This is a genomic window from Halorubrum rutilum, from assembly GCF_024494565.1.
Window position 1 is genome coordinate 111,120 of the sequence record NZ_JANHDN010000003.1, and the last position, 389,259, is coordinate 500,378.

At 71.2% G+C, this 389,259-nt stretch carries 380 protein-coding genes, 4 tRNA genes and 1 pseudogene (1 of these 385 cut by a window edge); 174 read left to right on the plus strand and 211 right to left on the minus strand.

What is annotated here, in order from left to right; genetic code table 11:
• The 11 genes from NO900_RS07190 to glpA form a co-directional block, all read right to left on the minus strand.
• On the minus strand, window positions 1-950 hold the 5' portion of the coding sequence (locus tag NO900_RS07190) for a metal ABC transporter permease (RefSeq protein WP_256408539.1). 127 nt of this gene lie to the left of the window's left edge; 950 of the gene's 1,077 nt are visible here — the first part of the coding sequence; its start codon is at window positions 948-950; its stop codon lies off the left edge, out of view.
• On the minus strand, window positions 950-1,690 hold the full coding sequence (locus NO900_RS07195) for a metal ABC transporter ATP-binding protein (RefSeq protein WP_256408540.1): 741 nt from the start codon (window positions 1,688-1,690) through the stop codon (window positions 950-952). Before NO900_RS07195 ends, NO900_RS07190 begins: the two co-directional genes overlap by 1 nt.
• 118 nt (window positions 1,691-1,808) lie before the next feature.
• On the minus strand, window positions 1,809-2,846 hold the full coding sequence (locus NO900_RS07200; protein WP_256408541.1) for a metal ABC transporter substrate-binding protein: 1,038 nt from the start codon (window positions 2,844-2,846) through the stop codon (window positions 1,809-1,811).
• Window positions 2,847-2,996: 150 nt separating this feature from the next.
• Window positions 2,997-3,491: a YbaK/EbsC family protein gene (locus NO900_RS07205; RefSeq protein WP_256408542.1), complete on the minus strand. Its 495-nt coding sequence runs from the start codon at window positions 3,489-3,491 to the stop codon at window positions 2,997-2,999.
• Between the two features lie 114 nt (window positions 3,492-3,605).
• Window positions 3,606-4,331 (minus strand): ribosome assembly factor SBDS, encoded by a 726-nt coding sequence (locus NO900_RS07210; protein ID WP_256408543.1) that lies wholly within the window; start codon window positions 4,329-4,331, stop codon window positions 3,606-3,608.
• Between the two features lie 66 nt (window positions 4,332-4,397).
• Window positions 4,398-4,598, minus strand: a complete 201-nt coding sequence (locus tag NO900_RS07215) for a DUF7576 family protein (protein ID WP_256408545.1) — start codon at window positions 4,596-4,598, stop codon at window positions 4,398-4,400.
• Window positions 4,599-4,687: 89 nt separating this feature from the next.
• Complete coding sequence (locus NO900_RS07220; protein ID WP_256408546.1) at window positions 4,688-6,133, minus strand: CRTAC1 family protein; 1,446 nt, start codon at window positions 6,131-6,133, stop codon at window positions 4,688-4,690.
• 168 nt (window positions 6,134-6,301) lie between these two features.
• On the minus strand, window positions 6,302-7,315 hold the full coding sequence (locus tag NO900_RS07225; protein WP_256408547.1) for a hypothetical protein: 1,014 nt from the start codon (window positions 7,313-7,315) through the stop codon (window positions 6,302-6,304).
• A 174-nt stretch (window positions 7,316-7,489) separates the two neighbouring features.
• Window positions 7,490-9,004, minus strand: coding sequence for an anaerobic glycerol-3-phosphate dehydrogenase subunit C (locus tag NO900_RS07230; RefSeq protein ID WP_256408548.1), 1,515 nt, complete (start codon window positions 9,002-9,004; stop codon window positions 7,490-7,492).
• The gene (glpB, locus tag NO900_RS07235) at window positions 9,001-10,380 is read right to left on the minus strand and encodes a glycerol-3-phosphate dehydrogenase subunit GlpB (RefSeq protein ID WP_256408549.1); all 1,380 of its coding nucleotides are present in this window, start codon (window positions 10,378-10,380) and stop codon (window positions 9,001-9,003) included. Before glpB ends, NO900_RS07230 begins: the two co-directional genes overlap by 4 nt.
• The gene (gene glpA, locus NO900_RS07240) at window positions 10,380-12,287 is read right to left on the minus strand and encodes an anaerobic glycerol-3-phosphate dehydrogenase subunit GlpA (RefSeq protein ID WP_256408550.1); all 1,908 of its coding nucleotides are present in this window, start codon (window positions 12,285-12,287) and stop codon (window positions 10,380-10,382) included. The genes glpB and glpA overlap by 1 nt, the downstream gene beginning before the upstream one ends.
• 407 nt (window positions 12,288-12,694) lie before the next feature.
• On the opposite strand from glpA, the gene glpK reads away from it, so the two are divergent.
• Together glpK and NO900_RS07250 are read left to right on the plus strand one after the other, a co-directional pair.
• Window positions 12,695-14,227 carry a glycerol kinase GlpK gene (gene glpK / locus NO900_RS07245; protein WP_256408551.1) on the plus strand — a complete coding sequence of 511 codons (1,533 nt, stop codon included), beginning with the start codon at window positions 12,695-12,697 and terminating at the stop codon, window positions 14,225-14,227.
• Window positions 14,228-15,307: a DUF7973 family transport facilitator gene (locus NO900_RS07250; protein WP_256408552.1), complete on the plus strand. Its 1,080-nt coding sequence runs from the start codon at window positions 14,228-14,230 to the stop codon at window positions 15,305-15,307. It begins immediately after the preceding gene.
• Between the two features lie 17 nt (window positions 15,308-15,324).
• Here the strand turns inward: NO900_RS07250 and NO900_RS07255 are convergent, their stop codons facing one another.
• Window positions 15,325-15,726 (minus strand): hypothetical protein, encoded by a 402-nt coding sequence (locus tag NO900_RS07255; RefSeq protein ID WP_256408553.1) that lies wholly within the window; start codon window positions 15,724-15,726, stop codon window positions 15,325-15,327.
• 130 nt (window positions 15,727-15,856) lie between these two features.
• On the opposite strand from NO900_RS07255, the gene NO900_RS07260 reads away from it, so the two are divergent.
• The 3 genes from NO900_RS07260 (at window position 15,857) to NO900_RS07270 (ending at window position 18,125) form a co-directional block, all read left to right on the plus strand.
• A complete protein-coding gene (locus NO900_RS07260; protein ID WP_256408554.1) occupies window positions 15,857-16,063 on the plus strand; it encodes a hypothetical protein in 207 nt (68 codons plus the stop codon).
• Window positions 16,064-16,151: 88 nt separating this feature from the next.
• On the plus strand, window positions 16,152-17,324 hold the full coding sequence (locus tag NO900_RS07265) for a Cdc6/Cdc18 family protein (RefSeq protein WP_256408555.1): 1,173 nt from the start codon (window positions 16,152-16,154) through the stop codon (window positions 17,322-17,324).
• Window positions 17,325-17,441: 117 nt separating this feature from the next.
• A complete protein-coding gene (locus NO900_RS07270; RefSeq protein WP_256408556.1) occupies window positions 17,442-18,125 on the plus strand; it encodes an HAD-IIB family hydrolase in 684 nt (227 codons plus the stop codon).
• Window positions 18,126-18,657: 532 nt separating this feature from the next.
• On the opposite strand, the gene NO900_RS07275 is transcribed toward NO900_RS07270, so the two are convergent.
• Complete coding sequence (locus tag NO900_RS07275; protein WP_256408557.1) at window positions 18,658-18,942, minus strand: DUF357 domain-containing protein; 285 nt, start codon at window positions 18,940-18,942, stop codon at window positions 18,658-18,660.
• A 181-nt stretch (window positions 18,943-19,123) separates the two neighbouring features.
• On the opposite strand from NO900_RS07275, the gene NO900_RS07280 reads away from it, so the two are divergent.
• From NO900_RS07280 to NO900_RS07305, 6 genes are all read left to right on the plus strand, one after another.
• On the plus strand, window positions 19,124-19,987 hold the full coding sequence (locus NO900_RS07280) for a DUF6498-containing protein (protein ID WP_256408558.1): 864 nt from the start codon (window positions 19,124-19,126) through the stop codon (window positions 19,985-19,987).
• A 131-nt stretch (window positions 19,988-20,118) separates the two neighbouring features.
• Window positions 20,119-20,841: an RNase P subunit p30 family protein gene (locus tag NO900_RS07285; RefSeq protein WP_256408559.1), complete on the plus strand. Its 723-nt coding sequence runs from the start codon at window positions 20,119-20,121 to the stop codon at window positions 20,839-20,841.
• On the plus strand, window positions 20,825-21,478 hold the full coding sequence (locus NO900_RS07290; protein ID WP_256408560.1) for a class I SAM-dependent methyltransferase: 654 nt from the start codon (window positions 20,825-20,827) through the stop codon (window positions 21,476-21,478). Before NO900_RS07285 ends, NO900_RS07290 begins: the two co-directional genes overlap by 17 nt.
• Before the next feature lie 7 nt (window positions 21,479-21,485).
• Window positions 21,486-21,965: an Rpp14/Pop5 family protein gene (locus NO900_RS07295; protein WP_256408561.1), complete on the plus strand. Its 480-nt coding sequence runs from the start codon at window positions 21,486-21,488 to the stop codon at window positions 21,963-21,965.
• 4 nt (window positions 21,966-21,969) lie between these two features.
• Complete coding sequence (psmA, locus tag NO900_RS07300) at window positions 21,970-22,767, plus strand: archaeal proteasome endopeptidase complex subunit alpha (RefSeq protein WP_256408562.1); 798 nt, start codon at window positions 21,970-21,972, stop codon at window positions 22,765-22,767.
• Window positions 22,768-22,824: 57 nt separating this feature from the next.
• Window positions 22,825-23,736 (plus strand): SDR family oxidoreductase, encoded by a 912-nt coding sequence (locus NO900_RS07305; RefSeq protein WP_256408563.1) that lies wholly within the window; start codon window positions 22,825-22,827, stop codon window positions 23,734-23,736.
• 2 nt (window positions 23,737-23,738) lie between these two features.
• On the opposite strand, the gene NO900_RS07310 is transcribed toward NO900_RS07305, so the two are convergent.
• Complete coding sequence (locus NO900_RS07310) at window positions 23,739-24,269, minus strand: DUF7984 family protein (RefSeq protein WP_256408564.1); 531 nt, start codon at window positions 24,267-24,269, stop codon at window positions 23,739-23,741.
• 235 nt (window positions 24,270-24,504) lie between these two features.
• Here NO900_RS07310 and NO900_RS07315 point away from each other — a divergent pair, with 235 nt between their 5' ends.
• The 6 genes from NO900_RS07315 to NO900_RS07340 all read left to right on the plus strand — a co-directional run bounded on the left by NO900_RS07315 (window position 24,505) and on the right by NO900_RS07340 (window position 30,842).
• A complete protein-coding gene (locus NO900_RS07315) occupies window positions 24,505-26,430 on the plus strand; it encodes a beta-CASP ribonuclease aCPSF1 (RefSeq protein ID WP_256408565.1) in 1,926 nt (641 codons plus the stop codon).
• A 332-nt stretch (window positions 26,431-26,762) separates the two neighbouring features.
• Complete coding sequence (locus NO900_RS07320) at window positions 26,763-27,815, plus strand: PhnD/SsuA/transferrin family substrate-binding protein (RefSeq protein WP_256408566.1); 1,053 nt, start codon at window positions 26,763-26,765, stop codon at window positions 27,813-27,815.
• A gap of 6 nt (window positions 27,816-27,821) precedes the next feature.
• Window positions 27,822-28,622: a phosphonate ABC transporter ATP-binding protein gene (locus tag NO900_RS07325; RefSeq protein ID WP_256408567.1), complete on the plus strand. Its 801-nt coding sequence runs from the start codon at window positions 27,822-27,824 to the stop codon at window positions 28,620-28,622.
• A complete protein-coding gene (gene phnE, locus NO900_RS07330) occupies window positions 28,619-29,614 on the plus strand; it encodes a phosphonate ABC transporter, permease protein PhnE (protein ID WP_256408568.1) in 996 nt (331 codons plus the stop codon). Before NO900_RS07325 ends, phnE begins: the two co-directional genes overlap by 4 nt.
• Window positions 29,615-29,841: 227 nt before the next feature.
• Entirely contained in the window at window positions 29,842-30,213 is a 372-nt protein-coding gene (locus NO900_RS07335; protein WP_256408569.1) for a methylglyoxal synthase, read from the plus strand.
• A gap of 77 nt (window positions 30,214-30,290) precedes the next feature.
• Window positions 30,291-30,842 carry a DUF7332 family protein gene (locus tag NO900_RS07340; RefSeq protein ID WP_256408570.1) on the plus strand — a complete coding sequence of 184 codons (552 nt, stop codon included), beginning with the start codon at window positions 30,291-30,293 and terminating at the stop codon, window positions 30,840-30,842.
• Between the two features lie 51 nt (window positions 30,843-30,893).
• On the opposite strand, the gene NO900_RS07345 is transcribed toward NO900_RS07340, so the two are convergent.
• From NO900_RS07345 to NO900_RS07355, 3 genes are all read right to left on the minus strand, one after another.
• Window positions 30,894-31,478, minus strand: coding sequence for a DUF6517 family protein (locus NO900_RS07345; protein ID WP_256408571.1), 585 nt, complete (start codon window positions 31,476-31,478; stop codon window positions 30,894-30,896).
• 127 nt (window positions 31,479-31,605) lie between these two features.
• Entirely contained in the window at window positions 31,606-31,926 is a 321-nt protein-coding gene (locus tag NO900_RS07350) for a transcription factor S (RefSeq protein WP_256408572.1), read from the minus strand.
• Between the two features lie 69 nt (window positions 31,927-31,995).
• On the minus strand, window positions 31,996-32,802 hold the full coding sequence (locus NO900_RS07355) for an alanyl-tRNA editing protein (protein ID WP_256408574.1): 807 nt from the start codon (window positions 32,800-32,802) through the stop codon (window positions 31,996-31,998).
• Window positions 32,803-32,989: 187 nt separating this feature from the next.
• On the opposite strand from NO900_RS07355, the gene NO900_RS07360 reads away from it, so the two are divergent.
• Window positions 32,990-34,831: a DUF7289 family protein gene (locus NO900_RS07360; RefSeq protein WP_256408575.1), complete on the plus strand. Its 1,842-nt coding sequence runs from the start codon at window positions 32,990-32,992 to the stop codon at window positions 34,829-34,831.
• A gap of 36 nt (window positions 34,832-34,867) precedes the next feature.
• Here the strand turns inward: NO900_RS07360 and NO900_RS07365 are convergent, their stop codons facing one another.
• The 7 genes from NO900_RS07365 to NO900_RS07395 are packed head-to-tail and all read right to left on the minus strand — an operon-like array spanning window position 34,868 to window position 43,205.
• Window positions 34,868-35,686: a DUF7289 family protein gene (locus NO900_RS07365; RefSeq protein ID WP_256408576.1), complete on the minus strand. Its 819-nt coding sequence runs from the start codon at window positions 35,684-35,686 to the stop codon at window positions 34,868-34,870.
• On the minus strand, window positions 35,683-36,171 hold the full coding sequence (locus tag NO900_RS07370; RefSeq protein WP_256408577.1) for a DUF7266 family protein: 489 nt from the start codon (window positions 36,169-36,171) through the stop codon (window positions 35,683-35,685). Before NO900_RS07370 ends, NO900_RS07365 begins: the two co-directional genes overlap by 4 nt.
• Window positions 36,164-37,087, minus strand: a complete 924-nt coding sequence (locus NO900_RS07375; protein WP_256408578.1) for a DUF7261 family protein — start codon at window positions 37,085-37,087, stop codon at window positions 36,164-36,166. The genes NO900_RS07370 and NO900_RS07375 overlap by 8 nt, the downstream gene beginning before the upstream one ends.
• A complete protein-coding gene (locus tag NO900_RS07380) occupies window positions 37,075-37,674 on the minus strand; it encodes a DUF7288 family protein (protein ID WP_256408579.1) in 600 nt (199 codons plus the stop codon). Before NO900_RS07380 ends, NO900_RS07375 begins: the two co-directional genes overlap by 13 nt.
• A 1-nt stretch (window position 37,675) precedes the next feature.
• Complete coding sequence (locus tag NO900_RS07385) at window positions 37,676-38,245, minus strand: DUF7287 family protein (RefSeq protein ID WP_256408580.1); 570 nt, start codon at window positions 38,243-38,245, stop codon at window positions 37,676-37,678.
• The gene (locus tag NO900_RS07390; RefSeq protein ID WP_256408581.1) at window positions 38,235-40,271 is read right to left on the minus strand and encodes a type II secretion system F family protein; all 2,037 of its coding nucleotides are present in this window, start codon (window positions 40,269-40,271) and stop codon (window positions 38,235-38,237) included. The genes NO900_RS07385 and NO900_RS07390 overlap by 11 nt, the downstream gene beginning before the upstream one ends.
• A 27-nt stretch (window positions 40,272-40,298) precedes the next feature.
• Window positions 40,299-43,205 (minus strand): ATPase, T2SS/T4P/T4SS family, encoded by a 2,907-nt coding sequence (locus tag NO900_RS07395; RefSeq protein ID WP_256408582.1) that lies wholly within the window; start codon window positions 43,203-43,205, stop codon window positions 40,299-40,301.
• 104 nt (window positions 43,206-43,309) lie between these two features.
• Between NO900_RS07395 and NO900_RS07400 the strand changes: the two genes are divergently transcribed.
• On the plus strand, window positions 43,310-44,014 hold the full coding sequence (locus NO900_RS07400; RefSeq protein ID WP_256408583.1) for a DUF1405 domain-containing protein: 705 nt from the start codon (window positions 43,310-43,312) through the stop codon (window positions 44,012-44,014).
• 221 nt (window positions 44,015-44,235) lie between these two features.
• On the opposite strand, the gene NO900_RS07405 is transcribed toward NO900_RS07400, so the two are convergent.
• Both NO900_RS07405 and NO900_RS07410 read right to left on the minus strand, forming a co-directional pair.
• Window positions 44,236-44,308: transfer RNA gene (locus tag NO900_RS07405), tRNA-Arg, on the minus strand.
• Between the two features lie 54 nt (window positions 44,309-44,362).
• Window positions 44,363-44,659 carry a Sec-independent protein translocase subunit TatA/TatB gene (locus NO900_RS07410; RefSeq protein ID WP_256408584.1) on the minus strand — a complete coding sequence of 99 codons (297 nt, stop codon included), beginning with the start codon at window positions 44,657-44,659 and terminating at the stop codon, window positions 44,363-44,365.
• Between the two features lie 213 nt (window positions 44,660-44,872).
• Here NO900_RS07410 and NO900_RS07415 point away from each other — a divergent pair, with 213 nt between their 5' ends.
• On the plus strand, window positions 44,873-45,343 hold the full coding sequence (locus NO900_RS07415; protein WP_256408585.1) for a redoxin domain-containing protein: 471 nt from the start codon (window positions 44,873-44,875) through the stop codon (window positions 45,341-45,343).
• Window positions 45,344-45,370: 27 nt separating this feature from the next.
• On the opposite strand, the gene NO900_RS07420 is transcribed toward NO900_RS07415, so the two are convergent.
• The 5 genes from NO900_RS07420 to NO900_RS07440 form a co-directional block, all read right to left on the minus strand.
• Window positions 45,371-47,407, minus strand: a complete 2,037-nt coding sequence (locus tag NO900_RS07420) for an AMP-binding protein (protein ID WP_256408586.1) — start codon at window positions 47,405-47,407, stop codon at window positions 45,371-45,373.
• Between the two features lie 51 nt (window positions 47,408-47,458).
• Window positions 47,459-47,845 (minus strand): hypothetical protein, encoded by a 387-nt coding sequence (locus NO900_RS07425; protein ID WP_256408587.1) that lies wholly within the window; start codon window positions 47,843-47,845, stop codon window positions 47,459-47,461.
• Window positions 47,846-47,908: 63 nt separating this feature from the next.
• Complete coding sequence (gene gyrA, locus NO900_RS07430; RefSeq protein ID WP_256408588.1) at window positions 47,909-50,416, minus strand: DNA gyrase subunit A; 2,508 nt, start codon at window positions 50,414-50,416, stop codon at window positions 47,909-47,911.
• Complete coding sequence (gyrB, locus tag NO900_RS07435; RefSeq protein WP_256408589.1) at window positions 50,413-52,350, minus strand: DNA topoisomerase (ATP-hydrolyzing) subunit B; 1,938 nt, start codon at window positions 52,348-52,350, stop codon at window positions 50,413-50,415. Before gyrB ends, gyrA begins: the two co-directional genes overlap by 4 nt.
• A gap of 76 nt (window positions 52,351-52,426) precedes the next feature.
• A complete protein-coding gene (locus NO900_RS07440; protein ID WP_256408590.1) occupies window positions 52,427-53,422 on the minus strand; it encodes a hypothetical protein in 996 nt (331 codons plus the stop codon).
• Window positions 53,423-53,595: 173 nt separating this feature from the next.
• On the opposite strand from NO900_RS07440, the gene NO900_RS07445 reads away from it, so the two are divergent.
• Entirely contained in the window at window positions 53,596-54,807 is a 1,212-nt protein-coding gene (locus NO900_RS07445) for an iron-containing alcohol dehydrogenase family protein (RefSeq protein WP_256408591.1), read from the plus strand.
• A gap of 39 nt (window positions 54,808-54,846) precedes the next feature.
• Here the strand turns inward: NO900_RS07445 and NO900_RS07450 are convergent, their stop codons facing one another.
• On the minus strand, window positions 54,847-55,125 hold the full coding sequence (locus NO900_RS07450) for a hypothetical protein (protein WP_256408592.1): 279 nt from the start codon (window positions 55,123-55,125) through the stop codon (window positions 54,847-54,849).
• 107 nt (window positions 55,126-55,232) lie between these two features.
• On the opposite strand from NO900_RS07450, the gene ileS reads away from it, so the two are divergent.
• From ileS to NO900_RS07465, 3 genes are all read left to right on the plus strand, one after another.
• The gene (gene ileS, locus NO900_RS07455) at window positions 55,233-58,385 is read left to right on the plus strand and encodes an isoleucine--tRNA ligase (RefSeq protein ID WP_256408593.1); all 3,153 of its coding nucleotides are present in this window, start codon (window positions 55,233-55,235) and stop codon (window positions 58,383-58,385) included.
• A 147-nt stretch (window positions 58,386-58,532) separates the two neighbouring features.
• The gene (locus NO900_RS07460; RefSeq protein ID WP_256408594.1) at window positions 58,533-59,003 is read left to right on the plus strand and encodes a GNAT family N-acetyltransferase; all 471 of its coding nucleotides are present in this window, start codon (window positions 58,533-58,535) and stop codon (window positions 59,001-59,003) included.
• Between the two features lie 63 nt (window positions 59,004-59,066).
• Window positions 59,067-59,561 (plus strand): hypothetical protein, encoded by a 495-nt coding sequence (locus tag NO900_RS07465; protein ID WP_256408595.1) that lies wholly within the window; start codon window positions 59,067-59,069, stop codon window positions 59,559-59,561.
• Window positions 59,562-59,598: 37 nt separating this feature from the next.
• Here NO900_RS07465 and lrpA1 read toward each other — a convergent pair whose 3' ends face one another.
• The 3 genes from lrpA1 to NO900_RS07480 form a co-directional block, all read right to left on the minus strand.
• On the minus strand, window positions 59,599-60,027 hold the full coding sequence (gene lrpA1, locus NO900_RS07470) for an HTH-type transcriptional regulator LrpA1 (protein WP_256408596.1): 429 nt from the start codon (window positions 60,025-60,027) through the stop codon (window positions 59,599-59,601).
• Window positions 60,028-60,176: 149 nt separating this feature from the next.
• Window positions 60,177-61,115, minus strand: coding sequence for a thiamine pyrophosphate-dependent enzyme (locus tag NO900_RS07475; RefSeq protein ID WP_256408597.1), 939 nt, complete (start codon window positions 61,113-61,115; stop codon window positions 60,177-60,179).
• 3 nt (window positions 61,116-61,118) lie between these two features.
• Window positions 61,119-63,014: a 2-oxoacid:acceptor oxidoreductase subunit alpha gene (locus tag NO900_RS07480; RefSeq protein ID WP_256408598.1), complete on the minus strand. Its 1,896-nt coding sequence runs from the start codon at window positions 63,012-63,014 to the stop codon at window positions 61,119-61,121.
• A 171-nt stretch (window positions 63,015-63,185) separates the two neighbouring features.
• On the opposite strand from NO900_RS07480, the gene dph5 reads away from it, so the two are divergent.
• From dph5 to NO900_RS07495, 3 genes are all read left to right on the plus strand, one after another.
• Window positions 63,186-63,983 (plus strand): diphthine synthase, encoded by a 798-nt coding sequence (gene dph5 / locus NO900_RS07485; RefSeq protein ID WP_256408599.1) that lies wholly within the window; start codon window positions 63,186-63,188, stop codon window positions 63,981-63,983.
• 116 nt (window positions 63,984-64,099) lie between these two features.
• Window positions 64,100-64,486 carry a CBS domain-containing protein gene (locus tag NO900_RS07490; RefSeq protein ID WP_256408600.1) on the plus strand — a complete coding sequence of 129 codons (387 nt, stop codon included), beginning with the start codon at window positions 64,100-64,102 and terminating at the stop codon, window positions 64,484-64,486.
• 60 nt (window positions 64,487-64,546) lie between these two features.
• Window positions 64,547-64,921, plus strand: a complete 375-nt coding sequence (locus NO900_RS07495) for a CBS domain-containing protein (RefSeq protein WP_256408601.1) — start codon at window positions 64,547-64,549, stop codon at window positions 64,919-64,921.
• Between the two features lie 35 nt (window positions 64,922-64,956).
• On the opposite strand, the gene NO900_RS07500 is transcribed toward NO900_RS07495, so the two are convergent.
• The 9 genes from NO900_RS07500 to NO900_RS07540 form a co-directional block, all read right to left on the minus strand.
• Window positions 64,957-66,216, minus strand: coding sequence for an MgtC/SapB family protein (locus NO900_RS07500; protein ID WP_256408602.1), 1,260 nt, complete (start codon window positions 66,214-66,216; stop codon window positions 64,957-64,959).
• 151 nt (window positions 66,217-66,367) lie between these two features.
• A complete protein-coding gene (artA, locus tag NO900_RS07505) occupies window positions 66,368-67,330 on the minus strand; it encodes an archaeosortase A (protein ID WP_256408603.1) in 963 nt (320 codons plus the stop codon).
• A gap of 216 nt (window positions 67,331-67,546) precedes the next feature.
• Window positions 67,547-67,999, minus strand: coding sequence for a transcription elongation factor Spt5 (locus NO900_RS07510; protein ID WP_256408604.1), 453 nt, complete (start codon window positions 67,997-67,999; stop codon window positions 67,547-67,549).
• The gene (locus NO900_RS07515) at window positions 67,999-68,175 is read right to left on the minus strand and encodes a protein translocase SEC61 complex subunit gamma (RefSeq protein ID WP_123114379.1); all 177 of its coding nucleotides are present in this window, start codon (window positions 68,173-68,175) and stop codon (window positions 67,999-68,001) included. The genes NO900_RS07510 and NO900_RS07515 overlap by 1 nt, the downstream gene beginning before the upstream one ends.
• A gap of 138 nt (window positions 68,176-68,313) precedes the next feature.
• Complete coding sequence (gene ftsZ / locus NO900_RS07520) at window positions 68,314-69,468, minus strand: cell division protein FtsZ (protein ID WP_256408605.1); 1,155 nt, start codon at window positions 69,466-69,468, stop codon at window positions 68,314-68,316.
• Between the two features lie 101 nt (window positions 69,469-69,569).
• A complete protein-coding gene (locus NO900_RS07525; RefSeq protein ID WP_256408606.1) occupies window positions 69,570-71,060 on the minus strand; it encodes a D-aminoacyl-tRNA deacylase in 1,491 nt (496 codons plus the stop codon).
• Window positions 71,061-71,731: 671 nt separating this feature from the next.
• Window positions 71,732-72,682, minus strand: a complete 951-nt coding sequence (locus NO900_RS07530; protein ID WP_256408607.1) for a calcium/sodium antiporter — start codon at window positions 72,680-72,682, stop codon at window positions 71,732-71,734.
• A 98-nt stretch (window positions 72,683-72,780) separates the two neighbouring features.
• Window positions 72,781-72,975, minus strand: a complete 195-nt coding sequence (locus tag NO900_RS07535) for a DUF7333 family protein (RefSeq protein ID WP_256408608.1) — start codon at window positions 72,973-72,975, stop codon at window positions 72,781-72,783.
• Between the two features lie 73 nt (window positions 72,976-73,048).
• Complete coding sequence (locus tag NO900_RS07540; RefSeq protein WP_256408609.1) at window positions 73,049-73,969, minus strand: PhzF family phenazine biosynthesis protein; 921 nt, start codon at window positions 73,967-73,969, stop codon at window positions 73,049-73,051.
• A gap of 89 nt (window positions 73,970-74,058) precedes the next feature.
• On the opposite strand from NO900_RS07540, the gene NO900_RS07545 reads away from it, so the two are divergent.
• Window positions 74,059-75,408 (plus strand): alkaline phosphatase family protein, encoded by a 1,350-nt coding sequence (locus NO900_RS07545; RefSeq protein ID WP_256408610.1) that lies wholly within the window; start codon window positions 74,059-74,061, stop codon window positions 75,406-75,408.
• 1 nt (window position 75,409) lies between these two features.
• Window positions 75,410-76,045: a DUF7097 family protein gene (locus NO900_RS07550; RefSeq protein WP_256408612.1), complete on the plus strand. Its 636-nt coding sequence runs from the start codon at window positions 75,410-75,412 to the stop codon at window positions 76,043-76,045.
• Window positions 76,046-76,088: 43 nt separating this feature from the next.
• On the opposite strand, the gene NO900_RS07555 is transcribed toward NO900_RS07550, so the two are convergent.
• On the minus strand, window positions 76,089-76,832 hold the full coding sequence (locus NO900_RS07555) for a hypothetical protein (protein ID WP_256408905.1): 744 nt from the start codon (window positions 76,830-76,832) through the stop codon (window positions 76,089-76,091).
• A gap of 768 nt (window positions 76,833-77,600) precedes the next feature.
• Here NO900_RS07555 and NO900_RS07560 point away from each other — a divergent pair.
• From NO900_RS07560 to NO900_RS07575, 4 genes are all read left to right on the plus strand, one after another.
• Window positions 77,601-80,003, plus strand: a complete 2,403-nt coding sequence (locus NO900_RS07560; protein WP_256408613.1) for a hypothetical protein — start codon at window positions 77,601-77,603, stop codon at window positions 80,001-80,003.
• 61 nt (window positions 80,004-80,064) lie between these two features.
• Window positions 80,065-80,232, plus strand: a complete 168-nt coding sequence (locus NO900_RS07565; protein WP_256408614.1) for an HEWD family protein — start codon at window positions 80,065-80,067, stop codon at window positions 80,230-80,232.
• A gap of 397 nt (window positions 80,233-80,629) precedes the next feature.
• Entirely contained in the window at window positions 80,630-85,303 is a 4,674-nt protein-coding gene (gene gltB, locus NO900_RS07570; RefSeq protein WP_256408615.1) for a glutamate synthase large subunit, read from the plus strand.
• Window positions 85,304-85,431: 128 nt separating this feature from the next.
• The gene (locus tag NO900_RS07575) at window positions 85,432-86,589 is read left to right on the plus strand and encodes a sensor histidine kinase (protein ID WP_256408616.1); all 1,158 of its coding nucleotides are present in this window, start codon (window positions 85,432-85,434) and stop codon (window positions 86,587-86,589) included.
• Between the two features lie 618 nt (window positions 86,590-87,207).
• Here the strand turns inward: NO900_RS07575 and purN are convergent.
• Window positions 87,208-88,836, minus strand: a complete 1,629-nt coding sequence (gene purN / locus NO900_RS07580) for a phosphoribosylglycinamide formyltransferase (RefSeq protein WP_256408617.1) — start codon at window positions 88,834-88,836, stop codon at window positions 87,208-87,210.
• A gap of 168 nt (window positions 88,837-89,004) precedes the next feature.
• On the opposite strand from purN, the gene purB reads away from it, so the two are divergent.
• The 6 genes from purB to NO900_RS07610 all read left to right on the plus strand — a co-directional run bounded on the left by purB (window position 89,005) and on the right by NO900_RS07610 (window position 95,006).
• Complete coding sequence (gene purB, locus NO900_RS07585; RefSeq protein ID WP_256408618.1) at window positions 89,005-90,465, plus strand: adenylosuccinate lyase; 1,461 nt, start codon at window positions 89,005-89,007, stop codon at window positions 90,463-90,465.
• A 95-nt stretch (window positions 90,466-90,560) separates the two neighbouring features.
• Window positions 90,561-90,899: a zinc ribbon domain-containing protein gene (locus NO900_RS07590; RefSeq protein ID WP_256408619.1), complete on the plus strand. Its 339-nt coding sequence runs from the start codon at window positions 90,561-90,563 to the stop codon at window positions 90,897-90,899.
• Window positions 90,900-90,987: 88 nt separating this feature from the next.
• A complete protein-coding gene (locus NO900_RS07595; RefSeq protein WP_256408620.1) occupies window positions 90,988-91,884 on the plus strand; it encodes a sensor domain-containing protein in 897 nt (298 codons plus the stop codon).
• Between the two features lie 52 nt (window positions 91,885-91,936).
• A complete protein-coding gene (locus tag NO900_RS07600) occupies window positions 91,937-92,641 on the plus strand; it encodes a hypothetical protein (protein ID WP_256408621.1) in 705 nt (234 codons plus the stop codon).
• Window positions 92,642-93,322 carry a metal-dependent hydrolase gene (locus NO900_RS07605; RefSeq protein WP_256408622.1) on the plus strand — a complete coding sequence of 227 codons (681 nt, stop codon included), beginning with the start codon at window positions 92,642-92,644 and terminating at the stop codon, window positions 93,320-93,322.
• Window positions 93,323-93,425: 103 nt separating this feature from the next.
• Window positions 93,426-95,006 carry a phytoene desaturase family protein gene (locus NO900_RS07610; protein WP_256408623.1) on the plus strand — a complete coding sequence of 527 codons (1,581 nt, stop codon included), beginning with the start codon at window positions 93,426-93,428 and terminating at the stop codon, window positions 95,004-95,006.
• Window positions 95,007-95,051: 45 nt separating this feature from the next.
• Here the strand turns inward: NO900_RS07610 and NO900_RS07615 are convergent, their stop codons facing one another.
• Together NO900_RS07615 and NO900_RS07620 are read right to left on the minus strand one after the other, a co-directional pair.
• Entirely contained in the window at window positions 95,052-95,624 is a 573-nt protein-coding gene (locus tag NO900_RS07615) for a PAS domain-containing protein (protein ID WP_256408624.1), read from the minus strand.
• Between the two features lie 7 nt (window positions 95,625-95,631).
• Window positions 95,632-96,237 carry a VOC family protein gene (locus NO900_RS07620; protein WP_256408625.1) on the minus strand — a complete coding sequence of 202 codons (606 nt, stop codon included), beginning with the start codon at window positions 96,235-96,237 and terminating at the stop codon, window positions 95,632-95,634.
• A 145-nt stretch (window positions 96,238-96,382) separates the two neighbouring features.
• On the opposite strand from NO900_RS07620, the gene NO900_RS07625 reads away from it, so the two are divergent.
• Window positions 96,383-97,219, plus strand: a complete 837-nt coding sequence (locus NO900_RS07625; RefSeq protein WP_256408626.1) for an alpha/beta fold hydrolase — start codon at window positions 96,383-96,385, stop codon at window positions 97,217-97,219.
• A gap of 174 nt (window positions 97,220-97,393) precedes the next feature.
• Here the strand turns inward: NO900_RS07625 and NO900_RS07630 are convergent.
• From NO900_RS07630 to NO900_RS07640, 3 genes are all read right to left on the minus strand, one after another.
• A tRNA-Ala gene (locus tag NO900_RS07630) sits at window positions 97,394-97,465 on the minus strand.
• A 92-nt stretch (window positions 97,466-97,557) separates the two neighbouring features.
• Window positions 97,558-98,118 carry an SRPBCC family protein gene (locus tag NO900_RS07635; RefSeq protein WP_256408627.1) on the minus strand — a complete coding sequence of 187 codons (561 nt, stop codon included), beginning with the start codon at window positions 98,116-98,118 and terminating at the stop codon, window positions 97,558-97,560.
• Between the two features lie 576 nt (window positions 98,119-98,694).
• Window positions 98,695-99,747 carry a M42 family metallopeptidase gene (locus NO900_RS07640; RefSeq protein WP_256408628.1) on the minus strand — a complete coding sequence of 351 codons (1,053 nt, stop codon included), beginning with the start codon at window positions 99,745-99,747 and terminating at the stop codon, window positions 98,695-98,697.
• A 205-nt stretch (window positions 99,748-99,952) separates the two neighbouring features.
• Between NO900_RS07640 and NO900_RS07645 the strand changes: the two genes are divergently transcribed.
• The 4 genes from NO900_RS07645 (at window position 99,953) to NO900_RS07660 (ending at window position 102,023) form a co-directional block, all read left to right on the plus strand.
• Window positions 99,953-100,210: an MTH865 family protein gene (locus NO900_RS07645; protein WP_256408629.1), complete on the plus strand. Its 258-nt coding sequence runs from the start codon at window positions 99,953-99,955 to the stop codon at window positions 100,208-100,210.
• A gap of 105 nt (window positions 100,211-100,315) precedes the next feature.
• Entirely contained in the window at window positions 100,316-101,011 is a 696-nt protein-coding gene (locus NO900_RS07650) for a J domain-containing protein (RefSeq protein ID WP_256408630.1), read from the plus strand.
• Complete coding sequence (locus tag NO900_RS07655) at window positions 101,008-101,793, plus strand: metallophosphoesterase (RefSeq protein ID WP_256408631.1); 786 nt, start codon at window positions 101,008-101,010, stop codon at window positions 101,791-101,793. Before NO900_RS07650 ends, NO900_RS07655 begins: the two co-directional genes overlap by 4 nt.
• Window positions 101,794-101,825: 32 nt before the next feature.
• Window positions 101,826-102,023, plus strand: coding sequence for a hypothetical protein (locus NO900_RS07660; RefSeq protein WP_256408632.1), 198 nt, complete (start codon window positions 101,826-101,828; stop codon window positions 102,021-102,023).
• A 45-nt stretch (window positions 102,024-102,068) separates the two neighbouring features.
• Here NO900_RS07660 and NO900_RS07665 read toward each other — a convergent pair whose 3' ends face one another.
• Window positions 102,069-102,983 carry a metal-sulfur cluster assembly factor gene (locus NO900_RS07665; RefSeq protein WP_256408633.1) on the minus strand — a complete coding sequence of 305 codons (915 nt, stop codon included), beginning with the start codon at window positions 102,981-102,983 and terminating at the stop codon, window positions 102,069-102,071.
• Entirely contained in the window at window positions 102,983-104,044 is a 1,062-nt protein-coding gene (locus NO900_RS07670; RefSeq protein ID WP_256408634.1) for an amidohydrolase family protein, read from the minus strand. The genes NO900_RS07665 and NO900_RS07670 overlap by 1 nt, the downstream gene beginning before the upstream one ends.
• Before the next feature lie 172 nt (window positions 104,045-104,216).
• Between NO900_RS07670 and NO900_RS07675 the strand changes: the two genes are divergently transcribed.
• Entirely contained in the window at window positions 104,217-106,286 is a 2,070-nt protein-coding gene (locus NO900_RS07675) for a beta-glucosidase (protein WP_256408635.1), read from the plus strand.
• Window positions 106,287-106,366: 80 nt separating this feature from the next.
• The gene (locus NO900_RS07680) at window positions 106,367-107,482 is read left to right on the plus strand and encodes a TrmB family transcriptional regulator (RefSeq protein WP_256408636.1); all 1,116 of its coding nucleotides are present in this window, start codon (window positions 106,367-106,369) and stop codon (window positions 107,480-107,482) included.
• Window positions 107,483-107,524: 42 nt separating this feature from the next.
• On the opposite strand, the gene NO900_RS07685 is transcribed toward NO900_RS07680, so the two are convergent.
• The 6 genes from NO900_RS07685 to NO900_RS07710 form a co-directional block, all read right to left on the minus strand.
• Window positions 107,525-108,463, minus strand: a complete 939-nt coding sequence (locus tag NO900_RS07685) for a carbohydrate kinase family protein (RefSeq protein ID WP_256408637.1) — start codon at window positions 108,461-108,463, stop codon at window positions 107,525-107,527.
• A gap of 37 nt (window positions 108,464-108,500) precedes the next feature.
• A complete protein-coding gene (locus NO900_RS07690) occupies window positions 108,501-109,682 on the minus strand; it encodes an ABC transporter ATP-binding protein (RefSeq protein ID WP_256408638.1) in 1,182 nt (393 codons plus the stop codon).
• A gap of 6 nt (window positions 109,683-109,688) precedes the next feature.
• Window positions 109,689-110,666, minus strand: coding sequence for a carbohydrate ABC transporter permease (locus tag NO900_RS07695; RefSeq protein ID WP_256408639.1), 978 nt, complete (start codon window positions 110,664-110,666; stop codon window positions 109,689-109,691).
• Between the two features lies 1 nt (window position 110,667).
• A complete protein-coding gene (locus tag NO900_RS07700; RefSeq protein ID WP_256408640.1) occupies window positions 110,668-111,672 on the minus strand; it encodes a carbohydrate ABC transporter permease in 1,005 nt (334 codons plus the stop codon).
• A gap of 151 nt (window positions 111,673-111,823) precedes the next feature.
• Window positions 111,824-113,251: an extracellular solute-binding protein gene (locus NO900_RS07705; RefSeq protein WP_256408641.1), complete on the minus strand. Its 1,428-nt coding sequence runs from the start codon at window positions 113,249-113,251 to the stop codon at window positions 111,824-111,826.
• Window positions 113,252-113,481: 230 nt separating this feature from the next.
• Window positions 113,482-114,456, minus strand: a complete 975-nt coding sequence (locus NO900_RS07710; protein WP_256408906.1) for an aldo/keto reductase — start codon at window positions 114,454-114,456, stop codon at window positions 113,482-113,484.
• A 145-nt stretch (window positions 114,457-114,601) separates the two neighbouring features.
• On the opposite strand from NO900_RS07710, the gene NO900_RS07715 reads away from it, so the two are divergent.
• Both NO900_RS07715 and NO900_RS07720 read left to right on the plus strand, forming a co-directional pair.
• Window positions 114,602-115,429, plus strand: a complete 828-nt coding sequence (locus NO900_RS07715; RefSeq protein WP_256408642.1) for a DUF8054 domain-containing protein — start codon at window positions 114,602-114,604, stop codon at window positions 115,427-115,429.
• Between the two features lie 165 nt (window positions 115,430-115,594).
• On the plus strand, window positions 115,595-116,965 hold the full coding sequence (locus NO900_RS07720; RefSeq protein WP_256408643.1) for a glycoside hydrolase family 68 protein: 1,371 nt from the start codon (window positions 115,595-115,597) through the stop codon (window positions 116,963-116,965).
• Here the strand turns inward: NO900_RS07720 and NO900_RS07725 are convergent.
• Window positions 116,959-119,109 carry a GH32 C-terminal domain-containing protein gene (locus NO900_RS07725; protein ID WP_256408644.1) on the minus strand — a complete coding sequence of 717 codons (2,151 nt, stop codon included), beginning with the start codon at window positions 119,107-119,109 and terminating at the stop codon, window positions 116,959-116,961. The genes NO900_RS07720 and NO900_RS07725 overlap by 7 nt on opposite strands.
• Before the next feature lie 201 nt (window positions 119,110-119,310).
• On the opposite strand from NO900_RS07725, the gene NO900_RS07730 reads away from it, so the two are divergent.
• The 3 genes from NO900_RS07730 to NO900_RS07740 all read left to right on the plus strand — a co-directional run bounded on the left by NO900_RS07730 (window position 119,311) and on the right by NO900_RS07740 (window position 122,095).
• Window positions 119,311-120,351, plus strand: a complete 1,041-nt coding sequence (locus NO900_RS07730) for an NAD(P)-dependent alcohol dehydrogenase (RefSeq protein ID WP_256408645.1) — start codon at window positions 119,311-119,313, stop codon at window positions 120,349-120,351.
• A gap of 66 nt (window positions 120,352-120,417) precedes the next feature.
• Window positions 120,418-120,900: a hypothetical protein gene (locus NO900_RS07735; protein ID WP_256408646.1), complete on the plus strand. Its 483-nt coding sequence runs from the start codon at window positions 120,418-120,420 to the stop codon at window positions 120,898-120,900.
• A gap of 22 nt (window positions 120,901-120,922) precedes the next feature.
• Window positions 120,923-122,095 carry a thiamine pyrophosphate-dependent dehydrogenase E1 component subunit alpha gene (locus NO900_RS07740; RefSeq protein WP_256408647.1) on the plus strand — a complete coding sequence of 391 codons (1,173 nt, stop codon included), beginning with the start codon at window positions 120,923-120,925 and terminating at the stop codon, window positions 122,093-122,095.
• Window positions 122,096-122,122: 27 nt separating this feature from the next.
• Here NO900_RS07740 and NO900_RS07745 read toward each other — a convergent pair whose 3' ends face one another.
• Complete coding sequence (locus NO900_RS07745; protein WP_256408648.1) at window positions 122,123-123,481, minus strand: NAD(P)/FAD-dependent oxidoreductase; 1,359 nt, start codon at window positions 123,479-123,481, stop codon at window positions 122,123-122,125.
• A 362-nt stretch (window positions 123,482-123,843) separates the two neighbouring features.
• Here NO900_RS07745 and NO900_RS07750 point away from each other — a divergent pair, with 362 nt between their 5' ends.
• On the plus strand, window positions 123,844-125,070 hold the full coding sequence (locus NO900_RS07750) for a pyridoxal-phosphate dependent enzyme (RefSeq protein WP_256408649.1): 1,227 nt from the start codon (window positions 123,844-123,846) through the stop codon (window positions 125,068-125,070).
• 84 nt (window positions 125,071-125,154) lie between these two features.
• Here the strand turns inward: NO900_RS07750 and NO900_RS07755 are convergent, their stop codons facing one another.
• Complete coding sequence (locus tag NO900_RS07755; RefSeq protein WP_256408650.1) at window positions 125,155-126,006, minus strand: SDR family oxidoreductase; 852 nt, start codon at window positions 126,004-126,006, stop codon at window positions 125,155-125,157.
• Window positions 126,007-126,098: 92 nt separating this feature from the next.
• Between NO900_RS07755 and NO900_RS07760 the strand changes: the two genes are divergently transcribed.
• The 4 genes from NO900_RS07760 (at window position 126,099) to NO900_RS07775 (ending at window position 129,400) form a co-directional block, all read left to right on the plus strand.
• The gene (locus NO900_RS07760) at window positions 126,099-126,689 is read left to right on the plus strand and encodes a GNAT family N-acetyltransferase (protein ID WP_256408651.1); all 591 of its coding nucleotides are present in this window, start codon (window positions 126,099-126,101) and stop codon (window positions 126,687-126,689) included.
• 74 nt (window positions 126,690-126,763) lie between these two features.
• Complete coding sequence (cdd, locus tag NO900_RS07765; RefSeq protein ID WP_256408652.1) at window positions 126,764-127,165, plus strand: cytidine deaminase; 402 nt, start codon at window positions 126,764-126,766, stop codon at window positions 127,163-127,165.
• Window positions 127,166-127,256: 91 nt separating this feature from the next.
• Complete coding sequence (locus NO900_RS07770) at window positions 127,257-128,138, plus strand: nucleoside phosphorylase (protein WP_256408653.1); 882 nt, start codon at window positions 127,257-127,259, stop codon at window positions 128,136-128,138.
• Window positions 128,139-128,218: 80 nt separating this feature from the next.
• Window positions 128,219-129,400, plus strand: a complete 1,182-nt coding sequence (locus tag NO900_RS07775) for an NAD(P)/FAD-dependent oxidoreductase (protein WP_256408654.1) — start codon at window positions 128,219-128,221, stop codon at window positions 129,398-129,400.
• A 164-nt stretch (window positions 129,401-129,564) separates the two neighbouring features.
• Here NO900_RS07775 and NO900_RS07780 read toward each other — a convergent pair whose 3' ends face one another.
• Together NO900_RS07780 and NO900_RS07785 are read right to left on the minus strand one after the other, a co-directional pair.
• Window positions 129,565-130,098, minus strand: a complete 534-nt coding sequence (locus NO900_RS07780) for an Rrf2 family transcriptional regulator (RefSeq protein ID WP_256408655.1) — start codon at window positions 130,096-130,098, stop codon at window positions 129,565-129,567.
• Window positions 130,099-130,186: 88 nt separating this feature from the next.
• On the minus strand, window positions 130,187-130,498 hold the full coding sequence (locus NO900_RS07785; protein ID WP_256408914.1) for a hypothetical protein: 312 nt from the start codon (window positions 130,496-130,498) through the stop codon (window positions 130,187-130,189).
• 104 nt (window positions 130,499-130,602) lie between these two features.
• Between NO900_RS07785 and rocF the strand changes: the two genes are divergently transcribed.
• Window positions 130,603-131,511, plus strand: a complete 909-nt coding sequence (gene rocF, locus NO900_RS07790; protein ID WP_256408656.1) for an arginase — start codon at window positions 130,603-130,605, stop codon at window positions 131,509-131,511.
• Between the two features lie 27 nt (window positions 131,512-131,538).
• Here rocF and NO900_RS07795 read toward each other — a convergent pair whose 3' ends face one another.
• Entirely contained in the window at window positions 131,539-131,835 is a 297-nt protein-coding gene (locus NO900_RS07795) for a DUF7565 family protein (protein WP_256408657.1), read from the minus strand.
• Between the two features lie 260 nt (window positions 131,836-132,095).
• Here NO900_RS07795 and NO900_RS07800 point away from each other — a divergent pair, with 260 nt between their 5' ends.
• Complete coding sequence (locus NO900_RS07800) at window positions 132,096-132,887, plus strand: PHP domain-containing protein (RefSeq protein ID WP_256408658.1); 792 nt, start codon at window positions 132,096-132,098, stop codon at window positions 132,885-132,887.
• Between the two features lie 73 nt (window positions 132,888-132,960).
• On the opposite strand, the gene NO900_RS07805 is transcribed toward NO900_RS07800, so the two are convergent.
• Window positions 132,961-133,473: a metal-dependent hydrolase gene (locus NO900_RS07805; RefSeq protein ID WP_256408659.1), complete on the minus strand. Its 513-nt coding sequence runs from the start codon at window positions 133,471-133,473 to the stop codon at window positions 132,961-132,963.
• Between the two features lie 147 nt (window positions 133,474-133,620).
• Here NO900_RS07805 and NO900_RS07810 point away from each other — a divergent pair, with 147 nt between their 5' ends.
• Complete coding sequence (locus tag NO900_RS07810; RefSeq protein ID WP_256408660.1) at window positions 133,621-134,724, plus strand: pyridoxal phosphate-dependent aminotransferase; 1,104 nt, start codon at window positions 133,621-133,623, stop codon at window positions 134,722-134,724.
• 341 nt (window positions 134,725-135,065) lie between these two features.
• Here NO900_RS07810 and NO900_RS07815 read toward each other — a convergent pair whose 3' ends face one another.
• Complete coding sequence (locus tag NO900_RS07815) at window positions 135,066-135,710, minus strand: FAD-dependent oxidoreductase (RefSeq protein ID WP_256408661.1); 645 nt, start codon at window positions 135,708-135,710, stop codon at window positions 135,066-135,068.
• A gap of 389 nt (window positions 135,711-136,099) precedes the next feature.
• On the opposite strand from NO900_RS07815, the gene NO900_RS07820 reads away from it, so the two are divergent.
• The 3 genes from NO900_RS07820 to NO900_RS07830 all read left to right on the plus strand — a co-directional run bounded on the left by NO900_RS07820 (window position 136,100) and on the right by NO900_RS07830 (window position 140,125).
• Window positions 136,100-137,857: a 2-oxoacid:acceptor oxidoreductase subunit alpha gene (locus tag NO900_RS07820; protein WP_256408662.1), complete on the plus strand. Its 1,758-nt coding sequence runs from the start codon at window positions 136,100-136,102 to the stop codon at window positions 137,855-137,857.
• A 3-nt stretch (window positions 137,858-137,860) separates the two neighbouring features.
• Window positions 137,861-138,724, plus strand: a complete 864-nt coding sequence (locus NO900_RS07825) for a 2-oxoacid:ferredoxin oxidoreductase subunit beta (protein ID WP_256408663.1) — start codon at window positions 137,861-137,863, stop codon at window positions 138,722-138,724.
• Between the two features lie 165 nt (window positions 138,725-138,889).
• Entirely contained in the window at window positions 138,890-140,125 is a 1,236-nt protein-coding gene (locus NO900_RS07830) for a digeranylgeranylglycerophospholipid reductase (protein WP_256408664.1), read from the plus strand.
• Between the two features lie 51 nt (window positions 140,126-140,176).
• Here NO900_RS07830 and citZ read toward each other — a convergent pair whose 3' ends face one another.
• From citZ to alaS, 5 genes are all read right to left on the minus strand, one after another.
• Complete coding sequence (gene citZ, locus NO900_RS07835) at window positions 140,177-141,331, minus strand: citrate synthase (protein ID WP_256408665.1); 1,155 nt, start codon at window positions 141,329-141,331, stop codon at window positions 140,177-140,179.
• Window positions 141,332-141,453: 122 nt separating this feature from the next.
• Window positions 141,454-143,352, minus strand: a complete 1,899-nt coding sequence (locus tag NO900_RS07840; RefSeq protein ID WP_256408666.1) for a PINc/VapC family ATPase — start codon at window positions 143,350-143,352, stop codon at window positions 141,454-141,456.
• A gap of 97 nt (window positions 143,353-143,449) precedes the next feature.
• Entirely contained in the window at window positions 143,450-144,166 is a 717-nt protein-coding gene (locus tag NO900_RS07845; RefSeq protein WP_256408667.1) for a type 1 glutamine amidotransferase, read from the minus strand.
• Window positions 144,167-144,268: 102 nt separating this feature from the next.
• Window positions 144,269-145,075, minus strand: coding sequence for an alpha/beta fold hydrolase (locus NO900_RS07850; protein ID WP_256408668.1), 807 nt, complete (start codon window positions 145,073-145,075; stop codon window positions 144,269-144,271).
• A gap of 25 nt (window positions 145,076-145,100) precedes the next feature.
• Window positions 145,101-147,881 (minus strand): alanine--tRNA ligase, encoded by a 2,781-nt coding sequence (gene alaS, locus NO900_RS07855; protein WP_256408669.1) that lies wholly within the window; start codon window positions 147,879-147,881, stop codon window positions 145,101-145,103.
• A 135-nt stretch (window positions 147,882-148,016) separates the two neighbouring features.
• Between alaS and NO900_RS07860 the strand changes: the two genes are divergently transcribed.
• From NO900_RS07860 to NO900_RS07870, 3 genes are read left to right on the plus strand one after another with little or no spacing between them, the layout of a single operon-like run.
• Window positions 148,017-149,927 carry a histidine kinase dimerization/phospho-acceptor domain-containing protein gene (locus NO900_RS07860; RefSeq protein WP_256408670.1) on the plus strand — a complete coding sequence of 637 codons (1,911 nt, stop codon included), beginning with the start codon at window positions 148,017-148,019 and terminating at the stop codon, window positions 149,925-149,927.
• Between the two features lie 45 nt (window positions 149,928-149,972).
• Window positions 149,973-150,251: a signal recognition particle subunit SRP19 gene (gene srp19, locus NO900_RS07865; RefSeq protein WP_092563260.1), complete on the plus strand. Its 279-nt coding sequence runs from the start codon at window positions 149,973-149,975 to the stop codon at window positions 150,249-150,251.
• Between the two features lie 2 nt (window positions 150,252-150,253).
• On the plus strand, window positions 150,254-150,484 hold the full coding sequence (locus tag NO900_RS07870) for an H/ACA ribonucleoprotein complex subunit GAR1 (RefSeq protein ID WP_256408671.1): 231 nt from the start codon (window positions 150,254-150,256) through the stop codon (window positions 150,482-150,484).
• A 1-nt stretch (window position 150,485) separates the two neighbouring features.
• Here the strand turns inward: NO900_RS07870 and NO900_RS07875 are convergent, their stop codons facing one another.
• From NO900_RS07875 to aglJ, 18 genes are all read right to left on the minus strand, one after another.
• On the minus strand, window positions 150,486-150,965 hold the full coding sequence (locus NO900_RS07875) for a hypothetical protein (RefSeq protein WP_256408672.1): 480 nt from the start codon (window positions 150,963-150,965) through the stop codon (window positions 150,486-150,488).
• A gap of 94 nt (window positions 150,966-151,059) precedes the next feature.
• Window positions 151,060-152,592, minus strand: a complete 1,533-nt coding sequence (locus tag NO900_RS07880; RefSeq protein ID WP_256408673.1) for an NADH-quinone oxidoreductase subunit N — start codon at window positions 152,590-152,592, stop codon at window positions 151,060-151,062.
• Window positions 152,585-154,117 (minus strand): complex I subunit 4 family protein, encoded by a 1,533-nt coding sequence (locus NO900_RS07885; protein ID WP_256408674.1) that lies wholly within the window; start codon window positions 154,115-154,117, stop codon window positions 152,585-152,587. The genes NO900_RS07880 and NO900_RS07885 overlap by 8 nt, the downstream gene beginning before the upstream one ends.
• Window positions 154,114-156,156 (minus strand): NADH-quinone oxidoreductase subunit L, encoded by a 2,043-nt coding sequence (gene nuoL, locus NO900_RS07890; protein WP_256408675.1) that lies wholly within the window; start codon window positions 156,154-156,156, stop codon window positions 154,114-154,116. The genes NO900_RS07885 and nuoL overlap by 4 nt, the downstream gene beginning before the upstream one ends.
• 1 nt (window position 156,157) lies before the next feature.
• On the minus strand, window positions 156,158-156,478 hold the full coding sequence (gene nuoK / locus NO900_RS07895; protein ID WP_008004452.1) for an NADH-quinone oxidoreductase subunit NuoK: 321 nt from the start codon (window positions 156,476-156,478) through the stop codon (window positions 156,158-156,160).
• The gene (locus NO900_RS07900) at window positions 156,475-156,834 is read right to left on the minus strand and encodes a hypothetical protein (RefSeq protein ID WP_256408676.1); all 360 of its coding nucleotides are present in this window, start codon (window positions 156,832-156,834) and stop codon (window positions 156,475-156,477) included. The genes nuoK and NO900_RS07900 overlap by 4 nt, the downstream gene beginning before the upstream one ends.
• On the minus strand, window positions 156,831-157,097 hold the full coding sequence (locus NO900_RS07905) for an NADH-quinone oxidoreductase subunit J (protein WP_256408677.1): 267 nt from the start codon (window positions 157,095-157,097) through the stop codon (window positions 156,831-156,833). The genes NO900_RS07900 and NO900_RS07905 overlap by 4 nt, the downstream gene beginning before the upstream one ends.
• 49 nt (window positions 157,098-157,146) lie before the next feature.
• Complete coding sequence (locus NO900_RS07910) at window positions 157,147-157,608, minus strand: NuoI/complex I 23 kDa subunit family protein (RefSeq protein WP_004596401.1); 462 nt, start codon at window positions 157,606-157,608, stop codon at window positions 157,147-157,149.
• Window position 157,609: 1 nt separating this feature from the next.
• Window positions 157,610-158,683 carry a complex I subunit 1/NuoH family protein gene (locus NO900_RS07915; RefSeq protein ID WP_256408678.1) on the minus strand — a complete coding sequence of 358 codons (1,074 nt, stop codon included), beginning with the start codon at window positions 158,681-158,683 and terminating at the stop codon, window positions 157,610-157,612.
• Window positions 158,683-160,347 (minus strand): NADH-quinone oxidoreductase subunit D, encoded by a 1,665-nt coding sequence (locus tag NO900_RS07920; protein ID WP_256408679.1) that lies wholly within the window; start codon window positions 160,345-160,347, stop codon window positions 158,683-158,685. Before NO900_RS07920 ends, NO900_RS07915 begins: the two co-directional genes overlap by 1 nt.
• Window positions 160,344-161,042 (minus strand): NADH-quinone oxidoreductase subunit B, encoded by a 699-nt coding sequence (locus NO900_RS07925; RefSeq protein WP_137782834.1) that lies wholly within the window; start codon window positions 161,040-161,042, stop codon window positions 160,344-160,346. Before NO900_RS07925 ends, NO900_RS07920 begins: the two co-directional genes overlap by 4 nt.
• Window positions 161,042-161,458 carry an NADH-quinone oxidoreductase subunit A gene (locus NO900_RS07930; RefSeq protein WP_092562085.1) on the minus strand — a complete coding sequence of 139 codons (417 nt, stop codon included), beginning with the start codon at window positions 161,456-161,458 and terminating at the stop codon, window positions 161,042-161,044. Before NO900_RS07930 ends, NO900_RS07925 begins: the two co-directional genes overlap by 1 nt.
• 703 nt (window positions 161,459-162,161) lie before the next feature.
• Window positions 162,162-162,770: a 5-(carboxyamino)imidazole ribonucleotide mutase gene (gene purE / locus NO900_RS07935; protein WP_256408680.1), complete on the minus strand. Its 609-nt coding sequence runs from the start codon at window positions 162,768-162,770 to the stop codon at window positions 162,162-162,164.
• A 437-nt stretch (window positions 162,771-163,207) separates the two neighbouring features.
• Window positions 163,208-164,380: a 5-(carboxyamino)imidazole ribonucleotide synthase gene (gene purK, locus NO900_RS07940; protein WP_256408681.1), complete on the minus strand. Its 1,173-nt coding sequence runs from the start codon at window positions 164,378-164,380 to the stop codon at window positions 163,208-163,210.
• A 102-nt stretch (window positions 164,381-164,482) separates the two neighbouring features.
• Window positions 164,483-165,217, minus strand: a complete 735-nt coding sequence (locus tag NO900_RS07945) for a profilin-fold protein (RefSeq protein WP_256408682.1) — start codon at window positions 165,215-165,217, stop codon at window positions 164,483-164,485.
• A 107-nt stretch (window positions 165,218-165,324) separates the two neighbouring features.
• Window positions 165,325-166,506, minus strand: a complete 1,182-nt coding sequence (locus tag NO900_RS07950) for an FtsZ/tubulin family protein (protein ID WP_256408683.1) — start codon at window positions 166,504-166,506, stop codon at window positions 165,325-165,327.
• A 46-nt stretch (window positions 166,507-166,552) separates the two neighbouring features.
• On the minus strand, window positions 166,553-167,677 hold the full coding sequence (locus tag NO900_RS07955) for an AI-2E family transporter (RefSeq protein ID WP_256408684.1): 1,125 nt from the start codon (window positions 167,675-167,677) through the stop codon (window positions 166,553-166,555).
• 97 nt (window positions 167,678-167,774) lie between these two features.
• Complete coding sequence (gene aglJ, locus NO900_RS07960) at window positions 167,775-168,854, minus strand: S-layer glycoprotein N-glycosyltransferase AglJ (protein ID WP_256408685.1); 1,080 nt, start codon at window positions 168,852-168,854, stop codon at window positions 167,775-167,777.
• Window positions 168,855-169,015: 161 nt separating this feature from the next.
• On the opposite strand from aglJ, the gene NO900_RS07965 reads away from it, so the two are divergent.
• A complete protein-coding gene (locus tag NO900_RS07965; RefSeq protein ID WP_256408686.1) occupies window positions 169,016-169,396 on the plus strand; it encodes a DUF7522 family protein in 381 nt (126 codons plus the stop codon).
• 30 nt (window positions 169,397-169,426) lie between these two features.
• Here the strand turns inward: NO900_RS07965 and NO900_RS07970 are convergent, their stop codons facing one another.
• Window positions 169,427-169,786, minus strand: a complete 360-nt coding sequence (locus NO900_RS07970; protein ID WP_256408687.1) for a response regulator — start codon at window positions 169,784-169,786, stop codon at window positions 169,427-169,429.
• Window positions 169,787-169,943: 157 nt separating this feature from the next.
• Between NO900_RS07970 and NO900_RS07975 the strand changes: the two genes are divergently transcribed.
• From NO900_RS07975 to NO900_RS08005, 7 genes are all read left to right on the plus strand, one after another.
• A complete protein-coding gene (locus NO900_RS07975) occupies window positions 169,944-170,975 on the plus strand; it encodes a phosphate signaling complex PhoU family protein (protein ID WP_256408688.1) in 1,032 nt (343 codons plus the stop codon).
• 69 nt (window positions 170,976-171,044) lie between these two features.
• Complete coding sequence (locus NO900_RS07980; RefSeq protein WP_256408689.1) at window positions 171,045-171,227, plus strand: DUF7525 family protein; 183 nt, start codon at window positions 171,045-171,047, stop codon at window positions 171,225-171,227.
• A gap of 52 nt (window positions 171,228-171,279) precedes the next feature.
• On the plus strand, window positions 171,280-171,507 hold the full coding sequence (locus NO900_RS07985; RefSeq protein ID WP_007998354.1) for a DUF7123 family protein: 228 nt from the start codon (window positions 171,280-171,282) through the stop codon (window positions 171,505-171,507).
• Window positions 171,508-171,664: 157 nt separating this feature from the next.
• On the plus strand, window positions 171,665-172,093 hold the full coding sequence (locus NO900_RS07990) for an SRPBCC family protein (RefSeq protein WP_256408690.1): 429 nt from the start codon (window positions 171,665-171,667) through the stop codon (window positions 172,091-172,093).
• Window positions 172,090-172,896, plus strand: a complete 807-nt coding sequence (locus NO900_RS07995; RefSeq protein WP_256408692.1) for a nitrilase-related carbon-nitrogen hydrolase — start codon at window positions 172,090-172,092, stop codon at window positions 172,894-172,896. The genes NO900_RS07990 and NO900_RS07995 overlap by 4 nt, the downstream gene beginning before the upstream one ends.
• A gap of 664 nt (window positions 172,897-173,560) precedes the next feature.
• Window positions 173,561-174,622: a presenilin family intramembrane aspartyl protease PSH gene (locus tag NO900_RS08000; RefSeq protein WP_256408693.1), complete on the plus strand. Its 1,062-nt coding sequence runs from the start codon at window positions 173,561-173,563 to the stop codon at window positions 174,620-174,622.
• A 53-nt stretch (window positions 174,623-174,675) separates the two neighbouring features.
• Window positions 174,676-175,113 (plus strand): VOC family protein, encoded by a 438-nt coding sequence (locus NO900_RS08005; protein WP_256408694.1) that lies wholly within the window; start codon window positions 174,676-174,678, stop codon window positions 175,111-175,113.
• A gap of 24 nt (window positions 175,114-175,137) precedes the next feature.
• On the opposite strand, the gene metG is transcribed toward NO900_RS08005, so the two are convergent.
• The 8 genes from metG to NO900_RS08045 all read right to left on the minus strand — a co-directional run bounded on the left by metG (window position 175,138) and on the right by NO900_RS08045 (window position 184,181).
• On the minus strand, window positions 175,138-177,267 hold the full coding sequence (metG, locus tag NO900_RS08010; RefSeq protein WP_256408695.1) for a methionine--tRNA ligase: 2,130 nt from the start codon (window positions 177,265-177,267) through the stop codon (window positions 175,138-175,140).
• Window positions 177,268-177,354: 87 nt separating this feature from the next.
• A complete protein-coding gene (locus NO900_RS08015) occupies window positions 177,355-178,272 on the minus strand; it encodes a thiamine-phosphate synthase family protein (RefSeq protein WP_256408696.1) in 918 nt (305 codons plus the stop codon).
• Window positions 178,269-178,892, minus strand: coding sequence for a dCTP deaminase (gene dcd, locus NO900_RS08020; protein ID WP_256408697.1), 624 nt, complete (start codon window positions 178,890-178,892; stop codon window positions 178,269-178,271). The genes NO900_RS08015 and dcd overlap by 4 nt, the downstream gene beginning before the upstream one ends.
• A 103-nt stretch (window positions 178,893-178,995) precedes the next feature.
• Window positions 178,996-179,742: a YIP1 family protein gene (locus NO900_RS08025; protein ID WP_256408698.1), complete on the minus strand. Its 747-nt coding sequence runs from the start codon at window positions 179,740-179,742 to the stop codon at window positions 178,996-178,998.
• A gap of 87 nt (window positions 179,743-179,829) precedes the next feature.
• Window positions 179,830-180,486 carry an NfeD family protein gene (locus NO900_RS08030; protein ID WP_256408699.1) on the minus strand — a complete coding sequence of 219 codons (657 nt, stop codon included), beginning with the start codon at window positions 180,484-180,486 and terminating at the stop codon, window positions 179,830-179,832.
• 94 nt (window positions 180,487-180,580) lie between these two features.
• Window positions 180,581-180,907 (minus strand): DUF7312 domain-containing protein, encoded by a 327-nt coding sequence (locus NO900_RS08035; protein ID WP_256408700.1) that lies wholly within the window; start codon window positions 180,905-180,907, stop codon window positions 180,581-180,583.
• Between the two features lie 65 nt (window positions 180,908-180,972).
• Window positions 180,973-182,730, minus strand: coding sequence for a pyruvate kinase (gene pyk, locus NO900_RS08040; RefSeq protein ID WP_256408701.1), 1,758 nt, complete (start codon window positions 182,728-182,730; stop codon window positions 180,973-180,975).
• Between the two features lie 515 nt (window positions 182,731-183,245).
• Entirely contained in the window at window positions 183,246-184,181 is a 936-nt protein-coding gene (locus NO900_RS08045; RefSeq protein ID WP_256408702.1) for a sulfide-dependent adenosine diphosphate thiazole synthase, read from the minus strand.
• A 443-nt stretch (window positions 184,182-184,624) separates the two neighbouring features.
• On the opposite strand from NO900_RS08045, the gene NO900_RS08050 reads away from it, so the two are divergent.
• From NO900_RS08050 to NO900_RS08080, 7 genes are all read left to right on the plus strand, one after another.
• On the plus strand, window positions 184,625-184,891 hold the full coding sequence (locus NO900_RS08050) for an eL43 family ribosomal protein (protein ID WP_086220860.1): 267 nt from the start codon (window positions 184,625-184,627) through the stop codon (window positions 184,889-184,891).
• Window positions 184,892-184,895: 4 nt separating this feature from the next.
• Window positions 184,896-185,030 carry a DNA-directed RNA polymerase subunit P gene (locus tag NO900_RS08055; protein ID WP_094534055.1) on the plus strand — a complete coding sequence of 45 codons (135 nt, stop codon included), beginning with the start codon at window positions 184,896-184,898 and terminating at the stop codon, window positions 185,028-185,030.
• Between the two features lie 21 nt (window positions 185,031-185,051).
• Window positions 185,052-185,303 carry a KEOPS complex subunit Pcc1 gene (locus NO900_RS08060; protein WP_256408703.1) on the plus strand — a complete coding sequence of 84 codons (252 nt, stop codon included), beginning with the start codon at window positions 185,052-185,054 and terminating at the stop codon, window positions 185,301-185,303.
• A 167-nt stretch (window positions 185,304-185,470) separates the two neighbouring features.
• Window positions 185,471-185,857 carry a prefoldin subunit beta gene (locus NO900_RS08065; RefSeq protein ID WP_256408907.1) on the plus strand — a complete coding sequence of 129 codons (387 nt, stop codon included), beginning with the start codon at window positions 185,471-185,473 and terminating at the stop codon, window positions 185,855-185,857.
• Window positions 185,858-185,864: 7 nt separating this feature from the next.
• Window positions 185,865-186,107: a DUF3194 domain-containing protein gene (locus tag NO900_RS08070; protein ID WP_256408704.1), complete on the plus strand. Its 243-nt coding sequence runs from the start codon at window positions 185,865-185,867 to the stop codon at window positions 186,105-186,107.
• Window positions 186,108-186,270: 163 nt separating this feature from the next.
• Window positions 186,271-186,468: an HVO_0649 family zinc finger protein gene (locus NO900_RS08075; RefSeq protein ID WP_256408705.1), complete on the plus strand. Its 198-nt coding sequence runs from the start codon at window positions 186,271-186,273 to the stop codon at window positions 186,466-186,468.
• Between the two features lie 22 nt (window positions 186,469-186,490).
• Window positions 186,491-186,916, plus strand: coding sequence for a universal stress protein (locus tag NO900_RS08080; RefSeq protein ID WP_256408706.1), 426 nt, complete (start codon window positions 186,491-186,493; stop codon window positions 186,914-186,916).
• A 53-nt stretch (window positions 186,917-186,969) separates the two neighbouring features.
• Here NO900_RS08080 and NO900_RS08085 read toward each other — a convergent pair whose 3' ends face one another.
• The 5 genes from NO900_RS08085 to NO900_RS08105 form a co-directional block, all read right to left on the minus strand.
• Window positions 186,970-187,524, minus strand: coding sequence for a GMP synthase subunit A (locus NO900_RS08085; RefSeq protein WP_256408707.1), 555 nt, complete (start codon window positions 187,522-187,524; stop codon window positions 186,970-186,972).
• A 144-nt stretch (window positions 187,525-187,668) separates the two neighbouring features.
• Window positions 187,669-189,135 carry a tRNA pseudouridine(13) synthase TruD gene (truD, locus tag NO900_RS08090; RefSeq protein ID WP_256408708.1) on the minus strand — a complete coding sequence of 489 codons (1,467 nt, stop codon included), beginning with the start codon at window positions 189,133-189,135 and terminating at the stop codon, window positions 187,669-187,671.
• Complete coding sequence (pth2, locus tag NO900_RS08095; RefSeq protein WP_256408709.1) at window positions 189,136-189,474, minus strand: peptidyl-tRNA hydrolase Pth2; 339 nt, start codon at window positions 189,472-189,474, stop codon at window positions 189,136-189,138.
• A 124-nt stretch (window positions 189,475-189,598) separates the two neighbouring features.
• A complete protein-coding gene (locus NO900_RS08100; RefSeq protein WP_256408908.1) occupies window positions 189,599-190,399 on the minus strand; it encodes a bacteriorhodopsin in 801 nt (266 codons plus the stop codon).
• Between the two features lie 202 nt (window positions 190,400-190,601).
• On the minus strand, window positions 190,602-192,125 hold the full coding sequence (locus NO900_RS08105) for a phytoene desaturase family protein (protein WP_256408710.1): 1,524 nt from the start codon (window positions 192,123-192,125) through the stop codon (window positions 190,602-190,604).
• 136 nt (window positions 192,126-192,261) lie between these two features.
• Between NO900_RS08105 and NO900_RS08110 the strand changes: the two genes are divergently transcribed.
• The 6 genes from NO900_RS08110 to NO900_RS08135 all read left to right on the plus strand — a co-directional run bounded on the left by NO900_RS08110 (window position 192,262) and on the right by NO900_RS08135 (window position 198,579).
• A complete protein-coding gene (locus tag NO900_RS08110; RefSeq protein WP_256408711.1) occupies window positions 192,262-193,020 on the plus strand; it encodes a helix-turn-helix domain-containing protein in 759 nt (252 codons plus the stop codon).
• A gap of 119 nt (window positions 193,021-193,139) precedes the next feature.
• Window positions 193,140-193,568, plus strand: coding sequence for a plastocyanin/azurin family copper-binding protein (locus NO900_RS08115; protein WP_256408712.1), 429 nt, complete (start codon window positions 193,140-193,142; stop codon window positions 193,566-193,568).
• An 86-nt stretch (window positions 193,569-193,654) separates the two neighbouring features.
• On the plus strand, window positions 193,655-194,503 hold the full coding sequence (locus tag NO900_RS08120; RefSeq protein ID WP_256408713.1) for a sulfite exporter TauE/SafE family protein: 849 nt from the start codon (window positions 193,655-193,657) through the stop codon (window positions 194,501-194,503).
• Between the two features lie 22 nt (window positions 194,504-194,525).
• Window positions 194,526-197,147: a heavy metal translocating P-type ATPase gene (locus tag NO900_RS08125; RefSeq protein WP_256408714.1), complete on the plus strand. Its 2,622-nt coding sequence runs from the start codon at window positions 194,526-194,528 to the stop codon at window positions 197,145-197,147.
• A gap of 92 nt (window positions 197,148-197,239) precedes the next feature.
• On the plus strand, window positions 197,240-197,662 hold the full coding sequence (locus tag NO900_RS08130) for a hypothetical protein (RefSeq protein ID WP_256408715.1): 423 nt from the start codon (window positions 197,240-197,242) through the stop codon (window positions 197,660-197,662).
• Window positions 197,663-197,790: 128 nt separating this feature from the next.
• The gene (locus NO900_RS08135) at window positions 197,791-198,579 is read left to right on the plus strand and encodes an aldo/keto reductase (RefSeq protein WP_256408909.1); all 789 of its coding nucleotides are present in this window, start codon (window positions 197,791-197,793) and stop codon (window positions 198,577-198,579) included.
• 7 nt (window positions 198,580-198,586) lie between these two features.
• Here NO900_RS08135 and NO900_RS08140 read toward each other — a convergent pair whose 3' ends face one another.
• On the minus strand, window positions 198,587-199,981 hold the full coding sequence (locus tag NO900_RS08140) for a PAS domain S-box protein (protein WP_256408716.1): 1,395 nt from the start codon (window positions 199,979-199,981) through the stop codon (window positions 198,587-198,589).
• A gap of 72 nt (window positions 199,982-200,053) precedes the next feature.
• Entirely contained in the window at window positions 200,054-201,937 is a 1,884-nt protein-coding gene (locus tag NO900_RS08145) for a S9 family peptidase (protein ID WP_256408717.1), read from the minus strand.
• A gap of 123 nt (window positions 201,938-202,060) precedes the next feature.
• On the opposite strand from NO900_RS08145, the gene NO900_RS08150 reads away from it, so the two are divergent.
• Window positions 202,061-203,110 (plus strand): glycosyltransferase, encoded by a 1,050-nt coding sequence (locus tag NO900_RS08150; protein WP_256408718.1) that lies wholly within the window; start codon window positions 202,061-202,063, stop codon window positions 203,108-203,110.
• A 60-nt stretch (window positions 203,111-203,170) separates the two neighbouring features.
• Here the strand turns inward: NO900_RS08150 and NO900_RS08155 are convergent, their stop codons facing one another.
• Window positions 203,171-203,806, minus strand: coding sequence for a halocyanin domain-containing protein (locus NO900_RS08155; protein WP_256408719.1), 636 nt, complete (start codon window positions 203,804-203,806; stop codon window positions 203,171-203,173).
• Between the two features lie 181 nt (window positions 203,807-203,987).
• Here NO900_RS08155 and NO900_RS08160 point away from each other — a divergent pair, with 181 nt between their 5' ends.
• From NO900_RS08160 to NO900_RS08180, 5 genes are all read left to right on the plus strand, one after another.
• Window positions 203,988-204,497: a DUF7969 family protein gene (locus tag NO900_RS08160; protein WP_256408720.1), complete on the plus strand. Its 510-nt coding sequence runs from the start codon at window positions 203,988-203,990 to the stop codon at window positions 204,495-204,497.
• Window positions 204,498-204,585: 88 nt separating this feature from the next.
• The gene (mch, locus tag NO900_RS08165) at window positions 204,586-205,524 is read left to right on the plus strand and encodes a methenyltetrahydromethanopterin cyclohydrolase (protein ID WP_256408721.1); all 939 of its coding nucleotides are present in this window, start codon (window positions 204,586-204,588) and stop codon (window positions 205,522-205,524) included.
• Between the two features lie 44 nt (window positions 205,525-205,568).
• Window positions 205,569-206,117, plus strand: a complete 549-nt coding sequence (locus NO900_RS08170; protein ID WP_256408722.1) for a double winged helix-containing putative transcriptional regulator — start codon at window positions 205,569-205,571, stop codon at window positions 206,115-206,117.
• Window positions 206,118-206,189: 72 nt separating this feature from the next.
• Window positions 206,190-207,395 carry a potassium channel family protein gene (locus tag NO900_RS08175; RefSeq protein ID WP_256408723.1) on the plus strand — a complete coding sequence of 402 codons (1,206 nt, stop codon included), beginning with the start codon at window positions 206,190-206,192 and terminating at the stop codon, window positions 207,393-207,395.
• Window positions 207,392-207,748, plus strand: coding sequence for a nuclear transport factor 2 family protein (locus tag NO900_RS08180; protein ID WP_256408724.1), 357 nt, complete (start codon window positions 207,392-207,394; stop codon window positions 207,746-207,748). Before NO900_RS08175 ends, NO900_RS08180 begins: the two co-directional genes overlap by 4 nt.
• 60 nt (window positions 207,749-207,808) lie before the next feature.
• On the opposite strand, the gene mfnA is transcribed toward NO900_RS08180, so the two are convergent.
• The 5 genes from mfnA to NO900_RS08205 form a co-directional block, all read right to left on the minus strand.
• Window positions 207,809-208,876 (minus strand): tyrosine decarboxylase MfnA, encoded by a 1,068-nt coding sequence (gene mfnA / locus NO900_RS08185; RefSeq protein WP_256408725.1) that lies wholly within the window; start codon window positions 208,874-208,876, stop codon window positions 207,809-207,811.
• A 79-nt stretch (window positions 208,877-208,955) separates the two neighbouring features.
• A complete protein-coding gene (gene ppsA, locus NO900_RS08190) occupies window positions 208,956-211,310 on the minus strand; it encodes a phosphoenolpyruvate synthase (RefSeq protein ID WP_256408726.1) in 2,355 nt (784 codons plus the stop codon).
• 272 nt (window positions 211,311-211,582) lie between these two features.
• Window positions 211,583-212,308 (minus strand): DUF8116 family protein, encoded by a 726-nt coding sequence (locus NO900_RS08195; protein WP_465261786.1) that lies wholly within the window; start codon window positions 212,306-212,308, stop codon window positions 211,583-211,585.
• A gap of 31 nt (window positions 212,309-212,339) precedes the next feature.
• On the minus strand, window positions 212,340-213,068 hold the full coding sequence (locus tag NO900_RS08200; protein WP_256408727.1) for a DUF8054 family protein: 729 nt from the start codon (window positions 213,066-213,068) through the stop codon (window positions 212,340-212,342).
• A complete protein-coding gene (locus NO900_RS08205; RefSeq protein ID WP_256408728.1) occupies window positions 213,065-213,832 on the minus strand; it encodes a nucleotide-binding protein in 768 nt (255 codons plus the stop codon). Before NO900_RS08205 ends, NO900_RS08200 begins: the two co-directional genes overlap by 4 nt.
• 163 nt (window positions 213,833-213,995) lie before the next feature.
• On the opposite strand from NO900_RS08205, the gene NO900_RS08210 reads away from it, so the two are divergent.
• Window positions 213,996-215,309 (plus strand): MBL fold metallo-hydrolase, encoded by a 1,314-nt coding sequence (locus tag NO900_RS08210; protein WP_256408729.1) that lies wholly within the window; start codon window positions 213,996-213,998, stop codon window positions 215,307-215,309.
• A gap of 27 nt (window positions 215,310-215,336) precedes the next feature.
• Here NO900_RS08210 and NO900_RS08215 read toward each other — a convergent pair whose 3' ends face one another.
• The 6 genes from NO900_RS08215 to NO900_RS08240 all read right to left on the minus strand — a co-directional run bounded on the left by NO900_RS08215 (window position 215,337) and on the right by NO900_RS08240 (window position 220,216).
• Window positions 215,337-215,621 carry a DUF8152 family protein gene (locus tag NO900_RS08215; RefSeq protein ID WP_256408730.1) on the minus strand — a complete coding sequence of 95 codons (285 nt, stop codon included), beginning with the start codon at window positions 215,619-215,621 and terminating at the stop codon, window positions 215,337-215,339.
• A 7-nt stretch (window positions 215,622-215,628) separates the two neighbouring features.
• Window positions 215,629-215,901: a DUF7385 family protein gene (locus tag NO900_RS08220; RefSeq protein ID WP_049906210.1), complete on the minus strand. Its 273-nt coding sequence runs from the start codon at window positions 215,899-215,901 to the stop codon at window positions 215,629-215,631.
• Window positions 215,902-215,959: 58 nt separating this feature from the next.
• Complete coding sequence (locus NO900_RS08225) at window positions 215,960-216,883, minus strand: endonuclease V (RefSeq protein WP_256408731.1); 924 nt, start codon at window positions 216,881-216,883, stop codon at window positions 215,960-215,962.
• Window positions 216,884-217,873: a rhomboid family intramembrane serine protease gene (locus tag NO900_RS08230; RefSeq protein WP_256408732.1), complete on the minus strand. Its 990-nt coding sequence runs from the start codon at window positions 217,871-217,873 to the stop codon at window positions 216,884-216,886.
• 582 nt (window positions 217,874-218,455) lie between these two features.
• Complete coding sequence (locus NO900_RS08235) at window positions 218,456-219,163, minus strand: type I 3-dehydroquinate dehydratase (RefSeq protein ID WP_256408733.1); 708 nt, start codon at window positions 219,161-219,163, stop codon at window positions 218,456-218,458.
• Window positions 219,164-219,241: 78 nt separating this feature from the next.
• Window positions 219,242-220,216 (minus strand): transcription initiation factor IIB, encoded by a 975-nt coding sequence (locus tag NO900_RS08240; protein ID WP_092562164.1) that lies wholly within the window; start codon window positions 220,214-220,216, stop codon window positions 219,242-219,244.
• A 257-nt stretch (window positions 220,217-220,473) separates the two neighbouring features.
• Between NO900_RS08240 and NO900_RS08245 the strand changes: the two genes are divergently transcribed.
• From NO900_RS08245 to NO900_RS08255, 3 genes are all read left to right on the plus strand, one after another.
• Entirely contained in the window at window positions 220,474-221,256 is a 783-nt protein-coding gene (locus NO900_RS08245) for a cobalamin-binding protein (protein WP_256408734.1), read from the plus strand.
• A gap of 65 nt (window positions 221,257-221,321) precedes the next feature.
• Window positions 221,322-221,876, plus strand: coding sequence for a DUF84 family protein (locus NO900_RS08250; RefSeq protein ID WP_256408735.1), 555 nt, complete (start codon window positions 221,322-221,324; stop codon window positions 221,874-221,876).
• A 166-nt stretch (window positions 221,877-222,042) separates the two neighbouring features.
• Complete coding sequence (locus NO900_RS08255; RefSeq protein WP_256408736.1) at window positions 222,043-222,297, plus strand: DUF7123 family protein; 255 nt, start codon at window positions 222,043-222,045, stop codon at window positions 222,295-222,297.
• A gap of 44 nt (window positions 222,298-222,341) precedes the next feature.
• On the opposite strand, the gene NO900_RS08260 is transcribed toward NO900_RS08255, so the two are convergent.
• The 4 genes from NO900_RS08260 to NO900_RS08275 form a co-directional block, all read right to left on the minus strand.
• Window positions 222,342-222,959, minus strand: coding sequence for a winged helix-turn-helix transcriptional regulator (locus NO900_RS08260; RefSeq protein WP_256408737.1), 618 nt, complete (start codon window positions 222,957-222,959; stop codon window positions 222,342-222,344).
• An 89-nt stretch (window positions 222,960-223,048) separates the two neighbouring features.
• Entirely contained in the window at window positions 223,049-224,188 is a 1,140-nt protein-coding gene (locus tag NO900_RS08265) for an SPFH domain-containing protein (RefSeq protein WP_256408738.1), read from the minus strand.
• 132 nt (window positions 224,189-224,320) lie between these two features.
• A complete protein-coding gene (locus NO900_RS08270) occupies window positions 224,321-224,770 on the minus strand; it encodes an SRPBCC family protein (RefSeq protein WP_256408739.1) in 450 nt (149 codons plus the stop codon).
• A 20-nt stretch (window positions 224,771-224,790) separates the two neighbouring features.
• Window positions 224,791-226,794, minus strand: coding sequence for a bacterio-opsin activator domain-containing protein (locus NO900_RS08275; RefSeq protein ID WP_256408740.1), 2,004 nt, complete (start codon window positions 226,792-226,794; stop codon window positions 224,791-224,793).
• Between the two features lie 119 nt (window positions 226,795-226,913).
• Between NO900_RS08275 and NO900_RS08280 the strand changes: the two genes are divergently transcribed.
• Window positions 226,914-227,957, plus strand: a complete 1,044-nt coding sequence (locus tag NO900_RS08280; protein WP_256408741.1) for a Brp/Blh family beta-carotene 15,15'-dioxygenase — start codon at window positions 226,914-226,916, stop codon at window positions 227,955-227,957.
• Window positions 227,958-228,056: 99 nt separating this feature from the next.
• On the plus strand, window positions 228,057-228,809 hold the full coding sequence (locus NO900_RS08285) for a protein sorting system archaetidylserine synthase (protein WP_256408742.1): 753 nt from the start codon (window positions 228,057-228,059) through the stop codon (window positions 228,807-228,809).
• Window positions 228,810-228,933: 124 nt separating this feature from the next.
• Here the strand turns inward: NO900_RS08285 and psmB are convergent, their stop codons facing one another.
• The gene (gene psmB, locus NO900_RS08290; RefSeq protein ID WP_256408743.1) at window positions 228,934-229,665 is read right to left on the minus strand and encodes an archaeal proteasome endopeptidase complex subunit beta; all 732 of its coding nucleotides are present in this window, start codon (window positions 229,663-229,665) and stop codon (window positions 228,934-228,936) included.
• Between the two features lie 193 nt (window positions 229,666-229,858).
• Window positions 229,859-230,032: a hypothetical protein gene (locus NO900_RS08295; RefSeq protein ID WP_256408745.1), complete on the minus strand. Its 174-nt coding sequence runs from the start codon at window positions 230,030-230,032 to the stop codon at window positions 229,859-229,861.
• 337 nt (window positions 230,033-230,369) lie between these two features.
• Here NO900_RS08295 and NO900_RS08300 point away from each other — a divergent pair, with 337 nt between their 5' ends.
• Window positions 230,370-231,041, plus strand: a complete 672-nt coding sequence (locus NO900_RS08300; RefSeq protein WP_256408746.1) for a uracil-DNA glycosylase family protein — start codon at window positions 230,370-230,372, stop codon at window positions 231,039-231,041.
• 374 nt (window positions 231,042-231,415) lie between these two features.
• Here NO900_RS08300 and NO900_RS08305 read toward each other — a convergent pair whose 3' ends face one another.
• The 4 genes from NO900_RS08305 to NO900_RS08320 form a co-directional block, all read right to left on the minus strand.
• Window positions 231,416-232,633 carry an asparagine synthase C-terminal domain-containing protein gene (locus NO900_RS08305; protein WP_256408747.1) on the minus strand — a complete coding sequence of 406 codons (1,218 nt, stop codon included), beginning with the start codon at window positions 232,631-232,633 and terminating at the stop codon, window positions 231,416-231,418.
• A 6-nt stretch (window positions 232,634-232,639) separates the two neighbouring features.
• A complete protein-coding gene (locus NO900_RS08310; RefSeq protein ID WP_256408748.1) occupies window positions 232,640-233,323 on the minus strand; it encodes a PHP domain-containing protein in 684 nt (227 codons plus the stop codon).
• 438 nt (window positions 233,324-233,761) lie between these two features.
• Window positions 233,762-234,028: a DUF7513 family protein gene (locus NO900_RS08315; RefSeq protein WP_256408749.1), complete on the minus strand. Its 267-nt coding sequence runs from the start codon at window positions 234,026-234,028 to the stop codon at window positions 233,762-233,764.
• Window positions 234,025-235,647 (minus strand): Na+/H+ antiporter NhaC family protein, encoded by a 1,623-nt coding sequence (locus NO900_RS08320; protein WP_256408750.1) that lies wholly within the window; start codon window positions 235,645-235,647, stop codon window positions 234,025-234,027. Before NO900_RS08320 ends, NO900_RS08315 begins: the two co-directional genes overlap by 4 nt.
• A 362-nt stretch (window positions 235,648-236,009) precedes the next feature.
• Between NO900_RS08320 and NO900_RS08325 the strand changes: the two genes are divergently transcribed.
• The 6 genes from NO900_RS08325 (at window position 236,010) to NO900_RS08350 (ending at window position 240,900) form a co-directional block, all read left to right on the plus strand.
• Window positions 236,010-236,480 carry a 30S ribosomal protein S15 gene (locus NO900_RS08325; protein ID WP_256408751.1) on the plus strand — a complete coding sequence of 157 codons (471 nt, stop codon included), beginning with the start codon at window positions 236,010-236,012 and terminating at the stop codon, window positions 236,478-236,480.
• Between the two features lie 78 nt (window positions 236,481-236,558).
• Window positions 236,559-237,812: an exonuclease RecJ gene (locus NO900_RS08330; RefSeq protein ID WP_256408752.1), complete on the plus strand. Its 1,254-nt coding sequence runs from the start codon at window positions 236,559-236,561 to the stop codon at window positions 237,810-237,812.
• Window positions 237,809-238,171 carry a KEOPS complex subunit Pcc1 gene (locus tag NO900_RS08335; RefSeq protein WP_256408753.1) on the plus strand — a complete coding sequence of 121 codons (363 nt, stop codon included), beginning with the start codon at window positions 237,809-237,811 and terminating at the stop codon, window positions 238,169-238,171. Before NO900_RS08330 ends, NO900_RS08335 begins: the two co-directional genes overlap by 4 nt.
• Window positions 238,168-238,812, plus strand: coding sequence for a 30S ribosomal protein S3ae (locus tag NO900_RS08340; protein ID WP_256408754.1), 645 nt, complete (start codon window positions 238,168-238,170; stop codon window positions 238,810-238,812). The genes NO900_RS08335 and NO900_RS08340 overlap by 4 nt, the downstream gene beginning before the upstream one ends.
• Before the next feature lie 649 nt (window positions 238,813-239,461).
• Window positions 239,462-239,740 (plus strand): DNA-directed RNA polymerase subunit L, encoded by a 279-nt coding sequence (locus tag NO900_RS08345; protein ID WP_256408755.1) that lies wholly within the window; start codon window positions 239,462-239,464, stop codon window positions 239,738-239,740.
• 131 nt (window positions 239,741-239,871) lie between these two features.
• Window positions 239,872-240,900 carry a glycosyltransferase family 4 protein gene (locus NO900_RS08350; RefSeq protein WP_256408911.1) on the plus strand — a complete coding sequence of 343 codons (1,029 nt, stop codon included), beginning with the start codon at window positions 239,872-239,874 and terminating at the stop codon, window positions 240,898-240,900.
• A gap of 92 nt (window positions 240,901-240,992) precedes the next feature.
• Here NO900_RS08350 and NO900_RS08355 read toward each other — a convergent pair whose 3' ends face one another.
• A complete protein-coding gene (locus tag NO900_RS08355; protein ID WP_256408756.1) occupies window positions 240,993-241,322 on the minus strand; it encodes a DUF7510 family protein in 330 nt (109 codons plus the stop codon).
• Between the two features lie 159 nt (window positions 241,323-241,481).
• Between NO900_RS08355 and NO900_RS08360 the strand changes: the two genes are divergently transcribed.
• From NO900_RS08360 to NO900_RS08375, 4 genes are all read left to right on the plus strand, one after another.
• Window positions 241,482-242,756 carry a Single-stranded DNA binding protein gene (locus NO900_RS08360; RefSeq protein ID WP_256408757.1) on the plus strand — a complete coding sequence of 425 codons (1,275 nt, stop codon included), beginning with the start codon at window positions 241,482-241,484 and terminating at the stop codon, window positions 242,754-242,756.
• Window positions 242,753-244,459 (plus strand): hypothetical protein, encoded by a 1,707-nt coding sequence (locus NO900_RS08365; protein ID WP_256408758.1) that lies wholly within the window; start codon window positions 242,753-242,755, stop codon window positions 244,457-244,459. The genes NO900_RS08360 and NO900_RS08365 overlap by 4 nt, the downstream gene beginning before the upstream one ends.
• Window positions 244,459-245,283: a metallophosphoesterase gene (locus NO900_RS08370; protein WP_256408759.1), complete on the plus strand. Its 825-nt coding sequence runs from the start codon at window positions 244,459-244,461 to the stop codon at window positions 245,281-245,283. Before NO900_RS08365 ends, NO900_RS08370 begins: the two co-directional genes overlap by 1 nt.
• Before the next feature lie 74 nt (window positions 245,284-245,357).
• Window positions 245,358-245,936, plus strand: a complete 579-nt coding sequence (locus NO900_RS08375; RefSeq protein ID WP_256408760.1) for a putative phosphothreonine lyase domain-containing protein — start codon at window positions 245,358-245,360, stop codon at window positions 245,934-245,936.
• 47 nt (window positions 245,937-245,983) lie between these two features.
• Here the strand turns inward: NO900_RS08375 and NO900_RS08380 are convergent, their stop codons facing one another.
• The 7 genes from NO900_RS08380 to NO900_RS08410 all read right to left on the minus strand — a co-directional run bounded on the left by NO900_RS08380 (window position 245,984) and on the right by NO900_RS08410 (window position 254,225).
• A complete protein-coding gene (locus NO900_RS08380; RefSeq protein ID WP_256408761.1) occupies window positions 245,984-246,472 on the minus strand; it encodes a PhlB family protein in 489 nt (162 codons plus the stop codon).
• The gene (locus tag NO900_RS08385) at window positions 246,469-247,629 is read right to left on the minus strand and encodes a thiolase family protein (protein ID WP_256408762.1); all 1,161 of its coding nucleotides are present in this window, start codon (window positions 247,627-247,629) and stop codon (window positions 246,469-246,471) included. Before NO900_RS08385 ends, NO900_RS08380 begins: the two co-directional genes overlap by 4 nt.
• A gap of 106 nt (window positions 247,630-247,735) precedes the next feature.
• Window positions 247,736-248,479 carry a bacteriorhodopsin gene (locus NO900_RS08390; RefSeq protein ID WP_256408763.1) on the minus strand — a complete coding sequence of 248 codons (744 nt, stop codon included), beginning with the start codon at window positions 248,477-248,479 and terminating at the stop codon, window positions 247,736-247,738.
• A complete protein-coding gene (locus tag NO900_RS08395) occupies window positions 248,476-250,023 on the minus strand; it encodes a methyl-accepting chemotaxis protein (protein WP_256408764.1) in 1,548 nt (515 codons plus the stop codon). The genes NO900_RS08390 and NO900_RS08395 overlap by 4 nt, the downstream gene beginning before the upstream one ends.
• Window positions 250,024-250,138: 115 nt before the next feature.
• Complete coding sequence (gene mutL, locus NO900_RS08400; RefSeq protein ID WP_256408765.1) at window positions 250,139-252,370, minus strand: DNA mismatch repair endonuclease MutL; 2,232 nt, start codon at window positions 252,368-252,370, stop codon at window positions 250,139-250,141.
• Between the two features lie 468 nt (window positions 252,371-252,838).
• A complete protein-coding gene (locus NO900_RS08405; RefSeq protein WP_256408766.1) occupies window positions 252,839-253,060 on the minus strand; it encodes a hypothetical protein in 222 nt (73 codons plus the stop codon).
• Between the two features lie 133 nt (window positions 253,061-253,193).
• Window positions 253,194-254,225: a glutathione S-transferase family protein gene (locus NO900_RS08410; RefSeq protein WP_256408767.1), complete on the minus strand. Its 1,032-nt coding sequence runs from the start codon at window positions 254,223-254,225 to the stop codon at window positions 253,194-253,196.
• A gap of 512 nt (window positions 254,226-254,737) precedes the next feature.
• Between NO900_RS08410 and NO900_RS08415 the strand changes: the two genes are divergently transcribed.
• A complete protein-coding gene (locus NO900_RS08415) occupies window positions 254,738-255,949 on the plus strand; it encodes an NAD(P)/FAD-dependent oxidoreductase (protein ID WP_256408768.1) in 1,212 nt (403 codons plus the stop codon).
• A 39-nt stretch (window positions 255,950-255,988) separates the two neighbouring features.
• On the opposite strand, the gene NO900_RS08420 is transcribed toward NO900_RS08415, so the two are convergent.
• Window positions 255,989-256,417, minus strand: coding sequence for an Hsp20/alpha crystallin family protein (locus NO900_RS08420; RefSeq protein WP_256408769.1), 429 nt, complete (start codon window positions 256,415-256,417; stop codon window positions 255,989-255,991).
• 4 nt (window positions 256,418-256,421) lie between these two features.
• Window positions 256,422-256,577, minus strand: a complete 156-nt coding sequence (locus NO900_RS08425; RefSeq protein WP_008004573.1) for a DUF7559 family protein — start codon at window positions 256,575-256,577, stop codon at window positions 256,422-256,424.
• A 56-nt stretch (window positions 256,578-256,633) separates the two neighbouring features.
• On the opposite strand from NO900_RS08425, the gene NO900_RS08430 reads away from it, so the two are divergent.
• Window positions 256,634-257,476, plus strand: a complete 843-nt coding sequence (locus NO900_RS08430) for a hypothetical protein (protein WP_256408771.1) — start codon at window positions 256,634-256,636, stop codon at window positions 257,474-257,476.
• Between the two features lie 59 nt (window positions 257,477-257,535).
• On the opposite strand, the gene NO900_RS08435 is transcribed toward NO900_RS08430, so the two are convergent.
• Window positions 257,536-257,985 (minus strand): hypothetical protein, encoded by a 450-nt coding sequence (locus NO900_RS08435; protein WP_256408772.1) that lies wholly within the window; start codon window positions 257,983-257,985, stop codon window positions 257,536-257,538.
• Between the two features lie 93 nt (window positions 257,986-258,078).
• On the opposite strand from NO900_RS08435, the gene NO900_RS08440 reads away from it, so the two are divergent.
• The 3 genes from NO900_RS08440 to NO900_RS08450 are packed head-to-tail and all read left to right on the plus strand — an operon-like array spanning window position 258,079 to window position 262,435.
• On the plus strand, window positions 258,079-259,956 hold the full coding sequence (locus NO900_RS08440; protein ID WP_256408773.1) for a radical SAM protein: 1,878 nt from the start codon (window positions 258,079-258,081) through the stop codon (window positions 259,954-259,956).
• Between the two features lie 4 nt (window positions 259,957-259,960).
• Window positions 259,961-260,818, plus strand: coding sequence for an MBL fold metallo-hydrolase (locus NO900_RS08445; protein ID WP_256408774.1), 858 nt, complete (start codon window positions 259,961-259,963; stop codon window positions 260,816-260,818).
• 57 nt (window positions 260,819-260,875) lie between these two features.
• Complete coding sequence (locus tag NO900_RS08450; protein ID WP_256408775.1) at window positions 260,876-262,435, plus strand: hypothetical protein; 1,560 nt, start codon at window positions 260,876-260,878, stop codon at window positions 262,433-262,435.
• Window positions 262,436-262,469: 34 nt separating this feature from the next.
• Here the strand turns inward: NO900_RS08450 and NO900_RS08455 are convergent, their stop codons facing one another.
• Together NO900_RS08455 and NO900_RS08460 are read right to left on the minus strand one after the other, a co-directional pair.
• Window positions 262,470-263,090: an HAD family hydrolase gene (locus NO900_RS08455; RefSeq protein WP_256408776.1), complete on the minus strand. Its 621-nt coding sequence runs from the start codon at window positions 263,088-263,090 to the stop codon at window positions 262,470-262,472.
• A gap of 88 nt (window positions 263,091-263,178) precedes the next feature.
• Window positions 263,179-263,661 carry a DUF7321 family protein gene (locus NO900_RS08460; RefSeq protein ID WP_256408777.1) on the minus strand — a complete coding sequence of 161 codons (483 nt, stop codon included), beginning with the start codon at window positions 263,659-263,661 and terminating at the stop codon, window positions 263,179-263,181.
• Window positions 263,662-263,825: 164 nt separating this feature from the next.
• Between NO900_RS08460 and NO900_RS08465 the strand changes: the two genes are divergently transcribed.
• The 7 genes from NO900_RS08465 to NO900_RS08495 all read left to right on the plus strand — a co-directional run bounded on the left by NO900_RS08465 (window position 263,826) and on the right by NO900_RS08495 (window position 268,272).
• Complete coding sequence (locus tag NO900_RS08465) at window positions 263,826-264,767, plus strand: DUF7319 domain-containing protein (protein WP_256408778.1); 942 nt, start codon at window positions 263,826-263,828, stop codon at window positions 264,765-264,767.
• Window positions 264,768-264,862: 95 nt separating this feature from the next.
• Window positions 264,863-265,510, plus strand: coding sequence for a halocyanin domain-containing protein (locus NO900_RS08470; protein ID WP_256408779.1), 648 nt, complete (start codon window positions 264,863-264,865; stop codon window positions 265,508-265,510).
• On the plus strand, window positions 265,507-265,896 hold the full coding sequence (locus NO900_RS08475) for a DUF7318 family protein (protein ID WP_256408780.1): 390 nt from the start codon (window positions 265,507-265,509) through the stop codon (window positions 265,894-265,896). Before NO900_RS08470 ends, NO900_RS08475 begins: the two co-directional genes overlap by 4 nt.
• Before the next feature lie 4 nt (window positions 265,897-265,900).
• Window positions 265,901-266,710 carry a cytochrome b gene (locus tag NO900_RS08480; protein WP_092563348.1) on the plus strand — a complete coding sequence of 270 codons (810 nt, stop codon included), beginning with the start codon at window positions 265,901-265,903 and terminating at the stop codon, window positions 266,708-266,710.
• 4 nt (window positions 266,711-266,714) lie between these two features.
• On the plus strand, window positions 266,715-267,503 hold the full coding sequence (locus tag NO900_RS08485; protein ID WP_092563346.1) for a cytochrome b family protein: 789 nt from the start codon (window positions 266,715-266,717) through the stop codon (window positions 267,501-267,503).
• A 48-nt stretch (window positions 267,504-267,551) separates the two neighbouring features.
• Window positions 267,552-267,983: a DUF7315 family membrane protein gene (locus NO900_RS08490; protein WP_256408781.1), complete on the plus strand. Its 432-nt coding sequence runs from the start codon at window positions 267,552-267,554 to the stop codon at window positions 267,981-267,983.
• A gap of 4 nt (window positions 267,984-267,987) precedes the next feature.
• Window positions 267,988-268,272: a DUF7314 family protein gene (locus tag NO900_RS08495; RefSeq protein ID WP_256408782.1), complete on the plus strand. Its 285-nt coding sequence runs from the start codon at window positions 267,988-267,990 to the stop codon at window positions 268,270-268,272.
• 250 nt (window positions 268,273-268,522) lie between these two features.
• Here NO900_RS08495 and NO900_RS08500 read toward each other — a convergent pair whose 3' ends face one another.
• The 8 genes from NO900_RS08500 to NO900_RS08535 form a co-directional block, all read right to left on the minus strand.
• The gene (locus tag NO900_RS08500; protein ID WP_256408783.1) at window positions 268,523-268,966 is read right to left on the minus strand and encodes a DUF7313 family protein; all 444 of its coding nucleotides are present in this window, start codon (window positions 268,964-268,966) and stop codon (window positions 268,523-268,525) included.
• A 24-nt stretch (window positions 268,967-268,990) separates the two neighbouring features.
• Window positions 268,991-269,767: an NAD(+)/NADH kinase gene (locus NO900_RS08505; protein WP_256408784.1), complete on the minus strand. Its 777-nt coding sequence runs from the start codon at window positions 269,765-269,767 to the stop codon at window positions 268,991-268,993.
• 52 nt (window positions 269,768-269,819) lie between these two features.
• A complete protein-coding gene (locus NO900_RS08510; RefSeq protein ID WP_256408785.1) occupies window positions 269,820-271,142 on the minus strand; it encodes a M20/M25/M40 family metallo-hydrolase in 1,323 nt (440 codons plus the stop codon).
• Between the two features lie 75 nt (window positions 271,143-271,217).
• Window positions 271,218-271,880, minus strand: a complete 663-nt coding sequence (locus NO900_RS08515) for a DUF420 domain-containing protein (RefSeq protein WP_256408786.1) — start codon at window positions 271,878-271,880, stop codon at window positions 271,218-271,220.
• Between the two features lie 131 nt (window positions 271,881-272,011).
• Complete coding sequence (locus NO900_RS08520) at window positions 272,012-273,064, minus strand: NAD(P)-dependent glycerol-1-phosphate dehydrogenase (protein ID WP_256408787.1); 1,053 nt, start codon at window positions 273,062-273,064, stop codon at window positions 272,012-272,014.
• A 93-nt stretch (window positions 273,065-273,157) separates the two neighbouring features.
• On the minus strand, window positions 273,158-273,856 hold the full coding sequence (locus tag NO900_RS08525) for a LysE family translocator (protein ID WP_256408788.1): 699 nt from the start codon (window positions 273,854-273,856) through the stop codon (window positions 273,158-273,160).
• A 130-nt stretch (window positions 273,857-273,986) separates the two neighbouring features.
• Window positions 273,987-274,646 (minus strand): metal-dependent transcriptional regulator, encoded by a 660-nt coding sequence (locus tag NO900_RS08530; protein ID WP_256408789.1) that lies wholly within the window; start codon window positions 274,644-274,646, stop codon window positions 273,987-273,989.
• Between the two features lie 91 nt (window positions 274,647-274,737).
• Window positions 274,738-275,505, minus strand: coding sequence for a DUF2103 domain-containing protein (locus NO900_RS08535; RefSeq protein WP_256408790.1), 768 nt, complete (start codon window positions 275,503-275,505; stop codon window positions 274,738-274,740).
• 121 nt (window positions 275,506-275,626) lie between these two features.
• Here NO900_RS08535 and NO900_RS08540 point away from each other — a divergent pair, with 121 nt between their 5' ends.
• The gene (locus NO900_RS08540; protein ID WP_256408791.1) at window positions 275,627-276,289 is read left to right on the plus strand and encodes a hypothetical protein; all 663 of its coding nucleotides are present in this window, start codon (window positions 275,627-275,629) and stop codon (window positions 276,287-276,289) included.
• Window positions 276,286-276,933, plus strand: a complete 648-nt coding sequence (locus NO900_RS08545; RefSeq protein WP_256408792.1) for a DUF2238 domain-containing protein — start codon at window positions 276,286-276,288, stop codon at window positions 276,931-276,933. Before NO900_RS08540 ends, NO900_RS08545 begins: the two co-directional genes overlap by 4 nt.
• Window positions 276,934-276,985: 52 nt before the next feature.
• Here NO900_RS08545 and NO900_RS08550 read toward each other — a convergent pair whose 3' ends face one another.
• Together NO900_RS08550 and aroA are read right to left on the minus strand one after the other, a co-directional pair.
• Window positions 276,986-278,128, minus strand: coding sequence for an ArsA family ATPase (locus NO900_RS08550; RefSeq protein ID WP_256408793.1), 1,143 nt, complete (start codon window positions 278,126-278,128; stop codon window positions 276,986-276,988).
• Window positions 278,129-278,602: 474 nt separating this feature from the next.
• Entirely contained in the window at window positions 278,603-280,024 is a 1,422-nt protein-coding gene (aroA, locus tag NO900_RS08555) for a 3-phosphoshikimate 1-carboxyvinyltransferase (RefSeq protein WP_256408794.1), read from the minus strand.
• A gap of 117 nt (window positions 280,025-280,141) precedes the next feature.
• Between aroA and NO900_RS08560 the strand changes: the two genes are divergently transcribed.
• A complete protein-coding gene (locus tag NO900_RS08560) occupies window positions 280,142-280,669 on the plus strand; it encodes a multiprotein bridging factor aMBF1 (RefSeq protein ID WP_256408795.1) in 528 nt (175 codons plus the stop codon).
• 60 nt (window positions 280,670-280,729) lie between these two features.
• On the opposite strand, the gene NO900_RS08565 is transcribed toward NO900_RS08560, so the two are convergent.
• Window positions 280,730-281,518 (minus strand): DICT sensory domain-containing protein, encoded by a 789-nt coding sequence (locus NO900_RS08565; RefSeq protein ID WP_256408796.1) that lies wholly within the window; start codon window positions 281,516-281,518, stop codon window positions 280,730-280,732.
• 129 nt (window positions 281,519-281,647) lie between these two features.
• On the opposite strand from NO900_RS08565, the gene tpiA reads away from it, so the two are divergent.
• The 5 genes from tpiA to NO900_RS08590 all read left to right on the plus strand — a co-directional run bounded on the left by tpiA (window position 281,648) and on the right by NO900_RS08590 (window position 286,966).
• The gene (gene tpiA, locus NO900_RS08570) at window positions 281,648-282,292 is read left to right on the plus strand and encodes a triose-phosphate isomerase (protein ID WP_256408797.1); all 645 of its coding nucleotides are present in this window, start codon (window positions 281,648-281,650) and stop codon (window positions 282,290-282,292) included.
• Between the two features lie 227 nt (window positions 282,293-282,519).
• Complete coding sequence (gene dnaK / locus NO900_RS08575; protein WP_256408798.1) at window positions 282,520-284,445, plus strand: molecular chaperone DnaK; 1,926 nt, start codon at window positions 282,520-282,522, stop codon at window positions 284,443-284,445.
• Between the two features lie 74 nt (window positions 284,446-284,519).
• On the plus strand, window positions 284,520-285,683 hold the full coding sequence (gene dnaJ, locus NO900_RS08580) for a molecular chaperone DnaJ (RefSeq protein ID WP_256408799.1): 1,164 nt from the start codon (window positions 284,520-284,522) through the stop codon (window positions 285,681-285,683).
• A gap of 76 nt (window positions 285,684-285,759) precedes the next feature.
• Window positions 285,760-286,080, plus strand: a complete 321-nt coding sequence (locus NO900_RS08585) for a cupin domain-containing protein (RefSeq protein WP_256408800.1) — start codon at window positions 285,760-285,762, stop codon at window positions 286,078-286,080.
• A gap of 115 nt (window positions 286,081-286,195) precedes the next feature.
• The gene (locus NO900_RS08590; protein WP_256408801.1) at window positions 286,196-286,966 is read left to right on the plus strand and encodes an acyl-CoA synthetase family protein; all 771 of its coding nucleotides are present in this window, start codon (window positions 286,196-286,198) and stop codon (window positions 286,964-286,966) included.
• Window positions 286,967-286,993: 27 nt separating this feature from the next.
• Here NO900_RS08590 and NO900_RS08595 read toward each other — a convergent pair whose 3' ends face one another.
• The 5 genes from NO900_RS08595 to NO900_RS08615 are packed head-to-tail and all read right to left on the minus strand — an operon-like array spanning window position 286,994 to window position 293,437.
• Window positions 286,994-288,322: an ABC transporter ATP-binding protein gene (locus tag NO900_RS08595; RefSeq protein ID WP_256408802.1), complete on the minus strand. Its 1,329-nt coding sequence runs from the start codon at window positions 288,320-288,322 to the stop codon at window positions 286,994-286,996.
• Complete coding sequence (locus NO900_RS08600; RefSeq protein WP_256408803.1) at window positions 288,315-289,355, minus strand: ABC transporter ATP-binding protein; 1,041 nt, start codon at window positions 289,353-289,355, stop codon at window positions 288,315-288,317. The genes NO900_RS08595 and NO900_RS08600 overlap by 8 nt, the downstream gene beginning before the upstream one ends.
• On the minus strand, window positions 289,355-290,539 hold the full coding sequence (locus NO900_RS08605; protein WP_256408804.1) for an ABC transporter permease: 1,185 nt from the start codon (window positions 290,537-290,539) through the stop codon (window positions 289,355-289,357). Before NO900_RS08605 ends, NO900_RS08600 begins: the two co-directional genes overlap by 1 nt.
• A gap of 15 nt (window positions 290,540-290,554) precedes the next feature.
• Window positions 290,555-291,529: an ABC transporter permease gene (locus tag NO900_RS08610; protein ID WP_256408805.1), complete on the minus strand. Its 975-nt coding sequence runs from the start codon at window positions 291,527-291,529 to the stop codon at window positions 290,555-290,557.
• Between the two features lie 24 nt (window positions 291,530-291,553).
• Entirely contained in the window at window positions 291,554-293,437 is a 1,884-nt protein-coding gene (locus NO900_RS08615; RefSeq protein WP_256408806.1) for an ABC transporter substrate-binding protein, read from the minus strand.
• 214 nt (window positions 293,438-293,651) lie between these two features.
• On the opposite strand from NO900_RS08615, the gene NO900_RS08620 reads away from it, so the two are divergent.
• The gene (locus NO900_RS08620; protein WP_256408807.1) at window positions 293,652-294,149 is read left to right on the plus strand and encodes a LabA-like NYN domain-containing protein; all 498 of its coding nucleotides are present in this window, start codon (window positions 293,652-293,654) and stop codon (window positions 294,147-294,149) included.
• Here the strand turns inward: NO900_RS08620 and NO900_RS08625 are convergent.
• From NO900_RS08625 to dapA, 6 genes are read right to left on the minus strand one after another with little or no spacing between them, the layout of a single operon-like run.
• A complete protein-coding gene (locus NO900_RS08625) occupies window positions 294,146-295,366 on the minus strand; it encodes a M20/M25/M40 family metallo-hydrolase (RefSeq protein WP_256408808.1) in 1,221 nt (406 codons plus the stop codon). The genes NO900_RS08620 and NO900_RS08625 overlap by 4 nt on opposite strands.
• Entirely contained in the window at window positions 295,363-296,313 is a 951-nt protein-coding gene (gene dapF, locus NO900_RS08630) for a diaminopimelate epimerase (RefSeq protein ID WP_256408809.1), read from the minus strand. The genes NO900_RS08625 and dapF overlap by 4 nt, the downstream gene beginning before the upstream one ends.
• A complete protein-coding gene (lysA, locus tag NO900_RS08635) occupies window positions 296,310-297,695 on the minus strand; it encodes a diaminopimelate decarboxylase (protein ID WP_256408810.1) in 1,386 nt (461 codons plus the stop codon). The genes dapF and lysA overlap by 4 nt, the downstream gene beginning before the upstream one ends.
• Entirely contained in the window at window positions 297,692-298,531 is an 840-nt protein-coding gene (locus NO900_RS08640) for a 2,3,4,5-tetrahydropyridine-2,6-dicarboxylate N-succinyltransferase (protein ID WP_256408811.1), read from the minus strand. Before NO900_RS08640 ends, lysA begins: the two co-directional genes overlap by 4 nt.
• Window positions 298,532-298,588: 57 nt before the next feature.
• On the minus strand, window positions 298,589-299,386 hold the full coding sequence (gene dapB, locus NO900_RS08645; RefSeq protein WP_256408812.1) for a 4-hydroxy-tetrahydrodipicolinate reductase: 798 nt from the start codon (window positions 299,384-299,386) through the stop codon (window positions 298,589-298,591).
• Window positions 299,383-300,396, minus strand: a complete 1,014-nt coding sequence (gene dapA / locus NO900_RS08650; protein WP_256408813.1) for a 4-hydroxy-tetrahydrodipicolinate synthase — start codon at window positions 300,394-300,396, stop codon at window positions 299,383-299,385. The genes dapB and dapA overlap by 4 nt, the downstream gene beginning before the upstream one ends.
• Before the next feature lie 375 nt (window positions 300,397-300,771).
• Between dapA and NO900_RS08655 the strand changes: the two genes are divergently transcribed.
• From NO900_RS08655 to NO900_RS08670, 4 genes are all read left to right on the plus strand, one after another.
• Window positions 300,772-301,668: an HD domain-containing protein gene (locus tag NO900_RS08655; protein WP_256408814.1), complete on the plus strand. Its 897-nt coding sequence runs from the start codon at window positions 300,772-300,774 to the stop codon at window positions 301,666-301,668.
• 76 nt (window positions 301,669-301,744) lie between these two features.
• The gene (locus tag NO900_RS08660) at window positions 301,745-302,251 is read left to right on the plus strand and encodes a PUA domain-containing protein (RefSeq protein WP_256408815.1); all 507 of its coding nucleotides are present in this window, start codon (window positions 301,745-301,747) and stop codon (window positions 302,249-302,251) included.
• Window positions 302,252-302,314: 63 nt separating this feature from the next.
• Window positions 302,315-303,001 carry a 2,5-diamino-6-(ribosylamino)-4(3H)-pyrimidinone 5'-phosphate reductase gene (locus NO900_RS08665; RefSeq protein WP_256408816.1) on the plus strand — a complete coding sequence of 229 codons (687 nt, stop codon included), beginning with the start codon at window positions 302,315-302,317 and terminating at the stop codon, window positions 302,999-303,001.
• A gap of 272 nt (window positions 303,002-303,273) precedes the next feature.
• The gene (locus NO900_RS08670; protein ID WP_256408817.1) at window positions 303,274-304,197 is read left to right on the plus strand and encodes a coiled-coil protein; all 924 of its coding nucleotides are present in this window, start codon (window positions 303,274-303,276) and stop codon (window positions 304,195-304,197) included.
• A gap of 178 nt (window positions 304,198-304,375) precedes the next feature.
• Here the strand turns inward: NO900_RS08670 and NO900_RS08675 are convergent, their stop codons facing one another.
• Window positions 304,376-305,905, minus strand: a complete 1,530-nt coding sequence (locus NO900_RS08675) for a uracil-xanthine permease family protein (RefSeq protein ID WP_256408818.1) — start codon at window positions 305,903-305,905, stop codon at window positions 304,376-304,378.
• 152 nt (window positions 305,906-306,057) lie between these two features.
• Here NO900_RS08675 and sppA point away from each other — a divergent pair, with 152 nt between their 5' ends.
• The 3 genes from sppA to NO900_RS08690 all read left to right on the plus strand — a co-directional run bounded on the left by sppA (window position 306,058) and on the right by NO900_RS08690 (window position 309,145).
• Window positions 306,058-306,993: a signal peptide peptidase SppA gene (gene sppA, locus NO900_RS08680; protein ID WP_256408819.1), complete on the plus strand. Its 936-nt coding sequence runs from the start codon at window positions 306,058-306,060 to the stop codon at window positions 306,991-306,993.
• An 84-nt stretch (window positions 306,994-307,077) separates the two neighbouring features.
• Window positions 307,078-308,205, plus strand: coding sequence for a DUF373 family protein (locus tag NO900_RS08685; protein WP_256408820.1), 1,128 nt, complete (start codon window positions 307,078-307,080; stop codon window positions 308,203-308,205).
• A 115-nt stretch (window positions 308,206-308,320) separates the two neighbouring features.
• Window positions 308,321-309,145 carry a shikimate dehydrogenase gene (locus NO900_RS08690; RefSeq protein ID WP_256408821.1) on the plus strand — a complete coding sequence of 275 codons (825 nt, stop codon included), beginning with the start codon at window positions 308,321-308,323 and terminating at the stop codon, window positions 309,143-309,145.
• A 23-nt stretch (window positions 309,146-309,168) separates the two neighbouring features.
• On the opposite strand, the gene NO900_RS08695 is transcribed toward NO900_RS08690, so the two are convergent.
• Complete coding sequence (locus NO900_RS08695; RefSeq protein WP_256408822.1) at window positions 309,169-309,627, minus strand: transporter; 459 nt, start codon at window positions 309,625-309,627, stop codon at window positions 309,169-309,171.
• A gap of 130 nt (window positions 309,628-309,757) precedes the next feature.
• Here NO900_RS08695 and NO900_RS08700 point away from each other — a divergent pair, with 130 nt between their 5' ends.
• From NO900_RS08700 to NO900_RS08715, 4 genes are all read left to right on the plus strand, one after another.
• Window positions 309,758-310,276 (plus strand): helix-hairpin-helix domain-containing protein, encoded by a 519-nt coding sequence (locus tag NO900_RS08700; protein ID WP_256408823.1) that lies wholly within the window; start codon window positions 309,758-309,760, stop codon window positions 310,274-310,276.
• Between the two features lie 71 nt (window positions 310,277-310,347).
• Window positions 310,348-312,063: an anthranilate synthase component I family protein gene (locus tag NO900_RS08705; RefSeq protein ID WP_256408824.1), complete on the plus strand. Its 1,716-nt coding sequence runs from the start codon at window positions 310,348-310,350 to the stop codon at window positions 312,061-312,063.
• A complete protein-coding gene (locus NO900_RS08710) occupies window positions 312,056-312,739 on the plus strand; it encodes an anthranilate synthase component II (RefSeq protein WP_256408825.1) in 684 nt (227 codons plus the stop codon). The genes NO900_RS08705 and NO900_RS08710 overlap by 8 nt, the downstream gene beginning before the upstream one ends.
• Complete coding sequence (locus NO900_RS08715) at window positions 312,732-313,691, plus strand: aminotransferase class IV (protein ID WP_256408826.1); 960 nt, start codon at window positions 312,732-312,734, stop codon at window positions 313,689-313,691. The genes NO900_RS08710 and NO900_RS08715 overlap by 8 nt, the downstream gene beginning before the upstream one ends.
• A 455-nt stretch (window positions 313,692-314,146) precedes the next feature.
• Here the strand turns inward: NO900_RS08715 and NO900_RS08720 are convergent, their stop codons facing one another.
• The 4 genes from NO900_RS08720 to NO900_RS08735 form a co-directional block, all read right to left on the minus strand.
• The gene (locus NO900_RS08720; protein WP_256408827.1) at window positions 314,147-314,329 is read right to left on the minus strand and encodes a DUF7511 domain-containing protein; all 183 of its coding nucleotides are present in this window, start codon (window positions 314,327-314,329) and stop codon (window positions 314,147-314,149) included.
• A 150-nt stretch (window positions 314,330-314,479) separates the two neighbouring features.
• Window positions 314,480-315,298 (minus strand): imidazole glycerol phosphate synthase subunit HisF, encoded by an 819-nt coding sequence (gene hisF / locus NO900_RS08725; RefSeq protein ID WP_256408828.1) that lies wholly within the window; start codon window positions 315,296-315,298, stop codon window positions 314,480-314,482.
• A gap of 73 nt (window positions 315,299-315,371) precedes the next feature.
• Complete coding sequence (locus NO900_RS08730; RefSeq protein WP_256408829.1) at window positions 315,372-316,373, minus strand: glycosyltransferase; 1,002 nt, start codon at window positions 316,371-316,373, stop codon at window positions 315,372-315,374.
• A gap of 61 nt (window positions 316,374-316,434) precedes the next feature.
• Window positions 316,435-316,707, minus strand: coding sequence for a helix-turn-helix domain-containing protein (locus NO900_RS08735; RefSeq protein ID WP_092562049.1), 273 nt, complete (start codon window positions 316,705-316,707; stop codon window positions 316,435-316,437).
• 318 nt (window positions 316,708-317,025) lie between these two features.
• On the opposite strand from NO900_RS08735, the gene NO900_RS08740 reads away from it, so the two are divergent.
• A complete protein-coding gene (locus tag NO900_RS08740) occupies window positions 317,026-317,751 on the plus strand; it encodes a class I SAM-dependent methyltransferase (RefSeq protein ID WP_256408830.1) in 726 nt (241 codons plus the stop codon).
• A gap of 49 nt (window positions 317,752-317,800) precedes the next feature.
• Here NO900_RS08740 and NO900_RS08745 read toward each other — a convergent pair whose 3' ends face one another.
• A complete protein-coding gene (locus NO900_RS08745; protein ID WP_256408831.1) occupies window positions 317,801-318,178 on the minus strand; it encodes a hypothetical protein in 378 nt (125 codons plus the stop codon).
• Window positions 318,179-318,428: 250 nt separating this feature from the next.
• Between NO900_RS08745 and NO900_RS08750 the strand changes: the two genes are divergently transcribed.
• Window positions 318,429-319,205 (plus strand): bacteriorhodopsin, encoded by a 777-nt coding sequence (locus NO900_RS08750; RefSeq protein WP_256408832.1) that lies wholly within the window; start codon window positions 318,429-318,431, stop codon window positions 319,203-319,205.
• Window positions 319,206-319,269: 64 nt separating this feature from the next.
• Complete coding sequence (locus NO900_RS08755) at window positions 319,270-319,494, plus strand: hypothetical protein (RefSeq protein ID WP_256408833.1); 225 nt, start codon at window positions 319,270-319,272, stop codon at window positions 319,492-319,494.
• A gap of 33 nt (window positions 319,495-319,527) precedes the next feature.
• Here the strand turns inward: NO900_RS08755 and NO900_RS08760 are convergent, their stop codons facing one another.
• Window positions 319,528-321,606 (minus strand): AAA family ATPase, encoded by a 2,079-nt coding sequence (locus NO900_RS08760; RefSeq protein WP_256408834.1) that lies wholly within the window; start codon window positions 321,604-321,606, stop codon window positions 319,528-319,530.
• Between the two features lie 214 nt (window positions 321,607-321,820).
• Window positions 321,821-322,237 (minus strand): TRAM domain-containing protein, encoded by a 417-nt coding sequence (locus NO900_RS08765; protein ID WP_256408835.1) that lies wholly within the window; start codon window positions 322,235-322,237, stop codon window positions 321,821-321,823.
• Between the two features lie 92 nt (window positions 322,238-322,329).
• On the opposite strand from NO900_RS08765, the gene NO900_RS08770 reads away from it, so the two are divergent.
• On the plus strand, window positions 322,330-323,241 hold the full coding sequence (locus NO900_RS08770; RefSeq protein WP_256408836.1) for a dihydrodipicolinate synthase family protein: 912 nt from the start codon (window positions 322,330-322,332) through the stop codon (window positions 323,239-323,241).
• A gap of 18 nt (window positions 323,242-323,259) precedes the next feature.
• Here the strand turns inward: NO900_RS08770 and NO900_RS08775 are convergent, their stop codons facing one another.
• Window positions 323,260-324,036, minus strand: a complete 777-nt coding sequence (locus NO900_RS08775; protein ID WP_256408837.1) for a YkgJ family cysteine cluster protein — start codon at window positions 324,034-324,036, stop codon at window positions 323,260-323,262.
• A gap of 125 nt (window positions 324,037-324,161) precedes the next feature.
• Here NO900_RS08775 and NO900_RS08780 point away from each other — a divergent pair, with 125 nt between their 5' ends.
• Window positions 324,162-324,608: a DUF5788 family protein gene (locus NO900_RS08780; RefSeq protein WP_256408838.1), complete on the plus strand. Its 447-nt coding sequence runs from the start codon at window positions 324,162-324,164 to the stop codon at window positions 324,606-324,608.
• Between the two features lie 24 nt (window positions 324,609-324,632).
• Here the strand turns inward: NO900_RS08780 and NO900_RS08785 are convergent, their stop codons facing one another.
• The 3 genes from NO900_RS08785 to NO900_RS08795 all read right to left on the minus strand — a co-directional run bounded on the left by NO900_RS08785 (window position 324,633) and on the right by NO900_RS08795 (window position 329,046).
• A complete protein-coding gene (locus NO900_RS08785) occupies window positions 324,633-325,646 on the minus strand; it encodes a hypothetical protein (protein ID WP_256408839.1) in 1,014 nt (337 codons plus the stop codon).
• 130 nt (window positions 325,647-325,776) lie between these two features.
• Window positions 325,777-326,247, minus strand: coding sequence for a Rieske (2Fe-2S) protein (locus NO900_RS08790; RefSeq protein ID WP_256408840.1), 471 nt, complete (start codon window positions 326,245-326,247; stop codon window positions 325,777-325,779).
• A gap of 600 nt (window positions 326,248-326,847) precedes the next feature.
• Entirely contained in the window at window positions 326,848-329,046 is a 2,199-nt protein-coding gene (locus tag NO900_RS08795) for a DUF7997 domain-containing protein (RefSeq protein ID WP_256408841.1), read from the minus strand.
• A 103-nt stretch (window positions 329,047-329,149) separates the two neighbouring features.
• On the opposite strand from NO900_RS08795, the gene NO900_RS08800 reads away from it, so the two are divergent.
• Window positions 329,150-331,480 (plus strand): alpha-amylase family glycosyl hydrolase, encoded by a 2,331-nt coding sequence (locus tag NO900_RS08800; RefSeq protein WP_256408842.1) that lies wholly within the window; start codon window positions 329,150-329,152, stop codon window positions 331,478-331,480.
• Window positions 331,481-331,489: 9 nt separating this feature from the next.
• On the opposite strand, the gene NO900_RS08805 is transcribed toward NO900_RS08800, so the two are convergent.
• From NO900_RS08805 to NO900_RS08825, 5 genes are all read right to left on the minus strand, one after another.
• Entirely contained in the window at window positions 331,490-332,518 is a 1,029-nt protein-coding gene (locus NO900_RS08805) for a DUF7551 domain-containing protein (RefSeq protein ID WP_256408912.1), read from the minus strand.
• A 24-nt stretch (window positions 332,519-332,542) separates the two neighbouring features.
• Entirely contained in the window at window positions 332,543-333,322 is a 780-nt protein-coding gene (locus tag NO900_RS08810) for an FAD-binding protein (protein WP_256408843.1), read from the minus strand.
• A gap of 148 nt (window positions 333,323-333,470) precedes the next feature.
• On the minus strand, window positions 333,471-333,647 hold the full coding sequence (locus NO900_RS08815; RefSeq protein ID WP_256408845.1) for a hypothetical protein: 177 nt from the start codon (window positions 333,645-333,647) through the stop codon (window positions 333,471-333,473).
• Entirely contained in the window at window positions 333,648-333,791 is a 144-nt protein-coding gene (locus NO900_RS08820) for a hypothetical protein (RefSeq protein ID WP_256408846.1), read from the minus strand.
• 206 nt (window positions 333,792-333,997) lie between these two features.
• A complete protein-coding gene (locus tag NO900_RS08825) occupies window positions 333,998-334,912 on the minus strand; it encodes a serine/threonine-protein kinase RIO2 (protein WP_256408847.1) in 915 nt (304 codons plus the stop codon).
• Window positions 334,913-335,057: 145 nt separating this feature from the next.
• Here NO900_RS08825 and NO900_RS08830 point away from each other — a divergent pair, with 145 nt between their 5' ends.
• Window positions 335,058-335,942 (plus strand): lipoate--protein ligase family protein, encoded by an 885-nt coding sequence (locus NO900_RS08830; protein WP_256408848.1) that lies wholly within the window; start codon window positions 335,058-335,060, stop codon window positions 335,940-335,942.
• 38 nt (window positions 335,943-335,980) lie between these two features.
• Here NO900_RS08830 and NO900_RS08835 read toward each other — a convergent pair whose 3' ends face one another.
• Entirely contained in the window at window positions 335,981-336,520 is a 540-nt protein-coding gene (locus NO900_RS08835) for a redoxin domain-containing protein (protein ID WP_256408849.1), read from the minus strand.
• Window positions 336,521-336,612: 92 nt separating this feature from the next.
• Between NO900_RS08835 and NO900_RS08840 the strand changes: the two genes are divergently transcribed.
• From NO900_RS08840 to NO900_RS08855, 4 genes are all read left to right on the plus strand, one after another.
• Window positions 336,613-337,488, plus strand: coding sequence for a deoxyribonuclease IV (locus tag NO900_RS08840; protein ID WP_256408850.1), 876 nt, complete (start codon window positions 336,613-336,615; stop codon window positions 337,486-337,488).
• An 89-nt stretch (window positions 337,489-337,577) separates the two neighbouring features.
• Window positions 337,578-338,039 (plus strand): hypothetical protein, encoded by a 462-nt coding sequence (locus tag NO900_RS08845; RefSeq protein WP_256408851.1) that lies wholly within the window; start codon window positions 337,578-337,580, stop codon window positions 338,037-338,039.
• Window positions 338,040-338,101: 62 nt separating this feature from the next.
• Window positions 338,102-338,908 (plus strand): class I SAM-dependent methyltransferase, encoded by an 807-nt coding sequence (locus NO900_RS08850; protein ID WP_256408852.1) that lies wholly within the window; start codon window positions 338,102-338,104, stop codon window positions 338,906-338,908.
• Between the two features lie 75 nt (window positions 338,909-338,983).
• Window positions 338,984-339,712 (plus strand): 3-oxoacyl-ACP reductase family protein, encoded by a 729-nt coding sequence (locus NO900_RS08855; RefSeq protein ID WP_256408853.1) that lies wholly within the window; start codon window positions 338,984-338,986, stop codon window positions 339,710-339,712.
• Between the two features lie 3 nt (window positions 339,713-339,715).
• Here NO900_RS08855 and NO900_RS08860 read toward each other — a convergent pair whose 3' ends face one another.
• The 5 genes from NO900_RS08860 to NO900_RS08880 form a co-directional block, all read right to left on the minus strand.
• A complete protein-coding gene (locus NO900_RS08860) occupies window positions 339,716-340,870 on the minus strand; it encodes a pyridoxal phosphate-dependent aminotransferase (protein WP_256408854.1) in 1,155 nt (384 codons plus the stop codon).
• 87 nt (window positions 340,871-340,957) lie between these two features.
• Window positions 340,958-341,602: a DUF7095 family protein gene (locus NO900_RS08865; RefSeq protein ID WP_256408855.1), complete on the minus strand. Its 645-nt coding sequence runs from the start codon at window positions 341,600-341,602 to the stop codon at window positions 340,958-340,960.
• 79 nt (window positions 341,603-341,681) lie between these two features.
• Entirely contained in the window at window positions 341,682-342,200 is a 519-nt protein-coding gene (locus NO900_RS08870; RefSeq protein WP_256408856.1) for a Mut7-C RNAse domain-containing protein, read from the minus strand.
• Complete coding sequence (locus NO900_RS08875) at window positions 342,200-344,038, minus strand: DNA polymerase/3'-5' exonuclease PolX (protein ID WP_256408857.1); 1,839 nt, start codon at window positions 344,036-344,038, stop codon at window positions 342,200-342,202. Before NO900_RS08875 ends, NO900_RS08870 begins: the two co-directional genes overlap by 1 nt.
• 83 nt (window positions 344,039-344,121) lie before the next feature.
• Window positions 344,122-345,435 (minus strand): MFS transporter, encoded by a 1,314-nt coding sequence (locus NO900_RS08880; protein WP_256408858.1) that lies wholly within the window; start codon window positions 345,433-345,435, stop codon window positions 344,122-344,124.
• A 144-nt stretch (window positions 345,436-345,579) separates the two neighbouring features.
• Here NO900_RS08880 and NO900_RS08885 point away from each other — a divergent pair, with 144 nt between their 5' ends.
• The gene (locus tag NO900_RS08885) at window positions 345,580-346,017 is read left to right on the plus strand and encodes a DUF2237 family protein (protein WP_256408859.1); all 438 of its coding nucleotides are present in this window, start codon (window positions 345,580-345,582) and stop codon (window positions 346,015-346,017) included.
• An 18-nt stretch (window positions 346,018-346,035) separates the two neighbouring features.
• Here the strand turns inward: NO900_RS08885 and NO900_RS08890 are convergent, their stop codons facing one another.
• From NO900_RS08890 to NO900_RS08910, 5 genes are all read right to left on the minus strand, one after another.
• Window positions 346,036-347,262, minus strand: a complete 1,227-nt coding sequence (locus NO900_RS08890) for an MFS transporter (protein ID WP_256408860.1) — start codon at window positions 347,260-347,262, stop codon at window positions 346,036-346,038.
• Window positions 347,263-347,348: 86 nt separating this feature from the next.
• Window positions 347,349-348,743, minus strand: a complete 1,395-nt coding sequence (locus NO900_RS08895) for a signal recognition particle protein Srp54 (RefSeq protein ID WP_256408861.1) — start codon at window positions 348,741-348,743, stop codon at window positions 347,349-347,351.
• Between the two features lie 93 nt (window positions 348,744-348,836).
• The gene (locus NO900_RS08900; protein WP_256408862.1) at window positions 348,837-349,313 is read right to left on the minus strand and encodes a PIN domain-containing protein; all 477 of its coding nucleotides are present in this window, start codon (window positions 349,311-349,313) and stop codon (window positions 348,837-348,839) included.
• Entirely contained in the window at window positions 349,310-349,606 is a 297-nt protein-coding gene (locus tag NO900_RS08905; RefSeq protein WP_256408863.1) for an AbrB/MazE/SpoVT family DNA-binding domain-containing protein, read from the minus strand. The genes NO900_RS08900 and NO900_RS08905 overlap by 4 nt, the downstream gene beginning before the upstream one ends.
• Window positions 349,607-349,690: 84 nt before the next feature.
• Window positions 349,691-350,620, minus strand: a complete 930-nt coding sequence (locus NO900_RS08910) for a pantoate kinase (protein ID WP_256408864.1) — start codon at window positions 350,618-350,620, stop codon at window positions 349,691-349,693.
• A 123-nt stretch (window positions 350,621-350,743) separates the two neighbouring features.
• On the opposite strand from NO900_RS08910, the gene NO900_RS08915 reads away from it, so the two are divergent.
• The 3 genes from NO900_RS08915 (at window position 350,744) to NO900_RS08925 (ending at window position 352,930) form a co-directional block, all read left to right on the plus strand.
• Complete coding sequence (locus NO900_RS08915; protein WP_256408865.1) at window positions 350,744-351,247, plus strand: DUF7575 domain-containing protein; 504 nt, start codon at window positions 350,744-350,746, stop codon at window positions 351,245-351,247.
• A gap of 127 nt (window positions 351,248-351,374) precedes the next feature.
• The gene (locus NO900_RS08920; protein ID WP_256408866.1) at window positions 351,375-351,872 is read left to right on the plus strand and encodes a FlaD/FlaE family flagellar protein; all 498 of its coding nucleotides are present in this window, start codon (window positions 351,375-351,377) and stop codon (window positions 351,870-351,872) included.
• A 2-nt stretch (window positions 351,873-351,874) separates the two neighbouring features.
• Entirely contained in the window at window positions 351,875-352,930 is a 1,056-nt protein-coding gene (locus NO900_RS08925; RefSeq protein WP_256408867.1) for an actin-like salactin, read from the plus strand.
• 28 nt (window positions 352,931-352,958) lie between these two features.
• On the opposite strand, the gene NO900_RS08930 is transcribed toward NO900_RS08925, so the two are convergent.
• The 3 genes from NO900_RS08930 to NO900_RS08940 all read right to left on the minus strand — a co-directional run bounded on the left by NO900_RS08930 (window position 352,959) and on the right by NO900_RS08940 (window position 354,169).
• The gene (locus NO900_RS08930) at window positions 352,959-353,432 is read right to left on the minus strand and encodes a hypothetical protein (RefSeq protein ID WP_256408868.1); all 474 of its coding nucleotides are present in this window, start codon (window positions 353,430-353,432) and stop codon (window positions 352,959-352,961) included.
• Window positions 353,433-353,518: 86 nt separating this feature from the next.
• Window positions 353,519-353,860, minus strand: coding sequence for a hypothetical protein (locus NO900_RS08935; RefSeq protein WP_256408869.1), 342 nt, complete (start codon window positions 353,858-353,860; stop codon window positions 353,519-353,521).
• A gap of 158 nt (window positions 353,861-354,018) precedes the next feature.
• A tRNA-Gln gene (locus NO900_RS08940) sits at window positions 354,019-354,169 on the minus strand.
• Window positions 354,170-354,340: 171 nt separating this feature from the next.
• On the opposite strand from NO900_RS08940, the gene tnpA reads away from it, so the two are divergent.
• Together tnpA and NO900_RS08950 are read left to right on the plus strand one after the other, a co-directional pair.
• Complete coding sequence (tnpA, locus tag NO900_RS08945; protein ID WP_256408870.1) at window positions 354,341-354,721, plus strand: IS200/IS605 family transposase; 381 nt, start codon at window positions 354,341-354,343, stop codon at window positions 354,719-354,721.
• Window positions 354,718-355,992, plus strand: coding sequence for an RNA-guided endonuclease InsQ/TnpB family protein (locus tag NO900_RS08950; protein ID WP_256408871.1), 1,275 nt, complete (start codon window positions 354,718-354,720; stop codon window positions 355,990-355,992). Before tnpA ends, NO900_RS08950 begins: the two co-directional genes overlap by 4 nt.
• Window positions 355,993-356,126: 134 nt before the next feature.
• Here the strand turns inward: NO900_RS08950 and NO900_RS08955 are convergent, their stop codons facing one another.
• Both NO900_RS08955 and NO900_RS08960 read right to left on the minus strand, forming a co-directional pair.
• On the minus strand, window positions 356,127-356,684 hold the full coding sequence (locus tag NO900_RS08955) for a hypothetical protein (protein WP_256408872.1): 558 nt from the start codon (window positions 356,682-356,684) through the stop codon (window positions 356,127-356,129).
• Between the two features lie 107 nt (window positions 356,685-356,791).
• The gene (locus NO900_RS08960) at window positions 356,792-357,109 is read right to left on the minus strand and encodes a hypothetical protein (protein WP_256408873.1); all 318 of its coding nucleotides are present in this window, start codon (window positions 357,107-357,109) and stop codon (window positions 356,792-356,794) included.
• A 6-nt stretch (window positions 357,110-357,115) separates the two neighbouring features.
• Between NO900_RS08960 and NO900_RS08965 the strand changes: the two genes are divergently transcribed.
• A complete protein-coding gene (locus tag NO900_RS08965) occupies window positions 357,116-357,706 on the plus strand; it encodes a DUF5658 family protein (protein ID WP_256408874.1) in 591 nt (196 codons plus the stop codon).
• 28 nt (window positions 357,707-357,734) lie between these two features.
• Here the strand turns inward: NO900_RS08965 and NO900_RS08970 are convergent, their stop codons facing one another.
• On the minus strand, window positions 357,735-358,919 hold the full coding sequence (locus NO900_RS08970; protein WP_256408875.1) for a S24/S26 family peptidase: 1,185 nt from the start codon (window positions 358,917-358,919) through the stop codon (window positions 357,735-357,737).
• A 1,108-nt stretch (window positions 358,920-360,027) separates the two neighbouring features.
• On the minus strand, window positions 360,028-360,357 hold the full coding sequence (locus NO900_RS08975) for an ArsR family transcriptional regulator (RefSeq protein WP_256408876.1): 330 nt from the start codon (window positions 360,355-360,357) through the stop codon (window positions 360,028-360,030).
• Window positions 360,358-360,654: 297 nt separating this feature from the next.
• On the opposite strand from NO900_RS08975, the gene NO900_RS08980 reads away from it, so the two are divergent.
• Window positions 360,655-361,236 carry a metal-dependent hydrolase gene (locus NO900_RS08980; RefSeq protein WP_256408877.1) on the plus strand — a complete coding sequence of 194 codons (582 nt, stop codon included), beginning with the start codon at window positions 360,655-360,657 and terminating at the stop codon, window positions 361,234-361,236.
• Window positions 361,237-361,364: 128 nt separating this feature from the next.
• Here NO900_RS08980 and NO900_RS08985 read toward each other — a convergent pair whose 3' ends face one another.
• From NO900_RS08985 to NO900_RS09000, 4 genes are all read right to left on the minus strand, one after another.
• Window positions 361,365-361,529 (minus strand): hypothetical protein, encoded by a 165-nt coding sequence (locus tag NO900_RS08985; protein ID WP_256408878.1) that lies wholly within the window; start codon window positions 361,527-361,529, stop codon window positions 361,365-361,367.
• Window positions 361,530-361,615: 86 nt separating this feature from the next.
• Window positions 361,616-362,851, minus strand: coding sequence for an RNA-guided endonuclease InsQ/TnpB family protein (locus tag NO900_RS08990; RefSeq protein WP_256408879.1), 1,236 nt, complete (start codon window positions 362,849-362,851; stop codon window positions 361,616-361,618).
• A gap of 9 nt (window positions 362,852-362,860) precedes the next feature.
• Window positions 362,861-362,989, minus strand: coding sequence for an AbrB/MazE/SpoVT family DNA-binding domain-containing protein (locus NO900_RS08995; RefSeq protein ID WP_321169218.1), 129 nt, complete (start codon window positions 362,987-362,989; stop codon window positions 362,861-362,863).
• A 52-nt stretch (window positions 362,990-363,041) separates the two neighbouring features.
• Window positions 363,042-363,443: a DUF7504 family protein gene (locus tag NO900_RS09000; protein ID WP_256408880.1), complete on the minus strand. Its 402-nt coding sequence runs from the start codon at window positions 363,441-363,443 to the stop codon at window positions 363,042-363,044.
• Between the two features lie 222 nt (window positions 363,444-363,665).
• Between NO900_RS09000 and NO900_RS09005 the strand changes: the two are divergent.
• Together NO900_RS09005 and NO900_RS09010 are read left to right on the plus strand one after the other, a co-directional pair.
• A pseudogene (locus NO900_RS09005) lies at window positions 363,666-364,949 on the plus strand (RNA-guided endonuclease InsQ/TnpB family protein).
• Window positions 364,950-364,999: 50 nt separating this feature from the next.
• Window positions 365,000-365,149, plus strand: a complete 150-nt coding sequence (locus NO900_RS09010) for a DUF7550 family protein (RefSeq protein ID WP_256408881.1) — start codon at window positions 365,000-365,002, stop codon at window positions 365,147-365,149.
• Between the two features lie 62 nt (window positions 365,150-365,211).
• On the opposite strand, the gene NO900_RS09015 is transcribed toward NO900_RS09010, so the two are convergent.
• From NO900_RS09015 to NO900_RS09030, 4 genes are all read right to left on the minus strand, one after another.
• Entirely contained in the window at window positions 365,212-366,345 is a 1,134-nt protein-coding gene (locus tag NO900_RS09015) for an ABC transporter ATP-binding protein (RefSeq protein ID WP_256408882.1), read from the minus strand.
• A gap of 135 nt (window positions 366,346-366,480) precedes the next feature.
• Window positions 366,481-368,751 (minus strand): phosphoribosylformylglycinamidine synthase subunit PurL, encoded by a 2,271-nt coding sequence (gene purL, locus NO900_RS09020; protein ID WP_256408883.1) that lies wholly within the window; start codon window positions 368,749-368,751, stop codon window positions 366,481-366,483.
• A gap of 509 nt (window positions 368,752-369,260) precedes the next feature.
• Window positions 369,261-370,517 (minus strand): RNA-guided endonuclease InsQ/TnpB family protein, encoded by a 1,257-nt coding sequence (locus NO900_RS09025; RefSeq protein ID WP_256408884.1) that lies wholly within the window; start codon window positions 370,515-370,517, stop codon window positions 369,261-369,263.
• Window positions 370,518-370,742: 225 nt separating this feature from the next.
• Complete coding sequence (locus tag NO900_RS09030; RefSeq protein ID WP_256408885.1) at window positions 370,743-371,120, minus strand: hypothetical protein; 378 nt, start codon at window positions 371,118-371,120, stop codon at window positions 370,743-370,745.
• 192 nt (window positions 371,121-371,312) lie between these two features.
• Between NO900_RS09030 and NO900_RS09035 the strand changes: the two genes are divergently transcribed.
• The 9 genes from NO900_RS09035 to pyrE all read left to right on the plus strand — a co-directional run bounded on the left by NO900_RS09035 (window position 371,313) and on the right by pyrE (window position 382,346).
• Entirely contained in the window at window positions 371,313-372,338 is a 1,026-nt protein-coding gene (locus NO900_RS09035) for a two-component system sensor histidine kinase NtrB (protein ID WP_256408886.1), read from the plus strand.
• Window positions 372,339-372,429: 91 nt separating this feature from the next.
• Window positions 372,430-373,521: an MBL fold metallo-hydrolase gene (locus tag NO900_RS09040; RefSeq protein ID WP_256408887.1), complete on the plus strand. Its 1,092-nt coding sequence runs from the start codon at window positions 372,430-372,432 to the stop codon at window positions 373,519-373,521.
• A gap of 56 nt (window positions 373,522-373,577) precedes the next feature.
• Window positions 373,578-374,528 carry a DUF4129 domain-containing protein gene (locus NO900_RS09045; protein WP_256408888.1) on the plus strand — a complete coding sequence of 317 codons (951 nt, stop codon included), beginning with the start codon at window positions 373,578-373,580 and terminating at the stop codon, window positions 374,526-374,528.
• A 2-nt stretch (window positions 374,529-374,530) separates the two neighbouring features.
• Window positions 374,531-375,118, plus strand: coding sequence for a DUF7269 family protein (locus NO900_RS09050; protein WP_256408889.1), 588 nt, complete (start codon window positions 374,531-374,533; stop codon window positions 375,116-375,118).
• Window positions 375,111-376,424, plus strand: coding sequence for a DUF58 domain-containing protein (locus NO900_RS09055; protein WP_256408890.1), 1,314 nt, complete (start codon window positions 375,111-375,113; stop codon window positions 376,422-376,424). Before NO900_RS09050 ends, NO900_RS09055 begins: the two co-directional genes overlap by 8 nt.
• On the plus strand, window positions 376,364-376,999 hold the full coding sequence (locus NO900_RS09060) for a DUF7519 family protein (RefSeq protein ID WP_256408891.1): 636 nt from the start codon (window positions 376,364-376,366) through the stop codon (window positions 376,997-376,999). The genes NO900_RS09055 and NO900_RS09060 overlap by 61 nt, the downstream gene beginning before the upstream one ends.
• Window positions 377,000-377,129: 130 nt before the next feature.
• Window positions 377,130-378,095 carry a bifunctional 2-dehydro-3-deoxygluconokinase/2-dehydro-3-deoxygalactonokinase gene (gene kdgK1 / locus NO900_RS09065; protein WP_321169219.1) on the plus strand — a complete coding sequence of 322 codons (966 nt, stop codon included), beginning with the start codon at window positions 377,130-377,132 and terminating at the stop codon, window positions 378,093-378,095.
• Window positions 378,096-378,368: 273 nt separating this feature from the next.
• Window positions 378,369-381,680, plus strand: coding sequence for a PAS domain-containing protein (locus tag NO900_RS09070; RefSeq protein WP_256408893.1), 3,312 nt, complete (start codon window positions 378,369-378,371; stop codon window positions 381,678-381,680).
• A gap of 117 nt (window positions 381,681-381,797) precedes the next feature.
• Window positions 381,798-382,346: an orotate phosphoribosyltransferase gene (gene pyrE / locus NO900_RS09075; protein WP_256408894.1), complete on the plus strand. Its 549-nt coding sequence runs from the start codon at window positions 381,798-381,800 to the stop codon at window positions 382,344-382,346.
• Between the two features lie 17 nt (window positions 382,347-382,363).
• Here the strand turns inward: pyrE and NO900_RS09080 are convergent, their stop codons facing one another.
• Window positions 382,364-383,326 (minus strand): AAA family ATPase, encoded by a 963-nt coding sequence (locus tag NO900_RS09080; RefSeq protein ID WP_256408895.1) that lies wholly within the window; start codon window positions 383,324-383,326, stop codon window positions 382,364-382,366.
• 143 nt (window positions 383,327-383,469) lie between these two features.
• Between NO900_RS09080 and NO900_RS09085 the strand changes: the two genes are divergently transcribed.
• Both NO900_RS09085 and NO900_RS09090 read left to right on the plus strand, forming a co-directional pair.
• A tRNA-Ser gene (locus NO900_RS09085) sits at window positions 383,470-383,554 on the plus strand.
• Window positions 383,555-383,672: 118 nt separating this feature from the next.
• Window positions 383,673-384,035: a group I truncated hemoglobin gene (locus tag NO900_RS09090; protein ID WP_256408896.1), complete on the plus strand. Its 363-nt coding sequence runs from the start codon at window positions 383,673-383,675 to the stop codon at window positions 384,033-384,035.
• 48 nt (window positions 384,036-384,083) lie between these two features.
• On the opposite strand, the gene NO900_RS09095 is transcribed toward NO900_RS09090, so the two are convergent.
• Entirely contained in the window at window positions 384,084-384,395 is a 312-nt protein-coding gene (locus tag NO900_RS09095; protein ID WP_256408897.1) for a DUF8081 domain-containing protein, read from the minus strand.
• Between the two features lie 180 nt (window positions 384,396-384,575).
• On the opposite strand from NO900_RS09095, the gene NO900_RS09100 reads away from it, so the two are divergent.
• Complete coding sequence (locus NO900_RS09100; protein WP_256408898.1) at window positions 384,576-386,243, plus strand: alpha-amylase family protein; 1,668 nt, start codon at window positions 384,576-384,578, stop codon at window positions 386,241-386,243.
• A gap of 39 nt (window positions 386,244-386,282) precedes the next feature.
• Here the strand turns inward: NO900_RS09100 and NO900_RS09105 are convergent, their stop codons facing one another.
• Both NO900_RS09105 and NO900_RS09110 read right to left on the minus strand, forming a co-directional pair.
• On the minus strand, window positions 386,283-387,851 hold the full coding sequence (locus NO900_RS09105; RefSeq protein WP_256408899.1) for a (R)-citramalate synthase: 1,569 nt from the start codon (window positions 387,849-387,851) through the stop codon (window positions 386,283-386,285).
• 302 nt (window positions 387,852-388,153) lie between these two features.
• A complete protein-coding gene (locus NO900_RS09110; protein WP_256408900.1) occupies window positions 388,154-388,891 on the minus strand; it encodes a hypothetical protein in 738 nt (245 codons plus the stop codon).
• Window positions 388,892-389,259 lie beyond the last annotated feature (368 nt).

A 389,259-nucleotide genomic window follows, 5' to 3' on the forward strand; every position in this document is an offset into this window, starting at 1 on the left:
CCGCCGAGCACCGAGAGCTGGCCGAAGATCACCCCGAGGTACGTCGTCTCGCGGAAGCTCCGCGCGACCTGCGAGGCCGCCGCGACCGGAACGACGAGCATCGCGGCGACGAGGATGACGCCGAGCACCTGCATCGCGCCGACGACGACCACCGCGGTCAACACCACGAGCAGCGCGTTGTAGCCGGTGACGTTGAGCTGGGCGACCCGCGCCGCCTGCTCGTCGAAGGTGATGAAGAGGAGCTGCTTGTACGTCAGCGCCACGCCGGCGACGACGAGCAGCGAGAGCGCGCCCATCAGCCGCGCGCCCTCGGCCGTGACGACCGCGAGGTTCCCGAACAGGTACCCCTCGATGTTGATCGCGGTCAGCCCGCGCCCGTAGCTGACGATCAGGGTGCCGACCGCGAAGCTCCCGCTGAGCATGATCGCGATCGGCACGTCGCCGTAGGCGTCGGTGCGCTCGGTGAGCCACTGGACGGCGAGCGCCCCCGCGACCGCGACGACGAGGGCGACGAGCAGCAGCGACCCGTCCCACCCGGTCGACGCGTTGACGAGGATGCCGATCGCGACCCCCGCGAACGCCGTGTGCGCGAGCGTCTCGCCGATCAGCGCCATCTCCCGGTGGACGAGGAACGACCCGACGAGCGGGGCGACGACCCCGACGAGCACGCCGACCGCCATCGACTGCCACATGATCGGGTGCCGGAACACGTTCGTCCCGAACGCCGCGTCCATCCCCCGGCCGAGCGCGCGGAACGCGACGTACAGGTCACTCGCGACCGGGAGGTCCTGCGCCCAGTAGAGCAGGAGGAACGCGAGCATGCCGACCGCGACGGCCGCCGTGACGCCGAGCGCTGCGAGCTCGGCCGTCCGGCGGAGCCCGCGGTCGGGCCTCGCGACCGCGTTCGCGCCCGGCTCGTCCTCGCCGTCCGTCGCCGTGGTCCCGCTCATCAGTGGTGATGGTGGACGACCTGTCCGGTCGCGCCGTACGCCTCCGCGAGGGCGTCGCTCTCGACGAACGACTCGGTGTCGCCGTGGTGGTACAGCTCGGTGTTGATACAGGCGACGCGGTTCGCGCGGTCGGTGACGACGCCGATGTCGTGCTCGATGAGGATGACCGTGATCCCGTCGTCGTTGAGCTCGTCCAGGAGCGCGTAGAAGGCGTCGCGCGACTCGGCGTCGACCCCCACGGTCGGCTCGTCGAGCGCGAGCAGGTCCGCGTCGCTCGCGAGCGCGCGGGCGATGTACGCGCGCTGCTTCTGCCCGCCGGACAGCTCGGTGACGAGCCGGTCGGCGAGGTCGCCGATCCCGACCGTCTCGATCGCGTCGGCGACGGCGGCGCGGTCGGCCTCGGAGAGCCGCCCGCGGCCGGCGTGCGCGAACCGGCCCATCGTGACGCACTCGCGGACGGTGACGGGCATCGACCCGCCGCGGCTCGTCGCCTGCTGGGAGACGTAGCCGATCCGGCCGCCGTCGTCGAACTCGTCGACCGGGCGCCCGAACAGCTCGACGCTCCCCTCGTCGGGCTCGTGGAGCCCGAGCATGAGGTGGAGCAGGGTCGTCTTCCCGGAGCCGTTCGGCCCGACGAGCCCGAGGAACTCGCCCGCCTCGACCGTCAGAGAGACGTCGCTCACGGCGACGGTGTCGCCGTAGGCGAACGTCACGCCGTCGAGGTCGACGATAGCGGTCACTGCGTGTCCCTTCGCTGTGTCGGCCGAACGTTTAGCTCTTTTACTCCGCGCTCGCGCCGGGGGTCGTCGCCGCCGGCGGCGGGGCGGTCGAGGTCGTCGGAGGCTCCGAGGCGCCGGTTCACTGCGCCCCGAACGCCCGCTCGAACGCGGGGACGTTGACCTCGGTCATCTGTTCGAGGTAGCCGTAGCCGGCCTCGTTCCACTCCTCCGTGGTCCCGCCGGCGGGGCTGACGGGCATCGTCGCCGTCGCGTCGCTGTTCTCGACGATCGTCTCCGCGAGCCGCGTCGACTCGAACCGGCTGTAGAGGACGGTGTCGATCCCCTCGCTATCCACCAGCTCGATGGTGTCGGCGATCTCGCCCTGGCTCGGCTCGTTCTGCGGCGAGACGCCGACGGGCGAGTGGAGGCGGAACCCGTAGCGCGCCTCCAGGTACTGGAAGGAGTTGTGGCCCGCGATGACCGCCACGTCGCGCTCGGCGTCCTCGGCGATCGACTCGAAGGCGGCGTCGACCGCGTCGAGCTCCGCCGCGTAGGCGTCGGCGTTCTCGGCGTAGGCGTCGGCGTTCTCGGGGTCGGCCTCGCCGAGCCCGGTCGCGACGGTCTCGACCATCCGCGCCGCGAGGACCGGGTCGACCCAGACGTGGGGGTCGTACTGGCGGTCGTCGCGGCTCGCCTCGTCGCCGTCGTGGCCCTCGTCCTCGTGATTCTCCCCGTCGTGACCGCCCTCGTCGTGGCTCTCGTGCGAGTGGTCCCAGGCGAGCAGGTCGTCCTCGACGTCGGCGAGCGCGTCGACGACCGCGACGGAGTCGTAGTCGGCTTCGAGCGTCGCGGCGAGGTCCTGCGCCCACGCGAACTCGGGGCTGTCGAGGTAGACGAACGCGTCCGTGGCGGCGACGTCCGCGGCGAGGGTCCCGTCCGGCGTCCAGCCGTGCCCGAGGCGGCCGACCTCGACGGGGCTCTCGAAGCTCGCGCGGTCGCCGACGACCTCGTTGGCCCAGTCGTTGAGCGTGAAGAAGGCGGCGTACCCGCCGTCGAACCCCGCCGAGCCGCCGGAGCCGCCGCCCGCGGCGCCCGAACAGCCGGCGAGCGAGGCCGCCGAGCCGGCCGCCAGCAGGCCCGCCCCGCCCCGTAACACCGACCGACGTGAGTGAGTCATACCGATCCGTACCGCCCGTTAATAGAAAAGTGTTGTTACTTCACAACCCAGAGTTAATAACCGAGGGCGAGGAGCGCGGGTTCGATCACCAACGGCGTCGTCGTCGATCGGCGGCGTCGGCGGCGTCGGCGGCGGGACCCCCGTCCGCCCTCACTCGGTGAGGTCGACGGTCGTCGCCTCGGCCAGCGACGCGAGCCGGTCGGGGTCGATCGCGAACACGGCGCTCGGCGTCCCCGCGGCGCCGTAGACGGTGTCGTAGCCGGCGAGAGTCGGGTCGAAGACGGTCGGGAGCGCGGCGTCGTGACACAGGGGCGGCACGCCCCCGATGCTCCAGCCGACGGTCTCACGGATGCGCGTCGGGTCCGCCATCGCGGCGCCGTCGGCGCCGAAGTGAGCCGCGACCGCGTCCAGGTCGAGGCGATTCGCGCCGCTGGTGATCGCGGCGACCAGCCGACCCTCGTCACCCTCGACGTCGCCGCCCGAGAGCGACACCACGATCGTGGAGGCGATCGCCGCGGTGTCGCAGCCGACGGCGTCGGCCGCCGCGGCCGCCGTCTCCGTGCCGGCGTCGAACTCCAAGATCTCGAGGTCGACGCCGTATCTGTCCCGCGCCCGTGCCGCGAACTCCGCCGCGCGCTCGTGCATGGAGGGAGGAGGCTCGCGGCGGGGTATGAAGCTCTCGGCCGCGGCACGTATGGCGACCCGTCAGGGAGACGTCGCGAGCGCGACGAGTCCGGCGTCGACCGCGACGTGCACGCCCTACCGCGTCCGCAGCTCGTCCTTGTCCTTGATCACGCGGGCGTCGCCCTCGCCGGAGGTGACCTCGTTGACGAGGTCGTACAGGTCGTTCTGGAGGCCGGCGGGGAACGTGAGCACGCCGACCCACGAGCCGTCGTTCTGCCACTCCTCGCGCTCCAGGTCGCCGAACTCGCGGATCTGCGCCTGTCCGGAGCCCGCGTAGTCGGCCGGGAGCTGGACCGCCATCGTCACCTCCTCGAACCGGATCGGGATGACGGGGCGGAGCGCCTCCAGCGCGTCGTCGACCTGGTTCTCCACCGGCTCCATCGGGTCGACCTGGAACCCCGCCTCCTCCAGCGCGCGCTCGATGCGCTCCGGCGGGTGCGGCGAGTCGTCCATCTGGGGGTTCACCGCGTTGCGCGTGATGGTGGTGACGAGCTGGTTGTGCTTCCGCTCCTGCATCTCCTCGCGCTGCTCGGCGGTGATCTGGATCTCCCCGCGCTCGACGACCTCGGGGATGATCTCCAGGGCGTCGGTCGTGCCGAAGACGGTCTCCAAGTCCTCCTCCGCCGGCCGGTCGCCCCGCGAGGCGTTCTCGAACACGTCCTCCGCGGCGATCACGTCCTCCAGGTCGCCCTCGAACTCCCCGCGCTTCATCGCGAGCGCCGCGTCCGGATCGATCAGCACCTCGAACCGTTCGCCGTGCGACTCCAGTCGGGCCGTCACGGCCTCGTCGAGCGATATCATACCCCCAGATACCACCCCCGTACTGAAAAACCCTCCCGCGCGGGGTCCGCGCCGTCGTCTCCCGGGTCAGCCGCCCGCCTCGGGTCGTTCGTCCGCCCAGTCGTCGCGACAGGTCTGCGAGCAGAAGTGCCGGTGTTCGACGTCGACGCCGTCGACCCACGTGAGGGTTCGACGGTCGACGCCCAGCGCCGGCTCCCCGCAGGTCGCACAGCGCGGCGCGGACTCCTCGTCGACGTCCTCCTCGAGGTCGGAAGTCGGGTCTACCATACCCGTCCCTACACCCCCGGACACTTGAACCTGCGAGGGGCGGCAGTTCTGTCCGGGCGATCGGGGGTGACGGCCCTCGCCGCCGTCTGCTACCGCCCGACCGACCGGTCGCCGCGGAGGCGGCGTCCCCCGCTCGACGGCGACCGCCGCTCCGAGGGGTGTTCGACCGCGACCTCCGCGTCGGGCGCGGGGTCGGAGAGGATCCGCTCGCGGCCGTCCGGCCACCGGACGACGACCCGCCGCGGCGCCGCCCCGCCGAGCCCGAAGTGCGCGACCGGCTCGGTCTGACAGAGGCAGCCGCCGCCGGCGTCGACGGTGCGGCGCTGGATTCCGGCCGTCGTCTCCAGCCTGACGACGGCGCCGCGGGCGGGGGCGCCGTGACGGGTCGTCGGCCGGACGCGGAGCCAGCCGGCGTCGGCGGCGGCCGGGACGTCGTAGACCGCGACCGGCTGGGCGGCGACCTCGCCGTGGACGACGAGGAGCTCCAAGACGCCGTCGCCGTCGAGGTCGGCCGCCACCGCGCCCGTGCCGAAGCCGTCCGGCTCGGCGGCGGGACCGGGGTCGACGGGCTCCCAGCGGGAGGCGTCGTCGCCCGCGTCCGACCCGTCCCCGCCGACGCGCTCGTAGAGCCGGTTCGGCTCCCCGGAGACGTTGTAGAACAGCTCCTCGCGGCCGTCGTTGTCGAAGTCGGCCGCGACGACGGTCCGGACGCGGTCGGGCTCGCTGAGGGCCGGGGGCGCGACGTCCTCGAACCCGCCGGCAGAGCCGCGACGGAGGAGGCGGTTCGGCCCGTCCTCGTTGCCGACCGCGAACGCGAACCGCCCGCCCTCGTCGACGAGGGCCGCCCCGCGGGTGTCGCCCGCGGGGTCGGACAGCGAGCCGCCGCCGGTCGGGTCGTAATGCCCGTTCTCGTTCCGGAACAGGCGGTTCGGGCCGCGCTCGACGCCGGCGAACAGGTCGCCGGCCCCGGAGCAGTGCGGGACCGCGAGGAGGGACCGACAGCCGCCGTCGACCTCCAGCCCGACGGCGTCGGCCATGTCGGTGACCTCGCCGTCGTCGCCCAGCTCGTAGAAGGCGAGCGGCGCGGCGTACCCGGAGACGGCGACGCCGTACCGGCCGGTCCCCAGCCTGTCGAGCGCGGCGACGGACCGGCCGGCGCGCACGTCGAAGCGGTCCGCGTTGACGTCGAGCGCGAACACGTCGGTCCAGCGGTAGCCGTCCGATTCGAGCCGGCTCAGGAGGAGGTCCGGGTCGCCGCCGCCGTCGACGCCCTTGGTGCAGTTGTGGACGTACACCTCCTCGCAGCCGTCGGCGTCGAGGTCGGCCGCGCAGACGCCCATCCCGTGGCGGGTCCCGTCGGCGACGATGCCGCAGGCCGTGTCGACGAGGCGGTCGCCGTCGCGGGCGTAGAGCCGGTTCGGTTCGCCGTAGCCGGCGACGAAGACAAGCGGTCCGTCCCGTCCCGGCGTCACCGCGACGCCGTACCCGCGGATCGGGTCGTCGTCGCCGACGAGGTCGGACCGCTCGGTGAACATGGTCGCCCGTCACCGCTCGGGGAATATGAACTCACGGGTTGGATTCGGCCCGAGAAACCTAAATACGACGCCGGGGTCCGACCGCGGATTTCGCCCGACGTCGCGGATCCGGTTACGGATCCCGCTCGGCGTAACGGGTGCGAGTCCCGCCCCGCGTGACTGGTCCCGTCAGAGGTTCCGCTCGATGTAGCGGTTCATCGCGCGGACGCGCCCCGCGTCGAACGTCCACGTCCCGCGCCAGACCCGGGGCTCCGACTCGACGGCGAGGAGGCCGACGCCGCCCTCGACGCCGCGCCCGAGGTCCGCCCCCGCGTCGCCGCCGACGGAGTGCGGCCCCTCGGGCGGTCGGTACACGACGAACCAGCTGTTGGTGAAGTCGGGGCCGTCGCCGCCGTGGACGACCGCGTCGAGCCCCCGCGGCAGGTCGTCGGGCACGCCGTACAGGTGGGTGTCGACGCCGGCGTCGGCCACGCTCTCGTACACCCGGCGCGTCCCGACCTCGTCGTCGATCCGCGAGAGGCGCTGGAACGACGACCGCAGCGTCCCGTCGCCGGCCGTCCACGCGACGCGCTCGATGAACCGGGAGACGGTGATGAGGAGGAGCTTCTGTCGGTTGGACTCCGGGTACCCGCGGAGGGTGAACGTCGTGTCGTCGAGGCCGCGTATCACCGACGGGAGGTCGACGTCCGCCAGCGTCCGCGTCCCGGTGACGTACAGGTCGGAGTTCACGAACAGCACCGCGTCGCCGAGCTCGCCGAGCGTCGAGCCGGCGACGACCTCGTCGCCCTCGACGAGCAGCGCGAGGTTCTCCACCGCCTCGGGGTCGTCGCCGTCGAACGGGACCGCGTCGTTCCGCCGGAGCGCGTCGACGTCTATCACCGGCCCCTCGCCCGCGTCCGCCGAGCGCATCGTCAGCCGCTCGGCGGAGAGGCCGGCCCCGCCGGTGACGTCGTTGACCCCGCCGACGCCGCCCGACCGGGACCCGGCGGAATCGGATCGGGTCCCGGCGCGGCCGGATCCGGTGCCGCCGTCGCCGGCGAGGCTCCCGTCGGTCACGTCCACCGGGCTCTCGCCGAACGTGTCGGCGAGCATGTTGAGGACGGGGTCGGGGTCGGTGCGGTTGACGACCACGATGGACCGCTCGACGCCGTCGAACCGATCGAGGAGCCGTTCGAGGGACACGTACCCCGACTGCGGAACTCCGAGGAATAAGCGTTCGTCTGTGGTTATTTAATCTGAGAAACGAGGCGCCGGCGCGTCGGTGAACTTCTCGGTCCGCTTCGGGCGCAGGCGGGTCGGGTCGGCGGGAGTCGGACGCCGACGGACGAGACGCCGGCGAGCGGGGCGGCCGACCGATCAGGCGCCGACGGTCTCGTCGAGCAGCTGGAGGGGGTGTTTGATCTCGTAGCCGGTGCCGTGTTCCATCTGCATCGCGCAGGTGGGGCACTCGGTCATCCCCACGTCGCCCTCGGCGTCCTCCATGTGCTCGAACATCTCCTCGCCGATCTCCATCGACTTCTCGTACTTCTCCTCCTTCCAGCCGTACGTGCCCGAGATGCCGGAACAGGAGTCGCCGACGTCTTCCATCGTCACGCCGTCGACGTCGCGGAACGTCTCGACGGCCTGCCGCGAGAGCCCCTGGTTGCGGGCGTGACACGGCGCGTGGTAGGCGAACGCCCGCTCGTCGGCGAGCTCCGTGTCCGCCAGCTCGCCCTCCAGGTCCTCGTTGATCCGGAGGTACTCCAGCGCCTCGTAGGTGTGCTCGGAGACGTCCTCGATCCCGTGGATGTCGAACAGCTCGGGGTACTCCTGTCGGAGCGACATCGAGCAGGAGGTACAGGAGGCGATCACGTCGGCGCCCTCGCCGATGGCCTCGATCAGGCTCTCGACGTTCGTCTCCGCGTGCCGGCGCGCGTCCTTTAACATCCCGTTCGCGAACATCGGGGTGCCGGAGCACTTCTGCGGGGGCACCATCACCTCGTAGCCGAAGTGCTCGTAGACCGAGACCATCGCCTTGCCGACCTCGGGGGTGTTGTAGTTGGAGTAGCAGCCGTGGAAGTACGCGACCCGCTTGTCCGGGTTCTCCACCTGCGCGCCGCCGCGGGCCTCCCACCACTCGCGGAACGTCTCCGTGGCGAACTCGGGGAAGTCGCGCTCCTTCGGAATGCCCAGCGTCTTCTCCATCGCCCAGCGGACCGGTCCGAAGTTCATCGCGAGCGAGGCGGTGCGCGGGACGATGCTCGCCAGCCGCGCCGACGTGCGGTAGTTCGCCAAGATTCGGTTGCGGACGTACTCCACCGACAGCTTCTCCATCTGCTCCTCGACGAACTGGCCGCGGGCCTCGTTGTGCATCTGCGAGAGCGGCACGGAGGAGGGGCAGGCGTCGTCACAGCGCATGCAGTTCGAACAGGAGGTGATCGACTCGTCGATGTCGTGGTCGTCCTTGCGCTTGAGCCGCCACTGCTCCGGCCCCTGGAACTTCGGTCCCGGGAACTCGTCGTCGACCTCGGCGACCGGACAGGAGGTGTCACAGCTCGTGCACTTGTAACAGGAGTCGGCCCCCTCCCGGAGGTCGAGGTCCCCGCCGGGGAACACGTCGACGGGGTCGTACGCGTCCGGGTCGAGTTCGGTCGAGTCGCTCCCGCCCGACGCGCTCTCGACGCCGCCGTCGGTGGCGGCGCGGTCGCTCGCACCGCGATCGCCGCCCGCCGCTCCCTCGGGCACCTCCCCCTCGTCGGGGACGAATATCGACGGCTGCTCGTCGCGACCGGCCTCCGGGACGCCGGGGCTGGCCCGGGTCTCGCTCCCGCCGTCGCGCTCTCCGCCCGTTGCGTCCCCCGCGTCGCCGTCGTCTGCTGTGTCTCGTGTCATTGGGTCGCCTCCGTCGCCGCCTGCCGCCCGGCCACGAGGCCGGTCGCGAGCGACACCCCGCTCGCGGACTTCTCTCGCGCGACGTCCGCGCCGCCGACGACCCCGCCGGCCGCGAAGACGTTCGCGTACTGTGCCTCGCCGTCGCCGTCGAGCGGGCGCCCGCGCTCGTCGGGGCGCACGCCGAAGCGCGCGTACGGCTGGTCGCCGAACGCGTCGTCGACGAACCACTCGTAGCGGTCGTCCGGCTGCCCGACGTGCAGGTCGAAGACGGGCTCGCGGACGCCGTCGCGGTCCGAGTCGAGCCCCTTCCCGACGAGCCCGCCGGTCGCGAGCACGAAGGCGTCAGCGCCGTACGGGGTCTCGCGCCCCTTCCGGTCGACCGCGACGGTCTCGACGCGACCGTCGGCCTCGGTCTCGACACCGACGACGGGGTTGCCGGTCTCGAACCGGACGCCCTCGGCGTCGAGCGCGTCGAAGAGTCGGTCCTCCAGCCGGAGTCCGGGGAGGCTCGGCGGCCCCATCGGGATCTCGAAGACGTCGGCGCCGAGGCGGTCCGCGAGCTCGGCGCGCACCTCGTCGCCCGCGTCGTCGCCGAGGAACGCCGGGAAGCCGACGCGCTCGACGCGGTCGACCCCGCCCGCCTCGTCGACCACGTCGTGGAGGTGCGGAGCGACGGCCTTCGCCAGCGCCTCGCGGGCGGGGACGCCGTCGATATCCTCGTCGTGGTCGAGCGCCTTCGCCAGCCGGGTTACCTTCGCGTCGGCCCGGAACGCCTCCGCGAACTCCACCTCCGCGCCGGCGGCGTCGAAGGGGACGCCGGCGGCCTCCAGCCGGCCGGCGAACGCCCGCGCGTCGTACTCCGTCAGCGACCGGAACCCCACGATGAGCGCGGGCCGGTCGTCGCTCGCGAGCCCCGCCTCGGCGGCGGCCGGGTAGCGCGCGGTCGGCTTCACGCTCCCGCCGAAGGTGGGGAGGAGCGCGTTGCGGTCGGTGTGACCCCCGCGGTACGCGTCGCCCGCGAGCTCGTCGAACAGGTCGAGCCCCTCCCGGAGCGCGTCCGCGCCGACGATCCGGTACGGGTGCGTCTCGGGGAGCCGGTCGACCGCTTCGAAGGGGTCGGCGAGCGGTCCCTCCGGGTCCGGCCACTCGTCGCGGTCGAGCTCGCGGCCCGCGGTCGGCGGCCCCTCGCGGAGCGGCGTCGCCGGCTCCGTCGCCGGGACGTAGCCGAGCGCGTCGATCAGCCCGGAGGCCTGCCGGAGCGTGCTCGACTTGTGGGAGACGAGCCGCACGTCGGCGCCCTCGCGCGAGGCCGCGATCGCCGCCGTGATCGCCGCCAGCCCGCCGCCGACGACGAGGACGTCGCTGTCTATGGCCATCAGCGCCCTCCGTCGGTGACCGCGTCGTCGGCTGCGCGGTCCTCGTCGGCGGTCGCGTCGCCCGCTGCGCGGTCCTCGTCGGCGGTCGCGTCGCCCGCTGCGCGGTCCTCGTCGGCGGTCGCGTCGCCCGCTGCGCGGTCCTTGTCGGCGGTCGCGTCGCCCGCTGCGCGACCGCCGTCGGCCGCCGCCGTCCCGGACTCGCCGCCCGCGTCGGCGTCGGCGCCCGCCGGCCCCGACCCGGCGCCCGCGTCGAAGGCGCCGAAGTCGACCTCGCCGTCGAGGTTCGCCGGGTCGCCGTCGCGGTTCATCGTCGTCGCGTGCAGCAGGTGATTCAGCATCGCCTGCGAGAGCTGCTCGCCCCACAGCGCGTGGCGCTGGCCCTTCCAGCGCTCCTGGTACAGCTCGTCCTCGGCGTCGCGGACGACGGGCTCCGGGTACTCCCGCGCCAGCTCCGCGGCGATCCGGTGGGTGCAGAAGCCGCCCTGGCAGTTGCCCATCGAGGCGCGGGTGCGGAGGCGGACGGCGTTGAGGTCGCTGCCGGCCTCGCCGATCGCGTCCTGCACCTCGGCGCGCGTGACGCTCTCGCAGTTACAGACGATCGGGTTGGGGTCGTACTCGTCGAGCACGTCCTCGGCCCGGGACCCGAGCCGCTGGCCCGAGCGTCGCGCGACCGGCGAGCGGAGGCCGAACTCGTCCATCAGCTCCGCCATGCGCGCCTCGCTCTCCGAGCCCGGCAGCGGCGCGTCGGCGGTGTCGCAGGTCGCCTCGTGGCCGAGCGTCTCGCAGACGTGGTCGGAGATGGACTCGGCCATCATCCGGTAGGTGGTGAGCTTCCCGCCGACGATGGTCGTCATCCCGGGGAGGTCGTCGCGGTCGCCGTGGTCGAGCAGGAAGTAGTCGCGCGTGATGTCCGTCGGGTCCTCGGTGCCGGTCCCCGGCGGCTCGTAGAGGGGGCGGACGCCCCAGAATGACCGCAGCGTCCGGGCGTCCTTCAGCGCGGGGACGAGCTCCGAGAGCGTCTCGATCATGAGGTCGACCTCCCACTCCTCCTCGGGGTAGTCCTCGGGGTCGTCGACCTCCTCGTCGGTCGTGCCGAGGATGCAGGCCGTCTCGTGGGGGACGACGATGTCGGCGTCGCCCTTCGGCCGGCACCGGTTGATGACGGTGTCGACCTGCCGGGTGTTCATCACCGTCATCACGCCCTTCGAGGGGCGCACCTCGACGTCGACGCCGGCCATCTCGCCGACGTTACCGGCCCACGCGCCGGTCGCGTTGACGACGTGGCGCGCGCGGATCTCCTCGGTCGCGCCGGGCTCGCGGTGGACGCGCTTACCCGGCCCGGTCTCGTGTTCGACCTCGACGCCGACGACCTCGCCGTCCTCGACGAGCACGTCCGTCACCGGGGCGTGCGTCTCGATCCGCGCGCCGTGCTCGCGGGCGTCGGCCGCGTTGGAGACGCAGAGCCGGAAGGGGTCGACCGCGCCGTCCGGGAGCGCGATCGCCTTCTCGACGTCGCGCGCGAGGTACGGCTCGCGGCGCCGAGCCTCCTCGCCGTCGAGCACCTCGACGGGGATGTCGCACGCGCGACACCCCTCCAGCTTCTCCTGGAAGTACTCCTCCGAGTCCTCGGGGCGCTTGACGAACATCCCGCCCGTCTCCTCGACGCAGTGAGACGCGATGTCGCGGAGCACTCGGTTCTCCTCGATACACTCCTTCGCGCTCTTCTGGTCGGAGACCGCGTACCGGCCCCCGCTGTGGAGGAGCCCGTGCATCCGTCCCGTCGTGCCGTGCGTCAGGTTCCCCTTCTCGACGAGCACCGCGTCGAGCCCCCGTCGCGCGAGGTCCCTGACGACGCCGCAGCCGGTCGACCCGCCCCCGACGACCACGACGTCCACCTGTTGGTCCATATCCGGCCGCTCGGACTCCGTGCACTTTACTTTACCCCCTCCCCGCCGGTTTGCATAACTATCAGGGACGTTCAAGTGGTGTAAGCGTTGGCGGGAGCGACTTGTTTATATATTACCTTTTTGAATCGCGCTGAGAAGCGGATTTTAAGGGTTAGATTATTATGGTAGTACATTATGTTCACGAACGGCGTGGTAGCTTCCGTGAAGATATACCGCGGTGACGGCGATGGTGCCCCCCGAACTCGGGTCGTGCGGCCGGCGCGCGGGCCGGACGCGGCCGTTCGGGTCGGGTCACCTCGCGGAACCGACTCCCGGTCCGGCCGGGAGCCGTCCCGCCCGGGGGTCGCCCGGAGCGGGACCGGCGTCGTCGACGCGCGCGGACCAGCGCCACAGGAGGGATCCAAAACATGACACAGTACGTCGGTGCGATAGACCAAGGGACGACCGGCACCCGGTTCATGGTGTTCGACCACGAGGGCCAGGTCGTCGCGAACGCTTACGAACAGCACGAACAGATATACCCGAACCCCGGATGGGTCGAGCACGACCCGATCGAGATCTGGGAGAACACGCAGCAGGTCGTCCTCGACGGCCTCGCGGACGCGGGGCTGGAGGCGAACCAGCTCGACGCGATCGGGATCACCAACCAGCGCGAGACGACGATCGTCTGGGACAAGGACTCCGGGAAGCCGGTCCACAACGCCCTCGTGTGGCAGGACCGGCGGACGACCGACCGCGTCGAGGAGATCCAGGAGGCGGGCAAGGTCGAGGAGATCCGCGAGAAGACCGGGCTGGAGTGCGACGCCTACTTCTCCGCGACCAAGACCGAGTGGATCCTCGACAACGCGGAGCCGCTCAAGATGCAGAGCTCCCGCGGCGGCGACCTCCGCGACCGCGCCCGCGAGGGCGAGCTCGTCATGGGCACGATCGACTCGTGGCTCATCTACAACCTGACGGGCAACCACATCACGGACGTCACGAACGCCTCCCGGACGATGCTGTACAACATCCGGGAGATGGAGTGGGACGACGAGCTCTTAGAGGAGTTCGGCGTGCCGAAGGAGATGGTCCCCGAGGTACGGCCCTCCTCCGACGAGGAGTACTACGGCCACACGGACGCCGACGGCTTCCTCGGCGAGGCGGTCCCGGTCGCCGGCGCGCTCGGCGACCAGCAGGCCGCGCTGTTCGGCCAGACCTGCTTCGACGAGGGCGACGCGAAGAACACGTACGGCACGGGCTCGTTCTACCTGATGAACACGGGCAACGAGGCCGTCGAGTCCGACCACGGACTGCTGACCACGATCGGCTTCCAGATGTCCGGCGAGCCCGTCCAGTACGCGCTTGAGGGCTCCATCTTCATCACCGGCGCCGCCATCGAGTGGCTGGAGGACGTCGACCTGATCAACAACGCGGCCCAGACCGCGGAGCTGGCCCGCTCGGTCGACTCCACCGACGGCGTCTACATGGTCCCGGCGTTCACGGGGCTCGGCGCCCCGCACTGGGACGGCCGCGCCCGCGGCACCATCGTCGGGATGACCCGCGGCACGAGCAAGGAGCACATCGTCCGGGCGACGCTCGAATCGATCGCCTACCAGACCCGCGACGTCGCCGAGGCCATGGAGGCCGACTCCGGCGTCGAGACGACCAGCCTCCGCGTCGACGGCGGGGCGGTCAAGAACAACTTCCTCTGTCAGCTCCAGTCGGACATCATCCAGACGGACATCGCCCGACCCGAGGTCGACGAGACCACGGCGCTCGGCTCGGCGTACGCCGCCGGCCTCGCCGTCGGCTACTGGGACAACGTCGACGAGCTCCGCGACAACTGGCAGGTGGACCGCGAGTTCAGTCCCGAGAAGGACCAGGCCGAGGTCGACAAGCTGTACGACCGCTGGGGCGACGCGGTCGAGAAGTCACTCGACTGGGCACGGGAGGACGAGTAGATGAGCGGAGTGATCGCGGCGGACGTGCTCGCGCAGTCGGCCGGGTGGAGCGCCGGGTCGATCGGTGCCGTCCTCGACATCCTGCTCGACCCGACGATCTGGCTCGGCGCGGCGGCCGGCGGGGCGTTCGGCGCCGCGCTCGGCGCGCTCCCGGCGTTCATCTTCACCGGCTTCCTCGTCATCGCCGGCGTGTTCGGCGGCGACGCGGCCTCCGGGGCCGGCGTCGGCGTCGGCTTCGGTCCCGTCTTCGGCCCGCACATCTCCTTCGCGGGCGGTGCGGCGGCCGCGGCGTACGCGGCGAAAGACGGCGCGATGGAGTCCGGCTTCGACTACCACAACGCGAAGGACATCGGCTTCGCGCTGGGGAGCCGGCCGGACATCCTCGCGGTCGGTGCGGCCTTCGGGGTCTTCGGTATCGTCCTCGAACAGACGCTCCGGAACCTGGCGATCCCGACGGACCCGATCGCCTTCACCGTCGTCGCCAGCGCGCTGCTCCACCGGGCGGTGTTCGGCTACTCCGTCATCGGGAACGTCAGCAGCAAGGCGAGCGGCTTCTTCGACATGGGGCCGTTCGAGCGCGAGGAGATGCGCGAGCCCGGTGAGGTCCCGGGCGACGGCGACAAGTCCAGCGAGGACCGGCTCGCGGTCGAGCCGTGGCTGCCGAACATGTACAAGTGGTCGCACGTCGCGGCGATCGGCTCGGCCTCCGGGCTGGCGGCGGCGTACGCCGCGATCCAGACCGGGAACGTGTTCCTCGGGTTCGGTATCAGCGCGGCGACGCTGCTGTTCCTGAACCTCGGCGTCGACCGGATCCCGGTCACGCACCACATGACCCTCCCGGGCGCGACGGCGTGGGCCGCGTTCACCGGGGCCGGCTTCAGCGGAACGGTCGGCCTGATCGCCGGCGCCGGGTTCGGACTCCTCGGCGCGGTGATCGGCGAGGCCTTCCAGCGTGTCTTCTACGCGCACGGGGACACGCACGTGGACCCGCCGGCCGCGGCGATCTTCATCACGTCCTCGATCCTCGCGGTGCTGGCGATCCTGGGCGTTCTCGGCTCCATCTGGGTACCGGGCGCCTGAACCCTCGCTTCCGATTTTTATCCCGTCGGAAGCACCGAGGAAAGACCCACATACGAAACGACACCAGCGATGATCCCGACACCAACCGAGGTAATGAACCCGTGAGTGGACGCGAACGCGGCGACGGCGACCACCGACAGCACGATCAGGCCGATCCCGGCGGCGCCGTGGTGGTACGCGCCGACCGTCGGGTGGTCGCTGAGCGACGTCCGCTCCGCCTCCGGAACCCGCACGCTGGCGTGGTACGGGACGTACAGGCGGACGCCGATCCCGGCAGTCGCCGCGGCGATCGACGCGAACTGGACGTCGACGACGAGCTCGCGGACGAGGAGGAACGCGGCGATCGCGACGATCAGCGCGACCGCCTTGCTCCGCCGGTCGGCCTTGACGACCGACTCGTCGAACTCTGGTTCGGCCATACTCCGCGGGAGGCGGCCGGGGGTGTTAAGATTGTGGACGGCGGCGGGAGCGTCCCGACGCCCGCCCGCGGTCGCCGAGCGGCCGCGGCGTTCGGGGTGGATTTAACGTCGACGGGCGCGAGGAGCCGGTATGGACGCGGAGACGCTCGGACTCGAGAGGAGCGACGGTCGCAACATGCTCGCGGTCGCCGCGACCGTCACCCTGGTGGTGGCGGTGACCGCGGAGGGACCGATCGGGCCGCGCGTCGTCGCCGGCGCGATCGCCGGCGCCGTCGCGGCCGTCGTCTTCGTCGCCTCGACGCTGCTGATAAACCGGTACAAGCCCGATCACTGGTGAGGCCGCGTCGGGCGCCCGATCGGAGCCCGCGGCGACGGCGTCGGCGCGGTCCGTGCCAGTTTTATTCGGACACCGGGGAGGGGCGACCGTGAACATCGACGACCGGATCGAGCGCCGGCTGGGGTACGACGCCGGCGCCGGCGTCCTCGTCGACCTCGACGCCGTCTCTCCCGTCTCGCACGTGGAGTCCCCGACGGGTCGAGGACCGGTGTTCGAGCGGCTGCTCGACGCGTTCAGTCCAGCGTTCTCCGGGTCGCTCCCCCCGAGCACCTACGTGCACGGGCCGAAGGGGAGCGGGAAGTCGGCCGTCGTCTCGGCGCTGTTCGACCGGCTCGCGTCCCACAGCGGCCCGCGCCGAGCGATCCAGACCACGACGCGGGCGGTCGAGCCGACGCTGCCGGGGTTCGTCTACGTCGACGCGCGGCGCGGCTCGACCCGGTTCCGGCTCTACCACGACGTCCTCTCGGAGATCGGCGACGAGCCGGTCCCCGAACACGGGATCGGCACCGACGAGCTCGCCGACGAGCTCCGGGACGCCGTCCGTACCGGGCCGGACGTGGTCGTCGCGGTCGACCACGTCAACGAGCCGGAGACGCCGGACGCGGCGACCGTCGTCGACTGGCTCGCGGGTCTCAGCGGGCACGTCGCGCCCGTCTGTCTCGGCCGGGACGCGCCCGACGAGATCGAGTGGGAGCCCGGCGAGCGCGTCGCGTTCGAACCGTACCGCCGACACGTGCTCGTCGAACTGCTGACGAGCCGGTGCTCGACCGGGCTCGGCCGCGACGCGATCAGCCACGACCAGATCCGCGAGGTCGGCGAGTGGGCCGACGGCGACGCCCACGACGCGCTCGCCGCGGTGACCGGCGCCGCGATCAGCGCGGAGCGGGCCGGGGCGTCGACGGTCCGGCCGACCGACCTCGACGCGGGGATCGAGAACGTGCCGCGGCCGGGCGCGGCGCTCGGCCGCGTGCTCGCGCTCTCCGAGAGCCGCCGTCGGCTGCTGTACGAGCTCGTCAGCCTGTCGGACGAGGACCGCTCGTCGGTGAGCGCCGCGACGGAGACGATCGCCTCGCGGCCCGCCGTCGACCTCTCGGCCTCGACCGTGCGCCGAGTGCTCTACGAGCTCGCGGACGCGGAGCTGCTCGACCGGGTGACGGTCCGCCGGAGCGACGGCAAGGGCCGTCCCCCGAGCCGGCTCGTCCCGCGGTTCCCGACGCTCGTGTTCCGGGAACTGTTCGACCGGCCGTCGTGGTCGGTCTGAGCCGCCCCCATCGACCAAGCCGCCGCGGTCGACGACCGCGGACGCCCTTTTATCGCGCCCTGACGCCGCGCCGAGCCCGAGCGCAAGACAGTTGCGCCCGGCCGCCCCACCGCCGGTATGGCCCCGCCCCTCGCCCTGGACATCGACGGAACGCTGACGACGCCGAGCGGCCGGATCGACCCGCGCGTCTTCGAGCTGCTGCCCGACTGGGACGCGCCGGTCGTCCTCGCGACGGGGAAGGCGTTCCCCTATCCGGTCGCGTTGGCGCACTTCCTCGGTCGGCCGGAGACCGTGATCGCCGAGAACGGCGGGGTCGCGCACGTCGACGGCGAGACGGCGGTCCTCGGCGACCCGGCGGTCCCGCGGGCCGTCGTCGAGGCCTACGAGGCGCGCGGCGGGGAGATCGGCTGGGGGGACGGCGACACGGTGAACCGCTGGCGCGAGACGGAGGTGGCGCTGTCGCGAGACGGCGACGAGGCGCTGCTCCGCGAGGTCGCCGCGGCGGCAGAGGGGCGCGTCGAGGTCGTCGACACGGGCTACGCGTACCACGTCAAGTCGCCCGACGTGAGCAAGGGGAAGGCCCTCCGGCGCGTCGCCGACGCGCTCGACATCGCTCCCGAGGCGTTCGTCGCGATCGGCGACAGCGAGAACGACGCCTCGACGTTCGCCGTCGCCGGCGAATCGTACGCGGTCGCCAACGCGGACGCGACCGCCCGCGAGGCGGCCGACGTCGTCCTCGACGAGGCGTATATGGACGGGACGGCCGAACTGCTGACCGACCTGCGTGAGCGGGGCGAGTGAGGCTTCTCGACGCGAGGATTGTTTATAAGTGCCAAGCGACAGCCACGTGAGATCTTGTTAATAAACGGTGCTGTGGCGCGTGCCGACGAGCAGCCGTCAGGCTGCGAGTCGCACGCGCGAGGGAGCCCGCGGCCGCCGATGGCGGCCGCGGCGAGGCGGGGGAGGCGTGAGGCGCGGTTGCGGGCGGGTGGGACTCAAAGGGGCAGGCGGGAGGCGGGCGCAGGCGTTCACGAGAGCGGAGCTCTCGTGAGCCAATCAGAACGCGAAGCGTTCTGATGACGACGCAAGTACCGCAGGGAGCGAGCAGCGCGAGCGACTGAGGAGCGCAGCGAGCGTGCGCCCGCCTCCCGCCTGGGGGCTTTGGAAGTGTTCTCTGTCGATCCGCTAACAATCACATATAGCCGAGCGGCTGGGGTTTTGGAGGTGTTCACCGCGGAGCTACCGGCAACCGTTTATAAACGATCGACTGCAGACGACCAGAGACTCACGCTCGCGTCGCTCTGCACTCCGTAAACGATCACGTCCTAACCGCTCACGTCGTGAACAGCTCGGTGTCGTCGGGGACCGAGAAGAGCCCCAGCCGGACGCCGGCGTCGAGCCAGCCGTAGCCGTACGAGTACGACGCGAGCGCGTTCACCGGGTCGTCGCCCTCGCGGAAGTGCCGCCCGTCTTCGAGGTACGACTCCGCCATCTCGACGACGTCGGCCGCCGCCTCGCCGAGGTGCGTGTCGGCCGGCGGCCGGGGCTCCGCGGCCGCCAGCGCGTCGGCGAGCATGCGCTCGTAGCGGTCCGTCTTCTCCTCTAGGTCGGCGCTCATGCGCTCCGGTTCCCGCGAGCGGATGAAAAGGGCGTCGGGGCGCGGGCGGCCCGGCGACCGGGCGCGGGGGACGGCCGGGGGTGACGCCGGGCGACGGGAAAGGAGCGCTCGGGACGCTCGACCGCGGGAGCGGACGCCCGCGGAGCCGGATTTATACTCGCTCCGCCCGCAGTACCGGGCGATGCCCTCCGACGGATCGCCCGACGTCCAGTCCGGCCCGTCCCGCCTCCTCGACCCGACGGGCCCCGCGGCCCTCGGGATCGTGGTCGCGACGAACCTCCTCCCGCTCATCGGGGTGGTCGCGTTCGACTGGCGCGTCGGAGAGCTGCTCGCCGTCTACTGGATCGAGGTGGTCGCGCTGGTGCTCGCCCACGGCGTCGCCGCGATGTTCGCGGAGCGCCCCATCGTCTTGGAGGACCGCTCGTTCTACATCACCGGCTACGACGAGGACGCGGAGCGCGACGAGGTGTGGGAACGCGATCCGGACCCGATCCGCCTCGTCCCGTGGCTCCCGCCGATCTACCGCCGGAACGCGCGCGTCGTCGCCCGGTCGCTGGGGGCGTTCGGCTTCCTGCTGTTCCCGCTCCTCCCGGTCGGGTGGGACGCGCTCTCGTACCTCACGCCGACCGTCGGGCTGGCGACGCTCGGGGTCTGCGGCGCGCAGGTCGCGGAGGCGTACCGGGAGTTCCTCGGCGGGCGCGCCTACGAGGAGCGGTCGCCGTACATGGTCGTGGAGGCGGCCCAGCGCGTCGTCTTCTTCTACTTCGTCATCGGGATCGTCACGGCGGTCGCCGTCACCGCCGGGATCTTCGCGATCGAGGCGGCCCTCGCCCCCGGGCTGCTCGACCGCGTCGCCGACGCGTTCGGCGTCGAAGCGGTCCTCCTGCCGTATCTCCTCCCTATCGCGCTCGCGAAGGCGACCGTCGAGTGGGGCCGGCGTCGGGCCGTCCGCGAGGACGACCCGGACGGGATCGCGACGTGGTTCACCGGCGAGGATCCCAGACGGGAGTGGAAGAAGCGGGAGGAGTCCGCCGGAGACGACTGATCCCGGACCCAAACCCGAGAGGACGACGGGAAGCAAGACGGACGAGGAAGCGAAACGGACGAGGCGAAACAGGAAGCAAGGTCGGCGCCGAAAGCGCAACGAGGATACGGCCCGGCGCGAAAGTGGGGCCCATGTACGAGGCCGTGCACGCCCACCCGGACGGGGAGGCGACCGTCGCCCGCCACGCCGCCACCGCGGCGCGGTACGGCTACGACGGGATCGTCGTCCGCACGCGGGACGCCCTCCCCCCGGCCGGCGAGGGCGGCGAACCGCCGGACGAGGCGGCCGCGCTCCGCGAGGAGTACGGGGTCGACGTCGTCGACGCGGTCGAGGTCGACGCCGACGACCCGACGAGCGCGTCGGGCGCGGTCGGCAACTACCGGTCGGAGCGGACCGTCGTCTGCCTCGTCGGCGGCGACGACGCGCTGAACCGGTTCGCGGTCGAGGAGCCCCGCGTCGACGTGTTGGCGCGTCCGATGGCCGGCGGCGACATCAACCACGTCCTCGCGAAGGCGGCCCGCGACAACGGGGTCCACGTCGAGTTCGACTTCGGCCCGGTCCTCCGTGCGACCGGCGGGGAGCGGGTGCGGGCGCTCGCCGACCTGCGGAAGCTCCGCGAGGTCGTCGGCCACTACGACGCCCCGTACGTGGTGAGCGCGAACCCGCGGTCGCACCTCGGACTCCGGGCGCCCCGGGAGCTGGTCGCGGTCGGCGAGGCCGTCGGGTTCGACGCCGAGGCGGTCCGGGAGGGGCTCCGGGCGTGGAGCGAGATTGCCGACCGGAACCGCGAGCGGCGTTCCGAGGAGTTCATAGAGCCGGGGGTCCGACTGGGGAGGTATGAAGAGGACGGTTGAGGAGCACGCGGCGCGCTTCTCCGAGAAGGCCGCCGAGTACGACGACTCCAAGAGCGACGAGTACCACGCCTGCGCGAGCCTCGTCGTCGACTACGCCGACCCGAGCACCGACGACGTGGTCCTCGATCTGGGCGCCGGCACCGGCGCCATCGCCCTCGCGCTCGCGCCGGACGCCGAGCGCGTGCTCGCCCGCGACATCAGCGAGGGGATGATGGACGAGGGGCGGCGCAAGGCCGACGAGCGCGGGGTCGCGAACGTCGAGTTCGCGTACGGCGAGTTCCGCGAGCCCGAGGTCGACCCCGGTCAGCGGGTCGACGTCGTCACCTCGAACTTCGCGCTCCACCACCTCGCGGACGGCGAGAAGCGCGAGGCGATCCGCGAGATGGCCGCCACCGGCGCCCGCCGGGTCGTCCTCGGCGACGTGGCCTTCTTCGAGGGGCCGGACCCGGAGGCCCCGTTCTACGGCCCCGAGGTCGACGACCCCGCCACCGTCGGCACCCTCGTCGAGGCGTTCACCGCGGAGGGGTTCGCGGTGACCGCGGTCGAGCGCGTCCACGACCAGGTCGCCGTGATCGTCGCGGAGCGACCCGGCGAACGCGGGGGAGACGCCGAGGGCGGCCGCTCCCTCTCCGAGTGATCGCGCCGTGAAACACCTCCCCAAACACCTCCGGCCGCGCTGGCGGTACGTCGCGGTCGGGATCGAGACGTGGCCCGACGCCGACCTCGGGCGCCGCGCCTTCCAACGCGCGCTCTGGTACGCCGCCGGCAACCTGCTCGGCGACGCCGGCAGCGCCGACGCCGACCTCACGCTGCTCTCGTTCGCGCACGACGACAGCGTCGGCGAGGCGGTGGTGAAAGTCCGTCACGGCCACGTCGCCGAGGCGCGCGCGGCGATCGCCTGCGTGAGCGAGGTTGACGGCGAGGCGGTCGGGATCCACGTCCGTGGGATCTCGGGGACGGTGCGTGCCTGTGAGGAAAGATATATGGGTCGCGCGACCGCCAGTTCGACACAGCGAGACGTCGCGTTCGAGGGTGCCGAGCGGCCCGCGGTCGTGCGCGAGGACGCGTGCGACGTGCGGACCGAGTCGGGTTACGTCGGCGCGGCGGCGTTCGACACCGAGTGATATCATGCAGGGACAATCCCAACAGCAGGCGTACGACCGCGGAATCACGATCTTCTCTCCCGACGGCAGGCTCTACCAGGTCGAGTACGCCCGGGAGGCGGTGAAACGCGGGACGGCGAGCGTTGGCGTCCGCGCCGAGGACGGGGTCGTCCTCGCGGCCGACAAGCGCGCCCGCTCCCCGCTGATGGAGCCGGCGAGCATCGAGAAGCTCCACAAGGCCGACGACCACGTCGGCGTCGCGAGCGCGGGCCACGTCGCCGACGCCCGCCAGCTCATCGACTTCGCCCGCCGGCAGGCGCAGGTGAACCAGCTCCGGTACGGCGAGCCGGTCGGCATCGAGACGCTGACGAAGAACATCACCGACCACATCCAGCAGTACACGCAGGTCGGCGGCGCGCGCCCCTTCGGCGTCGCGCTGATCGTCGGCGGGATCGAGGACGGCGAGCCGCGCCTCTTCGAGACCGACCCCTCCGGCACCCCCTACGAGTGGCAGGCGCTCTCGATCGGCTCCGACCGGAGCGACCTCCGCGACTACCTGGAGGAGGAGTACGAGGCGGGCCTCTCCACTGACGAGGCGGTCGGGCTCGCGCTCGACACCCTCGCGCAGTCGAACGACGGCGAGCTGGCGCCCGACGGCGTCGGCGTCGCCACGATCACGGTCGACGACGACGACGGCTACACCGAGCGGTCGAACGACGAGATCGAGTCGATCCTCGACGAGCGCGACCTGCTCGCGACCGACGAGGACGCGCCGGCCGAGAACGGAGACGCAGACGACGCGACGGACGCCGACGAGGAGTAAGGCGCCCGCCGCGCGGCCCTTTCCTCGCCGTCGCCGCGACGCCCGGTCGGGAGAGTTATGCCGACGGGGGCCGACCGACGACGCGTGCAGAAGACGGTACTCATCACCGGCTGTTCCTCGGGTATCGGCCGCGCCGCGGCCCACGCGTTCAACGACGAGGGGTGGACCGTGTACGCGACCGCGCGGAACCCCGCGGACGTCGAGGCGCTCGGCGAGGCGGGCTGCGAGCTCGCGACGCTCGACGTCACCGACGGGTCCGACGTCGAGCGGGTCGTCGACCGGATCCTCGACGAGGAGGGGGCGATCGACGCCCTGATCAACAACGCGGGCTACGGCCAGTTCGGGCCGATCGAGGACGTGTCGACGGCGAAGGTGCACGAGCAGTTCGACGTGAACGTCTACGGCCCGCACCGGCTGACGAAGGCGGTGCTGCCGGCGATGCGGCGCGAGCGCGACGGCACCGTCGTCAACGTCTCGTCGGTCGCCGGGCGCGTCTCGTTCCCCGGCGGCGGCGTCTACTGCGGCTCGAAGTTCGCGGTCGAGGCGATGTCGGACGCGCTCCGCAACGAGGTCGCCGAGCACGGGATCGACGTCGTCGTCGTCGAGCCGGGACCGGTGAAGACGAACTTCTCGAAGCGCGCGCAGGCGGAGGCGGGCGTCGATCCCGACGGGGACGGCGGCGCCGACGGGGCCGACGCCGACGGCGACAGCGGCGACGGCATCGACCGCTCCGGCGCCTACGAGGAGTTCTACGAGCTGTTCGAGGACGCGAAGCTCGTCGGCGGCGGCGGTCCCGGCGCGGTCGAGCCGGAGCTCGTCGCGGGCGCGATATACGACGCCGCGAGCGCGACGAACCCGCCGGCGCGGGTCCAACCGGGCACCGCCGCCCGCGTCGGCGTGCTCGCGCGGTTCCTCCCGGACGCGCTGCTCGACCGCGGCTACGAGTTCGTCCGCAACTTCACGTCGTAGCGTCAGTCGTCGGGGTTCAGACTCCCGGGCCCCGACCCGACCGCGAACGGGCTCTCCCCCTCCCGCCACTCCCAGCCCGGGAGGCGCGTCTGGAACCCCGCGGCGAGCGCGGCGTCGAGGTCGTCGGCGCCGGCGGTCCCGGCGTCGTCGCCCGGCGCGGTTTCGTCCTCGTGCACGTGCACGTCCACGAAGTGGAACGTCGCCTCCGCGAGCAGCGAGAGGGGCCGACCGCCGGCGATCGTCGCCGCGAGCTCGCGGCCGAGGACCTCGTCGACGACGAACCCGGGGTAGTCGCCGGCGACGTCGAGGTCGCGGAGGAGCGCGACGCAGCCCGCGACGTTGACCGCGACTTCGCCGTCGGCGAAGACGGCGTCGACCTCGCGGCGGTACGCCTCGGGGGGCACGGGATCCACGTCCGTCTCGAACAGCGTTCCGAGCCGCTCGCGGCTCTCGTTGATGAGGGGGACGACGACGGGCGCGCGGTCGTGGACCCACGCGCGCTCGTCGCGGACCGTCTCTGGCGTGACGCGCATGCGACGTCGAACGCCGGCGGCGGGCAAGGGGTTTGCCCTTTGCGAAGGGTTTTATAATAACCGGGGTGTACGACCACCCAAGCGGGTTTTCGCTGGCTGTTCCCGCACGGTACCACCTACGGACAGTACTACCACTATGCCTACCCCGTCACGGTCGGCCGTTCGGCGGCGAGCGACGTACCGGCGCGCGGACGCGTTCGACGGCGGCGGCGACCCCGACGACCCGCGGTAAGATATGAGTCAAGTCGACAAGCAGCTCGATACCCTGAAATCAGAGATCGAACAGGAGATTCCGAACGACATCACGGTCACCGACGTCAAGTACGAGGGCCCGGAGCTGGTCGTGTACACCCGCGACCCGAAGCGGTTCGCCGGCGACGGCGACCTCATCCGCCGGCTCGCCTCCAAGCTCCGGAAACGAATCACGGTCCGCCCCGACCCCAGCGCCCTCTCTCCGCCGGCGCGCGCCGAGGAGGAGGTCCGGGAGGTGATCCCGGACGACGCCGGGGTGACCGACCTCGACTTCCACGAGGACACCGGCGAGGTCGTCATCGAGGCCGAGAAGCCGGGGATGGTGATCGGCCGCCGCGGCTCCACGCTGCGGGAGATCACCCAGGAGGTCGGCTGGACCCCCGAGGTCGTTCGGACGCCCCCGATCGAGTCCTCCACCGTCTCGAACGTGCGCGGCTTCTTGAAGAACGAGCGCGAGGAGCGCCGCGACATCCTCGAACGCGTCGGCCGGCAGATCCACCGCGAGGAGATGTCCGACGACGAGTGGGTCCGGATCACGACGCTCGGCTGCTGTCGCGAGGTCGGCCGCGCCGCGTTCATCCTCTCGACGCCCGAGACGCGCATCCTCATCGACTGCGGCGACAAGCCCGGCGCGGAGGGCGAGGTGCCGTACCTCCAGGTCCCCGAGGCGCTGGGCGCCGGCGCGGCGACCCTCGACGCGGTCATCCTGACGCACGCTCACCTCGACCACTCGGCGCTGCTGCCGCTCCTCTTCAAGTACGGCTACGACGGCCCGATCTACACGACCGAGCCGACCCGCGACCTGATGGGACTGCTCACGCTCGACTACCTCGACGTCGCCGCCAAGGAGGGGCGGACGCCGCCGTACGAGTCGGCGCAGGTCCGCGAGGCGATCAAACACACCATCCCGCTGGAGTACGGCGACGTCACCGACGTAGCGCCCGACGTGAAGCTCACCTTCCACAACGCGGGCCACATCCTCGGCAGCGCGGTCACCCACTTCCACATCGGCGACGGGCTCTACAACGTCGCCTTCTCGGGCGACATCCACTACGAGGACACCCGCCTGTTCAACGGCGCCGTCAACGACTTCCCGCGCGTCGAGACGCTCGTGTTGGAGTCCACCTACGGCGGCCGCGACGACTACCAGACCGACCAGGCCGACTCGGAGGAGGCGCTCAAGCGGGTCATCAACGAGACATACGAGCAGGGCGGGAAAGTCGTCATCCCGGCGTTCGCCGTGGGGCGCTCGCAGGAGATCATGCTCGTCTTGGAGGAGGCGATGCGCGAGGGCGAGATCCCGGAGATGCCCGTCCACCTCGACGGGATGATCTGGGAGGCGACCGCGATCCACACGACCTACCCCGAGTACCTCCGGGACGACCTGCGCGACCGGATCTTCCACGACGACGAGAACCCGTTCCTCGCCGACCAGTTCAACCACATCGACGCCGGCGAGGACGAGCGGCAGGAGGTCGCCGACGGCGACGAGTGCATCGTCATCTCCACCTCCGGGATGATCGAGGGCGGCCCGATCATGTCGTGGCTCCGCCACATCGGCCCCGACCCGGACTCGAACCTCGTCTTCGTCGGCTACCAGGCGCAGGGGACCTTAGGCCGCCGGATCCAGAACGGCTGGGACGAGATCCCGGTCGACGGCTGGGGCGGCGGGAGCCGCGGCGACACGCTCACCCTGGAGATGGGCACGGAGGTCGTCGACGGCTTCTCCGGCCACGCCGACCGGCAGGGGCTAGAGAACTTCGTGAAGACGATGAACCCGCGGCCCGAGAAGGTGCTCTGTGTCCACGGCGACGAGCGCTCCGTGCAGGACCTCTCGTCGGCGCTGTACCACGACTACAACATGCGGACGTTCGCGCCGAAGAACCTGGAGACGTTCCGGTTCAAGTGAGTCGTCCTCGCGGGTTCTGCGGCTTCAAACAGCCTCGTCCCGCATCGCCACGCGTTGAGGCGGAGCACTTTGGGCGGTCTTGACCCGTAGGCTGGCCACTCAGCGCGTCGTCGGCTTGCGGTGCGTCAGCAGGTCGTTCGTCGAGAATTTCAAGTCCGGGAACGCGAGAAGGGAGTACAGTTCCCGGTGAGACACCCGTCTGATTAGATGGTATATAGAAGTTAATTTGTGATGTGTAAGGCTATTGCACCGTAGTTTGTGACATACCGAAACGTAGTTCAATTTATAAAAATTATAAAATCTTATTCTGATACTTCACTGACCAATATCCGATGCCAGACAAGGCACGCCGTCGCGTACTGCAGGGCACTGGAGTAGCACTGACCGCCGGTCTCGCGGGCTGCGGCGCAAGTAGTTCCGGTGACGGCTCTGATGGTAGTTCCGGTGACAGTTCCGATGGTAGTTCCGGTGACGGTTCCGATGGAGAGTCCGATTCGACCGGAGATTCGTCGGGCAACGATTACGAGCCGGTCACGTTCCTGGAGACGCCCGGCGAGACTCCCGGGGATACCGAGGAGATGTGGGAGCCGTTCTCGGAGTACGTCAACTCGCAGGTCGACGAGCTGGACCTGAACGTCGAATTCGCGGACAGCACTTCGGGAATCGGCCAATCGCTTATCAACGACCAAGCCGAGATGACGCGCAGCGACATCGTGTTGCTCGCGAATCCCGAGGAGATTGACGTCGTCGGCATCGTTAACGAAGGCGGTGCGTCGGTGTACTTCTCCGGGATCGCGACGCGTCCGGACTCCGATATCGAGGAGCTGTCAGATCTTGAAGGAGAGAGCATCGTGTTCGCTGACCGGCTCTCGACGAGCGGATCGCTGTACCCCAACTACATGCTGAACCAGGCCGGACTGGACACCGGAGAGGCCCCGTACGGCGACCCAGTGGACTACGACGGGACGTGGACGAGCGGCCAGGCCGGCGCGATAGAGAACTTCCTCAATCGGGACGAGTTCGCCGCAGTCGGTTGTGACATCGCAGTTCTGTTGGAGTATATCCCGGAAGACCAATGGCCGGACCGGGTGCGCGAACGGTCCGGTCGATGGGACGACGACGTCGGATCGAGTTCGACGGAGCTAGAACTGGTCCAAGCGTCGCAGTCGCTCCCTCTCTCGCCCATCATCGCGCGCAGCAACTGGGAACACCCGCTGCGTTCCGACATCGAGGAGGCGATTCTCTCGATCGACGAGGGGACGCTACGGGAACCGGACGGAGACGTGGACAACCCCATCAGTGCGGTTTCGCCGGGTAGTAACGAGGATTATCAGCCCATTCTCGACGTGATCAACACGCTCGGCGTCGATCTGGGGGACCTGTAACTGTATATGGTCCTCCGCGTACAGGATTTGACCAAAGAGTACGGGGACACGACGGCCCTGTCAAACGTCTCCTTCGAGGTCCCCGATGGAAGCTTTGCTGTCGTGCTCGGCGAGTCTGGGGCTGGCAAGTCGACGCTGTTGCGGATCCTCAACGGGTTGACCGAGCCCACTTCGGGGAGTGTATACCTCGACGGACAGGAGATCACCAACTCGCGGTCGGACGTTGGAATGGTGTTTCAACAGCACAACCTCGTCGATGAGCTGAGTGCCTACGATAACGCCCTGACCGGGGCGTTCAACCGAACTGGGTACCTTCGGAGCCTGCTCAATTTACAGCCTACCGAGGATCGAGAACTCGCGTTGGAGGCGCTGAGCACGGTCGGACTGCTCGACGAAGCAGGTCAAAAAGTTAGTAGTATGAGCGGAGGCCAGCAGCAGCGCGTCGGGATCGCACGCGCGTTGGTTCAGCAGCCCACGCTCCTCCTCGCCGACGAGCCAGTCGCCAGTCTGGACCCTGCCAGTGCTGAAACGGTAATGACGTACTTCCGTGAGACTGCGAAAAAACGCGACCTCACGACGCTGGCAAGCCTCCATCAGGTCAATATCGCCCGGGAGTTCGGCGAGCAGTTCATCGGGATGAAAGACGGTGAGGTCATGTTTGTAGGCTCGCGCTCGAAGCTCACGCCCTCTATTCTCGAAGAGATCTACGGTGAGATCCAGACGAAAGAACTCCGAGAAGGGACCGAGACTACCGAACTGAACGAATCGATGCAGACCGAGGCCGCCGATACGAAAACCGGACTATGAGCACCGATCGCGATCGCCTCACTGAGAGGCTACTCCGACGGTTCCTCGGTGATACTCAAGAGGATTCGGCCGTCAAACAACGGCACAGCGAATTGAAACGTGCCAGACTGATACGTCGGCTGTCTCAGTCGGTTCTACTGATTAGCATTGCGGGGGTCCTGTACTTCTCATTGAGCGCGGCCGGGTTCTGGAGGACAGAGTGGCTGGAGTATTGGCCGCAGTTCACCGAAGCGCTCGCGCAGTATTTCCCGCCGAAGCTGTATTTCGGCGTAATTCCGTTTGTTGACCTCGGGCGCTACTATCGGTTCATGAACGAGGCTGGGTTGGTGGGAGAAGCTGGGATCACGCTGGCGATTGCGCTCGCGGGGACGATCATGGGCGCGCCACTGGCACTGCTGTTCGGTATCCTCGGAAACGAGCGGGTTACCCCGTTCCCGCTCAATTTCCTCTTTCGGGGGGTGATGAGTATCATTCGCTCGATTCCGGCGCTCGTTTGGGCGCTGATATACGTCCCCTTGGGCGGTATCACTCCGGTAACCGCAACACTCGCTCTCGGTACGGACACTATCGGAGAGCTGGGCCGACTACTCACCGACGAACTCGAAGAAGTCGATGACGGACCGATCGAAGGGATCAGGAGCACTGGCGCAGGTAAGCCTCAGATAATCACATTCGGAATGATTCCACAGATGGTCCGACCGTTCATCGCGTGGGCGATGTTCGTTCTGGAGAATAACGTCCGGTCTGCGGTCAGTCTCGGTATCATCGGAGCGGGCGGTCTCGGAGTGACGCTGACGATCGAGCAGCAGACGTTCAACTTCACGAATATGATGGCGACGATTCTGTTCATAGTGATACTCGTCATCTCCGTCGAAATGATCAGCCAGCGAACGCGCTCTTACCTCCGTGAGGGCGACGATGTGGAAGAGATGAGCTTCCGTCAGCTAGTTTTCGGCTTCCCCAGACGGATGTCCGATTCACTGCTCAAATAGACAGACGGGTCCGTATTGCTTCCATTACGCCTCCGAACAATGGAAGATAGAAGGTGTAGAACGCGTCTCCTACTGGATGGGACAAATAATTCAGTTAAATTGTTTCGACTGATCGGAGAAACTGCTGACGAACGGCTCGGATCGTGGTCTTAGCACGGAACCGGCTCGTCAGGATAGCAACTTACTTCGACGGGAGTATTTAACCCGCGACGCGGCAACGTCATCTCATGCGCATCGCGCTCATCGCTCACGACGAGCTGAAAGACGAGATGGTCGAGTTCGTCACGAAACACGCCGCGACCCTCGACGACTGCGAGCTCGTGACGACGGGGACGACGGGGAAACGCATCGCCGAGGAGACCGGCCTGACCGTGAATCGGCAGGCGTCCGGGCCGTACGGCGGCGACCTCCAGATCGGCGCGATGATCGCGAACGACGCGGTCGACGGCGTCGTCTTCCTCCGGGACCCGCTCACCGCGCAGGCGCACGAGCCGGACATCTCAGCGCTCCTGCGGGTCTGCGACGTGAAGGACGTGCCGCTGGCGACCAACGTCGCCTCCGGCGAGCTGCTCGTCGAGGGGCTGCTCGGCTCGCCGTGACGCCGCCCCGCACCCGAGTATCAGATCGGATAGCGAGAGGGGCGGCGTTTTAGGTGCGTTCCTCGTACCCCGGACCAATGACCGGTCACTCGGCGGCCCGGCTCGCCGCGCTGACGACCGCGCTCCTCCTCGTCTCGGCGCTCGCCGCGAGCGGCGCGGTCGTCGGGGGCGGCGCGGCACAGGCGGGCGTCGGCGCGGCGCAGGCGGGCGGCCCGGCACAGATGGGCGGCACTTCGGGCGGCGGTCCCGGCGGCGACGGGTCCGGCGGCGACGTGACGCCGCCGACGCGCTGTTTCGCGGGCGACGGCTACCCGATCTCGATCGGCGAGACCGGGGCGACGATCGACGCGGTCGTCCACCTCTCCGTGCTGACCGATCCCGCCGCGGGCAACGAGTTCGGGCTGGAGGCGGCCGGGACCCTCGACGGCGACCCCGTCGTGACGCTCGCCGCGGGTGTCCGGCTCACCGCGCGCGAGGCCGTCGTGAACGGGGTCGACCCGTTCGCGGCGTTCGACGTGTTGTACGCGTACGAACTCAACCTCCCGATGTTCGGCGGGGCGATCGACGACGCGGAGTACCGCGACGACGGCCCGCCGATCGAGTCGGGCGCCGGTATCGCTGACTGCTAAGGCGGGACGCGCCTCGCGTTCCGCCGCCGTCGTCGCCTCCCTCGCGTCCCGTTACTCCTCGTCGCCGTCGCGTTCCCCGCGCGCCGGCGAGCGAACGCCGCGAATGATCCCCAGCAGCTCCCGCCGCGCGTCCTCGGCGTCTCGACCGGCCGGATACGCGTCCGCACCGAGCGGGTAGGCGCCCCCGGCGAGGAGGTACTCGTCGGTCGCCCAGACCGCGAGCAGCGCCTCGACCGGGACCTCGCGGTCGCCGCCGCGACCGCCGTCGCTCCCGAGGCGGCAGTCGCCGCGGAAGGTCCAGAGCGTCGCGCGCGATCCCGCCGGGTCGTCGACCGCGATCTCGCGGTCGCCGCGGCGCTGGACCGCCTCGATGTCGCGGTCGGCGAGCCGGTCGCGGAACCCCTCCCTGGCCCGGCGCTCGACCAGCCGTGTGAGCGCGGCGTTCGGCGCGGTCTCGGGACGGATCCGCAGGCGACTCGCGAAACAGAAGGGCCGCGGCGCCGTCGCGTCCGCCCGCTCGTACCGCACCGTGCTCGCGGTCACCGAGACGGGACCCGCGGCGAACGGGCGGTCCGTCGACTCGGCGACGCGTCGCCAGCCGTCGAGGCGGTCGGCGGGCACGACGGGCGGGTCCATGGCGGCCGTTCGCCGGGAAGGTAATTAAAAGCGGGCGCGGGCCGGAGCGTCGTCGGGGCGGTGAGGGGAGGGACGTGGAGGGGTCACAGCGTGCCGCGGCGGGCCGAGAGGAACCGCTCGGGGCCGGTCAGTGGTCGTCCTCCCGCCACTTGTGCTCGCACTCGGTGCAGACGAAGAAGCGCGTCTCGGACTCGTCGGCCGAGCGGATCTGCTGCATGTACCAGTACGCGCGGTCGTTGCCGCACTCCGGGCAGTGCGCCGTCGTCTGCGGGAGCCCCTTGTCCTCCGCGTCGCTCACGTCGATGACCTCGGACTCGACCTGCGACTCGGTGGTCCACTCGTCGTCGCCGTCGTCGCGTCCGACCTCGTTGCCGCAGGAGTCGCACACCCAGTGGTCCTCGCCCTCGCCCGACTTCATCATCGAACCGCACTCGTCGCAGAACTTCATGGCGGAACCCAGCCGCGGATCGCATATAAACGGCGGGATCGCGAACGAACGGGAGCGTCGCCGGACCCGTCACTCGTCGCGGTCGAGGTGCTCGGCGAGCGCGAACCGCACGCGCTCCTCGTCGCTCCCCTTCGTCTCCCGGCCGGTGACGACGACCTCGCCGATCTCGGCCGTGTCGTCGACGTGGGTCCCGGCGCAGGCGGTGCGGTCGTAGGGGTCGGCGTCGGCCTCCGGGCCCGCCTCGTCCGCGCCCGCGGCGCCGATCTCGACGATCCGGAGCTCCTCGATCGAATCGGGGAGGAGGCGGATGCGCGTGCGCTCGGGGTCCAGGGTCGCTTCCGCCTCGGCGCGGTCCAGCAGGTAGCTCGTCACGGGGCGCTCGTCGGCGACGAGCTCGTTCAGCCGCGCCTCGATTCGGTCGAGGTCCGCGTCGTCGAAGCGGTCGTACGCCGCGTCGAGGTGCGCGCGGTCGTCGTACAGCTGGTTCCCGGTGGTGGCCGCGTCGAACTCGTCGAGCAGCAGCGCCGACAGCAGGTGCTGGGCGGTGTGGTACCTCGAGTGGGCCGCCCGACGCGCCGCGTCGATCTCGCCGATCACCGCCGTTCCCGGGTCGGGCGGTGAGGGGTCGCCCCCCTCGTCGCCGGTCGTCGGCGCGAGCGTGTGGTAGATCGTGTCCTTCTTCTCGACGTCGACGACCCGCCATCGGGCGTCGCCCTCCCCGTCCGCGACGCGGAGCGTGCCCGTGTCGTGGGGCTGGCCGCCGCCGGTCGGGTAGAACGCCGTCCGGTCGAGGACCACCCGGTCGTCGAGCGTCCGCTCGACGGTCGCCTCGAACGTCGTCACCGCGTCGTCGGCGAGGTACAGCGCCTCGGTCATGCCCGAACGAAGCCGCTCCGTCGACATAGGTGGTGCGTTCGGCGCGGGCGACGGGCGCGCCGACCGCGAGCGAGAGCGTGAGAGACGGGGAGAGGTGCGGGAGAGACGTGTCTGGGGACCGAACCGCGGTCTCAGCGCTGATACTCGGACGTCGACGCTTATCAGTGCTCCCGCCGTAGACGGCCGCATGGACAGCCGCGACCGCGCACAGAGCGAGGTGATCGGGACCGTGCTCCTCATCGGGCTCACGATCACGGCGGTGGGGGTGACGGTCGCGATCGGCTCGGCCGCGCTCGCCGACGCGCAGGCGTCGGCCGACGTGCAGCGCGTCGAGGGGGCGATGACGCAGGTCGACTCGAAGACGAGCCTCGTCGCGCACGGCGGGTCGACGAGCCAGCGCGTCCGGCTCGATCCCGGCTCGACGGCGAACGCCCGCATCGACGGGGACGCGGGCCGGATGCGGATCGAGGTCGAGACGGAGGACGGCGACGTCGAGGCGCGGAACGTGACGCTCGGCGCCGTGGTCTACGAGCGCGGCGACGACCGCGTGGCGTACCAGGGCGGCGGCGTCTGGCGCGCGAACGAGGGCGGCTCGTGGATGGTGTCGCCGCCGGAGTTCCACTACCGCGGCGACACGCTCACCCTCCCGCTGGTGACGATCGACGGCGAGGACGGTCGCTTCCGCGACTCGGCGGTCGTCACCCGGAACGCGAGCCGTCCGGACCAGTTGTTCCCGAGCGGGGACGTCTCGAACCCGCTGCTCGGCGGGAACGTCACCGTCACCGTCGAGAGCGAGTACGCTCAGGCGTGGGGGCGGTTCTTCGAGTCGCGCACCGAAGCGAACGTGACGCGGCTGGCCGACGACGAGGTCGAGGTGCGGCTCCGGACGGTGACGACCCATCCCGCGCTCAACGCGAGCGTCTCGTCCGTGGCACAGTCACAGCTCGCTCTCGGCGGCGTCACGTCTCTTTACGCGGACAGTTACGACTCGTCCCAGGGGGCGTACGATCCTGATACCGCGGGCAGTGAGGCTCGAATACGAACGAGCGGACAGTTTCAGCTGGTCGCAAACGGCGGGGGACCGGACTCGTTCGAGGTTCGCGGAGATGTTGTGGCAGATTCATTTAATCCCTCACAGAATAGTAGTAAATGGAAAAAGAATACAAATATAACTGGAGATCTGATTCGAAACAGCGGATCTATCGATCCCGGCCCGACCTCGGGTGCGATAGCCGAGCGAATAGCGCAAGTCAAGGCGCTCGGCCTCGACGAACCCGGAGAGTGTCGCAGCGATTCCGAATTCGATGACGGAGGCACCCACCCGATCAGCGAAGATACGTGCTTCGCGGACGGCCTCGAAGTATCCGACGGGACCACGCTCCGGATCGAGGACGGATCGACGGTTCACGTCCAGGGAGGCCTTGACGTGGGCGAAAATGGGAGAGTCGTGTTCGATAGCACGAGCGGTGACATCGAGGTCCTCCTAGAGGACGAGCTCTCTATCGAGAGCGACGGACGGATCGACTCGGTAGGTGGTGGCCGCAACGTCCTCTCCGTCGACGCCGGAATAGACGTTCAGGACCAGGGGTCGATCGAGACGGACGAGGACACCCGCCTCGACCTGTACAACACCGGCGAGATAGATCTCTCGGATAGGGCACAGATCACCGCGGACGGGGACGTGGCGGGCAACCTCTGGCTCTATTCGAGCGGGAGCGAGATCGAATTCGACGGTCCCGGCGAAGATAGCGTCGACGACAGGGACATTCGGTTTACCGGCGTCCTCTACGCTCCCCAGAGCGAGGCGTACGTCGAGGGGAGAGTCACATTCAAGGGGTCGAACACGTTTCTGAGCGTCAATTCGGGCGAAGCCGACGACAACGGAAACGGCGGCAACGACGATTACGTCGATATCAGCTTCCATTACGACGAGGCGCTTCAGGGATCTCACCCGTTCGGGGGCGGCTCCGTTCCGGTCGTGAGTCACCTCCACGTCTCCCGCCATCGGGTAGTTATTGAGACGAACTGAGCGGAGCGTCTGCCGACGGGGTTCACTTCGGCGCCGTCACCGTCGCAGGGAGACGATGCGAGTGAGGTGCTGGACATAGACCTGATCGTCGTTGACGATGCGGGCGACCGCGACGCCGTCGGCGCCGGCGGGTGTGACTTCCTCGAAACCGTCGGTTCGTTGGAAGTACCGACGCCACGCACCGGCATGTGCGCTCTCTACCCGGAGGTGCAACGTCTCACCAGCCGCGTCGAACCGGCTCGTCTCCGATCCGGTGTCCAACTGATCGACGGTGGTGATCTGGACGGTCCCCTCACCGGTGACGCTGGCGTCCGCCTCTTCCGGCACCAGATCGACGATCGGTATCGTCGTCCGGTCGTACGCGGCGACGAACCGCGGGTCGGAGAGCATCACGGAACCGTCCCCGTCGCTCCGAACCAAAGCACCGGCGTCGTAGGCGATCACCGTATCCCCGTCGCGGTACGTGAGCGAGCCCGCCTGCCACTCAGCGAGCGTCACGTTATCGCCGCCGCCGGTCGTCCGGTTAAGAACGAACCGCGTCTCGCCCGACGTCGCGAGGGTACCGCCGGCCAGCCGGATCTCGGTGGCCCGACTGGGGTCGCCGTACCGCTGGACGTCCCGGAGGTTGTCGTCGAACACGTCGAACGCGCGCTCGACGTTGGCGACGCGTTCGGCCTCCCGGCGGTCCTCGACGCCGGTGATCCCGACCGCGAACACCGTGCCGATGGTGATCGTGATGAGCGAGAAGACGAGGATGTACCCGACCACGTCGCTCACGCCGCGGTCGTCGCCTCCGAACGCGCGCCGGGACGCGTCGAGGTCGACGGCGACGGTCCGAGAGCGCCGGTCGCTCATCGGTCGGTCACCTCCAACTCGTCGTCGCCCGGGTCGTACGCGATCCGTATCGGCCCGCCGGAGACGGTCGTCTCGGCGACGCGCTCGGTCGCCGCGTGCGGGACCCGAACGGTCACGTCGGGGTCGTCGGTCCGCAGCGTCACGCCGTCGTCGTCGACCGCGATCCGGTACGTGGACCCGGCGACTCGCTCGGGGAGGTCGACGGAGACGGTCACCGCGTCGGGACCGCCCGCTCCGTCCGCCCGGGCCGCCCTGACGAGCCGGTCCGCGCTCTCTAAGTTCGCCACCGTCGTCTGGCCCGTCACCTCCAGGTTCCCCCGGACGACGCGCTCGGTCTGGGAGTCGACGACCCCGCCGACGCCGACGACGACCCCCGAGAGCAGCACCGCGCCGATGGCGAGCGTCAGCACGTAGCCGACGGCGACGCTCACCGCGCGGTCGTCGCGGACGAGGCCCGACCGCCCGCCGAGCCGGCGTTCACGCATCGGGCTCACCCGGGGCGACCCGGATCGGCGTCTCGAACCGCAGGTCGGCGGTGCGGTAGCGGAACTCGATCGTCGCCGCGTAGACGGCGTCTCGGACCGTCAACGCGGTGTCGCTCTCGGGGTTCGCGTCGGTCCCCACGGTCGCGGTCACCTCCGCCTCGGCCTCATCCGCGTTCTCGAACTCGATGTCGAACGGTCCGTCGTCCTCGTCGCTCAGGCTCTCCGGCCAGACCATCGGACACGGCTCGCCGTCGAGGCGGTCGCCGGTGAGGTCGAGCACGGCGGGATCTCCGGAGGCGGGATATCGACACCGCTCCGTCGGGGTCGAGCCGTTCTCCCCGCGGGCGACCACGACGTCGCCGTCGTTCTCGTACAGGTACACCTCGTGGGTGGTGTTGGCCGCGGTGTCGTTGAGGACGACGGTGAACGCCGCGGCTTCCGTCGACGGCAGGTCGCTCCCGTTGGCGACCGAGAACGCGCGGATCCGGTCGACCTCACCGATCGTCGTCGAGTCGTTGACCGAACCGGTGAGATACTGACCCGGGGTGGTGCTGAGGAGATCGACGGCGGCGATCCCGCCTCGACTCGCGTAGCGCGCCGTCAGGTTCCGGTCGATCGCGTCGACGCTGGCCTCGATGTCCGCGTCGCTCGTCGACCCGTCTCGGTTCGCGGCGTCGAGACGCGCCCCCGTCTCCTCGACGACCGCCGCGCGGACCTCCAGCGCCTCGCCGTCGGCGGCCTCGACGCCGCGGGTGGCGACGTTCTCGCCGTAGATGCTCGCGTTCAGGAGGACCACGAGCGCCACGAGCGAGACGGCCACGACGAGCCCGGAGATCAGCAGGAGCTGACCGCGGTCCGCGTCGCGGAAGCGTTCGCGAGGGTCGTCGCCGTCGAAGGCCGGGATCATAGCTGCCATACGGTGATCCGCACCTCCACGCGATAGATCGGTCGGGTGTCGGGGTCTTCCGCGTAGAACGACTGGTCATCGTCCGCGGCGACCTGCGCGAGCGTCCTGTCCTCGTACCCGGGCATCGTCAGGTTCGCGTCGTCGGTCAACACGACGGTCCGCGTCGCCGTCACGGCGTTGTCGCTCGGCGAGCCCATGTCCACCAGCGGCGTCGACTCCCCGTACCGCGGCCCGTGCCGGAGCTCGACGTTGAACGCGATCCGCGCGTCGCGGAAGGTCCGGTTCAGCGCCTCGCCGAACCCGTTCGGCGGTCCCCCCGCGGTGAACGGCCCGGGCGTCCCCGACGCCCTGAACGAGCTCCTGTTCGGGTCCCACCGGAGCGCCGCCTCCCGCAGGTCGCCGTTCGCGGCGCTCGTCTCCAGCAGGTCGGTCGCGACCGCGCGCTGCTGGTTCTCCAAGTGCTGGTTGGACGTGCTGGCCGACAGCGGCGTGACGGCGGTCGCCTGCAGTGCGAACGTCAGCCCGGCGACGATCAGGATCGCCGCGGCGAACGCCTCCAGCGTGTGCGCCTGCCCCCGGTCGTCGATCCGGCTCATCTCACCACACCCACACCGTGAGCCGGTACTGGTCCCCGCGGATCGAGACGACCCGCTGCGAGGCGCTGACGCCGCCGCGGTCGACGCGGACCGAGTCGGTCGTGCCGCGGCGCAGTTCGAGCGCGTGCGTTCCGTACCGCGTGTCGATCGAGAGGTCCAGCGGGTCGGCGATCGGGTCCGACTCGTTCAGCTCGTGGATCGCGACCAACACCTCCTCGTCGAGCCCGAACCGGGTCGCGACGTCGTCTTCGACCCCCTCGGGGCAGCCGGCCTCGTCGGCGAGGCCGGCGTCAGGCTCGAAGAAGGCGACGGTACAGGCCGGCGACAGCACCCCGGGCTCCGTCGGCGACGCGGCGAGGAGGTCCCCCGCGAGCCCGGCCGCGACCCGGTCGCTCACGACCGGTGAGGCGGTCGCGGGGCCGGTGAACGGGTCGAACAGCGTCGGGGTGAACGCGATCACGAACGCCAGCGTCAGCAGGAACACGCTCGCGCCGACGGCGAAGTCGATCGGGGTCTGCGCGCGGGCCGTTTCGCTCGACCCGAGTCCGCGTCGCCGCGGCTCACCCGACATAGATCCACACCCCCAGCGCGAGCGTCAGCAGGACCACGGCGAACTTGACGCCGGAGATGATGTCGGCGTTCCGGATGTACCCGCTGATGAACCCGGAGAGGACCGCCTGCAGCGTCACGGCGTGGAAGAACAACAGCGAGAGCACCTCCGGGTCGACGCCCCCGCCGCCTCCGAAGCCGGCGCCGCCGGCGGCGCCGCCGCCGTCCGCCTGCGAGGAGAGCCCGCCCATCACGTCGATGAACTGGGTCTGGAGGATGGCCATCACGCCGAGCAGGGTGACGTACGTCATCACGATGATCGCCACCTGCATCCGGGTCCGGGAGACGCGGTCGCGCTCGATGTCGTCCTGGTTCTCGGAGGCCTGCGCCGCCGTCGTCAACACGTCCGTGATCTGCGAGGAGGCCTCCTGCGCCTCCGAGATGAGCTTCACCGTCCGGGCGAGCCGGGGCACCGCGTACTTGTTGTTGAACTCCACGAGGGCGTCGCGCAGGCTCATCCCGTAGTTCACCTTCGCGTGGACGACCTCGAACTCCTCGGCGAGCTGACCGGTCGAGGTCTCCGACACCGTCTGGACCGATTCGAGCAGCGTCTGTCCGGTGTCGTTCGCCGAGGAGAGCTTCCGGAGGCTCTCGGAGAGCTTCCCGGTGATCGCCCGCTTCGACCGCCGGCTCCACTCGTGGAACGCCGCGAGCGGGACCATCACGAGGTACGCCGGGACGTACACCCAGACGAACGTCGACCAGACGGGGCGGGCCACCCACCCGTCGAAGGTCGTCGGCGCGTTGCCGGTGAGCGCGGCGATCGCGACGATCGCGACCGCGGCCGGTACGGTCAGCGCCAGCGTGTACAGGGGGTTGTCGCGCAGGAAGACGTGCGGCGCCGAGACGATCTGTTTCGTCTTGTACGTCCCCTCGCGGTCGCGGATCCGGTCGAAGACGCCGAAGCGACCGACGAACCCCTCGATCAGCCCGAAGTGGAGCAGCCCCTCCTGGCTCGTCTGTCGGAGGCGCTCGCTCCCCCCGTCGGGGTGCAGGTAGCCGTCGCCGGGCTCGTCCTGCTTGACCGTGGAGACGAGCACGAGGAAGCCGATCCCGGTCAGCGGGATCAGGACGTACACCGTCGCGTACAGCAGCCGGTCGTCGGCCTCGCCCATCATCCCCATGATGACGAGGATGATGATGAGGAGGAGGGGGAACAGCGAGAGCGTCATGTACATCTCGCCGAACAGCTCCAGCGTCTCCAGGGTCATCTCGCGCTCCTGCTTCGACGTGCGGAGGTGTTTCTCCTTTTTGTCCTTCAGGAAGCTCTCCATGTCGCCGCCGGAGTTGACGATCGAGAGCATGTCGGCGAGGAACTGCGAGAGCTCGTCCGACGGCGTCTCCATCGACTGCTGGCGGATCGCGTTCCGGTAGTCGGTGCCGAAGTACTCCGTCTCGTTGACGATGCTCTGGAACTCGCGGGAGACCTCGCCGTACGTGTCCTCCGCCGTCGCCATCGCGCGTAGGATCTCCAGCTGATTGAGTCCCCCGACGGAGAGCGCGTACATGAACGAGACGGAGTCCGCGAGCAGGAGGTTGATCTCGCGCTTCCGCGAGGACGCCCGCGAGTAGGGGACCGCCACGAACCCGCCGAAGCCGAGCGCGAACCCGATCGAGCCGAAGACGAGCCCGCTGAGCAGCACCGCGGTCGGGACGACCAGCGACCGCAACAGCTCCCGGATCGCCGGCGTCGGCGCCGGCATCCCGAGCGACAGCGCGCTCGGGTCGATCAGCCCGAGCGAGAACACGCCGTACCCGACCAGCGTCCCGATCGCCCAGAGGAGGCCGCCGACGAGCAGCCCGGCGCCGAGCGCCCGGGAGACGTACATCTCCACCTGGTCCGGCATCCGCGCCTCCGCGAGCTTGCGCTCGACGTCCCCGACGAAGTCGCCGTCGGGGTCGAACAGCAGCTCGAAGACGGGGTAGAACAGCTCGCCGAGGGCGTCGCCGTCGGCGGACCCGTCGCCGACGCCCGTATCGAGGCTCACGCGGTCCACCTCGCTCGGGACACGGCGTTACCCCTCCTCCGGGGACTCGACGGTGCCGAACCCCCAGTCGCCGGCTTCGTCGCCGTCGGACTCGCTTTCGGCCTCCTCCGCGTCGGGGTCGTCCTCGGCTTCGGGCGCCGGTTCGACCGCGTCGCGCTCGTCGGGACCGGCGTCAGACACGTCGTCGTCGCCGTCCGCCGGATCCAGCACGTCGACCCCCTCCGCGAACGGCTCGTCGAAGTCGATCCCGTCGTCGCCGCCGGTTCCGTCGCTCTCGCCGTTCGAACTCGGACCGTCCGCGTCCGAGGCCCGGTCGTTCGGACCGATGCGGGGCTCCCCGTCGAGGGGAGTGACGTCGGCGACCCCCTCGAAGCCGTCGCGGGCGACCGGCTCGGCCGTCGCCTCGCCGCCCGTCGCGTCCTCGCCGTCCGCGCCCGCGTCGGGTCCTTCGGGACCGGCCGCCTCGGGGCCGAGCGCGGCCGCCTCGCGGGCCGTCTCCGCGAGCGTCTCGTGGGCGGCGTCGGGCGTCGCCTCGACGTCGCGGGCGGGGGCCACGTCGAGCAGCGCGTCGGCGACGGAGTCGGGCATCCGACCGCGGTACTCGGCGAACAGGTCCTCGGCCTCGTCGAGGATCCCCTCGACCTCCGCGCGGCCGGCCTCGTCCGGCTCCGGCCGGGGGACCATCTCCTCCTTGTCGCGGTCGACGTTGATGAGGACCGACTCCATCTCCCGGAGGTCCTCCAGCGAGCGCTCCAGCTCCTCGTTGGCCATCAGCGCGAGCACCGTCTCCGGGTCGTTGATGAACGCCTGGAACGTCGCGGCCACCTGCGCGTAGCTGTTGAGCCCGCGGTCGATGAGGTACGCGAGCACGACCCGGCGCTTCCGGAGCTCGGCGTTCAGCGTCTCGCGGCTCCACCCGCGGTCGAACATGATGTCTTCGAGGGTGTTGGAGTCGCCCATCTGGAGGAACTCGTCCGTCTCGGCCTGCCACTGGAACACGTCCTGGACGTTGATCTCGTCGTTCTCGGCGTCGTAGTGGTTGATCTCGGTCAGCGACTTGTTCCGGCGCACCTTCTTGCCCTGCACCCGCGTGGAGGTCTGGACGGAGACCAGATCGAGGGCGGTGAACATCGTCTTCGAGACGTTGATCGGCTCCGTGGTGAACCGCTTGAGCACCTCGCCGACCGTGTCCGCGTGGAAGGTCGTGTAGGTGGTGTGGCCGGTGGACATCACCTGGAAGGCGGTCCGGCCCTCCTCGCCGCGGATCTCGCCCATCACGATGTAGTCGGGGCGCTGGCGGAGCGCGGCCTCCAGCAGGTCGAACTCGTCGATGTCGCCCTTGTCGTCGTCGGAGAAGGAGGGGCGGGTGACGGAGGCGATCCAGTTGCGCTGCGGGAGCTCGACCTCGCGGGTGTCCTCGATGGAGACGATCTTCGCGTTCGAGGGGATGAAGAGGGAGACCGCGTTCAGGCTCGTCGTCTTCCCGGAGGCGGTGCCGCCAGCGAAGATCAGGCTCTTGTGGTTCTCGATGGAGAGCCACAAGAAGGCCATCTCGTCGAGCGAGAACGTCTTCCAGTTGATCAGGTCGATCGGCGTGAACGGGATCTCGTTGAACTGCCGGATGGTGTAGTTGGTCCCGTGGTCGGACACCTCGCGGCCGAGGGTGAGCTGGGCGCGGGAGCCGTCCGGGAGCGTGGCGTCCACCTGCGGGCGGCGCTTCGAGATGCCCTTGCCGGAGCGCTGCGCGAGCTTCACGACGAAGTCGTCGAGCTCGTCGGTCCCGTGATAGACGTTGGTGATGATCTGCTCGTAGTCGGAGTGGTAGACGAAGACGGGGGAGTCGTACCCGTCACAGGAGATGTCCTCGACGTTGATGTCGTACTTGATCGGGTCGATCCGCTCGTAGCCGATGAAGTCGCGCTTGAGGTAGTACAGCAGCTTCTCGACCTGGTGTTCGGAGAGGGTCTCCGGGTCCTCCGCCAGCACCGCGGGCTCGGGCCGTGCGGGGACCCTCGTCGGCCCCGACTCGGACGGCGACTCGGCGGGCGGTTCGTAGCCGAGCGACTCCGTGATCCGGGCGGCGATCCCCTCGGTGACGTCGAAGCCGAACCGGTCGACCGCGTCGTCGACGAGGTCGTCGACGAGCCCGCGGCCGCCGCCCTCGCGCTCGTAGAGGTCGTACCGGTCGAGCAGGGTGAGCGCCTCGTCGACGATCACGTCCTTCCGGAACGCCTCGTCGCCGCCGGCGATCGCCTCGTCGGCGTACTTGATCGAGGTCCGGAGCTTCCCCGTCAGGAACTCGACGAGGTCCCTCTCGATCTCGGTCCGGTACGGCTGGACCGCGTAGTACTTCACCTCGTTCTCCTTCGTCGAGCGGAACACGATCACGAACGCGTACGGCTCGTTCACCCAGTACCGCTCGATCTCGCGGAAGTGACGCTTCTTCGGCATCGGCACCGCCTTCTCTAGGTCGTACCGGTTCGCGAGCGTGGTGTCGCCCGCGGCCGTCGAGAAGAACGCGTCCTCGTCGACCTCGGGGTTGACGTTCACCGTGCGCTCGTCGACCAGGTCGGCGAGCTCGGCGGCGGCGCTCCCGCCCGCGCCGAGCAGCTCCTCGGTCCGGTCGGGGTCGAAGCCGAGCGCCTCGGTCTTGTCCTCGTGCGTGAATTCGAGGGGCTCGTCGTCCTCGTCGGTCGGAGGGGATCCGTCCTCGTCGAGGAAGTACTCGTCGCGGTAGTCGTCCCACGTGTAGTATCCCTTGGACACCGGCACTTCGTCGAGGGCGTACCGGGCCGAACACAGGTCGCGAACGACGTCGCCGACAGCCGCGGCCGCCCGAATCCGGCGGGCGGTCTCCGAGGGGTCGGACGCCGGTGTCGCTCCGGTCGCCTCGTCGGGCGACTGCGGCGGGCGCTCGGCGTCCTCTGTTGCCATGGACGTACGAAACCCGTTCCAGTTAAAAAAGGTGTCTCGCAAAACCCCGCGACTGATAATTGCCGAGCGAGCGGTTTTAGGTCGGCGGACGCCGAAGCGACGCCGTGGCACGCTCAGACGACGCTCCGGTTCGGCGCGCGCTCGGGCGCCTCCGGCGGTCGGCCGTCCGCCGGCGGGTCCGCGCCGCGATCGCCGAGGAGCTGCTCGGCACGCCCCGGAGCCTCGGCGTCGTGCTCGCGTTCGTCGCGTTCATGTTCGCGGTGGGGGTCGGCTACTACGCGCCGACCGCGGGCGACGTACCGGTTCCGCTGTGGCCGCTGTACGCGGACTCGGCGGTCGCGGTCGCGCTCGGCGGGGCCGCCCTCGCGGCGCTCGTCCCGACGGTCCGGGCCGGCGGGAGCGTCGTCGACGAGGCGCCCGCGTCGCGACCGCTGGCGTACCTCCAGACCCTCGCGTTCGTCTGGCTGGTCACGTTCGGCCTCTGGCCGCTGGTCTCGCTGAACCTCGCGGTCTCGCAGTACGTCGCCGCTCCCGACGCGTGGATCTACTACTGGGGGGTGCTCGGCACGCACCTGCTGTTCGTCGGCCTCGCGCTGCTGTTCCCCGCGTTCGGTCGGACGACCCGGGGGGCGCTGGCGCTGGCGCTCGCGCTCGCCGTCGGCAACGTCGCCCTCGACTACGGGCTCGGCTACCACCCGCCCCTCTTATACGAGCCCGGACCGCTGCTGGCGGGCTCGACGCTCGCGATCGCCCTGCTCGCCGTGTGGCTCGCGTGGCGGTCGTTTCCGCGACTGGGCGAAGACGAGTGAGCGGGCCTTGTGAACGAGTGCGAGGGCGCGGCGGGATCCACGCGAGCGAACGAAGTGAGCGAGCGTGGAGCCGGTCGCGCCCGTGACTGAGCGAAGCGAAGGAACGGGCGCGACGGGATTCGAACCGGAATCAGACGTGCTCGCTCGCTTCTCTCGCTGTGCGCGACTGATAGGATTCAAATCCCGCTTGCGCCGCTACTGCTCACTTCGTTCGCAGGTAGCGGGCGCGGCGGGATTTGAACCCGCGATCGAGAGGTTAGGAACCTCTCGCCCTGTCCGCTAGGCCACGCGCCCAATGCGGGCGGAGAAGACGTCGAAGCGGGGATCGGTCGGCGCCGCGGGGTCGGTCTACGCGCTGGTCTCTTTGTCGGTTTCGAGGTCCTCGAACTCCTCGTCGTCGTCGAGCGTCGAGTCCGCGTCGACGGTCGAATCCGCGTCGACCGACGAGTCGTCCTCGCCCTGCATCTGCTTCAGCTCGTCCTCGACCTCCTCGCGGCCCTTCTTGAACTCGCCCATCGCCTGGCCGGTCGAGCGAGCGAGCTTCGGGATCTTGTTCGCTCCGAACAGGAGGACCAGGACGAGCAGGATAATGAGGAGCTCCGGGCCCGCCGGGATGCCGCCGATCAGTGGAATCGCAGTTACCATCTCTGTCCGGCAGTAACCCTCTTGCGATTATAGTCTTTTTGCCTCGGTAGACGAGCCTCGGATCGCCGCTGAGCGGGCAACGCGCCGGGAACCGCGGCCGTCCCGGGAACCGCGACCGTGCCGGATGCGCGACCGTCCCGGGAACGCGACCCGGCCGAAAGCGCGGCCGGCGGACGGCGAAACCGTGATACGGCCGCGGCGCAAGCGATGGGTATGACAGCCGTCGGCGACGACGCCCCCGACTTCACCGCCTCGCTCGTGGACGACGACATCGAACCGTTCCGGCTGGCCGAGCATCTCGGCGACGGGCCCGTGGTGCTCGCCTTCTTCCCGGCCGCCTTCTCGAACACCTGCACCGATGAGATGGAGGCGCTCCGCGACGGGTTCGACCGGAGCGCCTGCACGCTGTTCGGCGTGAGCACCGACCTCCCGCACGCGCTCGCGGCCTACCGGACGCAGTACGAGCTCCCGTTCGCGCTCGTCGCCGACCCCGACCACCGCGCGATCGAGGCGTACGACGTGATCGAGGACTTCGACGGCTACGGCGTCGACACCGTCGCGCAGCGCGCGGTGTTCGTGATCGACGGCGGCGGGGTCGTGACCTATCGGTGGCTCGCGGACAATGCGGGACGGGAGCCGGACTACGACGCGCTGGCCGACGCGGTCGCCGAGGCGGCCGAGTAGCGTCCGAAGCGCCGGGAACGGCGACCGTCAGGCCGCGTCGCGGAGGTCCTCCAGCGCCTCCGGGTTCTCCATCGAGGAGAGGTCGCCGGGGTCCTCGCCCCTGTACACCGACTCGATCGCGCGCCGGATGATCTTCCCGGACTGCGTCTTCGGGAACGCGTCGACGAACAGCAGCTCGCGCGGCCGGAACGGCTTCCCGTGCTCCTCGCCCACGAGGGCACGCAGCTCCTCGCGGAGGTCGTCGCTCGGCTCGACGCCCGGTTCGAGCACGACGTACGCGACGACCGCGGTGCCGGTGGTGTCGTCGGGGACGCCGACCGCGGCCGCCTGATTGACGGCGTCGTGATCGATGAGGACGCCCTCGATCTCGGCCGGCCCCACCTTCCGCCCGGCGACGTTGAGCGCGTCGTCGGCGCGGCCGTGGAGGAACCAGAACCCGTCGTCGTCCTTCTGCGCGAAGTCGCCGTGGTCCCAGAGGTCCTCCCACGTCGACCAGTACTCCTCTAGGTAGCGCTCGTCGCCGGACCACAGCGACTTCGTCATCGAGGGACAGGAGTCGCGGGCGACGAGGTAGCCGCGCTCGCCGGCCTCCCGCACCGACTCGCCGCCCTCGTCGACGATGTCGACGTCCATCCCGAGCCCGGGGCCGCCGAGCGTGCAGGGTTTCAGGGGTCGGTTCGGCATCGACATCAGGAAGCAGCCGCAGATCTCGGTGCCGCCGGAGATGTTGATTACGGGGCACTCCCCGCCGCCGACCGCGTCGTGGAACCAGCGCCACGACTCGGGGTCCCACGGCTCGCCGGTCGAGCCGAGGATCCGGAGCGAGGAGAGGTCGTGGCCCTCGACCCACTCGTCCCCGTGTTTGCGGAGCGCCCGGATCGCGGTCGGCGAGATGCCGAACTGCGTGATCGAGTGCCGGTCGATCAGCTCCCAGAACCGGTCGGGCTCCGGGTGGTCCGGCGCGCCCTCGTACATCACCACCGTCCCCCCGAACGCGTGGTTGCCGATCAGCGTCCACGGGCCCATCATCCAGCCGATGTCGGAGACCCAGAAGAACCGGTCCGCGGGCTTCTGGTCGAAGCCGAAGTGGATCTCCTTCGCGCACTGCGTGAGGACGCCCGCGTGGGTGTGGACGATCCCCTTCGGCTCGCCGGTGGTCCCCGAGGAGTACAGCAGCATGGACTCCTGGTCGCTCGGGAGTCGCTTCGTCTCGTAGTCGGTCGACCGCGACGCGATCGCCTCGTCCCACGTCCGGTCGCGGTCGGGATGCCACGGGATGGGGTCCGAGCCGACGGCGTCGGGCTCGCCGGCTCCGTCGCTCGCCGGCGTCGCTCCCAGTCGGTCGTACACAACCACCTCCTCGACGTGGCCCGCGTTCGCGACCGCCTCGTCCGCGGTCGCCTTCAGCCGGACCTCGTCGCCCCGGCGGTAGAAGCCGTCGCCGGTGAAGAGGACCGACGGCTCGGCGTCGGCGATCCGGGTCGCCGTCGCCTCCGTGCCGAACCCGGAGAAGATCGGGACCGCGATCGCGCCGACCTTCAGGCAGCCGTAGAGGATTGAGACGACATCGGGCACCATCGGCATGTACAGCGCGACGGTGTCTCCGGCCTCGACGCCGACGGAGTCGAGATAGTTCGCGACGCGGTTCGTCTGTCGGGCCAGCTCGTGGAAGGTGACCTCCCGCACGTCGCCGGGCTCGCCCTCCCAGATCAGCGCGACCCGGTTCCGGTTCGGCGAGTCGACGGCGGCGTGTCTGTCGACGACGTTGTGCGCGACGTTGATCTCGCCGCCGGGGTACCAGTCGGTGAACTGCGGGCCGTCGCTGTCGTCTCGAACGGCGTCGTAGTCGGTGTAGAAGTCGATGTCGAGGTAGTCGGTGATCTCGTCCCAGAACCAGTCGACGCCGGACGCCGGCTCGCCCGGGACCTCCGAGGTAGTGCGCTCGATCAGCGCCTCGTAGTCGTCGACGTCGTACTCGCGCATGAACGCGGCGACGTTCGTCGACTCGGCGAACGCCTCGCTCGGCTCGTGTACGACCTCGTCCGTCCCCTCGTACTCGTCCATCTCGTCCGGTCGTTCCCGCGGTGACCGTAAGTAACTTTCCTGAACGTTTCCCTACCGCGGGTCCACGCACTCGCCCGCGACCTCGACGCTCTCGCCGTCGACGGCGACCGTCCCGTCGTAGAGGGCGCAGACGCCCGCGTCCCACGCGAGTCGCCCCTCCCAGTCGGCGCCGGTCACGACGGCCTCGTGCCGGCCGGTCTCGCCGACGACGACCTCGAACGCGCGGGCGACCCCGGCGTCGACGCGGTCGGACGTCTCCTCGTACGTCGTCCCGTCGTCGCCCTCGACGACCACGTCGACGTCGACCGGGTCGTCGCCGTCGTTCCGGACCGTCAGGTCGAGCCGGCCGGGATCGGTCCCGCCGAGGCCGAGGCAGCCGGCGGCGCCGACCGCGGTCGCGGTCGCGACCGTCGCCGTGAGGAGTTCGCGTCGGTGCACGGAGGAGCGGTCGGGGCCGAGACCCTTGAACCCCGCACACGCGGGCCGCCGGGACCGGCGCGCCTACTCGGCGTCGACCGGGTCGTCGTCCGCGTCGTCGGCTCCCTCGTCGGCGTCCGCGTACGCCGCCTCGGGCACGATGTCGACGGAGGCGACCGCGTCGTCCGGCTCTAAGTTCATCACGATGACCCCCTTCGTGTTGCGGCTCACCGTGGAGATCTCCTCGACGCGCGTCCGCATGATCTGGCCGTCGTCGCTCATCGCGACCAGGTGATCGCCGTGGGTGACCGCCTCGATGGCGACGGCCTCGCCGTTGCGGTCGCCGGTCTTGATGTCGATCAGCCCCTTCCCGTTGCGGGACTGGAGGCGGTACTCGTCGAGGTCGGAGCGCTTCCCGTAGCCGTTCTCCGTGACGGTGAGCACCCAGTTGTGGTAGTCGTCGTCGACGGCGGCGACGCCGGCGACCGCGTCGCCCTCGCGGAGGTCGATCCCGATCACGCCGCGGGCCGTCCGGCCCATCGCCCGCGCCTCCGACTCGTCGAAGCGGATCGCCATCCCGTTGCGGCTCCCGATGACGATGTCGCGCTCGCCGTCGGTCACCTCGACGTCGACCAGCTCGTCGCCGTCCTCCAGCCGGATCGCGCGGATCCCCGTCGACCTGATGTTGCCGAACTCGTCGACGGCGGTCCGCTTGATGTACCCGTCGCGGGTGACCATCGTGAGGAACTCGTCGTCGTCGAGGTCGTCCGTGTTGACGACGGCCTCGATCTCCTCGCCGTCGTCGAGGTCGAGGAGGTTGACCGCCGACTTCCCGCGGGCGGTCCGGGACATCTCCGGGATCTCGTACGTCTTCAGCTCGTAGATCTGTCCGCGGTTGGTGAACACGAGCAGGTAGTCGTGGGAGTTGGCGGCGAAGACGGAGGAGACGCGGTCGCCCTCCTTCAGGCCGGTGCCGATGATCCCCTTGCCGCCGCGGTTCTGGGCCCGGAAGGTGTCGAGGGGCATCCGCTTGATGTAGTCGTCTTCGCTCATCACGACGACCTGCTCCTCCTCGGGGATCAGGTCCTCGTGGGTCACGTTGCCGGCGTCCTCGATGAAGCTCGTGCGGCGCTGGTCGCCGTACTCCGCCTTCATCTCGTTCAGCTCGTCGACGATCACGGCGTCGAGCTCGTCGGGGTCGGCGAGGACCGTCTCCAGCCGCTCGATCCGGGCGGTGACGTCCTCGTACTCCGACTCGATCTCCTGGGTCTCCATCGAGGTGAGCGACCCGAGCTGCATCCGGACGATGTGGGCCGCCTGCGCCTCGCTGAACTCGTACTCGGCCTCCAGCGCCGCCTTCGCGGCGTCGCGGTCGTCGGAGTTCTGGATGGTCTCGACCACGTCGTCGACCTGTTCGAGCGCCTTCAGGCGCCCTTCGAGGATGTGCGCGCGCTCCTTCCGCTCGTCGAGCTCGTGCTCGGAGCGCCGGCGCACCACCTCGCGGCGGTGCTCGACGTAGTGACGGAGCGTCTCCTTCAGGTCCAACACCTGCGGCGAGCCGTCGACCAGGGCGAGGTTGATGACGCCGAAGGTGCGTTCGAGGTGGCTCTCCAACAGCTGGTTCTTCACCACTTCCGCCATCGCGTCGCGCTTGAGCTCGATCACGATGCGCATCCCGTCGCGGTCGGACTCGTCGCGGAGGTCGCGGATCCCCTCGATCGCGCCCTCGTTCACGTCCTCGGCGATGCGCTCGACGAGCCGCGACTTGTTCTGCTGGAAGGGGAGCTCCGAGACGACGATCCGGCCCTCCTCCTCCATGACCTCGAACTCGGCACGGACGCGGACGCGGCCGCGACCGGTCTTGTACGCCTCGTGGACCGCGTTCCGGCCGACGATGTTCGCGCCGGTCGGGAAGTCCGGTCCCTTGACGTGCTCCATCAGGTCCTCGACCGTCGCGTCGGGGTTCTCGATCAGCTCGACCGTCGCGTCGACGACCTCGCCGAGGTTGTGCGGCGGGATGTTGGTCGACATCCCCACCGCGATCCCGGAGGAGCCGTTGACGAGGAGGTGCGGCACCGCCGCGGGCAACACCTCCGGCTCCTCCAAGCGGTCGTCGTAGTTGGCGGAGAAGTCGACCGTGTCGCGCTCGATGTCCGCCAGCAGCTCCTCGGCGATGGGGGCCATCCGGGCCTCCGTGTACCGCATCGCGGCCGGCGGGTCGCCGTCGACGGAGCCGAAGTTCCCCTGCCCGTCGACGAGGGGATACCGCATCGAGAAGTCCTGGGCCATCCGCGCGAGCGTGTCGTAGATGGCGCTGTCGCCGTGCGGGTGGTAGTCGCCCATCGTCTCGCCGACGATGGAGGAGGACTTCCGGTGCGAGGAGCTGCTCGTGACGCCCGCCTCGTGCATCGCGTAGAGGATGCGCCGGTGGACGGGTTTGAGCCCGTCGCGCACGTCGGGGAGCGCCCGGCCCGCGATAACCGACATCGCGTAGTCGATGTACGACTGCTCCATCTCGTCCTCGATGCGGGCGTTCGTCACCTGCGCGGCGCGCACGTCGCCGGGGTCGACGTCGGGGACGTCCGAGCTCATATGTCCACCCACTCCGCTTCGGTCGCGTGCTCCTTGATGAACTGCTTGCGCGGCTCGACCGCGTCGCCCATCAGCACGTTGAACATGCGGTCGGCCGCGGCGGCGTCGTCGATCGTGATCTGCTTGAGGATCCGGTTTTCGGGGTCCATCGTCGTGTCCCACAGCTGGTCGGGGTTCATCTCGCCGAGGCCCTTGAACCGCTGGACCTGGTCGGGGTTCCCGTCGCACTTCTCCTCGACGATCCGGTCGCGCTCCGCCTCGGTCATCGCGTCGTACGTCTCGCCGCGGTAGCGGACGCGGTAGAGGGGCGGCTGGGCCGCGTAGACGTAGCCGGCCTCCAGGAGCGGCTTCATGTGGCGGTAGAGGAGCGTGAGGAGGAGCGTCCTGATGTGGGCTCCGTCGACGTCGGCGTCCGTCATGAGGATTATCCTATTGTATCGTACATCCTCGATATCGAATTCTTCCCCGATCCCCGCGCCGATCGCGGTGATCAGCGCGCGGATCTCGTCGTTCTCTAAGATGCGGTCGAGCCGGTGTTTCTCGACGTTGAGGATCTTTCCCTTCAGGGGCAGTATCGCCTGATTCTCGCGGTTCCGTCCCTGCTTCGCCGAGCCGCCGGCGCTGTCGCCCTCCACCACGAACAGCTCCGCTTCGGCGGGGTCGCGCGTCTGGCAGTCGGCGAGCTTGCCGGGCAGCGCCGTCGACTCCAGCGCGGACTTGCGGCGGGTAAGCTCCTCGGCCTTCTTCGCGGCCTTGCGCGCCCGCGCTGCCTCCGCGGCCTTGTGGACGACCTTCCGGGCGGTGTCGGGGTTCTCCTCGAAGAAGGTGCCGAGCTTCTCGTGGGTCGCGGACTCGACGATGCCGCGGACCTCGCTGTTGCCGAGCTTCGTCTTCGTCTGCCCCTCGAACTGCGGGTCGGGGTGTTTCACCGAGATGACGGCCGTGAGCCCCTCGCGCACGTCCTCGCCCTTGAGGTTCGCGTCGAGGTCGTCGACGAGCCCGTGCTCGTTGGCGTAGTCGTTGACGGTCCGGGTGAGCGCGGTCTTGAACCCGGTGAGGTGGGTGCCGCCCTCGCGGGTGTTGATGTTGTTCGCGAACGCGTGGACGGAGCCCTGCAGCTCCTCGGTCGCCTGCATCGCGACCTCGACGTGGATGTCCTCGTCCTCGTCCTCGAAGTAGATGACCTCCTCGTGGATGGGCGTCCGCGTCTCGTTGAGGTAGCCGACGAACTCGCGGATCCCGCCGTCGTAGCGGAACGTCCGCTCGTCGCCCGCGTCGTCGGCGGCGTCGGCGTCTCGCTCGTCGGCGAGCGTGATCGCGACGCCGGAGTTGAGGAACGCCAGCTCCCGGAGGCGACTGGCGAGCGTGGAGAACTCGAAGTCCTCCGTCTCGAAGATGTCGCCGTCCGGCCAGAAGCGGATGTACGTCCCGGTCGACTCGTCCGCCGCCATGTCGCGGACGCGCTCGAACCCGCCCTCGACCGGCTCGCCGCGGGCGAACTCGTGGCGGTAGACGCCGCCGTCGCGTTTCACCTCGACCTCCAGCCGCTCGGAGAGCGCGTTGACGACGCTGACGCCGACGCCGTGGAGCCCGCCGGAGACCTGGTAGGACTTCGAGTCGAACTTCCCGCCGGCGTGGAGGACGGTCATGATCACTTCGAGCGCCGGCCGGTCGTACTTCTCGTGGGTGTCGACCGGGATCCCGCGCCCGTCGTCGCTGACGCTGACGGAGCCGTCCCCGTGGATCGTGACGGCGATCTCGTCGCAGTGGCCCGCGAGCGCCTCGTCGATGGAGTTGTCGACGACCTCGTAGACGAGATGGTGTAACCCCCGACCGTCCGTGGACCCGATATACATCGCCGGACGTTTACGGACGGCCTGCAGGCCCTCGAGGACCTGGATCTGGCCGGCTCCGTACTCGCTCTGCTCTGACATAGAACTTGACGGAATTAGTTCGTGCCGGGTTATAAACCCGACGCACGCGCACGCGGGCGTGAGAGGCGCGCGGCGATCACGGGCCGCCTCCGGTGGGGCGACCGGGGGCTACTCCGCGCCGTTCCGACCGCCGGACGCTCCCTCCGAGCGACCGCCTGACGCCTCCTCCGGGCGACCGTCGAGGAACGCCCGCGCGCGCTCGGCGACGCGACGCCCGGAACCGATCGACGTCGACCCCGTCCGGGCCGGACGCCCCGCTCCCGAACCCGAGCGCGGTCTCCCTGGCGACCGCCTCGACCGTCCGGTCCGCGAGGGCGTCGACCGTCGCCGGCTCCCCGCGCCGGTCGAGGGCGGCGGCGACCCGCTCGAACCGCTCCGGCCGGGCGTGGGTCGCGGCGAGCTCGTCGGGGTCGGCCGAGCCGTCCGCCCCGGCGTCGGCCGGATCGCGGCCCTCCCCGCGGGCCGCTTCGCAGCCCGTCCCCCTCTCGATCCGTCCGCGCCCGCCGCGCTTGTTCCGGACGACGACGCCCGCGGCCGGCCCGTCGCGCCACGCCGACGCCGGGACCGCGTACTCGTCGGGGTCGAAGTCGCGGGCGTTCACCTCGCGCGCCACCGCGTTGACCGGGTCGAGTCCGACCCCCTCGAATATCGCCGCGGCGGCGTCCGGCGGGCGGAACGCCCCGTCGGTCGCGTCCGCCTCCGGCGCGTCGTCCCCCGCCCACACGTCGGTCCCGAGGAACGGCGGGATCCGGTCCCAGTCGTAGTCGGTCCCGCGGCGGTGGGTCGCGACGCCGAGGAACGTCACGCCGGCGGGGTCGGCGACGGCCCGCCGGAGCGCCTCCCGGTCGAAGCGGTCGCGGACGTGCCGGACCGCGGGGCGGAGCGCGAGCGGGACGGCGTCCGGGCCGTCGTACGCGGTCGCCGGACCGCCGAACCGGAGGAGCCCGGACTCGTCCATCGAGAAGCGGAGGCCCGTCCCGTCGATCAGTTCGAGGAGCCAGAGGTGGCCGTCGAGGAGTCCGTCTGGCGCGTCCGTCTCGTCGAGGTCGGGGAGCGGTGGGAACGGTCGCATGGTGGGGAGTCAGGCGGGCGGATCGGAGCTCCGGCCCGCGTCGGGTTGGCTCTTTGGGAGTCGGCGTCGGACCGCGGGTCGCGGCGCGCCAGTGACGCGCCCGCGACGCCGACCGGCTCGGCGGCCCCGGGACTCCCACAGCTACAAGCGGCCGCCGGCCGTACCGCCTCCCGATGCTACCGATCGCGGACGCCTTCGAACACGACTACCGGGGCTGTGAGATCCTGTACGGACGCGGTCGCGCGAGCGGGCTACGGTCGGTCCTCGCCGACCGGGGGCTCGGCGACGCGCTCGTCGTCTGCGGCTCCAACGTCGGCGCCAACGACGACCTGATGGACCCGATCCGCGAGGGGCTTGGCGACCGGCTCGCCGGCGTCTTCGACGGGACGACCCCCGACAAGCGCGTCGAGACCGCGTACGACCTCCTCGACAGGCGGGCCGAGGTCGGCGCGGACGCCCTCGTCGCCGTCGGCGGCGGGAGCAGCCTCGACACCGCCCGGCAGGCGGCGATCCTCGACGTCGACGGCCGCGACCTCGCCGACCTCCGCGCCGACGCGGCGGCGGGACCGGAGGCGCTCGGCTCGCTCGCGCCCGGGAGCGACCCGACGCTCCCGGTCGTCGCGATCCCGACGACGTTCGCCGGCGCGGACCTCTCGACCGGCGGCTCGCTGGAGGTGCTCCCGGCCGACGAGTCGCCGACCGGCCAGCCGGTGACCGTCAGCGGCGACGGGCCGATGCCGGTCGTCGACCTCGCCGACCCGGCGCTGTTCGAGACAACGCCGCGGTCGGCGCTCGCGGGGTCGGCGATGAACGGCTTCGACAAGGGGATCGAGACGCCGTACGCGAGCGACGCGACCCCGGTGAGCGACGCGAGCGCGGTCCACGGCCTCCGGCTGCTCGCCGACGCGCTGCCCCGGGCTGCGGGGGACCGGCCCGGGAACGAGGCCGCGATGGACCGGGCCGTGGTCGGCGCGCTGCTCGTCCAGCTCGACCGCAGGATATCGGTGATCCACGCGTTCGGTCACGGGTTCGCGCGGCGCTACGACTTCCAGCAGGGGGACGTCCACGCGGTCGTCGCCCCGCACGTCCTCGCGTACCTCTTCGACGAGGTCGACGCGAGCCGCCGGGCGCTCGCGGCCGGGCTCGGCGTCGACGTCGACGGCCGCGACGACGACGCGATCGCGGAGGACGTCGTCGAGGCCGTCGCCGCGGTCCGCGACGCGCTGCCGGTCCCGGATCGCCTCCGCGACGTCCCGGCGACCGACGAGAGCGACCTCCCGGCGATCGCCGAGTACGTCGTCGACGACTGGTGTATGGACCGCGCGCCCGAGGGTCTCGACGCGACGCCCGAGGCGATCGAGGGCGTGTTGCGCGCGGCCTGGTAGCGGCGCCCGGGCGGGCGCGGTGGCCGACCCGCCGCCCCGCTATCCGCCGCCGCTCCCGCCGTAGCTCCCCTTCCGCGCCTCGGCCTCCCGATCGCGTCGGTCTCGCTCGTCGTCCGAGTCCGACGCCGACGGCCGCGGCTCTCGCTCGGACCGCCGCGCCGCGAGCGCCCAGCCGAGGGCGTACGCCGCGACGGCCGAGGCGGCGCCGGCGGCCGTGCCGGCGAGCTGCGCGCCGACGAGGAACCCGACGACGCCGAGCGCCGGGCCGCCGAGGAGCGCGTATCCGGGGTTCTCGCGCGGGGTCCGTGGGATCGGCATGTCGAGACGATTCCGTTCGCGGCCCAAGTGTCTTGTCTCGTTCCGCCGCCGCTGAACCGTTCCCACGACTCCGCCGTATTCAAATACGCGCGCGCAGACCAACGGATATGGACGATATCGACGACCAGTACGCGCCCGCGGACGTCGAGTCGGCGGTCGACGAGTACTGGAACGACGCGGACGCCTACGAGGCGGCGAAAGAGGCGCACGCCGACGACCCGCCCTTCTTCTTCGTGGACGGGCCGCCGTACACCTCCGGACAGATGCACCTCGGCACGGCGTGGAACAAGACGCTGAAGGACGCGATCATCCGGCACAAGCGGATGACCGGTCACCGCGTCACCGACCGCCCGGGGTACGACATGCACGGGCTCCCGATCGAGGTGAAAGTCGAGGAGGAGCTCGGCTTCGAGAACAAGCGGGACATCGAGGAGTACGGGATGGAGGCGTTCATCCGGAAATGCAAGGAGTTCGCCCTGGAGAACCGCGCGGCGATGGACGAGGACTTCCAGTCGATCGGCGTGTGGATGGACTGGGAGGACCCGTACGAGACGATCTCGCCGGAGTACATGGAGGCGGCGTGGTGGGCGTTCTCCAACGTCGCCGACAACGGGCTCGTCGAGCAGGGGAAGCGCTCCATCTCGCAGTGCCCGCGCTGCGAGACCGGGCTCGCCAACAACGAGGTCGAGTACGAGGACGTGGAGGACCCCTCGATCTACGTGAAGTTCCCCCTCTCGGACCGCAAGGGGAGCCTCGTCATCTGGACGACGACGCCGTGGACGATCCCCGCGAACACCTTCGTCGCCGTCGACGAGGAGCTCGCGTACGACGCCGTCCGCGCCGAGAAGGACGGCGAGGAGGAGCTGCTGTACGTCGCCGCCGAGTGCGTCGAGGACGTGCTCGGTGAGGGGCGCTACGAGTCGTACGAGGTCGAGGCCGAGCTGACGGGCGACGAGCTGGTCGGATGGGCGTACGACCACCCGCTCGCCGACCGCGTGGCCGAGTACCCCGACTTCGAGGGCGCCGGTGAGGTGTACGCCGCCGACTACGTGGAGGCCGACCGCACCGGACTCGTTCACTCCGCGCCGGGTCACGGGGAGGAGGACTTCGAGCGGGGCACGGAGCTCGGGCTGGATATCTTCTGTCCGGTCGCGCCGAACGGCGAGTTCACCGACGCGGCCGGCGAGTACGCCGGCCAGTTCGTGCGCGACGCCAACGACGACATCGTCGAGGACCTCGTCGCCGACGGCCACATGCTCGCGCACGGCACGGTCGACCACAGCTACGGCCACTGCTGGCGCTGCGACACCGGGATCATCCAGCTGGTCACCGACCAGTGGTTCATCTCGATCACGGACGTCAAGGAGGACCTCCTCGACAACATGGAGGAGTCCGAGTGGCATCCCCAGTGGGCCCGCGACAACCGGTTCCGCGACTTCATCGAGGACGCCCCCGACTGGAACGTCTCCCGCCAGCGCTACTGGGGCGTCCCGATCCCGATCTGGGTCCCGGAAGACGCGGAGGCCGGGAGCCTCGACGATGACATGATCGTGATCGGCACCCGCGAGGAGCTCGCCGACCGCGTCGAGGAGGACATCGACCCCGACTCGATCGACCTCCACCGCCCCGCCGTCGACGACCTCACGATCGTCGAGGACGGGACGACCTACCGCCGCGTCGACGACGTGTTCGACGTGTGGCTCGACTCCTCCGTCGCCACGTGGGGCACGCTCGGCTACCCGAGCGAGACGGACGCCCACGAGGAGCTGTGGCCCGCCGACCTGATCGTCGAGGCGCACGACCAGACCCGCGGGTGGTTCTGGTCGCAGCTCGGTATGGGGACCGCCGCCGTCGGCGAGATCCCCTACGAGGAGGTGCTGATGCACGGCTTCGCCAACGACGAGGACGGCCGGAAGATGTCGAAGTCGGTCGGCAACATCGTCACGCCCGAGGAGGCGATCGAGCGCGCCGGCCGCGACCCGCTCCGCACCTACCTCCTCAGCCACGACCAGCAGGGGGTCGACCTCGCGTTCGAGTGGGACGGCCTCGCCGAGCTCCAGGGGAAGCTCAACATCCTCTGGAACGTGTTCCGCTTCCCGCTGGAGTACATGGGTCTGGACGGCTACGACCCCGCGGAGGCCGACCTCTCTGACGGCGAGCCGGAGCTCGTCGACGAGTGGGTGCTCTCCCGGCTCCAGTCGGTCGAGACCGAGGTGACGGAGGCGTGGGCCGACTACCGCGTCAGCGACGCGGTCAACGCCGTGATCGAGTTCGTCACGCAGGACGTCTCGCGGTTCTACGTGAAGGCCGTCCGCGACCGGATGTGGGAGGAGGCCGACTCCGCCTCGAAGCGCGGCGCCTACGCGACGCTCGCGACCGTCCTCGACGAGGTGGTCAGGCTGCTCGCGCCGATCGCGCCGTACATGACCGAGCGCATGTACCAGACGCTCGACGGCTCGGCGACGACCGTCCACCAGCTGGGGTACCCCGAGCCCGACGACGGGCTCCGCGACCCGGAGCTAGAGCGCGACGTGGCCGTCCTCCGCGACGTCGAGGAGGCCGCCGCGAACGCCCGCCAGCAGGCCGGGCGCAAGCTCCGGTGGCCCGTGCCGCGCGTCGTGGTCGAGAGCGACGACGAGACCGTGACCGCCGCGGTCGAGCGCCTCGCCGACCTGATCGGCGAGCGCGTCAACGCCCGCGAGGTGACCGTCACCGACGCGTTCGACGAGCTGGTCGAGACCGCGGAGCCGCAGATGGCCGAGATCGGCCCCGCCTTCGGCGGCGACGCGCAGAAGGTGATGGAGGCGGTCCGGGGCGCGACCCGCGCCGCGGTCGAGGGCGGCGAGGTGACCGTCGACGGCGAGCCGGTCGAGCTCGACGAGGGGATGGTCGAGTACGTCGCCGAACCCCCCGAGAACGTCTCCGGCGTCGACTTCGACGGCGGCACCGTCTACGTCGACACCTCGCTCACTCCCGAGATCGAGTCGGAGGGGTACGCCCGCGACGTGATCCGCCGGATCCAGGAGATGCGCAAGGAGCTCGACCTCGACGTCGAGGCGCGGATCCGCGTCGGCGTCGGCGTCGACGACGACCGGATCGCCGGCTTCGTCGAGGAGCACGCCGACCTGATCGCCGGCGAGGTGCGCGCCGACGCGTGGCTCGACGACCCGAGCGACGCCGCCGACGCCGAGGGCGGCCTCGTCGAGGCGTGGGAGGTCGAGGACGTCGTCGTCACGATCGGAGTCGAGCCGGTCGCGTAGGGCGCTCGGTCCGGTCGCGTCGGCGACCGACGTCGCCGGGACGGGCCGCATCCGAGCCGGGTTCCGCTCCCGCCGGGATCCGGTCGTTACTGTGCGAACAATTCCCATCCCGAAACCTATAGGTGCGTTCTTTACTCACGGTCGAACATGCATGTCCGGGCGGCGCGGCCCGACGACGCGGAGACGCTGCGGACGGCGGTCTCGCGGGCCCGCGAGGCGACCGTCTTCGACGACATCGGATCCCCTCTTCTGGACGTGTCCGCCGCCGGCGTCCGCGAGGCCGCCGCGGAGGCGGAGTGGTCGTTCCTGATGGAGGACGACGACGGTCCCGTCGGCGTCGCCATCGCGCACCCCGACGCCGAGGGGTCGGAGGCGGAGCTGCTCGCGCTGTGGGTCCACCCGAGCCACGCGGGCGAGGGGGTCGCCGACGAGCTGCTCGCGCGCGTCGCGTCGTCGGTGACCGGCCGCGGCGTCGACACGCTCCGGGCGAGCGTCCCGGCCGACAGCCCGGGCGCCCAGGAGTTCTTCGCCGCGCACGGGTTCAGCCCCCGCGGCACCCGCCGCGGTCCCGCCGGCGACGAGTCGATCGTCGTCGTCGACGCGGACGAGCTCCGGTAGCCCGGAGGCGCCGGCGCGGGGTGAGACTAAGTGACCGGGGAACGCACGCCCGGTCGACGGACCATGGTCCCCGCCGACTCCGCCCCCGCCCTCCTCGTCGCGCTCGGCGCCGCGCTCGCGATCGTCGCCCTCGCCAGCCTCCCGTCCGGGAGCCGGCTCCGGCGGCTCTACGGGGTCGACGACGGCGACGACACCGGCGCGCGAGCCAACGCCGCCGTGCTCGCTGGCACCGGCGCGTTCCTGCTCGGGCTCGCGGCCGCGATCCGCCTGGAGCTGCCCGACCGGCTCGTCGCCGCCGGCGCGCTCGGCGTCGCGGCCCTCGGAACCGTCGTCCTCGGGTGGCTCGTGCGCTACCGCGACCGGCGCGAGCTCCTGACGACGCCGGACGTGAGCCGGGAGCGCGCGCGTCGGCTCGGCGGCGCCGCGATGTTGACCGGCGCGCTGCTGTGCCTCCCGCTCGCGGGGGTCCTGCTGGGCGCGAGCGAGTCGGCGATCGCCGCCGCGGCGCTGGGCGTCGCCGCGGTGGCCGGACTCCTGATCGCGCTCGCTTACCGGTAGGAAGGAGACGCCGCCGAGCCGGGGAACCGCTCCGCGCTCACTTCAGGCGTTCCTGCAGGAACGAGGGGTGCGCGGCCGTGACGCCGTCGATCGCCAGCAGCTTCTCGGAGATGACGTCGCCGAGCTCGTCGCCGTCGCCGGCGCGGACCTCCGCCATCAGCATGTGGTCGCCGGAGGAGGTGTACAGCGCCTGCACCTCGTCGAGCTCTTTCAGTTCCCGGGTCGCCTCCACGTACTGCCCGGAGTCCACGTCCATCCCGACCATGGCGATCGACTGCGACGAGAGCTTCTTCGGGTCGATCTCCGCCGAGTACCCCACGATCACGCCCCGCTCTTCGAGGCGGTCGATGTACTTCCGCACCGTCGGCTTCGAGACGTCGGCGCGCTCGGCGATCTCCGCGCAGGAGGCCTGCGCGTCCTCCTCTAACACCGACAGGATCCGTTCCTCCGTCGATACCGTGCTCATACGCCTCTCTTTGTCACCACGGAAAAAATACCTTGCGAACCGAAAAACGAGACGAACGGACGACGAACCGCGGCGGGATCGGCGGGCGATCCCGGGTGACGGCCGCGTCGCGGTCGTTTCCGGGGGGTTCGGGCGTGCGCTCCGAACCGTCAGGCGTGCTTGTCGAGGAACATGTCGTGGGAGCGCTCCCACTCGTACCCGTCGTCCCAGTAGCGCTCGGCCAGCGGCTCGTCGGGCATCTCGCCGATCGCCTGCTTCTCCTCGCCGTAGGACGGGCGGTCCTCGTCGACGTAGTAGCGGCCGGTGAGGACCTTCCCCTCGTACAGCGACTCCTCGGTCTCGCGCATCATCTCCGCGGCCTCGACACGGTCCGTCGGGTCGAACTCGTAGTCGTCGGACTCGTTGACGTCGATGTACGGGACGTACTGGCGCGCGTCCTTGTTCCAGGTCGGGCACTGAGTGAGGAAGTCGACGTGCGCGAAGCCGTCGTGCTCGATCGCCTCGACGATGATCTCCTTCGCCTGGTTCGGGTTGACCGCGGCCGTGCGGGCGACGTAGGAGGCGCCGGCGTTCAGCGACAGCGAGAGCGGCTTGAGCGGCTCCTTGGCGCTGCCGGACGGCTGCGTCTTCGACGTGTGGCCCTTCGGGCTGGTGGGCGAGGTCTGGCCCTTCGTGAGCCCGAAGATCTCGTTGTTGAAGACGATGTACGTCATGTCGTGGTTCTCCCGGGCCGTGTGGAGGAAGTGGTTCCCGCCGATCCCGTAGCCGTCGCCGTCGCCGCCGGCGGCGATCACTTCGAGGTCGGGGTTCGCGAGCTTCGCGGCGCGGGCCACGGGCAGCGAGCGCCCGTGGATCGTGTGGAAGCCGTACGTGTCGAGGTAGCTGTTCAGCTTGCCCGAACAGCCGATCCCGGTGCACAGCAGGGTCTCCTCGGGCGTGCGCCCGACCTCGGGGAGCGCCTGCTTGAGCGCCTTCAGGACGCTGAAGTCACCGCAGCCCGGACACCAGGTCGGCTGCGGCTCGACGCCGGGGGTGTACTCGTCGCGGTCGATCTCTCGCTCCTCTCCGATGGCTGAAAACGTGCTCATTGGTTAATCACCTGCGGCGGGGACGAAGGTCGTCTGATGGCCGGACGCGTCGCCGTCGCCCTCGACGATCGCGGCCTCGAACCCGTCGACGATCTCGGCCGGCTCGAACGGGTTCCCGTTGTACTTCAGCAGGCTCGACAGGCGCTCGCCGTAGCGGCCGAGGTGCTTCTGGACGAGCCCGCGGAACTGTCCCGAGGCGGTCATCTCGACGACCAGGACCTCGTCGACGCTCTCGATGAACGCCGCCACCTGCACGGTCGGGAACGGCGCCATGTCGGAGACGCCGTACGACTTCACCGAGATCCCGGCGTCGTTGAGGCGGTCGACGGCCTCCTCGACGGTGCCCTGCTGGCTCCCGAAGGTGAGGATGCCGTACTGCGCGTCGTCGGGACCGGCGTACGAGCCGGTGTCGACGGTGTCGAGGTCGGCGCGGATCGCCTCCAGCTTCTGGGTCCGCCGGTCGATCTGCGCGACGCGGTTGTCGGGCGACTCGGCGATGTGGCCGGTCGGGTCGTGCTCGTTGCCGGTCGCGAGGAAGCGACCGCCCTTCTGACCGGGGATCGACCGCGGGGAGACGCCGTCCTCCACGTCGTGCTGGAAGCGGTGGAACTTCCCGTCCTCAGAGTGCGGCTCGTCGGCGAGCGCGTCCTCGCTCAGGGTCTTCCCGAGCGACGGGTTCGGCTCGCGGTCGAAGTGGCTCTTGGGGACGTTCGTCATCTCGCCGCCGAGCTTCTGGTCGTACAGGAGGATCGACGGGATCTGGTACTCGTAGGCCAGCCGGAAGGCGATCCGGGACTGCTCGTACGCCTCCTCGACGGTCCCGGGCGCTAAGACGACGCGCTGGGAGTCGCCCTGCGAGGTGTAGAGGACGTGTTCGAGGTCGGACTGCTCCGGCTTGGTCGGCATCCCGGTCGAGGGGCCGGCGCGCATGGCCTCGACGAGGACGACGGGCGTCTCCGTCATCTCCGCAAGCCCGAGGGGCTCGGACATCAGGGCGAACCCGCCGCCGGAGGAGCCGGACATGGCCTTCACGCCGGCGTGCGAGGCGCCGACCGCGAGCGCGGCGGCCGCGATCTCGTCTTCGACCTGCTCGGAGATCCCGCCGAGCTTCGGCAGGTTCTTCGTCATGATGGTGAACACCTCGGTCCACGGCGTCATCGGGTAGCCGGCGATGAACCGGCAGCCCTCGTCGATGGCGCCGTAGGAGATTGCGTCCGACCCGGACATGAGCAGCTGCGTCTCGTCGTGTTCGCCCGTCGGGACGCTCACGTCGGGCGCGTCGACGTCGTACTCCTCCCGCACCTGGTCGTAGGCGGTCTGGAGGATCTCCAGGTTGGGGTCGAGGATCTTCTCCGGCATCGCGTCGCGCATGAGGTCCTGGACGTGGTCGAGGTCCATGCCGGTGATCGCGCAGGTGGCGCCGACGCCGGCGGTGTTGCGCATGACCTCGCGACCCATGTCGCGGGCGAGCCCGCGGAGGTCGAGGGAGTACACGTGCCAGTCGTTCTCCTCGGCGCGCTCCTCGAAGTTCGGGATCTCGGAGGCGTCGAGGAGCCCCTCGTCGTAGACGATGACGCCGCCCTCGCGGAGCTCGTCGAGGTTCTCCGAGAGCGGTTTGATCTCCTCGTTCCCGTAGACGGCCTCCTCCTGGGGGTTCCGGGCGAAGGAGTCGCCGAGCGCCAGCAGGAAGTTGTAGCCGTCACCGCGGGAGCTCACCGGGTCCGCCGAGGCGCGGACCTCGGTGTAGGTGTGGCCGCCGCGGATGCGGGACGGGTAGTGGCGATGCGTGAACACGTTGAGCCCCGATCGCATCAAGGCCTTTGCGAAGTTCTGGCTGGTCGAAGCGATCCCGTCGCCGGATCCCCCCGATATCCGCCAGATGAGTTCGTCGTCAGTCATAGTGGTATGGTAGCCCGTGAGGGCCTCGTGCGCTGTGGTTGTGGTGGTTACCTCTTAGGGCTTGCTATGGAATCACAAGGAACAATCATTAAAGATCTTTAGGCGAGCGGGGGACGGGCGCGGGGATCGCCGTTCCGCGCCCTTTTAGCCGCCGCCCGACCGACGGCGCGTATGCTCACGTTCATCGGGCTCGGGCTCTACGACGAGCGGTCGGTCACCGTCGAGGGGCGCGAGGCGCTGCGCGCCGCGGACCGCGTCTTCGCCGAGTTCTACACCAGCCGGCTGGTCGGCGCCGACGTCGACGAGCTGGCGGCGCACCACGGCGTGGAGGTCGAGGTCCGGGACCGCGAGGGGGTCGAGCGGGACCCGGAGCCGGTCCTCGCGGCCGCCGCCGACGGCGACGTCGCCTTCTGTACCGCCGGCGACACGATGATCTCGACGACGCACGCGGACCTCCGGCTGCGCGCCGAGGACCGCGGGATCGACACGCGCGTGATCCACGGTGTGACCGCGCAGTCGGCCGCGTCGAGCCTCACCGGGCTCCAGAACTACCGGTTCGGGAAGGCGACGACGCTCCCGTTCCCGTACGCCCACGGCGGCGGCGACGTGCCGGAGAGCGTGGTCGAGACGGTCGAGGCGAACCGGGGGCGCGGGCTTCACACCCTCGTCTACCTCGACATCAAGGTCGGCACCGGTCCGACCGGGCCCGACCCGGACCACGAGGAGTACATGACCGCCGACGTCGCGGCCGGCCTGCTCGCCGACGGCTGGCGCGACGAGCTGGCCGTCGTCGTCGCCCGGGCGGGCTCGCCCGACCCGGTGGTCGCCGCCGACCGGCTGAGCGCGCTCGCCGATCGGGAGTTCGGCGACCCCCTGCACCTCCTCGTGATCCCCGGCGACCTCCACCACGTGGAGGCCGACGCGCTCGCCGGGCTCGCCGGGGCGCCCGCGGAGCTCGTCGAGGAGTGAGCGCGCCGGTGGGTGAGCGCCCCGGTGGATGAACGCCCCGGTAGGTGAGCGCGCCGCGGGTCGCCCGGGGCCCACGACCGGTCGTTTGATATCCCCGTCCCGCGTTACCACAGTCCATGACAGACGTGCCCGTCGAGCGGCTGATGTCCACCGACCTCGTCACGATCGCCCCGGGAGCGGCCGCCGCGGACGCGGCGAGACGCATGCTGGAGACGGGAGTGAGCTCGATCGTCGTCGTCGACGACGACGGGCGCCTGGCGGGGCTGATCACCGCGACCGACTTCGTCTCGCTCGTCCGCCGGAACGACCCGGACGACGAGACGCCCGTCGAGGCGTTCATGACGACGGACGTGGTCACCGTCTCGCCCGACGACTCCGTCGAGGAGCTCGCGGAGCCGACCGACCGGGGGTACACGCACCTGCCGGTGGTCGCCGGGGACGGCGAGCTCGTCGGGATGCTGTCGACGACCGACCTGACGTCGTACCTCTCGGATCGGCGGTGAAGGCGGCCGGCGGGACCGCACACCGGAAGAGTAATCAGAAGTGGTAGCACACGACACGGCATGGACCTGAACGACCGGACCCGCGTCAGCGAGATCATGTCGACGCCGCTGGAGACCATCGGGGCGGACGAGCCGCTCCGCGAGGCCGCGCGTCGGATGGCCGACGGCGACATCAGCGCGCTCGTCGTGACGACGGGCGGCGGCTGTATCGTCACGCAGAGCGACATCGTCGGCGCCGTCGCGGCGGGCCGCGACCTCGACGAGGCCGTCGTCCGCGACGTGATGACGGAGGACGTGGAGACGGTGACGCCGGACCTCATGATGGAGGAGGTGGCGGCGATGATGACGATGTACGAGGTCAAACACCTCCCCGTCGTCGACGACGACTACGTCGGCATGGTCTCGTCGACGGACGTGGCGGCGCACCTCTCGTGAGCCGGGGCCGCGTCCGGACGGCCGACGCCGCCCGGCTACGACAGGAGTAGCGGGACGCCGACCGCGACCCCGACCGCGATCAGCACGAGGTTCCAGACCAGCACCGGACGCACCAGTTCGCGGGCGATGCTCGCCGCGAACGCGGTCTTGACCAGGATGCTCGCGGCGGTCCCGGCGACGACCCCCGCGACCGCGGTGTCGACCGCGATCTGTCCGGTCCCGAGCAGCGAGACGGCCGTCGTCGTCGCGGTCCCGGAGGAGACGAGCCCCGCGAGGAACGACGTGGCGACGAACCCGCCCGCGCCGAAGGCCCGCTCCGCGCCGGCGGAGGCCAGGAGGACCGCGAGGAACAGCGCGCCGAACGTCAGCGCGTTCCGGAGGCTGAACGGGGAGGTGAGCTCCGCCTCCATCGCCGTCCGCCAGTCGCTCCGCCACGTCGCGATCGCGACGCCGGCGAGGGTGACCGCGCCGAGCGGCGCTCCGACCACGAGGGCGGCCTCCGGGACGAAGGCGGCGACGACCGCGGCGTTCCGGAGCGCCATCGCGGCGTTCGCCAGCAGGATCGAGCCGACGGCGACGTCGAGTAAGTCCGCTCGCCCCCTCGCGCGCTTCGCCATCTCCGCGACGACCGCCGTCGAGTTCACGAGCCCGCCGAAGAAGCCGGTGACCGCGTAGCCGCGCCCCTGGTACCGCTTCACGAGCACGTAGTTGACGAAGCCGATGGCGCTGACGGCGACGACGAGCGACCAGACGAGCCGGGGTTGGACCGCCCCCCACGGGTCGATCGTCTCGGCCGGGAGCAGCGGGAAGACGACGAACGCGAGGATGGTGAACTCCACCGCGCTCCGGACCTCCTCGCGGGAGAGCCCCCACGCGAACTCGTGGAGCTCCCGCTTCAACACGAGGAGGAGCGAGGAGAGCACCGCGACCGTCACCGCCTCGATGAAGAGCTCGGCGGCGACGAGCGCCCCGACCCCGTACGTGACGAGCATCGACACCGAGGTGGTGAGCGAGAGGCCGTCGACGTCCGCCTCGACGAAGCTCCGGACCGCGAGCAGCACCGCGCTGGCGACGATCAGCGCGCCGCCGACGACCAGCAGCCCGTCGGCGTCGAGGATCGAGAACACCGCGGCCGCGAGGCCGATCAGCGCGAACGTCCGGATCCCCGCCGACTTCTGGGACCACTCGCGTTCGAGCCCGAGGAACATCCCGAGCGCGGTCGCTAAGACCAGCTTCGCGACGTTGCTCTGGAGGTAGACGAGCGGGTCGACCGGGGTCGCGGCGACCGGGCTCATCACGACCGATCACCGTCCCCATCGGAGCGTCGCGCCCGCCGAACCGTCGGTTTCATCCCTCGGATATATACCGCAAATACGCCTATAGTTTGCTATATACCGCTATATACCGACCGCGGCGACGGGACCGGGGTCCGGTTCTCCGAGCCCGTCAGCGGTTCGTCGGCTCCCGGGGGAGGTCCAGCGACTCCGTCAGGTCGTGCTCCTCGCCCGTGAGCAGGTAGAGGACGTCTTCGAGGATGACGGCGAGCTCCGGGAGCTCCCGCACCGCGAGGAATGTGATCCCGATCAGCGCGACGACCGCGAGCAGCTGGCTCATGATCCGGTCGGAGATGAGAAAGGAGACCCGATACGGGTCGGTCGCGCCGAACATCGCGAGCACGAGGTCGGTCTGCCACTGCATGTACTGGTTGCCCGCGACGACGGAGATGAACGTCGTCCGGAAGATGTTGAGCACGTAGATGAGCGGGAGCGACACCGCGAGCGCGCGGAGCTTCCGCGAGAGCGGCGCCTGCACGGCGGCGACGAGACCGCCGAAGATCGCCATGCTGCCGAGGCCCGTGCACGCGAGGACGACGTGGATCGTGACCGTGTGACCGTCGTCGAGCGTCCACGCGTACGCGGCGTCGTACCCCTCGTAGCTCGCCACGCGCTCCGGCGCGTAGCCGAGCAGGTCGATGAGGAACCCCGTCTGGGTCGCGACGGCCTCGATGAGGATCCGGCGGGGCTCGGGGAACGCGACCCCGGCGACCGAGAACGCCGGGATCGTCTCGAACGGGAGGTAGATGAACAGCATGATCGAGATGGCCCGGGTGAGCGTGAACAGCGAGGCGCGGCCGTTGTACAGGAGGTAGCCGGCGTAGATACAGGCCGGGACGCCGACGAGCGCCAGGATCGACTCGACGTAGCTCTGGTGTTCGAACGCGAAGTACGGGACCGTCGACAGCCAGAAGAGCCCGAACAGCGCCCACGTGCCCGCCGCGATCGACCGGCCGACCGCCAGCCCGCGGCTGTCGAGCAGCCACGAGGCGGCGAAGAGGATCGCGACGAGCCAGGCGAACGTGAACGTGTCGGGGACCAGGCTCAGGACCGCCGGCACGCCGGGACCGAACATGTCCGAACGGTCGGTCGTCGTCGAATAAAGCCCTTGTCGTTGCCGACGGCTCGTCGGGTAGCTCGGGGGCGAGAGAGAACGTGGGGAGGCGGGGGAAGGGCGAGAGAGGGTGGGGAAGACAGGAGAGAGCGAAAGAGGGTGGGAAAGACGGGAGAGAACGAGGAGGACGGAATCGAGAGGAGACGGGAGAGAGCGAGAGAGCCGAGCGCCGACGCGTCAGCGCTCGTCGGAGTCGAGCACCCGGATCTGGTCGCCGCGGACCGTGACCGGGATCGGGACGGTCGCCTCGTACAGCTCGACGGTCACCTGGTCTTTCCCCTCGTCGATGCGCTGGACGCGGGCCTTCTCGCCCTTGAACGGCCCGGCGATCAGCTCGACGATGTCGCCCTCGGCGATCCCCTCGACGTCGGGGGTCGGCGAGAGGAAGTGCTCGACCTCGGAGAACGGGCTCTCGGCCGGCCCCTCGGAGCCCTGGATCACGCCCCGGGCGTGGGGGATCTCGTCGAGGACCCGGGCGAAGACGCTGCCGTCGGTCGCCTCGACCATCACGTAGCTCGTGAGCTGGTCGGGGGCGATGACCGCCTGGATCTCCGGCATCTCCTTCTCGGCGAGCATGTCGGCGACGGTCCGCTCCTGGCTCGCGGTGGTCTTGACCGAGAAGATCGGCATCAGGCGCCGACCCCCGGCAGGAGGCTCATGATCGCGAACATCAGGAAGCCGATGAAGCCCACGAGGAGGATGCCGGCGCCGGCGATCTTCGACACCTGGAGGAACTCGTCGGTGCTCGGCGTGCTCGCGAGCTTCAGCACCCGAACGTAGCTGTTGAGGTCGTACGGAACGTCCATGTTACGACGCGCTTCGAGACGAGACGGTTTTTACCTTTTGATGCGAGGCGATCGGCGCGGCCGCGAGGAAGCAGGGAAGTCGGGGCGCGGACGCCGCCGAGGGCGGGACGGAACTCTATCGGGACGGGACGCGTCGCCTCACTCCACGTAGTCGATGTCTTCCATCTCCGCGGACGTCCCCTCCGGCGGCTCCCCGTTGCTGCCGTAGATCTGCGGCGACTCGACGCCGGTCACGACGATCATGGTCCGCATCTCGCCCTCAAGCTCGTCGTCGACCGAGGTGCCCCAGATGATCCGCGCGTCGGGGTCGATCCGGTCGTAGATCTCCTCGACGACGCCCTCGGCCTCCTCGATGGACATGTCGGTGCCGCCGGTGACGTTCACCAAGGCGGAGTTCGCGCCGGAGATGTCGACGTCGAGGAGGGGCGAGCGCAGCGCGGACTTCACCGAGTCCTGCGCCTTCGAATCGGAGTCGGACTCGCCGAGCCCGATCATCGCGACGCCGCCCTTCTCCATCACGGTGCGGACGTCGGCGAAGTCGAGGTTGACCAGCCCGGGCATCGTGATGAGCTCCGTGATCCCCTTCACCGAGCGCATCAGCACCTCGTCGGACACCTTGAACGCCTGCCGGACCGGGAGCTTCCCGACCGCGTCGAGCAGACGGTCGTTGGGGACGACGATGACCGTGTCGCTCACGTCGCGGAGGCGTTCGAGCCCGGCCTCGGCGTTCGTCCGTCGGACCTCGCCCTCGGCCGTGAACGGCGTCGTGACGATGGCGATGGTGAGCGCGCCCGACTCGCGGGCGGCCTTCGCGACGACCGGGGCCGAGCCCGTGCCGGTACCGCCGCCGAGCCCGGCGGTGACGAACACCATGTCGGAGCCCTCGATGGCGTCCTGGATCTCCTCCTGAGACTCGATGGCGGCCTCCTCGCCGACCTGCGGGAGGGAGCCGGCGCCGCGCCCCTGCGTCTTCTGCTGGCCCATGAGGATCTTCGTGTCGGCCTCGATGTTGACGAGGTGTTGAACGTCGGTGTTGGCGGCGACGAGCTTCGCGCCGTGGATCCCCTCCTCCCGCATCCGGTTGACCGTGTTGCCGCCGGCGCCCCCGCAGCCGACGACGGTGATGTTGGTCTGGAGGTCCTGCAGGACGTCCTGCAGCTCGTCGTCGGTCATCGTTCCGGACTGCGGCGGGGCGCCGGCGGTCGCGTCGTTCGCGCCGGCGCCGGCCTCCCCGGCGTCGTCGGCCGGGGATTCCTCGGCTTCGTCGATGGCGTCCTCTACGATAGAGTCCATTATGTGGTGAGGTTGCGACCCGGAGGTATTTATTTTTGCCCGATCGTCTGACGCGAGTCAGACGCCGAGAGACCGGCGCGAGAGCGCGGGAGGCGTCGACTTCACTCCGCCGCGTTCGGGGCGTCGATCGGGAACCGCTCCGTCCGCGCCCGCGACACCGCGTCCGGGGTCACGGTCTCGCCGTCGACCTCGACCGGCTCGCCGTCGGCGAGCCGACCGAACGCCGGCCCCTCGGGGACGCCGCGCTCCCGCGCCAGGTCGGGGTCGAAGGCGGTCTCGCGGGCGATCACGGCGCCGTCCGCCACCTCGACCGCGTCGTACCGCTCCGCGAGCACCCCCGCGAGGTCGGCGACGAGGTCGGCGTACCCGGGCGACTCCTCACCGGCGGCGAAGGCGGCCGCGTCGGCGGCGCGGGTGCCCGCCTGCTCCGTGTCGAAGGCGACCGCGTTCGCCTCGACGGCCTCGCGGGTCGCCGCCGGGTCGATCCCCTGTGCGCGCGACAGGAGCCCCCCTGGGAGTTCGAGGACCGAGACAGCGTCCGCGCTCGACTTCCCCGGAACGACCGCGCCGAACCGGAGCCCCTCGTCGACCGTCGCGAGGTCGCGTTCCAGCCGCTCGATCAGGGGGAGCGGGCGGTCGCCGACCTCGCGGACCCACGTCTCGCTCACGACCCGATGCCCGAGGTCCTCGACGACGGCGGCGAGCGCGGGCCGGTCGCCCTCGATCACGGCGCGGTCGGCGCGGCTGCGCGCGAACGCCTGCTCGATCGTATCTCGGTTCGCCTCGGGCGCGCCCGCCTCGCCGAGCGCCCAGTCGGCGCCGACGTGACCCACGGCCCACGCCGTCTCGCGGACGATCCGCGTGAACCGCGGCGCGTAGTGGCCGCCGCCGAAGCCGACGACGTGGCGGGGACGGGCGTCGGCGGGGTCCTCAGCCCAGGGGTCGGTCGCGTCCTCGGCCCGAGCGTCGGTCGCGTCCCCGACTCGGGCGCCGACCAGATCCGGTCCGGTACCCCGGAGGTCGAGGACCGCCCGCGCGACCGCCTCGGCCGCCTCGGCGTCCTCCCACTGCGGCTCGTCGGACCCGAGTTCGACGAACAGCGAGGGGACCGACACGTCGGTCGGCCCGTGGTGCGTGCACTCGATGCCGACATCGTACCCCTCGGGGGCACGCGCCGCCAGCGCCTCGACGACGCGCTTCTCGGCGCCGGGAGCGGCAATCGCGAGCGTCTCCGGCTCGCCGCCGTACGGCGCCGGGCCGAAGTTGCCGGTGACGTGCGCGGTCAGGAGCTTCCCCGTCTCACCGGAGTGCCTGGAGACGAAGACGAGGAAGTCGATATCGGCGTCGGGTTCGTCGGCGTTTTTCTCGTCGGCCTCGCGGCCGCCGCCGAACGCGGCGGTCGGGTCGTTCAGGTCGATGTGGAGGTCGTCGAACTCCCGCAGCTCGAACCCGTCGGTCCGGTAGTAGGTCCCGCCGCCAGCGGCGTCGGGTCGGGTCTCGTCCTCGCGCTCCTCCCAGTCGCCGACCGCGAGCAGCCGCTCGCCGATGTGTTCGGAGGCGCTGTCGGCCCGGCTGACGACGATCGCTATCACGGACACCGGTCGGGGACGGGACGCCGAATAGGCGTCGGTTTATGCGCGATACGACATCGTGTAGTCGGTATTCGATTCCGGTGCACCTACGCCCAAAGTCGAGTGTATATAAATCGTAGGTGGCGGAGCGCCGACGGACTCCTCCAAAGCCCCAGCCGCTCGGTGATACGTCGTTGACTACGGAACGACGGTGGACACCTCCAAAGCCCCAGCCGCTCGGTGATACGTCGTTGACTACGGAACGACGGTGGACACCTCCAAAGCCCCAGCCGCGAGGGCTCGCGCGCCTTGCTGCGCGCCTCGCTCGTTCGCTCCGCTCACTCGCTGCGGTGCTTACTGCGGCGTGCTTCGCCCTTCCGAGAGACTTCGCCTCTCGTCTTCCCGCTCGCTCCGCTCGCGGGAATCGCGGCTGCCCCTTTAAGTCCACCCCACCCTGCACAGCATCGCACCTCACACCTCTCCAGCCTCGTCGCTGGCGGCCCTAGCCCCCCCCCCCACCCCCCCCCGCGCACACGCCCGCGGGGGTGCCGCCGGCTGTCAGAGAGACCGAAGGTCTCTCTTTACTCGCGGCCTATCGGCCGCTCGGAGGCGCGCGCCACCGCAAAATCCGGACCGATTTATATTACAACATCGCTCGTCGACGACTGTCGTCTGCGATACCTCGTTCGCCCTCACGGGAACAGCAGGTACGCGAAGACGCCGTAACCGGCGACGAGGACCGCGCCGTCGACGCGGGAGATCCGCTCGCCGCGGTACATGAGTCCGACGAGGAGGGCGGTGAACGCGAGCAGCGCGGGGAACTCGAAGCCGCGGACGCCGGGGGCGACGCCGATCGGGCGAATGACCGCGATGAGCCCGATGACGGCGAGGACGTTGTAGATGTTCGACCCGACGACGTTGCCGACGCTGAACTCGGCCTCGCCGCGCACGGCGGCGACGACGCTCGCGGCCAGCTCGGGGAGCGAGGTGCCCAGCGCGAGCACGGTGAGCCCGATGAAGATGTCCGAGAAGCCGGCCGCCGAGAGCAGCGACTCCCCGCCGTCGATCAGCCACTGCGAGCCGAGCACCAGCGCGGCAATGCCGCCGACGACGGCGGCGACGTCGCGGAGGCTCGCGTCGGGCATCTCGGCGCGCTCCGCGGTGGTGATCCCGGACTGCGTCTGCCGGATCCGGCGCATGACCACGACGGTGAAGACGACGAGCGTCCCGAGCATGAGGAGCCCGCCCGGCCGACCGATGCGGCCGTTCCAGCCGAGCCCGACGAGCAGCAGCGCGGCGAGGGCCATGAACGGCACGTGGCGCTCGAACACCGTCTCGGAGACGTCGAGGGGGCGGATGAGCGCTGAGACGCCCAGCACGAGCCCGATGTTGGCGATGTTCGAACCGAGGATCGTCCCGAGTCCGACATCGGTCGACACCGTCACGGCGCCGAGCAGCGAGACGAACAGCTCGGGGGCGGTCGTCGCGAACGCGATGACGGTGACGCCGACCGTCGACGCCTTCAGGCCGACGGCGAGCGCCAGGTCGCTGGCGCCCTTGACGAGCAGTTCGGCGCCCGCGTAGAGGAGGGCGGCGCCCGCGACGAGAAGCAGCAGTTCCGTGAGCGGCGACCCGAGCAACACGGCTCTCGGTTGGCGGTGTCGTTTTAAAAAGCGTCGTGGTTCGGACTCGCCGAGGCGGTGTGTCGCCGTCGTTGAGGGGGACCCGATTCGGTGGGTTCTCAGGCGTGGGTCGCCCGGAACTGGCCGTGTTTTACGCCGATTGCGAACGCGAGCGCCCCGAAGACGAGCATCGACGGGACAACCATCATCAGCGTGATACGCAGCGGCATCACGCCGCTTCCGATCAGTCCCGCGGCGCCGACCGCGACGATCAGTACCAGAAGCGCCGCCGCGCGTGGGAGGTCAAACTCCATGTCCATGATACGTTCCGGGACCGCCTAAACGTTCGGCTCGACGACGGCCGTCGCGTCGGGCGGGGGCACCCTCTCACGCCTCGATGATCTCGTCGTCGTCCGCCTCGTCCGGCAGCGTCAGTTCGCCCTCGGTCGAGACGACCGCGCGGCCGCCGACCCGGACCGCGTCGCCGTCGACGCGCACCCTGACGTGCCCGGGGCGGTCGACGAAGTGACCCTGCTCGAAGCGGAGCTCGTCGGGGAAGTCGCCGTCGAACGCGTCGACCGCCCGGAGGTACGCCCCGACCGCGCCGTTCGCCGCGCCCGTGACGGGGTCCTCGGGGATGCCGAGCCCGGGCGCGAACGCCCGGCCGTGGAGCGTCGATTCCGCGTCGAGCGCGTCGAACGTGAACGCGTAGATCCCGGCGGCGTCGTGCGCGTCCGAGATCGCCTCGACGGCGGCCGCGTCGGGCTCGGCCTCGCCGAGCCGCTCCAGGAAGTTGACGGGGACGACGAGCCACGGGAGCCCGGTCGAGGCGACGGCGACCGGGAGGTCGGCCCCGACGTCGCGGAGGGCCGCGGGGTCGATCCCGAGCGCGGCGCCGAGGCGGTCGGCGTCGAGCTCGGGATCGTCCACGGCGTCGACCGTCGGCGGGTTCTGTCGCATCCAGACGGTGCCGTCGTCGTCGATCCGGACCTCGAGGTCGCCGACGTTCGTCCGGAGGGTGCGCTCGCCGGCGTCGACCTCGCCCGCGGCGTGCAGGGCGGCGTAGCTCGCGATCGTGGCGTGGCCGCACATCTCGACCTCCGTGGAGGGGGTGAAGTACCGGACCCGCTCGTCGGCGCCGTCGCCCGCGTCGGACAGGAACGCGGTCTCGGAGGCGCCGAGCTCGGCGGCGATCCGCCCCATCCGGTCGTCGCTCAGGCCCGCGGCGTCCGGCACCACGCCGGCGACGTTCCCGGCCAGCGGTTCGTCCGTGAACGCGTCGACGAGCAGCGCGCGTCGCGTCTCCATGCCTCACCCTCGCGGGGGCGCCTGAAAAGGGTCCCGAGCCGGCTCGGGGCGATGTCAACCCTTTTGCCCTCGACGGCGGATGTACCCCTATGGGCCTCTTCGACCGGTTGCGCGGGACCGACACTCCGCGCGTGGCGTTCATCGGGATCGACGGTCTCCCGCACGGTCTCGTCGCCGACAACCCGGACACGTTCCCGACGCTCTCGGCGATCGCCGACGCCGGCGACGGCGGACCGATCGACAGCGTCGTGCCGCCGGAGTCGAGCGCGTGCTGGCCCGTCCTCACCAGCGGTCGAAACCCGGGCGAGACCGGAGTCTACGGCTTTCAGGACCGAGAGATCGGCACCTACGACACCTACGTGCCGATGGGGCGGGACGTGCAGGCGACCCGCGTGTGGGACCGCGCCACCGACGCCGGGCTCGACGCGACGGTGATGAACGTCCCCGTCACGTTCCCCCCGCAGCGGACGGTGCAGCGGATGGTGTCGGGCTACCTCTCGCCCGACCTGGACAAGGCCGCCCACCCCGACGAGCTCCGCAAGTACCTCACGGGGAGCGACTACCGGCTGTCGGTGAACGCGAAGCTCGGGCACAAGGCCGATAAATCGGCGTTCGTCGAGCACGCCCGCGAGACGCTCGACGCCCGCGCCGCCGCCTTCTCCCGGTACGTCGAGCGCGACGACTGGGACCTGTTCGTCGGCGTGTTCACGGCGCCGGACCGGGTCAACCACTTCCTGTGGGGCGACTACGCGGAGTCGGGCGAGTACCGCGAGGCGTTCCTCGACTTCTACGCCGCGCTCGACGAGCACGTCGGTGCGATCCGGGAGGCGCTCCCGAGCGACGTCCGCCTCGTCGTGGGGTCGACGCACGGCTTCGCGCGGCTCCGCTACGACGTCTACTGCAACGAGTGGCTGGAGCGGGAGGGGTGGCTCTCGTACACCGACGGCGACGACCACGGCGCGCTGACGGACATCGACGGCGACACCCGCGCGTACTCGCTGGTCCCCGGCCGGTTCTACCTCAACCTGGAGGGCCGCGAACCGGACGGGGTCGTCCCCGAGTCGGAGTACGAGACCGTGCGCGCCGAGCTGCAGGACGCCCTCGAAGCGTGGGAGGGGCCGGACGGGCGGCCGGTCGCGAAGCGCGTCGTCGAGCGCGAGACCGTCTTCCGCGGCGACCACGACGAGATCGCGCCGGACCTCGTCGTCATCCCGAACGAGGGGTTCGACCTCAAGTCCGGCTTCCGCCCCCACGACGAGGTGTTCGACCCGGACGGCCCGCGGACGGGGATGCACACCTTCGAGGACGCCGCCCTCTTCGTCGACCACCCGGACGCGAAGGTCGAGGACGCGGACCTGCTCGACGTCGCGCCGACCCTCCTGCGGCTCCTCGACGTCGACTACGGCCGGACCGACCTCGACGGCGCGAGCCTGATCTGAGATGGAAGAGACGCCGGACGGGACCCCGGTCGGCGTCGACGACCCGTACGCGGTCGCCGGCGTCTGCGACCACCTGACCGACGACGGTCGGTGTCGGTTCGCGCTGACGCGCGCCGGCGACGACCCCGAGTTCGCCGCCGCGCGCCGCGCCGACGGCTACGCCTGCCACGTCGGCCCCGACGGCGACTGGCGGCGGTGTCCCCACTACCGTTCGACGACGGACGGCCGCGAGTGCCGCCGCTGCGGGCTCGAAGAGGTCCGGATCGCTCACGACGACGCCCGCCCGCTGGTGGAGGAACACCACCTCTCGTACGGCGGCGGGGACGGCGGGGAGGCGGATCGGGAAAGCGTCGACGGCGACGTCGACCGAAACGCCGACGATGACGGGGACGCCGACGGGAATCGCGACGCCGACCGAAACGCCGACGGCGACCGCGCCGCCGACGCCGGCCCCCACGAGATCACGGTCGCGCTGTGTCGCTGGTGTCACACGAAGGTTCACAAGTCGTTCGCGCGGATCGACGACGACGCCAGTCCGGATCCCGAGGCGATCGCGGAACGCGAGGGGCGCCGGAGCAAAGAGCGGTCGGAGTCGGCCTTCGAGACGGCCAGCGAGCGCTTCGACGAGACCGAGTAGCCCGGTCCCCGGTCGCCGCCGGCGTCGAGGCCGGAGACCCGTCTCAGGCGTCGTCCGGCTTCGGCCGGATCAGGTTCGCGAGGGCGACGAGCGCGCCGAGGAACCAGCCGAGGGGCACGGAGATCCCGACCCACATCAGCACGTAGCCGAGGCCGGCGACGCCCCACTGCTCGCCGAACGTCTCCAGGTCGAAGGCGCCGCGGAGCGTCTCGTTGATCCCGCCGACGCCGAGGAGCGTGTCGAGGATCCAGACCGCGAGGTCGTAGCTCGGGTCTAAGACGAAACCGGAGACGGCGGGCGTGAGCAGCCCGGCGACCACCGGCGGGAGGAAGATCGCGGTCATCGCGAACGGGTACGCGAGGAGCACGCTGACGAACCGCCCGCCGACCTTCGAGAAGCCGGCGGCCGCGCCCGCGGAGACGACGGCGACGACGCTGGCGCCGCCGATCCCGAGCATCACCGCGGTCGGCAGCTGGAAGTGCGCGAGGAGGGTGAGCGACCCCCAGACGAGCGTCGCGACGACCACGACGCCCGCCACGCCGATGCGGGCGACGGCCGAATCGAGCTTCGCGGCGTAGAACCGCGTGGCGAACCCGACGAGCAGGAGCGGGTACACGACCGCGACGAGCGGGCCGCCGAGTACCGCCCAGAGGTAGTACCCGACCGTCTGGACGGGCGTCTCCGGTTTCCACTTCCCCAGCACCGAGCTCGGATCGAGCTGCCGCGGGAAGACGACCTCCATCCACGTCTCGTGGAGCCGGACCACGTCAAGGAGGAGCGCTTCCACCAGCCCCGTCTGTCCTCGGCGTTCCATTTGACTCATCTCGCACACGCCGCAACGTGAACTTTGTGCCTTCGCTCGCGGATCCGATACTCGTCGCACCGCCGATTATCGGACCGGGATCCGCGCGCCGATCCGGTTAAGCGTACCAGAAGGCCCCTCCGGAGATGGAGGGACGTGAACCGCTCGCGGCCGCCGCCGCATCGGCGTCCGTCGCCGTCGCGGGGTGTACCGCCGGCGAGGACGGGGCCACGATTCCGACGCGAGCCCGGCTCGGATCCCGTCCGACGCGTCGGTCGGCGGGCGGTCGGGCACCCCCTCGTCCGCACGGACGACGCGGAGTTGATCCGCCGGCTGCTGGAACAAGCTAACCGGCGCGGAATCGGCGGCGAGAGCGTTCCGGTGTCCCTCTGCGTCGCGACCGTCACAAGGGGACGCAATCGCGTTCGCCGGCGTCCACCCGACCGCGACCGACGGCGGTGACGCCCTCCTCTCGCTGATGGAACAGGTCGAACACCGGTCGTCGGAGTGGGCGTCGATCCGGTTTCGAGACCCTCTACCGGCCACACAGTGACGTCTCCGATCTCCCGACCGAAGTCCGTTTGTCAACGACGTTTTCGCGATCGGAAACGTCTCTCTCCGTAACTGATTTAATAAACAATCAACCGAGTGAGCGTGTTCCACGACACGAGACCGTGGCGGCGTAGCGAGCTCGTCGGATGTCGCGGCGCGAGCGCTCCGTAGCTCCGGCTCCGTCGATCGTGGCCCTTCACGATGGACCGAAGAAACCCAACTCAACACCGACCGGTTACCGTCCTCGTCATCTGTGTCATTGTTGTTTCAGTTGCTGCGATAATTATATGCGCAGTACCAGTAGATGGTGTTTTGTGGAACGTTGATCAGGTGGAGAATGTTTCGGTGAGCTCCAGCGAAAATCAGACAATCAGCGGAATAAAAGTATATAGTAAAACAGATCCAGTCAAAATTAAGGTAGGAAAGTTGGTTGAGGCAGGTGCTGAGTTTGATGAGAATAATACTTCCTATGATCTTAAGAATGGTAGGGCGACAGATGATTCAGAAGTTATTATCAAAGATCCAGATACTACTGAGGCAACTATTATCGTGAAATCTTCTGCATTACATGATACAGAGTTATTTGGCGTTGAGATTGAAAATATGAACACTTCGAACCTGAGTATGTTCAATCAGGGACTTAATAGGATAAATAGAGAATTCATATATAATTCATCGCAGTCCGGAATATACAATAAAACAGAATTTTCAGTTCAGCCATCTGCAAATATTTCGGTTAAGTCGGAGTCGTATGATAATGAGACAGATACACTCAGCCTTGATGAGGTCAATCTTGGGGATAATCCAGATAACCAGATAGTCGTTTGGAATAAATCCTCAAATGGAAACCTTACTGAGAGGATCAATACAACCCAAGAGAAGCAAAAATCAATATCATTTGAGAATAGTTCTATTGAAGGCGAAGAAAACATTGCAATTACAATTCAGCCAGAGTGGTCAAGTTCATCAAAAGTAATCTATGCAGTAGATAGTACAACAATTACGATACCAAGGTCTCCGGTACAAACCGCAGAGGATAAAGATACGAATATTACTCTCAACTCAAATTTGACTCAACCAGTTTTGGGAGGTGTATACAATGCTAAAATAGGCCCCACATACAATAAATCAAGAATAAGATTGGTCAAAATTTCTAGCAATAGAACCTTCGCTACAGCGAATCTGTCCACACCAGATTCGGGACGGACAACGATCGGTCTCAACACCTACGCGTTCGGTAACGAGTCACTCACCGACGATCTCATCACGGCGGGACCGAACGCGACCGTCGAGTCCGTTAACGCGACGGCGTCGGACGGGACGCTCCCTCCCGGAGAGTACCGGATCGAAGTTCGTTCCGAGCAGGGACTCGCCACGACGACCGATGAGGCGACCGTCGCGATCGGGAGCCGATCGACGAACGGGATGCGCGCTTACGCGACGACCGACCTCGATCGGGCGGACCTCGGAACGACCGACGCGGTGCGGCGAGCGATCGCGAACGGAACGCTCTCGCCGACCTCGACCGTCGCGCCGAACGAGACCGTGGCGTACGCCGTCAATGCCACGGGATTGAGCGGACTGCCGGCCGCCCGGGGCGCCGCGTTGGAGAACGGCTCGGACCTCGCCCGGCTCGACGGGCTCGCGTTCGGCGTGCGGTCGAACGCGTCGACAACGGCGACGGGGGACGCCGGGTCCGACTCGGACGGGGCGGTTCCGAGGAACGCGTCCGTGCACGTCGACGGGAAGGGGCTCTACCTCGTCGCCGAGGGCGACGACGCGCTCGCGACCGACGAGACGCCCGCCGACGGCGAGGCGTTCACCGCCGAGTTCCGCGTGGAGGACGAACAGCTGCGGGAAGCCGCAGCGGATCCGACGAGCGACCACGCCGCGTCGACGACCGTCTCCTTCGAGGCGGCGACATCGGAGGGCGGCGTCGACCCGAGCGACGGGTCGCTTGAGGTGGATGCCGATCAGACCGGTGAGGCCGGAGGCGGTAGCGGCGGGGGCGGTGGCGGAGCGGGTGGTGGTGGAGGAGGTACCAGCGCCGTGGCGGGCGGTGGTGGTGGCGGCGGTGGCGCGGGTGGCGGCGGTGCCAGTGGTGGCGGCGGCGGGGGTGGGGGCGGCGGAGCCGGTGGGACGCCGGGAGCGGGGTCCTCGGTGGAGAACTCGGAAGCGGGCGGCGGCGGTGACGAGACGCGGGCCGGGGTCGGTCGGACCGGTCTCCGGTTCGTGAGTCAGCGGGGTACGAGCGTCCGGCGGGGTGCGCGTAACGGCCCGGACAGGTCGCCCGTGGCCGTCGCGCCCGCGGGAATCGGCTCCGCCGGCGGGGGCGCTGCGTCGGAGGCGGACGAGAGCGAATCGGCCGTGAGCGAATCGACCGAGAGCGAGTCGGAGGCGAGCGAACCGACCGAGGGCGGCGGTCCGAACTCGCCCGCGCCGGAGTCCGACGCGGACGCCGGAGAGCCGGTGACGCCGGCCTACGAGGACGCGCCGATTCGGGCGACCGCCGAGGACGTGCCGGGGTTCGGGCCGGTCGGCACGCTGATCGCGCTTCTCCTCGCCGGGAAGGTCGCCGGATACCGACGGGGCTCGGAACGGTGAAACCGGAACGAGCCGCGGAGCCGGCGGTATCCTTTTGCTGGACCGCTCCCTTCCGTCGCCTATGAGCGTGACGATCACCCCGCCACGGGAGCGCGAGTGCGAGCTGTGCGGTCGCCGGGAGCGGTGGGACGAGGACGCCACCGGCTGGCAGATAGCCGACGAGCCGGGCGAGGTCTACTGCATCCACGAGTGGGACATCAACGGGACGTTCACGCCGCTTCGGGAGTGACCGACTCCGCGGCCGGGGAGGTCGCCGACTCCGACGCCGTCGGCGATCGGACGCCCGCAGTCCGACGACCGGACACCCACCGTCCGACGACCGGCGTCCCGCTCGATCGACGGGGAACCAGGACGCGCCCGCTCCTCGGTTCGGTGCCGCTCGACCGCCGATCGGTTCGGAGTTGACGAAGCCCAACCGAAACGCCGAATATACGCTCGTCTGAGTGAAGATTCGCCTTCGGATTCGGATCGATATGGTTACCGGGCGTCTAAACTGATCGAACAGGGACCGTGTTAACGGTTATCAACCCCTGATGAATAATTACCTTATATTCCCTAATGTGTGTACGAGGGATCCTACCCGTATCAGGGTCATACCTTTAAGCGATCGTTCGTGAGTGGTAGGTATGACCGAGCCACGTAGTAACACCCGGGGGGGTTCGGAGTCCTCGGGTCGCGGTGGGGGGCTTGCGACGGTAACGGACGAGCGATCGAACTGCGGGATCGGCGGCATCGTCGACCTCGACGGCGACCCGAGCCACGACACGGTGACCGACGCGGTCCGGTTGCTGGAGAACCTCGAACACCGCGGCACCACGGGCGCGGAGGAGAACACCGGCGACGGCGCCGGGATCATGGTCTCGCGCCCGGACGAGTTCTTCCGCGACGTCGTCGACGCCGACCTGCCCGAGGAGTACGCGGTCGGCTCCGTCTTCATGCCGACGGAGGGAAGCGTGCAGGCGGAGATCCACGACGTCATCGCCGAGGTGTTCTCCGTCTACGGGCTGGAGGTCCTGGAGTGGCGTTCCGTCCCGACGGACAACGCGGACCTCGGCGCGACCGCGCTCGACTCCGAGCCGGAGGTCGCGCAGCTGTTCGCCGCGCCCGTCGAGGGCGCCGGCCTCGCCGAGCGGTTCACCAGCGAGGAGACCCGCCCGGACGACGTCGACCCGGAGCTGCTCGGCTTCGACCGCGCCCTGTACGCGGCCCGACGCGAGATCGAGAACGCGGTCGCCGACGTCGACGGCGCCGGGCGCTTCTACGTCTGCTCGCTCGACCGCCAGCGCGTCGTGTACAAGGGCCTGCTGAAGGGATCACAGCTCGCCGACTACTTCCCCGACCTGACCGACGAGCGTTTCGCGAGCCACGTCGCCTTGGTCCACGCCCGGTTCTCGACGAACACGCTCGGCGCGTGGCACCTCGCGCACCCGTACCGCAATATCGTCCACAACGGCGAGTTCAACACGATCCGCGGGAACGTGAACTGGATGCGCGCCCGCGAGAACGACCTCGACCACCCGGCGTTCGGCGCCGAGCTCGACACGATCAAGCCGGTGATCGACGACCCGAACCAGTCCGACACCGCGAGCGTCGACAACGCGGTCGAGCTCCTCCTGCAGGCCGGTCGCGACCTCCCGCACACCCTCCGGATGCTGATCCCGGAGGCGTTCCGCGACGACGACCTGATGGACGCGGCCCGCACCGACTTCTACGACTACCACGCCTCCCTCGTCGAGCCGTGGGACGGGCCCGCCCTCGTCATCGGCTTCGACGGCGAGCAGGTCGCCGGGGTCCTCGACCGCAACGGGCTCCGTCCGTGCCGGTACGAGGTGACCGACGAGAACCGGCTGATCGTCGGGAGCGAGGTCGGCGCGCTGCCGACCGATCCCGCCGACGTGCAACGCCGCGGACGGCTCCAGCCCGGGGAGATCTTCGTCGCCGACCCCGAGGAGGGACGGATCGTCCCGGACGACGAGGTGTTCGCCGAGCTCACCGACGAGAAGTACGGCGAGTGGGTCGAGGAGCGGCAGGTCGACCTCGACGACGTCGCGAGCGAGGTCGACGCCGAGGCGGAGACGGTTGACACGCCCGACGCGCCCGACGAGAGCGACGGGAGCGCCGGGGACGACGAGCCGACCGTCCGGGCGCATCAGGCCGCGTTCGGCTACACGACCGACTCGCTGAACCACCTCGTCGAGCCGATGGCGACGGACGGGAAAGACCCCGTGGGATCGATGGGCGACGACACGCCGCTGTCGGTGCTCGCCGACGTCGACCGCCCGCTGTTCACCTACTTCAAACAGCTGTTCGCGCAGGTGTCGAACCCGCCGATCGACTACATCCGCGAGGAGCTCGTCACCTCGCTGGAGACCCGGATGGGGAACCAGCGGAACCTGCTCGACGAGACCCCCGAGCACGCCGAGCAGATCGTCTCGGACTCGCCGATCCTCACCGACGCCGAGGCGGCCGCGCTGAAGGCGCTCGACGGTGAGCCGGTCGACGGCGACGGGCCGGCGTTCGACTCGGTGACGGTCGACATCACGTACGACCGCGACGCGTCGCTCGTCGACGCCGTCACCCGGATCCGCAACGAGGCCGCGGCCGCGATCGAGGACGGCGTCGACGTGGTCGTCCTCTCCGACCGCGCGGTCGGCCCCGACCGCCTCGCGGTCCCGAGCCTGCTCGCGACCGGCGCGGTCCATCACCACCTCGTCCGGAACGGGCTGCGGAACCGGGCCGGGGTCGTCGTCGAGTCGGGCGAGCCGCACGAGGTCCATCACGTCGCGACGCTCGTCGGCTACGGCGCCGACGCGATCGACCCGTACCTCGCGTACGACTCCATCGCGGACGTCGTCGCGGGGCCGGACGGCGCCGACGAGGACGAGGCCCTGGCGGCGTACCGCGGCGCGCTGGAGGACGGCCTCCTCAAGACGATGGCGAAGATGGGCATCTCGACGATGGAGTCGTATCAGGGCGCCCAGATCTTCGAGGCGGTCGGGCTCGCCTCCGAGTTCGTCGGCGAGTACTTCGAGGGGACCGAGATCCGCACCGAGGGGATCGGGATCGAGGAGATCGAGGACGACCTCCGGACGCGCCACGCGATGGCGTTCGGCGCCGATCCCGAGCTGGCGACCACGGGCGAGTACGAGCACCGCTCGTCGGGGATCAAACACGGTTGGAACCCGCAGACGGTCGGTACGCTCCAGCAGGCGGTCCGGGGCGGCGACTACGAGCAGTACCGGGAGTTCGCGGAGCTGGTGAACGACCAGTCCGAGGAGCTCCAGACGCTGCGCGGGCTCTTAGAGTTCGATTCCGACCGCGACCCGGTCCCGGTCGAGGAGGTCGAGCCGGTCGAGTCGATCGTCGAGCGCTTCTCGACGGCCGCGATGAGCCTCGGGAGCATCTCGCCGGAGGCCCACGAGAACAACGCGATCGCGATGAACCGGATCGGCGCGAAGTCGAACACCGGCGAGGGCGGCGAGCCGCCGGAGCGGTTCGACACCGAGAAGGAGTGTTCGGTCAAGCAGGTCGCCTCCGGGCGGTTCGGCGTCACCGCCGACTACCTCGCGAGCGCGGACGAGCTGCAGATCAAGATGGCCCAGGGGTCGAAGCCCGGCGAGGGCGGCCACCTCCCCGGCGAGAAGGTCAACGAGATGATCGCGCACGTCCGGTGTTCGACGCCGGGCGTCGGGCTCATCTCGCCGCCGCCGCAACACGACATCTACTCGATCGAGGACCTCAAGCAGCTCATCTTCGACCTGAAGGCCGCGAACCCCGACGCCGACGTCAACGTGAAGCTCGTCTCCGAGGCCGGCATCGGCACCATCGCGGCCGGCGTCGCGAAGGCGAACGCGGACGTCGTCCACGTCTCCGGCCACGACGGCGGGACTGGGGCGTCTCCGAAGACCTCGATCAAGAACGCGGGGCTCCCGTGGGAGCTCGGCCTCGCCGAGGCGAACCAGATGCTCCGCGCGACCGGCCTGCGCGACCGCATCCGCGTCACCGCGGACGGCGGGCTCAAGACCGGCCGGGACGTGGCCGTGGCGGCCGCGCTCGGCGCCGAGGAGTACGTGTTCGGCACCGCGTCGCTCGTCACCTCCGGCTGCGTGATGGCCCGCCAGTGCCACGAGAACACCTGCCCGGTCGGCGTCGCGACCCAGCGCGAGGACCTCCGCCAGCGCTTCCCCGGCCAGCCGGACCACGTCATCAACTACATGACGTTCATCGCCCAGGAGCTCCGCGAGATCATGGCCGAGCTCGGCTACACCGAGGTCGAGGAGTTCATCGGGCGGCCGGGGCTCCTCTCGCAGCGCGAGACCGACCACGAGAAGGCGAAGCACCTCGACCTCTCGGCGGTGATCGCCGAGCCCGCGGGCGACGCCCGGACCAAGACCCGCGAGCAGGACGACGCCGACATCGAGGACCTCCTCGACTGGGACCTCATCGACGAGGCGACCCCGGCCATCGAGGACGGCGCGCCGGTCGCGCTCACCCGCGACGTGGCGAACGTCGACCGCGCGGTCGGCGCGACGCTCTCGAACCGCGTCGTCTCCGAGCACGGCGGCGAGGGGCTCCCCGACGACACCGTCACCTGCCGGTTCGACGGCTACGCCGGCCAGAGCTTCGGCGCGTTCCTCGCGCCCGGCGTCACCCTGGAGCTGACCGGCGCCGCCAACGACTACCTCGGAAAGGGGCTCTCCGGCGGTCGGATCGTCGTCAACACGCCGGAGGAGGCCGGCTACGACCCCGCCGAGAACGTCGTCGCCGGCAACGTCGGGCTGTACGGCGCCACCGACGGCGAGGCGTACGTCAACGGCGTCGCCGGCGAGCGGTTCGGCGTCCGCAACTCCGGCGTAAAGGCCGTCGTCGAGGGCGTCGGCGACCACGGCTGCGAGTACATGACCGGCGGCGTCGTCGCCGTGCTCGGCGACACGGGGCGGAACTTCGCGGCCGGGATGTCCGGCGGCGTCGCCTACGTGTACGACCCCGACGACCGGTTCGACGACCGCGTGAACCGCGGGATGGTATCGGTGTCTCGGACGCTCGACGAGTCCGACGAGCGCATGCTCCGCCGCCTTGTAGAGAACCACCGCGCGTACACCGGGAGCGACCGCGCGGCCGAGCTGCTCGACGACTGGCCCGCGACGCTGGACGACTTCGTCCGGGTCTTCCCCGACGCGTACGCCGACGTCATCGCCGAGGGCAAGGGCGCCGACGTGCGCGACGAGCCGCCGGCGCCGGCCGAGGCCGTCCCGGGCGCCGCGACCGACCCGACCGGACAGGCGTCGAGCGACGACTGACGCGGACGGGGGTCGGTCGTCTCTGTCGGTAGTTTTAATCGATCGTCGCCGTCGGGGATGTCGGAACCGACACCGTCCGGTTTAAGCCGGGCGGGGACCTGAATACGACATCGCAGCCGTGACCGACGATGAGTGAGGGAATCTCGGAGGGCGACGCCCTCCGTCGAATGTACCGGATCACCGCCGACCAGGAGCGGTCGTTCGAGGAGAAGCTCCCGGAGCTGTTGGACCTCGGTCGCGCGTACCTCGGCGTGGAGGCCGGCTTCCTCACCGAGATCGACGACGAGACGCAGGTGATCGTGGACGCGCGCGGCGACCACGAACTGCTGCAGGCCGGCCGGAGCTGCCCGCTGTCGAAGGCGTACTGCAGGCGGACCGTCGACCTCGACGGCGCGCTGACGGTCCAGCACGCCCGGGTCGAGGGCTGGGAGAGCGACGCCGCCTACGAGGAGTTCGGGCTGGAGGCGTACATCGGCGCGAAGGTCGTGGTCAACCGCGAGGTGTACGGCACCTTCTGTTTCGCCGACACCGAGGCGCGCGACCGGCCCTTCTCGGACGACGAGGAGACGTTCGTGGAGCTGCTGGCCCAGTGGGTCGGCTACGAGCTGTTCCGGAAGCAGGCGACCGATCGGATGCAGCGCCAGCGCGACCAGTTGGAGGAGTTCACTCGCGTCGTCTCGCACGACATCCGGAACCCGCTCGGGATCGTCGACGGCTACCTCGACATGGCGGAGCGGACCGGCGACCCGGAGCACTTCCAGCGGTGCCGCGACGCGCTCGACCGGATGGAGTCGCTGATCGACGACCTGCTCTTCCTCACGCGGGAGGGACAGACGATCGGCGGTCGCGAGGAGATCGACCTCGCGACGCTCGCCGACGAGTCGTGGTCGTTCGTGAGCGGCGAGGCGGCGACGCTCTCGGTCGAGACCGACCGGGTCGTCCTCGGCGACTGGAGCCGCCTCCAGCAGGTGTTCGAGAATCTGTTCAGGAACGCGATCGAACACGGCGGCGACGACGTGACGGTCCGGGTGGGCGACCTCGCGGACGGGACGGGGATCTACGTCGAAGACGACGGAAGGGGGATCCCCGAGGACGAGCGCGACGACGTGTTCGTCGACGGCTACTCCACGGCCGCCTCAGGCACCGGGCTGGGGCTGACGATCATCCAGCAGGTGGTCTCGGCGCACGGCTGGGAGATCGCCGTGACGGAGAGCGCCGAGGGCGGAGCGCGGTTCGAGATCAGCGGAATGGAGTTCGTCGAGTCGGAGACGGACGACGGCGAGTAGCTGAGGGGCCTAGTTGCGACCTCCGCTAAGTGAGGGTCTGTCTCGGTCGCGGTCGATACGGACACAGTGGCGATCGACTGCGGGAGTGAGTGTTGCAGATTGGTAGTGGCAACAGCGTGTTTAAAACAGAACTGAGCGATGGCGACAATCACTTATAACTGAATGCGGTGCGGTGGCGCGCCTGCGAGCGGCCGCCACCGGCGGCCGCGAGCCAGCCCGCGAGGGACGCGGTGAGCGCTCGCAGAGCGCGAACCGCGAGGCTGGGGAGGCGTGAGGCTGCGGTCGCTGTGCGGGGTGGGACTCAAAGGGGCAGCCGACGAGGACGGCGTAGGCGACGTAAGCACCGGAATGAGGGAGCGAAGCGACCGAATGAGAAGCGCAGCGAGCGTACGCCGTCCTCGTCGGCTGGGGCTTTGGATGCCGTCACCGCAGCAGCGTCGATCACTTATAAAACACCGACAGCAACATCGTAATCCGTCTTACAAATAATCACACTCACAACGTGCTATACCCTCTCCCGCGATCGATCGGGGACTGATCATACGCGAACGGGCCTTTCGGACGAACCCGCCTGAAGGAGATGATTTCATCAGCGCCGTCGGAGAGAGCCGATCGCCGTCAGTCGTGGCGGAAGCAGCGCGAGCCGGTGAACGCCATCGCCATGTCGCGCTCGTCGGCGGCGGCGATCACGTCCTCGTCGTTGACGGAGCCGCCGGGCTGGATCATGGCCTCGACCCCGGCCTCGGCGGCCTCCTCGATCGCGTCCGGGAACGGGAAGAAGGCGTCCGAGGCCATCACGGCGCCCTCGGCGGACTTCCCCTCGGCGTCCTTCTCGGCCTTCATCGCCGCGAGCGTCACGGCGTCGACGCGCGACACCTGCCCCATCCCGACGCCGACCGTCTCGGTGCCGGTCGCGAAGAGGATGCCGTTCGACTTGACGTGTTTGAGCGTCTTCCACGCGAACAGCATCGTCTCCAGCTGCTCGTCGGTGGGCTCGCGCTCGGTGACGACCTCCAGGTCGTCGGCGGTCGGCGACTGCCGGTCGCGCTCCTGGACGAGGCGGCCGCCGACGATCGGCTTCTCGGCGAACCGCTCGGCGAAGCGGTCGCCGCCCTCGCCGAGCGGGCCGACGTCGAGCACGCGCAGGTTCTTCTTCTCGCGGAGCACGTCGAGCGCGCTGTCGGTGTAGCCGGGCGCGACGACGACCTCCTTGAACGAGTCGACGATGGCGTCGGCGGTGTCGGCGTCGCACTCGCGGTTCAGGGCGACGATGCCGCCGAAGGCGGACTTCGCGTCGGTCCGGAGCGCGCGGTCGTACGCGTCCGCGAGGTCGTCGCTCGTCGCGCAGCCGGCGGGGTTCGTGTGCTTGATCACGGCGGCCGCGGGCTCATCGAACTCCTTCACGAGGTCCAGGGCGGCGTCGGCGTCGTTGTAGTTGTTGTACCCCATCCCCTTCGCGCCGGGGTTGAGCTGGTCCGCGCCGACGACGCTCGCCTCCTCGCGGCCGTCGTCCGCGTAGAGCGCGGCGTCCTGGTGCGGGTTCTCGCCGTAGCGGAGCGTCTCGACGCGCTCCTCCGAGACGAACCGGCGCTCGGGGAAGTCGCCGCCCGCGTCGCCCTCGACGGTCACGCCGGTCACCTCGTCGACCGGCCCGTCTCCCCCGGTCGCGCCGCCCTCGCGCTCGACCGTCACGCGACTCTCGGCGAACCACCGGACCGCCCGCGGGTACGCCGTGAACTCCGCGTCGTGAAGCACCCGCTCTTTCAGCGCGTCGACGTCGTCGTCGCCGTAGACGGGGACCGGCTCCTGAGTGACGATCGGGCCGTCGTCGATCGCCTCGGTGACGACGTGGACGGTACAGCCCGTCGTCCGGACGCCGGCGTCGAGCACCTGCTCGTGCGCGTCCATGCCCGGGAACGACGGGAGCAGCGAGGGGTGGACGTTCAGCGTCGTCGGCGCCGCGTCGAGGAACGCGTCGGTGAGCACGCGCATGTACCCGTCGAGGCAGACCAGATCGAAGTCGTAGTCGGCGAGCCGGTCTAAGATTCGTCGCTCGTGAGACGCGCGCGACTCCTCCGGCTCGCGCTCGACGACCTCGGTCGGGATCCGGCGCTCGGTCGCGGCCTCCAGCACGGGCGCCTGCTCCCGGTTCGTCAGGACGACCGACAGCTCCGCGCCGCCCGGCGCGACGTCGGCGATGTGTCTGAGGTTCCGCCCCCGGTTGCTCGCGAGTCCGGCGATCTTCATACGCCAGTTGACCGACCGATCGCGTATATCGATTGCGGTCCGGGGCGTCCGAGTATCCACGTACGCGGATACTATTCCCCGAGCGGGGGCGAAAAGCGGATGTACCTATCCACGTCCGTGCGTCACGCCATCGACACGCTTTTGCTGGCTCCGGCGGCAGTCGCGGACATGACCGACGACTCCGAACCGGCGGGCGACGACGCCGTCGCGGGGCTCCCGCGGTCGGACCCCCTCGCGGCCGTCTCCCCGCTCGACGGGCGCTACGCCTCCCGGACCGCGCCGCTGTCGCCGTACGCGAGCGAGGCCGGGCTCATGCGCGCCCGGACCCGCGTCGAGGTCGAGTACCTGATCGAGCTGGCCGCGCTCGACGCCACGCCGATCGCGCTCGACGACGAGACCGAGGCGGCGCTCCGCGACGCGTACGAGTCGTTCTCCGCCGAGGACGCGCGCCTGATCAAGGCGCTCGAAGTGGAGGGCGCCGAGGGGTACGACGCGACCAACCACGACGTGAAGGCGGTCGAGTACTTCCTCCGCGTGCGGCTGGACGACCTGGAGTCGTCCGGGACGGTCGACGACGCCGAGGCGCTCTCCCCGTGGATCCACTTCGGGCTCACCAGCGAGGACGTCAACAACCTCGCGCACCGGCTTCTCCTGAAGCCCGCGGTGAGCGAGGTCCTGGTGCCCGCGGTCCGCGAGGTCAGGGACGCCCTCGCCGACCTCGCGCGGGAGCACCGGGAGACGCCGATGCTCGCGCGCACCCACGGCCAGCCCGCGACGCCGACGACGTTCGGCAAGGAGATGGCGGTGTACGCCTCGCGGCTCGGCCGCGCGCTCGGGCGAGTCGTCGTCGCCAACGGCGACCTCTCCGGGAAGCTGGCGGGCGCCTCGGGCACCTACGCGGCCCACGACGCCGCCTACCCGGACGTCGACTGGCGGGCCTTCTCCGAGTCGTTCGTGCGCGGGCTCGACTTGGAGCACACGCCGCTCGCGACGCAGGTGAACCCCTGCGACGACCTCGCGGCGCTGTTCGACGCGCTCCGGGGCGTCAACAACGTCCTCCTCGACCTGGACCTCGACGCGTGGCTCTACGTCTCCGACCGCTACCTCGGCCAGCGGGCGGTCGAGGGCGAGACCGGCTCCTCGACGATGCCGCACAAGGTGAACCCGATCGACTTCGAGAACAGCGAGGGGAACCTCTCGAAGGCGAACTCGGACCTCGCGTTCCTCGGCGACTACGTGACGAGCTCGCGGCTCCAGCGCGACCTCTCCGACTCCACCGTCAAGCGCAACGTCGGGGGCGCCCTGGCGCACTGTCTCATCGGCTACTCGAAGGCCGAGGACGGGCTCGCGAAGGTCGTCCCGAACGAGGCGGTGATGCGCGAGGAGCTGGCGGCGACCCCCGAGGTGATCGGCGAGGCCGTCCAGACGATCCTCCGGCGCGAGGGCGACACCGACGCCTACGAGCGCGTGAAGGAGCTGACGCGCGGGCGGTCGGTGACGCTCGACGACTTCCGCGAGCTGTTCGGTGACCTCGACGTCGACGAGGACGTGCGCGAGGAGCTGCGGGCGCTGACGCCGGCGGGGTACGTCGGCGTCGCCGACGAGCTCGTCGACGAGATCGACGGGTAGACGGCGGGGCGAGGAGTCCTCGCGGTCGGCGGGGCGACGCCGCGGTCGCCGGGGGCCCGCAAGAGGTTTGTCGATGGCGCGAGCAGGTGCGGTCGATGCCCTCCGACAACGACGACGAGGCCGAGTACTCCGTCTTCGGCAACGAACCGAGCGACGAGTGGAGCGAGGCCGAAGCCGGCGAGCGCGCCGACCCGGATTCGGTCGAGGCGGGAGCGGGGTCCGGGTCGCTGGCGACCGGAGACGGCGACGGCTGTCCGAAGTGCGGGAGCGAGGAGACGGAGACGGACGAGATCGCGACCAGCGGCACCGGTCTCACGAAGCTGTTCGACGTGCAGAACCGGTCGTTCGTCGTGGTCTCGTGTGCGAACTGCGGCTACTCCGAGCTGTACAAGGGCCAGTCGACGGGGAACGCGATCGACTTCTTCGTCGGCTGAGCGCGACGGGAGGACCGCGGTCCGTGGCCGTCCCGCGGCGACGAGAGCGACCGATTTATGTCGGCAGCGATACCGGTTCCGAGCGCGTATGGTCTCCCGCAGAAGCCCCTCCGACCTCCCGGTCGTCGGCGTCGTCGCCGACGGTCGAACGTACAGGCACCTGTTGTACCTCCTGCTCGCGGCCCCGCTCGGGTTCGCCTACTCGGCGCTGTTCGCGTTCGGCGTCGGGGTCGGGCTGGCCCTCTCGGTCGTCCTCGTCGGGCTCGTGGTCCTGTTCGTGACCCTGATGGGCGCCCGGCTCGCCGCGGGCTTCGAGCGCCGGCTCGCGAACGCCCTGCTCGGGACCCACCTGCTGCGCCCGGACGACCTCGCCGACGCCGACGGCGCGCTCGCCGGGGTCAGGACGTACGTCGACGCGCGCTCGACGTGGGCGGGCGTCGGGTTCCTCTCGCTGAAGTTCTGGGTGAGCCTCTTCGCGTTCGTCCCCTTCCTCCTGCTGGCGAGCGCGCTGCCGCTGGTCGTCGCGCCCCTCCGGTACCCCTTCGAGGCCGAGTTCGCCGAGGTCAACGGCGAGCCCGTGACGTGGGCGATCGACACGCTCCCCGAGGCGCTCGTCGCGCTGCCGATCGGCGTCGCCGGCGTCCTCCTCGCGCTCCACCTCGCGAACCTCGTGGCGTACGTCGCCCGCCGGATGGCCCTCGCGCTGCTCGGCCGGCCCGAGCCGACCGGGTCGCGGAGGACGGTCTCCGGCGCCGGCGACGAGCCGCCCGCCGTCGACGACGCCGATGCCACCGAAGCCCAGCTCTCCGACGACGACGGGGACCCGACCCCCGACGTCGACGGCGACGATTCCGACGTCGACGGCGACGATTCCGACGACGGCGGGGTCGATCCCGACGGCGACGGCGAGTTCGACTTCGTCGACGACCCCGAGGGCGACGCCGCCGACCGGGAGTCCGGCGGACGCGACGACGGCTCCGGCTGACTCGGGGACCGCTCCCCGAGCGACTTATTCGCGTGCGGTCGTCAGGGTGGGTATGGCACCGTCGCTGGTCAACGCCGCCTTCGGCGCGCTGCTCGCGGCGGCCCTGCTGGGCGCCGCGTTCGACCGGCGCTCGGTCGCGGTCGTCGTCGCGAGCGCGGTCCTCCCGGACCTCGACGCGGTCGCGAGCCTCGCGGTCCCGGGCGCGACGAACGCCCTCCTCCACGCCGTCTGGCTCCCGCTCGCCGCCGGAGTCGCCCTCTACTGGGACACCCGGGTCGCCGACGCGTCCCGGCTCCGCGGCCGGGCCGGGCGACGGGGCGTCCGGATCGCGTGGGTCGCGCTCGCGGCGTTCCTCGTCGCCGGCGTCGGCCCGGACCTGTTCGGCGGCGAGGGCGTGAACCTGCTGTACCCGCTCCACGACGCCTACTACCTCGTGGACGGGGGGCTCCTCTTCTCGACCGAGGACGGGGTCGTCCAGACGTTCGTCGCGTTCGGCGGGCAAGGGCCGGGGATCCTCCCGCTGGAGACGCTCGGGACGACGGAGTCGTACGTCGTCTCGACCGGGATCAACCCCGACGGCGGGACGGGGCTCTCGCTCGGCGCCGACCGCGAGTTCGACCTCGTCCGGGCGGGGTGGCAGCTGGTCGTCGTCGCGAGCGCGGTCGCGTCGCTGTCGGTGCGGTTCCGGCGGGAGGGTCGGACGGGCCGAACGGGTCGGTCGAACCCGACCGGAGACGACGCGGAGGTGCGCCGGTAGATGGTCTCCTCGGTCGTCCACGCCGGCTTCGCGCTGCTGCTCGCGGCCGGGCTGCTCGGCGACTACTACGACCGGCGGGCGCTCGCCGTCCTGCTCGCGGTCGTCGTGATCCCCGAGGCGGACAGCTTCCTCGGGTTCGTCATGTCCGGAGCGCACCGCACGGTGGGACACAACCTCGTGTTGCCCGCGGCGGCGGCGGCGCTGCTCTACTACGACACCCGCCTCCGCGAGCGGTCCGCGCTCCGCGAGCGCCTCGCGGAGCGGTGGATCGCGGTGGCGTGGGTCGGCCTGTTCGTCCACGTCTTCGCGCACGTCTCGCTCGATTGGGTCCACCTCGAAGGGGTGAACGTCCTCTGGCCGCTCCGGGACCGGTTCTACGCCCTCGACGGGGAGATACTGCTGTCGACCGCGGACGGCTTCGTCCAGACGTTCGTCGACCTGCGGACCGACCCGGAGACGGGGCGCCGGGCGGTCGACGCCGGGGCCACGGGAACCACGGAGACGGTCCACGTCAACAACCCGGTCGAGCCGCGCGATCCCGCCGACGAGGTCGAGGAGCCGGTCGAGCGGATCTTCCCGGTCGCGAGCGCCGGCTGGCGGCTCTACCTGGTCGGGACCGGGCTGTTCGTGCTTGCCGCCCGGCGACTGCAGGACCGGACGCCGGGAGGAGACGGGGACTGAGGAGCGCTGGAGAGGAACCGAGGTCGGGCGCCGGCGGACGGATATAAAAGGCCCACATAGTATGGCGAGGGGGTGAACCCCTCGGAGGGCGTACCGTCCGGTGATGAGCCCTGGCTCACGCGACGACGAGCGCCTCGCCGGCGCGGAGATCGCGGTGGTCGGCGCCGGGTTCGGCGGCCTCTCCGCGGCCGCGTACCTCGCCGACGCCGGCGCGGACGTGACGGTGTTCGAGCGCAACGAGCATCCGGGGGGGTACGCCGGCCGGATCGAGCGCGACGGCTTCCGGATCGACACCGGCCCCTCGTGGTACCTCATGCCGGAGGTGTTCGACCGCTTCTTCGGTCACTTCGGGCGGTCGACCGACGAGTTCTACGAGCTGACCGAGCTCGACCCGCTCTACGAGGTGGTCTGGAAGGACGGCGACCGGGCGACGATGCCCGCCGACCGGGAGGGACAGAAGGCCCTGTTCGAGTCGTACGAGGCGGGCGCCGGCGACCGGCTCGACGCGTACCTCGACGACGCCGCGGAGGCGTACGAGCTCGGGATGGACCGGTTCGTCTACCCGAGCCGGTCGCGGCTCCGGGACCTGGTCGACGCGGACGTGTTGCGCTCGGGGCGCGCGCTCCCGAAGCTCCAGGCGATGGACGACTACGTCGGCGACTACTTCGACCACGAGAAGCTGCGGCAGATCGCGGAGTACAAGCTCGTCTTCCTCGGCGGGTCGCCGTACAACACGCCGGCCATCTACACGCTGATGAGCCACGTCGACATGAACCTCGGCGTCTATCACCCGACCGGCGGGATCGCGAGCGTCGTCGACGGGATGGCGGCGCTCGCGACCGACCTCGGCGCCGAGATCCGCACGGAGACGCCGGTGACCGGGATCGAGCCGTCGGTCGCGGCGGCGGGCCCGAAGTTCGAGGTGGAGTTCGACCCGTCCGGAGCCGGGTCCGGGGGCTCGGCGTCGACCGGTCGGTTCGACCGCGTCGTCGCCAACGCGGCCCCGCCCCACGTCGAGCGCGACCTCCTCCCCGACGAGCACGCCCGCCGCGAGGCGTACTGGGAGTCGCGGACGTACGCCCCCTCGGCGTTCCTCATGTACTTCGGCGTCGAGGGCGACGTCGACCTCGACCACCACGCGCTCGTGTTGCCGACCGACTGGCGGCCGCACTTCGACTCGATCTTCGACGACCCGGCGTGGCCCGACGACCCGGCCTACTACGTCCACGTCCCCTCGAAGACGGATCCCGAGGCGGCGCCCGAGGGTCACGAGGCGGTGTTCGTCCTCGTCCCGCTGGCGGCCGGGCTCGACGACGACCCGGAGACCCGCGAGCGCTTCCGCGAGCTGGTGCTCGACGACCTCGCCGAGCACGCCGGCGTCGACTTCCGCGACCGGATCGTCTTCGAGGAGACCGCCTGCGTCGCCGACTTCCGCGAGCGCTTCAACGCCCCGCGGGGCACCGCCCTCGCGCTCTCGCACACGCTCGGGCAGACCGGACCGCTCCGCCCGGCGCACCGGGCGCCGGGCGTCGATGGGCTCTACTACGTCGGCGCGTACACGAACCCCGGGATCGGGATGCCGATGTGCCTGCTCAGCGGCGAGCACGTCGCCGAGGCCGTGATCGAGGACGCCACCGGCGGCGGGGTGTTGCCGTCCGTGGTGCCGACGTCGACGCTGCGGTAGGGCCGACGGTCGGGGGTCGACGCGGTCGGTCCGGACGCGGCGCGCTCAGTCCGACCCGTCGACCGCCTCCTGCACGGCGGCCCAGTGCGTGATCGTCCCGTCGTCGCCCGGGAGGGGTCGGAGCGAGACGCGGTTCAGGAACGGGGTCCCGTCGCGTCGGTAGTTCCGGATCTCGACGGTCACCGGCTCCCAGATCGACACGGCCTCGCGGAGGTCTTCGACCGCGTCGGCTCCCGTCTCCGGGCCCTGTAACAGCCGCGGGTTACGCCCGCGGAGCTCCGCGAGCGAGTAGCCGGTGCGTTCGCGGAACGTCCGGTTCGCGTACCGGATCGGGGTGTCGCGGTACGCCGGCCCGCAGAGCGTGACGCCGACCGGCGCGTCGTCGAGGAGCCGGACGCGCTCGATGAGGCGTCGGTCGCGCTCGGTGAGGTCACCGTCCTCGGCGACCGCCGGAGGCGCGGCCGTCTCCGAACCCCTCCAGGGGAGATCGCGGGGGTCGAGCCGGCGAGCGCGGTCCTGGCCGTCGACGTCGCCGCGGGCGAGGAGATCGCGGAACGCGCGTCGGGCGCTCGCCTCGTCGCACGCGAGGAACTCCAGGATCGCTTCTCTGAGCCCCATCGCGGCCTCAGAAGTCCCGGCCGGTCGCGGCGTCGGGGAGGTCGTACCGCTCGACCGGGAGCCCGAGTTCTTCGAGCGCGACCTCTAAGTGTTCGGTCGCGATGTACTCGTCGCCGGCGGCGACGCGGGCCGCCTGCGCGTGCGCGAGCACCTCGCCCTTCCGGTCGTCCGGAACGTCGAACTTGTCGGCGGCGAGCTCGATGACGAGCCCGTTGTGGTCGTGGGTGTACAGCGAGTGGAAGGCGCCGCGGTCGTACTCGCTCACCTCGTGGCCGGCGTCGAGCAGGCGCTCGCGGATCGCCGGGAGCTCCTCCGGATCGATGCTGAACGCGAGGTGGTGGACCGCGCCGATACCGGGGTCTTGCGTCTCCACCGAGTCGCGGGACTCGTCGACGAAGAAGGTGACCAGCCGCCCGTCGCCCGCGTCGAAGAAGAGGTGTTCGACCTCCTCGCGGTCGAGGTTGGGCTGTCTGATCACCAGGGGAAGCCCGAGCACGTCGCGGTAGAAGGCGACCGTGTCGTCCGCGTTGCTCCCGATCAGCGTGACGTGGTCCCAGCCGGTCGCGTGCAGCAGGCTGTCCGGCCGCTCCGCCGTGACCTCGTGCGTCGGCATACAGTGACCCACGGGAGCGTCCCTCATGAGTCCGCGGTAACACCGATGTCAGTCGCCGAGCGCGGGACGGACCGAACCGGCGGAGGGTAAAACGGCGGTTTGGGGTTCCCGACCGGTTATGTCCGCCGGAGCGGAAGACCGGGACGTGCGACGGAACTCGCCGCGCGCGGTCCGCCGCGCCGCGCTCGCGACCGAGACGTGTACGCTGCCGGACGGCCGGACGCTCGCCTACGCCGTCGGCGGAGACGGCGACGGGACGCCGGTGGTCGCGCACCACGGGACGCCGGGGTCCAGGCTGTTCGGGTCGCTGCTCGCCGACGCCGCCGCCGCGGAGGGCGTCCGACTCGTCGTTCCGGACCGGCCGGGGTACGGGCGCTCGTCGCCCCCGCCGGACGACTGGACCCCGCGGGACTGGCGGGAGGACCTCGCGGCGCTCCTCGATGCGGAGTCGGTCGAGCGGGGCGGGGTCGTCGGCTTCTCCGGCGGCGGGCCGTTCGCGCTCGCGGCCGCCGCGGACGACCGGGTGGACCGCGTCGGGCTGGTCAGCGCCGTCGTTCCGCCGGCCGACGTGGGCCTCGTGAGGCTGTCTCGGGTCCCGTTCGCCGTTCGCGCCCTGTTCCGACTGTCGGGCGCGTACGCGTCGGTCGCCGGGCCGAGCGCGGTCGTCGGGCAGTACACGGACCGCTCGGTGTCGGAGGCCGTCTCGCGGGCGGTCGCCGACGACTTCCACGAGGGTCTCCGGCAGGGAGCGGCGGCGGTCGCCCGGGAGAACCACTCGTTCGGCGACGAGTGGTCCGGTCTCGACCGAGCCCCGGTCCCCGTTCGCGCCTGGCACGGGACCCGCGACGAGAACGCGCCGCTGTCGGCCGTCCGGGCGCTCGCGGACGAGAGCGGCGTCGGGCTCACGACCGCTGAGACGGATCATCTCGGAACGCTGCTCGATCATCGGCGTGAACTGTTGCGGTGGGTCGGCGACGCGTAGCAGCGGAGCGGGGCGTAGGAAGGGGCTGGGCGTGGCAACGAGCGAAGCGGGCGGACTCGCGGGGGTCCCGTGAGCGGAGAGGGACCTCCGGTCCCTCTTGCAGCCGGTGCGAAGCGCCGGCGACGCCAGCGAACGGGACCACGCGAGGGAAGGAGACGGACGAAGTGAGTCGAGTGGACTCGCGGGGATTTGAACCCCGGGCCTTCCCCGTGCCAGGGGGATGATCTACCACTGATCTACGAGCCCTCGGAGGCGTTCCATCGTTCCCCGCTTGATATATTAAGGCCTTCGACTCGGCGATGACGGGGCTCCCGTCTCGCGGGCGCGGGCCGCCGACCTCAGATCCGCTCGGAGTCGACGTACACGTCGAGGTCGACGTCGCGCGTCGACCCCTCCAGGTCGCGGACGGCGCGCTGAACCACGCGCTCGGCCTCGGTCCGGATGAGCGGAATCGCCTTCTTCAACACCCAGTCGAAGGAGACGAGCCGCGGGAGGTCGAGCGCGTCCGGGCTGGCCGACCCGGGATCGAACTCGACTTCGAGCGCGACCTCACAGGCCGGCGAGTCGGCGCGATCCGCCTCGGCGTCTCGGCTCTCGGCACCGCCGTCCGACTCGGGCGGCGTCACGCGCCAGCAGCCGCCGGCGTCGATGTCCTTGGTGATCTCCCAGTCGATCCGTTCGGGCGGCTCGACGCCGGTCACCCGCGAGTGAGCCGTGTAGGTGATCTTCCACCACGCGAAGGTGAGCGCGTAGCGGGTACCGGGGCCGCCGTCCCCTTGAACCGTCCGCACGTCGTCGAGGTACTTCGAGTAGCGCGCGTAGCCCGGGAAGTCGAGCAGGAACTCGTACACCTCCTCGGGGTCGGCGTACACCTCGGTGCTCACGACGAGTTCGTCCACGTACGCCCGTTCGGGCGGCGGGTAATAAGCAGTCCGCTCATGTGTAGGACATTGTTGATGTAGTGCCGTCTTGCGATTCTGGTATCAGGCAATCTAGATAAGAATCATCTATCTGAGTGGTCTACCAGTCATTTCCCATCACCACCACCTTCGAGGGAACTGTATCAACAATCTCCTACGGAAGAGCGTAAGCAGTCCGGCGATACTATCTGAGAGATGACCGAATTGCTCGTCGGGACGTGTTTGGCGTGAAGGTGAGGTCTACCGAAGCCCCGGCCGGTTATTTATAAACAGCTACTGCGAGGTCGTCGGTGAACACCTCCAAAGCCCCAGCCGCGAGGAGGACGCACGCTCGCTGTGCGCTTCAGTCGCTCGCGATGCTCGCTCCTTCCAGTGCTTGCGTCGCCTCCGTCCTCCTCGCGGCTGCCCCTTTGAGTCCCGCCCCGCACAGCAACCGCACCTCACGCCTCCCCAGCCTCGTCGGTCGCCCTCCGCTTCGCTCCGGGCGACCGACTCCCTCGCGCACTCTGCTCGCGCCCAGATGGGCGCTCGCAGGTGCGCGCCACCGCGTTGTCTTTATAATGTATAGTCGTGCTCGCCGGTCTCGGAGTCGAGGAACGCGGTGAGCAGGTCGATCGTCGCCTCGATGTCCGCGCCGTCGGCGGTCTCGGTGACGGTATGGAGGTACCGCGTCGGGACCGAGATGGCGCCGACGGGCTTCGCGCCGGCGGTGTTCTGGAACCCGGCGGTGTCGGTGCCGCCCGCGGGCAGCACCTCGTGCTGGTGGTCGATCCCCTCGGCTTCGGCCACGTCGGTGAGTCGACCGTGGACCTTCGGGCTGGTGATCACCGAGGAGTCCTTGAGCTTGATCGCGGTCCCCTCGCCCAGCTCGGTCACGGCGTCGGCGGGGTCGCCGATCTGGGGGACGTCGTTGGCGACGGTGACGTCCAAGGCGACCGCGAGGTCGGGGTCGACGTCGACGCCGAGCGCGCTCGCGCCCCGGAGCCCCACCTCCTCCTGGACCGTCGCCGCGAAGTGGACCGTCACGTCCGGGTCGTCGATGCGGCGGGCGGCCGAAAGCATCGCGAACACGCAGACCCGATCGTCGAGCGCCTTCCCCGTCACCCGGTCGCCCATCCGCGTCGTCGTCTGGTCGAGGGTGACGAGGTCGCCGACGCCGACGAGTTCCTCGACCGCCTCCGGGTCGCGCCCGAGGTCGATGAAGACGTCTTTCACCTCGTCTTCCGTCTCCTTCTGTTCGTCCGTGAGCGTGTGCGGCGGCACGGAACCGATGACGCCGGTGAGGTCCTCCTCGCCGTGCACGGTGACGCGCTGGGCGCGGAGCACCCGCGCGTCGAACCCGCCGAGCGGATCGACCTGAACGAACCCCTCGTCGGTGACGTGCCGGACCATGAAGCCGATCTCGTCCATGTGGGCCGCGACCGCGACCGAGTAGTCCGAGTCGCCCTCGACCGTCCCGACCACGTTCCCCATCGCGTCGGTGCGGACCCGGTCGGCGACGTCGGCGAACTCGCGGCGGACGATCTCCCGGACGTCGTCCTCGTACCCCGGAACCCCGCGGGCCTCGGTCAGCTCTCGGAGCAGGTCGAAGTCGAAGTCGAACGACATGGACGGGGGTTGTGGCCCGACGACAAAGACTGGCCGGTTCGGACGCCGCCGTCGTCGCTCCCGCGCCCCGACGCTAACCCTCTCCCGCGCCCCGCCGGCGACGCCCTCGCGCTCTCTCGCCGGGTCCTCGTCGTCGCTTGCAAATAGCAAACTCGTTTACCGTTGTTCCGCAACCCTTTTGCGGCGGCTTGCGGGAAGGAACTGTATGAGCGACGTCAGAGCGGAACTCCGCGAACAGTTCCTGGACGCGTTCGGCGGCGCCGACTTCCCCGTCGAGAACCAGATGGACCTCGTCCCGGCGCTCCCGGACGGCCCGGCGACGCGGTTCGAGGCCGGCGACGTGAGCCTGACGGCGATGGAGCTGGCCGCGAAGCTCGGCAGCGAACAGGAGTTCCCCTACGCCACCGCGGAGGAGCTCGTCGACGACATCCTCGACGGCCTGGAGTCGAAGGGGATGATCTGACGCCGGCGCCGTCCTCCCGATCGGTCGGCTCCGGCCCGGAGCGCGTCCCTCGTCGGACCGCCGGCCCGGCGAGGGGTTGATAGGCGCCGAGCCGTTACGGGGGGCGTGGTCGTCGAGCTCATCAGCGTGGTGCCGCCGTGGATCCTGATAGGGATCGCGCTCGGCGGGGTCGCGTCCGCGCTCGCGGCGCTCGCCTTCTATCTCGGCAACCGGTTCGTCGCCCCGAGCGTCGCCGCGGCCGACGGCGACCGGACCGCAGCGGGCGACGAGCGACGACGCGAGGAGATCCGGGAGTACCTGACCGCGATCGACGAGCGGTTCAGCGAGGACCACGCGCTCGGCGAGGTGGCCGTCCCCTTCTACCTCCCCGAGCGCGAGGTCGCCATCACGTTCGACGCGCACGACTACTTCCGGCTGGAGGGCGAGGGCGTCTACACCGTCCTCTGCGAGCACGAGATGCCGGGGCGCGGGCTCGGTCGTCGCCTCCCGTTCGACGTGATCGAGCCGGACTGGGGGCCGGATCCGGCCGCCGAGGGCGGCGGTCGCGACCCGGTCGCCGCGGCGTTCGCGGAGCTCGACGTCGACCGCGACGCCGACGCCGACGAGGTGAAGCGCGCCTACCGGGAGCGCGTCAAGGAGACCCACCCGGACCAGGGCGGCGACGAGGAGTCGTTCCGGCGCGTCCGCGAGGCGTACGCGACCGCCCGCAACCACGCCGGCGGCGCGGGCGAGGAGGGCGCCCGGAAGCGACCCGCCGCCCGCGCCGACCGCACCGAGCCACCGGCGGGCTTCGGCCGGTGACGGGGGTCGCGTTCGCCGAGCGCGCGGCGTACCTCGACCGCCACGACGCGCTCGTCGTCGCCGACCTCCACGTCGGCCGCGGAGAGGCCTCCGCGGTCTCCCTCCCGATCGGCGAGCGCGAGGACCTCGTCGACCGCCTGACGGCGCTCCTGCATGGGTTCGACCCCGCGACCGTCGTCGTCGCCGGCGACGTCGTCCACACCTTCGACCGAGTCACCGACCGGAGCCGCGGAACGCTAGCTGCGCTCCGCGACGCCTGCGAGGGGCGCGGCGCCGACTGCGAGCTCGTCGCGGGCAACCACGACGCGGCCCTCTCGGGCGCGTGGGACGGCCCGATACGCGAGGAGTACGTCCTCGGCGCGGCGGACGGGGAGGGAGACAGCGCGGTCGACGCCGACCCGGACGCCCCTCGCACCGTCGTCTGTCACGGCCACGAGGCGCCGTCGGCGAGGGGGGACCGGTACGTGATCGGCCACGTCCACCCGACGATCGAGATCGAGGGCGACCGCCGCCCGTGTTTCCTCCGCGGCGAGGGCGCCTACCGCGGCGCCGACCTGCTCGTGCTGCCCGCGTTCACCCGGCTCGCGCCGGGCGTGGCCGTCAACGACATGCGGACGAACGCGTTCGATTCCCCGCTCGTCACCGACGCGGACCGGCTGGCGCCGGTCGTCGTCGACCCGGGGGACGACGCGGACGACGCCGGCGGCGCGGACGGCGAGGGAGGCGGCCGCGGAGAACCCCTTCGGTTCCCGCCGCTCGGGGAGTTCCGCGAGCTGTTGTGAACGCTTTTGTCGTCGCGTGCGTATCGTGAGCTATGAACACGGAGAACGCCTGCCTCGGCTGCGGCGAGCCGTTCGACTGGGGCGAGGGCGAGTGCCCGGAGTGCGGCTGGGACCGCGACGAGTGGGCCGCGAGCGGCCGGCACGGGCTGGAGAAGGAGGGCCACGGCGAACCGGACGAGGACGGCGAGTCGGGAGGCGGCGGACTCGGGGGACTCGGCCCGATCCGCTGAGTCCGGGAGGGCGCGGCGGCGGGGCGACGACCACCCGGCCGCGGCTCAGTCGTCCGTGGAGAGCGTCCAGGTCGAGGTGAACTCGTCGACGTCGCCGTCGTACGCGAGCGACCCGTCGGCGTCCGACCGGTCAACGTACGACGCCCCGGACCCGTCCGGGCCGTCGGGCCCGTGGCGCGCGCGGTGAAGCGCGTCGCAGACGGCGCCCTGTCCGCCCATGTTCACGCTCGCGAGCCGGGACCGCTTCTGGACCACGTCCAGCCGGTCGGCCGGGATCGGGTCGCCCTCCGGCGTCAGGAACAGCGTGTCGTCCGGCGCCGTCACGTGCCCGCTCGTCGTGACGCGGTCGAGGTAGTCGGCGATCGGCGCGGCGTCGACGACGATCGACAACCCGCCGAGGTCGACGTGCGCCTCGTCCCCGGCGACCGTCAGGTCGGAGCGGACGAGCGAGACGACCTGCTCGGGGTCGGCCCCCGCGTCGAGCAGGGTCTGAACCGCCTCGCGCTGCGTGGAGACGCGGGCCTTGTCGGCGATGGCTGCCCGGACTTCGGCCACCCCGCCGTCGGCGTCCGGGAACGTCTCGCCGAAGCCGTCGCGGGCGTTGACTCCCGTCGTGATCTCCTCGCCGTGCATGTGGTCGCACAGCTCGATCCGGCTCTCGCCGACCCAGTCGAGCGCCTCGACCTCGTCGCGGGCGTCGACCGCCATCATCCACGCGAAGGCGGGCGAACACCACGCCGTCGGGAGCGTGAACCGGACCTCGACGCGGCCGCCGTCGACCTCGATCGCGTCGATGTAGTCCAGCTCGACGATGGAGCGGGCGAGCTCCGGGTCCTCCACGCGGTCCAGTCGCTCCCTGACGGCCCGTACTCCCGTGGGATCCCCGCCGGAGTCGGTGGCGGGGTCGCCGGTCGGATCCCCGCCGGCGTCGCCCGTCCGGCCTGCGCTGCTCCCCGACATCAGTCCGCCGCGGCCCCCGCGTCGCCGCCGTAGTGAGCGCCGAGGTCGAACCGCTCGGTGATGTCGTCGTCGCGGAACTGCCGCTTCTTCGCCTCGATGTCGATGTCGTACAGCTCCGCGGCGTTCTCGCCCATGATCTTCTTCATCGTGTCGACGTCGAGCTCGACCCCGTACTCGTCTCGCTGCTCGTCGGTGAGCTCCGCGTTCATCACCTGGTCGACGAGCCAGTCCGGGTTCCACAGCGCGTAGTCGGAGCCGAACAGGATCCGGTCCTCGCCGAGCCAGAAGAGGAGCTCGCCCATGATCTCGCCGAACTTCCGCTCGCGGTGGGTCGACATCGCGGAGGCGACCGCGAGCCCGCCGTAGACGTTCGGCTCCTGGGCCGCGATCCAGCAGAAGTCGTCGAGCCGCGGGAGGCCGACGTGGTTGACGATGAAGTTGAGCTCCGGGAACGAGGAGGCGGCGTCGTCGACGTCCTCCACGTCGAACGCGTCGCGGTTGAGCGGGCGGATCGTCGGCCCCTTGTGGGCGTTGATGTTCTCGATGCCGAGCTCCGCGCACTTCTCTAAGAAGTCGAAGGCGTCGTCGCTGTCGAGCCGCCACCCCTTCGAGTCGCCGCGCCACTCGGCGGTGTACAGCTTCACGCCGGGGATGTCGTACTCCTCCTTGAGGTGTTCGAGGTAGCGGAGTCCCTCCTCGCCGTCGCGCGGGTCGAAGCTCCCGTTCAGGACGAACCGCTCCGGGTACTCCTCGGCAAGTTCGGCGTTCTGTTCGGTCGTGTTGAACCCCTCGTCGTAGAAGTCGTCGAGGTACGTCGGCTGGAAGATCGCCATGTCGGCGGCCGCGTTCCCGAACAGGTCCTCGGTCATCCTGTCGGCGCCGTAATGCCGGTAGGTGTCGATGTCCCACTGCTCCTCCTCGGGAGTGAACCCGGTGTGGTAGTCGTAGAAACACTGGAGGAACTGCTCGCCCCCCTCGTGGATGATGTTCTCCTCCCGGGCGTCCCACATGTGGACGTGGCCGTCGATGACGAAGATCTCCTCGCCGTCCATCTCGTACATACGAGTAGCCGTGGGGAGTGGTCACACATAACTATAAGGATTGTTCAGGTAAATTACGGATCGGGTTTCCCGTTTCCCGATTGACTCCGTCGGGTGTCGGCTCCGGCCACCGTCGTCTCCGCACCGCAACGCGTGGAAACAGCAAAGGAGGTCCGGTGAAAAGGCGGGGCGCATGGAACGGGAGATCGACGCCGTCGTCGACGAGCTGACGCTCGGCGAGAAGCTCCGGCTGGTTCACGGTGCCGTCGACCCCGAGGGGAAGGCGACGGGCTACCTCCCCGGCGTCGACCGCGTCGATATCCCGCCGCTGGCGCTCGTCGACGGACCGCTCGGCGTCCGGGTGAACGGGGGGCGCGCGACGGCGTTCCCCGCCTCGGTCGCGCTCGGCGCGACGTGGCGGCCCTCGCTCGCCCGTCGCTTCGGCCGAGCGCTCGGCAGGGAGGCGGCCGCCCACGGTCAAGACGTCGTGCTCGCGCCCGGAGTCAACGTCGCCCGGGTGCCGACGGGCGGGCGCAACTTCGAGTACTACGGCGAGGACCCCCACCTGACCGCGCGGACCGCCGTCGCCGCGATCGACGGCGTCGAGTCGGCGGGGGTCGGCGCGACGGTCAAACACTACGTCGCGAACAGCCAGGAGACGGACCGGTACGAGGTCAGCGCGGCGGTCGGCGAGCGGGCCCTCCGCGAGATCTACCTGCCGGCGTTCCGCGCGGCGGTCGAGGAGGCGGACGTGACGTCGGTGATGACCGCGTACAACCGGGTCAACGGGACGCATATGAGCGACCACGAGCGCCTCCTCTCGGACGTGCTGAAGGGCGAGTGGGGGTTCGACGGCTTCGTCGTCTCCGACTGGTGGGGCACTCGGAGCACCGTCGGGGCGGCGCGCGCCGGCCTCGACGTCGAGATGCCCGGGATCTCCCCCGAGGCGTTCGCTCCCGACGACGTCGACCTCGGCGAGGCGTCCGAGGCGATGCCGCCGGTCCCGGACGTGCCGGCGCTGTTCGGCGAGCCACTCCGCGAGGCCGTCGAGTCGGGCGAGCTCGACGAGGCCGTCGTCGACGAGAAGGTCCGGCGGGTCCTGCGTGGCATGGCCTCGATCGGGCGGTTCGGCAGCCGGCCGGAGGGCGAACTCGACACGGCAGCACACCGGCGGCTCGCGCGCGAGATCGCCGCGGAGGGCGCGGTCCTCCTCCGGAACGACGGCGTGCTCCCGCTCGACGGGGTCGACTCGCTCGCGGTGATCGGCCCCAACGCGGACGCCGCCAAGCTCGGCGGCGGGGGCTCCTCGGAGGTGTCGCCCTTCGTCCGGACCTCCCCCGTCGAGGGGATCGGGGCCAGGGACGTCTCGGTCGCCGTCGAACGGGGGATCGAGCCGGTGTCGGAGTCGCGGGTGTTCGACGCGGGGACCGGCGACGCGGCGCCCGACCCGAGCGTCGACGACGCGGTCGACGCGGCCGCGGCGGCCGACTGCGCCGTCGTCGTCGTCCAGGACGACGCGACGGAGTTCCGGGACCGGCCGGGGCTCGCCCTCCCCGGCCGACAGGACGACCTGATCGAGGCGGTCGCCGGGGTCGCCGACCGGACGGTCGTCGTCCTCCGGACGAGCGGTCCCGTCGAGACGCCGTGGGCGGACGCGGTCGACGCCGTGCTCGAAGCGTGGTACCCCGGGCAGGCCGACGGCGAGGCGCTCGCCGACCTGCTCTTCGGCGACGCCGAGCCCGGCGGACGCCTCCCGGTGACCTTCGGGCGCACCGCGGCCGACTACCCCACGAGCGACGACGCGGCGTTCCCGGGAGTCGACGGCGTGGCCCGGTACGACGAGGGCGTCTTCGTCGGCTACCGGTACTTCGACGAGCGCGGCGTCCGCCCCCGCTTCCCCTTCGGCCACGGGCTCTCGTACGCCGCGTTCGCCTACGGGGAGCCGTCGGTGACCGAGGACGCGGACGGGTTCGCCGTCGCGGTCCCCGTCGAGAACACCGGGGACCGCCGGGGGAAAGCCGTCGTCCAGGTGTACGCCGGGAAGACCGCCGCTCCGGTGCCGACGCCGAAACGCGAACTGGTCGGGTTCGAGGCGGCGACGATCGAGGCCGGCGAGCGGCGCGCGGTCGAGGTGTCGGTCGACCGCTCGGCGTTCGAGTACTACGACGAGGGGGCCGGCTGGACGCTCGCGACGGGAGAGAACGCGCTCTTCGTCGGCCGTTCGTCGCGGGACGTCGTCGCGGCGGTCGACGTCTCGGTCTGACCGCCCGCGGGGCGGCGCCCGCCGTCTCCCTCGGCCTCCCGGCGCGACAATACTTAGTCGTCACCCGCGTAGGGGCGGCCATGGAGACGGACTCGCTGACTGAGACGCTCGAAGACGCGGGGCTGTCGCCGTACCAGGCGGCGGTGTACGTCGCGCTCATCGAGCTGGGGACCGCGTCGGCGACGGACATCGCCGACGCGAGCGGGGTCCCGAACGCGCGCGTCTACGACGTGATCGACGCCCTGGCCGAGCGCGAGTACGTCGAGAAGTACGAACAGGGAAGCCTCAAGGCGCGCGCACACAGCCCCGCCGAGGTCCTCGACGACCTCCGGAACAGGGCGGACCGGTTCGAGACCGCGGCGGACGAGATCGAAGAGCGGTGGGAGCAGCCGCCGCTCGAACGGTCCAGCGCGAGCATCGTCAAGCAGTTCCAGACCGTCATCGACCGCGCGCGGCTGTTCATCGAACGGGCGGAGACGCGCGTGTACCTCTCCGTGACGCCCGAACACCTCGAACGGCTTCGCGACTCGCTGCGGGAGGCCCACGAGCGCGGCGTCGTCGTCCACCTCCTCGTCTACACGGAGTCGGGCGGCGATCCGCCGCCGACCGAGTCGGTGGCCGGACTCTGTCGGGAGGCGCGGTACCGGCGACTGCCGGCGCCGTTCGTCGCCTCGGTCGACCGGCAGAGCGCCTGTTTCTCGCACCACCCCGACGCGGTCAATCAGTACGGGGTGCTCGTCAACGACGAGGAGTACACGTTCGTCTTCCACTGGTTCTTCATGACGTGTCTGTGGGTGCACGGGACGCCGATACACACCGAGCGCCGGGAGACGCCGCCGATCGAGTACGTCGACATCCGCCAGCTGGTGCGCGAGGCGCGGCCGATCATCGAGTCCGGGGCGACGATGACCGTCCGCATCGAGGGGACGGACCTGAACGCCGGCGAGCCGCGGACGATCACGGGTACCGTCGAGGGGGTCCGGTCCGTCGTGGAGGGGAAGGAGTCGGACCCGCAGGTCGCCGGACAGGTCATGCTGGACGTCGACACCGGCGAGGAGCGGGTCAGCGTCGGCGGCTGGAACGCCGTCGTCGAGGACCTCGAAGCGAACCGCCTCGTCGTCACCGATATCGAGGGCGCCGACGACTACCCGCCGCTGCGCGCGGGGACGGCGACCGCCGAGGAGCCCGGCGAGTGAGCGCGGGCCGCGGCGCGAGGTCGATCCCCGACCGGGACCGGGTCACGACCCGTCGACCAGCTCCGCGACCGTCCCCCGGTCGGGGAGCGCGGTCATCCCGCCGCCCCGCGTCGTCGAGAGGGCGGCGACCGCGTTGGCGAACGCGAGGACCGCGTCCGGACCGGCGCCGTCGGTGAGCGCGGCGATCGCGCCCGCGGCGAACGCGTCGCCGGCGCCGGTCGTGTCGACCACGTCGCCCACCTCGTAGCCGGGATGCGACCACTCGCCGGCGCCCCACGCGGCGCCCTCGTCGCTGACGAGGCGCGCGCCGGAGCTGCCCTCGGTCAGGAGGAGCACGTCCGGTCCGGCGTCGAGGATCTCCCGCGGCGCGGCCGGGAGCCCGGCGCCGTCGAGGTCCTCGCGGGTCGCCTTGAGGACGTCCGTCGCCGAGAGCATCCGCCGGACCGTCGGGGCCGGGTCGGTCTCCCACAGCTCGGGGCGGACGTTCGGGTCGAAGAAGACGCGGCAGCCTCGGGCCCGAGCCCGCTCGACGAGGTCGAAGGTCGCCGATCGCGCCGGCTCGGCGGTCAGCGTGACGCCGCCCACGGCGACGGTGTCGACCGATTCGAGCGTCTCGTCGTCGACGACGCTCGTGTCGAGGCGCCTGTCGGCCGTGTCCGAGCGGTAGAAGGTGAACTCCCGGTCGGCGTCGGGACCGTGCGAGACGAACGCCAGCGCCGTCCGACTGTCGGGGACGGCCGTGACGAACCGGTCCGGGATCCCCTCGCGGTCGAGCACGTCCCCGAGGTGCGCGCCGAACGGGTCGTCGGCGAGCGCGGTGCAGAACCACGGCGTCCGGTCGAGCCGCGCGAGGCCGACCGCCACGTTGGCCGGCGCCCCGCCCGCCCGTCGGGAGAACGACTCGACGTCGCCGAGCGACCCGGGACTGTCCGGAATGAAATCGATCAGGGTCTCGCCGGCGACGAGGACGTCACGCGTCATGCGACACCACGCGTGGAGAGCGGGACGACCGGCACGCTCAGTCGGCCTGCACGCCGTCCTCGCCGGCTTCGATGTCCGCCTCGGAGACGACGCCGTGCGAGATCGCGTCGCCGGTCCGGTCGTCGAACAGGTGGATCCGAGCGCGGTCGAAGACGACGTCGACGTCCTCCTCCTCGCCGATGTCGGTCGCGGGGTCGACGCTCATCAGCAGTCCCTGTCGCTCCTCGAAGTCGGCCGTCTCCTCGTCGACCGATTCGAGGATCGGTTTCAAGTAGACGAATATCTCGTCGCCCATCGGTTCGAGCACGTCGGTCTCGACCGAGAACGCTCGGCTCGGGTCCGCGGCCTCGGCGCTGTTGTCCGTGAGGTAGATGTCCTCCGGACGGATCCCGACCTCGACCGGGTCGCCGGTCCCCACGCCGTCGATCGCGGCGGTGTCGAAGGAGACGGAGTAGCCGTTCGCGTCGAGGCTGTCCTCCCCGACGCTCGCGTCGAAGAAGTTCATCGACGGCGACCCGATGAAGCCCGCGACGAACCGGTTGGCCGGCTGGTTGTAACAGACGAGCGGCGGGGCGATCTGCTGGAGCTCGCCCTTGTTGAGCACCGCGATCCGGTCGGACATCGTCATCGCCTCCGCCTGGTTGTGGGTGACGTAGATGATCGTCGTGTCCAGCTGCTTGTGGAGCCGCTGGAGCTCGGTCCGCATGTTGACGCGCAGCTTGGCGTCGAGGTTCGCCAGCGGCTCGTCCATCAGGAACACGTCCGGGTCGCGGACGATGGCCCGCGCGATCGCGACGCGCTGGCGCTGTCCGCCGGACATCTCGCTCGGCATGCGGTCGAGCATTCCCTGCAGCCGGACGACCCGCGCCGCCTCGTCGACGCGCTCGTCCATCTCCTCTTTCGGGAAGTCGCGCAGGCGGAGCCCGAAGGAGATGTTGTCGTACACGTCCATGTGCGGGAACAGCGCGATGTTCTGGAACACCATCGCGATGCCGCGATCCTTCGGCGGGAGGTTCGTCACCTCGCGGTCGCCGATCAGGATCTCCCCCGACGTCGGCTTCGTGAGCCCCGCGACCGTTTCGAGCGTCGTGGACTTCCCGCAGCCCGAGGGACCGACGAGGCAGATGAACTCGCCGTCCTTCAGGTCGAGGTTCATGTTGTCGACCGCCGTTACGTCGTCGTACTGTTTCGTGACGTCCGTGAGTTTGACTCGTGCCATGTGGTATCACTCCTTGAGCGCGCCCTGCGTGAGGCCGCTGATGATCTTGTCCTGTGCGACGACGACGAGGATCGCGACCGGAACGATCGCGATCAGGCTCGCCGCCGCCTGGAGGTCGTACCGGACCGTGTACTGCGTCTGGAACGCGATGACGCCGTCGACCACCGGCGCCCACTCCGCGGCGCTGTTGCCGGTCATCAAAAAGGAGAAGAAGAACTCCGTGTACACCGTGATGAAGGTGAGGATGCCGGCGGTCGCGACCCCGGGAGCCGAGAGCGGCATGATCACGCGGAACAGCGCGCCGAGCCGCGTCGTCCCCTCCACCCTGGCCGCCTCTTCGAGCCCGTCCGGGATCTGGCCGTAGAACGTCGTCAGGATGAAGATCGCCAGCGGCATCGTGAACGCGCTGAGCGGCGTGACGACCGCGCCCGGCGTCCCGTACAGCTCCACCGGGAGGGTGAACAGCCCGAGCATCGGGACCTGCTGGTTGAACGCCCGGAACAGCGGGATGAACAGCGTCGCCGGCGGGAAGAAGCTGAGCACCAACAGCGAGAAGAGGAGCGGCGTCTTCCCGCGGAACTCCAGGCGCCCGAACGCGTACCCGGCGAGGCTCCCGACGAGGAGCACGAACACCGTCACGGTGAACGCGTAGAACAGGCTGTTGAACATGAACCGCGCGAACGGGACCTGCACGAACACCTGCACGAACGCCGACAGGTCGATCGTCGTCGGGACGAGCGGGATGTCGGTCTGTCCCGGCGGCGCCATCGCGACGTTGAACAGCCAGTACAGCGGGAACAGCGAGGTCGTCAGCAGGACCCCGCCGAGGAACACTAACATCACGGCGTACGCCTTCTCGGGGTTTCGGATCCAGTCGTCGGCCCACCGCCCGACGCGGGACTTGTTCTCGCCGTCGCCGCCCGTTTCGTCGCCCGATCCGTCGAACGTTTCCGCGTCTTCGTGGTTGCGTGCGTCGATGCTCATGTTACGCTAACCCCAGGCTCTGGTTGCTCTGTCGGATGAATATCAGGTACACCATGATGAACAGTCCGACGACGATGGCGATCAGCACGCTCACGGCGGCCGCGGAGCCGTACAGCGTCGCCGAACCGAACATCAGCTGGGTGACGAGACAGGTCATCGACGGGACCGTCGAGCAGCCGACGGTGGTCGACTCGATGATCCCGTACACCCGCAGCGCGCCCATCGTCCGGAACAGCATCGCGACCATCAACACCGGGAACACCAGCGGGAACGTGATGTAGCGGAACCGCTGCCACCGGGAGGCGCCCATCACGTCGGCCACCTCGTACAGGTCCTGATTGACGCTCTCCAACCCCGCCAAGATCAGCAGGGCCATGAACGCCGAGGTCTTCCAGATGTCCGCCACCGTCACGATCACGAAGCTGTCGAAGGTCGTGTTGAGCGGGAGCTGGGAGAAGATCCCGAGCTGCTGGAGGGGCTCGGTCAGCAGTCCGTACCCCGGCCGGAACAGCAGGAAGAAGATCATCCCCTGGATGACGATCGGGATCGCCCACGGCAGGATGATGAGCAGCCGGACGAGCCGCCGGCCCTTGTACTCGGCCTTCATCAGCATGGCGTAGAGGAACCCGAGCAGCGTCTCGCCCGTGACGCTCAACACGGCGAACAGGACCGTCACGAACAGCGCCTGCTCCAGGATCGGCGTCTGGAACGAGGGGTCCACGAACGCCGCCGGCGCGAGCGCGTTGGTGTTCGTGAGCAGCTGGACGTAGTTCTGTAGCCCGACGAACTCCCCCAGGTTGCCGCCGGTGATCACGTCGGCGAAGAACGACATCCTGACGGCCGAGGCCAGCGGCCAGAACGCGAACAGCAGCAGCACGACGAACGCCGGAGCCAACAGCAGGTACGCGTACGCCTGCTCGCTCAGGTTCTCCGTCCACGTCCCGAGCCGCGTCAGGACCCCGCCCGATCCCTCGGCGATCTCCGGCCGCCCCTGTTCAGTCGCCATGGCGACCTCCACCTCCGCGTCCGATCGCCCGTCGTGGTCCGAGCATCGACCCCTTGTATATCGTGCGAATATTTATCATTATTGTTTGTTTTATATACGGATCACCTCCCGGAGACGCGAGACGCCCCGGGAGCCGACTCGTCGGCGGTCGTCACCCCGACTGCTCTTCTATCGCCGAGATCTGCTCTTGCATCGCCGCCGCCGCCTCCTGCGGGCTCTTCTCCTGGCGGAGCGCCGCGTTGACCTCGTTGGCGACGATGCTCCGCTGGTTCGGCCACACCGAGGTCGTCGGCCGGGGGATGAGGTTCTCCGCCGCGTACTGGAGCGCCTCGAAGTACGGCCCGTACGTGTCGCTCTGCTCGACGTAGCTGTACAGCGACGGCTTCGGCGGCATGAAGTTCGCCGTGTCGAACTGGTACTCGAGGACCGAGTCCTCCCACCACGCCTTGATCACTTCCTTCGCCGACGCCATGTTGTCGGTAAAGGGGTTCATCGACATGATCCATCCGCCCTGCGCGTGCCAGGAGCCGTTCGGGCCCGCCGGGAGCGGCATCACGCCGAGCTCCATGTCCGTCCCCTCGAAGGCCGTCTCGGCCCCGCCGATGGAGTAGGTCCAGTTGCGCTGGGTGACCGCGGCCCCGCTCTCGAAGGTGCTCTTCGTGTCGGGCTCGGACCAGCCGGCCACCTCCTGCGGGGAGATGGCCGCGATGTCCATCGGGGCGCTCCCCGTGCCGTGGATGGTGTCGACCGCGGCCTCGACCCCGTCGATCGACTCCTCCGTGTCGAGGGTGACGGGGCGGTCGCCGATCGGACCGAAGAGGTTGTCCTGCCCGCCGAAGAAGGCGCCGCCCATGCTCGTGAGGAACTCGTTGAACGTGCAGCACGCCAGGCCGGCGTAGTTGTTCCCCTGCCAGAGGTGGCCGTACTCGACGTCGGCCCCGCTCATGACCTCGGAGACGATCTGCGAGAACTCGCCCCACGTCGGCGGCTCCCCGCGCCACGTCTCGAAGTCGGAGTCGCCGTAGCCCGCGTCCCGGAACAGGTCCTTCCGGTAGGTGATGGTCGGGTAGTCCGGGAACACCGGGACCGAGTACAGGTCGCCGGTCTCGGGGTGAGTCCCCGTGTTGATCATCGACTGGACGCCCTCCTCTCTGACGCGGGAGATGAACTCCTCGTCCATCTCCTCTTCGAGGTTGACCAGGTCGCCGCGGACGATGAACGGGATCGTCCACCCGTTGTCCGTCAACACCAGGTCTGGGTCGGACTCCTCCGCGTTGATCGCGGTCCGGAGCTGCTGCTGCTTGCTGCCGGTGTCCTGCGGCGGCCGGGTCATCTCGATCGTGATCGAGTCGGGCACGCCCGCCTCGTGCAGGACCTCGGGGAACCCGGCGTCGACGAACTGCGGCCCGGAGAAGACGGTGACCGTCCCGCCGATCTCGTCGCCCGACGAGCCGGTCGTTCCGCCGGATCCCCCGTCGCCGCCGCCGGAACAGCCCGCTAGCCCGGTCACGCCGATCGCGCCGGTTGCCGTGATGTATTGCCGCCGTGAGACGCCGGTCTCGCTGTCGTTGCCAGACATACTGCGTACGTGAGGAACGATCATTAATATAATTAAGGTGGTTTACAACCGGTGTTGTAAAGAAAATTCCACCGGGGGACGGCGGCCGCTACACGGGGAGAGGACCGACCGTTTTCGCCACCGACCGGTTCCCGCCGCCGATCGACCCTCGCCACCAACCGGTTCCCGCCGCCGATCGGCCGGTGTCGGACGCGGTATCGACGCGCGTTCCCGGGCCGATCCCCCTCGGATCAGTCCTTTCCCGGGGCGGGCCACCGCGGCGTGATCGGGGCCTCGATCCGCGACAGCTCCTCGTCGGTCAGTTCGACGTCGAGCGCGCCGACGTTCTCTTCGAGGTGCTCCGCCTTCCGCGGCCCGATGATGGGCGCGTCGACGACCTCCTTGTGCAGCAGCCACGCGAGGCTCACCTGCGCGGGCGTCGCCCCCTTCGCGTCGGCGATGTCCCGGACCGCCTCCAGCACCGCCCAGTTCTCCTCGGTGAACCGCCGCGCGGTGTAGTCGTCGGTCGCCGCCCTCCCGGACTCGGGCTGCTGGTCCCGCGAGTACTTCCCCGTCAAGAAGCCGCCCGCGAGCGGCGACCACGGGAGCACGCCGATCCCCTCGGCGGCGCACACCGGTAACACGTTTGCCTCCTCGTGCCTGTCGACGGCGTTGTACTCCGGCTGCATCGAGACGAACCGTTCGCGGTTCTCGACGTCGGCGGCGTACAGCGCCCGGGCGAACTTCCACGCCGGCATCGTGCTCGCCCCGACGTAGCGGACCAGCCCCTCGTCGACGAGGTGGTCCAGCGCCGAGAGCACCTCCTCGACGGGCGTGTCGTCGTCCCAGCGGTGGATCTGATAGAGGTCGATGTAGTCGGTCCCGAGCCGGTCGAGCGACGCCTCGGCCTGGTCGAGGACGTGCTTCCGCGAGAGCCCGCGCCCGTTCGGTCCGTCTCGCATCCGGTGGTACACCTTCGTCGCGACGACCAGCTCCGAGCGGTCGTATCCCTCGATCGCCCGCCCGACGATCTCCTCGCTCTCGCCGCGCGAGTAGACGTTGGCCGTGTCGAGGAAGTTGATCCCGAGCTCCAGCGCGCGGTCGATGATCGCCCTCGACTCCGACTCCTCGTGGATCATCCACGGCTCCTCCGTGCCGAAGTTCATGCACCCGAGCGCCAGCCGGGATACCTCCAGTCCCGTCTCGCCGAGCGTGGTGTACTCCATGTCGGTCATCGCTCGCGCTACCAGAGGGAGCGATAAAAAAACCACGCGGCTGGACCGGCGCGCGGGAGAGCGTCGCTTCCGACGACCCCGACGGGAGGCGACGCCGGCGCAACGTTGATACCGCGACGGCGGATAGCTCGCGGGGATGCGTTCGTCGTTCGGGGCTCGACTGCGCCGGCCCGAGCACACCGGCGAGAACCGCTGTTGGCCGTGCACGGTCGTGAACGTCGCGCTCGTCGGCGTCTGCGCCGGAGGACTCGGCGTTGCCGTCGCCCCGTTGGTCGGCGTCGCCGCCGCGGGAGGCGGCCTCGCGCTGGTCTGGCTCCGGGGGTATCTGGTCCCGGGGACGCCTCGGTTCGCGCCGCCGCTCGTCGCCGCGCTTCCCGGGGGAGCGGCGGTGTTCGACGAGGCGTCGGCGGGGACGGGCAGTCCTCCGAACGAGGGGGGATCGCTCGGGACCGCGGACGGTCCGGACGACCCCGAGGACCTGCTCGCGCGCCTCGTCGAGAGCGGCGTCCTCGAAGTAAACGACGGGACCGTCGTCCCCACCGCGGCGTTCGACGAGCGGTGGCGCGCGGAGATGGACGAGCTGCGGGAGCGGACCACGGCGGAGCTGGCCCGCGCCGCGCTCGACGCCTCGCCGGCGGCCGAGGGGAGGGCGGTCGACGGCGAGTGGGTCGCGCTCTCGCCCGAGGGCGGCGGCGTCGTGGACGAGACCTGGCTCTCCCGTCCGGTGGCGATCGCCGAGGTCGCCGGCTACCGCGCGACCGGGTCGTTCCTCTCGGACGACGGGACCCGGTTGGCGGCCGCCCGGACGAACCGGATGCTGCTCGACGACTGCCCCGACTGCGGCGCCGCGCTGGAGCGGGGAACGGACATGTCGTGTTGCGGCGGTCACACCGGTCCCGGCGAGGAGCCGTCTCCGACGCTCGCCTGTCCGGACTGCGAGGTCCGGCTGTACACCTTCGACTGAGCCGGCCGGGCGCCCCCGACCGTGGCGGAGCAGCCCGCGTCGGGCGGAACGGGCGGGGACGGGGTCTCGCCCTCGGACGACCGTGCAGAGGGGCGGGGACGCGGCGCGGCGGAGCTCGGACCGGGACCAATAAGTGAACCTGCCACGGACGGGGCCGTAACCGAAATGACTGAGAACGACGCCGGCGCCCGGCGCGACGCGGAGGGCTGGCGGCCGCCGCGGTGGACGCGGTCGCAGGCCGCGCGGATCGAGCGCACGCCAGAGACCGTCGCGCCGGTCATCGAACCGCCCGCGGAGGACCCCGCCGCGGACCTCCACATCTGGGACACGTGGCTGCTTCGGGACCGCCACGGGGAGATCGCCGAGGTCGACGGCTGGCGGGTGCTCTTCTCGCTGACCGCCCCGGAGGAACTGCTGCCCGGGAAGCGTCACGACGTCGCCGAGATCCGGTTCTTCTACTCCCGGAACGGGACCGAGTGGCACGGCGGCGAGCCCGTCTTCGACGCCGACGCGCTCGGGCAGCGCCAGTGGGCCGGCTCCGCGCTGTACGACGACGGCGACCTCTACCTCTACTACACCGCCGCCGGCGACGAGTCGGCCGAGGAGCTGAACTACAACCAGCGCATCGCCGTCGGGCACGGCGGCCGGTTCGCGGCCGACGACGACGGCGTGCGGAGCGAGGGCCCCTGGACCCACGAGGTCCTCCTCGAACCGGACGGGGAGTGGTACGAGAGCGAGGACCAGTCGCGGGGGATGATCTACACCTTCCGCGACCCCTGGTTCTTCGAGGATCCGAACACCGGCGAGACGACCCTGCTGTTCGAGGCGAACACGCCGGTCCCGACCGACAGCGGGCGATGCGGCGGCGACGAGGCCCAACAGGAGTTCAACGGGAGCGTCGGCGTCGCGGCGTCGCGGAGCGGCGACCCCCTCGACTGGGAGCTCGAACCGCCCCTCCTCGACGGCGTCTGCGTCAACCAGGAGCTCGAACGCCCCCACGTCGTCGCCCGCGACGACCGATACTACCTCTTCTTTTCGAGCCACATGCACACGTTCGCGCCCGGGCTCCGCGGCTTCGACGGCCTCTACGGGTTCGTCGCCGACTCGCTCCGCGGGGAGTACGAACCGCTGAACGGGTCCGGGCTGGTCGTGGCCAACCCGGCGGGAGTCCCCTTCCAGGCGTACTCGTGGATGGCGTTCCCATACCGCGACGAGGTGCTCGTGCAGAGCTTCTACAACTACCGCGAGTTCGCCGGCGAGTCGCTCGACGGGATCGCGGACCTCTCGGAGGCCGAACAGCGACGCCGGTTCGGCGGCACGCTGAGTCCGACGCTCAGGCTCGATGTCGGCGACGACCGGACGCGCATCCACGGCACGCTCGCCCACTGGCACATTCCCACGGCGCGCGAGGAGCTCCCGGCCACCGACGGGTATCGACCGCCGGACGACGTCGACCCGGACGAGGGGTACGTGGACCGCCCCGACACCCGGATGGACCGACACCGCACCGGCAGGTACCCGCGGAACGGCTACTGAGGCTCCGCGTCGGTCCCCGCCGAGGCGGGTCGCGTCGGCGGCGTGATCGCGGGTTCGAGCTCCCGGATCTTGAGGGCGGAGACGGTCGCCCGCCCCCCCTCGGCCCTCACCGACAGCCCCGTGCTGTCCGCGTCGGGGTACACCCGGCTCGTGAGGCAGTGCCGGTCGTTCGCGAACAGCTCGATCACCGACCCGTCGAGGAACGCGCGGAGCGACAGCGGCTCGTCGTACGGCGTCACGGGCATCCGTTGTGCGTCGCTCGCGCCGATTCCCTTCCGGCTCGACGCCGCGCGGTCGACCGTCAGCTCGTTCTCCCGCGTGTAGCGGATCGCCGTCCGCTCGTCGCGGTCCGCGGACTCGAACACCGAGAGCTCGAACGCCGAGGCGTCCTCCAGCGACACCTCCAGTTCGACCTCCAGCGTCCGGCCGCTCGCCTCCAGCGCGTGGCGGTCGTCGTCGACGACCGGCGGGACCGCGGCGGGCAGATCGCGCCGCCGGAGCCGGTCCACCTCGGCCGCGGGTCGCTGCCGGAGCCGGCCGTCGTCGCCGAGCGAGAGCACCCGCGGGAGCGAGAGCGCCCCGGACCAGCCGGACTCCCACTGCGCGCTCGCGTCGCGCGTCTCCGGGAGCCACCCCCACGTCAGGTGTCGGTCACCGTCCCGGAGCGACTGCGGGGCGTAGAAGTCGCCGTGGTCGAGCAGTCCGCGGTGGGCGACGTCGAACTCCCCGTCCGCGACCGTCCCGAGGAAGTAGACGACGTCCTCGTAGTTGGAGACGTGAAGGAGCGAGCGATCGCCGAGGTCCAGCAGCTCGGGACACTCCCAGACGGCCCCGTGGCCGTCGTCGCCGGTCAGCAGCGGCCCCTCGTACGTCCACTCGCGGAGGTCCGGCGACGCGTACAGGAGGGCCGTGCCGCCCCGGTCGGCGATCCCGCTCCCGATGAGCTGGTACCACCTGTCGCCGTCCCTCCAGACCGCGTGGTCGCGGAACTCGATCTCCCAGTCCTCGGTGGAGAGGAGGTCGAGGTCGGACGGCGGCTCCTCGATGACGGGGTTGCCCGGGTCCTTGTCCCACTCCGAGAGGTCAGGGTCCGCGCTCGTCGCGAGACACGGGAGCTGCCACCGCCCGTCGCCGCCGGTGTAGAGGACCGTCGGCGTCCCGCCGTCGTCGACCGCGCACCCCGACCAACACCCGTGCCGGTCGGGGCCGTCCGGCGACGGCGCGAGCGCGATCGGCTCGTCGCTCCAGTGAAGCAGGTCGTCGCTGACGGCGTGGCCCCAGTGGATGGCGTTGTGAAACGGCCCCGCGGGGTTGTACTGGTAGAACAGGTGGTACCGCCCGTCCCAGCGGATCAGGCCGTTCGGGTCGTTCAGCCAGTTCGCCGGCGGCGTGAAGTGATAGCGCGGCCGCGCGGAGTCGTCGGCGAACGCCCGGCGCATCGCCGTCAGCTCGTCGGCCGTCTTCGGGCGACCGGGCTGGTCGCCGGCGGCGACCGCGGACAGGCACCCGGAGACCAGCTCCGAGCGCGCGTCGGCGACGGACGGGTCGGCGGGCTCGTCGAACGCCAGCGGCGCGCCGACGCCGACGACGCCGCCGCCGCGGTCCCACGAGACGACCGTCATCTCGTTCGGCACGTCCCGGTCGCCGCGGAGGGTCGACGCGAGCACCTCGCCGCGCGCGGGGACGACGGCCTCGTAGCGGGCCGTCGGGACCGCCCCGCGGTCGCAGGTCGGAACGCGGATCGAGTCGAACGCCGCGATCGCTCGGTGGTCGCCGTACAGCGTCCGCCAGAGCACGCCCGTCGGCTCGGCGACGCTCTCGACGCCGACGGCGTCCGGGGCCACCGGGTCGATCCCGAGGTCGTCGACGGCGGCCATCGCCCGAAGGGTGAGCAGCAGCCCCCCGCCGTCGTCGAGGAAGGCGTCGACGGCGTCCGTCGAGCGCGTCGAGAGGGGGTCGTCTCCGAGCGGCGCGTCGCGGTGCCACCACAACACGTCGCAGCCGTCCGTCGCCTCGCCGACCTCGGCGAGGGGAACCCGCACGGCGTCGACCGGCCGCTCCTCTAACCACGCCAACGCCGCCCGCTGTTCGTCCGACGGCGCACCGTCGCAGACGAATCCGACCCGTGTCCCGTGGCCAGCCATGTGGGATACAATTCGGTGCCGAGTGAAAGTCGTACCGTCTCCGGGTCAGACGGGCGCGCGGAACCCTCCGCGACGGGACGAGTCGTTGACGCCCGGAACCACTCGACGAGACGAGTCGTCGACGCTCGGAACCACTCGACGGGACGGATCGCCGGTACCATAACGAACGTTTATGACGGAGGCTGTGAGACAATACGTCACATGCAAGCCGCCAGACTCCACGAGTACACCGACGACATGAGCGAGGGGCTGACGATCGACGAGGTAGACCGACCGCACGCGACGGGCGCGAGCGACGTGATCGTCGAGGTCGAGGGCGCGGGGTGGTGTCAGACGGACAATCACATCATCGAGGGGATGTGGGAGGAGTACGTCCCGCAGGACCTCCCGATGACGCTGGGCCACGAGAACGCCGGCACCGTCGTCGAGACGGGCGAGGACGTCGAGATCGTCTCGGAGGGCGACCCCGTGATCTGCCACCCGGTCCAGACCTGCGGCACCTGCCGGCCCTGCCGGCTCGGCGAGACGATGTACTGCGAGAACGACGCGTTCAACGGGCTCACCGTCGACGGCGGCTTCGCCGAGTACCTCCACACGGGCGAGCGCTCGGTGATCCCGCTGCCGTCCGGCGTCGAACCGATCGACATCGCGCCCCACGCCGACGCCGGGATCACGGCGTACCACGCCGCGAAGAAGGCGGTCGCCGACCTGAACCCCGGCGACCACGCGGTCGTCATCGGCGTCGGGGGGCTGGGCCACATCGGCCTGCAGTGCCTCGACGCGATGAGCGCGGCCCGGATCACCGCGGTCGACCTGAAGGAGTCCGCGCTCGACCTGGCCGACGGCTACGGCGCCGACCACCTGATCAACCCCTCGGAGGCGGACGTCCCGGCCGAGATCGAGGGGATCACCGACGGGACGGGGGCCGCGCAGGTCCTCGACTTCGTCGGCGAGGACGTCACGACCGCGTACGCGCCCGACATCACCGCCGCCGGCGGCGACCACCACATCATCGGCTACGGCGGCCACGTCCACGAGCCGGCGCAGGCGCTGGTGAACGGCGAGTTCTCCTTCGTCGGCAACATCGTCGGCCGGTACGCGGAGCTCCAGGAGCTCGTCGCGCTCGTCGAGCAGGGCGACGTCGACCTCCACACCAGCCGGTACGACCTCGGCGACGTGAACACGGTCGCGGAGAAGCTCGAACACCGCGAGATCGACGGGCGCGCCGTGATCACGCCGTGATCCGATAGCTCAAATCCGCGTTTCACCCACGCCAAACGCTTTCCCCCCGGCCCGCGAGCCCCGGGTATGGGCGATTCGCTCGGATCCGAGTCGAGGCTCTCGTCGTCGCAGCGGTGGGCGCTGCTCGCCGGCGGCTACGCGTTCGGCTGTGCGACCCTCACGGCGGTCCTGCTCTCCAGCGCGCTCGGCCTGTTCGCGGAGGTGATCGGGCTCCCGACCGCCTTCGCGATGCCGCTCCTCGCGGCCCCGGCGCTCGTCGCCGGCGCGAGCGTCTGGTGGGCGCTCGTCGAGCGGCCGGGGACCGTCACGTACCTCCGCGGGGCCGCGTTCGGGCTGGTCAGCGCGCTCGTCACCGGGGGCTTCTGGACCGCTCGGTTCGCGTCCGTCTGGAGCGTCGAGATGCTGACCGCCGGTCCCGTCCCGCTGCTCGTCGGGTTCGTGTTCGGCGCGGTCGCCGTCGCGGGCGTCCTCGTCGGGCTCCCCTTCGCGTTCGTCCGTCGCCGGAGTCGGGAGCGGTCGGCGGCCGCCGCGACCGCTAACTCCTTGTGATCGGCGCGCACACCGATCGCGTATGGACGAGAACGGTACCGGCGCGAACGCGCCGGCGGACGCCGCCGCGCACGGGCGCGAGGACGCGACCGATCCGCTCGCGGACGCGGACGTCTTCAGGGTGCTCGGGCCGGACGGCGGTCCCCTGCCGGACGCGACGGTCCCGGACCTCTCCGACGAGCGGTTCCGCGCGATCTACCGCGACCTGGTCACCACGCGCCGCTTCGACGAGCGCGCGGTGAGCCTCCAGCGACAGGGGCGGATCGGGACGTACGCGCCCTGCGCCGGGCAGGAGGGGTCGGCGGTCGGGTCGACCCACGCGCTCGCCGACCGCGACCTGATCAGCTACCAGTACCGCGAACACGGCGCGGTCGTCGTCCGCGACCTGCTCTCGGCGTACCTCCCCTACTGGATGGGCCACGAGTCCGGGACCGAGGCGATCGCCGACGGCAACGTCTTCCCGCTGAACATCGGGATCGCGGCGCACCTCCCGCACGCGGTCGGCGCCGCCTGGGCGTTCGACTACCGAGACGAGGACCGCGTGGTCGCCGCGCACTTCGGCGACGGCGCGACGAGCGAGGGCGACTTCCACGAGGCGATGAACTTCGCCGGCGTCTTCGACACGCCGACCCTCTTCTGCTGTCACAACAACGGCTGGGCGATCTCGATCCCCGAGTCGCGCCAGACCGCGAGCGACACCTTCGCGGAGAAGGCGGCCGCCTACGGCTTCGAGGGCGTCCGCGTCGACGGGATGGACCCCCTCGCGAGCTACGCGGTCACGCGGGAGGCGGCCGAGCGGGCGCGGGGCGACGCGTCGGACGGTGACACCGCCCGTCCGGTCCTCGTCGAGTTCGTCGAGTACCGGTTCGGCGCGCACACCACCGCCGACGACCCGACCGCCTACCGCGACCCCGACGACGTGGACCCGTGGCGCGCGCTCGACCCGCTCGACCGCATGGAGGGCTTCCTGCGGGAGACCGGGCGGATCGACGACGAGGGGGTCGCGGCGATCCACGACGCGGCGGACGAGGTCGTCGCCGACGCGATCGACGTCGCGGAGTCGGTCGAGGCCGACCCGAGCGACATGTTCGACCACGCGTACGCCGAGCTCCCGCCCGAAATTCGGCGCCAACGCGACGAGCTGCTCGCGGCGGTCGACGAGCACGGGGAGGCGTCGTTCCGGCGGGAGGAGTAGGGGCGCTCGGGGAGCGTCCCGCGGCGGCTACAGGTGCTCACCGGCCGCGGCGGCCGCCCGCCTGCCGCTCTCCAGCGCGCCCTGGATCGACGACCACTCCGTGTAGTCGCCGGCGAGGACGACGGGTCCCTCGGGGTCGTCCGGGTCCGGGAGGTCGGCGTGGACGCCCGGCGGCTGCGCGAACTGCGCGAACCGGAGCCGGTGGACGTCGAGCGTCTCCAGTCCCTCGAAGGCGCGCTCGGGGAACCACGCTTCCAGCGCGTCGCGGACGTCGTCGCGGAGCGCGTCGGCGGGGCGGTCCAGCGACCCCTCGCCGAGGAACGTCGCCGCGAGCAGCGCACGGTCGTCGGGGGCGTACTCGGGCGCGACCTCGGACATCGGGACCACGGCGTTCGGCGACTCGGTCGCGGCGTTGAGCAGTATCCGCCCGCCGGTCTCGAACGACTCCCCGGCGGGGAGCGCGTACCAGCCGGTGACGTTCGGCACGCCCTCGGTCGGGATCGACCCGACGCCCGTGAGGCGCCGGGCCTCGGGCGGGGTCGCCGCGACGACGACCGCGTCGGCCTCGCGCGTCGAACCGTCGGCGAGTTCGACGGTGGCGCCCTCGGCGTCGCCGCTCCCGGTCCGGAACGGGATCCGCCCTTGTCTCGCGATTCGAACCGACTCCACGTCCTCGCCCGTCTCGATGTCGACGCCGGCCTCCCGGGCGCGGGCGGCGAGCGCCTCGGGGATCGCGGCCATCCCCTCGGCGGGGACGCCGATGCCGCCGCGGCTCATCGCGCGGAACGTGTACTCGAACACCGCCTTCGAGGTCGCGAGGCTCCGGTCGAGCGTGATCCCGCCGTAGAACGGCTCCACGAAGTGCTCGACGTAGTCGTCGGCGAACCCCCAGTCCCGCAGGTACTCGCGGATCGGGGCGTCCCGTCCGGCGAAGAAGTCGTCCTCGTCGCGCTTCGAGAGGTCGTACCGCAGCGCGAGCGTCCGGAGCTTGTCGGAGAACGACACCTCGTCGTTCAGGAGCGAGGGGATCGCGCCGCGAGGGTCGCGAAGCGGGTCCGAGAGCGTCGAGCGCGACCCCGGCCGGCAGATGGTCGCGCCCGGCGCGAACGTCCGGAGGTCGAGGCCGTCGGCGTCGAGCCCGCCGGCGTCGAGCTCGCCGGTGTCGAGCTCGCCGGCGTCGAGCTCGCGCTCGACCGCCGGGTAGCTCGTGAACAGCACCTGGAAGCCGCGGTCGAGCGTGAAGCCGTCGACCGTCTCGCTCCGCACGCGCCCGCCGACTTCGGGGCGTCGCTCGTACAGCGTCACGTCCGCGCCCGCCTCGGCCAGCCGGCTCGCCGCGACGAGCCCCGCGAGCCCGCCGCCGACGACGGTGACGTCTCCGGTCATACGTGAGGTATCGAGTTGTGGGTTTATAAGCGCCTGCGAGTCGGGTCCGTCGCGGTGACCAGCCCGAAGCCCCAGCCGCGGGGAGGCCGTACGCTCGCTGCGCTCCTCGCTCGGTCACTCCGTACCTTCGCTGCGGTGCTTGGCGTCGCCTACGGCCTCCCCGCGGCTGCCCCTTCGAGTCCCACCCCGCGCAGCGCGGCACCGCAGCCTCACACCTCCCCACCCTCGTCAGTCGCCTCCGCTTCGCTCCGGCGACTGACTCCCTCGCGGACGGTTCGCGGTCGCCGATGGCGACCGCTCACCGGCGCGCCACCGCATCCGGGAGTGAGAAGCGATTAGTCGCCGCCGCCGCAAGGGTTCGTATGGAGTCGACGGAGACGACGACGGCGTTCCGCGGGCTGGAGAGTCGCGCGTCGGGGCGCGTCCACGAGACGGCCGACCCGACGGCGGTGTCGGCCGAGGAACAGGCGCGGGGGCTCGACCCCGCCTACGACTACGACGCGGTCGACCCGGAGGCGCTGCTGGCGGGGCCGCGCGACGGACCGGCGGGGGCGGGCCGCGGCCACTGGCGCTTCGACGCGCTGCTCCCGTTCCCGGCCGGGACGGCGCTCTCGGCGGGCGAGGGCGCCACGCCGCTGGTCCCGACGGAGCGGCTCGCGGACGTGCTCGGCGTAGAGTCGGTGTATGTCAAAGATGAGGGACGGAATCCCACCGGAACGGTGCTCGACCGCGGGCTCTCGGTCGCGCTCACCGCGGTCGCGGCGCGGGCGTCTGAGGGTGCCGACGTCGAGCCGCTCGCGTGCGCGAGCCCGGGCAACGCCGGGCAGTCGATGGCGGCGTACGCGGGGCGGGCCGACCTGCGCTCGTACGCGTTCGTGCCCTCCCGGTGCGCCTTCTCGAACAAGGCGATGACGAACGTCCACGGCGGGGACATGCGCGTGGTCGGCGGACGGTTCCCGGACGCGGCCGCGGCGGTCGACGAGCAGCTGGAGACAGAGTACACCGACCTCGGCGAGTTCGCGACGCCGTACCGCCACGACGGCGTGAAGACGCTCGCGTTCGAGCTCGTCGCCGACCTCGGCGAGGCCCCAGACGTCGTCGTCGTCCCGACCGGGTCCGGCGAGGTGATCGCCGGCGTTCACAAGGGGTTCACCGAGCTGGAGCGGGTCGGCGCGATCGGCGCGGTCCCGCGGATCGTCGCCGCGCAGGCGGCGGGCTGCGCGCCGATCGCGGCGGCGGTCGAGCGCGGCCTCGACGAGCCGGAGCCGTGGGAGACGCCGGACACGATCTGCGGCGAACTGGAGATCGCCGACCCCGCGGGGGGCGCGGCCGCGGTCGAGGCGGTCGCGGAGAGCGGGGGGACCGCCGTGGGCGTCGAGGACGAGGACGTGCTCGCGAGCGCGGTCGCCGTCGCGCAGAACGAGGTGATGGAGATGGGCGCCACCGGCGGCGCTGCTCCGGCCGGCGCGTGGGCGCTCAAGGAGGAGGGGTTCTTCGACGGAACGGAGACGGTCGTCCTGATCAACAGCGACGCCGGGCTCAAGACGCCGGACGTGCTCCGCAGCCACCTGATGGGACAGGGGATCTGAGCCGCGGTCGACGCCGTCCGGTCTCCTCATCGCCGACGGCACTCCTCGCCGGCGAGCGCCGCCGAGAATCAGGGCCGCCGGGGATCAGGGCCGCCGTTCGAACTCCGGGTCGAACAGCCGCGCCGACATCGGCGCCGGGTCGCCCTCGGTGAGGTTGTACCCGGAGAAGTCGGTGACGCCCGCCTCGCGGAGCAGCTCCTCGTCGTAGAAGCTGTTACCCGTACACTCCGCCGGATCGCGAGCGAGGATTTCGAGCACCGCGTCGGAGACGACCTCGGGGGTGCGCCAGTCGTCCTCGGTCCCGAGCCCGAAGTAGCGCGTCGCGCGGGTGTCGATCGTCGTCACCGGCCAGAAGGTGTTACAGCCCACGTCGTCGCCGGCCAGCTCCTCGGCGAGCGAGAGCGTGACGAACGACATCCCGAGCTTCGACCACGCGTACGGCGCCTTCCCCGGCGACCGGTCGGTCGTGACCGGGGGCGCGTTCGTCAGCAGCCACGCCCCGTCGAGGCCCGCGAGGTGGTCGGCGAACGCGTGCGCGACGAGGTGGGTCCCCCGGACGTTCACGTCGGTCAGGAGGTCGAAGCGGTCGGCCGGCAGGTCGGCGATATCCGCCAGCTGGATCGCGCTCGCGTTGTTGATCACGACGTCGACCTCGCCGAACCGGTCGATCGACTCCTCGACGACGGCCTCGACGCGGTCCTCGTCCCGGAGGTCGAGTTCGAGCGCGAGCGCCTCCGGCCCGCGCTCGCGCACCTCGCGGGCCGTCTGCTCGACCGACCCCTCCAGCTCGGAGTCGTCGGCGTCCGTCGTCTTACCCGTCGAGACGACGTTACAGCCGTGATCGGCGAGAGCGAGCGCGATCCGCTTGCCGATGCCGCGAGTGGCTCCGGTGATAAAGGCCGTCGAGCCGGCGAGGTCGGGGGCCGCGAGTGCCATGGCTCCGATCCGGCCGACCGGCGTATAGTTCCCCGTGTCGAGGCCGCGCGACCCAGGGAACCGTTTTTACGTCGGCCCGCGTACGTGCGGACATGTACGTCCGCGACGCCAAGAACCGTGACGAGGCGTGGTTACTGGACGCGATCGAGCGGCTCGGGCTCGACGACGTCGCCTTCCGGTCACGGGACTACGTGATCGCGGTCGACCAGGAGTCGGGCGACCGGGCCGGGTTCGGCCGGCTGCGCCTGCACCGCGGCGACGAGGGCGAGGAGAACCGGATCGAGCTCACCGGGATCGGCGTGCTCCCCGAGTGGCGCGGCCGGGGCGTCGGCGCGCACGTGGTCGAGCGCCTCGTCGACACCGCGGCCGCGGACGGGTTCGAGACGGTGTACGTGCTCACCGACCAGCCCGACTACCTGACCCAGTTCGGCTTCGAGGCGGTCGACACCGACGCGCTCCCGCCGGCGCTCTCCGACCGGCTCGACGAGAAGCGCGAGTTCCTCGGCGGGGGCGTCGTCGGCCTGCGGCTCCCGGTCGACGAGTTCGAGATGCCCGACCGGTTCCGCGAGGCGTTCAAGGAGGCCGAGCCGGCGGCGGCCGCCGAAGAGGAGACGACGGAGTCGCCGGAGGACTTCGGGATCGATCCCGAGTCGGCCACGTACAAGTACGACACCGGACGCTGAGGCCGAGTGGGACCCGGCGCGCGACCCGCCCCCGCGACCCCGGCGCTTATCGCCCCGCCGACCGACGGCCGGGTATGGACCTGATCGAGGCCGCGCGCGACGCGCTCGACGACGCGCACGTCCCGTACTCCGAGTACCGCGTCGGCGCCGCGCTCCGGACCGCCGACGGCACGGTTTACACGGGCTGTAACATCGAGAACGCGAACTACTCCAACAGCCTCCACGCCGAGGAGGTCGCGCTCGCGGAGGCGGTGAAGGACGGCCACCGCGAGTTCGACCGCATCGCCGTCGCCTCCGGCGTCCGCGACGGCGTCACCCCCTGCGGGATGTGCCGGCAGACGCTCGCCGAGTTCGCGGCCGACGACCTCGTCGTCGTCTGCGACGAGGGCGGCGGCGAGACCAGCGAGTACACGCTGGGCGAGCTGCTCCCCAACACCATCTCCGAGGGCACGCTCGACGACGCGAGGGGGGCCTGAGGGCGGGAGGGGCCCGCCGAACGACCGGGGATCTCCGACGGACGGCCGCGAGGCGGAACCCCTTTGAAACGGCTCGCCGAAGGGCGGAGACATGACCGACGACGAGGCCCCCCACGAGACCGCCGGCGACGGCGGCGCCGACCCCGACGGCGCCGCGGGCGGCGACAGCGAGGACCCCAACGACGACGTCCAGTACCACGTCAAAGTGGGGCCCGGCGACGTCGCGGACGCGGTGCTCCTCCCCGGCGACCCCGAGCGCGTCGACAAGGTCACCGCGCTGTGGGACGACTACGAGGCGGTCGCGCACCACCGCGAGTACCGCACCGCGACCGGGACCTACGGGGACGCGCCGATCTCCGTGACCTCCACCGGGATCGGCTCCCCGTCGGCCGCCATCGCGGTCGAGGAGCTCGCGAGGGTCGGCGTCGACACGTTCATCCGGGTCGGGTCCTGCGGCGCGATCCAGCCCGGGATGGAGGTGGGCGACCTCGTGATCACGACGGGCGCGGTCCGCCAGGAGGGGACGAGCGACGAGTACGTGCGCGAGGACTACCCGGCGGCCGCCGACGGCGAGGTCGTCTCGGCGCTCGTCGCCGCCGCGGAGCGGCTGGGGTACGACTACCACACCGGCGTGACGATGAGCGCCGACTCCTTCTACGCCGGGCAGGGCCGCCCCGGCTTCGAGGGGTTCGAGGCGGCGGGCTCCGACGAGCTGGTCGCGGAGCTGCGGGAGGCGAACGTGAAGAACATCGAGATGGAGGCGTCGGCGATCCTCACGATCGCGAACGTCTACGGGCTCCGCGCCGGCGCGGTCTGTTCCGTCTACGCGAACCGCGTGACCGGGGAGTTCCGGACGGAGGGCGAGTCGCGCGCGGCCGAGGCCGCGAGCCTCGCCGTGAAGCTCCTCGCGCGGATGGACGAGGTCAAGCGGGAGGCGGGCGCCGACCGCTGGCACGCCGGGCTCTCGCTGTAGACCGGAAGCGGTCCGCCGGTCTCCGCCGCCGTCACGGACGTTCCAAAGCGACTTTACCCGCGCACCGCGGAGCGGCAGGCATGAGTACACAGGTCGTCGTCGTCGGCTCCGGGTACGCCGGCGCAGGGGCGGTGAAGGCGTTCGAAGACGAGGTCGGCGAGGGCGAGGCGGAACTCACGTGGATCTCGGAGCACGACTACCACCTCGTCCTCCACGAGGTCCACCGCGCCATCCGCAACCCCGCGGTCGCGGACAAGATCACGATCCCCGTCGACGAGATCAAGTCGCCCGAGTCCGACTTCGTGCAGGGCCGCGTCGTCGACGTCGACACGGACGAGCGCGTCGTCGAGACCGACGACGGGACGACCGTCGACTACGACTACCTCCTCCTGGGCGTCGGCTCCACGACCGCCTTCTTCGGCATCGACGGCCTAGAAGAGCACGCCCACCAGCTCAAGGGCCTCGACGACGCGAAGGCGATCCACGAGGACGTGCGGTCGGCCGCGGCCGACGCGACCCGCTCCGACCCCGCCGAAGTGGTCGTCGGCGGCGCCGGGCTCTCCGGCATCCAGACCGCGGGCGAGGTCGCGGAGTACCGCGACAAGCACCGCGCCCCGATCGAGATCACGCTCGTCGAGGGGCTCGACGAGGTCTTCCCCGGCAACGACCCGCAGCTCCAGGGCGCGCTCCGCCAGCGGCTGGAGGACGCCGACGTGGAGATCCTGACGGGCGACTTCATCTCGGAGGCCGACGAGGACGCGGTCTACCTCGGCGGCGGCGACGGAGAGGAGCCCGAGGAGCTCCCCCACGACGTCCTCGTGTGGACCGGCGGCATCACGGGCCAGCCGGAGCTGGAGAACGTCGACGTCGAGAAGGACGAGCGCTCGAACCGCGTCCACGCCGCCGCCGACTTCGCGACCAGCGACGACCGCGTGTTCGCCATCGGCGACACCGCCCTCGTCGAGCAGGGCGACGACGAGGTGGCGCCGCCGACCGCGCAGGCCGCCTGGCAGGCCGCCGAGGTCGCCGGCGAGAACCTCGCGCGGGCCGCCCGCGGCGCGCCGCTCCAGTCGTGGGAACACAAGGACAAGGGGACCGTCATCTCGGTCGGCGAGGAGGCGGTCGCCCACGACGTGATCGGGATGCCGATCAAGACGTTCGGCGGCACCCCGGCGAAGCTCCTGAAGAAGTCCATCGCGGTGCGGTGGATCGCGAAGGTCTCCTCGGCCGGGCGCGGCGTGAGCGCGTTCGGCGACATGTAGGGCCGGCGCGTACGACGCGGTCGAAGCGGCTTTTCGCGCTCGCGAGGGTTGGATTCGGCAGCGACGGCGCCCGGGCTCTCGGCGGACCTCTGGCTCTCGGCGGCCGAATGAGAAGAGAGGCGAGGAGAGAGGAAGGGAGAGGGGTCGGCGTCGGCGGCGAGCGGTCAGTGTTCGGCGGGCTCGTCGGGGGCGCGCATGTCGTCGATCCGGAGGATGAGGATGTTCGCGGTGTCGTCTTTCCCGTCGACCGTCCCGTCGATGACGAGCTTCGAGAGCGGCGTCGGACCGACGGTGACGGAGTCGCCCTCGTGGAAGTCCCGGACGGAGCCCTGAACGTGGATCTCGGCGCGGCAGAGCTCCGGGTGGTGGACGCTGGAGAGGTCGATCCCGTCGACGTTGACGCCCGTTACCTCCTCGCCCTCGTGGAAGATGGGGACGTCCGCGGGCTCGTCCATGCGCTGGATGTCGAGCGCCTCGTAGGCGTTCGAGGTGGGCTTGTAGCCGCCCTTCGGGCCGGGGACGCCCTCGACCAGCTGGAGGGCCTTCAGGCTCTGCATCTGGTTGCGGATCGTGCCGGGGTTGCGGTCGACCTCCTCGGCGATCGCCTCGCCCTTGACGGCGTCCTCCTGTTCCCCGTACAGGTTGATGAGGGCCGTGAGGATGCTTTTCTGACTGGATGTGAGCTCGATCGATGACATGGACGCGAATAGATGGCCGCACCGCTTAAATGCGATGGAAGGCCGTTATAAACGATCGCGCGGATTCCGCGTTCGCCGCCGTCGACGGCTACCCTCCGTATCGCCGGCGGAGCCGGACGTACGCGAGGGGACTGGAGAGCGCGACGGCGACGCCGACGCCGATCAGGGCCAGCCCGAGGTCGCTGACGAACAGCGCGACCCCGGCGCCGACGAGCCCGATCACGGCCCCGGTGAAGGCGACCGCGATCATGGCGCCGACCGGTTCGACGTCGCTGCCGGCGACGTCGGCGGGATCGAACTCCGGGGGCGCGTCGCCCGCGCCGAGGTCGTCGTCGTCAGTGTCCTCGTCGGGACCGGCGTCGTCATCGACGGGACCGGAGCCGCCGTCTGAACCGCTCATACCGGCCAATCGGGGCGCGGCGGCAAAACCGTGTGCGATCGCGTCCGATCGGTCGCCACCGCGGGACCGCACCATTCAAGCGTCGGGGCGTCGCGCGGGCTGGTATGACCACCGTCAGGATCATCGGCGCGCCGACCGACTACGGGGCGAACCGACGCGGCGTGGATATGGGGCCGTCGGCCATCCGATACGGCGGGCTCGCCGACCAGCTCGCGAGCGCGGGCGTCGGCGTCGTCGACGCGGGCGACCTCGCGGTCCCGCGCGCCGAGGAGCGCGACCCCGACGCGGACGCGCCGAGCGCGGGGAAGGCGAAGTTCCTCCGGGAGACGGCCGACGTCTGTCGGCGCCTCGCGGACGAAGTGAGCGGGACGCTCGCCGACGGCGCGGTCCCGCTCGCGCTCGGCGGCGACCACTCGATCGCCATCGGCTCGCTCGCGGGCTCCGCGCGGGACGCCGACGTCGGCGCGGTGTGGTTCGACGCCCACGCCGACCTCAACACGCCCTCGACGACTCCCTCGGGGAACGTCCACGGGATGCCGCTGGCGGCCGCGCTCGGCCTCGACGAGTTCGCGGGGTCGGAGTGGGCGAACGCGCCCGGGCTCTCGCCGGAGAACGTCGCGCTCGTCGGCCTGCGCTCCGTCGACGAGTCGGAGGTCGAGGTCCTCCGCGAGCGCGGCTTCGCGGCGTACACGATGTCCGACATCGACGAGCGCGGGATCACCGAGGTCACCGAGGAGGCGATGGCGACCGCGGGCGACGGCGTCGACGGCGTCCACGTCAGCCTCGACCTCGACTGGCTCGACCCCAACGAGGCGCCCGGGGTGGGGACGCCCGTCCGCGGCGGGGTCACCTACCGGGAGGCCCACAGCGCGATGGAGATCGTCGACGACGCCGACTCGCTCCAGTCGATGGAGCTGGTCGAGGTGAACCCGACGCTCGACCAGCACAACGAGACGGCCGAGCTCGCGACGGAGCTGGCGGCGAGCGCGTTCGGAAAGCGGGTGCTGTGGTGAGGGCCGGCGGAGCGAGGGGGGCGCCGCTCAGACGCCGCGGTCGAGCTCGTCGACGACGCGCTGGAGGTCGGCCTCCCGTTCGACCTCCCGCTTGATCTCCTCGCGGCGGCGGACCGCCGCGGAGTCGGCGTCGTACGCGCGGACGAACTCGGCGCGGGTGTGCTCGTCGAACGCGTGCCGGATCGCGAAGTAGCCGTCCGGGACGATCGTGCCGCACACCTTGCACTCGTGGCGCTGGTGGCCGTCGGTCTGGTGGACGATGGCCGACTCCACGTCGTCGAAGGCGGCGTCGCAGCCGTCGATTCCGCACGTCCAGCGGGGCATGATTCCCCGTCTCGCCCGCGGGGGATTAACCGTTTCCCCCGCGAGTCTTCCTTCACTCACTCCGTTCGTTCAGTCGTTCCCTCGCGTGGTCCCGTTCGGTACGCTCACGAGACCCCCGCGCGGCGGTGGGGGAGAGCGTCGGGGCGCGCCGGGACGGCGGCCGCGACCGCCGGCGTCCGACGCGTCCGCCGTCGCCGGACCCGGATCCCCTCGGAGTCAAACGATACGCCTTTGCTCGGGGACGCACACCGTCCGGTACCGTGACCCGATCGAGAACGCGCGTCGACGCCCACGTGAAGGTGCTCGACGACGACGTCGTGGCCCTCGCGAAGGAGCGGGGGATCGACGCGCTCGTCTACGCGCCGCACTTCACCCGGCTGACGACGGTCCGGGAGCGCGCGGCCCGGTACGCCGACGACGACCTGACGGTCGTCCCCGCCCGAGAGGTGTTTACCGGCGACTGGGGGAACCGCCGGCACCTCCTCGTCCTCGGCCTGGAGGACCCCGTGCCCGACTACATCACCTTCGAGGCGGCGATGGCCGAGTTCGATCGGCAGGACGCCGCCGTGCTCGTCCCGCATCCCGGCTTCGCCACCATCTCGCTCACCCGACCGGAGATCGCGGCCCACGCCGAGCGACTCGCCGCGGTCGAGACGTACAACACCAAGCTCCTTCCGCACCAGAACACCCGGACGCGGCGGATCGCCGAGGTGACCGACATGCCCGGCTTCGGCTCCTCGTACGCGCACCTGCCCGGCACCGTTGGGGAGGCGTGGACCGAGTTCGACGGCGACCTCGACGACGCCGACGCCGTCGTCGACGCCTTCCGCGAGGATCGTCCCCGGACCGTGGTCCACCGCGGCGGGGTCCGCCATCAGCTCCGCGGGCTCCTGGAGTTCGCCCACCTCGGCTACGAGAATACGTGGGAGAAGCTCGACCGCCTGTTCCTCTCCGGCGACGAGCCCACCCTCCCGACGAACGTCGTCTACGAGGGGCGGTTCAACGACGTGAGCGTCTACTCCGGGACGCTGTCGGACTACCGGCCGAAGTGAGGGCGTCGCCGCGTCGCGACCACGCCGACGGGACCGAAGCGAAGCGGACCGCGCCGAACCGAACAGAAACCGCTCAGATCCCGATCCCGGCCGCCGCCTCGCTCGCCGCCCGGGTCGCGGCCGAGACGTCTAGGTCGAGCGTCACGACGTAGGTGTGAAGCGCCCAGAACGCCGCCAGCTCCACCGCCGTGACGACCACCGTGACGAGGTCGGCGTACTTGCTGCTCGTCGTCACGCCGGAGGGGAGGCCGAACTCCCTGTCGGACAGGGGGTGGAACAGCGCGATGCCGCGCCGGCTCCCGACGACGTCGAGGAGGTAGTGGGTCAACACGCCGATCCAGACGTACTGGAGGTTCCCGAACACGATCGGGTACGCGAGGAAGATCCCGAGCACCGGGAGGCTGTGGAGCGTCTTCCGGTGGCGGCCGAAGGCGGTGTCGACGTCGGGGAACAGCGCCCCCAACACGATCGGAACGGTGATCTCGGCGACGGTCCGCGCGGTGGCCGCGCCGAGGCTCGGCTCGATGACGAAGCCGAGTCCGATCGCGAGCAGCAGGGCGTTGAGGACGTGGCCGCGTTTGTTCATACCACCGCGTGGCCGGGGCCGTAGGTGAAACCACCGGATTCCGGCGGTCGGGAAGGTGGTCGGCGCGTCGCTCGGACCGCCGAACGGATCCCTCACGCGCAGACGGGGAGTCGAAAGAGCCACGGGAGACGCCGCCCAGCGGTCCGTATGGAGTACGAGGAGCCGAAGTTCTTTCACGTGATGCAGTACGCGGCCGCGGCCGACGGCGACGTCATCGACATGGTGAGCGGCAACCCCGACTGGGAGCCGCCGGCCGCGCTTCGAGAGGCGCTCCGCGACTACGCCGACCTCCCGCCCGACGACTTCCAGTACCCGCCGAGCGAGGGGTTACCGGAGCTCAGGGAGGCGATCGCCGAGCGCCGGAACGTTGACGCCGACCGCGTCGTCGTCACCAACGGGACCGGCGAGGCGAACTACCTCGCGATGGCGCGCGCGTTCGAGCGCGGCGCGGGCGACGAGGCGGTCCTCACCGACCCCGTCTACCCGTACTACCCGGGGAAGGTGGACATGCTCGGCGGCGAGGCGACGCTCGTCCCGACCGAGCGCGACGGCGGCCTCGACCTCGCGGCGATGCGCGAGGCCGCGAGCGACGACACCGCCCTGATCGCCCTGAACACGCCGAACAACCCGACCGGAGCGATATACGACCTCGACGCGGTCCGCGAGGTCGTCGAGATCGCGCACGCGGTCGACGCCCTCGTGATGGTCGACGAGGTGTACGACCACTTCGACCTCACCGGCGAGTTCGAGTCGGCGCTGACGCTCGACTCCGACCGGGTGATCGTCACCAGCGGCTTCTCGAAGTCGATGGCGATCACCGGGTTCCGGGTCGGCTACGGGGTCTTCCCCGAGGCGCACGTCGGCGAGGCGAAGACGCGACACATGCTCGTGAACGTCGCCGGCGCGCGCCCCTCGCAGTACGCGGTCCACCACGCGCTCGCGGAGACGCCGCCGGGCTACTACGCGGAGGCCCGGGAGCTGCTCGCCGACCGCGTCGACGCCTTCACCGACGCGCTCGACGCGGCCGGGGCGGAGTACAGCCGCCCCGAGGGCGCCTTCTACGTCCTCGCGCGCTTCGAGGGGTTCCCCGGGACGATGGCGAACGTGAAGCGATTGGTCGACGAGGCCGGGGTCGCGGGGATGCCCGGCGAGGCGTTCGGCAGCGCGCGCGACGAGTGGATCCGGTTCGCCCTCGTCACGCCCCGGGCCGTCGAGGCCGCGGAGCGACTCGCCGACTACTTCGGCGACTGATCCGGAGACGAATTGCGGTGGCGCGTGCCGATGAGCGCCCGGAGGGCGCGAATCGCACGCGCGAGGGACGCGGCGAGCGAGGGCGACCGGAGGGAGTACCGAGCGAGCCGCGAGGCTGGGGAGGTGTGAGGTGCGGTCGCGGTGCTGTGCGGGTGGGGCTCAAAGGGGCAGCCGCGAGGACGAAGCACGGCGCAGCAAGCACCGCAGCGAAGGAGCGGTAGCGACTGAGCGAGGAGCGCAGCAAGCCGCGCGAGTCGTCGCGGCTGGGGCTTTGGAGGCCATCACCGTCGATCCACGGACAGCCACTCACGAATTGACGGCCGAAACGTCTCGAACCGCGTCTAACCGAAGTTCTCGACCTTCGCGGCGTCGGCGTCGCCGCCGGCTGCCTCGACCGCGGCCTCGGCGTCGGCCACCAGATCGGCGAAGCCGTAGACGAAGACGGTCTCGCCCTCGCTTCCCGTCAGCGCCTCGGCGACCGCCTCGTCCAGCGCCTCGTCGGCGTCGAGGAGGTGGACCGCGGCCCCGCGCTTTTTTAAGCGATCCAAGCGGTCGGCGTGCGACACGTCGTCGTCGCGGTAGACCACTGCGGCCTCGGCCCCGTCGTCGAGCGCGCGCTCGGCGATGGCGACCGCCGGGCCGACGCCCGGCCCGCCCGCGATGACGACCGCGCGCGGCTCGCCGTCGTAGTGCTGGTCCCCGAACGGCCCGGAGAGCGTCATCTCCGTGCCCGCCTCGGCGCCGGCGAGGAACCCGGAAAAGTCGCCGCCCTCCTCGGGGTCGATCCCGACCGTGACCTCGAACGTGTCGCCGACGGTCGGCGACGAGAGGGTGTAGAAGCGGGCGACCGACTCGCCGTCGATCTCCGTGCCGAGCTTCACGAACTGCCCGGGTTCGGCGGCGAACCCGTCGGGCGCGTCGAACCGAAGGGCGTACGTGTCGCGGCCGACTGACTCGACCGCGCTGACCGTCGCTGTCGTGTCCATACGCCCGATCCGGTCGGCGGACACAAACGTGTTCCCGTCCGCGTCGGCGCCGCCCGTCGTCGAACGCGTGCGAGGCGCGACGAGCGCGACGACCGGACCCCGGAACGATCGGACTTCGAGTTATCCGGACTCCGGGCCGACCGGACACGGGGACGGACTCCGGAACGTCCGGACGCCCCCACAATAGTTCGACGAACGTCGAAAGTCAATGCGACGAAGTGGGTCGATCGTGAGGATTAGAGAAAACGAATGTCCAAATAATACCTATATATTTCAGTTTACAAAATAATCTCGGCTATATTTGCAAATTGCTGACCGATCGTCCGAGAAGGCGTCGGTAGCTCCTTCCAGAAGTCTTTTGATGAGTCCGGCGAAAGCCCCGTCATAGCATGGCCGCGGACTTCAATTGGGCCGTCGGCGGAGAGGCCGGCGACGGCATCGACTCGACCGGGAAAATCTTCGCGCAAGCGCTCTCTCGGGCGGGTCGACACGTGTTCACGTCGAAGGACTTCGCCTCGCGGATCCGGGGCGGCTACACCGCGTATAAGGTGCGGACCTCCGTCGACAAGGTACAGAGCGTCGTTGACCGGCTCGACGTGCTCATCGCGCTGACCCCGCGGACCATCGAGGAGAACCTCGACGAGCTCCACGAGGGGTCGGTGATCATCTACGACGGCGAGCGGACCACGATGCAAGACGTCGAGATCCCCGAGGAGATGGTCGGGATCGACGTCCCGCTCAAGCGGCTCGCCGAGGAGGCCGGCGGGGCGATCATGCGGAACGTCGTCGCGCTCGGCGCGGCCTGCGAGGTCGCCGAGTTCCCCATCGAGAACCTCGACTCCGCGCTGGAGAAGCGGTTCAAGGACAAGGGGCAAAAGCTCGTCGACAACAACAAGGAGGCCGCCCGCGCGGGGCGGTCGTACGTCGCCGACGAGTACGACCACGAGTTCGACTACGACCTGGAGACCACCGACGAGGACTACGTGCTCCTCAACGGCGACGAGGCCATCGGGATGGGCGCCATCGCGGCCGGCTGCCGCTTCTACGCCGGCTACCCGATCACGCCCGCGACCGACGTGATGACGTACCTCACCGGCCGGATCGAGCACTTCGGCGGCCACGTCGTGCAGGCGGAAGACGAGCTCTCCGCGATCAACATGGCGCTGGGCGCGGCCCGCGGCGGCGCCCGCGCGATGACCGCGACCTCCGGCCCCGGGATCGACCTGATGACCGAGACGTTCGGGCTCATCGCCACCTCGGAGACGCCGCTCGTCATCTGTAACGTGATGCGCTCGGGCCCCTCGACGGGGATGCCGACGAAGCAGGAGCAGGGCGACCTGAACCAGATGCTGTACGGCGGCCACGGCGAGGTCCCCCGGTTCGTCCTCGCGCCGACGACGATCGACGAGTGCTTCTGGAAGACGGTCGAGGCGTTCAACCTCGCCGAGAAGTACCAGCTCCCGGTCTACCTCACCGCCGACCTCTCGATGGCGGTCACCGAGCAGACGTTCTCCCCGGACACCTTCGACATGGACGCGGTCGAGGTCGACCGCGGCTTCGTCGTCGACGAGGCCGACGTCGACGACCACACGAGCGACACCGACGGCTTCCAGCCCCACGAGATCACCGACGACGGGATCTCGCCGCGGGCGTTCCCCGGCACCGCCGACGGCGCGCACATGTCGACGGGCCTCGAACACGACGAGCAGGGCCGCCGGACCGAGGACACCGACATGCGCGTCGCGCAGGTCGACAAGCGCAACCGGAAGGTGGAGACGGCCCGCGAGCGCGAGGACTGGAGCCCGCGCGAGTTCGGCGACGCCGACGCCGACACGCTCGTGATCACGTGGGGGTCGAACGAGGGCGCGCTCGCTGAAGCGGTCGAGCTCCTCGACGACGAGGGGCGGGACGTGCGGGTGCTCTCGGTGCCGTACGTCTTCCCGCGACCGGACCTCTCCGAGGCCGTCGCGGCCGCGGAGAACGTCGTGGTGGTGGAGTGCAACGAGCGGGGACAGTTCGCGGACCTCGTCGAGCACGACGTGCTCGAACGGGTCGACCGCGTCAACAAGTACAACGGCGTGCGGTTCAAGGCCGACGAACTCGCAGCGGAGATCAAAGCGACCCTCACGGAGGGGGTGGAGGCGTAACCAATGAGCTCAGACATCCGATTCACCGACTTCAAGTCCGACAAGCAGCCGACCTGGTGCCCGGGATGCGGCGACTTCGGCACCATGAACGGCATGATGAAGGCGCTCGCGGAGACGGGCAACGACCCCGACAACACCTTCGTCGTCGCCGGCATCGGCTGCTCCGGCAAGATCGGTACGTACATGCACAGCTACGCGCTCCACGGCGTTCACGGACGCGCGCTCCCGGTCGGGACCGGCGTCAAGATGGCCCGGCCCGACATCGAAGTGATGGTCGCCGGCGGCGACGGCGACGGCTACTCCATCGGCGCGGGCCACTTCGTCCACGCCGTCCGGCGCAACGTCGACATGACGTACGTCGTGATGGACAACCGGATCTACGGGCTGACGAAGGGGCAGGCGTCGCCCACCTCGCGCGACGACTTCGAGACCTCGACGACCCCGGACGGACCGAAGCAGCCGCCCGTCAACCCGCACGCGCTGGCGCTGGCGTCGGGCGCGACGTTCATCGCCCAGTCGTTCTCCTCCGACGCGCTCCGCCACCAGGAGATCATCCAGAAGGCGGTCGAGCACGACGGGTTCGGCTTCGTGAACGTCTACTCGCCGTGCGTCACGTTCAACGACGTCGACACCTACGACTACTTCCGCGACTCGCTCGTCGACCTGAAGGAGGAGGACCACGACCCGTCGGACAGGGACGCCGCGAAGGACGTGATCCTCGACTCCGAGCAGGAGTACCAGGGCGTCATCTACCAGGACGAGGAGTCGGTGCCGTACCACGAGCAGCACGGCGTCGACGAGGACATGTCCGTCATCCCGGACGGCGCGCCCGAGGGCGCGACGGACCTCGTCCGCGAGTTCTACTGACGGCGCCGCCCGTTCTTCCGACCCGTCTTCCGCGATCGGCGACCGCGGCGACCGCCGGTATTCCGACCTCCATCGATCGCCAAATTTCGGCGACCCAGCCGGGTCACGGCCCGTTCCCGACCGGTTTCAGCAAGCCTAATTACGTGGGTCCGAATTACGTGGTATATGAGTGATCGCTACGACGTCGTCGTCGCGGGCGCCGGTCCGGCGGGGGCGCAGTGCGCCCGCGACCTGGCGACGCGCGGCTACGACGTCGTCGTCCTCGAAACGGAGTCCGAAGACGGGTTCCCCCGCCAGAGCAACAAGTCGACCGCCGGGACGTTCCCGTCGATGATGTCCGCCTTCGGGATCCCCGACGACGTCGTGATGTCGTACACCGACGACGTGGTGTTGGAGTCGCCGAACAGCTACTACGAGAGCTACCAGCCGGGCGCCGTCCTGGAGTTCGCCGACTTCAAGCGGTTCCTCGTCGCGGACGGGCGCGAGAACGGGGCCGAGTACCGGTTCGACTCGCGGGTCTCCCGGCCGATCCTCGACGACGACGGCGTCATCGAGGGCGTCCGGTACGACGGCGACGAGGAGGTGTACGCCGAGGTCGTCGTCGACGCCACCGGGCCGGCCGCGCCGATCGCGAGCGCGCTCGACGTGGTCGACCTGGAGCGGGAGAACCAGGCGATCGGCATCGAGTACGAGATGGAGGGCGTCGAGATGAACCACCCCGAGTACGCCGACCTGCGGCGGGCGATGATGCTCCGGCTCGACCACGACATCGCGCCCGGCGGCTACTCGTGGATCTTCGCGACGGGCGAGGACACCGCGAAGGTCGGCATCTGTTACATCCAGAACGACCGCCACCGCGAGTTCGCCGAGGAGGGCAAGACCGTCGACGGCTACCTCGAGGACTGGATCGAGCGGGACCCCCGGTTCGCCGACGCCGAGCAGATCGGCGACACGGTCCACCGCGGCTCGGCGCACATCCAGATGCCGGACGAGATGCACACCGACCGGTTCCTCGCGATCGGCGACACCGTCCCCACCATCGACCCGCTGTGGGGCGAGGGGATCCACAAGGGGATGAAGTCGGCCCGCGCCGCGGCCGCCACCATCGACCGCTGTCTCACGGACTCGGAGCGCCGCCTCGACGCCGAGAGCCTCGCCGTCTACGAGCGGCTCTGGCACCGCGACGTGGCCCCGCGGATGCGCGCCCGACTGATGCTCACCCGGCTGCTGTACCTCGCGCCGAACGAGCGGTACGACCGGTTCATGGAGGACCTCCGCCGGACGGACGACGACACCCTCGAACGGGCGAACCAGGGGGACAAGAGCGCGATGGCGAAGCTGCTCCACCTCGACGACCTCCCGCTCCTTGCGAAGTTCGCCCGCGAGCGGCTTGGGTCGTAGCCGGCCTGTTTTTAAACAAAGCGTTCGGGCGTCCGGAACCCGCTGCGTCTCCTATCGCTCGTCGATCGGGACGAAGTCGGCGCTCTCGGGACCGACGTAGCGGGCGCGCGGGCGGATGAGGCGGTTGTCGGCCTGGTACTCGACCATGTGGGCGATCCAGCCGCCGGCGCGGCTCATGGCGAAGATGGGCGTGTACATGTCGACCGGGATCCCGAGCGTGTCGTAGACGGAGCCGGAGTAGAAGTCGACGTTCGGGGCGATCCCCTTGTCGAGGAGCCCCTGGTCCGTTAGGTACTCCTCGATCGCGGTGGTGTAGTCGAGCCACTTCGTGTCGCCGGAGGACTCGGAGAGGTCGCGGAGCTTCTCCTGAAGGATCTTCGCGCGGGGGTCCTTCACCTTGTACACGCGGTGACCGAAGCCGGGGATGCGGCGGCCGTCCTCGCGGGCGTCTCGCACCCACGAGATGGGGTCCTTCGACGAGTCGTCGATCTCGTGGAGCACCTCCATCACGTCCTGGTTCGCGCCGCCGTGGAGCGAGCCCGAGAGCGCGCCGATCCCGCCGGTGACGCCGGAGTAGACGTCGGCCAGCGTCGAGCCGATCACCATCGCCGTGAACGTCGAGGCGTTGAGCCCGTGGTCGGCGTGGAGGGTCAGCGCCATGTCGAACGTCTCCTCGCTGACGGCGTCGGGCTCGGTCCCGGTGAGCATGTAGAGGAAGTTCCCGGCGTACGAGAGGTCGGGGTCGGGGGAGACGGGCGGCTCGCCCTGTCGCGCGCGCTCGAACGCGGCGAGCACCGTCGGGACCTTCGCCGTGATCCGGCGGCCCTGCCGGCGCGCCGTCTCGGTGGGGTGATCGTCGCCGAGCGCGTCGGCGTCGTCGTCGTACGCCGACAGCATGGAGGTGGCCGTCCGGAGCGCGGCCATCGGCCGCTCGTCGGCGTCGGCGAGCGTCCGGACCGTGTCGAGCACGTCGTCGTCGACGGCCCGCTCCGCGGCCAAGTCCGCGGCGAACGCGTCGAGCTCCTCGCGGGTCGGCAGCGAGCCGTGCCAGAGGAGGTATAACACCTCCTCGTAGCTCGCGCCCCGGGCGAGGTCCTCGATGTCGTACCCGCGGTACACGAGCTTTCCGACCTCGCCGTCGACGTGGCTCAGCTCCGACTCCGCGACGAGGACGCCTTCGAGCCCGCGCTTTAACTCGTCTGACATGGAGTGACGTTCCGACCACCGCCAAAAAAGCGTTATCTTTCAGGAGGGATGGAATACGACGATCGACGAACCCCGTGGAGTCGAACGACGGCGGCGGAGCGAGCGGGATCCCGCCGGCCGAGTCAGCGCGCCGGGACGACCGTGACGGTCCGCTTGCGGTCGATGGCGTCCTCCAGCTCCTCGGCGATCGCGGAGCCGCGGGACACCTGCACCTCGCCGCCGCGGCCGACGGTGGCGGTGAAGAGGTACTCCCCGTCCGCGCGCACCTCGACCGTCTCGCCGACGCCGTCGTCGACGTCGATGACGACGTGTCGGGAGGTGATCTCCGGCCGGACGACGGTGCCGCGCTCCTCGCCGACCTGGCCGCCCCGCCCGTCTCCCTGCCCGTTCGCGCCGCGGCCGTCGCTCCCGGCGCCGCGGGAGTCCTCCGGCTTCTCGTCGTGGGTGCGGACGTCGATCTCGATGCCGAGCCGGTTCTCGATGTCGCTGATGCGGCCGCCGCCCTTGCCGATGACGGTGCCGATGTCGCCCTCCGAGACGTAGACGACCGCCTCGTCGTTCCCCTTGAGCTCGACGTCGACGTGGCCGTGCGCGACCGACTTGATCTCGCGTTCGATCTCCTTCTTGGCGATGCGGCCGACCCCGGTCTCGCTCTCAGCCTCGCCGCCCTCCTCGTTCAGCGGGACCGTGACGACCTGCCGGTTGAACGTGTAGATCTCGTACTCCGGGCGGCCGGTCTCGAAGTTCGACACCTGAATGACCGGCCGCGCGAGGTCCTCGGCGGTGAGCCCGGCGGGTACCTTCACTTCGGTCGTCACGTCGTAGACGGTGTGGACCTCGCCGGCCTCGATGTAGACGACGGTGTCGACGATCTGGGGGATCATCCCCAGCTCGACGCGGCCGACGAGCCGCTGGAGCGCGTCGATGGCGCGCGAGGCGTGGACGACGCCGACCATCCCGACGCCGGCCATCCGCATGTCCGAGAACACCTCGAAGTCGTTCGTCTTCCGGACCTCGTCGTAGATGGTGTAGTCGGGCCGGACCAGGAGTAGGGAGTCCGCCGTGTTCTCCATCTCGCCGCCGAGCGCGCCGTACTGGGTGATCTCCGGGCCGACCTGGAGGTCGCGCGGCTTCTCCATCGTCTTCACCGCGTAGTCGCTCTCGTTGAGGAACTCCGCGACCGCCTGCGCGAACGTCGACTTCCCGGCGCCGGGCGACCCCGAGATGAGCACGCCGCGCTTCCGCTCCACGAACCGCTCGCGGAGCTCGTCGGCGAACTCGTAGTCGTCGAGCGTCGTCTTCGCGATCGGTCGGACCGCCGTGATCTCGATCCCGTCGGCGAACGGCGGCCGCGCGACCGCGATCCGGTAGTTCCGGAACTGGACGATGTCCATCCCGTCGTCGGAGAGCTCGATGAACCCCTCGTTGGACTGGCGGGCCAGGTCGACGATGGCGGTCGCCCACTCGTCCATCTGCGCCTCGCTCGTCTCCGCCTCGTCGATGACCTCGTACCGCATCTCGCCGAGGCTCCCGCGCTTCGCCTTCGGCTTCGTGCCCGTCTTGAGGTGAACCGACATCGTCTCGTCGGTGAAGAGGTCCTGAATCGGGAGCTCGTCGACGACGCCGCGGGCGACCGGCTCGACGTACTCGACGGCGATCCCCTTCGCCCGAGCGACCTCGGCCTGGACGATGTCGCTGGAGAGGAGCGTGGCGTCGCGGTCGGCGGCGATGTCGCGGATCAGGGCGTCGACGTCGCCCTCGTGGGCGTTCGAGCGGGCGTCGCCGCTCGCGCGCTCGCCGACGTACCGCAGCTCGATCGTCCCGTCGTCGGCGAGGTCGGCGAGGCGCTTGAGCTCGCTCAGCCCGTCCCAGCCCGACTCCAGCCCGTCGTTCGCCTGCGACTCCAGCTCGCCGACGACGGCCTCGGGGACGAGCACCGTCGCCCCCTCGTAGGTCCCGTCCGCGACGCGTTCGGACACGCGGCCGTCGACGACCGCACTGGTGTCCGGTACTACGTTCATACCGCCGTTCCGGGCGGGAACGGTATAAGGGTGTTCGACCCGAGCGGCGGCCCCGCCGGCGGCGAGCGCGTCCGTCGAGCGCCGGCGACGCCCCCGCTCAGTCGTCGGCCGCCGCCCGCGACTCCCGCTCCGCCCGCAGCCGCCGGGCGTACTCGGTGAAGTTGTCGAACAGCGCCTTCGCCTCGCAGGCGGCGTCGTGCGCGGCCGGGGTGATCTCGCCGAGGACGGCGTCCACGCGCGCGTCACCGAGGCGCTCGCGCTTCCCCTCGGTGACCTCGCGGGCGGTGTCGACGTCGTACTCCGGGTGGAACTGCACGCCCCAGCAGTGGCCGTCGCGGAACGCGTGGACGCCGTGGTCGTTCTCGGCGAGCAGCGTCGCGCTCGGCGGGAGCTCGACCACCGTGTCGCCGTGAGTCGTGAAGGCGGTGAACTCCTCGGCGATCCCGTCGAACAGCTCGTCGTCGCCGCGCCGGCGCACCGCGTTGTACCCGATCTCGAACTCGTCCATCCCCGCCACGCGCCCGCCGAGCGCCTCCGCGAGCACCTGGTGGCCGTAACAGACGCCGAGCACCGGGACGCCCGCGTCGGCCGCGTCCGCGACGTAGTCGACGAGCGGGGGGATCCACGCCTCGTCCCAGTAGACGGACGACCGCGAGCCGGTGACCACGACCCCGTCGAACTCGGTGTGGTCGGGGAGGTGGCCGTCGGTCGCGTCGAACTCGACGAGGTCGGCGTCGAGCTCCCGTCGGAAGTTCCGCCGGGTGTTGGCGCCGTCGTGGGCCGCGTTCAGCAGGGCGAACCGGAGCCGTGTCATTGGCACCAATGAGACGCGACGGACGCAAAACGGTTGCGGCGACGGGGAGCGCTACCGGCGTCGAGGAGGGCGGGAGACGACCGCCCGGCGGAGACGGACGACCTACCCGGAGAGCGGGTCGGCGCCGTGCTCCGCGAGCCACCCGACCAGCGCGTCGTTGACCGCGGCCGACGCCTCGACGCCGACGAGGTGGCGCGCGCCCTCGACCGCGCGGAGCTCGCCGCGCGGGAGGCCCTCGGCGAGCGTCTCCGCCGCCGACGCCGGGCAGACGGCGTCGTCGGTCCCGTGGACGACGAGCGTCGGCGTCGTGAGCTCGTACAGCCGGTCCGAGAGGTCGAACCCCTCGACGGCCGCCCGGTGGGCCTCGAACGCCTCGCGGCCGGCGTCCTCGGCGAGCCGCCACTCGGCGATCCGCGACAGCGCGTCGGGGTGCGCCTCGCGGAAGTCGGCGGAGAGGAGGCCATGGAGCGACCCCTCCACCGCCGTCGGGTCGGCGGGGTCGGCCCACACGGCGTCGGGCTTGTAGGCGTCGCCGGCGGGCGGCGTGCCGAGGACCGTCAGGCTCGCCGGGCGCGAGGAGGCGAGCGCGGCCGCGAGCGCGACCATCCCGCCGAGCCCGTACCCGACGAGGTGGGCGTTCCGGACTCCCTCCGCGGCGCACACCGCGTCGACGTCGGCGACGAGGTCCTCGACCGCGTACGGCCCGGGCGGCGCGTCCGACCGGCCGACGCCGCGCGTCTCGGGCGTGACGACCGTGTGCGGCCCCGCGAGCGCGGCATGCTGCCAGCCGAACTGCCACGCGCCGAGCCCGACGTCGCCGCAGAAGACGACCGCCTCGTCGGGGTCGCCGGCGTCGGGCGCGTCGACCTCGTAGCGGATCGAGACGCCGCCGTTGTTCGCGCGTGGCATGGATGAGAGACGTGGTGCGAGGCCGTCAGGCCTCCTGCAGGCTACGGAGGACGTCCGGCGCCGCCGCGAGCGCGTCGTCGAGCGCGTCGACGTCCGGGCCCCCGCCCTGCGCGAAGTCCGGCGGGCCGCCGCCGCCGCCGCCGACGCGACCGGCGAGCTCGGCGACGACCTGCCCGGCGTTGACGTCGACGCCGTCGGGGACGCCGACGACGAAGCTCGCGGAGCCGTCCGCCCCGCTCCCGACGACCGCGACCTTCCCGTCGTCGACGTGGGCGTTCGCGGTCGCGCGGAGCTCGTCGGCGTCGCCGTCGAGCCGCTGGATCACGGCCGTGGCGCCGCCCAGGTCGACCTCCTCGGCGTCGGCGCCGCCGGAGGCGCGCGCGGCCGCGAGCTCCTCTTTCAGCGACTCGACCTCCTTGCCCCGCGCCTTCCACTCCTCGAAGAACCGCTCGGCCGTCTCGGGGACGTCGAGCGGGTCCACGTCGAGCGCGCTCGCGGCGTCGTACAGCGCGTCCTCCGTGCGCTGGGTGGCCTCGATCGCCGCGCCGCCGGCCGCGAACACGATCCGCTCGACGCCGTCCTGCACGGGCTCCGTCTTCAGCACCTTCACGGCGCCGACCTCGCCGGTGCGCTCGACGTGGGTGCCGGCGCAGGCCTGCACGTCGGCGTCGCCGACGTGGATCAGCCGGACGTTCGTCCCCGGCGGGACGCCGCCCTGATAGAGGTCGAAGCCGTGCTCGGCCTCGGCCTCGTTGCGGTCGGGCCACTCCTGTCTGACCGGCACGTCGTCGCGGACGAGCTCGTTGGCGACGCGCTCGATCCGCTTGACCTCCTCGCGGGTGATCCGCTCGTAGTGGCGGACGTCGAGCCGCGAGGAGTCGATCCCCTTCTGCGCGCCCGCCTGCCGGACGTGCTCGCCGAGCACCTCGCGGGCGGCGTGGCCGATCAGATGCGTCGCCGTGTGGTGGGCGCGCAGCCGGTCGCGGCGCTCGCCGTCGACCTGTCCCGTGACGAACTCGCCCTTCCCCGGGTCGGCGTCGGTCCGGTGGAGCACGACGCCCGCCTCCTCCTGCACGTCGACGACGTCGACCGTCGTCTCGCCGACGGTGAGCTGGCCCCGGTCGGCGGGTTGGCCCCCGCCCTCGGGGTAGAACATCGTCTGGTCCAAGACGACGTCGTACCCCTCCCCGCGCTCGAACACGTCGAGGACGACCGCCTCGAACTCGGTGCGGCCCTGGTCGTCGTAGAACAGCTTCTCCGTCTCCGGGAGGTCGCCGAGCCGCTCGTCGGCGTCGTCCGCGGCCTCCTCGCCGTCCGCCTCCTCGTGGCGGTCGGCGACGAGCGCGTAGAAGTCGTCCGGCACGTCGACCGTCGCGCCGCGTTCCTCGGCGATGTCGGCGACCATGTCCGGCTGGATCCCGTGGGAGTCGTACAGCTCCAGCAGCGCCTCGGTCGGGATCGGCTCGCCCGTGCCGGCGTGCTCGTCGGCGAGCGACTCGACCTTGCGGGAGCCGCGTTCGAGGGTCCGCCGGTACTTCCGCTCCTCGGTGCGGACGATCTCGCGGATCGTGTCGCGGTTCTCGTAGCCGAGCCGCTCCGCCTGCATGTCGACCAGCTCGTCGAGCGGCGCGTCCACGTCGACCTCGTCGACGAGCCGCTTCGTCCGCCGGAGCACCATCCGGGCGAGGTAGCCCGTGCCGACGTTCGAGGGGACGATCCCGTCGCCGAACATGTACGCCAGCGTCCGCGAGTGGTCGGCGATCGCGTAGATGGATTCGAGCGGCTCGACGAGCTCGCGCAGCCGGTCGACCCCGACGTCGAGCCGGTCGGCGATCTCGCCGCGGGCGTCCTCCACGTCGTCGACGTCGTCGATGTCGAGCCGGCCGGAGAGCTTCGCGGCGCGGTGGACGAGCCGCTGCTCTTCCTCGGTGTGCTCGATCCCGGCGTTCTCCTTGAGGAAGTCGATCGCGTCCGGGTAGACCGCCTCGTAGACGGTCGCGGTCCCCTGGCTCATCCACGTCCACCGTTCGAGCCCGTAGCCGGTGTCGACGATGTACGTGTCCATGAACGAGTACGTGTTCCCGTCCTTCATCTCGTACTCGCCGTCCGGGTCCCGCTCCATGCACATGAAGACGAGCGTCGCCAGCTCGGCGCCTTTATAAATGACTTCGATCGCCGGCCCGGCGTTGCCGCCGCCGACCCACGGGTCCTCGATGTAGGTGATCTCGTTCAGGTCGGCGCCGAGGCTCTCGAACAGCTCGTCGCAGTACGCGACCGTCTCGTCCTTCCAGTACACCTCGCCGTGGTAGGCGTACTCGTCCTCGTCGACCGCCTCGCGGGTGTTGAACGCGTGGTGGGCCATCATCTCGAACGCCATCGTGTGCCGGCCCGTCTTCCCGACGTTGTCGATGTCCTGCATCCGGATGCAGGGCTGCGAGATGGTGAGGGGGTTCGCCGGCGGGGGGGTCCGCCCCGACGTGACGAGCGGCTGGAAGTCGTAGATCGACGCCTGCGTTAAGAGCACGTCGTCGCGCCAGCGGTTCGCCGCGACCGGGTACGGCTCGATCCGCTCGTGGCCGTGCTCCTCGAAGAAGGAGAGGAACGCCTCCCGCATCTCCGACAGCGAGCGCGGCTCCGGGAAGCCGGGGTCGTCGATGAAGCTGTAGTCCTCGCACGGCGGCTCCCCGCAGAGCTCGCGGTCGCCGTCCCGGGTCCAGAAGTGCGCGCCGCAGGAGGTACACTCCCTCCGGACGAACCCCTCCTCCTCGAAGTAATCGAGACGGTACTCCGCTTCGAGATCGCTCATTAGGGGAACGTGACCCGTGTTCGTGCAAAAGGGTTCCGGGGTGGCCCGAGGGCGAACGCGTCGGGGCGAGCGCCCCGCGGAACGCCCCGTCGAAAGGAAAATTTATGCTCGCGGCGGGCGGTACGGAAGTACGTCGTGGAAACCGTATCGAGCGGGGATCCGGTCGCCGTCGTCCTCGCCGCGGACCCGCGCGCCGCGGCGCCCCTCCCCGACGACGTGACGGGCCGAACCGTCGATCCCGCCGACGCCGACGCCGACGCGTTCGCCGACGCCGCCCTCTCAGTCGTCCGCGACGCCGACGGGCTCGACCGCGTCCGCGAGCACGGCGGATCGGTCCCGGTCGTCGCCTCGGTCGACGACCCGACGGGCGACGTGGCCACGGCCCCCGGCGTCGACGCCGTCGCGACGACCGCCGAGGACCTGTCGGCGACCGTCCGGTGGGTCCTCGCGCGCGACGGGACGGTCGGGGCGCCGCCGGCCCGGACGCCGTCGCGGATCGAGCGGCTCAACGCCGGCGCGACGCGGCTCGCGTCTGTCCGGTCGACCGAGGCGGCCCACCGGGCCGTCGTCGCGATCGCGGACGAGGTGTTCCCGGCCCACCGCTGCGTCGTCGGCGTGCGCGACGGTGAGTGGGTTGAGCCGGTCGCGGCCTCGGCCGACGTGCCGATCGAGGACTGCAACCGCGTCCGGGTCGGAGCCGAGTCCGCCGAAACCGTCGTGGAGACCGACGAGCCGGTGATCGAACCGAATCCGAACGGTGAGCGCCCGTACGACACGCTGCTCGGCCTGCCGGTCGGCGACGACACGGTCTTCCAGCTCGTGACGGCCGGCCCGGACGGGTTCGACGACGACGACCGCCGGCTCGCCGGCCTGCTCGCCTCGCACTTCGAGGAGACGCTCGACCGGATCCGCGTCGACGAGGCGCTCAGGACCGAGCGCGACCGCCTGCTCGCGCTGTTCTCGAACGTCCCCGACCCCGCGGTCGCGTACGACTACGCCGACGGCGAGCCGATCGTCCACCGGGTCAACGACGCCTTCGAGGAGACGTTCGGCTACGACGAGGCGACGGTCGTCGGCGAGTGCGTCGACGACTACATCGTCCCCGAGGAGGAGGCGGCGATCGAGGAGGCCGTCGAGCTCAACGAGCGGCTGCGGCGCGGCGAGAACGTCCGGCGGGAGGTGACCCGGACGACGGTCGACGGCCCTCGGCACTTCATCCTCCACGTCGTCCCGATCCGGCTCAACGAAGAGAACGTCTCCGGGTACGCGATCTACACCGACGTCACGGAGCGGCGCGAGCGCGAGGCGACGCTCCGGCGGCAGAACGAGCGGCTCGACGAGTTCGCGAGCATCGTCTCGCACGACCTCCGGAACCCGCTCGCCGTCGCTCAGGGGTACGTCGACCTCGCGAGCGACACCGGCGACCCGGCGCACGTGGCGAAGGCGGAGGAGGCGTTAGAACGCATGGACGAGCTCGTCGGCGACCTCCTCTCGCTCGCGCGGCAGGGCCGGTCGGTCGGCGAGACGGAGCCGGTCTCGATCGGAGCGCTCGCGAGGGACGCCTGGGAGGGCGTCGACACCGGCGGGGCCGAGCTGGTGATCGAGAGCGACGTGACCCTCGACGCGGACCTCGCTCGGACCCGCGAGCTGCTGGAGAACGTCTTCCGGAACAGCGTCGAGCATGGCTCGACTGGCAATCGGACAGAGTCCGATGACAGCGTGGAACACGGTTCCACGAGCAGTCGGGCGGAGCCCGACGACAGCGTCGAGCACGGCCGCGACTCGGCAGACGCCCTCACCGTCCGCGTCGGCGAGGCCTCGTTCCGCTCCGACGGGGGCGAGGGGACCGGCTTCTTCGTCGAGGACGACGGTCGGGGACTCCCGGAGGAGGGGGACCGCGTGTTCGAGAGCGGCTTCACGACGGACGAGGGAGGGACCGGGCTCGGCCTCGCGATCGGTCGACGCATCGCCGAGGCCCACGGCTGGGAGGCGCGCGCGCTCACCGGCGAGTCCGGCGGCGCCCGGTTCGAGTTCCGGACCTCGTGAGCGCGGGTCCGAAACGACCTTAGGCCGCGCGCTCGCCTCTCCGGTATGGTCGAGAACGTCGTCTATCCCGCGTACTTCGACGCCGAGCGGTCGCGCTCGGAGGGCCGTCGCGTCCCGACGGACCTCGCGGTCCCCGAGCCCACCGTCGACGAGATCGCCAAGGCGGTCCAGCAGGTCGGCTACGACGCGGTGATCGAGCGCGACAAGACGTACTCCCGCGAGTTCGAGCCGCGGGGCGCGGTCGTCGTGCGGGGGACCGAGGACACCGCGAAGAACGACCTCGTGCAGGCGGTCGCCGCCTACCTCGGGGTCATCCGCGAGTGACGATGCGGCGAGTCGGCACCGTCGTCCGCACCGCCGGCGGACTCGCGATCGCGCGCGGCGACCGCGGCGAGGAGCCGCCGCGGATCGGCGCCGCCGTCGTCGACGAGTCGCTCTCGACGGTGGGCCGCGTCGTCGACGTGTTCGGTCCGGTCGACAGACCGTACGTGGCGGTCACGCCGAGCGACGGCGACGGGCTCGCGGCGCTCGTCGGCGGGAAGCTGTACGCGCGCTGACTCAGTCGCCGGCCGACGCCTCGCCGTCCCCGGGCGTCGGTCCGCCGCTCTCCGTCGACGTGTCCCCGCTCTCCGGCACCGCGTCCTCGTTCTCGGTCGACGCGTCTCCGCCCTCCGGCGCGTCTCTGTTCTCGCCCTCGGCCGGCGCTTCCCCGGTCTCGGCCGACGCTTCCCCGGCCGACGCCTCCCTGCCTCCTACCGGCGCGTCCCCCTCGACGACGTCGAAGTCCGCCAGCGTCTTCGTCGAGCGGACGAGCCGCTCTGCGACGACCAGTTTCTCCGTCCGGTCCAACCGCTCCCAGTCGATCTCCGCCGGCGGCGACTCCTCGAACGCGCGGAACTGCTGGAACACCGCGTCGTTGACGAACCGCTCGAACGAGTCGCAGCTCGGACACGTCACCGAGAGGTGCGACACGTCGAACGTCCGGCTCACGGTGTGCTCCAGACAGTTCAGACAGCGGTACGTCCGATTCCTACTCATACGCGAACGACGCGCCGGAGGCGGGAATACCTGCGGGTACCGGACGCGTAGTCGAAGCGAAACGGACGAAAGCGGTGCAGGGACCGCGAGACCGTTAGAACAGCGCCGACGCGGCCGCCTCGGCGGTCTCGATGACGGGCCCGAAGCCGGGGAGAAGCAGCACCGTCGCGACCGCCGCGAAGACGACCGCGGCGTACAGCGCCGTCGGCCGCACGTCGATCGCGTCCAGCGCGGTCGCCGACGCGGGGTCGTCGAGGAACAGCGCCTTCACGACTCGACTGTAGTAGTACAGCGAGATCACGCTGTTGACGGCGCCGACGGCCGCCAGCCACACGAACCCGTTGTCGATGGCGCCCATGAACAGGAAGTACTTCGAGAAGAAGCCGGCGAACGGCGGGAGCCCGGCCAGCGAGAACATGAACACGGCCATCGCCGTCGAGGCGACGGGCGCGCGCTTCGCGAGCCCGGCGTAGTCCTCGAAGGTCCGCCCGACGCCCCAGCGCTCCGCCATCGCGACGAAGAGGAACGCGCCGGTGTTCATGAAGCCGTAGACGAGCAGGTGCGCCATCGCGGCGCCCATCACCGCGCCGTTCCCGCTCCCGTCCGCGGAGAGCGCCGCGACGCCGATGAGCGCGTAGCCGGCGTGACCGATCGAGGAGTAGGCGAGCATGCGCTTGACCTCCTCCTGTACGGCCGCCGCGAAGTTCCCGAGCGTCATGGTCACGGCCGCGAGGATGCCGAACGCGAGCACCCAGTTGACGTCGGCCGACAGCGACGCGCCGACCGGGAACGCCTCGGTGAACACGCGGAACGCGACCACGAAGCCGGCCGCCTTCGAGGCCGACGAGAGGAAGGCGCTCACGGGGGCGGGCGCGCCCTCGTACGCCTCCGGCGCCCAGAAGTGGAACGGGACGGAGGCGGTCTTGAACGCGACGCCGCCGAGGATCATCACGACCCCGAGGCCGGCGATCCCGCTTCGGCTCCCGATCCCGTCGGCGTTCGAGGCGATGTCGCCGAGGACGCCGGCCACGTCGCCGAGCATCAGCGACCCCGTCGCCGCGTACACCAGCGAGATGCCGAACAGGAAGATCGCCGAGGAGAGCGCGCCGACGAGGAAGTACTTCAGCCCCGCCTCGACGCTCCCGCGGTTCTGCTTCAGGAACGCGACGAGCACGTACGACGGCAGCGACACCATCTCCAGGGCGACGAACACGACCGCCAGCGAGTTCGCGACCGCGAGCAGCGACATGCCGGTCGCCGCGAACAGCGTCAGCGAGTAGAACGTCGCCGGGTTCGGGTGGTCGTGGAAGTAGTCGTGGGCCGCGACGACGACGAGCGACGTCACGGACGCGAAGATGGCCGTGAAGAACAGCCCCAGCGTGTCCACCTTGACCGCGTCGGCGAACAGCAGGATCGCGCCGCCGGTGTCGCCGCTCCCGGTGCCGGAGGCGACGAACCAGACCGTCGCGGCCAGCGAGGACAGCGCGCCGAGCGCGCTCACGACCGCCATCGAGGTGTTCGACCGCGCGTCGGGCGCGACGGTGTCGACGAGCAGCAGCGCGAGCCCGGTGAACCCGAGCAGCAGCGCAGGCAGCAGCGCCGTCACCTGCGGGAGCGCGTTAACCATCGACGCTCACCCCCTCGACCACGGGGACGGCGGCGTCGCGGATCATCTCGAAGAAGATGTCCGGCGCGACGCCGAGCACGATGATCGCGATCAGCAGTGCCGCGAGGGGAGCGACGTCGTGGAACGGCGCGGGCCCGATCTCGTAGTCGGTCGCGAGCTCGAACGGCCCGAACAGCGTGCTCTGCATCGCCGACAGCAGGTAGCCGGCGACGATGACGATGCCGAACATCGCGAGCGCCGTGAACAGCGGGGCGTACGGGAGCGCCGGCGCCGAAAAGGAGCCCACGAAGATGAAGAACTCGCCCGCGAAGCCGGCCATCAGGGGCAGCCCCATGTAGCCGAACGCGCCGGCGACGAGGATGCCGACCGTGACCGGCATCCGGTCGGCCATCCCGGCCATGTCGCCGACCATCCGCGTGTGCGTCGCGTTGTAGACGACGCCGACGGCCATGAACATCAGCCCCGAGATGAGGCCGTGCGCGACCATCTGGAACGTCGCGCCGCCGACGCCGTACTCGGTGAAGACGACCAGTCCGAGGATGACGTACCCCATCGACGAGACGGAGGAGTAAGCGACGATGCGCTTGAGGTCCTTCTGCGCCAAGGCCAGCATCGCGCCGTAGATGACGCTGACCACGGCGACAGCGGCGATCGGGACCGCGAGCGCGGACGCCTGGTCCGGCAGCATCGTGAAGTTGAACCGGAGCAGCGCGTACGTCCCCATCTTCAGGAGGACGCCCGCCAGGAGCACCGACACGGGCGTCGGCGCCTCCACGTGGGCGTCCGGCAGCCACGTGTGGAACGGGACGATCGGGACCTTCACGGCGAACCCGAGGAACATCGCGAGGAACGCGACCGTCGCGATCGTCCCGGGCGCGACGCCGAACCACGTCCCGAGGCCGCCGTCCGCGATCGCCTGGGTGATCTCCGGGAGCGCGAACGAGCTCACGGAGTCGCCGAGCGCGAACGTCAGCGACATGAACCCGATGAACATCAGCAGCGACGCCGCGTTCGTGTAGACGAAGAACTTGATCGCGGCGTACTTCCGCCGGGGACCGCCCCAGATACCGATGAGGAAGTACATCGGGACGAGGACGGCCTCCCAGAAGACGAACCAGAGGAAGAAGTCGAGCGCCGTGAACACGCCGAGGAGGTTCGCCTCCATGAACAGCATGAGCCCGTAGAACTGGCTCTGGCGCGCGTCGATCGGCGTCCACGCGCTCACGATCGCGAGCGGCACGAGGAACGTCGTGAGCACGACGAGCGGGAGACTGATGCCGTCCAGCCCGACGAACCACGAGACGGAGCGGCCGCCGACTTCGAGCCACTCGATCTGCGTCCGATACGCGATCTCGCCGCCGGTGAGGGCGTTCCCGGAACCGTCGAAGCCGGACCAGAGGTATAACGACCCGAGGAACGGGATCAGGCTCAGCGCGAACGCGAGCCGTCCCGCCCACTCGTCCGGGGAGAGGAGGACGACGAGCGCGCTCGCGAACGCGACCGCGATGAGCGCTTCGAGTATCACAGGAACCACCCCCCGGAGACGCCGAGCACTAAGATTAGCGCGACCAGCCCCAGCGTGAGCAGCGCGGCGTACTGCGAGACGACGCCGTTCTGGATCTGCCGGACCCGGTCACCGCCGATGAGACTCACCGAGGAGACGCCGTTGACGACGCCGTCGATGATCCCTTGGTCGAAGGTGTCGGCGCCGCCGGCGACGTCCTCGGTGCGATACGCGAGCCATACCTGCAGTTCGTCGAGGTAGTAGTTGTTGTACAGCACGTCTTTGATCCCGCCGAGCTTCGCCGTGTGCTCCGTCGGCGACGGAACGTTGTAGAGCCGCCACGCCACCAGCAGACCGGTCAGCGCGAGGCCGAGCGAGACCGCCGCGCCGGCGAGCACCGTCGCGACCTCGCCGCCGACGAGGTACTGGCTGCTGTACGGGCCGACGTCCGCGTAGTGGTGCGAGGAGAGCCCCTCGATCCCGCCCCACTCGTTGTCGAGCCAGCGGTGGAGCAGGTCGATCCCCTCCAGCCCGAGGACCTTCTGGACCGGCACCATGTTGATGAGACCGGTGACGACCGCGAGCGAGCCGAGGACCGTCAGCGGCCCCTTCACGTTCCAGCGCACGGGTTCGGGGTCGCGTGCGGTGTCGGTGCGCGGCTCGCCGTGGAACGTCAGGAACACCATCCGGAAGGTGTAGAACGCCGTGACGGGGACCGCGAGCAGCCCCATCAGGTAGCCGCCGAACAGCAGCGGCTCGCCGGGCGCGTGAACGAGCGCCTCGTAGAGGATCTCGTCTTTCGACCAGAACCCGGCGAACGGGAAGATGCCCGCGAGCGCGAGCGAGCCGGCGAGGAACGTGTAGTAGGTGACTGGCAGCTTCGACTTCAGCCCGCCCATGTCCCACATGTCCTCGTTGTGGTGCATCGCGATGATCACCGCGCCCGCGCCGAGGAACAGCAGCGCCTTGAAGAAGGCGTGCGTGGTCAGGTGGAACACGGCGGCCACGTAGCCGCCCGCGCCGAGCGCGAGCATCATGTAGCCGTACTGCGAGATGGTGGAGTACGCGAGCACCTGCTTCAGCTCGTCTTTCACGACGCCCATCGTCGCCGCGAACAGCGCCGTGAAGCCGCCGATGAAGGCGATCACCGCGAGCGTCGTCGGCGTCAGCGCGTAGAAGCCGTACATCCGCGCGACGAGGTAGACGCCGGCCGCGACCATCGTCGCGGCGTGGATCAGCGCGGAGACGGGCGTCGGGCCCTCCATCGCGTCGGGGAGCCACGTGTGCAGCGGGAACTGCGCCGACTTCCCGACCACGCCGCCCAGCACGAGCAGGCCGACGACGGTGAGCCACGTCTGCAGGTCGAGCCCGCCCGGCGTCCACGCGACCGACGCCTCGCCGGCGAGCGCCGCCTCGGCGAGCGCCGGGAACGACTCCGGCCCGGCGAACTGCGCCGTGCCGAACGTCCCGATGACGGCGACGACGCCGATCAGGAAGAAGTAGTCGCCGAACCGCGTGACGAGGAACGCCTTCTTCGCCGCCGACGGCGGCCCGGGCTCCCGGAAGTGGAAGCCGATGAGCAGGTACGAGCAGAGCCCGACCAGCTCGAAGAACATGAACGCCATCAGCAGGTTGTCGGCGACGACGAAGCCGAGCATCGACGCCGTGAACAGGCCGAGGCCGGCGTAGTATCGCGGCAGCCCCGTCTCGCCCTCGTCGTTCATGTAGCCGAGCGAGAACACGTGCACGAGCAGCGCGACGAGCGTCACGATGACGAGCATAAGCGCCGACAGCGGGTCGACTAAGAGTCCGAAGGAGAGCTCGACGTCCGTCGGGCCGATCCCGCCGGCGCTCGCCCACGTGTAGATCGTGCGGTTCGCCGCCGCGCCGCCCGCGACCGTCGCGAGCACCCACAGCGAGAGCAGGAACGACCCCGCCGTCGCCGCGATGCCCCCGAAGGCGCCTCCCTTGGGGAGGTACTTGCCCGCGCCGAGCGCGATCAGGAACGAGAAGAACGGCAGGAGGACGATCGCCGGAACGTATGAGAACACGTCTATCATGTTACCACCTCATCTCCGTCGGAACGGTCACGTCGGTGACGCCGAAGTTGCGGTACAACACGAGGATGATGCCGATCCCGATCGCGACCTCCGCGGCCGCGAGCGCGATGACGAACAGCGCGAACACCTGTCCCGTGAGGTCGCCGTAGTACAGCGCGAAGGCGACGAAGTTGATGTTCGCGGCGTTCATCATGAGCTCGACGCTCATCAGGAAATACAGCGCGTCGCGCCGCGTGAGCACGCCGAACAGCCCGATACAGAAGACGGCGGCCGCGAGCAGCAGGTACCACTCCGGCGGGATCGAGGAGGCGACGGCGGTCACGGGCGGTCACCCCCGTCGCGGCCGCCGTCCGTGAACGCCTGCCCGACGGCGGCGATGATCGAGCCGCCCTCCTCGCGTTTCGCCAGGTACACCGCGCCGTCGACGGCGACGTCGAGCGCGACGGCGGCGATCAGGAACGCGGCGAGGAACCCCTCGGAGGGGATCGTCGCGACGTCGTACTCGCCGAGGTTGAAGAGGGCGTACCCGATGTTGTGGACGACCGACGCGTCGGCCGGGAAGCCGGCCGCTCCGCCGGTGAAGTCGGCCGAGAGCGCCGTCAGGGCCAAGGTGACGAAGAGGAGTCCGACGGCCGCGGCGGGGACGAGGCGTCCCCCGGGGCCCGAGTCGTCGCTCATGCGCTGTTCACCTCCGTTTCCGTCTCCGATCGCGTGAGCATCACGCCGAACGTGACGAGTATCAGGACCCCGCCCACGTAGACGAGGATCTGCATGGCGGCGATGAACTCCGCCTGTAACATCACGTAGTGCACCGCGACGCTCGTCAGGGCTCCGCCCAGAAGCAGCGCGGCGTGGAACACGTCGCGCGCTAAGACGACCCCGAGGCCGAACGCCAGCGTGACCGCGGCGAACAGCCCGAACGCGATGGTAGCATAAACCATTGTGTTTGTCTCCTATGAGAACCCCTTTGAAGATTTCGAGACGCGCCCGCTACTGGTAGTCGACCTCACCGTCGCCCTCCCCGATCCACGCGCCGCGATCGGGGTTCCGGGACTCCAGCGGGTCGATTCCCTTGTACCACGGGACGTTCTTGAGCTGTTCTTTGTTGAACACGAAGTCGTCCTTCGTGTCCGCGGTGAACTCGAAGTTCTGCGTCAGCAGGATGGCGTCGACGGGACAGACCTCCTCGCAGAGCCGGCAGTAGATGCACTGCCCGATGTGGAGGTTGTACTGCTCCCCGTTGCGCTGGTCGTCCTGCACGATCTGGATCGTGTCGTTCGGGCAGACGTTCTCGCACTGCCGACACCAGATACACCGCTCTTGGCTGAACTTGTGGACCCCGCGGAACCGGGGGCTCACCTCGGGCGCGTCCTCCGGGTATTCCACCGTGAACGTCGACCCGTCCAGCGCGTGTTTCATCGTCGTCGCCATGGATTTCATGAGTCCGATCATGTTACGCGATCACCCCCACGATTACGGCCGTGAGCACCAGGTTCGCGAACGACAGCACGAGCATTCCCTTCCAGCCGATCTCGATCAGCTGGTCGATGCGGACGCGCGGCAGCGCGGAGCGGGCCCACTGCGTGAACAGGAAGAAGCCCCAGATCTTCACCACGAACCAGATGAAGCCGATGCTCTCCGGGCCCGGCCCGGAGGCGCCGCCGAGGAACGTCACGGCGAGGATGGCGCCCCCGAGGAAGATGTGGACGAACTCGCCGAGGTAGAAGAGGACGAAGTACGCCGAGGAGTACTCCGTCTGGTAGCCGGCGACGATCTCCGTCGGCGCCTCCGGGATGTCGAACGGGTTCCGGCCGATCTCCGCCATGTTCGCCGTGAGGAACAGGACGAACGCGAACGGGTTCACGAAGGCGTACCACGCCGGGATGTCGATCCCGGCGACCGTCACCAGCGTCGTCGTCTGCGCGCCGACGATGCCGCTCATCTGGAGCGTGCCCGCGAAGATCACGACGGACATCGCCGTGACGATGAGCGGGATCTCGTACGCGAGGTTCTGCGCGACCGCGCGGAGCCCGCCGAGCAGCGAGTACTTGTTGTTCGACGCGTAGCCGGCCATCACCAGCGAGACGGAGGCGATGGAGGCGAACGCGAACACCAGCGCGAATCCGACCTCCGGGTCGGCGAGCTGGAAGTTGATCGGCCCGAGCCGCCCCATCGGGATCACCGAGAAGCCGAGCAGCGCCGACGCCGGCAGGATGACCGGCGCGATGTCCCAGGTGGGCCGGTCGACGCCCTCGGGGACGATGAGCTCCTTCGCGAGCAGCTGAACGGCGGACGCCGGGATGATCAGGAGCCCGAACGGGCCGACCCGGTTGACCGCGATCCGGTCGGTGAACGCCGCCGTGATCTTCCGTTTCGCCCACGGGCCGGCGACGCCGGTGAACGCGAGGACGATGTTCCCGACGACGGCGGCCGCGATCAGCGCCGCGACGACCTCGCCGAGCACGCCCGGCAGCCCGAACGTGTCGACGAGGAACTCCGGGAACAGCTGTGCGGGTGCCGTCCCCATCAGCGGTCCACCTCCCCGAGCACGATGTCGAGGCTCCCGAGCGCCGCGATGACGTCGGGGATGTACTCGCCGTTCGCCATCTCCGGCAGCGTCTGGAGGTTCGAGAAGCACGGCGACCGGATCTTGAACCGGGCCGGCTTGTCGGTGCCGTCGGAGCGGATGTAGATGCCGAGCTCGCCCTTCGCGGCCTCGACGGCCCGGTAGATCTCGGCGTCGTCGTCCGGGCGGAGCGTGCGCGGCACGTTCGCCTGGATGTTGCGCTCGTCCTCGGGCCAGTCCTCGAGCAGGTCGACGCACTGCTCGATGATCTTCGCGGACTCCTCGACCTCGCGCATCCGGACGAGCAGGCGGCTGAAGTTGTCGCAGCCGTCCTCCGTGACGACGTCCCAGTCGAGCTCGTCGTAGTAGCCGTACGGGTCGTCGCGGCGCAGGTCGTAGTCGACCCCCGAGCCGCGGGCGACGGGACCGGTCGCGCCGTAGTCCTTGGCGACGTCCGGCGGGAGGATGCCGGTGTCGATCGTCCGCATCTGGAAGATCTCGTTGGAGGTGACGAGGTTGTGGTACTCCTCGACGGACTCCGGCAGCTGGTCGAGGAAGTCGCGGGTCTTCGAGAAGAACTCCTCGCGGGGCTCGGGGAGGTCCCAGACGACGCCGCCGAGCCGGAAGTAGTTGAACATCAGCCGCTGGCCCGTCAGATCCTCCAGTAGGTCCTGGACGCGCTCGCGGTCGTTGATGGCGTACATGAACGTCGCCGTGAAGTCGCCGTTCACGTCGAGCGCGAACGTCGCGAGCGCGAGCATGTGCGCGGCGATCCGGCACATCTCGGCGCCCATCGTCCGGATGACCTGCGCGTACTCCGGGACCTCGATGTCGGCGAGGTCCTCGGCCGCGCGGGCGTACGCCCACTCGTTGAGCAGGCCCGCCGAGATGTAGTCCCAGCGGTCCGGGTACGGCATGATCTGGTGGCGGTACGTCCCGGACTGAGCCATCTGCTCCTCGCTGCGGTGGAGGTAGCCGATGTCGGGCTCGACGTCGACGACCTGCTCGCCGTCGAGCGTCGTCTTCAGGTGGAGGACGCCGTGCGTCGCCGGGTGGTGCGGCCCGATGTTGAGGAACATCGTGTCGGACTCGCTGTCCTTGTGGTGCTCCTGCAGCGGGTTCGCGTGCTCCGGCAGCGTGGCGATCTGCGGCCGGTCCCTGTCGTAGTCCATCGACAGGGGGTGACCCTGCCACGTCTCCGGCAGGAGGATCCGGCGCAGGTCGGGGTGGTCGTCGTAGTCGATGCCGATCAGGTCGTACGCCTCGCGCTCGTGCCAGTCGGCGGTGCGGAAGACGGGCTCGGCCGACTCGGAGACGGGGTCGTCCTTGTCGGCGGGGACGACGACGCTGACCTCCTGCGTCGGGTCGTCGAACTTCTTCAGGTGGTAGACCGACTCGTAGCGGTTCTCGTACTCCTGCGCGGTGACCACCGAGAGGTGGTCGTATCCGGCCTGCCGTTTCAGGATCGAGAGCGTCTCCTGGACGGTGTCCGGGCGAATGACGAAGCCGGGGGCGTTCAGGTGGTCGTCGCGCTCGACGACGAGGTCGCCGAGGAGCGCCTCCAGCTCGTCGGGCGTGCGCTCGATCGCCGCGTCGTCGGGGGCGTCCGGTCGTTCGAGGCTCATGGTGAATCAGCGAAGTTGTACCGCATGACGAGTTCGTCGTCGTCGATCTGGTCGGCGAGCTTGTCGACGAGCTCGTCGCGTTCGAGGTCGGAGAACTCCTCCAGCTCGTACGGCTTGACCGTCACGGGCGAGGCCTCGCCGTTGGCGACGCGCTCCTGCAGCTTCACGACGCCGTAGACGAGCGCCTCGGGACGGGGCGGACAGCCGGGGACGTGGATGTCGATCGGGATGACCTCCTCGGCGCCCTTGATCACGTTGTACCCCTCCTGGAACGGGCCGCCGGAGATGGTACACGAGCCCATGCCGACGACGAACTTCGGCTCGGGCATCTGGTCGTAGACGCGCTTCATCCGCGGCGCGAACTTCGAGACGATCGTCCCGGGGACGATCATCACGTCGGCCTGTCGGGGCGAGGCGCGGGGGACGCCCGACCCGAAGCGGTCGAGGTCGTGTTTCACCGCGTAGGTGTGCATCATCTCGATGCTGCAGCAGGCGATGCCGAACTGCAGCATGAACATCGAGGAGCCGCGACACCAGTTCAGGAACTTGTCGAACTTGGTGAGGATGAACGGCGAGGAGCCGAACGCCTCGCGGAGCCGGGAGTTAAACCGGTCTCCCTGCCCGGTCATCCGGGCGTCCCGCGTCTCGGTCACGACTTGCGATTCGTCGGTGATGAATGGTTGGTCGCTGCTCATTAGTTGAGGTCACGCTCCGTTTTTCTGCTGGTCGCGCGGGGGCTGCGGGCCCAGCTGATCGCCCCCGACCGCCACGCCCAGACGAGCCCGATCGCGAGGATCCCGACGAAGGCCAACATCGGCCACAGCAGGGCGGTCATCGGCACGCCGGCCTGGATCGCCGGGCGGTAGATGACGGCCCACGGGAACAGCAACACGGTCTCGATGTCGAACACGACGAACAACAGCGCGACCATGTAGTACTGGATGTTGAACCGGATCTTCGTCCCGCCAGTCGGGGTCTCGCCGGACTCGTAGGTGGTGCTTTTACCGGTCTCAGGCACGCTCGGACGGAGCAACGCCGACACGGTCATCATCCCGATCGGGATGAGCAGGCCGACGGCCGCCAAGGCGCCGATCGCTATCCAATCGCTCATATAGGTCTCCGTAACGTGCTGGCGTTTGGACCGCCCCCTCATAAGCGTTGAGTCTTGTGCGTCCGCGGGCGTGCGGGCCGATATCGGCCGTTCGCGGTCGAAGCGGCGGCGAACCCTCGAAGAGCGGTCAATCCGGTGATCGACCGTAGCGAGGAGTGGCCGTCGCCGGCGCCGAGGGCGAGTGGAGCAATATCGGAACACGCGGTGCGGTCGGCGCGTGCCCGTGAGCGGCCGAAGGTCGCGAGCGGCACGCGCGAGGGACGCGGTGAGCGACGGGGCGACGCAGGGAGCCCCGAGCGAGCCGCGAGGCTGGGGAGGCGTGAGGTGCCGTGCGGGGCGGTGCGGGGTGGGACTCGAAGGGGCAGCCGCGAGGCCGCCGTAGGCGACGCGAGCAGGGTGGCGCTACGCGCCACGGGCAGCCGGCGGCGAAGCCGCCGGCGACACCGCAGCGAAGGAGCGAAGCGACTGAGCGAGGAGCACAGCGAGCGTACGGCGGCCTCGCGGCTGGAGCTGTGGCGGTGTTCGCCGGCAATCCGGTGGCAACCGCGTGGAGCCGAGCGGCTGGGGCTGTGGCGGTGTTCGCCGGCAATCCGGTACCAGCCACGTATCGCTGAGCAGCCGTGGCTTCGGAAGCGGTCGCAATGACCTCTAATCAGACGTAAACGGTCGGGGCTCTACGGCGGGCCACCGCGCCGGCAACCGCTTACCGATCCCGGAACCCGTCGATACCGAGGTCGTGGAGGTCCGCGGAGACGTCGGCGACGCCGCCCTTGAGGTCCTCGTGGTACTCGATCAACCGCTCCTCGACCTCGTCGTGCTCGCGCGCGAGCACCTGCGCGGCCGAGAGGGCGGCGTTGAACGACTTCCCCGCGTCGACCGCGACGATCGGCGCGCCGGTCGGCATCCCGATGACGGAGTCGACCGACTTCTCCTGGACCGGGACGCCGATGACGGGCACCGGGTACGCGATCGAGGCGGTCATGTTCGGGAGGTCGGCAGACTTTCCGCCCGCGCCGGCGATTATCACGTCCAGCCCGCGCGCCGTCGCCGTCTCCCCGTACGCGTACATCAGCTCGGGGGTGCGGTGCGCGGAGACGACGTAACTCTCGTAGGTGAACCGGGCGTCGGGGGCCGCGTGGAAGTCGGTCTGCTCCGCGAAGCCGAGCTCGTCGAGCGCCTCGTACGTGCCCTCCATCGTCGGGAGGTCCGAGTCCGAGCCCATGACGATCCCCACGTCCGGGGTGGTGTCCGGGTCGGCGTCGGCCGCCGCCTCCGCTTCGAGCCGCTCGATCAGGTCGTCCACCGTGGTCATACGCGTGGGTTCGGCGGAGGGTTACAAGGAACTCCCGGATGCGGCGACTACGCGGATCAGTGGGTAGCCGCGGTTGCCGTCGCGGTCGACACCGACAAAGTCCCAGCCGCTCGGCAATACGTGGTCGCTGCCACAGGAACACCGCCAAAGCCCCAGCCGCGAGGACTCGATGCGCTCGTTGCGCGCTTCGGTCGTTCGCTTCGCTCACTCCCTCCAGTGCTTACGTCGCGCGTCTTCGTCCTCGCGACTGCCCCTTTGAGTCCCGCCCCGCACCGTTCTGCACCGCAGCCTCACGCCTCCCCAACCTCGCGGTTCGCGCTCTTCGAGCGCTCACCGCTCCCTCGCGCGTGCTGACTCGCGGCCGCCGAGGGCGGCCGCTCGCAGGCACGCGCCACCGCAGTTCGTTCATAAACGGTCGTCGCCGTTGCTCCCGAAATCTACGCGTCCCGGAACGTCAGCCCGTCGCGGAGTTCTCGCGCCCGAGAGAGCAGGGCGTCGCGGTCGGCGTCCTCGGGGTCGCCGCCCGTTTCGGCCACCGTCAGGTGCCCCATCTTCCGGAGCGGGCGGGCGTCGGCCTTCCCGTACCAGTGGAGGTCGGCGTCGGGCGCGGCGAGGACCTCGTCGACGCCGCGGAGCGTGGCGGGCCGGGTCTCGTCGACGTCTCCGAGGGCGTTCGCCGTGACCGCGGGCGCGACGAGGTCGGTCGGACCGAGCGGCCACCCGAGCACCGCGCGGACGTGGTTCTCGAACTGCGAGGTGCGCGCGCCCTCGATCGTCCAGTGGCCGGAGTTGTGCGGGCGCGGCGCGATCTCGTTGACGAGCACCTCGCCGTCGCGGGTCTCGAACAGTTCGATCCCGTAGACGCCGCGACCGTCGAGGAACTCCAGCACGTCGCGGGCGACCGACTCGGCCTCGGCGACGACCGCGTCGTCGGCGCGGGCGGGCGCGACGCTCTCGCGGAGGATCTCCTCGCGGTGGATCGTCTCTGTGACGGGATAAGTGCGCGTCTCGCCGTCGGCGCCCTTCAGCCCCATCACGGCGATCTCGCGCTCGAAGTCGAGGAGCTCCTCGGCCATCGCGTTCCCCCCGACCTCGTCGAGCGCGTCGGCGGCGTCGGCGAGGCCCTCCACCGGGACGTTCCCGCGGCCGTCGTACCCCCCCTCGCGGGCCTTCAGCATGACGCCCCCGAACTCCTCGACGACGCGTTCGAGCCCCTCGGCGGTCGCGACCGCAACGAACTCCGGGACGGGGATCCCCGCGTCCGCGAGCGCCTCCTTCTGGACCAGCTTGTCTTGGATCGTTTCGAGGGTCCCGGGGTCCGGCTGGACCGGGACGTCGTGCTCGGCGCTCGCCTCGGCCAGCAGCGCCGGGTCGGCCAGCTCGATCTCGAAGGTGAGCGCGTCGGCCCGGCTCGCCAGCTCGTGGACCGCGTCGGGGTCGTCGAAGTCGCCGACGATCTGCTCGCTGACGACGGGCGCGGCCGGGCAGTCGGGCGTCGGGTCCAGCACGACGACCTCGACGCCGAGCCGCGCGACCGCCTCGCCGATCATCCGACCCAGCTGTCCGCCGCCGACGACGCCGAGCGTCGGTCCCGGCAGGGTGATAGACATGCGCGGCGGTACCGAACGTTACTGCATAAATATTCCCACATCGACCGGTACAATAGACACGTTCGTGTGTACACGACCGGTTCGGTCGCGGGCGCCGACCGCCTACAGGTCGACCGTCGCGAGGTCGCTCTCCAGCTCGTCGACGTACTCGTTGTACGCGTCGACGAACCCCCTGAACGAGTCGGCGTACTCGCGGACGTCGGCCGCGGAGGGCGCCTCGTACTGCGAGAGGAGGTAGAGCCCCCCGGAGCCGCCGACGCGGAGGTACGAGACGGCCCCCTCGTCCCACTTCAGCTCCCAGCGGTCGCCGTCGACGCGGGCGGTGTAGGTCCCGTAGTCGTCGCCCTCGTACCGGTGTATCTCCCCGGCCATGACGGAACAGGCCTCGCGGATCCGGTCCAGCACGCGGTCGCGCTCGGCGACGACGCCGTCGGTCGAGGCGGGCTCGGGGAACTCGGCGCTCACGCCGTCGAGGACGCCCGACAGCGACTCGACGTACTCGTTCCACGCCGCGACGAACGCCGCGTAGTCGTCGAGCGCGGCCGCGAGCTCCTCCGGGTCCGGCGGCCGCTTCGTCGAGATCACGTACACGTCCGAGCCCGATTTCGGCGAGAACAGCAGGAACTCCAGCTCCCCGGCCTCGTGTTTGACCGTCCACGTCCCGCCCGGCGTCGACAGCTCGCGACGCCCGTAGTCGCCGCCCTGGAGCTTCGCGAGCTGGTAGGCGATCGCTCCGGCATGGTCGCGGACCGCGGCGACGAGCTCGTCGCGCCGGTCGGCGATTGCGTCCGCGTCACGCACGTCGAGGTCGAGCCCGAGGTCGGCGTGGGTGGTCACGGCCGATCTGGGCGCCACACGGGGTTAATCGGTTCGGGTCGGAGCGAGGCCGGCGGGGCCGGGCTGGGCTGGTGCGGCCGGCGGAGCCTCGGACCCGCGCCCGCCGGTCACGCGATCGACTCCCGGAGCTCTCGGACCCGCGCCGGCTCGTCGATCCCGGAGCGCAACACGACGGCGAACACCGCCTCGCCGTCCGGCTCCGGCGCGTCCCCGCTCAGGATCGCGCCCGACCCGGTCTCCTCGGCGAGCCACCGCCGCCCGTCGGCGATCGCCTGTCGGTTGAGCCACGCCGGCGGTCCCCCGACAACGAGCAGCGTCCGGTCCGCGCGCCCCTCCGGGACCTCGACGGTCGACTTGCCGCGGGCCGCCTTCCGGATCGTCGTCTCGATCGCCGACACCGCGGCGCTCGCGTCGACCTCGGCGGGCTCGTCCGAGCCGAACAGCCCGAGCCCGAACCGGGACCCCGACTCCGGCGGATCGACCGCCTGCGTCGCGTGCCCGACCGCGGCGATCTCCCCGTCGTCGCCGACCGCGCGGGCGATGTCGCTCGCGTCGAGCACCTGCTGCGGGGTCGACTCCGCCTCGCCGGAGTCGCCGGCCCCGAACAGCGCCGCCACCCGCTCGGCGACGACCTCGTTCAGCCGACCCCGCCCGTCGCGGAGCGTCTCTCCCGGCCGAAGCCACGCGTCGTTGTCGAAGGGGAACAGGGCCGCACAGCGGTCGGAGAGGGCGTCGAGCGTCCGGGCCGCGTTCTTCTCCGCGAGGGGGCGCCGAGGCTCGCGGTCCTCGGACTCGGGCGCGCTGCCGCGGGCGGCGTCGGTCCGGTCGACCGCCGATTCCGCCGACTCGCCTGACCCCGCCGACGTCCCCGACTCCGCCGGCGTCGGAAGGAGTCCGACGGCGTACACCGGGGCGTCGTAGAGCCGCGACAGCTCCTCGGCGAGCGCGGGGGCGGCGCCCGCGCCCGCGCCGCCGCCGAGACCGACGACGAGCACGAACGCCTCCGCGACGGACGGGTTCTCGTCGTCCATGGCGCGGCCGAGCTCGCTCGCGTGGGCGTCGCCGAGCCGCCGGGCGGCGTGGAGGTCACCGTCGAGCCCGCTCCCGTCGGCCGCGTCGCCGAAGCGGTAGCGGCGCGACTCGTCGACCGACCGGAGCGCGTCGAGGGCCGCCGCGTCCGTGTCGAACGCGTTGATCCCGTGCAGGAACCGCTCGTGGCCGTGATCGGCCGCGAGCCGGTCGACGATCCGGCCACCGGCGCCGCCGAGACCGATGACGTGAAGGCGCATACGTCACCCGGTCGGCGAGCGGGGGCTTATCTCTTCGGCTCGGCGGTCAGAACTCGTCGAGTCGCCGCTGTCCGCGGGGGACCGCCGCGGGGTCTCCCTCGGCGCCGACCTCGTTCGGATCGCCGCCGAGCAGCCGGATCAGCGCCGTGTCGGCGAACGTGAGCGCCAACACCAGCACGATGGGCGCGAGGAACAGCCCGTGGAAGCCGAAGACGACCGGACCGAAGATGTACGCGAGCATGAGCAGCCCGACGTGAGTCGTCTTCCCGCTGAAGTACGGCCGGAGCACGATGTCGGGGATCGTGTCGACGACGACGGCCGCGACGACGAGGAAGCCGGCGACGTAAGCGAGCAGCGAGACGTCGCCGCCGCCGAGGAGCGTCGGCACCGAGGTCACCGCCGCCAGCGGGAGGTACACGATCTTCATCCCGATCACGGGGATCAGGCTCGCGACGCCGGTGAGCGCGCCCGCGAGCGCCGGGTACGGGACCTCGACCGCGGCTGGCACGGCCACGTTGTACGCGGTGTACGTGACGACCGCGATGATCGAGATGGCGATGACGTTGAGCAGGTTTCCGTACAGCACCGCCTCCAGCTCGTCGTCGGCGGTTTCGAGGTACTCGCGGACCACCGCGTCGTCGTCGAAGGTGAGCAGCCACTCGTGGAACTTCGAGCCGTCGAGCAGCAGGTAGTAGGTGACGACGACGACGATCAGGAGGTTGAGGGCGAGCCCGGAGAGCGTGCTCGCGAGCAGCGGCGCCTGCTCGGAGACGAACTCGATCAGCGGGTCGAGCTGCCCCGAGCGATAGGCGGCGACGAGCCCGTCGAGCGTCGGGTCCGAGAGCTGAGCCAGGTCTCCGACCCAGGAGTCCTCCGCGCCGACCGTCTCCGCGACCGGGTACCGCTCGATGAACCGCCGCGCCTCGATCAGCACCAGCAGCACGGTGTAGCCGATGAGCCCGACGAGCGGGACCCCGATGAGCGACAGGGAGAGCACGGCCCTGGCGCGGGCGGGGAGTCGGAACCGTTCGAGCCGGTGGAAGAGCCGGCGCGTCGAGTAGTAGAGGAACACCGCGACCGTGAGCGGGGCGACGAACCGGTACCCGATGAACCCGACGACGAGCGCGACCGCGAGACCGAAGAGGGCGATGACGAACCGCTTCTCGTCCATGGCCCCGCGTCTCGGTGTGCCGACATAAACTATGTGCCTTCGCTCCGGGACGGAAACGGGCGTTCGGCCGTCCCCGCGGCCGTTCGACGGGCGCGCGTCAGTCGTCGTCCCCCTCCGGCGGACGCTCGATCCGACCGCCGTCTCGGTCGCCGTCCCGCTCGCCGTCTCGGTCGCCGTCCCGCTCGCCGTCTCGGTCGCCGTCCCGCTCGCTGCCTCGGTCGCCGTCCCGCTCACTCTCCCGCGAACCGTCGGGCCCGCGCTCCTCGATCGCCCGCTCAAACCGGGTCACCTGCTCCCGGTGCAGCGAGAGGATCATGTCCGCCAGCACGCCGAAGATCAGGAGCTGGATCCCGAGGACCGCCGAACCGACGGCGCCGATGGCGATGACCTCGTGGGTGATGCCGTACGCGAACCACTCGTAGAGGACGTACGCGGTCATCGCCGCGCCCACCGCGGTCGACACCGCCCCGACGCTGCCGAAGTAGAACAGGGGGTTGTTCGTCTTCGCCTTGCGGTACAGCTCCAGGAAGATCACGCCGCCGTCGCGGATCGGGTGGAGGTTGGTCGCGGAGCCGCCGGGACGCTCGCGGTAGGTGATCGGGACGACCGCGACGTCGACCTGGTTCTTCACGCATTCGACCGCCATCTCGGTCTCGATCCCGAAGCCGTCGGCGGTGAGGCGGAGCCGGAGGAACGACTCGCGGGTGAACGCCCGATACCCCGAGAGGATGTCCCGATAGCCCTCCCGGTGGATCGCGCGGAACGCGAGGTTGATGATCCGGTTGCCGACCCGGTTCAGCCGGGTCATCGCCCCCGGTCGCATGTCGGCGAACCGGTTCCCGATGACGTGGTCGGCCTCGCCGGCGAGCAGCGGGTTGAGCATCGCGTCGACGTCGGCCGCGTCGTACGTCGCGTCGGCGTCGGCCATCACGACGTACGGCGCGTCGACGTGGTCGCGGACCGCCTCGCGGACGGCCTGTCCCTTCCCGCGGCCCGACTGTTCGACGACGCGCGCGCCGGCCTCGCGGGCGGCCGCCCTGGTCCCGTCGGTGGAGCCGCCGTCGACCACGAGGACGTCGTCGATCCCGGCGTCGCGGAAGGCCTCGACGACGCGCGCGACCGTCTCGACTTCGTCCATCGCGGGCAGCAGGACGCAGACGTCGTCGTAGTCGCCCATGGCGGGTCGACGGCGGGGGAGTCCCTAAACTCTGCCCTTCGGGCGCGGTCGACGGAGCGCGAAGCGCCCTAGTTCGGCGCGACGATCGGTCCGCTCACCGGTTCGACGACGGTCCTGCGGCCACCCACACGCTCATGTACCCCACGATAGATCGTGTTAGCATGTCGCAGCCACCCGACCCTCACGTCGACGAGCTACTCAGCGCGGCGCGGACGGCGACCGGCGACGAGCTCCGGAGTCTCACCTACTTCACCGAGGACGACGTCACGCAGCTGTACCTCCGCAGCGACCTGAGCCGGACCGCGGACCTCGTCGGGTTCGCGGAGAACGAGCGCCAGGGGTTCCACTCGCAGTCGCTGTACGCCAACACGCAGCTCGGCGACTACCGGTTCACCGTCCGCGTGTTCGAGAACGGGTACCTGACGCGCGTCATCGCGGGGGAACACGGCGTCTGGGTGACGACCGACTCGATGGAGATCGACCGGTTCGAAGAGCTCGCCAGCGCGCTCTCGTCGATCCTCCGGTCGTTCGACCCGGCGTGACCCCTGCGAGCCGACTCCGGTCTCCGCCCGTCAGCCGAGGTGACTCTCTATCTCCGGGACCAGCTCGTCGGGGTCGACCGGCTTCGTGACGTAGCCGTCGGCGCCGGCCTTCACCGCCGCCATCATCTTCTCCCGCTGGTCGACGCTCGTGCACATCACGACCACGGCGTCCGGCCGCCGCTCCTTGATGGCGCGCGTCGCCTCGATCCCGGTCATCTCCGGCATGACGACGTCCATCGACACGGCGTCCGGCTCGTACGCCTCGAACAGCTCCACGGCCTCCGCGCCGTTCTCCGCCTCGCCGACGACGTCGAACGACCCCTCAAGCGCGTCCCGGACCACGGTCCGCTGGAACGAGGAGTCGTCGACGACGAGCACCCGGGCTGTCATGACCGATGATCGGCGGCTGAACGACAAAAGCGCGCGGATCGTCGGACGGTCGGAGCCGTCGAGCGCGTCCGATCCCCACACAACACCTTGTATATTCGATCAAGCGTATAATGAACATAGGAACAACGTTAAGGTGTATCCCGCGGTACGTCGCGACATGGAAACGCGGAAGGTCCAACGGCTGGGTCCGTCGACGCTGGCGATGACCCTCCCCGCCGAGTGGGCGCAGGAACACGGCGTCAACAAGGGCGACGAGGTGTCGCTCCGGATGGGCGGCAAGGGAACGCTCACCGTGCTCCCGGAGTCGGTGAGCACGGAGGAGTCGGAGGCCGTCATCAACGCCGACGGGCTCGACGCGCGGTCGCTGGAGCGGGCCATCGTCGCGCAGTACGTGCTCGGGCGGCGCGTGATCCACGTCCGGAGCGAGGGGACGCTCGACAGCGAGCACATCAACGCCGTCTACAAGGCCGAGACGCAGCTGATGGGGCTCGGCGTCATCGAGGAGACGCCCGAGGACATCTCCATCCGCTGCTCGGTCGACCCGGAGGACTTCACCCTCGACAACCTGCTCGAACGGCTGGAGAACACCGGGTCGACGATGCGCGGCGAGGCCGTGAAGGCGCTCGCGCACGGCAACCCCGACCTCGCGCAGCGCGCGCTCAACCGCGAGCGGCAGGCGAACAAGATCTTCGTCCTCCTGCTCCGGCTCATCTTCACCGCCTACCAGAACCCGAACCTCGCGCGTGCCGTCGGCCTGGAGGAGGGGTTCCCCCTCATCGGCTACCGCTCCGTGGCGAAGAACTTAGAGCTCACCGCCGACAACGCGGAGGACATCGCCGACATCGTGATGGAGGCCGACGGCCACACGCTCGACGTCGACAGCGCGACGATGCGGCAGATCCGCGAGTTCACCGATCAGGTGGACGAGCTGACGGCGCTCGCGGTCCGGGCCGTCGTCGAGCGCGACTACGACCTCACCGTCGAGTGCCGCGACCTGTTCGCCCGGCTGGAGGACCGCGAGCAGGAGATCCTCGCCGAGCTGCCGGACGACCTCGACAACGAGACGCTGCTGATGACCCGCGAGGTGCTCGTCAGCCTCCAGCACACCGCCGAGTACGCGATGCGGAACGCCGAGATCGCCGCGAACCTCGCCCTGAACGAGGAGTCGGAGCACGTCGAGATCATCTGAGAGCGCGGATCTCGTCGGCGCGGTCGCGCCCTTCGCATGAACTAAGTAGCCGCCCGCGAAGCGACGGGTATGAGCGAGGGATCCATCGAGTCTGACATGGAGATCGGCGTGGCGCTCGCGTTGGGGGCCGTCGCGCTCGTCGGGACGGTGCTGATGTTCGGGTACCCGTCGCAGATCGGTCGCGCGTGGGGGTTCGCGGCGGCGTTCGTCTTCGCCCTCTGTTCGGTCGCCGCCGTGCAGCTCTTCGACTGAGCGACCGGGAGACGAGAAACCGTTAAGGACGTTAGACGCCAACGTTGGCGACATGAGCGAGTACACCGAGGAGGAGCAGCGGATCCTCGCGTACCTCACGGACAGCGTCACCCGTGGCGAGCGCTACGTCCGCTCGAAGACGATCGCCGACGCCATCGGCCTCACGGCGAAGCAGGTCGGCTCGCGGCTCCCCCGACTCGCCGAGAAGTCCGACGACGTCGACATCGAGAAGTGGGGCCGAGCGCGGTCGACGACGTGGCGCGTGACGCCACAGGGCTGAGGTCGCGCGACGCCGCCGGGCCCGCTTCGTCCCCGCGTTACCGATCCCGCCGTCTCCGTTCCACCGGATCCCCGCCGCCTCCTCGCCGTCGGACTCCCGCCGCCTCCGCGCCGTCGGACTCGCGTGTTTTTAACCCCCGTGGCACCAACGGGCGGGTATGACCGTCCGAGTCTCCCGGACGTTCGAGTTCGACGCGCCCGCGGACGACGTGTGGGCGTTCATCTCGGACGCCGAGAAGCGCGCCGGCGCGATAAGCGTGGTCGACACCTTCGACGTCCACGGCGACGGGCGCGCGACCTGGCACGTCGCGCTCCCGATCCCGATGATCCGTTCGACCATCTCCGTCGAGACCGAGGAGGTCGAGCGCGACCCGCCGAACCGGGTGAAGTTCGTCGGCAAGTCGAAGGCGTTCCGCGTGACCGGCGAGCACACGATCACCGAGACCGACGGCGGCTGTCGGCTCGCCAACGAGTTCGTCGTCGACGGCCGGCTCCCGGGCGTCGAGTCGTTCTTCGAGCGCAACTTCGACGAGGAGCTCGACAACCTGGAGGACGCGCTGCGCGCCTCGCTGGGCCCGACGGCATGAGGGTCGCCGGCGTCCAGCTCGGCGTCGAGGGCGGCGCCGTCGCGGACAACGTCGAGAGCGCGGTCGAGCGCGTCCGGGCGGCCGCCGCCGACGGGGCGGACCTCGTCGTCCTCCCGGAGCTGTTCGACGTTGGCTACTTCGCGTTCGACTCGTACGCCCGCGCCGCCGAGAGCCTCGCCGGCGACCGGCTGTCGCGGTTCGCGGCCGTCGCGGCCGACGCCGACGTCAACGTCCTCGCCGGGACCGTCGTCGAGGACCTCGCGGCCTCCGCCGCGGACGGGATCGACGTCCCGGCCGAGGCGGGGCTCGCGAACGCGGCGGTCCTCTTCGACCGGGACGGGGAGCGTCGACTGGTCTACCGGAAGCGGCACCTGTTCGGGTACGGCTCGGAGGAGACCGACCGCATGGTCCCCGGCGAGCGCGTCCCGGTCGTCGACCTGGAGGGCGTGCGCGTCGGCGTCACGACCTGTTACGACCTCCGCTTCCCGGAGCAGTTCCGCGAGATGGCCGCGGCCGGCGTCGACTGCGTGCTGGTGCCGAGCGCGTGGCCGTACCCCCGCGTCGAGCACTGGCGGACGCTCGGCCGTGCGCGGGCCATCGAGAACCTCGCGTACGTCGCGACCGTCAACGGGAGCGGCGCGTTCGAGTCGGACGCGCTCTGCGGCCGGACGACCGTCTACGACCCGTGGGGGACCACCCTCGCGTCCGTGGGCGAAGAGCCGACGACGGTGACCGCCGAGATCGACCCGGAGCGGGCCGCGGCGGTGCGCGAGGAGTTCCCGGCGCTGCGGGACCGGCGCTGACTCCCGGCCCGGCGCTCCGACCCCCGTTCCGATCCGGATCCCCGAGCCCGGACCGTCTGGTTTATACCGGAGAAGCGACTACGTGGAGTTGCCGAAGTCCGACGCTTTTCTCGTTGGAGTTCGGCGACAACACCGCGCGCCCGTCCCGACCGCTCGGGCGGCGACGCCGACGACAGCCCGGGGGTCCGCTGTCCGGCCGCCGCCCGCCCGCCTCCCGTCCCGCCTTCGCCGCGTTTCGCCTCCCTTCCCTTTCCGCGCGTGACTCGCGACGACGCTTCCGGTCGCGACCGCCGCGTTCGTCGCTAAGAATATCTGATTTGATAATCTGGACGGTAGCTTCTTGTTCCGCATCGGGCTGGTCGTACACGCCGCGGACGAAACCGGCCGGCCCGCCTAACGTCGGGCGGGCCGGCCGGACACTCGCTTCCACCGTCCGTCGTCCGTCGGCTCTCGGGTCCGGGTCCGACCCGCTCCCACACCGTACCCGGACCCCTTCTGCGGCGCGCGACGGCGTGCCGTCGGCGTTCGCGGCACCGGATCCCTCTCGCGGCGAGCGAGCGCGTCCCGGAGCGACTCTGGCAGAGCGGTCCGACCGGAGCGACCCGACCGGCCCGCCGACGCGAAGCGCAAGGACGAAACCTCCGGACGCCGAACCCTCGGTCGAATGTTCCCCCGGGAGTACCGCGGCGTCGCCTTCGTCGTCGGACTGTTCCTCGCCGTGCAGCTGGGCGCGCTGGCGCTGGTCCCCGAGTTCGCCGAGAGCGGGTATCAGGCGGTCGAGAACCCCGACGACCCGACGAACAGCGTCGTGTACGTCCTCGCGATCCTGGTCATGACGGGGGTGATGCTCGCGGCTTTCAGGTACGACTTCGACGGCGCGGTCCGGCTCCTCATCGTCGGCACCTCCGCGTGGCTCTCGTGGTACGTCTTCTCCGCGCTGGTGTCGCCGCTGGCGGCGGCCGTGCCGGCGGCCGCGGTCGGCGTGGGGCTGCTCGTCTACCCCGAGTGGTACGTGATCGACGCGGCCGGGGTGTTGATGGGCGCCGGGGCGGCCGGACTCTTCGGCATCTCGTTCGGGCTGCTCCCCGCGCTGATCCTGCTCGCGTTCCTCGCCGTCTACGACGCCGTCTCGGTGTACGGCACCGAGCACATGCTGTCGCTCGCGGAGGGCGTGATGGACCTGAACATCCCCGTGGTGCTCGTGATCCCGCTGTCGCTGTCGTACACGCTGCTCGGCGACGACGAGGAGGGGGGCGCCGGCGGTCCGGACGACGCGACCGACGCGGAGGCCGACGAGGCGGACGGCGCCAGCGAGGCGGCCGGGGACGACGGGAGCGTCGGAAGCGATGGGGCCGCTGGCGACGACGGGACCGCCGGAGACGACGAGGCCGCCGACGTCTCGGACCCCACGCCCATCGAGGAGCGCGACGCCTTCTTCATCGGGCTCGGCGACGCCGTGATCCCGGCCGTGTTGGTCGCGAGCGCGGCGACGTTCTCCCCCGCCGCCGGGCTCGCGGTCCCGCTCCTCGGCGTCAACCTCCCCGCGCTGCTCGCGATGGTCGGGAGCCTCGCCGGGCTCCTCGTCCTGATGAGCTGGGTGATCGAGGGCCGGCCGCACGCCGGGCTCCCGCTGTTGAACGGCGGCGCCATCGGCGGCTACCTGATCGGCTCCGTCGCCGCCGGCGTCCCCCTCGCGAACGCGGTGGGGCTCGCCGGGGTCCTCTGATACGGGGACATCTGGGCCGACACGATTTTTAAATCGCTCGCCGTCGTTCGACCGTGTCCGATCCGACCCCACACCACGTCGGCCTCACCGTCGCCGACCTCGACCGCGCCGTCGACTTCTACGCCGAGACGTTCGACCTCGACCTCGCCGCGGAGTTCGCCGTGGGCGGCGAGGCGTTCGCGGACGCCGTCGCCGTCGACGGCGCGGCCGCAGACTTCGCGCACCTCGTCGCCGGCGGGGAGGGCGACGGTAACGAGACGATCGTCGAGTTGGTCGCGTACGACCCCGAGGGCGAGCCGACACCCGATCCGGAACTGAACCGACCGGGCGCGGTCCACCTCGGGCTCTCCGTCGACGACGTGGAAGCGTTCCACCGCGGGCTCGACGACGACGTGGAGACCCTCAGCGAGCCGCGGACGACCGAGAGCGGGACCACGGTCCTGTTCGTCGTCGACCCCGAGGGCAACCTGATCGAAGTGCTGGACGCGTGAGATCGGGAAGATCGGGACCGGCTCTCACTTGACCTTCGTGCCCGGCCCGGCGTCCCCGTGGGTGGTGAGGAGGTCGGCCTCCTCGCCGGCCGCGAGCACCATCCCGTTCGACTCGACGCCGAACAGCTCCGCCTTCTCCATGTTGGCGAGCACGACCACCTTCGTACCGGGCAGGTCGTCGACGTCGTGGAGCCGCTTCAGCCCGGCGACGATCGTCCGGGTCTCGGCGCCGAGGTCGACGCGGAGCCTCAGGAGGTCGTCGGCGCCCTCGATGCCCTCGGCCTCCTCGATCCGGCCGATCCGGATGTCCAGTTCCTGAAAGTCGTCGAAGCCGATCCGGTCGTCGCTGAGGGGGTCGACGTCGGTCGCGTCGGGGTCGTCGGTGGCGTCGTCTGCGTCTCCGCCGTCGTCCTCGTCATCTGGCTCGTCGCCCTCCTCGTCGCCGGCCTCCGCCTCGGCGACCCGCGACTCCAGCTTCTCGTTGAGCGCCTCGACGCGCTCGTCCTCGATCTGATCGAACAGCTCGGTCGGCTCCGCGAGATCGCCGGCGGGCCCCTCGCGGGCGGCCTCGACCGTGACCTCGTGGACCGAGCCGTCCTCGCCGAGCTGGGCCCACAGGCGCTCGCACTTCTCGGGGGCGATCGGCTCGAACAGCACCGCGATCGCCTTCGCGACCGCGACGCAGTCGTGGATGACCCGCGCGGCCTCGTCGGGGTCCTCGTCGACGAGGTTCCACGGCTCGTTCCGCTGGATGTACTCGTTGCCGAACCGCGCGAGGTCGGTGACGGCGTCGCCGAGCGCGCGCACGGAGTAGTCGTTGACGGCCGCCTCGACGTCGGCGATCGCCGCCTCGATCCGCGCTTCGACCTCGTCGCTCGTCGCGTCCGCGATCGGCGCGTCGTCGTAGTTGCGGTGGGCGAACAGCAGGGATCGGTAGAGGAAGTTGCCGACGGTCCCAACCAGCTCGGTGTTGACGCGGTCGCGGAACTTCTCCCACGAGAAGTCCACGTCCTGCTGGAACCCGCCGTTGGTCGCGAGGTAGTAGCGCAGCGGGTCGGGGTGGAACCCCTCGTCGAGGTACTCGTCGGCCCAGACGGCGCGGTCGCGGCTCGTCGAGAACCCCTTCCCGCCGAGGGTGACGAAGCCGCTCGCCATCACCGCGCGCGGCTCGGCGTGGTCGGTCGCCTCCAGCATCGCGGGCCAGAAGATCGTGTGGTGCTGGATGATGTCGCGGCCGATCACGTGGACGATCTCGCCGCCCTCGGGGTGGGCGTCGCTCGCCCCCTCCAGCCAGGCCGCCTCCCAGTCGTACTCGTCGGCGCCGACGCGCTCGGAGTACTGCTTCGTCGAGGAGATGTACTCGATCGGGGCGTCGACCCAGACGTAGAGGACGAGGTTTTGGGGATTGTCCCCCGGATAATCGATCCCCCAGTCCATGTCGCGGGTGATACACCAGTCCTGGAGCCCCTGCTCGATCCACTCGCGGGGCTGGTTCCGGGCGTTCGAGGTGCCCTCCAGCCGGTCGAGGAAGCCGGAGAGGTACTCCGAGAACTCCGAGACCGCGAAGAACTTGTGGGTGCGCTCGCGGTACTCGGCGGGGTTGCCGGTGATCGTCGAGACGGGGTCCTCGACCTCGCCGGGTTCGAGGTGGCGCTGGCACCCCTCGTCGCACTCGTCGCCGCGGGCGTGCGCGCCGCAGTACGGGCAGGTCCCCTCGACGTAGCGGTCGGGGAGGTACTGGTCGTCGACCGGGTCGTACGCGACCATGATCTCCTTCTCGTAGACGTGGCCCGCGTCCTCCAGGTCGCGGACGAGCTCCTGGGTGACCGCGGTGTTCGTCTCGTCGTGGGTGTGGCCGTAGTTGTCGAACTCGACGTTGAACTTCGGGAACGTCTCGGCGTACCGCTCGTGCCAGTCGAGCGCGAACGCCTCGGGGGAGACGCCCTCCTGCTCGGCGTTGACCGCGACGGGCGTCCCGTGCATGTCCGAGCCGGAGACGAACGCGGTCTCCTGGCCGAGTCGCTCGAGCGCGCGGCTGTACACGTCGCCGCCGACGTAGGTGCGCAGGTGGCCGATGTGGAGGTCGCCGTTGGCGTACGGCAGCCCGCAGGTCACCACCGCGGGTCGGTCGGTGGGGAAGTCGTCGTGGCTCATGTGGTGCGTGTATCGAGTTGTCGTGGATACGGGCCTAAAGCCCGCTGGTTCGGGGCCGAGCGGACGGCCCGGACGTTTCGGGAAGACTCACAACAGGTCGCGAACGATCCGCGCCGCGTCGGCGGCGGTCGGCGCGAGCACGTAGACGATGGGCTCGACGCCGACCGCGCCCGTCTGGTAGCAGACGAGCGTCGCCGCGTCTCCCCCGGTCGCCGAGGCGTCGGCGCCCGCGACCGCGTCGGCGACCGCCGCGCGCGTCCCGCGCTCGGCGTCGAACTCGACGGTCGGATACGACTCGGCGAGCGCCGCGACGGTGTCGGGGTCGTACCGGACGTTCACGGCGCCGCGAGCGGTCGCGCCCGCCTCGCGCGCCGCGAGCAGCACCGTGGCGACGTGCTCGCTCACGCCGAACTCGGGCTCGCCGGGGACCATGGCCCGCCCCTTCACGTCGACGAGGCGGCCGGGGACCGCGGCGACGTCGTCGATGGTCCGCGCGTCGTCGAGGCACTCGGCGACGTTGGCCCCGACGTTCGGGATGAGCGCGGCGAAGCCCGAGGCGTTCGTCAGGGTGCGGAGCCCGCGCCGCACCGAGCCGAGGACGCGCTCGCGCTCGCGGAGCCCGCTGTCCGGGTCGTGGACCGAGAACTCCACGTCGGCGTCCGCGAGCGCCGGCATCGCTTCCTCGTGGAGCTCCGCGAGGAGGTCCCCCTCCTCCAGCCGCCGGATCAGCACCTCGATCTCGACGAGCGCGCCGACCGGGCTCAGGTCGCCGTCGGCGAGCCCCTCGCCCACCCGATCGACGAGGTCGCGGACGCGCTCGTCGGCGACGATCCGGTCGTGGCGCGCCACGTCGCCGTGGGCGTACTTCGAGACCGCGGACTGCGAGATGCCGAGCGCGTCGGCGACCTCGCGCTGCGTGAAGCCGCGGTCGCGGAGGTCCTCCGCCAGCATCGAGCGCACGGTCGGGAGGAACTCGTCGACGACGACCTCCTCGATGAACTTCATGACTCGGCCTCCGCATTCCCGCCGACCTCCTCGTTCCCCTCGCCGTCGAACTCCGGGTCGTCGCCGATCCGGGACGCCTGCGGCCCGTCCTGATCCTGGTACTTCGAGCCGCGCTCCGCGCCATACGGGCGGTCGGCGGGCGACTTCAGCTCGGTGAACGTGAGCTGCGAGACGCGCATCCCCGGCGAGAGCGCGACGGGCGCGGTGCCGAGGTTCGACAGTTCGAGCGTGATCTGCCCCTTGTAGCCGGGGTCACAGAGGCCGGCGGTGGCGTGCACGACGATCGCGAGCCGTCCGAGCGACGAGCGGCCCTCGACGTGCGCGACGAGGTCGTCCGGGATCTCCACGCGCTCTGTCGTCGTCCCGAGGACGAAGTCGCCGGGGTGGAGGATGAACTCGCCGCCCTCGTCGACGGTCGTCTCCGTGACGTACTCGCCGACCTCGTCGGCCTCGGTCGGGTGGATGCAGGGGATGTTGGTGCGCTGGAACTCCAGGAAGCGCTCGCCGAGCCGCAGGTCGACGCTCGCGGGCTGGACCTGCTGGTCGACGTCGCCGAGCGGCTCGACCACGAGGTCCCCGTCCGCGAGCCGGCCGAGGATGTCCGCGTCCGACAGGATCATACCGAGAGGGGGAGCGCCGGCGGGTTAAAAACTCCCGAATGCGGCGGCTCGCGGCGCGGGGGATCGCGGGTCGCGTCCGGTGTCGCGAGTGCGAGGCCGGCGCTCACACCGCCGCGAGCAGGAACCCGAGCGCGGCGAGGACGCCGGCGACCGTCCCCGCGGTCCCGCGGTCGAGGTCGTGGGTCGCCTCCAGCCCGCCCGTCACGATCGCCCACTGGACCGCGATCACGACCGCCGAGGCGGCGAGCAGGGGGACTCGCACCGTCCCGATCGCGGCGACGACCTCGTTCGCGATCGCCTCGACCGTCGCGCCGTCGACGGTCGTCGTCGCGAGCGCGCGCCAGATCGCCGCGAGCCCGGCGGTCAGCCGGAGGACCTCCGGCACGATCGCCCACGCCGCGATCGCGAGCGAGTCGCCCAGAGAGCCGCTCCCGCCGGCGAGGCGCGCGCCGCCGTGGAGGACGAGCGCGAAGATCCCCCACCAGATCGGCACGCCGAAGGCGGCGTACGCGGCGTAGTCGCCGGTCGCGTCCCGGAGCTCCTCGCCGACGTCGACGTCGACCCGTTCGGGCCGGTCGCACTGCTCGGCGAACACCGAGTCGTCGTCGCCGAACGCCTCGCAGGTCGTCTCCGGCGGCCGGTCGGGGTTGTCGACGGTGACCTCTCGGTCGATCGTCGCGTCGAAGGCCGCGCCGAGCGCGAAGACCCCGGCGACCGTCGCGAGGGTGACGAGCAGGACGAGCCCGGCCGCGACCGCGCCGGACCGCGGCCGGACCGCCTCGAAGTGGTCGCGGGAGCGGTCGAGGAGCGAACCGACGGCTCCGGAGAGGGGGGCGAGCGGGGAACGCATGGCCGAGGGATCCGCGAGACCGAACAAGTGTCTTGTCCATCCGGACCTCGGTGCCCCGGTCCGGACCGCGGTCGGCCCCGATCGCGGTCACCCGCGCTCGGTCTCGGTTTCCGCGTCGATCTCGGTCTCCGCGTCGGCCTCGGTCCCCGCGTCGGCCTCCGCTTCCCCCTCCGCGGCCTCCTTCCGGGCCCGGTCCGCGGCGAGCTCCCTGTCGATGTCGTCCTCGACGTAACCCATCGACTCCACGGTGACGACGTTGCCGCCGCCGGGGTCGACGACCATCACCTCCTCGCCGGCCTCGATCTCGCCCTCGATCGACCGCGCGGAGTAGTAGGGGTTGAAGCCGCCGCCGGAGAGCTTCACCTCGCCGCCGGAGGGCGTCACCGGCTCCGTGACGGTGCCGGTCTTCCCCTTCAGCGAGTCGCTGTCGCTGGTCTGCTGTTGGCCCTTCCCGCCGTACAGGTCGAACTCGTGGTAGCCGTAGAAGGCGGCCGCCCCGACGACGAGCGTCAGCAGCGCCATGACCAGCGTGAGTCCCGCCCCCGCCACGCCGAGCGACGTCAGCAGGAGCCCGCCGAGCCCCGCGCCGATCAGCGCGATGCCGACGACGATGAAGTTCGCGCCCGGCGCGAGCGCCTCCGCCATAGAGAGCAGCAGGCCGGCCGTCAACAGCAGGAGCGGCAGCGTGTCCGGACCGATCAGCCCGGACTGGAGGAGCGGTCCGAGTCCCGAGAGCAGATCCATGTCCGGACGTACGGCCGCGTCGGTATAAGTGATGGTGCGCGCGGGGCCGTCGGCGGTCGGGAGGCCCCCGCGACCCCGGCGATCCGGACGGGGTTCAGAACCCGAACAGCAGCACGGCGACCGTGATCGCGACGCCGAGCGCGACTAGGGCGGCGTTCTCGGCGTCGATCGACCCCGGCTCGATCGGCTCGTCCTCGGGGGTCCCGGTGTCCTCGGTGACGCCGTCCGGCCCCACGTCGTCGACGGCGAACCGCCACTGGCGCTCGTCCCCCGCCTCGGCGTCGGCCCGGGTCTCGTTCGCCCGGACCCGGGCGTCGTCGGTGGCGTCGGCGCCGCTGGCGTCATCACCGGTGACGGCGTCGGCGCCGTCGGTGTCGGTGGCGTCGGCGTCGTCGCCGGCGGCGTCCCGGTCGCTTGGCATACCCGCCGGTAGGCGCGTCGGCGGTAAATGGCTGGCGGGGGGATCCCGGTCGGCGCGAGGCGCGGCTATCGCTCGCGCGCCGCCGCGATCACGTCGCCCTCGTAGACGATCCCGCGCTCGCCGTCGAGCGTGACGACGTTGCCGTCGGCGACGCGCTCGGGGAGCGTCGCGCCGGAGACCATCGGGACGCCGAGCTCGCGGGCGACGACCGCGGGGTAGCCGGTCATCCCGTCGTCGGCGTCGACGATCCCGGCGAGGGCGTCGAGGTCGCCGGAGAACTCGCCCTCGAAGCCGGGACTGAGCGCGACGATCGACCCGTCCGGGACCGCGCTCAGGTCGCCGTCGTCGGTCCGGTAGACGGGCGCGGCGACGCGGCCCGCGACGGCCGCCTTCCCGGTCACCAGCGTCTCGGCCGCGACGTGGACCTTCAGCGTGTTCGTCGTGTTCGTCCCCTCGAACTCCGTCAGCATGCCGGAGAGCACGACGAGCGTGTCGCCGGAGGCGGCGCCGCCGATGTCGAGCGCGGCGTCGACCGCGTTGTCGAGGATCGTCTCCATGTCGTGGGCGTACTCCGTCAGCACGGGGCGGACGCCCCACGAGAGCGCGAGCTGTCGCCGGACCCGGTCGTTCGGCGTCGTCGCGACCACGGGGACGCCCGGGCGGAACATCGCCGTCTTGCGGGCGGTGAAGCCGGACTCCGAGACCGCGACCACGGTCGAGGCGCCGATGTCGCGGGCGAGGTAGCGCGCCGAGCGCGCCAGCGCCTCTGTCCGGGAGCCCTCCGCGGCGGCCGGGACGCGCTGCTCGCGCGTCTCGGCGTACTCCTCGCTCGACTCGACCTCGCGGACGATCCGGTCCATCGTCTCCACGACGTTGACCGGGTCGTCGCCGATCGCGGTCTCGCCGGACAGCATCACCGCGTCGGTGCCGTCGAGGACCGCGTTGGCGACGTCGGAGGCCTCCGCGCGGGTCGGCCGGCGGGAGTGGACCATCGAGTCGAGCATCTCCGTCGCGGTGATGACCGGGACGCCCGCGTTGACGCATTTGCGGATGATCCGCTTCTGGATGACGGGCACGTCCTCCAGCGGGCACTCCACGCCGAGGTCGCCGCGCGCGACCATCACGCCGTCGGCGGCGTCGACGATCCCGTCGAGGTTCTCGACCGCGCCCGCCCGCTCGATCTTCGCGACGATCGGGATGTCGCCGCCGCCGCGCCCCTCCAGCTCGTCGGCGATCTCGTAGACGTCGTCGGCGTTTCGCACGAAGGAGGCCGCCACGAAGTCGGCGTTCGTCCGGACGGCCAGGTCGAGCTCCGCCTGATCCTCCGGCGTGATCAGGTCGACGTCGATCGCGACGCCCGGGAGGTTGACGCCCTTCCGCGAGCTGAGCTTCCCGCCGGAGACGACGGTCGCGACGACCGACTCGCCGTCGACCCGCTCGACGCGACACTCGATCCGCCCGTCGTCGAGGAGGATCGTGTCGCCCGGGGTCGCGGCCCCGATCGAGTGCGTGAGTCCCACGCGCTCGGGCGTGGCGTCGTCGCCCTCGGCGAACGTCACTTCCGAGTCCGTGGCGAGCCGGATCGGCTCGTCGAGCTCGGCCGTGCGGACCTCCGGCCCCTTCAGGTCGACCATCACCGCGAGCGGGTCGTCGATCGCGTCGTCGACCGCGCGGGCCCGTTCGATGACCTTCTCGCGGTGGGCCGTCGTCCCGTGGCTGGCGTTCAGCCGGACGACGGACATCCCCGCGTCGGCGAGGGCGCGGATCGCGTCCCGCCCGTCCGAGGCGGGACCGATCGTACAGACGATCTTGGCGTTGCGCATACCGCCGGGTTCGACGCACGCCCGCAAAAAGGCACACGGTTGAGTCGGGAGCGAGTGAACGTTCGTGAGGGACGGTTACGATGCGGGTTCCGGGCTCGGAATGCTGCGACCGTTCACAGATTACCACGCGGTCGGCGCGTACCTGCGAGCGGCCGAAGGCCGCGAGCCAGCACGCGCGAGGGACGCGGCGAACGCGAGCGGCGTAGCCGCGAAGCGTGAGCCGCGAGGCTGGGGAGGCGTGAGGTGCGGTTGCGGTGCTGTGCGGGGTGGGACTCAAAGGGGCAGCCGCGAGGGCGAAGGCGCGCGACGCAAGCACCGCAACGAGGGAGCGGAGCGACCGAGTGAGGAGCACAGCGAGCGCACCGAGCCCTCGCGGCTGGGGCTTTGACGGTGTTCTGGTCAGCAGCGATCACGTACCACCGAGCGACTGAGGCTTCGGAGGGCTCCGGTGCCGGAGCGTCAGCGGTAATTCCCCGATAGGCGACCGAAATTTCGACTCTTCGTCTATTTCCGTCTCAGTCGTCTGCGGGCGCCGGCGCGCCGCCGGTCGACAGCTCGACGTCGGGGCCCTCGACGCCGAGCTCGTCGAGCGCGGCCTGTGCCGCGCGCTTCCCGGAGACGAGCATCGCGCCGAACGTCGGGCCCATCCGCGGGAGGCCGTGGGCGGTCGCGACCGCCATGCCGGCGGCGATCAGGCCGTCGTGGACGACGCCGGTGTGCTCGACGACCTGGTCCTCGCTCTCGCCGACCCACATCGAGTCGTGGCCGGGCGAGTCGTGGCCGGGGGCACCGTACTGGTCGTCGCCCGTCTGGTCCATTCCGGTGTTGTGCTCCTTCGCGTGCTCGATGCCGGGCGCCGAGAGGACGCCGCGCTCGTCGAGCTTGCTGATCGCGACCGCGTCGTGGCCGGTCGCGTCGATGACGAGGTCGGACTCGACCGCGATCGGGTCGACGCAGGTGATCTCCCGCGGGAGCGCGTGGACCGGCGTCCAGTTCATCACGATCCCGCCGACCTCGTGGTCGTCGCGGACGACGAGGTCGGTGAACTCCGTCATGTTCTGGACGCGCGCGCCGGCGTCGCAGGCGGCCTTGATCAGCCCGGAGCAGGCCTCCGGGCCCGCGGCGGTGTAGAGCCCGTCCACGTCCTCGACGGGGTCGTAGTCCACGTCGAGGTCGTCGAGGATCTCCTGGGCCGGGTCGCGTACGGTGACCGTGTTCATCAGGAACCCGCCGAGCCAGAAGCCGCCGCCGAGGTAGTTGTTCTTCTCGACGATCATCACCTTCACGCCGCGCTCGGCCAGCTCCTTGGCGGCCATCAGCCCGGAGGGACCGCCGCCGAGGACGATCACGTCCGAGTCGGTGAAGTCGAGGAACCCGTCCGTCCACTCGTTGCCGATCGCCTTCGTCACGTCGGTCTCGCTCACGTCGCTGAAGCCGTCGAATCCGTGCATACAACTTAGTAGTATTACTTGGTTGTGAAATGCGTTGCGGTCGAGACCGAGTCGTATCTATGCTGGCTGTCGGTAGATCGACGGTGAACACCTCCAAAGCCCCAGTCGCGAGGCGGGCGCACGCTCGCTGTGCTCCTCGCTCAGTCGCTGCCGCTCCTTCGCTGCGGTGCTTACTTCGCCTGCGCCCGCCTCGCGACTGCCCCTTCGAGTCCCACCCCGCACAGCACCGCAACCGCACCTCACGCCTCCCCAGCCTCGCGGCTCACGCTTCGCGGCTGCGCCGCTCGCGTTCGCCGCGTCCCTCGCGCGTGCGACTCGCGCCCCGCGGGCGCTCGTCGGCACGCGCCACCCCTTCCGTCATCCGTGTTCCATCGTCACCGGACCGCTTCCGACCGCCGCAACTCGCAGCCTTTTTACCCGCGCTGGCGGTAGACGGACTTACTATGGCTGAGGACAAGGCACGAAGCACCGGTAGTGCGGGCCGATTCGGCGCTCGCTACGGCCGGGTCTCCCGCAAGCGGGTCCAGGACATCGAAGAGGAGATGCGCAACGCGACCGTCGACGGCGACGACGTCACGCGCAAGGGCACCGGCATCTGGGTGAACGAGGAGACCGGCGAGACGTTCACGGGCGGGGCGTACCGCCCCGAGACGCCCGGCGGCCGCACCGTCCGCCGCTCCATCCGCGCCGCGCTCGCCGACGAGGAGTAGGACGATGAGCTACAAGTGCTCCCGCTGTAAGCGCGACGTCACCCTCGACGAGTACGGCGGCGTGCGCTGCCCGTACTGCGGCCACCGCGTCCTCCTGAAGGAGCGCGGCGGCGACGTGAAGGAAGTCGACGTCGAGTAACGTCGGCTGGTTTTCCCGACCGTGACGGCGTCCCGCGCACACGAGACGGTCCTCTCGTTCGCCTACCCCTCGGAGCGGCGCGCACGGCTCGTCGCCGACGCGCTCGCCCCCGAGGTCGGCGAGATCGACGACGCGCGCTCGGCCGCGACCGTCTCCCGCGACGGCGACGCGGTCCGGGTCCGCGTCGCCGCGGACGACCTCGTCGCCCTCCGCGCCGGGATCAACAGCTGGTCCCGGCTGGTCGAGGTCGCGGAGCGGGTCGGGACCCGGTGAGGTCGCGGGGCGAGCCGAGGCCGGACCCGCGCGCTGGGACCGTCGATTCGGTTCGACCATCCGGCGGGAACGGTCCGTTCACGGCTCCTCACGGCCGTTTGGTCCGAGAGGCGAGAAGACGTGGGTTTTTCCGTCCGGGTCGCCTCGCTTCGCCCATGCAAGGGAACATGCCGCCCGAGGCACAGGAGAAGATCGAGGAGCTCCAGGAGCTGCAGGAGACCGCACAGCAGGTCGCCGAGCAGAAGGAGCAGGCGCAGGCCGCGCTCAACGAGTCGAAGACGGCGCTCGACGCCCTCGAAGACGTCGACGAGGACGCCGGAATGTACCGCGAGATCGGCGAGGTCCTCGTCGAGACGGACTACGAGTCCGCCTACGACGACCTCGAGAACAAGGTCGACTCGCTCGAAGTCCGCGTCGAGCAGCTCCAGAAGCAGGAGGAGCGCGTCGAGGAGCAGTTCGACGACCTGCAGAGCGAGCTCCAGCAGATGCTCCAGGGCGGCGCCGGCGGCGGCGGTCCGATGGGTCCGGGCGGTCCGGGCGCGGGCGGCGCGTAAGCGGTCGATGAGCGACGAGCCGACGGACGACGAAGTGGTCCGCACCGCGGCCGAGGCGGCGGAGGGCGTCGTCTTCGCCCGCTACGACCAGTCGGCGGTGACCGACCTCGACGTCACGGTGACGTTCGAGGAGGGCGTGCTCGACGTCGACGTCTACCTGAACGCCCCGGAGGACCCCGACCCCGACGCGGTCGCCCGCGAGGCGGCCGAGGCCGCCGGCGAGGCGGTCGACGAGCTGTTCGCGGAGTAGGCGTCGGCTCCTCCCGATTTTTCGACGGGTCCGGCGACCCTAGCGACGGCTCCGACCGGCGCGACGCCGACGCGCGGCTCGGGTCCGGGGGCGACGGTCGGGAGCGGCGCGGCGCGAGTCCCCACCGATAGCTATTAATCGAAGCGTTGTGAACTGTTACCGCATGTCACGAAGCCACGGCGGAACGTCGGCCTTCGAGCGGCTCCGCGCGCGGCTCGACGAGGGGTCGGACGCCTGCGAGGAGTGCGGGTTCGTCGACGACGCCGGCGAGTGGGAGGCGGTCACCACGGGGGCGACCGTCGAGTACCGCCGGGAGTGTCCGAGCTGCGGGACCGAACGCGTCCGGCGGTACCGGCTCTGAGCCGGGGTTGGAGTCGGTATCGATGTACGACGAGATCCTCTGTCCGACTGACGGGAGCGGCGGGAGCGACGCCGCCGTCGAGCACGCGTGCTACCTCGGGGAGCTGGCGGACGCGCGAGTCCACGCGCTGTTCGTCGTCGACGAGGGGATCGCGGGCGCCGACGGCTGGGACGTAGTCGTCGAGCGCGAGGAGGCGCGCGGCGAGCGCGCGCTCGACGCCGTCGCCGCGGCCGGCGCGGAACGCGGCGTCCCGGTCGAGCGGCACCTCCGGCGCGGCCGCCCGCACGAGGAGATCCTGGACGCGGCGGCCGACTACGGGGTCGACCTGATCGTGATGGGGACCCACGGCCGGACCGGCGTCGGCCGGTTCCTCGCGGCCGGATCGGTCGCCGAGCGGGTCGTGCGACACAGCGAGGCGCCGGTGTTGACCGCGCGGTTGGAGGAGTGACGCGGGCGGCCCGGAGAGCGGCGCGGGCGGTTCAGAGAGCGGCGCGGGCGGTCCTACGCCGACTCGCAGATCGCGACGAAGTTCTCGAAGACCTCCTCGCCGCGCTCGGTGTGCGCGACCTCCGGGTGCCACTGGACGCCGTACAGGTCGGCCTCGGGGTTCGACATCGCCTCGATGCCGCAGACGTCGGAGGTGGCGGCCCGGGTGAACCCCGCCGGGAGCGACTTCACCTCGTCGGCGTGCGAGGCCCAGACGCGGGTCTCCGGCGCGAGCGACCCCACGAGGGGGTCCTCGTCGTCGACGATCTCCACGTCGACGTCGGCGTAGCCGCCGTAGTCGCCGCCGCCGACCTCGCCGCCGAGCTCGGCCGCGATCAGCTGCATCCCGAGGCAGATGCCGAAGACGGGCACGTCGAGGTCGAGGTAGTCCGGCGCGTTGCCGACGCGGTCCATGTCGGGGCCGCCCGAGAGGACGACCCCGTCGGCGTCGACCTCGTCGGCCGGCTCGTCGGCCGAGACGATCTCGGTGTCGACGCCGATGTCGCGGAGCGCGCGCCGTTCGAGGTGCGTGAACTGGCCGTGGAGGTCGATAACGACGATCCGGGTCATGGCCTCGATTGCGGGCACCCGCACAAAAACGGCTCGGAACGGGACACAGTAATGTGGTGGTTTCGGGGCGCCCGGACGCTCGATGATACACGAACGCGGATCATACCGGCGGCCGCCGGGCGCAGGAGGCGCCGTCCGCCGCGGTCACAGGTCGAGCGGTCCCCGCTTGAGGAACTCCCGGAGCAGCACGGTCGCGTACGACCCGCTCGGGAGCGCGAACGCGAACCGCGGGTCGCCGCCGTCGACCGTCGCGTCGAGGTCGGTGCGCAGGAGGATCGCCCGCCGGGTGCCGGCGGAGTCGAACTCGCCGGGGAGCGCGAAGTCGCCGGGCTCGATCCCCGCGTCGGCGAGGACCTCGCGCTCGATCTCGCCGGGCTCGCCGCCCCCGAGCTCGGTCTCCGTGCCGACCAGCGGCGCGGTGACGAACGCCCGGCCGCGCTCGCAGTGGCGGGTGACGGTGTCGACCCGTCCCTCGTCGACGCGCTGGAGCCGATCGGTGTCGGGCGCGTACAGGTCGTCGGGGGCGTCGCCGTCGGCGAAACAGACCACGTCGCCGGCGACGGGGCGGTCGAAGGGGAGCCCGCGGCGGAGCCGCTCGCTCAACACGCGGTTGAAGAGGAACGACTGCGCGGCGTTGACGAACAGCCGCCGGAGGTTCGACGGCACCGCCTCCAGCGCGTGCCACCAGTCCTCGTCGTCGGGCGGCGCGTCGGGGGCGACGCCACGGTCGGCGAGCCGGTGGACCATCGAGCGCTCGAACCGGAGCTTGCCGGGGATCGCGTCGAGGCAGGCGGCCCAGTCGCCGTCGCCGGTCCCGTCGGCGGCAGGGTCGAGATTCCCCGTCACTCCGAACGCCGCGTCGACGCGGTCGCGGGCGGCCCGCGTGTCGTCGGGCTCCGTCTCGGCCGGGTTGCCCGCGTACAGCCGCACCGCCTCGCGCGGGTCGTTGCGGGCGATCGCGAGCCCGACGACGTGGGTAACGGGGCGCCGGCTCCCGAAGCGCTGCTGGCCGAAGTAGTTCGGGACGCCGACGGGCGCGCCGATCGCGAGGTCGCCGTCGGCGCCCGCGGCGTCGGCCGACTCGCCCCCGGCCCCCGCGAACGCCCGGAGGTCGCGGACCGTCTCGGCGACGCGCTCGGGCGCTTCCGCGACCGCGTCGGCGACGCGGATCTCGAAGGCGTTGCCGGCGAGGTCGCCGAAGGAGAGCCGCCGGCCCGCCCGGCCGAGCGGCTCGATCTCGGCGCCGCGGATCGTCGGGAGGTCGTCGGGGTCGACCTCGCGGAGGGTGAACAGCTGCGTGGTGACGGCGCGCTTGTCCTTCGTCCCGGCCCAGGAGACGCGCTCGCGGCTAATCTGTAGCGCGTCGGAGATCCGGCGCGCGAAGTCGTTCGTGTCCCAGTCGCGCAGCGTGACGCGGACGACGAGCTCGGGGTAGCTCCCGCGGTCGGCGCCGAGCGGCTCCGCGTCGAACGCCTCCAGCTCCCGGACCCGGAAGTCCTCGGGGGACTCCCGGAGCCGGCCGCCGATCCCGTCGGCGTCGCTGACGTAGTACGCCACGCCGACCGCGCGTTCCGTGGGATGCGCCTCGCGGAGGGTGTGTTCGGCGACCATCTAATAGAGCGAGAGGTCGCCGGTCACGCGGTCGACGCTGTCGTCGCGGCCGGGGCCGACCGCGAGCGCGGTGACGGTCCCCGGCTCCAGCTGCGTGTGGCCCGCGTCCCGGACGATGGCGTACGGGAGTCCCTCCGTCTCCGCCTTGTCGGCCAGCGCGAACAGCTGGCTCTCGGAGTCGCCCCTGAGCACGACCTTCTTCTGTCCCTCGCCCTGCCACTCCTTCCGGGCGCGCCGCGACGCGTCCTGGTACGCCGACAGCGACGCGTGCGCGACCTGCGCGGCGAGCTTCCCCTCGCCCATGCCGATGTCCGTCCGGGCGACGATGGCCTGTTTCATGTTCCGATTCACCGCCGCCGCGGGTTTAGCGCTTCGCTCTCGGCGGCCGTGCCGGGGGCTGGCGGCGTGAGAACGCGCGAAAAGAGAGTCGCGGAAGAGAGCCGTGACGCGGTCGCCGTCGGCCTCAGTCGTCGGCCGGGGCCGCGCCGCCGCGGGAGGCCGAGCCGAGCCCGGACGCGATGTCGGCGATCGTCCGCTCGTTGTCGACGACCCAGCGCAGCAGGAGGAACGCGAAGAGGTACTTCGCGATGATGTCCATCCCGCTGTAGGCCCACGAGGTGATCGCGACGTCGAGCACCGCGAGGCCCTCGGCGCCGAGGGCCCAGAAGATCGGGTAGCCGAGCCAGAGGACCACGGTGAGCACCTTCAGCGTGTTGAAGATCTCCGCGGTGCCGGCGGCCTCGGCGTCCTCGGCCCACTCGGCGAGCAGGATGTAGAGGACGACGACGAAGAACGCGCAGCTGATGACGTACCAGACCCAGCGCAGCATGTAGGAGGAGGTCGTCAGGGCGGCCGCGAGGCCGGTGACGCACATCCCGATGTCGGCCACGACGGCCGTGAACAGCTTACTCAGGTTCGTTCCGGCGAGGAGGCCGAGCGAGATGAGGATCATCGGCGTCGACAGCGCCCACGTCAGATACCGTCCCCACGGGGTGAGCACCTCCTGCCCGGCCAGCGCGTGACCGGGCGGCATCTCGAGGAAGCTCACCGTGAGCCCGGAGACGAGGCCGGTGTAGCTGGAGATGGACACCAGCGGTACCATCAGCGCGGCGACGAAGATCAACTGCGCGCGCGGGTCCTGCACGTCGCGACCCATGTAGACGAACAGGAGGATCGCCAGGCCCGCGAGGGCGATGTTTATCCAGAGCGACGCGCTCAGGAGCGCGTCGGACTGGATCGCTTGGAATATCTCGGTCTGCGTCATTTCGAGCGGGACTGTGCCGCCGGCGAGTACGTCAGCCGCTGCTGTTTCGATCATGCGACACCGGAGGGTATGTGTCTATCTTATTAAAGGTGCTAACCTGACAGGTAAGGGTTTTCTGACGGATTTCGATCTCGGACGGGATTATTTGAGATGTTCCGATTATGCGAGAGAGAAGTGGACGCTAGATTTCGTATCTGGCGTGTCAACGCCCGATCATCGGGAACCGGTCGAGCGGCCCGCGAGCGACGTCGGCGGCGACCGCCTCGGCGCAGTGTTCGCCGCTCAGCAGGCACATCGGGACGCCGATCCCGGGGTTGCTGCTCCCGCCGACGTAGTAGAGCCGGTCCACCCCGCGGACCCGCGGGCCGGGGCGGAGCGGCCCCGTCTGCGTCACCGTGTGCGCGAGCCCGAGCGCGCTCCCCCCGGGCCGGTCGAACCGGTCCGCGAAGTCGGAGACGCACGCCGACTCCTCGACGACGATCCGGTCGCGGAGCTCCGTCCCGGCGTACGACGCGACCGCGTCGAGGACGCGCTCCCGGAACGCGGCCCGGCGGTCGGGGCCGTCGTCGAGCCCGGGCGCGAGCGGGACGAGCGTCACGACCGCCTCGTGGTCCTCCGGCGCGACGGAGGGGTCGGTGCGCGAGGGGACGTTCACGTACACCGTGGGGTCCTCGGGCCACGCGGGCGACTCGAAGATCGCGTCGAAGTGGGGCTTCCAGTCGGTCGGCAGCGCGAGCGTGTGGTGCGCCAGCGAGTCGAGCGACCCCTCGACGCCGAGGTACAGGAGGTACGCGCTCGGGCCGTACGTCCGGCGGTCCCAGTAGTCGCCGAACCGCGACACCGCGCCGTCGGGGAGCAGCTCGCGCTCGACGTGTTCCGGCGGCGCGTTGCAGACGACCCGGTCGTGGACGTAGCGGTCGCCGCCGAGCTCGACGGCGATCCCGTCGGCCCCCGGCTCGATGCCGGTCACGCCGACCCCGGTGTGAACGTCGGCTCCGCGCTCGACCGCGACCGACTCGATCGCCTCGATCACCTCGTACATCCCGCCGAGCGGGTAGTACACGCCGAGCCCGAAGTCGACGTGGCTCATCAGCTGGTACAGCGCCGGCGTGTTGTACGGCGAGCCGCCGAGGAAGACGAGCGTGTACTGGAGCAGCTGGCGGAGCTTCGGGTGCTCGACGTACGACCGCACGCGCTCGTCGAGCGTGCCGAACAGGTCGAGCTTCCGCCCGCCTGCGAGCACGTCGGTCGACAGGTAGTCGCGGAGCCGCGAGCGCCCCGGGAGCACGAAGCGGTTCATGCCGACCTCGTACGCCGTCTCCGCGTCGTCGAGGTACCGCCGGAAGGCGTCGCCGGCGCCGTCCTCGTACGACTCGAACAGCCCCGCGGCCGCGTCCGGGTCCGCGGGGACGTCGACGCGGTCCCCGTCGTCCCAGAACACGCGGTAGTGCGGGTCGAGCCGCTCCAGCTCGTAGAAGTCGCTCGGTTCGTGACCGAACCGCTCGAAGAAGCGCTCGAACACGTCCGGCATCAGGTACCAGGAGGGGCCGGTGTCGAACCGGAACCCGTCGCGTTCGAGCCGGCCGGCGACCCCGCCGACGCGCTCTCGGCGCTCGTACAGCGTCACCTCGGCCCCCGCGTCGGCGAGGTGCGCGGCCGCGGAGAGCCCGCCGACGCCGCCGCCCACGATCCCGATCGAGACCCCGTCGAGCCCACGCGCTGTCATCGTCGATCGAAGGGCGGCCGGCCGGGAGAGTCGTGTCCGTCCCACGACGGGGTTTTATAAATCGACCGCGGGGCGGCAGCCGGGGACGTACTCGTTCGGGGCCGTTTTTTTACCGGTTCGTCGGCAGGATTCGAACATGTCACGGGGGTCACGTCGCCCGGTGTCCGCCGACGACTCGACCGATCCCGTCGGCGGCGGCTCTCCCGACGGCGACCCGCCGGACGACCCGTCGAGCGGCGACCCCGACGACGCGGTCGCCGAGGGAGCCGTCGGTCGGTCGCGAGGCGTCCGCGCTCGGCTCGCCGTCCGCGACCCGCCGCACGCGCCGGTCGCGGACGCGCTCCCGGAGGGGGCGGTCGCCACGGACGTGGAGCGCGTCCGGCTCGACGACGCCGTCGTCTCGGAGTTCCGCACCGACCGGGAGATCGGCGCGGAGCCCGTGTTCGCGGCCGACGGCGAGTACGTCTACCGGACCCGGAGCCCCCCGACGGAGCCGTATCCCTGTCGGTCGATCGAGTCCCTCGGCCACCCGGTCTCCGACGTCACCGTCCGGACGGGCCCCGACCGGATCCTCCTGACGCTCTCGCTGCCCTCGGTCGACCCGATCGACGAGATCGTCGAGACCGTCGAGGCCACCGGGGCGTCGGTCACGCTCGAACGGCTCACCCGCTCCGGCGGATCGGCCGGCTGCGACCCCGTCGTGATCGACCGCGGGCGGCTCACCGACCGACAGCGCGAGGTCGTCCGGACCGCCCAGCGGCTCGGCTACTTCGAGTACCCGCGCGGGGCCGACGCGGAGGCGGTCGCGGCCGCCGTGGGGATCGCGCGCTCGACGTTCGCCGAGCACCTCGCGGCCGCCCAGCGCCGGGTGTTCGGCGAGTTCGTGGACCCGTGACGGGCGCCGGGTTCGCCCGGGAGCCCGCGCGCGCGACGACGGCGCTCGCGAGGTCCGAGCCGTTCCCGTGCGGTGGGTCGAACCGCGGTATTGAAACGCGCGAGGGCCCAACCGACGGTATGCACCGCAGACGGTTCCTCCGACGGGTCGGCGCGGCCGGGATCGGGACCGGATCGACGGTCGCGCTCGCCGGCTGCACCGGCGTCGGCGGCGAGCCGGACTACGACGTCGGGATGGTCGCGTCGGCCTATCGCCCCGCGGAGCTGACCGTGTCCGTCGGCGACACCGTCGTCTGGGAGAACACGAGCGCGCGGGCGCACACCGTCACCGCGACGGCGGGCGGAATCCCCGACGAGGCCGAGTTCTTCGCCTCGGGCGGCTTCGACGACTACGCGGCCGCCGAGGCGGCGTGGCAGTCCGACTTCGGCGGGAGGCTGGAGAGCGGCGACCGGTTCGAGCACACGTTCACCGTCCCCGGCGCCCATGAGTACGTCTGTATCCCCCACCGCGAGGGCGGGATGTACGGGACGGTCCTCGTGGAGGAGTGATGCGCCGGCACCGGTCCGGACGGTCCGACCCGGGACCGACGAAACCCATTACCGCCCGCGACGCCAAGCCGAGGTAACGCACGGCCATGGATATCTCGACGCTCCTGGGGACCGACGTCCTGCTGTTCCTCGCCATCGGGCTGCTCGGCGGCGCCCACTGCATCGGCATGTGCGGCCCGCTCGTCACGGTGTACGCCGGCCGGATGCGAGCTGAGGGCGGCCGGACCGACGGCGGGGGCGCGGCGAGCGACGGGGCCGGCGGCGCCGCGTCCGCGGCCGCCGACCGCCGCGGCGGCCACCTCTCCACCTACGAGGTCCGCCAGCACGCGCTGTTCAACCTCGGGCGCGCGGCGAGCTACACGGTCATCGGGGCCGCGCTCGGCGCGCTCGGCGGCGTCGTCCTCGTCACGACGGCGACGCTGACCGGCGCGGCCGAGGTCGTCCGCGGCGTCGTCGGCCTCGGCGTCGGCGCGGCCGTGATCTTGGTCGGGGTCCGGTACGCGCTCGGCGGCGCGACCGGCGGGGTCCACCTCCCGGGGCTCGAACGGGTCACCGGCTGGCTCACCGGCCACGTCGACCGGCTCGCGAACGGTCCCGGGATCGTCGGGCTCGGCGCGGTCCACGGGCTCCTCCCCTGCCCGATCCTCTACCCGGCGTACCTCTACGCGTTCGCCAGCGGCTCGGCGGTCAGCGGGGGCGTCGCGCTCGCGGCCCTGGGAGTCGGCACGATGCCCGCCGTCTTCCTCTACGGCACCGTGATCGAGAGCGTCGACGCGGTCCACCGGCGCCGGGTCCACCGGCTGCTCGGGGTCGCCTTCGTCGCGCTCGGCTACGTCCTGTTCGCGCACGGGCTGATGTCGGTCGGGATCCACGTGCCGCACCCGCGGCTCCCGTTCTGGAACCCGCTCGACGCCGGGATGACGGGGGGACTGTGACGATGACGGAGGCGATCGACCGATGAGCGCGCCCGACTGCACCCTCTGCGAGCTCCCGACCGACGGCGTCGACGTGGTCGACGACGCGGGCAACGAGTTCTGCTGTCCCGGCTGCCGGGACGTGTACGCGGCGCTCGGCGACGCCGAGGTCGACGCCGACGCGGTGCGCGAGCGACGGCGCGCCGGCGAGGCGGGAGAGGAAGCGGGCGCAACCGGTGACGGACCGGGCGACGAGGTCCCCGCCGACCACGAGGCGACGTTCCTGGAGGTCGACGGGATGCACTGCGCGACCTGCGAGGCGTTCATCGAGACGGTCGCGACCCGGACCGACGGCGTCAGCGCCGCGAGCGCGAGCTACGTCACGGACACGGTGCGGATCGACCACGACCCGGAGTCGGTCTCGACCGACGACCTCGCCGAGGCGGTGAGCGGGCTCGGCTACAGCGCGTACGACCGCGAGGACGCCTTCTCGCGCCGGCGGGCCGACAACATGGCCACGGCGCGGCTCGCGGCCGGCGTGCTCGTCGGGATGGCCGTGATGTTGCAGTACATCGTCATCATCTACCCGACCTACTTCGCGTTCCCGTTCTACAACGAGCGCACCCTGGAGTATCTCGGCCAGGCGATGTCGTCGACGTCGGGGACCTACTTCTTCATCGTGATCGCGGTGCTGACGACCGTCGTCCTCTTCGTCACCGGGAAGCCGATACTGCGGGGAGCGTACGTCAGCGCGAAGACGCGGTCGCCGAACATGGACCTCCTCGTCGCCATCGCGGCCGTGAGCGCGTACGTCTACAGCACGCTCGCGGTGATCTTCGTCGAGTCGCCCTCGGTCTACTACGACGTGACGGTCGCGATCATCGTGATCGTCACCGTCGGGAACAGCTACGAGGACTCGATCAAGAAGCGCGCGACCGAGCTCCTCTCCGACCTCACCGCGGTGCAGGTCGACAGCGCGCGGCGGGTCGTCGGCGGGGACGACGCGGGCGGCGGCGACGCGCCGGACCCCGCCGCGACCGGCGAGACGGAGGAGGTCGCCATCGACGCGCTCGACCCCGGCGACCGCCTGCTCGTGCGCGCCGGCGAGCGCGTCCCGGTGGACGGTGAGGTCGTCGCCGGCGACGCCGCGGTCGACGAGTCGGTCGTCACCGGCGAGTCGATGCCGGTCCGGAAGACCGCCGGCGACGACGTGGTCGGCGGCTCCGTGGTCGCGGACGGCTCGCTGACGGTGGCGGTGGGTCCGGACGCGAGCTCCAGCCTCGACCGCGTCGCGGAGCTCGTCTGGGACCTCCAGAGCGGGAACCACGGCGTCCAGAAGCTCGCCGACCGGCTCGCGACCGTCTTCGTCCCGGTCGTCCTCGCGGTCGCGGTCGCCGCCGCCGCGGCCAACCTCGCGCTCGGGAACGGGGTCACCGAGGCGATGCTCGTCGGCCTCACGGTGCTCATCGTCTCGTGTCCCTGCGCGCTCGGGCTCGCGACCCCGCTCGCGGTCGCCGCGGGGATCCGCGACGCGCTGGAGCGCTCGATCGTGATCTTCGACGACACCGTCTTCGAGCGGGTCCGCGACGCGAGGACCGTCGTCTTCGACAAGACGGGGACGCTCACCACCGGCGAGATGGAGGTGATCTCCGCCGACGTCGACGACGACCTGCTCCGGCTCGCGGCCGCGCTGGAGGAGCGCTCGGCGCACCCGGTCGGCCGGGCGATCGCCGCCGCGCGAGCGAGCGCGGGCGAGGGGCCGTCCGCGCTCGCGGGCGGCGACGAGACGGCCGGCGGGGGGACCGCGGTCGCCGACGGCGGGTCGGCGGAGTCGGCGTCGCCCGGCGGCGGGGCCGACGGGGGAGGCGCGAGCGCCGACGACGCCGGGGACGCGACCGAAGCCGGAGACGCCGGCGACGCGGTCGCGGTCACCGACTTCGAGAGCCACGCCCGCGGCGTCTCCGGGACGGTCGACGGGACCGAGATCGTCGTGGGCCATCCCGCCCTCTTCGACGAGCGCGGCTGGACCGTCCCCGACGCGATCCGCGAGGCGGTCGCCGAGGCGCGCGACGTGGGCCGCGTCCCCGTGGCCGTCGGCCGCGACGGCGCCGCCGAGGGCGTCGTCGTGGTCGGCGACGAGCTGCGCGAGGGGTGGGAAGAGACGGTGACGGCGCTCGACGACTCGGGCGTCGACGTGGTGATCCTGACCGGCGACGACGAGCGCGCGGCGACCGTCTTCGCGGAGCACGACGCGGTCTCGTCGGTGTTCGCCGGCGTCCCGCCCGAGGGGAAGGCCGAGACGATCGAGCGGCTGAAGGCGAGGGGGCTGACCGTGATGGTCGGCGACGGGACGAACGACGCGCCCGCGCTGGCCGCCGCCGACCTCGGGATCGCGCTCGGCGGCGGGACGGCGATGGCGGCCGACGCCGCCGACGTGGCGATCGTCGACGACGACCTCGGCTCGGTCGCGACCGTCTTCGAGCTCTCGCGGGCCGCGGGACGGCGCGTGAAGGGGAACGTCGGCTGGGCGTTCCTGTACAACGCGGTCGCGATCCCGCTCGCGGTGACCGGCCTGCTGAACCCCCTCTTCGCCGCGGTCGCGATGGGCGCGTCCAGCCTGCTCGTCGTGACGAACTCCTCGCGGGCGCTGCTCTCCGAGGAGTGACCGCCGCGCCGGCGTCCTCGACTGGGACGCCGCCCTCGGCCGAGACGCAGCCGGCCCCAAGACACATGTCGTCGCCCGCGGTGGACCCCGACATGCCACTCGGCGAAGCCGAGCGGCGCGGAAGCCGCCGCTCGACGCCCTCCGACGACGCGACGACCGAGGAGTCCGACGACCGTCGGGTCGGTGTCGCCCTCGTCGCCACGGTCGGCCTGCTCAGCGGGCTGGCCGACCTCGGCACCGGACTGCTGATGAGCCTCGGCCCGCTCTTCGTCGTCGGCGTCCCGGTCGCGGGCATCGGCGCGGTGAAGTGCTGGGCGGCGATCGGCCTCTACCGGCTTCGACCGCGGGCGGTCGGACTCACGGCGCTGTTCTTCGGCGTCGCCGCCATGCTGGCGGCGGGTCGGGTCCTGTTCGCGCTCCGCGCCGGCGACGGCGTCGCCGCGCCCGCCATCAACCTCGCGATCGACCTCGCCGTCGTCGGCTACGTGCTCGTGCTCGTCGACGAGGTCGACTGACCGTCGGCGCTCGCTCCGGTGCGACCCGGCCGCGCCCGCCCCTACCGCAAACGACTTTCGGCTCACGCGAGTAGCCACGGACGATGACGGACCAACAGCAGCAGCCCGCGGTACCGACCCGCGACGGGATGCCCGTGCTCGGGCTCGGCACGTGGGAGAACGACGACCCCGCGCAGTGCACCGAGTCGGTGAAGACGGCGCTGGAGACCGGCTACCGCCACGTCGACACCGCGCAGATCTACGGCAACGAGGCCGCCGTCGGCGACGGGATCGCCGCGGCCGACGTCGACCGCGACGACGTGTTCCTCGCGACGAAGGTGTGGATCGACCAGCTCGCGCCCGAGGACGTGGTCGCGTCCACCCGGGAGAGCCTCGAGAAGCTCGGCACCGACTACGTCGACCTCCTGTACGTCCACTGGCCGGCGGGCGCGTACGACCCCGCGGAGACGCTGCCCGCGTTCGCGGAGCTCCGCGACGACGGCCTGATCGACCGGATCGGCGTCTCGAACTTCGAGCCCGAACACCTCGACGCCGCGACCGACGCGCTCGGCGAGGCGCCGTTCGCGAACCAGGTGGAGATGCACCCGCTCCTCCGGCAGGAGGAGCTCCGAGAGTACGCCGACGCCAACGGGATCGAGCTCGTCGCCTACTCCCCCTTGGCCCGCGGCGAGATCCTCGACGACCCGGCGATCGCGCACATCGCCGAGAAGCACGGCGTCAGCGCCGCGCAGGTGAGCCTCGCGTGGCTCCGCGAGAAGGGCGTCACCGCCATCCCGAAGGCGACGGGCGGGGACCACATCGCCGACAACTGGGCGAGCCTCGGACTGGAGCTGGACGACGAGGACGTCGAGGAGATCGACACGCTGGGCCGGACCGACCGCCAGCTGAACCCCGACTTCGGCCCGGACTGGGAGTAGGTCCCGGTCAGTCGACGACGCGGGGCAGGGTGATCGCGACCTCGTTTCCGCGGTCGGCTCCGGACTCCACGGCGACGCTCCCGTCGGACAGCTCCACGCTCCAGTAGACGAGCCAGAACCCCAGCCCGCTGCTGTGGTACACGTCGGTCATGTCGTGGTCGCCCGTGAGCACGTCGGCCTCGACGGCCGGGATCGGGGCGTGGTCGTCCCGAACGGTGATCTCCGCGCCGGCGGGCGTCCGGCGGAGAGCGACGCCCACCGTCGGGTCGTCGACGTCGGCGTGGCGGACCGCGTTCTCCAGCAGCTCGATCACCGCGGCGCGGAGCTCCGGACGCCCCTCGACCGCGATCGGGTCCGGCGTCGAGGCCTCGATCGAGGCGTCCGGATGCCGGTCCCGGACGGTGTCGACGCACTCGGCGACCGCCTCGCGGAGCTCGATCCGCTCGCACCCCTGCTTCTCGGTGATCAGCTCGATGATCTCGCGCTCCTTCTCGGCGGTCCTGAGGAGCCCGTCGCCGACGCGCCGGATCAGGGCGGTGTGGGCGGCCGCCTCCGGCGCCTCGGCCTCGATGCGCTCCGCCGTGCCGAGCATGACGTTGAGGTCGTTCCGGAGGTTGTGCCGGAGGAGGTTGTCCATCACGACCAGCTGGCGCTCGCGGCGCCGCCGGTCGGTGACGTCCTTGGCGAACCCCGTGATGCGGACGACCTCGCCGTCCTCCGTGATCGGCTCCGCCTGCACCCAGACCCACCGGTTGTAGTTCTCGTCCGGGTTCACGCGGTACTCCATGTCGATCGACTCCCCGGCGGCGATCCGTTCCATCGCCGCCTCGACCGCCGGCACGTCTTCCGGGTGGATCGCGTCGAGGAACGTCTGCGGGTCGTCCTCCAACTCGTCGACCGACCCCCCGTAGATCTCCTCGTACGCGGGGTTCACGAAGCGCAGCTCCGTCCAGTCGGCGTCGAACATCCACAGCACGTCCCTGGAGACGGTCGCGATCTCCCGGAGGTGCGACGCCGTCTCCGCGCGCTCCCGCTCGGCCCGCACCCGGTCGGTGACGTCGCGGGAGCTGACGACGTACCCGTCGAGGGCGTCGTCGGTGAGGTTCGACATCCGGCTCTCCAGCCAGGCCCACGAGCCGTCCGCGGTCCGGTGCCGGTACGTGATCGACTCCTGGGTGAACCCGTCGCCGTCGACCGTGCGGCGGAACGCTCGCTCGACCGCCTCCCGCTCGTCCGGGTGGACGTACTCGAAGGCGACGTCGCCGCGGAGGTCCGCCGGCGCGAACCCGAGGATCCGCTCCGCCGCCCCGTTGACGTAGGTGAACCGCCCCGCCTCGTCGAGCAGGGCGATCTTGTCCTGCGCCTGATCGAGCAGCAGCTCGAACGGCTCGGATCCGGTCATTATCTCGCCGTCTCTCACGGAGAAAAATAACGGTCACGACGCTCACGCCGGCGTTCGCGGCCGTCCGGGGGATCAGACGTGTTCCGCGAGGAAGTCGACGACCGCGCGGTACGCCTCGACGCGGTTCTCCAGCTTCGAGAAGCCGTGCCCCTCGTCGTCGAAGATCAGCTTGCGGACGGGGACGCCCTGCTCGCGCGCCCGCTCGACGATCTGCTCGGCCTCGCCCACCGGCACCCGCGGGTCGTTCGCGCCGTGGAGGACGAACAGCGGCGACTCGATGGCCTCGATGTTGTTGATCGGCGAGATCGACTCCAGGAGCTCCCGATCCTCGTCGAGCGAGCCGTACTCGGCCTCGCGCAGCTCGCGGCGCCAGTCGCCGGTGTTCTCCAGGAACGTGACGAAGTTCGCGATGCCGACGACATCGACGCCGGCGGCCCACAGCTCGGGGTACTCGGTCAGCGCGGCGAGCACCATGAACCCGCCGTAGGAGCCGCCCATCGCGACGACGCGGTCGGGGTCGACCTCGGGGTGGTCATGGAGCCACTCGACGCCGGCCCGGACGTCGGCCACCGAGTCCATCCGCTTCTCCACGTCGTCGAGCGCGGCGTACGCCTTCCCGTACCCCGAGGAGCCGCGCACGTTCGGCTCGAACACCGCGTAGCCGTTGTTCAGCAGGTACTGCTTCACGGAGGCGAACGACGGGCGGCGCTGGGACTCGGGCCCGCCGTGGATGTCGACGACGACCGGGTAGCCGTCCTCGGGCGGCTCCGTCTCCGGGACGGAGAAGAAGGCGGGGATCTCCCGGCCGTCGAAGGTCGGATAACGGACCAGCTCGGGCTCGACGAACGTGTCCGGCGGGATCCCGGCGGTCGAGGCCGCGGTCCAGCGCTCCGCCTCGCCGGTCGCCGCGTCGATGACGTAGGCGTTCGCGTTGTGCGTGCTCCCGGTCGCGGTGACCGCGAAGCGGTCGCCGTCCGGTCCGAAGCTCACGCCGCCGGCGACCCCCCTCGGGAGGTCGGGCGTCGGGAAGGGATCGATCCGGTCGGGTTCGACCAGCTCGCCCGCAGTGAGCTCGGTGTAGCCGTCGACGTTCCGGGAGTAGACCACGCGCCGGGACTCCTCGTGGACCGCGACGCCGTCGACGTTCCAGCCGTCGTCGCCGCCGGGCTTCGCGGGGGTCGCGCCGGCCTCGTCGTCCCCGTCACCGTCGTCGTCCGCCGCCCGTCCGCCCGTCCCGGACGCGACCACGGCGAACTCCCCGGTCGCGAGGTCAAGCCGCTCCAGGCGGAGCGTGTCGCTGTCGCGGTCGGTGACGAGGTAGAGCGCCTCGCCGTCCGGTCCCCACTCCGGGCTGCCGTACCGCACGTCGCCCTCGTGGGGCGTGTGGTGGAACAGGTCGCCGGACGCGACGTCGAGGGTGTACACGTCGTGGTCGAACGAGGAGTGCGCCTCGTGGACGATCAGCCGGTCGTCGCTCGGCGACCAGCCCGCGACGGAGAGCCAGCCGTCGCCCTCGTACACCAACTCGGCGTCGTCGCCGGTCGCGTCGCGCGCCTGCACGTACACGTCGAACACCGACTCGTCGCGCCGGTTCGAAGCGAACGCGAAGCGGTCGCCCTCGGAGTCCCAGCCGCCCCAGCGGTGCTTCGCCTCGGGGCGCTCGGTGAGGTCGACGATCTCGCCGGACTCGTAGTTGAGCCGGTAGAGCTGCGCGCGCTCGTCGCCGCCCTCGTCCATGCCGAAGACGGCCTCGGCGCGCTCGGGCGACGAGTCGACGAACGAGACCGCCTCGTCGAAGAACGTGTGCTGTTCGGGCCACCCCAGCGGCTCGTCGAGCGACCACACCTGCCCGGTGCCGGTCGCGTTCAGCAGGAAGGAGAGCCGCCCGTCGGGGCCCAGGTCCGCCCCGCCGGCGCTGCGCACGTTGAGGTACCGCTCGATGTCGTATCGATGCATGGAGTCCGGTTCCGGCCGCGGTGGGAAACCGTTTCGGGTGGGGACGGACGCGCGCGCCTCGGTTCCGCCGGACGACGCCGCGATGCCGTGTCTTTTTATCCGGCCCCGCCGTCCGGTCGGCGTATGCGCGTCGCGTTCGTCTCGCTCCTCGCCCCCGGTCACGGCGACACGCCGGCCCGGGAGCGGACGCGACGGGTCGCCCGGGGGCTCGCCGCCCGCGGCCACGACGTGACCTGGCTCTGCGCGCGCTGGTGGGGCGGCGACCACGACGCCTTCTCCGAGGACGGGATCGAGTACCGGTCGGTGACGGTCGACCCGTCGCCGACGGCGTTCGCGGCGCGGCTCCCGCTCGCGCTCCGCCGGGTCGACCCCGACGTCGTCCACGCGGTCAACAGCCCCCCGACGCCGGGGCTCGGCGCGACGGTCGCGGGGACGCTCGGTCGGACGCCCGTCGTCGTCGACTGGTGGCGCGACCACCCCGCGGACGCCGCCCGGCGCTACCGGCTCCTCGCTCGGGGCGCCGACGCGGTGACGGCCCCCTCGCGGACGACGAAGACGCGGGTCCGCGAGCACGGCGCCGACGGCGACGACGTGCGGGTCGTCCCCGAGAGCGTCGACTTCGACCTCGTCGAGTCGGCCGGCGTGGACGACCGGTTCGACGCGGTGTACGCCCGGCGGCTGGACCGCCACGCCAACGTCGAGACGTTCCTGCTCGGGCTCGCGGAGCTCCGCGGGCGCGACTGGACCGCCGCCGTCGTCGGCGACGGCCCCGAGCGCGAGCGGATCGAGGCGACCGCGAGCGACCTCCGGATCGCCGACCGGGTGTCCTTCCTGGGCGACCTGTCGCGCCGCGAGCGCGTCGAGCTGTTCAAGGGGACCCACGTCGTCGCCGCGACGGCGACGTGGGAGACGTTCGCCACGGAGCTGCTGTGGGCGCTCGCGTGCGGCTGCGTCGCCCTCGTCGAGTACCAGGCCGACTCCAGCGCCCACGAGCTCGTGGAGGGCCGCGAGCGCGGCCGGCTCGTCACGAGCCCCGCCGAGCTCGCCGACGAGTTCGTCGCCGTCGCCGACCTCGAACGGAAGTCGATCGAGCGCGACTTCGCGGGCTACGACCGCGGCGCGGTGTTGGACCGGTACGTCGAGACGTACCGGGAGCTCCTCGGCGACGGATAGCTCGGGAACGAAGACGGACGACTCGAAAGGCGGGCGGGCGTCGGGACGCCCCGAACGCGGCTACTCCTCCTGCGTGATCGTCCCGCCGTACTTCATGAAGACGAACGCCAGCCCGAGCGTGCTCACCATCGCGATGAACGTCGCGACGCCGAGCGCGCGCGCGCCCTGCGGGACGAAGACGGCGTTCGAGCCGCCACCGCCGCCGGTCGACTCGGTCTCGACGTCGCCGCCGACGGCGAGCCCCCCGTGCATGCCGACGGCCGTGTGGGGGACGCAGTGGTAGTGGGTGATGCCGGCGTCCTCCTCGGTCACCTCGTACTCGTAGGTCGCTCCCTCCTCGCCGACCGCCTGGCCGCTGTCGAGGCTCGCCGGGCCGCCGCCCTCGACGGTCCGGACGTTGTGCGCGCCGCCGTTCCCGGTCCACTCCCACGTGATCGTGGTGCCCGTGTCGACCCATAACTGGGTCGGGTCGAACGCGAGCCCGCTGTCGCCCGCGCCGACCTGCACGGTCACCTCGCTCTCGCCGCGAGCGTCCTGATACGACCCGAGGTTCCCGCTGGTGACCCCGCTCGGCCAGACCGGCTGTTCCTCCTGTGCCGCCGCGGTCCCCGTCGTCGCCGTCGCCGCTCCGGCTGCGGCGGTCGCGCCGCCGGCGGTCCGGATGAACGCGCGCCGGGAGACGTCGTCCGAGCTCATACCACCCGGTTCGTGACGGGCGGTAGTGAATATGTTGATCCGGACGCGGTCCGCGCGTCGTGGTCGAGCGCGACGGAGGCGACGCGGCGCGCCGGCGGGGACCGCGCGTCGCCGGCGAGGGTATGTCCCGGCACCCGCGCGTCGCCGACGGGCGTATACAGGCGGGGCTCGTACGTCCGCCGTGAGCTATCCGGTCACCTACTACTGTCCGCACTGCGGGACCATCGTCGAACTCGAACGCGACGGCTACCTCGCGGACAAGGCGGTGACGCCGTACCCCTTCGAGGGATGGACGTACGTCGCCCCCGCGGAGCCGTTCGAGGACGAGCGCGACGTCGACGGGGTCCGGTTCGTCTGCGGCGAGAGCGACGGCGCCGTCTGGGACCCGCGCGACGGGGTGCGCGGGACGGACGTCGGCGGAGAGGCGGCGAGCGTCGGCGGGAAGGAGGCGGGCGTCGGCGACGGATCGAACCGCGACGGCGACGGCGGAGACCGCGACGGCGACGATCCCGGCTGCGGCGAGCCGTTCTACCTCTCGTTCGTGCGGTACGACGAGGGGCGCGAGGTCGACCCGCGCGCCGAGAGCGAGCTCGTCGAGATCGACCCCGACCCGCGACCGAGCGGGCCGCGGGGACCGGGCGGCCCGAGCGGGGTCGGGGACGCCGGCGACTCCGACGGCGGGTTCTGGTGAGGCCGGTCGGGAGCGCGAGTCGGTCTCGCTCCGGGACCCGGCGACCGCGACGGACAACCCCTTAACCGGGGAGCGAGAAGTATCGGCCATGGAAAGCATCAATCGGACCGCGATCGAGCTCGTCGACGAGGCGCTCGACTTCGCCGGCGAGCTCGACGTCGTCGGCTACGAGCTGGACAACGGCGCCACCGTCGTCGACTTCGGGATCGACGCCGCCGGGGGCGTCGAGGCGGGGCTGCTCCTCGCCGAGATCCAGACCGCCGGCCTCGCGAACCTCCGCACCCGCGTGGGCGAGGTCGCCGGCGCGCCCCGCCAGTACGTCGAGCTGTCGACCGACCACCCGGCGGTCGCCCTGCTCTGCTCGCAGAAGGCCGGCTGGGAGCTCGGCTTCGAGTCCGGCTACGAAGGGCTCGGCTCCGGGCCCGCCCGCGCGCTCGTCGGCCAGGAGGCGGAGTTCGAGCGCGTCGGCTACTACGACTCCTCGGAGTTCGCGACGCTCGCGGTGGAGTCGACCGAGCTCCCGACCGAGGAGGTCGCCGAGCACGTCGCCGACCTCGCCGAGGTCGACGCCGAGGGCGTCTTCCTCCCGGCGTACGCGACCGGGTCGACCGCCGGCTCCGTCGCCACCGCGGCCCGCGCCGCGGAGCTCGCCGTCTTCCGCCTGCTGGAGCTGGGCTACGAGCCGACCGACGTGCTCCACGCCTCGGGCGCCGCGCCGATGGCCCCCGTGACCCGCGACGAGGACCTCGCGATGGGGCGGACGAACGACGCCCTCGCCTACGGCGGCGAGGTCCACCTGCAGGTCGCGCGCGACGACGACCGCTTCGACCGGATCGTCTCGACCGCCCGCGAGGAGTACGGGACCCCCTTCGTCGAGGTGTTCGAGGACGCGGACTGGGACTTCTACGAGGTCGACGAGGCCGTCTTCGCGCCCGCAGAAGTGACCGTCGACGTCGTCGACGGCCCCGTTTACACGGTCGGCGAGACGGACGAGGCGCTGCTCGCCGAGTCGTTCGACTACCGCTGAGCCGGTCGCGATACCCGACTGACACGCAATCGACGAGGACCACCGTGCGAATCAAGCCCGTCCCCGACCCCCCGACCGAACTCGGCGAGCTCCGCGAGCTGCGGCGAGCGGTGCCGCTCGTCCCCGGCAGCACCGACGACTGCTGCGCGCGCCTCCGCGACCGGTGCGGGCTCTCCGACCGCCGGACCGCGAACGACTGGCTCGCGTTCCTCCGCGCGCTCGGGCTCGTCCGCGAGACGCCGCGGGGGTTCGTGCGCGCCGACGCGGAGCCGACCCCCGAGCGGGTCCGCGAGGGGCTGCGCGAGGGCGTCCTGCTCGTCCCGGAGGCGCTCGCGGCGCTCCGGGACGCCACCCGGGAGGACCCGCTCACGCCGGACGACCTGTTCGAGGCGACCCGGGAGTCGGTCCCGCGACACGACCGCGCCCGCGACCCGGCGTGGGAGGCGACGTGGCGCGACCGCGCGGCCCGGCTCCTGGGGTGGCTCGCGCTCGTCGACCTCGCGGAGCGCGTGCCGGCCGGCAGGGCGGGCGACGGGGACCCGAGAGAGCCGCCCGCCTACGTCGCCGGCGACGCGGTCGGCGGGACGGACTGAGCGCGTTCCGCTCGGGAACCGGCCGAACGCGCCGCAACAAGCCTTTTACTCGGTGCCGGAGACGGTGTTCGCATGGGACGATTCGACCGGCGGGAGTCGCCGCTGTCGGTCACGTACGAGCCGACGAGCGTGAAGGACCTGCTCGTGGAGATGAAAGACACCGCGGAGCTGCTGATCGACCTGTCGTACTCGGCGGTGCTCCACGGGAGCCCGACCGTCGCCGAGGAGGTCGTCGAGCTCGAACACCGGATGGACGTCCTCCAGATGCGCGCGCGGATGAGCCTCATGCTCGCGGCGCGGAGCCCCGACGAGGCCGAGACGCTCGCGCCGGTGCTCGGCGTGGTCGGCGCGGCCGACAAGATCTCCGACGCCGCCGGCGACATCGCGAAGATCGTCACCGAGGAGATCGGCCTCCCGGACGCGATGCGCGGCGCGCTCACCGAGGGCGTCGAGACGCTCGTCCGCGGCACGGTCGCGCCGGACTCCGCCTACGCCGGTCGCACCCTGAAGGCGATCGACCTGGAGTCGGAGACGGGGGTCCGGGTCATCGCGATCCGCCGCGACGACGACTGGATCCTCAACCCCGGCCCGAAGACCCGGATCGAGGCCGGCGACGTGGCGCTCCTGCGCGGCCCGGAGACGGGGGTCGCCGAGGCGTACCCCGAGCTGACCGGCGAGCCGTTCGAGCCGGACGAGCCGGTCGAGCCCGCGATCGACGACTTAGAGCGCGCGGTCGACTCCATCGTGCTGATGAAGAACCTCTCTGAGCTCGCGGTCGACCTCGCGTACGGCTCCGTCCTGTTCAACAACGAGGAGCTCGCCGAGGAGGTGTCGAACCTGGAGATCGAGGTCGACGCGCTCCAGTCGCGGTTCGAGGCCTGGACGCTCCGCGCCGCGCGGGAGGCCGACGACCCCGTCTCGCTCCGCGGGCTGATCCACCTCGGCGTCGCCACCGAGGAGATCTCCGACGCCGCCCTGGAGATCACCGAGGGCGTCGCGCGCGACCTCGGCGTCCACCCGGTCGTCGAGATGGCGGTCCAAGAGTCCGACGAGATCATCACGCGCACCGTGGTCCGGGAGGGGAGCGACCTCGCGGGCACGGCGGTGGAGAACGGGATCCCGACGACCGACGTCTCGACGAGCGTGATCGCGATCCGCCGCCCCGACGACGGGTGGCTGATCGGTCACGACATCGACACCGTCCTGCGTCCCGGCGACGCCGTCATCTCGAAGGGGACCCGCACGTCGGCCGAGGAGTTCGGGGCGCTCGCGTCGTGACCGCCCCGCCGACCGCGGACCCCGAGGGGCTCGCCCGCGCCTACTACGACGCGATCGACGCCGGCGACTACGAGCGGCTCCGCGGGCTGCTCGACCCCGACTTCGTCCAGCGCCGCTCGGACCGCACCTTCGAGGGGCGCGACCGCTTCGTGACGTTCATGCGCGACGAGCGGCCGATGACGGACACGACCCACGTAGTCGACGCGGTGTACCCGAACGGCCCCGGCGTCGCGGTCCGCGGCCGGCTGCTGGACGCCGACGGCGACGAGCTGTTCGCGTTCGTCGACGCCTTCGACGTCGCGGACGGGAAGCTGGCGGGACTGGAGACGTACGCGGGCGGCGGCGGGGAGTAATGTAGACCGCCGAGAGCGGAGCGAACCGGGCCGCCGCGGTGGGGGCGACTCGGACCGCGTTCACGCCCGGATCCGGTCGAGGTCGGCGACGAACGCCCGGAGCGCCTCGCGGCTCACGTGCGGCATGCAGACGACGCGGAGCTCGCCGGCCGCCGTGCGCGACACCTTCCAGCCGGCCTCGCGGAGCGCGTCGAACTCGGCCTCGGGGAGCGCCGCGGCGACGAGCGGGAGGGTCGGCTCGACGACGTCGTAGCCGCGCTCGGCGAGGGCCTCGGCGAGCCACGCGGCGTTCCCGGTCGCGCGCTCGGCCGCCTCGCGGTAGCCGTCGGGCCACAGCGCCTCCATCGCGGCGACCGCGCCGGCGACGCCCGCGCCGCTCCGGGTGCCGGTCAGGGTCGCCTGCGACCGGGTCTCCAGGTACGGCGTGTCGACCGCGAGGGCGTCGAGCGCGGCGTCCTCGCGCGCCAGCAGGCCGCCCGCCGGGACCGGCGCCTGCCCGAACTTGTGGGGGTCGATCGTCAGCGTGTCGACCGGGGCGTCGCCGAACGACCAGTCGTGGTCCGAGAAGGGAAGGAGGAACCCGCCCCACGCGGCGTCGACGTGCATGAACGCGCCGGCGTCGTGGGCAATCTCGGTCAGCGCCGGGATGGGGTCCACGCGCCCGTACTCCGTGCTCCCGGCGACGCCGACGACCAGCGCGGTGGCGTCGTCGACCGCGGCCGCGACCGCGTCGGTCCGGGCCCGGTAGTCGCCGTCGACGGGGACCGTCCGGAGCTCCACGTCGAGCAGCTCCGCGGCCTTGTGAAAGGAGAAGTGAGCGCTCTCGGGGACGACGACGTTGGCGTCGCTCGCGTCGCGTCGGTTCCGGGCGGCGCGGACCGCCTGCACGTTCGCCTCGGTCCCGCCGGAGGCGACGTAGCCGGCCGCGTCGGTCGGGGTCGGGTGGTCCGCGAGCGTCGCGAGCAGCTCGACCGCGCGGTCCTCCAGCGACGCGACCGCCTCGTAGGTGGCCGGGTCGCCGGGGTTCGTCGCGAGGTAGCGCTCGGCCGCCTCGCGGGCCGCGGGGTGCGGCTCGGTGCACATCGAGGAGAGCACCCGGTCGAACGACTGCGGCTGGGGGCGCTGCATTCGGCCGAACGTCGCCGCGGAGACGCTTACCCGTTCCGTTTTCGGCGCTCTCGGCCGCGCGACGGGGGACCCGGAGGCGTTACCGCACCGAGTCGAGGAGGAGCCGCTGTTCGGTCCGCTTCACCTCGTGTTGCACGTCGCGGACGGCGTCGATGTTCGCCGAGATCGAGGAGACGCCCTCGTCGACGAGGAACTCGACCATCTCCGTCTTCGAGCCGGCCTGCCCGCAGATGCTCGTGTCGACGCCGAGCTCGCGGCACGTCTCGATCGTGTCGCCGATCAGCTTGAGCACGGCCGGGTGGAGCTCGTCGAACCGGTCGGCGACGTGCTCGTTGTTGCGGTCGACCGCCAGCGTGTACTGCGTGAGGTCGTTGGTGCCGAAGGAGGCGAAGTCGATGCCGGCGGCCGCGAGCTCCTCGATCTGCAGCGCGCTGGCGGGCGTCTCGATCATCACGCCCCAGCGGTGGCTCTCGGGGTCGATGCCGGCCTCCCGCATGTGGCCCTTGACCCCTTCGAGGTCGGCCGCGTCGTTGACGAGGGGGAACATCACCTCCAGGTTGTCGTACCCCATGTCGAAGAGGCGCGCGAACGCCGCGAGCTCCTGCCGGAACGGGGCGGGCTTGTCGAGGCTGCGCCGGATCCCGCGCCAGCCGAGCATCGGGTTGTGCTCGTTCGGCTCGCCCTCGCCGCCCTCCAGCTCGCGGAACTCGTCGGTGGGCGCGTCGATGGTGCGGACGCGGACCGGTCGCGGGTAGAACTCGTCGGCGACGCGGCGGACGCCCTCGATCAGCTCGTCCTGGTACGCGCGGGCGCCGTGCTCGGCGATGTACCGCTCGGGCGTCTTCCCGAGCGAGAGCACCATGTGCTCGATCCGGAGGAGTCCGACCCCGTCGGCGCCGGTCGCGGCCGCGCGCTCGGCCGCCTCGGGGATCGAGACGTTCACCTTCACCTCCGTCGCCGTCATCGGCTTCACCGGGGTCTCCGGGCGGGCCGCCTCCACGGGCTCGAACTCCTCGCCGGGCTCGGCCTCGTCGTCCGTCCCGGCGCGGACGGTCCCCTTGTCGCCGTCGAGGGTGACCCGCTGGCCGTCTTCGAGGACCCGCGTCCCGTTCCCGCTCCCGACGACGGCCGGGACGCCGAGCTCTCGGGAGATGATCGCGGCGTGGCTCGTCATCCCGCCCTCGTCGGTGACGATCCCCGCGGCGCGTTTCATCGCCGGGACCATGTCGGGCATCGTCATCTCCGTGACCATCACGTCGCCCTCCTGGACCTGGTCGAGGTGGTCGAGCTTGTGGACGAGCCGGACCGCGCCGGAGACGACCCCGGGGCTCGCGCCGAGCCCGTCGACGAGGACGTCCTCGTCGTCGCCGGCGGACCCGCCGTCGGCCGTGCCGGGTCGGCCCGCCGCGTCCCCGACGGCGGACTTCTTCGGGGTCTCGCCGCCGGTCCCGCCGGCGTCGGCGTCGTCAGCGTCGCCCTCGCCCTCCTGGATCGTCGTGATCGGGCGCGACTGGAGCATGTAGATCTCCCCCTCGCGGATCGCCCACTCGACGTCCTGCGGGGTCCCGTAGTGGTCCTCGACGCGCTCGCCGAGCGCGACCAGCTCCTCGATCTCCGCGTCGGAGAGCACCCGGGCGGTGCGGCGCTCCTCCTCGACGTCGAGCCGGACGGTCTCCCCGGTCTCCGGGTCCTTCACCATCTCGACTTTCTTGTCCGCGACGGTGACCTCGTCGACCTCGCCGCGCCCGCGGTCGTACACGTAGTTGTCGGGCGAGACGGTGCCGGAGACGACCGCCTCGCCGAGCCCCCACGCGGCCTCGATGGTGATCTGCGGGTCGCCGGTCGAGGGGTGGCTGGTGAACATCACGCCGGACTTCTCGGCGTCGACCATCCGCTGGACGACGACCGCGATGTCGACGTCGGCGTGCGGGAACCCGCGCTGCTGGCGGTAGTAGATCGCCCGCTGGGTGAACAGCGAGGCCCAGCACTCCTTCACCCGGCGCAGGAGGTCGTCCTCGCGGACGTTGAGGAACGTCTCCTGCTGGCCGGCGAACGAGGAGTCCGGGAGGTCCTCCGCGGTCGCGGAGGAGCGCACGGCGACGAACGCCTCGTCGCCCTCGCCGCCCATCGACCGGTACCGCTCCAGGATCTCCTCGCGGACCTCGTCGGGGAACGGCGTCTCCAGGATGAGCTCCTCCGCCCGCTCCTCCGCCGCGCGGAGCGCCGCGGAGTCCTCGGGGTCGACGTCGACGGCGGAGAACAGCTCCTCGTCGATTCCCGCCTCCTCGATGAAGGTCCGGTACGTGCCCGCGGTGACGGCGAACCCCGGCGGGACCGGGAGTCCGGCGCCGATGAGTTCACCGAGCGAAGCGGCCTTCCCGCCGACGGTCCCGACGTCGTCGGCGTCGACGTCCTCCAGCCAAAGTACTGCCATTCGTGTACCCGGAGGATCCGGGAGCCGACCTATGAAGCTTCCGGCCGGTGCAACGCTGAATAAAAGATTACTCAGTCGCGAGTTACGGAACGTTCAAAGGCGGAGGGCCGCCGGGTCGGTCGAACGTGGAGAGGGCCGAAGCGGTCGGGAGCCACGAACCGGCGGTCGGTCCGTATCGGTCGGTACGCGTCTTCCCGTCCTATACTTATCCTCGGACAGCTGAATCGGTTTCCGTAACGTGTTACGAGTCCTGTAACAGCTCGGGTCGACGGTCACTCGCCGGCGAGCCGCTCGCGCTCGTCGCGGAGGATGTCCTCCCAGAGGGCGAACAGCCGACTGTGCAGGTCGTAGCGGTCGTTCACCCGGCGGACCCACGCGTCGTCGGCGAACAGGAGCCGCTGGAACCGGCGGACCGCCGGCGAGAGCGACTCCCGATCGCCACCGTAGTACGACAGCGACTCCCGCCGGGTTCGCGCGACGAGGGCGGACGGGACCTCGATCCCGTCGGCCGCGGCGGCGTGGACGAACCACTCCAGGTGTAACAGCGCGTCGGCCAGCAGGAAGCGGTCCCGGAACCCAGAGACCCGGGCGAGCGCCGGCCGCCCGTCGATCGTCACGTCGCGCGGTCGGGAGAACCGGGGCGCCGTGACCGTCACGCCGGCCGCCCCGGCGACCGCCGCGGCGACGCGACGGAGGCGACGGTCGGCGTACCGCACCGGCGCGATCAGCGCGAGCTCGTACCACGCCGGCAGCCACTCGCAGTAGGGCTCGGAGAAGGCGCCGTCGGCGAGCAGGGTCGCCGCGACGGACCGCGCCTCGGCCGGCGACAGCGCGGCGTGGTCGGTCCGGAGGCGGTCGGCGGCCCGCGCGCCGTCGATCGCGTCGGCGCCGGCGAAGTCCATGCCCTCGGCGACGCGTCGGGTGTACGCGCGGCTCGCCGCGTACCAGTCGGCGAAGTCCGCGGGCGCGGTCAGTCGGAGGAGTCGGAGGACCGTGATGCCGTCCGTACGCTCGCCGCCGACAAAACGCTCACCGTTCCGGGCCGCGGTCGGCGCCGACTCCGCCGCCGTCGTCGCCGTCGGGACCGTCGTCGTCGCCGTCGGGACCGTCGTCACCGGGACCGCCGGGATCGGGACCGTCCGCGAGCGCGGCGTCGAGCCCCCACTCGTCGGCGCGCTCGGCCGCCTCCTCGCGGGCCCGCTCGCGGATCGCCTCGATCCGGTCGTCGTCGTCGAGGAACGCCGCGACGGCGTCGGCGTCGTCCGCCTCCGGGTCGGCCAGTCGCCCGTCGGGCGCCGCCTCGCGGGTGCGGTCGGCGAGGGCCGGGTCGTCGGCGAGCTCCGTCGCCGCCGCGCCGGGCGCGACGCGGAGCGCGTCCGCCTCGTGGGCCGCGTCGAGCCCGTCGTCGTCGACCGCGTACAGCTCGGCGCGGTAGGGGCCGGGCACCGCGAGCTCCGCGAGGGCGTCGGGGCCCCCGCTGTCGGTCACCGTGTTGTACGCGAGCACGGGGACCCCGTCGGCGAACGTGAGGACGCCGCGCGCGTCGCCCTCCAGCAGGAGCGTCTCCTGCGGAACGAGCGTCGCGTAGCCGGTCAGCTCGCGGTCGAGCGCCCGCGAGAGCGTCGTGGCCACGTCGGAGACGACCCGCGACCGGAGGAGGGCGCCGCGGGGGATCCGGAGCTCGGGGGCCTCGGTCGACTCCGTCCCGTCGGTCCGCGGCTCCCTCGGTCCCCCGGTTCCGTCCCCGGGATCCGTCATGGCGTGTCCGGCACGACCGCGCTGCGGAAGCGGTCGGCGACCGCGTCGCCGTCGCCGTCGCGCACGTCGAGCCGGGCCGCCGCCCGCCGGTAGCGGGCCGCCGCGTCGCTCTCCGGCGCGTACGCGAGGAGGGGCTCGCCGGCGCGGCGCGCGTCCCTGACCGCGTCGCTGTCGGGGACGCGGGCGAGCACCGGTCCGCCGAAGTGGCGCTCGGCCCGCTCGGCGACGTCGGCGGCGTCGTCGCGGACCTTGTTGAACAGGACCCCCGCGGTCTCGGTGCCGTACGAGCGGGCGTACTCCTGGACCTTCAGCCCGTCCGAGAGCGCGGGGATCGTCGGCTCGACGACGACGGCGACGCGGTCCGCGAGGACGACCGGCAGGACCGCCGACTTCGAGCCGAGCGCGGCCGGCGAGTCGAGCAGGAGCACGTCGGTGTCGGCCGCGAGCTCGGCGACCACGTCGCGGAGGCGGGTCGGCTCCGCGGCCTCGAAGCCCGCGAGCGACGTGCCGCAGGGGACCACCGAGAGCCCGAAGCGGTCGTACGTCGCCTCGGCGACGTCGGTCGCGGTCCCCTCGACGAGCAGGTCGTGGAGGGTGACCGCCGCGTCGTCGAGCCCGGCGTGAAAGAGGAGGTTCGCCATCCCCGTGTCGGCGTCGACGACGGTGACGTCGTGCTCGTCGGCCAACGCCAATCCGAGCGCGAGCGTGCTCGTCGTCTTGCCCGTGCCGCCCTTCCCGCTGGCGACCGCGAACGCCTCGACCATGCGCACACCTGTCCGGGCGGTCGGCTAAAGCCTGTCCATCGCGGGCGCGCCGGGAACGGCCGTCGCGGGCGCGTCGAGGGCCGTCGCGGGCGCGTCGAGGGCCGTCGCCGCGGCCCGACCCCCCACCGGACAGCGTTTTGCCGTTCGGCGCAGAACGTCGACCATGCCGACCGTCATCGACGCCGACGCGTTCCGCGACCGGATCGACGAGCGCCGGCGCGGCGAGCGCTCGTTCGCCGTCGTCGACACCCGCCCCCGCGAGAGCTACGAGGGCTGGCGGATCGCCGACTCGGTTCACTACTTCCACAAGCCGTTCCGCGACTTCGACGTCGACGACTTCGAGGCCGAGACCGGGCTCGGTCCCGACGACGCGATCGTCACGACCTGCGCGAAGGGGAAGGCGTCGCTCGATCTCGCCGAGGAGCTCGAGGCCGCGGGCTACGACGACGTGACGGTCGTCGCGGACGGGATGCGCGGCTGGTCGGGCGTCTACGACCGGACCGCGGTCCCCCTCCCCGACGCCGGAGACGACCCCCTCGACGTCGTCCAGATCCAGCGGCGCGCGAAGGGGTGTCTCGGGTACCTCGTGGTTGGCGGACGGCCGTCCGAAGGGGGAGCCGAGCCCGACGGCTCCGACCGCGTCGCCGTCGCTGGTTCCGACGGCTCCGACCGCGTCGCCGTCGCTATCGACGTCTCGCGTCACGGCGACGAGTGGCGGGCGGCGGCCGCCGAGCGCGACGCGTCGATCGCGGCGGTCCTCGACACCCACGTCCACGCCGACCACCTCTCCGGTGGCCGAGACCTCGCCGACGAGCTCGGCGTGCCGTACTACCTCCCGGCGGCCGCCGCCGAGCGCGGCGTGGCGTACGACTTCGAACCGCTCGCGCGCAACGAGACGCTCGACGTCGGCGGCGTCGACGTGAAGGCGCTCGCGACCCCCGGGCACACCGACGACGCGGCGAGCTACCTGATCGGGCGGTCGGCGGTCCTCGCCGGGGACACGCTGTTCACCGACAGCGTCGGACGGACCGAGTTGCAGTTCGCGGCGGGCGGCGACGGAGGGGGCGAGTCCGCCGGCGCTGCGACCGGCGCCGAGCGCCTCTACGACTCGCTCCACGGGACGCTGCTGGCGCAGCCCGACGAGGTCGTCGTCTGTCCCGGCCACTTCGCGGTCGCGAACGACGGGACGACCGGCGACGTCGTGCCCGGCGAGCCGGTGGCGACGACCGTGGGAGCGGCGCGCCGTGGACTCGGCGTGCTCGGGCTCGACCGCGAGGCGTTCGTGGAGCGGGTCACGGCGACGCTCCCGGAGAAGCCGCCGAACTACGAGTCGGTCATCGCGGCGAACCGCGGCGTCGAGTCGCCGCCGGACGAGACCGCGGCGGTCGAGTTGGAGCTGGGACCGAACCGGTGCGCGGCGGACGCGGGCGGAGAGTCGACGGCTGACGCGGACGGGGAGTCGACGGCGGACGACTGATACGGCGGTCGTCGAGACCGCCGTCGGTCACCCGCCGTCCGACCGGTTCGCGATCCGAGTCGCGAGCTCCCGCGCGGCGTCGACGCGGTCGTCGGCCTCCGGGTCGCCGGTGTCGTCGACCTCCGCGAGCAGCGTCCGGATCTCCGCGGCCCGCCTGACGACGGTCGCCTCGTCGACGTCGCCGTCGGCGATCTCGGCGGCCAGCGCCTGCGCCTCGCCGAGCCGCCAGCCGGCCTCGCGCTCCACCGGGCGCTCCTCGGTGGCCGCGAGGTGGTCGCGCAACGCCGCGACCGGACCGAACGCGTCGCTCACGCTCGCGTCACTCGTCGTGGATGAAGACGAGCCGCTTTGTCTCGGTGTTACACAGGCAGAGGTCGATCCCGTCGCGGGTCGCGCCGATCTGCTGCCAGCCGTGGTCGCTGACGAACAGCGTCTGGAACACGCCGCGGTCGCAGTCCGGGTTCGGGCAGCCGACGCCGGCGGCGTTCTTGTACACCGTCGTCCCCCCGCCGGAGCTCTGGCGCACCAGGCCGTCGCGCAGCGATCGGAACTCCTCCGCAGACATCGGTCCGTCCGTGTCTTCGTCTCCCATACCTCCGCGTTCGCGGGCCATCGTAAATAAACCGACGGGCCGAGTCGCCCGGCCGGGATCAGTCGCGCTCGCGCTTCGGGTCGATCCCGCGCTTCGCGTCGTCGGCGTGCGCGTCCGCGAGCCGAGTGGGCTCGGGCAGTTTGTACCGTGCGCACAGCGCGTCGACGAGCCCGACCGCCGTCTCGGCCGAGACCCGGTGGCCGGGGCTCACGTACAGCGGGTTCACGCGGCGGCTGTTCGGGTACTGCCGCGACTGGAAGGCGTGGCCGATGACGGTCGCGTCGTCGGCGTCGGCCGTCGACCGCGTCCCCGCCGTCTCCACCGACCCGTCGGCGCGGACCGGCGTCCGCCACCCCTCCGGCCGCTCGTCGGTCGGCTCGTCCGGCTCGCCGCACAGCAGGTTCTTTGCGACGCCGACGCTCGGGACGTCAAGCAGGACGCCGACGTGGGTCGCGATCCCGGCCTCCCGGAAGTGGATCCGGCCGGAGCCGTCGCATACCAGGAGGTCCGGATCCGCGTCCAAGGCGTCGAGCGCGGCCAGCATCGGCTCCCCCTCGCGGAACGCGAGGAGGCCCGGGACGTAGGGGACCCGGAGGGGCGTGACCGCGCTCGCGCACTCGATCACGTCGCCGCCGCGGATCGCGACCGCGGCCGAGACCGCCTCGTCCTCGCCGTCGTCCGGGGTCAGGAACGCCTGGTCGACGCCGACGACGACGGGGGCGTCGCAGTCGTCCGTGTCGTCCCCCTCCGCGTGCGTCCCCGGGAGCGACCCCTGACGCGCGTCCGGCGGTCCGTCGGTCAGGTCGGCCGGCTCGTCGATCGCGACCGCGGCCGGGTCGAGGGCGTGGGCGTCCGCGAACGTCGCCGTCGCGGCCAGCTCGCGCTGGAGCGACTCCATCTCGGCCCGGGAGAGCGCCGGGTCCGGGAGGAACTCCGGGCGGGCGACGGCGTCCGGATCGACGCCGGGGACCTCGCCGGACATTCAGCGGCGCCCGCCGGGACCGCCCGGACCGCCGGGACCGCCCGGACCGCCCGGGCCGCGAGCCCCGCCCACGTTCATCCCGCCCATGCCGCCCGCGGAACGCGCGAGGCCCTCGTTGCGCTTCCCGAACGCGAGCCCGATCGCGAAGCCGATCAGGTGCGCGAGGTGGGCGATGTTGCCCGCGGTGCCGGCCCCGCCGGCCAGGACGCTCTGGACGACGAGGACCGCCGAGACGACGGCGATCCCCCACGTGAGGTACTTGATCTTCATCGGGATCACGAAGAAGAGGAGGACCTGCATGTTCGGTCGCCAGACGGTGAGGACGCCTAAAATCGCGAATCCGGCGCCGCTGGCACCCAGCACGCCGGTCGAGGTGGCGCCCATCCCGAGCGCGAACAGGATGTGGCCGAGCCCGGCGACCATCCCCGACACGAAGAAGAACGCGGCGAAGCGCTTCGACCCCACGGCGCGCTCGACGAGCGGGCCGAAGAAGAACAGGACGACGCTGTTGCCGAGGATATGGTAGATCCCGACGGGCGAGTGGGACAGGACGGCGGTCACCCAGGTCCAGACCCGCCCGATCGCGTCCGCCCGGAGCACGAACAGCTGGTCGTGGAGCGCGGGGCTCACGCCCCAGAAGACGACCAGCTGCGCGAGGAACGTGACCCAGATCGCCAGCAGGATCGCGTACGTCGCGTTCCCGCGGAAGTAGCTCACGAGCCCGCCCGTGCTCGTCTCGCGGTCGACGCGGCGCTTGACGCGGTCGACGACGCCCGCGTCGCCGCCGGCGTCGCCGGTCCCGCCGGCCGGTCCGCCCTCGACGCCCTCGTCGAAGCCGCTGTCGAAGACGCCGCCCGGGTCGTTCCACTCGGAGAGCCCCGGGCAGTCGTGGTTCTCCGGAAGGCGGTGTTCGGCGCAGAACGTCTGGCCGCACCGCTTACACTGGTACGGGAGGTTCTCGTACTCCCCGCACGCGTCGCACGTCGCCATTGGCGTCACTTACGGGGGCGGTCGTAAAGCGGTTTGGCTCCGTACGTGGTTTACGATGAGCCCGTCGGCGGTCCTGATAACGGCTTATAAATCGTATTTGATCGTGTTGCTGGGAACACTTCCAAAGCCCCAGCCGCTCAGTTATAAATGGCCGCTGTGGGATCGGCGGAGAACACCTCCAAAGCCCCAGCCGCGAGGCGGGCGCACGCTCGCTGCGCTCCTCACTCGGTCGCTCACGTTGCTCGCTCCCTCGTTGTGGTGCTTGCGTCGCCTGCGCCCGCCTCGCGGCTGCCCCTTTGAATCCCTCCCGACCCGCACAGCACCGCGCCTCACGCCTCCCCAGCCTCGTGGGGGGGGGGGGGGGGGCCCCCCCCCCCCCCCCCCCGGCCCCCCCCCCCCCCCCCCCCCCCCCCCCCCCGCGCCCCCCCCCGCCCCCCCGTCGGCGCGGGCGCCGCCGGCGCCAGCGACTCCCTCGCGCGTGCGCCTCGCGGCCGCCTTCGGCGGCCACTCGGAGGCACGCGCCACCGCACCGTGTTCATCTACAAATAGTCGTCGTAGCTGCGGTTAGTCGTTTATAAATAACTACTCGCCCGCTCCGCCCTCCCGAAGCCCGTCGACGAGCTCCCTGAGCGTCGCGAGCGGGTACTGACCGGGCGCGGTCGCGTTCGCGGGATCGACGGGCGCGTACCCGATCTTCGAGCCGTAGAGGGGCGTGACGGCGCGGGTGTGGCGACCGGGTTCGCCCATGCACATCGTCGCGACGCGGTGCCCGGCTTCGGTCGCCTCGTGGGTCGCCTCGATCATCGCGAGCGCGTCGGCCGGCGCGGTCGCGGTCGTCGCCAGCTTCCCCACGTCGCCCTCGCTCGCGGCGTCGGCGAGCAGATCGACGAGCGCGGCCGGCTCGGGCGTCGACTCGAAGTCGTGGACGGACGCGACCACGTCGACGCCCGCCTCGCGCGCCGCGTCGCGGAGCGCGGTCGCGTGCGACTCCTCGGCCGGGTCCGGGTGCGTCCCGCGCAGCGCGGCGAGCTCGACGTCGACCGCGGCCACCGCGTCGCGCCCGAGCGCGTCCGAGAGCGCGTCGTAGCGCCCGAGCCCCTCGGCCTCGCCGCCCTCCCACGACGCGCGGTTCGTGACGAGCAGCGGGAGCTCGCCGCCGTAGCTCGCGAGCTGGTCGAGCGGCGACTCCGCGAGGTCCATCCGGAACTCCACGGCGTCGGCGTGCTCGCGGGCCGCGGGCTCCTCGGAGAGGTCGGCCGTGCTCGCGGTCAGGACGAACGCCTCGAACATGCGCGAGCGTTCCGGGGCCGGGGACTTAGCTGTGTGGCCCCGGGCGGAAGCGGGTCCCTGAAAAAGCGGCGCGCGTCCTCAGGCGACGAGGCCGTCCTCGGCCTCTAACAGCTCGTGGTACCGGTTCCGGATGGTGACCTCGGAGATGTCGGCGACCTCCGAGACCGCGGCCTGCGTCGTCTTCTCGTTGGTGAGCAGCGCGGCGGCGTAGACGGCGGCGGCCGCGAGGCCCACGGGCGACTTGCCCGAGTGGACGCCCTTCTCCTTGGCGTTGCGCAGGAGGCTCTTCGCGCGCATCTCGGACTCCTCGGAGAGCTCCAGGTCGGAGGCGAACCGGGGGACGTACTGCTCGGGGTCGGCCGGCTTCACTTCGAGCTTCAGCTCGCGGACGACGTAGCGGTACGTCCGGGCGATCTCCGCCTTCTCGACCCGCGACACGTCGGCGATCTCGTCGAGGCTGCGCGGGACGCCGGCCATCCGCGCGGCGGCGTACACGCAGGAGGTAGAGACGCCCTCGATCGAGCGGCCGGGCAGGAGGTCCTCGTCGAGCGCGCGGCGGTAGATGACCGAGGCGGTCTCGCGGACGTTGTCCGGGAGCCCCTGCGCGCTCGCCATGCGGTCGATCTCGCCGAGCGCCTGCTTGAGGTTGCGCTCCTTCGAGTCGCGGGTGCGGAACCGCTCGTTCCACTTGCGGAGCCGCTGCATCTTCTGCCGCTGGCGCGCGCCGAGCGACCGGCCGTACGCGTCCTTGTCGCGCCAGTCGATGTTGGTCGACAGCCCCTTGTCGTGCATCGTGTTCGTGGTCGGAGCGCCGACGCGGCTCTTCTCGTCCTTCTCGCGGGAGTCGAACGCGCGCCACTCCGGGCCGCGGTCGACCGAGTCCGCCTCGACGACGAGCCCGCAGTCGGCGCACACGGTCTCGCCGTGCTCCTCGTCGGTGATGACGTTGCCGTCGCACTCCGGACAGGTCAGCGTCTCGTCGGTGCGTTCCGATTCCTCTTCGTCCGTCTCCGTTCGGGAGCGACTCCCCCGCGTGTGTAGTCGTTCACTCATGGCTAAACCCCCTCTCGGTAACTGAACACGGTCCGAGAGCGATCTTACCCAGTAGACGGCGGAACCGAACTTAAAACGACCGGAACGTGTCGCCGGAGACCCGACGAAAGGACACGATCTATCACGCGTTTTCGGCGGCGACGGGACCGGGGAGGCGACCCGGTCGTCGCTCGGGCGACCGCCGGACGACCCGGACGGTCCGGACGACCGCCCGCCGACCGAAACGTTTGGGCCGCCGGCGCACCGAGACCGAAGCGATGACCGCTCCCCGCGTCGTCTCGCTGGCCCCGAGCGCGACCGCGACCGTGACCGCGCTCGGCGGCGCCGAGACGCTCGTCGGCGTCACGCACCACTGCGACCCGCCGGCCGAGGCGGGGTCGGCGCACGGCGGGGAGTCCCCGGTCGGCGTCGGCGGCTGGCTGAACCCCGACCTCGACCGCGTCGCCGACCTCGACCCCGACGTCGTCCTCACGAGCGACGGCCTCCAGGCCGACCTCGCCGACGCGTGTCGCGACCGCGGGTTCGACGTCCGGCACCGCGAGCCGGCGACGCTCGACGAGGCGGTCGCGTCGTTCGCCGCCCGCGGCGACGACGTGGGGCGTCCCGAGGCGGGCGACCGGCTCGCCGAGGAGTCCCGAGGGCGGCTCGATCGGGTCGCCGAGGCGGTCGCCGACCGCCCGCGCCCGACCGTCTACTGCGAGGAGTGGTCGGACCCGCCGATGGCGGCCGGCAACTGGGTGCCCGACGCCGTGCGCGCCGCGGGGGGTCGTTACCCCTTCGTCGACCCCGGCGAGCGCTCCCGCGAGGTCGACCTCGCGAGCGTCGAGGGCGCCGCCCCCGACCACCTCGTCGTCCACGTCTGCGGTCACGGCGACCGGGTGGACCCCGCGACGGTCGCGGAGCGCGACTGGGCCGTCGACGCGCCCGTCCACGTGATCGACGACTCCCTGCTGAACCAGCCGAGCCCGGCGCTGATCGACGGCGTGGAGCGGCTGGCCGCGCTGTTCCACCCGGAGGCGTTCCCGGGGGCGAACCCGTAGCCGCGCGGGAGCCGTCCCCGAGCCCGACCCGACGCCTATTCGTACCCCGTCGCCCAACCGCCGGTATGCGAGTCGGCGTCGGCAGCGGCAACCCGGTGAAGCGGCGCGCGGTCGAACGGGTCCTCGAATCGTCGCGGGGGCGCGACCTGGCGGACGAGCTCTCCGGGGACCCGGCCACCGTCGCGGTCGCGTCGGTCCCCGTCCCGTCGGGCGTGAGCGAGCAGCCGACGGGCCACGCGGAGACGGTCGCGGGCGCGGAGAACCGCGCCGCCGCGGTCCTCGACGCCGGGGCGTACGACCTCGGCGTCGGGATCGAGGGCGGCGTCGCGCGGTTCGGCGGGGCCGACGAGCTGTTCCTCGTCATGTGGGCGGCGGTCTCGGACGGGTCGCGGACGGGGCGGGGGGCGGGTCCGAGCGTCGCGCTGCCCGACGACATCGCCGCGCGGATCGACGGCGGCGAGGAGCTCGGCCCCGTGATGGACGACGTCCTCGACGCGTCGGGCGTCGCGCGGCGCGGAGGCGCCGCAGGGGCGCTCACGGCCGGCCGCGTCGACCGCGCCGACGCCCTCGCGACCGCGGTGGCGGGGGCGCTCGGGCCGTTCGTCTCCGACTCGTACTGAGCCGTCGGTCGCCGGCCGGAGTCGGAGCGCCGGCGGTTCGGTGTTCGTACCGGAATCGGAGGCTGAGAGGTCTCCCCGAACGGCGCTCGTGGGAGGAACCGCCCGACTGCGGCGTGTTAATCGGGTCTACCAACCCGCTTATGAACGGACGCCGCCTGTGTCGGGTATGAGCACTGCCCACCCGGACGCGGTCGCCGTCGAGTCCGCCGGCCTCTCCGCGAAACAGGCGCGCATCTTGCGGTACCTGCGCGAGAACGCCGGCGAGCGGACGTACTTCAAGTCGCGACTCATCGCCGACGACCTCGACCTCTCCGCGAAGGAGGTCGGCGCGAACATGGGCGCCGTCGCCGACGCGGCCGCCGACATCGACGTCGAGAAGTGGGGATACTCCTCCGGGACGACGTGGATGGTCACGGAGTAGGCAGAGAGAGGGTCGAGAGGGCGGCGTCGGCTACGGCTCGTCGGTCACGGGTCGTAGGCGACGAGCTCGGCCGCGTCGTCGGCGAACGCGACGGCGTCGGCGTCGAAGGAGTCGGCGTACCGGACCGCGAGCGTGAGCAGCCGCTCCGGCTCGGTCAGGGCGTAGCCGTCGCTGCGGTCGAGCAGCCCGGCGTCGTCGAGCGCGGCGGCCGCGGCGCTGATCGTCGGCCGCGAGACGCCGAGGTCGGCCGCGAGTTCGGCCCCGGTCGCCCCCGGGTCGCGCAGCAGCGCGAGGATCATCCCGCGGGGGGTGTCGCGGCGGAGGTAGCCGAGCGCGCGCTTGTCGAGGTCGTCGAACCGGTCGGCCGGGAAGTACCGGCGGTAGTCGGCGTCCTTCGCCGACTCGATCTCCCCCGCCTCCTCCAGCTTCCGGAGGTGGTACTGCGCCTCGCCGGTCCCGAGCCGGAGGTCGTCGCGGAGCTTCGAGAAGTGCGCGCCGGGGGTCGTCGGCACGTAGCCGCGGATCGCCTCGCGGGTCTCGTTGGCGTCGGCCCCGTCGCTCCCGGCGTCGGCGCTCGCGGTCCCGACGAACGGCGCGGCGGCTCCGATCGCGGCGAACCGTCGGAGCGTCTCGCGCTTCCGCCCGTCGAAGCCGTCAGTCACGCAGGTCGCTAGTCGTCGGCTCGACAAAAGCACTTCGTTCGGGGCGACCGCGGCGGATCCGAGCGGCTATCGACCCCAGGCGCGGCCGATTAGGTCTCGCGCTCGACCTCGCCGTCGGTCGGCTCCTCCTCGTCCATCTCCTGGATGACCTCGTCCGCGGACTTGATATCCGCGCCCGCGCCGCCGGCCTTGACCGCCTCGGCCTCCTTCTCCAACTCCTCGACGTCCATCTCGGCCGACTCCTCGATCTGGCCGAGGATCTCGTCGATGTCGTCGAGCCCGAGCATCTTCCGGGTGTCGTCGTCGAACTCCTTCCCGTCGAGCCCCTCCATCTCCTGGACGTCGGAGCCGGAGAGGGCCTTCCCGTAGCGCCCCACCAGACTCGTGAGCTCCTGCGGGAGGACGAACGTCGTGGACTCGCCTTTCCCGATCTCTTCGAGGGTCTCCATGCCGCGCTCGATGATGGCGCGCTCGCCCATCGACTCGGCGGAGCGCGCGCGCAGCACCGTCGAGATGGCGTCCCCCTGCGCCTCGAGGATCTGGGACTGCTTTTCCCCCTGTGCGCGGATGATGTTCGACTGCTTGTCGCCCTCCGCCTGCTCGACCGCGGAGCGGCGTTCCCCCTGCGCTTCGAGGATCATCGCGCGGCGGCGGCGCTCGGCGGAGGTCTGCTGCTCCATCGCCTGCTGGACGTCCTTTGAGGGATTGACCTCGCGGACCTCGACGCTCTCGACGCGGATCCCCCACTCGTCCGTCGGCTCGTCCAGCTCCTTGCGGATCTTCGCGTTGATTTCCTGGCGCTTGTTCAGCGTGTCGTCGAGCTCCATGTCGCCGAGGACCGCGCGGAGCGTGGTCTGTGCGAGGTTCGAGACGGCCTTCTTGTAGTCGTCCACTTCGAGGAACGCCTTCTTCGCGTCCATCACCTTGATGTAGACGACCGCGTCGGCCGTCACCGGCGAGTTGTCCCGCGTGATCGCCTCCTGACGGGGCACGTCGAGCGTCTGCGTCCGCATGTCGAACGGGTAGGTACGGGAGACGAACGGCGGGATCAGGTTGATCCCCGGTTCGAGCAGCTTCCGGTACTCTCCGAACACCGTGAGCGTCTTCTTCTCGTAGGCGTCGACGATCTCGAACGACTGCCAGAGCGTGATGACCACTAAGAGCAGGAAGAGCAGGCCGATGCTCACCAGACCGAAGCCGAAGCCGAACTGGAGGGGAGTCGGATCCATGCCCCGAGGTTAGGCTATCCCGTTCTTAATACTTCGCCCGAATCGCCGCCTGCGCCGCCGATACGCGGCGGCGGTGGGGCGGCGGCGGCGTGGCGGCGGGGCGGTGGCGGTGGTTCCGCGGGTCGGCGGCGCTCACGTCCCGTCCCCGTCACCCGTCTCGAACCGCTCCGCGACGGCGTCGAGCGTCGCCCGCACCTGCCGCTCGTTGAACCGGCGGACGACCGGCTCGCCGAGGGCGGTCAGCGCGTTCTCGGGGAGGTCGTACTCCGCCGCGTAGGTCAGCCGCGTCCCGCCGTCCGTCGGCTCGAACGTCAGGTCGATCGTCCCCGTCAGCCGACCGCGGAGCTCGAAGGTCATCCGCTCGTTCGGCTCGTGGACCGTCTGGACGATCTCCCCGTCGATCCCGAGCCCCGCCATCCGGTAGGTGTACGACAGTCGCTTCCCGCCGTTGGGGAGTCGTTCGACGTCCCTGACAGCTTCGAGCCGGGGCGTGACGGCGGCGTGGTTGTGCGGGTCGTCGAGGAAGGCGAAGACGGCCTCCACGTCGGCGTCGATCTCGGCGGAGTCGCGTGCGGTGAACATGGGTCGTCCGAGCCGTCGCTTCAGTTCCGCGAGCGCGGGTCCACGTACGCCTCGACCAGCTTGCGCTCGGCCGCCCGGAGGTGCTGGTGGAACGTCTGCCGGGTGATCCCCATCCGCTCGGCGATCTCGGAGCCGTCGACCGGCCGGGGCCACTCGAAGTAGCCGTTCAGCTCGGCCGTCTTCAGCGCCGACCGCTGGCGGTCGGTGAGCCGGTCGTCCACCGCCGCCGCGAACTCGGTCAGGCTCCGGTCGCGGCTCTCCCGCTCGACGCGGGAGCGGAGCTCGACGCCCTCGTACTCCGCGCGGAACACGTCGAGCATCCCGCGCACGTCCTGCTCGGGCGGCGCCTCGATGGTCAGGTTCGCGCTCGTGGCGTCCGCGGTGGCCTCGACGACGACGCCGCCGAACTCCGCGAGCCGCGTCAGCGGCGGCGACTCGGTCGCGGTCACGGCGAACGTGACGTCGCCGTTCGTCTCGGACACCAGTCGGACGGACTCCACGAACGGGAGCGCCTCGACCTCGCTCACGGCCTCCGCGGGGTCCGTCACCCTGAGGTACAGCTCGCAGGCGTCGTCGTCGAGGCGCGTGGTCCCGAGGTGTTCGATCCGACCGCCGACCGCGTCGGCGACGCGCGAGAGCGAGAACGAGCGGTCCCCGATCGCGACCTCGAGCTCCACGACCCGGTCGGTCGTGAGGATCCGGGTGGTCTCGACCGAGTGGAGGCCGTTGGCGATCATCTTCCCGACCGACTCGCACACCTTGCGCTCGCGCCGGTCGAGGGCGTTCCCCTCGCTGCTGTAGATGCCGAGGAGACCGTACCGCCGGTGACCGTAGGTGATCGGGACGACGAGGAGGCGGGGGGCGCCGACCGCGCTCGGCGCGAGCCGGCTCTCCGAGCCGCTCCCGGCCGCCCGCCCGTGGACCTCCTCGGTCTCGATCGCCTCCCGGACCTCGCTGGGGGTCTCGTCGAGGGCGAACGACGCGTCCGGCTCGATCGGGATCCCGCACGTCGCGGTCAGGTCCAGCCGGCCCGTGGCCGACGACACCTCGCCGATCCAGCCGCCCATGTACCCCGGCTCGTCGGCGATCTCCTCGCAGACGCGCTCGGCGATGGTCTCCGAGTCGCGGCTCTCGACGAGGATCCGGCTGATCTCGCTGAGCAGCCCGTTCACCCGACCGAGGACCCGGTCGAGGGCCTGTCGCTCCGTCGCGAGCTTCTCCGCGCGCTCCTCGGCGAGCTGCTCGGCGCGCTTGCGGTCGGTGACGTCGTTCTGGAACCCGACGTAGTGGGCCAAGTCGCCGTCGGCGCCGTACACCGGGGCGACCGTCAGCTCGTTCCAGAACGGCGTCCCGTCCCGGCGGTAGTTCCGGATCTCGACGGTCACCTGCTCCTCCTCGGAGATCGCCGTCGAGAGCCGGTCGACCGTCTCGGGGTCCGTTCCGGGACCCTGCAGGAAGCGGGGATTCCGGCCGAGTGCCTCGTCGGCCGGGTACCCGGTGTGCTCCTCCCACGCGTCGTTGACGTAGACGAGCGGGTAGTCCGGGAGTTCGGGGTCGCTGAGGCTGACGCCGACGGGCGCCTCGCGCACGGCCCGGCTGACCTCCTCCTCGCTCGGTTCGTGTCCGGAGACGTCCTGCTTGGCGCCCGGCGCCCCCTTTCGGGAGCAGACCGTGGAGACGTCGGTCACGAGCCGGTCGATCGAGGCGGAGCCGTTCTTGTGGAGGAACTCGTCGACCCCGTTCTCGAAGGCGGCCTCGAGGACCTCGTCGTCCTCCACCGCGGAGAACATCACGACCGGAACCCGCGCGTCGGACTCCTCGATCGCCTCCGCCAGCGCGAGACCGTCGTCGCCCGGCAGGGAGTACTCGCTGACGATGCAGTCGTACTCCCCGGTGGTCACCTTGGCGATCGCCGACGTGGCGCGGTTGACCGTCGTCACGTCGAACCCGGCGGCGCCGAGCGCCGACGTGATGCGATCGCTCCCCTCCTCCGGATGGACCAACAGGGCCCGGGAACCCGGCATGGCTTGCCCTTCGTCGGCGGACGAATTAAGGTTTGATACTCTTGGCCGTCGGAAGATGTTATTAAAAGACTCCATAATTTCGGCGTGCACACAACACCCCCGCACCCGTACATATGGATATGTCCACGCGAGCCGTGAGCCGCGCCCGTCGCCGACTCCTCGGAGAACCGGAACGGACCGCCGTCGACGCCTCGCGCGCCGCGCTGCTGGTCCTCACCGTCGCGTTCGCCGGCGTGTACGCGACCGGAAGCGAGCCCGCACTGCGGACGCAGATGCTCGTCTACCTCGTCGGGATGGTCGCGCTGAACCTCCCGCACGGCGGCTACGAGCACTTCTCGAACCTCCGGCGGCGCGGGCTCCCCTTCGGCGCGCGCTACGTGGGGCTGTACCTCGCGTTCGTCGTCGGCTTCGTCGGCCTGTTCGTCGTCGCCCCGCTGCCGGCGCTCGCGCTCGCGTTCGGCACGGCGGTCGCGAAGGGCGGCCACGGCGACCTCCACGTGATGGACGCGCTCGTCGGCACCGACCACCTCGCCTCGCGGCCGCAGCGCGCGCTCGCCGCGCTCGTCCGCGGCGGCGCCGTGATGATCGTCCCGGCCGTCGCGTGGACGGAGACGTTCTACGGGTTCACCGGGTACATGCTGACCGTGTTCGACGGGGCGCTGGCCGGGCCCGCGGTGAGCTCGCCCGAGGCGTTCACGACGGCCCTCGGCGCGGTCTACGGCCTCGGCGTCGCCCTCCACCTCGGCGGGGGGCTCGCGACGAGCGGGGGCGTCACGCGCTCGTGGCTGCTCGACGCCTTCGAGACGCTGCTGCTCGTCGCCTACTTCGTCTTCGTGCCCGTCGTGATCGCCATCGGGCTCTACTTCCCGCTGTGGTACTCGCTGCGGCAGTCCGCCCGGAGCATGGTCGTCGAGGAGGAGCGACCGAGCCGGACCGAGGGCGTCTCCGTCGTGATGGCGTGGGGCGTGCTCGTCGTCGGCGCGCTGGTGACCGCGCTGGTCGCGACGTCGCTGTGGGTGGTCGCGCCGAACCCCCTCGCCGGCGGGTCGCTGCTCCCGGGGGCGGTCGCCTTCTACACCATCTTCGTCTGCATCATCGCGCTCCCGCACGTCGTCGTCGGGGAGTGGCTCGACTTCGGCCGGGGGATCTGGTACGTGCCCTGAGCCGGGAGCGCGCGTCCCCGAACCGGGACCTCGCGTCCCCGCGGGCCGACCGCTCGACAGATAACAAGCACTAAAACCCGCCTCGTCGACCGATCCGGTATGCGTTTCCGGTTCGTCGGGCGGCTCGGGCTCGCGGACGCGGTGACGGTGGCGAACGCGGCCGTCGGCTTCCTCGCCGTCGTCGCGGCCGCGGTCGACCTCGAACTCGCGGCCCGGCTGGTGTTGCTCGCCGCGGTCGCCGACGGGCTCGACGGCGTGGTCGCCCGGCACCGCGGGTCGACGGACGCCGGGCCGTACCTCGACTCGCTGGCCGACGTGGCCTCGTTCGGCGTCGCGCCCGCGGCCCTCGTGGCGGCCGCCGTCCTCGGCGCCGGCTCGCTCGCGAGCGACCCCCTCCTCGTCGGCGTCGGCGTCGCCGTCGCGGCCCTGTTCGTCGCCGCCGCGGTCGCTCGGCTCGGGCTGTACACGGCGTACGACAGCGACGCCCGCGAGACGGTCGGCGTGCCGACCACGCTGGCGGCGACGATCCTCGCGGCCGCGGTGATCGCCGGCTACACCGACCCCGCGCTCCTGACCGCGGCGACCGCCGCGTTCGCGGTGCTCATGGGGACGACGGTCACGTACCCGGACCTCCACGCGCAGGACGCGCTCGTGATGGGCGTCGTGCAGGCCGCCGTCATCCTCACGCCGGCCGGCCACATGGCCACCGCCGCCCTCCCGGCGTGGATCGGCGAGGGGTTCGCGTTCGCGCTCCTCTTTTTAGCGTGCGGCTACCTCCTCCTGGGCCCGCGGTTCTACTGGGGCGACGGGATCCGGTCGCCGCCCGGCGACGCGGGGCGGCGTCGGGTGTGACCGGCCCGAGTGCGCGGACCCGGAAGGGATCCCGGGCGGGAAAGTCCGCAGAACCCGCGGCTCGAAGGAACGAGTTCGGAAGGAAGTGAAACGCGAGTCGTCGAGGCGGCGCGGATGGAGCCGCTTACAGCAGCTCGTCGAACTCCTTGTGGCGGGTGATGTCGACGCCGTCCTCGGTGACGACGGCGACGTTGATCCCGTTGCCGGACGCGAGGTCGCGCTCGACGGCGGACTGGATCGCCTTCGCGGCGATGGTCTTCGCCTCGTCGACGGTGACCTCGTCGTGGTACTCCTGTTCGAGGACCCCGAGCGCGTACTGGGAGCCGGAGCCGGTGACGGTGTACTCCTCCTCGGTGGTGCCGCCGAGGGCGTCGATGGAGTAGATGTGGGCGCCGTCGTCGTCGACGCCGCCGAGGATCGGCTGGACGATGAAGAACGCGCCCGTCCGGAGGAGGTTCCCGGTGAGCGTCGACAGCGCCTCCATCGACATGTCCTTGCCGCGGCGGGTCTCGTAGAGGCTCGTCTCGGCCTTCAGCGTGGAGATGAGGTTCTGGGCGGCGGAGACGGAGCCGGCGATCGTCAGGGCGCCGCGGGGGTGGATCTCCTCGACCTTCTGGACGTCCTTCGAGGAGACCATGCCGCCGAGCGAGGCGCGCATGTCGGTCGCCATCACGACGCCGTCGGCGGTCTTGATGCCGACGGTCGTCGTGCCGGTCTTCATCTCGCCCTCGCCGTCGGCCTGCGCCGCGCGGCGCTCGCTGTGTTCGAACTCGCCGAGCTCGGGTCCGAAGACGGGCTGGTCGCGGCCCAGCTCGTCGGCCGTCCCCTCGGAGAGGTCGCCAGTCGGTGTTCGCATTACGACTCCGTTGGCCCGGCGCGCTGATAAAGGCAACCCTTCGGGGACCGCCCGCCGGTTCCGACGGGCCTATTCGTCGCGGGCCGTCGCGGTCCGCGCGTCGCCGTCGCATCCCCGTGACACCTCCGTCGCGTCGCCGGCGGCGCGGTCGCTAGGGGGGGGCGACGAACGGTTCGGATCGGAAGGGGATCGCCTACTCCTCGACGCGCTCGTACACCTCGCCGGTGGTCTCCACGAGCCGGCCGACGGGGACGTTGATTCCGAGGCGCGTGCGAGCGAAGACGGCCACCGGGAACAGCGAGATACCGATCGCGACGGTCGCTTGGTGGATCCCGAAGAGGGCCGCCGAGCGGATGCGGTCGAACATGGGTCTTCGGACGACCGGAACGGAGGAGTATATAAATACTTTCCGGGGCGCGTTCGTCGAGAACCTCGACGCTGTCGTGCGGTTTCGGGTCGTAAATTAACGATTATGAAATATAACCGGCGGGGCGTCGGAATCGGGATATCCACGGCGGTGTGAACCCCGCTCATTTCCGTAAGTTACGCGTAACCATCGCGCCTCGTGCGCCTCGCATCCGGGGCTCTCGGGGACCCGAGGGAGCCCTCGCGGTCGGTGTGGCGGGGGCGGCGGCGGAGCGGCGGCGAGGGCGTCCGGCCGCGGACCGAACGGGATTTATTCTGGGCGTCGCCTACGGTGTGGCGTGCAGAACGTTACGGACCGGACCCGCAACCCCTTCGGGATGCGGCCGGACTGCGGGTCGTTCGTCCCGGGCTACGGCGACGCCAACGCCGACTTCCACGTCGTCGGCGACCACCCCGGGACCCACGGCGGCGTCGGGACGGGCGTCCCGTTCACCGGCGAGCCGTGGTCGCCGGCGTTCCTCTCGGCGCTGACCGAGGGGGGACTGATCGCGGGAGTCGCCGAGGGCGTCGCGCCGGACGGGACGGGCGGAGACGCGGAGTCGGAGCCGGTCCGCACCGAGCGCACGTACCTCTCGTACCTCCACATGTGCGTGCCCGACGGGGAGCCGACCGCGGCGTCGTACGACGACATGGAGCGGTTCTTCGACGCCGAGCTCAGGGCGATCGCCGCGCACGTCCTCCTCCCGGTCGGCGCCAGGGCGACCGAGCACGTCCTCGAACAGTACACGGCGCGGGCGTGGAAGACCGAGGTCGACATGGCGGCGCTCCACGGCGAGGAGCTCCTCGGCTCCGGCTGGCTCGTCCTCCCGATCAGGGACCCCGCCGAGTGGGAGGCGGGCGACGCCGACCGGCTCGTCGACGCGCTCCGAGAGCTCCGGTCGACCGACTTCCGTCGCGAGAGCGACCTCGGGCGCTTCGTCGCGGGGAGCGACCCGTACCTCGTCCGGTGAGCGCTCGGTCGGGACCGAGCCCGTCGCGGTCGGCCCGCGGTCGACCGCGCGTAGCAGTCGGCCCGCGGTCGACCGCGCGTCGATCGCGGGTCGGATACGCGTGCGGTTTCGTTTCCCTTCCGACACGCAGACCGGCGTATCTGACTCGAAACCGCCGTTTCAGTGCCCGATCGTCAGCTATACGCCGACCGCGACAGTCATATTTGTCACTACTCCCCGTATTTTATACCGGTCCCCGTCATTCGTCACCAGACGCCCGAACGATCGGGCGTCGGCCGTAGGACTGGTACTCCATACGGCGGCTTGGTCAGCAGCGGCCCTCGCGGGCCGTTTTTCGTCGAACTCCGTCGAACGCGGAGCGACCGCGTCGCGAGTCAGTCGCCCGCCAGCAGGTCGTCGAGGTACCGCCCGACGTGGTCGTCCATGCGCCGCTTGAACCCGGCCCGCCGCGCGAGCCGGTCGAGCTCGCGGGAGACGTACGTCCCGTACTGGACCGCCTTCTTGTCGGCCGTCCGGACCGATTCGGGCACGCGCCCGGTCGCCGCCCGCCGGAGCGCGACCTTCCGCTCCCCGTCGCTCGCGAGCAGGTCGCCCGGGAGCGCGAGCGCGGTGGCGACGACCCGGTCGTCGAGCAGCGGCGCGACCGGGTCGACCCCGGCCGCGCGGAGCGCGGGGACGTCGCGTTCGAGCTGGTCGGGGAGCGTGCGAACGGTCTCGGTCCGGGCGCCCCGCACGGTGTCGGCGTCGACCCGGTCGTCGGCCACGGGGTCGACGACCTTGCTGTACCCGCCGAACAGCTCGTCGGCGCCCTGACCGACCGCGAGCCGATCGATTCCGTCGGCCGCGGCCGCCTCGGCCGCGAGGTACAGCGGCGCCGCGATCGCCAGGTCCATCGGGTTGCGGCGGCCCGTCGCGGCGGCGACCTCGCGGACGGCGCGCAGGAGCGTCCCGTGGGTGATCTCGACGACGCGCAGGTCGCGGTCCATCGCCGCGGCCGCCTCGCGCGCCGCCGCGACGTCGTGGCACTCCTCGAAACCGGCGACGTAACAGGGCGCGTCGGGGGCGCCGGCGGCGACGAGCCCGGAGTCGACGCCGCCGGAGAAGGCGACCGCGAGGTCGGCTCCGCCGCCTTCCGTTTCGGGACCGGCCGCATCGGAACCGCCCGCGCCGAGGTCGTCGAGCGCGGCGTCGAGCGCGTCCTCGACCGCCGCCTGCGCGGACTCCGGATCGGCCGGCTCCTCGCTCGGAAGCGACCAGACGCGCTCGGTCTCCGCGTCCGACGCGACGCTCCCGGCCGGAACCGGCGTCGGGTCGTCGAGGGCGGTCCGGTCGAAGCTCCACGCGCCGGGGGCCGTCGGATCGCGCCCGGCCGCGGACCGGTCCCCGGATTCCGGCTCCGCCGCGCCCCGCTCGACGAACAGCGGCCGGCGGCCGAGCGCGTCGCGGACGAGGACCGGGCCCTCGCGGTCGGGGGGATCCGCGAGCAACCCGGCGAAGCCGCGCCCGCCGGGGAAGGGGTCGCCGTCGCGGAGGGCGTCGCGAACGGTCTCGGGCGACGCGCCGCGCAGGTCCGAAGAGAGAGTGTCCGCCATCGCGGGCTACCGGAGCGCGTCGAGCGCGCGGAGCGCGCGGCGCTTGGCGCCGCCGCCGAACTGGCGGAGCGAGACGCGCCACGGGGTGCGCTTCCCGACGACGCTGGTCCGGCCGTCGCGGATCGCGGAGAGGATCGCGTCGGCCGAGCGCTCGTCGGCGCCGACCTCGGTCACGGCCTGGCCGACCATCTCCGAGATGTGGGCGTCGCTGCCGGCGGTCATCGGGATCCGGTTCCGGAGCGCGAACTTCTCGGCCTGTCGGTTCGAGCGGCCCGTGAACAGCCGGGAGTTGTACACTTCGAGGGCGTCGGCGCCCGACAGCTGCTCGTCGGTGATGTGGGCGGCGACGCCGTGGCGGGACTTCTGGAAGGGGTGGGGGACGACCGCGATCCCGCCCTGGTCGCGGATCCGGTCGAGCGTCTCGTCGAAGGGGAGCCCGCTCTCGACGCGCTCGTCGATGCCGAACGCGAGCACGTGGCCGGCCGCGCAGGTCACCTCCATGCCGACGATGCCGACGAGCCCGTAGTCGGAGGCCCGCTCGGCCGCCTCGACGCTGGCGTCGATCTCGTCGTGGTCGGTGACGGCGAGCGCGTCGAGCCCGACCGCGGCCGCCTGCTCCAAGAGCAGATCGACCGGGTCGCGCCCGTCGTAGGACAGCGCGGAGTGCGCGTGGAGCTCGACCGATAGCACGCTCCGTACTTCGGTAGTCGACTTAAAAAGCGCCCCGGTCCGCGGCGATTCGCGTCGGTCGAGATGGAAGCAATGCGGTGGCGCGCGCCTCCGAGCGCCCCTCGGGCGCGAGGAGCGCGTGCGAGGGAGTCAGTCGTCCGGAGCGAAGCGGAGGACGACTGACGAGGCTGGGGAGGCGTGAGGCGCGGTGCGGTTGCGGACGGGCGGGATTCAAAGGGGCAGGCGCGAGGACGAAGCCCGGCGCAGTAAGCACCGCAAGGAGCGAGTGAAACGAGCGACTGAGGAGCGCAGCAAGCCGCGCGAGTCGTCGCGCCTGGGGCTTTGGGAAAGGTCACCGCGAAGTCAGCGATCACGTATAGCCGAGCGGCTGGGACTTTGGAGGGCTTCACCGTCGACTCGCAGCCATCGAATTCGAGAAAAGGGAGTGACGCGAGCCGATCAGAACGCGCTCTCGCCGACCGTCTCCCTGTAGGTCCCGGTGCCGCGGTGGGCCGTCTCGTCCCACGTCTCGACCGCGACCCGGACGCGAGTGTCGAGCGCGTCCTCGGGCGCGCCGTCGATCCGCAGCGTCGAGTCGCCGATGCGGGCGACGGCCCCGTCTCCCTCCGCACCGGTGACCATCACCTCGATCACGTCGCCGGGCTCGTAGTCGGGGGTCGAGCTCCGGAGCGACCAGCCGGCGAGGAACTTCTCGAAGCGGCTCACGCGCGCGACACCTCCTCGGAGATCCGGTCGGGGATGTACTCCCGCCCGAAGCCGGTGACCGCGGCCAGCAGGAAGACGATAACGAGGAACCAGCCGTGGAACACGTACGGCACGACCTCGATCGGGTTGACGACCATCTCGGGACCGTACTGCTCGCCGAGCCCGTCGGGGCCGACCATCACCTGGTACCCCACCAGCACGCCGCCGGCCCACGGGAAGATGTACCCCAGCGCCGAGGTGTTGGCGTCGAGGATGTTCGCGCGCCGGTAGCCGTTGATGTTGAACTTCTCGCCGAGCCGGGCGATATACGGGGCGATCGCGATCTCCGCGGCGGTGTTGATCGTGATCATCCCGTTGATCGCCGCCGTGCCGAGCACCATCGTCAGCTCGGCGCGGCGGACGGTGGTCGCGACCGAGTCGAGCAGGAACTCCAGGATCGCCTCGAAGCCGCCGCCGCGGATCATGATCTGCGCCATCGCCACGATCAGCAGGGTCAGGACGATGAGCGGGAAGAAGCCGACCGCGCCCGAGTAGAGGCTGCCGCCGACGCCCGCGGTCTCGCCGACCCGCACGAACGGGAGCGCCGCGGCGGGCGTCGGCTCGGTCGTCGTGAACACGAGGACGTCGGCGACCGACGAGAGCCCGAACGCGAGGTTGAACGCGACGGCGACGATCAGCCCCCACGAGATCGCCTCGACGATGTGGCGGCCCGCGACCGCCGTCGCGATGACGACGCCCATCGAGATCAGGTGGACTAGTCCGGGCGCCGTCGCGGACTCGCGGAGCGCGGCCGCCCCCTCCAGGCTCGCGCCCGAGAGCACCGACCCCATGATCAGGTACGCGGCGAACGCCGGCACCGCGGCGAGGATCGCGTACTTGAACCGCGAGGCGACGACGCCGCCGATGTCGGCGTCCTGGGTCACCGCGCTCACGATCGTCGTGTCGCTCACGGGCGCGAGATTGTCGCCGAAGACGGCACCCGAGAGGATCGCGGCGAACAGCAGCACCGGGTTCGCGCCGAGGAGGACCCCGGCCGGGAAGAAGAGGGTGACGAACGCGACGGTCGCGCCGTACCCCGTCCCAATCCCGGTCGCGAGCAGGCCGCAGAGGACGAACGCGGCCGCGGGGAAGGTGGTCGCGCCGACGTTCAGCGCGTCGGCCGCGAAGATGAGCCCCTCCACGAAGCCGCCGACCTGCAGCGTCTCGGCGAACATCCCGGCCCACAGCCACGCCACGATCGCGGTCGCGGCGACGCGCTGAGTCATCCCCTCGAAGATGGTGTCGGCGTACGCCTTCCAGTCCCCGCGCACGAGGAACATCCCGAGGATGGTCCCGACGAGCGCGCCGATGACGAGGCCGTTCGTGTCGCCGATGCCGAGGACCCCGCTCTGGACGATCGCCCAGGCGATGAAGAAGGCGATCGGCACCGTGCTCGCCCACTTGCCGCCGTAGAAGCTGATCCGGGGGCTGTCCGTCGACGCCGACTCGTCGGCGAATCCGCCGTCGGCGACGGGGACCGGCTCGCCGGTCGCGTCATCGGGTGCGTCCGCGGGTGGTTCGCCACCGGGCGGTTCGTCGTCGATCCGATTTCGCGTCTCGTCGTCTGGGGGACCCGTCATGCGTTTCTCCTACGCGCTCGGAGACGGAGGGTCCACCTAAACCCTCCTTTTTCGGGTCGGCCACCCGGCGGCCGGATCCCGAATCGGTTTCCGCCCGGACACGCCGCGATCCACAAGAACACGCTTAAGAACCCCGCCGGCGTCGTCACGGACGGGAACAGCACAGCTGCAAATCCGACTCGCCGGGGCCTCTTCGCCCGCGGCTTGGGAATGTAGCAGTGCACCGACGCCTCCGGCGTCGCGGCTCGGGCCGGTCCGTTCGCGCGGATCGGCCCCCGACCGCTCGCTCGACGCGAGCGCCCGACAGCCGCGCCGCGCGGAGCCGCGGTCACGTTGTGGTTGTGCCGTTCCAATTTCAGACAATGGCACGAATGCACACGCGCCGTCGCGGTTCGTCCGGTTCGGACAAGCCGGCGACGGACGAGAACCCGGAGTGGAGCGACGTCGACGCGGAGGCGATCGAATCCCGCGTCGTCGAACTGGCGGAGCAGGGCCACGACCCCAGCGTCATCGGCCTCAAGCTGCGCGACGAGGGCGTCAAGGGCGTCCCGGTGCCGGACGTGAAGCTGGCGACCGGCAAGAAGGTCACCGAGATCCTCGAGGAGCACGACGCCGAGCCGGAGTACCCCGAGGACCTCTACAATCTGATGGAACGCGCCGTTCGCCTCCGCGAGCACATGGCGGACAACGGCCAGGACCACCAGAACAAGCGCGCGCTCCAGAACACCGAGTCGAAGATCCGCCGCCTCGCGAACTACTACCGCGGCGACGAGATCGACGAGGAGTTCACGTACACCTACGAGCGCGCCGCCGAGCTGGTCGGCGACGAGTAACGACGCCGGGCAGCGACACCGACGAACCGAGAGGTAACCGGAGACGACGCGACACGCAGACCACACGAACCCGTACCCATGACCGAAGCGACGACCGCCACGCCCGCCCCCGACGCCCTCGCCGACGTCCTCGCAGACGCGCCGTTCGCCCGGCTCGTCGCGACCGACGACGGCGACGCGCTGGCGGCCGCGGGGCTGCTCGCCGGAGCGCTGCGAGCCGTCGGCACGCCGTTCCAGGTCCGGGTCGCCGCCGACCCCGTTCCCGACGACGCCGACGACGGCGTCGCGGTGACCGTCGGCGCGGCGCGCGGGGCGCACGCGATTCCCGGCGCCGGACGCCCGGCGAGCGCGGACGCGTTCGCGGTCTCGCGCGCGCTCGGTATCGAGCCGGACCCCGTCGTCGCCCTCGCGGGCGTCGTCGCGGCCGGCTCCGTCCCCGGAACGGACGGCTCGGGCGACGCGCTCGACGCCGCGGAGGCGTCGGAGCTCGTCCGCCGGCGGCCCGGCGTCGCGATCCCGACCGCGGATCTCGCGGACGGACTCGCGGCGTCGACGCTCGTCCGGACGCCGTACTCCGGCGACACGGAGGGCGCGCGCGCCGCGCTCGCTGAGCTCGGACTCCCGGCCGAGCTCGACGACGACGCCCGGCGACGCCTCGCGTCGCTGGTCGCCGTCGACGTCGCGGACGCGGACGGGGCGATCGCGCGGGCCGCCTCCGCGGTCGAGCGCGCGCTCCGTCCGTACGAGGCGGTCGGGGACGCGGCGCCGTTCGAGACGGTCGGCGGCTACGCCGACGTCCTTGACGCGCTGGCCCGCGAGGCCCCCGGCACGGGGGTCGCGCTGGCGCTCGCCGCCGACCCGGGCGACGACCTCGCGACCGCCGCGCTCGACGCGTGGCGCTCGCACGGACTGGCGGCGCACCGCGCGCTCGACGCCGCGACGACCGGCCGGTACGACGGCTGCGTCGTCGTCCGCGTCGACGTCGCGGCGGGCGTCGGCGCCGGCCGCGCCGAAGATGGCGACGCCGCGGGCGACGCGGCCGCCGTCCTCCCGACCGTCGCCCGGCTCGCCCGCGACTTCCGGTCGCCCGAGCCGGTCGCCGTCGCGGTCGACGAGACCGCGGGCCGGCTCGCCGCCGCCGCGACCGAACCGGTCGGGCTCGGCGACGCCTGCCGGTCGGTCGCGGCCGAGGTCGGCGGCGACGGCTGGGGGACCGCCGACCGCGGCGGGATCGCGGTCGGCGCGGTCGACGAGGCGAGCGAGAACGGACGCGGGAACGAGACCGACGGCGACGTCACGGGCGCGCTCGCCGCGCTCAGGGAGGCGCTATGAGCGGGGACGAGCCGCGGACCGACGCCGGCGAGTCCGCCGGCGGAGCCCGAGGCGACGAGACGCGGGGCGACGGGGCGACCCGGACGGCGACCGTCCGGACGACCCACGCCGACGCCGCCCTCGTCGCCGCCGCGCTCGCGCCGGACGAGACCGACTCGATGGCCACCCGCGTCGACGGCGACGCGATCGAGTGCGCGATCGAGCGGCCCACCACCGGCGGGCTGCGGGCGACCGCGGACGACCACGTCGTGAACCTGCGCGTCGCGGACAGACTCGTCGAGCGCGCGAGGGCGCACCTCGCGGCCGACGGCGGAGCGCGCCGCTCCGACACCAACGGCGACACAGACACTAACACATGAGCGAACGATCCGTATCCAAGAGCAGAGAACAGAAGCGCTGGTACACCGTGCTGGCGCCCGAACAGTTCGACCGGCAGGAGCTCGGCGAGACGCTCGCCGAGGAGCCCGACCAGGTCGTCGGCCGCACGATCACGACGACGCTGGGCGAGCTGACCGGCGACTCCGGCGCGAACAACACGAAGCTGACCTTCAAGATCACCGACGTCGGCAGCGACACGGCGTACACCGAGTTCATCACGTACGAGCTCACGCGGGACTACCTGCGCTCGCTCGTCCGCCGCGGCGCCTCGAAGGTCGAGGCGTCGATCACGGTGCTGACGACGGACGACTACCGCATCCGCGTTCAGCCCGTCGCGCTGACGACGAAGAAGGCCGACCGCTCCCAGGAGAAGGCGATCCGCCGCGTCATGATCGACAAGGTCCACGCGGCCGCCGAGGAGCGCACCTTCGAGGCGTTCGTCGACGCCATCGTCGAGGGGAACCTCTCCTCGGCGATCTACGGCGAGGCGAAGCTGATCTACCCGCTGCGCCGCGTCGAGGTCCAGAAGCTGACCCTCGAAGCGCGGCCGCGCGAGGTCGCCGCCGAGGAGGAGGCCGCCGTCGACGTCGACGCCGACGAAGTGGCCGTCGACGACGAGTAACGTCTCGCGACGCGCCGACGCGACTTCTCCGTTTATCAGCCGCGGAGCGGCGGCGCCGACGTGAACGCCCGTGAGCGAGAGCGGCGGCGACGATCTCGCTCATAAATAGAGATCGTGATAAGACGGTTCGTAATGCAGTGGCGCGTGCCTGCGAGGCCGTATCGCGGCCGAGCAGCACGCGCGAGGGACGCGGTGAGCGCTCGCAGAGCGCGAACCGCGAGGCTGGGGAGGTGTGAGGCTGCGGTTGCGGTGCGGTCGGGTGGGACTCAAAGGGGCAGTCGCGAGGACGCCGCAGGCGACGCAAGCACCGAAACGAGGGACCGAACGAAGTGAGCGACCGAGTGAGGCGCGCAGCGGGCGTGCGGCGTCCTCGCGACTGGGGCTTTGGAGGTGTTCACCGCCGATCCGCCGTGGACCAGTTATAAACGGCCACTCACTCCATCGATCGCGTCAACTGCTTTCGATACGGCTCGAACCCCTGTGTCTCGTAGAACGCCATCGCTCGCTCGTTGTTGACGCCGAGTCGAATCTCCGTACACTCGGCTGCGCCCGCGCTATTTAAAAAGGATCCCGTGGCGTGCGGGTCGTCCGCATCCCCCGATATCCGGGAGACGAAAGCTTGAAACGCCGCTCGCCCGACCGCACGAGTATGGAACTGCGGGTCATCGAGAAGACCGACACGGAACTCCGCATCGAGATCGCCGGCGAGGACCACACGTTCATGAACGTGCTGAAGGGCGTCCTCCTGGAGACCGACGGCGTCGCGGCCGCGACCTACGACATGAATCCCGAGCAGTCCGGCGGCCAGACGGAGCCGGTGCTGACGGTGAAGTCGGAGTCCGACGACCCGCTCGACCTGCTCGCCGACGCCGCCGGGGCGATCACCGACCGGACCGACGCGCTGCGCGACGCCGTGCGGGCGGCCTGAGGGGACGCCGCGACGCCGTTCCATGCTCTTTCGGCTCGTCTGTTCCGCTCCGCGAGCCGCTACCCCGCCGATCGAGGGGCATACCTAAGTGTCGACTCCAGAAACGAGGAGGCATGCCACCGAGCGTACTCATGCTGGGATGGGGGTACCCGCCGAACATCACCGGCGGGCTCGACGTCCACGTCGGCGAACTGTTCTCCGGGCTCCGCGACGACCTCGGGGTGGAGGCCACCCTCGTGTTGCCCGCGGAGTTCGCCCCGGACGACGAGCCGGGCCTCGAACCGGTCGAGACCGGCGACGGCGACATCGCCGCCCGCATCGAGCGCCTCAGCGACCGGTTCGCGGAGCTGGCGCCCGACCACGACGTGATCCACACGCACGACTGGTTCGGCTACGCTCCGGGGCGGCAGGCCGCGCGCGCCTCGGACGCGACGTGGGTCTCGTCGTTCCACTCGCTCGCGAGCGACCGCAACATCGACCCGCCGAGCCGCGAGGTCGAGACCGAACGCCGGCTCGCGAACGCCGCCGACACGAACATCGCCGTCAGCGAGATCGTCCGCGGCGACATCAGGGAGCTGTACGACGCCGACTCCCGCGTCGTCTACAACGGGTTCTCGACGCCGACGTTCTCCGGCAAGGACGTCCGCGAGGACCTCGGCATCGACGGCGAGATGCTGTTCTTCGTCGGGAGACACACGGACCAGAAGGGAATCTCGCACCTGCTGTACGCGGTGAAGAAGCTCCGCGGGCGCGACGTGACGCTCGTCGTCGGCGGGTCGGGCCACCAGACCGAGCAGCTGAAGCGGTTCACCGAGCTGCTCGGCATCGAGGACCGGGTCGAGTTCGTCGGCTACGTCCCCGAGGCGGAGCTCGGCGACTACTACGCCGCGTCGGACGCGTTCGTCTCCCCCTCGTACGCGGAGCCGTTCGGGATCACGATCACGGAGGCGCTGGAGGCGGGGACGCAGGTCGTCGCGACGCCCTCGGGCGTCGCCGAGGTGCTGCCCGACGGCTGTCTCGTGGAGGTCGAGACGGACTCGGAGTCGATCGTCGACGGGCTCATCGAGGCGCTCGACCGCGAGGAGCCGCCGCAGTACGAGCGCCGCGAGTGGCTGGACGTGGCGGAGGACACGCTGGCGGTGTACGAGGAGGTCGCGTAGGGCGCGCCGGCGGTGTCCGAGAACTCAGCGGGAGACGCGCCGGCGGTGTCCGAGGACGTGAGGGAGGGCGGGCGCTCGGACCGGTTCGATCGCTATTCCGCCGCCTCCTCGTCGCCGCGGTACACGTCGAACTCGGTCGCCGTCTCCGGGTGGGTGATCCGGAACCCCTCGGCCGTCTCGATCACGCCGCGCGTGCTCCCGGTCTCCCCGCCGTACGGGCTCTCCTCGCCGTCGATCCCGCCCCCGCCCTGATACGGCGAGGTGTACGGCGACCCCGAGACGGGCTCGTCGAACCCCTCCGGCGGGAGGTAGATCCGCTCGCCGCCCGCGGAGCGGACGACGACCGCGACGTCGCGGGTGCCGGTCACGTCGATGACGGTTCGCTCCCCCGTGACGCGCGCGTCGATATCGATCTCGTCCATGCCCCACGTTGCGGACGGGGGCGATTTAGCAGTACCGGCGTCGACGCCCGGTCGCCGTCCCGAGCGGCCGGCCCTCGCGTCGGGGTCGCGCCGGGGTCGCGCCGGGACCGCTCCCCGGGTGGTGAATCCTTTTGTGCGGTCGCGTCGAAGTCGACTCCGATGGACGTCAACAGCCATGCCGAGGAGCTCGCCTCCGACCTCGGCGTCGACAAAGAGGAGGTCAAAGCCGACTTGGAGAACCTACTGGAGTACAGCGTCCCGATCGACGAGGCGAAACAGAGCGTCCGCCGGAAGCACGGCGGCGGTGGCGGCGGCTCGACGCCGACGCCGGACGCCGTCGACGTCGGCGAGATCACCACCGACCACGACGGCGTGACGGTGACGGTCAAAGTCCTCACGCAGGGAACGCGGACGATCCGGTACCAGGGCGACGACCTCACGATCCGCGAGGGGGAGGTCGCCGACGAGACGGGCGTCATCTCCTACACCGCCTGGCAGGACTTCGGGTTCGAGCCCGGCGACTCGCTGACGATCGGCAACGCCGGCGTCCGCGAGTGGGAGGGCGCGCCGGAGCTCAACCTCAACGACTCCACCACCGTCGCCATCGCGGACGATCCGGTCGAAGTCGATCGCGAGGTCGGCGGCGACCGCGACCTCGTCGACATCGCGGCCGGCGACCGCGGACGCAACGTCGAGGTCCGCGTGCTGGAGGTCGACGAGAAGACGATCTCCGGGCGCGACGGCGAGACGGAGATCCTGGAGGGGGTCGTCGGCGACGCGACCGCGAAGCTCCCGTTCACCGACTGGCAGCCCCGCCCGGAGCTGGAGCCGGGCGCCGACCTCCGGATCGAGGACGTGTACGTCCGCGAGTTCCGCGGCGTCCCCTCGATCAACCTCACCGAGTTCTCGGCGGTCACCCCCCTCCCCGACCCCGTCGAGGTCGCCGAGGACGCCCCCCGCCTCTCGGTCGGCGAGGCGGTCGCCTCCGGCGGCATGTTCGACGTCGAGGTCGTCGGCAACGTCCTCGAAATTCGGGACGGCTCCGGGCTCATCGAGCGCTGTCCCGACTGCGGCCGCGTCGTCCAGAACGGGCAGTGCCGGAGCCACGGCGACGTCGACGGCGAGGACGACCTGCGGGTGAAGGCGATCCTGGACGACGGCACCGACACCGTCACCGTCGTCCTCGACGACGAGCTCACCGCCGAGGTGTACGGCGGCGGGCTCGACGACGCGCTCGCCGCGGCGAAAGAGGCGATGGACAAGGAGGTCGTCGCCGAGTCGATCGCCGACTCGCTGGTCGGGCGCGCCTACCGCGTCCGCGGGAGCCTCTCGGTCGACGACTACGGGGCCAACCTCGACGCGAGCGAGTTCGAGCTCGCGGACGACGACCCGGCCGAGCGCGCCCGCGTCGCGCTCGCGGAGGTGGGCGAATGAGCGACGACGGGCCGGGCGCCCGCGAGGTCGCCCACCGGGTGTTCGCCGCCGAGTTCGACGGCGCCACCCTCTCGTACTCCGAGAGCGACGAGGAGCGCGCGCCGAACTACGTCGTCACGCCGACCGGCGCGCGCGTGAACCGGCTGTTCGTCGCGGGCGTGCTCACCGAGGTCGAGCGCGTCAACGACGAGACGCGCCGCGGGCGGGTCGTCGACCCCTCCGGCGCGTTCGTCACATACGCCGGCCAGTACCAGCCCGAGGCGCAGGCGTTCCTCGAACGCGCCGACCCGCCGGCGTTCGTCGCGCTCACGGGGAAGGCGCGCACCTTCGAGCCGGAGGACTCCGACCGGGTGTTCACCTCGGTCCGCCCCGAGAGCCTCAACGAGGTCGACGCCGACACCCGGGACCGCTGGGTCGTCTCCGCCGCGGAAGCGACGCTCGACCGCCTCGCCGTCTTCGCGGCGGCGCTCGATTCGGACCTCCGCGGCGACGAGCTCCGCGCGGCCCTCGAATCCGGCGGCGCGCCCGCGTCGCTCGCGGCGGGGATCCCGAAGGCGATCGAGCACTACGACACCTCGACCGCGTACGTCGAGGCGGTCCGGCGGCTCGCCGTCGACGCGCTGGAGCTGATCGCCGGCGACCGCGACGAGGTCCGTCCGCTCGACCTCGCGCCGGACGCCGGGGGCGACGCGACCGTCGGCGCGCTCCCGGGGACCGACGTGACGATCGAGGCGCCGACGGGGGCCGCGGCGCCGTCGGGAGCCGGCGGACCGGCGACCGAGGTCGGAGCGGGTGACGAGACCGGGACGGCCGACGAAATCGGGACGGCCGACGAGACCGAAACGATCGACGAGACCGGGACGGCCGCCGACGAGGGGGAGGTCGAATCGACCGCGACGGTCGGCGCGGGCGGCGACTCCGAGTCGGCCGAGTCGAGCGGGACGACGGGCGTCGGCGAGGGCGACCCCGACGAGGTCGGGACCGAGGCGGCCGGCGGCGCGGCCGACGCGACGGCGGGCGACACGGTCGAGGACGCGGCCGACGCCGCCGATAGCGACGACGCCGCGGAGCCCGCGACCGACGCGGGAGGCGGCGGCCTCGGTGACTTCGAGACCGGCGACGACCTCGACGCGGGAGGGTCGGTCGGCGGCGGGACCGACGCCGAGGCCTCGGCCGATCCGGACGCCGCCGACCCCGCGGGCGACGAGATGTACGAGCTCGACGAGGCGGAGCGCGAGGAGATCGAGTCCGAGTTCGGCACCGACTTCGCCACCGGCTCCGAGGTCGGCGAGCCCGGGGAGGCCGACATCGACGTGCCGGATCCGGAGGAGCTGCAGGAGACGCCCGAGGACGCCGCGGCGACCGACGTCGACGCCGAGCCGGTCGGAGCGACCGACGACGACGCGACCGGCGACGCGGCCGGAGGCGACGAGGCGGTCGCGACCGCCGAGTCGGACGCCGGGGGCGAGGCCGCCGAGTCGGAGGAAGGCGACGGGGCCGCCGAAGCGGTCGACCTCGAAGACGCGGTCGTCGACGCCATGGACGCGCTCGACGACGGCGACGGGGCCGACCGCGAGGCGGTCGTCGAGCGCGTGGTCGACGAGCACGGCGCCGCCGCCGACGCGGTCGAGGACGCGATCCGAGACGCGCTGATGAGCGGGAAGTGCTACGAGCCCGGCGACGGCGTGCTCAAGCCGATCTGATGGCGCGCGCGGAGTCGGCCGCGGTCGAGCCGGTCGTCGGCGAGCCGGCCGCCGTCGCGGATCTCGGCCGGGAGCGCGCGCTGCTCGTCGCCGACGTCCACGCCGGCGTCGAGGTCGGGCTGCGCTACGAGCGCGGCGTCGAGCTCGACGACCGGGCCGACGAGCGCCGCGAGCGGCTCTGCGCCCTGATCGCCGAGACCGACGCCGACCGGCTCGTCGTCCTCGGCGACCTCGCGCACCGGATCGCGGCGCCGGAGGGCGAGGAGCGCGAGGAACTGGAGGCGCTCGTCCGCGCGGTGACCGACCGCGTCCCGATGACGCTCGTCGAGGGCAACCACGACGCGGGCGTCGCCGAGGCGTTCGCCGACGACCTGGACGTGATCGGGGCCGGCGGCGGGCTCCTCGACGGGGCTGCCGACGGCGGCGACGAACCGGCTCGGAGCCGGACCGGTCGCGTCGCGGTCCTCCACGGCCACACGTGGCCGGACCCGGCGCTCCTCGACGCCGACGTGGTGTGCATGGGCCACGAGCACCCCCAGGTCCGGCTGGAGGACGCGGTCGGCGGCTCGCGCGTCGAGCGCGCGTGGCTCCGCGGCGAACTCGACCCGGACGCGTTCGTTGAGGGCGGTCTCGGCGCGGACGGGGATGTCTCCGCAGATCCCCCCGAACTCGTCGTCTTCCCGGCGTTCAACGAGCGTTCCGGGGGAACGTGGGCGAACGTCGACGGGCAGTCGTTCCTCGCGCCGTTCCTCCCCGACGCGCTCCCGGCGGGCGACGCGTACCTCCTGGACGGGACGCGGCTCGGCGACTTCCGGCGGATCTGAGGGCGGTTCGGATCGGGTGGCTCCCGCTCCCTCGGCGCCGGGAGCGTTTTCTCTCGGGAGACGGAACGGGGGCCATGGTCACCGAGCGCTCGCCCACCGAGATCGACGAGGCGGGGCGGCACTGGCTCCGAGTGAAGGACGTGACGGGGTTCCCGCGGGAGGCCCGCGACGGCTACTTCCCGAGGCACGGCGTGACGCGGCCCGCGGCGACGACGGAGGCGGACCTCCCGGCGGTCGAGCGGGACGGGGAGGGATCGCTCCCGGCCGACGCCGAGCGGGTCGCCGACGTCGACCGGTTCGCCCTCGAAACGACGTACCTGAGCGGGAAGTGGCTCGTCGAGCGCCCCTCAGAAGCGGTCGACGAGCTCTGGGACGCGGTGGTCGACGACGTCGCGGCCGAGCGGTTCTGGGACGCGACGGTCACGACCCGGGCCGGGTGCAAGGCGTTCGGCGAGGCGGACCACGCCGTGCTCGTGTTCACGCCGAACTACTTCGACCGAGCGGACGTCGACCGGGTTCGGCGTCGGCTCAGGGAGGTCCACGGCGTGACCGAGGCGATCCGGTACCGGCCGGACGCCTACACGCTCGACGGAGTCCACGAGGAGCGGCTCGGCGGGCTCACCGACTCGTCGGCGGCGCGGTTCCGGGCCTGAGACCGACCGAGGCGGTCACCGGATTACCCGTCGAGGGAGCGATCGGGCTACTCGACCGGCCGGAACCGGAAGCCGTCCCACTCCTGGCTCTCCGGCTCGCGGATCCCCGCGCCCGGCTCGCGGAGCTCGTCGGCGTAGACGGGTTCGACGCGGTCGCCGATGGCGACGTCGATGTCGCCCGCGTCGTCGGCGCCCTCGCCGTCGGCGTTCGCCTCGCGCGGCGCGACCTGCCCGAGCGCGCGGACCGGCGGCCCGTCGTACTCCTCGCCCATGTCGAACTCGACGATCGCGAGCGTGTTCGGCTCGCGGACGCCGGGCGGCGTCGCCGTCGACGTCGTCCACGTGACTACCCGGGCCTCGTGCTCGCTGAGGTCGACCGTCCCGACGCGTTCGGCGCCGTTCGGGCCCACGGTGTGGGGCGGGTAGGTGACCGTTCCGTCCGCGTACTCCGCCGCCTCGAAGGTCGGTCCGTCGCCCGCTTCCGCCTCGTCGCTTCCGGCCGCGCCGTCGCCGTCGGTCGCTTCGTTGTCGCTCATTGGCTTCCCTCCAGAATCGTCGTGGTCACGCAGTTCCCGAACCCGCCGACGTTGCAGGCGAGGCCAGTTTCGGCCTCGACCTGTCGCGGGCCGGCGTCGCCGGTGACCTGCTCGAATATCTCGTACACCTGCGCGACGCCGCTGGCGCCGAGCGGGTGGCCCTTCGACTTGAGCCCGCCGGAGGTGTTGATCGGGAGGTCGCCGTCGCGGTCGGTGACGCCCTCCTCGACCGCCTTCCACCCCTCGCCCTTCTCGAAGAAGCCGAGGTCCTCGCTCTGGAGGAACTCCAGGATGGTGAACATGTCGTGGAGCTCCGCGACATCGACGTCGTCCGGGCCGATCCCGGCCATCTCGTAGGCGATATCGGAGGAGTCGACGACGCCGCCCATCGTCGTCGGGTCCGCGCGCTCGTGGACGACGTGGGTGTCGGTCGCGCCGCCGATTCCGGATATCACCGCGTACTCGCCCTCGGGGACGTACTCCTCGGCGACGGACTCGGGGCAGAACACGAGCGCCGCGGAGCCGTCCGTGATCGGACAGAAGTCGTACAGTCGGAGGGGGTCGGCGACGATCGGCGAGTCGAGCACCGTGTCGAGGTCGACCTCCTTCCGGAACTGCGCGTGGGGGTTGTCGACGCCGTTCCGGTGGTTCTTCACCGCGACCTTCCCGAGGCTCTCGCGCGGCGCGTCGTACTCGTCGAGGTAGAGCCGGGCGGTGAGCCCCGCGAAGGAGGGGAGCGTGACGCCGTGCTTGTACTCGACCGGATGCGTGAGCGACGCGATCACGTCGGTCGCCTCCGACGTCGTCCGGTGGGTCATCTTCTCGCCGCCGACGAGCATCGTCAGGTCGCTCGCGCCGGAGGCGACCGACTGCCACGCGGCGTACACGCCCGCGCCGCCGGAGGAGGAGGTCTGGTCGATCCGAGCGGTGTACGCCGGGGTGGCCGCCAGGTCGTGGGCGAGCGCGTTCGGGACGCCGGTCTGGCCCTCGAACTCGCCGCTCGCCATGTTCGAGACGTACAGGTGGTCGAGGTCGTCGCCGTCGACGCCGGCGTCGTCGAGCGCGGCCGCGCCCGCCTCCGCCAGCAGCTCCCGCACCCAGGCGTCGCGCTGCCCGAACCGGGTCATCGACGCGCCGACGATCGCTACGCGTTCCATACGCGTCGGTCCGCGGCGTCGGCCTAAAACGTACCTCTCCGCGGTCGGGGCGATGGCCGGGCGAGGCGACGGCGGGTCGAGTCGACGGCGGGACGGGCGCCCGCCGTCAGTCGGCCGCGGCGGGGGCGTCGTCGGCGGCCGCGGCGGGCGCGTCGTCGCGGCTCGCGGACGCGGCCGACACCACGTCGGTGAACGCCTGTCGACGTGCGTAGAAGAAGTAGACGTACGGCACCTTCGCCAGCACGTCGAGGAAGGCGTACGTCAGCGCCGCGCCGACCGCGCCGGTGAAGCCGATGCCCGACGGGGCCATCAGCCAGACGAACGGGTACGCCAGCCACAACAGCCCGACGTGGTTTTTGAGCAGGCTGAACAGTCCCCGCTGCATCGGGTCGTCCGGGACCGACCGCGGGAACACCACGTACAGGTACCCGAACAGCGAGAGGTGGAAGCCCGCGGAGACGGCGAACAACGCCCACTTGAGCGACTCGTCGGCCACGACGGCCCCGGCACCGAACGCGATCATCAGCGCGTCGGCGACCATCACCCCGGCGATGGCGCGCCGGGAAGCCCCGGCGACGTAGCCGATGAAGCCGACCAGAAGCGGCGTGGTGACGAGCCAATCGGCGTAGCGCAGCCCGACCAGTTCGGTCCCGTTGATCGTCACCGTGCCGACCCCGAGCGCCATACCGGCGTAGGCGACCCCGGCGAACCCCGGGATGACCGCCAGCGCGGCCAGTCTGGCGCGGTCCCGCGAATCGGTCAGCGTCGCGTACAGCACCGCGGTGATCCCGACACCGACGAGGAATCCGAGCGCCGCGAGCCAGTAGGCGGCGGTGACGGCGGCCGTCATCGCGCACCCCCGTCAGTCGTCGCCCGCGAGCGCGGGGTCCCGGAGTCGACGGGCAGAGCGTCCGACGCCGGCCCGTCCCCCTCGACGGTGAACGCCGCGACCCGGTCTTGGAGCGTCGTCACGGCGTCGGTCTGGAACTCGCGCAGCGAGTCGGACACGTCCTCGACGACCGACTGTCCCTCCCGTACCTCCGCCGCGGCCTCCTCCGCGGTCTCCGCGGTCTCGGTGCTGAGCTCGGTGATCTCGTCGACCGAGCCGGCGGTGTCCTGTACCGTGTCGGCCTGGTCGGCGGTCGTCCGCCGGATCTCGGCCAGCGAGCTGCTGATCTCGTCGACCGAGTCGGCGATCGCCTCGATGTCGGAGAGTGTCGACTCGACGGTGTCGGTCCCGCTCTGAACGCGCTCCTGGGTCGACCGGATCGACACCGTCACCGCCTCGGTCTGGTCGGCGATGTCGTCTATCATCTGGTCGATCTCGTTCGCGCGTGATTGCGTCTCCTCCGCGAGGCCCTTCACCTCCTCGGCGACCACGCTGAACCCGTCGCCGGAGCCGTCCGCCCGGGCCGCCTCGATGGAGGCGTTAAGCGCGAGCATGTTCGTCTGTTCCGCGATCTCGCCGATGATGTCGACGATCTCCGTGATCTCGTCCATCCCCTCTTCGAGCCGTTCGACCCGGTCAACGGCGCGTTCAGCCTCGGATTCGACCTCGGCCATCTCCTCTAACGCGCGCTGCGAGGAGTCGCGGGCGTCGTCGCTCGTCTCCGCCACCGTCTCGCTCCGGTCCGACAGGTCGTCGACGGTCGCCGCGATCTCCTCGGCGGACGCGCTGACGGTCTCGATGTCGGCCGCGATCGACTCGAGCTCCGCGCGCTGGTCCTTCGCCTGGCCGCGGATCGTCGCCGCGCTCCCCGTCGCGCCGGCGACGCGCTGTTCGACCTCGTTACTCATCTCGGCCATCTCGCCCGCGTCCGTCTCGATCCGGTCGGCCACCGCGGCCACCGTCTCGACGGTGTCCTGCAGGTCGTCCATCATCCGGTTAAACGACTCGCCGACGGTCGCCATCGCCTCGTTCTCGTCGTCGACGTCGACGCGCTGCGTGAGGTCGCCGGTGGCCGCCCGCTCCATCACGTCGCCGTATCGCTCCGCGGTGGTGCGGTACCGCTCGGCCATCTCCGTCGCCTCGGTCCGCGCGGCCTCGGCCTCCTCCTGCGCGCGTTCCGTCTCCACCAGCCGCGACTTCAGCGAGACCCGCATCTCCTCGATCGACTCCGCGAGCCGACCGAACTCGTCGGTCCGGGTGGAGCGCACCTCGCTGTCGATGTCGCCCTCGGCGACGCGACGCGTCTGGACACCGATCTCGGTGACGCTGGCGATCGTCTCGGCCGCGTTGATCGACCCCAGCGTCAGGAGGCCGGCGACGGCCGCGACGATGGTCGCGTTCACCTCGCCGGTCACCAGCCCGACGGCGACGACGAACCCGCCCGTCGCCACGTATCCGAGGCCCAGCTTGAGACCGTAACTGCGTTTGACTCCTGTCACGCCCATACCCCGCGCTTCCACGGACCGGTAAATAAGTCACGTACCCAAACGAATCAATTCTGATAACTGAACGCGGACCGTCGCCGAACTCGGGCCTCGGAGAGGCCGGCGATCGACCCCGTCACTCCGCGCGCCGGCCGGCGTGGCCGGGGTAGTCGCGCTCGAAGCGCGACCCGATCTCGTCGCGGTCGAGCCGGATCACGACCGGGCGGCCGTGCGGGCAGGCGTAGGGGTTCTCGCAGGCGTCGAGCCGGTCGAGCAGGTCGACGACCCGGCCCTCAGTCAGCGAGGTGTTCCCCGTTATCGAGGGGTAACACGCGAGGTCCGCGAGCAGCTCGTCGACGACGTCCGTCACCGGCTCGTCGCCCGCGGCCGCGTCGCCCGCGAACGCCGAGAGGGCGTCGCGGAGGAGGTCCGGGTCGAGCGCGGCGTCGAAGACGGCCGGCACCGACTCGACGGCCACCTCGCGCTCGCCCGCGCGCTCGGCGCGGAACCCGATCGCGGCGAGGTCGTCGTCGAAGTCGTCGAACAGCGCCGCCTCCCGCGCGGTGAGCTCGACCCGGACCGGCTCCGCGAGCGCCTGCGCGTCGGCGCCGTCGGCGAAGGCGTCCCGCAGCCGCTCGTAGTTCACCCGCTCGTCGGCCGCGTGCTGGTCGATCAGCACGAGCCCGTCCGGCGCCTCCGCGACGACGTACGTCTCGTGAAGCTGGCCGAGCACCCGAAGCGGCGGGAGCGACTCGTAGGCCCGCTCCGCGGCGTCGGTGGTGTCGCCGGCGAGAGTCCGCTGGGCGGTCGGGGCCGAGCGCGGCTCGGTCGGCGGGTCCCGTCGGTCGTCCGGCGCGTCGGAGGCGTCGTCCGTCCCGGAGGCGGCGTCGTCGCCGCCAGCGAACCGGTCGAGTCCGTCAGCCTCCCCGGCGACCGCCTCGGTGGCGTCAACGCCACCGTCCCTCCCGTTCTCCCCTCCGTCGTCCGGATCCGACTGCCAGCTCCGCGGCGAGGGGCGGTCGGCGGAGTCGGCGGAATCGGTCGGCCCGCTGAACCCGTCCGAGTCGGGAGCGGAGTCGCCGGCGTCGATATCGCCCGCCGAGCCCGCGTCGCCGACCGCCCACGCGTCGTCGTCGGTCGGGTCCAGTTCGGCGGCGCCGGTCGGGGTCTCGTCTGGAGTCTCCGCGCCGCCGCCGTCGGCGCCGCCGCTCTCGCCGTCGCGGTCGCCGAGCGCCGCGCGCTCGTGGTCGGTCCCGGCGCCGCCGACGGCCTCGGTCTCGCGGCTCTCGGGGTCGATCTCGGTCTGGTCCGGCGCCGACTGCCCGCGCGGCGCGGTCGAGCGGATCAGCCCGTGGTCGAGCAGCGCCGCCTCGACCGCCTCCTCGATCGCGGCGCGCACGGCCGGCTCCTCGTCGAACCGGACCTCCAGCTTGCGCGGGTGGACGTTCACGTCGACGTCGCCCGGCGGGACCTCGACGAACAGCACCGCGAAGGGGTAGCGGTCGGGGGCGAGCTGGCCGCCGTACGCCTCCAGCACCGCCTCGCGGAGCGCGCTCGCGGTGACGTACCGGTCGTTGACGTAGGTGGCGAGATACTCGCGGGTCGAGCGCGTCGTCTCCGGGTGCGAGACGAGGCCGGTGACGCGGCGGACGGGCGGGTCGACGTCCGAGTCGCTCGGCTCCCACTCCACGTCCACCATCGCCTCCGCGACCTCGCGGCCGTAGACGGCGAGGACCGCGGACCGGAGGTCGCCGTTCCCCTCGGTCGCGAACGTCTCGCGGCCGTCGTGCTCCAGCGACACCGCGACGTCGGGGTTCGCGAGCGCGTAGCCCGTGACGACCGTGTTGATCCGGTCGAACTCGGTCGCAGTCCGTTTGAGGAACTTCTTGCGAGCGGGGGTGTTGTAGAAGAGGTCCTCGACCTCGACGGTCGTCCCCGCGGGACAGCCCGCGGGTCGGACCTCGCCGACCTCGCCGCCCTCGACCGTGATCTCGGCGCCCGCGTCGGCGCCGGGGGGACGAGATCGGACGGTGAGCCGCGAGACCGCGCCGACGGTGTACAGCGCCTCGCCGCGGAAGCCGAGGGTGCCGACGCCGTGATCGAGGTCCTCGATGTCGCCGATCTTCGAGGTGGCGTGCTCGGCGACCGCCGCCTCCAGTTGGTCGGCCGGGATCCCCACGCCGTCGTCGCGGACGCGGACCCCCTCGGTGCCGCCGGCCTCGACCGAGACGGCGACGCGGCTCGCGCCGGCGTCGAGGCTGTTCTCGATCAGCTCCTTGACGACGCTCGCCGGGCGCTCGACGACCTCGCCGGCCGCGATGCGCTGGACGGTGCGCTCGTCCAACCGCTCGATGTTCGGCGGCTCCATTGCTTACATCCGGTCGGACGAGCGCGCACTTGAAGCCGTTGTCGCCGAGGGCGACCTAGGACGGACGATGTATGAGAGTGACTGTTTATAAACCGAACTGCGGTGGCGCGTGCCTCCGAGGCCGCCTCGCGGCCGAGGAGCACGCGCGAGGTCGCCGGCGCTACGCGCCGGCTGCCAGAGGGACCTCCCGTCCCTCGCTGGACGCGGTGAGCGCTCGGAGAGCGCGAACCGCGAGGCTGGGGAGGTGTGAGGTGCGGTCGCGGTGCGGGGCGGGGTGGGGTTCAAAGGGGCAGTCGCGAGGACGAAGCACGGCGCGGTAAGCACTGCAGGGAGCGAGCGGAGCGAGCGACCGAAGCGCGCAGCGAGCCGCGCGAGTCCTCGCGACTGGGGCTTTGGAGGAGTCCACGGTCGATCTGCCGTCATTCGTTTATAAACGATCAGCGTGGTACAATGTGACCGAGTATCGGTCTACTCGGTCCGAGTCGGGTCGTGCATGTCCGGTCCGGACGACCGAACGGCGTCGAGGAGCTTCGTGACGGTCATGACCGCGAACAGGCTCGCCGCGGCGAGGAAGAACGTCGGGACGGCGACCCTGACGAGAAGCGTAATGTCGAGGAGGTCGCCCGCGGGCGCGGCGAGCAGCGCGACCACCGTGAGTCCGAGCAGCCAGTTCCGTAAGCGCGTGGTCATGCGATGAACTGATGGAGGGAAGCCGGAGAGATGTCCGGCAGTCGGCGTCGTCTCCGACGGGTTCGGTCGAGGCGTACGTCCGATCAGGTAATTCGGGGAATAATAAGGCTGTGGTGACCGGGTCGCCGGACGCTCAGTCGTCGGCGGTCGGCGTCGGCGCCTCGCCGCCGAGCCGCTCGCGGTCGTGCGGCGCCTCCCAGTCGAGGTCCGGGCCGCGCGCGATGATCCCGGAGGGGGTCACGTCCGGATGCGTCGTGTAGTAGTGCTCCTTGATGTGGTCCATGTTCACCGTCTCGGCGACGCCCTCCGTCTGGTAGAGGTCGCGGAGGTACGGCCAGAGGTGCTCGTACTGGTGGATGTACTGCCGGTTGCACATGAAGTGGGTGTGGTACACCTGGTCGAACCGGATCAGCGTGGTGAACATGCAGATGTCGGCCTCGGTGAGGGAGTCGCCCACGAGGTAGCGCCGGTCGGCGAGGTGGTCGTTCCAGCGGTCGAGGGCGTCGAACAGGTCGTCGATCGCCTCGTCGTACGCTTCCTGGGACTTCGCGAAGCCGGCGCGATAGACGCCGTTGTTGACCGGCTCGTAGATCTCGGTGATGACCTCGTCCACGTCCGCGACGGTCGCCTCGTCGTCGACGTCGGGCAGGAGCGAGACGCCGTTGCCGAGGTCGTCGAACGCGGTCGAGAGCATCCGGAGGACCTCGCGCGACTCGTTGTTGACGATCGTCTCCTCCTCGGTGTCCCACAGCACGGGGACGGTCACCCGACAGGTGGCGTCGGGGTCGGCCGCGACGTACAGCTCGCGGAGGTAGTCGCTGCCGTGGAGGTGGTCCGGGGTACAGCCGTCCTTCTCCGGCGTGAACTGCCAGCCGTCCTCGGCGCGGTACGGGTCCACGACCGAGACGCCGATGGCGTCCTCTAAGCCGAGCAGCGACCGCGCGAGCAGGGTGCGGTGCGCCCACGGACAGGCGTAGGAGACGTAGAGGTGGTACCGGCCGGCCTCGGGCTGGAACCGCTCGTCCGGCTCGGCGTCGACATGGTCGGGCACGTCGCTGCCGGCGATCCAGTTCCGGAACGTCGTCTCGCCGCGCTGGAACGAGCCGTCCTCGTCCGTCGCCTCGTACGCGTCGGTCCGCCACTCGCCGTCGACGAGTTGGTTCATACCCGATCCACGGGCTCGACGCCCATAACGTGGGCGGGGACGTGCGTGTCACCCGGCCGGACGAGGCGTGGAGTCGGTACGGAGCGAACGATTGGTTTGTCGGTCGTAGCCACGGGAACGGCATTGACTAGACAGACAGCTTCGAAGTCCCGGCCGCTCGCTCATGATCGGTTGACGCTTGCTCGACGGCAGACCCCTCCAAAGCCCCAGCCGGCGAGGACGGCACACGCTCGCTGCGCTCCTCGGTCGCTCGCCTTGCTCGCTCCCTGCGGTGCTTGCATCGCCTGTGCCGTCCTCGCCGGCTGCCCCTTTGAATCCCACCCTGTACCGCGACCGCACCTCACGCCTCCCCAGCCTCGCCGCTCGCTGCGCTCGCGGCGTCCCTCGCGGGGTCCTCACGGCCGCCGTCGGCGGCCGCTCGGAGGCGCGCCGCCGCGTTACAGTGTTGCAGATACATAGCTCGTATCGTCGGCGCCGGTGGCTTTTCGAGTCCCGCCGCAGACCCCTGACGTATGTCCGACCGAAACGCGGGTGCGACGACCGTCGCGGTCGTCGGCGGCGGCGCGGTCGGCGTCACCGCGGCCGCCGACCTCGCGGCCCGCGGCGCCGACGTGACGCTCTACGAGCGCGGCTCGCTCGGCGCCGAGAGCTCGGGCCGCGCCGCCGGCGTGCTGTACGACGCGTACGCCGAGGACGTCGACGCCGCGCTGGCCGCCCGCGCGATGGAGCGGTTCCGAGCGTTCGACCGCTCGCTGCCCGGCTTCTCGTTCTCGCCGTGCCCGTACGTGATCGCGGTCCGGAAGGGCGACCCCGACGCCGACGCCGTCCCCGCGATGGTCGACCGGATGCGCTCGCACGGCCGCGACGTCTCCCTCACGGACCCGGACGCGCTCGCCGACCGGTTCCCGATCGCCACCGACGGCCTCGCGGTCGCCGCGGTCGCCGAGAACGCGGGGTGGTGCGATCCCGCGAGCTACGTCGCGGCGACGGGTCGGCGGGCGCGCCGCGAAGGGGTCGCCGTCGAGACCGAGACGGCCGTCTCGCTGCTTGGCGACGACGGCGCCGCCCTCCGGGTCGACGCGGGGGGCGAGAGCGGCACCGAGACCCACGCGTTCGACGCGGTCGTCGTCGCCGCCGGCGCGCACACGGCCGACGTCCTCGCCGGCGCCGGGGTCGAGGTCCCGGTCGTCCCCTACCGCGTGCAGGCGCTGACGACCCGGACCCCCTACGACGGCCCGATGGTCTACGACGCGACCGCGGGCGTCTACCTCCGGCCGCACCCGACCGGGCTGCTGGCCGGCGACGGGACCGAGCCGGTCCCGGCCGACCCGGACGGGTACGACCGCGAGGCCGACGACTGGTTCGTCGACTCCGTCGCCGGAACGCTCCGCGAGCGCGTCGAGGCCGCGAGCGAGACCGACCCGGACCCGGAGCGGGCGTGGGCCGGGCTCTGCACGGCGACGCCCGACGGCGACCCGCTCGTCGGCCCGGTGGATGGCTCGAACGCGCTCTTCGTCGCCGCCGGCTGGCAGGGCCACGGGTTCATGCGCGCGCCGGCGGTCGGCGAGCTCGTCGCGGAGGGCGTGCTGGCGTCGCTCGACGGGACCGGAGCGGACGCTCCCGAGTCGCCGTGGATCGGCGCGTTCGACCCCGACCGGTTCGACGGCGACGAGACCTTCGAGATCGCGGAGGGGATGTCCGTCGAGGGACGGGTCGGGGAGTGAACCGGGAGGGGAGCGGGTCGGAATCGGCTCTCGTCGGCGTCAGCGCTCGTCGGCGTCGCCTTCCTCGACGACCGCGACGTCGCGCGCGTCGTCGTCCTTCGGGATCTCCACCTGCAGCGTTCCGTTGCGCGTCAGCGTCGCGTTCGCGCCCTCCGGCGTGACGTTCGCGTCGCGTGGGAGGTCGGCGGTTCCGGAGAGCGAGACGCCGCGACCGGGGAACAGCATCTCGTAGCCGTCGTAGAAGTCGCGGAACCGGTCGAGCTCGACCTCGACGGTGTGGTCGAGGAACGTCACGTTCAGGTCCTCGCCGCGGACGCCCGGGGCGTCGAAGACGACGAGGTAGGCGTCGTCGCTCTCGAGGAGGTCGTACGAGAGCGGCCGACGCTCCTGCATCTTGCTCCACCCGCGGCCGGCCCGTTCGAGGACGCGGCGGACGACCGATCGACCCGTCTCGACGAATCCGCTCACGGGCTCACACCTCGATCTCGGCGAGGTCGCTCCCGCCGCAGTAGGGACACGACAGGTCCTCGACCGCGTGGTCGTCGGGCACGTCGTACGTGTAGTGGTTCTCGAACATGTCGAGCTCGCAGTCGTCGCTCTCGCACTTGACCTCCATCGTCGATGGCATATACGAGGCCGTTGTGTCGGCGAGGGCTTAAACGGCGTGGCGGCGGCCGTCCGTGCATGGGGTCCTCAGTGCGGATCATCGGTGCAGACGTCAGCGCCTCCGGCAGCAACGGCTGGAATCACACGTGGATAACCCGCGGAACCGTCGACGAGGGAGCGGTCGCGCTGGAGGAGCCGATCCCCGCCGCCGAACTGTCGGGGAGTCCCAGGAGCCGAAGGGCGACGTACCGCGCCCTTCGGCGCGAGCTCCTGTCGTACGACGGCCCCGTCGTCGCGGGGTTGGATTTCCCGTTCTCACTTCCGGAGGCGATCGTCGTCGAGGACGACTGGCACGAGTTTCTGGAGGCGTTTCCGACTCATTTCTCCGGCCCGGGCGACTTCCAAGAGACCTGTCACGGCAGGTCGCAGCTGCGAACCGATGGGGAGCGGAAGGAGATCAAACGCCGGTGTGACGATCGGTTCGGAGGGCTGTGTGCGTACAATCGGTTCATCTATCGGTTGACCTACTTCGGCGTCCAGGATCTGCTTCGCCCGCTCGTCCTCTCCGAACAGGTCACGGTCTGGCCGTTCGGTAACGAGAGCCGCTCCGCCGAGACCACCCTCGTGGAGACGTATCCGGCTGCGACGCTGCAGCAGCGGTTGGGCGTCGACTCGGAGACGTACAAGGACGAGAACGACGATCCGGAGTTCCGACGCGAAGTCACGGAGTCGATACTCGGCCGCGAGTCCGTCTCGTACGCCGGCGAGACCGACGAGCTGTTCGATCTGATCGGGAGCGATTCCAAGGCCGACGCGTTTGACAGCCTCGTCGCCGCGTTTTCGACGTTTAAATGGCACGTCGACGGCGGAGCGGAACTCCCGGAGGGCGTGCCGGACGTAGAGGGATGGATTCACGCCTAGCGCGAATCCGGTGACCCGCGAACGCGACTCGCCGTGTTTCGTCTCCGATCGCTCCCGGCTCACACCGCCGTTCCCCGGAGCCGCTCCGGGACGACCGCGCGCTCGGCGACTGTGACGACTACGGTGCCGACCGCCACGCCGGCGAGGAAGCCGGGACCGTACGGGTAAGACGGGACCCCGAACGCGAGCGCGACGCCCAGCCCGACGGAGATAGCGAGGATCGCGGCGCCGAAGGCGACGTAGGTCAGCGTCTCGTAGCGTTCCGGTGAGAGGCGGTCGCGGACGAGCCACGCGACCGGTCCGAGGCCGATCGCGGTCGCCGCGGCCCAGCCGGCTGCGAGCCCCCACGGCCGGGGATCGGCACCGAGGAACTGTATCGCGGCGAGCGCGCAGAGCGCGGCGAGCGAGACGGCGTTTCCGACTCGTTGCCAGCGAGAGGGCTCGTCGGCGGCCGAGGGGGGACCGTCGCCCGAGCGCGTCTCACCGGTGGAGGGCGTCTCGGAGGGCATAGTCGGCGCTTCCGCGCGTTCCGTCATAAGCGATCCGACGCCCCCCGACGTTCCGCACGCTTTTCCCGTCTCGGCCGACTACAGTGGCGTAACATGACCGATTCGCCCGCGGCCGGTCGTGGCTCCCTCCCGCCCGATCCGGCCGACCTCTCCGTCACCGTCGTCGACGGCTACGTCGACGAGCCGGCGCACTTCGGCGTGCCGCCGTACATCTCGACGTACCCGCGGTACACGGCCGGCGCGCTCGTCGACGCGGGCGTCCCCGAGTCGCGGATCACCTATCACACGATCGACGAGCTGCGCGACGACCGCTCGAAGCGCGCCGACGTCGCCGACGCCGACCTCATGGTGTACGTCGGCGGGATGACGGTCCCCGGGAAGTACGTCGGCGGGACCCCCGCCGAGCCGGACGAGGTCCGGGAGCTCGGCTGGACCGCGGACGGCGTGACCCTCCTCGGCGGCCCCGTGCGGTTCGGCGTCGGCGAGGAGAACGCGGGCGCGACGGAGACCGAGCGCGACGACCTCGACTACGACTTCGTCGCCATGGGCGACGTGGAGGCGGCCGCGTACGACCTCGTGCGCGAGGGGTTAGAGGGGTTCGGCAACCGGATGCGCGACAACGCCGAGATCGACCGGTGGGCCGAGAAGGGGGCGTTCGTCGTCGAGCAGCACCCGAACCACCCCGACTACCTCATCTGCGAGATGGAGACCTCCCGCGGCTGCGCCTACCGCTGCTCGTTCTGCACCGAGCCGCTGTACGGCGACCCGGCGTTCCGCGAGGCGCGGTCGGTCGTCGACGAGGTGGACGCGCTCTCCGGCCGGGGAGTCAGGCACTTCCGGCTCGGCCGGCAGGCCGACATCCTCGCGTTCGGCGGCGACGGCGAGGCGCCGAACCCCGACGCGCTCCGGGAGCTGTACGGCGGGATCCGCGAGGTCGCGCCCGACCTCCGGACGCTCCACCTCGACAACATGAACCCGGTGACGATCACCGACTACCCCGAGGCCTCCCGCGAGGCGATCCGGGTCATCGCCGCGCACAACACGCCCGGCGACACCGCCGCGTTCGGGCTGGAGTCGGCAGACCCGGTGGTGCAGGAGCAGAACAACCTGCTCGTCACCGCCGAGGAGTGCCTGGAGGCGGTCCGCGTCGTCAACGAGGAGGGCGGCTGGCGGCCGGGCGACGACCCGGAGGCGACGCCCGGCCCCGACGACCGCCTGACCGGTCCCTCGACCGGGCCCGACGCCTCGCCGCGGCTCCCGAAGCTGCTGCCCGGGATCAACCTCGTCCACGGGCTCGCCGGCGAGCGGCCGGAGACGTACGAGCACAACAAGCGGTTCCTCCAGACCGTCTACGACGAGGGGCTCATGCTCCGCCGGATCAACATCCGGCAGGTGATGGCGTTCGCCGGCACGGAGATGGCGGAGACGGGCGCGGACATCGCCCAGGAGCACAAAGACCGGTTCCAGGCGTACAAGCGGGAGGTGCGCGAGACCGTCGACAACCCGATGCTCGACCGGGTCGTCCCGCCGGGGACCGTCCTCCCGGACGTCCACCTGGAGTACCACCAGGACGGGAAGACGTTCGGGCGCCAGCTCAGCACGTACGCCCTCCTCGTCGCCGTCCCCGGCGAGCGCGAGCTCGGCACGGCCATCGACGTGGCGATCACCGACCACGGCTACCGCTCCGTGACGGGCGTCCCGTACCCCCTCGACGTCAACGCGGCGTCGATGGACGAGCTGACGGCGATCCCCGGGATCAACCGGAGCAAGGCCGGCGACGTCGTCGTCGGGCGGCCGTACGGCTCGGTCGGGGAGGTCGACGCCGGCGTGGCCGACCTCTCGCGGTTCGCCGTCGCCGACGACACGGACGTCCCGATCCCCGGCCGCGAGCGCGCCGGGTCCGGGCCCGGTCCGGCCGCGCGGTCGCTGCTCGACCGGCGCGAGGGCTCCTCCGTCGGTCGCGGGGACTGAGGAGATGCCCGCGGCGCCGGACCCGGAGTCGTCGGTCGAGCGCGTGCCGGTCCCCGTCGACACCCGCGCGCCCGGCGGAACGACGAACGCCTACGTCGCGGCGGGACTCCTCGTCGACCCCGCGGCCCGCACCGACGCGCTCGACGCCGCGGTCGGCGTCGACGGGGTGGGTGACGGCGGCCACGAGAGAGGGGACGCCGCCGCGGTCGACGCGATCGCGGTCACCCACGCCCACCCGGACCACGTCGGCGCGGTCGCCGAGTACGCGGAGCTGACCGGGGCGCCCGTCCTCGCGCGCGCCGACCACGTCGAGCGGTTCGCGGAGGCGACCGGCGTCGAGCCGGACGGGACGTTCGAGGGCGGGGAGCCCGTCGGCCCGACCGCCGTCCGCGCGGTCGACACGCCCGGCCACGCACCGGACCACGTCGCCTTCGCGGTCGGACCGACGGGCGGGGACGGGGGCGACGCCGCCGAGCCTCGGGAGCTCCTCTGCGGCGACCTCGCCGTCGCCGAGGGGAGCGTCGTCGTGGGCGCGCCCGAGGGCGACCTCCGCGGGTACCTCGACAGCCTCGAACGCGTCCGCGATGCGGGCTACGACCGGCTCTACCCGGGGCACGGTCCCGCAATCGACGATCCCGAGGCGGTCTGCGACCGACTGATCGATCACCGGCTCGACCGGGAGCGGGCGGTCCTCGCGGCGGTCGAGGAGGGCGCGAGCGACGTGGACGCGGTCGTCGACGCCGCGTACGAGAAGGACCTGACCGGCGTCGCCGACCTCGCGCGGGCGACGGTCGTCGCGCACTTGGAGAAGCTCGCGGCGGAGGGGCGGATCGACGGGTCGTGGAGCGACCCGTCGCCGTAGTTATACGTTGCGCACCGGAATGGGACGGATATGTCGGATGTCGCCGGCGATCCGCCGATGTCCACCCGGCTCCTCGGCCGATACGGGGGGCCGATCGTCGCCGGACTGGGGTTCGTCGTCACGCGGTTCTTCGTCGCGGAGGCGGTCGTGCTCTCTGGCGGACCGCTCGCCGTCGCCGCCACCGTCGGGTCGCTGGTGGTCGGGCTCGCGGTCGCCGTCGCCGGCGTCGCGCTCGGGGTCGGCGCGTTCTCCCCGGCGTACGTCGCCGACGTCAGCCGGGGCTGCCTGTTCGGGACCGGCGCGATGACGGCCGCGCTCGCCGTCACCGTCGCGGCGACCGGCGTGGACATGATCGGAGCGGCGATCGGGACCCAGCTGCTCGTCGCGAACGTCCTCCTCGCCGGCGCCATCGGCGGGATGGTCAACGGCCACCGGAAGGCGTCCCTCCGGCGGCGGCGGGCGGCGATCATGCGCAGCGCGAACCGCGCGCGCTTCATCAACCGGCTCCTCCGTCACGAGGTGTTGAACGCCGCGGCGATCATCGACGGCCACGCCGAGCTGCTCCGGGGCGACGACGCGAACCGCGACCGCTCCGTCGACGCCATTCGCCGCGGCGCCGAGCGGATCGAGTCGACGGTCGACGGCGTCGGAACCATCGCCGACGCCGGGTCGGACGACGCGGTCTCGCTCGCCGCGGCGGTTCGCGCCGGGATCGAGTCGGCCGGCGACGGGGAGACGTCCGATCGGGCGGCGTCGATCGACCTCGTCGCCCCGGCCGACGGCGACGACGCCGGAGGGTCCGCCGACACCGGGGGCGACGAGCCCGCCGAGCCGCTCGCGGTCGAGGCCGACGACCGGCTCTCGGTGGTGTTCGAGCGGCTGATCGAACACGCCGTCGACGTCCGCGGCGCCGAGCGCGTCCGGATCGAGACGACGGCCGGGCGACACGCGGCCGCCGCGGCGGTCGTCGACGACGGGACCCCGCCGTCCGATCGACAGCGCGACGTCCTCGAACGCGGCTCGTTTCCGGAGTACGACGACCCGACGAACGGGTTCGCGCTGCAGGCGGCGTCGCTCCTCGTCGGCGAGTACGACGGGTCGATCCGGGTCGATCGCGGCGACGAGACGCGGATCGCGGTGCGGCTCCCCCGTGCGAGCGTCGACGCGGCGGCGGCCGCGGTCGGCGTGGAGTACCCGGACCTGCGTCGGGCGGTCGTCGCGGGGATCGGCGCGGGCGTCGCCATGGGGGGCCTCTACTGGTCGACGAGCGGCGTCCTCCCGGTGATCGGCGCCCTGTACGGCGTCGAGAACGTCGCGATCGGCTGGATCACGCACCTGTTCCACAGCGTCGTGTTCGCGCTCCTGTTCGTCGCCGTCGCGTCCAGGTCCGACGCCCGGACGCGCCTCGACCGTCCGCTCGGCGCGAGCCTCGCCGGCGTCGGGTGGGGGACGCTGCTCTGGCTGGTCGCCGCCGGGCTGCTCATGCCGGTCTGGCTCCGGGCCGTCGGCGTCCCGGCGACGCTGCCGAACCTCCCGCCGATCGGCCTCTTCGGTCACGTGCTCTGGGGCGCGACGCTCGGCCTCGGATACGTGTCGCTCGGCGGGCGGTTCGACTGATCGGTCGGGGCCGCGGAGACGTGCCCGTCCGGGCTCAGGGCTCCGCCTCCAGCTCGCCGGACAGCGCGCGGAGCGGCGTCTCCGTCACGTCGACGAAGCGACCGCCGACGTCCGCGACGCCGCCGTCGGTGGCGGGGTCGTCGCCGACGTGGATCAGCGTCTCGGGGGCGACGTCGAGCGCCTCGGCGGCGGCCTCGAACGCCTTCGGGTGGGGCTTGCGCCACCCGCAGCCGACGCTGGTCGTGACCGCGTCGAACTCGCCGCGGAGGCCCGCGCGGATCAGCGTCTTGGAGACGAGCTCCGGCACGGCGCAGTTCGAGAGGAGCCCGACCGGCCCCCGCTCGGCCGCGTCGTGCACGGCGTCACGGGCGCCGTCGCGCCGGGCCACGTCCGGGTCGAACGCCGCGACGACGGCGTGTCGGACGACGTTCTCCGCGGCGTCGACGCCGCGGGAGTCGAGGGCGTGCGCGACGTGGGCCGGGAGGGGCACCTCCGCGCCCGCCGGGGCGTCCACGTGTCGCTCGCCGTACGCGACGTGCCAGTCGTCCGGCACCGCGACGCCGCGGGACTCCAGCTCCCGCGCGACGATCTCCGCGGGGTCCGAGGGGTACTCGACGTCGACGAGGGTCCCGAACAGGTCGAAGGTGACTGCCACGATACCCCTCTTTGGGACAAAACGGGATTGAAGCTGTCGGTCGACGAAACGGGGTCGATGCGACGGCGGAGAGGCGGGCGGCCCCGCCTCACATCGCCGGGGCCACGTGGATCGAGTAGAACCGGTAGAGCCCCGTCACCCACGCGCAGAGCCAGAGGAGCATGAAGCCCGCCACGCCGACGCGGAGCCGGGCGCGCCAGTGGCTCATGTCCTCGTGGATCTCGTCGATGTCGACGTCCGGGTCGTCGTAGGCGTCGGCGTTCCGCTTCGCCTGGAAGATCCGGACGATACCGGTGAGCGCGAACGCCAGCAGCGCGTACGCCTGCAGTCCGAGGAACGCGTGGATCACGGCGAGCCCGGAGAGCCGCCGGAAGAGGCGGGGGATCATCCACCCGACGATCGGGACCGTGGTCAGCGCCAGCCCGGTGCCGATATACCAGAGGTGGTGCGTGAGGACGTTCCAGCTCACGGTCTCGGCGTCGATCATGATCCACGCCCCGTACAGCAGGAAGGGGAGACTCGTCGTCACCGAGAGGCCGGCGAGCGCCGCGAAGACCGACTCGTCTACCATCGATCGACGCTTCGGGCCCCGGCGCGTAAAACTCCCCGATCCGCTCGTCGCCGCGGGCGTCCCCCACGTCGAGCGGGGCCCTCGCCGACGCGACCGGGCGGTCGACGTCGCGGCGCGGGCGGCGGACGAAAACAGTTAGCGTCCGGAGTCCGTACGGGCGGACGATGGAGGACACCTCGACGGGTTCGGAGCCGGAGCCGAGACCGGACCGGGAACCGAGCGACTCCGACGGCGGCGAGGCGTCTCCCGGTACCGAGACCCCTTCCGGCGACGACGCGTCTCCCGGTACCGAGACCCCTTCCGGCGCCGAGAGCCCCTCCGACGCCGAGACCCCTTCCGACGGCGATCGGCCCGGAGACGAGACGGAGCCGACCGTCGAGGGCGACGCAGACGACCTCGACGAGCTCAGGCGGCGCGTCGAGGAGGAGTACGACTTCGACGACTTCGGCCCGTCGGACATGGCCCGGATGAGCGCCGACGAGTGGGACGCCGCCTTCGACCCCGACTCGTGGATCACGGGCGACCGGCTGCTCGAACGCGCCGAGGCGGAGCTCAAGTCGCGGATCGCCGGCCGAGAGGTGTTCGGCGTGTTGGAGCGCGTCCGCGCCGACGGCGAGGAGCGGATCCTCGTCTACTCCGACGAGGGGTACGCCATCGTCCGGCCGACCGGGGAGGTGACCGGGCAGGGGACGGTGCTGCGCGACATCGAGCCGGTCGTCGCGCTGGCGGCGATGGAGTCGTACGACGTGCCGGAGCCGCCGGACGACTGGTCGCTCCCGCACCCCGACACCGTCCCCGAGGGGTCCGGCGAGTTCGGCAACCTGATGGTGCAGGTGATCGCGGTCGTGCAGGTGCTCGCCGGCGCGGCGCTGCTCGCGGCCACGTTCCTGACCGACCTCGACACGATCGTGGCGCCGGCGATGGGGATCGTGTTCCTGCTCGTCGGCCTCTTCCTGTTCGTGATGGTGGCGAACGCGCGGCTCTCGGACCGCTTCCGTTCGGAGGAGTACCGCGACCGGCTGCGGGCCCTCCGCGAGGCGAAGGAGCGCCCCGACTTCGTGCCGGTCGAAGGGGGGGTCGTAGAGGAGGAGGAGGTCGACGAGTGAAGCGCCGATATCGCGGGATAGAGGGCCTGTAAACCTCCCCCCGTCGACGGATTCAGTCGGTGGGTTTAAGCGCACGCCGTCCTGAGTGAACCTGTATGAAAAGGCGGGAATTCGTGCGGACGGCCGGCGGTGCGACCGCCGCGGTCGCGGCCGGTGCGGGCGCGACCGGAACGGCCGCCGCACAGGAGCAACAACCGGACTGGCCGAGCGGGGTCACCGGCGGGAACCTCGGGTCGTACCGAGACGCCCGCGGGGAGAGCGAGGTGACCGTGCAGGTCGGCGCGGGCGACAGCGGGCTCGCGTTCGACCCGACCCAGCTGTGGGTCGACACGGGCACCACGATCACGTTCGAGTGGACCGGGAACGGCGGCGCGCACAACGTCGTGACCGTCGACGACGGCGGTCCGGCGAGTCTCAACAGCGGCGACCCGGTCGGCGAGGAGGGGTACACCTACGAGTACGAGGTGACCGAGGAGGACGCCGGCATCACCCACTACCACTGCGTCCCCCACACCGCGACGGGGATGCACGGCGGCATCGCCGTCGGCGGGGACGTCCCGACCGTCGAGGTCGGCGGGGCGTCCGACGGGTGGCCGGAGAACATCGCCAAGGTGGGCGTGCCGCTCCACGCGCACTGGGTCGGGATCGCCGCCATCCTCGGCATCTCGCTCACGTTCGTGTTCACGTTCTACCTGCTGAAGTACGGCGAGTCGGCCCACACCGGCCACGGGGGTGCGCAATGAGCTCCGGCGGCTCCTCGTACGGCGACATCCACCGGTACGAGCCGGCCCGCGAGAGCACCGCCGCGGCGATCGCCATCGTGCTCCTCACCGTCATCGAGGTCGTGTTCGTCGGGCTGTTCGTCTACGGGCTCATGTCCGCCTGGGCCTCGACGGAGTTCGGCAACATGTACACCGGCGCGCTGTTGGCGATGATCTTCATCGACCTCGCGTTCATCCTCCTACTGTACCGCAAGGAGTTCCTCCCGGACGTGATGATCGTGAAGAAGCGCCGCCGCAAGTGGGAGGACCTCTACGTCCGCGAGGAGGACAAGGACGGCAACGAGCTCGACACCGGCGGCGCGATGGAGACGGTCAAGCGGGCGATCTACCCGTACTACAAGAAGTGACACAATGAGCCTCAAGAAACAAGACGACATGGACCACAACGCGTGGCTCAAGAAGCAGGACCTGACGGTCATCGAGACCGCGTTCCTCACCACGCTCATCTGGCTCGACAAGCGGCTCCGCATCGTCGACTACCTCGAACTCCTGGAGACGATGTACTACCGCGCGAACATGCAGATGCCGAAGAGCCACACGGAGCAGTACGACCTCGACAACAAGTTCTGGTACTGGTACCCGCTCTACTCGCTCGGATCGCTGTCGATCATCGCGTACCTGGTCGCGGCGGTCTCCGGCGCGCTGCTCGGCTTCTACTACGCGCCGTCGACCGCCGGCGCCGCCGCGCAGGGCGACCCGACGGCCGCGTACGACTCGCTCGTCATGATCATGACGGACGTCCAGTTCGGCTACATGCTCCGCTCCATCCACCGCTGGGCGGCGCAGTTCATGGTCGCGGCGGTGTTCCTGCACATGCTCCGCGTCTACTTCACCGGCTCCTACAAGGAGCCGCGCGAGGTCAACTGGATCCTCGGGATCGTCCTCATCGGCCTGACGCTCCTGTTCGGCTTCTCCGGGTACGTGCTCCCGTGGAAGCAGCTGTCGTTCTGGGCCGCACAGATCGGCGTCGAGATGGCGCTCGCGACCCCCATCGTGGGCGAGTGGGCGGCGCAGCTCCTGTTCGGCGGCTTCACCCTCGGACAGGCGACGCTCGTGAGAATGTACATCCTGCACGTCTTCGTGCTGCCGTTCGTGGTGACCGGGCTCATCGCGCTCCACGTCGGCATCGTCTGGGTGCAGGGGATCGCCGAGCCGCACTAATCCAATGACCGACGACACCACCCCCATGACGGACGGAGGCACCGACGAGGAGGCGCGCACCGACGGCGGTCCGCCGGCGACCGTGCCGCCGGACGACGAGACGCCGACCTGGACCGAGCGCAAGGAGCACTCCAGCGGGCTCGCTCAGCTCACCTACCAGTACTTCGAGCGCTCCCGCCGCGAGGACGAGGACCTGCGCGCGGAGTCGACGTACGTCGAGCGCGACGTGCTCGGCTTCCCGACGTGGCCCCACGAGACGATCCGGAACCTCGCCATCACGAGCTTCTTCGTCGGGATCATGATCCTCGTCGCGGCGCTGATGCCGGCCCACTTCGGCGAGCCGGCGAACCCCGGCTCGACGCCGGCGATCATCCTGCCGGACTGGTACCTCTACTGGTCGTTCGGGCTGCTGAAGCTCAACCCGCTCAACCCGAGCCTGGCGGTGCTCGGCGGCAACATCGCCATCTCGAACGAGTTCCTCGGGATCCTGGCTCACGGGGTCGTCTTCGGCGTCATCACGCTCGTGCCGTTCCTCAACAAGGGGAGCGCGCGGCGCCCCGTCGAGCAGCCGTTCTGGGCGGCCGTCGGCGTGACCGGGGTCATCCTGGCGTTCACGCTCGCGTGCCTCGCGGTCCAGAACTTCTTCCCGATCTCGCTCGACCTGCTGCTCACGCTGACGTTCATGCTGCCGGTCGCCGGCGGCATCATCACCTACGCGGTGCTGAAGACGATGCGTGAGGGGTACATGTACGACCTGAACCGGCGGTACTACATGCTGCGCCCGCCGAAGTAACGGCCTCGAACGCCCGGTTCCGGTTCTCTTCCGCCGCACCACTACTCGATGTCATCATCCACCGACCGCGACGACGCACAGGCGTTCGACGAGACGGGCGACCCGATCGCCGCCGACGAGCGGGAGGACCCCCGAAGCGAGCCCACCGGTCCCCGCGTCGGCCCGGAGGGCCGCGAGATCGTCGTCCCGTTTCGCCTGTACAAGGCCGTCACCGTCTTCTCGACGCTCGCGGCCGTCGTCGCGTACCTGATCGGGTTCACGCTCGTCGACGCCGCGACGCTGCAGATCAGCTTCGTCCGGACGACGATCGTCTACCTCCTGAACAGCGCCGGCCTCTACCCGTCGAACGACGCGCTCGTCGCCGCGCTGGCGATCACTGGCATCGCGTTCATCGTCGCGGGAACGGCGGTGTACGTGTTGGGGACGCGGTTCCGCGGCCGGGGGATGGGAAAGTCTCAAGACGGCTCCGGCGAATCGTAAGGTAATGGCAGACGAGTTCATGAAGGGGTTCGCCCTGTTCACGCTCGGTGGCCTCGGCTGGCTCACCTTCGGCGGCTGGTACCGGACGCCCTCGTACTACGACGTCGTGCAGCTGGTCAACCCGGCCGAGGGGATCGAGAGCGCCTACGGCCAGGTCGGGCTGGTCGCCGGCGACGCGTTCTTCTGGGTGATGGTGCTCGGCGCGCTCACGTTCTGGGTGCTGATCCCGGCGAGCCGCGAGCTGCGCGACGCCCTCGACGACGACGCCGACGGCGACGCGGCGAACTGATCCGCCCTTTTCCACCTCGTCTCCGACGACCTCCCCCGCGATTCAGCGCGAGCGACGAGCGTCGGCCGACCGTCGATTCGCGACTCGCGACCGCGCTCGGTTCACGGGCGTCGATCACGAGCCGAGTCGCTCAGGCGACGCGCGTGAGAACGGGTCGCGATTAAGGGTGCGTTCCGATGGTATCGGGGGCGAAACCGCGAGAGAACGGAACCGCACGGCGGGCGTCGTCCCCGGCGACGGCCCCGCGGCGCTACGCGATGACGAACTGGTCCCAGAGCCCCGCGACGAGGAACCACAGGGCGTAGTAGGCGGCGAACACTAAGACGAGCAGCGACGCGGCGATCGAGCTCTTCGGGGCCTCGATCGGCATGTCGTTGCGCGCCTCGACGTTGCGCGCCTCCAGTTCGAAGAGGTCGGCGACGAGCATCGTGATCACGAGCACCGAGAGGATCACACCGCTAACCGGGGCGTCGAGCACGAACAGGAAGCTCAACAGGAGCAGTCCGATGTTCGTGACCGCGTGCGGCGTGTACGGTTCGACCTCGTCGCCGGCGGTGCCCTGCTCGACGTGACGGCGGTACGCGAGGTGACGCGTCGCGAGGTTCGCCACCGCCATCGTCAGTATCGCGTACGGCAGCACCGGTCCGACGGCGGACAGCCAGCCGAGGGGAACGAGGAACTGCAGTGGGTCCATGTCGACACATCCGGCGACGAGTTATTAGAGCCTTTCCGATCGCCGCGCACGGCTCGCGCCCGCGAGCGTCACGAGCGCGACCGAGTCGACCGCCTCGATCGCGACCGACCGGTGCGGCGCGACGACCGCCCGCTCCTCGCCGTCGACCACGAGGGCGACCGACTCCGTCTCGCGCTCGACCGAGACCGAGAGCCGCTCCGCGGCGACCCACGCGTCCGTTCTGGTCCGGAACGGGGCGATCGGCGCGACGGAGAGGCCGCCGCCGGGCTCGACCACCGGCCCGCCGGCGGCGTTGGCGTAGCCGTCGCTCCCGAGCGGGGTCGCGACGACGACGCCGTCGGCCCGGAACGCCTCGTCCGCCCCGCCGGCGAGGTCGACGGCGAACTCGGAGATGCGGGCGGGTTCGACGGTGACGAGGGCCGCGTCGAAGGCGGCGCGAAGCGGCGCGCCGTCGCCCGAGTCGACCGCGAGGATCGGGTGGGCGACGCGTCGGACGCCGCCGCGTCGCTCGCGCCGGTCGGGAAGGGGGTCGCCCTCGCCGGAAAGCGCCGCGTCGAGCAGCGCCCGGAGGCGGCGCTCCGCGTCGTCGGCGTCGACGGCGAGCCGGCGCGACCCGACCGGGACCACCGGCGCGTCGGGCGCGCCCGCGAGGGCGTCGCGGAGGGCGTCGTCGCCGACCGCGACGACGGCGTCGGCCGCGGCGCGCTCGACCGATCGGTAGGGGAGGCCCGCGAGCGCGTCGCGGAGCGCCGCCGCCCGCTCGTCGCCGACGACCGCGACGCCCCGCTCCGACGGTTCCATACGCGAGTGGTGCGGCCGGCGCGGGTGAAAACCTCCCGGTTCGCGGCGGGGGTTACTCCCCGAAGGGCCAGTCGCCCGTGAGCCTCATCCCGGTCGCCTTCCCCTCCGCTTCGAGCGCCGCCGCGATCGCGTCCCGGTCCCGCCGCTCGGTCGTCACCGACGCGTCGGCGAGCTCGACGACGAGTTCGGTCAGGAGGATCGCCTGCTCGCGGAGGTTCCGCGGCTCCAGCTTGTCGAGGGTGTCCGCGCCGGTGTGGCCCCAGCCGCGGCCGCGCCCCTCCGTCTCCCCGGAGGCCATGTACCCCGGGATCCCGCGCTCGACGAACGGCCAGTGGTCGCTGTGGGGGACCAGTTCCGCGCCGAGCGAGAGGGGGTGGTCGAAGCGGTCGGCCACGCGCTCCGCGGCCGCCGCGAGCGCGTCGAACCTGTGGTGGTCGAGCTTCAGGGTCCGGCCGAACACGTTGCTGTCGACGTTGACGACGGCCGCGACCCGGTCGGGGTCGAGGCCCTCCGCGTACCGCGAGGAGCCGACGAGGCCGACCTCCTCGGCGCCGAAGGCGACGAAGCGGACCCGCCGGTCGAGCTCGTCCTCGCGGGCGGCGAGCGCGTTCGCGACCTCGACGACCGTGGCCGTCCCGGCCCCGTTGTCCATCGCGCCCTGCGAGACGTCGTGGGCGTCGACGTGCGAGGAGACGACGAGGTGCTCGTCGGTGTCCGGGCCGAGCTCGGCGACGACGTTCCCGCTCGTCGCGTCGGGCGTCTCGCAGTCGACGGCGACGGTCAGCTCGTCGCCCTCGTTCCGGCGGGCGAGCCGCGCGCCGACCTCCTTCGAGACGCCCACCGCGGGGATCTCACCCACCGGCGCGTCCGCGGTGCCGACGCTGCCGGTCGGCGGGAGCGTCCCCTCGACGTGGTTCGCGAAGACGAAGCCGGCGGCGCCGGCCTCGACGGCGCGGTAGTACTTCTCCCGGCGGTGGACGAACCGGTCGACCGAGTCGGGAGTGTCGGAGGAGGCCATGACGACGGTCCCGTCGAGGTCGGCCTCGAAGTCCTCCGGGACGCCGTAGCCCAGGTCGACGAGCTCGCCGGTCGCCTCGCCGCTCGGGCTCCGCGGGAGCGCGATGCAGGCGTTCATGCCGGCCGCGAGCGTCTCGTCGCCGGCGCGGACCGCGCTGTCGCCGCGCTCCCACCCCTGGATCTCGAACTCCTCGATCCGGGCGTTGCGCGCGCCGGCGTCGGCCAGGGCGTCGCGGGTCAGCTCCAGCCCCTCGCGCTCGCCGTCTGAGCCGGCCATGCGGTGGTCGAGGTCGACGAGCGATTCGAGGTGGTCCCAGCCGGCGTCGCTCGTGAAGGTGTCGCCGATCCAGTCGGTCATGGGTGTGGGTGGCCGGGGCGCGGGTCAAGCGTTTCGGTGGCGGCGGACGGGGCCGGCGGTCGGACCGGGAGTCGGTCAGACGGCCGGAACGACCGGGAGCAGGACCGTCGCGGCCTCGGCGGCCGCGAACGTCGAGTCGTACAGGTGGTTCAACAGGAGGTAGGTGACGACGCCGAGCGCGAGCGAGAGGATCCACGCGCTCGCGGCGACCCGGCCGACCCGGCGGTGGGGGGTCTCGTTTCGGAGCTCCCGCTCCGAGTGCGTGAGCCCGAGGACGATCGCGTAGAGGACGACGGGGACGGAGACGACGGAGAGCAGGATGTGGACCGCGAGCATGATCAGGTACGCGGGGTACACCCAGTCCCACAGCGGGACCCAGCCGTACGCGGAGTCGAGGACGAACTCCTTCGTCCCGCCGCCCGCCACCTTCGGGAGGTACATCCCGAGGAACAGGAGGATGAGGCCGAACGAGGTCGTCATCGCGGCCGCGTGCTTCTTCACCTCGTCGTTGCGGATCCAGTACCAGCCGAGCGAGAGCGTGGCGATCGTGACGGTGTTGACCGCGGCGATGGCGTGCGCGAGCAGGTCGACGGTCCCCTGCGTGAGCGTCGGGAACAGCGCCTGGAACTCGGGGACGAGGAAGACGCCGCCGACGGCCCCGTAGCCGACGATCGTGAGGAGCGCGGTGATCGCGCCGGCCCGCTCCTTGGCCCGGTCGCGGACGCTGGCGGTGGACATATCGGAGGGAGGGAACGGAGCGATAAGTCGGCTTCGGGTGCTCCCGGCGGTCGGGACGGGAAGAGCGATCGGGACGGGAGGGCGGGCGGTCGGGACGGGAGGGCGGGCGGTCGCTCGACGCGTCCGCCGACCTACCGGTCGATGACGCCGGTCGCCGTCGCGACCTCGATCGCGGCCTCCTCGTTGATCCCGCCCTGGAGGATCGTGTAGCGGTCGCGGATCTCGTGGGCGGTCGTCAGCGCGGCGATCAGCTCCTCGTCGTCGACGCCGAGCTCGGCCGCGGTCGTCGGGGCGTCGAGCTCCGCGAGCGCGTCGCGGATCGCGCTCCACCGCCCGTTCTCGCCGCTGTGGAGGTACTCCGTCACGACCGAGGCGACGCCGACCTGGTGGCCGTGGAGGGCCTTGCCGGGCGCGATCCGGTCGAGCTGGTGGGAGATGAGGTGCTCCGCGCCGGAGGCGGGCCGCGAGGAGCCCGCGATCGACATCGCGACGCCGGAGGAGACGAGCGCCTTCACGACGACCCACGACGACTCCTCCAGCCCGGGCCGGATCATGTCGGCGTTCTCGACGAGCAGCTCGGCGGTCATCTCCGAGAGCGCGCCCGCGTACTCGCTGTACTCGACGTTCCGCAGGCGGCGGGCGAGCCGCCAGTCCTTCACGGCGGTGTAGTTGGAGATGATGTCGGCACAGCCCGCGGTGGTGAGCCGCCACGGGGCGTTCGCGAGCAGCGCCGTGTCCGCGACGACGGCGAGCGGCGGGTCGGCCGCGACCGAGTGGCGCGTGTCGCCCTCGGGGATCGAGGAGCGCCCGGAGACGATCCCGTCGTGGGAGGCGACGGTGGGGACGGAGACGAAGCCCACGTCGAGGTGGTCGGCGGCCATCTTCGCGATGTCGATCGGCTTCCCGCCGCCCAGGGCGATCAGGTAGCCGGGGTCGATCGCCTCGGCGGTGTCCGTGAGCTCCTCGACCGCGTCGAAGGAGGCCTCGTCGACGACGGCGGTCGCGGGGTCGTCGAACTGCGCGCGCACCCGGTCGCCGGCGATCTCGTTCGGCGTCGGGCTCGTGACGATGAGGGGGCGCCCCGTGAGGTACAGCTCGCCGACCGCGGCCCCGAGGTCGTCGATCACGTCGTGACCGACGAGCACGTTGCGCGGGAGCTTGATCCACGTGGACTTCTCGAACATACGGGTCGGTCGCGCTCGCGAGGCAAAGCCGTTGCCCATGTCGGCCGGGCCCGGGAGGCGCGGGGCCGTCCGCGGACGCGAACGCGCGACCGCCTACGCGGCGAGCGCCGAGAGCGCGGTGGCCGCGTCGTAGAGGAAGAAGACGCCGAAGCCGGCGAGCACGGCCGCCGACGCGACCGCGACGACCGGCGCGAGCGTCTCGGTCCGGCTCTCGGCCGCGACGAGCACCGCGGGGAAGCCGGTGATCCAGGTGAGCACGCCGAGGAAGAAGCCGCCGATCAGCGCCGGCGACCCGGTCGTGACGACGAAGGCGCCGGCGAGGTCGGCGCCGACGACCGGGAGCCGGGCGAGCACGTCGAGCTCCCCCGGACGCAGCAGGCCGACGCCGACGGTGAGCCAGAACAGCACCTGGTACGGGTTCGTCAGCGCGAGCACCAGCGCCTTGCGGAACCCCTTCCCCGCCTCGATCGAGGGCTCGTCGCCGGACGCGGGACGGAACGACGCCCGCGCGCCGCGGGCCGCGCCGACGGCGAAGTACAGCATTAAGACGCCGCCGGCCGCGACCATCGCGGCGCGGAGGAGCGGGAGGGACTCGACGACGGCGACGACGCCGAGGTACGCGAGGACGAAGAAGATCGCGTCGGCGGTCGCCGCGCCGAGCCCCGCGCGGAAGCCGGCGGCCCGACCGCGGAGGACCGACTCCTCGGCGATGACGGCGTTCATCGGACCGGGCGGGGCCGCGAGCGCGAGGCCGAAGACGACCCCGGCGGCGAGCGTCACGAGGAGGTTCACACCGCTCGCAACGACCGGTTTCGTGAAAAAGTCCGCGACGGAGCGGTGAACGTCAGGGCCCGAAAAGCCGCACCGACGGACGGAAGCGGGGAGCGGTGCGGGAACGAGGGCGACCGAGGGGGCCGAACGCTCAGTCCGCGTCCTCGACGCGGATCGACCGGGCGATCGCCGCCGGCAGGCTCTGCTCGCCGGTCGGGGTCGTCACGGTCACCATGCCGAAGGGGGCGACGTCGACGACCTCGACCGCGGTCCCCGGCGTGATCCCGGCGTCGGCGAGGTAGTCGAGCTCGTCCTCGTCGCGGTCGGACACCCGCGTCACGACGACGCGGTCCCCCTCGTCGCGGTCGGAGAGGCGCGGCCCGCTCCCCTCGTCGACGGGTTCGAGGTCGGCCCCGGGGATGGGGTCGCCGTGGGGGTCGACGGCGGGGTCGCCGAGCGCCTCCGCGACGCGGCGCTCGAACTCCTCGGAGATGTGGTGTTCGAGGGCGTCGGCCTCGTCGTGGACCTCGCTCCAGTCGTAGTCGAGCCGGTCGGCGAGGAACGCCTCCAGCAGCCGGTGGTGGCGGACGACCTCCAGCGCGACCGCCTCCCCCTCCGCCGTGAGCTCCGCGCCCTGGTACGGCTCGCGCTCGACGAGCCCGCGCTCCTCCAGCTTCCCGAGCATGTCCGTGACGGACGGGGAGCTCTTGTCGAGGTACTCCGCGACGGCGGACGTCGAGACGGGGGGGCCCTGCTCCGACTGGAGGACGTAGATCGCCTTCAGGTAGTCCTCCATGACGTCGCTCAGCATTTATAAGCGATCGCGGCCGGCGGCCCAAATACCTACCGGGAGCGGTCGCCGGTCGGAGGGGTTCGACCGGATCGCGGCGGCCGCGGACCGGTCACTCGTCCCGGAGCTCGGCGTCCCGCAGCGCCTCGTTGAGGTCCTCGCGGACGCGCTCGCCCGTCTCGCGGTCCATCGCGGTGGTGACGATCCGGTTCTCCTGCACGCTGGAGCCGTCCCGCAGGAGGAGCCGGACGTTCCCGTTGGTCCCGGCGCGCGTCGCCTTCGCGCGGAGCCCCGTGCGCGAGCCGGTGCCGCCGGCGTCGATGGGGCCGGGAACGATCTTCTTGACGTGGGGGTGCTGCGCGACCGTGCTCACCGCCTTCCGCCCCTTGCGGTCGCCGATGAGCGTCGAGTGGGAGCCGCCGATCTTCTCGCGCGGCGGGGTCTCGACTACCTCCAGCGCGCGGTCGCCGCGCCGGTCGAGCACCCAGGAGACGACGGGGCTCGCGCGCTCGCGACCGTCGTCGGACCCCTCGTCGACGCTCGCGTCCGGCACGCGGTAGAACTCGTGGTGGACCTGTGCGCGCGTCTCGCGGAGCGGCTCGCGCGCGCCGGCGGCGTAGACGGTGTCGGGGCGCTTGCGGCGGATCTCGTCGGCGACCCGGCCCGCGAAGTTGCGGAGCTGGACCTCGGTGAGCCGCTCGTCGCTCTCGGGTCGCGTCGTCACCGTCGTCTCGCCGACGACCGCGTCCTCGTCGAGCATCGTCAGCCTGGCGCGGTCCTCGGCGAACTCGGCGACGACGGCGTCGGCGTTGGCGGTGTTACAGGTGAGACAGTAGTCCCCGGGCTTGCGGAGGGGGGTGCCACACCGCCGGCAGTTCATACCGGACGGAGGCGCGTGGCGGATAAAAGCGCGTCCGTTCGTCCCGGCTCGGAGCCCCCCTTCCCCCTCCTCCGGGCCACGGAGGCAACCCATATTAGTGGGGGCCGGCCTGAGGTGAGGTATGGACACCGACGGACCCGACGACGATCCCCCGGGCGAGCGGGGGCCGCAGGTTCCGGACGGCGACGCCATCGAGGACCGGGTGGCGCGGCTGTTCCGCAGCGGCCGGACGAACGCCCTGGTCGCGTGGGCGATGGCGGCGGTGCTCGCCGGTGCCTTCGTCGAGAGCCTGCTCGGGGGCGACCTCCTCCCGATGGCCCTCGTCGCCGCGATCGGAGCCGTCGTGGTCGCGCCGGCGGTCGCGGCGCGGGACCCGCGGGTGATGCTCCCGTGGGAGGTGCTCGGGCTCGCGCTGTTACCGGTGCTCGTGCGCGTGCTCTTCGGAGGCGAGCTCGGGACGTTCGCGACGTACCTCGCGATCGCCGCGTTCGCGCTGATCGTCACCGTCGAGCTCCACATGTTCACCGCGCTCCGGGTCACCCACTGGTTCGCGGTGCTGTTCGTCGTGCTGACGACGATGGCGACGGCGGCCGCCTGGACCGTGCTCCGGTGGAACGCCGACCGGCTGCTCGGGACCGGCTTCCTGACGACGAACGAGGCGCTGATGATCGAGTGGATCTACGTGACGCTGGCCGGGCTCGCGGCCGGCGTCCTCTTCGACGCGTACTTCCGGCGGCGCGGGGCGCGGCTCCGCCGGCGGATCTGGCGGGTGGTGCGGCGATGAGCGTCCGCGGGGCCTTCCGCGCTCGGCCGTCGCTGCGGACCCAGCGGCGGCTCACCAGGGCGATGCAGCTCCTCCTCGCCGGCATCGTCGTCTACGGGGCCGCCTTCGGGCAGCCGAAGGCGATCACCAACGGGGGGCTCGGGCTGCTCGTCACGTTCGTCCCGGCCGCGCTCGAACGGAACTACGACATCCCGCTCGACCCGTGGCTCGGGGTGTGGATCACGTCGGCGGTGCTGTTGCACACGCTCGGGTCGGCCTGGTTCTACGCGCAGATCGGGTGGTGGGACCACCTCACGCACGCGCTGTCGGCCTCGCTGGTCGCGGGCGCCGGCTACACGACGCTGCGCGCCGTCGACCTCCACAGCGACGCGATCCGGATCCCGCCGCGGTTCGCGTTCGCCTTCATCCTCGTGGTGGTGCTCGCGTTCGGGGTCGTCTGGGAGCTGTTCGAGTTCGGGCTCGACATCGTCGCCGACGAGACGGGGATCGAGATGCCGCTCGCGCAGTTCGGGCTCGACGACACCGTGGCCGACCTGATGTACAACTCGGTCGGCGCGCTGGTCGTGGCGCTGTTCGGCCAGGCGCACCTCACCGGCGTCGCGGAGCGCGTCCGCGACGGGCTGTTCGGACCGACCGAGGAGTGATCGGGGCCGGGCGGGGATCCGGACGGGCTAACGCGGGCACGCCGCGACGGACCTAGCGCAGGCACGCCGCGACGACCCGCAGCGCGGCCTCGCCGCGGACCTCGTTCGCGAGGAGCGGGACGCGCTTCACGTCGCGGCCGCGGAACAGCTCGGCCGCCCGCCGGAGCGCCCCCTGCTGGACCTCCCAGCGCCGCGCGCAGAACTCGCAGGTGTCGGGGTTCGGCTCGACGATCCACGCCGGGTCGACGTCGGCCACGTCGCCCACGCCCTCCATCACCCGGTTGACGACGAGCGTGTTCACCGGAATCGAGAACTCGTCGAGGCGGGCGACCAGCCGCTCGGACTCGACGACGCTCATCTCCTCGGGGATCGTCACGACGCGGAAGTCGGTCTGTCCGGGGTCGCGGAGCACGGCCCGGAGGCGCTCGATCCGCTCCTGCAGCTCGTCGAGGTCGGCCGTGGGGTCAGGGCCGTCGTCCCCACCGCCGAACATCCCCTTGAGCCCGTCCATCATCCCGGAGAAGCGGTTGCGGAGCTTCATCACGCGGCCGATCATCGAGTCCATGATCTCCGGGAGCTGGAGCAGCCGGAGCGTGTGCCCGGTCGGCGCGGTGTCGACGATCACCCGGTCGAAGCGCGGGTCGTCGAGGTATTCGAGCAGCTGTCGCATCGCGGCCGCCTCGTCGGCGCCGGGCATCGTCCCGCCGAGGAGGGATCCGAGGCCCTCTTCGGCGCTCTCGTCACCGGGGGCGGCCTCGCCGCCCATCATCCCGCCCATCGCGTCGCCCATCTCCCCCATCCCGCCCAAGGGGTCGCCGTCGGCGCCGAACATCCCCTCCTCCATCGCGTCGTCGGGGTCGATCTCGGCGGCGTAGAGGGGCATCTCCTCGCGGATGCGCGTCGGCTCGGCCGGGATGTCGGTCTCGTAGGTGTCCGAGAGGGAGTGCGCTGGGTCCGTCGAGACGACGAGCGTGCGGACCCCGCCCGCCGCCGAGGAGAGCCCGGTCGCGGCCGCCATCGTCGTCTTGCCGACCCCGCCCTTCCCGCCGTAGAGGACGTACTCGGGCGCGTCGACGCCCTCCGGGAGGGCCGTGGCGTCCGTCTCGGCCGGGAGGTCGGCTTCGGAATCGGTCTCGGGGTCGTCGCTCTCGGGCTCCTCGACGCGATCCACGGGTTCGACGTCGATGTCGTCCATACCGGGTCGTGCGTGCGGCGCGTACGTGTACCCGTCGGTACGGAGAGGGTGCGGCGTGGGATGTTGAGTTTGCCACTGAGGTATCCGGGACGATATCGGTCGGGCTGAGAACATCGTCGCAGCTTCTGTCGTATTTATAAATAGAGGGGAGTGGATCCCGGTGAACACCGCCAAAGCCCCAGTCGCGAGGACTCGCGCGGCTTGCTGTGCTCCTCGCTCGGTCGCTATCGCTCCCTCACTGCGGTGCTTGCCGCGCCGTGCTTCGTCCTCGCGACTGCCCCTTTGAGTCCCACCCCGCACGGCACCGCAACCGCACCTCACACCTCCCCAGCCTCGCGGTTCGCGCTCTTCGAGCGCTCACCGCGTCCCTCGCACGCGCTCCTCGCCGCCGAGGACGGCGGCTCGGAGGCGCGCGCCACCGTACCGTAGTCTGTTTATAGGTAGTCGCAGTCCGGCGGTCTTTACGTATCTCGTCTACTCGGTCGCGCCCTCGCGCTCGACGGCCATCCCGAGGTCGGCCATCGCGTCGAAGAAGCCCGGGAACGAGACGTCGACGTGCTCGCCGCCGCGGATCGTCGTGGTGCCCTCGGCGGCGAGCGCGGCCACGGCGAGCGCCATCACGATCCGGTGGTCGGCGCGGCCGTCGACGGTCGCGCCCCGCAGGTCGCTCTCGGAGCCGTGAATCGTGAGCGCGTCGGGCTCCTCGGTCGTCTCGGCGCCCATCGCTTCTAGCTCCTCGGCCATCGCGGCGACGCGGTCGGTCTCCTTGTACCGGACGTGCTCGCAGTTCGTGATCCGGGTGTCGCCGTCGGCGACCGCACCGAGCGCGGCGATGGTGGGAAGGAGGTCGGGGGTGTCCCCCACGTCGACCGCCACGCCCGAGAGGTCGGACCGCCGGACGGCGATGACGCCTTCGTCGCGGTCCCAGTCGATGTCGGCGCCCATGCGCTCCGCGATGTCGACGATCGCGGCGTCGCCCTGCGCGCTCGGGCGAGCGCCCTCGATCCGGACGGCCTCGCCGGGCTCGGCGGCGATCGCCCCGGCGGCGACGAGGTACGAGATGGAGGAGAAGTCGCCGGGGACGGCGTAGCTCCCGCCGGCGGGCGCGTACGACTGACCCCCCTCGACGACGAACCCCGCCGCGCCGGCGGCGCCGTCGAGGGGGGCCCCGTCCTCGCCCACGGGCGTCGCCTCGACCCCGAAGTCGCCGAGCAGTTCGAGCGTGATGTCGACGTACGGCGCCGACTTGAGCTCCGTCGTCAGCTCGACCTCGATCCCCTCGTCGGTGACCGCGCCGGCCATCAGCAGCGCGGTGACGTACTGCGAGGAGACGTCGCCGGGGATGGCGACCTCGCCGCCCGCCAGGGGGCCGGCGATCACGAGCGGCGCCCGCCCGTTGCCGCGGGTCGACTCCGCACGGACCCCGAGGTCGCCGAGGGCCGTCAGGAGCGGGCCCTGCGGACGCGACCGGAGCGACCCGTCGCCCGTCAACACCGTCGCGCCGTCGGCGAGCGCGGCCGCGGCCGTGACCAGCCGCATCGTCGTCCCGGAGTTGGCGCAGTCGATCACGTCGTCCGGGACCGCCGGCCGGCCGCCGAAGCCGTCGACGGCGAGCGCCTCGGCGTCGTCGGGGACGCGCGCGCTCCCGTCGAGGGGTTCGGGGTCGGCGGCTCTGGACTCGGGGGCAGGGGCTCCGGGCTCGGGGCTCGGCCGGACCGCGCCGCCGAAGGCGGTCACGGCGCGGGCGGTCGCCCGCGTGTCCGCGGAGACGAGCGGCGACCGCACGGTCGCGCCGTCGCTGTACCCCGCGGCGAGCAGCGCGCGGTGCGTGTAGCTCTTTGAGGGCGGCGCGCGGGCGGTCCCCCGGACGGTCGAGCCGGTGACGTGGACGTCCATACCGTCCCTGCCGGCCCCGGCGACAAGTCGGTACCGGACGCGGCACGACTCCCGGCTCGGGCACCGGTTCGGGACCGCGGCGCACCCTTTATACCACCGGGAGCGCTAGCGTCGCCCATGCCCCAGTGTGAGATGTGTGGCGCCGACCAGGCCTCGCTGACGACGACGAAGGTCGAAGGCGCCGAGCTGGAGCTGTGTAGCTCGTGTACGGACTTCGGCACCGAGGTCCGCGACGAGTCGACCGGCTCCGGCGGCGGCAAGTACTCCACGAGTTCGAGCACCGGGACGTCGTCCTCGTCGTCCGGCTCGTCGGGCTCGTCGGGCTCCTCGGGGAGCTCGACCCGGCCGCGCGACATGTTCGACGACATGGACGAGATCGCCACGGACTACGACGACCGGATCCGGAACGCCCGCGAGTCCCGCGGGCTCAGCCAGGAGGAGCTCGCCGACCAGCTGAACGAGAAGGCGAGCCTCATCCGCAAGCTCGAACGCGGCGACACCCTCCCCACCGACGAGGTCCAGCGCAAGCTCGAACGCGCGCTCGACGTCTCGCTGGTCGAGGGACAGTCGTCCGACGACGCCGACTGGGAGAGCGGCGACTCGGGGACGATGACGCTCGGCGACGTGGTCAAGCGGAAGGACTGACGCCGCCCGCGCAGTCCCCGATTCTCACCGCGTCGTCGATCCCGGTTCCCGCCGACGTCACTACTCCCGGTTCCCGCCGACGTCGTCCGTCGCCCCGGTCTCGTCGCCGCCGGTCCCGTACCGCTCGGTCAGGTAGTCGATGATGTAGTCGACCGTCTCGGGGTCGTAGCTCCAGAAGCCGAAGAACTCGCCGGGGGCGCGCTCCTCGGCGAGCAGCGCGCACTTCGCGTCGTCGTAGCCGCCGCCGTCGTAGGCGACGAACCACGTCTCGCGGATCTCGGCGGTCTCGCCGACGTGAACGGTGTACTGCTCCACGTCTGGCGGCTCGCCCTCGTTCGCGGCGTACGCGTGGACTTCGAGCCGCTCCTTCCCGCCGAGCAGGGCGTACGTGTCCGCCTCCCCGGTGAGGACGTCGAGGGTCTGGAACCCGGCGTGGAGCTCGCCGTCGCCGACGCGCCACGCGCGGTCCTCGATCTCCCTGGACGCGGCGACCATGTCGTCGCGGGAGTAGGAGGTGAACATCGTCTCGTCGAGGTGATCGAGGATCGGTTCGCCGACCCGACCGCCCCCGGACCCCCCGCCCTCGCCGGCCGGATCACTGGCGGACGCGTCCGTCCCGTCGCCGGCGTCGGGGAGGAGCTCGTCGACCGCGACGGCCGTGACGAACTCGCCGTCGCGCGAGAGGACGGCGTACCCCTCCGGCCCCTCGTCGGTCCGTTCCTCGGCGATCCGGACGCTGCGGTCGGCGAAGTGCGCGCGGAGCTCCTCCGCGACCGCCGGGTCGGCGTTGAAGACGGTCAGCGTGGGCTCGCGGGCCTCCACGCCGGCGATGAGCTCGATGAGGGACATCGTTCGTCCCGACCCACAGTACCGGGGTATAAGGACGTTTCTGCTCCTGCGAACGGATCCCCCAGGGACCGGCGGGGAGGCGTCGCCGGAGCATGAAGCTATTTGCGCCCCCGGCCCCCGAGTGCGGGTATGTTCATCCTGGTGAACCTCAAGGCGTACCCGTGCGACCCGATCGACGTCGCGACCGCCGCCCGCGACGTGGCCGAGGCGTCCGGCGCGCGGATCGCGGTCTCGCCGCAGGCGGCGGACGTCGCCCGCGTGGCCGACACCGGCGTCGAGACCTGGGCCCAGCACGTCTCGCCGAACGCCCACGGCTCGCACACCGGCTCGACGCTCGCCGAGGCCGTCGCCGACAATGGCGCCGAGGGGACGCTGATCAACCACTCCGAGAACCGCCTGAAGCTCGCGGACGTCGACGGCTCCGTGCGCGCCGCCGAGCGCGCCGACCTGGAGACGATCGTCTGCGCGAACAACCCCGCGCAGGTCGGCGCGGCCGCGGCGCTCGGCCCCGACGCGGTCGCCGTCGAACCCCCCGAGCTCATCGGCGGCGACGTCTCCGTCTCGACGGCCGACCCGGGGATCGTCGAGGACGCGGTCGCGGCCGCCGACGCGGTCGACCCCGCGGTCGACGTGTTCTGCGGCGCCGGCGTCTCGACCGGCGAGGACGTCGCCGCCGCGGCCGATCTCGGCGCCTCGGGGATCCTGCTGGCCTCCGGCGTGGCGAAGGCCGACGACCCGCGGGCGGCGCTGGAGGACCTCGTCTCCGGGCTCTGAGCGGGGCGAGCGTCGGCCGAGCCGCGCGGTCGCCGACCGACGGCAGGGCCCGACGGTGACCCGCGCCGGCCGTCGCGAGTTCCTGCGCTTGCGGATCAGTATAAAGACACCGGTGCGACCCGTTCACACGATCGTCGAAACCGCACGACGAGAGCGGGATCGACTGGACGGCGAGATCGCGCCGTCTAGTAACCTTTAACCGACAGAAGCCGCTAACTTTGACTAAGATGGCGAGCAACAAGATCCTCGGTATCGACCTCGGTACCACCAACTCCGCGTTCGCGGTGATGGAGGGCGACGAGCCCGAGATCATCGCGAACGCGGAGGGCGACCGGACGACGCCCTCCGTCGTCGCCTTCGCCGACGACGGCGAGCGGCTCGTCGGAAAGCCGGCGAAGAACCAGGCCGTCCAGAACCCCGACCGCACGATCCAGTCGATCAAGCGGCACATGGGCGAGGAGGACTACACCGTCGAGATCGGCGACGACGAGTACACGCCGGAGCAGGTCTCGGCGATGATCCTCCAGAAGATCAAGCGCGACGCGGAGGAGTACCTCGGCGACGACGTCGAGAAGGCGGTCATCACGGTCCCTGCCTACTTCAACGACAAGCAGCGGCAGGCGACGAAGGACGCCGGCGAGATCGCCGGCTTCGACGTCGAGCGCATCGTCAATGAGCCGACCGCCGCCTCCATGGCGTACGGGCTCGACGACGAGTCCGACCAGACCGTCCTCGTCTACGACCTCGGGGGCGGCACCTTCGACGTGTCCGTCCTCGACCTCGGCGGCGGCGTCTACGAGGTCGTCGCCACGAACGGGGACAACGACCTCGGCGGCGACGACTGGGACGAGGCGCTCATCGACCACCTCGCCGACGAGTTCCAGAACGACCACGGGATCGACCTCCGCGAGGACCGGCAGGCGCTCCAGCGGCTGAAAGACGCCGCCGAGGAGGCGAAGATCGAGCTGTCGAACAAGAAGGAGACCACCGTCAACCTCCCCTTCATCACCGCGACCGACAGCGGTCCGGTCCACCTCGAACAGTCGGTCACCCGCGCGACGTTCGAGAACCTCACCTCGGACCTCATCGAGCGCACCGTCGAGCCGACCGAGCAGGCGCTCTCCGACGCCGGCTACGAGAAGGGCGACATCGACGAGGTCATCCTCGTCGGCGGCTCGACCCGGATGCCGCAGGTCCAGGAGAAGGTCGAGGAGCTCGTCGGCCAGGAGCCGAAGAAGAACGTCAACCCCGACGAGGCGGTCGCGCTCGGCGCGGCGGTCCAGGGCGGCGTGCTCTCCGGCGACGTCGACGACATCGTCCTGCTGGACGTCACCCCCCTCTCGCTCGGGATCGAGGTGAAGGGCGGCCTCTTCGAGCGGCTCATCGAGAAGAACACCACGATCCCGACCGAGGAGTCGAAGGTGTTCACCACGGCCGCGGACAACCAGACCTCCGTCAACGTCCGCGTCTTCCAGGGCGAGCGCGAGATCGCCGAGGAGAACGAGCTGCTCGGCGCCTTCCAGCTCACCGGCATCCCGCCGGCGCCGGCGGGCACCCCGCAGATCGAGGTCTCGTTCAACATCGACGAGAACGGGATCGTCAACGTCGAGGCCGAGGACCAGGGCTCGGGCAACGCCGAGTCGATCACCATCGAGGGCGGCGTCGGCCTCTCCGACGAGGAGATCGAGGAGATGCAGGAGGAGGCCGAGAAGCACGCCGAGGAGGACGAGGCCCGCCGCGAGCGGATCGAGGCCCGCAACGAGGCCGAGACGACGATCCAGCGCGCCGAGACCCTCCTCGAAGAGAACGAGGAGGACCTCGACGAGGGCCTCGTCGGCGACATCGAGGACGCGATCGAGGACGTCGAGGACGTCCTCGAAGACGAGGACGCCGAGACCGACGAGATCGAGTCGGTCACGGAGGCGCTCACCGAGGAGCTCCAGGAGATCGGCAAGCAGATGTACGAGGGACAGGCGGCGCAGGCCGGTCCCGGCGGCGCCGGCGGCGCCGGTCCCGGCGGCATGGGCGGCGCGGCCGGCCCCGGCGGCGCGGCCGGCCCCGGCGGTGCGGCCGGCGGGCCCGGCGGCGACGGCGACGACGAGGAGTACGTCGACGCCGACTTCGAGGACGTCGACGACGACGATCAGGAGTAACCCGGACCCCCGCGCCGTCGGACGCGCCGCTTAACACGACGCAGCCACGAACGACCCAACAACGAACGTAACGCATGAGCGAAGATTTCTACGACGTCCTCGGCGTGTCGCGGGACGCCAGCGAGGAGGAGATCAAGAAGGCGTACCGCAAGAAGGCCGCCAAACACCACCCGGACGTCAGCGACGACGAGAACGCCGAGGAGCGGTTCAAGAAGATCCAGAAGGCCAAGGAGGTGCTCACCGACGAACAGAAGCGCAAGCAGTACGACCAGCTCGGCCACGACCGCTTCACCGAGGCCGACAAGCGCGGCGCGACGGGGGGCGGCGGCCCCGGCGGGGCGGGCGGTCCCGGCGGTCCCTTCGGCGGGGCCGGCGGCGCGGGCGGCGCCGGCGGCTTCGAGGACATCTTCAACCAGTTCTTCGGCGGCGGGGGCGGCCGCGGCGGCGGCAACCGACCGCGACAGGGACAGGACCTCCGGACCGGCCTCCAGATCGACCTCGAAGAGGCGTTCGAGGGCGCGACCAAGGAGGTCACGCTCACCCGACCCACGACCTGTTCGACCTGCGACGGCGCGGGCCACCCGCCGGACGCCGACGTGCGGACCTGTCCCCAGTGTAACGGCCGCGGGCAGGTCCAGCAGGTCCAGCAGACGCCGCTCGGCCGCGTCCAGCAGACCTCGACGTGCCCGCGCTGCGAGGGCGAGGGCGAGCTGTACAGCGAGGACTGTCCCGACTGCGGCGGCGAGGGCATCGTCCGCGAGGAGGCGACGCTCTCCGTGGAGATCCCGCCGGGGATCCGCTCCGGCCAGAGCCTCCGGATGGAGCGCGAGGGCGCCCCCGGCGAGAACGGGGGTCCCAACGGCGACCTGCTGATCGAGGTCGACGTCGATGTCGGCGACCGGTACGAGCGCGACGGCGACGACCTCCGCGTGAAGGAGGCGATCTCCTTCCCGCAGGCCGTCTTCGGCGACACGATCGAGGTCGAGACGGTCGACGGCACCGTGGAGATGGACGTTCCCTCCGGCACCCAGAGCGGCGAGACGTTCCGACTGAGCGGGAAGGGGATGCCCCGGCTGCGGCGGCGCGGCCGCGGCGACCTCTACGTGCAGGTCGGCGTCGTGATCCCCGACTCGCTCAACCAGGAGCAGCGCGAGGCGCTGGAGGCGTTCGCCGAGGCCGGCGGCGAGGACATCGACGTCGGCGGCGGCTTCTTCGAGCGGCTGAAGAGCTCCTTCTGAGCGACGCGGCCGCGGGGACGGGAATCGGGGTTCCCCGATCCGTAGCTTTTCCGGCACGCGCCGCGTACCGGAGCGCATGGGCTACGACACCACCGCCTACGACGACGTCGAACCGCGCGCGCCGGGGATGTACTTCCTCCGGGAGGCGCTCGACTGCGAGAACCTCGGCGTGACCGTCGTGGAGGCCGACGACGGCTGGGAGGGGATGGAACACGACCACGCCGACGCCGACCACGAGGAGGTGTACGTGCTGCTCCACGGCGCGGCGACGCTGACGGTCGACGGCGACCCCGTCGAGCTCGGTCCCGGCGACGCGGTCCGGGTCGACGCCGGCTCCACGCGCGACCTGACGTTCTCCGCCGACGGCTCGCGGATGGTCATCGCCGGCGCGCCCTGAGCGCCGGTTCCGTCGCCGGCTCGTCGGCCGCGTCGACGGGGACGACCCGCGGCGAGGGCGACGCGACCGCCGCGCCACGCTTCCTTTTAAGCCTCGCCCGCTCCGACCCCCGGACATGGACGTCGTCGGCGATCTCCTCGCACGCGACCGGCGGAGCAGCGACATCGCGCTCGTCACCCCGGACGGCCGAGAGCGGACGTACCGCGACCTGATCACCAACGCGTACAAGGCGGCGAACGTGCTCCGCTACCTCGGCGCGCGCGAGGGGTCGACGGTCGCCGTCGAGCCGGCGCCGGGCTTCCACACGACGCTCGCCGTCCTCGGGGCGGCGGGACTGGGCGCTCCGGTCCGGTTCGACCCCGCGACGGGGATCGAGCGCGGCGACCGCGTCGTCCTCGTCGACGCGGCCGACGAGCCGGCGACCGAACCGGCGCCAGGCACGAGTCTCGCCGTCTTCGGCGGGCCGCCGGAGCGCCCCGAGACGACCCACTGGGAGCAGGAGCTGTGGAGCGAGAACCCCGGCATGCCGCCGAGTTCGGTCGGGCCGGACGACCCGGTCCTCCGCGGGACGGCAGGCGGTGGACCGGACGGGGGCGACGGTGCGTCGGGGGGGACCGGCGACGTCTCCCACCGCGCGCTGCTCGGCGCCGCCGCGTCGGTCGCGGACGAGCGGGGGCTCGAACCGGGCGACGAGGTCGTTCTCCGCGGCGACCTCTCGGATCCGCGGGCGTTGGCCGCGGGCGTCGTCGCCCCGCTCGCGGCGGGCGCGACGGCGGTCCTCGCCGGCGAGGGGGCGGGCGCCGACGCCCCGACGGTGACCGTGGTGAGGAACGGGGACGACGGCGGCTCGCGGCCGGTGACGCTCCCGACGGTCCGCGACCGCTAGCGGTCGGGGTCGGCGGGGACCGCCGGCTCAGTCGTCGGCGCGGTCCGCCGCGACCGCGTGCTCCGACCGGTGCCGGAGGCACGACGACTCGTGGCCCTCGGAGTGAACGGTCCGCTCCGGGGCGGTCGCCGCGCACGGCGTGGTGAACCGCTCCGCGAGCAGCGTCGCCGCCCCCTCCTCGTCGCCGGCGAGGAGCCGATCGATCGCCTCCTGCAGGGCGTCCTCGACCTCGGGATCGTCGATCTCGTCCGCGATGTCGAACTCCGCGCGGAGCCGGTCCCGGACGTCGTCGTCGCTCGCGGTCCCGGCGGCGCCGACCCTGACGCTCTCGACGTCGATCCGGCCGTCGGCGACCCGGTCGCGGAAGTTCAGTATCCCCCGCCAGTCGGACTGGTCGATATCCGTCCCGTCGGGCTGGATGACCCGGTGACACCGCGTGTGGAACCGGCAGCCGCTCGGGGGGTCCGTCGGGCTCGGCACCGTGCCGGTGAGCTCGATTCCGCCGAGGCTCGACCGCGGGTCCGGCGTCGGGATCGACGACAGCAGCGCCTCCGTGTACGGGTGTCGCGGGTCGGCGAACACCTCGTCGGTGGGGCCCACCTCGACGATCTCGCCGAGGTACATCACCGCGACGCGGTCGCTGATCCGGCGGATCACCGACATGTCGTGGCTGATGAACAGCAGCGAGAGGCCGAACTCCGCTTGCAGGTCGTCGACGAGCGAGAGAATTTCGGCCTGGATCGAGACGTCCAGCGCCGAGACGGGCTCGTCGGCGATGATCAGGTCCGGGTTCAACACGAGCGCCCGGGCCAGCGCGATCCGCTGTTTCTGGCCGCCGGAGAACTCGTGGGGGTACCGGTCGTAATCCTCGGCGGAGAGGCCGACGCGCTCCAGTAGGTCCTCGACGATCGCTCGCCTGCGGCCGCGGTCGGACATCCCGTGGACCTCCAGCGGCTCCGCGACCGCGCCGCCGACCGTCATCCGCGGGTCGAAGCTCGACGACGGGTCCTGGAAGATCATCTGGACCCCGCGGCGGAACTCCTTGAGCTCCGCGTCGGAGAAGCGGGTCACGTCGTTCGGGTGGCTCCCGTCCGGGTCCCGGCTCGCCCCGCCGCGGCCGTTCCCGTTGAACACGACCTCGCCGGCGGTCGGCTCCTCCAGCCGGACGATCGAGTTCGCGGCGGTCGACTTCCCGCAGCCGGACTCGCCCACGAGACCGAGCGTCTCCCCGCGCCCGATGTCGAAGCCGATCCCGTCGACGGCGCGGGCGACGCCGACCTGCCGGTTGAAGATCCCCTTCCGGATCGGGTAGTGTTTCTTCAGGCCTCGCACCGAGAGGACCGGCTCGTCAGTCATCCCCGGAGGTCACCTCGTTCGAGTCCGGCTCCGCTCCCGGCGGATCCTCGTCGAGCACCGACGGATCGCGACCGTCCCGGTAGTGGACGCAGGAGACGCGCTGCCCGGGGCGCACGTCGATCTCCTCCGGCTGTCCGTCGGTCCGACACGCCCGTTCCGCGTGCGCGCACCGCGGCGCGAACCGGCAGCCGTCCGGCGGGTCGCGGGGGTCCGGGAGCGTGCCGGGGATCCCGCCCCCGTCGCCGCCGAGCTCCGGGACGCAGTCTAAGAGCCGTCGGGTGTACGGGTGCGCCGGGCGGTCGAAGACGTCGAGCACGCCGCCGCGCTCCATCACCTTCCCCGCGTACATGACCACGACCCGGTCGGCGATCTGAGCGACGACGCCGAGGTCGTGGGTCACGAACAGCACGCCCATGCCGAACTCCGCCTGCAGCTCGTCGAGCAGCCTGAGGATCTGCGCCTGGACCGTCACGTCGAGCGCGGTCGTCGGCTCGTCGGCGATCAGGAGGTCGGGGTCGCCGACGAGCGCCATCGCGATCATCGCGCGCTGTTTCTGTCCGCCGGAGAGCTCGTGCGGGTAGTCGTCGAAGCGCGCGCTCGCGTTCGCGATGCCGACCCTGTCGAGCAGGTCGACGGCCCGCGCTCGCGCCTCGTCGTCCGAGACGTCGCGGTGGATCCGGAGCGCCTCGGCGATCTGCCACCCGACCGTGTAACAGTGGTTCATCGACTCCTGCGGGTTCTGGAAGACGTGCGCGATATCGTCGCCGCGGACCTCGCGGAGCTCGTCGTCGGGCATCGCCAGCAGGTCGCGACCCTTGAATCGGACCGTCCCCGCCACGCGGCCCGGCGGCTCCCTGACGAGCCGCGTGATCGACTCGGTCGCGACGGTCTTGCCGGAGCCCGACTCGCCGACGATACAGACCGTCTCGCCCTCGTCGACCGAGAAGTCGATCCCGTCGACCGCGGTGAGCGTCCCGCCGTCGGTGTCGAACGTCGTCGTGAGGCCCTCGACCTCGAGGAGCGGGGGAGACATTACGCGTTCTCTGCCTCCGCTTCGGGGTTCAGGGCGTCGAGCAGCGCGTCGCCGAGGAAGTTGAACGCCAGGATGGTCAAGAACAGCACGATGCCGGGCGCTAAGACGATCCACGGCGCGAACGAGAGGTCGCTCCGACCGGCGGAGATCAGCTGTCCCCACGAGGGGACCGCGGAGTCGCCGAGCCCGAGGAACGCGAGCTGCGCCTCGGCGAGCAGGAAGCCGGGGACGAGCAGCGTGAGCTGGGTGATGATGCTGCTGGCCGCGTTCGGCGCGACGTGACGCCGCACGACGCGGTAGGTGCTCGCGCCGCTGATCCGGTTCGCCTTGATGAACTCCGCCTCGGCGATCGACAGCGACTTGCTCCGGACGTACCGGGCGGTGCCGCCCCACGCGAACGCCGAGAAGACGAGGATGAACATCCCGAGCCCGGCGCCGTAGATGTACAGCACGAGCAGGAACATCAGCAGCGTCGGGAACGAGAGGACGACGTCGACGAACCGCATCATGACCTCGTCGACCCAGCCGCCGGCGTACGCGCTCACCGTGCCGAAGGTGATGCCGATCGAGGCCACGATCGTCGTCGTGATGAAGCCGATCTGCATGCTGATCGTCATCCCGTGGACGATCCCCGCGAAGACGTCTTTCCCGCCCGCCGTCGTGCCGAGCGGGTGCTGCCAGGTCCCCTGACACCGACCGGCGACGACCTCGCCGACGCACGTCGAGACGTACGACTCGTCGATCGAGAGGAACACCGGCGGCTGGTAGCCGGTGAGGATGCTCTGTTCGGGCGCGCTGACGAAGAACGGGCCGATCACGCCGCCGACGAACACGACCCCGAGCCAGCCGAGGCTCACGACCGCGGGCCGGTTGCGTCTGAACTCCCGCCAGTAGTACCGCGTCCGGCGGGGGTTCTGGAACAGCGGGAGGACGATGTAGAACGCGAACAGGGACAGCGTGAAGAGGAACAGGTAGTCGACGGTCCCGACGTCCCATCCGAGGCCGACGGGGTCGAGGGTCGGCGTCCGCTCGTCGAGGACCAGCCAGTCGTACAGCGCGACCAGCAGGAGCGGGAGCGCGGTGGCGAGCACGCCGATCCCGTTGATCGACGGGTCGAACCACCGCGACCGCGAGATCTCGTCCCAGTCGACTCGGTCGAAGCGGTCGGGTTCCTGTGTTGCCATGTGTGTCTCCTCCGGTCACCTGTCGTCGTAGCTGATCCGCGGGTCCAACACCGTGAACACGATGTCCTCCAGGAGGTTGCCGACGACGGCGACGAACGTGAACGCCAGCGTCGAACCCAGCACGAGGTTCGTGTCCTGCGCGATGAGCGCGTCGTACGTCAGCCGGCCGATGCCGGGGATCCCGAACACGACCTCCACGAGCAGCGACGACCCGAGGAACAGCGCCAGCAGCTGTCCGACGAGGGTCGTCGACAGCGGCACCAGGGTCGGCCGCATCACGTGGTAGGCGTACGCGCGGAACGGCGAGACCCCCTTCGCCTTCGCCGTCTTCATGAAGTCCGCGTTCTGGAACTCCGCAGACTCGTTGCGCGAGACGCGCATGATCGCGCCGATCGACCCGGTGACCAGGACGAACACCGGCACCGCGAGCTGGACCGCGTTCCGGACGCTGAACACCGGCACGTCGGTGTTGTACACGATCGGGATGGCCTCAAGCCAGACGCCGAAGATCAGGAGCAGGATGATCCCGAAGAAGAAGTTCGGGATGGCGTAGCCGAAGAAGGCGAACCCGGTCGCGACGTGGTCCTTCCAGGAGTACATGTTCGCCGCGGAGTAGACGCCGACAAGGGGGCCGATCAGGACCGTCAGGATCGTCCACGGGACGGAGTACTGGGCGGTGTAGTAGAGCCCCTGTGCCAGCGCCTCGGTCACCGGCTGGCTCCGGCTCTCGGCCCACCCCCAGTCGAGCGTGTACACGCCCCGGACGAAGTCGGCGTACCGGACGTACAGCGGCTCGTCGAGCCCCCGGAGCTCGCGTGCGCGCTCCGCGGCCTCGGCCGGGTCGCCCCCCTGTAGCGCGGCCTGCGTCGCCGCCTCCTGGACCTGCGGGTTCGGGGCCGCGGCGAGCAGGAGGAACGTGATCGTCGTGATGATGAGCGACACCACCGCTGCCCACAGGGTTCGAGCGACGACGTATCTTCCAAATCCCATGAGTGAGAGGTCGACCCTCGGCGCTTACCCGTCGTCCGGGTAGAACTCGGACCACCGGGGCTGCCAGGTGAAGTGCGGGTCCGCGAGGTCGCGATAGACGCCGCTGATGAGTTCGTCCTTGCTGATCGCCGCCGCGAGCGCCTGTCGGAAGGGGACGTGACGGAAGGGGTTCCCGGGGCCGGCGTTCCACCCGTTGTCGCGTTGGTTCACGGAGAGGATCGAGTTGTACGGCGTCGGGATCTGCCGCGTGGTCACGTCGTCGCTCTCGGTGTACGACTCGAACTGCTCGGGCGGGATACCGGCCGAGTCGGCCTCCCCGGTCTCCAGCGCGCCAAGCCGGGACGCCTGCTCCTCGACGACGCTGATCGTCGCCGCCTCGAACAGCGGGGCCTCGGAGAACAGGTCCGGCCCCTCGTCGATGTCGCGCAGGTAGTACTCGTCGTTGCGGGTGTACTCCACGCCCGATCCCCGCTCCCACTCGTCGAGCTCGAAGGCGCCGAGGTTGCCGGCGAACTGCAGCTCCAACAGCTCCTCGTCCTGTTGGAGCCCCTCGGCGTCCCGCTCTTCGACGTACGGCTCGACGAGCCCCCGCGGGATGGGGTAGAGGAGCGGATCGTACGACTCGGGCCACAGCAGGCTCGGCGTCGACAGGGTCGCCCGGAACTCGAACTCGCCGGTCTGTTCGACCTCGACGCCCTCCCAGTTGGTGGCGGCGTACGTGTTCGCCCAGTCGCTCTTGTGGAGCTCCCGGATCACGTAGACGAAGTCCTCCGCGGTGACCCGCCCGTAGGGCTCGCTGAACCGGAGGTTCTCGCGGATCTCGAACGTCCACACCTCGCCCTCCTCGGAGGACATGTCGTACAGGAGCGGGAAGAAGTCCTGGTTCTCGTCGAACGTGTACCCCTGGTCGAGCGCGCGACCGATCGCGTCGCCGGCGCCGCTCTCCGTGTTGTACAGCGGGTTGAGCGTGCTGAACCCGGAGGTCGTGACGGTGTCGTACGAGCCGGAGACCGTCGGTTCGTCGAAGTACCACCGCCCGAAGTCCCAGCCGTTGGAGAAGTTCTCGATGGGGCCGACGAGGGCGGGGTTGTACCCGACGAGGTCCGCGCTGAACAGCAGCATGATGTACGGCTGCTCCCTGGCGAGGTTCTCGAAGATCTCGACGAACGCCCGTCGCAGCCCGTCGCGGCTCGTCGCCCGTCGGGCCTCCTCGAACAGGCCGGTCGCGTCGAACTGCGGGTAGTACCCGACCGGGTTGTACTGGGCGTCCGCGCCGTCGAAGAACACCTCGTTCGTCAGCGGGTTGAGCGGGTACGTGTTCAGGCCGTACACGACCGACATATCCCAGGGCTCGCTGCTCGTCACCGACCGCGGCCCCGGGTTGTTCGGGTTCGGATTGGACCACTCGACCTCCTCGCCGTCGACCGTGTCCGTGCCCCCCTCGGTGCTCTCCCCGAGCCAGTAGTCGTTCCTGAACTGGGTCGGGTTCATCGCGTCGACGCTGACGCTCATTCCGAGGTTGTCGCCGAGCTCCTGCGCGATGAACTCGGCCGTGAGCTGGTTCGTCTCGGCGCCGGCGACGTGGATGATCCCGAGCTCCACCCGCTCGCCGTCAGGGGTTACCATGGCGTCGCCGTCGAAGCCGTAGTCGTACTCCGACCGGTCGAAGGCCCGCCGCGCGAGGTCCCTGGCGACGTCGCGTCCGTAGAGGTCGCCGACGCCGAACCGCGGGAAGTCGCCGATCTCGACGTCGCCCCCACCGCCGGAACCGCCCGACCCGCCGTCACCGCCGTCGTCCCCCGAACAGCCGGCGAGCGCGGTCGCGCCGCCGAGGCCGAGCATGGAGAGCCACTGCCGGCGTCCGAGTCGCCGACCGCCGTCGTCCGTACCGGTGCGCCGCCGTGACATACCACGACACAGCGATTGTACGCACTAAAACCTTCAGATGCGCGGGCCGAGCCGGCCGCTATCGACGGGGGCCGGTCGGAGACCGAGCGTGACCGTCGCGCGCGGGCTCGATGTACGCGCGGCGCGGCGCCGCGACGAGGCGGTCGGAAGGTCGAGCTCCGCGGCCGACGCTCGGATCCCAAAGCCCCTAACCCGGGGCGCCGAACGACGCGGTATGACGGACATCCACCCCGACCAGCGCGTCGCGGTGCTCGCCGACTCGCAGAACCTGTACCACTCCGCGCAGAGCTTCTACTCGCGGAACATCGACTACTCGGGGCTCCTAGAGGCCGCGGTCAGCGACCGCGCGCTCGTCCGCGCCATCGCGTACGTGATCCGCGCCGACTCCCCGGAGGAGGAGAGCTTCTTCGAGGCGCTCCGCGACATCGGCTTCGAGACGAAGATCAAGGAGATCAAGACGTTCGCCGACGGCTCCAAGAAGGCCGACTGGGACCTCGGGATGAGCCTCGACGCCGTCTCGCTCGCGAGCCACGTCGACACCGTCGTGCTCTGTACCGGCGACGGCGACTTCGCCCGGCTCTGCTCGCACCTCCGCCACGAGGGCGTCCGCGTCGAGGCGATGGGGTTCGGCGACTCCGCCGCCGACGAGCTGATCGAGGCCGCCGACGAGTTCGTCGACCTCGCCGAGGAAGAGGAGACGTTCCTGCTCTAGGCGGGGTCGCCTCCCGTCGAGCCCGGTCCGCCGAGCAGCCCCGCGATCGCCCGTTCGACCGCCGCCGCGGCCGCCGTCACCTCACTGACCCGGACGTACTCGCGCTCCGAGTGCGCGACCGCCCCCGCGTCGTCGGCGAGGTCGCCGGGGCCGAACACGACCGTCGGCGCCGGCGCGAAGTACGACGCCTCCGTCGCCGCGCCGAAGGGTCGCACGGACCCGCCGCGGTCGGCCGGGAGCCCGGTCGAGTCGGCCGCCGCCCGCGCCGCGCCAGCGACCGCCTCCACCAGCTCGTGGTCGGGATCCGTCGAGAACGCCTCGAAGAACGGCGACGCCCGGTCGGTCAGGGCGACCTCGACGCCGATATCGTCAGGGACGCGCGCCCGCACGGCGGCCGCGAGCGACGACCGGAACCCCTCGGCCGTCTCGGGCGGGACGCTCCGCCGGTCGACGGTGATCGCGCAGTCCGCGGGCACCTGGTTCGTCGCCCCGCCGCCCTCGATGACGGTCGGGGTGAGCTTCGGCGCGCCGAGCTGCGGGTGCTCGTCGGCGTCGGCGTCGAAGGTGCGGACCGCCGCGAGCGCGTCCTCGGCGGCCGCGACCGCGTTCGCGCCCGCGAACTCCGCGGCGTGGGCGGCGACGCCGGACAGCTCGACCGTCCCCTGGAACCGGCCCTTCGCGGCCGTGCAGGCGTCGAGCCCGGTCGGCTCGCCCACCAGGAAGCAGTCGGCGTCGAGCCGGTCCTCGGTCCCCGGCAGCCGCCCCGTCAGCGCCGCCGCGCCGAGCGACAGCGACTCCTCGTCCGGGGTGAGCGCGAGCGTGAGCCGGCCGCGCTCCGGGTCGGCCGCGAGGAACCCGGACAGGAGCGCCGCGAGCGGGCCCTTCGCGTCGCAGGCGCCGCGCCCGCGGATCACTTCGATCGGAGGGTCCCCCGACGCGGCTCCGCCCCGCTCGTCCTCGCGGGCCTCCCCGCGCTCGACGGGGACGTGCGGCGTCACCGTGTCGAGGTGCGTGTTCGCTACGAGGTGCGGCCCCGCGTCCGGCGCCGGCGACCGCCTCTCTGCGACTACGCAGCCGCCGGCGACGACCTCGCTCTCGACGCCGAACCGGTCGAGGGTCTCGACGACCAGCTCGCGGGTCTCGTCGACGGACTCGTGCGACGGCGTCCGGACCGCGCGTTCGAGGAAGGAGACGGGGTCGAACGACGGCGCGCTCATCGCGGGTCGACCGGCAGCGCGCCGGAGAACTCGTGGGCGACGGGGCCGGTCAGCGTCGCGTGGCCCGCGTCGGGCACCGCGATCTCCAGGTCGCCGCCCGGGGGGCGGCTCACGGCCGCCTCGCCCTCGATCAGGCCGAGCCGGCGCGCGGCGGCGACGACCGCGACCGCGCCGGTGCCGCAGGAGCGGGTCTCGCCCTCGACGCCGCGCTCGAAGGTGCGCTGGTCGAGGACCGCGGGCCGTCCGCCGCTCCCGTCGTCGACGACCGCCGCGAGGTTCACGTTCGCGCCCTCGGGGAAGACGTCGGCGTGGCGGACCGGCGGCGCGACGGCGTCGAGGTCGACCGCGTCGATCCCGTCCGGGTCGTCGCGGCCGCCGTCGACGAACGCGACCGCGTGCGGGACGCCGGTGTTCACGGCCGTGACGGTCAGTCCCGCGACCGGCTCGTCGACCAGGGGCTCGTCGCGGGCGACGGGGACCCGTCGGGGGTCGAACGTCGGCTCGCCCATCTCGATGGTCGCGGCGGTCGCGTCCGCGGTCACCGAGGCGCGCCGCGTCCCCGCCTGCGTGTCGATCATGAACTCGCGGTCGCCGGTCCGGTCGTGGGCCCACCGGGCGACGACGCGCGCGCCGTTGCCGCACATCGTCGCCGTCGAGCCGTCGGGCTGGACGAGCGTCATCACGACGCGGGTCGGATCGAACCGCTCCTCGATGCTGAGAAAGAGGACGCCGTCGGCGCCGCGGCGGCCGGCGTCGCCGTCGCGGTCCGCGGCGTCGCCCTCGGTGCCGTCCGCGCCGAACGCCGCCCCGTCGACGCCCGTCTCGCGGTCGCAGTGGGCGCGCGCGAACGCCGCGCGGTCGCCGACGCTCTGCGCGCTCGCGTCGACGACGAGGAAGTCGTTGCCCGTGCCGTGGTACTTCTCGACCGGGACGGCGTGGGTGCTCATCGGCCCCCCTCCGTCGCCGGCTCGGTCGCCGTCTCCGCCCGCTCGGTCGACGTCACGTCGGCGAGGCGCTCCCGCCGTCGGGCGACCGTCGCGGTTCCGTCGTCGAGCGCGACCTCCGCCGGCCGCGGTCGTGAGTTGTATTGGCTCGCCATCTCGTATCCGTAGGCGCCCGCGACCCCGACCGCGAGGAGGTCCCCGCGGACTGGGTCGGCGAGCGCTCGGTCCCTACAGAGGGTATCGCCGGTCTCACAGATAGGTCCGGCGACCGTGACAGCCGTTGCCCCCCGTTCCTCGGGCGCCGGGGCGTCGCCCCCGTCGCTCCCTCGCCCGCCGCCGAGGTTTCGGATCGGGTGGTACGCGTCGTACATCGCCGGGCGCAGCAGGTCGGTCATCCCGGCGTCGACGCCGACGACGCGCTCGTCGGGCGTCGGCTTCACCGTGTTCACGCGCGTCAGCAGGACGCCCGCGTCGGCGACGACGTACCGGCCGGGCTCGACCGCGAGGTCGACCCCCGCGGGCAGCGGCGCGACGGCCTCGCGGGTCGCCTCGGCGACCGCCGGGAGGTCGAGCGGGGGCTCGTCCTCCTCGTACGGGACGCCGAACCCGCCGCCGACGTCGACGTAGTCGAGGTCGAGGGGGGCGGGTGCGTCGCCGACTCCGGCTGCGCCGCCGGCGGGATCCGGATCGGTCAGCTCCCGCGCCAGCTCGCCCATCCGCGCGACCAGCTCCCGGTGGCTGTCGAGCTGGTCGGGGTCGATGCCGGAGCCCGCGTGGGCGTGGATCCCGACCACGTCGAAGCGCTCGGCGGCCGCGCGGGCCGCGTCGGCGGCGCGGTCGTAGGGGATCCCGAACTTCGCCGCGCCGCCGGTCCGGACCTTCTCGTGGTGGCCCGCGCCGACGCCGGGGTTCACCCGGACGCAGACGCGCCCGTCGTAGCCGCGCTCGGCGAGGCGGTCGAGGGTGTCGACCGCGCCGGCGGTGACCGTGAGGTCGGGCTCCGCCTCGGCGACGCCGACGACGTAGTCGAGGTCGCGCGCCGGCGGGTTGACCGCGGTGTAGTGGAGCCGGTCGCCGCCGAAGCCGGCCGCGAGCGCGCGGTCGACCTCGCCCGCCGAGGCGCACTCGGCGTCGAGGCCGGCGTCGCGGACCGCTTCGAGGACCCGCCGTCCCGTGTGCGCCTTGACGGCGTACCGCACGTCCGCCCCGGGGAACGCCGCGAGCAGGCGCTCGCAGTTCTCGCGCACCCGGTCGAGGTCCTGGACGTACAGGGGCGTGCCGTGCTCGGCCGCGAGGTCGGCGAGGCGGTCGGCGTCCCAGTCGCCCACGCGTCGGACCGAAGGGCTCTCTCCCGCGTCCGGTGCGGCCGCGTCTGCGCCGGTCATTCCCGGAGCGCGTCCTCGCGCCGCGTCGCCTCCAGCGTCTCCTCCTCGACGTGGGTCGCGACGACCGCGGGCTTGTACGCGCCGCCCTCGAACAGCTCGTGGTCGCCGACCGACGACGCCACCATCCGGGTGAACGCCCGGCGGTCGGCCGGCAGGTGGCCGTAGACGACCTCCTCCTCGACGAGGTCGTAGACCGGAATCCTGGGAGTGAGGAGGGTGTTCTCGCCGACGATCGAGTTCTCGCCGACGCGGAACCCCGAGGTGACCCGGCAGCCCGCGCCGAGCGAGACGCCGTCCTCGATCACGACCGGCGCGTCCTCGACCGGTTCGAGGACGCCGCCGATCAGCGTGTTGGCGCCGAGCTTGACGTTCTCGCCGAGCTGCGCGCAGGAGCCCACGGTGTCACAGGAGTCGACGAGGGTGCCGTCGCCGACGTGCGCGCCCATGTTGACGAACGAGGGGCTCATCATGATGCAGTCGCTGCCGAGGTACGCGCCGCGGCGGATGACGGTGCCGTCGGGCGTGTTGCGGGTGCCGCGCTCGCCGAGGTCGGCGGTGTCGCGCAGCGGGAGCACGTCGTAGTAGGTGACGCCGCCGTGCTCGCGGGGCTCCGTCTCGCGCAGGCCGAAGTTCAGCAGGATGCCCCGCTTGACCCACTCGTTGGCCTCCCAGGTGGTCACGTCGTCGCCGGTCTTCTCGGCGGCGCGGACCTCGCCGGCCTCCAGCGCGGCGAGGAACTCGTCGATCACCGCCGCGTCCGCGTCGGTCGCGTCGGCGGCGGTCAGCCCCTCCTGATAGCGGTTCCACAGGTCGGATACGTCGGATTCGAGCGTCATTTGGTAGCGTATGGGCGACTGTCGGTATTTATGCGTCGATGTGGAGGCGCTCCGAGGTCACTCGCTCCCCGCGTCCAGCACGTCGTCGAACCCGTACCAGCCGGGGTCGCGGCCGGTGAGCCAGGCGGCGGCGTCGAGTGCGCCCTCCGCGAACACCCCGCGGTCGCCGGCGCGGTGCGTGAGTTCGAGCGTCTCGCGGTTCCCGGCCACGAGCACCTCGTGCTCGCCGGTGACGTCGCCCGCGCGACGAGCGTGGACCCCGATCTCGCCGGCCTCGCGCGGCGCGTCGCCCTCGCGGCCGTGGACGCGCCGGTCGAGGTCGCCGCGGACCGACTCCACGTCGTCGAGGATCGACTTCGCGGTGCCCGAGGGGGCGTCGCGCTTCCCGTTGTGGTGCGTCTCGGTCAGCTCCACGTCGTAGCCGGGAAGCACGGCCGCGGCCTCCCGGACCGCGCGGCGGAGCGCGGCGACGCCGCGGGCGAAGTTCGACGCCTTGAGCACCGGAACGGCGTCGCTCGCGGCCCGCAGGCTATCGAGCTGCCCGCCCGCGAACCCCGTCGTGCCGGTGACCATCGGGACGCCGGCGTCGGCGCAGGCCTCGGCGTACGCGACGGCCGAGGCCGGCCCCGTGAAGTCGACGAGAACGTCGGGGGACTCGGCCGCGAGGAGCCCTCCCAGCCGGTCGGCGTCGTCGACCTCGACGCCCGCGACGGGGTCTGTCGCGGTGCGGTTGACCGCGACGGCGACGGCGACGCCCTCGCGGTCGACCGCGGCCTCGATCACCTCGCGGCCCATCCGGCCGCCGGCGCCGGTGACGGCGAGCCGGCGGTCCGCGCCGGCGCCTCCGCCGCTCATTCCGCGTCCCCCGCGGCGGGCTCGACGGTCCTCGGATCGACCGTCTCCGGGTCGACGGTCCCGGGCGCGTTCTCGTCGTACTCGGCGAGCAGCTCGCGGAGGGCCTCGCGGCGCTCCGCGGAGAGCCGCGAGAGCGGCGAGCGCACGTGCGGACCGCCGCGCCCGCGGATGTGCATCGCCTCCTTCACCGGGATCGGGTTCGTCTCGGCGAACAGCTCGCGGACGAGCGGCGAGAGCTCGTGGTGGAGCGCGCGGGCGCGGTCGTAGTCGCCCGAGAGCGCGGCGCCGACCATCGCGCAGGACCGCTCCGGCTCGACGTTGGCGACGACGCTGATGGTGCCGGTGCCCCCGATGGAGAGGACGGGCAGGGTGAGCCCGTCGTCGCCGGAGAGCACGGAGAAGGCCTCGTCGCGGGTGCGCTCGATCACCTCGCTGATGAGGTTCAGGTCGCCCGAGGCGGCCTTGTACCCCCGGATGTTCGGGTGTTCGGCGAGCTCGACCGTGACGTCGACCGGGATCGACTGGCCGGTCCGGCTCGGGACGTTGTAGACGATCTGCGGGAGGTCGACCGCGTCCGCGATCGTCCGGTAGTGCTCCAGGAAGCCGGCGGGCTCGGGCTTGTTGTAGTACGGGGAGATGAGGAGGAGCCCGTCGGCCCCCGCGTCGGCCGCGCGCCGGGAGAGCGAGAGCGCCTCGGCGGTGTTGTTCGAGCCGGTGCCGGCGATGACCGGGATGTCGTCGAGGGCGTCCCGGACCGTCTCGATCACGTCGACGTGCTCGTCGTGGGTCATCGTCGCCGACTCGCCGGTGGAGCCGACGGGGACGACCCCGTCGACGCCCGCGCGTTCAAGGGAGCGGGCGTTGTCGGCGAGCTGCGCGTGGTCGACCTCGTCGTCGTCGGTGAACGGGGTCGTCATCGCGGGGTAGACCCCCTCGAAGGGCTCGTCGGTCGACTCTCGGTCCGTCTCGGTCTGTGCGCCGTACGGCGTCGTTGTGGTCGCGTCTGTCATGGGTGCGCTGTGGGTGTCTGCGGTCGGTCGGGAAACGAACGGTGCGCGCGGGCCGGGGGTCGTCCGGGACGGGGTCGCCACTCCCGCCGGCGGACGGCTCACGCGCGTTTCTTCGAGAAGAGCCGCGTCGCTGACGGCGTCGGCGGGCCGCGTCCGGACGCGGGCGAGTTCACACCCGTACTGTGAGCCTCCGCCGCTTATAGATTTTGTCTCGGGTCGAAACTGCCGTCGAGGGGGGACGCGGGTGGGTCTGACCGTTCGCGGTGCGGAGTCCGGACCGGCCCGACCGTTCGCGGAGCGGGACCCGGACCGCGCCGGCGGCCGCGAGCCGAGCACGCACACCTTTTACCCCGGCGGCTCGTCTGCACCGATCTCATGACCGATCCCAGCGACCCCGCGATCGACCCGGACGAGCCCGGGCCGGCGAGCGAGGGCGACGCGGCCGACCCGGAACTCGACGCCGACACAGACGCCGACCGTCACGAGTACGACCCCGAGGCCGACCACGCCTTCCCAGACGACCGCCTCAACGAGGTGCTCGACCGGATCGCCGCGGACGCGGAGATCACGGCGTGCCTGGAGGCGCAGAACGTCAACCCCGTCGACCGGAAGGGGTACAACGACCACGGCGCGAAACACGTGGAGATCGTCCGGGACCGCGCGCTCCGGCTGTACGACCTGCTGAAGGCCGGCGGGGTCGAGTTCAACGGCGCCCGCCAGCAGGGGCTCGACGAGGCGGACGAGGCGGTGATCATCGCGCTCGCGGCGACGCTCCACGACATCGGCCACGTCGTCCACCGCCACGACCACCCGTACTACTCGATCCCGCTCGCGGCCGACCTGCTCGACGACCTCCTCCCCTCCTTCTACGGCGTGGCCGAGCGGGTGCGCGTGAAGGCCGAGGTGCTCCACGCCATCCTCTGTCACCACACCGAGGAGCAGCCGCTGACGCTGGAGGCCGGCGTCGTCCGGATCGCCGACGGCCTCGACATGGAGCGCGGGCGCTCGCGGGTCCCCTACGAGGAGGGCGGCCGCGGGATCAACACCGTCTCCTCGCAGGCGATCGAGCGCGTCTCGCTGCGGGAGGGCGAGGAGACGCCCGTGCAGGTCGTGATCCGGATGAACAACGCCGCGGGCGTCTACCAGGTGGACTCGCTGCTGAAGGCGAAGATGGAGGGGTCGCTGCTGGAAGACCGGATCCAGACGATCGCGATCAACACCCACAGCGACGAGGACGGGACGACGTCAATCGTCGACCGGATCGAGCTGTAGACGTGCCCCCGCGTGCCGTACGCTCCGACCCGTCCCGTGTCGTAACGGCTTTGCGCGTGGCCGGGACAGTGCGGGTATGACCGACGCCGACGCGCTCGCGGACCTCCGGACCGGCGCCGACTACCAGTTCGGCGCCGGCGCGGGCCGCGCCCTCTTCCCCCCAGAGGAGCCGCTGACGGTCCGCCGGTCGAGCGGCGGCCGCCCGCGGCAGGTGATCGTCGGCGACGTCGACGACACGCCCGGGAGCTCCGAGGGCGACCGGCTCGTCTCGTACGGCACCGACGGGCGCTTCACGCTCGGGGTCGCCGGCGGCCGGCGGCTGCGCGAGGCGTTCGCCCCGCCGCGGCACCGGGTGGTCGTCGGCGAGGAGAGCGAGCCGTTCGTCCGCGAGGGGCGCAACGCCTTCGCGAAGTTCGTGACCGCGGCCGACGGCGGGATCCGCCCCGGCGACGAGGTGCTCGTCGTCGACGACGCGGACGCGCTGTTCGCGGTCGGACGCGCGGAGCTCTCCGGCGCGGAGGCCGAGGCGTTCGCGAGCGGCGTCGCGGTGAAGGTGCGGAACGGGGTCGGCGACGCGGAGTAGCCGGAGTCGGCGACGCGGAGGTTCGACCGAAACGACCATTCCCCGTCCCCGACACGCACGCGTATGCACGTCGTCGTCAACGCCGCCCAGAGCGTCGACGGGAAGCTCGCGACGCGGCGCCGGGAGCAGCTCCGCATCTCCGGCCCCGAGGACTTCGACCGGGTCGACCGCGTCAGGGCCGCCGCGGACGCGGTGCTCGTCGGCGTCGGGACGGTGCTCGCCGACGACCCGCACCTCACGCTCGACGAGGAGGACCGCCGCGTCCAGCGCCTGCGGAACGGCCGCCCCGGCCACCCCGCCCGCGTCGTCGTCGACTCGGAGGGACGCACGCCGACCGACGCCCGGATCCTCGACGACGCGGCGACGACGTACCTCCTCGTCTCGGCGGCGGCGACCGAGGGGCGCCGCGAGGCGCTGACCGCGGCCGGCGCGGAGGTGATCGTCGCCGGGGAGGAACGCGTCGACCTCGCGGCCGGGCTCGACGAACTGGCCGACCGCGGCGTCGACCGGCTGATGGTCGAGGGGGGCGGCGAGGTGATCTACTCCTGTTTCGCGGCGGGGATCGTCGACGAGCTCCACGTCTACGTCGGATCGATGGTGATCGGCGGCCGCGACGCGCCGACGCTCGCCGACGGCGAGGGGTTCACCGGGGGGTTCCCCGACCTGACGCTCACCGACGCGGAGCGGTTCGACGACGGGATCGTCCTCTCGTACGAGGTCGGCGGGGACGGCGGGTCGGGGGCGGCGTAGCCGCGCGGCCCGAATCGGGGCCGACGGGCCGTAGAGAACCGAGGGGTCGTGTGAACCGTAACCACGGAAATCGCGGGGTACACGCGCCGTGACACCGATACACACGAAAATCACCGAAGTATTTATGTGTCATCCGGGGGTAGTCGCAGGTACCAGAACGCCTCTGGCGCTGGTGGAACCGCACGCTGAAATGAACGGGAGTTCTTGTCGACGGCCCGACGCATCACAGCGAGCGTCTGCTATCGCCGGAGCGGTGATGGAGTGATTAAAAAATGGTAACGAAAGAAGAAGTCATCGAACAGTACGACATCGAACCGATGGACGAGGCGGACAACGTGGACCTTTCTGAAGACGACTTGGAGAACGGCTCCAAGGGACAGCTCATCAAGCGCGCCGGACAGCTGCGAGACCGGCGCAACGAGCTGAACCAGATGGCCTCCGAGCGCGCCTCCAAGCGCGACGACCTCAACGCGAAGACGCGCGAGAAGGTCGACGAGGCCCAGGAACACCGCGAGAAGCGCGACGAGCTCAACGAGCAGGTTCAAGAGCACAAGGACAAGCGCAACGAGCTCAACGCCGAGGCCAACGAGCTGTTCGACGAGGTCGAGGAGCTCAAACAGGAGATGGAGCTCGGCTCCGGCAAGTCCATCGAGGAGCTCAAAGAGGAGATCGAGGACCTGGAGTTCCGGCAGCAGACCGAAGTCCTCGACGCGGAGGACGAGCGCGAGCTCATCGAGAAGATCGACGAGAAGCGCGAGAAGCTCGCCGAGAAGAAGGAGAAGGTCGACGACACGAGCGAGCTCGACGAGCTCGTCGAGGAGGCCGAGGAGGTCCGCTCCGAGGCGTCCCAGCACCACCAGAAGGTGACGGAGCTCGCGGACAAGGCCCAGGAGCACCACAACCAGATGATAGAGGCCTACCGCGAGGCCGACGACATCCGCGACGAGGCCGACGAGATGCACGAGCTGTTCGTGGAGGCCCAGGAGGCCGCCGACCGCCACCACGAGGACTTCGTGCGCGTCCAGAAGCGCCTGCGCGAGCTCGACAAGGAGGAGGAGCGCGAGCGCAAGGACGAGCGCGCGGAGAAGCGCGAGGAGGAGAAGGAGGAGGCCGAGGAGATCTATCAGAAGTTCAAGGAGGGCGAGACGCTCGACACCGAGGACCTGATGAAGCTCCAGAAGACCGGCCTGCTGTAGCTCGGTCGAACCGACGTTTCTGCGGTTTTCCCGCGACGCGCCGAGCCCCGCCGCAACGCGCGTCGCACCTCGATACGCCGGTCACGCCTCGATACGCCGGTCACGCCTCGATACGCCGGTCGCGCCCCGCGAGCGGTCGCGTCGGCTCCCGTCCGAATCGGTCCCGCTTCGAGGCCGCTCAGTCGTTGCGGGTCGTCTGTTCCTCGGAGACGAAGCGGTCGTACGCGGACGTGAACTCCACGTCCGCCTCGGTCGCGTCCTCCCACGCGGTGAGCCCGCGCTCCGCGGCCGTCCCCGCGACCGAGTTGTCGAGCAGGAAGGCGACGAGCCCCCCGACGGCCATCCCCGTCGACCCGATGACGTAGATCGTGTTCGCGACGACGTCGGCCCCGAGGAGGGGACCGAGCAGGAAGCTCTCGGCCAGCCCCTGCTGGAGGGCGTCCGCGCTCCCGACGCTCCGCAGGTACTCCGGGACGGCCATCCCGGAGAAGAGCGCGATCCCGATGATGAAGATGTTGCGCGACGAGTCGAGGTCGACGTACTTGAGGTTCGAGAGGCCGACGCCGACGATCTGGGCGAACATGGCGACGTAGAGGCCGCCGACGATCGGGCTCGGGATGGTGGCGACGAGCTGGCCGAAGTAGCCGACGAACCCGACGAGGATCATCAGCGCCGCCCCGATCTGGACGACGTACCGCGAGGCCACGCCGGTGAGGCCGATGGCGCCGACGTTCTCGGAGTACGAGGTCGACCCGCCGGTGCCCATCACCCCGGAGAAGACGTTCATGAGCCCCTCCATGCCGATGCCGTGCGTCATCCGTTCGCTGCCGGGAGCGCCCATGCCGGAGAGGCGGGCGACGGCGTGGTAGTCGCCGATGGACTCGACGATCGAGGCGGCGACGCCCGCGAGCATGCCGATGACGAACGCCGGCGTCACGCTCGGAACGCCCCACTGGAGCGGATAGATAAGGTGGACCGGGTCGGCCGCGGCGACGCTCGCCAGGTCGACGTAGCCGGGCGTGCCAGACCCGAAGACGCCGGAGAGCGACAGGCCCGCCGCGACCGCCCACGCGACGACGATACCGAGGAGGACCGGGAACAGCTGGAAGATCTGCGACCGCCCGCCGAGGTACTGCGAGAACAGGACGATCGCGGCGAGCGTCAGTCCGAGGAGCCACCAGTTCTGCTCGGTCGCGGTGATCTCGGGCGCGTTGAACAGCGACAGGCCGATGAGGACGATGACCGGCACGATGACGACCGGCGAGAGGTGCCTTCGCAGCCGGCCGACGAGCCCGAGGTAGCCGACCGCGACCTCGGCGAGCGCGGCGACGATGATCGCGCCCTGAAGCTGGAGCAGCGCCGCCCGCCAGGCGACGATGCCCTCAGGCGGATTCGCCGTCACGACGCCGATGACCGCGAGCGCGGGCGCGAGCATCGAGAACGGCGCGCCCTGCACGATCGGGTAGCGGTTGCCGAACGTCGTCTGCGCGAGCGTCGCGATGCCGGACACGACGAAGAACGTGCCGACGAAGCGCGGGACGACCGCGTCGGGCATCCCCATCGCGCCGGCGAGGATGAGGGGCACGGCGATGTTCGCGCCCACCATCGTGAGGTAGTGTTGCGCGCCCAGCAGGAGCGACTTCCCGAGCGGGGGTCTGTCGTCGACACCGTACCGAACGAACGCCTCCTCGTCTTCGTTCCCTGCCATCCCTGTCGCGTTCATCAGCACAGGGCTACAAAAATTCGGCCTTTGCGGAGCCGTCGACGGCGGACGTCGGTCTCGCCGTTCCGGACGGGGTCCGGTTCCGGGGGGACGACGGCCGACCGTATATATAAACGGCCACGCCCCCAACCGACGGTATGGCAAGCGACGCGCGTTCCGACGGACGGGCCCTCCTCGCGGCGGCCGTGGTCGGCGCGACGGCGACGGTGGCCGGCGGGCGGATCGTGGCCCGACTCACCCGCGGGCGGTTCGGCGACGCCGACGAGTACAACGCGGCGAAGGTGACGGTCTCCGGGCCGATCACCCGCAAGAGCGGGCGGCCCTCCCCGCTGTCGGGGCCGGGCGGCACGACGGCCGACGACGTGGTCGAGCAGATCGAGGCGGCCGACGAGGACGGGGACGTCGAGGCGCTCGTCGTCGAGCTCAACACGCCCGGTGGCGAGGTGCTCCCGAGCGACGACATCCGGCGCGCCGCGGCCGACTTCGACGGGCCCACGGTCGCGTACGCCACCGACACCTGCGCCTCCGGCGGCTACTGGATCGCGAGCGGCTGCGACGAGCTGTGGGCGCGCGACGCGAGCCTCGTCGGCTCGATCGGCGTCGTCGGCTCCCGCCCGAACGCGGCCGGCCTCGCCGACAAGCTCGGCATCTCCTACGAGCAGTTCACCGCCGGCGAGTACAAGGACGCCGGCGTCCCGCTCCGCGAGATCGAGGAGGACGAGCGCGAGTACCTCCAGGGGATCATCGACGGCTACTACGAGCAGTTCGTCGAGACCGTCAGCGAGGGGCGCGACATGGACGCCGAGGCGATCCGCGAGACCGAGGCGCGGGTGTACCTCGGTACCGACGCCTTGGAGATCGGCCTCGTCGACGAGCTCGGCACCGAGGACGACGTCGAGGACCGGCTCGCGGAGCTGATCGACGCGGAGCCCGAGGTCCGCGAGTTCACGCCCGACCGGGGGCTCGCGGAGCGGCTCGGCATCGGCGCGGAGCGCGTCGCGTTCGCGGCCGGCAGCGGGGTCGCGAGCGTCTTCGCGAGCGAGGGCGGCGAGGTCGACGTCGAGCTCCGGTGAGCGGGGCGTGAGCCGGGGGAAGCCGCGAGCCGATCCCCCGGACCGACGGGGAGCTTTTTATCCGGGCGGATCGAGAGTCGAGGCGTGACGACGCTGGTCATCTGCATCGACCGGTCCGGGGCGATCGGGCGGGCCACGAACGTCCCGATGCCGGTCGCCGGCTGGGAGGCGGTCCGCTCGCTCGTCACGGACGCCGGGCTCAGCGACCCGGAGGACGCCAGCGTCAACTGTCTGCTGGAGTCGCTGCGGGTCGCCCGCGACCTCCGCGACGAGCGCGAGGAGGCGGTCGTCGCGGTCGTGTCTGCCGAGAGCGACACCGCCGTCGGCGCCGACCGCTCGATCGCCGCCCAGCTCGACGACCTCGTGGACCGGTACGACCCCCGGGCCGCGGTCGTCGTCGTCGACTCGGCGGAGGACGAGCGGGTGCTCCCGATCGTCGAGTCGCGGATCCCGGTCGACTCGGTCGACCGCGTCGTCGTCCGCCAGGCCCGCGACATCGAGTCGACGTACTACCTCCTGAAGCAGTTCCTCGCCGACGAGCAGCTCCGCTCGACGGTCCTCGTCCCGTTCGGCGTCGCTCTCCTGCTGCTGCCGGCGCTGTTCTACTGGTTCTCCGCCGCCGAGGCGGTCGCCGGCGTCGCGGGGCTGCTCGGAGCCGCGCTGCTGTACAAGGGCCTCGCGATCGACCGGTTCGTCGCGGGGATGCCGGAGCGGGTCCGGGAGGCGCTGTACGCCGGCCAGGTGTCGATCGTGACCTACGTCGTCGCCGGCGGGCTCGCCTTGGTGGGCGGGTTCTTCGGCGTGCTGGCGGCCTCGGAGCTCGGGAGCGCCCCCCGGCTCGTGGAGGCGATGGAGTTCACCTACACCGCCATCCCGTGGTTCGCGGTCGCGGGCGTCACCGCGGCCGTCGGGCGGCTGCTCGACGAGCTGATCCGCGACGAGGGGATCCGGACCCCCTACCTCAACCTCCCGTTCGTCATCGGGGCCGTCTCGCTCGTCGTCCGCGGGTTCGCGGGCTACTTCCTCGCGCAGGAGGCGGTGATCGACCCGTTCGACCCGATCGGCGTCGGCGTGACTCCCGTCCAGCGGCTCGCGGGGTTCATCGTCGCGGGGATCGTCGTCTCGCTCGTCGGCGTCAAGCTCGCGAGCGACGTGGGCACGGAGACGCTGGAGGACGTCATCGACGCGGACCGGGAGACGGACGGGAACTGAGCGACGCGGGCGCGACCGCGCTCGTCGGCGGTCTCCCCGCCCCGACCGCGCCTATTCCCGCGGTCTCCCCACCCCGACCGCGCCCCTTTTGTCGGTCGCGGCCGCGTGAGCGCCCATGGACGTGTACGGACTGATCGGGAACCCGGTCGAGCACTCGCTGTCGCCGCCGCTCCACGAGGCCGGCTACGAGGCGCTCGGGATCGACGCGCGCTACGTCACCTTCGAGCCGGACGCCGACGCGGCGGCCGCGGCGGTCGCGGGCGCCGCCGACCTCGGCGTGGCCGGGCTCAACGTCACGGTGCCGTTCAAGCGCGACATCCTCGACGCGGTCGACGCCGCGCCCCTCGCCGAGCGCATCGGGGCGGTCAACACGGTCGACTTCGGCCCGGTGCGCGACGGCGACGCCGACCGCCCCCGCGGCCACAACACCGACGCGGCGGGCGTGCAGCGCGCCTTCGCGCGCCACGACGTGGAACTGGACGGGAGGGAAGCGCTCGTCGTCGGCGCCGGCGGCGCCGGACGCGCGGCGGCGTTCGCGCTGGCCGACGCGGGCGCGAGCGTCCGCGTGGCGAACCGCACCGCCGAGCGCGCCGTCTCGCTGGCGGAGGCGGTCCCCGGCGCGACCGGCGGCGGCCTCGGCGACCTCGGCGAGCGCGTCGCCGGCGCGGACGTGCTGGTCAACGCGACGAGCGTCGGGATGGAGGCCCCCGGGGAGACGCCGGTGCCCGCGGAACACCTCCACGGCGACCTCGCGGTGCTCGACGCGGTGTACGCGCCGATCGAGACGCGGCTCCTGCGGGAGGCCGCCGAGGCGGGCGCGACGACGGTCGACGGCGCGTGGATGCTGCTGTTCCAGGGCGTCGAGGCGTTCGAGATCTGGACCGGCCGGGAGGCGCCCGTCGACGCGATGAACGCGGCGCTGCGGGCGGAGCTGGAGTAGGGTCCGGAGCGGTCCGAGAGGCGCTAGACGAGTCCGGGCGTCGCCAGCAGCCCGGCGGTGACGACGAGGGCCGCGGAGAGCCCGGCGGCGCCGTAGAGGAACGGCTTCGCGTCGCGGGCGGGCTCGCGGAGCTTGCCGGCGTCGAGCCCGTCGGCCAGCTTCCCGCTCGCGACCTCGACGAGCCCGGTGATCAGGAACCAGAGCGCGATCATCGTCAGCACGAGGTGACCGCGACCGGTCCCGGTGAGCGACTCGAACGTGTACAGCGTCCCGGCCATGTGGCCGCCGGAGGCGAGGAACGCGAGGGCGGCGATCCGGGTGATCCACCGGAGGCGGCCGACGATCGACCCGAGGGCGTCGCCGTCGACGTCGCCGCGCAGCGCCGGCGGGAGCACCGCGAGGGCGACGAACAGGACGCTGCCGGTCCAGAGGACCGCGAAGCCGACGTGGACCGACCACATGACCGGGTTAACGAGATTCATACCCGTCGGATGGACCGACGTTACTTATAAACCGGCGAGACGGGCGCCCGGCGGAGCTCGGCGACCCACCGAACTCGGGGGCGGTCGGCGGCGAGGGTTTTTAAATATCCCACGGGCGTATGCCCCGTCGATGGCCCTACTGCAGAAGATCAAGGAGAAGCTCGGGTTCGGGACCGGTCGCGCCGAGCGCGACGAGACGGAGGCGGAAGTGACCGTCGAGAGCGACCCGACGGCCGAGGCGGACGCCGAGAGCGACCCCGGGGACGCGGAGTCCGCCGCCGCCGGGACCGAGGCGGCGGCCTCCACGGAGTCACTGGTCGACGGGGAGCCGGACGCGGGAGACGGCGAGAGCGAAGGCGGCGACGCGGACGGAGGCGACGCGGACAGCGCCGGGACCGACGACACCGCCGCCGAGCAGGCCGAGGCCGCCGACGCCGGGGCGGACGACGTCGCCGTCGACGCCGACGACGTCGGCACCGACGTCGAGGAGATCAAGGGGATCGGTCCGGCCTACGCCGAGCGGCTCGCCGAGATCGGGATCGACAGCGTCGAGGACCTCGCGGCCGCCGACCCGGAGGCGGTCGCCGAGGGCACGAGCGTCGGCGAGAGCCGCGCCGCGACGTGGATCGAGCGCGCGAGCGAGTTCTGAGGCCGACGGTCCCGACCGCCTCCGAGACCCCCGACCGCAACTGTTTCGTCGCGCCCGCCGAACCGACCCACATGCAGCGATCGGTACACACCGACCGGGACCGCTTCCGCGAGGTCGCCGCCGCGGCGCCCGCGGGGGCCCGGGTCCCGGTCGAGCGCCGGGTCGCCGTCGACGATCCCTTCGCGGCCTACCGCCGGGCCCGCGACGGTCCCGGCGGCTTCTGTTACGAGACCACCGGCGGGCAGGCCGGGTGGGGCTACTTCGGGGTCGACCCAATCGAGCGGCTGACCGCCTCGGGCGACGCGGCCGTCGCCGGGGCCGCCGAGGGGTCCGCGGGCGACTACCGGCGCCCGAGCCCGACGCTCGCGGCGCTCCAGGGGCTCCTCGACGGGGAGGCCCTCGCGCGCGGCGACTGCGAGGTCCCGTACCCCTGCGGCGCGTTCGGCTGGCTCTCCTACGACGTCGCCCGCGAGCTGGAGTCGCTCCCGGCGCCCGCGCCGGCGGGGCCGGGCGCGGTCGACGACCGGGGCCTCCCTCGGCTTCAGGTCGGCGTCTTCGACCGGGTCGCGGCGTGGGAGCGTCCGGTCGCCGATAATACCGAAGGGGGCACCGACGACCCCCCCGTCACGCTCCGCGTGACCGCCTGCCCCCGGGTTCCCGAGGGGCTCGGCGACTCGGACGCCGACCGCGACGCCCTCGACGCGCTGTTCGACGCGGGGGCGGCGCGGGCCGGCGACCTGATCAACCGGATCGAGACCGGGGACCCGGGCGTCGGCCCCGCCCCCGACCCCGACGCCGCGACGGCGACCTTCGAGAGCGACGTCGGCCGCGAGGGGTACGCCGAGGCGGTCCGCCGGGTGAAGGCGTACGTCCGCGACGGCGACACCTTCCAGGCGAACGTGTCGCAGCGCCTCCGGGCCCCGGCCGCGGTCCACCCGGTGGAGGCGTACGACGCGCTCCGGGCGGTGAACCCGGCGCCGTACTCCGGCCTGATCGAGTTCTCGCGGGAGGGGGAACCGGACGGGAGCAAGGGGGAACCGGACGGGAGCGAGGGCGGCGACGCCCCCGTCGGCGTCGACCTCGTGAGCGCGAGCCCGGAGCTCCTGTTGGAGCGCATTCCGACCGACGACTCCGAGCGCGGCGCTCGCCTCGTGACGGAGCCTATCGCCGGGACGCGACCGCGCGGGGCGACCCCCGACGAGGACGCGGCGCTGGAGGCCGAGCTGACCGGCGACGCGAAGGAGCGCGCGGAGCACGCGATGCTCGTCGACCTAGAGCGCAACGACCTCGGGAAGGTCTCGCGGTTCGGCACGGTCGACGTCGCGGAGTACCGCCGCGTCGACCGGTACAGCGAGGTGATGCACCTCGTGAGCCTGATCGAGGGCGAGGCGCGCCCGGACGTGGGGGTCGCCGACGCGGTCGCGGCGTGTTTCCCCGGCGGGACGATCACGGGCGCGCCCAAGCCGCGGACGATGGAGATCATCGACGAGCTGGAGGCGACGCGTCGGGGGCCGTACACCGGCTCGATGCTCGCCGCGGGGTTCGACGGCCGCGCGACGCTGAACATCGTCATCCGCACCTTGGTCCGGCACGCCGCGGAGTACCACCTGCGCGTCGGCGCCGGGATCGTCCACGACTCCGAACCCGACGCGGAGTACGAGGAGACGCTCGCGAAGGCGCGCGCGCTCGTGACCGCCATCGACGAGGCGCTCGCGGCGGGCGGGATTGCCGTCGGCGGGCCCGGGGCCGCGAGCGACCCGGAGGAGCCGGAGGCGAGCGATGACTGACGCGGCGGCCCCGGAGGGGAGGCGCGCCGACGGCGCCGGGGCGGACGCGGCCGGCGACGCCGCGGCCGGCTGGCGGGCCGGCGCCGGCGACGCCGAGGCCCGGGTGCTCGTCGTCGACAACTACGACTCGTTCGCGTACAACCTCGTCCAGTACGTGGGCGAGGTCGCCGGCGCGGTCGCGGTGCGGCGGAACGACGCGGTCGACCTCGACGGGATCCGCGCGCTCGACCCCGACGGCGTCGTCGTCTCGCCGGGGCCGGGCACCCCGGCCGAGGCGGGCGTCTCCACGGCCGTCTTCGACCTCGATCTCCCGGTGCTCGGCGTCTGTCTCGGCCACCAGGCGCTGTGTGCGAACCGCGGGAGCCGGGTCGGTCACGCCCCGGAGGTCGTCCACGGGAAGCCGTCGGCGATCACCCACGACGGGTCGGGCGTGTTCGCCGGGCTCCCCGACCGGCTCCGCGTCGGGCGGTACCACTCGCTGTGCGTCGAGCGCGACGACCTCCCCGACGAGCTCGTCGAGACGGCCCGCACGGACGAGGAGCGCGAGGTCGTGATGGGCGTGCGTCACCGCGAGCGACCCCATATCGGCGTGCAGTTCCACCCCGAGAGCATCCTCACGCCGCGGGGGAAGGCGATGGTGGCGAACTTCGCGGAGGTGTGCGAGGCGCATGAGTGAGGGATCGAGCGAGGGCGGCGCGGGCGACGAACCGCCCGGGAGCGACGCGGGCGAGGAGCTCCGGTACCACGTCGACGGCGAGCTCGCGCCCGCGAGCGAGGCGACCGTCTCGGTCGAGGACCGCGGGTTCGCCTACGGCGACGCCGCCTTCGAGACGATGCGCGCGTACGGCGGCGACGTCTTCCGATGGGACGCCCACGCCGCGCGGCTCGCCGACACCTGCGACGCCCTCGGGCTCGACCACGGTCTCGCCGACGCCGACCTGAGGGCCCGGGTCGACGAGACGCTCGCCGCGAACGGCCTCGCGGACGCCTACCTGAAACTCTCGGTCACCCGCGGGGTCCAGCCCGGCACGCTCGACCCGACGCCCGAGGTGGACCCGACCGTCGTCGTGATCGCGAAGCCGCTCCCCCGCGGCGGCGTCGACTCGGAGCCGGTCCACGGCGGGCCGGCCGCGCTCCAGACGACGAAGACCCGCAAGCCGTCCCCGCGGGCGCTCCCGGCCGGCGCGAAGACGCACAACTACCTCAACGGGATCTTGGCCCGGCTGGAGCTCCGGGTGACCGGCGCCGACGAGGCGCTCATGCTCGACCCCGACGGCAACGTCGCCGAGGGGGCGACCGCGAACCTCTTCTTCGCCGACGGTGCGGCCCTCAAGACGCCCTCCCTCGACGGTCCGATCCTCCCCGGCGTCACCCGGCGCACCGTGATCGAGATCGCCGAGGAAGAGGGGATCCCGGTGGAGGAGGGGACGTACGCGCCCGACGCGGTCCGCGGGGCCGACGAGGTCTTCCTCACCAACTCGACGTGGGAGATCCGCCCGGTCGAGACGGTCGACGGCCTCGCGGTCGACGGGGAGGGGGACGGCGTCGAAGGCCCCCTGACCACCCTGCTCTCGCGGCTGTTCGACCGACGGATAGAGGAGCGGTACTACGACGGCGAGCGGCTGTGAGTCGACGAGGGTTATTTATAAATGAACGTGCGGTGGCGCGTGCCTGCGAGGCCGCCCCGCGGCCGAGCAGCACCGCGCGAGGGAGTCGGTGGTCCGGAGCGAAGCGGAGGACCACCGACGAGGCTGGGGAGGCGTGAGGTGCGGTGCGGTCGCGGTCGGGTGGGACTCAAAGGGGCAGTCGCGAGGACGGCGCAGGCGACGCAAGCACCGTAAGGAGCGAACGAAGTGAGCGACTGAGGAGCGCAGCGAGCGTGCGCCGTCCTCGCGGCTGGGGCTTTGGAGGTGTTCACCAATGATCCGGGATCAACTGCCTATAGGCGAACGGCTGGGGCTTTGGAGGTGTTAACCGCCGTTCTTCAGTCAATCACTTATAAACGAGCGACTGAGATCGTGGCCGCCCTCACCGACTCGCCGATACCGACCCAACCGATCAAAAATCGAACGGAAACGACGTACTACCGCCACTCGTCGCGCGTCACGCAGTCCGCCTCTCGGACCGTGATCCAGCGCGTCGTCCGCTCGTCGGGATCGCGGTCCCGCTCGAAGAACGTCACCTCACCCTCACCCGAGCCGCCGTCGGTCCGCTTACAGACGAGCTCCGGGCGCTCGGCACGGACGCGCGTCGGTGACGTGGACATACGTCGCGATTCGTTTCCGATCGAATAATAAGTATTGGTTTTCGGTCGCGATCGGCGGAACAACCGTCATCGATACCGGAAATTAACCGATCCCCGAGTGAATCCACGGACCCGACTCGGGCCCCTATGACAAAAGCGGCACGGCCGGGCTCACAGCCGGACGGGAACGCCGCGCTCGTCGAGGTACGCCTTCGTCTCCTCGATGGAGTAGTCGCCGAAGTGGAAGATCGAGGCGGCGAGCCCCGCGTCGGCGTTCGCCTCGGTGAACACCTCGTACATGTCCTCGGGCGCGCCGCAGCCGGAGGAGGCGATGACGGGCGTCGAGACGGCGTCGCACACCGCCGTCATCAGCGGAATGTCGTAGCCGTCCTTCGTCCCGTCCTTGTCGATGGAGTTGACGAACAGCTCGCCCGCGCCGCGCGCCTCGGCCTCCTGCGCCCACGAGACGGCGTCGATCCCGGTACCCTCGCGGCCGCCCTTCTTCGTGCACTCGAACCACACCGTCTCGCCGTCCTCGTCCTCGTAGAAGTGGTCGCCCGCGTCGTCGTACCGGCGGCGCGCGTCGACCGAGATGACGATGCACTGGCTGCCGAACGCCGCGGCGCCCTCCTCGATGAGCTCGGGGCGTTCGAGGGCGCCGGTCGTGATCGACACCTTGTCCGCGCCGGCGCGGAGCGTCTCCTTGATGTCGGCCTTTGTGCGGATGCCGCCGCCGACGGTGAGGGGGATGAAACACTCGTCGGCGACCGCGTTGACGACGTCGAGCATCGTCTCGCGGCCCTCCGCGCTCGCGGTGATGTCGAGGAAGACGAACTCGTCTGCGCCGGCGGCGTTGTACTTCTTCGCCAGCTCGACGGGATCGCCGGTGTACTCCAGGTTCTCGAAGTTGACGCCCGTGTACACCGCCGCGTCCCCGTCGTCGTCGAGGTCGACGTCGATACAGGGGATGATCCGCTTCGTGAGTCCCATTCGTTACCGGCCGTAGGCGACCCCGGTGGTTAAAGGACGCGGGGACGGGCGGACGGCCCGGGCCGCCCGCCCGTCACTCCTCCCGCTCCCGTCGGTCGTACTTCGCGACGGCGCGGTCGGCGCGCTTCGAGAGCCCGTTCGGGTTCCGGGCCGGGCTCCGGTCGCGGCCGCGGGCGACGAGGCCGTCCGAGCTCCCGCCGGCGAGCCCGACGAGCACGTCGCGGCCGGTCGCGACCCACCGCGAGGGCGTCGACTCGCCGCGGACCACGTCGGCGGCCGCACCGAGCGCGTCCGTCGCGGCGTGCGAGCCGACCCGCGCCGCCACCGTCGGCCGGACCCCGTAGTTCTTCAGCAGTCGGTACGCGAGCGCCCGGTACTTCCAGCCCCACTCGCGGGCGCTGCGCCCGCCGTCGGCGGCGGCCGGGGTCGGCAGCTCCTTTGTCGCGGCGAGGTCGTCGCGCCACGCGACCTCGCGGTCCATCCGCGCGAGCCGGTGGGCCGCGTCGCGCGCGCCGCCGGTCCGGAGGTACTCGTCGAAGCCGTCGAGGTCCCGGAGCGTCTCCCGCCTGAAGGCGACGTTCCCGCCCGCGAAGTAGGTGACGTCGCGGCCCGCGATCGTTCGGCGTTCGGGGCCCGAGTCGCCCTCGGCGGCGTCGCCCTCGGCGGCGTCGCCCTCGGCGGCGGCGTCGACCGCCTCACCGTCGGCGGCGTCCCCGGCCGCGCGGGACGGTTCGATCGGCGTCACCGGTCCCGTCACCGCGTCGGCGGCGGCGAGCCCGGACCGGACCGCGTCGAGCCACCCCTCGCCGATCCGGTTGTCGTAGTCGACCAGGGCGACCGCGTCGCCGGTCGCGACCTCGATGCCGGCGTTGCGGGCGACGTTGACCGTGCGGTCCGAGACCTCCACGAGCACGTCGACGTCGTCGCGGTCGCGCACCATCCCGGTCGTCCCGTCCGCGGAGGGGCCGTTGGCGACGATCACCTCAGACTCGGGGGCGTGCGTCGCCAGCGCGTCGAGACAGGCGGCCAGCCGGTCCCGCCCGTTGAGGGTCGGTACGACGACCGAGAGCTCCATACGTCCGGGTATCGGGGCGAGGGATTAAAAAGGGCTCCGTGCGGTTCGGTCGGCGTTCCGGTTACGTCGTCAGGTAGTAGACCTGCTTGCGGGCGTCCTTGAAGCTGTAGCGGGAGTCGACGAGCCCCTCCTCCTCCAGGCGGTTGAGCGCGTAGCGGACGGTGCGGTCGGGGAGGAGCGACTCCTCGGCGAGGCCGCCCTGCGAGAGGGGCGAGTCGCCCTCCAGTACCTTGGCGACGAGCTTGGCGCTCGGGGGGAGTTCGCGCAAGCGGTCGCGGTACTCGCTCTCAGAGAGGCGGTCCTGGTCGGCGGTCTCCGCTGGACTGGTACTCATAACGCGGTGAACTATTCGCTTATTGGTAAAGGTTAGCTACATATTGGGGAATCCGATTGGGATAATATAATGTGTTAATATCACGTCTCGGTCCGGGCGCTTCGTTCCGGTCCGGGCGTCTGGTTCCGCTCAGAACGCCTCGTCTCGATCGGTCGGCAAAGCGTCGACCGAGACCGGCCCGTCCGGAATCGACCCGATAAGGGGGCGACGACCCGGTCGAGTCGCGGGAGGGGGACGCGGCCGCGACCCTCGGATCGCGTCCCCGTCCCCGACCGCATCCAGTACGGTTTTGTCGGTCGGGCGTGCAGTACGGACAACGTGAAGGGACAGGACTGGTACCAGGCCGACGAGGTCGCGGAGGAGTACGAGGACGTCCGATTCTCGGGCGGCGGAGAGCTCATCGATCGGCGCGAGAAGGAGGCGGTCCTCTCGGCGCTCGGGCCGATCGAGGAGGGACACCGCGTGCTGGAAGTCGCCTGCGGCACCGGTCGGTTCACCACCATGTTGGCGGACCAGGGCGCCGACATCGTCGGGCTCGACATCTCCCGGGAGATGCTCGAACAGGGCCGCGAGAAGGCGGCCGAGGCGGGGCTGTCCGACACCGTCGAGTTCGTGCGCGGCGACGCCTCCCGGCTCCCGTTCCCGGACGACCACTTCGACACGGTGGTCGCGATGCGCTTCTTCCACCTGATGGACGACCCGGTCCCGTTCGCCCGCGAGCTGCGCCGCGTCAGCGCGAACCGGGTGTTCTTCGACACGTTCAACAGCCGCAGCCTCCGGACGCTGTACACCTGGCTGCTCCCGATGGGCTCCCGGCTCTACTCCGAGCGGCAGGTCGTCGACATGCTGCGCGCGGCGGACCTCACCCTCGCCGGCGAGGAGCACGACTTCGTCCTGCCGTACGGCTTCTACCGCGAGCTCCCCGGTCCCGTCGCGAAGCCCTTCCGCGTCCTCGACGAGCTCGTCGGCGACACGGTTCCGGGCGACTACGTCGCCTCCGTCTCCTACTGGGACGCCCGCGTCCCGGCCGACGGCGACGACTGAGCGACCGCCGGCGCCTCGGGCACCTCCGATTCGGACGCGCCCGCGCGCCTCAGTACGTGTGGACGACCTCGCCGCACCGCAGGCACTCGATCGTGTCGCTCCGGAACAGCCGCTCCTTCTTCTCCGTCGGGCCGTTACACTCCGGACAGACGCCGAGGTTCCGCCCGTCGGCGACGCGGGCCGAGAGGTCGAGGAACCGGCCCTCCAGCTTCTCGATCTGTTCGGACTGCTCCTCGACCACGGACTCCAGCTCCTCGATGGTCTCCTCGCGCTCCTCCAGCGCCGACGAGAGCTCCTCCACGCGGTCCTCGTACGCGTCGAGCGCCTCCATGTCGAGCGCCGTCGCCTCCGTCTCGGTCTCGCGCTCCGTCGTTTCCTCGGTCTCGTCCGTCGTTTCGGTCTCCGTCTCGGTCTCTTCGTTCGCCATACGGGCACTACGAACGCCAGGATGGTTTAGTTTCGGGTCACCAGTAAGGCACCGACCCCCCACCTGACGAGCGATCGACCCGAAACCCGCGCCGTACCGGGCCATCGAGCGCCGATCCCGCGTCTCGAACGCCGTCTCCGGGATCCGACCCGGGCCGGGAGTCGGCGGGTCGCCGCCGCGACGCGCGAGGCCATACCTTACTATGCTGTGTCGAAGTTGAATATACTATACCACAAACACAGATTTGCGTATGGATCCGACAGTACTACAGGCAGGGTTCGACGTCCTCGGGGACGGTCGGCCCGAAACGCTGTGGCTGGGTATCGGGACGCTATTCATGCTTATCGGGACCTTCTATTTCATCGTCAAGGGCTGGGGGGTCACCGATAAGGACGCTCGCGAGTACTACGCGATCACGATCCTCGTGCCGGGCATCGCGTCGGCCGCGTACCTGTCGATGTTCTTCGGCGTCGGGCTGACCGAGGTCGAAGTCGTCGGCCGCGGCACGCTCGAAATCTACTACGCCCGGTACGCCGACTGGCTGTTCACCACGCCGCTGCTCCTGCTCGACCTCGCGCTGCTCGCGAAGGTCGACCGGGTCAGCATCGGCACGCTCATCGGCGTCGACGCGCTGATGATCGTCACCGGCCTCATCGGTGCGCTGTCGAAGACGATGCTCGCGCGGTACTCCTGGTGGCTGTTCAGCACGATCTGCATGATTATCGTGCTGTACTACCTCGCCACGAGCCTCCGCAGTGCGGCGAAGGCGCGCGGGCCCGAGGTCGCGAGTACGTTCAACACGCTGACCGCGTTGGTCCTCGTCCTCTGGACGGCCTACCCGATCCTGTGGATCGTCGGCACCGAGGGCGCCGGCGTCGTCGGCCTCGGCATCGAGACCCTCCTGTTCATGGTTCTCGACGTGACGGCCAAGGTTGGCTTCGGGTTCGTCCTCCTGCGCAGCCGCGCCATCATGGGCGACGCCGAGGCGCCGGAGCCGTCCGCCGGCGAGGCGTCGGCCGCCGACTAAGCGCTCCCGACCTCTCGCGTCGGCTGTCGAATAGCGGTTCATTTTTTACACTCATACACAATACATGTCCAACGAACCAACCGAAACCGTCGCCGTACTGAACATCACGTCGGTCATCGGGATCGTCGTCTGTTTCGCCGCCGCCGCCGCCGCGCTGTTCGCGCTGCCGACGCTGGAACGTCAGGGGATCAGCTTCGAAACCGCGTTCTGGATGGTCTCGGCGGTCGAACTGGTCACGGTGCTCGGGATCATCTACTTCATTCTTAACCTCCACGAGGAGCGCGGGTAGGTAGATCTCGGATCGCCGCCGTCGGCTCCCCGCTCAGTCCTGCGGCGTCGCCGTCCGCTCGCCGGGCTCGTCGACCGAGGGCGCGGTCTCGGCGAGCGCGCGCTCGAAGTGGTCGACGTCGACCGCGATCGCCTCGCTCGGCCCGTCGGCGCCGCCGCTTTCGTCGACGATCGTCTCCTCGATGGCGAGCATCGCGGCCTCGCGGACCAGGGCGGCGAGGTCGCCGCCGCTGTACCCCGCGGTCCGCGCCGCCAGCGCGTCGAGGTCGACCGCGGCGGTCGTCGGCGTGTTCCGGGTGTGAATCGCGAGGATCTCGCGGCGCGCCGCCTCGTCGGGTAAGGGAGTCTCGACGGCCTTCTCGATCCGTCCCGGCCGCAGGAGCGCCTCGTCGATCGAATCGGGGCGGTTGGTCGCCGCGACGACGACGACGTCCGTCAGGGGTTCGAGCCCGTCGAGCTCCGTCAGCAGCTGGGAGACGACGCGCTCGCCGGCGCCGGTGTCGTCGCCGCGCCGCTTCGGGGAGATGGCGTCGACCTCGTCGAAGAAGACGACCGCCGGCGCGTTCTCCCGCGCCGTCGCGAACAGGTCGCGCACCGCCTGCTCGCTCGCCCCGACGTACCGGTTCAGCAGCTCCGGCCCGTTCACCGAGATGAAGTTCGCGTCGCTGAGGCTGGCGGCGGCCCGCGCGAGCAGCGTCTTGCCGGTGCCGGGCGGCCCGTACAGCAGCACGCCGGAGGGCGGCTCGATGCCGGCGCGCTCGAAGCGGTCGGCGTACTCCAGCGGCCAGTACACCGCGCGGACGATCTCGCGTTTCGCGGCCTCCAGCCCGCCGACCTCGTCCCACGAGACCGACGGGACGTCGACGGCGACGTCCCGGAGTCCCCCGGGCTCGATCGACTCCATCGCGGCGTCGAGGTCGGCCTGCCGGACCGCGGTCCGGCCGTCGCGGCGCACCGCCCGCTCCAGCGCGGCGTCGACGAGCACCGCGACGTCGGCGAGGACGAACCCGTTGATCCGGGCCGCCGTCGCCGCGAAGTCGACGTCCATCGCGAGCGGGACGTCGCGGGCGACGCTCTCGAGCGCCGCCTCCCGGTCCGCGACGCTCAGCGGGGCGAGCTCGACCTCGCGGTCGAACCGCCCGCCGCGCCGCAGCGACTCGGGGACGCGCTCGGCGTCCGTGGTCACGCCGACGACGACCGTCCCGTCCCCGTCCCGCAGCTCGTCGAGCGTCTCGCGGAGGCGGTCGCCGAGCGTCGCGGCAGCGCCGTCGTCGCCGAGGACCTCCAGGTCGTCGAGGAGGACCACCGCCCGGTCGGCGTCGCTCGCGGCGTCGACGACGCGGTCGAGCCGCCGGTCGCGGTCGCCCGCGCCCTCGCCGCGGAGCCGCGCGGCCGAGGCCCTGACGAGGGTCGCGTCGACCGCGGCCGCGACCCCCTCGACGAGCGTCGTCTTCCCGGCCCCGCGCGGCCCTTCGAGCAGGAGCCCGAGCGTCGTCGGCCGGCCGGCCGCCGCGAACGACTCGCGCCCGTCGAGCCGGGTCGCGGTCGCCTCGCGGAGCTCCCGGAACGTCGCCGCGGGGACGACGTCGCCCGCGTCGGGGAGGTCGGGATCGTCGACGACCGCCGCCGTCCCCTCGTCGGTCGTCACGTCGATCTCGGTCTCCTCGCCGACGATCCCGGGCGAGGACGGCGTCACCTCTCCGACGACGAACGTCAGCGTCAGCGCGCCGCCGAGCAGCGTCGCCTCGACCTCGTCGCCGACGGAGACGGCCGTCCCGCCCAGTCGACGCCGCAGGGCCGCCGCCGCGCGGGTGAGGTCCATCGACTCGTCGAGGCGAAGGGTGACCGTCGCGGCGGGCGCGGCGTCGACCGGTTCGACCGTCACCGTGTCGCCGACGTCGACCTCGGCGTTCCGGCGGATCGGCTCGGGGAGGCAGGCCCCGCCGGGGCCGTCGTCGACGCGCGCCGCGACCGCGGCGGTGGTCCGACCGCCGCGGACGCTCACGGTCTCGCCGGGCTCGACGCCGAGGTCCGAGAGCACCGACGCGGAGAGGCCGACGCGACGGTCGCCGACCGACGCGGGGGCGTCCGCGACCGGCAGTCGAACGCTCATGTGCGGCATGGTCGGTGGGGGCTCCGGTCCGCGGCGACGCTCGTCGACTCCATGCGATCGCGTACGCGCGGCTCGCACATAGAAGCCACGACGATTCGCGCGAGGCGCGGCGACCGCGGGTCGCGGACCGCCGCCGACGGCAGCGGCGGCAGCGTTCGCCCCGCCGCGGTCGCCTCCCCGCGCCGTCGGTCCCGGTTCTCGATTTCCCCAGACCTCAGACGGATTCCTCGACGACCTCGCCGACCGCGAAGTTTGACTTGACCTCCGTGACCTCGATCTTCACCCGTTCGCCGACCTCCGTGTCGGGGACGATGATCACGTAGCCGCGCTCGACGCGGGCGATCCCGTCGCCCTGCTTGCCCAGATCCTCGATCTCGACGTACCGCATCTCGCCCGGCTCGACCGGGGGCTGCGGCCCGTCGTCGGCGCGAGAGGCGGAGACGTCGGCGCCCCCGCCGGTCTCGTCGTCGACCTTGGCCCCCGACCGGGAGACGAGCGCGACCCGATACGTCTCGCCGGGCTCCAGCGATCCGGTCTCGATCTCGCGGCGCGGGACGTCGACGACGTACTCGCCGTCGACCTCGCGGACGTCGGCGCTGAACAGACAGAGGAGCTTCTCTGAGATCTCCATAGTAGACTCCACCCGTACGTGGCGACGGACCAGTATAGTTGTACCGCCGCCGGTGGGCAACGCCTTTCTCTCGGCCCGCCGAACCGGCGCCCATGAGCGACATCGACTTCCGCTACGGCGCCGTCTCGCCCCCGATCGTGACCCCCTTCGACGCCGACGGGGACGTCGACGCCGAGGCGCTGGCGAGCCACGTCTCGACCCTCGTCGACGCCGGCCTCGACGGGATGGTCCCCTGCGGGACCACCGGCGAGTTCGCCAGCCTCACCGACGCGGAGCGCCGGACCGTCGTCGAGACGGTGGTCGAGGCGGCCGACGGAGACGTCCCGGTGATCGCGGGCGCGGCGGACACGACCGTCTCCGGCGCCCTCGACCGGCTCCGCGCCGCCGACGCCGCCGGCGCGGACGCGGGGCTGATCACGCTCCCGTACTACCACACCTCGACGGCGCCGGCGGGCCAGCGGGCGTTCCTCGACGCGGTCGCCGACGGGACGCCCCTGCCGCTGTTCCTCTACGACATCCCGTCGACGGTCGGCGAGCCGATAGACCCCGACGTCCTCGCCGCGGTCGCCGAGCGCGAGTCGGTCGTCGGGCTGAAGGACACCAGCGGGGATATCTCCGCGGTGGACGCGGCCGTCGACCGGACCCCCGACGAGTTCACCGTCGTCCAGGGCGTCGACGCCCTGCTGTATCCGAGCGCGTCGCTCGGCGTCGACGGCGGGATCAACGCCCTCTCGCAGGTGATCCCGGAGGCCTTCGTCGCCCTCGGCGAGGCGCTCCGCGCCGGCGACGACGAGCGCGCGCTGACGCTCCACCGCCGGGCGATCGCCCCCCTCTTCGAGCGGTGCGGGGACCACGGGTTCGCGCCCGCGACGAAGGTCGCGGCCGCGCACCGCGGGTTCGTCCCGGATCCGAGGGTCCGGCCGCCGCTCACGCTCCCCGACGAGGCGGCGCGCGAGGCGATCGCCGCCGACGTCGACGCGGCGCTCGACGTCGTTCGGGAATAAGCGGGCGCAGTCCCGCGATCAGTCCCCGTCGACCGGCGTCCCGTCGGCCTCCTTCGGCCCCTCCGAGTCGAAGACGACGACGTCGCCGTCGGCGCGCTCGCTCGCCGCCGGGTCGTAGCTGTCGCGGACCCCGATCGCCTCCGCCAGCTCGCGGACCGCGCGCTCCTTCAGCGACGCGGCCAGCGCCTCGGCGTCCTCGCGGGAGACCTCGCGGCCGAGCCCCTCGCACTCGTGGGCGCGGACGATCCCGGCCTCGTCGACCGCCTCGCCCATGGGCTGGCTCGTCCCCTCCAAGGCGACGCTGAACGGGTAGGTTCGGCAGATGAGCGGCCGGGCGTCGTGAACCGTACAGGCGCCCTCCCCGTCCGCCTCCTCGTAGAAGGTGCAGTCGCCGCAGTCGTCGGTCGCGAGCGCCCACTCGAACGTCTCGCCCGTTGGCTCGCCGTCGTCGCCCTCGGAGAGCCCGAACGGCATTGGGCGGGCAACGTCGCGCCAGTCGTACGACTCGCCGAACCGGTCCTCGGCCGCGGCGGCGACCTCGCGGACCTCGTCCGGGAAGACGGTGGCCGTGTGGGGCTCGCGGTCGGGTGCCTCGGACCCTTCGCCGTGACAATCGTCCTCACCGCCCTCGTCGACCCCTTCCCCCGCCGGCGCGCCGCCGGGCTCGTCAGGGGCGTAGCCGGTACAGCAGCCGCCGCAGCGCGTGCACTCGAAGCCGATCGCCTCGATCGCGTCGGCGAGGTCGTCGACGGCGAGGTCGCGGGCGCGCGAGAGCTCGGCTTCGAGCGGTTCCATGCGCGTCGCTTGCGGCGCGGTCGGGTTAACCTCGTCCCTTCGCGGGGCGGGCGGGAGGTCTCCGAGGGCCGCGAGCCGCCCGCCCGCCGAAGGAGCGAAGTGCGACCGCTCCCTATCGGACGGGCGTGAAGGAGTACGAGCGGAAGGGCCTCCTCGAACGGGTGAACCGCGAGGCCGCGACGGTGGGCGCGGACATCCCCGAGGAGATCGAGGTGCAGGGGGAGCCGATCGAGCTGCAGTCGTTCGTCTTCGAGATCAAGCGGCGCGACTCGATCCCCCCCGGCGAGCGCGACCGCGTCGAGCGCGCGAAGCGGAACCTCCGCCGGGAGCGGTTGGACCGGCTCGAACCGATCGAGGAGAACGAGGTGAGCTACGAGCGCGGCGAGGAGCTCGCGGCGTCGATCATCGGTATCGACCGCGCGCTCGACGCCTTGGAGGGCCTCAACGCGCCCGACCCGGAGACCGAGGCGGAGCGGCAGGAGGCAGCCGACCAGAAGCGCTGGATGAGCTTCCTGAAGAAGGCCCTGGGCCGCGACGACGCCGGCGGGGCGAGCGGCCGCACGCGGTTCTGACGGGACGGCGCTGACGGACGCGGCTCAGGGCGACTCGAACAGGAGCTGGTAGTCGTAGTACCGGCCCTCGTAGCGGATCCGCTCCGACCCGGACTCGGTCCATCCCGCGTCCTTGCGGACGTTGCCGTCGAGGTACGGGCGCTCCCGGAGCGTCCGGAGGACTTCCGCGTACCCGTCCGAGTACGGGTGCGACTCCTCGTACCCGCCGCGTCTGGCGGCCTCGATCACCGCCCGCGCGTCGGTCGAAAGGTCCTCGCTCTCGATCCGCGCGCCGACCGTGCGCGCCCGGAGGATCGCCTCCATCCGCTCCGGCGACTCCGCGACCGGCTCGGCGACGGCGCGGTACACGGGCTCGTGGAACCGCTCGCGGGCGACTTCGGCGCGGTAGACGGTGTCCCGGTGCAAGACGCGGTCCGGTCCGTCCGCCGCGAGCAGCTCGCTCGCGTCGATCGCCTCCGCGTCGCGGTAGACGTAGCCGCCGCGCTCCACCAGCCCGACCGGCACGCCGCCCGGGTTCCCCCGCGCCCGCGCCGCGAAGTGCGCGATCCGGACGGCGCGGCGGTCGCCCGCCGGGAGCGCCTCGCTCTCGACGGCGTCGCCGTCCCCCGCGTCGCTTCCGTTACCGTCCCCGCCGTCCTCGTCGACCTCGAACAGGCGGAGGACGGGGCGGGTCGCCGCCGCCTCGTCGACGACGACGGAGTCGAGCCGGTAGTACGTGCCGTCGTGGACGGCGTACGTCGGGTCGTCGCCCGCGGGCGGGAGCGGCGTCCGGTACTGGGCGGTGTACCGTTCCCCGTTGCGGGCGGCCGCGAACGCGGCCTCGTCCCACCGCGGGTCGGTCTCTGCGGGGTCGACGACGCCGGTGTCTCGGAGCGTCTCGCCCGCGTCGTCGAGGGTGAGCACGAGGACCTGATCGGCGGGAGTCCCGTCCGCGGGGCCGGCCGTCACCGAACCGTCGAGACAGCCGGCGACCGCGGCCGCCGCCGCGGCGAGACCCCCGGCAAGCACCCGACGCCGGGAGGGGTTCGAATCGCTCATACGCGTCGTTGGTCGGGGTCGCATAAATGGGCGGGCGTGACACAAACAGCCGTTGTGGTCTCCGGAGGCGACGCGGCCGTCGGGGCCGCAGTGAACCGAGCGCCGCGAGAACAGAGCGGCGCGTCGCCGTTCAGTTCCCGGTGAAGTCGATCCGCGAGTCGCCGCTGTCGCCGTCGCGGGTCGCGTGGCCGAGCCGGACGAACTCGTAGGCGTCGTCGGCGAGGTAGACGCCGTCGCCGTCGACGGCCACCTCGACGCCCTCCAGGACGGCGCCCTCGCAGGGACCGAAGTTGCAGTAGCCGCCGTCGGCCTCGAAGGTGGCGCCGTGCTTCTGACAGAACACCTCGCCGTCCCGGACGAACGCCCCGTCGTCCTTGTCGAGGCGCACGTCGGTCCAGTGCTGGCAGTAGTTCCGGAAGGCGCGCACCTCGCCGGCCGCCCGAGTGAGGATCGCCTCGGCCTCGGGCGTCCCGTCCGCGGCCTCGCCCACGTCGCCCTCGCCGTCGTCGACGCTCTCGGGATCGACCGGCCGCAGCGTCACGAGCAGGGTGCTGTCCTCGGGAACCTCGTCGACGGCGGCGATCCGGCGGTCCGCGTCCATACGCGTTCGTGGCCTGCGCCGGGTTTGAACGCTGTGATAGCGGCGGAAGGTCGGATCGAGGGAGCGGTGGGGTCAAAATCCCTCGTATGCGATCAGGCGCTGATCGACGGTGAATCGATTGGTATTCTCCAATAGCTTATCTATAAATGATCGACCACGGATCGGCGGTGACTACCTCCAAAGCCCCAGCCGCTCGGCCGTACGTTGTTGAGCCCGGATCGGCGGTGACTACCTCCAAAGCCCCAGCCGCTCGGCCATACGTTGTTGAGCCCGGATCGGCGGTGACTACCTCCAAAGCCCCAGCCGCGAGGACGGCGTACGCTCGCTGCGCTCCGCAGTCGCTCGCGTTGCTCGCTCCTTGCGGTGCTTTCGTCGCCTACGCCGTCCTCGCGGCTGCCCCTTTGAGTCCCGCCCGCCCGTGACCGCACCGCAACCTCACGCCTCCCCAGCCTCGCGGCTCCCTTCGGTCGCCGCGTCCCTCGCGCGTGCGGCTCGCGCCGCGTTGCGGCGCTCACCGGCACGCGCCACCGCAGTTCTACTTATAAATCCGGTCATACCCGCTCGTCGGGTATAAATAGCGAGAAAGCGCAGCGCGTCGCGTCACTCCTCGGCCGCGGCCCGCTCGGGCGAGAGGAGCCCCTCGTCGTCCAGCAGCGCGACCGTCGCCAGCCGGATCGCGTGCGGCCAGCCGAGGGGGGTCGCGCTGTCCGGCGTCCCGTCGTCGAAGAACTGCTCCGGGAGGTAGCTCGTCGGCTCGCACAGCGTTCCGCCGGGCGAGACGTGCGCGAGGAGCTCGCGGGCGCGCGCCGCGAAGCGGTCGGCCCGCGGGTCGCCGCGGCTGCGGAGGAGGACCGCGAGCTCGGCGCAGGCGTTCGCGCCCCACGCGGTCGAGACGGTCCACACCTTCTCCGAGAGCTGCCCGGCCTGCCGCCACGCGTCGCCCTCGTAGCGGATCAGTCCCGATATCTCGTCGGTCTCGCGGGCGAGCCCGTCGACGACCGTCTGCACGTGCGAGACGAGCCGGTCGAGGCGCTCCTCGTCGACGGCGCCCGCCGCGGCGTCGCCTTCGCCGTTCGCCTCGTCCGTCGCCCCGAGCGCGTCGAACGACCGGTGCGCGCTCGCCAGCGCCAGCGTCGCGGAGTCGAGCCGGTCGTCGACCGCCCCCTCGGGCGTCTCGCGGAGCGCGTAACAGCCGCGCTCGGGGACCCAGAGGTCGTCGAGCGCCTCGTACACGCGCGTCGCCTGCTCCCGGGCGTGACCGACGAGGTCGTCGGGGAGGGCGTCCGTGTCGAGGGCGGCGCCGGGAGCGGTCGCGTCGGGGCCGTCACCCGCGTCGAGGTCGCCTGCGTCGATGTCGCTCACGTCGAGGTCGTCGGCGTCGAGCCCGGCCCCGTGGAGCGCGAGCTCGCTGTACGCCTCCAGGAACGTCGCCGCGGTGTGAGCGAACCGGCCGACGCCGTCCTCCCACGCGTTCTGACAGACGACGGGGCGACCGTCGGGCTCCAGCGTCTCGTTGAGGCCGGCGAGCGCGGCGACGAGGGTCGCGTCGAGGTCGTCGACGTCCGCGCCGGCGGCCCGCGCCCGCGCGAGGTAGGCGATGACGCTCCCCGTCTGGTCGGCCTGGTAGTCCACGTCGGGGCCGTCCTCGATCCGGGCGTTCGCCCAGCCGGGCGCGAGCGCGCCGTCCCGCGGCCACACGCGGTGCGGCCACGAGCCGTCGGGGCGTTGGGTAGCGACGTACATCTCGGCCGAGCGCGCGTGCCAGTCGCCGAGCCCGAGCCCGAGCCGGTCGTCGGCGCCGAGCAGGAACGCCGAGATCTCGGCGTCGTCGCGGAACCACGTGTAGCCGTAGCCGCCGGAGGTCGCGTAGTGGGGGTCGAAGTCGGGACCGGCGATCCGGAGCCCGGACTCGGCCGAGAGCAGCGAGAGCACGCGGAGGTCGGCCACGAGCGACTCGCGGGCCGGCGCGGAGGCGGGGACCGAGGGCGTCGTCCCGTCCGCGGCCGCGGCGAGCGCGTCGACCGAGTCGAGCTCGGCGAACAGTTCGTCGAGCCGGGCGCGGGCCGCCGCACGCGTCGTCTCGGCCCGGTCGGTCAGGAGCGACGCGACCGTCGCGGCGCCGTCCTCGAACGGGACGTCGGCGATCACCTCGCCGGAGAGCCGCTCCTCGTCGCGGCGGTCGCCGTCGCGGCCGCGGGGGAGGTCGGTCGGCGACTCGTCGAGGAGCTCGTGGAACGGCGTCGGGAGCTGTCCCCGGAGGTCGGAGAAGCCGGTGGCGCTCGCGAGGAAGTCGTGCTCGTCGGCGTGGTACGCCTCGACCGCGTCGTCGTACCGGAGCTGGCCGATCCGGTCGTCGCGGCCGTCCGGCGCGAACCGGGCGTAGACGACGAGCGAGAGGGCCTCGGGGTCGACGTTCGCGTGGCCGTCTTCGCCGACATCGACCGTCGCTCGCGTGACGTGCGCGCTCCCGACCGTCGCGTCGTGACGGGTCACGGTCGCGGCGTCCGCCTCGTGGACCGTCTCGATCAGGGTCGCGTCGCCGACGTACCGCTGCTCGGTGGGGACCTCGTCGAGCCAGGCGACGTCGCCGCCCACCGCGAGGCCGATCCGCGAGCGGACCAGCCCGGTCCGCCCGGTCAGCGGGTAGCCGAAGTCGCGGAGCTCGCCGCCCTCGCCGACGTGGACCAGCCGCCCGTCGCCGCCGGAGAACCGCCCGGTCACGGTCCGCCGCTCGCCGGGGAACCGGGTGGGGTGTCCGGCGTTGCGCTTGTAGTCGTCCAGCGCGTCGCGGAGTTGCATTACGCGGCCGGACGCCCCCGCAGCGTATGAGTTTTCGGTGTCGCGACCGCTCGCGCGTTCGGCGGACGGAAACCCTCAAGCCGGGGGACGCCCGGGTACCCCCATGCACGAGCCGGGCCCCCCGCGGACGACGAGCGTCGGCGAGTCGGTCGAACTGGCGCCGCGGTCCCCGGACCCGAGCGGGACCTACGAGTGGACGGTCCGCGACGCGCCGCCCGGGAGCGCCGTCGGTCGCGGCGACGGGCCCGGGGACGAGGCGGACGGACGGGGAGACGCGGTCCTCCGCCGCGGCGCGACGGGGCGGTCGGACGCGCCGGTCGTCCGCCTCCGGCCGGACGCGCCGGGGACCTACACCCTGACGCTCGACGCGCCCGACGGGACGCACCGCCAGCGCGTGCGCGCCTTCCCGGACGAGCGCCGGGGGGTCGAACTCCGCGTTCCCGCCGCGGAGCTCCCCGTCGACGACGCCGACCGCGTCTCGCTGCTGTGGGCGCACAACGATCGGCTCCTCGGCCGCGACCGCCCCGAGCGCGACGGCGACGACTGGGTCGTCGAGACCCGCGCCCCGCCCGGCCGCCACGGGTTCGGCTTCGTCGTCGACGACGACCGGAGCACCGAGCGCGGCGGCGTCGTCGAGGTCCCCGGACCCGGACGCCCCCGCCTCTCGCTCGACGCGCGCGTCGAGGAGGGGGAAGGCGGCGAGGGCGGGGCGGGCGGCGAGAGCGACGAAGCCAGCGAGGGCGGGACGGGCGACGAGCGCGGCGAGCCGGCGGTCGTCCTGACGGCCGCGGTCGACGCGCCGCCGGCGCTGGGCGACCGCGACGAGCCGGACGGGTCCCCCGTCGACGTCGAGTTCCTCGTCGACGACCGCGACGCGCCCCCGGAGGCGGTCGCGCGGATCGAGTCGCTGGCGGACGAGACCGCGCTCGCGATCCCGATCGGCGAGCTCCCCGCCGCCGCCCTCGACGGCGACGGGCTCCGGGTCCACGCGGTCCCGCACGCGGGACGGTACGGAGCGGCCGAGACGGTGCGGATCGAGCGCGACGGCGACGCAGAGGGCCGCCCGGCGGTCGCGGTCGGGGACCCGCACGCCCCGCCCGCGTGGGCCGACGCGCCGACGGTCTACGAGGTCTTCGTCAGGTCCTTCGCGGGCGACACCCTGCCGACCACGTTCCGCGAGATCGAGCGCCGGGTGCCGTACCTGGAGAGCCTGCGCGTGGACGCGCTCTGGCTGACGCCCGTGCTCGCCTCGCCGACGGAGCACGGCTACCACGTCACCGACTACTACGAGACGGCGAGCGACCTCGGCTCGCGCGAGGCGTTCGAGTCGCTCGTCGAGCGCTGCCACGAGGCGGGGATCCGGGTGATCTTCGACCTGGTCATCAACCACACCTCCCGCGACCACCCCGCCTTCCAGCTGCACGCCGCGGGCGTCGAGGAGTACGCCGACCACTACCGGCGGACCGACGGCGCCCGCGACGTGACCGGCATCGAGTGGGCGGCGCTCGACGACGGCGACGCGCCGGAGTACTACTTCGACTGGGGGCGGATCCCGAACCTCAACTTCGACAGCCCGACCGTCCGCGCGTGGCTGCTCGACGTGGTCGACGAGTGGGCCGGCGTCGTCGACGGCTTCCGCGCCGACGTCGCGTGGGGCGTCCCGCACGGCTTCTGGAAGGAGGTCGCCGACCGCGTCCCCGACGACGTCCTCCTGCTCGACGAGACGCTCCCGCACGACCCCTTCTACGGAGAGGGGGAGTTCGACCTCCACTACGACAGCTCCCTGTACGAGGTCCTCGGCGACGTCGGCGCCGGGAGGGCGTCCGCGGACGCGATCGCCGACGCGTTCGACCGCGCCGCGTGGCTCGGCTTCGACGACCCGCGCCGCCAGATGCGCTACGTCGAGAACCACGACGAGGAGCGGTACCTCGCCGAGCACGGCCGCGACGCGCTGAAGGCCGCCGCCGCGACCGTCTTCGCGCTCCCCGGCGCGCCGATGGTCTACGCCGGCCAGGAGCGCGGCAACGAGACGTACCGCGGACCCGTGCGCTGGCACGACGGCGACAACGACCTCACCGACTTCCACCGCGACCTCGCCGCGCTCCGGGAGCGCGAACCGCTCCTCCGCGAGGGCGCCGTCGCGTTCGACGCCGCCGACGTGCGCGTCGTCGACGGCGACCCCGAGCGGGTGACCGCGTGGGTCCGGGCGGCCGCGACCGACGGCGAAGGGTCGAGCGAGGACGAGCCGGGCGGCGAGGGTGAGCGGGGCGACGACGCGCCCGCCGACGGCGACGCCCTCCTCGTCGTCGTCAACTTCGCGAGCGAGCCCGCGACCGTCGCGGTGCCGGAGGGGTTCGGGACCGACCTGTTCGGCGGGGCGGTCGTCGGAGACGGGAACCGGATCGAGGTCGACGCCGTCGCCGTCCTCGAATGAGGGATCGGCTCACTCGCGGATCGGGGCGCTCGTCAGGCCGGCGAACTCCCCGCTAGAGGCGGTGTCGACGCCGAGCCGCCAGCCGTCCGCCGCGTCGGCGACGCGCACCGCCCGCGGGGGCGACCGGTCGCCGTGCCGGCACAGTTCGAGCGCGATCGGGAGCGTCGGGAACCGGCCGTCGCGCGGGGTCAGCGCGTACCCCGACACCCGGACCGCGACGGGGTTCGCCGGCCGTCCCGGACCGTCCGCGTCGGTCGCGTAGCTCCCGACGACGCCCGCTCCCGCGAGCCGTTCGAACGCCCCCGCGACCGGGTCGGCGTCGGGCACGGCGGGGAGCCGCGACGCGGCGTCGGCCAGCACCGCGGCCTGCGCCGCCGGGTTGAGGCCGCGGCGCAGCTCGGACGCCATCGCTTCGAGGAGGCGGAGACAGAGGTCGTCCGGGTCAGATCGCTCCTCCGCGAGCGCGAAGTAGGCGTCCATGACCGCCGACTCGACCGCGTCGCGGTCGCTCGCCGAGAGCGCCTCGAACACCGCGGCCGCCGCGTCGTGACAGAACCCGACGAGCTCGCGGCCCGGGGGGCGCCCCCGGCCCGGGTCTGAGGTCCCGTCCGAGACCGGGTCGCCGCTCCCGTTCACGACCGGATCGGAGAGCGACCACGCCGCCGCCTCGGCCGCCGAGAACCGGTGGCGGTCGGCGTCGTCGCCGGGGCGACGGGCCGCGGCGTCGGGTCGACGGGAGGCGGCGTCGACGTCGAGGCTCGCGTCGGCGGAGCCGGGACCGAGCGCGTCGTCGGTCGCGTACTCCTGGCGGACGATCACGTCGTAGTACGGGACCTGCGGGTCGTACCGACGGAGCGCGTCGCGGTACTGCTCGGTGGCGCGGGCCGCGGCGCGCGCGGCGGCGCGGCTCTCGAAGCGGAGCCCGGCCGCGGGGACCGGCCGGTCGCCGTAGCGGGCGCAGACGAGCGAGTAGTCGCCGTCGGCGTCCGCGAGCGCCTCGATGTGGTCGCTGATCTCGACCAGCGTCGTCCCGATCACGTCGCGGTCACGCTCCACATGCGGTCACTCCTCCAGGCTCGGGTGCGTCTCCTGCGGGTCGGGATGCGGTTCCGCGAACCGCTCGCGGGTCGCGTCCAGCGACGCGGCCTCGCGCTCGCGGCGCTCGTCGGCGTTGATCTCCTCGCAGCCCGGCGGCACCTCGCGGCCGCGGTCGGTGAAGTACCCCTCGGGCGCCACCCAGTCGTGGTAGAACGGCGCGTCGTCGTCCTCCAGCAGCGCGACCGCGACCTCGGCCCCGTGACCGGCGCACACCGCGGCCTGGTGTGGCTTCTCCGCGAGCCGCCCCGCCGCGTACAGGCCGTCGACGCCGGTCCGGCCGCGCTCGTCGACGTCGACGTGCGCCTTCCCGCGGTCGAGGACGCCGACCCCCTCGATCCCGTCGAGGTAGCCGACCTCGTTCTTCGTCGCCGCGACGACGTGCCGCGTCCGGACCCGGTCGCCGCCGTCGGTGGTGACCGCGAATCTGGCGTCGTCCGGATCGTCGCCGCCGGCGTCGCCGTCGCCGGAATCGACGACGGCGACCCGCGTCACCCGCGCGTCGAGCCGGTCCGCGCCGGCGGTCTCGGCCTGCTCGGCGAGGAGGTCGAGCAGTCGCCGGGCGTCGACGCCGAGCGGGAATCCGGGGAAGTTCTCCAGGTGAGCGTTCCGCCGGAGGATCGACTCGCCGGCGTCGACTACGAGCGTGTCGAGCCCCTGACGCGCCGTGAAGACGGCCGCCGAGAGCCCGGCGACGCCGCCGCCGACGACGACCGCGTCGCGGTCGGCGGTCGGGTCGCCGCTCATCGGTCGACCACCCGTCGGTTCCGTCGGGGACGGTCCGCCGTCCGCTCGTGAGTCGGATCCATACCCCTCGGCGCGGGCGAGGCGACGTAGGCGCTTCGGTCCCGGGGGTCGGTCGCGGTGCGCGGTCGAGCGACCGGGGACGCCCGGCTCATCGCCGCACCCGAACCGGGTCGGCGGCGGCGATGAACGGCTCGTCGCAGTCTGTCGCCGCGAACGCGAGACCGCCGCACGCGCCGCGTTCGACCCGCCACGTCGGCAGCGCCGGGACGCCGTAGTCGGTCGGGTCGCGGTAGGTCGCCGCGACGGCCCACTCCCGGGCGCGCATCTACGAGTCCCTCCCGACGGCGTCCGCGACGCGCTCGCCGTCGATCGGCCGCGCCTCCCCCGAGAGTACCGGGTACGGACCGGTCTCGTGCCGCGGTCTAGGCCTCGAACGCGCCGTGACTGATTCGTCCGCGTCTCGTCGCATACGATTTAGGCCAGCCTAAAAGAATAAATCGGTTTCGGATCGGAGGTTCGGCCGACCGATCGCGTCACGCGTGGATCCGGGTCCGCACCGGGTTCATACCGAGAACGGGACGGATCGAACGACTGAGACGTGAGGCGACCGGCGGCGACGGGGTAGGGTACGACCGGATATCGGACGATCTCAGATTTCGTATCGCGCTATGCGATTTACTCGGCCGTGAACGCCCGAACCGTCTCGAACGAGCCGTCGGCGATGGCGGCGGCGATCCCCTCGCGATCGACGTCTCGGGGGACCTCGTGGGGGTACTTCCGGCTGAAGTAGCGCAGGAGGTTCGCGACGTCGCGTTCGAGGAACTCGCGGGCGTTCTCGTGGTCGACCGGGACCGCCTGCGGCCAGTCGAAGATCGTGACGCCGCTCTCGGCGACCGCGACGTTGTGCTCGGACATGTCGGCGTGGACCCAGCCGAGGTCGTGCGCGGTGACCAGCTCGCGGAGGACCAGGTCGAGGACCGCGGAGGCCTGCTCTGGTTCGAGCGTCGCGCGCGCGAGTTCCGCCCCGTCGAACTTGTCCATCACGATGGCGTGACGGTTGTGATCGACCGGTCGCGGCACGCTCACGTCGGGGTAGATCGCCTCCATCGCCTCGTACTCGCGCTCGGCCGCCTTGCGCGCGGTGTACATCCAAGAGACGTGGTCGCGGTCCGCGGTGTACTCGCGCTCGCGGTTCACCTCGCGGAAGTTGGTGTACCCCTCGCGGTGGTACTTCAGGGCGAGCGGCTTAAACGACTGCGCCTCGTACACGTCTCCCTCCTTGCCGAACCCCAGGGGCGAGCCCACGCCGTCGATGGTCTCGCGCTCGGCGAACGTCCGGAGCGCCAGGGCGTCGTACCCCTCGAACGTGAGCTGGTACCCCTCGTACTGGATCGTCTTCCGCTGGATCAGCTCGCGGTCGAGACACCGGTCGATCCGGTAGTCGACCTCCTCGCGCGTCAGGTCGGCGTAGTCGGGGAGCTTGTCCCGGCGGACCCACTCCGAGAACCGCATCCCCTGCTCGACGCCCGAGAGGAGATAGAAGTCCTCGGGGTCGAGCTCCGCCATGTCGCCGGCGACGTTTCGAACCATACGCCCCCTACTCCGGCGATTCCTAAAAGGGACGCGCGTTCCGCGAACGGAGCGATAAACCGTCACGCACGATAGCAAATTCGAGCACGACCCGTTCTCCCGCCCGAGCGCAACCGCTTTCGGGGCGGCGGGCGGAGGGGAGAGCATGACCGCGCCGACGGGGAACTGGCGGCTGATCCGGGAGGAGGCCCGTCCGGGGCCGATGCAGATGGCGCTCGACGAGGTGGCCGCCGAGACAGCGGCGGCCGGCGGCCCGGCGACGATTCGGACGTACCGGTGGGAGCCGAGCTGTCTCACGCTCGGCTACCGGCAGGACCCGGAGACGGTCGACCGGGCGTTCTGCGAGCGCGAGGGGATCGACGTGACCCGCCGCCAGACCGGCGGCGGCGGGATCTACCACGACGCGCGCGGGGACGTCGCCTACTCCATCGCGGTGCCCGCGGCCGACGTGCCCGGCGAGCTGCTCGACTGCTATCACCTGCTCTGCGAGCCGGTGCTCGACGCGTTCGACCGCCTCGGGATCGACGCCGACTACGTCGACGAGTCGGTGCCGGAGCTGTACCACCCCGCCTGTTACCTCCGGGGGCTCCACCCGGCGCACGACGTGGTGGCGACCGATCCGGCGGGAAGCGACGCCGGCGGCGGCGCGGCGGGACCCCGAAAGATCGCGGGCAACGCGCAGTACCGCAAGCGCGACGCCGTGATCCAGCACGGGTCGCTGACGTTCTCGGTCGACGCGGAGCGCCACCTCGGCGTCTTCGACGACCCGGCGGTCGCGCCGGCCGAGTTCCGCGAGCGCGTCGTCGGGATGGCGGAGCTCGTCGACGTCGACCGGGAGGAGGCCGTGGCGGCCGTCGAGGCGGCGCTCGCCGCGTGGGTGGTCGGCGGGGCCGACGCCGAGCGCGACGGGGTCGAACTCGACCGCGATGGCTCGTGGTCGAGCGCGGAGCTCGCGCGGGCCGAGGAGCTCGTCGAGGCGAAGTACCGCGACGACGGGTGGGTCCGGACGCGACCCGGCGACGGGTCGTAGCCGGGTCGACGGCTGGAGTCGACTCGTTCCCCGGCGATTCAGGAGCCGAACCCGAACGAGTCCGGCTCCTCGGTGTCGACGCGGTCGCGGATCGCCTCGTGGATCTCGCCGACCGGCGGGACGTCGCGGGTCGGGTCGAGCCAGTGCTGGCTGAGCCACCGGTACCGGACGGTCCGGTCGGCGTCGAGGAGGAAGCAGGACCGGCGCGACCGCTTCGCGAGCCCGAGCACGCGGTACACCACGTCGAAGGCGTCGGCGATCGCCAGGTCGGCGTCGGAGAAGATCGGGAACGTGAGGTCGAGCCGGTCGATGAACCGGCGGTGGAGCCGCGTGCCGGACTTGCTCGCGCCGACGACCTGCACGGCGTCGCCGGAGGCGAACCAGTCGAAGTCGCGGAACGCGCACCACTGCTCGATGCAGTCGGGGCTGAAGTCGGCGGTGTAGAAGCACAACAGCACGGGGCCGTCGGCCAGCAGGTCGTCGAGCGCGACGGTCTCGACCCCGCCGCCGGGAGCGACGAGCTCCCCGGCGACGTTCGGGGCGCGCGCCCCCACGGCGAGACCGAAGTCGTCGGTCATGGCGGACGCACACCGTCGGCGGTGAAAAGTCGCGCGGTCCGCCCCGCCCGACGTTCCGAAGGGGCTTTTTCAGTCGCCCCCCTCGTAGCGGTATGAGTCTCAAGGTCGGCGCGCACGTCTCGATCTCCGGTTCGAAAGCGTCCAACGATCCCGAAACCCCGCCGTACGGGAACATCGCGAACGCGGTGTTCAGGCAGAAGCAGTTCGGCGGCAACTGCGGACAGATATTCACGCACTCCCCGCAGGTGTGGCAGGACCCGGACATCGGCGACGAGGAGGCGGAACAGTTCCGCGAGGGGACCGAGCGCGACCTGGAGGGACCGTGGGTGATCCACACGTCGTACCTCGTCAACCTCTGCACGCCGAAGGAGGGCCTGCGCGAGAAGTCGCTCGACTCGATGCAGAAGGAGGTCGACGCGGCCGCGACGCTCGGGATCCCGTACGTCAACGTCCACCTCGGCGCGCACACGGGCGCGGGCGTCGAGGGCGGGCTCGACAACGCCGCGAGCGTCATCGACGAGATCGACGTGCCGGACGGCGTGACGATCCTGATCGAGAGCGACGCGGGCGCCGGGACGAAGCTCGGCGACGAGTTCGAACACCTCGCCGGGATCATCGACCGCACCGAGACGGACGTCGACGTCTGCGTCGACACCGCCCACGCGTTCGCGGCGGGTTACGACCTCTCGACGCCCGAGGCGGTCGACGAGACGGTCACCGAGTTCGACGACGTGGTCGGACTGGACCACCTGAAGTACATCCACCTCAACGACTCGAAGCACGCCTGCGGCACCAACAAGGACGAGCACGCCCACATCGGCGAGGGCCACATCGGCGAGGCCGGGATGGAGCGGATCGTCAACCACCCGGACCTCCTCGACGTCCCGCTGGCGCTGGAGACGCCGACGGAGGACGGCAAGAGCTTCGCGTGGAACATCCAGCGCGTCCGCGACCTGCGCGCGGAGTGAGCCGTCGCGGGGGCGAACGCGGCCGATCCCGGACGGACCGGTGAGCCGTCCGACGCGCCTTTATGTACCCGGGGCCGCGATCCACGGATATGACCACCACCGAGGCGCTCCTCCTCGGGCGCCGACGGCGGTTGGCCGTCACAATGGTCGGCGGGTTCGCCGGCCTCGTGGCGCTCTCGCTGGCGGTCGCGGTCGTCGCCGACCGGGCCGACGTCCCGACCGCGGCGGCGCTGACCGACCGGCTCGTACCCCTCTTGGTGTTCTACGCCCCGGCGCCGATCGCGGCCGTCGGCGGGTACGCGCGCTGCGGCGGGCCGGCGTGTCTCGCGGTGGGCGCGGTGCCGGCGGTCGTCTTCGCCGGGCTCGCCGTCGCCGGGACGGTCTTCGGCGTCCCGGGCGTGGGCGGCGACGCCCCGCTGGGGGGAGTGGCGGCGGCGTTCGCGGCGGTCGGGGTGAGCGGCGCCTTCGTCGGCTACTGCGCCGGCGTCACCGCCGCGCTCCTCGGTGACCTCGTCGGGATCGGGAGCGGCGGCGGAGACGACGAGGAGTAGGGACTGGCCCTCGGCCGCCCGGCTTCCCCACGTTTAATTCGGCCCGCGCCGAACGCGGGGTCGTGCGACGCTTCTCCGCGGAGTACCTCGAACACACCCGACGGGGGATGTGGGTCGACGACCGGGAGGCCCTCGCGGACCTGGAGCTGTCGAGCCGCCGCCGCGTCCTCGACGTCGGCTGCGGCACCGGCGAGCTGACCCGCGTCCTCGCCGCGGAGGCGGGGCCGGACGCGACCGTGATCGGCGTCGACGCCGACCCCGACCTCCTGGCGGTCGCCCGCGAGGAGACCGGGCTGCCGTACGTCGCCAGCGACGCGACCCGGCTCCCGCTCCCGGACGACGCCGTCGACCTCGCCGTCTGTCAGGCCCTCCTCGTCAACCTCCCCGACCCGGCCGCCGCGGTCCGGGAGCTCGCGCGCGTCTCCTCCGAGCTCGTCGCCGCGATCGAGCCGGACAACGGCGACGTGACGGTCAGCTCGACGGTCGCCGCCGAGGAGCGGCTGGAGCGGGAGGCCCGCGAGGCGTACCTGAGAGGCGTCGGCACCGACGTCGCCCTCGGCGACCGCGTGCGGGAGGCGTTCGCGGGGGCGGGGCTCGACGACGTCCGGACGCGCCGGTACGTCCACGAGAAGCGGACCGCGCCGCCGTACGCGGAGCCCGCGCTGTCGTCCGCGGCGCGGAAGGCCTCCGGCGCCGGGCTCGCCGATCACCGCGAGGAGCTGATCGCCGCGACCTCCGCGGACGCCTACGACGACCTCCGGCGGCGCTGGCGCGAGATGGGCCGCGAGGTGGTCGACGCGATCGGGGACGGGGAGTACGAGCGCGTCGAGCGCGTCCCCTTCGACGTGACGGTGGGACGGGTGCCGTAGGCGGCCGGTGAGTCCGACCGTCGGCCCGCTACCGAGGCCGGAAGGTCGAAGTCGGACGGGGTCGATTCGCGACACATGCCGGCCGCACTCGTGACGGGCTCTTCGAGGGGTATCGGACGGGCGATCGCGCTTCGGTTCGCCGCCGACGGCTACGACGTCGCCGTCAACTACCGCACCAGCGACGAGGCCGCGGAAGCGGTCGCGGAGGCGGTCCGCGACCGGGGTCGGGAGGCGGTCGCCGTCGGCGCCGACGTCTCGGACCCCGACGCGGCCGCGCGGCTCGTGGAGACCGCCGCCGACGCGCTCGGCGGGCTGGACCACGTCGTCAACAACGCCGGGATCGACCAGCACGTGTACACCGAGGACCTCGACCCGGCGGACTTCGACCGGGTCACCGACGTCAACGTCAACTCCGCGTTCAACGTCACGAAGGCGGCGCTCCCGCACCTCCGGGACTCCGACGACGACCCCTCGGTGACGAACCTCTCCTCGATCCTCGCGCACACCGGGGCGCCGATCGAGTGCCACTACGCCGCCTCGAAGGGGGCGCTCCTCTCGCTCACCCGGAGCCACGCCGGGGACTTCGCGCCGGAGATACGGGTGAACGCGATCGCGCCCGGACACGTCGAGACGGACATGACGGACGACCGGACGCCGGAGGAGAGGCGCGAGGAGCTGGCCGAGATCCCGATCGACCGGTACGGCCAGCCCGAGGACATCGCCGACGCGGCCGCCTACCTCCGTGACGCGACGTTCGTCACGGGCGAGACGCTGAACGTGAACGGCGGGGAGCTGATGCGCTAGCGGTCAGAACTCGGCGAGCCCCGCCTCGATCCGGTCGAACCCCTCCTCCAGCCGGTCGACCGAGTTCGCGAACGAGAGGCGGAGCCGCCCGGGGGCCGTGTCGCCGAAGCCGTCGCCGGGCGCGAGGACGACGCCGTGCTCCCGCAGGAGGTACTTCGCGACGTCGATCGCGGGCGCGTCGATCCCGGGGTCGAGGAAGGCGTAGAACGCGCCCTCGGGCCGGGGCGCCGAGAGCCCCTCGATCCCCGCGATCCGGTCGACGACGAGGTCGCGCCGCTCCTCGAAGGCGCGGTACATCTCCTCGAACGGCTCCCGCGGGCCCGTCAGGGCCGCGATCGCGGCGTGCTGGGCGACGCTCGACGCGCAGGCGGTTGTCGACTCGCGGACCGTCGCCACCTCGTCGATCACCTCGGGGTCGCCCGCGAGCCAGCCCAGCCGCCAGCCGGTCATCGCGTACCGCTTCGAGCAGGAGCCGACCGTCAGCACGTGGTCCGGGCCGCCGGTGTAGGCGGCGATCCCCTTGGCGGGGCCGTCGTACGTGAGCCCGAGGTACACCTCGTCGGCGATCACGTAGGCGTCGTGATCGGCCGCGGCCTCGACGACCGCCCGGCACTCGTCGCGGTCGAAGACGCGCCCGGTCGGGTTCGAGGGCGTCGTCAGCACGACCGCCGCGGTGTCGTCGCTCATCGCGTCGATCACGCGGTCGGCGTCGAGCGCGAACCCCGTCTCGGCAGGCATCGGGACCTCCCGGAACGTCCCGTCCGCGAGCGTCGCCTGCGTCTCGTAGTTCGGCCACGTCGGCCCCGGAACGAGCAGCTCCTCGCCGGGCGACACCGTCGCGAGGACCGCGAGGTGGAGCGCCTCCATCCCGCCGACGGTGACGACGATCTCGTCCGGGTCGTGCTCGACGCCGTACTCGGCCGCGAGCGTGTCGCTGATCGCGCGCCGGCACTCGGGGAGTCCCGCGTTGGAGGTGTAGTGGGTCGCGCCGCCGCGGGCGGCGCTCGCGGCCGCGTCGATCACGTGTTCGGGCGTGTCGAAGTCCGGTTCGCCGACCTCCAGCCTGACGAGGTCGCCGTCGTGACGCTCCGCGAGGTCGAACATCACGCGGATCCGCGAGCGCTCCGCGCGCCGGACGCGGTCGGTGGGCGTGGGCATACCGTCCCCACGGCGAACCGCGCAAAAAACCGTCCGGTGGCGGCCGACGCGGTCGGGAAGGGGAACCCGAAGTAACCGGCGTCCCGACTACACCATGTCGCCGCGCACCGAGGCGCCCTCCTGCTCGGCGCGCCGGCGTTCGAGCACGTCGGCGGCCTCGCGCGCCACGTCCTCGTCGGCGCCGAGCATGCCGAGCGCTGCGGGGAGCGTCGGCATCGCGAGGGAGGCCTCGCGGAGCCGGTCGAACGCCTCCTCGTCGCGGGTGCCGTCGACCCACAGGCAGACCCCGCGGGGGTCGAGCACCTCCTCGTAGGCGTCGCGCGCGAGCGCCCCTTTCAGGCGCTGACGCACGTTGTCCTCGAAGCTCGCGTTACACACTTCGAGGTGGATCGGCTCGTCCTCCGCGACGAGCTCGGCCGCGAGGCACTTCTCGGGGGCGGCGTACCCGTTGTCGCTCGCGCGCACGCGGTCCGGGTGCGCCTCGGCCCACTCGGCGCGCACGGAGGTGCCGACGCCCTTCACGCCGTACTCGGCCTCGAACGCGACGGCCGCCTCGCTGTCGCCGCCCATGATCACGTCCTTCGTGAGGTAGACGTCGAGGCGCTCGACGGGGTCGAGCCCGAGCGCGACGTCGCCGAACGCCCACACCTCGCGGACGGGGACCGGCATCGTCTCGTCCTCGACGCGGTCGACGAGGGTCGCCAGCCGGTCGACGGCCTGGTCGCGGTTCATCGACCGACCGTAGGCGGGTCGCGGGCAAACCGGTTTCGCTCGGGCGCGGACGGCGGTGCGGCCCGCGACGACCCGAGCCTCACACCGCGTCGAGCCGCTCGGCGACCGACGTCCAGTGACCGCCCTTCCAGAACCAGCGCCCGCAGTCGCGACAGCGCCACGCGGGGCGGGGGTCGTCGCCGTCCGGGGGAGACTCGGCCGCCGGCGACGCTCCCACGTCGTCGGGGACGTACTCGGGGCGGTCGCCGGGGTCGATATCGGCCCCCGGACCGATCCGTTCGACCGGGCCGTTGCAGTCACCGCATCGGGTCGGCTCCGCAGCGAGTTCGACCGGGAGCCCCGCGGCCGCGACCTCGCGGAGCTGGTCGAGCACGTCGCGCTCGGTGAGGAGGACCGCGGCGGGGTCGCGGTCGGCGGCGCGCGCCGCAAGCTCGCGGTCGCGGGTGATCAGGGTCCGGTCCTCTTCGGCCGCGATCGACAGGAGCCGGTCGTCCGCCTCGACCCCGCGGTCGAGCGCGTACGCCGCGTCGTGGCCGCACATCCGGAGGTACGTCGCGAGCTTCCCGCACATCGCGTCGCAGAGGACCCGGGGAGCCATCAGCCGTCGATGAACTCGCGCAGGCCGGCGGCCGAGCGCGCGTTGAGCACGTCGGTCGCCTCGGCCCACCCGCGCCGCGCGGTGTGGACGCCGTACCGCGCGTTGTCGAGCTCGCGGGGCGAGTGCGCGTCGGTGTTCACGGCGACCGCGGCGCCCGCGTCGAGCGCTGCTCGAACGGCGTCCCCGTCGGCGTCGAGGCGGGCGGGGTTCGCGTTCACCTCGATCGCGGTGCCAGCGTCGGCGGCGGCCGCGACGACGGCCTCGACGTCCGGCGAGACGCCCGGTCGGCTGTTGATGATCCGGCCGGTCGGGTGGCCGAGGACGTCGACGTGGGGGTGTTCGACCGCGCGGACCAGCCGCGCCGTGGCGGCGTCGTCGTCCTGGCCGAGCGCGGAGTGCGGCGAGGCGACGACGAGATCGAGGTCGGCGAGCGTCGCGTCGTCGGTGGTGACCGCTCCCTCCGCGTCGACGTTCGCCTCGATCCCGTGGAACACCGCGATCGTGTCGTCGTCGCCGCCCGGGTCGTCCCCGTCGCCCGGGTCGTCCCCGCCGCCCGCGCCGTCGACCTCGCGGCCCATGACGGCGCCGTCGACCTCGCGCACCGCGTCCTCGACCGCCGCGGCCTGCTCGGCGATGTCGGCCTCGTCGAGCCCGGTGTTTCCGAAGATCCCCGGACCGGCGGCGTGGTCGGTGACGACGTGGTAGTCGTGGCCGCGCTCCGCGGCCGCCTCGATCATCTCCGCGATCGAGAAGCCGCCGTCCGACCAGTCGGTGTGCGTGTGGAGGTCGCCGCGCAGGTCGCCGGTCTCGACGAGGTCCGGGAGTTCGCCCGCCGCGGCCGCCTCGACCTCGCCGTTGTCCTCGCGGAGCTCGGGCGGAACCGGGTCCATGTCGAGCGCCTCGTAGACGCCGGCCTCGGTCTCCCCGGCGACGCGCTCGCCGACGCGCTGGCCCGCGTCGGGGTCGTCGACCGCCGAAACGTCGAACAGCCCGTACTCGTTGAGCTTCAGGTCGCGGTCGATCGCGCGGTTGCGGACGGCGACGTTGTGGGCGCGCGAGCCGGTGAAGTACTGGAGCGCGGCGCCGAACTCCGCGGCGTCGACGACCCGGAGGTCGACCCGGGTCCCGCTCGCGCGGACGCTCGCCTTCCCGGTGCCCGCCTCGATCGTCGCGTCCGCCTCGGGCCAGTCGGTGAACGCCTCGACGACCGGCTCGCCCGCGTCGCTGGCGACGAGCAGGTCGATATCGCCGATGGTGTCCTTCCAGCGCCGGATCGAGCCGCACACCTCGGCCGAGCCGACCGCGTCGAGGTCGGCGAGGTACGCGAGCGCCGCGTCGGCGACGGGCCGGGCGTCGCCGAGCCGGGTCCGCTTCCGCGCCTCGCGGGCGAACGGGACGTTCTCCAAGATGTTCTCCTCGGTCTTCGCGCCGAAGCCGGAGACCTCCCGGATCTCCCCGGCCTCCGCGGCCGCCTCCAGCTCGTCGAGCGTGGTGACGCCGAGCGCCTCGTAGAGGCTCCCGACCGTCTTCGGCCCGACGCCCTCCACGGCGGTGAGTCCCGCCATGTCGACCGGGAGCTCCTCGCGGAGCTCTTCCAGTTCCTCGATCTCACCGGTCTGGAAGTACTCCACGACCTTCGACGCGATCGCGTCGCCGACGCGGTCGATCTCGGCGACGGCGTCCTCCCCCTCCCCCGCGAGGTTCTCGATCGGCGCGGTGTGCTCGCGGACGTTCTCGGCGGCGCGGCGGTAGGCCGTCGGCTTGTACTCGACGCCCGTCGCCTCCAGCAGGTCGGCGAACTCCTCCAAGAGGGCGGCGACCTCGTCGTTCCGGCTCATTTGTGCGGCGTTCGGTCGGGCGCTCCTTATACTGCCCGGCGGTGACCCCGACCCCCGTTCGCCGCCGGGATCCGACCGGTCGGTCACCCGGTCGCTCCGCCGACCAGCGGCGCCGCGGCGGCGTACCGTCGGACGAGGAGGACCAGCGCCGCGCCGAGGATCACCAGCCCGCCCGCGGCGCCGAAGGCGACGACGTAGCTCACGGCGGCGAGCCACCCGCCGGCGACGCTGCCGACCCCGCCCGCGAGCGCGCCGAGGGCGGCGTAGGTGCCGAGCGCCTCCCCGCGGATCGACAGCGGGGAGAGCCGCGTGACGAGCGTCCCCGCGGTCACCGCGATCACGGCCCACGTCACCCCGATCACGGCGAAGGCGACCGCGGCGGCGCCGAACCCGAGCGTCGCCGCGCCCCACGTCGCGCCGACGAGCGCGACGGCGGGGAACGCGACCGCCCGCGTCGACAGCGAGGCGGTCTGGAGGAGGGCGGCGTCGCGGTCGGCGGTCAGCCGTCCCGCGGCGCCGAAGGAGGCGGCGGCGGCGATCCCGTTTATGAGGTACAGCGCGAAGACGCCGTCGGAGCCGAAGCCGACCTCGGTGAGGAACGCCGGCAGCGGCGCGAAGAAGACCGCGAACCCGGCGAAGACGCAGAAGACGGCGATGAAGTACAGCGCGAGCGCCGGCGTGAACCGCTCGACGAACCGCCGGGGGTGGAGCCCGCGGAAGTCGGCCCGACCGACGGTGAACGGGAACGCGGCGGTCCGGACGCTGAACCGGTCGGCCGCGCGGATGGCGCGCCGGAGGCGGGTCCCCGACGCGCGCCGGTCGGCGCCGGGGCCCGGGTCCGCCGGCAGCGTCCGGATCCCGAGGAGGAGACCGAGCGCCGCACAGACCGCGAGCGGGACGAACAGCAGCCGGATCACGGCCTCGGGCGGGAGGAACCGCCCGCCGACGCCCGTCCAGACGGCGCCGAGCAGCAGTCCGAGCGCCCAGCCGATCCCCTGGTACTGGTTCAACAGCGCGATCCGCTCGCTCCAGGCGCTCTCCGGGACGTCGGCGACCGCGAGCAGCGTCAGGACCGGGGTCGCCGCCGCGAACGCGAACCAGATCGCGCCGTTGGCGAGGATCACCGGCGTCACGCGGTCCGTGAGCGGGATCACGGCGATCCCGACCGCGACGAGCGCCAGCATCGCGAGCACGACGACCCGCCGCCTGCCGGTCCGGTCGGCGATCCGCCCGGCGCCGAGCGCGGCCGGGACCCCGACGACGGCGGCGACGGCGGCGAGCACGCCGAGCACGACCGGCCCCCCGCCGAGCTCGACGACGTACAGCGGGGCGACGAGCGAGGCGCCCCCGAGCGCGACCGACCCGAGCCCCCACCCGTACAGCCAGCGTTCGGCCATGCCACCCGGTGGAGCGGGCCGCCGGATAGGCGCACCGATCCGCGCGGCGCGGCCGAGACGCGGAGGTCGAGCGGGCGGCGCGGGGCCGGATCGAGGCGCCCCCGCGGCACCACCGATAAGTCGCGCGGGCACCGAGCGAGGGACGTGTCCACCGACGAGACCGACGGGACCGAGGCCGAGCGCAACGTGTTCGGCGGCGAGCTGGAGCCCTGCGGCCGCGAGCCGGTGACGGGGTACCTCCGCGACGGGTACTGCCGCGACGTCGACGGCGACGTCGGCGAGCACACCCTCTGTGCGGTCGTCACGGCGGAGTTCCTGACATACAGCCGCGACCGGGGGAACGACCTGATCACGCCGCGGCCGGAGTTCGACTTCCCCGGGCTGGAGCCGGGCGACCGCTGGTGCCTCTGCGTCGGCCGGTGGGTCGAGGCGGCGGACGCCGGGGTCGCCCCGCCGGTCGTGTTGGAGGCGACCGACGAGTCCGTGCTGCGCGCGGTCGACCTCGACCGGCTCCGGGAGCACGAGTTCGACCCGGAGGCGTTCGATCCGGGGACGCTCGGCGACGGGGCGCAGGGAGGGTGAAGAGGGGCGCACGCGGAGCTACGTCGTCAGCCACAGCCCGCCGGCGGCCAGCGCCGCCGCGGCCATCGAGCCCGCGAGCAGCGCGAACGCGGGGCGGAATCCGGCGACGTCGGCGACGGCACCGACGACCGCGGGCGCGAACGCGCCGGCGCCCATGAGCAGCGTCCGAACGACGCCGAGCCCCCCGCCGGCCAGCCGCTCCGGGAGGGCCTCGACGAGGTACGCGCCGCGGACCGGCCGGAATCCGTGCGAGCCGAGCCCGAGCGCGACGACGACCGCGCCGAGGGCGAGCGCGCCCGAATCAGCGAGGGCGATGGCCCCGACGAGGGCCGCGGCCGCGAGCCCCAGCGCGGCGACCATCACCGGGAACCGCCCCAGTCTGTCCGAGAGGTCGCCGGAGAAGAGCTGGACGAACGTCGCCGCAAACAGGGCGGAGTACAGCAGGTTCGCGGTCGTCGTGGCGAGGCCCGCCGCCTCGGAGAGGTACAGCGGGAGGAACGCGACCGTCCCGTTGTACGCGAACGAGAAGGCGACGGTGACGAGGACGAACGCCGCGAGCCGGCGGTCCTCGAACAGCGCGAGGTAGTCGCGGGCGCTCGGCCCGGGGTCGTCGCGTTTCCGGCCGCCGTCCGCGCCGGCCGAGAGCCGCCCGGGCACGCGAGCGACGAAGGCCGCCGCGAGCGCCAGTCCGACCGCTCCCGTGACGGCGAAGAGCCCGCGCCAGTCGCTCCCCGGGAGGCCGGAGAGCAGGGCCGCGAGCCCGGGAAGCGGAGAGACGAACAAGACGACGGCCGCGGGCGCGACCACCCCGCCGAACGCGCCGAGGGTGTCGTGGACGCCGAGCGCGCGCCCGGTCCGGACCGGGTACATCCGCGAGAGCAGCCGGACGGCCACGGTCTTGTGCGCGCCCGTGCCGGCGCCGATGACGAGCATGGCGCCCGCCAGCGCGAGGAAGGGCGCGTCGAACAGGATCGCGAGCGAGCCCACGGCCGCGACGCCCGCTCCCGCGGTGATCACCCGGACCGCGCCGACGCGGTCGGCGACCGCCCCGCTCGGGAACTGCATCAGCGCGTAGACGGTCATGAACCCCGAAAACGCGGCGCCGACGGCGGCGTTGCTCACGCCGTAACCGGCCTGGAGCGGCTCGAAGAGCGGCGGGAACGCGTACCGCACGAACTTGCCGAGAAACCAGATCAGGGCGGTCAACGCGAGCACGTCGTACTCCCCGACCCGCCGGATGTCCATCGGGCGCTCTTACCCGGTCGGCGATATAAAATGCCTGAAGCGCTCCGAGACTGCCGGTAGGTCGGGACCGACGGGCGGTCGACCCCTCAGAACGGTCCCTTCCCGCCGCCCATCATGTCGCCGAGACCGCCGCCGCCCTCGCCGCCCATCTTCTTCATCATGCGCTGCATGTCGCCGTCGCCCATCCCCTGGAACTGGCTGATCGTCTGCTCCATCATCGAGTGCTGCTCCAAGAGCTGCCGCACCGTCTCCTCGTCGGTGCCGGAGCCGCGGGCGATCCGCTCGGTGCGCGACTGCCCGACGACGCGGGGGTTCGTCAGCTCCTCCTCGGTCATCGAGTCCATGATGCGCTCGAACTTGCGCATCCGGTCCTGGGTGACGTCCATCGCGTCGTCCGGGAGCTGGTCCATCATCCCGCCGCCCATGCCGGGGATCATGTCCATCACCTGGTCGAGTGGGCCCATCCGGTTCATCGCGTCCATCTGCTTTTTCATGTCCTTCAGGGTGAACTCGCCCTGGAGCATGTCCTCGGGGTCCCAGTCCTCGTCCTCCTCCTGGGCCTCCTCCATGGCGCGCTCGACGCGCTCGGAGAGCTGCTTGAGGTCGCCCATCCCGAGCAGCCGCGAGATGAAGCCGGAGGGCTCGAACCGCTCGATGTCCTGGACCGTCTCGCCGGTCCCGAGGAAGGCGATTGAGGAGTCGGTCTCGTTGACCGCCGTGAGGGCGCCCCCGCCCTTCGCGGTCCCGTCGAGCTTCGTGATCATCACGCCCTCGATGCCGATCGACGACTCGAACTGGCGGGCCTGCTCCTTGGCGCCCTGTCCGATCGCGGCGTCCAGGACGAGGAGCGAGCGGTCGGGGTCGACCGCCGACTCGATCTGCTCGATCTCCGCGATGAGGTCGTCTTCGAGCGCGTGCCGACCCGCGGTGTCCACGATGTGCACGTCGGCGTCCGCGGTCTCCTCCAGTCCCGTCCGCGCGATGTCGACGGGATCGTCGCTGTCGGGGTCGCCGTAGAAGTCGACCTCGGCGCGCTCGCACATCTGCTTCGCCTGGTCGTACGCGCCCGGCCGGAAGGTGTCGGTCTGGATGACGGCCGGTCGGAGCCCCTTCTTCGAGAACCACCACGCCATCTTGGCGGCGGAGGTGGTCTTCCCCGACCCCTGGAGGCCGGCCAGCAGGATCGTCTGGTTTTCGAGGGGGAGCTCGGTGGAGTCGCCCACGAGGTCGACCATCTCCTCGTAGACGATCTTGAGGACGTGGTCCCGCGCCGTGGTGCCGCCCGGCGGCTCCTCTTCGAGCGCGCGGGTCTTGATCGAGTCCGACAGCTCCATCACGAGGGAGACGTCGACGTCGGCCGAGAGGAGCGAGCGCTGGATCTCCTTGACGATCTCCTCGACGTCGCTCTCGGAGAGGCGGGTCTTCCCCTGGAGCTTGTCGAGGCTGCCCCGCAGGGACGAGCCGAGGTCGTCGAGTACCATTTGCCCGAGCTAGGCGGGCGACGCGGTAAAGCTTTGTTCGTCGGCGTCGGCGACGGGGCCCGTCAGCGCGGGGTGCCCGGGGAGGCGATCGGTTCAGTTCGGAGAAACCGCCAGCGACGGGAAGTACGTCGAGTAGAACCCCCCATCGAACGTGATCAAGCCGTCGCAGTCGACGGCGGCGTGCGCGCCGATGAGGAAGTCGGCGGCAATGTGCTGGCGCGGCGAGAGCGACTCGCCGCACGCGTCGCAGTCGACGGAGTGTTTCTCACCGCACGCGGGACACTCGATCCCGTCGGGTCGACGGTCCACGTATTCCCGGAATCGATCACCCGCCGCGAAGCGTGCCTCTCGCGACGGATCGACGACATCGACGCTGAAATCCGCGAGGAACCGATCGAGGTCAGCGGCCGAGTCGAAGCGGCCGTCGGCCGCGAGTTCGGCGTAGACGACCGGCGTGACGACCACCGCCCCCTCTCGGTACGCGTCTCTGAGAGCCGCCTCGCTGGCGTCGGCGTACTCGTCGTCGTAAAGCAGCGCGAGGAATGCGTTCGTGTCGACGGCAGTCGTCACGGGTCGGCACCATCGTCGTCAGTCGACTCCTCGACCGCAGGCGAGTCGTCCGTGTCGCGCGGATACTCGCCGCGGAGTCGACGCATCCGCTCCGGCATCGTCTCGTCTCCGTCGGCGCTTCCCCGATGCTTCTCGAACGGGTCGTCGCCCTCTTCGGTGGTGGGGGCCTGTTTCTGAAGCCGGTACTCGGAGCCGACGCGCTCGAAGTCGACCTCGTCCCCTGGCTCGATTCCGAGAGCGTCTCGGATCTCTTTCGGGATCGTGACTTGTCCCTTCGTGGTGACTCGGGGCATACCGTAGCTATACATTCAATGTAATACTAAATAAGTATTACTCCGACGACGACGGTGCGCGATCCGTTCGTCACCGGGGTGTCGTCACTCGACGAGCCGCGCGCCGGCGGCGTCGACCCGACACGCCTCGGGGTCGTAGCCCGCGTCGGAGAGCCCGGTGCCGAGCGCGAAGGCGGTGCGGCCGAGCATCGCCATCGCGGCCTCGCCGCCGGCCGCGTCGACCGCGTCGACCGCCTCGGCGACTTCCGGGACGAGGAGGTCGGCCTCGCGGGCGAACTCGCGGGCCGCGTCCAGCAGCGTCGGGAGCCGCGGGTCCGCACGGAGCCGGTCGAGGGCGTCCTCGCCGGCCGCGGTAAGGGCGGCCGTGTCGCCGCCCAACACCGCCTCCGTCGACAGCTCGCCGAAGGTGACGTACTCCACGCGGGCGGCCGCGGGGATCCCGTCGAGCTCCCCGATTCCCGGCGCGCCGGGCTCCACCCGGATCGGGACGCCGCCGCGCGCCTGCGCGACCACGTCGCCGAGACCGGTGCCGCGACCGACCTCCGCCTCGTGGGCGATCCGGACCAGCTCGTTCTCGGAGCGGCAGCGGTCGAGCGCGTCGTTGGCCGCGAGGGCCGCGCCGAGCGCCGCGGCCCCGGAGACGCCGAAGCCGGCGCCGATCGGGAGGTCGGACTCGACCGCGACGTCGACCGGGACTCCGTCGGTCTCGCCCGGGGCGTCTGCACTGCCGGCAGCGTCCCCACCGCCGGCGGCGTCGGCACCGCCCGCGGCTCCGAGCGCCGCGAGCGCGTCCTCGACCGCCCCGATCGTCCCTGGTCCGCCGTCGATCTCGCGGGCGCCGACCGACCCGTCGCCCCGGCTCGTTCCCGTCGCCGACACCCGAACGGTCACCCCGTCGGTGAGGGTCAGGCCGGCTCCCCGCGACCCGGTGGCCGCGGGGCGCTCGGCCGAGTGCGCGCTGAAGAAGGCGGTGACGTGCCCGGGGACGAACGCGGTCGCCCGCTCCCTGCTCATGGCGGCCCGGAGGACCGGGCGTCGATTAACGGTTGTTATCCGCGGCGGGGAGTCGCCGGCGTCCCCGACCGGAGACCGCCGACACCGTAGCCCGTAAGTACCCCCCACTCGAATCCGGGCCGTATGCGAGACCAGTTGCGCCCCGTCCTCGCCGCCGTCCTGGCGTTGGCGTTCCCGGGACTCGGCCACCTCGTCCTGCGTCGCTGGGGGCGGGCGCTGCTGTGGCACGTCACGGTCGTCGGCGGCGGCGTCGCCCTCCTCACCCTCTACGACGTCGACCCGAGCGGGTCGGCCGCGTCGCCGTTCGAGGCCGCCGCCGCGCTGCCGACCGAGGTCGCGCTCCCGGTCGCCCTCCTCACCGTGCTGTCGTCGATCGACGCCTTCGTCGTCGGTCGGGCCGACGTCGCCGAGCGGAACCGCGTCGACGCGACCGCCGAGGCGGTCCGGCGCCGCGCCGCGAGCGCGGACGACGAGGGCGGCGCCGTCGCCTCGCCGATCGGCGAGCTCACCGGCGACGACGGCGAGGCCGCCCGGGTGGAGTGCCCGAGCTGCGGGAAGGAGACCGACGCCGAACTCGACTTCTGTCACTGGTGTACGGAGCCGCTCCCGTGGGCCGACGCCGAGTGAGAGGGGGAGCGCGGGAGGCCGACCGCCGGGGGCCCGGCGTTAGTTTCTCATCGGTGATAACTGCGGAGGAACTATCATATGTCCCGGCGGTGAGGGTGGGGGTACGGACGCGAACGACGGACGGAACATGAGTCTGAATCCACGGCAATACGACGTACGGGAGCTGCGCCGGATCGCGGGGGCACCGCGGGACGGCGCCGACGAAGCGCCTCGGGAGCGGTCGCTTCGTCAGCCGAACCGGAACCGAGCGGAGCAGGCCGCCCGCTCGGCCGCGTTCACCGAGCTGCTCCAGCGTCAGCGAGGGCTGCGGCTGTCCGGCGGCGGGTCGACCCCCGCCGACGCCGAGGACCGCCCGTACCTGCGGGCGGTCCCGGCCGCACCGGACGCGGAACGCGAGGTCGGCGAGTGGCTCGGCTACCTCGTCGACGTCGGCGGCCACCTGCGGAGCCGCGACGCGCTGTCGTACTACGCCGAACTCGGGTGGATCGACCCCGACGCGGTCGGCGCGCTGACGCGCCGGCTGGAGGGGTTCGACGCCCCGCGGCGGGACCGCCCCTTCACGCCCGCGGACCATCGGATCAGCCTCGTCTCCATCGTCCGGATCGCTTCGTGTGCGAGTGATTAACAATGAGCGACGACGACGAATCCACGGAGATCAACGGTACAGACGGCCCGGACGCGGTCGGCGTGAAACTCGGGAGCACCCGGACGGTGCTCGACCTCCCCGACGGGCGGGGCGGCCGCGAGCGACGCTCGACGCTGACGTGTCTGGCGACGTACGAGGACGCCATCACGGGCGAGGAGAAGGTGCTGTTCGGCGAGGAGGCCGCGATCGAGTACCCCGACACGGTGCGGTTTATGCTCCGGTCGGGGCTGCCGGAGGACGACGAGAGCGTCGCCGACGCCGAGCGCTTCTTCGAGGCGCTCGTGGACGCCCACGACGTCCCCGAGGACAGCGCGGTCGTCTACGCGGTCCCCACCATCGACAACGAGGCGGGCGTGGAGAACCTCCGGTCGGTGATCGAGGGCTCCTCGATCGGACAGGCGGAGACGCGGAGCTATCCCGAGTCGCTGTGCGGGGCGATCCCCGCCTACGGCGACGACCTGACCGCCATCGACGAGGTGTTCGTCTCGATCAACATGGGGTCGACGACGCTGGAGGCGTGCGCCTACCGGCGCGGCGAGCAGCTCTCGCCGTTCTCGACCGGCTCGGTGACGGGCAACGAGGTCGACCGCCGGATCGTCGCCGCCGTCGAGGAGGAGAGCCAGGGCCGGGTCCACATCGACCGCACGACCGCCCGGGAGTACAAGGAGGAGCACGCCGACGTGTACGACTTCGAGCCGTTCACGGACGTGATCCAGCAGCCCGGCGGCGGGAGCCACGAGTTCACCGTCGACCGCGGCGTGCGCGAGCCCGTGGACCGGTACATCGACGAGGCGGTCGACGTCGTCGCCAACGAGTTCCTCCCGGAGCTCGCGAACGACCACATGAAACCCTACCAGCTCGCGCTGGGCCGCCCGGTCGCCGCCACCGGCGGCATGGCCTGTATCCCCGGGCTCACCGAGGAGTTCGAGAAGCGGCTCTCGGCCGAGCTCGACCGCGACGTCGAGGTCGTCTCTCCGGACGACCCCGCGACCGCCGCCGCAGAGGGCGCCGGCAGGATTGCGGAACGGCTGATCTGAGCGGCGAGCGTCTGTTTTTAATACGGATTCACACGTCGAACAGCCGGTCGGCGTCGTCCGCCTGTCGGCGATAGATCCCCCGCCCCTTCAGCCGCGGTACCTCGTGTCGGTGGAGCGTCTCCGCCTCGCGGTCGTACACGATGGGGAAGACGTTGGTCCGGCGGCGGGCGACCGTGTACGAGCGCGCCGCGTCGACGAGCGCCGGGTCGGGCTCGCGGACGGCGAAGACGACGTAGCCGAGCGGGGTCGTCGAGCCGTGGCGGTCGTCGACGCGGTCGACGAGCACGTCGCGGAACGAGTCGGCGGTCGCGACGAGGTCCTCCGGGCCGAGGTCCGGCTCGTCGTCGACGAGCGTCGCGAGGACGGCGACCGCCCCGATCGAGTCGTCGTCCTCGCGACGCTCCCAGACCGGGTCGAACCCGTTCGTGCGCTTATCGACCGGCTCGAAGCCGTGTTTCCGGCGGTTCCCGGCGACGGCGTCGCGGTACTGCGTGCGGTCCATACGCTACCGCAGGACCCGGATGATAAAAAATGACACACATGCCGGCGACCGGCGCGGCTCTCGAACCGCCTCCCTCGGCCGGCCGGTCAGCGTAGTCGGTCGAGCTCGTTCGCCGCCGCAAGCTCCGCGACCATGTGCCGGTGTTGCACGGCCCACCACCGCTTCGCGACCGCGTACGCGACGGCGACGGCGGCGACGGCGAGGAGCCCGGCGACCGGACCCGCCGTGACGGCCACGAGGTACGACTGGGCGGCGAGCGTGCAGACGACGACCGCGGCGACGAGCGTGGCTATGGGGCGACGGCGCGGGTCCCGCGCGAGGTCGGTGAGACGGCGCGGACCGCGTTCGAACGCCGGCGGTGACCCGTCGGCGACCGCGTCGCCCTCGACCTCCCGCGCCGAGCGCGTCGATCGGGTGGATCCGAACATACGGGTCCGCGAGAACGCGCCGCAGGTATATTTCTTGTGGGTAGATCACACGCGCCGAGAACACACGGCACGCCGGTCGAACTCGGTAGTCGAAGCGGAGCCGATCAGGACACGGAAACCGCGCTCGCGACGCCGTTCTCACGGTCGGCCGCGCGAAATAGTCCCGGGCGGATTCGAACCGCCGTCAATGGCTGACTTCGGGCGTCCGACGGGCGTCTCCGAGGAGACGGCCCGAGATCGTGCCTCGGTCGCAGACGCGGACGAACTCCCTCCAAAGGCCATTATGATTGGCCACTACACCACGGGACTCCGACCGGTAATTGCCCGCCCGCACTCAAGTAGGTTACGAGAAATTCGAGGCGAAAGCCTCGCCCCTTCAGGGCGGGGATGAAGCCGACCAACAGTATTCAACCGCCAACGATAGCATAGACGGGGTTCCAACACAATATTTAATGCGTCTAACTATAATAGTATACACAGATGGTAAAGAGTACTCGTCATGCGAAATACGAACTCTACTACCATACAGTGTTCGTGCCAAAATATCGGCGTTCGCATCCGACGGGGAAGACGAAGGAACGTCTCGAAACCATCTTTGCGGAAATCTGTGAGAATAAAGACCTCGAACTGGCCGAGTCCGAGGTCATGCCCGACCACGTACACCTGTTCATCGGCAGTCCACCCAAAAACGCCCCGTCGCTCATCGTCAACTGGGTGAAGGGCATCTCCGCCCGCAAGTACAACCAGCGGTACGACGACCGCGTGAAGTGGACTCGTTCCTACTATGTCGGTACGGCGGGAAGCGCCTCGAAGGGCGCTGTCGAACAATACATCGCTGAACAGGAGGGTGGCAAGGAATGAAGCGCGTCAACACCTTCGAGGTCGTGCCACAGACCGAGAACGACAAAGAGTGCCTTCTACGGCTACTCGACGCCTCCGCTTCCCTGTGGAACGAACTGACGTATGAACGCAGACAGAACTACTTCGGTGACGGCGACGTATGGGACACCGCCGAGTACCGAGGATGCTACAACGGCGTCGTCGGAAGCGCAACCGTCCAACAGGTCACGCGCAAGAACAGCGAAGCGTGGCGATCGTTCTTCGCCCTCAAAGAGAAAGGCGAGTACGCCAACCCACCGTCGTACTGGGGCAACGAGGAGGACGGACGCGAACTCCGTACCTACATCCGAAACAATCAGTACACGATCCAGTGGGGCAAGCGTAGCCGTCTCGAAATCCCTGTCGGGCAAGAACTGAAAGACGAATACGGACTCGGCTACCACGAACGACTCCGCCTCGAACTCCGAGGCAACCCGAAGTGGGACGGCAAACAGGGCCGTCTGGAACTTGAGTACGACAAAGTGAGCGACACGTTCAGGGCTTTTCAGCCAGTCACCGTCCCTGATTCTCGACTGGATTCACCACTGGCTTCTCACGAAGCCGCCCTCGACGTTGGCGCGAACAACCTCGTCGCCTGTTCCACGACTACCGGGAACCAGTACCTCTACGACGGGCGGGAGTTGTTCGGACGGTTCCGCGAGACAACCGACGAAATCGCCCGCCTACAGTCGAAACTCCGCGAAGGACGCTACAGTTCCAAGCGGATTCGACGGCTGTACCGACAGCGAACGAAGCGGCGTGACCACGCACAGAACGCGCTGGTGCGCGACCTCGTTGAACGACTGTACGACGAGGGTGTGGAAGCGGTGTACGTGGGCGACTTGACCGACGTGCTAGAAACGCACTGGTCGGTCAGGGTGAACGAGAAAACGCACAACTTCTGGGCGTTCAAGAAGTTCATCCACCGTCTCGCATGCGTTTGTGAGGAATACGGTATCAGCCTCGAAGCCGAGTCGGAAGCGTGGACGAGTCAGACGTGCCCGAAGTGTGGCGACCACAAGGAGACGGTTCGCCACAGGGATACGCTGACGTGTCCATGCGGGTTCGAGGGGCACGCTGATCTCACGGCGTCAGAGACGTTCCTTCGAGAAAACAGCGATTGCGAAGTCAGGCCGATGGCACGGCCCGTGCGATTCGAGTGGGACGACCACGATTGGTCGGGGCAACCACACCCTCACGACAGTCCCAAAGAAGCGCGCACGAACCCGCAAGTTGCCTCCGTGGGTCGGTAGCCGAACCCCCAACGAGGAATCCTCGCGCTTTATGGCGGGGAGGATGTCAATTTCCCTGACCGATCGTCGGAGCCACGCGCGCCGATCACGGAGTCCCCAGCCACGGGGACCGTCCCGAGTCCGCCTCAGTTCGGCTAGAACGGAACGACGCTTCCTGTTTGAAGCCCGGCGAGGAGCACGCTCGCGTTGTGGACCGACACGATCGCGAAGCACACCGAGGGCAACCCGTAGCCGACGAGCCGAACGACGGGGGCCAGGTGACCGTCCCGTCGCCGGACGGAGACGAGCACCGAACCGATCTCGACGACGAGGGTGACGCCCGCGATGATCGCGGCCGACGCCACCGCGAGTCCGATAACGACTCCCACCTCGCGAAAGAGGGACGCGACGATCGGGTTCGCCTCGTAGACGCCCGGAAGGTGTAACAGCCCGATCCCGGTCGTCAGCGCGTCCGACAGCTTCGTGACCGTCAATAATGCCAACCCGGACACGGAGAGGGTACTCCGACCGTATCCGGCGGACGGCGCGGGCGACGCGGACGGCCCGGAAGACGGCGTCGGCGTCGATCGGCGGCGCCGCTCGGACGGTCGCCTCGCCGCCGACGGCCCGGATTCGTCGAGGACGAACCGGTCCCGGTATCGGCAGTCGACCGGCTCCGCGTCGCCGTCCGAGTCGGCCCGCTGCGTCGACATCCCTTGTCGTGACGCATAGTTTCAATCGACATAAACATGTGTGCCAGTGTCTGACTGTCAAGCGCTCGGAGCCGACAGCGACCGAGGGCCTCGAAGCACCGAGAGCCTTACTCGCGAGGCGGGAACTCGGAGTCCGTCGGCGGGACGGGATCCGTCGACCGGGACCGGGTGCGGAGGGTCGGATCGGAGAACGGATTCCAGGAGCTGCCCGCCGCCACGCCGGTGAACGTCTCCTCGCAGGAGGGACAGACGGGCTCGGTGAGCATCGACAGGTCGACGCGCGCGTCGCAGCTCTCGCACCGCCCGCCGTCGACGTTCGACCGTTGAGCCTCGCGGCGGAGATCTGAGAGGTCGGCGCGCGTCCGCTCGGCCTGCGCGACGGTCTCGACCGTCTCTTCGACCTCGTCGAGTCGCTCGTCGACCACGGCGCGGTGGAGGGGGCCGTCGAGACGTACCTCTCGCTCGTGGCCCGCCGCCGACGGATCGAGGCCCGGCGGGACGAGGCGGACCTGGCCGACGACGAGCGCTACCGGGAACTGACGGGCGAGATCGCCGCCCGGCGCCGACAGATCGACACGCTGCTCGCGGAGATCGACGACCCGGTCACGGGGGCCGGGGGCGACGCAGTCGACGCGGACGCCGCGCCCGGCGTCGACGACGCCTCGGTGGCGAGTGTCCCAGCTGGACCGCCGCTGTACCAGAGTCGCTCGACGCAGTTCTACGCGCTCTGGCTCGCCGCCGCCCTCGCGTACGGGGTCGGCGACGTGGTCTCGACGCTGTACGCGACGATCGCGGTCCCCGGACTGATCGAAGGGAACCCAGTTGTCAACGCGCTGCTCTCGACCGCGGGGCTCCCGGGATTCCTCTTATTAAAACTGATCGTGCTGCTCGTGTTGGTCTCGGTGAGCGTTCAGGGGGCTCGACAACGGGAGCCGTTCTCGTACTACTGGCCGCCGGTCGTCGCGACCGGGATCGGCCTGCTGCTCACGGGGTGGAACGTCCGGCTCATCGCGGGCGCGTGAACGACGAGGAGACCTTCCGGGTCCCGACTCACCGCCATTTGCGGATCGTCCGCCGGACCCGCTGGGACAGCGACAGCTCCCGACCGCGGTCGCGGAACCGGAACGGTTCGAGCCCGACGGCGAGCACGTACACCGCCGTGACGACGACGACTATCACGGCGTTTATCGCCGCGACGGCGGCGAACGGGTGGATCGCGTGCAGCGAGAGGATTACCGGCGCCGGGAGGAACTGCACGTACTGCCACTCTGAGACGGACCTGACGTACGCGCCGGTCTCCTCGGGGGCGTGAAGCGTGACGGTGGTCGACGCCGTCTCGCCGCGGGGCGCAGTGAGCGAGCTCTGAGCGACGTCGACGCCCGTGCTGGCCGCGTCGACGGTCGCGATCCGGGGGATGAACCCGTCGTTGCTGAAGTTGTACGTGTACTCCACAGAGCCGCCGCGCTCGATGACGGTCGGGTTCGAACTCGGCGACTGCGAGCTCACGATCGTGATGTCGTTCGTCCCTGAGGGGATCACCATACTCGCCGTCGCCGGCACGGTGATGAGAAGCAGGATGGCGAGCAGGACGAGGACCGCGCTCGTCTTGCCGCCGCGGTCCCTGGAGCGGTCGTCTCGGCCCGAGCGGCGGTTCGACCCGCCGACGGCCTCAGCGACGAGGCTGTAGCCTAAGAGCAACAGCCCGACGAGGACCATCGACGAGCCGACGTTACCCTCGGCGAGCCCTCCGAGTCCCGGAATCGCAGCGAGGAACGTCGCCGCAAAGCCAAACGCGTCCTGCATCGCGATGGCGGCGAGGCCGATGTTGGGGATGACGACCGTGTCACCGCCGAGCTGGAGCGCGACGGCCTTGATCTGCGACTCCTGAACCGGCGGTTCGGGACCGTCCTGATCGGTGAAGGGGTTGGCGTCGCCGCGCGTGATATACCCTTGATCGGTCTCCGCGACGACCCGATGGGTGGTCAGTCCGCCGCCCTGAAGCCCCTGAGCGTCGAACGTCACCACGTCGCCTTCCTCGACGTCGCCGGCGATCGCCGGCGGGACAGCGATGAACCCGTCACCCGGGGCCATGTTGGCCGGCTCGGCGTTCATGCTCCCGGTGAGGACGAACCCGAGAACGATCGGCTGGCCGAGCTGCTGGCCGATCAGCATGGCAACTACGAGGACGACGAGAAGCGCCGTGATGCCGGATCCGGCCAGCGATCGCAGATCCATCGTTGAATTCCCTCTTCCGGCCTCGTGCCGGTCACGGCTCGCTACGTGCGTCGAACGTATAGCTCGTTCGCCGACCGGCCGCCGGCTGCGGCGATCACGAACAACAATACGGCCGCCGGGCGGGAGATGAGCAACCCACTCCAAAACGGATACAGTAGCGCGGGAGCGCTACTCTCAGGCAACCAGCAAAAGCGAGTGAGTAACGAGGAGTATAGCACGTTCGTATTAGGCTTGTAACTTCGATAAACACGAGCCTATCAGTATCCATACACTGACTTTCGCTTCCGCGCGAACGTCAAGAGACACTAGTACGCAGGCCACAATACCGGCGACTGTAACAGAATTCGGTCGATGCCAGCATCGGTGATCTGCGATCAGTTTACTGTGAGAATTCCCCGCGAAATCGGCGCTTCGTGGGAAAATCCACCGATACTGGGAGAGAGTTCCCGTCCGCAACATACCTGCGTGAAATAAGTGACACTACTGGGCATCTCGCAGCAAGAAGCAACAACGCAGTAGAGAGGATGACACTCACGGAATCGAGTGGGAGAACCTCACAGAAAACCACCAGACGGCGTGGCAGCCATCCGTTTCCTCACCAACACGCATGGTGGCACCACACCAAACAAAGTAAGAGGAACTATCGCGTATCTGAACAGACGGATCGCCGTCACCACCCCCACGGTATCGGGTGTGATCCGGTAGTACGGCATTATCTTATCATTAAACGAATATACATCAGACGGCGCTCACTACGACTCACTCCCGGGTGGTGACACACCGAAACACTCGTTGATGGGCGCATTCAGCCGGATCACACGGTCTCGTCTGCCGGCTGTATAACACGTCACCACAACCACTGAGCCACTAAGTGGCCGGCTCAGATTGGTTTTCACCCGTTCTCCACAGAAGTATTGCGGCCGGCAGCATTCCTGAAACACATAGAGACCACCATGCTAACATACCAGCAAATACCCCCACCAGCCGTGAGGAGAGGACTTCCTGCCTCTGTGTCGCTTGCAGGTTCAGAGATTTGCACAGGGTGTGTCGCCTCGATAGGCATTGGAACTGAATTTGCTACGGTGGAAGACAGTGTTGGCGTGGTCGATCACTGAGTCGACGCCGATCCAGTGATCTCGATAGCCGGTGGTTCGATTGTTACTGCAGACGCTCGTTGATCAAGGAGTGCTTCGAACCGGTCGCGATCAGTTTCATAGATCGATTGGTGCTGGACGGCGACGACCCCACGGGGTGTGATCTGATACAATCCCGAATGCTCGTTTGGCCCAATACGCTGGATTAGATCCGCGTCTGCAAGCGCCGGAAGTCGGGTGTTCACGTAGTTACGATCTTTCTCAATACGAACTGCAAGGTTTGACGCTGTATCTCGATATCCGTCGGCCAGTGCAGCAAGCAACTGGAAGTCTGTCGGTTGCACAAGCCGTGTCTGCATATGAGAGACAATATACTATACCAATATAGGATCACTGTTTTGAGAGGGTATTCAGAGAAACTGGTTCGTTGCGAAGACACACTGGTATCACGAGTGTCTGCCAGTACTCGATTGGCATGAGTAGTAGGTAGAGAACTGCACCGATTTATACGAGACAGATGGCCGTATTGAAATTAGAGCATAGTATAAATAATCTGTGCTCATCTGCAGTCTAATTCATCATTATCCCGGGAACAGATGTCAATAGCGGCGCTTATTCACCTTCCTCATTAGCTCCTTACTGTGCTACCGCTGGGTCATTTCGCCTTTGCATATCTCTGGTACGCAGTCTATGCGGCCGTTGGGACACGCCAGCTCCCAGTGCGTCTCGCGTTGGTCCCGCTTGCAATTGGGAGCCAGTTTTCGGGTCTGCTTGATAAACCGCTAGCATATCTTGACGTGCTCACCTATGGCCGCTCGTTCGCACACTCTGTGTTCACGTTCGCAGTTTGTACACTTACCGTCTGGTGGGTTACGATGCGTCTTCGCGGCCGTTGGACGACAGAGTCACCGTCCGAGCAGCTCCGAGTCGTAATTCCGCCAGCATTTGCTCTCGGGTATCTGAGTCATCTTCTCGGCGACACCTATCGTTTTCTCTTTATAGGTGATTTCTGGGCCGCACGCTTTCTGTTGTATCCGCTGTTTCCCGTCTCGGAATCGCCTGCTGATGATATCTCTCCATGGATCCGGTTGTTCCAAATTTATCAGGAGATGGAATCGCACCCACAGTTGATTCTTATCATTCTCGCACTTGTTGTGTTTGTGGGCCTACAACTCCGTTACTACCTATCTCAAAAAGGGAGTCCCTCAGTAATCAAATCATAGATTTGACGGGTCAGTCAGTCGTTGATCCGCGGACAATTGTAGTAGAACGGCGCACACAAGGAGTCGTAGCGGGCGGGCGGCCACAACGTGTTGTTTAGCGGATTGCACGCAAACTCATCGCCCTGACATCAAACCACTTCGATCTCCCGCCATTCGTTCCGCTCCGGCCGCTGCACCCGAAACCCCCACGTCTCGTCGTCTCGACGCCGCATCTCGACCACGCCGTCGAACAGCGGGACGAACTGCTCAACCGTCGTCTCGTCGTGCGCACCGGGGTCGATCGTCGCCGCCACGGGTCACTCCTCGCCGGTCGCTCGCTGGGCGAGAACATACAGGAACTGGAACACCTCCGAGGCGGACGCGTGAACGCACCCCGGGATCAAGCCCCGGGGCTTCCTGCTTCAACGACGCGCTTTGCATCCACAACCTCTCGGTGAGGGGTGAACGTAGGGAGCGCAGTCTGCACAGGCGTTGATTCGGACAGTCCCCGCCCTAACTGCTTCAGCCCTCGATTACGTACGTTTTTCGCCGCATTCAGATCCCGATCATCCGTATGTCCACACGCCGGACACGAGTGCTCTCGTACCCAGATCGGTTTTGCCGTCTCGACACCGCACCACGCGCACTCTTTCGTCGTCCCTCCCGGCTCCACTAGCTCAACATGCGTTCCGTGAAGCTCGCTTTTGTATTCCAGCAACCGGATGAACCGTGACCACGCGACATCCTGTTTGTTCTTCGCGTTCTGGCTGGTTTCCAACATTGACTTCACGTCCAAGTCTTCGACTGCCACAACATCATACTCTTCGACGAGCCACGTCGTCAACTTGTGCTGGTAGTCTAGCACCTTCCGCTTAATTGCGCGTTTCGCCTTCGCGACCTTCTGGCGCTGGTTCTCCCAGTTGGCCGAGCCATGTTCCTTCCTATCGAGCTTCCGCTGTTCGCGCGCGTAGCGGTCGTACTCGTCGGACAAATCGAGTCGTTCCACCGAGAGGTTCTCTGAGGTGTGGATGTAACTGATGATGCCAAGGTCTACACCGACACAGTCCTCAGGTCCGATCTCACTCAGTGACGGTTTGTCAGGCGTATTGTCCACAGTGGTCACGAGTGAGACGTACCACTCACCTGTCTTCTCCTTTTTTAGAATGACCCTGTCAATATCAGCTGCCGCCGGGACTGAGCGGTCAGTGCGAATCTTGAACCAGCCAATCTTTTCGAGTCGGAACCGTACGAACCGGTCGTCGCCCGTGTTGTGATCCACGTTGAAACGACTGGACTGATTGTACGATACCGACCGAAATTCACCAGCACCTTGCCAATTCAACTCTCCGACCTTGTAACCCTCATCTTGGCGGTCTTGGAGGTTGTCGAGGTCTTTGTGAATTTGGCTGATAGCCTGTTGAGCGGCGTGTTGTGATGGCTCTGAGAATGTCGGCCATCTGTCTGTCCAGCCTGTGAGTTTGTTATGCTGGTCATATTCAGATGGTCGATTGTTGGAGTCACTGTAGTAGTCTCGGACAGCATGGTTGCGGATCTGTCGGAGAATGTCGATGTGTCTCCACGCTTCGCTGGCCACGTCGTCAGGTAGGTACGCACGGAAGCGAAGCGTGTGTTTCATTCAGATTTTTTAGTCAAGTTTCACTACAGTGAGCTCCAACTGGTCACCTTCCTCAAGATCAAGTCCGTCTCGAACCTCTTCTGGGATCGTAACAACACCTCGTTGTCGCATTTTCGGGTAGCACTTCATCTGACTCATACTGATTCAATCAGTACTAGACATTATAATACTGTCGGCTTTAACCCCGAGGTCAAGCTCCGGGGCAGTCGCCTTGACCCCTGTACATCAACAGCGGCGAGACGGTCGTCACGCCGACCGCGAGCGCGTCCTCGTCGCGGTCCTCGGCCAGATCGACGAACGTCGTCCCGATGGACGTGAGGTTCCCCGGGTCCTGCGCGTATCCCGTCGCGTCGCCCCCGTCGCCCGCTCGGCCGACGGCGTTCGCCACGCAGTCGACCACGACCGGCTCCGCCGGGTCGCCGTCGACGGTCCGCCGGTGAGCGTCTCGCACGCGGGAGGCGGGCTGCCGGGTCGACACCAGGACCGGCCTGCCCGGTCGCGCCGCCAACAGCCGGTGGAACAGCCGTCGGCGACCGGAGAACGCCGGACCAACGATCAGTACGTCGTCAAGATCGCGACCGGGGAGGGACATCAACGGAAACGAATTAAGTATCAGACAATTAAGCCTTCCGGCGGTCGCCGCGCCGGTCAGCATAATACAAGGTGGAGCCTCCGACCTCAAGGAGTGAGCGAAACGAGCGAGTAGGTCGGGGAGGAAACCGACCCGGCACTACACCAGCCACGTTCGATTGTCGGCTGACTCCTCACTGAATCGTTACTAATATAAAAACGAGAGTATACATCTGAAGTACGGATGGAGGTCCGCCGCACCATCCCTGTCAAGCTTAATGTGGCCGACAGCGACGCTGACCTCCTCCATGAAACCATCTCCGAGTTTCTGTGGGCCGCCAACTACGTCGTCGACCACGCCTGGCAAGGCGAGTATAAAACGACGAGCAAAGCCGAACTCCAACGTGAAACCTACGACGATGTGCGGGCTGAGACACGGTTACAAGCGAATCTCGTCCAGAACGCTCGCAACAAGGCTGCCGACGCCGTTCAAAGCGTCGTCGCCCGCTGGAAACAGGGCGATTACGCGGGAAAGCCGCGCTTCACTGCCTCAACTCTCGTCTACGACAAGCGGTGTGCGACGTTCAACGACGACCACGCGACGCTCGCAACCGTCGAAGGCCGCATCACCGCCGAGTACATCCTTCCGGACGATAACCGCGAGACGCCCCACTCGGAGTACCTGTTCAACGAAGATTACGACGTAACGGGTGCGGAACTCCACTACCACGACGGCGAGTTCTACCTTCACGTCCGCACAAAGGCGGACGTAGAGTCCGAGACTGCCGATGAAGGTGACGCCGAGCACAGCACAGTCCTCGGCGTTGACCTCGGCATCGAAAACGTCGCCGTCACCTCGACGGGCACGTTCTAGAACGGGTCGGAGTTGAACCACTGGCACCGCGAGTTCGAGAAGCGACGCGGGTCGCTCCACCAGCGCGGGACGCGGGCCGCTCACGAAACCATCCAGTCGGTCGGACAGACCGAGACGGGGCGGTACGATCACTTCTTCCACACCGTCTCGAAAGAACTCGTCGCAGAAGCCGTCGAACACGACTGTGACGTGATCGCGTTCGAAAACCTGAGCGGAATTCGTGAGCGGATGCCGAACGCCAAGAAGTTCCACGCGTGGGCGTTCCGACGCCTGTTCGAGTACGTCGAGTACAAAGCCGAAGTCGTCGGCATTTCGGTCGAGCAGGTGAGTCCCGCCTACACCTCCCAGCGGTGTTCCAAGTGCGGGTTCACTCACGAAGACAACCGCCCCATCTCGAACGGACAGGACGTGTTTGAGTGTATTAAGTGCGGGTACTCACCCCATGCAGACTACAACGCGGCGAAGAACATCGGTTTGAAGCATCTCCGCTCGGCGCAAACGTCGTCGGGCGGAGGCGCGCCCGTAAACGTGCGCTTGAATCGCGGGACGTTGAACGTGAACGGTGATTACGAACCTGCCAGCGATGGCCAGAACGGGAGTCCACGCGAAAGCCCCACCCTCAACGAAGCGAACAGCGAAGCCGTGAGCGAGTAGGGCGGGGTAGTTTACACGCGTTTTTATATCTCGGGTCGCCACGGGTGGGTATGGACGACCACTCTCACGACCCCGACCCGGACGAGCGCGTGACCGCACCCATGCAGTCGTTCGGCAACCGCGAGGTCGGCATCGGCGCCGCCGTCACCCTCGTCGGCCTGCTGATCGCGTACGTCATTCCCTTCCTGTTCAGCTTCTGAGCGGCGACACGGGTCGCTCCCGAGTTTAAAATACACACGACGGACCACCGCCAGCCACCCGCTTATCGCGGATACCACGCCAGCGGGTGGTCGGCGGTGAGCTCCAGCGTGACCGGCTCGTCGAGGTCGAACTCCTCGACGTGGTTGTGGAGGCAGTGGACGGCGCCGCCCGACTCCAGTTCGACCCGGTAGACGAAGGAGGGGCCGACGTACTGCCGCGAGACGATGACGCCGTCGGCCAGCTCGGGGCTCGCGGGCGTCGCCCGGAGGTCGTCCGGACGCACGAGCACGTCGACAGGCGCGCCGTCGTAGACCGTGTCGTACCCCTCCAGCGTGACCGCGTCGAACCGGCCGATCCCGGTCTCGACCTTCCCGTCGCGGAGCTCGCCTTCGAGGAACGACGCCCGCCCGAGGAAGGAGGCGACGAACTTCGACTCGGGGCGCTCGAACACCTGCTCGGGGCGCCCGACCTGCTCGATCCGGCCGTCGTTCATGACGGCGACGCGGTCGGAGATGGAGAGCGCCTCCTCCTGGTCGTGGGTGACGGAGACGGCGGTGACGCCGGCCTCCTTCAGGATCTGACGCACCTCCTCGCGCATCTCGACGCGGAGCCGGACGTCGAGGTTCGAGAACGGCTCGTCCAGCAGCAGCACCTCGGGCTCGGGGGCGAGCGACCGGGCGAGCGCGACGCGCTGCTTCTGGCCGCCGGAGAGCTGATCGGGCGTCTTGTCGCCGTGGTCGGTCATCTCGACGAGCTCGAGCAGCTCGTCGACGCGCGCCTCGGTCGCCGACGCGTCGGCGTCGGAGAGCCCGAAGGCGATGTTCTCCCGGACGGTGAGGTGCGGGAACAGCGCGAAGTTCTGGAAGACGATGCCGACGTCGCGCTGCTCCGGCGCGACGAACGCGCCGTCGCCGCCGGCGACGACCTCGTCGTCGAGGCGGATCTCGCCCTCGGTCGGCTCCTCCAGCCCGGCGATGGTGCGGAGCGTCGTCGTCTTCCCGCACCCGGAGGGGCCGAGGAAGGTGAGGAGCTCGCCCGGCTCGACGTCGAGCGAGACGCCGTCGACGGCGGTCTCGGGCCCGAACTCCTTGGTCACGTTCGACAGCGACAACACCGGGTCGGGCGACGGGTCCGCGGGCGACCCGCTCTCCGTGTCGCTCGACCGCTTCGTTCCGGGAGATTGCGTCTGAGCCATCGGTGGATCGGACGCCGGACGGACCGGCGTTCCGTGATTGCTCCTACGTATTTTAGGAATGCCTAAAAGCGTGTCGCTCGGTTCGGGGCGGCGGGACCGACGGGAACGAAGGAGAGCGACGTTCGCGGTACCGCGTCAGGCCAGTTCCCGCCCGATCACGCCGCGGAGCTCCCGGATCGCGTCGGCGTCGAGCGCGGTCGATTCCTCACCGACCGACAGCGAGAGCGTCCCGTCGGTCGTCACGTCCCCGAGCCTGAGGACGGGGAGGTCGCCCGCAGCCTCCGCGACCGCCTCGGAGTCGGTCGTCTGGACGACGAGGCGGCCGGGCGTCTCGTCGAACGCCGCGACGCGGTCGGGGAGGCTCACGTCGGCGCCCGCGTCGTCGGTCACCAGTTCGGCGAGCGCGACCGCGAGCCCGCCGTCGCTCACGTCGTGGGTCGCCAGCGTCGACTCGCGGCGGGCGACCGCCGAGAGCGACGCGGCGATGTCGACAAGGGCAGGGGAGTCGGCGGCCGCGTCCGGCAGCTCCGGGAACCGGTCGCTTCCGCCCGCCTGCGCGAGGTACTCGGACCCGCCGAGCGCGTCGCCGCCGGCGCCGACGAGGAGGAGCTCGGAGTCGCCGGCGCGGTCGGCGTCGAGCGCGGCCGGCGGCGCGTCGTACCCGCGCTTCGTCCCGATCAGCGCGAGCGTCGGCGTCGGCGGGATCGGCCCCTCGACGCTGTCGTTGTACAGCGAGACGTTGCCGCCGACCACGGGCGCCCCGAGCGCGGCGCAGGCGTCGGCGAGTCCGTCGACGATTCCCTTGAAGCCGCCGTACACGTCCGGCTTCTCCGGGTTGCCGCCGTTGAGGCAGTCGACCGCGGCCAGCGGGACCGCGCCCTTCGCGGCGAGGTTGGTCGCGTTCTCCAGCGCGACGGCGCGGGCGCCCTCGTAGGGGGCCACCTCGGTCCAGTTCGGATTCGCGCCCGCGGAGAGCGCGAGGCCGACGCCCGGCCCGCCGTCGCCGCCCGCGGCGTCGCCGCCCTCGGCGGAGTCGTCGCCGTCCGCGGCCGCCTCCCGGATCGCCATGATCGCGGCGTCGTCGCCGGGCTTCACGGCGGTGCGGGCGCCGACCTCGTGGTCGTACTGGCGGTACACCCAGCGCTTGCTCGCGGTCGACGGCGCGGAGACGACCGCCTCGACCGCGTCGGCCAGGGCGGGCTCGGGGAGGTCACGGGCCGGCCGCGTCGGCTCCTCGCTCGGGAGGTCGTTCATCGGCGCGCCGTCGGCGAGGTACTCGGCGTCGACGTCGACGACGGTCTCGGACTCGCCGTCGCCCTCCCCGTCGCCCGCGAACTCGCAGACGTAGTTCCCGTCGGTCACCTCGCCGATGACGGAGCAGCCGAGGTCGAACCGCTCGGCGAGCGCGCGCACGCGGTCGACGTCGCCGGGCGCGACCTCGTAACACATCCGCTCCTGGCTCTCGGCGAGCAGGATCTCGGTCGCGTTCATGTCCGGCTCGCGCTGGTGGACCGCGTCGAGGTCGATCCGGGCGCCGAGCCCGCCCTTCGCGACGAGCTCGGAGGAGGCGCCGCCGAGCCCGGCCGCGCCGAGGTCGCGGGCCGACCGCACGAGGCCCTCGTCGACGAGGGCCTCGTTGCACTCGATCAGCCGCTTCTCGGCGTAGGGGTCGCCAACCTGCACCGCGGGGCGGTCCTCGGTCTCGGCGTCCTCCGCGAGGTCCTCCGAGGCGAAGGAGGCGCCGCCGAGCCCGTCGCGGCCGGTGCCGTTGCCGACGAGGACGAGCTTGTTCCCCGGTTCCGTCGCGGTCGCGGTCACGAGCCGGTCCGCGTCCGTCAGCCCGACGCAGGCGACGTTGACGAGGGGGTTCCCCTCGTAGCCGCCGTGGAAGGCGACGCTGCCGCCGACGGTGGGGACGCCGATGCAGTTGCCGTAGTGGGAGATGCCCTCGACGACCCCCTCGAAGAGGTACCGCGAGCGCTCGCGGTCGAAGCCGCCGAAGTACAGCGAGTCGAGGAGGGCGATCGGGTACGCCCCCATCGACATCGTGTCGCGGACGATGCCGCCGACCCCCGTGGCCGCCCCGTCGAACGGGTCGACGAAGGAGGGGTGGTTGTGGCTCTCGACGCCGAAGGTGACGTACTGGTCCCCGTAGTCGTCGGCGTCCCGCTCCGACGCGGGCGCGTCGGCCGCGTCCGGCTCGGGCAGCGCGAGGACCGCCGCGTCGTCGCCGGGCCCGACGACGACCTGGTCGCCCCCGCTCTCGAACGCCGACAGCAGCGGCCGCGAGGAGCGGTACGCGCAGTGCTCGCTCCAGAGGTTCTCGAACAGCGCGGCCTCGGCCGTCGTCGGCTCCCGACCGAGCTCGGCGACCACGAGCTCGCGGTCCGGTTCGGAGAGACTCATTCACTTACGTGGTTACCGAGCTCGTTATAATGCTTTTCTATGTACACATTCGTGCATCCAGATCGACACCGGTGGTGACGCGGGCCGCAGTACTGTGCGGTGGCGCGCGCCTCCGAGCGGCCGCCACCGGCGGCCGCGGAGGAGCGCCGCGCGAGGGAGTCGCGAGGGAGCGGGCGACCGGCGGGAGCCCCGACCGAGCGACGAGGCTGGGGAGGCGTGAGGTGCGGGGCGGTTGCGGTCGGGTGGGACTCAAAGCCCCGGCCGCGAGGAGGAAGCACGACGACGCAAGCACCGCAGCGAAGGAGTGAACGGAGTGAGCGACTGAGCGAGGAGCACAGCGAGTCGCGCGAGTCCTCGCGGCCGGGGCTTTGGAGGCGTTTTCCGTCGGTCCATCGCCGGACAATTATAACCGAGCGGCCGGGGCTTTGGAGGCGTTCGCCGCGCCGGCAACGGTTTATAATTGACATCCTCCTCCGGCTGAAGCCGGAGGAATCCCGAGCGTTGGGATATTAGGGTTTGCAGACTCCCCGTTCTCTCGTGTTGAACGACCCGCTCTCACGGTCGAACAGGAAGACTCCGGGCTGTGCCAACCAGCCGTTACTCATATCCCCCGTCGGGGGACTCTGAGTTATCCTTCTGCGAATGTTCACCGCACTGTTCACGTCCGCGTTCATCGTCGTCTCGCACGACGAACAGACGTACAACCCACGCTCCACGCGATTCGAGTCACGAATCTGCCCGCAACACGAACACGTCTTGCTCGTGTTCTCCTCGTCCACACGATCAACGATGATGCCGTGTTCCTCTGTCTTGTATTCGAGCAAGCGAGTGAACCGGGCAAACTCCCAGCCGTGGAGTTTCTTGTTCCCCGACGCACCCCAGTTCCGCGGGTCACCGTTCTCGTCTTCGCGGATGTTGCTGAGGTCGCCAACCGCTATCTTCTCCACGCCTTCTTCCACACACCGCTGGACGATGTGCTTCGAGAGAGTGTGGAGGAAGTGGTCTTTGCGTCGGGAGAGTTTCTGTCGGGCCTTCCGTGCACGACGTGACAGGCCGTTCTCGCCCTCGGTCTGGTACTCCTCGCGGGTGAAGTAGTGTTTGTCCTCTTTCAGCACGTTCCCCGGATACAGCTCCGAGGGGCCGTCTTCGTAGTCGATGGCGAGGTAGTTGCTGATTCCGAGATCGATCCCCGCCGTGTTGTCACCCGGTGCATCTTCGACTGAAATCTCTTTCTTGCAGACGAGGTGGAGTTCCCACTCGTCACCGTTCCAGACGGCACGCACCTGCTGGATGTTTTCGACTTCGACGTCGGGGCGGGGTTCGTATTCGGCGAGGATGAAGTCCGACCGACTCTTTTTCAGGTTGAAACCTTTTGAGAGGCGGAGTTGGCCGTGTTTGTCGTCGTGCTTGATTGCTCGTTTCTTCCACGTGACAGTGGAGCGGGGGTAGTCGTCGCCACGTTTCCGGTAGCCGGGTGGATTGTTGCTGTCGTTGGAGTTGTACCAGCCGGTGAACGCCTCAGCAAGCTCTTCGAGAACTCGCTGACTTGACTGCGAATGCAGGTCACTGTAGCGTTCGTGGTCTTTCAACTCCGATTTCAACTCGGCCTCGTCGGGTATCTCGTCGTCTTCGTCCCACCGCTGGTGGGCGTAGTAGCGTCCGACGTTCCACAGTTTGGATGCTGCGAACCCGCACTGGTCGAGGTCGCCACGAACCTGTTGGTGGTTCGTGATTCGGGCGACGTAGGTGCGGGTCGTCTCCAGCATCGTACTGTTTTCATAAGCAATTATGAGATTTTGAATGTTAAAACCGGCGACGGGGCGTTGAATATCCGGTTGGAGTGTCGTCGTGGGGTTGTCAGTCGGAGTGTCGGATTCATCCCGCGCCTAAAGGCGCAGGTATTCTCCTTGTTGTTTATAAACGATCAAATCTTCAAAACTGCTCACCAAGACGATGACGCGGTATCGAACGCGAACCGTCCGAACAGCTACTTATAAGCCGACGACTGCGACTCCGTAAATCACAATCGTCCCGACGGCGCCGACGGCCACCGACTTCGCGTTCAGCCGGACCGCGCGCTTCCGGTCGGCCGCCAGCGCCGCCTCGTCGAGGACCCGGTTCGTCCCGTCGCCGACGTCGAAGACGCCGATACCGGCGAAGCCAATGCAGAACCGCTCGCGGTACTGGAAGTAGCCCATCGCGGCGCCGTACAGCGGGAAGACGGAGAGCAGCAGCGCCCGGCGCGGCCAGCCGACCGCGACGACGGCGGCGACGAGACCGACCGCGAGGAGGAGCGACGCGATCCCGAGGAGGAGCCGCCGCCGCTGTTGGGCCGGCCCGATGTTACAGACACCCGGTTGGTACTCCATGCCGTCTCGTGGGCGCGCGGCGACGAAAGCGCACCGGATCCGCTCCGGAGTCGCGTCCCTCCGGCAGGGGGCGAGCGGTCGGGATCCGACCGCGCTCCGACTCCGCAAGCGACTGGGATTCGACCGCGCGAGCGACGACCGTGACGACCCATTTTATTACTGAACGGCTGAAACGAACGGACGAGAAGCGCCATGACGGACAGGTCACCTCGGGACAGGGAGATACGGCGGTATGAGACGATCCTCGACTCGCTCGACGACGCGGTCTACGCCGTGCGTCCCGACGGGACCATCGCGTACGTCAACGACCGGTACGCGGAGATGAAAGGCGTGAGCCGGGAGGAGCTGCTGGGGACGGACATCTACGACTGGGTGACGGAGGAGGCCGCGGAGAAGGCCGGCCGGGTGCGCGACGAGGTGAACGCCGGCGACCGCGACGTCGGCACGGTCGAGTACGACTTCCTCACGGCCGACGGCGAGCGGTTCCCGGTGGAGATGCGCTTCAACCGGGTGACCGGCGAGGAGGGCGAGGAGCTGGACCGCGTCGGCGTCATCCGCGACGTCAGCGAGCAGAAGCGCCGCGAGGACGCGCTCCGGGAGAAGAACGAGCGGCTGGAGGAGTTCGCCAGCATCGTCTCGCACGACCTCCGGAACCCGCTCAGCGTGGCGCGGGGGCGGCTCGACCTCGCCCGCGAGGAGTGCGACTCCGAGCACCTCGACGCCGTCGCCGACGCCCACGACCGGATGGGGACGCTCATCGACGACCTCCTCGCGCTCGCCCGCGAGGGCGACGGCGTCGAGGAGACGGAGCGGGTCTCGCTCTGCGAGCTCGTCGAGGACTGCTGGGAGGGCGTCGAGACCGCGGACGCGACGCTGCGGGTCGAGACCGACCGCGCCGTCCGCGCCGACCGGAGCCGGCTCAGGCAGGTGTTCGAGAACCTCGTACGCAACGGCGTGGAGCACGCGGGCGAGGACGTCACGGTGACGGTCGGCGACCTCGACGGCGGCTTCTACGTCGCCGACGACGGTCCGGGGATCCCCGAGGCGGACCGCGAGGCGGTGTTCGAGGCCGGGTACACCACGAACGACGACGGCACCGGCTTCGGGCTGGAGATCGTCGAGGCGGTCGCGGCGGCCCACGGCTGGGAGGTGCGGGTCGCCGAGAGCGAGTCCGGCGGCGCGCGCTTCGAGTTCACCGGCGTCGACGTGCTCGACTGAGCGGGCGCCCGCTCCGCGGCGGCGCTCGCCGACGTGCTCGACCGAGTGCCGCGGAGGCAACCCTCAAATGCGCGCCCGACGACGGGAGGGTGTGAAGCGGATCCAGCTCGGCAACACCGTGTTCGAGGGCGCGAACGACGTCTACCTGCTCGACGGCGAGACGACCGCGCTGGTCGACACCGGCGTCGCGCTCCCGGACGTCCGCGACGACCTCGCGGCGGGCCTCGCCGAGCACGGCGTCGCGTTCGCCGACGTCGACGCGGTCGCCCTGACGCACTGGCACCCCGACCACGCGGGACTGGCCGGCGAGATACAGGCCGAGAGCGGCGCCGACGTGTACGTCCACGAGGCCGACGCCTCCCTCGTCGACGGGACGGAGACGCCGCTCTTCCTCGACGGCGACCTCCAGCGCGAGACGTTCGAGCGGTGGGGGCTCCCGGATGAGGACCAAGAGCGCCTCCGCGAGTTCTTCGACGCGGTGAGCGCCGACCTCAGCGGCCGTCCCGCCGAGGTGACGGCGATCGCCGACGGCGACGCCGTCGAGGCCGGCGGCGTCGCGCTGGAGGCCGTCCACCTGCCGGGTCACACCGCCGGGCTCACCGGCTTCGCGTTCGACCCGCGCGAGGTCCCGGGCCACGAGCCGGTCGGGCGGAGCGGGCGAGGACCGCGGCGGGGGTCGGACCGCGCCCGCGGCGAGTCGACCGCCCCCGCGGAGCTGTTCGCCGGCGACGCGCTCCTCCCGCGGTACACCCCGAACGTCGGCGGCGCGGACGTCCGCGTGGACGCGCCGCTCGCGGCGTACGCCCGGAGCCTCGCGCGGGTCGTCGAGCGCGACTTCGACGCCGCGCACCCGGGCCACCGCGAGCGGATCGACGACCCGAGCCGGCGGGCCGCGACGATCCTCGACCACCACCGCCACCGGACGCGGCGCGTGCTCGCCGTCCTCGCCGACCGCGGCCCCGCGACGGCGTGGGAGGTGTCGGCCGAGCTGTTCGGCGACTTGGTCGACATCCACGTGCTCCACGGGCCGGGCGAGGCGTTCGCGCACCTCGACCACCTCGCCGACGCCGGGGTCGTCGAGCGCGACGGCGCCCGCTACCGCCTCGTCGACACGGACCCCGACGTCGACGCGCTGTTCCCGACGACGCCCCTGGACGGCGCCGTCGACGGCGGGGCGGACTGACGGCGACGCAGCGCCCCCGCCGAAAGCTATTCCCGCGGCACGGCGTACCCCCGGACGTGCAACGGGACGCCCTCGCCGCGGTCCTCCTCGCCCTCCTCGCGGTCGTCGCGCTCGGCGTCGCGGCCGCGACCCTCGACTCCGCCGTGAGCCTCGGCGGCGGCGGGCTCGGCGGCGGCGGTGACGCCGGCGGACCGGGCGGTCAGAGCGCCGACCTCGGCGCGTCGCCGGCCCCGAGCGGCGGCGGCGCCCTCTCGATCCCGCCCGCGTGCTACGAGTTCCTCCGGGAGCCGCCGGCGCTGCTGGCGTTCGCCGCGGTCCTCTTCGGGCTCGCCGCGTTCGTCTACCGGGACACGGGCTCGGGGCTCGCCGCGGGCGCCGTCGTCGGGTCGCTGGGGGTCCCGACCGCCGCGCTGGGGTGGCTGCTCTCGGCCTGCCGCCCGGTCGACGAGGGGGTCGAGTTCGCGCTCGGCGCCGCGGCCGACGAGGGCGGGTTCCTCCCCGAGGGCGGCGGGGGGCTCGGCGGGGCCGGCGGCGGGGAGGGGACCGCCTCGGCGCCGGAGCTCCTCTTCGCCCTCGTCGTGGTCGCGGCCCTCGTCGCGAGCGTCGCCGTCCTCCTCGGCGCCGGCGGCGACGACGAACCGACCGACGGCGAGGCCGCGGCCGAGAGCGACGGCGGCGACGAGCCCGGCGACCCGGACCTCCGCGCGGTCGGGCGGACCGCGGGCGCGGCGGCCGACCAGATCGAGCGGTCCGACGCCGACAACGAGGTGTACCGCGCGTGGCGCGACATGACCGAGGCCCTCGACGTCGAGCGCCCCGCGTCCTCGACGCCGGCCGAGTTCGCGGCCGCGGCCGTCGACGCTGGCGTCGACGAGGAGCCCGTCGCCGACCTCACGGCCGTCTTCGAGCGGGTGCGGTACGGGGGCGAAGAGGCGACCGCGGAGCGCGAGCGCCGGGCCGTCGAGGCCCTCCGACGGATCGAGGAGCGCCACGGGGGTGCGGCGTAGCCGTGCGCCCCCTCGTCGCGCTCGGCGTGGCGTCGGTCGCTGTCGGCTTCGTCGCCGCCGTCGACCGCGGGGTCGCGAGCGCGCTGGACCCGTCGACGACCGTCGTCACCCTGATCGGCGCGCTCGGCGCGGTCCAGGGCGTCAGGTACGCGAACGCCCGCCGCGACCGGGAGCGCAGAGCGGCCGACCCCGGTGACCCGGAGCGGCGGGCGCCGGCGACGGTGCCCGGCGCCGACCTCGACGAGCGCGTCGCGCGGGCGACCGGCTCCGCGCTCCGCGGGCACCGGGCCCGGCGGGAGCTCCGCGACCGGACCAGGGAGCTCGCGGTCGCGGCGGTCGCCCGCGACCGGAACGCCTCGACCGAGGCGGCCGCGGAGCTCGTCGAGGGCGGCGAGTGGACCGACGACGCGACCGCCGCCGCGTTCCTCGCGCGGGAGTCGTCGTACCCGGTCCGGATTCGACTTCGGGCGGCGCTCTCCGGACGCTCGCGCTACGGGTTCGGCCTCCGGGCGGCCGTCGACGCGATCGGTCGGCTGGAAGGAGACGAGGAGGGAGGAGGCGACGGGAGGTCGGGGGCGAGCGATGCGTGAGGACGACGGGGGAGCGACGACCGAGCGCAGGGCTCTCCGCGAGGCCGAGACCGGGCGCTGGGACGGAATTCGCGGGGCGGCGCTCGCCCTGGTCGGCGTCGGGGTCGTGACGCGGCGCCCGAGCCTCGTGCTCCTCGGCGCGGTGGGGGTCGGCTACGCCCTGTACGCCGGCGTCGGCGAGGCGCCGGCGGCGACCCTCGACGTGAGCCGGACCGTGAGCGACGCGATCCCCGAACCGGGCGACGAGGTGACCGTCGCGGTCCGGGCGCGCAACGCGGGGGACGCCCCGATCGCCGACCTCCGGCTCGTCGACGGGGTCCCGCCGGGGCTGGCGGTCGTCGACGGCCCAGCGCGGGTCGCGACCGCGCTCCGCCCGGGCGCGTCGGTCGCGTTCGAGTACGTCGTGCGCGCGAGCCGCGGCGAGCACGAGTGGGAGGCGCTCACGGCGATCGCGCGGAACCCCGCCGGGTCGCGCGAGCGGACGACCGAAGTCGACCCGGCCGACCCCGCGCGGGTCGTCTGCACCCCGGAGCTCGCCGCCGGCGGCGACCTCCCCCTCCGCGGGCTGACGACGCGGTACCACGGCCGGATGCCGACCGACGTCGGCGGGTCGGGCGTGGAGTTCCACGCCACCCGCGAGTACCGCCGCGGCGACCCCCTCAAGCGGGTGGACTGGAACCGGCGGGCGCGGACGGGCGAGCTGGCGACCGTGGAGCTCCGGGAGGAGCGCGCCGCGACCGTCGTCCTCCTGATCGACGCGCGGGAGTCGGCGTACGCCGCCGCCGAGCCCGAGGGGCGGACCGCGGTCGAGGCGAGCGTCGGGGCCGCCGGCCGGGCGTTCCGCGCGCTCCTCGACGGCGGCGACCGCGTCGGCATCGCGGCGCTCGGCCCCGTGGACTGCTGGCTCGCGCCGGGCGCCGGGACGGCGCACGCCGCCGAGGGGCGCGAGACGCTGGCGACCGACCCCGCGCTGGCGCCGACGCCGAGCGGGCAGCGGTTCTACCGGTCGCGGTGGCTCCGGCGGTTCCGACGGCGGCTCCCGGCCGACGCGCAGGTGCTCTTCTTCACTCCCCTGATCGACGACGCGGCCGCGTCGCTCGCGCGCCGGATCGACGCGCACGGCCACCTCGTCACCGTCCTCTCGCCCGACGTGACCGCGGGCGGGACCACCGGCGAGCGGCTCGTCCGGTTCGAGCGCCGCGAGCGGCTCCGGGAGCTCCGGTCGGTGGGGATCCGCGTGGTCGAGTGGGACGGGGAGCCGTTCCCGGTCGCGGTCGCGCGGGCGACGAGCGGGTGGTCGCCGTGAGCGGTGGCGGGGCTCACGGCGAGGAGGGCGACGACGGCAACGACTCCGACGATCCCGACGACCAGGACGCGCCGACCGACCGACCCGAGCGCGACGCCCGCCCCCCGGCGCTCGCCGTCGTCCTCAGCCTCGTCGCGGCCGCGGTCGCGAGCCTCGCCGCCCTCCTCGCCGCGCCGCTCGGGGGCGCCCTCCTCGGCGCCGCGACGGTCGCCCTCGCGGCCGGGTCGGTCCGGCGGTCGCACCGCCTCCTCTCGTGGGCGGCCGGGATCGGGCTCGTCGGGCTCGCCGTCGGGGGGTACCGGGGCGGGAGCGTCGAACCGCTGCTCGTCGGCGGGGTCGCGCTCGCGGTCGCGTGGGACGCCGCGGACCACGGGCTCTCGGTCGGCGAGCAGGTCGGCCGCGGCGCCCGGACCCGCCGGAACGTCGCCGTCCACGCGGGGACGACCCTCCTCGCGGGCGCGCTCTCCGTCGGCGTCGTCTACGGCGTCTACCGCGCCGCGGCCGGGTCGCAGCCGGTCGCCGCGCTCGCGCTGCTGCTGTTCGGGGCGGTGGCCCTGGCGTCGGCGCTCCGGTGAGGGGAGGTCGGGCCGGGGCGGGACCGATCGCCTGTCCTTTTGTATCGCCCCGCCGACGGGTCGGTATGGACATCGCAGCGACCCCGGCGATCGCGGCGGCCGCGTTCCCTCCGAGTCACGGTTCCGCGGGGTGGTCGGCGTGACGGACCTCGTGACGTTCGGCGAGACGATGCTCCGGCTCTCGCCGCCGCGCGGCGAGCGCCTGGAGACGGCCCGGTCCCTCGACGTGCAGGCGGGCGGGGCGGAGAGCAACGTCGCGGTCGGCGCGTCTCGGCTCGGCGCCGACGCCGTCTGGCTCTCCAAGCTGCCGGAGTCCCCGCTCGGCCGCCGGGTCGTGAGCGAGCTCCGGAGCCACGGCGTCCGGACCGGCGTCGCGTGGGCCGACCCCGCGTCGAGCCGCGTCGGGACGTACTACCTCGAACACGGCGGCGAGCCGCGCGGGACGAGCGTGATCTACGACCGCGCCGACGCCGCGATCACGACGGTCGAGCCCGGGGAGCTGCCGACCGCCGCGCTGGAGGCGGCCGAGCGCTTCCACGCGACCGGGATCACCCCGGCCCTCTCCGACCGCGCGGCGGAGACGACGACCGCGCTGCTCCGCGCCGCGGGCGAGGCCGGCGCGACGCGCTCGTTCGACCTGAACTACCGGGCGAAGCTCTGGGGCCCCGAGGCGGCGCGGGCGGCGTACGAGGAGCTGTTCGCGCACGTCGACACCCTCTTCGTCCCGCGGCGCGACGCCCGGGAGGTGCTCGACCGCGAGGGCGACGCCGTCGAGATCGCCCACGGGCTCGCCTCCGAGTTCGGCTTCGACGCCGTCGTCGTCACGCGGGGGAGCGAGGGCGCGGTGGCCCTGCGGGACGGGTCGGTGTACGAGCAGGGCGTCTTCGACGCGGAGACGTTCGACGCGATCGGCACCGGCGACGCGTTCGTCGCGGGCTACCTCGCGCGGCGGCTCGACGGCGGGGGCGTCGCGGACGCGCTGGAGTGGGCCGCCGCGGCCGCCGCCCTGAAGCGGACCGTCGACGGCGACCTCGCCGTGATCACCCCCGAGGACGTCGCCGACGTCGTCGGCGGCGCGGCCGGGATCGACCGGTAGCGGTCGGCGTCGCCGCGTCGCGCGCGGCGACGAGCGTTTCTCTCGGATCGGTCGCTCTCGCCGGCGACGACCGTCGGCGAAATCGACGGACGGCGACGTTCGACCGGAAAATATCGAGAACGGGAACTTCGGGGGAACGGTTATCACCCCCCTTCCGGTAGTGATGGCGTATGAGTGGACGGCCCGATCGCGACCGCCGACCCGAGGCGTCGGCGAACCCTGCCCTCCGAAACGGTGAATGCGGCGCAGTCAGAGGCCGCGCGCGCCGGGGAGATGAGCGCTGACCGACCGACCCTCCACGTCGGCGGTCGCGGCGACCTGCCGGACGAACCGTGGACGAGCCTCCCGGACGGGACGGCGCTGACCGAACCGGACGGCGCCGCCGAGAGCGGCGCCGACGCGGCCCGGCCGGTCGTGATCGTCCGCCTCGGAGCGACCGGCGGCGACGCGGGCGGGCGGCTGCGTCGGGTCCGGGAGCGGTTCCCCGACGCGCCGGTCCTCGCGTACACCGCGGACGACGACGCGGACGCCGCGATCGACGCGAGCCGGCTGGGGGTCGAGTACGTCTCCGGGCGGCGGCTGGCGGCCGACGGCGAGACGCTCGCGGAGCGGGCGGCCGAGCTGGCGGAGTCGGCCGCCGAGCCGGCGGGGCCGGCCGGAAACGAGGTCGCGGGGACGGCGAGCGGGGAGGGCGAGGACCCGTTCCTCGAACGCTTCGTCCGGATCACCGCCGACCGGACCGCGGAGCTGGAGGAGAAGCTGGACGCGCTGCTCGACCTCGGCCGCGAGCGGCTCGGCCTGTCGATCGGCTACGCGTCGCACACGACCGACGACCGGTTCGCCGTCCGCCGGCAGCGGGGCGGGGACGAGCTGCTGGAATCGCTGATCGAGCGCGGCGTGATCGACGAGGACGGGACCATGCCGCTGGAGGACACGTACTGCCGGCGGACGGTCGGCGGTGTCGGGGACGACGCCGGGAAAGCCGGCGAGGACCCCGGGAGCGACGGAACCGACGCCGACGGCGGCGTCGTGGCGTTCACCGACCCCGCCGAGGCGGGGTGGGAGGGCGACCCGACCCACGAGCTGTTCGGGCTCGGGAGCTACATCGGCGGCCGGATCGTGGCCGACGGGGAGGTCGTCGGCACCCTCTGTTTCGTCGACGAGTCGAACCGGAGCCGCCCGTTCACCCCCCGGGAGCGGCTGTTCGTCGAGCTGCTCGCCGACTGGCTCGGCCGGGCGTTCGAGCGCCGTGCGGCCCGCGAGGAGCGCGAGGCGGCCGTCGACCGCCTGGAGGACACCCTCGAACGGATCGACGACGCGTTCTTCGCGCTGGACGACGAGTGGCGGTTCACCTACGTCAACGAGAAGGCGGCGGCGCTGCTCGACCGGTCCCCCGGGGAGCTCGTCGGCGAGAACGTCTGGGAGGAGTTCCCCGACGCGGTCGGCGAGACGTACGAGGAGCGCTACCGGCGGGCGATGGCGACCCAGGAGTCGGTGTCGTTCGTGGAGCGCTACGAGCCCCTCGACCTGTGGACCGAGGTGACGGCGTACCCCTCGTCGGACGGGCTGTCGGTGTTCTTCTCCGACGTCACCGACCGGAAGCGCCGGGAGCGGATCCTCGAACGCCTCCTCGGCACCGTCGAGGAGATCCAGCGGGCCGACGACAGGGCGGCGGTCGCCGACCGGCTGATCGAGGCCGCCGACGAGATCCTCGGACACGAGATCGGCGGCGTGCGGCTGTACGACCCCGACGCCGACCGGCTCCGGCTGGTCGCCACGAGCGACGGGCTCGGCGAGGCGTTCGCCGACCGCGGGCCGCGGCCGCCCGGCGAGGGGGTCACCGGCGAGGTGTACGCGAGCGGCGAGCCGTGGGTGTGCGACGACGTCGCCGCGCTGGGCGACGACCGCGACTACCACGAGATGCGCTCGTTCGCGGCCGTGCCGCTCGGCGAGCACGGCGCGTTCGTGGTCGGCGCCCCCGAACCGGGCGCGTTCGACGAGGACGACGTGTCGGTGCTGGAGCTGCTGGCGACGAACGCCGTCGCCGCGATGGACGCCCACGATCGCCGGCGCCGGCTCCGCACCTACGAGGACGCGCTCAAGAACGTCGACGACATGGTCTGCGTGCTCGACGCCGACGGCGCCGTGACGTACGCCACCGAGCCGTTCGCCGAGTGGCTCGGCGCGGACTCGGCGGCGCTCGTCGGGCGGCGGATCCGCGACGCGCTCCCGGCGGCGGACGGCGACCGCGTCGCCGACGCGGTGAACGCGGTCGGCGAGGCCGAGGCGAGGGCGACGGGGAGCGACGCGGGGGAAAACGGGAGCGACGCGGGGATCGAGCGGGTGCGACGGGTGGAGGTCGCCGTCGAGCGCGACGGGCGGCGGCGACACGGCGAGCTGCGCCTCTCGCCGCTGTCCGAGGGGTCGAGCGGGGTCGTCGCGTCGCTGACGGACGTCACCGACCTCCGGCGGACGCGGACGGAGCTCTCGCACGAGCGGGACCGCTTCGACCGGCTGTTCGAGCGCCTCCCGGACCCCGTGATGGAGGTCGCGCTCGAACCGGACGAGACGGTCATCGCCGGGGTCAACCCGGCGTTCGCGTCGCAGTTCGGCTACGACGCGGCCGCGCTCCGCGGGCGGACCATCGACGCGCTCGACATCCGCGACGACCGGCTCGCGGGCCTGGGCGACGAGGCCGGACGCGCCGGCGACGGCGCCGGGCCGACGGACGGGAGCGGCGAGGCGAGCGAGCGGTCCATCGACGAGCGGGTGCGCGACGAGGGGTTCGTCACGACGGAGGTCCGCCGGCGGACCGTCGACGGGCCGCGCGAGTTCCTCTTCCGCGGGTTCGCCTACGAGACCACGGACGGGCGCCGCGCGTTCGGCATCTACACCGACATCACCGACCGGCGGCGCCGCGAGCGGTACTTCCGGGTCGTCAACCGCATCCTCCGGCACAACCTCCGGAACGAGCTGAACGTCGTCTTCGGCTTCGCGAGCGAAATCGCGAACGACGCCGCGGACGAGCAGACCGCCGACTACGCCCGCCGGATCGAGACGACGGGGAAGCGGCTCGCCGGCCTCGCGGAGGGGGCGGCCGAGATCAGGCGCGTCGTCGAGGAGGGGATCGTGAGCGACCCCGACCCCGTGTCGGTGGGGCGGGTCGCCGCGGCGGTCCGCGAGGAGTACGCGGAGCGGTACCCCGAGGCCCGGATCGACGTCGCGGTCCCCGACGACGCCGTCGTCCGCGGCGACGAGCGGCTGGCGGAGGCGATCGGGCACCTCGTCGAGAACGCCGTGGTCCACTCGCGAGGGGACGGGCCCAGAGTCGAGATCGCCGCCGAACGCCACCCGGAGACCGGGACCGTCAGCGTGCGCGTCGCCGACGACGGGCCGGGGGTCCCCGAGGGCGTCCGAGGGGTCATCACGGGCGAGGCGGAGGTGACCCAGCTCAACCACAACACCGGCATCGGGCTGTGGATCGTCGCCTGGATCGTCGAGGCGTACGGCGGCGAGGTCGCCTTCGGACCGGGGATCGACGGCGAGGGGACGACCGTCACGCTGCGGCTCCCGGCGCCGGAGTGAGCGGGGCGGCGCGCCGGGGCGGACCGAGACCGCGTCGCGCGACGCTCCGCGCGTCCGTCGCGGCCTCGGCGCCCGCGTTCCGACCCGTTTATGGTCGCCGCCCCGTCCCGTGAGGGTATGACCGACGACGAGCGACGACGCGAGCTGATCGCCGCGCTCCGCGCGGCCGACGCCGTCAAATTCGGCGAGTTCGAGCTCTCGCACGGCGGGACGAGCGACTACTACGTCGACAAGTACCTGTTCGAGACCGACCCGGAGGCGCTGACGCTCGTGAGCGAGGCGTTCGCGGCCCGGCTCGCCGAGACGGACGCGAAGCTCGCGGGGGTCGCGCTCGGCGCGGTCCCGCTCGTGGCCGTGACGGCCGCCGAGCTGGGCCGCCCGTACGTCATCGCGCGCAAGTCGGCGAAGGAGTACGGCACCGGCAACCGCATCGAGGGTCGGCTCGACGAGGGCGAGGCGGTCGTCGTGTTAGAGGACATCGCCACGACCGGGCGGTCGGCCGTCGACGCCGTCGAGGCGCTGCGGGAGGCCGGCGCGACCGTGGACCGCGTGCTCGTCGTCGTCGACCGCGAGGAGGGGGCCGAGGAGCTGTTGGCCGAACACGACGTCGAGCTGGAGTCGCTGCTGACGGCGACGGAGCTGCTGGCGGAGCGCGACGAGGGGTAGGCGGTCTCCGCCCGGCGTCACGCCTCGGCCGCCTCGACCGTCGGCACCGCGACCCGGTCGAGGACGTCGGCGATCACGTCGCGCTCGTCGGCGTCGTTGACGGCGGCGTCCGGGGTCAGGACGAGCCGGTGCGCGAGCGTCGGCTCCGCGACGCGCTTCACGTCGTCCGGGGTGACGAACTCGCGGCCGGCGAGGACCGCGGCGGCGCGGGCCGTCTCGAACAGCCGCTGGGTGCCGCGGGGCGAGACGCCGACGTCGACGCGGCGATCCTCGCGGGTCGCGCGGGCGAGCGCGGCCATGTATTCCAGGAGGTCGTCCTCGACACGGACCGTCTCCGGCACCTCGCGGAGCGCCGCGACGGCGTCGGGGTCCAGCACGCGCTCGACCGTCGGCGCCCGCTCGGCGCGGCCCGCGCGCCGCCGGAGCAGCTCGACCTCGCCGTCGTCGTCGGGGTAGCCGATCGAGGTCTTGACCGCGAAGCGGTCGAGCTGCGCCTCGGGCAGCGGGAACGCGCCCTCGCTCTCGACCGGGTTCTGCGTCGCGATGACGTAGAACGGGCTCGGCAGCTCGTGGGTGTCGCCGTCGACGGTCACCTGCCCCTCCTCCATCGCCTCCAGCAGCGCGGCCTGCGTCTTCGGCGGCGCGCGGTTGATCTCGTCGGCGAGCACGACGTTCGCGAAGACCGGGCCGGGCGAGAACGAGAAGGAGCCGTCGCGCTCGTCGAAGACGTTGGTGCCGGTGACGTCGGACGGGAGGAGGTCCGGGGTGAACTGGATCCGGGAGAACTCCAAGCCGAGCGCGGTCGCGAACGAGCGCGCCGAGAGGGTCTTGCCGGTGCCGGGCGCGTCCTCCAAGAGGACGTGGCCGCGGGCGAGGATCCCGAGCGTCACGCGGTCGAGGAACTCGCGGTCGGCGACGACCGCGCCGCCGACCTCGTCGACGACGCGCGAGCAGGCCGCCGCGGCTTCGGGGACGTCCATACCGGCCGCACGGGAGCCGCCCCGAAAAGCGTTGCCGGCGGGGGTCCGAGGACGGTCGCGCCGCGGCGACGAGGGGGCGCCGCCGAGGGGGCGCCGCCGGCGATCGAAACGCATAACAGCGGAACCGGCCAACACGGAGGTGAGCCGAGGTAGCCTAGCCTGGCCAAGGCGGTAGATTCGAAATCTACTGTCCATTCGGACACCGGAGTTCAAATCTCCGCCTCGGCGCTTCTCCCGAGTTCCGCGCGTCAAGCCGCGGCGCCGGCGATTTATACGCGACGCCACGCGCGATCAGCCGGCGGCGCCCCGGGGAAAGAGCCATACGTCGCGCCCGTGACCGAATCGTATGTCCGACGCGACCCTGTACGACCGCCTCGGCGGCGAGCCGGCCGTCGGCGCGGTCGTCAACGAGTTCTACGAGCGGGTGCTGGCCGACGAGCGGGTGGCGCACCACTTCGACGACGTCGACATGGCCGACCAGCGGTCTCACCAGACGAAGTTCCTGAGCGCGGTCACCGGCGGGCCGATGGCGTACGAGGGCGACGACATGGAGACGGCCCACGAGGGGCTGGGAGTCACGGAGGACGAGTTCGACGCGATCGCGGCGCACCTCGACGCGGCGCTCCGCGAGTTCGACGTCGCCGACGCGGACCGGGAGGTGGTGATGGAGACGGTCGAGGGGTACCGCGACGACATCGTCGAGGCGTGACCGGCGGGTAGCGGGCGAACGGGAGCGACCGGGAGCGCGAGCGATCCCCTACGACTCCCCGCCCAACGACTCCTGTTCGCCTCCGGCGTCGCCCCGCAGCCGACGCCGGCGCTTGTCGTACGCCGCCTCCAGCTTCGCGTTCGTCGCCCGCGAGACGAGGTAACAGTCGACGTCGTCGCCGTCGCGGGGGTGCGCGCTCGCGACCCAGACGTGGCCGTCCCCCGTCGAGAGGTCGGCCGCCCAGCGCTCCGCGGCCGCGCGGCTCTCGAACGAGTGGCGGGGGCCGTCCTCGAAGACGAGCCGCCCCACCTTGGCGTTTCGCTTGCGCGCCGAGGGCTTCACCGCGACGACGACGCTCACGGGCGTCGTTCGAGCGGGCTCGCTTAAAAACCTCGTCAGACGCTGCCGGTCGGGGCGCGGGACGGCCCAGTCAGGGCGCGGGACGGCCTAGTCGCGGCGCCGGACGGCCTATCGCCGTCGACGGGCAGGGACGACCGGCGAACCGCAAGAATCCAGACCCTCGCCTCCCTACCCGAACTCATGAGCGACCCGGCCTGGTACGAGGACGCGACGATCTACTCGCTCGACGTCAAGACGTTCAACGACGGCGACGGCGACGGGTGGGGCGACTTTCGGGGGGCGACCGAGCGCCTGGACTACCTCGACGAGCTCGGGGTCGACGCGCTCTGGGTCCGGCCGTTCTACCCGAGCCCGCTCCGCGACAACGGGTACGACGTCGCCGACTACTACGGCGTCGACGACCGGCTGGGGAGCCTCGACGACTTCCGCGAGTTCGCCGACCGGGCGCACGAGCGCGGCATCCGGGTGATCACCGACCTCGTCTTCAACCACACCTCGGACGAGCACGAGTGGTTCCGGCGCGCCCGCGAGGACCCCGAGTCGGAGTACCACGACTACTACCTGTGGACGAGCCACCCGGACGACGCCCACCAGCGCGGCAACATCTTCCCGGAGTACGAGGACGGCGTCTGGACCCACGACGAGGTCGCGGGCAAACACTACTTCCACCAGTTCTACGGCCACCAGCCCGACCTCAACGTCGCGAACCCCGCGGTCCGCGGGGAGCTGTACGACGTGCTCCGGTTCTGGCTCGACCAGGGCGCCGACGGCTTCCGGATCGACGCCGCCCACCCGATGCTGATGCCGAAGGGCCACGACGCGACCACCCTCGACGAGACCGACCTCGGCGACGCCATCGAGCTGTTCAGGGAGATGCGGCGGGTCGTCGAGGCGGAGCAGTCGGACGCGGTGTTGCTGGCCGAGGCCGACGACGAGCCGGAGCACCTCGACTACTACTTCGGCGACGGCGAGGCGTTCCACCTGCAGTTCAACTTCGTGATGAACGCGCACCTCACCTACGCGGTCGGCGTGAAGGACACGTGGCCGCTCCGGCGGGCGGAGGAGATCCTGCCGGACGTCTCCGAGGTGGGCGGCTGGGTGAACTTCCTGCGGAACCACGACGAGTGGAACCTGCTGAAGCTCCCCGAGGAGGCGTTCGAGCACGCCCGCGAGTACTTCGGCGACGACGCCGGCGACTCCTGGATCTTCGAGCGCGGCCACCGGCTCCGGCTCGCCGACCTGTACGCCGGCGACCGCGACCGGATCGCCGTCGCCCACAGCCTCCTCTTCTCGTTGCCCGGCTCCGTCGCGCTCCAGTCCGGCGACGAGATCGGCATGGGCGCGGACCTCTCCCTGCCGGAGCGCGAGGCGGTCCGCACCCCGATGCAGTGGGACGACTCGGCGAACGGCGGCTTCTCGACCGCCGCCCCCGAAGACTGCTACAACCCCGTGGTCGACGAGGGGAAGTACGCCTACGATCGCGTGAACGTCGCCGCCCAGCGCGGCGACCCCGACTCGCTGCTCTCGCGGGTCAAGGCGCTCGTGGCGGCCCGCGACGCCTGCCCCGAGATCGCCCGGGGCGACTACCGAGCGCTCGACACCGACCACAAGGAGACGCGCGTCCACCGGTTCGACGGCGACGGTGAGGGAGCCGACGGAAACGAGACCGTCCTGCTCTGCGCGCACAACCTCGCGGACGGGCACCGCGAGGAGGTCGTCGGCTTCGACGTCGACCCGGCCACCGTCGAGCACGTCGTCGGCGACGGCGGGCACTACGTCGCGGAGGGAGGCGTCACGTTCGAGCTCGACGCCTGCGACTACGTCTGGCTGCGCGGCGAGAAGCGGTAGCGACGACGGCGCGTCCGGTCGAGGCGGGGCCCTCGCCGTTCAGTCGTCCGCGATCGCGCTCGGTTCCGCGTCCGCCTCGGCCGAGAGCAGTCGGTCGAGCCCGTCGACCATCGCGACGACGCTGGCGCGGGTGATGTCCGCGTCCGTCGAGGAGACCGAGACGGACCGGTCGCCGCGCGAGAGGTCGACCTCGACGGTGACGACCGCGTCGGTGCCGCCGGTGATCGCGTCGACGTGGTAGGAGTCGAGGTCGAAGGAGACGCCGCCGGGACCGTCGCCCTCGGCGCCGTCGGCGTCGGCGGCGCCGTCGTCCGCCAGCGCGGCCCGCACGGCTTCGAGGCCGGCGTCGACGGGGCCGGCGCCCGTGCCGGAGGCGACCCGCTCCTCGTCGCCGACGCGGAGCCGGACGGACGCGGTGGGGAGGTTCCCCCCGGAGGTGGCCGTCAGGTCGACGAGCTCGACGCGGCGGTCGCGCTCGCGGCCCTGCACGTCCTCGGTGATCGCGAGCAGGTCGGCGTCCGTGACGCGTTTCCCGCGGTCGCCGAGCTCCTTCACGCGGCTCACGACCGCGCTCAGCTCGTCGTCGTCGACCGCGACGTCGTGCTCGGCGAGCGCGGCCTTGACGCCGGCGCGGCCGGCGTGCTTGCCGAGGACGAGCCGGCGCTCGCGCCCCACGGTCTCCGGCGGGTACGGCTCGTACATCGTCCCGTCCTTCAGGGTTCCGTCGGTGTGGATCCCGGACTCGTGGGCGAAGGCGTTGGCGCCGCAGACCGCCTTGTTCGGCGGGAGTGCGACGCCGGTCGCCTCCGAGACGGTCCGGCAGAGCCGATAGAGCCGCTCCAGCTCGACCGTGTCGACGTCGTACGACCGGTCGAGCGCGACGGCGACCTCTTCGAGGGCGACGTTGCCGGCGCGCTCGCCGACGCCCATCACGGTGCCGTGGACGGTGTCGGCGCCCGCCTTCAGCCCGGCGTGGACGTTCGCCACGCCGAAGCCGAGGTCGTCGTGGGTGTGGAGGCTCGTCGGGCCGAGCTCGGCGAGCCGGGAGACGACCGCCGCGGTGCGCTCCGGGTCGGCCGCGCCGACCGTGTCGCAGTAGCAGATCCGGTCGGCGCCCGCGTCGAGGCCCGCGCCGAGCAGGCGTTCGAGGTAGTCGAGGTCGGCGCGCGAGCCGTCCTCGCCGAGCACCTCGACCCAGAGGCCGTGGTCCGTGGCGTACTCGACGAGCTCGACCGTCGTCTCGACCACCTCGTCGCGGGTCGAGCCGACCTTCGTCTCGACGTGTTTGTCCGAGGCGGGCACGACGAGGTTGATCCCGTCGACGCCGCAGTCGAGCGCGTGGTCGACGTCGCGTTTCACCCCGCGGGCGAAGCTCGTCACGGTCGCGTCGAGCCCCTCGCCGGCGACCCGGCGGATGGCCTCGCGCTCGCCCGCGGAGGTGCACGCCGAGCCGGCCTCGATCAGGTGCATCCCCGCCGCGTCGAGCGCGCGGGCGACGTCGACCTTCTCGGCCGGCGCCAGCGAGACGCCGGGCATCTGCTCGCCGTCGCGCAGGGTGGTGTCTAACAGCTGTACCTCGTCGAGGTCGGTGAGTGGTGTTCGGGTCAAAAGGGAGTCCGTCGGCTCTGCGGTGGGTTCGGGGTCGGTGCCGCCGCGGGGCGGTCGTGCCCCGGAGTCGTTATCGTCGGAGAATTTCGCGGCCAGCCGCCGCGAGGCGACTTCCTCTATCCTCCGAACGACCGCGATCGTCGCGTGTCATTCGTGTCCGTGGCGACGCGTCACACGCATATAAACGGACGGGTCGCGACAGGAATGACCGACGGATCGTCGGCGACCGCGGCGGTTCGGCGAGGATCCGTTAACGGAGTTCGTCAGCGAGAGGGCGGCGCGTCGCGCTCGCCGGGAGACCGCTAGCCGAGCAGCGACCGGAACGACCGGCGCCCGACCCCGCACTCCTCGCGGTAGTCGCAGGCGGAACACCGGTCGTCGTCGACGCGCGACGGCGGGCCGTCGATCGCGCGGGCGGCCCGCAGCGCCCGGCGGTAAGCGGCCTTCTTGCGGGTCGTGAGTCGGACCTCGCGCGCGGCGCCGACGCTCGGGTACTCGACCAGCGCGCGCGGCACCTCGCGCTCGCGCTCCCACGCGACCGCCTTCGCGACGGCGACGGCCCTGACCGCCTGTGACCCCCAGACGCCGTTCTCCGGGGGCTCGCCCGGCGAGACGACCGTGGGAAGGGGCGGCTCGTCGTCGCCCGGCGCGTCGGCGGCGGCGTCCTCGCCCGGCGCGTCGGCGGCGGCGTCCTCGCCCGGCGCGTCCGCGGCGTCGCCCCCGGCGCCGAGCACCTTGTGAACCGTTCCGTGACAGTCCTTCCCGGAGACGAACGCGCGCTCGCGAGCGGGGTCGACGAGCCAGTCGTAGTCGTCGCGGCCGCGGAGGCGGTCGAGGTTCCGGCGGTAGGCGGCCGGCGAGCGCCGGATCGGGAGCCGGCGGAGGGTCGCGTCCGGCGCGTCGACGAGCGCGGGGTAGCGATAGGCGAGGTCGATCCGGGCGCGGGCGTCCGGCGGGACCGCCCGGTCGTCCTCGCGGCGCGCGTAGTAGAGCTGTCGAGGGCAGTAGGCCGCGCGAGCGAGGTCGCTGAAAGGGATCACGGAGCGGTTGGGCGCGGTTTCGTACATAAGGAGTCGACTGCGGATAAACGACGAACACCGCCAAAGCCCCGGCCAGCCGGCCGTATGTGGTCGAATCCGGATCCCTAGCGAACACCGCCAAAGCCCCAGCCGCGAGGACGGCGCACGCTCGCTGCGCGCCTCACTCGGTCGCTGACGCTCCCTCGTTGCGGTGCTTGGGTCGCCTGCGCCGTCCTCGCGGCTGCCCCTTTGAGTCCCACCCAACCGCTCCGCACCGCAGCCTCGCGCCTCCCCAGCCTCGGCGGACGGCCCGGCGCGGGCAGAGCCGCGCCGGGCCGCCGCCTCCCTCGCGGGCGGGGGGCGGCCGGGGGGCCCGCCCCGGCGCGCCC

Bases quoted from the DNA above. Each gene is read 5' to 3' on its own strand.
- NO900_RS07665 (WP_256408633.1), bottom strand. From the start codon at position 102,983: ATGTCGGGGAGCAGCGCAGGCCGGACGGGCGACGCCGGCGGGGATCCG.
- NO900_RS07925 (WP_137782834.1), bottom strand. From the start codon at position 161,042: ATGAGCAGCGACCAACCATTCATCACCGACGAATCGCAAGTCGTGACC.
- NO900_RS08860 (WP_256408854.1), bottom strand. From the start codon at position 340,870: ATGCCCACGCCCACCGACCGCGTCCGGCGCGCGGAGCGCTCGCGGATC.
- NO900_RS08495 (WP_256408782.1), top strand. From the start codon at position 267,988: ATGGCAGACGAGTTCATGAAGGGGTTCGCCCTGTTCACGCTCGGTGGC.
- NO900_RS07495 (WP_256408601.1), top strand. From the start codon at position 64,547: ATGGACCTGAACGACCGGACCCGCGTCAGCGAGATCATGTCGACGCCG.
- NO900_RS07745 (WP_256408648.1), bottom strand. From the start codon at position 123,481: ATGACCGGAGACGTCACCGTCGTCGGCGGCGGGCTCGCGGGGCTCGTC.
- NO900_RS08790 (WP_256408840.1), bottom strand. From the start codon at position 326,247: ATGGACGCGGACCGCCGGATCGCCGCCGTCGACGAGGTTCCCGAGGAC.
- NO900_RS08770 (WP_256408836.1), top strand. From the start codon at position 322,330: ATGAGCGACATCGACTTCCGCTACGGCGCCGTCTCGCCCCCGATCGTG.
- NO900_RS08225 (WP_256408731.1), bottom strand. From the start codon at position 216,883: ATGTCCGGCGAGGTCCCCGGCGTCGATCCGGACGCCGTCGCCCGCCCG.
- NO900_RS07365 (WP_256408576.1), bottom strand. From the start codon at position 35,686: ATGAGCGACCGGCGCTCTCGGACCGTCGCCGTCGACCTCGACGCGTCC.
- ftsZ (WP_256408605.1), bottom strand. From the start codon at position 69,468: ATGGACTCTATCGTAGAGGACGCCATCGACGAAGCCGAGGAATCCCCG.
- NO900_RS08235 (WP_256408733.1), bottom strand. From the start codon at position 219,163: ATGTTCGAGGCGTTCGTCCTGACCGCGAGCACGGCCGACCTCTCCGAG.
- NO900_RS07335 (WP_256408569.1), top strand. From the start codon at position 29,842: ATGCGCATCGCGCTCATCGCTCACGACGAGCTGAAAGACGAGATGGTC.
- NO900_RS08895 (WP_256408861.1), bottom strand. From the start codon at position 348,743: ATGGTACTCGACGACCTCGGCTCGTCCCTGCGGGGCAGCCTCGACAAG.
- NO900_RS07880 (WP_256408673.1), bottom strand. From the start codon at position 152,592: ATGGTTAACGCGCTCCCGCAGGTGACGGCGCTGCTGCCTGCGCTGCTG.
- NO900_RS07975 (WP_256408688.1), top strand. From the start codon at position 169,944: ATGGAAACGCGGAAGGTCCAACGGCTGGGTCCGTCGACGCTGGCGATG.
- NO900_RS07770 (WP_256408653.1), top strand. From the start codon at position 127,257: ATGACCGACGACGAGGCCCCCCACGAGACCGCCGGCGACGGCGGCGCC.
- NO900_RS08505 (WP_256408784.1), bottom strand. From the start codon at position 269,767: ATGGAACCGTCGGAGCGGGGCGTCGCGGTCGTCGGCGACGAGCGGGCG.
- NO900_RS08925 (WP_256408867.1), top strand. From the start codon at position 351,875: ATGAGCGACGACGACGAATCCACGGAGATCAACGGTACAGACGGCCCG.
- NO900_RS08295 (WP_256408745.1), bottom strand. From the start codon at position 230,032: ATGTTCGACCGCATCCGCTCGGCGGCCCTCTTCGGGATCCACCAAGCG.
- NO900_RS07255 (WP_256408553.1), bottom strand. From the start codon at position 15,726: ATGGCCGAACCAGAGTTCGACGAGTCGGTCGTCAAGGCCGACCGGCGG.
- NO900_RS07210 (WP_256408543.1), bottom strand. From the start codon at position 4,331: ATGATATCGCTCGACGAGGCCGTGACGGCCCGACTGGAGTCGCACGGC.
- NO900_RS08920 (WP_256408866.1), top strand. From the start codon at position 351,375: ATGAGTCTGAATCCACGGCAATACGACGTACGGGAGCTGCGCCGGATC.
- NO900_RS08430 (WP_256408771.1), top strand. From the start codon at position 256,634: ATGGGGTCCTCAGTGCGGATCATCGGTGCAGACGTCAGCGCCTCCGGC.
- NO900_RS08110 (WP_256408711.1), top strand. From the start codon at position 192,262: ATGTCACGGGGGTCACGTCGCCCGGTGTCCGCCGACGACTCGACCGAT.
- NO900_RS08175 (WP_256408723.1), top strand. From the start codon at position 206,190: ATGGGACGATTCGACCGGCGGGAGTCGCCGCTGTCGGTCACGTACGAG.
- psmA (WP_256408562.1), top strand. From the start codon at position 21,970: ATGCAGGGACAATCCCAACAGCAGGCGTACGACCGCGGAATCACGATC.
- NO900_RS08705 (WP_256408824.1), top strand. From the start codon at position 310,348: ATGCAGCGATCGGTACACACCGACCGGGACCGCTTCCGCGAGGTCGCC.
- NO900_RS08435 (WP_256408772.1), bottom strand. From the start codon at position 257,985: ATGCCCTCCGAGACGCCCTCCACCGGTGAGACGCGCTCGGGCGACGGT.
- NO900_RS08070 (WP_256408704.1), top strand. From the start codon at position 185,865: ATGAGCGACGAGCCGACGGACGACGAAGTGGTCCGCACCGCGGCCGAG.
- NO900_RS07500 (WP_256408602.1), bottom strand. From the start codon at position 66,216: ATGAGCCCGGTCGCCGCGACCCCGGTCGACCCGCTCGTCTACCTCCAG.
- NO900_RS08405 (WP_256408766.1), bottom strand. From the start codon at position 253,060: ATGACCACGCGCTTACGGAACTGGCTGCTCGGACTCACGGTGGTCGCG.
- NO900_RS07215 (WP_256408545.1), bottom strand. From the start codon at position 4,598: ATGGTAGACCCGACTTCCGACCTCGAGGAGGACGTCGACGAGGAGTCC.
- srp19 (WP_092563260.1), top strand. From the start codon at position 149,973: ATGGTCGAGAACGTCGTCTATCCCGCGTACTTCGACGCCGAGCGGTCG.
- NO900_RS07200 (WP_256408541.1), bottom strand. From the start codon at position 2,846: ATGACTCACTCACGTCGGTCGGTGTTACGGGGCGGGGCGGGCCTGCTG.
- NO900_RS07985 (WP_007998354.1), top strand. From the start codon at position 171,280: ATGAGCGAGTACACCGAGGAGGAGCAGCGGATCCTCGCGTACCTCACG.
- NO900_RS08820 (WP_256408846.1), bottom strand. From the start codon at position 333,791: ATGCGACGAGACGCGGACGAATCAGTCACGGCGCGTTCGAGGCCTAGA.
- NO900_RS07345 (WP_256408571.1), bottom strand. From the start codon at position 31,478: ATGGACCCGCCCGTCGTGCCCGCCGACCGCCTCGACGGCTGGCGACGC.
- psmB (WP_256408743.1), bottom strand. From the start codon at position 229,665: ATGCGAACACCGACTGGCGACCTCTCCGAGGGGACGGCCGACGAGCTG.
- NO900_RS07550 (WP_256408612.1), top strand. From the start codon at position 75,410: ATGGAAGAGACGCCGGACGGGACCCCGGTCGGCGTCGACGACCCGTAC.
- NO900_RS08350 (WP_256408911.1), top strand. From the start codon at position 239,872: ATGCTGGGATGGGGGTACCCGCCGAACATCACCGGCGGGCTCGACGTC.
- NO900_RS07830 (WP_256408664.1), top strand. From the start codon at position 138,890: ATGAGTGATCGCTACGACGTCGTCGTCGCGGGCGCCGGTCCGGCGGGG.
- NO900_RS08690 (WP_256408821.1), top strand. From the start codon at position 308,321: ATGGACGTGTACGGACTGATCGGGAACCCGGTCGAGCACTCGCTGTCG.
- NO900_RS07410 (WP_256408584.1), bottom strand. From the start codon at position 44,659: ATGGTAACTGCGATTCCACTGATCGGCGGCATCCCGGCGGGCCCGGAG.
- NO900_RS08025 (WP_256408698.1), bottom strand. From the start codon at position 179,742: ATGCGTTCCCCGCTCGCCCCCCTCTCCGGAGCCGTCGGTTCGCTCCTC.
- NO900_RS08810 (WP_256408843.1), bottom strand. From the start codon at position 333,322: ATGAGCGGCGACCCGACCGCCGACCGCGACGCGGTCGTCGTCGGCGGC.
- NO900_RS08540 (WP_256408791.1), top strand. From the start codon at position 275,627: ATGGACACCGACGGACCCGACGACGATCCCCCGGGCGAGCGGGGGCCG.
- NO900_RS08320 (WP_256408750.1), bottom strand. From the start codon at position 235,647: ATGACGGGTCCCCCAGACGACGAGACGCGAAATCGGATCGACGACGAA.
- NO900_RS08970 (WP_256408875.1), bottom strand. From the start codon at position 358,919: ATGGATCTGCGATCGCTGGCCGGATCCGGCATCACGGCGCTTCTCGTC.
- NO900_RS08490 (WP_256408781.1), top strand. From the start codon at position 267,552: ATGTCATCATCCACCGACCGCGACGACGCACAGGCGTTCGACGAGACG.
- NO900_RS08750 (WP_256408832.1), top strand. From the start codon at position 318,429: ATGGATCCGACAGTACTACAGGCAGGGTTCGACGTCCTCGGGGACGGT.
- NO900_RS08135 (WP_256408909.1), top strand. From the start codon at position 197,791: ATGCCCGTGCTCGGGCTCGGCACGTGGGAGAACGACGACCCCGCGCAG.
- NO900_RS07870 (WP_256408671.1), top strand. From the start codon at position 150,254: ATGCGGCGAGTCGGCACCGTCGTCCGCACCGCCGGCGGACTCGCGATC.
- NO900_RS08660 (WP_256408815.1), top strand. From the start codon at position 301,745: ATGACCGACGCCGACGCGCTCGCGGACCTCCGGACCGGCGCCGACTAC.
- dapA (WP_256408813.1), bottom strand. From the start codon at position 300,396: ATGACAGACGCGACCACAACGACGCCGTACGGCGCACAGACCGAGACG.
- NO900_RS08470 (WP_256408779.1), top strand. From the start codon at position 264,863: ATGAAAAGGCGGGAATTCGTGCGGACGGCCGGCGGTGCGACCGCCGCG.
- NO900_RS08390 (WP_256408763.1), bottom strand. From the start codon at position 248,479: ATGACGGCCGCCGTCACCGCCGCCTACTGGCTCGCGGCGCTCGGATTC.
- NO900_RS07480 (WP_256408598.1), bottom strand. From the start codon at position 63,014: ATGACTGACGACGAACTCATCTGGCGGATATCGGGGGGATCCGGCGAC.
- NO900_RS08990 (WP_256408879.1), bottom strand. From the start codon at position 362,851: ATGAAACACACGCTTCGCTTCCGTGCGTACCTACCTGACGACGTGGCC.
- NO900_RS07275 (WP_256408557.1), bottom strand. From the start codon at position 18,942: ATGAGCGCCGACCTAGAGGAGAAGACGGACCGCTACGAGCGCATGCTC.
- NO900_RS08045 (WP_256408702.1), bottom strand. From the start codon at position 184,181: ATGCACGGATTCGACGGCTTCAGCGACGTGAGCGAGACCGACGTGACG.
- NO900_RS08890 (WP_256408860.1), bottom strand. From the start codon at position 347,262: ATGGACATCCGGCGGGTCGGGGAGTACGACGTGCTCGCGTTGACCGCC.
- NO900_RS08745 (WP_256408831.1), bottom strand. From the start codon at position 318,178: ATGGCGAACGAAGAGACCGAGACGGAGACCGAAACGACGGACGAGACC.
- NO900_RS07450 (WP_256408592.1), bottom strand. From the start codon at position 55,125: ATGCCGATCCCACGGACCCCGCGCGAGAACCCCGGATACGCGCTCCTC.
- NO900_RS07565 (WP_256408614.1), top strand. From the start codon at position 80,065: ATGAGCGTGACGATCACCCCGCCACGGGAGCGCGAGTGCGAGCTGTGC.
- NO900_RS07515 (WP_123114379.1), bottom strand. From the start codon at position 68,175: ATGGACGTTCCGTACGACCTCAACAGCTACGTTCGGGTGCTGAAGCTC.
- NO900_RS08015 (WP_256408696.1), bottom strand. From the start codon at position 178,272: ATGAAGTTCATCGAGGAGGTCGTCGTCGACGAGTTCCTCCCGACCGTG.
- NO900_RS07640 (WP_256408628.1), bottom strand. From the start codon at position 99,747: ATGTCGTTCGACTTCGACTTCGACCTGCTCCGAGAGCTGACCGAGGCC.
- NO900_RS07970 (WP_256408687.1), bottom strand. From the start codon at position 169,786: ATGACAGCCCGGGTGCTCGTCGTCGACGACTCCTCGTTCCAGCGGACC.
- NO900_RS08915 (WP_256408865.1), top strand. From the start codon at position 350,744: ATGCGAGACCAGTTGCGCCCCGTCCTCGCCGCCGTCCTGGCGTTGGCG.
- NO900_RS07375 (WP_256408578.1), bottom strand. From the start codon at position 37,087: ATGGCAGCTATGATCCCGGCCTTCGACGGCGACGACCCTCGCGAACGC.
- NO900_RS08460 (WP_256408777.1), bottom strand. From the start codon at position 263,661: ATGGTAGACGAGTCGGTCTTCGCGGCGCTCGCCGGCCTCTCGGTGACG.
- NO900_RS07815 (WP_256408661.1), bottom strand. From the start codon at position 135,710: ATGGACACGACAGCGACGGTCAGCGCGGTCGAGTCAGTCGGCCGCGAC.
- NO900_RS07755 (WP_256408650.1), bottom strand. From the start codon at position 126,006: ATGGCACTCGCGGCCCCCGACCTCGCCGGCTCGACGGCCTTTATCACC.
- NO900_RS09025 (WP_256408884.1), bottom strand. From the start codon at position 370,517: ATGCTGGAGACGACCCGCACCTACGTCGCCCGAATCACGAACCACCAA.
- NO900_RS08795 (WP_256408841.1), bottom strand. From the start codon at position 329,046: ATGCAACTCCGCGACGCGCTGGACGACTACAAGCGCAACGCCGGACAC.
- NO900_RS08100 (WP_256408908.1), bottom strand. From the start codon at position 190,399: ATGACGCAGACCGAGATATTCCAAGCGATCCAGTCCGACGCGCTCCTG.
- NO900_RS07725 (WP_256408644.1), bottom strand. From the start codon at position 119,109: ATGGCTGGCCACGGGACACGGGTCGGATTCGTCTGCGACGGTGCGCCG.
- NO900_RS08285 (WP_256408742.1), top strand. From the start codon at position 228,057: ATGCGTTTCCGGTTCGTCGGGCGGCTCGGGCTCGCGGACGCGGTGACG.
- NO900_RS07850 (WP_256408668.1), bottom strand. From the start codon at position 145,075: ATGCCACGCGCGAACAACGGCGGCGTCTCGATCCGCTACGAGGTCGAC.
- NO900_RS07710 (WP_256408906.1), bottom strand. From the start codon at position 114,456: ATGGAGTACACCACGCTCGGCGAGACGGGACTGGAGGTATCCCGGCTG.
- NO900_RS08245 (WP_256408734.1), top strand. From the start codon at position 220,474: ATGACCGCTCCCCGCGTCGTCTCGCTGGCCCCGAGCGCGACCGCGACC.
- NO900_RS07460 (WP_256408594.1), top strand. From the start codon at position 58,533: ATGCATGTCCGGGCGGCGCGGCCCGACGACGCGGAGACGCTGCGGACG.
- purL (WP_256408883.1), bottom strand. From the start codon at position 368,751: ATGAGTCTCTCCGAACCGGACCGCGAGCTCGTGGTCGCCGAGCTCGGT.
- NO900_RS08380 (WP_256408761.1), bottom strand. From the start codon at position 246,472: ATGAGCGACAACGAAGCGACCGACGGCGACGGCGCGGCCGGAAGCGAC.
- NO900_RS07575 (WP_256408616.1), top strand. From the start codon at position 85,432: ATGAGTGAGGGAATCTCGGAGGGCGACGCCCTCCGTCGAATGTACCGG.
- NO900_RS08480 (WP_092563348.1), top strand. From the start codon at position 265,901: ATGAGCCTCAAGAAACAAGACGACATGGACCACAACGCGTGGCTCAAG.
- gyrB (WP_256408589.1), bottom strand. From the start codon at position 52,350: ATGTCAGAGCAGAGCGAGTACGGAGCCGGCCAGATCCAGGTCCTCGAG.
- gltB (WP_256408615.1), top strand. From the start codon at position 80,630: ATGACCGAGCCACGTAGTAACACCCGGGGGGGTTCGGAGTCCTCGGGT.
- NO900_RS08465 (WP_256408778.1), top strand. From the start codon at position 263,826: ATGGAGGACACCTCGACGGGTTCGGAGCCGGAGCCGAGACCGGACCGG.
- purB (WP_256408618.1), top strand. From the start codon at position 89,005: ATGACCGACGACTCCGAACCGGCGGGCGACGACGCCGTCGCGGGGCTC.
- NO900_RS07320 (WP_256408566.1), top strand. From the start codon at position 26,763: ATGCCAGACAAGGCACGCCGTCGCGTACTGCAGGGCACTGGAGTAGCA.
- NO900_RS08930 (WP_256408868.1), bottom strand. From the start codon at position 353,432: ATGGACCGCACGCAGTACCGCGACGCCGTCGCCGGGAACCGCCGGAAA.
- NO900_RS08955 (WP_256408872.1), bottom strand. From the start codon at position 356,684: ATGTCGACGCAGCGGGCCGACTCGGACGGCGACGCGGAGCCGGTCGAC.
- NO900_RS08325 (WP_256408751.1), top strand. From the start codon at position 236,010: ATGGCACGAATGCACACGCGCCGTCGCGGTTCGTCCGGTTCGGACAAG.
- NO900_RS08910 (WP_256408864.1), bottom strand. From the start codon at position 350,620: ATGAGCAGGGAGCGGGCGACCGCGTTCGTCCCCGGGCACGTCACCGCC.
- NO900_RS07715 (WP_256408642.1), top strand. From the start codon at position 114,602: ATGCGTTCGTCGTTCGGGGCTCGACTGCGCCGGCCCGAGCACACCGGC.
- NO900_RS07760 (WP_256408651.1), top strand. From the start codon at position 126,099: ATGTACGTCCGCGACGCCAAGAACCGTGACGAGGCGTGGTTACTGGAC.
- NO900_RS08130 (WP_256408715.1), top strand. From the start codon at position 197,240: ATGCCACTCGGCGAAGCCGAGCGGCGCGGAAGCCGCCGCTCGACGCCC.
- ppsA (WP_256408726.1), bottom strand. From the start codon at position 211,310: ATGGCAGTACTTTGGCTGGAGGACGTCGACGCCGACGACGTCGGGACC.
- NO900_RS08655 (WP_256408814.1), top strand. From the start codon at position 300,772: ATGACCGATCCCAGCGACCCCGCGATCGACCCGGACGAGCCCGGGCCG.
- NO900_RS07620 (WP_256408625.1), bottom strand. From the start codon at position 96,237: ATGCCGACGCACGAGGTCACGGCGGAGCGGCCGGACAGCCTGCTGCAC.
- NO900_RS07845 (WP_256408667.1), bottom strand. From the start codon at position 144,166: ATGACACGGCTCCGGTTCGCCCTGCTGAACGCGGCCCACGACGGCGCC.
- NO900_RS07600 (WP_256408621.1), top strand. From the start codon at position 91,937: ATGGCACCGTCGCTGGTCAACGCCGCCTTCGGCGCGCTGCTCGCGGCG.
- NO900_RS08485 (WP_092563346.1), top strand. From the start codon at position 266,715: ATGACCGACGACACCACCCCCATGACGGACGGAGGCACCGACGAGGAG.
- NO900_RS08030 (WP_256408699.1), bottom strand. From the start codon at position 180,486: ATGGATCTGCTCTCGGGACTCGGACCGCTCCTCCAGTCCGGGCTGATC.
- NO900_RS08375 (WP_256408760.1), top strand. From the start codon at position 245,358: ATGGTCACCGAGCGCTCGCCCACCGAGATCGACGAGGCGGGGCGGCAC.
- hisF (WP_256408828.1), bottom strand. From the start codon at position 315,298: ATGGGACTCACGAAGCGGATCATCCCCTGTATCGACGTCGACCTCGAC.
- NO900_RS07875 (WP_256408672.1), bottom strand. From the start codon at position 150,965: ATGAGTAGGAATCGGACGTACCGCTGTCTGAACTGTCTGGAGCACACC.
- NO900_RS08695 (WP_256408822.1), bottom strand. From the start codon at position 309,627: ATGAATCTCGTTAACCCGGTCATGTGGTCGGTCCACGTCGGCTTCGCG.
- gyrA (WP_256408588.1), bottom strand. From the start codon at position 50,416: ATGAGCTCGGACGTCCCCGACGTCGACCCCGGCGACGTGCGCGCCGCG.
- NO900_RS07475 (WP_256408597.1), bottom strand. From the start codon at position 61,115: ATGAGCACGTTTTCAGCCATCGGAGAGGAGCGAGAGATCGACCGCGAC.
- aroA (WP_256408794.1), bottom strand. From the start codon at position 280,024: ATGGACGTCCACGTCACCGGCTCGACCGTCCGGGGGACCGCCCGCGCG.
- NO900_RS07680 (WP_256408636.1), top strand. From the start codon at position 106,367: ATGGAGACGGACTCGCTGACTGAGACGCTCGAAGACGCGGGGCTGTCG.
- NO900_RS08610 (WP_256408805.1), bottom strand. From the start codon at position 291,529: ATGGGATTTGGAAGATACGTCGTCGCTCGAACCCTGTGGGCAGCGGTG.
- NO900_RS07685 (WP_256408637.1), bottom strand. From the start codon at position 108,463: ATGACGCGTGACGTCCTCGTCGCCGGCGAGACCCTGATCGATTTCATT.
- NO900_RS09080 (WP_256408895.1), bottom strand. From the start codon at position 383,326: ATGGACGTCCCCGAAGCCGCGGCGGCCTGCTCGCGCGTCGTCGACGAG.
- NO900_RS07325 (WP_256408567.1), top strand. From the start codon at position 27,822: ATGGTCCTCCGCGTACAGGATTTGACCAAAGAGTACGGGGACACGACG.
- lrpA1 (WP_256408596.1), bottom strand. From the start codon at position 60,027: ATGAGCACGGTATCGACGGAGGAACGGATCCTGTCGGTGTTAGAGGAG.
- glpB (WP_256408549.1), bottom strand. From the start codon at position 10,380: ATGGCCATAGACAGCGACGTCCTCGTCGTCGGCGGCGGGCTGGCGGCG.
- metG (WP_256408695.1), bottom strand. From the start codon at position 177,267: ATGAGCCACGACGACTTCCCCACCGACCGACCCGCGGTGGTGACCTGC.
- NO900_RS08855 (WP_256408853.1), top strand. From the start codon at position 338,984: ATGCCGGCCGCACTCGTGACGGGCTCTTCGAGGGGTATCGGACGGGCG.
- NO900_RS07720 (WP_256408643.1), top strand. From the start codon at position 115,595: ATGACTGAGAACGACGCCGGCGCCCGGCGCGACGCGGAGGGCTGGCGG.
- glpK (WP_256408551.1), top strand. From the start codon at position 12,695: ATGACACAGTACGTCGGTGCGATAGACCAAGGGACGACCGGCACCCGG.
- NO900_RS08365 (WP_256408758.1), top strand. From the start codon at position 242,753: ATGAGCGACGACGGGCCGGGCGCCCGCGAGGTCGCCCACCGGGTGTTC.
- NO900_RS08450 (WP_256408775.1), top strand. From the start codon at position 260,876: ATGTCCACCCGGCTCCTCGGCCGATACGGGGGGCCGATCGTCGCCGGA.
- NO900_RS07315 (WP_256408565.1), top strand. From the start codon at position 24,505: ATGAGTCAAGTCGACAAGCAGCTCGATACCCTGAAATCAGAGATCGAA.
- NO900_RS08340 (WP_256408754.1), top strand. From the start codon at position 238,168: ATGAGCGAACGATCCGTATCCAAGAGCAGAGAACAGAAGCGCTGGTAC.
- NO900_RS07775 (WP_256408654.1), top strand. From the start codon at position 128,219: ATGAGTACACAGGTCGTCGTCGTCGGCTCCGGGTACGCCGGCGCAGGG.
- NO900_RS07590 (WP_256408619.1), top strand. From the start codon at position 90,561: ATGCCCTCCGACAACGACGACGAGGCCGAGTACTCCGTCTTCGGCAAC.
- NO900_RS08210 (WP_256408729.1), top strand. From the start codon at position 213,996: ATGCCGACCGTCATCGACGCCGACGCGTTCCGCGACCGGATCGACGAG.
- NO900_RS08710 (WP_256408825.1), top strand. From the start codon at position 312,056: ATGACTGACGCGGCGGCCCCGGAGGGGAGGCGCGCCGACGGCGCCGGG.
- NO900_RS08080 (WP_256408706.1), top strand. From the start codon at position 186,491: ATGTACGACGAGATCCTCTGTCCGACTGACGGGAGCGGCGGGAGCGAC.
- NO900_RS08510 (WP_256408785.1), bottom strand. From the start codon at position 271,142: ATGACCGACTGGATCGGCGACACCTTCACGAGCGACGCCGGCTGGGAC.
- NO900_RS08280 (WP_256408741.1), top strand. From the start codon at position 226,914: ATGTCCACGCGAGCCGTGAGCCGCGCCCGTCGCCGACTCCTCGGAGAA.
- NO900_RS08870 (WP_256408856.1), bottom strand. From the start codon at position 342,200: ATGGCTCCCCGGGTCCTCTGCGACGCGATGTGCGGGAAGCTCGCGACG.
- dnaJ (WP_256408799.1), top strand. From the start codon at position 284,520: ATGAGCGAAGATTTCTACGACGTCCTCGGCGTGTCGCGGGACGCCAGC.
- NO900_RS07260 (WP_256408554.1), top strand. From the start codon at position 15,857: ATGGACGCGGAGACGCTCGGACTCGAGAGGAGCGACGGTCGCAACATG.
- NO900_RS07840 (WP_256408666.1), bottom strand. From the start codon at position 143,352: ATGAACGTAGTACCGGACACCAGTGCGGTCGTCGACGGCCGCGTGTCC.
- NO900_RS08035 (WP_256408700.1), bottom strand. From the start codon at position 180,907: ATGCCAAGCGACCGGGACGCCGCCGGCGACGACGCCGACGCCACCGAC.
- NO900_RS07370 (WP_256408577.1), bottom strand. From the start codon at position 36,171: ATGCGTGAACGCCGGCTCGGCGGGCGGTCGGGCCTCGTCCGCGACGAC.
- lysA (WP_256408810.1), bottom strand. From the start codon at position 297,695: ATGACCGGCGCAGACGCGGCCGCACCGGACGCGGGAGAGAGCCCTTCG.
- NO900_RS08785 (WP_256408839.1), bottom strand. From the start codon at position 325,646: ATGAGCGATTCGAACCCCTCCCGGCGTCGGGTGCTTGCCGGGGGTCTC.
- NO900_RS08825 (WP_256408847.1), bottom strand. From the start codon at position 334,912: ATGGTTCGAAACGTCGCCGGCGACATGGCGGAGCTCGACCCCGAGGAC.
- NO900_RS07660 (WP_256408632.1), top strand. From the start codon at position 101,826: ATGAACACGGAGAACGCCTGCCTCGGCTGCGGCGAGCCGTTCGACTGG.
- NO900_RS07250 (WP_256408552.1), top strand. From the start codon at position 14,228: ATGAGCGGAGTGATCGCGGCGGACGTGCTCGCGCAGTCGGCCGGGTGG.
- NO900_RS08675 (WP_256408818.1), bottom strand. From the start codon at position 305,905: ATGGCAGGGAACGAAGACGAGGAGGCGTTCGTTCGGTACGGTGTCGAC.
- NO900_RS09035 (WP_256408886.1), top strand. From the start codon at position 371,313: ATGACGGACAGGTCACCTCGGGACAGGGAGATACGGCGGTATGAGACG.
- NO900_RS08415 (WP_256408768.1), top strand. From the start codon at position 254,738: ATGTCCGACCGAAACGCGGGTGCGACGACCGTCGCGGTCGTCGGCGGC.
- glpA (WP_256408550.1), bottom strand. From the start codon at position 12,287: ATGGACCAACAGGTGGACGTCGTGGTCGTCGGGGGCGGGTCGACCGGC.
- NO900_RS09000 (WP_256408880.1), bottom strand. From the start codon at position 363,443: ATGTCCCTCCCCGGTCGCGATCTTGACGACGTACTGATCGTTGGTCCG.
- NO900_RS08200 (WP_256408727.1), bottom strand. From the start codon at position 213,068: ATGACGGATCCCGGGGACGGAACCGGGGGACCGAGGGAGCCGCGGACC.
- phnE (WP_256408568.1), top strand. From the start codon at position 28,619: ATGAGCACCGATCGCGATCGCCTCACTGAGAGGCTACTCCGACGGTTC.
- NO900_RS07930 (WP_092562085.1), bottom strand. From the start codon at position 161,458: ATGAGCGATTGGATAGCGATCGGCGCCTTGGCGGCCGTCGGCCTGCTC.
- NO900_RS07695 (WP_256408639.1), bottom strand. From the start codon at position 110,666: ATGAGCATCGACGCACGCAACCACGAAGACGCGGAAACGTTCGACGGA.
- dcd (WP_256408697.1), bottom strand. From the start codon at position 178,892: ATGATCCTGTCGGACGCGGACATCCTCGGCCGGCTCGCGGACGGGGAC.
- NO900_RS08345 (WP_256408755.1), top strand. From the start codon at position 239,462: ATGGAACTGCGGGTCATCGAGAAGACCGACACGGAACTCCGCATCGAG.
- NO900_RS07305 (WP_256408563.1), top strand. From the start codon at position 22,825: ATGCCGACGGGGGCCGACCGACGACGCGTGCAGAAGACGGTACTCATC.
- rocF (WP_256408656.1), top strand. From the start codon at position 130,603: ATGACCACCGTCAGGATCATCGGCGCGCCGACCGACTACGGGGCGAAC.
- dapF (WP_256408809.1), bottom strand. From the start codon at position 296,313: ATGAGCACCCACGCCGTCCCGGTCGAGAAGTACCACGGCACGGGCAAC.
- NO900_RS07730 (WP_256408645.1), top strand. From the start codon at position 119,311: ATGCAAGCCGCCAGACTCCACGAGTACACCGACGACATGAGCGAGGGG.
- NO900_RS07920 (WP_256408679.1), bottom strand. From the start codon at position 160,347: ATGAGCCTCGAACGACCGGACGCCCCCGACGACGCGGCGATCGAGCGC.
- NO900_RS08605 (WP_256408804.1), bottom strand. From the start codon at position 290,539: ATGGCAACACAGGAACCCGACCGCTTCGACCGAGTCGACTGGGACGAG.
- NO900_RS08370 (WP_256408759.1), top strand. From the start codon at position 244,459: ATGGCGCGCGCGGAGTCGGCCGCGGTCGAGCCGGTCGTCGGCGAGCCG.
- aglJ (WP_256408685.1), bottom strand. From the start codon at position 168,854: ATGGGCGACTACGACGACGTCTGCGTCCTGCTGCCCGCGATGGACGAA.
- NO900_RS08335 (WP_256408753.1), top strand. From the start codon at position 237,809: ATGAGCGGGGACGAGCCGCGGACCGACGCCGGCGAGTCCGCCGGCGGA.
- NO900_RS08600 (WP_256408803.1), bottom strand. From the start codon at position 289,355: ATGTCTCCCCCGCTCCTCGAGGTCGAGGGCCTCACGACGACGTTCGAC.
- NO900_RS07905 (WP_256408677.1), bottom strand. From the start codon at position 157,097: ATGGTTTATGCTACCATCGCGTTCGGGCTGTTCGCCGCGGTCACGCTG.
- artA (WP_256408603.1), bottom strand. From the start codon at position 67,330: ATGTTCGGTCCCGGCGTGCCGGCGGTCCTGAGCCTGGTCCCCGACACG.
- NO900_RS08355 (WP_256408756.1), bottom strand. From the start codon at position 241,322: ATGGACGAGATCGATATCGACGCGCGCGTCACGGGGGAGCGAACCGTC.
- NO900_RS08250 (WP_256408735.1), top strand. From the start codon at position 221,322: ATGCGAGTCGGCGTCGGCAGCGGCAACCCGGTGAAGCGGCGCGCGGTC.
- NO900_RS08475 (WP_256408780.1), top strand. From the start codon at position 265,507: ATGAGCTCCGGCGGCTCCTCGTACGGCGACATCCACCGGTACGAGCCG.
- NO900_RS08560 (WP_256408795.1), top strand. From the start codon at position 280,142: ATGCCCCAGTGTGAGATGTGTGGCGCCGACCAGGCCTCGCTGACGACG.
- NO900_RS08360 (WP_256408757.1), top strand. From the start codon at position 241,482: ATGGACGTCAACAGCCATGCCGAGGAGCTCGCCTCCGACCTCGGCGTC.
- NO900_RS08845 (WP_256408851.1), top strand. From the start codon at position 337,578: ATGACCACCACCGAGGCGCTCCTCCTCGGGCGCCGACGGCGGTTGGCC.
- NO900_RS08530 (WP_256408789.1), bottom strand. From the start codon at position 274,646: ATGCTGAGCGACGTCATGGAGGACTACCTGAAGGCGATCTACGTCCTC.
- purK (WP_256408681.1), bottom strand. From the start codon at position 164,380: ATGTCTATCACCCTGCCGGGACCGACGCTCGGCGTCGTCGGCGGCGGA.
- NO900_RS08440 (WP_256408773.1), top strand. From the start codon at position 258,079: ATGACCGATTCGCCCGCGGCCGGTCGTGGCTCCCTCCCGCCCGATCCG.
- NO900_RS07690 (WP_256408638.1), bottom strand. From the start codon at position 109,682: ATGGCACGAGTCAAACTCACGGACGTCACGAAACAGTACGACGACGTA.
- NO900_RS08425 (WP_008004573.1), bottom strand. From the start codon at position 256,577: ATGCCATCGACGATGGAGGTCAAGTGCGAGAGCGACGACTGCGAGCTC.
- NO900_RS07385 (WP_256408580.1), bottom strand. From the start codon at position 38,245: ATGTCGGGTGAGCCGCGGCGACGCGGACTCGGGTCGAGCGAAACGGCC.
- NO900_RS08330 (WP_256408752.1), top strand. From the start codon at position 236,559: ATGACCGAAGCGACGACCGCCACGCCCGCCCCCGACGCCCTCGCCGAC.
- NO900_RS08115 (WP_256408712.1), top strand. From the start codon at position 193,140: ATGCACCGCAGACGGTTCCTCCGACGGGTCGGCGCGGCCGGGATCGGG.
- NO900_RS08385 (WP_256408762.1), bottom strand. From the start codon at position 247,629: ATGGAACGCGTAGCGATCGTCGGCGCGTCGATGACCCGGTTCGGGCAG.
- NO900_RS07735 (WP_256408646.1), top strand. From the start codon at position 120,418: ATGGGCGATTCGCTCGGATCCGAGTCGAGGCTCTCGTCGTCGCAGCGG.
- NO900_RS07230 (WP_256408548.1), bottom strand. From the start codon at position 9,004: ATGACACGAGACACAGCAGACGACGGCGACGCGGGGGACGCAACGGGC.
- NO900_RS07780 (WP_256408655.1), bottom strand. From the start codon at position 130,098: ATGTCATCGATCGAGCTCACATCCAGTCAGAAAAGCATCCTCACGGCC.
- NO900_RS08155 (WP_256408719.1), bottom strand. From the start codon at position 203,806: ATGAGCTCGGACGACGTCTCCCGGCGCGCGTTCATCCGGACCGCCGGC.
- mch (WP_256408721.1), top strand. From the start codon at position 204,586: ATGGAAAGCATCAATCGGACCGCGATCGAGCTCGTCGACGAGGCGCTC.
- NO900_RS08590 (WP_256408801.1), top strand. From the start codon at position 286,196: ATGGACGTCGTCGGCGATCTCCTCGCACGCGACCGGCGGAGCAGCGAC.
- NO900_RS08585 (WP_256408800.1), top strand. From the start codon at position 285,760: ATGGGCTACGACACCACCGCCTACGACGACGTCGAACCGCGCGCGCCG.
- NO900_RS08240 (WP_092562164.1), bottom strand. From the start codon at position 220,216: ATGAGTGAACGACTACACACGCGGGGGAGTCGCTCCCGAACGGAGACG.
- NO900_RS08500 (WP_256408783.1), bottom strand. From the start codon at position 268,966: ATGGACCCACTGCAGTTCCTCGTTCCCCTCGGCTGGCTGTCCGCCGTC.
- NO900_RS07205 (WP_256408542.1), bottom strand. From the start codon at position 3,491: ATGCACGAGCGCGCGGCGGAGTTCGCGGCACGGGCGCGGGACAGATAC.
- NO900_RS08840 (WP_256408850.1), top strand. From the start codon at position 336,613: ATGAGTCTCAAGGTCGGCGCGCACGTCTCGATCTCCGGTTCGAAAGCG.
- NO900_RS08730 (WP_256408829.1), bottom strand. From the start codon at position 316,373: ATGGAGCTCTCGGTCGTCGTACCGACCCTCAACGGGCGGGACCGGCTG.
- NO900_RS08665 (WP_256408816.1), top strand. From the start codon at position 302,315: ATGCACGTCGTCGTCAACGCCGCCCAGAGCGTCGACGGGAAGCTCGCG.
- cdd (WP_256408652.1), top strand. From the start codon at position 126,764: ATGGACCTGATCGAGGCCGCGCGCGACGCGCTCGACGACGCGCACGTC.
- NO900_RS08120 (WP_256408713.1), top strand. From the start codon at position 193,655: ATGGATATCTCGACGCTCCTGGGGACCGACGTCCTGCTGTTCCTCGCC.
- NO900_RS07445 (WP_256408591.1), top strand. From the start codon at position 53,596: ATGCTACCGATCGCGGACGCCTTCGAACACGACTACCGGGGCTGTGAG.
- NO900_RS08935 (WP_256408869.1), bottom strand. From the start codon at position 353,860: ATGTTCGGATCCACCCGATCGACGCGCTCGGCGCGGGAGGTCGAGGGC.
- NO900_RS08050 (WP_086220860.1), top strand. From the start codon at position 184,625: ATGGCTGAGGACAAGGCACGAAGCACCGGTAGTGCGGGCCGATTCGGC.
- NO900_RS08620 (WP_256408807.1), top strand. From the start codon at position 293,652: ATGACGGACATCCACCCCGACCAGCGCGTCGCGGTGCTCGCCGACTCG.
- NO900_RS08445 (WP_256408774.1), top strand. From the start codon at position 259,961: ATGCCCGCGGCGCCGGACCCGGAGTCGTCGGTCGAGCGCGTGCCGGTC.
- NO900_RS07280 (WP_256408558.1), top strand. From the start codon at position 19,124: ATGCCCTCCGACGGATCGCCCGACGTCCAGTCCGGCCCGTCCCGCCTC.
- NO900_RS08625 (WP_256408808.1), bottom strand. From the start codon at position 295,366: ATGAGCGCGCCGTCGTTCGACCCCGTCTCCTTCCTCGAACGCGCGGTC.
- NO900_RS08105 (WP_256408710.1), bottom strand. From the start codon at position 192,125: ATGACAGCGCGTGGGCTCGACGGGGTCTCGATCGGGATCGTGGGCGGC.
- NO900_RS09090 (WP_256408896.1), top strand. From the start codon at position 383,673: ATGTCCGACGCGACCCTGTACGACCGCCTCGGCGGCGAGCCGGCCGTC.
- NO900_RS07310 (WP_256408564.1), bottom strand. From the start codon at position 24,269: ATGCGCGTCACGCCAGAGACGGTCCGCGACGAGCGCGCGTGGGTCCAC.
- NO900_RS08595 (WP_256408802.1), bottom strand. From the start codon at position 288,322: ATGACTGACGAGCCGGTCCTCTCGGTGCGAGGCCTGAAGAAACACTAC.
- NO900_RS08150 (WP_256408718.1), top strand. From the start codon at position 202,061: ATGCGCGTCGCGTTCGTCTCGCTCCTCGCCCCCGGTCACGGCGACACG.
- NO900_RS08075 (WP_256408705.1), top strand. From the start codon at position 186,271: ATGTCACGAAGCCACGGCGGAACGTCGGCCTTCGAGCGGCTCCGCGCG.
- NO900_RS07980 (WP_256408689.1), top strand. From the start codon at position 171,045: ATGAGCGAGGGATCCATCGAGTCTGACATGGAGATCGGCGTGGCGCTC.
- NO900_RS07545 (WP_256408610.1), top strand. From the start codon at position 74,059: ATGGGCCTCTTCGACCGGTTGCGCGGGACCGACACTCCGCGCGTGGCG.
- NO900_RS08125 (WP_256408714.1), top strand. From the start codon at position 194,526: ATGAGCGCGCCCGACTGCACCCTCTGCGAGCTCCCGACCGACGGCGTC.
- tnpA (WP_256408870.1), top strand. From the start codon at position 354,341: ATGGTAAAGAGTACTCGTCATGCGAAATACGAACTCTACTACCATACA.
- NO900_RS07810 (WP_256408660.1), top strand. From the start codon at position 133,621: ATGGAGTACGAGGAGCCGAAGTTCTTTCACGTGATGCAGTACGCGGCC.
- NO900_RS07750 (WP_256408649.1), top strand. From the start codon at position 123,844: ATGGAGTCGACGGAGACGACGACGGCGTTCCGCGGGCTGGAGAGTCGC.
- NO900_RS07290 (WP_256408560.1), top strand. From the start codon at position 20,825: ATGAAGAGGACGGTTGAGGAGCACGCGGCGCGCTTCTCCGAGAAGGCC.
- NO900_RS08615 (WP_256408806.1), bottom strand. From the start codon at position 293,437: ATGTCACGGCGGCGCACCGGTACGGACGACGGCGGTCGGCGACTCGGA.
- NO900_RS07440 (WP_256408590.1), bottom strand. From the start codon at position 53,422: ATGCGACCGTTCCCACCGCTCCCCGACCTCGACGAGACGGACGCGCCA.
- NO900_RS08085 (WP_256408707.1), bottom strand. From the start codon at position 187,524: ATGACCCGGATCGTCGTTATCGACCTCCACGGCCAGTTCACGCACCTC.
- NO900_RS07380 (WP_256408579.1), bottom strand. From the start codon at position 37,674: ATGAGCCGGATCGACGACCGGGGGCAGGCGCACACGCTGGAGGCGTTC.
- NO900_RS07350 (WP_256408572.1), bottom strand. From the start codon at position 31,926: ATGAAGTTCTGCGACGAGTGCGGTTCGATGATGAAGTCGGGCGAGGGC.
- NO900_RS09100 (WP_256408898.1), top strand. From the start codon at position 384,576: ATGAGCGACCCGGCCTGGTACGAGGACGCGACGATCTACTCGCTCGAC.
- NO900_RS07220 (WP_256408546.1), bottom strand. From the start codon at position 6,133: ATGTTCACCGAGCGGTCCGACCTCGTCGGCGACGACGACCCGATCCGC.
- citZ (WP_256408665.1), bottom strand. From the start codon at position 141,331: ATGTCAGACGAGTTAAAGCGCGGGCTCGAAGGCGTCCTCGTCGCGGAG.
- NO900_RS08205 (WP_256408728.1), bottom strand. From the start codon at position 213,832: ATGGTCGAGGCGTTCGCGGTCGCCAGCGGGAAGGGCGGCACGGGCAAG.
- NO900_RS07805 (WP_256408659.1), bottom strand. From the start codon at position 133,473: ATGAACAAACGCGGCCACGTCCTCAACGCCCTGCTGCTCGCGATCGGA.
- NO900_RS08000 (WP_256408693.1), top strand. From the start codon at position 173,561: ATGTTCCCCCGGGAGTACCGCGGCGTCGCCTTCGTCGTCGGACTGTTC.
- NO900_RS07950 (WP_256408683.1), bottom strand. From the start codon at position 166,506: ATGCGCCTTCACGTCATCGGTCTCGGCGGCGCCGGTGGCCGGATCGTC.
- dnaK (WP_256408798.1), top strand. From the start codon at position 282,520: ATGGCGAGCAACAAGATCCTCGGTATCGACCTCGGTACCACCAACTCC.
- dph5 (WP_256408599.1), top strand. From the start codon at position 63,186: ATGCTCACGTTCATCGGGCTCGGGCTCTACGACGAGCGGTCGGTCACC.
- NO900_RS07560 (WP_256408613.1), top strand. From the start codon at position 77,601: ATGGACCGAAGAAACCCAACTCAACACCGACCGGTTACCGTCCTCGTC.
- purE (WP_256408680.1), bottom strand. From the start codon at position 162,770: ATGACCACGGTGGACGACCTGATCGAGCGGCTCGAAGCGGAGGCGGCG.
- pth2 (WP_256408709.1), bottom strand. From the start codon at position 189,474: ATGAAACAGGCCATCGTCGCCCGGACGGACATCGGCATGGGCGAGGGG.
- NO900_RS08140 (WP_256408716.1), bottom strand. From the start codon at position 199,981: ATGACCGGATCCGAGCCGTTCGAGCTGCTGCTCGATCAGGCGCAGGAC.
- NO900_RS08265 (WP_256408738.1), bottom strand. From the start codon at position 224,188: ATGGATCCGACTCCCCTCCAGTTCGGCTTCGGCTTCGGTCTGGTGAGC.
- NO900_RS08410 (WP_256408767.1), bottom strand. From the start codon at position 254,225: ATGAACCAACTCGTCGACGGCGAGTGGCGGACCGACGCGTACGAGGCG.
- NO900_RS08760 (WP_256408834.1), bottom strand. From the start codon at position 321,606: ATGAGCGTTCGACTGCCGGTCGCGGACGCCCCCGCGTCGGTCGGCGAC.
- NO900_RS07900 (WP_256408676.1), bottom strand. From the start codon at position 156,834: ATGAGCGACGACTCGGGCCCCGGGGGACGCCTCGTCCCCGCCGCGGCC.
- NO900_RS07270 (WP_256408556.1), top strand. From the start codon at position 17,442: ATGGCCCCGCCCCTCGCCCTGGACATCGACGGAACGCTGACGACGCCG.
- mutL (WP_256408765.1), bottom strand. From the start codon at position 252,370: ATGGAGCCGCCGAACATCGAGCGGTTGGACGAGCGCACCGTCCAGCGC.
- pyrE (WP_256408894.1), top strand. From the start codon at position 381,798: ATGACCGACGACGAGCGACGACGCGAGCTGATCGCCGCGCTCCGCGCG.
- NO900_RS08880 (WP_256408858.1), bottom strand. From the start codon at position 345,435: ATGGCCGAACGCTGGCTGTACGGGTGGGGGCTCGGGTCGGTCGCGCTC.
- NO900_RS07785 (WP_256408914.1), bottom strand. From the start codon at position 130,498: ATGAGCGGTTCAGACGGCGGCTCCGGTCCCGTCGATGACGACGCCGGT.
- NO900_RS07700 (WP_256408640.1), bottom strand. From the start codon at position 111,672: ATGGCGACTGAACAGGGGCGGCCGGAGATCGCCGAGGGATCGGGCGGG.
- sppA (WP_256408819.1), top strand. From the start codon at position 306,058: ATGGCAAGCGACGCGCGTTCCGACGGACGGGCCCTCCTCGCGGCGGCC.
- NO900_RS09070 (WP_256408893.1), top strand. From the start codon at position 378,369: ATGAGCGCTGACCGACCGACCCTCCACGTCGGCGGTCGCGGCGACCTG.
- NO900_RS08515 (WP_256408786.1), bottom strand. From the start codon at position 271,880: ATGTCCACCGCCAGCGTCCGCGACCGGGCCAAGGAGCGGGCCGGCGCG.
- NO900_RS08275 (WP_256408740.1), bottom strand. From the start codon at position 226,794: ATGCCGGGTTCCCGGGCCCTGTTGGTCCATCCGGAGGAGGGGAGCGAT.
- NO900_RS09055 (WP_256408890.1), top strand. From the start codon at position 375,111: ATGCGTGAGGACGACGGGGGAGCGACGACCGAGCGCAGGGCTCTCCGC.
- NO900_RS07795 (WP_256408657.1), bottom strand. From the start codon at position 131,835: ATGCCCCGCTGGACGTGCGGAATCGACGGCTGCGACGCCGCCTTCGAC.
- NO900_RS07675 (WP_256408635.1), top strand. From the start codon at position 104,217: ATGGAACGGGAGATCGACGCCGTCGTCGACGAGCTGACGCTCGGCGAG.
- NO900_RS08220 (WP_049906210.1), bottom strand. From the start codon at position 215,901: ATGGGAGACGAAGACACGGACGGACCGATGTCTGCGGAGGAGTTCCGA.
- NO900_RS08255 (WP_256408736.1), top strand. From the start codon at position 222,043: ATGAGCACTGCCCACCCGGACGCGGTCGCCGTCGAGTCCGCCGGCCTC.
- NO900_RS07670 (WP_256408634.1), bottom strand. From the start codon at position 104,044: ATGTACGAGATGGACGGCGAGGAGATCTTCGTCATCGACGGCCACGTC.
- purN (WP_256408617.1), bottom strand. From the start codon at position 88,836: ATGAAGATCGCCGGACTCGCGAGCAACCGGGGGCGGAACCTCAGACAC.
- NO900_RS08520 (WP_256408787.1), bottom strand. From the start codon at position 273,064: ATGTTCGAGAAGTCCACGTGGATCAAGCTCCCGCGCAACGTGCTCGTC.
- nuoL (WP_256408675.1), bottom strand. From the start codon at position 156,156: ATGATAGACGTGTTCTCATACGTTCCGGCGATCGTCCTCCTGCCGTTC.
- NO900_RS07540 (WP_256408609.1), bottom strand. From the start codon at position 73,969: ATGGAGACGCGACGCGCGCTGCTCGTCGACGCGTTCACGGACGAACCG.
- dapB (WP_256408812.1), bottom strand. From the start codon at position 299,386: ATGAGCGGCGGAGGCGCCGGCGCGGACCGCCGGCTCGCCGTCACCGGC.
- NO900_RS08550 (WP_256408793.1), bottom strand. From the start codon at position 278,128: ATGGACGACATCGACGTCGAACCCGTGGATCGCGTCGAGGAGCCCGAG.
- NO900_RS07615 (WP_256408624.1), bottom strand. From the start codon at position 95,624: ATGGGGCTCAGAGAAGCGATCCTGGAGTTCCTCGCGTGCGACGAGGCG.
- NO900_RS07340 (WP_256408570.1), top strand. From the start codon at position 30,291: ATGACCGGTCACTCGGCGGCCCGGCTCGCCGCGCTGACGACCGCGCTC.
- NO900_RS07645 (WP_256408629.1), top strand. From the start codon at position 99,953: ATGAGCGACGTCAGAGCGGAACTCCGCGAACAGTTCCTGGACGCGTTC.
- NO900_RS07535 (WP_256408608.1), bottom strand. From the start codon at position 72,975: ATGGAGTTTGACCTCCCACGCGCGGCGGCGCTTCTGGTACTGATCGTC.
- NO900_RS08755 (WP_256408833.1), top strand. From the start codon at position 319,270: ATGTCCAACGAACCAACCGAAACCGTCGCCGTACTGAACATCACGTCG.
- NO900_RS07420 (WP_256408586.1), bottom strand. From the start codon at position 47,407: ATGGACGAGTACGAGGGGACGGACGAGGTCGTACACGAGCCGAGCGAG.
- NO900_RS08230 (WP_256408732.1), bottom strand. From the start codon at position 217,873: ATGGCGACGTGCGACGCGTGCGGGGAGTACGAGAACCTCCCGTACCAG.
- NO900_RS08565 (WP_256408796.1), bottom strand. From the start codon at position 281,518: ATGTCCCTCATCGAGCTCATCGCCGGCGTGGAGGCCCGCGAGCCCACG.
- NO900_RS08305 (WP_256408747.1), bottom strand. From the start codon at position 232,633: ATGGCGGACACTCTCTCTTCGGACCTGCGCGGCGCGTCGCCCGAGACC.
- NO900_RS07915 (WP_256408678.1), bottom strand. From the start codon at position 158,683: ATGGGGACGGCACCCGCACAGCTGTTCCCGGAGTTCCTCGTCGACACG.
- NO900_RS08775 (WP_256408837.1), bottom strand. From the start codon at position 324,036: ATGGAACCGCTCGAAGCCGAGCTCTCGCGCGCCCGCGACCTCGCCGTC.
- NO900_RS08950 (WP_256408871.1), top strand. From the start codon at position 354,718: ATGAAGCGCGTCAACACCTTCGAGGTCGTGCCACAGACCGAGAACGAC.
- tpiA (WP_256408797.1), top strand. From the start codon at position 281,648: ATGTTCATCCTGGTGAACCTCAAGGCGTACCCGTGCGACCCGATCGAC.
- NO900_RS07965 (WP_256408686.1), top strand. From the start codon at position 169,016: ATGTCGCAGCCACCCGACCCTCACGTCGACGAGCTACTCAGCGCGGCG.
- NO900_RS07490 (WP_256408600.1), top strand. From the start codon at position 64,100: ATGACAGACGTGCCCGTCGAGCGGCTGATGTCCACCGACCTCGTCACG.
- NO900_RS07990 (WP_256408690.1), top strand. From the start codon at position 171,665: ATGACCGTCCGAGTCTCCCGGACGTTCGAGTTCGACGCGCCCGCGGAC.
- NO900_RS08765 (WP_256408835.1), bottom strand. From the start codon at position 322,237: ATGGAGATCTCAGAGAAGCTCCTCTGTCTGTTCAGCGCCGACGTCCGC.
- NO900_RS07510 (WP_256408604.1), bottom strand. From the start codon at position 67,999: ATGCCGATCTTCTCGGTCAAGACCACCGCGAGCCAGGAGCGGACCGTC.
- NO900_RS09015 (WP_256408882.1), bottom strand. From the start codon at position 366,345: ATGGCTCAGACGCAATCTCCCGGAACGAAGCGGTCGAGCGACACGGAG.
- NO900_RS08640 (WP_256408811.1), bottom strand. From the start codon at position 298,531: ATGACGCTCGAATCCGACGTATCCGACCTGTGGAACCGCTATCAGGAG.
- NO900_RS09030 (WP_256408885.1), bottom strand. From the start codon at position 371,120: ATGGAGTACCAACCGGGTGTCTGTAACATCGGGCCGGCCCAACAGCGG.
- NO900_RS08875 (WP_256408857.1), bottom strand. From the start codon at position 344,038: ATGAGCCGGAACGACGAGGTCGCCGCCCTCTTGGAGGAGTTCGCCGAC.
- NO900_RS08835 (WP_256408849.1), bottom strand. From the start codon at position 336,520: ATGACCGACGACTTCGGTCTCGCCGTGGGGGCGCGCGCCCCGAACGTC.
- NO900_RS08800 (WP_256408842.1), top strand. From the start codon at position 329,150: ATGCACGAGCCGGGCCCCCCGCGGACGACGAGCGTCGGCGAGTCGGTC.
- NO900_RS08865 (WP_256408855.1), bottom strand. From the start codon at position 341,602: ATGAACCGCGACCAGGCCGTCGACCGGCTGGCGACCCTCGTCGACCGC.
- NO900_RS08670 (WP_256408817.1), top strand. From the start codon at position 303,274: ATGGTAACGAAAGAAGAAGTCATCGAACAGTACGACATCGAACCGATG.
- NO900_RS07605 (WP_256408622.1), top strand. From the start codon at position 92,642: ATGGTCTCCTCGGTCGTCCACGCCGGCTTCGCGCTGCTGCTCGCGGCC.
- pyk (WP_256408701.1), bottom strand. From the start codon at position 182,730: ATGCGCAACGCCAAGATCGTCTGTACGATCGGTCCCGCCTCGGACGGG.
- NO900_RS09010 (WP_256408881.1), top strand. From the start codon at position 365,000: ATGGACGACCACTCTCACGACCCCGACCCGGACGAGCGCGTGACCGCA.
- NO900_RS07285 (WP_256408559.1), top strand. From the start codon at position 20,119: ATGTACGAGGCCGTGCACGCCCACCCGGACGGGGAGGCGACCGTCGCC.
- truD (WP_256408708.1), bottom strand. From the start codon at position 189,135: ATGGTCGCCGAACACACCCTCCGCGAGGCGCATCCCACGGAACGCGCG.
- NO900_RS07825 (WP_256408663.1), top strand. From the start codon at position 137,861: ATGAGCTCAGACATCCGATTCACCGACTTCAAGTCCGACAAGCAGCCG.
- NO900_RS08535 (WP_256408790.1), bottom strand. From the start codon at position 275,505: ATGAACTGCCGGCGGTGTGGCACCCCCCTCCGCAAGCCCGGGGACTAC.
- NO900_RS07360 (WP_256408575.1), top strand. From the start codon at position 32,990: ATGGACAGCCGCGACCGCGCACAGAGCGAGGTGATCGGGACCGTGCTC.
- ileS (WP_256408593.1), top strand. From the start codon at position 55,233: ATGGACGATATCGACGACCAGTACGCGCCCGCGGACGTCGAGTCGGCG.
- NO900_RS07355 (WP_256408574.1), bottom strand. From the start codon at position 32,802: ATGACCGAGGCGCTGTACCTCGCCGACGACGCGGTGACGACGTTCGAG.
- NO900_RS08270 (WP_256408739.1), bottom strand. From the start codon at position 224,770: ATGTTCACCGCACGCGACTCCGCCGAGATCGACGCCGACGTGGAGGCC.
- NO900_RS08720 (WP_256408827.1), bottom strand. From the start codon at position 314,329: ATGTCCACGTCACCGACGCGCGTCCGTGCCGAGCGCCCGGAGCTCGTC.
- NO900_RS07995 (WP_256408692.1), top strand. From the start codon at position 172,090: ATGAGGGTCGCCGGCGTCCAGCTCGGCGTCGAGGGCGGCGCCGTCGCG.
- alaS (WP_256408669.1), bottom strand. From the start codon at position 147,881: ATGAGCGATCTCGAAGCGGAGTACCGTCTCGATTACTTCGAGGAGGAG.
- NO900_RS07740 (WP_256408647.1), top strand. From the start codon at position 120,923: ATGGACGAGAACGGTACCGGCGCGAACGCGCCGGCGGACGCCGCCGCG.
- NO900_RS07610 (WP_256408623.1), top strand. From the start codon at position 93,426: ATGAGCCCTGGCTCACGCGACGACGAGCGCCTCGCCGGCGCGGAGATC.
- NO900_RS08395 (WP_256408764.1), bottom strand. From the start codon at position 250,023: ATGGGCGTGACAGGAGTCAAACGCAGTTACGGTCTCAAGCTGGGCCTC.
- NO900_RS07395 (WP_256408582.1), bottom strand. From the start codon at position 43,205: ATGGCAACAGAGGACGCCGAGCGCCCGCCGCAGTCGCCCGACGAGGCG.
- NO900_RS07465 (WP_256408595.1), top strand. From the start codon at position 59,067: ATGGTCCCCGCCGACTCCGCCCCCGCCCTCCTCGTCGCGCTCGGCGCC.
- NO900_RS07705 (WP_256408641.1), bottom strand. From the start codon at position 113,251: ATGTCTGGCAACGACAGCGAGACCGGCGTCTCACGGCGGCAATACATC.
- NO900_RS08055 (WP_094534055.1), top strand. From the start codon at position 184,896: ATGAGCTACAAGTGCTCCCGCTGTAAGCGCGACGTCACCCTCGACGAG.
- NO900_RS07955 (WP_256408684.1), bottom strand. From the start codon at position 167,677: ATGGACGAGAAGCGGTTCGTCATCGCCCTCTTCGGTCTCGCGGTCGCG.
- NO900_RS08735 (WP_092562049.1), bottom strand. From the start codon at position 316,707: ATGAGTACCAGTCCAGCGGAGACCGCCGACCAGGACCGCCTCTCTGAG.
- NO900_RS08700 (WP_256408823.1), top strand. From the start codon at position 309,758: ATGGCCCTACTGCAGAAGATCAAGGAGAAGCTCGGGTTCGGGACCGGT.
- NO900_RS08545 (WP_256408792.1), top strand. From the start codon at position 276,286: ATGAGCGTCCGCGGGGCCTTCCGCGCTCGGCCGTCGCTGCGGACCCAG.
- NO900_RS08905 (WP_256408863.1), bottom strand. From the start codon at position 349,606: ATGCCCCGAGTCACCACGAAGGGACAAGTCACGATCCCGAAAGAGATC.
- NO900_RS07415 (WP_256408585.1), top strand. From the start codon at position 44,873: ATGACAGCCGTCGGCGACGACGCCCCCGACTTCACCGCCTCGCTCGTG.
- NO900_RS08065 (WP_256408907.1), top strand. From the start codon at position 185,471: ATGCCGCCCGAGGCACAGGAGAAGATCGAGGAGCTCCAGGAGCTGCAG.
- NO900_RS08145 (WP_256408717.1), bottom strand. From the start codon at position 201,937: ATGCATCGATACGACATCGAGCGGTACCTCAACGTGCGCAGCGCCGGC.
- NO900_RS08830 (WP_256408848.1), top strand. From the start codon at position 335,058: ATGACCGCGCCGACGGGGAACTGGCGGCTGATCCGGGAGGAGGCCCGT.
- NO900_RS07820 (WP_256408662.1), top strand. From the start codon at position 136,100: ATGGCCGCGGACTTCAATTGGGCCGTCGGCGGAGAGGCCGGCGACGGC.
- mfnA (WP_256408725.1), bottom strand. From the start codon at position 208,876: ATGCAGCGCCCCCAGCCGCAGTCGTTCGACCGGGTGCTCTCCTCGATG.
- NO900_RS08715 (WP_256408826.1), top strand. From the start codon at position 312,732: ATGAGTGAGGGATCGAGCGAGGGCGGCGCGGGCGACGAACCGCCCGGG.
- NO900_RS08995 (WP_321169218.1), bottom strand. From the start codon at position 362,989: ATGAGTCAGATGAAGTGCTACCCGAAAATGCGACAACGAGGTGTTGTT.
- NO900_RS07910 (WP_004596401.1), bottom strand. From the start codon at position 157,608: ATGATCGGACTCATGAAATCCATGGCGACGACGATGAAACACGCGCTG.
- NO900_RS07595 (WP_256408620.1), top strand. From the start codon at position 90,988: ATGGTCTCCCGCAGAAGCCCCTCCGACCTCCCGGTCGTCGGCGTCGTC.
- NO900_RS08815 (WP_256408845.1), bottom strand. From the start codon at position 333,647: ATGCGCGCCCGGGAGTGGGCCGTCGCGGCGACCTACCGCGACCCGACC.